Source organism: Paenibacillus sp. M-152, assembly GCF_003856555.1.
Taxonomy (GTDB): Bacteria; Bacillota; Bacilli; order Paenibacillales; family Paenibacillaceae; genus Paenibacillus; species Paenibacillus polymyxa_C.
The window spans coordinates 1,996,960-2,458,332 of the sequence record NZ_CP034141.1; the positions used below are offsets into that span (position 1 = coordinate 1,996,960).

429 protein-coding genes, 1 tRNA gene, 1 other RNA gene, 7 pseudogenes and 2 other annotated features (2 of these 440 cut by a window edge) are annotated in these 461,373 nt (G+C 45.5%); of the genes and pseudogenes, 356 read left to right on the top strand and 82 right to left on the bottom strand.

Annotated features, from left to right (window positions below):
• From pepF to EGM68_RS09125, 3 genes are all read right to left on the bottom strand, one after another.
• Positions 1-1,258: the 5' portion of an oligoendopeptidase F gene (gene pepF, locus EGM68_RS09115; RefSeq protein WP_013370480.1), read on the bottom strand. Its footprint begins 539 nt before the window's first position; 1,258 of the gene's 1,797 nt are visible here — the first part of the coding sequence; the start codon lies at positions 1,256-1,258; its stop codon lies off the left edge, out of view.
• A gap of 199 nt (positions 1,259-1,457) precedes the next feature.
• On the bottom strand, positions 1,458-1,646 hold the full coding sequence (locus EGM68_RS09120; RefSeq protein WP_013370481.1) for a hypothetical protein: 189 nt from the start codon (positions 1,644-1,646) through the stop codon (positions 1,458-1,460).
• 7 nt (positions 1,647-1,653) lie between these two features.
• Positions 1,654-1,887: a hypothetical protein gene (locus tag EGM68_RS09125; RefSeq protein ID WP_014599632.1), complete on the bottom strand. Its 234-nt coding sequence runs from the start codon at positions 1,885-1,887 to the stop codon at positions 1,654-1,656.
• A gap of 173 nt (positions 1,888-2,060) precedes the next feature.
• Here EGM68_RS09125 and EGM68_RS09130 point away from each other — a divergent pair, with 173 nt between their 5' ends.
• The 5 genes from EGM68_RS09130 (at position 2,061) to EGM68_RS09150 (ending at position 6,522) form a co-directional block, all read left to right on the top strand.
• Positions 2,061-2,258 (top strand): cold shock domain-containing protein, encoded by a 198-nt coding sequence (locus tag EGM68_RS09130; RefSeq protein ID WP_013370483.1) that lies wholly within the window; start codon positions 2,061-2,063, stop codon positions 2,256-2,258.
• Positions 2,259-2,467: 209 nt separating this feature from the next.
• Positions 2,468-3,883 carry an MATE family efflux transporter gene (locus EGM68_RS09135; RefSeq protein ID WP_129549050.1) on the top strand — a complete coding sequence of 472 codons (1,416 nt, stop codon included), beginning with the start codon at positions 2,468-2,470 and terminating at the stop codon, positions 3,881-3,883.
• A gap of 237 nt (positions 3,884-4,120) precedes the next feature.
• A complete protein-coding gene (locus EGM68_RS09140; RefSeq protein ID WP_014599633.1) occupies positions 4,121-5,200 on the top strand; it encodes a tetraprenyl-beta-curcumene synthase family protein in 1,080 nt (359 codons plus the stop codon).
• Between the two features lie 23 nt (positions 5,201-5,223).
• On the top strand, positions 5,224-6,195 hold the full coding sequence (gene pfkA, locus EGM68_RS09145; RefSeq protein WP_013370486.1) for a 6-phosphofructokinase: 972 nt from the start codon (positions 5,224-5,226) through the stop codon (positions 6,193-6,195).
• A 117-nt stretch (positions 6,196-6,312) separates the two neighbouring features.
• Positions 6,313-6,522, top strand: coding sequence for a DUF3906 family protein (locus EGM68_RS09150; RefSeq protein ID WP_013370487.1), 210 nt, complete (start codon positions 6,313-6,315; stop codon positions 6,520-6,522).
• On the opposite strand, the gene EGM68_RS09155 is transcribed toward EGM68_RS09150, so the two are convergent.
• The 4 genes from EGM68_RS09155 to EGM68_RS09170 form a co-directional block, all read right to left on the bottom strand.
• Positions 6,519-7,889 carry an MATE family efflux transporter gene (locus tag EGM68_RS09155; protein WP_129549051.1) on the bottom strand — a complete coding sequence of 457 codons (1,371 nt, stop codon included), beginning with the start codon at positions 7,887-7,889 and terminating at the stop codon, positions 6,519-6,521. The genes EGM68_RS09150 and EGM68_RS09155 overlap by 4 nt on opposite strands.
• 191 nt (positions 7,890-8,080) lie before the next feature.
• Entirely contained in the window at positions 8,081-9,259 is a 1,179-nt protein-coding gene (locus EGM68_RS09160; protein WP_058829399.1) for a putative glycoside hydrolase, read from the bottom strand.
• Positions 9,260-9,477: 218 nt separating this feature from the next.
• A complete protein-coding gene (locus EGM68_RS09165; protein WP_014599634.1) occupies positions 9,478-9,666 on the bottom strand; it encodes a hypothetical protein in 189 nt (62 codons plus the stop codon).
• Between the two features lie 172 nt (positions 9,667-9,838).
• The gene (locus tag EGM68_RS09170; RefSeq protein WP_013370491.1) at positions 9,839-10,660 is read right to left on the bottom strand and encodes a YitT family protein; all 822 of its coding nucleotides are present in this window, start codon (positions 10,658-10,660) and stop codon (positions 9,839-9,841) included.
• 326 nt (positions 10,661-10,986) lie between these two features.
• Here EGM68_RS09170 and cshA point away from each other — a divergent pair, with 326 nt between their 5' ends.
• From cshA to EGM68_RS09190, 4 genes are all read left to right on the top strand, one after another.
• Positions 10,987-12,564, top strand: coding sequence for a degradosome RNA helicase CshA (gene cshA, locus EGM68_RS09175; protein WP_013370492.1), 1,578 nt, complete (start codon positions 10,987-10,989; stop codon positions 12,562-12,564).
• A gap of 217 nt (positions 12,565-12,781) precedes the next feature.
• Positions 12,782-13,543 (top strand): YesL family protein, encoded by a 762-nt coding sequence (locus EGM68_RS09180; protein WP_013370493.1) that lies wholly within the window; start codon positions 12,782-12,784, stop codon positions 13,541-13,543.
• Positions 13,544-13,601: 58 nt separating this feature from the next.
• Positions 13,602-13,796: non-coding RNA, 6S RNA (gene ssrS / locus EGM68_RS09185), on the top strand.
• A gap of 216 nt (positions 13,797-14,012) precedes the next feature.
• The gene (locus tag EGM68_RS09190) at positions 14,013-14,405 is read left to right on the top strand and encodes a DUF1499 domain-containing protein (RefSeq protein WP_025676970.1); all 393 of its coding nucleotides are present in this window, start codon (positions 14,013-14,015) and stop codon (positions 14,403-14,405) included.
• Between the two features lie 90 nt (positions 14,406-14,495).
• Here EGM68_RS09190 and tpx read toward each other — a convergent pair whose 3' ends face one another.
• Positions 14,496-15,014 (bottom strand): thiol peroxidase, encoded by a 519-nt coding sequence (gene tpx, locus EGM68_RS09195; RefSeq protein WP_013370495.1) that lies wholly within the window; start codon positions 15,012-15,014, stop codon positions 14,496-14,498.
• A 121-nt stretch (positions 15,015-15,135) separates the two neighbouring features.
• Here tpx and EGM68_RS09200 point away from each other — a divergent pair, with 121 nt between their 5' ends.
• Complete coding sequence (locus EGM68_RS09200) at positions 15,136-15,759, top strand: rhomboid family intramembrane serine protease (protein WP_013370496.1); 624 nt, start codon at positions 15,136-15,138, stop codon at positions 15,757-15,759.
• A 98-nt stretch (positions 15,760-15,857) separates the two neighbouring features.
• A complete protein-coding gene (gltC, locus tag EGM68_RS09205) occupies positions 15,858-16,787 on the top strand; it encodes a glutamate biosynthesis transcriptional regulator GltC (RefSeq protein WP_043886096.1) in 930 nt (309 codons plus the stop codon).
• Between the two features lie 96 nt (positions 16,788-16,883).
• Here gltC and EGM68_RS09210 read toward each other — a convergent pair whose 3' ends face one another.
• Positions 16,884-17,555, bottom strand: a complete 672-nt coding sequence (locus EGM68_RS09210; protein WP_058829401.1) for a zinc metallopeptidase — start codon at positions 17,553-17,555, stop codon at positions 16,884-16,886.
• 42 nt (positions 17,556-17,597) lie between these two features.
• The gene (locus EGM68_RS09215) at positions 17,598-18,029 is read right to left on the bottom strand and encodes a MerR family transcriptional regulator (RefSeq protein WP_043886097.1); all 432 of its coding nucleotides are present in this window, start codon (positions 18,027-18,029) and stop codon (positions 17,598-17,600) included.
• A gap of 292 nt (positions 18,030-18,321) precedes the next feature.
• Between EGM68_RS09215 and EGM68_RS09225 the strand changes: the two genes are divergently transcribed.
• The 4 genes from EGM68_RS09225 to EGM68_RS09240 all read left to right on the top strand — a co-directional run bounded on the left by EGM68_RS09225 (position 18,322) and on the right by EGM68_RS09240 (position 22,393).
• A complete protein-coding gene (locus tag EGM68_RS09225) occupies positions 18,322-19,725 on the top strand; it encodes an ammonium transporter (protein ID WP_129549052.1) in 1,404 nt (467 codons plus the stop codon).
• Between the two features lie 48 nt (positions 19,726-19,773).
• Complete coding sequence (locus EGM68_RS09230; protein WP_129549053.1) at positions 19,774-20,856, top strand: DUF294 nucleotidyltransferase-like domain-containing protein; 1,083 nt, start codon at positions 19,774-19,776, stop codon at positions 20,854-20,856.
• Positions 20,853-21,590: an exonuclease domain-containing protein gene (locus EGM68_RS09235; protein WP_019686911.1), complete on the top strand. Its 738-nt coding sequence runs from the start codon at positions 20,853-20,855 to the stop codon at positions 21,588-21,590. Before EGM68_RS09230 ends, EGM68_RS09235 begins: the two co-directional genes overlap by 4 nt.
• 173 nt (positions 21,591-21,763) lie before the next feature.
• Positions 21,764-22,393: a TlpA family protein disulfide reductase gene (locus EGM68_RS09240; protein WP_129549054.1), complete on the top strand. Its 630-nt coding sequence runs from the start codon at positions 21,764-21,766 to the stop codon at positions 22,391-22,393.
• Positions 22,394-22,449: 56 nt separating this feature from the next.
• On the opposite strand, the gene cimA is transcribed toward EGM68_RS09240, so the two are convergent.
• The gene (gene cimA, locus EGM68_RS09245) at positions 22,450-24,066 is read right to left on the bottom strand and encodes a citramalate synthase (protein WP_129549055.1); all 1,617 of its coding nucleotides are present in this window, start codon (positions 24,064-24,066) and stop codon (positions 22,450-22,452) included.
• A 293-nt stretch (positions 24,067-24,359) separates the two neighbouring features.
• On the opposite strand from cimA, the gene EGM68_RS09250 reads away from it, so the two are divergent.
• From EGM68_RS09250 to EGM68_RS09260, 3 genes are all read left to right on the top strand, one after another.
• Positions 24,360-25,640, top strand: a complete 1,281-nt coding sequence (locus tag EGM68_RS09250; protein WP_019686913.1) for a DNA polymerase IV — start codon at positions 24,360-24,362, stop codon at positions 25,638-25,640.
• A 161-nt stretch (positions 25,641-25,801) separates the two neighbouring features.
• Positions 25,802-26,044, top strand: a complete 243-nt coding sequence (locus tag EGM68_RS09255; RefSeq protein WP_013309730.1) for a ferredoxin — start codon at positions 25,802-25,804, stop codon at positions 26,042-26,044.
• Between the two features lie 161 nt (positions 26,045-26,205).
• Positions 26,206-27,636, top strand: coding sequence for a L,D-transpeptidase (locus EGM68_RS09260; protein WP_129549056.1), 1,431 nt, complete (start codon positions 26,206-26,208; stop codon positions 27,634-27,636).
• A 27-nt stretch (positions 27,637-27,663) separates the two neighbouring features.
• On the opposite strand, the gene EGM68_RS25675 is transcribed toward EGM68_RS09260, so the two are convergent.
• Entirely contained in the window at positions 27,664-27,810 is a 147-nt protein-coding gene (locus tag EGM68_RS25675) for a hypothetical protein (protein WP_013370508.1), read from the bottom strand.
• A gap of 218 nt (positions 27,811-28,028) precedes the next feature.
• On the opposite strand from EGM68_RS25675, the gene EGM68_RS09265 reads away from it, so the two are divergent.
• Genes EGM68_RS09265 through EGM68_RS09275 form a run of 3 tightly spaced genes read left to right on the top strand, consistent with a single transcriptional unit; the run spans position 28,029 to position 30,541 of the window.
• Positions 28,029-29,123 carry a quinone-dependent dihydroorotate dehydrogenase gene (locus tag EGM68_RS09265; protein WP_129549057.1) on the top strand — a complete coding sequence of 365 codons (1,095 nt, stop codon included), beginning with the start codon at positions 28,029-28,031 and terminating at the stop codon, positions 29,121-29,123.
• A gap of 34 nt (positions 29,124-29,157) precedes the next feature.
• The gene (gene yjbM, locus EGM68_RS09270) at positions 29,158-29,970 is read left to right on the top strand and encodes a GTP diphosphokinase (RefSeq protein ID WP_013370510.1); all 813 of its coding nucleotides are present in this window, start codon (positions 29,158-29,160) and stop codon (positions 29,968-29,970) included.
• A 1-nt stretch (position 29,971) separates the two neighbouring features.
• Positions 29,972-30,541, top strand: a complete 570-nt coding sequence (locus EGM68_RS09275) for a DUF309 domain-containing protein (protein ID WP_013370511.1) — start codon at positions 29,972-29,974, stop codon at positions 30,539-30,541.
• 85 nt (positions 30,542-30,626) lie between these two features.
• Here the strand turns inward: EGM68_RS09275 and EGM68_RS09280 are convergent, their stop codons facing one another.
• Positions 30,627-31,154, bottom strand: a complete 528-nt coding sequence (locus EGM68_RS09280) for a thioredoxin family protein (protein WP_013370512.1) — start codon at positions 31,152-31,154, stop codon at positions 30,627-30,629.
• Between the two features lie 163 nt (positions 31,155-31,317).
• Here EGM68_RS09280 and EGM68_RS09285 point away from each other — a divergent pair, with 163 nt between their 5' ends.
• Both EGM68_RS09285 and EGM68_RS09290 read left to right on the top strand, forming a co-directional pair.
• Positions 31,318-32,985 carry an RsmB/NOP family class I SAM-dependent RNA methyltransferase gene (locus EGM68_RS09285; protein ID WP_129549058.1) on the top strand — a complete coding sequence of 556 codons (1,668 nt, stop codon included), beginning with the start codon at positions 31,318-31,320 and terminating at the stop codon, positions 32,983-32,985.
• Positions 32,982-33,764 (top strand): pseudouridine synthase, encoded by a 783-nt coding sequence (locus tag EGM68_RS09290; protein WP_025676949.1) that lies wholly within the window; start codon positions 32,982-32,984, stop codon positions 33,762-33,764. Before EGM68_RS09285 ends, EGM68_RS09290 begins: the two co-directional genes overlap by 4 nt.
• A 124-nt stretch (positions 33,765-33,888) precedes the next feature.
• Here EGM68_RS09290 and EGM68_RS09295 read toward each other — a convergent pair whose 3' ends face one another.
• The gene (locus tag EGM68_RS09295; protein ID WP_025676948.1) at positions 33,889-35,070 is read right to left on the bottom strand and encodes a GGDEF domain-containing protein; all 1,182 of its coding nucleotides are present in this window, start codon (positions 35,068-35,070) and stop codon (positions 33,889-33,891) included.
• Between the two features lie 205 nt (positions 35,071-35,275).
• On the opposite strand from EGM68_RS09295, the gene EGM68_RS09300 reads away from it, so the two are divergent.
• Positions 35,276-36,400: a glycosyltransferase family 4 protein gene (locus EGM68_RS09300; RefSeq protein ID WP_013370516.1), complete on the top strand. Its 1,125-nt coding sequence runs from the start codon at positions 35,276-35,278 to the stop codon at positions 36,398-36,400.
• Here the strand turns inward: EGM68_RS09300 and EGM68_RS09305 are convergent.
• Positions 36,397-37,503 carry a YkvI family membrane protein gene (locus EGM68_RS09305; protein WP_013370517.1) on the bottom strand — a complete coding sequence of 369 codons (1,107 nt, stop codon included), beginning with the start codon at positions 37,501-37,503 and terminating at the stop codon, positions 36,397-36,399. The genes EGM68_RS09300 and EGM68_RS09305 overlap by 4 nt on opposite strands.
• Before the next feature lie 141 nt (positions 37,504-37,644).
• Between EGM68_RS09305 and EGM68_RS09310 the strand changes: the two genes are divergently transcribed.
• The 5 genes from EGM68_RS09310 to EGM68_RS09330 all read left to right on the top strand — a co-directional run bounded on the left by EGM68_RS09310 (position 37,645) and on the right by EGM68_RS09330 (position 40,162).
• On the top strand, positions 37,645-38,250 hold the full coding sequence (locus EGM68_RS09310; RefSeq protein ID WP_013370518.1) for a DedA family protein: 606 nt from the start codon (positions 37,645-37,647) through the stop codon (positions 38,248-38,250).
• A gap of 85 nt (positions 38,251-38,335) precedes the next feature.
• On the top strand, positions 38,336-38,908 hold the full coding sequence (locus EGM68_RS09315) for a xanthine phosphoribosyltransferase (protein ID WP_040101648.1): 573 nt from the start codon (positions 38,336-38,338) through the stop codon (positions 38,906-38,908).
• 101 nt (positions 38,909-39,009) lie between these two features.
• Entirely contained in the window at positions 39,010-39,354 is a 345-nt protein-coding gene (locus EGM68_RS09320; RefSeq protein ID WP_013370520.1) for a hypothetical protein, read from the top strand.
• 140 nt (positions 39,355-39,494) lie between these two features.
• A complete protein-coding gene (locus EGM68_RS09325; protein ID WP_014599639.1) occupies positions 39,495-39,716 on the top strand; it encodes a hypothetical protein in 222 nt (73 codons plus the stop codon).
• Positions 39,717-39,832: 116 nt separating this feature from the next.
• Positions 39,833-40,162 (top strand): carboxymuconolactone decarboxylase family protein, encoded by a 330-nt coding sequence (locus EGM68_RS09330; RefSeq protein WP_013370522.1) that lies wholly within the window; start codon positions 39,833-39,835, stop codon positions 40,160-40,162.
• Between the two features lie 141 nt (positions 40,163-40,303).
• Here the strand turns inward: EGM68_RS09330 and EGM68_RS09335 are convergent, their stop codons facing one another.
• Entirely contained in the window at positions 40,304-40,840 is a 537-nt protein-coding gene (locus EGM68_RS09335; RefSeq protein WP_040101647.1) for a YhjD family protein, read from the bottom strand.
• A 223-nt stretch (positions 40,841-41,063) separates the two neighbouring features.
• Between EGM68_RS09335 and EGM68_RS09340 the strand changes: the two genes are divergently transcribed.
• From EGM68_RS09340 to EGM68_RS09350, 3 genes are all read left to right on the top strand, one after another.
• A tRNA-Leu gene (locus EGM68_RS09340) sits at positions 41,064-41,148 on the top strand.
• A gap of 213 nt (positions 41,149-41,361) precedes the next feature.
• Positions 41,362-41,874, top strand: a complete 513-nt coding sequence (gene msrA, locus EGM68_RS09345) for a peptide-methionine (S)-S-oxide reductase MsrA (protein WP_129549059.1) — start codon at positions 41,362-41,364, stop codon at positions 41,872-41,874.
• Between the two features lie 128 nt (positions 41,875-42,002).
• Positions 42,003-42,938, top strand: coding sequence for a divergent polysaccharide deacetylase family protein (locus EGM68_RS09350; protein ID WP_129549060.1), 936 nt, complete (start codon positions 42,003-42,005; stop codon positions 42,936-42,938).
• Here EGM68_RS09350 and EGM68_RS09355 read toward each other — a convergent pair.
• Positions 42,913-43,668, bottom strand: coding sequence for an N-acetylmuramoyl-L-alanine amidase (locus EGM68_RS09355; RefSeq protein ID WP_058829412.1), 756 nt, complete (start codon positions 43,666-43,668; stop codon positions 42,913-42,915). The genes EGM68_RS09350 and EGM68_RS09355 overlap by 26 nt on opposite strands.
• A gap of 286 nt (positions 43,669-43,954) precedes the next feature.
• On the opposite strand from EGM68_RS09355, the gene EGM68_RS09360 reads away from it, so the two are divergent.
• The gene (locus EGM68_RS09360; protein ID WP_040101644.1) at positions 43,955-44,146 is read left to right on the top strand and encodes a YqzE family protein; all 192 of its coding nucleotides are present in this window, start codon (positions 43,955-43,957) and stop codon (positions 44,144-44,146) included.
• A 104-nt stretch (positions 44,147-44,250) separates the two neighbouring features.
• On the opposite strand, the gene EGM68_RS09365 is transcribed toward EGM68_RS09360, so the two are convergent.
• From EGM68_RS09365 to EGM68_RS09380, 4 genes are all read right to left on the bottom strand, one after another.
• Positions 44,251-45,312, bottom strand: coding sequence for a hypothetical protein (locus EGM68_RS09365; protein WP_129549061.1), 1,062 nt, complete (start codon positions 45,310-45,312; stop codon positions 44,251-44,253).
• A 258-nt stretch (positions 45,313-45,570) separates the two neighbouring features.
• The gene (locus EGM68_RS09370; RefSeq protein ID WP_025676928.1) at positions 45,571-46,521 is read right to left on the bottom strand and encodes a YqhG family protein; all 951 of its coding nucleotides are present in this window, start codon (positions 46,519-46,521) and stop codon (positions 45,571-45,573) included.
• A 2-nt stretch (positions 46,522-46,523) separates the two neighbouring features.
• Positions 46,524-48,413 (bottom strand): DEAD/DEAH box helicase, encoded by a 1,890-nt coding sequence (locus tag EGM68_RS09375; RefSeq protein ID WP_129549062.1) that lies wholly within the window; start codon positions 48,411-48,413, stop codon positions 46,524-46,526.
• Between the two features lie 135 nt (positions 48,414-48,548).
• Positions 48,549-49,388 carry a helix-turn-helix transcriptional regulator gene (locus EGM68_RS09380; protein WP_129549063.1) on the bottom strand — a complete coding sequence of 280 codons (840 nt, stop codon included), beginning with the start codon at positions 49,386-49,388 and terminating at the stop codon, positions 48,549-48,551.
• Positions 49,389-49,551: 163 nt separating this feature from the next.
• Between EGM68_RS09380 and fabF (EGM68_RS09385) the strand changes: the two genes are divergently transcribed.
• The 4 genes from fabF (EGM68_RS09385) to EGM68_RS09400 all read left to right on the top strand — a co-directional run bounded on the left by fabF (EGM68_RS09385) (position 49,552) and on the right by EGM68_RS09400 (position 53,256).
• Complete coding sequence (gene fabF, locus EGM68_RS09385; RefSeq protein ID WP_025676922.1) at positions 49,552-50,790, top strand: beta-ketoacyl-ACP synthase II; 1,239 nt, start codon at positions 49,552-49,554, stop codon at positions 50,788-50,790.
• 137 nt (positions 50,791-50,927) lie between these two features.
• The gene (locus tag EGM68_RS09390) at positions 50,928-51,434 is read left to right on the top strand and encodes a GNAT family N-acetyltransferase (RefSeq protein ID WP_013370535.1); all 507 of its coding nucleotides are present in this window, start codon (positions 50,928-50,930) and stop codon (positions 51,432-51,434) included.
• A 20-nt stretch (positions 51,435-51,454) separates the two neighbouring features.
• Positions 51,455-52,399, top strand: a complete 945-nt coding sequence (locus tag EGM68_RS09395; protein ID WP_025676920.1) for a helix-turn-helix transcriptional regulator — start codon at positions 51,455-51,457, stop codon at positions 52,397-52,399.
• Positions 52,400-52,515: 116 nt separating this feature from the next.
• Positions 52,516-53,256, top strand: a complete 741-nt coding sequence (locus EGM68_RS09400; protein WP_064963167.1) for a zinc ribbon domain-containing protein — start codon at positions 52,516-52,518, stop codon at positions 53,254-53,256.
• Positions 53,257-53,343: 87 nt separating this feature from the next.
• On the opposite strand, the gene EGM68_RS09405 is transcribed toward EGM68_RS09400, so the two are convergent.
• Complete coding sequence (locus EGM68_RS09405; RefSeq protein WP_058711310.1) at positions 53,344-54,579, bottom strand: MFS transporter; 1,236 nt, start codon at positions 54,577-54,579, stop codon at positions 53,344-53,346.
• 195 nt (positions 54,580-54,774) lie between these two features.
• Between EGM68_RS09405 and EGM68_RS09410 the strand changes: the two genes are divergently transcribed.
• From EGM68_RS09410 to EGM68_RS09425, 4 genes are all read left to right on the top strand, one after another.
• Positions 54,775-55,362, top strand: coding sequence for a TetR/AcrR family transcriptional regulator (locus EGM68_RS09410; RefSeq protein WP_129549064.1), 588 nt, complete (start codon positions 54,775-54,777; stop codon positions 55,360-55,362).
• Positions 55,363-55,384: 22 nt separating this feature from the next.
• Positions 55,385-55,777 carry a hypothetical protein gene (locus tag EGM68_RS09415; RefSeq protein WP_064963165.1) on the top strand — a complete coding sequence of 131 codons (393 nt, stop codon included), beginning with the start codon at positions 55,385-55,387 and terminating at the stop codon, positions 55,775-55,777.
• Positions 55,778-55,809: 32 nt separating this feature from the next.
• A complete protein-coding gene (locus tag EGM68_RS09420) occupies positions 55,810-56,361 on the top strand; it encodes an O-acetyl-ADP-ribose deacetylase (RefSeq protein ID WP_129549065.1) in 552 nt (183 codons plus the stop codon).
• A gap of 132 nt (positions 56,362-56,493) precedes the next feature.
• Positions 56,494-56,919 carry an NUDIX hydrolase gene (locus EGM68_RS09425; RefSeq protein WP_240664144.1) on the top strand — a complete coding sequence of 142 codons (426 nt, stop codon included), beginning with the start codon at positions 56,494-56,496 and terminating at the stop codon, positions 56,917-56,919.
• A 46-nt stretch (positions 56,920-56,965) separates the two neighbouring features.
• Here EGM68_RS09425 and EGM68_RS09430 read toward each other — a convergent pair whose 3' ends face one another.
• The gene (locus EGM68_RS09430; protein ID WP_013370543.1) at positions 56,966-58,150 is read right to left on the bottom strand and encodes an aminotransferase class I/II-fold pyridoxal phosphate-dependent enzyme; all 1,185 of its coding nucleotides are present in this window, start codon (positions 58,148-58,150) and stop codon (positions 56,966-56,968) included.
• 42 nt (positions 58,151-58,192) lie between these two features.
• Positions 58,193-58,430: a binding site (T-box leader), on the bottom strand.
• Positions 58,431-58,619: 189 nt separating this feature from the next.
• On the opposite strand from EGM68_RS09430, the gene EGM68_RS09435 reads away from it, so the two are divergent.
• Together EGM68_RS09435 and EGM68_RS09440 are read left to right on the top strand one after the other, a co-directional pair.
• Positions 58,620-59,228, top strand: a complete 609-nt coding sequence (locus tag EGM68_RS09435; protein WP_129549066.1) for a DUF1349 domain-containing protein — start codon at positions 58,620-58,622, stop codon at positions 59,226-59,228.
• 88 nt (positions 59,229-59,316) lie between these two features.
• Positions 59,317-60,018 carry a DUF1361 domain-containing protein gene (locus EGM68_RS09440; RefSeq protein ID WP_129549067.1) on the top strand — a complete coding sequence of 234 codons (702 nt, stop codon included), beginning with the start codon at positions 59,317-59,319 and terminating at the stop codon, positions 60,016-60,018.
• A gap of 61 nt (positions 60,019-60,079) precedes the next feature.
• Here the strand turns inward: EGM68_RS09440 and EGM68_RS09445 are convergent, their stop codons facing one another.
• Positions 60,080-61,009 (bottom strand): ArsR/SmtB family transcription factor, encoded by a 930-nt coding sequence (locus EGM68_RS09445; RefSeq protein ID WP_013370546.1) that lies wholly within the window; start codon positions 61,007-61,009, stop codon positions 60,080-60,082.
• 510 nt (positions 61,010-61,519) lie between these two features.
• Here EGM68_RS09445 and EGM68_RS09450 point away from each other — a divergent pair.
• From EGM68_RS09450 to EGM68_RS09500, 11 genes are all read left to right on the top strand, one after another.
• Positions 61,520-62,863, top strand: coding sequence for an ABC transporter substrate-binding protein (locus EGM68_RS09450; RefSeq protein WP_013370547.1), 1,344 nt, complete (start codon positions 61,520-61,522; stop codon positions 62,861-62,863).
• Positions 62,864-62,956: 93 nt separating this feature from the next.
• Positions 62,957-63,847, top strand: a complete 891-nt coding sequence (locus EGM68_RS09455) for a carbohydrate ABC transporter permease (protein WP_013370548.1) — start codon at positions 62,957-62,959, stop codon at positions 63,845-63,847.
• 27 nt (positions 63,848-63,874) lie between these two features.
• The gene (locus EGM68_RS09460) at positions 63,875-64,717 is read left to right on the top strand and encodes a carbohydrate ABC transporter permease (protein ID WP_013370549.1); all 843 of its coding nucleotides are present in this window, start codon (positions 63,875-63,877) and stop codon (positions 64,715-64,717) included.
• A gap of 86 nt (positions 64,718-64,803) precedes the next feature.
• On the top strand, positions 64,804-66,189 hold the full coding sequence (locus tag EGM68_RS09465; protein ID WP_129549068.1) for an arabinan endo-1,5-alpha-L-arabinosidase: 1,386 nt from the start codon (positions 64,804-64,806) through the stop codon (positions 66,187-66,189).
• Between the two features lie 40 nt (positions 66,190-66,229).
• Positions 66,230-67,201, top strand: coding sequence for a glycoside hydrolase family 43 protein (locus tag EGM68_RS09470; protein WP_013370551.1), 972 nt, complete (start codon positions 66,230-66,232; stop codon positions 67,199-67,201).
• Between the two features lie 344 nt (positions 67,202-67,545).
• Entirely contained in the window at positions 67,546-69,654 is a 2,109-nt protein-coding gene (locus EGM68_RS09475; RefSeq protein WP_025676900.1) for a class I SAM-dependent methyltransferase, read from the top strand.
• Positions 69,655-69,741: 87 nt separating this feature from the next.
• A complete protein-coding gene (locus EGM68_RS09480) occupies positions 69,742-70,281 on the top strand; it encodes a GrpB family protein (protein ID WP_129549069.1) in 540 nt (179 codons plus the stop codon).
• A gap of 22 nt (positions 70,282-70,303) precedes the next feature.
• Positions 70,304-70,957 (top strand): hypothetical protein, encoded by a 654-nt coding sequence (locus tag EGM68_RS09485; protein ID WP_014599644.1) that lies wholly within the window; start codon positions 70,304-70,306, stop codon positions 70,955-70,957.
• Positions 70,958-71,049: 92 nt separating this feature from the next.
• Positions 71,050-71,475, top strand: coding sequence for a VOC family protein (locus EGM68_RS09490; protein WP_013370555.1), 426 nt, complete (start codon positions 71,050-71,052; stop codon positions 71,473-71,475).
• Between the two features lie 227 nt (positions 71,476-71,702).
• Positions 71,703-72,176, top strand: a complete 474-nt coding sequence (locus EGM68_RS09495; RefSeq protein ID WP_040101624.1) for a MarR family transcriptional regulator — start codon at positions 71,703-71,705, stop codon at positions 72,174-72,176.
• A 145-nt stretch (positions 72,177-72,321) separates the two neighbouring features.
• Positions 72,322-73,557: an MFS transporter gene (locus tag EGM68_RS09500; protein ID WP_129549070.1), complete on the top strand. Its 1,236-nt coding sequence runs from the start codon at positions 72,322-72,324 to the stop codon at positions 73,555-73,557.
• Between the two features lie 175 nt (positions 73,558-73,732).
• On the opposite strand, the gene nrdF is transcribed toward EGM68_RS09500, so the two are convergent.
• The 3 genes from nrdF to nrdI all read right to left on the bottom strand — a co-directional run bounded on the left by nrdF (position 73,733) and on the right by nrdI (position 77,347).
• Positions 73,733-74,698, bottom strand: a complete 966-nt coding sequence (gene nrdF / locus EGM68_RS09505) for a class 1b ribonucleoside-diphosphate reductase subunit beta (protein WP_013370558.1) — start codon at positions 74,696-74,698, stop codon at positions 73,733-73,735.
• Between the two features lie 218 nt (positions 74,699-74,916).
• A complete protein-coding gene (nrdE, locus tag EGM68_RS09510; protein WP_013370559.1) occupies positions 74,917-77,001 on the bottom strand; it encodes a class 1b ribonucleoside-diphosphate reductase subunit alpha in 2,085 nt (694 codons plus the stop codon).
• Complete coding sequence (nrdI, locus tag EGM68_RS09515) at positions 76,988-77,347, bottom strand: class Ib ribonucleoside-diphosphate reductase assembly flavoprotein NrdI (RefSeq protein ID WP_013370560.1); 360 nt, start codon at positions 77,345-77,347, stop codon at positions 76,988-76,990. The genes nrdE and nrdI overlap by 14 nt, the downstream gene beginning before the upstream one ends.
• A 408-nt stretch (positions 77,348-77,755) precedes the next feature.
• On the opposite strand from nrdI, the gene EGM68_RS09520 reads away from it, so the two are divergent.
• From EGM68_RS09520 to EGM68_RS26045, 4 genes and pseudogenes are all read left to right on the top strand, one after another.
• Positions 77,756-78,121, top strand: coding sequence for a DUF2500 domain-containing protein (locus EGM68_RS09520; RefSeq protein ID WP_013370561.1), 366 nt, complete (start codon positions 77,756-77,758; stop codon positions 78,119-78,121).
• 59 nt (positions 78,122-78,180) lie between these two features.
• Positions 78,181-78,741 (top strand): GNAT family N-acetyltransferase, encoded by a 561-nt coding sequence (locus EGM68_RS09525; protein ID WP_040101622.1) that lies wholly within the window; start codon positions 78,181-78,183, stop codon positions 78,739-78,741.
• 50 nt (positions 78,742-78,791) lie between these two features.
• Positions 78,792-79,346, top strand: a pseudogene (locus EGM68_RS26040) (MFS transporter); the annotation flags it as partial.
• A gap of 23 nt (positions 79,347-79,369) precedes the next feature.
• A complete protein-coding gene (locus EGM68_RS26045) occupies positions 79,370-79,966 on the top strand; it encodes an MFS transporter (protein ID WP_240664145.1) in 597 nt (198 codons plus the stop codon).
• Positions 79,967-80,029: 63 nt separating this feature from the next.
• Here EGM68_RS26045 and EGM68_RS09535 read toward each other — a convergent pair whose 3' ends face one another.
• Positions 80,030-81,721, bottom strand: a complete 1,692-nt coding sequence (locus EGM68_RS09535; protein WP_129549071.1) for an ABC transporter substrate-binding protein — start codon at positions 81,719-81,721, stop codon at positions 80,030-80,032.
• A 279-nt stretch (positions 81,722-82,000) separates the two neighbouring features.
• On the opposite strand from EGM68_RS09535, the gene EGM68_RS09540 reads away from it, so the two are divergent.
• The 5 genes from EGM68_RS09540 to EGM68_RS09560 all read left to right on the top strand — a co-directional run bounded on the left by EGM68_RS09540 (position 82,001) and on the right by EGM68_RS09560 (position 87,917).
• Entirely contained in the window at positions 82,001-83,068 is a 1,068-nt protein-coding gene (locus EGM68_RS09540; RefSeq protein WP_129549072.1) for a LacI family DNA-binding transcriptional regulator, read from the top strand.
• A gap of 207 nt (positions 83,069-83,275) precedes the next feature.
• On the top strand, positions 83,276-85,828 hold the full coding sequence (locus tag EGM68_RS09545; RefSeq protein WP_129549073.1) for a beta-mannosidase: 2,553 nt from the start codon (positions 83,276-83,278) through the stop codon (positions 85,826-85,828).
• A gap of 416 nt (positions 85,829-86,244) precedes the next feature.
• The gene (locus EGM68_RS09550) at positions 86,245-86,985 is read left to right on the top strand and encodes a DUF1361 domain-containing protein (protein ID WP_040101618.1); all 741 of its coding nucleotides are present in this window, start codon (positions 86,245-86,247) and stop codon (positions 86,983-86,985) included.
• A gap of 69 nt (positions 86,986-87,054) precedes the next feature.
• Entirely contained in the window at positions 87,055-87,258 is a 204-nt protein-coding gene (locus tag EGM68_RS09555; RefSeq protein ID WP_013370570.1) for a YwbE family protein, read from the top strand.
• 26 nt (positions 87,259-87,284) lie between these two features.
• Positions 87,285-87,917 (top strand): DUF2238 domain-containing protein, encoded by a 633-nt coding sequence (locus EGM68_RS09560; protein ID WP_129549074.1) that lies wholly within the window; start codon positions 87,285-87,287, stop codon positions 87,915-87,917.
• Positions 87,918-87,950: 33 nt separating this feature from the next.
• Here the strand turns inward: EGM68_RS09560 and EGM68_RS09565 are convergent, their stop codons facing one another.
• Positions 87,951-89,120 (bottom strand): glycosyltransferase family 4 protein, encoded by a 1,170-nt coding sequence (locus tag EGM68_RS09565; protein WP_129549075.1) that lies wholly within the window; start codon positions 89,118-89,120, stop codon positions 87,951-87,953.
• 355 nt (positions 89,121-89,475) lie between these two features.
• Between EGM68_RS09565 and EGM68_RS09570 the strand changes: the two genes are divergently transcribed.
• The 6 genes from EGM68_RS09570 (at position 89,476) to EGM68_RS09595 (ending at position 97,595) form a co-directional block, all read left to right on the top strand.
• Positions 89,476-90,507, top strand: coding sequence for an FUSC family protein (locus EGM68_RS09570; RefSeq protein ID WP_014599646.1), 1,032 nt, complete (start codon positions 89,476-89,478; stop codon positions 90,505-90,507).
• A gap of 141 nt (positions 90,508-90,648) precedes the next feature.
• A protein-coding gene (locus EGM68_RS09575; protein ID WP_090735917.1) for an IS3 family transposase occupies positions 90,649-91,793 on the top strand; the annotation gives its coding sequence in 2 pieces (ribosomal slippage) (positions 90,649-90,922 and positions 90,922-91,793; 1,146 coding nt in all).
• A 366-nt stretch (positions 91,794-92,159) separates the two neighbouring features.
• On the top strand, positions 92,160-94,520 hold the full coding sequence (gene helD / locus EGM68_RS09580; protein WP_228392896.1) for an RNA polymerase recycling motor HelD: 2,361 nt from the start codon (positions 92,160-92,162) through the stop codon (positions 94,518-94,520).
• A gap of 104 nt (positions 94,521-94,624) precedes the next feature.
• A complete protein-coding gene (locus EGM68_RS09585) occupies positions 94,625-96,466 on the top strand; it encodes an adenine deaminase (protein ID WP_129549076.1) in 1,842 nt (613 codons plus the stop codon).
• 123 nt (positions 96,467-96,589) lie between these two features.
• A complete protein-coding gene (locus EGM68_RS09590; protein WP_129549077.1) occupies positions 96,590-97,171 on the top strand; it encodes a Crp/Fnr family transcriptional regulator in 582 nt (193 codons plus the stop codon).
• Positions 97,172-97,253: 82 nt separating this feature from the next.
• Positions 97,254-97,595: a darcynin family protein gene (locus EGM68_RS09595; protein ID WP_013370578.1), complete on the top strand. Its 342-nt coding sequence runs from the start codon at positions 97,254-97,256 to the stop codon at positions 97,593-97,595.
• 136 nt (positions 97,596-97,731) lie between these two features.
• Here EGM68_RS09595 and EGM68_RS09600 read toward each other — a convergent pair whose 3' ends face one another.
• Complete coding sequence (locus tag EGM68_RS09600; protein WP_025677956.1) at positions 97,732-98,580, bottom strand: copper amine oxidase N-terminal domain-containing protein; 849 nt, start codon at positions 98,578-98,580, stop codon at positions 97,732-97,734.
• A 243-nt stretch (positions 98,581-98,823) separates the two neighbouring features.
• On the opposite strand from EGM68_RS09600, the gene EGM68_RS09605 reads away from it, so the two are divergent.
• Together EGM68_RS09605 and EGM68_RS09610 are read left to right on the top strand one after the other, a co-directional pair.
• The gene (locus EGM68_RS09605; protein WP_013370580.1) at positions 98,824-100,101 is read left to right on the top strand and encodes an ABC transporter substrate-binding protein; all 1,278 of its coding nucleotides are present in this window, start codon (positions 98,824-98,826) and stop codon (positions 100,099-100,101) included.
• Positions 100,102-100,131: 30 nt separating this feature from the next.
• The gene (locus EGM68_RS09610) at positions 100,132-101,835 is read left to right on the top strand and encodes a methyl-accepting chemotaxis protein (RefSeq protein WP_129549078.1); all 1,704 of its coding nucleotides are present in this window, start codon (positions 100,132-100,134) and stop codon (positions 101,833-101,835) included.
• A gap of 91 nt (positions 101,836-101,926) precedes the next feature.
• On the opposite strand, the gene EGM68_RS09615 is transcribed toward EGM68_RS09610, so the two are convergent.
• Entirely contained in the window at positions 101,927-103,201 is a 1,275-nt protein-coding gene (locus tag EGM68_RS09615) for an oligosaccharide MFS transporter (protein WP_129549079.1), read from the bottom strand.
• A 555-nt stretch (positions 103,202-103,756) separates the two neighbouring features.
• Here EGM68_RS09615 and brnQ point away from each other — a divergent pair.
• Positions 103,757-105,112, top strand: coding sequence for a branched-chain amino acid transport system II carrier protein (brnQ, locus tag EGM68_RS09620; protein WP_025677948.1), 1,356 nt, complete (start codon positions 103,757-103,759; stop codon positions 105,110-105,112).
• A 125-nt stretch (positions 105,113-105,237) separates the two neighbouring features.
• Here brnQ and EGM68_RS09625 read toward each other — a convergent pair whose 3' ends face one another.
• Complete coding sequence (locus EGM68_RS09625; protein WP_129549080.1) at positions 105,238-106,158, bottom strand: AraC family transcriptional regulator; 921 nt, start codon at positions 106,156-106,158, stop codon at positions 105,238-105,240.
• 181 nt (positions 106,159-106,339) lie between these two features.
• Between EGM68_RS09625 and yicI the strand changes: the two genes are divergently transcribed.
• Positions 106,340-108,664 (top strand): alpha-xylosidase, encoded by a 2,325-nt coding sequence (gene yicI, locus EGM68_RS09630; protein WP_129549081.1) that lies wholly within the window; start codon positions 106,340-106,342, stop codon positions 108,662-108,664.
• Between the two features lie 144 nt (positions 108,665-108,808).
• Here yicI and EGM68_RS09635 read toward each other — a convergent pair whose 3' ends face one another.
• Positions 108,809-109,762, bottom strand: a complete 954-nt coding sequence (locus tag EGM68_RS09635) for a serine hydrolase domain-containing protein (protein ID WP_129549082.1) — start codon at positions 109,760-109,762, stop codon at positions 108,809-108,811.
• Positions 109,763-110,038: 276 nt separating this feature from the next.
• Between EGM68_RS09635 and EGM68_RS09640 the strand changes: the two genes are divergently transcribed.
• Together EGM68_RS09640 and EGM68_RS09645 are read left to right on the top strand one after the other, a co-directional pair.
• A complete protein-coding gene (locus EGM68_RS09640) occupies positions 110,039-111,757 on the top strand; it encodes a methyl-accepting chemotaxis protein (RefSeq protein WP_129549083.1) in 1,719 nt (572 codons plus the stop codon).
• 92 nt (positions 111,758-111,849) lie between these two features.
• Positions 111,850-113,166, top strand: coding sequence for an MFS transporter (locus tag EGM68_RS09645; protein ID WP_058829444.1), 1,317 nt, complete (start codon positions 111,850-111,852; stop codon positions 113,164-113,166).
• A gap of 105 nt (positions 113,167-113,271) precedes the next feature.
• Here the strand turns inward: EGM68_RS09645 and EGM68_RS09650 are convergent, their stop codons facing one another.
• The 3 genes from EGM68_RS09650 to fsa form a co-directional block, all read right to left on the bottom strand.
• Positions 113,272-114,471: an MFS transporter gene (locus EGM68_RS09650; RefSeq protein ID WP_129549084.1), complete on the bottom strand. Its 1,200-nt coding sequence runs from the start codon at positions 114,469-114,471 to the stop codon at positions 113,272-113,274.
• A gap of 1 nt (position 114,472) precedes the next feature.
• On the bottom strand, positions 114,473-114,928 hold the full coding sequence (locus EGM68_RS09655) for a MarR family winged helix-turn-helix transcriptional regulator (RefSeq protein ID WP_013370591.1): 456 nt from the start codon (positions 114,926-114,928) through the stop codon (positions 114,473-114,475).
• A 165-nt stretch (positions 114,929-115,093) separates the two neighbouring features.
• Positions 115,094-115,741, bottom strand: coding sequence for a fructose-6-phosphate aldolase (gene fsa / locus EGM68_RS09660; RefSeq protein ID WP_129549085.1), 648 nt, complete (start codon positions 115,739-115,741; stop codon positions 115,094-115,096).
• 218 nt (positions 115,742-115,959) lie between these two features.
• Here fsa and EGM68_RS09665 point away from each other — a divergent pair, with 218 nt between their 5' ends.
• Both EGM68_RS09665 and EGM68_RS09670 read left to right on the top strand, forming a co-directional pair.
• Entirely contained in the window at positions 115,960-116,637 is a 678-nt protein-coding gene (locus tag EGM68_RS09665) for a CBS domain-containing protein (RefSeq protein ID WP_240664146.1), read from the top strand.
• Between the two features lie 22 nt (positions 116,638-116,659).
• Positions 116,660-117,280, top strand: coding sequence for a TraX family protein (locus tag EGM68_RS09670; protein ID WP_129549087.1), 621 nt, complete (start codon positions 116,660-116,662; stop codon positions 117,278-117,280).
• 88 nt (positions 117,281-117,368) lie between these two features.
• On the opposite strand, the gene EGM68_RS09675 is transcribed toward EGM68_RS09670, so the two are convergent.
• The 3 genes from EGM68_RS09675 to EGM68_RS09685 form a co-directional block, all read right to left on the bottom strand.
• A complete protein-coding gene (locus EGM68_RS09675) occupies positions 117,369-118,367 on the bottom strand; it encodes a polysaccharide deacetylase family protein (protein ID WP_090735597.1) in 999 nt (332 codons plus the stop codon).
• Positions 118,368-118,485: 118 nt separating this feature from the next.
• A complete protein-coding gene (locus EGM68_RS09680) occupies positions 118,486-122,181 on the bottom strand; it encodes a non-ribosomal peptide synthetase family protein (RefSeq protein ID WP_129549088.1) in 3,696 nt (1,231 codons plus the stop codon).
• 144 nt (positions 122,182-122,325) lie between these two features.
• Positions 122,326-124,095 carry a methyl-accepting chemotaxis protein gene (locus EGM68_RS09685; protein ID WP_013370597.1) on the bottom strand — a complete coding sequence of 590 codons (1,770 nt, stop codon included), beginning with the start codon at positions 124,093-124,095 and terminating at the stop codon, positions 122,326-122,328.
• Positions 124,096-124,562: 467 nt separating this feature from the next.
• Between EGM68_RS09685 and EGM68_RS09690 the strand changes: the two genes are divergently transcribed.
• From EGM68_RS09690 to EGM68_RS09735, 10 genes are all read left to right on the top strand, one after another.
• Positions 124,563-125,033 carry a GNAT family N-acetyltransferase gene (locus EGM68_RS09690; RefSeq protein WP_129549089.1) on the top strand — a complete coding sequence of 157 codons (471 nt, stop codon included), beginning with the start codon at positions 124,563-124,565 and terminating at the stop codon, positions 125,031-125,033.
• Positions 125,034-125,093: 60 nt separating this feature from the next.
• Positions 125,094-125,762 (top strand): ribose-5-phosphate isomerase RpiA, encoded by a 669-nt coding sequence (rpiA, locus tag EGM68_RS09695; protein WP_013370599.1) that lies wholly within the window; start codon positions 125,094-125,096, stop codon positions 125,760-125,762.
• Positions 125,762-126,211 carry a VanZ family protein gene (locus tag EGM68_RS09700; protein ID WP_043885922.1) on the top strand — a complete coding sequence of 150 codons (450 nt, stop codon included), beginning with the start codon at positions 125,762-125,764 and terminating at the stop codon, positions 126,209-126,211. Before rpiA ends, EGM68_RS09700 begins: the two co-directional genes overlap by 1 nt.
• 199 nt (positions 126,212-126,410) lie before the next feature.
• Entirely contained in the window at positions 126,411-126,872 is a 462-nt protein-coding gene (locus EGM68_RS09705; RefSeq protein ID WP_013309820.1) for a MarR family winged helix-turn-helix transcriptional regulator, read from the top strand.
• Between the two features lie 183 nt (positions 126,873-127,055).
• The gene (locus tag EGM68_RS09710; RefSeq protein WP_129549090.1) at positions 127,056-128,120 is read left to right on the top strand and encodes a cobalamin B12-binding domain-containing protein; all 1,065 of its coding nucleotides are present in this window, start codon (positions 127,056-127,058) and stop codon (positions 128,118-128,120) included.
• Between the two features lie 49 nt (positions 128,121-128,169).
• On the top strand, positions 128,170-129,903 hold the full coding sequence (locus EGM68_RS09715; protein WP_129549091.1) for an ATP-binding protein: 1,734 nt from the start codon (positions 128,170-128,172) through the stop codon (positions 129,901-129,903).
• Between the two features lie 34 nt (positions 129,904-129,937).
• Entirely contained in the window at positions 129,938-131,191 is a 1,254-nt protein-coding gene (locus EGM68_RS09720) for an MDR family MFS transporter (RefSeq protein WP_025677927.1), read from the top strand.
• A gap of 21 nt (positions 131,192-131,212) precedes the next feature.
• Positions 131,213-131,767 (top strand): nucleotidyltransferase family protein, encoded by a 555-nt coding sequence (locus tag EGM68_RS09725; protein WP_129549092.1) that lies wholly within the window; start codon positions 131,213-131,215, stop codon positions 131,765-131,767.
• A gap of 41 nt (positions 131,768-131,808) precedes the next feature.
• Positions 131,809-132,231, top strand: a complete 423-nt coding sequence (locus tag EGM68_RS09730) for a GNAT family N-acetyltransferase (protein WP_013370606.1) — start codon at positions 131,809-131,811, stop codon at positions 132,229-132,231.
• 68 nt (positions 132,232-132,299) lie between these two features.
• Positions 132,300-132,938 carry an SGNH/GDSL hydrolase family protein gene (locus EGM68_RS09735; protein ID WP_058829455.1) on the top strand — a complete coding sequence of 213 codons (639 nt, stop codon included), beginning with the start codon at positions 132,300-132,302 and terminating at the stop codon, positions 132,936-132,938.
• Positions 132,939-133,044: 106 nt separating this feature from the next.
• On the opposite strand, the gene EGM68_RS09740 is transcribed toward EGM68_RS09735, so the two are convergent.
• The 4 genes and pseudogenes from EGM68_RS09740 to EGM68_RS09755 form a co-directional block, all read right to left on the bottom strand.
• Complete coding sequence (locus tag EGM68_RS09740; protein WP_129549093.1) at positions 133,045-133,722, bottom strand: tetratricopeptide repeat protein; 678 nt, start codon at positions 133,720-133,722, stop codon at positions 133,045-133,047.
• 173 nt (positions 133,723-133,895) lie between these two features.
• Positions 133,896-134,087: pseudogene (locus EGM68_RS26050) on the bottom strand (iron chaperone); the annotation flags it as partial.
• A gap of 8 nt (positions 134,088-134,095) precedes the next feature.
• Positions 134,096-134,626, bottom strand: coding sequence for a GNAT family N-acetyltransferase (locus EGM68_RS09750; protein WP_040101596.1), 531 nt, complete (start codon positions 134,624-134,626; stop codon positions 134,096-134,098).
• Between the two features lie 267 nt (positions 134,627-134,893).
• Positions 134,894-135,922: a stalk domain-containing protein gene (locus EGM68_RS09755; protein ID WP_129550315.1), complete on the bottom strand. Its 1,029-nt coding sequence runs from the start codon at positions 135,920-135,922 to the stop codon at positions 134,894-134,896.
• A gap of 256 nt (positions 135,923-136,178) precedes the next feature.
• Between EGM68_RS09755 and EGM68_RS09760 the strand changes: the two genes are divergently transcribed.
• Complete coding sequence (locus tag EGM68_RS09760; RefSeq protein ID WP_040101594.1) at positions 136,179-137,330, top strand: iron-containing alcohol dehydrogenase; 1,152 nt, start codon at positions 136,179-136,181, stop codon at positions 137,328-137,330.
• Between the two features lie 136 nt (positions 137,331-137,466).
• Here EGM68_RS09760 and EGM68_RS09765 read toward each other — a convergent pair whose 3' ends face one another.
• Positions 137,467-137,760 (bottom strand): MazG-like family protein, encoded by a 294-nt coding sequence (locus EGM68_RS09765; protein ID WP_040101593.1) that lies wholly within the window; start codon positions 137,758-137,760, stop codon positions 137,467-137,469.
• A gap of 138 nt (positions 137,761-137,898) precedes the next feature.
• On the opposite strand from EGM68_RS09765, the gene EGM68_RS09770 reads away from it, so the two are divergent.
• Both EGM68_RS09770 and EGM68_RS09775 read left to right on the top strand, forming a co-directional pair.
• Positions 137,899-138,321 (top strand): MarR family winged helix-turn-helix transcriptional regulator, encoded by a 423-nt coding sequence (locus EGM68_RS09770; RefSeq protein ID WP_014599652.1) that lies wholly within the window; start codon positions 137,899-137,901, stop codon positions 138,319-138,321.
• Between the two features lie 74 nt (positions 138,322-138,395).
• A complete protein-coding gene (locus tag EGM68_RS09775) occupies positions 138,396-138,977 on the top strand; it encodes an NAD(P)H-dependent oxidoreductase (protein WP_013370615.1) in 582 nt (193 codons plus the stop codon).
• Between the two features lie 88 nt (positions 138,978-139,065).
• Here the strand turns inward: EGM68_RS09775 and EGM68_RS09780 are convergent, their stop codons facing one another.
• Entirely contained in the window at positions 139,066-139,587 is a 522-nt protein-coding gene (locus EGM68_RS09780) for a hypothetical protein (protein WP_040101592.1), read from the bottom strand.
• A 431-nt stretch (positions 139,588-140,018) separates the two neighbouring features.
• Between EGM68_RS09780 and EGM68_RS09785 the strand changes: the two genes are divergently transcribed.
• Positions 140,019-140,849 (top strand): DegV family protein, encoded by an 831-nt coding sequence (locus EGM68_RS09785; RefSeq protein ID WP_013370617.1) that lies wholly within the window; start codon positions 140,019-140,021, stop codon positions 140,847-140,849.
• A gap of 74 nt (positions 140,850-140,923) precedes the next feature.
• Here EGM68_RS09785 and EGM68_RS09790 read toward each other — a convergent pair whose 3' ends face one another.
• From EGM68_RS09790 to EGM68_RS09800, 3 genes are all read right to left on the bottom strand, one after another.
• Complete coding sequence (locus EGM68_RS09790; RefSeq protein WP_025679500.1) at positions 140,924-141,550, bottom strand: BclA C-terminal domain-containing protein; 627 nt, start codon at positions 141,548-141,550, stop codon at positions 140,924-140,926.
• 210 nt (positions 141,551-141,760) lie between these two features.
• Entirely contained in the window at positions 141,761-142,987 is a 1,227-nt protein-coding gene (locus EGM68_RS09795) for an MFS transporter (protein WP_040101591.1), read from the bottom strand.
• A gap of 68 nt (positions 142,988-143,055) precedes the next feature.
• Positions 143,056-145,083, bottom strand: coding sequence for a beta-galactosidase (locus EGM68_RS09800; RefSeq protein WP_040101590.1), 2,028 nt, complete (start codon positions 145,081-145,083; stop codon positions 143,056-143,058).
• Positions 145,084-145,220: 137 nt separating this feature from the next.
• Between EGM68_RS09800 and EGM68_RS09805 the strand changes: the two genes are divergently transcribed.
• The 8 genes from EGM68_RS09805 (at position 145,221) to coaD (ending at position 152,256) form a co-directional block, all read left to right on the top strand.
• On the top strand, positions 145,221-146,057 hold the full coding sequence (locus EGM68_RS09805) for an AraC family transcriptional regulator (protein ID WP_019686969.1): 837 nt from the start codon (positions 145,221-145,223) through the stop codon (positions 146,055-146,057).
• Positions 146,058-146,250: 193 nt separating this feature from the next.
• Positions 146,251-148,068 carry an APC family permease gene (locus EGM68_RS09810; protein WP_013370622.1) on the top strand — a complete coding sequence of 606 codons (1,818 nt, stop codon included), beginning with the start codon at positions 146,251-146,253 and terminating at the stop codon, positions 148,066-148,068.
• A gap of 159 nt (positions 148,069-148,227) precedes the next feature.
• Entirely contained in the window at positions 148,228-149,346 is a 1,119-nt protein-coding gene (locus tag EGM68_RS09815; protein ID WP_129549094.1) for an acyltransferase family protein, read from the top strand.
• Between the two features lie 170 nt (positions 149,347-149,516).
• Positions 149,517-150,149 carry a hypothetical protein gene (locus EGM68_RS09820; protein ID WP_040101588.1) on the top strand — a complete coding sequence of 211 codons (633 nt, stop codon included), beginning with the start codon at positions 149,517-149,519 and terminating at the stop codon, positions 150,147-150,149.
• Positions 150,142-150,657 carry an accessory gene regulator ArgB-like protein gene (locus tag EGM68_RS09825; protein WP_040101587.1) on the top strand — a complete coding sequence of 172 codons (516 nt, stop codon included), beginning with the start codon at positions 150,142-150,144 and terminating at the stop codon, positions 150,655-150,657. The genes EGM68_RS09820 and EGM68_RS09825 overlap by 8 nt, the downstream gene beginning before the upstream one ends.
• A gap of 5 nt (positions 150,658-150,662) precedes the next feature.
• Positions 150,663-150,785 (top strand): cyclic lactone autoinducer peptide, encoded by a 123-nt coding sequence (locus EGM68_RS09830; protein ID WP_013370626.1) that lies wholly within the window; start codon positions 150,663-150,665, stop codon positions 150,783-150,785.
• Positions 150,786-151,100: 315 nt separating this feature from the next.
• Entirely contained in the window at positions 151,101-151,742 is a 642-nt protein-coding gene (rsmD, locus tag EGM68_RS09840) for a 16S rRNA (guanine(966)-N(2))-methyltransferase RsmD (RefSeq protein WP_025679487.1), read from the top strand.
• Positions 151,735-152,256: a pantetheine-phosphate adenylyltransferase gene (coaD, locus tag EGM68_RS09845; RefSeq protein WP_013370628.1), complete on the top strand. Its 522-nt coding sequence runs from the start codon at positions 151,735-151,737 to the stop codon at positions 152,254-152,256. Before rsmD ends, coaD begins: the two co-directional genes overlap by 8 nt.
• Here coaD and EGM68_RS09850 read toward each other — a convergent pair.
• Positions 152,219-153,502, bottom strand: coding sequence for a nucleoside recognition protein (locus EGM68_RS09850; RefSeq protein ID WP_129549096.1), 1,284 nt, complete (start codon positions 153,500-153,502; stop codon positions 152,219-152,221). The two genes, coaD and EGM68_RS09850, sit on opposite strands and share 38 nt — an antisense overlap.
• 197 nt (positions 153,503-153,699) lie before the next feature.
• Here EGM68_RS09850 and EGM68_RS09855 point away from each other — a divergent pair, with 197 nt between their 5' ends.
• Positions 153,700-154,731: a SepM family pheromone-processing serine protease gene (locus EGM68_RS09855; protein WP_040101586.1), complete on the top strand. Its 1,032-nt coding sequence runs from the start codon at positions 153,700-153,702 to the stop codon at positions 154,729-154,731.
• On the opposite strand, the gene EGM68_RS09860 is transcribed toward EGM68_RS09855, so the two are convergent.
• Positions 154,721-155,956 carry a nucleotidyltransferase gene (locus tag EGM68_RS09860; RefSeq protein WP_129549097.1) on the bottom strand — a complete coding sequence of 412 codons (1,236 nt, stop codon included), beginning with the start codon at positions 155,954-155,956 and terminating at the stop codon, positions 154,721-154,723. The genes EGM68_RS09855 and EGM68_RS09860 overlap by 11 nt on opposite strands.
• 349 nt (positions 155,957-156,305) lie before the next feature.
• Between EGM68_RS09860 and EGM68_RS09865 the strand changes: the two genes are divergently transcribed.
• The 30 genes and pseudogenes from EGM68_RS09865 to EGM68_RS10015 all read left to right on the top strand — a co-directional run bounded on the left by EGM68_RS09865 (position 156,306) and on the right by EGM68_RS10015 (position 184,332).
• Entirely contained in the window at positions 156,306-156,827 is a 522-nt protein-coding gene (locus EGM68_RS09865) for a YceD family protein (RefSeq protein WP_013370633.1), read from the top strand.
• A 190-nt stretch (positions 156,828-157,017) separates the two neighbouring features.
• Positions 157,018-157,191, top strand: a complete 174-nt coding sequence (gene rpmF, locus EGM68_RS09870) for a 50S ribosomal protein L32 (RefSeq protein ID WP_013370634.1) — start codon at positions 157,018-157,020, stop codon at positions 157,189-157,191.
• Positions 157,192-157,467: 276 nt separating this feature from the next.
• Entirely contained in the window at positions 157,468-158,064 is a 597-nt protein-coding gene (gene fapR, locus EGM68_RS09875; protein ID WP_014599659.1) for a transcription factor FapR, read from the top strand.
• Positions 158,048-159,040 carry a phosphate acyltransferase PlsX gene (gene plsX, locus EGM68_RS09880; RefSeq protein WP_025676841.1) on the top strand — a complete coding sequence of 331 codons (993 nt, stop codon included), beginning with the start codon at positions 158,048-158,050 and terminating at the stop codon, positions 159,038-159,040. Before fapR ends, plsX begins: the two co-directional genes overlap by 17 nt.
• A gap of 8 nt (positions 159,041-159,048) precedes the next feature.
• Positions 159,049-160,038 carry a beta-ketoacyl-ACP synthase III gene (locus EGM68_RS09885; RefSeq protein ID WP_013370638.1) on the top strand — a complete coding sequence of 330 codons (990 nt, stop codon included), beginning with the start codon at positions 159,049-159,051 and terminating at the stop codon, positions 160,036-160,038.
• Between the two features lie 80 nt (positions 160,039-160,118).
• Positions 160,119-161,060, top strand: coding sequence for an ACP S-malonyltransferase (fabD, locus tag EGM68_RS09890; RefSeq protein WP_025676844.1), 942 nt, complete (start codon positions 160,119-160,121; stop codon positions 161,058-161,060).
• Positions 161,061-161,111: 51 nt separating this feature from the next.
• Positions 161,112-161,861: a 3-oxoacyl-[acyl-carrier-protein] reductase gene (fabG, locus tag EGM68_RS09895; RefSeq protein WP_013370640.1), complete on the top strand. Its 750-nt coding sequence runs from the start codon at positions 161,112-161,114 to the stop codon at positions 161,859-161,861.
• Between the two features lie 109 nt (positions 161,862-161,970).
• Positions 161,971-162,204, top strand: coding sequence for an acyl carrier protein (locus EGM68_RS09900; protein ID WP_007429985.1), 234 nt, complete (start codon positions 161,971-161,973; stop codon positions 162,202-162,204).
• 228 nt (positions 162,205-162,432) lie between these two features.
• Positions 162,433-163,671, top strand: a complete 1,239-nt coding sequence (fabF, locus tag EGM68_RS09905) for a beta-ketoacyl-ACP synthase II (protein WP_013370641.1) — start codon at positions 162,433-162,435, stop codon at positions 163,669-163,671.
• Between the two features lie 12 nt (positions 163,672-163,683).
• Complete coding sequence (gene rnc, locus EGM68_RS09910) at positions 163,684-164,382, top strand: ribonuclease III (protein ID WP_013309856.1); 699 nt, start codon at positions 163,684-163,686, stop codon at positions 164,380-164,382.
• A gap of 255 nt (positions 164,383-164,637) precedes the next feature.
• A complete protein-coding gene (gene smc / locus EGM68_RS09915) occupies positions 164,638-168,207 on the top strand; it encodes a chromosome segregation protein SMC (protein WP_129549098.1) in 3,570 nt (1,189 codons plus the stop codon).
• A 38-nt stretch (positions 168,208-168,245) separates the two neighbouring features.
• Complete coding sequence (gene ftsY, locus EGM68_RS09920; protein WP_013370643.1) at positions 168,246-169,253, top strand: signal recognition particle-docking protein FtsY; 1,008 nt, start codon at positions 168,246-168,248, stop codon at positions 169,251-169,253.
• Between the two features lie 153 nt (positions 169,254-169,406).
• Complete coding sequence (gene trhA / locus EGM68_RS09925) at positions 169,407-170,057, top strand: PAQR family membrane homeostasis protein TrhA (RefSeq protein ID WP_016819276.1); 651 nt, start codon at positions 169,407-169,409, stop codon at positions 170,055-170,057.
• Positions 170,058-170,223: 166 nt separating this feature from the next.
• Positions 170,224-170,592: a YlxM family DNA-binding protein gene (ylxM, locus tag EGM68_RS09930; RefSeq protein ID WP_013370645.1), complete on the top strand. Its 369-nt coding sequence runs from the start codon at positions 170,224-170,226 to the stop codon at positions 170,590-170,592.
• A gap of 51 nt (positions 170,593-170,643) precedes the next feature.
• On the top strand, positions 170,644-172,020 hold the full coding sequence (gene ffh / locus EGM68_RS09935) for a signal recognition particle protein (protein ID WP_025676852.1): 1,377 nt from the start codon (positions 170,644-170,646) through the stop codon (positions 172,018-172,020).
• 69 nt (positions 172,021-172,089) lie between these two features.
• The gene (rpsP, locus tag EGM68_RS09940; RefSeq protein WP_013370647.1) at positions 172,090-172,362 is read left to right on the top strand and encodes a 30S ribosomal protein S16; all 273 of its coding nucleotides are present in this window, start codon (positions 172,090-172,092) and stop codon (positions 172,360-172,362) included.
• A 23-nt stretch (positions 172,363-172,385) separates the two neighbouring features.
• Complete coding sequence (locus tag EGM68_RS09945; protein ID WP_013370648.1) at positions 172,386-172,616, top strand: KH domain-containing protein; 231 nt, start codon at positions 172,386-172,388, stop codon at positions 172,614-172,616.
• A gap of 97 nt (positions 172,617-172,713) precedes the next feature.
• Complete coding sequence (gene rimM, locus EGM68_RS09950) at positions 172,714-173,229, top strand: ribosome maturation factor RimM (RefSeq protein WP_013370649.1); 516 nt, start codon at positions 172,714-172,716, stop codon at positions 173,227-173,229.
• The gene (gene trmD, locus EGM68_RS09955; RefSeq protein WP_013370650.1) at positions 173,229-174,047 is read left to right on the top strand and encodes a tRNA (guanosine(37)-N1)-methyltransferase TrmD; all 819 of its coding nucleotides are present in this window, start codon (positions 173,229-173,231) and stop codon (positions 174,045-174,047) included. Before rimM ends, trmD begins: the two co-directional genes overlap by 1 nt.
• Positions 174,048-174,271: 224 nt before the next feature.
• Positions 174,272-174,616 (top strand): 50S ribosomal protein L19, encoded by a 345-nt coding sequence (gene rplS / locus EGM68_RS09960; RefSeq protein ID WP_007429998.1) that lies wholly within the window; start codon positions 174,272-174,274, stop codon positions 174,614-174,616.
• A 101-nt stretch (positions 174,617-174,717) separates the two neighbouring features.
• Positions 174,718-175,344 carry a signal peptidase I gene (lepB, locus tag EGM68_RS09965; protein WP_025676859.1) on the top strand — a complete coding sequence of 209 codons (627 nt, stop codon included), beginning with the start codon at positions 174,718-174,720 and terminating at the stop codon, positions 175,342-175,344.
• Positions 175,345-175,431: 87 nt separating this feature from the next.
• Positions 175,432-176,292: a ribosome biogenesis GTPase YlqF gene (gene ylqF / locus EGM68_RS09970; RefSeq protein ID WP_014599660.1), complete on the top strand. Its 861-nt coding sequence runs from the start codon at positions 175,432-175,434 to the stop codon at positions 176,290-176,292.
• Positions 176,293-176,460: 168 nt separating this feature from the next.
• Positions 176,461-177,147: a ribonuclease HII gene (locus tag EGM68_RS09975; RefSeq protein WP_025676862.1), complete on the top strand. Its 687-nt coding sequence runs from the start codon at positions 176,461-176,463 to the stop codon at positions 177,145-177,147.
• 91 nt (positions 177,148-177,238) lie between these two features.
• Positions 177,239-179,365 (top strand): prolipoprotein diacylglyceryl transferase, encoded by a 2,127-nt coding sequence (locus EGM68_RS09980; RefSeq protein ID WP_129549099.1) that lies wholly within the window; start codon positions 177,239-177,241, stop codon positions 179,363-179,365.
• Positions 179,362-179,661 (top strand): EscU/YscU/HrcU family type III secretion system export apparatus switch protein, encoded by a 300-nt coding sequence (locus tag EGM68_RS09985; RefSeq protein WP_013370655.1) that lies wholly within the window; start codon positions 179,362-179,364, stop codon positions 179,659-179,661. The genes EGM68_RS09980 and EGM68_RS09985 overlap by 4 nt, the downstream gene beginning before the upstream one ends.
• Positions 179,661-180,044 (top strand): YraN family protein, encoded by a 384-nt coding sequence (locus EGM68_RS09990; protein WP_013370656.1) that lies wholly within the window; start codon positions 179,661-179,663, stop codon positions 180,042-180,044. The genes EGM68_RS09985 and EGM68_RS09990 overlap by 1 nt, the downstream gene beginning before the upstream one ends.
• Before the next feature lie 155 nt (positions 180,045-180,199).
• A complete protein-coding gene (locus EGM68_RS09995; RefSeq protein WP_040101582.1) occupies positions 180,200-180,751 on the top strand; it encodes a nitroreductase family protein in 552 nt (183 codons plus the stop codon).
• 211 nt (positions 180,752-180,962) lie between these two features.
• Positions 180,963-181,173 (top strand): annotated as a pseudogene (locus tag EGM68_RS26520) (ATP-binding protein); the annotation flags it as partial.
• A 1,142-nt stretch (positions 181,174-182,315) separates the two neighbouring features.
• Positions 182,316-182,491, top strand: a pseudogene (locus EGM68_RS10010) (EscU/YscU/HrcU family type III secretion system export apparatus switch protein); the annotation flags it as partial.
• 221 nt (positions 182,492-182,712) lie between these two features.
• Positions 182,713-184,332, top strand: a complete 1,620-nt coding sequence (locus EGM68_RS10015; RefSeq protein ID WP_129549100.1) for a YifB family Mg chelatase-like AAA ATPase — start codon at positions 182,713-182,715, stop codon at positions 184,330-184,332.
• Positions 184,333-184,610: 278 nt separating this feature from the next.
• Here EGM68_RS10015 and EGM68_RS10020 read toward each other — a convergent pair whose 3' ends face one another.
• Complete coding sequence (locus tag EGM68_RS10020; protein ID WP_013370662.1) at positions 184,611-185,039, bottom strand: organic hydroperoxide resistance protein; 429 nt, start codon at positions 185,037-185,039, stop codon at positions 184,611-184,613.
• Between the two features lie 147 nt (positions 185,040-185,186).
• Between EGM68_RS10020 and EGM68_RS10025 the strand changes: the two genes are divergently transcribed.
• The 105 genes from EGM68_RS10025 to EGM68_RS10540 all read left to right on the top strand — a co-directional run bounded on the left by EGM68_RS10025 (position 185,187) and on the right by EGM68_RS10540 (position 292,355).
• Positions 185,187-185,657: a MarR family winged helix-turn-helix transcriptional regulator gene (locus tag EGM68_RS10025; protein WP_058829476.1), complete on the top strand. Its 471-nt coding sequence runs from the start codon at positions 185,187-185,189 to the stop codon at positions 185,655-185,657.
• Positions 185,658-185,996: 339 nt separating this feature from the next.
• Entirely contained in the window at positions 185,997-187,157 is a 1,161-nt protein-coding gene (gene sucC, locus EGM68_RS10030; RefSeq protein ID WP_016820942.1) for an ADP-forming succinate--CoA ligase subunit beta, read from the top strand.
• A 49-nt stretch (positions 187,158-187,206) separates the two neighbouring features.
• Complete coding sequence (gene sucD / locus EGM68_RS10035; RefSeq protein ID WP_013370665.1) at positions 187,207-188,136, top strand: succinate--CoA ligase subunit alpha; 930 nt, start codon at positions 187,207-187,209, stop codon at positions 188,134-188,136.
• A gap of 229 nt (positions 188,137-188,365) precedes the next feature.
• Positions 188,366-189,484, top strand: coding sequence for a DNA-processing protein DprA (dprA, locus tag EGM68_RS10040; protein WP_043885927.1), 1,119 nt, complete (start codon positions 188,366-188,368; stop codon positions 189,482-189,484).
• A 215-nt stretch (positions 189,485-189,699) separates the two neighbouring features.
• Positions 189,700-191,802, top strand: a complete 2,103-nt coding sequence (gene topA, locus EGM68_RS10045; RefSeq protein ID WP_013370667.1) for a type I DNA topoisomerase — start codon at positions 189,700-189,702, stop codon at positions 191,800-191,802.
• 27 nt (positions 191,803-191,829) lie between these two features.
• On the top strand, positions 191,830-193,170 hold the full coding sequence (gene trmFO / locus EGM68_RS10050; protein ID WP_013370668.1) for an FADH(2)-oxidizing methylenetetrahydrofolate--tRNA-(uracil(54)-C(5))-methyltransferase TrmFO: 1,341 nt from the start codon (positions 191,830-191,832) through the stop codon (positions 193,168-193,170).
• Between the two features lie 26 nt (positions 193,171-193,196).
• On the top strand, positions 193,197-193,739 hold the full coding sequence (gene hslV / locus EGM68_RS10055; protein ID WP_013370669.1) for an ATP-dependent protease subunit HslV: 543 nt from the start codon (positions 193,197-193,199) through the stop codon (positions 193,737-193,739).
• A 36-nt stretch (positions 193,740-193,775) separates the two neighbouring features.
• A complete protein-coding gene (gene hslU, locus EGM68_RS10060) occupies positions 193,776-195,176 on the top strand; it encodes an ATP-dependent protease ATPase subunit HslU (protein ID WP_013370670.1) in 1,401 nt (466 codons plus the stop codon).
• A 407-nt stretch (positions 195,177-195,583) separates the two neighbouring features.
• A complete protein-coding gene (gene flgB, locus EGM68_RS10065; RefSeq protein ID WP_019686986.1) occupies positions 195,584-195,991 on the top strand; it encodes a flagellar basal body rod protein FlgB in 408 nt (135 codons plus the stop codon).
• Positions 195,992-195,997: 6 nt separating this feature from the next.
• Positions 195,998-196,450: a flagellar basal body rod protein FlgC gene (gene flgC, locus EGM68_RS10070; RefSeq protein ID WP_013370672.1), complete on the top strand. Its 453-nt coding sequence runs from the start codon at positions 195,998-196,000 to the stop codon at positions 196,448-196,450.
• A 39-nt stretch (positions 196,451-196,489) separates the two neighbouring features.
• Positions 196,490-196,804 (top strand): flagellar hook-basal body complex protein FliE, encoded by a 315-nt coding sequence (gene fliE, locus EGM68_RS10075; protein WP_007430020.1) that lies wholly within the window; start codon positions 196,490-196,492, stop codon positions 196,802-196,804.
• A gap of 37 nt (positions 196,805-196,841) precedes the next feature.
• Positions 196,842-198,425: a flagellar basal-body MS-ring/collar protein FliF gene (gene fliF, locus EGM68_RS10080; RefSeq protein WP_013370673.1), complete on the top strand. Its 1,584-nt coding sequence runs from the start codon at positions 196,842-196,844 to the stop codon at positions 198,423-198,425.
• An 11-nt stretch (positions 198,426-198,436) separates the two neighbouring features.
• On the top strand, positions 198,437-199,453 hold the full coding sequence (gene fliG, locus EGM68_RS10085; RefSeq protein ID WP_013370674.1) for a flagellar motor switch protein FliG: 1,017 nt from the start codon (positions 198,437-198,439) through the stop codon (positions 199,451-199,453).
• A complete protein-coding gene (locus tag EGM68_RS10090) occupies positions 199,446-200,282 on the top strand; it encodes a FliH/SctL family protein (RefSeq protein WP_025677618.1) in 837 nt (278 codons plus the stop codon). Before fliG ends, EGM68_RS10090 begins: the two co-directional genes overlap by 8 nt.
• A complete protein-coding gene (gene fliI / locus EGM68_RS10095) occupies positions 200,269-201,588 on the top strand; it encodes a flagellar protein export ATPase FliI (RefSeq protein WP_016820950.1) in 1,320 nt (439 codons plus the stop codon). The genes EGM68_RS10090 and fliI overlap by 14 nt, the downstream gene beginning before the upstream one ends.
• A gap of 10 nt (positions 201,589-201,598) precedes the next feature.
• Positions 201,599-202,042 carry a flagellar export protein FliJ gene (gene fliJ, locus EGM68_RS10100; protein ID WP_013370677.1) on the top strand — a complete coding sequence of 148 codons (444 nt, stop codon included), beginning with the start codon at positions 201,599-201,601 and terminating at the stop codon, positions 202,040-202,042.
• A 47-nt stretch (positions 202,043-202,089) separates the two neighbouring features.
• The gene (locus tag EGM68_RS10105; protein ID WP_025677622.1) at positions 202,090-203,091 is read left to right on the top strand and encodes a magnesium transporter MgtE N-terminal domain-containing protein; all 1,002 of its coding nucleotides are present in this window, start codon (positions 202,090-202,092) and stop codon (positions 203,089-203,091) included.
• A 27-nt stretch (positions 203,092-203,118) separates the two neighbouring features.
• On the top strand, positions 203,119-204,570 hold the full coding sequence (locus EGM68_RS10110; RefSeq protein WP_025677624.1) for a flagellar hook-length control protein FliK: 1,452 nt from the start codon (positions 203,119-203,121) through the stop codon (positions 204,568-204,570).
• A gap of 19 nt (positions 204,571-204,589) precedes the next feature.
• Positions 204,590-205,123 carry a flagellar hook capping FlgD N-terminal domain-containing protein gene (locus tag EGM68_RS10115; protein WP_025677626.1) on the top strand — a complete coding sequence of 178 codons (534 nt, stop codon included), beginning with the start codon at positions 204,590-204,592 and terminating at the stop codon, positions 205,121-205,123.
• Positions 205,120-205,500, top strand: coding sequence for a TIGR02530 family flagellar biosynthesis protein (locus EGM68_RS10120; protein ID WP_025677627.1), 381 nt, complete (start codon positions 205,120-205,122; stop codon positions 205,498-205,500). Before EGM68_RS10115 ends, EGM68_RS10120 begins: the two co-directional genes overlap by 4 nt.
• Positions 205,501-205,603: 103 nt before the next feature.
• On the top strand, positions 205,604-206,413 hold the full coding sequence (flgG, locus tag EGM68_RS10125; protein ID WP_129549101.1) for a flagellar basal body rod protein FlgG: 810 nt from the start codon (positions 205,604-205,606) through the stop codon (positions 206,411-206,413).
• Positions 206,414-206,473: 60 nt separating this feature from the next.
• Positions 206,474-206,698 carry a flagellar FlbD family protein gene (locus EGM68_RS10130; RefSeq protein ID WP_013309896.1) on the top strand — a complete coding sequence of 75 codons (225 nt, stop codon included), beginning with the start codon at positions 206,474-206,476 and terminating at the stop codon, positions 206,696-206,698.
• Positions 206,695-207,168, top strand: a complete 474-nt coding sequence (locus EGM68_RS10135) for a flagellar basal body-associated FliL family protein (protein ID WP_013370684.1) — start codon at positions 206,695-206,697, stop codon at positions 207,166-207,168. Before EGM68_RS10130 ends, EGM68_RS10135 begins: the two co-directional genes overlap by 4 nt.
• A gap of 43 nt (positions 207,169-207,211) precedes the next feature.
• On the top strand, positions 207,212-208,210 hold the full coding sequence (gene fliM / locus EGM68_RS10140; protein WP_013370685.1) for a flagellar motor switch protein FliM: 999 nt from the start codon (positions 207,212-207,214) through the stop codon (positions 208,208-208,210).
• Positions 208,200-209,513, top strand: coding sequence for a flagellar motor switch phosphatase FliY (gene fliY / locus EGM68_RS10145; protein ID WP_129549102.1), 1,314 nt, complete (start codon positions 208,200-208,202; stop codon positions 209,511-209,513). The genes fliM and fliY overlap by 11 nt, the downstream gene beginning before the upstream one ends.
• A 29-nt stretch (positions 209,514-209,542) precedes the next feature.
• Entirely contained in the window at positions 209,543-209,908 is a 366-nt protein-coding gene (locus EGM68_RS10150; RefSeq protein ID WP_013370687.1) for a response regulator, read from the top strand.
• A gap of 12 nt (positions 209,909-209,920) precedes the next feature.
• Complete coding sequence (locus tag EGM68_RS10155; protein ID WP_013370688.1) at positions 209,921-210,457, top strand: flagellar biosynthetic protein FliO; 537 nt, start codon at positions 209,921-209,923, stop codon at positions 210,455-210,457.
• Positions 210,454-211,209 carry a flagellar type III secretion system pore protein FliP gene (fliP, locus tag EGM68_RS10160; RefSeq protein ID WP_013309901.1) on the top strand — a complete coding sequence of 252 codons (756 nt, stop codon included), beginning with the start codon at positions 210,454-210,456 and terminating at the stop codon, positions 211,207-211,209. The genes EGM68_RS10155 and fliP overlap by 4 nt, the downstream gene beginning before the upstream one ends.
• Positions 211,210-211,246: 37 nt before the next feature.
• Positions 211,247-211,516, top strand: coding sequence for a flagellar biosynthesis protein FliQ (gene fliQ / locus EGM68_RS10165; RefSeq protein ID WP_007430038.1), 270 nt, complete (start codon positions 211,247-211,249; stop codon positions 211,514-211,516).
• Between the two features lie 10 nt (positions 211,517-211,526).
• Positions 211,527-212,312 (top strand): flagellar biosynthetic protein FliR, encoded by a 786-nt coding sequence (gene fliR / locus EGM68_RS10170; RefSeq protein WP_014599665.1) that lies wholly within the window; start codon positions 211,527-211,529, stop codon positions 212,310-212,312.
• The gene (gene flhB, locus EGM68_RS10175) at positions 212,312-213,424 is read left to right on the top strand and encodes a flagellar biosynthesis protein FlhB (protein ID WP_129549103.1); all 1,113 of its coding nucleotides are present in this window, start codon (positions 212,312-212,314) and stop codon (positions 213,422-213,424) included. Before fliR ends, flhB begins: the two co-directional genes overlap by 1 nt.
• A 23-nt stretch (positions 213,425-213,447) precedes the next feature.
• Positions 213,448-215,481, top strand: coding sequence for a flagellar biosynthesis protein FlhA (gene flhA / locus EGM68_RS10180; RefSeq protein WP_040101567.1), 2,034 nt, complete (start codon positions 213,448-213,450; stop codon positions 215,479-215,481).
• Positions 215,478-216,923 (top strand): flagellar biosynthesis GTPase FlhF, encoded by a 1,446-nt coding sequence (gene flhF, locus EGM68_RS10185; RefSeq protein WP_129549104.1) that lies wholly within the window; start codon positions 215,478-215,480, stop codon positions 216,921-216,923. Before flhA ends, flhF begins: the two co-directional genes overlap by 4 nt.
• Positions 216,920-217,807 (top strand): MinD/ParA family protein, encoded by an 888-nt coding sequence (locus EGM68_RS10190; protein WP_129549105.1) that lies wholly within the window; start codon positions 216,920-216,922, stop codon positions 217,805-217,807. Before flhF ends, EGM68_RS10190 begins: the two co-directional genes overlap by 4 nt.
• Before the next feature lie 31 nt (positions 217,808-217,838).
• A complete protein-coding gene (locus EGM68_RS10195; protein ID WP_129549106.1) occupies positions 217,839-219,383 on the top strand; it encodes a chemotaxis protein CheB in 1,545 nt (514 codons plus the stop codon).
• Between the two features lie 33 nt (positions 219,384-219,416).
• Positions 219,417-221,513, top strand: coding sequence for a chemotaxis protein CheA (locus EGM68_RS10200; protein WP_040101563.1), 2,097 nt, complete (start codon positions 219,417-219,419; stop codon positions 221,511-221,513).
• A 62-nt stretch (positions 221,514-221,575) separates the two neighbouring features.
• On the top strand, positions 221,576-222,037 hold the full coding sequence (locus EGM68_RS10205; protein WP_013370696.1) for a chemotaxis protein CheW: 462 nt from the start codon (positions 221,576-221,578) through the stop codon (positions 222,035-222,037).
• Positions 222,038-222,040: 3 nt separating this feature from the next.
• The gene (locus EGM68_RS10210) at positions 222,041-222,667 is read left to right on the top strand and encodes a chemotaxis protein CheC (RefSeq protein WP_129549107.1); all 627 of its coding nucleotides are present in this window, start codon (positions 222,041-222,043) and stop codon (positions 222,665-222,667) included.
• Positions 222,660-223,157, top strand: a complete 498-nt coding sequence (locus EGM68_RS10215; protein ID WP_013370698.1) for a chemotaxis protein CheD — start codon at positions 222,660-222,662, stop codon at positions 223,155-223,157. Before EGM68_RS10210 ends, EGM68_RS10215 begins: the two co-directional genes overlap by 8 nt.
• 2 nt (positions 223,158-223,159) lie before the next feature.
• Positions 223,160-223,573 (top strand): hypothetical protein, encoded by a 414-nt coding sequence (locus EGM68_RS10220; RefSeq protein WP_058710528.1) that lies wholly within the window; start codon positions 223,160-223,162, stop codon positions 223,571-223,573.
• Positions 223,574-223,587: 14 nt separating this feature from the next.
• Positions 223,588-224,376, top strand: coding sequence for a FliA/WhiG family RNA polymerase sigma factor (locus EGM68_RS10225; protein WP_025677638.1), 789 nt, complete (start codon positions 223,588-223,590; stop codon positions 224,374-224,376).
• A 44-nt stretch (positions 224,377-224,420) separates the two neighbouring features.
• Positions 224,421-225,830, top strand: a complete 1,410-nt coding sequence (locus tag EGM68_RS10230) for a flagellar assembly protein A (protein WP_129549108.1) — start codon at positions 224,421-224,423, stop codon at positions 225,828-225,830.
• Between the two features lie 81 nt (positions 225,831-225,911).
• Complete coding sequence (locus tag EGM68_RS10235) at positions 225,912-226,232, top strand: hypothetical protein (RefSeq protein ID WP_058710527.1); 321 nt, start codon at positions 225,912-225,914, stop codon at positions 226,230-226,232.
• A gap of 41 nt (positions 226,233-226,273) precedes the next feature.
• Complete coding sequence (locus tag EGM68_RS10240) at positions 226,274-226,798, top strand: DUF6115 domain-containing protein (protein WP_064963102.1); 525 nt, start codon at positions 226,274-226,276, stop codon at positions 226,796-226,798.
• On the top strand, positions 226,795-227,442 hold the full coding sequence (locus EGM68_RS10245; RefSeq protein WP_129549109.1) for an endolytic transglycosylase MltG: 648 nt from the start codon (positions 226,795-226,797) through the stop codon (positions 227,440-227,442). The genes EGM68_RS10240 and EGM68_RS10245 overlap by 4 nt, the downstream gene beginning before the upstream one ends.
• A 325-nt stretch (positions 227,443-227,767) precedes the next feature.
• On the top strand, positions 227,768-228,202 hold the full coding sequence (locus tag EGM68_RS10250) for a hypothetical protein (RefSeq protein WP_129549110.1): 435 nt from the start codon (positions 227,768-227,770) through the stop codon (positions 228,200-228,202).
• Between the two features lie 25 nt (positions 228,203-228,227).
• Positions 228,228-228,548 carry a hypothetical protein gene (locus EGM68_RS10255; protein WP_240664149.1) on the top strand — a complete coding sequence of 107 codons (321 nt, stop codon included), beginning with the start codon at positions 228,228-228,230 and terminating at the stop codon, positions 228,546-228,548.
• A gap of 475 nt (positions 228,549-229,023) precedes the next feature.
• On the top strand, positions 229,024-229,722 hold the full coding sequence (gene rpsB, locus EGM68_RS10260) for a 30S ribosomal protein S2 (protein WP_013309916.1): 699 nt from the start codon (positions 229,024-229,026) through the stop codon (positions 229,720-229,722).
• 132 nt (positions 229,723-229,854) lie between these two features.
• Positions 229,855-230,505 (top strand): translation elongation factor Ts, encoded by a 651-nt coding sequence (gene tsf / locus EGM68_RS10265; protein WP_013370709.1) that lies wholly within the window; start codon positions 229,855-229,857, stop codon positions 230,503-230,505.
• Positions 230,506-230,625: 120 nt separating this feature from the next.
• Complete coding sequence (pyrH, locus tag EGM68_RS10270) at positions 230,626-231,354, top strand: UMP kinase (protein ID WP_013370710.1); 729 nt, start codon at positions 230,626-230,628, stop codon at positions 231,352-231,354.
• Positions 231,354-231,908, top strand: a complete 555-nt coding sequence (gene frr / locus EGM68_RS10275; RefSeq protein WP_013370711.1) for a ribosome recycling factor — start codon at positions 231,354-231,356, stop codon at positions 231,906-231,908. Before pyrH ends, frr begins: the two co-directional genes overlap by 1 nt.
• An 85-nt stretch (positions 231,909-231,993) precedes the next feature.
• Complete coding sequence (locus EGM68_RS10280) at positions 231,994-232,761, top strand: undecaprenyl pyrophosphate synthase (protein ID WP_013370712.1); 768 nt, start codon at positions 231,994-231,996, stop codon at positions 232,759-232,761.
• A gap of 17 nt (positions 232,762-232,778) precedes the next feature.
• A complete protein-coding gene (locus EGM68_RS10285) occupies positions 232,779-233,570 on the top strand; it encodes a phosphatidate cytidylyltransferase (protein WP_013370713.1) in 792 nt (263 codons plus the stop codon).
• 145 nt (positions 233,571-233,715) lie between these two features.
• Positions 233,716-234,855 carry a 1-deoxy-D-xylulose-5-phosphate reductoisomerase gene (locus tag EGM68_RS10290; RefSeq protein WP_129549111.1) on the top strand — a complete coding sequence of 380 codons (1,140 nt, stop codon included), beginning with the start codon at positions 233,716-233,718 and terminating at the stop codon, positions 234,853-234,855.
• Positions 234,856-234,962: 107 nt separating this feature from the next.
• The gene (gene rseP / locus EGM68_RS10295) at positions 234,963-236,234 is read left to right on the top strand and encodes an RIP metalloprotease RseP (RefSeq protein ID WP_129550316.1); all 1,272 of its coding nucleotides are present in this window, start codon (positions 234,963-234,965) and stop codon (positions 236,232-236,234) included.
• A gap of 50 nt (positions 236,235-236,284) precedes the next feature.
• The gene (gene proS, locus EGM68_RS10300; RefSeq protein WP_013370716.1) at positions 236,285-237,733 is read left to right on the top strand and encodes a proline--tRNA ligase; all 1,449 of its coding nucleotides are present in this window, start codon (positions 236,285-236,287) and stop codon (positions 237,731-237,733) included.
• 199 nt (positions 237,734-237,932) lie between these two features.
• Positions 237,933-242,249 (top strand): PolC-type DNA polymerase III, encoded by a 4,317-nt coding sequence (locus tag EGM68_RS10305; RefSeq protein WP_013370717.1) that lies wholly within the window; start codon positions 237,933-237,935, stop codon positions 242,247-242,249.
• A gap of 315 nt (positions 242,250-242,564) precedes the next feature.
• Positions 242,565-243,026: a ribosome maturation factor RimP gene (gene rimP, locus EGM68_RS10310; RefSeq protein WP_013370719.1), complete on the top strand. Its 462-nt coding sequence runs from the start codon at positions 242,565-242,567 to the stop codon at positions 243,024-243,026.
• 101 nt (positions 243,027-243,127) lie between these two features.
• Positions 243,128-244,225 (top strand): transcription termination factor NusA, encoded by a 1,098-nt coding sequence (gene nusA, locus EGM68_RS10315; protein WP_013370720.1) that lies wholly within the window; start codon positions 243,128-243,130, stop codon positions 244,223-244,225.
• Between the two features lie 23 nt (positions 244,226-244,248).
• Positions 244,249-244,557 carry an RNase P modulator RnpM gene (gene rnpM, locus EGM68_RS10320; protein ID WP_007430067.1) on the top strand — a complete coding sequence of 103 codons (309 nt, stop codon included), beginning with the start codon at positions 244,249-244,251 and terminating at the stop codon, positions 244,555-244,557.
• Complete coding sequence (locus EGM68_RS10325) at positions 244,550-244,873, top strand: L7Ae/L30e/S12e/Gadd45 family ribosomal protein (RefSeq protein WP_007430068.1); 324 nt, start codon at positions 244,550-244,552, stop codon at positions 244,871-244,873. The genes rnpM and EGM68_RS10325 overlap by 8 nt, the downstream gene beginning before the upstream one ends.
• Positions 244,866-247,391, top strand: a complete 2,526-nt coding sequence (infB, locus tag EGM68_RS10330; protein WP_129549112.1) for a translation initiation factor IF-2 — start codon at positions 244,866-244,868, stop codon at positions 247,389-247,391. Before EGM68_RS10325 ends, infB begins: the two co-directional genes overlap by 8 nt.
• 20 nt (positions 247,392-247,411) lie before the next feature.
• On the top strand, positions 247,412-247,762 hold the full coding sequence (rbfA, locus tag EGM68_RS10335) for a 30S ribosome-binding factor RbfA (protein ID WP_013370723.1): 351 nt from the start codon (positions 247,412-247,414) through the stop codon (positions 247,760-247,762).
• A gap of 50 nt (positions 247,763-247,812) precedes the next feature.
• The gene (locus EGM68_RS10340) at positions 247,813-248,790 is read left to right on the top strand and encodes a DHH family phosphoesterase (RefSeq protein WP_058829489.1); all 978 of its coding nucleotides are present in this window, start codon (positions 247,813-247,815) and stop codon (positions 248,788-248,790) included.
• A complete protein-coding gene (truB, locus tag EGM68_RS10345; protein ID WP_025679737.1) occupies positions 248,787-249,725 on the top strand; it encodes a tRNA pseudouridine(55) synthase TruB in 939 nt (312 codons plus the stop codon). The genes EGM68_RS10340 and truB overlap by 4 nt, the downstream gene beginning before the upstream one ends.
• Before the next feature lie 168 nt (positions 249,726-249,893).
• The gene (locus EGM68_RS10350) at positions 249,894-250,832 is read left to right on the top strand and encodes a bifunctional riboflavin kinase/FAD synthetase (RefSeq protein ID WP_025679739.1); all 939 of its coding nucleotides are present in this window, start codon (positions 249,894-249,896) and stop codon (positions 250,830-250,832) included.
• A gap of 132 nt (positions 250,833-250,964) precedes the next feature.
• On the top strand, positions 250,965-251,234 hold the full coding sequence (rpsO, locus tag EGM68_RS10355; RefSeq protein ID WP_007430074.1) for a 30S ribosomal protein S15: 270 nt from the start codon (positions 250,965-250,967) through the stop codon (positions 251,232-251,234).
• A 214-nt stretch (positions 251,235-251,448) separates the two neighbouring features.
• Entirely contained in the window at positions 251,449-253,551 is a 2,103-nt protein-coding gene (pnp, locus tag EGM68_RS10360) for a polyribonucleotide nucleotidyltransferase (protein WP_016820985.1), read from the top strand.
• Between the two features lie 217 nt (positions 253,552-253,768).
• A complete protein-coding gene (locus EGM68_RS10365; protein WP_025679743.1) occupies positions 253,769-254,776 on the top strand; it encodes a polysaccharide deacetylase family protein in 1,008 nt (335 codons plus the stop codon).
• A 66-nt stretch (positions 254,777-254,842) separates the two neighbouring features.
• Positions 254,843-256,102 (top strand): M16 family metallopeptidase, encoded by a 1,260-nt coding sequence (locus tag EGM68_RS10370; protein ID WP_013370730.1) that lies wholly within the window; start codon positions 254,843-254,845, stop codon positions 256,100-256,102.
• Positions 256,086-256,532, top strand: a complete 447-nt coding sequence (gene dut / locus EGM68_RS10375; protein ID WP_129549113.1) for a dUTP diphosphatase — start codon at positions 256,086-256,088, stop codon at positions 256,530-256,532. Before EGM68_RS10370 ends, dut begins: the two co-directional genes overlap by 17 nt.
• 189 nt (positions 256,533-256,721) lie before the next feature.
• Positions 256,722-257,621: a dipicolinate synthase subunit DpsA gene (gene dpsA, locus EGM68_RS10380; RefSeq protein ID WP_129549114.1), complete on the top strand. Its 900-nt coding sequence runs from the start codon at positions 256,722-256,724 to the stop codon at positions 257,619-257,621.
• Positions 257,618-258,211, top strand: a complete 594-nt coding sequence (locus tag EGM68_RS10385; RefSeq protein ID WP_025679750.1) for a dipicolinate synthase subunit B — start codon at positions 257,618-257,620, stop codon at positions 258,209-258,211. Before dpsA ends, EGM68_RS10385 begins: the two co-directional genes overlap by 4 nt.
• A 134-nt stretch (positions 258,212-258,345) precedes the next feature.
• Positions 258,346-259,383, top strand: coding sequence for an aspartate-semialdehyde dehydrogenase (locus EGM68_RS10390; protein ID WP_040101549.1), 1,038 nt, complete (start codon positions 258,346-258,348; stop codon positions 259,381-259,383).
• A 35-nt stretch (positions 259,384-259,418) separates the two neighbouring features.
• Positions 259,419-260,636: an aspartate kinase gene (gene dapG, locus EGM68_RS10395; protein WP_013370735.1), complete on the top strand. Its 1,218-nt coding sequence runs from the start codon at positions 259,419-259,421 to the stop codon at positions 260,634-260,636.
• Between the two features lie 41 nt (positions 260,637-260,677).
• Positions 260,678-261,559 (top strand): 4-hydroxy-tetrahydrodipicolinate synthase, encoded by an 882-nt coding sequence (gene dapA / locus EGM68_RS10400; RefSeq protein ID WP_013370736.1) that lies wholly within the window; start codon positions 260,678-260,680, stop codon positions 261,557-261,559.
• A gap of 347 nt (positions 261,560-261,906) precedes the next feature.
• The gene (locus tag EGM68_RS10405) at positions 261,907-263,586 is read left to right on the top strand and encodes a ribonuclease J (RefSeq protein WP_013370737.1); all 1,680 of its coding nucleotides are present in this window, start codon (positions 261,907-261,909) and stop codon (positions 263,584-263,586) included.
• A 229-nt stretch (positions 263,587-263,815) separates the two neighbouring features.
• The gene (locus tag EGM68_RS10410) at positions 263,816-264,652 is read left to right on the top strand and encodes a ClpP family protease (RefSeq protein WP_129549115.1); all 837 of its coding nucleotides are present in this window, start codon (positions 263,816-263,818) and stop codon (positions 264,650-264,652) included.
• Positions 264,649-264,861 (top strand): YlzJ-like family protein, encoded by a 213-nt coding sequence (locus EGM68_RS10415; protein ID WP_013370739.1) that lies wholly within the window; start codon positions 264,649-264,651, stop codon positions 264,859-264,861. The genes EGM68_RS10410 and EGM68_RS10415 overlap by 4 nt, the downstream gene beginning before the upstream one ends.
• 103 nt (positions 264,862-264,964) lie before the next feature.
• Complete coding sequence (locus EGM68_RS10420) at positions 264,965-267,643, top strand: FtsK/SpoIIIE family DNA translocase (protein ID WP_129549116.1); 2,679 nt, start codon at positions 264,965-264,967, stop codon at positions 267,641-267,643.
• Between the two features lie 224 nt (positions 267,644-267,867).
• Complete coding sequence (gene sleB / locus EGM68_RS10425; RefSeq protein WP_040101546.1) at positions 267,868-268,719, top strand: spore cortex-lytic enzyme; 852 nt, start codon at positions 267,868-267,870, stop codon at positions 268,717-268,719.
• Between the two features lie 160 nt (positions 268,720-268,879).
• Complete coding sequence (gene yfmF, locus EGM68_RS10430; RefSeq protein ID WP_058710516.1) at positions 268,880-270,160, top strand: EF-P 5-aminopentanol modification-associated protein YfmF; 1,281 nt, start codon at positions 268,880-268,882, stop codon at positions 270,158-270,160.
• Positions 270,161-270,162: 2 nt separating this feature from the next.
• Positions 270,163-271,443, top strand: a complete 1,281-nt coding sequence (gene yfmH, locus EGM68_RS10435; protein WP_129549117.1) for an EF-P 5-aminopentanol modification-associated protein YfmH — start codon at positions 270,163-270,165, stop codon at positions 271,441-271,443.
• Between the two features lie 20 nt (positions 271,444-271,463).
• A complete protein-coding gene (gene ymfI / locus EGM68_RS10440; RefSeq protein ID WP_013370744.1) occupies positions 271,464-272,231 on the top strand; it encodes an elongation factor P 5-aminopentanone reductase in 768 nt (255 codons plus the stop codon).
• Between the two features lie 102 nt (positions 272,232-272,333).
• A complete protein-coding gene (locus EGM68_RS10445) occupies positions 272,334-272,588 on the top strand; it encodes a DUF3243 domain-containing protein (RefSeq protein ID WP_013370745.1) in 255 nt (84 codons plus the stop codon).
• A gap of 228 nt (positions 272,589-272,816) precedes the next feature.
• Entirely contained in the window at positions 272,817-273,590 is a 774-nt protein-coding gene (locus EGM68_RS10450) for a DUF3388 domain-containing protein (RefSeq protein ID WP_013370747.1), read from the top strand.
• A gap of 30 nt (positions 273,591-273,620) precedes the next feature.
• On the top strand, positions 273,621-274,715 hold the full coding sequence (locus EGM68_RS10455) for a helix-turn-helix domain-containing protein (protein ID WP_129549118.1): 1,095 nt from the start codon (positions 273,621-273,623) through the stop codon (positions 274,713-274,715).
• Positions 274,716-274,799: 84 nt separating this feature from the next.
• Entirely contained in the window at positions 274,800-274,964 is a 165-nt protein-coding gene (locus tag EGM68_RS25680; protein WP_013370749.1) for a hypothetical protein, read from the top strand.
• Between the two features lie 145 nt (positions 274,965-275,109).
• On the top strand, positions 275,110-275,601 hold the full coding sequence (locus EGM68_RS10460; RefSeq protein ID WP_013370750.1) for a YajQ family cyclic di-GMP-binding protein: 492 nt from the start codon (positions 275,110-275,112) through the stop codon (positions 275,599-275,601).
• A gap of 208 nt (positions 275,602-275,809) precedes the next feature.
• Positions 275,810-276,397, top strand: coding sequence for a CDP-diacylglycerol--glycerol-3-phosphate 3-phosphatidyltransferase (gene pgsA / locus EGM68_RS10465; protein ID WP_090735454.1), 588 nt, complete (start codon positions 275,810-275,812; stop codon positions 276,395-276,397).
• Positions 276,398-276,492: 95 nt separating this feature from the next.
• Complete coding sequence (locus EGM68_RS10470; protein WP_025679772.1) at positions 276,493-277,761, top strand: competence/damage-inducible protein A; 1,269 nt, start codon at positions 276,493-276,495, stop codon at positions 277,759-277,761.
• A 227-nt stretch (positions 277,762-277,988) separates the two neighbouring features.
• Positions 277,989-279,050, top strand: coding sequence for a recombinase RecA (gene recA / locus EGM68_RS10475; RefSeq protein WP_025679773.1), 1,062 nt, complete (start codon positions 277,989-277,991; stop codon positions 279,048-279,050).
• Positions 279,051-279,261: 211 nt separating this feature from the next.
• The gene (locus tag EGM68_RS10480; protein ID WP_058829500.1) at positions 279,262-280,011 is read left to right on the top strand and encodes a regulatory protein RecX; all 750 of its coding nucleotides are present in this window, start codon (positions 279,262-279,264) and stop codon (positions 280,009-280,011) included.
• A gap of 361 nt (positions 280,012-280,372) precedes the next feature.
• Complete coding sequence (gene rny / locus EGM68_RS10485; RefSeq protein WP_013309958.1) at positions 280,373-281,917, top strand: ribonuclease Y; 1,545 nt, start codon at positions 280,373-280,375, stop codon at positions 281,915-281,917.
• 76 nt (positions 281,918-281,993) lie between these two features.
• On the top strand, positions 281,994-282,788 hold the full coding sequence (locus tag EGM68_RS10490) for a TIGR00282 family metallophosphoesterase (protein WP_058710511.1): 795 nt from the start codon (positions 281,994-281,996) through the stop codon (positions 282,786-282,788).
• 129 nt (positions 282,789-282,917) lie between these two features.
• Positions 282,918-283,178, top strand: a complete 261-nt coding sequence (locus tag EGM68_RS10495; protein ID WP_007430104.1) for a stage V sporulation protein S — start codon at positions 282,918-282,920, stop codon at positions 283,176-283,178.
• 117 nt (positions 283,179-283,295) lie between these two features.
• Positions 283,296-284,363, top strand: coding sequence for a dipeptidase (locus tag EGM68_RS10500; RefSeq protein ID WP_129549119.1), 1,068 nt, complete (start codon positions 283,296-283,298; stop codon positions 284,361-284,363).
• Between the two features lie 188 nt (positions 284,364-284,551).
• Positions 284,552-285,637 (top strand): low temperature requirement protein A, encoded by a 1,086-nt coding sequence (locus EGM68_RS10505; RefSeq protein ID WP_129549120.1) that lies wholly within the window; start codon positions 284,552-284,554, stop codon positions 285,635-285,637.
• A 144-nt stretch (positions 285,638-285,781) separates the two neighbouring features.
• Positions 285,782-286,354, top strand: a complete 573-nt coding sequence (pduL, locus tag EGM68_RS10510) for a phosphate propanoyltransferase (protein ID WP_016821010.1) — start codon at positions 285,782-285,784, stop codon at positions 286,352-286,354.
• Between the two features lie 296 nt (positions 286,355-286,650).
• Positions 286,651-288,204 carry a tRNA (N6-isopentenyl adenosine(37)-C2)-methylthiotransferase MiaB gene (gene miaB, locus EGM68_RS10515; RefSeq protein WP_025679783.1) on the top strand — a complete coding sequence of 518 codons (1,554 nt, stop codon included), beginning with the start codon at positions 286,651-286,653 and terminating at the stop codon, positions 288,202-288,204.
• Positions 288,205-288,287: 83 nt separating this feature from the next.
• Positions 288,288-288,740 carry a YlbF/YmcA family competence regulator gene (locus EGM68_RS10520; RefSeq protein WP_129549121.1) on the top strand — a complete coding sequence of 151 codons (453 nt, stop codon included), beginning with the start codon at positions 288,288-288,290 and terminating at the stop codon, positions 288,738-288,740.
• A 139-nt stretch (positions 288,741-288,879) separates the two neighbouring features.
• Complete coding sequence (locus EGM68_RS10525; protein WP_129550317.1) at positions 288,880-289,284, top strand: PaaI family thioesterase; 405 nt, start codon at positions 288,880-288,882, stop codon at positions 289,282-289,284.
• 65 nt (positions 289,285-289,349) lie between these two features.
• Positions 289,350-290,138, top strand: a complete 789-nt coding sequence (locus EGM68_RS10530; RefSeq protein WP_013370763.1) for an NUDIX domain-containing protein — start codon at positions 289,350-289,352, stop codon at positions 290,136-290,138.
• A gap of 67 nt (positions 290,139-290,205) precedes the next feature.
• The gene (locus EGM68_RS10535) at positions 290,206-290,772 is read left to right on the top strand and encodes a cysteine hydrolase family protein (RefSeq protein WP_025679786.1); all 567 of its coding nucleotides are present in this window, start codon (positions 290,206-290,208) and stop codon (positions 290,770-290,772) included.
• Positions 290,773-290,891: 119 nt separating this feature from the next.
• Positions 290,892-292,355, top strand: a complete 1,464-nt coding sequence (locus EGM68_RS10540) for a nicotinate phosphoribosyltransferase (protein WP_025679787.1) — start codon at positions 290,892-290,894, stop codon at positions 292,353-292,355.
• 64 nt (positions 292,356-292,419) lie between these two features.
• Here the strand turns inward: EGM68_RS10540 and EGM68_RS10545 are convergent, their stop codons facing one another.
• The gene (locus EGM68_RS10545; RefSeq protein WP_129549122.1) at positions 292,420-292,935 is read right to left on the bottom strand and encodes a MogA/MoaB family molybdenum cofactor biosynthesis protein; all 516 of its coding nucleotides are present in this window, start codon (positions 292,933-292,935) and stop codon (positions 292,420-292,422) included.
• A 263-nt stretch (positions 292,936-293,198) separates the two neighbouring features.
• Between EGM68_RS10545 and EGM68_RS10550 the strand changes: the two genes are divergently transcribed.
• The 3 genes from EGM68_RS10550 (at position 293,199) to EGM68_RS10560 (ending at position 296,896) form a co-directional block, all read left to right on the top strand.
• Positions 293,199-293,528 carry a four-helix bundle copper-binding protein gene (locus EGM68_RS10550; RefSeq protein ID WP_016821017.1) on the top strand — a complete coding sequence of 110 codons (330 nt, stop codon included), beginning with the start codon at positions 293,199-293,201 and terminating at the stop codon, positions 293,526-293,528.
• A 77-nt stretch (positions 293,529-293,605) separates the two neighbouring features.
• Positions 293,606-293,865: a binding site (T-box leader), on the top strand.
• Between the two features lie 60 nt (positions 293,866-293,925).
• Positions 293,926-295,650 (top strand): arginine--tRNA ligase, encoded by a 1,725-nt coding sequence (gene argS / locus EGM68_RS10555; RefSeq protein WP_129549123.1) that lies wholly within the window; start codon positions 293,926-293,928, stop codon positions 295,648-295,650.
• Between the two features lie 277 nt (positions 295,651-295,927).
• Positions 295,928-296,896 (top strand): S-layer homology domain-containing protein, encoded by a 969-nt coding sequence (locus EGM68_RS10560; protein WP_129549124.1) that lies wholly within the window; start codon positions 295,928-295,930, stop codon positions 296,894-296,896.
• A gap of 116 nt (positions 296,897-297,012) precedes the next feature.
• Here the strand turns inward: EGM68_RS10560 and EGM68_RS10565 are convergent, their stop codons facing one another.
• Positions 297,013-299,103, bottom strand: coding sequence for an ABC transporter ATP-binding protein (locus EGM68_RS10565; protein ID WP_129549125.1), 2,091 nt, complete (start codon positions 299,101-299,103; stop codon positions 297,013-297,015).
• The gene (locus EGM68_RS10570; protein WP_129549126.1) at positions 299,103-300,860 is read right to left on the bottom strand and encodes an ABC transporter ATP-binding protein; all 1,758 of its coding nucleotides are present in this window, start codon (positions 300,858-300,860) and stop codon (positions 299,103-299,105) included. The genes EGM68_RS10565 and EGM68_RS10570 overlap by 1 nt, the downstream gene beginning before the upstream one ends.
• A 585-nt stretch (positions 300,861-301,445) precedes the next feature.
• On the opposite strand from EGM68_RS10570, the gene EGM68_RS10575 reads away from it, so the two are divergent.
• A complete protein-coding gene (locus EGM68_RS10575) occupies positions 301,446-301,748 on the top strand; it encodes a HesB/YadR/YfhF family protein (protein WP_016821022.1) in 303 nt (100 codons plus the stop codon).
• Between the two features lie 132 nt (positions 301,749-301,880).
• On the opposite strand, the gene EGM68_RS10580 is transcribed toward EGM68_RS10575, so the two are convergent.
• From EGM68_RS10580 to EGM68_RS10590, 3 genes are all read right to left on the bottom strand, one after another.
• Positions 301,881-302,393 carry a hypothetical protein gene (locus EGM68_RS10580; protein ID WP_013370774.1) on the bottom strand — a complete coding sequence of 171 codons (513 nt, stop codon included), beginning with the start codon at positions 302,391-302,393 and terminating at the stop codon, positions 301,881-301,883.
• 139 nt (positions 302,394-302,532) lie between these two features.
• Positions 302,533-302,976 (bottom strand): DUF441 domain-containing protein, encoded by a 444-nt coding sequence (locus EGM68_RS10585; RefSeq protein WP_013370775.1) that lies wholly within the window; start codon positions 302,974-302,976, stop codon positions 302,533-302,535.
• Positions 302,977-302,998: 22 nt separating this feature from the next.
• Positions 302,999-303,970: a YpdA family putative bacillithiol disulfide reductase gene (locus tag EGM68_RS10590; RefSeq protein WP_129549127.1), complete on the bottom strand. Its 972-nt coding sequence runs from the start codon at positions 303,968-303,970 to the stop codon at positions 302,999-303,001.
• Between the two features lie 261 nt (positions 303,971-304,231).
• On the opposite strand from EGM68_RS10590, the gene EGM68_RS10595 reads away from it, so the two are divergent.
• The 3 genes from EGM68_RS10595 to EGM68_RS10605 all read left to right on the top strand — a co-directional run bounded on the left by EGM68_RS10595 (position 304,232) and on the right by EGM68_RS10605 (position 306,824).
• A complete protein-coding gene (locus EGM68_RS10595; RefSeq protein ID WP_013370777.1) occupies positions 304,232-304,828 on the top strand; it encodes a DUF2087 domain-containing protein in 597 nt (198 codons plus the stop codon).
• 477 nt (positions 304,829-305,305) lie between these two features.
• Positions 305,306-306,403 carry a ribosome small subunit-dependent GTPase A gene (gene rsgA / locus EGM68_RS10600; protein ID WP_025679799.1) on the top strand — a complete coding sequence of 366 codons (1,098 nt, stop codon included), beginning with the start codon at positions 305,306-305,308 and terminating at the stop codon, positions 306,401-306,403.
• 82 nt (positions 306,404-306,485) lie between these two features.
• Positions 306,486-306,824 carry a L,D-transpeptidase gene (locus tag EGM68_RS10605; protein WP_013370779.1) on the top strand — a complete coding sequence of 113 codons (339 nt, stop codon included), beginning with the start codon at positions 306,486-306,488 and terminating at the stop codon, positions 306,822-306,824.
• A 35-nt stretch (positions 306,825-306,859) separates the two neighbouring features.
• Here the strand turns inward: EGM68_RS10605 and EGM68_RS10610 are convergent, their stop codons facing one another.
• Complete coding sequence (locus EGM68_RS10610; protein ID WP_240664150.1) at positions 306,860-307,879, bottom strand: flagellar motor protein MotB; 1,020 nt, start codon at positions 307,877-307,879, stop codon at positions 306,860-306,862.
• Between the two features lie 215 nt (positions 307,880-308,094).
• Here EGM68_RS10610 and EGM68_RS25685 point away from each other — a divergent pair, with 215 nt between their 5' ends.
• On the top strand, positions 308,095-308,244 hold the full coding sequence (locus tag EGM68_RS25685; protein ID WP_023988262.1) for a hypothetical protein: 150 nt from the start codon (positions 308,095-308,097) through the stop codon (positions 308,242-308,244).
• A gap of 127 nt (positions 308,245-308,371) precedes the next feature.
• On the opposite strand, the gene EGM68_RS10615 is transcribed toward EGM68_RS25685, so the two are convergent.
• Positions 308,372-308,611, bottom strand: coding sequence for a hypothetical protein (locus EGM68_RS10615; RefSeq protein ID WP_013370782.1), 240 nt, complete (start codon positions 308,609-308,611; stop codon positions 308,372-308,374).
• A gap of 390 nt (positions 308,612-309,001) precedes the next feature.
• Between EGM68_RS10615 and EGM68_RS10620 the strand changes: the two genes are divergently transcribed.
• The 9 genes from EGM68_RS10620 to EGM68_RS10660 all read left to right on the top strand — a co-directional run bounded on the left by EGM68_RS10620 (position 309,002) and on the right by EGM68_RS10660 (position 320,328).
• The gene (locus EGM68_RS10620; protein ID WP_013370783.1) at positions 309,002-309,322 is read left to right on the top strand and encodes a hypothetical protein; all 321 of its coding nucleotides are present in this window, start codon (positions 309,002-309,004) and stop codon (positions 309,320-309,322) included.
• A 67-nt stretch (positions 309,323-309,389) separates the two neighbouring features.
• A complete protein-coding gene (essC, locus tag EGM68_RS10625; RefSeq protein ID WP_129549128.1) occupies positions 309,390-313,385 on the top strand; it encodes a type VII secretion protein EssC in 3,996 nt (1,331 codons plus the stop codon).
• A 16-nt stretch (positions 313,386-313,401) separates the two neighbouring features.
• Positions 313,402-314,244, top strand: coding sequence for a hypothetical protein (locus EGM68_RS10630; RefSeq protein ID WP_013370785.1), 843 nt, complete (start codon positions 313,402-313,404; stop codon positions 314,242-314,244).
• Positions 314,245-314,249: 5 nt separating this feature from the next.
• Entirely contained in the window at positions 314,250-314,786 is a 537-nt protein-coding gene (locus tag EGM68_RS10635; protein WP_013370786.1) for a WXG100 family type VII secretion target, read from the top strand.
• A 258-nt stretch (positions 314,787-315,044) separates the two neighbouring features.
• Positions 315,045-315,320: a WXG100 family type VII secretion target gene (locus EGM68_RS10640; RefSeq protein ID WP_007430133.1), complete on the top strand. Its 276-nt coding sequence runs from the start codon at positions 315,045-315,047 to the stop codon at positions 315,318-315,320.
• A 202-nt stretch (positions 315,321-315,522) separates the two neighbouring features.
• Entirely contained in the window at positions 315,523-317,565 is a 2,043-nt protein-coding gene (locus tag EGM68_RS10645) for a serine/threonine-protein kinase (RefSeq protein WP_013370787.1), read from the top strand.
• Between the two features lie 84 nt (positions 317,566-317,649).
• A complete protein-coding gene (locus tag EGM68_RS10650) occupies positions 317,650-318,402 on the top strand; it encodes a vWA domain-containing protein (protein ID WP_013370788.1) in 753 nt (250 codons plus the stop codon).
• Between the two features lie 12 nt (positions 318,403-318,414).
• Positions 318,415-319,251, top strand: coding sequence for a hypothetical protein (locus tag EGM68_RS10655; RefSeq protein ID WP_013370789.1), 837 nt, complete (start codon positions 318,415-318,417; stop codon positions 319,249-319,251).
• Between the two features lie 267 nt (positions 319,252-319,518).
• Complete coding sequence (locus EGM68_RS10660) at positions 319,519-320,328, top strand: SDR family oxidoreductase (protein ID WP_013370790.1); 810 nt, start codon at positions 319,519-319,521, stop codon at positions 320,326-320,328.
• A 447-nt stretch (positions 320,329-320,775) separates the two neighbouring features.
• Here the strand turns inward: EGM68_RS10660 and EGM68_RS10665 are convergent, their stop codons facing one another.
• Positions 320,776-321,996 (bottom strand): peptidase M56, encoded by a 1,221-nt coding sequence (locus tag EGM68_RS10665; protein WP_129549129.1) that lies wholly within the window; start codon positions 321,994-321,996, stop codon positions 320,776-320,778.
• A 188-nt stretch (positions 321,997-322,184) separates the two neighbouring features.
• Here EGM68_RS10665 and EGM68_RS10670 point away from each other — a divergent pair, with 188 nt between their 5' ends.
• From EGM68_RS10670 to EGM68_RS10680, 3 genes are all read left to right on the top strand, one after another.
• Entirely contained in the window at positions 322,185-322,913 is a 729-nt protein-coding gene (locus tag EGM68_RS10670) for a TolB-like translocation protein (protein ID WP_240664151.1), read from the top strand.
• A gap of 141 nt (positions 322,914-323,054) precedes the next feature.
• The gene (locus tag EGM68_RS25690; protein WP_165264001.1) at positions 323,055-323,495 is read left to right on the top strand and encodes a hypothetical protein; all 441 of its coding nucleotides are present in this window, start codon (positions 323,055-323,057) and stop codon (positions 323,493-323,495) included.
• 105 nt (positions 323,496-323,600) lie between these two features.
• Positions 323,601-323,999 carry a hypothetical protein gene (locus EGM68_RS10680; protein WP_019687035.1) on the top strand — a complete coding sequence of 133 codons (399 nt, stop codon included), beginning with the start codon at positions 323,601-323,603 and terminating at the stop codon, positions 323,997-323,999.
• 219 nt (positions 324,000-324,218) lie between these two features.
• Here EGM68_RS10680 and EGM68_RS10685 read toward each other — a convergent pair.
• Positions 324,219-325,563 (bottom strand): annotated as a pseudogene (locus EGM68_RS10685) (IS3 family transposase).
• Between the two features lie 139 nt (positions 325,564-325,702).
• On the bottom strand, positions 325,703-326,137 hold the full coding sequence (locus EGM68_RS10690; RefSeq protein WP_019687037.1) for a hypothetical protein: 435 nt from the start codon (positions 326,135-326,137) through the stop codon (positions 325,703-325,705).
• Positions 326,138-326,767: 630 nt separating this feature from the next.
• Here EGM68_RS10690 and EGM68_RS10695 point away from each other — a divergent pair.
• From EGM68_RS10695 to EGM68_RS10715, 5 genes and pseudogenes are all read left to right on the top strand, one after another.
• Positions 326,768-327,368: pseudogene (locus EGM68_RS10695) on the top strand (recombinase family protein).
• Between the two features lie 490 nt (positions 327,369-327,858).
• Positions 327,859-328,143, top strand: coding sequence for a hypothetical protein (locus EGM68_RS10700; RefSeq protein ID WP_102997923.1), 285 nt, complete (start codon positions 327,859-327,861; stop codon positions 328,141-328,143).
• 399 nt (positions 328,144-328,542) lie between these two features.
• Positions 328,543-328,710 carry an aspartyl-phosphate phosphatase Spo0E family protein gene (locus EGM68_RS10705; RefSeq protein ID WP_019687040.1) on the top strand — a complete coding sequence of 56 codons (168 nt, stop codon included), beginning with the start codon at positions 328,543-328,545 and terminating at the stop codon, positions 328,708-328,710.
• 100 nt (positions 328,711-328,810) lie between these two features.
• The gene (locus EGM68_RS10710; protein ID WP_113050541.1) at positions 328,811-329,005 is read left to right on the top strand and encodes an XRE family transcriptional regulator; all 195 of its coding nucleotides are present in this window, start codon (positions 328,811-328,813) and stop codon (positions 329,003-329,005) included.
• Between the two features lie 114 nt (positions 329,006-329,119).
• Entirely contained in the window at positions 329,120-329,494 is a 375-nt protein-coding gene (locus tag EGM68_RS10715; RefSeq protein WP_025364688.1) for a DnaJ family domain-containing protein, read from the top strand.
• Positions 329,495-329,558: 64 nt separating this feature from the next.
• On the opposite strand, the gene EGM68_RS10720 is transcribed toward EGM68_RS10715, so the two are convergent.
• Entirely contained in the window at positions 329,559-330,416 is an 858-nt protein-coding gene (locus EGM68_RS10720) for a glutamate--tRNA ligase family protein (RefSeq protein ID WP_129549131.1), read from the bottom strand.
• Between the two features lie 319 nt (positions 330,417-330,735).
• Between EGM68_RS10720 and hrpB the strand changes: the two genes are divergently transcribed.
• The 5 genes from hrpB to EGM68_RS10745 all read left to right on the top strand — a co-directional run bounded on the left by hrpB (position 330,736) and on the right by EGM68_RS10745 (position 337,086).
• Positions 330,736-333,264, top strand: a complete 2,529-nt coding sequence (hrpB, locus tag EGM68_RS10725; RefSeq protein WP_129549132.1) for an ATP-dependent helicase HrpB — start codon at positions 330,736-330,738, stop codon at positions 333,262-333,264.
• Between the two features lie 119 nt (positions 333,265-333,383).
• On the top strand, positions 333,384-333,968 hold the full coding sequence (locus EGM68_RS10730; RefSeq protein ID WP_013370825.1) for a general stress protein: 585 nt from the start codon (positions 333,384-333,386) through the stop codon (positions 333,966-333,968).
• Positions 333,969-334,208: 240 nt separating this feature from the next.
• The gene (locus EGM68_RS10735; protein ID WP_025679007.1) at positions 334,209-335,381 is read left to right on the top strand and encodes an acyltransferase; all 1,173 of its coding nucleotides are present in this window, start codon (positions 334,209-334,211) and stop codon (positions 335,379-335,381) included.
• 318 nt (positions 335,382-335,699) lie between these two features.
• Positions 335,700-336,062 carry a replication termination protein gene (locus EGM68_RS10740; RefSeq protein WP_013370828.1) on the top strand — a complete coding sequence of 121 codons (363 nt, stop codon included), beginning with the start codon at positions 335,700-335,702 and terminating at the stop codon, positions 336,060-336,062.
• A gap of 19 nt (positions 336,063-336,081) precedes the next feature.
• Complete coding sequence (locus EGM68_RS10745; protein WP_013370829.1) at positions 336,082-337,086, top strand: Gfo/Idh/MocA family protein; 1,005 nt, start codon at positions 336,082-336,084, stop codon at positions 337,084-337,086.
• Between the two features lie 114 nt (positions 337,087-337,200).
• Here the strand turns inward: EGM68_RS10745 and EGM68_RS10750 are convergent, their stop codons facing one another.
• Positions 337,201-337,770 carry a TraR/DksA C4-type zinc finger protein gene (locus tag EGM68_RS10750; RefSeq protein WP_064963293.1) on the bottom strand — a complete coding sequence of 190 codons (570 nt, stop codon included), beginning with the start codon at positions 337,768-337,770 and terminating at the stop codon, positions 337,201-337,203.
• Between the two features lie 143 nt (positions 337,771-337,913).
• Here EGM68_RS10750 and EGM68_RS10755 point away from each other — a divergent pair, with 143 nt between their 5' ends.
• The 7 genes from EGM68_RS10755 to EGM68_RS10785 all read left to right on the top strand — a co-directional run bounded on the left by EGM68_RS10755 (position 337,914) and on the right by EGM68_RS10785 (position 341,992).
• The gene (locus tag EGM68_RS10755; RefSeq protein ID WP_013370831.1) at positions 337,914-338,291 is read left to right on the top strand and encodes a DivIVA domain-containing protein; all 378 of its coding nucleotides are present in this window, start codon (positions 337,914-337,916) and stop codon (positions 338,289-338,291) included.
• Positions 338,292-338,388: 97 nt separating this feature from the next.
• Positions 338,389-338,823 carry an Rrf2 family transcriptional regulator gene (locus EGM68_RS10760; RefSeq protein WP_013370832.1) on the top strand — a complete coding sequence of 145 codons (435 nt, stop codon included), beginning with the start codon at positions 338,389-338,391 and terminating at the stop codon, positions 338,821-338,823.
• Between the two features lie 25 nt (positions 338,824-338,848).
• Entirely contained in the window at positions 338,849-339,349 is a 501-nt protein-coding gene (locus EGM68_RS10765; RefSeq protein WP_013370833.1) for a metallophosphoesterase family protein, read from the top strand.
• A 36-nt stretch (positions 339,350-339,385) separates the two neighbouring features.
• Entirely contained in the window at positions 339,386-339,712 is a 327-nt protein-coding gene (locus tag EGM68_RS10770) for a (2Fe-2S) ferredoxin domain-containing protein (RefSeq protein WP_040101520.1), read from the top strand.
• A 128-nt stretch (positions 339,713-339,840) separates the two neighbouring features.
• Positions 339,841-340,119: a hypothetical protein gene (locus EGM68_RS10775; protein ID WP_013370835.1), complete on the top strand. Its 279-nt coding sequence runs from the start codon at positions 339,841-339,843 to the stop codon at positions 340,117-340,119.
• A gap of 106 nt (positions 340,120-340,225) precedes the next feature.
• Positions 340,226-340,828, top strand: coding sequence for a nitroreductase family protein (locus EGM68_RS10780; protein ID WP_040101518.1), 603 nt, complete (start codon positions 340,226-340,228; stop codon positions 340,826-340,828).
• 240 nt (positions 340,829-341,068) lie between these two features.
• Entirely contained in the window at positions 341,069-341,992 is a 924-nt protein-coding gene (locus tag EGM68_RS10785) for an NAD(P)/FAD-dependent oxidoreductase (protein WP_129549133.1), read from the top strand.
• 10 nt (positions 341,993-342,002) lie between these two features.
• Here the strand turns inward: EGM68_RS10785 and EGM68_RS10790 are convergent, their stop codons facing one another.
• Entirely contained in the window at positions 342,003-342,332 is a 330-nt protein-coding gene (locus tag EGM68_RS10790; protein ID WP_058829536.1) for a hypothetical protein, read from the bottom strand.
• A 144-nt stretch (positions 342,333-342,476) separates the two neighbouring features.
• Positions 342,477-342,797, bottom strand: a complete 321-nt coding sequence (locus tag EGM68_RS10795) for a winged helix-turn-helix transcriptional regulator (RefSeq protein ID WP_014599691.1) — start codon at positions 342,795-342,797, stop codon at positions 342,477-342,479.
• 291 nt (positions 342,798-343,088) lie between these two features.
• Between EGM68_RS10795 and zwf the strand changes: the two genes are divergently transcribed.
• The 8 genes from zwf (at position 343,089) to EGM68_RS10830 (ending at position 351,158) form a co-directional block, all read left to right on the top strand.
• Positions 343,089-344,591 (top strand): glucose-6-phosphate dehydrogenase, encoded by a 1,503-nt coding sequence (gene zwf, locus EGM68_RS10800; RefSeq protein ID WP_129549134.1) that lies wholly within the window; start codon positions 343,089-343,091, stop codon positions 344,589-344,591.
• A 57-nt stretch (positions 344,592-344,648) separates the two neighbouring features.
• A complete protein-coding gene (gene gnd / locus EGM68_RS10805; protein ID WP_013370842.1) occupies positions 344,649-345,542 on the top strand; it encodes a phosphogluconate dehydrogenase (NAD(+)-dependent, decarboxylating) in 894 nt (297 codons plus the stop codon).
• Positions 345,543-345,701: 159 nt separating this feature from the next.
• Positions 345,702-346,376, top strand: a complete 675-nt coding sequence (locus tag EGM68_RS10810; protein WP_129549135.1) for an SOS response-associated peptidase — start codon at positions 345,702-345,704, stop codon at positions 346,374-346,376.
• 379 nt (positions 346,377-346,755) lie between these two features.
• Positions 346,756-347,964, top strand: coding sequence for an MFS transporter (locus EGM68_RS10815; protein ID WP_040101514.1), 1,209 nt, complete (start codon positions 346,756-346,758; stop codon positions 347,962-347,964).
• A 55-nt stretch (positions 347,965-348,019) separates the two neighbouring features.
• Positions 348,020-348,466 (top strand): OsmC family protein, encoded by a 447-nt coding sequence (locus EGM68_RS10820; RefSeq protein ID WP_058710487.1) that lies wholly within the window; start codon positions 348,020-348,022, stop codon positions 348,464-348,466.
• A 68-nt stretch (positions 348,467-348,534) separates the two neighbouring features.
• Positions 348,535-349,620: a lactonase family protein gene (locus tag EGM68_RS10825; RefSeq protein ID WP_058829541.1), complete on the top strand. Its 1,086-nt coding sequence runs from the start codon at positions 348,535-348,537 to the stop codon at positions 349,618-349,620.
• A 699-nt stretch (positions 349,621-350,319) separates the two neighbouring features.
• The gene (locus tag EGM68_RS25695) at positions 350,320-350,475 is read left to right on the top strand and encodes a hypothetical protein (RefSeq protein WP_165264003.1); all 156 of its coding nucleotides are present in this window, start codon (positions 350,320-350,322) and stop codon (positions 350,473-350,475) included.
• A gap of 173 nt (positions 350,476-350,648) precedes the next feature.
• A complete protein-coding gene (locus EGM68_RS10830) occupies positions 350,649-351,158 on the top strand; it encodes a hypothetical protein (RefSeq protein ID WP_090735370.1) in 510 nt (169 codons plus the stop codon).
• A 137-nt stretch (positions 351,159-351,295) separates the two neighbouring features.
• Here EGM68_RS10830 and EGM68_RS10835 read toward each other — a convergent pair whose 3' ends face one another.
• A complete protein-coding gene (locus EGM68_RS10835) occupies positions 351,296-351,922 on the bottom strand; it encodes an FMN-dependent NADH-azoreductase (protein ID WP_016821060.1) in 627 nt (208 codons plus the stop codon).
• Positions 351,923-352,162: 240 nt separating this feature from the next.
• Between EGM68_RS10835 and murI the strand changes: the two genes are divergently transcribed.
• The 6 genes from murI to EGM68_RS10865 all read left to right on the top strand — a co-directional run bounded on the left by murI (position 352,163) and on the right by EGM68_RS10865 (position 357,656).
• On the top strand, positions 352,163-353,017 hold the full coding sequence (gene murI, locus EGM68_RS10840; RefSeq protein WP_013370853.1) for a glutamate racemase: 855 nt from the start codon (positions 352,163-352,165) through the stop codon (positions 353,015-353,017).
• A 91-nt stretch (positions 353,018-353,108) separates the two neighbouring features.
• Positions 353,109-353,960, top strand: coding sequence for an aminoglycoside phosphotransferase family protein (locus tag EGM68_RS10845; protein ID WP_129549136.1), 852 nt, complete (start codon positions 353,109-353,111; stop codon positions 353,958-353,960).
• Positions 353,961-353,974: 14 nt separating this feature from the next.
• On the top strand, positions 353,975-354,397 hold the full coding sequence (fosB, locus tag EGM68_RS10850; RefSeq protein ID WP_129549137.1) for a metallothiol transferase FosB: 423 nt from the start codon (positions 353,975-353,977) through the stop codon (positions 354,395-354,397).
• A 67-nt stretch (positions 354,398-354,464) separates the two neighbouring features.
• A complete protein-coding gene (locus EGM68_RS10855) occupies positions 354,465-355,859 on the top strand; it encodes an MATE family efflux transporter (RefSeq protein ID WP_013370856.1) in 1,395 nt (464 codons plus the stop codon).
• A gap of 194 nt (positions 355,860-356,053) precedes the next feature.
• Positions 356,054-357,034 carry a S8 family peptidase gene (locus EGM68_RS10860; protein ID WP_129549138.1) on the top strand — a complete coding sequence of 327 codons (981 nt, stop codon included), beginning with the start codon at positions 356,054-356,056 and terminating at the stop codon, positions 357,032-357,034.
• A 136-nt stretch (positions 357,035-357,170) separates the two neighbouring features.
• A complete protein-coding gene (locus tag EGM68_RS10865) occupies positions 357,171-357,656 on the top strand; it encodes a tetratricopeptide repeat protein (RefSeq protein WP_129549139.1) in 486 nt (161 codons plus the stop codon).
• A 153-nt stretch (positions 357,657-357,809) separates the two neighbouring features.
• Here EGM68_RS10865 and budA read toward each other — a convergent pair whose 3' ends face one another.
• Positions 357,810-358,556, bottom strand: coding sequence for an acetolactate decarboxylase (gene budA / locus EGM68_RS10870; RefSeq protein ID WP_013370859.1), 747 nt, complete (start codon positions 358,554-358,556; stop codon positions 357,810-357,812).
• 163 nt (positions 358,557-358,719) lie between these two features.
• Positions 358,720-360,423, bottom strand: coding sequence for an acetolactate synthase AlsS (alsS, locus tag EGM68_RS10875; RefSeq protein WP_172800005.1), 1,704 nt, complete (start codon positions 360,421-360,423; stop codon positions 358,720-358,722).
• Positions 360,424-360,942: 519 nt separating this feature from the next.
• Here alsS and uxaC point away from each other — a divergent pair.
• The 4 genes from uxaC (at position 360,943) to EGM68_RS10895 (ending at position 366,293) form a co-directional block, all read left to right on the top strand.
• The gene (gene uxaC, locus EGM68_RS10880) at positions 360,943-362,367 is read left to right on the top strand and encodes a glucuronate isomerase (protein ID WP_129549140.1); all 1,425 of its coding nucleotides are present in this window, start codon (positions 360,943-360,945) and stop codon (positions 362,365-362,367) included.
• A 151-nt stretch (positions 362,368-362,518) separates the two neighbouring features.
• Positions 362,519-363,919: a glycoside-pentoside-hexuronide (GPH):cation symporter gene (locus EGM68_RS10885; protein WP_013370862.1), complete on the top strand. Its 1,401-nt coding sequence runs from the start codon at positions 362,519-362,521 to the stop codon at positions 363,917-363,919.
• A gap of 87 nt (positions 363,920-364,006) precedes the next feature.
• Complete coding sequence (locus EGM68_RS10890; RefSeq protein WP_025679019.1) at positions 364,007-365,011, top strand: LacI family DNA-binding transcriptional regulator; 1,005 nt, start codon at positions 364,007-364,009, stop codon at positions 365,009-365,011.
• Between the two features lie 137 nt (positions 365,012-365,148).
• Positions 365,149-366,293, top strand: a protein-coding gene (locus EGM68_RS10895; RefSeq protein WP_090735917.1) for an IS3 family transposase whose coding sequence is annotated in 2 segments (ribosomal slippage) — positions 365,149-365,422 and positions 365,422-366,293 — 1,146 coding nt in all. Because the reading frame shifts where the segments join, the coding sequence is not laid out codon by codon here.
• Between the two features lie 95 nt (positions 366,294-366,388).
• Here the strand turns inward: EGM68_RS10895 and poxB are convergent.
• On the bottom strand, positions 366,389-368,113 hold the full coding sequence (poxB, locus tag EGM68_RS10900) for a ubiquinone-dependent pyruvate dehydrogenase (RefSeq protein ID WP_129549141.1): 1,725 nt from the start codon (positions 368,111-368,113) through the stop codon (positions 366,389-366,391).
• Positions 368,114-368,427: 314 nt separating this feature from the next.
• On the opposite strand from poxB, the gene EGM68_RS10905 reads away from it, so the two are divergent.
• The 4 genes from EGM68_RS10905 (at position 368,428) to EGM68_RS10920 (ending at position 373,043) form a co-directional block, all read left to right on the top strand.
• Positions 368,428-369,921 (top strand): tagaturonate reductase, encoded by a 1,494-nt coding sequence (locus EGM68_RS10905; RefSeq protein ID WP_129549142.1) that lies wholly within the window; start codon positions 368,428-368,430, stop codon positions 369,919-369,921.
• Between the two features lie 17 nt (positions 369,922-369,938).
• Positions 369,939-371,438 carry a UxaA family hydrolase gene (locus EGM68_RS10910; protein ID WP_064963274.1) on the top strand — a complete coding sequence of 500 codons (1,500 nt, stop codon included), beginning with the start codon at positions 369,939-369,941 and terminating at the stop codon, positions 371,436-371,438.
• Between the two features lie 123 nt (positions 371,439-371,561).
• Complete coding sequence (locus EGM68_RS10915; protein ID WP_129549143.1) at positions 371,562-372,008, top strand: GNAT family N-acetyltransferase; 447 nt, start codon at positions 371,562-371,564, stop codon at positions 372,006-372,008.
• A gap of 177 nt (positions 372,009-372,185) precedes the next feature.
• Complete coding sequence (locus tag EGM68_RS10920; protein WP_129549144.1) at positions 372,186-373,043, top strand: DNA-binding protein; 858 nt, start codon at positions 372,186-372,188, stop codon at positions 373,041-373,043.
• A 167-nt stretch (positions 373,044-373,210) separates the two neighbouring features.
• Here the strand turns inward: EGM68_RS10920 and EGM68_RS10925 are convergent, their stop codons facing one another.
• Positions 373,211-374,101 carry a hypothetical protein gene (locus EGM68_RS10925; protein ID WP_129549145.1) on the bottom strand — a complete coding sequence of 297 codons (891 nt, stop codon included), beginning with the start codon at positions 374,099-374,101 and terminating at the stop codon, positions 373,211-373,213.
• A 254-nt stretch (positions 374,102-374,355) separates the two neighbouring features.
• Here EGM68_RS10925 and EGM68_RS10930 point away from each other — a divergent pair, with 254 nt between their 5' ends.
• From EGM68_RS10930 to EGM68_RS10955, 6 genes are all read left to right on the top strand, one after another.
• Positions 374,356-375,354 (top strand): ABC transporter permease, encoded by a 999-nt coding sequence (locus tag EGM68_RS10930; RefSeq protein WP_129549146.1) that lies wholly within the window; start codon positions 374,356-374,358, stop codon positions 375,352-375,354.
• A gap of 14 nt (positions 375,355-375,368) precedes the next feature.
• The gene (locus tag EGM68_RS10935) at positions 375,369-376,256 is read left to right on the top strand and encodes a carbohydrate ABC transporter permease (RefSeq protein ID WP_013370871.1); all 888 of its coding nucleotides are present in this window, start codon (positions 375,369-375,371) and stop codon (positions 376,254-376,256) included.
• A 26-nt stretch (positions 376,257-376,282) separates the two neighbouring features.
• Positions 376,283-377,929: a type 2 periplasmic-binding domain-containing protein gene (locus EGM68_RS10940; RefSeq protein WP_049825505.1), complete on the top strand. Its 1,647-nt coding sequence runs from the start codon at positions 376,283-376,285 to the stop codon at positions 377,927-377,929.
• A gap of 44 nt (positions 377,930-377,973) precedes the next feature.
• A complete protein-coding gene (locus tag EGM68_RS10945; RefSeq protein WP_129549147.1) occupies positions 377,974-379,935 on the top strand; it encodes a sensor histidine kinase in 1,962 nt (653 codons plus the stop codon).
• Positions 379,907-380,707 carry a response regulator transcription factor gene (locus EGM68_RS10950; protein WP_129549148.1) on the top strand — a complete coding sequence of 267 codons (801 nt, stop codon included), beginning with the start codon at positions 379,907-379,909 and terminating at the stop codon, positions 380,705-380,707. Before EGM68_RS10945 ends, EGM68_RS10950 begins: the two co-directional genes overlap by 29 nt.
• A gap of 130 nt (positions 380,708-380,837) precedes the next feature.
• Complete coding sequence (locus EGM68_RS10955; RefSeq protein WP_129549149.1) at positions 380,838-381,650, top strand: DUF3891 family protein; 813 nt, start codon at positions 380,838-380,840, stop codon at positions 381,648-381,650.
• Between the two features lie 129 nt (positions 381,651-381,779).
• Here EGM68_RS10955 and EGM68_RS25700 read toward each other — a convergent pair whose 3' ends face one another.
• The gene (locus EGM68_RS25700; protein ID WP_013370876.1) at positions 381,780-381,917 is read right to left on the bottom strand and encodes a hypothetical protein; all 138 of its coding nucleotides are present in this window, start codon (positions 381,915-381,917) and stop codon (positions 381,780-381,782) included.
• 255 nt (positions 381,918-382,172) lie between these two features.
• On the opposite strand from EGM68_RS25700, the gene EGM68_RS10960 reads away from it, so the two are divergent.
• The 6 genes from EGM68_RS10960 (at position 382,173) to EGM68_RS10985 (ending at position 391,692) form a co-directional block, all read left to right on the top strand.
• Positions 382,173-383,318 carry a glucose-1-phosphate adenylyltransferase gene (locus tag EGM68_RS10960; protein WP_025679046.1) on the top strand — a complete coding sequence of 382 codons (1,146 nt, stop codon included), beginning with the start codon at positions 382,173-382,175 and terminating at the stop codon, positions 383,316-383,318.
• A gap of 23 nt (positions 383,319-383,341) precedes the next feature.
• Positions 383,342-384,445: a glucose-1-phosphate adenylyltransferase subunit GlgD gene (gene glgD / locus EGM68_RS10965; RefSeq protein WP_129549150.1), complete on the top strand. Its 1,104-nt coding sequence runs from the start codon at positions 383,342-383,344 to the stop codon at positions 384,443-384,445.
• Between the two features lie 46 nt (positions 384,446-384,491).
• A complete protein-coding gene (locus EGM68_RS10970; RefSeq protein WP_129549151.1) occupies positions 384,492-386,945 on the top strand; it encodes a glycogen/starch/alpha-glucan phosphorylase in 2,454 nt (817 codons plus the stop codon).
• A gap of 133 nt (positions 386,946-387,078) precedes the next feature.
• Positions 387,079-387,687 (top strand): DUF2062 domain-containing protein, encoded by a 609-nt coding sequence (locus tag EGM68_RS10975; RefSeq protein WP_013370880.1) that lies wholly within the window; start codon positions 387,079-387,081, stop codon positions 387,685-387,687.
• Positions 387,688-387,841: 154 nt separating this feature from the next.
• Positions 387,842-388,858 carry a hypothetical protein gene (locus EGM68_RS10980; RefSeq protein ID WP_025679052.1) on the top strand — a complete coding sequence of 339 codons (1,017 nt, stop codon included), beginning with the start codon at positions 387,842-387,844 and terminating at the stop codon, positions 388,856-388,858.
• Between the two features lie 158 nt (positions 388,859-389,016).
• Positions 389,017-391,692: a YhgE/Pip domain-containing protein gene (locus EGM68_RS10985; protein WP_129549152.1), complete on the top strand. Its 2,676-nt coding sequence runs from the start codon at positions 389,017-389,019 to the stop codon at positions 391,690-391,692.
• A gap of 58 nt (positions 391,693-391,750) precedes the next feature.
• On the opposite strand, the gene EGM68_RS25705 is transcribed toward EGM68_RS10985, so the two are convergent.
• Positions 391,751-391,894, bottom strand: coding sequence for a hypothetical protein (locus EGM68_RS25705; protein ID WP_165264005.1), 144 nt, complete (start codon positions 391,892-391,894; stop codon positions 391,751-391,753).
• Positions 391,895-392,028: 134 nt separating this feature from the next.
• Between EGM68_RS25705 and EGM68_RS10995 the strand changes: the two genes are divergently transcribed.
• Positions 392,029-393,003, top strand: coding sequence for an aldo/keto reductase (locus EGM68_RS10995; RefSeq protein ID WP_016821099.1), 975 nt, complete (start codon positions 392,029-392,031; stop codon positions 393,001-393,003).
• A 77-nt stretch (positions 393,004-393,080) separates the two neighbouring features.
• Here the strand turns inward: EGM68_RS10995 and EGM68_RS11000 are convergent, their stop codons facing one another.
• Positions 393,081-394,001: a DMT family transporter gene (locus EGM68_RS11000; RefSeq protein ID WP_346427887.1), complete on the bottom strand. Its 921-nt coding sequence runs from the start codon at positions 393,999-394,001 to the stop codon at positions 393,081-393,083.
• Positions 394,002-394,098: 97 nt separating this feature from the next.
• On the opposite strand from EGM68_RS11000, the gene EGM68_RS11005 reads away from it, so the two are divergent.
• The gene (locus EGM68_RS11005) at positions 394,099-395,295 is read left to right on the top strand and encodes a GTP-binding protein (protein ID WP_129549154.1); all 1,197 of its coding nucleotides are present in this window, start codon (positions 394,099-394,101) and stop codon (positions 395,293-395,295) included.
• Here the strand turns inward: EGM68_RS11005 and EGM68_RS11010 are convergent.
• Positions 395,292-396,158: a LysR family transcriptional regulator gene (locus tag EGM68_RS11010; RefSeq protein WP_025679058.1), complete on the bottom strand. Its 867-nt coding sequence runs from the start codon at positions 396,156-396,158 to the stop codon at positions 395,292-395,294. The genes EGM68_RS11005 and EGM68_RS11010 overlap by 4 nt on opposite strands.
• A gap of 131 nt (positions 396,159-396,289) precedes the next feature.
• Here EGM68_RS11010 and EGM68_RS11015 point away from each other — a divergent pair, with 131 nt between their 5' ends.
• The 6 genes from EGM68_RS11015 to EGM68_RS11040 all read left to right on the top strand — a co-directional run bounded on the left by EGM68_RS11015 (position 396,290) and on the right by EGM68_RS11040 (position 401,506).
• Entirely contained in the window at positions 396,290-396,619 is a 330-nt protein-coding gene (locus tag EGM68_RS11015) for an antibiotic biosynthesis monooxygenase family protein (RefSeq protein ID WP_013370888.1), read from the top strand.
• Positions 396,620-396,698: 79 nt separating this feature from the next.
• A complete protein-coding gene (locus tag EGM68_RS11020; RefSeq protein ID WP_025679061.1) occupies positions 396,699-397,718 on the top strand; it encodes a daunorubicin resistance protein DrrA family ABC transporter ATP-binding protein in 1,020 nt (339 codons plus the stop codon).
• Positions 397,715-398,530 carry an ABC transporter permease gene (locus EGM68_RS11025; RefSeq protein ID WP_025679063.1) on the top strand — a complete coding sequence of 272 codons (816 nt, stop codon included), beginning with the start codon at positions 397,715-397,717 and terminating at the stop codon, positions 398,528-398,530. Before EGM68_RS11020 ends, EGM68_RS11025 begins: the two co-directional genes overlap by 4 nt.
• Positions 398,531-398,595: 65 nt before the next feature.
• On the top strand, positions 398,596-399,270 hold the full coding sequence (locus EGM68_RS11030) for a response regulator transcription factor (protein WP_058829568.1): 675 nt from the start codon (positions 398,596-398,598) through the stop codon (positions 399,268-399,270).
• On the top strand, positions 399,267-400,391 hold the full coding sequence (locus tag EGM68_RS11035) for a sensor histidine kinase (protein ID WP_025679067.1): 1,125 nt from the start codon (positions 399,267-399,269) through the stop codon (positions 400,389-400,391). The genes EGM68_RS11030 and EGM68_RS11035 overlap by 4 nt, the downstream gene beginning before the upstream one ends.
• A 542-nt stretch (positions 400,392-400,933) precedes the next feature.
• Positions 400,934-401,506 carry a DinB family protein gene (locus EGM68_RS11040; protein WP_102163803.1) on the top strand — a complete coding sequence of 191 codons (573 nt, stop codon included), beginning with the start codon at positions 400,934-400,936 and terminating at the stop codon, positions 401,504-401,506.
• Between the two features lie 278 nt (positions 401,507-401,784).
• Here EGM68_RS11040 and EGM68_RS11045 read toward each other — a convergent pair whose 3' ends face one another.
• On the bottom strand, positions 401,785-402,654 hold the full coding sequence (locus tag EGM68_RS11045) for a DUF421 domain-containing protein (RefSeq protein ID WP_025679071.1): 870 nt from the start codon (positions 402,652-402,654) through the stop codon (positions 401,785-401,787).
• Between the two features lie 272 nt (positions 402,655-402,926).
• Between EGM68_RS11045 and EGM68_RS11050 the strand changes: the two genes are divergently transcribed.
• The 11 genes from EGM68_RS11050 (at position 402,927) to EGM68_RS11100 (ending at position 412,808) form a co-directional block, all read left to right on the top strand.
• A complete protein-coding gene (locus EGM68_RS11050) occupies positions 402,927-403,196 on the top strand; it encodes a glutaredoxin family protein (protein WP_013370895.1) in 270 nt (89 codons plus the stop codon).
• Positions 403,197-403,225: 29 nt separating this feature from the next.
• Positions 403,226-404,566, top strand: coding sequence for an LLM class flavin-dependent oxidoreductase (locus EGM68_RS11055; protein WP_025679075.1), 1,341 nt, complete (start codon positions 403,226-403,228; stop codon positions 404,564-404,566).
• Between the two features lie 17 nt (positions 404,567-404,583).
• Positions 404,584-405,114 carry an NADPH-dependent FMN reductase gene (gene ssuE, locus EGM68_RS11060; RefSeq protein ID WP_129549155.1) on the top strand — a complete coding sequence of 177 codons (531 nt, stop codon included), beginning with the start codon at positions 404,584-404,586 and terminating at the stop codon, positions 405,112-405,114.
• A 107-nt stretch (positions 405,115-405,221) separates the two neighbouring features.
• Positions 405,222-406,112 carry a LysR family transcriptional regulator gene (locus EGM68_RS11065; RefSeq protein WP_129549156.1) on the top strand — a complete coding sequence of 297 codons (891 nt, stop codon included), beginning with the start codon at positions 405,222-405,224 and terminating at the stop codon, positions 406,110-406,112.
• 160 nt (positions 406,113-406,272) lie between these two features.
• The gene (locus tag EGM68_RS11070) at positions 406,273-407,124 is read left to right on the top strand and encodes a transporter substrate-binding domain-containing protein (protein WP_040101477.1); all 852 of its coding nucleotides are present in this window, start codon (positions 406,273-406,275) and stop codon (positions 407,122-407,124) included.
• Between the two features lie 76 nt (positions 407,125-407,200).
• Positions 407,201-407,980: an amino acid ABC transporter permease gene (locus tag EGM68_RS11075; RefSeq protein WP_019687081.1), complete on the top strand. Its 780-nt coding sequence runs from the start codon at positions 407,201-407,203 to the stop codon at positions 407,978-407,980.
• Positions 407,977-408,687, top strand: coding sequence for an amino acid ABC transporter permease (locus EGM68_RS11080; RefSeq protein ID WP_013370901.1), 711 nt, complete (start codon positions 407,977-407,979; stop codon positions 408,685-408,687). Before EGM68_RS11075 ends, EGM68_RS11080 begins: the two co-directional genes overlap by 4 nt.
• Positions 408,684-409,436, top strand: coding sequence for an amino acid ABC transporter ATP-binding protein (locus tag EGM68_RS11085; RefSeq protein WP_025679088.1), 753 nt, complete (start codon positions 408,684-408,686; stop codon positions 409,434-409,436). Before EGM68_RS11080 ends, EGM68_RS11085 begins: the two co-directional genes overlap by 4 nt.
• 15 nt (positions 409,437-409,451) lie before the next feature.
• Complete coding sequence (locus tag EGM68_RS11090) at positions 409,452-410,468, top strand: LLM class flavin-dependent oxidoreductase (RefSeq protein WP_129549157.1); 1,017 nt, start codon at positions 409,452-409,454, stop codon at positions 410,466-410,468.
• 56 nt (positions 410,469-410,524) lie between these two features.
• Positions 410,525-411,682 (top strand): amidohydrolase, encoded by a 1,158-nt coding sequence (locus EGM68_RS11095; RefSeq protein WP_129549158.1) that lies wholly within the window; start codon positions 410,525-410,527, stop codon positions 411,680-411,682.
• 190 nt (positions 411,683-411,872) lie between these two features.
• Positions 411,873-412,808, top strand: a complete 936-nt coding sequence (locus EGM68_RS11100) for a dockerin (protein WP_129549159.1) — start codon at positions 411,873-411,875, stop codon at positions 412,806-412,808.
• Between the two features lie 104 nt (positions 412,809-412,912).
• Here the strand turns inward: EGM68_RS11100 and EGM68_RS11105 are convergent.
• The 3 genes and pseudogenes from EGM68_RS11105 to EGM68_RS11115 all read right to left on the bottom strand — a co-directional run bounded on the left by EGM68_RS11105 (position 412,913) and on the right by EGM68_RS11115 (position 415,811).
• Positions 412,913-414,246, bottom strand: a pseudogene (locus EGM68_RS11105) (ISL3 family transposase).
• 19 nt (positions 414,247-414,265) lie between these two features.
• Positions 414,266-415,447, bottom strand: coding sequence for an MFS transporter (locus tag EGM68_RS11110; protein WP_129549160.1), 1,182 nt, complete (start codon positions 415,445-415,447; stop codon positions 414,266-414,268).
• Positions 415,448-415,520: 73 nt separating this feature from the next.
• The gene (locus EGM68_RS11115) at positions 415,521-415,811 is read right to left on the bottom strand and encodes an ArsR/SmtB family transcription factor (RefSeq protein ID WP_058710457.1); all 291 of its coding nucleotides are present in this window, start codon (positions 415,809-415,811) and stop codon (positions 415,521-415,523) included.
• A gap of 280 nt (positions 415,812-416,091) precedes the next feature.
• On the opposite strand from EGM68_RS11115, the gene EGM68_RS11120 reads away from it, so the two are divergent.
• The 15 genes from EGM68_RS11120 (at position 416,092) to EGM68_RS11190 (ending at position 434,102) form a co-directional block, all read left to right on the top strand.
• The gene (locus tag EGM68_RS11120) at positions 416,092-417,027 is read left to right on the top strand and encodes an ArsR family transcriptional regulator (protein WP_129549161.1); all 936 of its coding nucleotides are present in this window, start codon (positions 416,092-416,094) and stop codon (positions 417,025-417,027) included.
• 127 nt (positions 417,028-417,154) lie between these two features.
• Complete coding sequence (locus EGM68_RS11125; RefSeq protein ID WP_058829580.1) at positions 417,155-418,069, top strand: class I SAM-dependent methyltransferase; 915 nt, start codon at positions 417,155-417,157, stop codon at positions 418,067-418,069.
• A 221-nt stretch (positions 418,070-418,290) separates the two neighbouring features.
• A complete protein-coding gene (locus EGM68_RS11130) occupies positions 418,291-420,015 on the top strand; it encodes an ABC transporter substrate-binding protein (RefSeq protein ID WP_129549162.1) in 1,725 nt (574 codons plus the stop codon).
• Between the two features lie 107 nt (positions 420,016-420,122).
• On the top strand, positions 420,123-421,076 hold the full coding sequence (locus EGM68_RS11135; RefSeq protein WP_058829582.1) for an ABC transporter permease: 954 nt from the start codon (positions 420,123-420,125) through the stop codon (positions 421,074-421,076).
• A gap of 15 nt (positions 421,077-421,091) precedes the next feature.
• Positions 421,092-422,018 (top strand): oligopeptide ABC transporter permease, encoded by a 927-nt coding sequence (opp4C, locus tag EGM68_RS11140; protein ID WP_017428379.1) that lies wholly within the window; start codon positions 421,092-421,094, stop codon positions 422,016-422,018.
• 13 nt (positions 422,019-422,031) lie between these two features.
• Positions 422,032-423,015 (top strand): ABC transporter ATP-binding protein, encoded by a 984-nt coding sequence (locus EGM68_RS11145; protein WP_129549163.1) that lies wholly within the window; start codon positions 422,032-422,034, stop codon positions 423,013-423,015.
• Positions 423,008-423,976, top strand: a complete 969-nt coding sequence (locus tag EGM68_RS11150; RefSeq protein ID WP_129549164.1) for an ABC transporter ATP-binding protein — start codon at positions 423,008-423,010, stop codon at positions 423,974-423,976. Before EGM68_RS11145 ends, EGM68_RS11150 begins: the two co-directional genes overlap by 8 nt.
• 282 nt (positions 423,977-424,258) lie before the next feature.
• Positions 424,259-425,251 (top strand): cation diffusion facilitator family transporter, encoded by a 993-nt coding sequence (locus EGM68_RS11155; RefSeq protein WP_129549165.1) that lies wholly within the window; start codon positions 424,259-424,261, stop codon positions 425,249-425,251.
• Positions 425,252-425,455: 204 nt separating this feature from the next.
• A complete protein-coding gene (locus tag EGM68_RS11160) occupies positions 425,456-427,372 on the top strand; it encodes a heparinase II/III domain-containing protein (protein WP_129549166.1) in 1,917 nt (638 codons plus the stop codon).
• Positions 427,373-427,388: 16 nt separating this feature from the next.
• On the top strand, positions 427,389-429,299 hold the full coding sequence (locus EGM68_RS11165; protein ID WP_129549167.1) for a glycosyl hydrolase: 1,911 nt from the start codon (positions 427,389-427,391) through the stop codon (positions 429,297-429,299).
• A gap of 56 nt (positions 429,300-429,355) precedes the next feature.
• A complete protein-coding gene (locus EGM68_RS11170; protein WP_129549168.1) occupies positions 429,356-430,528 on the top strand; it encodes a glycoside hydrolase family 88 protein in 1,173 nt (390 codons plus the stop codon).
• Between the two features lie 358 nt (positions 430,529-430,886).
• The gene (locus tag EGM68_RS11175; RefSeq protein ID WP_129549169.1) at positions 430,887-431,405 is read left to right on the top strand and encodes an RDD family protein; all 519 of its coding nucleotides are present in this window, start codon (positions 430,887-430,889) and stop codon (positions 431,403-431,405) included.
• Positions 431,406-431,514: 109 nt separating this feature from the next.
• Positions 431,515-431,655 (top strand): hypothetical protein, encoded by a 141-nt coding sequence (locus EGM68_RS11180; RefSeq protein ID WP_225683754.1) that lies wholly within the window; start codon positions 431,515-431,517, stop codon positions 431,653-431,655.
• Between the two features lie 186 nt (positions 431,656-431,841).
• A complete protein-coding gene (locus tag EGM68_RS11185; protein WP_090735256.1) occupies positions 431,842-433,809 on the top strand; it encodes an ATP-dependent DNA helicase in 1,968 nt (655 codons plus the stop codon).
• A complete protein-coding gene (locus EGM68_RS11190; protein ID WP_090735253.1) occupies positions 433,803-434,102 on the top strand; it encodes a DUF6509 family protein in 300 nt (99 codons plus the stop codon). The genes EGM68_RS11185 and EGM68_RS11190 overlap by 7 nt, the downstream gene beginning before the upstream one ends.
• A gap of 118 nt (positions 434,103-434,220) precedes the next feature.
• Here the strand turns inward: EGM68_RS11190 and EGM68_RS11195 are convergent, their stop codons facing one another.
• On the bottom strand, positions 434,221-434,583 hold the full coding sequence (locus tag EGM68_RS11195) for a hypothetical protein (protein WP_129549170.1): 363 nt from the start codon (positions 434,581-434,583) through the stop codon (positions 434,221-434,223).
• 252 nt (positions 434,584-434,835) lie between these two features.
• On the opposite strand from EGM68_RS11195, the gene EGM68_RS11200 reads away from it, so the two are divergent.
• The 3 genes from EGM68_RS11200 (at position 434,836) to EGM68_RS11210 (ending at position 439,842) form a co-directional block, all read left to right on the top strand.
• On the top strand, positions 434,836-435,759 hold the full coding sequence (locus EGM68_RS11200; RefSeq protein WP_013370925.1) for a PLP-dependent cysteine synthase family protein: 924 nt from the start codon (positions 434,836-434,838) through the stop codon (positions 435,757-435,759).
• A 1-nt stretch (position 435,760) separates the two neighbouring features.
• Positions 435,761-436,891 (top strand): bifunctional cystathionine gamma-lyase/homocysteine desulfhydrase, encoded by a 1,131-nt coding sequence (locus tag EGM68_RS11205; RefSeq protein WP_064963243.1) that lies wholly within the window; start codon positions 435,761-435,763, stop codon positions 436,889-436,891.
• 194 nt (positions 436,892-437,085) lie between these two features.
• Positions 437,086-439,842 carry a PHB depolymerase family esterase gene (locus tag EGM68_RS11210; protein WP_129549171.1) on the top strand — a complete coding sequence of 919 codons (2,757 nt, stop codon included), beginning with the start codon at positions 437,086-437,088 and terminating at the stop codon, positions 439,840-439,842.
• Between the two features lie 138 nt (positions 439,843-439,980).
• Here the strand turns inward: EGM68_RS11210 and EGM68_RS11215 are convergent, their stop codons facing one another.
• On the bottom strand, positions 439,981-440,898 hold the full coding sequence (locus EGM68_RS11215; RefSeq protein WP_064963241.1) for a hypothetical protein: 918 nt from the start codon (positions 440,896-440,898) through the stop codon (positions 439,981-439,983).
• Entirely contained in the window at positions 440,891-441,043 is a 153-nt protein-coding gene (locus EGM68_RS25710) for a hypothetical protein (protein ID WP_165079916.1), read from the bottom strand. The genes EGM68_RS11215 and EGM68_RS25710 overlap by 8 nt, the downstream gene beginning before the upstream one ends.
• A 300-nt stretch (positions 441,044-441,343) precedes the next feature.
• Here EGM68_RS25710 and EGM68_RS11220 point away from each other — a divergent pair, with 300 nt between their 5' ends.
• The 13 genes from EGM68_RS11220 to EGM68_RS11285 all read left to right on the top strand — a co-directional run.
• Positions 441,344-443,146, top strand: coding sequence for a vWA domain-containing protein (locus tag EGM68_RS11220; RefSeq protein WP_025679132.1), 1,803 nt, complete (start codon positions 441,344-441,346; stop codon positions 443,144-443,146).
• Between the two features lie 24 nt (positions 443,147-443,170).
• Positions 443,171-446,560, top strand: a complete 3,390-nt coding sequence (locus EGM68_RS11225) for a tubulin-like doman-containing protein (protein WP_129549172.1) — start codon at positions 443,171-443,173, stop codon at positions 446,558-446,560.
• 3 nt (positions 446,561-446,563) lie between these two features.
• Positions 446,564-448,930, top strand: coding sequence for a transcription initiation factor TFIID (locus EGM68_RS11230; protein ID WP_129549173.1), 2,367 nt, complete (start codon positions 446,564-446,566; stop codon positions 448,928-448,930).
• A 45-nt stretch (positions 448,931-448,975) separates the two neighbouring features.
• A complete protein-coding gene (locus tag EGM68_RS11235) occupies positions 448,976-450,265 on the top strand; it encodes a vWA domain-containing protein (protein ID WP_129549174.1) in 1,290 nt (429 codons plus the stop codon).
• A gap of 18 nt (positions 450,266-450,283) precedes the next feature.
• Positions 450,284-450,925, top strand: a complete 642-nt coding sequence (locus EGM68_RS11240; RefSeq protein ID WP_129549175.1) for a beta-mannanase — start codon at positions 450,284-450,286, stop codon at positions 450,923-450,925.
• A gap of 16 nt (positions 450,926-450,941) precedes the next feature.
• A complete protein-coding gene (locus EGM68_RS11245) occupies positions 450,942-452,207 on the top strand; it encodes a TRAFAC clade GTPase domain-containing protein (protein ID WP_129549176.1) in 1,266 nt (421 codons plus the stop codon).
• Entirely contained in the window at positions 452,204-455,233 is a 3,030-nt protein-coding gene (locus EGM68_RS11250; protein ID WP_129549177.1) for a GAP1-N2 domain-containing protein, read from the top strand. The genes EGM68_RS11245 and EGM68_RS11250 overlap by 4 nt, the downstream gene beginning before the upstream one ends.
• Before the next feature lie 210 nt (positions 455,234-455,443).
• The gene (locus tag EGM68_RS11255) at positions 455,444-455,911 is read left to right on the top strand and encodes a MarR family winged helix-turn-helix transcriptional regulator (RefSeq protein ID WP_013370938.1); all 468 of its coding nucleotides are present in this window, start codon (positions 455,444-455,446) and stop codon (positions 455,909-455,911) included.
• A gap of 91 nt (positions 455,912-456,002) precedes the next feature.
• A complete protein-coding gene (locus EGM68_RS11260; RefSeq protein ID WP_013370939.1) occupies positions 456,003-457,379 on the top strand; it encodes an MFS transporter in 1,377 nt (458 codons plus the stop codon).
• A gap of 85 nt (positions 457,380-457,464) precedes the next feature.
• On the top strand, positions 457,465-458,034 hold the full coding sequence (locus EGM68_RS11265) for a hypothetical protein (protein ID WP_129549178.1): 570 nt from the start codon (positions 457,465-457,467) through the stop codon (positions 458,032-458,034).
• A gap of 69 nt (positions 458,035-458,103) precedes the next feature.
• Positions 458,104-458,253 (top strand): 50S ribosomal protein L33, encoded by a 150-nt coding sequence (gene rpmG / locus EGM68_RS11270; protein WP_013370941.1) that lies wholly within the window; start codon positions 458,104-458,106, stop codon positions 458,251-458,253.
• A 509-nt stretch (positions 458,254-458,762) separates the two neighbouring features.
• Positions 458,763-459,008 (top strand): type B 50S ribosomal protein L31, encoded by a 246-nt coding sequence (locus tag EGM68_RS11280; RefSeq protein ID WP_013310118.1) that lies wholly within the window; start codon positions 458,763-458,765, stop codon positions 459,006-459,008.
• A gap of 609 nt (positions 459,009-459,617) precedes the next feature.
• Positions 459,618-461,373, top strand: the 5' portion of a protein-coding gene (locus EGM68_RS11285) for an Ig-like domain-containing protein (protein ID WP_129549179.1). The gene runs 1,715 nt beyond the window's last position; 1,756 of the gene's 3,471 nt are visible here — the first part of the coding sequence; it begins with the start codon at positions 459,618-459,620; the stop codon falls past the right edge of the window.

Consider the following 461,373-nt stretch of genomic DNA (forward strand, 5'->3'; position numbering starts at 1 on the left):
TAGTGGAAGCCACTTCAGCCAGGAAAATAGTATATTGTGCATCCCGGTACTTCAATGCGTTGTCTGAATAGTACGAATGCAGCGCATGCCCCATTTCATGTGCAAGCGTGAACATGCTGTTCAGGTTATCTTTATGGTTCAGAAGCACATAAGGGTGGGTGCCATAAGCTCCCCAGCTATAGGCGCCTGTACGTTTATTTTCATTTTCATATACATCAATCCAGCGCTCATCATAGCCTTTTTGCAATGAAGCCAGATAGTCCTCGCCCAGAGGCTTAAGGCCTTCTTTGGTTTGCTTTTTGGCGTCCTCATACGTAATATCCATCTTATATTCGTCCACAAGCGGAGCAAATAAATCATACATATGTAGCTCATCCACACCTAGCAGCTTTTTACGCAGCTTGATATAACGGTGAAGCAGGGGCAAGCTTTCATGAATCGTATCAATAAGATTCGTATACACTTCCTTCGGAATATTGTCGCCGTATAGTGACATTTCCAGTACGGAAGGGTATTTGCGAACACGAGAATAAAAAATATTTTTGTTCACATTGGCACTCAATGTAGAAGCAATCGTATTTTTATTTTTCGCATATGTGTCATATACCGCTTTAAAAGCACGTTCACGTACTTCCCGGTGTGGACTTTCGAGAAATTGAATGTAGCTGCCATGAGTCAGCTCGACCTCTTTGCCATGCTCATCCTTGATTTTCGGAAACTTCAGATCCGCGTTATTGAGCATCCCAAAAATCGTTTGCGGGGCTTGAGCCAGATTGCCAACCTGAGCGAGCAGCGCTTCTTCTGTTTTGCCCAAAACATGTGCTTTTTCCCGCTTCATTTCTTGAAGTGTGAACTTATAATCCGAAAGCTTCGGATCTTCAATGAAGGCATCAAGCTGAGAATCTGGCAGCGCCAAAATTTCAGGTGTGACGAATGATAGGGACTCGCTGACTTCAACGCCTAGCTTTTTAGCTTTTTGCGAAAGACCTTGATATGTAGGTTCAGCCGTATCTTCATCATGATGAAGATGGGCATACACATATACACGCTCAGTTTTGAGCGACAGCTCATCTTCGAGTTTGAAGCAGTTGCCAATCGCTTCGGCTGAGTTGAGCTTGCCTTGAAATTGAGCAGCCTTTTTGGCCAATTGTTTGACTTCTTCGTATTCTTGATCCCATGCCTTGCGGTTGGGGAACAGGTCTTCCAGTTTCCATGTATTTTCCACTGGCGCATCAGCGCGTTTTACAATTTCACTCATGGAGAGCCTCCTCTGATCGAACGTAATGTGGGATAGGGCTGCGGCGGTAAGGGGCGGATGCCAAAACGAGGAAACCGCCACACTTACTGTAAGCAGCAGGGCAAGAGGTTTTACAGGATGCATGTAACGGCATATCCTCCTTATACCATGGCTTGTTATACCATAGTATGACCTTTTGCCCCTGAAAGTATAATTTTCCTTACTGTGGGTTGGAACCTATATTTAATAAGCTGTATACAATAAGATAAAAGGCAAGGCAAATCATGATTACGGCAGTGAGGGCCATCCACTTTTTGAGAGGAGCCGGTATCGTTTCACGCTTCATGATCAGCACTCCGCCCAGCGTGAAGGCCAGAATAATGAAGATGAGATAACTGTTGGACACCATGAATAGGCTACACCTGTTTGAAAGCGTTCATGATCCGCTGCCACTCTTCCTCATTATCTTGAAAGGATTGCTTGGGAAAACGATTTTCAGCCCAATGCATAAGCGCAGGACGGCTCAAAAACGTGTGGGCTTCCTCGCCCCAATCATCAGATATTTCCCGCAAAACGATGTAACGGCCCTGCACCTCGACAGTCATCATATTCCACTTGTCTTTTTTGTATATTTCGTGTTTTTTCATCATATGCATGTCTCCGATTTTATAGATGTTTTGGTTCATGATACCGCAGTTTCCGCCGCAAAAGCAAATCATTCCAGACCGTAAAACCCGGAAAAACACCAATTGCAATGTGAAAAAGCATGAAGTATAATATGGATATTCGCCATAGATGGCGGTATTTTTAGGAGGTTGTTCACTTGAAAGGTACAGTTAAATGGTTTAACGCAGAAAAAGGTTATGGCTTCATTCAAGTTGAGGGTGGCGAGGATGTATTTGTACACTTCTCCGCAATCCAAGGCGACGGTTTTAAAACTTTGGAAGAAGGTCAAGAGGTTGAATTCGAAATTACTGAAGGCAACCGTGGACCACAAGCAGCTAACGTAATCAAACTGTAAGTGTAACTGAATTGTAAGAAATGTTCCGTTTTTACGGATGTCTTATATATTACGGTTAAACGATGAATTGAGAGCGCAGTTCCTTACATTTAAGGAGCTGCGCTTTTTTGCGTAAAAACGTTTGTGAAATGAGAAGATTGAGCTCGAATAGGGTATTATACGTAATAAAACTAAATATGAGTTATTGTAAGTTGAAAGGAGTTGAGAAAATGAGTGCAGCAGAGGCTAATCGTAATCCTTCCCTGATTGAAGGCCCCATTGCCAAAACACTGTTTATGTTCTCTTTGCCGATGCTGTTCGGAAATATTCTGCAATCCTTGAATGGAACGATTAATTCAATCTGGGTTGGAAAGTTTCTGGGAGAAGCTGCGTTGACTGCCGCTTCGAACGGAAATATTATAATGTTCTTTCTGATCAGCTCGATTTTTGGGGTCACTATGGCGGCCACTATTCTGATCGGACAAAATATCGGAGCGGGTGACATAGCGGAAACGAAGCGTGTAGTAGGTACAAGCGCTGTCTTTTTCCTGGTGCTCGCTTTTGCTATAGGTATTATTGGTTTTTTGGGCTCACCTTGGATTCTTCATGTGCTCAATACGCCTGCCGAATCAGTCGATATGGCGATCACTTATACACGCATTATTTTCGCGGGTATGCCCTTTTTGTACGGCTATAACTACATCATGACCGTAATGAGAGGGGCTGGAGATTCCAAAACACCATTTTATTTTCTGCTCGTTTCCGTCGTACTGGATGTATTACTTAACCCACTACTCATATTTGGATGGGGACCGATTCCTGCTATGGGCATCGGAGGCTCTGCCGCAGCTACCCTGATTGCTCAAGGGATCAGCTTTGTGTTGATTCTCATTTACCTATATCGTGTAAAATATTTTCTGCGCATTACATCTTCAGAGCTTCACTTACTTCGATTTGATTGGAAGATTATTTGGACTCTTATTCGTAAGGGAGTTCCGATGGGACTACAAATGATTGCTGTCTCTACCAGTGCGATTGCTTTAATGAATCTGATCAACGGTTACGGGACAGTCGCAGCGGCAGCCTATACAGCAGCTAACAATTTGTCCAGCTATGTGCAGATGCCGGCCATGGCATTAGGTGCAGCTGTATCTTCCTTCGCCGCTCAAAATATCGGAGCCGGACGCTGGGATCGAGTACGCAGGACAACCTGGATTGGGATTGTATATAATTTTGTATTGACTGGTGGGGCTGTGGTACTCATTTACGTGTTTAACCGTCAAGCCTTGCTGATGTTTCTCCCTTCTACGGGAGGGGCATTGGAACTGGGTATGCAGATTAATCTGATCACGTTGTGGTCTTTTGTTATATTCGGTATAACCAATGTCATTACAGGCGTTGTTCGATCTACAGGCTCTGTAATGGTACCGCTTTTAATTACCATTATTTCATTATGGGGCATTCGTATACCTTTGGCCTATGCATTTGTCGATAAGTATGGTCTAAATGCTGTATGGTGGAGCTTTCCTGTTGGTTTTACGATCTCCGCCGTTGCAGTTATTTTCTACTACCTTTTCGGGAAATGGAAGCAGGCTAGCATGAGAGAGGGCAACCAAGGCGTGAAGTTGGCAGAGGACAAGGGCTAGGTAGGACATTTCTACTATTTGCGATTAAAGTCTTATAAGGGTGAATCTTGTTAAACTCCTATTTTTGATTGATTCAGTAGCACAGGTACAAAGCGTTTTTGTGAGAAGAACTCATTTTTCTTGAAAATGAAAGAAAAAAGTGAGGTTGTTCATTTGTGCTAAAAGGTCGATCATATTATAATGAATATGGTTTGGATAGGTATAATTACGTAGACAACAATGTGGAGGCACCGTCATTTGAGTTATGTTGAGCAAGGACGTTATCAAGTACCGAGAGGCCCCATAGGTCTAATGAGCCGAATGTACAAGCACATTCTCCCTGAAACGAAACAAGAATTGAGTAACTGGAAGAGCAAGGCCGAACAGATTCCGGACCCTGAGCTGAGAAGCCAGGCGCTTGCGAGCATAGCAGAGAAGACGTTTCACTGCGTGGGGGGAGCGGTTTATGCTGCAGCCAATATGTCTGACCGGCAGACGCTAATTCCGTTGATTGTGGCGTACCAGACGATTAGCGATTATCTGGACAACCTGTGTGATCGCAGTACGTCGATGGACCCGGATGATTTTAGGTTGCTGCATCAGTCTATGCTGGATGCGGTTAATCCGGCGGCTAGGCCAGTGAATTATTATGAGTTGCGTCGTGAGCAGGAGGATGGCGGTTATTTGACCGGGCTGGTGACAACCTGTCAGTCTTGTGTAAGCAGGCTTCCGGGCTATGAGGCGGCAATGCCTTACGTTCAGGATTTGGCGCGATTATACACGGATTTGCAAGTATACAAGCATATTAAACCCGAGCTGCGGGAACAAGCGCTTTTGGACTGGTGGTCGATTCATAAGGACCGTACACCCGAGCTGCGCTGGAACGAGTTTGCTGCGGCTACTGGCTCAACCCTGGGGGTCTTTATGCTGTTTCTTGCTGCCAGCGACCGGCATCTCACAGATGCGGGGGCTGCCTCAATACATGCATCGTATTTTCCACATGTGTGCAGTCTTCATATTTTGCTGGATTATCTAATCGATCAAGACGAAGACCGGAAGGGCGGAGATCTTAACTTTTGCAATTATTATGAAGATGCCGACATGATGCTGGACCGGATCGCCTACGTTGTGAATCGGGCGCGGGCTGATATTGCAGATGTCCCTGCCAGCTCCTTTCACCGGATGATTATCGAGGGATTGCTGGCTTTATATTTATCCGACCCTAAAGTTAGTGAGCAGCAGGATGTTCGCGCTGTTTCGAGACGTTTAATGAAAAATAGTCCGCTCATGCGTTTGTTTTTCTTATTAAACAGTCGATGGATAAGAAGGCTTATATGATTATTTTGAGGAGGTCATAAATCATGACAGCAGTTAAGAAAATTGCAGTATTAACAAGTGGTGGAGATTCACAAGGGATGAACGCGGCAGTTCGCGCCGTTGTGCGTAGCGGATTGTATTTCGGACTCGAAGTATTCGGGATCCAACGCGGATATCAAGGTCTTTTGAACGACGATATTTTTCCAATGGACCTGAGAAGCGTCGGAGATATTATCCAACGTGGGGGTACTGTACTTCAATCTGCAAGATGCCTGGAATTTACGACTGAAGAAGGCCAGAAACGTGGCGCTGAAATTTTGCGTAATCGTGGAATTGACGGCGTAGTCGTAATTGGTGGCGACGGTTCTTACCAAGGAGCTAACAAGCTGACCAAGCAAGGCATTAAAACCATGTGTCTTCCAGGAACGATTGACAATGATATTTCCTTCACAGACTACACTATTGGTTTTGATACGGCGGTTAGTATTGTAGTGGACGCAATCAACAAGCTGCGTGATACGATGTCTTCCCATGAACGTTCTTCCATTGTGGAAGTTATGGGACGTCATTGTGGCGATATTGCTCTCCATGCAGGTCTGGCTTCCGGTGCAGAAACGATCTTGGTACCTGAGGTGGAATTTGATCTGAATGAAGTATCCGATCGGATGAAACAAAACTTCAAACATGGCAAACGCCACAGTATCATTATCGTTGCTGAGGGTGTAGGCAAAGGCGAAACAGTAGCAAAAGTAATCCAAGAAAATTGTCCGGATTATGAGCCTCGTGTTACAGTGCTTGGACACATTCAACGTGGAGGTACACCAACTGCGTTTGACCGTAACCTCGCAAGCCGTTTGGGGGACTTTGCTGTTCGTCAATTGATTGAGGGTGTATCTGACAAAGCTTGCGGTACGATCGACGGTAAGCTGGTAGCTACAGATATTGACAAGGTTGTAAATACCAAAAAAGATTTCAACATGGAGCTTTATGAGTTGGCTCTGCGTTTGTCCCAATAATAAGAACCTTTACGCTTAGTAGATCGGTTCTGATATGGGGAAAAATTAAAATTATGCGGATGACCTGAGTCATCCGCTATTTTTTTAGCATTGAATAGGGCCAGGAGGTAATCATGCATGTATTTATTCAAAATGGAAGTGGACAGCTCGGAAGGAGCTCTGACCGTCATTCTTGCTGCTGAGAATGAAGAACAGGCATTTGAGGAAATTGATCAACATGTGGAGAGGCACTTTTTATATCCCCCCGAGCTAAAGGAAGTGGCTATCGTAGAGAAAAAACGAATAACTGCTGGTACAGCATATGTCATCGAGACACGCAAAGACTAATTAGTCTCTGCGTGTTGTTTTTGTTGTGCAAAACGATGCTGCACTCTTACCAAACGCCAGAGAAGTAAAATAGCACCTACGGCCAGGCCTGTTATCAAGCCAATCCAATAGCCGTAAGGCCCCCATGTGGTCCAGCGTGCGAGTATATACCCTACAGGAAGCCCAATAACCCAATAGGACAGGAAGGTGAGTAAAAACGCCGGATTGACATCTTTATACCCACGTAGTGCACCTTGTGTTGGTGTAGCGACAGCATCAGAGATCTGAAAGAAAATCGCATAGATTAAAAAATGCTGGGCTAATTGAATGACCTGCAGGTCGGTAGAGTAAAGCCGAGCGACCTGTTCACCCCAGATGAGCAGTACAATAGCTGTAATCAATGATAGACCTACTGCGCTGCTAATGCCCATTACACTATAAGTTTTGGCATCTCGTGGACGGGCAGCTCCTGTTTCATAGCCGACCAGAATCGTAAGTGCCATGCAAATACTGAGTGGAATCATATACAGCGTAGATGCAAAGTTCATGGCAGCCTGATGAGCTGCTATGGTAGCCGTGTTATAGCTGCTCATGAAGAGCGTGACAGCTGAAAAGACGGCAGTCTCAAAAAATATAGCAAATCCAATAGGTACCCCGATCTTGATAAGCTCTTTCAGAGCACTAGCCGCAATCCCGTATATTTTGCTAAAGATTCGGTATTCGGCAAATATTTTTCCCCGATGAGCAGTAATACCAGCGACCAGCATAATAATCCAGTAGGTAGTAGCTGTTGCTACCCCGGAGCCTACACCCCCCAAACGTGGAAAACCCCAGTTACCATAAATAAGTAGATAGTTCAATAAAACATTGATGGGCAATGACATGAGTGTGATTAACATCGTAAAACGGGTTTGTCCCAATGCATCCATAAAGCTGCGAAGCACGGTATAGGCAAATAGAGGAACAACACCGAAGGCCATCGCACAAAGGTAGTACAGAGCCACATTATGAACTCTCAATTCCAGATTCATACTGTTTAATATAGACTTTACCAAAATGATCCCGGCTATCAAGACGACGATGGATAGGGCGAGAGATAGCCAAAGAGCCTGAATGACATAGTAGGAGACCTTATCTTTACGCTGTGCTCCTAGCAATTGCGATACAATAGGGGTAATAGCCATAAGTATCCCATTAAGGCCTGTTTGTACAGGAACCCACAGGCTTACTCCGATAGCTACTCCAGCCAGATCAGCAGGGGAAAAGTGCCCCGACATATTAGTATCAAAAAAAGTCATGGCAGATAGTGCAAGCTGGGTAATCAGAATAGGAAGCAAAATGTAAAAAAGCTGCTTCCATTTCTGACCCATTGTTAGAGTCAATTGCATTTTTGTTTTCCTCATTTACTTGGGTTTATTATTTGTATATATCATAACATGTAAATTTTATTGTAAGGGATACTACAACAATTGAACAGCAATAAAAAAGACTGCATCCGTTCGTCAAACAACGGGGCAGTCTTCGATATATTTGATATAAGTTCTAAAATTCTTATACAAAAAGAAGTCCAGAGAAATAATTATTTATAAGTTACTCCGCTTGTATAACGGTTAGTGGCATTCCAGAGTAAATATTCGTCCACCTTCATGTCCTTAAGCGCGCGAATTTGGTCCTCGACTTGTGTTTTCCCATATTTGGCATAATGTCCGCTTCCTAACCAACTTGCGGTAAAATCCTGAATCCAAGGGCGAATAATTGGCTTTAGCTTGCCTGTAGGATTGAGTTTTTTGTGTGTATCGGCCATGGAGCCTTTGATCGTTTGGTAGGGGTTTTTATCGGGGTCCTTTACACCGAACCAGCCTGTTGTGTAGTGACTTGGATAAACCATCGGTGAAATGACATCCACATTTTCAGAGATTTTAGTGAAATCCTGTCCGATTCCCTCGGCAGCAGGAACGGATGCGGCATATCCGAAAATATCTACCGATACCCTCACACCTAGTGGAGCAAGTTCTTTGCGGGCATATTGTACGAATTCAGCGACCGTATCCGAGCGGGATTGGTCTGATTTGGTATATTTCAGTTTGTCTGCTCTTTTTTCAAAGCCCTCAGGGAAACGTACATAGTCAAATTGGATTTCCTTAAAACCGAGTTTTGCTGCTTCCTTGGCAATGGCGATATTATAATCCCATACTTCTTTATTATAGGGATTGACGAACCCATCTCCCTTGCCGTTTTTCCAAACAGAGCCGTCAGCATTGCGGAAGGACATCTCAGGATTTTTGTTGGCCAGTACCGTATCTTTAAATACAACAATACGAGCAATCGGATAAACATTATGTTTTTTCAAACGGTCCATCAAGCCGAAAATATCCTTAATGAATTTTTGTGGCTTGCCCAATTTCAGAAGCTCGGGGTTGGTCGTTGGATACGTGATGTAACCTGCATCGTCCTTAATATCGATAACCATGGAATTGAGCTCTGTCTTGTCCAGCAATTCGAGTAGCTGGGTCATACGTGAACCGCCTGCGCTATAGGCTGTGACATAGATGCCTTTAATCGCTGGCGTGGTCGGCTGTGGGTCAATTTTAACCGGCGGATTGGAGGCATCTACCTTTAAATTACTGTGTTGTGCCTGGATCATGGCGCTGCTGATTGTCGTTGCCACCGTATCTTTTACATTTGGAGCGTTGGCTGACGAGTCCCCATTTCCGCCTATTCCCATTGCGAATAGCATAATTGCCCAAATCATATTCATTTCCTAACTCTCTCCCTTATGTATGGCGCTTACCTGATTATACGTAAAGTTATGGATAGAAAAAACAACACGCTTGTAACCAATACTGGCATCATCAGGCATAGTCTTACATGATTAACCTAACTATCGCTCGATGAATCCGTAAATAGGCATAAATAATGCCGCTCTCTTCACGGTTGTGGATACAACCGGAAGAAGCGGCATTTGGCAAAAAAGATTTATTGAAGATAGTTATTGTCTTGGTGCTCACAAATACTGTACTGAATAATTTCAAGCGCATCCGTTGGCTTGAGTATGGACAACCCGTCTCGAAGCACAATCATCGAGTTTAGCTCATTCTTTTTGAGAGAAGGGAGCATTTCCGGGTACCATCTTAAGACAATGTCGGACAGTTTTACCGTTTCCATTTCCACAAAAATCACCCTTTCCTGCTCGGAATCATTCCAAAAGAATCATTCAATACGATTCGGAAAAGCAAAGTGCCTGTGAAATAGCAGGTAAAGCTGGTCTTTATATACTATGGGAACAGCGCACATATAGTGTACCACAAAAGCTTCATTTTGACACTTGGGTTTGTGCTTATCTTCGGCGAAATGAACCCATTACTCCAACCGTTTCCACAATATTGACAAAAGCAGAAGGGTCTACTTCCTTAATGATACGTTTTAATTCAACAAGCTCGTAGCGTGTCGTAACAGTCATCAGCATGTCCTTTTCAGTATGTGAAAATGCACCTTCAATTTTTATTTTGCTGACACCTCGTGGCGTTGTTAACATTCGGCTGAGTAGCTTGTCAGTGTGCTCTGTAATGATGTAAACGGTGATCTTCGTATGACTTACATAGATTTGATCCAACACTTTACCAGTCACAAAAATGGATAACATGGAAGCGAGTGCAATATTCCAGTCATCGTTCAAATATCCTGCTGCGAGAATGACTAGTCCATTCATGCCCACAAGTACAGTTCCGACGGGGAAGTCCCGATAAGTGGTAACGATAGAACCGATAATGTCAAAACCGCCTGTAGACCCTCCTACCCGAAAAGAAATTCCCGCTCCAATGCCTACCATGACCCCTCCAAAGACAGAGGCCAGCAGGGGATCAGACACAACAGAATGTACAGGTACCCAAGCCAAAATCCACGTGGTAACGATAACCGACAGAATGCTCAGACTAATAAAACGTTTGCCTAAAATAAACCAGCCTGCAATAAGCATCGGGATATTGATGATAAAATACATGGTGCTGATATCGAATTTTGTGAAATAGCCAATTAGCATGGAAAGTCCGGCTACTCCCCCGCTCAGCAAGTGATGTGGGACGAGAAACAGATTAAAACCGCATGCTATGGCAGCGGCTCCAAGAATAACAGTTAAGCAGTTTAACACTTTTTTTAACAACTTTTTTTCACCTCATTTTAATTATACAGAAAGCAACTTACTGGTATTCATGAATTGTTCTGTGCTATAATGCGATGTGGATATTCTTGAGTAGGGACCTATGTCCAGAGAAACACTTAAAATTTAAACTGTTTTAAAAAGGGTAAATTCGTTTAAGATGTATCGGATAGGGTTCCCCGAATTCATTACAAAAAGATGCAGTTATAGAGTTAAATAAACTATCACTGTATTGGGGAAAACTTATACAATAATATCGCTACTTAAGAATACAGACAACATTGTGGATTGTCCACCACATCCACCATTATGAAGGAGTTTGAATAAATTTGACGACATTTGCAGAATTTGATCTTGAACCGAAGGTAATTCAGGCGATTACGGAGCTGGGGTTCGAAGAAGCAACACCTATTCAATCCAAATCCATCCCGATTGCATTGCAAGGGAAAGACATGATTGGTCAAGCCCAAACAGGTACTGGTAAAACTGCTGCGTTTGGTATTCCGATGATCAATAAAATTTCTAAAAACGATGAAAAAATCAGAGCCCTGATTATGGCTCCAACACGTGAGCTTGCTATTCAAGTGGCTGAAGAAATCGAAAAACTCTCCCGCTTTAAAGGTCTTCGCACTTTGCCGATCTATGGTGGACAAGATATCGTACGCCAGATTCGCGCTTTGAAAAAGAAACCTCAAATTATTATTGGTACACCAGGACGTTTGCTCGATCACATTAATCGTAAAACCATTAAGCTAGAAGACGTAAACACCGTTGTTTTGGATGAAGCAGATGAAATGCTGGATATGGGCTTCATGGAAGATATTCAGTCCATTCTGAAGCAGGTTCCGGACGAGCGTCAAACGATGCTGTTCTCGGCTACAATGCCTCCTAACATTAAAAGATTGGCTGAGCAATTCCTTAAAGATCCTGAGCATGTATCCGTTATTCCTAAACAAGTTAGCGCTCCGCTGATTGATCAGGCCTATATTGAAGTTCCTGAGCGTCAAAAATTCGAAGCATTAAGCCGTTTGATCGATATGGAATCCCCAGAACTTGCTATCGTATTCGGTCGCACTAAGCGCCGGGTAGACGAGCTGGCTGAAGCTCTGCAAAAACGTGGTTATTCCGCAGATGGTTTGCATGGTGACTTGTCTCAAAATCAGCGTGATGCTGTTATGCGTAAATTCCGTGACGGAAGTATTGACGTGCTCGTAGCGACTGACGTTGCTGCCCGTGGTTTGGACGTTTCCGGCGTAACTCACGTTGTGAACTTTGACCTCCCGCAAGATCCGGAGAGCTATGTTCACCGTATCGGACGTACTGGACGTGCAGGTAAAGAAGGGGAAGCTTGGTCATTCGTAACGCCTCGTGAAATTGACCATTTGCACTTCATTGAACGTGTAACTCGTCACCGCATTCCACGTAAGCCTCTTCCAACGTTGGCAGAAGCTCTGGAAGGCAAACAACGTATCATCGCAGAACGTCTTCTAGAAGTTGTAGAAAAAGGCGAGCTGAACGAGTACAAAGGTTTGGCTATTCAAATGCTGGAGCAATATGACTCTGTTCAACTCCTCTCCGCAGCTCTGAAGCTGATGACTGGTGAGAAGAGAGAGGCATCTATTGAGTTGACTCCAGAAGATCCGATCCGTGCAAAACGTCGTAAACCTGACGTGCGTTCTGGCGGACGCAAGCCTTCCAACTATAGTGGACGCAGCAACGGTGGGTATAATTCCAACCGTGGCGGTAGCGGCAGTAAAGGTGGCTACGGTGGTTACAACCGTGGCAAAGAAGGCGGTGGCTACAACCGTGATTCCGGAAGCCGCTATAGTGGAGATCGCAAACCACGCCCGAGCAGCAATGGCGAAACTCGCCGTCCTGCAAGACGTGAAGATTCCTCTTCTGAATAATAAGAAATAAATGAATAAAAAGTCGAAGCTAATGTTAGCTTCGGCTTTTTTTGATCAGTATGTATGAAATTTATGGGATCAGCTTTAATGGACCACGTATGGATTTCACTGGCGCTTTTGGGCTGAAATACGGTATGATATAGTCAAGAGCCGGAATTAACAGGCATAGCAACATAAGTCTTGGAACTGCCAAGGCTTGCGGAGGGAGAGACTAACATTGGAATTTAAAGGAGCTATGGGGGGGATTTACCGCCTAACCGAGTGGATTACCCGGCTGGCGGCTAGCAATTTGTTGTGGGTGTTATGTTCATCGCCTTTTGTATTCTGCCTCATACTGAAATTACTTGTTATGAATCAGAATCTGGCGAATGAATCGTTACAAATGAACTGGGCGATGGCGATTTTGGCACCGCTTACTTTATTTCCAGCAACATCGGCTTTGTTCGCAGTGGTTCGCAAATGGGTGATGGGCGATACCGATACAGGCGTGTTTCGTACCTTCTTTAAAGGATATAAAGAGAACTATAAGCAGAGTCTGATTGGGGGTATCTTTTACACGCTATTGTTTGTCGTTATGTATGTGGATTACACTGTATATATGACACAGCTCAGCAACTTGCAAATCGTGGGCGTCATCATGCTGATCCTCATTATTATTTTGCTTGTGTCTATGTTTAACTTCTTTTCGATGGTAGTTCACTATCATATGTCTACCGGACAAATTATTAAGAATGCAGTTTTATTGACGCTGATTCGACCATTCCGTGTATTTTCCACCATGCTCGGCAGCGCCGTTGTTATATACATTGGAGTTAAATATCCCGTGCTTTTCTTATTTTTCATCGGCAGTGTAGTTGCCTGGTTCGCTTTTTTTAATTTTTACGGAACCTTCCTCAAAATGCAGGATCAAATGGAGAAGATGAAACAGAAAGACGAGGAAAAGGCAAGCATGGAAGACAAAAAAAGTGATAACCTCTAAAAATAAAACATATTTTTCCTAGCATTTACTTTCTGAGTGAGAAGCGCTATAATAAGGTCACATCCTGCGATGCACGTTACGGTCATTTGTTGTTTTGAACCAATGACAATGTCTAGGGAGATCTATACGAATGAATAGCTGAAAAGCCCTGTCAATTGCTGACAAGGGGACTTCAAAAATTTATTCTGCGGTCACCCACCTGCTAAAGCAGGTTCAGAAGACGCTATGGTCGGACGGCATCGGCGGGTACTCCATAATGTAATGAACACACTCTGGTACTGCTTATGCAGAAACAGGGTGTTTTTTGTATGCAACAATGTTAAACTAAGACATGAGGTACTAAGGTCGCATACCAAAGGCATGATCGGACTCATTTTCGGTTGTTTATCGTATTTTATAAAGCGCTTGCAGCAGAGGAAGCCGATGTGTCGTATGATTAGGTAGCGATTATCGTGAAGGAGGAAATGTCTTGTCGTTGAAGAGGACTCTGGTAGGGATTGTGCGCAGCCAAGAAGGTACAAGCGACCGGGTCAAGGACCCCCAAATGAAGACACGCTATTATAACTTATCGAGAGACAAGGCTTGGGAAGAAGTATCATCTATCATGAAAAAGATTCCTGGCTACAAGGTACTCCATGAGGTAGCATCCGTAGGTGAGATTACGTTGGAGAAGCGAACGGCGTTCGGCAGAACCGTCGACATTACCGTTTCAATTTTATCTGTCTCGCCAGTTCGAAGTGCGGTGGATATTTATTCTGCTTCACGCGGATCGTTAGGGGACTTGGGTGCGAATTACCGCATTATTTTGCAACTGTTCGCTATGATCGACAAGAAGCTGTCCGCTTATAAGGTCGTACAGTAATAGCAGGTTGGGAGTAGTGATGTGGTAGACAAACATCAAAAAAGCGAGGAAGGCCATCCTTCACTCGCTTTTTTAATATTCGATCTTGATTTAGACGAGTTTTTTTACGGCTGCGATCGCCTGGTCATAGTCAGGATGCTCGGCCATCTCGCTCAAGTATTCTACGTAAGCGATTTTGTCATTTTGATCAATGACAAAAATAGCTCTATGATCCAAATGGAATTCCTTAATGAATACACCATAAGCTTCACCAAAGGAATGATCCTTATAGTCAGACAGTGTCAATACGCGATCGATACCAGCCGCACCGCACCAACGAGCTTGGGCGAAAGGCAGATCCACGCTAACCGTCAGGACCACAACTTGGTCCCCCAAGGAATCTGCTTCCTGGTTGAAACGTCGAGTCTGTGCGTCACACACGCCTGTATCTAGAGAAGGGACAACGCTAATCAGTTTGACTTTACCTGCAAAGTCTTGAAGCGTAGCTGCTTCCAATAAGTCTTTCTGTAATTTGAAATCAGGCGCCTGATCTCCAATTTTCAGTTCAGGACCTATGAGAGTCAAAGGATTGCCTTTAAAAGTAGCAACTCCTGTACGTTCTTGTGCCATATGTAATAGCCTCCTTTGGTTTTTGGCATTGGTTATCGTTGCCGAAATCTATTATAATCTTTTATAAAAGACATTGTCCAATTTGAATAAGGTGGAGACACCCCATGAAGGAAGGATTGCCTTGATTTTTTTACGTTATGAGAACTGGAAAAGTTATTTGCGGTTTTACCCGGTAACCTGTCTGATTTTGCTTATCAATATTGTGATGTTTATTGTACTGACCGTGCAAGGTGGATCAGAAAATAGTTTGACGCTGATCCGGTATGGGGCTTTGATTAATGAGGCGCCATTCACTGACCAGCTGTGGCGGTATGTGTCAGCTATGTTTTTACATGCAGGGTTTGATCATCTTCTGTTTAATTCCTTTGCAATACTTGTATTCGCTCCTCCGCTGGAGCGTTTGCTCGGGTCCTTACGATATGTGTTGTTGTATCTGGTCACGGGTGTTGTAGGGAACATACTGTCTATTGCGCATTACAACATGGTGGCAGAAACGACAGTCTCTGTAGGAGCCTCAGGAGCGATTTATGGCATCTATGGGGCGTTTCTGTACGTTGCCTTGTTCCAACGTTCCTTGATGGATGATGCTTCGCGCAAAACGCTGTACACGCTGCTTGGGTTTGGTATTCTGTTTTCTTTTGCGGTTGCGAACATTAACTGGACCGCTCACTTTGGGGGCTTGCTCAGTGGGTTCTTCATGTATGGATTATTGATTAGATTGACTGGTCAACGCAAACGTCACTAAAGACAGCTTTATCGTAAGTTATCTGGGTAAGAAAGAGGATGATGTTCGATGAACATCTTCTTTCGTATGTTGAAAAACAGATTGGAGCGAATATCGGAGTGGAATTACGACAGTTGCAATACTTCATGAAAGTAGCGCAAAAAGAACATGTCACTCAGGCAGCTGAGGAGTTGCATGTGGCGCAATCTGCGGTAAGTCGGCAAATTCATCAGCTTGAAGAGGAGCTGGGAGTTAATCTTTTTATGCAAAAGGGTCGCAATCTGCAACTTACGCCAGTGGGACAGCTATTTTGCAAACGGGTGGAAACGATCATAAAAGATCTGGAGCGGGCTGTTTTGGAAGTGCATGAGTTTTTGGACCCTGAGGGGGGCGAAATCCGTATCGGTTTTCCGCACAGTTTGGGGATTCATCTTATTCCTACAGTGGTGGCTGAATTCCGTAAGCGGTATCCCAATGTTAAATTTAGATTTAAACAAGGAATGTACCCGAGTTTAATTCGTGATGTGTTAGCGGGTGAGGTGGATTTGGCCTTTGTATCTCCTTTTCCAGATCGACATGATCATGTCGAGGGGGACGTGGTGTTAACTGAGGAGTTATTTGCGGTTCTCCCACCTAATCATCCTTTGGCTTCAGCTGAACACATCACATTGAGCCAGCTTAAAGGTGAAAAATTCATCTTGTTCAGGGATGGATATTCGTTACGTCCGATTGTCTGGCAGGCCTGCCTGGAGGCTGGATTTACGCCGGATATTGCTTTTGAAGGCGAAGAGACAGATACGATTCGCGGTTTAGTAGCTGCTGGTATGGGGGTTAGTCTTCTGCCTGAAATGGCGCTGTTTCAGACTAACCCGCTTCAACCTGCAAGGGTGTCGATTGTTGATCCAGAGGTGACGCGAACAATTGGCTTGATTCATCGTAGAGATGACAAACTTCCTTTAGTTGCTAAATCGTTCCGAACTTTTTTATTGCAATATTTTGGTCTTCATGGTAATGCTGCTACTTCGAACAAAACGGCAAAAGCAGATTGAGACAATTAAGTATAGTGTATTGGTTTAAGATCAAGAAAAAAGGTTGTTCCTCCACCAATGACGGTAGAGGAACAACCTTTTTTGCAATACAAGTGATTAATCCCGGCTATTAAAGATGCCAATTAGGCGGATCAGTTCCAGCAAGGAAACGAGAGCTGCGGCCACATAAGTCAATGCAGCAGCATTCAAAACTTTAGCTACACCACGTTCTTCATCACTACGGATAAATCCTTCAGAAACCATAATTTCCCGGGCGCGATTAGAAGCATTAAACTCAACTGGCAATGTGATTAATTGAAAAGCAACAGTAGCCGAGAAGAAGATAATACCCAAACCGATCAGGTTCGTAAAGCTAAATAAGAAACCAGCAATCAGCAGAAACGGTGCAATCCCGGAAGCAAAGTTTACGATTGGAAAGATCCGGTGGCGAAGTGTCAGCATAGGATAATGCTCTTTATGTTGGATGGCATGACCGACTTCATGGCAAGCCACAGCAACCGCAGAAATGGATTTTTCATAATAAACAGGCTCGGACAAGCGCACCACTCGTTGTATCGGATCATAATGGTCAGATAGCGCGCCGGGTACTGGCTCAATAGGTACATCATGCAAGCCATTACGATCCAGCATGTGCCGAGCTGCATCGTAACCAGTCAGTCCATTTTCATTTGGGACATCAGACCATTTGTTAAACGTACCTTTTACACGGAATTGCGCCCATAAGGATAATCCGAACGCAAGAATAATCAATATATACATACCCATCATAAAGCAACCCTCCATTATTGTTCATACTACTAGCCTGGGTATCTACATCATAGAACTATGCTCCAACAAATACTTCAAAGCCTCAATACAAGCAGCGCTTTGTGGCAACAGACCAGTAAGCAGCTTGCGAGCTTGGACGGGCTTGAGCTGTCCGAGAAGAGGCTGTAGTTCATTGACTTCACGTTCTAGACGCTGCATGTGCATTTCTAGACTCGTTAGTTTGTCAGTGACGTGTTCTTCTCCTGCAACCGAGTTCCATTTAATCAGAGTCTGTCTGATTTCCTCAAGGCTATACTTCTCTTGTTTCATTTGGTTAATACGTTCAAGCCTGTTTAACGTTTCACCATTATAAAGGCGATAATTTTTCAATGATCGTTCTTCAGGTGTGATCAAACCGAGTTTAGTGTAATAATCAATCGTTCGTTCGCTGACACCAGCCGCTTTGGCTAGCTCGCCAATTCGATATAGCTTCATATCCCCATCTGTCTTCACCTCGCGCTCTTCGTTCAACCTTCAATATTAGCATTTTAAACCGAGTGTTTATAAAGGATATTTTACATGATCCTCAACCATACAGTCAAACGTTATGCTTTTGTCGGGCTCAAACAAGCTACCTTTATGGTTAGTAAATGTGACATGTCAGGTTTGTAAGCTCATTTTTTTAACATTATAAAAAAAATCTTGTCAACTTTCATGTATTCTGATTATAATGACAATAAGAATTTCACGAAATGTAAAGAAACTTAACATTCGAGGAGTGGTCTTCATGAGAAAAAAGTGGTTAGTTGTATTATTGGCCATGCTGACGGTTCTAGCTTTTCCGGTAGGTGCGTTCGCTGCTGACGGGCCGACAAATATTCAACTTCAAGCTGGGCTAAACACGGCATTTACGTTCTTGGCATTTATACTTGTATTTTTCATGCAAGCGGGATTTGCATTGCTAGAGGCAGGCTCGACACGAATGAAGAACGCGGGTCATGTCGCTGGTAAAACGATTCTCACGACGGGTATTGCGGCTTTGTCCTTCTGGGCCCTCGGATTTGGATTCGGTTTTGGCAATGACGGCGGTAACGGATTTATGGGACTGACGGGTTTCTTCATGAGTGGGACAGATGCTGCTGCATCGTTTGATACTCTTTCAGGTTTGGATGTTCCGATTACGATTATGTTTTTGTTTCACTTTGCTTTTGCTGCGGTTTCGCTTTCGATCGCATGCGGAGGGATGGCAGAGCGTGCAAAATTAAGTGTATACATTATTTTCGGTATTTTGTTCTCCATCGTGATCTATCCAGTTGTAGCTCACTGGGTATGGGGCGGCGGCTGGCTTGGCAAGTTGGGAATGCAAGATTACGCTGGTTCAACAGTGGTCCATCTGACAGGTGCTACGGCGGCACTCGTCGCTACGCTGCTGCTCAAACCGCGTCTGGGCAAGTTTAATAAAGATGGCAAGCCGAACATTATCCCTGGTCATAATCAGGTGTACTCTATCCTGGGTGTTATTATTCTCTGGTTTGGCTGGTTTGGATTTAACCCAGGTAGTGCTGTTTCTGCTATGAATGACGGATTCTTTGGATATGTAGCCCTGACTACAAATATTGCTGCTGCGGCAGGCGGAGTTTTCGCTTTGCTCGTATCTTGGATGGTATACGGAAAAGCAGATATTCCTGCTATGCTAAACGGTGTGCTGGCAGCCTTGGTTGCCATTACGGGTTCTTGTGCCTTTGTAGCACCTTGGGCGGCATTGGTTATTGGCGCAGTCGCAGGGATCGTCACTTTCTTCACAGCGCAATGGTTTGAGCGTGCGAGAGTAGATGACCCGGTATATGCTTTCTCCGTACATGGTGTTGCGGGGATGTGGGGCGCGGTATCCACAGGGTTTTTCGCTACTCCTGAGCTTGCAAAAATAACAGGTGTAGGTCAAGCGGGTCTGTTCTATGGTGGTGGTTTTACACAATTAGGAGTACAGCTGCTTGGACTGATTGGTACTTTGGCATTCGTATTCGTCATTTCCTTCATTATTCTGGGTGCGATGAAAGCAATTATGGGTATTCGCGTTACGGAAGAGGAAGAAACGATGGGACTCGATATCAGTGAACACGGTACGTACGGCTATCCAGAGCAAATGAAGTTAGTTACCGAAGCTGAAAAGCGTTCTGGAATTGTCAGCTAATATGTAAAATATAAAGAGCCAGTATGGATGAGCGGAGGAGATGGAAGTATGGAACTGCAAAATATGGCCCCTTGGGTGAGTTCCGCCGAAGCGATTGATCATGCAGACACACCTGAGTCTTTAAGGCAGGCCAGGGTCGATTCCCAGAAATGGCTGCTGGCTTCTCAAGCCTCCGCTCCGTTATCAGACTGGTTACGAACGGCGAATGAAATGCATGACCGCATCGCGGCCAGAGCTGTGCAAATGTGCGAAAAAGGGATGGTTGAGGATGGCTTTGGCCCTCCTCCCGTCCCTTACGCATTTATAGCCTTCGGTAGCATGGGGCGCTCGGAATCGACGCTATGGAGTGACCAGGATAACGGTATGATTATCAGTGACCTTGTGTCTGCTGATAAAGAATTGTATTTTAGCGAGTTTGGTCGCAGAGTCTCTGCGATGCTAGAGCATTTGGGATATCCCAAATGCGAGGGGAAAGTGATGTGCTCGGAGCTATTGTGGCGCCATACATTGACTGGATGGCAAGAACAGCTATCAAAATGGTCGGAAGATTTTGCCTGGGAGCCGATTCGATATCTCATTATCTCGTCTGACATGAGACATATCGCAGGCGACGAGCAATTGTCTGTGGAATGGAAGCAAAGCTTTTATAAGTTGTTCCGTAAACAACCCGACCTACCTTCAGCGGTACTTAGGAACACGGTAAGGCATAAAGCGACACTTAATATTTTAGGTCAGATCGTTACCGAGCGGTTCGGTGAGCATGCAGGCGATTTTGATGTGAAATACGGGTTATACATTCCGTTGGTGAACGCCGTCCGTTTTTTGGCATTGCAACATGGTGTAGAGGAAACTTCCACCCTGAAAAGACTCAGGCGTCTCGCATCACTTGAAGCGGCACCGTTGCCTTTACTCGATGCTTGCGAGCGAGCCTTTCGGATCGCACTTCAGCTTCGAATGGCTACTCCAGCGAGGGAGAAGGACGGGTTGCTGATCAGTAATGGCTATCTGGCTGTCAAGCCGTTGAAGCAAGGTAAAGGCTGGCATGAGCTGCGCGAGGCTCTTTCAACAGTACGACGGCTGCATCGTGCGTTGCAAAGGCAGCTGCGATTTATGGAAGGGAGAAGGTCATGAAAGAACCAGCGCAGGGAGGTGGCTTCTGGAGTGCCCTCCGCAGAGGAGGAGTGCCGTCGGCAATCGCATCTGTAATGGGGGCTCCTACGGCTCAGCAGATGGCGTTTATTCGGTCCTTAACGCGGGAACAACGGCGTTCTGAAGTATTGCGTACCCCACTGGAGCGTTTGGAGACGGTAGTTTTTGATCTGGAGACAACGGGATTTTCGGCACAGCATGGAGATGAGATTTTATCGTTCGGAGCGATTCGAGTAGTCGGGGATGTGATTATGGAAAAAGAGCAGTTTTATACGCTTGTCAATCCGCGGACCGAGATTCCTGAACAGATTACTCGGCTAACTGGGATTACCCGGGAAATGACGGATGGAGCTCCGCCGCTTATGAATGGACTGCATGACTTTATGTCCTTTGTAGGTGGGCGGGTGCTTGTAGCGCATGCTAGCGCTCATGATAAGGCCTTTTTAAATGCTGCGTTATGGAAAACATCTAAAGTTCAGTTAACTCACCGTGTACTAGACACAATGATGCTCGCCAAATGGCTGGAGCCACAGCAACACCAAACCTATAGTTTGGATGAATTGCTGGCCTATCAATCCATTCCGATTGAAGGGCGGCATCATGCGTTAGAGGATGCGAAGATGACGGCTAAGCTTTGGGTGGCGTATGTTCAGGAAATGCTGAAGCGTAATGTAACCAATTTGGCAGATGTCTACGCGCATTTGAGTCATGCCTGATTCAGTACAAGGTATAGTATCTGACACCACATTATAACGGCAAGTTCGCGATTTTCGTGGGTTTGCTGTTTTTTTTGTGTCCTGTTCAGATTTAGAAGGTTAGAGGTGGGAATCGTATGGGCATCCTATGGGGAGGATGAAGGTCATTTAGATGAAAGACAGGTGATAAGACTGTGAAAAGATTTCTTTTCATTAGAGCGATAATTGTGCTGGTTATGGTTGGGGCTACATGGGGGATTATTGCAAACACAGTCTATTCAGCAAGCCTGCCTGTGGAAAATGCAACACTGGAAGAAAAATATAAAGGTGAGAAAGAGCTTGATGTTGAGAAGAATGTAGGGACTGAATCAGTTGCAGCAGAGGTAATAAAAAGAATCAAACCTGGGCAACAGCTTCCTTCTATGATTTTAAAGGGGTTAAACGGCAAGTCCTACGATGTAGGGGCTCCGCGGAATAAAGCGATGATCATTAGTTTTTGGGCTTCATGGTGCGATCCGTGCCGATTAGAAGCCCCCATGCTGAATGAATTGTATAGTAAATACAAACATGATGTAGATGTGTATGGCATCAATGTAACTCGCTATGACCGGTTGGAGGATGTGCAGAAGTTTTCCCGTTCTTTGAACCTCAAATTCCCCATATTACTGGATGAACAAGGAGCATTTTTTGAACAATTTGGAGGAGTGGCTTTTCCAACTCATGTAACGATTGACCATCATGGACGGGTGCGAGAAATCATAATCGGCATGCTCAGTGAACGGGAATTGGAGGGTAAAATAGAAGCTCTTCAAAAAATAAAGTGACTTTGGGGGCCAAGTAGACCGCCAAAGCCACCTTATTAGCTCATGCTTGTACTTGATTAGTGGTTAACTAATCCGTGATGAGTAAGCTCTGTTTGTTCATTTTTTGGAGTTGGCGCTTCCAGCAATGCGTAACGGAAGCTGTCCAAGAGAGCTTCCCAGCTAGCTTCAATAACATTTTCGGATACGCCTACGTTACTCCAGACGTCCTCGTAGTTTTTGGACTCAATGAGCACGCGTACCTTGGCGGCAGTGGCGTCTTTTTCGTCGAGCACACGCACCTTGTAGTCAGCCAAATGCATGTCTCGCAAGGCTGGGAAATACTGAGAAAGAGCCTTGCGGAGAGCATTATCAAGCGCGTTCACAGGACCATTTCCTTCAGCTGCGGTATAGACACTTGTCCCTGCAACATTCAGCTTTAAGAATGCCTCGGAGACGACCGATCGCCCCGCTGTTTTTTCCACCAGCACCTTAAAGGACTCAAATGAGAACATTTCCTTCACTTCACCGCCGGCTTCACGAATAAGCAATTCCAGCGAAGCATCCGCACCTTCAAACTGATATCCCTGATGCTCAAGTTCCTTGATACGACTAATGACGCCACGTGCCTCATCACTGGACGGATCAAGGGTGATGCCCAGTTCTAGCGCCTTGGACACAACGTTGCTTTGTCCGGCCAGTTCGGAGACCAAGACTCGCTGCTTGTTCCCCACAAGTTCAGGAGCGATGTGCTCATATGTTCGTGAGTCGCGCAGAATAGCTGACACATGAATACCTCCTTTATGGGCAAAAGCAGCATTGCCAACATAAGGCTGGTTGACAGGCAGATTGACGTTGGCGACTTCACTCACAAAGCGAGCTGTATTGTGGAGTTGTTTTAGCTTCTCGGGATCTAGACAGTCGTAGCCCAGCTTAAGCTGCAAGTTCGGAATGACGGAGCATAGGTTGGCATTACCGCACCGTTCACCATAGCCGTTGATGGTACCTTGGACCTGTCTTGCGCCTGCTTGAATTGCACTGAGTGAGTTGGCTACTGCCAATTCGCAATCATTGTGTGTATGAATGCCCAACTGTGACTTCGTTAGCTGGCTTTGCAGTGTAGTGACAATTTCATGTATTTCATGCGGTAGGGTACCCCCGTTGGTATCACACATCACGAGCCAATCCGCGCCTGCTTCCTCAGCTTTTTTCATAACGGCGAGTGCATACTCGGGGTTGTTTTTATATCCGTCAAAAAAATGCTCGGCATCAAAAATAACTTCCATGCCCCCTTGCTTTAAAAAGGCGATGGAGTCGTAAATCATAGACAGATTTTCCTCCAGTGTTGTCTGTAAAGCAGTGTGTACATGAAAATCCCATGATTTACCGACCAGAGTAGCGGCCTGAGCGCCGGATTCCAGAATCCGTTGCAGATTGACATCCTGCGCTGCGATGCTATCTTTGCGACGCGTGCTGCCGAAGGCGACAATCTTTGCCTGAAGGCCTAGTTCTTGTACCCGTTTGAAAAATTCGATATCCTTGCTGTTGCTCCCGGGAATCCCGCCTTCAATATAGTGAACACCGAGATCATCGAGTTTTTTGGCGATTTTCAATTTGTCATCAGCAGACAAGCTAATTCCTTCTCCTTGAGTGCCATCTCGCAGCGTTGTGTCAAAGATAGAAATAGCGGTGGACATGAGGGACTCCTCCTTCGCGGATTGCTCAGATTGGTAATGCTCTGCTTTTTTAAGCACATTAATTTAGTTGTTTAACGCTTAAAAACAGGAAAGCGTTAGTTTGTCGTGTTCGTATGATAGTCGATTATAACAACTAATGACTTCAAATGTAATATATAATTATCATTTTTGAGCGCAAAACCTATATTTTTTATGTAAAATAGAAATAGTATGCAAGGGTGATTTAAGTATAAAATCAAAGGACATATTCTTGATCTAACGAATGAATTCATAGTTAAAAAGAAGGGTTGAGCATGAAAGATGTCAGTGCTTATTATCCGGTTGGTGGACGAGTTATTCTGCATGTGGATATGAACGCATTTTATTGTTCCGTTCATGCAGCGGAGGAGCCGGAAAAATATAAAGGATTGCCTACCGCAGTGGCAGGCAGCAGTGAGCTGCGCAAAGGTGTAATTGTAACTTGCTCTTATGAAGCACGACGATTGGGTATTTCAACAGGGATGGTTGTTCAGCAGGCTCGACGAATTTGTCCGCAGCTCATCGTAATACAGCCTGATTTTCATTTATACCGTCGTTATTCCAAAGCATTTATGAGTATTGCTTACTCGTATACGCCTATGCTGGAAGCAACTTCAATTGATGAGTGTTATCTAGATATTTCCGGTTCCAAGCAGTTTGGAACACCTTTGGATATTGCCGAGGAGATTCAGCGTAGAGTAGAAGAAGAGCTAGGCTTGCCTTGCTCAATTGGGGTAGCACCCAACAAACTGCTAGCCAAAATGGCCTCTGATCTGAAAAAGCCACGCGGGATATCTGTTCTACGTTTGCGTGATGTACCCAACATTTTGTGGAACCTTCCATGTGGGCAATTGTTTGGTGTGGGCCGCAAAACAGCAGATAAGCTTCTACAAATGAACATTCGCACCATTGGTCAACTGGCTAAGGCAGATGAACACATGCTGGTTAGCATATTTGGGGTAACTGGTTCTTGGTTAAAATTGGCGGCAAACGGAATTAACCATTCTCAAGTCAGCACTGAACGGGAGCCGAACAAATCCATCGGTCACACAACCACTCTGCCTATGGATGTAGTAAAGTTGGAAGAAGCCCAAAGAGTACTGCTTAACATTAGTGATCAGGTAGCTCGGCGGCTTCGACGACAAGGGATGCTGGCAGGAGGTATCCAACTGACGATTCGGACCCCGGATATGAAGACCTTTACGCGTTCTCAAGTCAGGAGTACGCCTACGGAAAGTGCAGAAGACATATATAAGGAAGCTTGTGCATTGTATCGTCGCCATTGGGGAGAGGATAAGCCAGTGCGTTTGTTGGGGATTACGCTGCAACAGCTCATTCCAAAGGAGGAAGCGGCAGTTCAATTAGATCTATTTGAATACCAAGACCAGCCTAAAAAAGAAAGTTTACTGAAAACGATGGATGCGCTGCGCGATAAGTTTGGTGAAAATGCAATTTTGACTGCGGGGATGCTGGGAGATGATCCTTCAGTACTTCTTCGTAATTCCAAGCTGCGCGGAACTTCGCTGCAAAAAGACAATCTACCTACTCCAGAGTGAACTTAGGGGAGAATGATGGTCAGTATCAGTAACACACGTTATAAGCGTTTTTTGCATGAAGGATAAAGGAAAATAATTTGTAATAATTTTGGGTTTGTATTAATATGTGAATAGAATGCAAAAGCTGGTTTGTTCGATTGTATAGGAGGAAGAGAAAAGTTATGGCTAAATACACTTGGGTAGAAAAAGATACATGCATTGCTTGCGGAGCCTGCGGCGCTACAGCACCAGACATCTACGATTATGATGATGAAGGTTTGGCTGAAGTGATCTTTGAAGGGGATGCAAACCAAGGCATCAAGGCGATCTCAGAAGACCTGTTTGATGATATGCAGGATGCTTGTGACGGTTGCCCTACAGATTCCATCAAAGTTGCAGACGAACCGTTCAATAAAGAAGGTTAAGTGTAAGTTTTTTGGACAGGCATAGCACCGACAGTACCCTTCACCGTATAACGGTGAAAGCATGCTGACGGTGCTGTTTTTTTTATGTGCTGTCCATCAGGCCCATTGTGACCGATATACATAATAGTAAGCATGCAAGATTACACGATCAGGAGGATCCGATGGACCATTCGCCTCATCTTAAATCGTATGTCAAAAAGCACCCTGATAATAAAATGGCCTGGTATTTACTCGGTAAGGAGTATGAAAGCAACGGTCAGGAAGGCAAAGCAAATTATTGCTTCAATCGTGCAGGAGAAGTGTTCGAAGCCTTTGAGCATAAACAGATTCCGGCAGACGTATGGATGGAATATCAGGATAAACTGGTTCAGATGTCCAAGGAGAAGGAGCGGAGAACCGCTCGAACACGTCATCTTTTAACTGCCTTAATGGTACTTCTGCTCATCTGGGTCCCCTCAGCCAATTCACCGAGCACTCCACTTGAGAACGCATCCGTTCCATCCGGAACTGAGCATGCAGCGATTGATCATGTCGAAGTTGCGAAAGTGGCTAATGCAGATCCAAAGAAGAGGGCACAAAACGGTGAGCCTCATGCTGGTGGTGTGTTTACAGCTCAAGCCAGGCAAGGAAGTGGGGCTGGAACAGCGCTTACGGATATGTTGGCAAAGACGAGTCAAATGCCGTCCAAGACCACAGTGCTGGGCATGGAGCAGAGTGGGGCGTGGCTGATCTGGAGAGAAGGTATGAAGCCGTTACTTAGTGTACAGAACAAGGGAAACGGCGGATTAGCTATTCAGTCTTACGACGCCGCTGCATGTGCTTGCAAGCCGTCGGACAGTGAGAAACTCCGCATAACAGGTCTAAAATGGGCTGCCGGACAGGAAGAGCTGGCTGTGCTGAATAGCGCCATGCGCGCTTATCGTTCGCAGCATCAACGTCTTCCCCAGAGTCTTGAGGAACTGACCCGAGATTTTCCCAATAACACAATGTACGGTACGACTGACGGGATGAAGAAGGCTTTTACACCTATCCGTAATTTACTTGCTTCTCCAGCACAGGGAACAGGGAAGGCAGGAGATCAGAACGCTGACTCAGCGGCTGAAAGCAGTCTACTGCTGGCATCTTCATTGCACGGACGGCCTTTTCTGGAGCAACCGCTACGAATTGTGGTAGACAAATCCAAACACAGGCTAGCATTGGTGAGCGGCAATATACTTATTCGCAATTATCCCATCGGTTTGGGCGGAGAAAGAACACCGGAAGGGAAATTTGTGATTACCGATAAAGTCGTAAATCCGAACGGCAAATCCAACGGTGAGTTTGGCAGTCGTGGTATGCAACTGTCTGCAACAAATTATGCTATCCATGGTACGAACGAGCCCGAAAGTATCGGCAAAAATGAGTCGCTGGGTTGTGTCCGCATGGGGAAGGAAGACGTGGAGGAATTGTTTGCACTCGTACCTTCAGGTACGGAGGTGGTTATTGGTAACGGGGGACTGCCTGATCAAGTGCTTGTACCTAGTTCCCGATTTACGAGTGAGCCGCAGCACGACCAGACAAATCCCCACAAAACCTATCACTGGCTAAATTAACATTTTGATGCCACTGCTACTTGTTGTTTAACGAGTTCCTGCTTGTGCTAAAACAATGACCAGAACAATCACAATGATGAGTAGAACAAAGCTGACGGCGGTCCAAACAATCGCTTTCTTGTTCACCTCATCCTTTTTCTTTTGCAGACTGGGCGGTTTGCGCTTGGTCTTCATATCAGCAATCCCTCTTTTCTTGCGGGCTAAGATCCTGTCTTACTATGTCCATTGTAAATGGTTTGATTATACATTTTCAATGACATCTCCATGACAACTGAATTGTTCTGATATTGGACCTCGCAAATTACTTTCTTTTTGGTATGGAAAAAGCTAAACTATTTTGTAGAGATGTTTTTTTAGGATTGTGCAAGGGCATAGAACGGAGTGGATGAATCGTGTTGTATCGAAGGATTGCGAAACCTGTTTTTTTCAAAATGAGTCCAGAGAGGGCCCATCATGTAGTCATTGACGGCTTAAAGCATGCGGGCTCACTTCCCGGTGGAGCAGCGACGTTGCGAGGGATGTATGGAGTCAAGGAAACGGAAGATCTTGCCGTTGATCTGTTTGGTATTCATTTTCCCAACCCGATTGGACTGGCTGCGGGACTGGATAAAAATGCTGAAGCGGTTGTCGGTTTTTCTTCCATCGGTTTTGGTTTTATGGAAGTAGGCACGGTGACACCTGTCGGACAGCCCGGCAATGATCAGCCCCGGTTGTTTCGACTGCCTCCCGATGAGGCATTAGTCAATCGGATGGGCTTTAACAATCTGGGTGCTGAGAGCATGGCCCAGCGTTTGGCTACCCTTAAACATCGACCTGTGCCGATTGCTGTTAATATCGGTAAAAATAAAGTAACGCCAAATGAGGATGCCCATAAGGACTATGAGAAATGTATTTCCGCACTGTATCCGTATGCGGACTTCTTTGTAGTAAACATTAGTTCGCCCAATACCCCGGATTTACGAAAACTCCAGCATGGCAGTGAACTGAAGTCGTTACTGGAAGCGGTTCGGGCAGAGATGGGAGTTCAGGCGACAAAGTATGGTAAAGCCAAGTCTGTACTGGTCAAAATTGCACCGGATGTATCGGACGAGGAATTGGAATATATGACGGATGCGATTGCGGCCAGCGGAGTGGATGGCATTATTGCGACGAACACGACGATATCCAGGACGGGTCTGACGCATCGAAATGCAAGTGAAACCGGAGGATTGAGTGGTAAGCCGCTACATGACCGTTCCACAGAGGTCATTGGACGGGTATACCGCCAGACGGAAGGGAAGCTGCCTATTATTGGATCAGGCGGTATTTTTACCAGTCGTGATGCCTATGACAAAATTAAAGCAGGCGCTAGCCTGATTGAAATTTATACAGCATTGATTTACGAAGGGCCGGAAGTAAACCGGGCTATACATGCCGGTCTGCGTGAGCTGCTTCGAAAGGACGGCTTTAGACATATTACTGAGGCTGTTGGTGCAGCTCATAGATAAAAAAGTGTTGTCGGAAGAGACAGGAGGTACGGGGATGGACGGAAGAGACTGGGGAACATTTTTGCTGCCATACGATCAGGCGGTGGAGGAACTTAAGGTCAAGTTCAAAACAATGCGTGCGGAGCTGAAAAAGCGCGAGGAATACGCTCCTATCGAATTCGTAACTGGACGGGTTAAAAAAATATCCAGCATCCTCGATAAGGCGAAGAGATTGCAGGTTTCACCTGATCAGCTGGAGACGGGGATCGAGGATATTGCCGGCATTCGCATCATGTGTCAATTCGTAGAGGATATTCGGCGGGTAGCCGAATATATTCGAAGACGTAAGGATTTGACGGTATTGTATGAAAAGGACTATATCACCAATTATAAAGATAGCGGCTATCGCAGCTTTCATATGATTGTGGAGTACCCGGTTCAGACAGCAGTGGGGTTGAAAATTGTGCTGGCCGAAATTCAAATCCGTACGTTGGCTATGAATTTTTGGGCAACCATAGAGCATTCTCTTAGCTATAAGTATCGTGAGAGCTTGCCAGATGATATGCGGGCCCGGTTGAAAAAGGCGGCTGAGGCAGCCTTTGTGTTGGATAATGAAATGTCTTCCATCCGTCTTGAAATATTAGAAGCGCAGAAGAAGTTTGAGGATGAAGCCAATATCGTATCCAAAGTCCTAACAGGCATGCACCGTCTTTATTTCTACCATAAAATTAGTGAAACGATTGAGGCGCAGCGCAGATTTAATGAACTGTGGGAGCGGCACGACATGGAAGGAATCAAGCAGTTGCATGATGAGGTCAAGGAGATGCTGGAAGCTTCAACTAAGGAAGAAGACAGGGATGAGTTTTAAAATGGTGAACCCTTCCTATGAACCGTTGTACGTAACTTATTTGGTATACTTCAATCGGGATCGGGATTACTTTGAATGTCATGAGGTACTGGAAGAGCTGTGGCTTAAGCTGGACCGAGACCCTGTATATAAAGGTTTACTGCAAATTGCTGTAGGACTGTATCATTTTCGCAATGGTAACTATCGTGGTGGATACATGATGCTGGACAGTGCGGTACATAGGCTGGAGCATGCTGCTTCGCACGCGCTGGGCATTAATATGGCGAAGCTGGTAGATGAGGCGCGCGCTTGCGCTCGGCAGCTTGCTGAAGCTGTTATGGAAGGTTCGGAAGAGCTTCAACGTCAACCGCCGGTTTATCGGGATTTGACGATTGAAATTGTCGAGCCCGGACTGCGTCAGGCCGTGGAGAAGGCATCATCGTCCGTTCCAGTCAATATCCCTCAGCAGAGAGGTCCTCGGCGTGGGGAAAAGCATGAGCAGCGTCAGCAGGCGCTGGAAGCTTCGATTAGGCGAAGACAGGCCGCTGGGAGCTTACGCTCAGCTACAGTGGAAACGAAGGATGCGCCTTGATGTTGTAGCGCATAATAAACGAGCAGCCCGATCCGTTTTATAGGGATCGGGCTGCTTTATCATTGTCAGGTGTGAGGACATTTGTCTAAGAGGTTACGTTCTTTTTATATTTCTCAAAGAAGGCTTTGAAATCGTCGAGTGTGTATCCGTTGTCTGAAGGACTTTCCTTCAATCCACCTACCATACGTTCCTTTTCCACGCCTTTTTCGTAATAAACAAGCGTAGGTGTATACTCAATCTTGTACTTGTCCCAGCCAGCCTCATACTCACGCAGGTTAAATTCGTGCATCGTAATGTTCTCCTGCTTGCTCAAAGGCATGAGCTTAGGAGTGGTGGCACGGCAGTGAACACAGTCAGACGCGAAATGATAGACGAAAAAGCTTTCCTTTTTGTCAATTTTACTTTGTAGATCTTCTGGCTTAATAATTTGCTGATAGTTCGGATCGTTTAGCAGTTCCTGGGTAGTAGGACTTAACGAGGCTGTGGAAACGCCGTACAGCTTGTTTTTAGTGCCTGAGTTTAAAGCGAGCAGCACTCCAAGCAAAATGATAAGCACAACAAAAAAGCCAATGACAGGTATAAGCTTTTTTTTGTTGGATTTTTGTGCGTTCAATGGAATCTCTCCTATCAAAATCTAAAATATGTAACTATGAACCTCATTATTATACAACATTACAGCTTGTAGTGAAAGTTTGTAAATCACACAGATATTGCCGGCTAACAGGTTGATTATGGTACAATAAAATTTATTTTAACAGGACAGGATGATTACGATTATGGGTGTACAGCTCCCCACAGCATTTGTAAAGCGCATGGAGCAACTGCTCGGCGATGAATTTGAGGCTTTTATGGCTGCCTATGACCACACGCCCCATGCGGGGATTCGTGTCAACACATTAAAAATTCCAGTAGAGGACTTTAAGGAACGTCCTCCGTTCGAACTGCGGCCGATTCCGTGGTGCGCCACAGGTTTTTACATTCCGCACGGTACTAAGCCTGGACTTCACCCCTACTATCATGCTGGGTTGTACTATGTTCAGGAACCGAGTGCCATGTCTCCAGTTGAACTGCTCAATGTAGCTCAGGGGGAAGCTGTTTTGGACTTGTGCGCTGCACCGGGAGGGAAATCAACCCAAATCGCAGCCAAACTGCAAGGAAGCGGCATACTGGTGACCAATGATATTAGCGCCGATCGAACCAAGGCGTTGGCTAAAAATGTGGAATTGTACGGTGTGCGCAATGCCGTGGTATTGAATGAGAGCCCTGATCGTATCGCAGATGCTTTTCCTCATTTTTTTAACAAGATTTTAATTGACGCACCTTGTTCGGGAGAAGGCATGTTCCGTAAGGATGAGGATATGGCCAAACAATGGGAGACACACTCGGTGGAAAAATGTGTGGTCATGCAACGGGACATTTTGCGTGTAGCGGCCTCAATGCTGAGCGATGGGGGAAGAATTGTCTATTCGACCTGCACCTTTGCCCCGGAGGAGAATGAAGGAATGATTGCGGAATTTCTGGATGCTCATCCCGATTTTAACGTAGTCCCTGTTCCTTCGGAAGCAGGCTTTGCACCAGGCCACCCGGAATGGATGAACGAAGAGATTGCATCGGCACATCCCGAACTGCGGGGTACAGCACGCCTCTGGCCGCATCTTGTAGAGGGGGAGGGCCATTTTATCGCTGTATTGCAGCATCAGGGTGGTGCTCGTGTGGCCTCGACAGCAGATCACACTGTATCGGGGGATATGGTTCCGTTTTCGAACAAGAATGACAGAGTATTAAACATAGAAGCAGCATATCCGCAGAAGAAGCAACATTTGCCCGTCAAGGAAGCGCTACTCCCAAGTGGCCAAGGAAGGCGCACGACTGATGAGCCTAAACGAACCGGAAAAGGAATGGGCGGAAAGTTAGCCAAAGGAAAGAACACGCGCGGCTTTGATGGCAGCAAGTCACGTATGGGCAAAGAAAATGTGAAATCTGCCGCACGCTCCCTGCATGATGTGCTGGAGTCCTATCACCAATTTGTTCAGGAGCAGCTGGAGGTTTCATTTGCAGGCTACACGGTGGTCTACGGAGATCGCATTTATCAGTCGCCGTTGGCATCACATCGTTTGGACGGCCTTAAGGTGGTACGTCCGGGCTGGTTTATGGGAACCGATAAGAATGGTCGTTTTGTACCTTCACATCCGCTGGCGGTGGCTTTACGCCCTTCTGAGGCGGTTAGGAGCATCAACCTCTCCAGCTCGGATGCTGAAGCCATCCGGTATTTAAAAGGTGAAACCTTGTCCATCCCTGTTGAGAGAATAGAGCTTCGAAATGAAGTCCAACCCAAAGGCTTTACTCTCGTGTGTATTGATGGTTATTCGGCCGGGTGGGGCAAATGGCAGGACGGCATGCTTAAAAATGAATATCCTACAGGCTGGAGGTGGACATCGGTATGAGTGGAAAAGGAAGACAAACTCAGCGTTTGGACAAAATTTTAACCCATATGGGATATGGTTCCCGTAGTGATATCAAGAGACAGGTAAAGCAAGGTATGATCACGGTAAACGGACGGACCATCAAAGATAGCGGCTTACAGGTTCATCCATACCAAGACCAAATTGAAGTGAACGGAGAACTGGTTGTATTTCGGGAGTTTATTTACATCATGCTGCACAAGCCTCCAGGTGTCATATCCGCAACCGAAGATACGAGGGAACGGACGGTGCTGGATTTGCTGAGTGCGGAGGAACGACATTTTGAGCCTTTTCCAGTAGGGAGGCTAGATAAAGATACAGAAGGCTTATTGCTGTTGACTAACGACGGCAAGCTGGCGCACGAACTACTGTCTCCACGGCGTCATGTCCCCAAAACGTATGAAGCTACGGTGTCGGGGCATGTAACGGAGGAGGATATTCTTCAATTTACAGCAGGAGTGGAACTGGACGATGGGTATGTCACCCTACCCGCGCAGTTGACGATTCTTCGGCATGAACAGCCGCATCAGGCAGATGGAGAAGTCACTTCCTATATTTCGCTCGTAATCCATGAGGGTAAGTTTCACCAAGTGAAGCGCATGTTCGAGGCGGTTGGTAAAAAGGTGACCTACTTGAAAAGAACAGCCATGGGGCCATTGAAGCTGGATGATCAGCTTCCACTGGGCAGCTATCGAGAGCTGACTAGCGAAGAACTGGCCTCGATCGGCCGTGATATAGCATCCGCAACTTCAGAAGTTTAATGAAGAGATTAAATACAAATGACGCACAGGCTCGTATGAGATTCCTGTGCGTCATTTTATGATATAGACAACCAGACGGAGCAGTATTCATAGGCAGTCTTTGATAACGAATCGAATTTGCGAATTATTGTGCGCGTGCTGCCCGACTTTGCTTCACTTCCGCTGCCTTATAAGCTGTAACCTTGTTTTTGCCTGTCGTTTTGGATATGTACATGGCTTGATCGGCCTGTTTGACGAGTTCATCCGGGTTTATTTCCTTCTTTGCTGTACTGTGTCCGACACTGATAGTGACGATGCTTTCCTCAGCGACACGTTCGCGGATTCGTTCTGCGACCTGCGCCACCTTGGCCCGCCGATCCACAACCATTGCGACCAGTTCCTCGCCACCGTATCGTCCGGTCAGCCCGATTTCATCCAGTTCCTCCTCCATAATTTGTGCGACCTGCTTGAGAACCTCATCCGCACGAGCATGGCCTTGCGTATCATTCAGCTTTTTGAAATTGTCAATATCGCAAAAAATGACCGATACGCGGATTCCCTGGTTCATATATCTCCGTAATCTTCCCGAAAAATATTTACGGTTATACAGCCCTGTGAGGCCATCGGTGATGGAAGAACGATAAATCCTTTGGAGTAGCTCCACAATCCGTTCAAACAGAATGATGAATAACGTAGTGTAGTACAACAATGGTAAAAATGACATCCACAGGACTGTGCTTGACCCGTTTGCTTCTTCAGGGATGTCATTTTGCAGCCAGAGAAAACCAAGCCAGAGCGAATAAGTGAATAAGCCTGCTATAAATTTCTTTGGCTGTCCGATCCGTGGGGTGATGAACAGAAGGCTTAATATAAGCACCAACACTCGATAAAACAGAGTGAATCCAACCAATTTCACTGAGCTGATCCAAGTGGGCAACAAACCTAAAGTCCAAGCCATTACCGGCAGCGTTAATAACGCAGCCAGCAACAGCAAGGCCCATTTTTCCACACGCTTTAGTTTTCGGTACAGCTGAAATACAGCGGCATTGATGAGCAAGAAGGCAAACGCCTCCAGCGCATTTTTCCACACGATTCCCTGCAGTTGCATTTGGCCGCCGCCTGCCGAATAGAGATTCATCGCTTCATATGTCATAATAAAAATAGCGGCAACCGAAAAAAGGATATAGGCTTTTTTTCGTTGTCTGCTATATATGATCACGCACATTAGCGCCATCATGAGTATAATATACAAACCGCAGGCTGCACTTATAGCCCCGGCCAGAGATGGGGAGCCCAAGGTTCCCAATAAGGACAACAACGTCAACATCACCGACTCCATTTGTTAAATTAATCTATCTATTGAACGGACGATATCGTTCCGATACAATAGACAGGATTTATTGCAGTTAAAATGTTATAATTTTCTTTTGTGCCTAACATTTATTCTCAATATATCATCTTTCAGAAAATCCGGAAACCTATACATATATCCTGTGTTCCGGGCAGTTTAATGCTTGAAAGGGGAAGCACTCATGAAATTGCTACAGGCTCTCTTTTTCCCACCCGAGCAACCGGGAGGCGTTTCATCCATGATTCCATATTTGCAAGAGCGATTTACGTCCCCCCGTTGGGAAATGGAGCTATTTTCAATCCCTAAACGGATTCGTAACAAGGGTAGGGACGAAGTAATCTTTGATACCTTCGACTGGACGAGATATGAGCAATATCCAATCGTTCAAAAATATATTCAGACGTACCGTGATTATTTGTGGTGGACTCGGCTTCGTATTCAGAAGCCCTTTGACCTTATTCATGCTCATCATCCGATTGCCGGGCTCGCTATGAAAAACGTATTTCCAGATATCCCGCTCGTACAGACGATTCACTCTTCCTATGAGAAGGAGTTAATTCTAAACGGGAAAATAGAGGAGAACGGGCCTGAACACCAATTCTTAGTGTCACTTTACCGAGAAATGGAGCATAAGGCGGATCGCCTGATAGCAGTATCGCAATCTTTTCAGCATTACTTAACACCTTATGTACAGCATCCGCAAGATGTTGTGGTTATTCCAAATGGATATGATGAGAAACGATTTAAGCCCATTCCTCACGAAAATGAAGTGACACAGCTCATAACCGTTTGCCGACTTGTTCCCGCCAAAGGGCTTGATATTCTATTACAGGCTTGCGCTGAGCTGAAAAAAAGAAATCAGGAATTTGTACTCCATATCATTGGAGATGGTCCGATTCGACCTGAGCTGGAAGAGATGGCGCGACAGCTGGATATATACCATGAGACGATTTTTTATGGATATACTCTTCATCCTGAAGAGTTTATGCCTTTCTTTGATGTATTCGTATTGCCTTCGCGGGCGGAGGCCTTTGGCTCCGTATTTGCAGAAGCGGCGTTGAGCTGTCTGGCATTGGTAGGTACAGAAGTAGGGGGAATACCGGAGCAGATTGAGGATGGGGTAAATGGTCTGCTCGTGCCACCCGATAATCCGAAGGCACTGGCAGACGCATTAGAAAAGGTCATCGCTGACCCTGCCTATCGTTATGAACTGGCTAGATCTGCCTGCGACAAGGCTAAATCAAGCTATTCTTTAAGTCGTGCTGTTAACGAGCTGAAGAAAATGTATTTGAAATTTCCACACTAACCATGACGGGTATCACCTGGTTTGGAATCAGAATGCCGAAAGCTGGAACGAGGACGTGAGGAGCGGAAAGGTCTTCCGCGTCCTGCTAAGATCAGTTTACTAACCCACATTAGACTGAGCATACCGAAAATAGGATAAAGAACAGATAACAGTGAGCTGAAGCCGAACTGACTGATTAAAAAACAGGTGAGCATAATGAATAATGTAATGAGCTTGGGCGAAATTTGGACATGCTGACGAATTTGTAGACTGACTCCATAAATGTCGGCTACAAAGGTACTGAAGATCTCCATGAAAATGAGTAGAATGTATATGATTTCAACAAGGGCGCCTAGACGGTAAGCGATGCTTCCCATAGGGATTTCAAATTGCTGAATGCCTGGCATTTGCGCTGACATGACAAAATGTGCAGCCATCAGCATAAAGCCAACACCAATTCCGCCCAATACACCGCCCCAGCGGATGGTTTTGCGGGAGAAAGTTTGACTGCCTAGAGGGACAAGCACGGCCTGAGCCATAGCCAGATTGAAGGACGTGTACAGGAGTGGAGAGATCCATGTTCGTAGCGCACTGTGGTCTGTTGTATTCGTGATAAAGCTTTGTGGATTGGGCATGGAAAGGGTGCTGTGAACGAGCAAAAGAGATATGGTGATCATCAGCGGGACAACAATGGTGTTCATATGCAAAATCGCTTTAATACCTTTATTCAGCAGCAAGTAAGTTCCGATTAATGTAATGAGCAGTCCTGTTTGGTAGTGTAGGTGAAGGTGCTCCACAAAAACAGAGCCAGCTCCTGCGAGCATAACGCTGTTCACGCCAATCAGCACAATAAGTGTGAATATGCTGATCCATTTTCCGGCATTGGCACCAAAAAGGTGCTTGTTCAGATCCTCGTAGGAGCGGGCTGAAATATCATGAGCAATCAGCATCATTTTCGTACCCAACCATACAAATACAAGTGTGGACAGCATAATGGTGATTGTAGCCCAACGTCCATATTGCGTAAAAAATTGTAATATTTCTTGTCCGGTAGCGAACCCGGCACCGACGATTGTACCAATGTATGTAAAAGCAATCTGAAAAACATGAATATTACGTTTCATTCCCAGTCCCCCCTTGCTTGCTTGAATAACGCTACAGCGAGCATATAATACAAACTATGTTCAACTGAAATGGGACATGACTGGATGAGACTGAAAATAATTATACTGAATTTAATGAATAGCTTGACGGGAGCGTAATTTATGGGTCAAATCCTTGCATGGATACTGGAATACGGATATTTGGCGATGTTCGGCTTGCTTGCCCTTGGAGTAGCTGGTATGCCGATACCCGACGAAGTGCTAATGATCGCCTTTGGCGGGCTCGTGTCTCAAGGACACTACAACTTTATTGCCGCGCTGGCAGTCACATTTTTCGGTAGTATGACAGGCATGATGCTTAGCTACACATTGGGTCGCCTGCTGGGCAAGCCACTATTGCACCGATACGGTAAATGGGTGAGGCTTACGCCCTCCAGGATTGCCTCTTCCGAAAATTGGTTCGGGCGCTATGGTACCTGGGGAATTTTGTTCGGGTATTTTGTCCCCGGCTTGAGACACGTATCATCCTATCTGGCAGGCACAACCCGTCTAGGTGTTTTTCGCTATATCGGCTATGCATCGGCAGGAGCTTTGCTGTGGTGCGGTACATTTTTGGGGATCGGACATGCGGTGGGCATGCACTGGGAACAGGTGGCTAAGCTGATGGAGAAGGTGACGCACCAGGTAGGTTTGATCGTTATTCTTTTAATCGTTTTGGGAGGAATCATCGCATGGTTCTGGAACAAACGTAAAAAAAATATCACATGAACGCATGGAAAGCAGGCTATAGCTTGAAAGCGGCGGGTGAAGTATGGTACTTTTACCGCATAGGAATGCCGTGGGAGGTCATGGAATGGAAGTATTAAAGAAACGAATTTTAAATGAAGGCGTGATTGCGTCAGATCAGGTGCTAAAGCTGGATGGATTGCTTAATCATCAGGTTGATCCAGAGCTGACAATGGAAATGGGACGAGAGTTCGCAGCCCGTTTTCGGGAAGACAAAATCACCAGAGTAGTGACCGTGGAATCCTCAGGCATTGCCATCGGGTTTGCGACAGCGTTGGAGTTGGGTGTACCGTTGGTATTTGCTCGTCGTAAAAAGACTTTATTAGCTGATCCGGATGCGCTGTGTGAGCGTGTACCTTCGTTTACAAAAGGTATTGTCACAGATATTATGCTGTCTCGTCAATTTATTCATGAGCATGATCGTGTGTTGTTCATTGATGATATTATCGCTAATGGCGATGCGGCTCGAGGCATGGTTAAAATTATTCAACGCTCTGGAGCGGAGTTGATTGGATTCGGAGTTGCGGTTGAAAAAATGTTTCAGGCTGGAGCGAGAACCATCCGTGAGCAGGGCATCCGTGTAGAATCATTGGTTAAAATTTCGTCGTTGGCTGACGGTAAGATAGAGTTTGCTGAATAGTAACAATTCGAAACTCCGGATCCTTATTTCTAATAATAACCTTTGCATGAGCATCAATTTCGCTTATAATATATATAAGGTTTGGGAGAGGAGGCAGCAACATGGGGAATGAACAATTGACCGAACAGTTTTTTCTGGAAAAACTGGCAGCGGCTAAAGTGCATTTTGAACGCGCCTTGGATTGTAAGCATACGGAATTCGACGATTTGTATCCCTATATGATTGAACATCCTCAGTTTTTTTGGTATAAACGCTATGTGGCCTGGTCTGAATTGTTGACATTGGTTAACCTATGCGAAGAATTGTCTTTCTCTTGGAAAGAAGAATTTACTGCTCACCAAGTGGAGTATGTAGAACAGCGAGTGTTGTCTGCACAAGTGCTGGACTTCTGGTACGAGAAGAACGATACAAAAGAACATGATCACAGTGTAAATCAGTCGGGATAATTTGTTGCTCTGTTGGCAATCCATATAAGTAGTAAGCGGAAGAGACCTAAATGATTCGTTTAGGTCTCTTTTTAAACTTTTTTCATGTATATAAAATTATGGCCGTTGTGTTGAAAAAAATGGACAAGGAGGGGACATGGATGATAATGGACGAAGAATTGGATGCTTATCGACTTTCTGGTGAAAAGGTACGCGTCGTACGCGATGGATTGGAGTCCAACGATGTGGTTGGCATTGTACTGGCATGGGATGATGAACAGGTGCTTATTCGCCGCCAGAATCGACGTGTGGTCAAGTTGGATCGCAGCTATACATACCAGCCGTTCAGCGAGCCGCGTCACAATCCGATAGAACTGGATTAAGAAACGAGTTCTAATGGGGATTGGATAAAAAAACTGGGTGCTTCATTAGGCATACAGAAACTCTAAACCGGACACAGTAATGAAGCAAAACTCAACAGAGAGGGCGTGCTGTGTTAATGACGGTTATGGACGAAAAAGTACATGCATACAAGGATCAAATCAGCCATTTGGAAGATAAGTTGCCCGAGGTAGTTCATGCCTATCATCGCTTTACCGGAGAATGCTTTCAAGCCGGCAGTTTAGATGAAAAAACCAAGCAACTGATTGCGCTAGGAATTGGCTTATTTGCCAACAATGAGGTGTGCACGTTTTATCATGTGAATGAGGCGCGTTCCAAAGGAGCCAGTGATCAGGAGATTATGGAAGCCGTTGCTGTAGCTGCTGCAGTTGGTGGAGGACATGCTCTAAGTCAAGGGGTTACACGTGTACAGAAGGCGCTACATTAAAACGAATCATCCATACAGATAACTCATACTCGAAATAGGGGAAATAGATTGATCTGAACAAATGATAGTGATGTTTATGGAAAGAAGCTTCCGAGCACAGTTAGTGCCTGCGGAAGCTTCTTTTTGCATGTAGTGCGGGGATTATGCTCTTTTGCTTGCAGCAAAAGCAGCAGGGCGAGGGGATTTATGCTTATAGGCAGAAGAGGATGCAATCCAACTTCGCCCAACAACGCGTAGGGGTTTGGGGGTTGAATTATTGGGTAATTCGGGGCGATATTTCTCTGGTAAAGGTAGAGACGCCGTATGAGGCATAGAGGTAGGGAGCCCCAAATAAGCTCGCATTCGTTCATACATTTCTTTGCGGAATGCGGACATAGGCATACTGAACTGCTCTTTAACGCCTTTATATATATAGGTGGCGTGAACGCCGGAGTGGTTTTGTTGTATGTCTAGAACACGAACGTGATACTTCTTAAATTCATGTTTAATTTCAGATAGCAGGATTCCGGTACGATCTATTCCTGCGTTAACCATTTCAACATAAAGATCAGGGGTTTTCAGAACGCCGCTTTCTTCAAGAATTAGGCTGTCACGCTCAAATACTTTTTGAATAAAGGTAAGGAGCAGATAACTTTTCACAAGAGAGCATGAATGCTGAGTAGTATCTGAAGAGATCATTACCATTCACCGCCTTAGGGAAATGTGATGATAATTCATAGTCATGGAAGTAAAGGAACTTTTGTTCCTAAGAACTTATGTTCTTATATTATCGTATTATTCCTTTTTTATCAAGAAGAAATAAAGAAAAACAAAAGATTTGACAACTTTATTTGAGCATGGTATGATCTATCTTGTCGCTAAGAAAGATTGATTCTTTCGAGATAGACGATCAAATATATATGCGGTCGTGGCGGAATTGGCAGACGCGCACGGTTCAGGTCCGTGTGGGCTAACCCCCCGTGGAGGTTCGAGTCCTCTCGACCGCATCCATTTAGAAAAGGTTTATAGAATTGCTCTTGTAGCAATTTTATAAACCTTTTCTTATGTTTCGGAATTATTGCAGACTTCCAGCAATGATTCCAATACGAGGGCTTGAACTTTATTCAAGTTCATAAGCAATTCTTTTATAAGTTTAATTTTTAAGATATGATAGAAGATAACGCATTTGTTGATGAAGCTAATGAAAGGTTGGATGAAAGATGGAGAAAGCAACTTTTGCAGGCGGATGCTTCTGGTGTATGGTGACTCCGTTCGAGGAGCAGCCGGGCATTCATAGTATTGTCTCAGGCTATACTGGAGGGACGATTTCCGATCCGACCTACGAACAGGTTAAAACAGGAACAACCGGGCACTATGAGGTGGTGCAGATTACGTTTGATCCTGAGCTGTTTCCTTATGAAAAGCTACTTGAATTGTATTGGCCGCAAACAGATCCTACCGACGGAGAAGGTCAGTTTCAGGACCGAGGCACACAATATAAGCCTGCAATTTTTTATCATACGAAGCAGCAACGAGAGCTTGCACAACAATCCAAGGAACAGTTGGTACAAAGCGGACGCTTTGATAAGCCAATTGTAACGGAGATTCTTCCGGCTGCAATTTTTTATCCGGCAGAGGATTATCATCAGGATTATCACAAGAAGAATGTGAAGCATTATAAGGAAGATCGAGCCCAATCCGGTCGTGATGAATTTATCGATAAAAACTGGTAAGCAGCTTTAATATACGTTATTACGCGCACATCAAGGCAGATCAGAGATTATATCTCAGATCTGCCTTATACATATTTAAACGGTTTTACTCACACAATGAAGGGACAGAGAAGGAGGCTGACCCGCAAATGAGTACACGACGGAAGCTGCACATGAGAAATATAATAAAAAAAGCTTTAAAGGCATCACGCAACCGGAAGAATTCGTCTTATGCGCTTGTACACCATGCAAGATCTAGAATGCAAATCATCGTAGTGCTTTGTATTTCAGTCTGTATGTTATTTATGGTCTGTAAAACTGCTGTTGCCGAAGCAATAGACCAACAGAACCAGCAGCAAAAGAGGGTTGCTGTCATTATTGATGATCTAGGAAACAATATGAAAGGTACCAAGGAAATTTTAAATTTACCTGTCAAAATCACCGTTGCTGTAATGCCCTTCCTTCCAACAACCAAACAGGACGCTATGGAAGCGCATAAGCGTGGTCATGATGTTATCGTCCATCTTCCAATGGAGCCCAAGCAGGGCAAGCCTGAATGGCTTGGACCTGGAGCAATCAAGGGTAATATGACGGATGAAGAAGTACGCGCCAAGGTGACCGCAGCTATCAAGGATGTTCCTTATGCCATAGGAATGAACAACCATATGGGCTCCAAGGTTACCTCAGACAAGCGCATTATGTCCATCGTTCTGGATGTTTGTAAGGAACATGGACTATTTTTTGTTGATAGCCGAACTAATTATTGGTCAGTGGTGCCTGAACTTGCCGCTAAAAAGGGAATGCCACCGGTGCGAAATGATGTTTTTTTGGATGATGTTCATACACTCGCTCATGTGAATCGGCAACTTAGCAAAGTGGTTGAATGGTTGGCAGAGCACAACACCTGTGTAACGATTGGACATGTTGGCGTGTCCGGCATGTATACCTCCTCAGGGCTTCATTCATCGGTTCCTAAATTAAAGGAACATGCTCAGTTTGTAGGCATTAGCGATCTAGTGCGTGATGTATGGGGGTGGACAGGAGATCCAGCCACGAATACTACCACGCCGTCAGATGGGCAATAATGCCTTCGGCAATAGCTTCAGCAATCCTTTTTTGGCCGCGATCCCCAGAAAGTAGGGCTCTGTCCTGCTCGTTGCTGATAAACCCCGTTTCGACTATTACAGCGGGATGTTGAATTTTATTCAGAAGATAAAAGGGTTTTCCGTACATGGTTTGTCTATTCATGCAAAATAAGCGGTTTAATGAATGCTGGATCTGCTCAGCTAACATATAGCTGCTGCCTTCATCTTGATACAGTACAATGGGTCCACGTTTTTCGGCACGTTTGGCCCAATTGACATGCAGGCTTACAACCACAGCAGTGGGCAGTTGTTCTGTCAAGCTTTTACGTTGGGCGAGGTCTTTAAGATGCCGGGATTTGGACTGCAACCAACGGTTATCATCACTCAGTGCGTAGTCCTTGTCCCTATTCAAGACAGCAGGGTAACTCTGGGAACGTAAGATCAAGTACAGTTTTTGAGCAATGGCGAGATTGATATCTTTTTCCAGAAGTCCTTTGTGACTTGTTCCACCATCCACACCGCCATGACCTACATCAATCAGGACCACGGGCTTGGCAAAAGCGTGATAGGAGCGGTTAAACGAGGTTTCTGTATGCTTGTTTGTGTCGGTGCTTTTCTCGCCAGGCTGAGTAGTTGCATAAGCAAATGGGGCAAATACAGCGCTACAAAGGATGCAAAAATTTAACCCCAGCCCGATCAGCCATATCTTGTTTAACTTTTTATTCAACACGTTCTATTCCTCCAATGGACGAATTGATTGTTTACTGGAAACTATGCATAACAGACATCAAACCTAAAGCAGCGTAGCTGCCTTCAAATATAACAATAAACCTTGGGGGAACTGTTATATTGAAGATAGTATGTTCCATTTAAGGGAACCCATGCATAGTTATTCCGCAGGGATTAGAGTAGCTGGAAACTGTGCAAGCTAGTGGTATCTGAACCTAACGTGTGATTTGATATTTCCAAGGCACGGTGATTGGAAATGATAGGTCAGATGAAGGAGGTCATGGAGGATGGCGAAGAGTGACGAACTGGTGACGTATATTACGCAGCGGATTGTGCGTTATATGGAAACGCCACGTGAGGTTCGACGTAGCCAAAAACAAGCCAAGGAGCCATGGGTGAGCAAATGGTTTGGCATGTTGCCTCTCGCTCTGAAAATGTGGATAAAATCCACACGCAGAGGGCGAAAAGAGCAACGTTAAACACGCCAAAGAGACCACAAGAGGCATGGGGTATGCCATTTGAGGTCTCTTTTTATGTTGTTATAGGGGATAATTTCGAATGATTTTAGTTGTTCCTGAAATTACTAGGATTCCAAACGGTAAAATTGACCATGAGGCAACAGCTGTTTTAGTGGCACAAATCGGGAAAGTCCATCGTGGTAGGTTAATGCATATAAAATGGGTTCGGATGGATGATCTGGAGATATCCAAGCTTGAAACCCGTTAATGGATAAAGGTCCCCCAAAGGCAAAATTGATATTTGTGGCAGAAAAAATCATACGTGGTGAATTACTTAGCGCGTCCATAAATTGGCCTGTGTCATGAATGGAAAGTTTTTGCTTAGCTTGAAGCCAACCCAGATCATCATAGGGATTGAAAGGATCGGACGAGACAGTAACTGCCTGTGCCTGCGTTTTCAAAAAGGGTGTAGGTGAAGAAATCGCGTTGTTCTGAAGCTTATGTTTCCAACTCCCATCTGCTACTTCTACAGGTAGCGGATCGCCAGTAACAGCATCAATACATATTTGGCTACCCGTAGAGGAACGCACCAGCCAATAGGCTAAAAGTGGTTCCTCATACATAGGTGTAATTTGCAGCTTGTCGATAGAAGAAAATTCGGTTTCTGTGAGCGACTTGAGGGATTGGCGAAGTATATCCATACTATATGGTCCGCCTGGACCATTCCCGTATTCATTGAGTTGATAAGCGCCGTCTGGGTCAGATCCGATAATCAGGTAGCCAATGTATTCTCCTGCATGGTTCACTTGAACAAGCCAGCTATGGGTTCCAGGTCCAAGCGGATGGTAGCTGAGCTCGGCGTCTTTCCACGAAGCAAAAGGGGGCTGCGACGATAGGGATTGTACGGTGTCGGCTGCTGTCCGTTTCACGTCCTCAGGCACCCCTTGTTGCTGAGCAGGAAGCTTTGATGAAACGTCACCCGGGGAGGCAGAAGGAGTAGCAGGACTCATGGATTCCATTGGAGGAACCCACGAGCTTTCGTTGTAGTTGGGTGCTGAGCTTAAATTGCTTTCTTGAACGGCTGAGGGAGCCGCATGAATGGAAGCGAACGGACAGACTGCGGACAGGCCGATCAGTACAGCTGCGATCATACCTACGCTATAATGCCCGGAATGATTTTTCTTCAATGGAATCCACCTTTCTGTCGGATGACTTGCCGACGGAGGCATTCTTTTTTAACTAGCATACAGCCTGTCCGATGAAAAGACTGCTGCACCCTGTCGGCGCAAATGTCGTATCCAGGTTCGCTTTTTGCTGTCGATACATAGGAGACAGGTTAGACTACGCTTGTGTTTGCAGCAGCAGAAACTGATGTAGGCTGAAGCAAGATGTTACAACTTGACGACATGTCTGCAACCAACCTGCGAAGGAGCGTGAGATATCAGTTACCGCAGATGAAATATGCCGCAGTTAATGGCGGATACGAGTACCTTTGGCTCATATTGCCATACCATTTCTTTACGACGGGCTTGATGCTGCTCTAATACGGATTCTTTTTTATCCTCTTCCTCTTTCTGTTCCTTGATTAGGTCATCGTAGTAGTGGTCTATGACCTCTAGTTCCTCGCGTAATCGTTCCTTCGCCTGCTCAGCCCAATCATAATCTTGCTGTCGGAGCTGTTCGGTGAGATAGTTTTCAAGCGAGGTGGAAGCCTCAGGGACAGATAGCAGTGCTGGCTGTACATGCATATTGCCTGCCAGTAGTGGGCTGAGCTGCCGAGTTTCGAGCATAGCGCCAAAATTGGTTACAATAGTGCCGCTTTTGAGTGAAATCCCTAGCCACTGAAGTTCCTCACGCTTCAGATCGCAGGCAAACTCAATCTTGTAGCAGACGCTGAGCCAAGCTTCATAGACTACAGGAGAACGGGCAGACAATTGACGGGCATCAGGCTGCTCGAACAAATAAACATATTTTCCTCCATCCCGAGCGGCTTCAAAAATTTGATGCAGCCGACGGCTTCCGTATCGAAGCTCCTCCTGCATAATGCGACCAGGCCCTAATTGCGGTAACGTCGGTACATGACCGAAGTAACGCCCCATGACCTGATCTTGTGCTGCGTTGCCAGCTACAGGAGCTGGTGGCGTCTGATCCGCTAAACGTTCCTGTTCTGTCCGATAGGCTTCCCCATCAAAGATGAATGTGAAGGACATCGTCTGCGCTGGAACGCCAGTACGCTCTACGTATCCCCAATAGTAGGGACGATTTGTCAAGGCTTTATCTGCCTCTGGAGAAAGCTTGACAGTTACATGGTGGGGAGACCTCTCAATGATGCTGCACCCGGTAGCTTCCAGATAGGTGTGGACAAAACGCTGGACTTGCTGTGCATTCATAGTCAAGGCTAGCGACCTCCTTTCACACGGCGACTTTTGGTTGGAGAAGCTGCATCACCTGCTAAGCCTAACAAATCCTCGGTGACACTTGAGCTTACTCCTGTTAGCCGTCCCTTAGGCTGCTTTGTTCCAGTTGACTTATCGGTTGCTACATTTGGAGTGACTGACGGGTCTGTGCGGATTTGTTCTATTTCTTGTTTGATGGAATCCAGCGAGTGGCCTAACTTTTGCATTTTTCTGCGAATTTCATCATCACTGCTGGACTCAAGCATGATTTTATATAAACTTTTTTCAATGGATTCTTTTTTCTCAAACTTTTCTAGAATAACATCCAATCCGCCGATGACCATTTCAAACATATTAATCTTTTCATGCAGCAGGTGCAGGATATGCTCCTCAATCGTTCCGGTAGTGGACAGGTTGAAGATATTCACATCATGCTTCTGTCCAAGTCGATGCACCCGTCCAATCCGCTGTTCCACGCGCATGGGGTTCCACGGTAAATCGAAGTTAATCATGTGGTGACAAAATTGCAGGTTAATACCTTCACCACCTGCTTCAGTGGCAATCATAACCTGAATGCGACCACGGAACAGATCCATCATCCAATCCTTGCGGCCTCGGTTCATACCCCCTCGGTAAGGAACAGCAGACAGTCCGCGATCACGGAAATAGTTTAGCAAATACTCCTGTGTGGCCCGATATTCTGTAAAAATAATCACTTTTTCGTTCATCTTCCGGATAAGCTCAAGCGCTTTTTCAGCTTTGGAATTGGCCTTGATCGCTTTAATGTGTGCGACCAAGTCCCAGACACGATCACGTAGAGGAGAGTCTGGAGCCATCTTTTTGGACAAATTGACCAGCGTGACGAACACAGCGTCCCGGCTACTGCACACTTCCCGTTGAAGGGTAACGAGAGACAGCATGCTGCTTAAATTTCCGCCATTCGCTTGATATTGCTCTTTGACAAAAGAGGTCACCCCATCGTACAGCGCTTGCTCTTCTGGCGAGAGCTCCAAGTGAATGTTGGAAACATTTCGTTTAGTGAATTGAACTGGCCCTTCTCCACGACGATTGCGGATCATGACTTTAGACAGCTCATCCTTGAGCTGATCTTCATTTTTGGGCAGACGTTTATCTACAACAAAGTTTGCTGAAAAATCGCCTTGTCTTCCTAATTGACCGGGCTTGAGTAACGTGATCAGATTAAACAGCTCAGATAGATCGTTCTGTACAGGTGTAGCTGTCAGGAGCAAACAATATTTTTTACGCAACTTCATAATGAACTGGTAGTTGGATGTTTTTTTATTCTTCAGCTTATGAGCCTCGTCAATAATGAGCAGGTCATAATCGGTATCTAGCAGGATGTTACTATGTGGCTCTCTTTTGGCCGTATCCATAGAGGCTACGACGACCTCGGAAGACCAAGAATACGCTTTTTTCTGGGCGACTGCGGGAATGCCGAATTTGCTATTCAGCTCACGCACCCATTGCAGGACCAAAGAAGCGGGTACAAGAATAAGCACTTTGGAAGCCAACCCGCGAACCAGATATTCCTTAAGGATCATTCCAGCTTCAATTGTTTTGCCAAGGCCGACTTCATCGGCAAGAATGGCACGTCCAGACATCTCAAACAGTACCTTCCGAGCGGTATCGAGTTGATGGGGCAGAGGAGTGAGGTCTTGCAAATGCTGAAGACATTGAAGCTCATCAAAGCTCGGCACCAGCTTGGCCTTTTCCGCCTCGATGGCCAGCTGATACAGATCCCAATCTCCCCAGGGGCCTCCCTTGTGCAGGCGTTGGTCCAGCTCGTCCTGCCAGCTGCGGTCAAATTGTACCGGAACAGGCAATGGTGCTTGGTTTTGTGTGTGCTGGGAACTTGTCGGTTTGGCTTTCATGATGATTCCCTCCCTCCTGGTAGTAGCACAGTTGAAGCTATCGGCTCTGTCACATATATGGCATCTATTTTGCACAGATCGTAGATGTAGTATGGACGGAAAAAGATATCTTCATAACAGGAGGGATGAAATCCTTTAGTTGCCTTCCATTAACTTTTGGAGTTTACTTTCCGTAGAAGTTTGCCCATTAGGGGTGTAAATGCTGCAACGGAGATCGACACTGCCTTGTACCTGAAGGGAAGTCAGGTCAAATAACATTTTGCCAGCCTTGGCATGACGAAATTCAATGAGCACTTCGGGAGCGGAGCTTACCTCACTCTGATTCCAAAGCTCGTTAAACTCTGGGTAGGCCTCGCTCATATTTTGTATAAATTGAGCATACCAGGGGTCTGTCACGTATTGCCCGTAATAAGCGCGGAATATAGCAAGAAACCCCTTTACAAAGTGCTCCCAATTCACGGCCAGACTTTTAAACTCCTTTTTGGTAAATAGCAGTTCGATCATATTGCGTTGCTCATGTGGTAGCTCGGCAAAATCCATAAAAACATGAGCAGCAGCTTCGTTCCAGCCGACAATATGGCAGCGCCGATCTGAAATAATAGCAGGACAGTAGTGCAACTCTTGTACGATCTTTTGCAGAGATGGAGATATGATCGCCTGCTCTGCAGAAGCAGGAAGGTTATGAGACCCGGCTTCCAGCGCTAAATCGTACAAATATTTACGCTCATCCGTGTTCAACTGCAGGGCAGCGGCAATAGCATCCAACACGGAGGCGGATACTTTAATATCCCGACCCTGCTCCAGCCAGGTATACCAGGTTGTACTGACACCTGCTAGCTGAGCGACTTCTTCTCTACGTAAACCTGGTGTTCTGCGACGTGACCCTGGGGGAAGACCAACCATATGCGGGTGTAGGCGGGCCCTTTTTGTTTTCAGAAAAACAGATAGTGCTTCCAGACGTGCTTCCGTTTTCATAGGTATTTTCTCTCCATTCAATGAGTGTATCTGAAGTAATTAAATCAGGCGCTTACTATAGTAGTGTTCATTATACCAGGATAAACAAACACTTGTAATAGGATAAGACGGGGGTAAAATGAGGATTATAAGTAAGCCATCGAGCAGGAGGAATGAATAGCTTATGCAAAGAGTAGTGATAACAGGTATGGGTGTCGTTTCGCCATTGGGTAATGAAGTAGACACGCTATGGAACAATTTGCTGGAGGGCCATTCAGGTATACGTAAAATTAATTCATTTGATGTGTCCGATTTAAAAGCACAAATTGCTGGACTGGTACAGGATTTTGATGCAGAAAAACAGTGGGGGCGTAAGGATGCCAGACGAATGGATCGATTTACTCAGTTTGCATTATATGCGGCAGAGCAAGCGCTCAAGGATTCTGGCCTGGAACTAGATCGCACTGATCTGGAGCGTGTAGGTGTATATGTGGGATCAGGAGTTGGCGGTTTGGATACGTTGGTAGACAATGTGGACGTGCTGCTACATCGTGGTCCGGGCAGAGTTAGCCCGACGCTGGTACCTATGATGATCTCGAATATGGCTGCTGCCCAAATTAGTATCGCGTTTGGAGCAATGGGTCCTACGCTTTCACCTGTAACGGCTTGTTCAATTGGGAACACTGCAATTGGAGAGGCATTTCGAACCATTCGTACAGGAGATGCGGATGTCATTTTTGCCGGTGGAGCTGAAGCGGCGGTGTCTCGATTGGCTTTGGCAAGTTTCGCTAATGCAACTGCCTTGTCGACACGTAACGAGGAGCCTTCCACAGCAAGTCGGCCGTTTGACAAGAATCGGGACGGTTTTGTCATGAGCGAAGGAGCAGGCATCTTGGTGCTGGAGTCGCTGGAGCACGCTACCCGGCGTGGTGCAGAAATCTATGGTGAGGTCATCGGTTATGGAGCGAGTTCGGATGCCTATCATATGGTTGCACCGCATCCTGAAGGAACCGGAGCTTATCTAGCAATGAAAGCGGCCCTTCATTCGGCTCGAATCTCCCCTGAAGAAGTGGACGTGATCAGTGCTCACGCAACGAGTACGGCTGTAGGGGATATCGCTGAAACCTTGGCGATTCACAAGCTGTTTGGTGACTATGCCTATCAGATTCCGGTAACCGCGAATAAGTCCATGCTAGGTCATATGCTAGGAGCCGCAGGCGGTGTCGAAGCGATTGCGCTTGTTCAAAGCCTTCGAGAAGGTATCATTCCGCCAACGATGCATCTGGATAATCCAGACCCTGTTTGTGATCTGGATTATGTGCCTCACGAAGCGCGCAAGGCTTCGCTAGATATTGGGTTATCTAATTCTTTCGGCTTCGGTGGTCATAATGCGGTCATTGTGCTGAAACGCTATGAGTCATAATATGTAATGAGTATTGAAGCCTCAGATGCTATATCCGGCTGGATCTAGCATCTGAGGCTATTTTAATTTAGGCATCTAGATTTAATTTAAATAATAGATAGAGTAAGATGGAGGAAAACATTTGGAGGGATGAAGCCATGATTATCATCAGGAACATAGAGCCAGCAGACGCTGAAGCGTATTGGAATTTAAGACTGGAAGCCCTAAAAATGAATCCCGAAGCTTTTGGAACCTCTTATGAGGAAGCTGTACAAGTTTCGTTATTTGATATAGTGAAGCAAATACAAAATAAGAGAGATCATTACATACTTGGTGCATTTACAAAGGATCATCAGCTGGCTGGCATGACCGGGTTTAGAAGAGAACACAAAATTAAGACACGACATAAAGGAACGATTTGGGGAGTGTATGTACCACCGATTTACCGAGGCCAGGGGATCGCTAAGAAACTTTTATTGGAAGTTATCAGTCGAGGTAGAAAAGTGGAAGGATTAAAACAAATCAATTTGAGTGTGGTGGCTGCCAATCAAGCAGCTGTTGAGCTTTATAGAAAATTGGGATTCAAAACTTATGGTATTGAAAAGAACGCTTTGGAATATCACGGTCAGGGATATGATGAGGAACTCCTGGCTTATTTTTATTAAGGGTGAAAGGTTTTGAAAAAATGAAAATCGATCGATTGCTTTCTATCGTCATTTTGCTGCTGAAAAGAAATAGAATACAAGCAAAGGAACTCGCTGATTTGTATGAGGTTTCAATTCGGACGATTTATAGAGATATTGAAGCGATTAGTCTGGCTGGTATCCCAGTAGTAACTTTTCAGGGAGCAGGTGGGGGGATTGGGCTGATGGAAGGATATCGTCTGGATCGCAGTATGCTGACGGATCATGATATCAAGGACATTGTGATGGGCCTACAGAGTTTGTCCTCGTCGTTGGGCGGTCCCAACGTATCCCGGTTACTTCATAAATTTGAAAGCATTATACCAGAGTCTGAAAAAGAGCAATTTAGTGTCCGTACCACACAGTTTATCGTCGATCATTCGGGATGGGGAAATCAGTCTGTCCAGGAAGCTAAATTAATAAAGGTAAAAGAGGCAATGAGTCAAGCGCGTACGGTTGCTTTTATCTATCGAAATGCGGAAGGAACCCGAACGAAGCGGAATGTGGAACCACATACGCTTGTGCTGAAAGGGCAACAATGGTTTGTGTATGCGTATTGTCCTGACAGGGGGCAGTTTCGGTTGTTCAAGCTTTCTCGTATGAGTGAGCCTGTAGTTACAGAGACGGCTTTCACCCGCAGGGATCTTTCTGATGAAGTGCTGCCGTGGAATGAGGGACGGATGACGGCATCCAGGGATGTACAACCGTTTACGCTACAATTTAACCGCAACTCAAGACATCTGGGGGAGGACTGGTTTGGTGTGGAAGCATTGAACGAGCAGGAGGAAGGAATTTACACAGTTTCGGTCCCGTTTCCCGAGGATGCGTGGGTGTACGGGTTCATTTTAAGCCTCGGGCCGGATGTGGTTGTCAAAGAACCGGCTCATTTGCGAGACAAGATTCATAAGATGGCGTTGCGTATTGCGTCTAATTATGAAGAAGGCTAGGAATTATAGAGTAAATCTTAGATTAAAGTAAAACGAACCTGACCCATAGTTGTCAGGTTTGTTTCGTTATACTGGTGGCATACCAGATATGAGTTAGCGAAAGGGGATTTACGAGAATGGATAAAGCTTGTCAAAGTTGCGGGATGCCGCTGGAGAATGAGGATCAATATGGAACGGATGCACAACATCATAAAACAGATGAGTATTGCAAGTATTGTTACAAGGAAGGTGCATTTGTACAGCCTGACTTGACGATGGAGGGAATGATCCAGCAGTGTGTGCCGATCCTGGTAGAAGAGGGTATGCAGGCAGAAGAAGCGACTTCGATGCTGCGTAATTACCTACCGCATTTGAAGAGGTGGCGGTCTTTAGAGAATACAGAGCTTCCATTTGATGGACCCATTCGGGAGGAGTACCGAGGTGAAATCCATTTAATTGGTCTAAAAGCACGCACAAACAATCAGAAGGAACAAACACCTCACGGGATCATTCCAGGCATGTGGGAGCGTTTTGTAGGTGAGAATGTGGCAGGTCGGATCAGGGGTCATGAAGGACTTGCTTCCATCTATGGTTGCTATACTGACTATGAAAATGGAGCTCTGGGCGAGTATACATTTTTTATTGGAAAGGAAGCGGCTGAGGACTTCCAAACTCCTGACGAGCTTGAAGAACTTGTAATTCCGGCTGCACGCTATGCTATTTTTCAGGCAACCCATGAACCTTCTTCTGTCTTCCGTGTATGGCAGACAATTTGGGCATGGGCTGCCACGGGACAAGGGGAGCGGACCTACACAGGTGATTTTGAAGTGTATGGCAATCCAGATGAACCCGTTTTGATTTATATTGCAATTAAGTGATGATCTACAGTGATAGAAGAGAACCGCCCTAGGCCGTTATTGAGGCCCAGGCGGTTTTTCGTTGATCCAAACCATATGGGTTTACCATCAAGTTGAACGTCGAGTCACCGCCCAAAAAATGAGAGCTAGAGCACTGACACCAGCCCCCAATAGACAAACTCCATTCCACCCAGCATAGGTATACATGTGAGTGGAGGTAATGGCTCCAGTGGCGCTACCGATGGAATAAAATATCATGTAGCCTGCGGTAAGTCGGCTCCGTGCTTCAGGGCGAACGTTAAAAATCAAGCTCTGGTTTGTGACATGTACAGCCTGTACGGCCAAGTCCAAAAGAATGACACCAAGAGTTAAAGCGAATAGAGAATGCTCGGTGTAGCCTATAGGTAGCCAGGACAGCAGCAATACAACTAGTGCGATACCTGTCGTTCGTTGTCCCAAGCCTTGATCGGCAAGCCGCCCTGCTTGTGCTGCTGCTAGTGCTCCGGCGACTCCAGCCAAGCCGAAGGCCCCAATTGCAGTGTGTGAAAGAGAAAATGGGGGGGCACTGAGAGGTAATACAAGCGAAGTCCACAGTATGCTGAACGCTGTGAAAATGAGCAGCGCAAGGACAGCACGAATACGCAGAATTCGTTCTTGGACGAACAGTGTGATAACCGAGCGAAGTAGCTGCGCATAGGAAAGTGTGGCGCTTGTGGGTTCGTTCTTTGGGAGCACTCGCAATAGAGCCACAGCCATAAACAGCGTAAGTACAGCAGAAATAAGGTAAACTGAACGCCAGCCTGCCAGATCAGTTAATACACCAGCAACGGTTCGTGCGAGTAAAATGCCGATAACGACTCCGCTGGTTACCAGCCCTACGACCTGCCCGCGTTCAGTCGGATTAGCCAAGGTCGAGGCGAATGCCACGAGTGTTTGAGTCACGACAGCCAGCAGTCCAACCATTGCCATTCCCATAAGCAGTATTGTACGGGTAGGGGCAAAGCTAACCAGGATTAATGCCAGCACAGATAGCAGCATTTGTCCTGTAATCAATCGCCGTCTGTTCAAGAGATCGCCAAGCGGGACGAGCAGCAGCAGTCCTAACGCATAACAAATTTGCGTGACGGTAATAACGATACCGACTGATGAGTGTGTAATGCCAAACTCGTGTGCCAGCGCATCCAGTAATGGCTGTGCATAGTAAATGTTAGCGACAGCCAGCCCGCAGGCTATAGCAAACAAAAGTGCCACAGACCGGGACAGGACCGGAACGGGGGCTATTTCGGCAGTGTTTGCTATCGTTTGATGGGAGAGGGGGAGAGCGTTTTCTTCTGACGTCTTCATTTTCACATACCACGTCGCTTTCTGTGATTTACATACTGATCAGTATAATATACCGATTGGTATGTAATGATTTTAGGTCAATGTAACTCTCATCCATAAGATTTGTCAAGAGTTTAACCCGTATATATTTGACAGCCGCTTCTGGAAATCATACAATCTTAATATACTGAACGATACGAAAATAAGGGGATAAGTATGGTTCGACCACGAGAATTTGATGAAGATCAAGCGTTGGATGCAGCGATGCAAGTTTTTTGGGAAAAGGGTTTCGAGGCCACGTCTTTAAGCGATTTAACCTCGCGTATGGGAATACAACGCCCCAGCATATATGCTGCCTATGGGGATAAAAAGCAATTGTTCGAAGCTGCGCTACGTAAATATACGCAATCTCATGCAGCTTGTGTAAGGGCTAAACTGCAAAATAGTTCATCTGTAAAAGAAGCATTTTACAATTTTTTTGGAGGAGTGGTGGCAGAAGAGTACGAGGAGGGGTCCAATAAGGGATGCTTTTGCATCAATACAATGGTAGAACTAGCCCCTCATGATGAGAGGTTTGAAATTTTAACCAGAGAACATCAGATGTATCTCTCTGCTGTCTTTCAGGAGACCCTCGAACGTGGTATTCAATCTGGGGAGCTTGAGGTGACTATAGATGAACGAGCTTTGGCACACACGTTGGTCTCTTTGTTAATCGGGATAACCGTGATGATGAAGTCACGCCCAGAGCGTTCTTTTGTGGATCATGCGGTTGCGACCGCACTTATGTTGCTGGATGGAAAATAACTTAGGACTGGAGAACACCTGGATGCCACACATAAAAGCTATTCAAACGCCGCTTGGCGAATTGCATGGGCGGGATGCGGTCTATTTGGATCAGGTTCATATGAATTATGCGAAGAAAGAGCTGGTTTTGAAGGGAGAGATTAATGGGGGGTTGGCGTCAGAAGCAGTAGACGATTTTGTACCCTATGAGCTTATATTTACAGGAGTCTACTACTTTAATATGATTGAACTGGATGTGGCTTTAGACATGCCTGAGCAGAAGTATACGCAAGGTAGTAGTTTTGATGAGCTTACAGATACGCCATTATTAGCTACAATAGCTAGTGCACGGGGGAAAAATCTAAAACACTTTCTGTTGAAAACCTATGACGATATTTTAGAAATCGCTTGTAGAGACTATAAGATGACTATATAACAAAGCTGGTTTTTAGAAGAGAAGGAGGATCAATGGATACCCAAATTGAACGATTTAACGTGATCATACGTGTGGTGCAAGGGGATATTACCCGTTGTAAGGCGGATATTATTGTCAACGCTGCAAATACAAGCTTGCTGGGTGGCGGTGGTGTAGATGGTGCAATTCATAGAGCTGGCGGTCCGGCTATATTGGAAGATTGTGCCCGAATCAGAAACAAGCAAGGGGGATGTCCGGTAGGAGGCGCAGTTTATACGACGGCTGGCAAGCTGGAAGCCCAATATGTTGTTCATACTGTCGGCCCTGTGTGGAATGGTGGAGACCATCAGGAAGAAGAGTTATTGGCGACATGCTACCGTCATACACTGCAATTAGCTTTAGAATTGAATGCACGCAGCATTGCTTTTCCCAATATCAGCACAGGCATCTACCGATTCCCGAAAGAAAAGGCGGCCGAGATTGCTATACAGGAAGTGACACGTTTTGTACAGGAACATGTTGGGTTGAATGAGATTATTTTTGTTTGTTTTGATGCGGAAAATGCTCAGTTATATAGCCGTAAGCTACAGTCACCTATAGGTTAAATTTTTAGTATACATACTTAAGCTCCTCATTTAACTTAATCCAACGAATGAATTGATGTAAGAATGCTCAACTGGAGGTGTGTTATGCTGGTTAAGCTGATAAATAAGATTCCGCGGGATTAGCTTGTATTCATGTATAAGCATACGCCGTTCACTCGATTGAAAAATGCATTGGTGTACCGGGCACAACATAAATTTTTAATTGCTGTGCTGGGCATTTTCACGAACGATGCCGGGGAAGTGCTGCTATTAAAGCACGTATACCGGAAGCAACCGTGGGGAATTCCCGGCGGCTGGATGGAGCTAGAGCAGCCGGAAACCGCTTTACGGCGCGAAGTCCGGGAAGAAACTGGGCTGGAGGTAGAGATCACCTCATTGGCGCAAGCCCAGTTTGGCCAGTTGCCGAACCGCGTGGATCTTATTTTTACAGGCCGGGTTATCCCGGGTACCTTTCGACCAAGCGCTGAAATCTCCGACATTTGTTACTGCCGCGTAGGGGAATGGCCGGAAGGCTTGCCACCACACCAGAAAAAGCTTATTCAGAAGCTGCTGAAGTAAATGTTCACCTCATGCTCATGTTCAGTTCATGCGATGGAAAATCGGTTTACAGGCGTTTCAGGAATACGCTGATGCGTTCCAGAGCCGTTTCCAGCTGTTCACGTGATGACGCATACGAGCAGCGGATAAAACCTTCGCCGCCTGGGCCGAATGCGGAACCCGGGACCGTTATAACTCCTTGTTCTTCCAACAGTCGTTTGGCAAACTGTTCTGAGCTTAACCCTGTGTGCATAATGGAGGGAAAAGCATAGAAGGCACCATTTGGTTCATGACATGGAAGCCCTGTCTGACAGAGGGCAGCAACGAACCATTTTCTACGTTGATTGTAGGACTCCATCATACGATCTTTTTCCTCCAGCCCGTTGCGCAGGGATTCAATAGCGGCAATTTGCCCGATAATAGGCGCGCACATGGCTGTATATTGATGGATTTTCAGCATGGCTGAAATCAACTCTTTCGGACCGCATACATAGCCGACCCTCCAGCCTGTCATGGCAAATGCTTTGGAAAAGCCGCTGATGAGCAGGGTGCGTTCTTTCATTCCTGGCAGAGAAGCGAAACTTACATGCTGCTGTCCATAGGTCAATTCAGCATAAATTTCGTCCGATATGACGATCAGATTATGCTCCTCAACCAGACGGGCAATGGGTAGCCAATCCTCATAGGTCATCACCCCGCCAGTCGGGTTGTTCGGATAACAGAGAATAAGCACTTTGGATCGTGGAGTCAGCTTGGATTTGAGCGCCTCAGCTGTCAGCTTAAACTGCTGGTCAGCAGACGTTTCAACCGTTACGGTATGTCCTCCGTTCAAAAACGTAATAGGCGAATACGAAATATAACAGGGAGCTGGTATGAGTATTTCATCGTGTGTTGTGATGAGGGCGCGTAGCGCCAAATCCAATGCTTCACTACTGCCAACAGTGACCATGATTTCATCTGCCGGGTTATAGGATGTGCTGAAGCTGCTCTCCAGATATCCGGCAATTTCCTCACGAAGCTCAGGGAGACCTGCATTGGGTGTGTATGAGGTTTTACCATTTTCCAGTGCTGTGATACAGGCCTTTCTCACATGTTGAGGAGTTACAAAATCCGGTTCACCAACACCAAGCGATACGATATCTTTTCTGCCTGCACTATATTCAAAAAACCGACGGATACCTGAAGGCGGCATTTCCCGTACAGCCGGAGTCAAAAAATCAGTTATAGATACTGCTGTCGATACATTTGTCATGTTGATTCCTCCTTATTGAAAAACAAAAAAACCCGCCCCTGTAAAAGGGACGAGTTTATACCCGTGTTACCACCCTAGTTTCATTCCATAGGAAATGACACTCTGTTCACGTATCCATCAATACGTGTTCCGGTTAACGCTGGAAAGGCGGCAGAGCTTACTCAGGTTCAGCCCGCTTCTCAGAGATGGCGTTCAGCTACCCTCGGAATGTTGGCTTTCACCTGCCCCAACTCTCTGCAAATCCGCTGTATAGCTTACTCGTTCTCGTCATTGAAATTTGTTGCCGTATCAATTTAGGTGTAATTATAAGCACAACATTTCAGAATGGCAAGTCTTTTTTTATAAATTGTAAAGACAGGGGCATCATCATTGACGACTGGAAGATAACGTATATAGTGGTATCAAGGGGAACTGTACCCCAAAATTCACTGTGTTAAGACTATATTGGCTAGAGAGGGATGGTATCCATATGAATGTATTTGAAGGCTTTAACGACAAGGTTTTGCCTCAAGGATGGGGCTGGATCAACGAACCGACTGTATGGAGCTTCAATGAATTCAAGGCTTTACAAGTATCTGCACCTTCACAGGCAGATTTTTTTAGAGATCCGTCCGGCGCCGTTATCAAATCGTCCGCTCCTTTTTTGCATACCACCCTTCAAGGAGATTTTACAATATGGACGAGGGTTCGTGTCGATATGAAGCAGCCCTATGACTCAGGATGCTTGATGGTGGTGGCTGATGATACTCATTGGGCTAAAGTGTGCTTTGAATACTTTGAGAATACCCCCTCGATCCTAAGTGTGGTTACACGGGATACATCCGATGATTGTATATCGGGGGCGATGGATGCTTCTAATCCGTATTTGCGAGTAACACGAGCTGGAAATTGCTTTGCCTTTCATTATTCATCGGATGGTCAGCATTGGAAACTGGCCAGATATTTTGGGATGAATGTTCCCAGCCAGCTAAAAGTTGGGGTTGTTGCACAATCTCCAGTAGGGGAGGGGTGTAATGTTACCTTTGACGCTTTGACAATAACAAACCATGTGTTCGAGGATATACGAAACGTGGAATAAATAAAAGCCCTCTCTATATATGAAAGCGCTATATGAAAAAGTTAAAAAGACGTAAATACGCGTTTTTAGGCAGGAGGTAGATGGAAGTTTGCTGTTAAGAAGGAAGGGTTACAAGCTGCCCGGTTTGTTGGGGGTGATGCTTGTAGCTACATTGGGCTGTTTCGGACTCATTATGTATTTACAGTCCACAAGCGAGACGAGGATATATCAATTTCTGTACTGGGACATATTCCTGGCCTGGGTTCCGGTGTTTATTTCATTGTTAATGGTGGCTTTATCCAAATTACGATATGCAAAAGTGAGAAATATTCTTTTATTTTTCGCCGCATGGGTATGGTTGTTCTTTCTGCCGAATGCTCTTTATCTAGTGACCGAGTTACTACATGCATTCCGTTTTTACGATGTGAACCCTGGTACGCGTTTTTGGTTGAATACTCAATTTTGGCTAATCTTATTTACGTCCTTTTCAGCCGCTGGAATTGGTCTTTTTCTTACATCTCTTTGTGTATTGATGATCCACCGTATGTTGAGGAAGATTTGTTCAGGGTGGCTCGCATGGGTTGTAGTCTTTGTGATGTTGTGGTTGGCCAGCATAGGTGTATATATAGGCAGATTTGCACGCTGGAATAGTTGGGATGTGTTGCTGCAACCGCTGGTGCTTTTTGCGGATCTTTGGAGCTGGGCAGTAAATGCAGGGGAGAAGCTTCATTTACTGTCTTTTAGCTGGCTGGTGTTTGGGATGGCGCTCATCTTTTATCTATTTATCTATATCTCTTTACGTGAGGATTAGGATTGAGGCCGAGGACCTGTATTCAATGAATACAGACTTCGGCCTTTTTATCTGTGACGAGTTAGGAGTTGGAGTTATCTTCTTCGTGTACATCATAAAGCACGCGCACAAGCAAATCTTGGCTGAAATTTCCGAATCTTTTACCAAAAATAGTGAGCCCTCCTTTGTTTTGCGATTGATCGGATACGGATAAACGCAGTGTAATATCGCTTTTGTAATCAAGTCCGATATCGTCTATTGTGACTTCTGATATACGACACCCGTCAATGAAGCTTCCATGTTGATTGATGCGAATTAACTTCAGCATGCCGTACTGATTCAAGTGTGGAGGCCACCAATCGGGATTGAGGACCCCCGGAACAGCTCCAAAATCGCCTGGGCTCGTCCAGTGACCGATGGCAATACCATTTACATGAAAACAAATATCAGACGGATAGTCCTCACAATAACACGGTGCTTCTGACCCCAGCTCTGCGGAAAATTGAATTTCGGTAAAGGATTGATTCGCTTTCAAGTAGTTAGGAATGCGGTATTCCAGAAAGCCTTCTGCCATCCAGATCATTTCAGAGTCCAGTCGCGCGGGATCTGCAAAATAGCGTGGGTCATCAAAATCGCCGATAATGCTGTCTTTGGTCACTAATCCACAAGTAGGAACTGCCTGGTAGTTACTATAATGACCGATGCGAATTTCTACCTCATACACATTTTTTTGTTCTCTGCTGCGCAGATCTACCATTAGCTTTTCCTTATTTAAATAACACATTTTTCGGGTCCCGTGTTTACCGCTTACGGTATTGATTTCCACAAGTCCGCATTCTTCCAGTTTGCGAATATGCATCGTAATGGTGCCGTTACTTAAATTCAGCTTGCTCGCAATATCATTCATACTTTGTCCTTGAACAGCAAGTAATTCAAGAATTTGAATGCGGATTTCCGAGCCCAATGCTTTGAAAATATCTAACCCTGACATTAAATCCTTAATATAAATCATAGCTATAGCCCATCCTTATCTATAAAAAGTGTGATGTAAGCGCTTATATTTTTACTTTGATTTATGTTAAAATAAAATCATAAAGAAGTAAACTGCTTTTCTGTAAATTTTTTTTACTAAAAGAAGAAGAGAGGAAATCGTGTTCTAAAATAAAGCGTTTTTTATAAAAAAGATCGTATTTGAGTTTTTTTAATTAGATTTTATTAATAAAATTACTTAAATACGATTTAATTTCACTTTTTAAGTTACTCTAATCTATGTTTTATAATTATTTAAAAAGATTGAAAAATGCATTGACGAACCGTAGAATGGCGTGCTATATTTTATTTGTAAACGAATTCATTATTGATAAAGGTAAATGTTAATTATACGGTACATGAGAGGGATGATAATCACAGCGGCAATCAACAACGGGTTGTGTACCGCACAGTTAAAGATTAGGCCGAGTGGTATGAAGTTAATTTAACACTTAATGTATGCGGTTTCATTTTAATTTTAGGAGGGGTCGCGTTGACAAAGAAAAAAGGTTTTGCGCTAACAATGGTTGTTCTGTTGTTAATGGTTGCTGCACTGGCGGGCTGTAGTGGAGGAAGTTCCAGTAGCGATGGAAGCAAGGAATTGACTTTCATGTTCCGTGGAGGAACGGATGAGCAGAAGGCTTATAAGGATGTTATCAAAAAATTTGAAGAAGAACATCCTGGTGTGAAGGTTAAAATGGTTGTGACGGCAGCAGATCAATATGCTACAAAGCTTAGAGCTGCAATTACAGGTAATAATCTTCCAGATATCTTTTATTTTGCCCCTGGGGATTTGAAAGCTTATGTTAACAGTGGGGTGTTGAAGGATCTGACACCTTATATTGATAAGAGCAAGGATATAAATCTGGATAACATCTGGAAATACGGTGTAGATTTGTATCGCTATGACGGTAAAATGGCCGGTCAGGGAAATATTTACGGTATGCCGAAGGACTTGGGTCCATTCGCTTTGGGTTATAACAAAACCATGTTTGAAAAAGCAGGTGTTCCATTGCCTGACAAAGACAAACCATATACATGGGATGAGTTCATTAAGGTTAACCAAGAGCTGACCAAAGATACCAACGGTGACGGCAAGCCAGATCAATACGGAACAGGCTTTAACGTTCAGTGGGCATTGCAAGCTTTTGTATGGAGTAATGGTGCTGATTGGCTGGATGAGAGCAAAACCAAAGTAACAATTGATGATCCGAAATTTGCGGAAGCGCTTCAGTTCTTTGCTGATATGCAAAACAAATATAAAATTACACCTGGTATTGAACAATCACAAACATTGGACACATATCAACGCTGGATGAAGGGCGAAATGGCTTTCTTCCCAGTAGGTCCTTGGGATATGAGTACATTTGAAAAACTGCCATTCGAATATGATTTGTTGCCTTTCCCAACTGGATCGACTGGCAAACCGGCAACATGGATTGGTTCTCTGGGTATCGGTGTTTCCTCTAAAACAAAATACCCGGATGAAGCTGTAGAACTGGTTAACTATCTGACTACTTCCAAAGAAGGTATGAAGCAGCTCGTAGATGCCAAGGTACAAATTCCGAACCTGCTGGATATGGCTGATGAATGGGCCAAAGACACAAAAACAAAGCCTAACAACAAACAGGAATTTATTGATATCGTAAATGACTATGGACGCTCATTACCAGGTAACTATACGTATAACGCAGAATGGTACGATATTTTCTTCACAGATATTCAACCTGTGCTGGATGGCAAAATTACGGCAGCAGATTATGTGAAACAAGAACAACCGAAGATGCAGAAACTGCTGGATAAAGCGGTGGAGCAAGAGAAAAAATCACAGAAATAATGCGCAAATAGAGGAAAAAAGGATGATGTTAGTGGCTGAATATCATGCTGCTAACATCATCTTCATTCCAAATCAGAAACAGAGGTGAGCCCTGTGATAACCAAATCTAATCTCTACCGCAAAGAGAAGATATATGGATACTTATTTATTCTTCCGCCTATTCTCGGTCTGCTAATCTTTACGTTGTTCCCGTTTGTCTATTCGTTATACGGCTCTTTTACAGACTGGGACGGATTAGGACAAATGAACTTTATTGGGTTCGACAATTTTAAGGATTTATTTAGCGATGAACTCTTTTACAAATCGATGTACAATACTCTTTTCTTAATGTTGGGTATTCCAATCGGTCTTGTACTAGCTTTACTGCTGGCACTGGGGTTGAATCGCAAGATTCCAGGTACGACGACATTTCGTGTGATTTATTATATTCCGGTCATTTCTTCGTTGGCTGCTGTTTCTATTATGTGGAACTGGGCTTACAACGGAGATTATGGTTTGGTGAACCAATTCCTTGAACTGTTCGGTATTAAAGGACCTAACTGGCTGATGGATAAGGATACAGTCAAACCGGCCTTGATTCTCATGACTGTATGGAAAGGTCTCGGATATACAATGTTGCTGTATCTGGCTGCACTGCAAAGTGTATCTCGCTCTTATTATGAAGCAGCAGAGCTGGACGGAGCTAGCGGATTCCAAATGTTCCGCAATATTACATGGCCAATGGTGAAACCAGTAACCTTCTTCCTGGTCGTTACCAACATTATTGGTGGTTCGCAAATCTTTACTGAAATGAACATTATGACACCTACAGGGGGTCCGGAATATTCATCCGCCTCAATTGTCTTCTATATTTGGGATAAGGCATTTAAAAACCTGCAAATGGGATATGCCTCCGCGATGGCTATGATTCTCGGCATCTTCATTTTTATCGTAACTTTGATTCAATTTAAAATGAATGAAAAATCATCCTTTGATGGGGATTGATTTTCGCGGAAAGGAGTGAGGCTGATTATGTCCCATAGTCAAAAAACGAAAGTTACCAATATCATTATCTTTATTGTACTGGCGATTGGAGCGATTGCAATGATCGCGCCGTTGCTTTGGATGTTGTCCACTTCGGTAAAAGAAAAGCAGGATGTCTTTGCACTTCCACCAGTATGGATACCAGAGGTATTTCAGTTCGGTAAGTACAAGGAAATTTGGGAAGCAGGTCCTCTGTTAAGCGGGATCAAGAACAGCGTGATTGTGGCTGTAAGTGTCACGGTTGTGGGTACCTTCACATCTAGTGTGGCCGCTTTTGCATTCGCAAAGCTGAGATTCCCTCATAAAAATAAACTGTTTTTGGCACTCATCGCATCCATGATGATTCCTTACCCAACAGTTATGATTCCACAGTTTATGATGTTCTCCAAACTTGGCTGGATAGATACGCTGTTGCCTCTGATCGTTCCCGGCTTGTTCGGTAATGTAGTTATGATCTTTTTTCTGCGGCAGTATTTGCTCAGTGTACCAGATGCTATTATCGAAGCTGCTAAAATTGACGGAAGCTCTTATTTCCGACTTTATTCGTCGATTACGTTCCCACTCATTAAGCCGGCAGTTGCTGCACAGCTGATCTTATGGTTTATGGGGATTTGGAACGATTACTTGGCACCGATTATTTACTTGAACTCACCAGAAACGCAGACATTGCAGCTGGTTATCGCGAATTTTAATGCGACTTACGCCATTCAGACAGACTATCCGCTTATTATGGCAGCTTCCATTATAGCCTTGTTACCTGTGTTGATTATATTCCTAATCTTCCAGAAACAAATTATTGAGTCGGTTGCCATTTCAGGTGTCAAGGGTTAATTGACACTCGCACTTGGACGATTTGGATGAATGATGGAACGCAGTCACCATATGTATTGAGCAAAGGAAGGAGGAGAATAACAGTTATGGTTATGCTGCTAATGCTGGGCCTATCCGGCTGTGGGGATAACACTCCGGACCCTGTATATCCGCAGGCTCCGCCTCCTGATCACTTGTATGATCAAAGCACGATAGACGATGAACAGCGCTGGACTATTAACAATGCTCATGACCCAGCAATTATCAAAACAGATCAGGGATATTATGTCTATTCGACGGATGTAAAGACAGGTGGAGAACTGAGGCCGGGTGTCATGGTGCGCAAATCGACCGACCTGATTCACTGGAACTGGGTTCAATATGCTTTACCCGGCATTCCAAAGGAAGCGGGGGTATGGTCATCAGCAACGAATCTGTGGGCCCCGGACGTCATAAAGATGGGCGATACCTATCGAATGTATTATTCTGCCTCTACATTTGGCAGCACACGATCAGCCATTGGGTTACAGACATCCCATTCCCCAGAAGGTCCTTGGAAGGATGAGGGACTGGTTGTTAAAACGGATGAGCATGACAAGCTGAATGCAATTGATGCTAATCCGGTATTGGATGCTGATGGAAATCCATGGATGGTGTACGGATCTTTTTTCGGCGGGATTTATATTACACCGCTTGATCCGCAGACTGGAAAGCTCAAAGAATCTGGTTATGGTAAAAATATCGCTGCCAGAGATCGGGCAACCGAGGACGGGGCTGTGGAAGGTCCGTACATTGTGTACAATCCTGTGTTCCGTAAATACTACTTGTTCGTCTCGTATGATTCTTTGTTCGAGGACTACAATGTTCGCGTAGCCCGCTCGGATTCCATCACAGGCCCGTACGTAGATATGAATGGACATGATATGGCAGATACCAGTTATTTGCCTCAATATGAGATTGGGACCAAGGTACTGGGCGGTTATCGTTTCAGTGAAGGAGAAGGCTGGGTTGCGCCAGGTCATAATTCCGTGCTGAAGGACGGAGACGATTACTATATTGTTCATCATGCGCGGGGAGAAACGGATAAGAGCTGGCCTTACTTGCATGTGCGTAAAATATTGTGGACGGCTGATGGCTGGCCTGTCGTATCGCCGGAGCGGTATGCGGGCGAAAAGGAGCAGGATATACCCAAAAGATTATTATCCGGCAACTGGGAGCGCATCGTGATCAGGCAAGAAGTAGACGGTCAGGTGGAAGCTGAACCGCTTCGTCTGGAAGATGGAGGGCGGGCAACCAGTGGTTCTCTGGAAGGTCACTGGAGTTTTGATGGCAGACGTACTCTAACAATGAATTGGAGCAATGCGTCCGAAGGGTCAAAGGAGGAAGTGCTATTGCTTCCTTCATGGGACTGGGAGCTTGGTCGCCATACTCTAATTTTTACGGGTATGAATGAAAAAGGAATTTCCATCTGGGGAAAACGTATCAGCGATTAATCCTATGAACTACATATTACACATAGAGGAGAGAAAAACCATGAATCAAACTGTATCCTTTAATAATCCGGTCATTGAGCAACGTGCAGACCCTTGGATTTACAAGCATAGTGATGGGTACTATTATTTTACCGGATCTGTGCCAGAGTATGACCGCATTGAGGTTCGGCGGGCACGTACTATTCAAGGCTTGAATACAGCAGAGCCAGTGGCAGTGTGGCATAAATATGAAACAGGTCCGTTAAGCGCGAACATTTGGGCACCGGAAATTCATTATATTAACGACAAATGGTACATTTATTTTGCAGCAGCTCGTACCACAGAAACGAAGGAAGGTCTGTTCGACCATCGGATGTTCGTGCTGGAAAATGATTCAGCTAATCCTCTGGAAGGCGAATGGGTGGAAAAGGGACAGATCAAAACTCGCTGGGAGACGTTTGCTCTCGATGCGACAACCTTCCAGCACAATGGCGTTCTATATTATGTATGGGCTCAGAAAGACCCGGACATCGTAGGCAACTCCAATCTGTATATTTCAGAAATGAGCAATCCGTGGACGCTGCGCGGTGAGCAGGTTATGATCTCTACACCAGAATATGACTGGGAAGTCATCGGTTTTAAGGTGAATGAAGGTGCAGCGGTTCTGAAACGGAACGGCCGAATTTTTATCAGCTATTCAGCTAGTGCTACGGACCACAATTATTGCATGGGCCTGCTAACGGCAGACGAGAATGCAAACTTACTTGACCCGAAATCGTGGGCAAAGTCTCCTGCGCCGGTATTCTGCACGAATGAGGAGACAGGTCAATTCGGACCTGGTCACAACAGTTTTACTGTTGCTGAGGATGGTAGTGACGTTATCGTATATCACGCCCGCAATTACAAGGAAATTACAGGTGACCCGCTGTATGATCCGAATCGTCATACACGTGTTCAGCCGTTGAACTGGAATGAGGATGGAACACCTAATTTTGGTATTCCAGTGCCAGATGGCGTTTCCGTTAATAACTAAGCAGAATATATGCTAGACGATTGACGTGTCACACAGCGACGCTATAACTTTATAAAACATCGCAGGAAAATGATTTTGCTGCGTCTAACAATAGCAATGAGATATCTTCGGCCTTAGGCTGGAAGGTATCTTTTTGCTTTTGGGAGGGAGAGACGTCTCGGAAACTATGGGAACTTTAAATCAGGTTATGTGAAGCCTAGAACATGTCAAGCGATTAATTGATACAAATGTTTAATATTTTCCACGAGATGGAAGCTACAAATGTATGGTAAAGTGTAGGGTATACAAGATATTTTCCAAAGTCTCCTGTGCATACCGAATCCGAATCACACGAGGTGAGAAAAATGTTACAATCGTTAAAAGCCATTGCTAATTACAGGAAAGAAAGTGATCTGGCCTGGGATACACCGACTTGGCTAAAGCTGCTTGTTTCGGCTGAGGAGCGTATTGTAAATTTGGAGCGCATTCGATCCATAGGTGAGTTAAAGGATGCCAATCCTGTGCTGGACTACGTGGAGCGCACGTTGCTTATTTTGGACGGACTTCCATTGTCATTCTGGGTTAAAGAGCTACTAGAGGATGTATTGGTATGGTCTGAGACAGCCAAAGGAGGCACAGTCCGCGAACGGCTACGCTGGCAGCATGAGGGCATTAATTTATTTGTACATAATATTGGCTCCTCCCAACTGTATGTCAGACAGGCTCAAGCAGAGTCCCCTGCCTACCCGCGCAACAGCATGACCCGAATTTTGATTGAGACGCATGGATTGATCGGACAGTATATACGGGGAGAAATACCCTTTGCAGAAAATCGACTGCTGCTCGAAATCACTCGTAAGGGCTGGCTGAGCTCGGAGGAATTGGAGCTTGTATTACGAGCACTAAACGAATGCATTATCGCCGGTGTAGATCCTGCATTATGGGAACAAGTACGCGGTGAAGTGGAGCAGCTAATCGGCTGGATTGCCTGGGATAACGCACCTGTAGTCTGGAGTGTAAAGGAGCGACTGGAGAGATTGCGGTCGGTTTCGATTCATGAAGGTGAGCCGTTTGAGCAGGCTTACGCCGAGCTGGAGCGGGAGCTGAATGTAGAGAAGGCGCTGGCTCCGCTGGAGAATCGTACACTTTGGTATGTAGAATCAGCTTTGCAGGATTTTTCACTTCAAGAACTGGTTAAGGTATTTTTACTCACGTTGAGGGATGGCACAGGGCAGGAACAGCCTGCAACGGTACGGCATATCAGTTTTGAATCACTTATGAATACGATGTATTATGACTATCGTGGTGTTAAGAAAATTAACGTATACAAAAAACGAATGATAGAAAAATATTTAAGCGCACTGTCTTGGCAGGATATCACAAAAGGAAAACGGAAGCATAATCCTCATTTGAGTGTAATCGTGGAGCATAAGGAGGAGCTGCCAAGTACCGTGTTTTTTAATTTTGTATTTTCATCAGCTGCTGAAAAATTGATCGACTTTTGTATTGAGGCAGAAAAGACGCCTCTGTATGACAAAGCAGTCCTGCTGCTGTTTGATCTGTTCGGATTACGGCGTGATGCTTATGATCGCTTTCACAATGAGGAGACGTACCTTACAGATATGAACCAGACCGCAGATTTCAAAAGGGTCATTCTGGATTACGTGACTGGAACCCGTATACTGGATATCGGACCCGGCGGGGGCGTACTGCTGGACCTGATCGAGCAGGAAAGACCGGACTCGAAGCCGTTGGGTCTTGATATTTCTGTGAATGTGATTGAGGCTCTTAAACGTAAAAAGCAATTGGAGCACCGTCGTTGGGATGTCATCAAAGGTGATGCGCTTCGACTGGAAGAATTTGTGGAAACGGAGAGCATGGACACGGTTATTTTCTCTTCGATTCTTCACGAGCTGTATTCCTACATCGAACGAGATGGAAAAAGGTTCAACTCACAAACAGTGGAAGCTGCTTTGCAAAGCGCTTATCGTGTACTTGCACCCGGCGGACGCATTATCATTCGTGACGGTATTATGACCGAACCAGTAGAGCAGCGCAGACGTATTCGATTTTTGGAGCCGGACGGAATGGAATGGCTGATGCGGTATGCGCAGGATTTTGCGGGTCGCCCCATTGAAATAGAGCGTATAGGTGAGCATGAGGCTGTTTTGCCGGTAAATGATGCAATGGAATTTCTATATACCTATACATGGGGAGCGGAAGCCTATGTGCATGAAGTGCAGGAGCAGTTTGGTTATTTTACTCCGTCACAGTATGAAGAATGTATTCGTAACACACTTGGTTCACAAGCGATTATCCGGGTGAGTCGCCACTATTTGCAGGAGGGTTATGCCGAAGCGCTGTCCAGTCGTGTTGAGTTCATGGATGAGCAGGGACAGCCGGTTCCTTTGCCAGACAGTACCTGTCTGATCGTGATTGAGAAGCCAAATCCTAGGGATGAAGCAACTGAATGATTTTTAATTTGAACAAGAGAATGCCTTCTGAGGTGTGCCAAACGCACTGGGAAGGCATTTTTTTGAAAAACGAATGGAGGTGCGTTCATGTCCAAGCAGGTAGTGATATCCGAATATAATCCGCAGTGGGTAGCAGAGTATAAACGAGAACGAGCAAAAATGATAGAGGCCCTCGGAGACGTATGTGTCGGCGTAGAGCATATTGGCAGTACATCCGTTCCTGGTCTGGGAGCCAAGGCTATTATCGACATTATGGTTGGAGTAGAAGATTTGGCGATTATTCAATCCGAACAGCGAGAGCGTTTACTAGGTATTGAATATGAATATGTACATAAGCCTGATTTTCCAGAGCGAGCTTTCTTTCGCCGTGGAGAATGGGGAGCTGGGACCCATCATTTGCATATTTACAAGTATAAAGGAGAACATTGGGAAAACCATTTATTGTTCAGAGATTACTTGAAAGCGCATCCTGAGAGCCTGCGAGGGTATGAGACTTTAAAAAAAGATTTGGCGCATCAATTCAAACATGACCGCGCAGCGTATACCGAAGCTAAGGGACCTTTCATTCGGCAGATCGTTGAGCAAGCGAAGCTTGAAAGACAAAAGCAGAGACAAATGGAATTTTAGTACGCATGAACAAGGTGGAGGTATGATGAAAAATATGATGCTTGATGCACAGGTAACGCCGAATGGTTTAAAAGAGAGAATGATGCTGCTATCAGCGCTGGATATTATATTGTCTTCAGAAGATTGGTTACGCACGTATCGTATGCAGTCTGAATGGTCTGGTGATGTGTGCCTGGGTGAGGTGAACAATGGCGCTGGAGATACGATTCATATGCTATGGACACGTGGAGGTGTGTTGTTGAAGGGTTTTGACCACGAATCCCCTGTAAGTCCTCATGCAAGAGACGAATATGAGGTCTGGCCGGGCATGTACGACGGTGTGCCTGATGATATGATGGAGCTTTTGGAAGATGAAGCGCTAGAGAAAGAGGACGTTACCTTTTGTATGTGGAGGGAAGCGGGAGATAAGGAGTGGCGTATGGGCAACGCGAACTTTCCTGAGGGATATGACGATGGCTCATCCTTTTTGCTGGGGAAAATTATAGTTACACCGGAGGAATATCAGGATTGGGCTGAGAGTTACTATGAGCTGCCGATTTCTCTAGGGGTGGTAAGCCAGATTTTCAACGGCGTTCCGATCACTGCCCAGATGATCTCTGCGCTTCATCCACAGCGTAACGTTACGGAAGTGGTAAAGGAGCTAAAACAGCTTGGCATTCAGGTGCATGAAAGCTAAGAATGCAGATTTGTTTTTCTTGACAAGTTTTGTATATAATACAGGAGAAATGGCTGGGTTAATCACCTCGAATTAAAGGAGCTGTGTTGAAGATGTCCAAACGTTTGATTCCTTACATCACGCTGGATGGAAATGCACGAGAAGCAATCGAATTTTATGAAGAGGCATTGGATGCCCAACTGCTTTTTATTCAAACCTTTGGGGAAATGCCGGAAAATCCCGATTTTCCCATTCCCGCAGAGGTCAAGGAACGTGTGGGACATGCTACCCTTAAAGTAGGTGAGACAGAGCTCATGTTTTCTGATACCTTTCCCGGCTCACCGTTTAGCAGCGGGAATCAAGTGAGTATCTGTATTACAACCGATAGTGTGGAGCAAGCTAAAAAAATGTTTGATGCTTTACAGCAAGGAGGACAGGTGGGAATGCCTTTGCAGGAAACCCATTTTAGTCCAGCTTATGGGAATGTAACAGACAAGTTTGGTGTCACCTTTCAAATGTTCACAGAAGCTCGATCGTAGTAAATAGAAAACGGCCCGATCCGCTACTATAGCGATCTGGCCGTTTTTTTGCGTGCATGTCCTTCGTCTGAAAAATAAATATACATACATAAAGGTATGGGGAGTGTTTGGATCTCTTTTTTTATGTATCGCTCAATTCCTAAAATAATCATTTTGTTATTGTTGAAATGGAAATAAAAATATATTATATTAAATTGTTAATGCACCAACGGGTGGGGGGATAGTCCATGAACAAAGAAGAACAGGTCATAATGGGTTTCAGGGACTTGTATAACAAGATGGTTTGGCTTAATAAGGATAAGATGGAGGACAGTCTTAAGGGTCATAAGCCTTCTGAAGTACATTGCATGGAATACATTGAAAAAAATGTACATTCTAACGTGACAACACTTGCAGAGTCCCTTTATATGACTAGCGGTGCCATAAGTAAAATAACTAAAAAGCTCATAAAAAAAGGCCTTATCGAAAGCTACCAGAAGCCGGATAACAAAAAAGAAATCTATTTTAGGCTTACTGAGCAAGGGAAAGTAATCTATAAAATCCATGAGGAACTGCACAAAGAGTTTCAAGAGCGGGATAAAGCCGTATTTGAGCAGGTAACTGATGAGCAATTTGACAGTATGCTTAGCTTCATAGATAAGTATAGCAGGCATTTGGATGCAGAAATAAAGAAAAAGGGTAACGATATTAAGTCGAAATAAAATTTGAATAATGAAAATCAAACCATAGGCAGCCGGGCTCTATTGAGAACGGACTGCTTTTTTTTATTTCCTGGGAAGGAAAAGTATGATACGATAATTTTGTTTCCTGGGAAGAAAAATCGCGACTTTTGAGGGGAGAATTGGAGTGTTCAAATTTAGATCACATAATGAACAGACCACAGAACAAACCGTAGATAAACACGCTTTAATATTCGGCCTTATCTCTGTGTTTCTTTGCGGAATAGGCTTCAGTATCATAACACCTGTCGTCCCATTCTTAGTGCAGCCTTATACAAGCAGTCCAGAAGAACAAGCCATAGTTGTTACGCTACTGACCTCTGTTTATGCATTTTGCGTGTTTTTTGCGGCTCCCGTACTTGGAGCTTTGAGCGACAAATATGGTCGTCGTCCATTGCTCTTAATATGCCTTTTGGGTTCCGTAATCGGGTACTTAGTTTTTGGTATAGGAGGAGCTGTATGGGTACTATTTGCTGGACGCATCATGGAAGGTATAACAGGTGGGAGCATAAGCACGATCTTCGCATATTTTGCAGACATTATTCCTCCAGAACAGAGAACTAAATACTTTGGATGGGTGAGTGCGGTTGTAGGTGTCGGCACGGTCATTGGCCCAACCCTAGGAGGATTACTTGCCAAGTTTGGTTATTCTGTACCCATGTATTTTGGAGCAATAATCACTTTATTGAATGTTGTTTATGGATTCTTTATTATGCCGGAGAGCCTTGACAAGAAACATAGACTGAAAGAGATCACCTTTGTAAAACTGAATCCATATACACAGCTTGCAAACGTACTTTCCATGAAAAACTTGAAAAGGCTACTTGTCTCAGCATTCTTACTCTGGATACCCAACGGATCTTTACAGGCAGTTTTTTCACAATTTACAATGGATACCTTCGGTTGGAAGCCTGCATTAATCGGACTTATGTTTTCGATTATGGGATTCCAAGATATCATTTCACAAGGTTTCATCATGCCAAAGCTCTTGATAAAACTTAGTGATAAACAGATAGCAATTCTGGGAATGGTCTCGGAGATTATAGGCTATGGTCTTATTGCGCTATCTGCTTTGTTCTCATTCTATCCACTTATTATCGCTGGAATGTTTATATTTGGTTTTGGCGATTCGATCTTTGGACCTTCATTTAATGGGATGCTCTCCAAGTCTGTCAATTCTAGTGAACAAGGAAGGATTCAAGGAGGTAGTCAATCTATTCAGGCTTTAGCAAGAATGATTGGACCTATCATTGGAGGTCCAATCTATGTATCATTTGGTCATGCCGCACCCGCTTTTATGGGTATGATTCTTATAGCGGTGGCCATACCAGTTTTATATAAGAGAACGCATGCGAATATGTAAACTACCGCTCGAAGCTTTCCGTAACCACCTGCATAGCAGGTAGTTTTAAGAAAATAATAGGGTTTCAGAACTTAGGAATAAGTTCTGAAACCCTATTTGTTTACAGTCTGAGCCATCCGCATGTGGATGGCTCTTTATAGTATCGCCTTGCTAAATTCATTTTACGTATGTGTACTTATACGCCAAAGTTAAAATCATCATCTGTTAGCGGCTCTACATTCATCGCCCGCACATAGCCGTTTCCTTTTTTAGAAAAGAAATCATGCTGCTTGGTGTGGGTGCTGATGCCGTTGAATACAATGGGATTGACTTCTTCTTCTTCAAAAAGTGGATCAAAGCCCAGGTTCATCATGGCCTTGTTGGCGTTGTAGCGCAAGAAGACTTTAACATCGTCTACAAGTCCAATAGGGGCATAAATTTGCTCGGTATACTGTTCTTCGTTATTGTGCAAGTAGCGCAGCAAGCCTACCAGCGTCTGGTAGAGATCGCGTTGTTCTTCCTCGTCCAGTTCCGCATAAATCTCCTGTGCCAGTACACCTACGTAGACACCGTGTATACTTTCGTCCCGCAGGATCAGATCGATAATTTCCCCGCTGCATGTCAGCTTGCCCTGACCCGCCAGATAGAGAGGATAGAAGAAGCCGCTATAAAACAAATAGCTTTCTAACAGCACCGATGCAGCCATCGCGAGATACAGGTCTTTCGGTGTATGAATGTTCATATAATACTGACGAATGGTTTCTGCTTTCGTTTGGAGATGCGGATTTTCTTCCACCCAGCGGAATACACCGTCAATTTCTTCCGTGGAAGCCAGGGTTGTAAAGATGCTACTGTACGACTTGGCATGAATTTGCTCCATCATCGCCATAAAGCTTAATACCGCTTTGCGTTGCAGTCCGTCCACATGCTCCATAATTTGCGGCATACCCACGCCGCCTTGAATGGTGTCCAGCAGGGTCAAGCCGCCCAGCACCTTCATGTAGGCTTCTTTTTCGATATCACTAAGGGTTACCCAGGACATTTTATCGTCAGACAGAGGAATTTCATCATCCGTCCAAAATTGCATAATGTTCTGGTTCCAGAACATCAATGTGAAATCATCGTCCGAGCGGTTCCAGTTTACAGCTTGTATACCTGTCATTGTTAGCATTCTCCCTTCAGCTTGCGAGATTCCCTGGAAACACACATTGAGAGGTTACCGGAGAGTCATCGTATGCTTGACATACGGAAGCTGTATCCGCGAGGGCCTTGTTCAATCCTGTAAAGGTCTGAACCACGCGCTGGATACAGCTTCTAATGCCAAGCATTCATATCTATTCAAAATCTCATTTTATTCTATAGCTTGTTACCATGTATGCATTAGATGGAGCAAGTGAGGCACTCTTCCACAGACAGTTTTTTGGTACGTGTGTAGTATAACGATTTAAGTCCTTTATGTGCGGCGTACAGATAGCAACGTGCTAACTGACGCGTAGTCACGTCACTGTTCACATGAAGCACAGTCGAAATTCCTTGGTCCACGTGAGGCTGGATTTCAGCAATCAGATCAAGCACTTTGAATTGATCCATTTGATAAGCGGATTTGTAAAAGAATACATTATCCTTTTGCAAATACGGCATTGGATAGTAAGTTGTTGAATTCGCATAGGTACGAGTTTCAATCTGTTCGACAATCGGCATAACGCTGGACGTTGCATTTTGAATATACGAAATGCTGGCAGTGGGAGCAATCGCCATACGGTAGGCGTGATACAGACCGTTCTTCATGACGTCTGCTTTAAGTGTGTCCCAGTCTGCTTGAGTCGGAATATAAATATCCTTGAACAGTTCTTGCACACGTGCCGTTGTCGGACGATAATCTGTGTTCAGATATCGGTCAAAATATACACCTGTCGCATAATCCGATTCCTCAAATCCATAGAAGCTTTGTCCGGCTGCTTTTGCGATTTCCATACTCTTTTCGATGGAATGATAGTTCATCGTCATAAAGAAGGTACGGACAAAATCCTTCGCTTCATTGCTTTCATATGCAATCTTGTTCTTGGCAAGGTAGCCGTGCAGATTCATGACACCCAGACCAACGGAATGCATTTCACGGTTCGCTTTCGCGACACCTGGTGCATTAGCTACTTGGGTCATATCGCTGACCGAGGTAAGAGCAATCATACCCTCATGAACGGACTCGCGGATTTTGCCGTGCTCCATCACATTTACAATGTTCAGGGAAGCCAGGTTACAGCTTACATCCCGGCGAATAATATCCTGTTGTCCATAATCGGCAATCTCAGAAGTTTCCTGTAGCTGGAAGATTTCCGTGCACAGGTTTGACATTTTGATTTGGCCCACGTTTTTAAGAGCATGCGCCTGATTTGCGTTACTCTTATTCATAATATATGGATAGCCAGACTCCAACTGAATCATGGCAATTTTCGTCAGCATATCACGTGCGCTCATTGCTATTTTTTTCTTCACTCGATCGTCAGCGAGCAGTGTATCGTACATTTCATCCAGATCCATGTCGTCCAAATGCGTTCCATAAGCCTTGAACACACTATAAGGTGCAAACACATGCAGCGGTTCATTATCTTGAGCCAGCTTGTAAAAGCGGTTGGGCACCAGCAATCCGATCGAAAGTGTCTTAAGGCGTACTCTTTCATCGGCATTAATTTTTTTACTATCCAGGAACTCCAGCACGTCCCATCCGAATATGTTGTAATAGGCAGCGCCAGAGCCTTTACGTTGACCCATTTGATCCGCGTAGGAGAAACCATCTTCCATCAGCTTCAGCACAGGCATAATGCCTTTTGCTGCGCCTTCTACACCTTTAATCGCCTCACCGCGTGACCGCAGCTTCGACAGGTTAACCGCCACACCGCCGCCAATTTTGGACAATTGCATGCAAGTGTTCAGTACATAGTTGATTGAGTTCAAAGAGTCGTCCATTTCGAGCAGGAAACAGGACACCAATTCCCCACGACGGCTTTTGCCAGCGTTCAGGAAAGTTGGTGTAGCTGGCTGGAGACGTTGCTCCATCATCGAGCGGGACAACAGGCGGGCCGTATCGGCGTTGCCGCGTCCCAAATGCAGGGCGACAGCAGCCACCCGGTCAGGGTAGTGTTCCAGGTAGACTTTACGGTCATTACTCTTCATTGCATAATCGGTATAAAACTTGGATGCTGCCATATAGGAAGGGAATTTAAAATTATAGCTATGAGTGATATGGAAAATATCATTAATTTCATCAGCCGTGTAGCTGTTATAGAAATTTTCGTAATAATCATTCTCAATCATATACAGCACTTGAGCAGCTGTGTCAGCAAACTTCAAACTCCGTTCTTGAACTTCCTTCATAAATTCTGCTACAGCCTCTTGGTCCTTTTCCAATTGGAAAAAGCCGTCTGTATCGCGTTTCATCAACATGTTGTTCAATTCAATATGCCGCAACTCGGCTCACCTCCTGTTTAAAACGCTCTACATCTCCGAACGTTCCAGATAATTCAAATTTGCTAATCACGGGGACATTATAATGGTCGGCAATCAAATCCGCACTTTTGGCAAATTTATCACCCCAGTTACGGTTGCCGCTTGCAGCTACACCAACAAGGTTTTGTGCATTTTTTTTCAAAAATGAAGATACCCTCTCAGGTATCTGTCCAAACCCGGTTGTATATGTAATGAGTACGTAAGGTTCTTCTATAGTCATTTGTTCCTCAATCTGAACAGCCGGAAGCTTGAGCTTGTTTATAAATCTTTTTACATTGCCGGTCTTGGAATCATAAGCAATCAGCATGGTGTGCAACCTCCTTAACAATTAACGAAAAAAAGAAAACGGCATTGCCAAGAGACCCATTATAGCTGTAATCCCTTGCTGGCTGCGCCATTTAAGATTTTTGACTCTATATTTACATGTATTTTCATACCTTTATCTTCAAGATATCGGGCATAAATACGTTTTTTACACTATATTTAGAGTACATTCTCTATTTTATATCTATATATAGTTTTGTCAATCGGTCTAGAGAGGCTCAGAGGACCTAGATCCGGTGTAAGTCCAAGCAGGGTGCGGAAAAGAGCGAAAGAACTTTTTTTTCGTAAGTATGTTAAAAAAGTATTGGAGTTTTTGAGGCTGGAGATGTACGATTTGTCAATGGGCAATAGAATGTAAAATTTACATTTTACTGTAGAAAGGATGAAGTGGATGGAAAGTGGTTTTTTTATGGAATTTCAATCGTTTAATATGATCTTTTTTATCGTGTTTGGACTTATTGCTATTGTAATTATTACGGGGATTGTGAAAACAATCGGAGCGGGTCTTTCCAATCAAGCAGCCGAACAGGTTCAACGTTCATGCAAGGTTGTGGATAAGCGAACTAGAGTGCGTGGGGGATCGGGTGATTTTTCAGCTTCGACCGATTACTATATCACCTTTGAGTTTGAAGGAGGTGAACGTAAGGAGCTGAAGGTAAAGGGTTCGGATTTTGGAATGATTGTAATCGGGGATCGCGGGGAGGTTCATTATAAAGGTACACGTTTTCTGGAGTTTGTGAGATTAATGGGAGCGTAAAGGGATGGCGAGGTGTTAGAGTATTACCAGAACAAATACATATAGGGAGGAAGCTGACGATGCCACATATCATTGGAGCACGAATTGTTTTAAGAGAGTACCGTCAGGAGGATATACCTGATATCCGAAGATGGGTCAATGACCCGGAAATCACACATGGTTTAAGCGACGTATTTATCTATCCGCATTCACTGGCTAATAGTGAATCGTTTGTACAGATGATGATTGACGGCAACTCTGAGATCAAGGGCTTTATCATTGCTCATAAAGACACATTGGACTATATTGGACAACTCGATTTATTCAAAATTAACTGGGTGAATCGGCACGCCACCCTTGGGATTGTGATCGGGCGTGACGGTGACCTGGGTAAGGGATATGGGCGGGAAGCAATCCGGTTGATACAAAAATTTGCGTTTCATTCGCTGAACCTGCATCGGCTGGAACTGGAGGTGTATGCGTTCAATGAACGTGCATATCGTTGCTATCTGGCATGTGGCTTCAAGGAGGAAGGGCGGCTACGGGAAAAGCTTTTCAGGGAAGGACAGTACTATGACATTATTCAGATGGGAATGTTGCGAAGTGAGTATGAGGCTGTAGAGAAAACGAAGGAATCCTGAAAGTGAGGCCACATAAGCTATTTTACTCCGTCAGCTTTCTGCAATTTTAAATGAGTGAAATCACGGGAACTACGCTTATTCTATTTCTATTAGCTAAAGGACTTTCTCTGCAAAGTGCGAATTTCTTGCTGGTTGTATTCTTTGTAAGTATTTTTCCGTTTGAAATACCAACAGGAGCTATTGCAGACAAATATGGAAGAAAGATTTCTATTGTTATGGGGGTCTGTTGTTTTCTAGTCTACAGTGTGTTGTTCGTTTGGGCAGATCACATGTGGCTGCTTGTGTTCGCACAAGTCTTTGGGGGTCTGGCAATATGCTTGCAATCAGGCTCGTTGGAATCCTGGGCTGTGGAAAACAGTGATAAGCCGATGGAAGTTCTTTTTACAACATCTAATAGTATACAGTATATTTCGGGATTTATTTGCGGTCTGTTGGGGGCCTTTCTCGCAACTTTTAACTATTCACTTCCCTGGGTGGCCAGCATTGTATCTATTATCCTGTGTATTTTTCTATGCTGCTTTTATATGGGTGAGAAGAATATTCCCCATCGAAAAACATCAACTACTCACATTAAAACGATTATCGGGGAAAGTGTCTGTATCGGTTTGAAAATAAGTCGATCTGGATTGTGTTTATCATTGGTTTATTTATCAGCTTTTCGAATTCGGCGGGGAATACCTTTCAACAGCCACGTCTGGTCGGTCTTTCTGAACAAGGGATTTGGATTATGGGGTTTATTAAGGCAGGCTATTCACTATGTATGACTTTGGGAAGCTATCTGGTTCGAAAGCTAGGCGCACGTTATAGTGATGTACATATACTCATGTATGCTTGCGGGATGATTGGGATATGGCTCATTTTAGCGGGTGCTTTCAACACGTTTTATCCTGTACTGCTTACCTTTTTTATCTATGAAATTGGGCGAGGGATGTACCCGGTTGCCAAACAAATTTTTCTGAACAAAAGAATCTCCAATGAGTATCGTTCAACACTGCTATCTCTGGATTCAGCCATTTCCCAACTAGGCATGTGTATAGGTTTAATCGTGACAGGCATCGTAAGCCGTAATTTTACCAATCTTGCTTCGGATCAAACACCTATTCAGATATCTTGGATGCTGTGTGGCGGGATTGCATTGATCCCAATCTTTTTGTTGCTTTATGTCCATCGGGGATCAAGGAAAAATAGTTCTTGGAAAGAAAAAGCAACAAAGCAGAATGTTTAATGCAAACAGGGCTAAACAGGTTCTGGCTGTCAGCCCCTATGCACCTTCATGAGTAATCAGACTCTATTTCTCCCCGTACCATAACTTCAGACGATTCTGGATCAGGCCAGTGTAGATTTCTTCAGCCTTTGGTACACCCGCCTGATCCAGCTCTTGGAGCATGCGGTCATACACAGCATCGAATTGATCTGGCTTGGCGAGTACGGCCTCAGGAATCCGTTTGCGTACAATGTCCTGCGACTTCTGATAAATAACATTGTAATTTGTATTGGTCGGAACAGGCATGTTGTAGGCAGCACCCCACTCTTTTACCGGAAAATCCTTCTCGTTCGGGAATAGGTCTTTCCATGTCCGGGCTTTATATGCCTGAAGGGATTCTTTTTCTGCTTGGCTATAATTTTCGGTAATCATCTCCGGATAATTGGTTGTGTAATAGTTGCCAGTAGGGTCCTTAACGCTATCGCCGTAATGAGGTCCCCATATCCAATACAAACCGATACCTGACTCTCTGCTAAAAGAAGCATTATCTTTGTTTTTGCGTTCTTGCACAGCTGCAGGAATGACTCGTTTGCCATTCTCTACATTGTAATGCTGGCCTTCAATTCCCCAATTACGCAAAATTTGTCCTTCGTCGGAGGCCAGGAAGTCCAGAAACTTGATCGCTCGCACCGGGTTTTTGCATGAAGTTGTGATGCCGATCCCGGACGCAGTATCAAAACCAATGGGCTGAAGGGAATGATCTTCGTATTGCTCATTTAAAGTGACTGGAAAGTGGGAGTAGGTGTATTCATCCTTACCTGCTGCCTTGAGCGCATTTTCGGCATCTTGGTAGTTCCATTCCTGATCAATCAGTCCAATGACACGACCTGCGGCGATTTTGGATTTGTACTGATCGCTTTTTTGTACAAAAGTATCCTTATCCAACAGACCTTCATTGTACATATGGTTTAACCAGCGGAAATACTCTCGCTCTTCTGGGCGTTTGTAGTGAAGAGTGGCTTTGTGTGTTTTAGGATCAATATAATATTCGCCATCGTCTGGTCCACCTGTAGCCGTAACTGCCGGGTTTGTCACAGTAATCTGCATTTTCCAGTCCTCGGCATCGAGCGATAAGGGAATGGTAGGCTGGCCATTAGTAGTAGGGTATTTGGCGACATAATCTTTAAGTGCTTTTTCAAAATCTTGAACGGTGCGAATTTTGGGGTATCCGAGCTTCTTAAGGGCCTGATGCTGGATTTCGAAGCCTGCTTGTGCATCAAACGCGATGTGATCTACGCCCAAATTGGTTGGGATGGTGTAAATGGCGGGATCTTCACTACTATATTTAATACGGTTAAAATAATCTCCATACACTTTCTTAATGTTAGGACCGTATTTATCAATCAGGTCGGTTAAGTCAATGAGTGCTCCGGCATCGACCAGCTTTCCAATGTCTCCTTTGGGGTACACGAGATCAGGGTACTCTCCGCTAGCAGCCATTAAAGCAAACTTTTCCTCGCCTCGACCGTTGACAGCATGTTCGGCATTGAGTGTAACACCCGTTTTCTTGGTTATTTCCTGCCCGACAGCGTCCTTCATGTTGTTCCAGTTGGAGCTTGAGTCACCGCCAAAGAACGTAAATGTAATGGGACTGGTGTCATCGGGGTCTTCCTTTTCTGCCGTACCGCCTTTGCCATTCGCGCAGCCCGTTGTAACAAGCAGCAGCAAAGCCAGGAGCAGGATAGAGCATTGTTGTACCGACCTGTTCGTGAACATCTGCAAATCCCCCTTAATAAGTATGATTTACACAATGTAAGTGCTTTCAATAGTAAATTGTAGGAAATAAAGAACCTTACGTCAAGTTATTTATGTTTATTTGTTATGTGTTTTGTTTTTTATTAAGCAAACATATTTAAATGAAAGGTGTGGATTTGTGCAAATACATCGTTTGATGATCTAAAACAAAGTATGCTACGATGGTACCAGTTTATAGGCATACCTGTATATTTAGAAGACTAAGGTAGAAAAAGATTTCGAATAGGGTTGGGTGAGGAGATGCGTGGAAAAGTAACATTACAGGAAATTGCGGATGCGGCGGGCGTTTCAAAGTTTGCTGTTTCGCGTGCACTGTCAGGCAAACCCGGTGTAAGTGAAGAGACAAGGGCGCTGCTGGTTAAGCTTGCTGCCCAGATGGGCTATTTTCGCAGTCATCCCAAAATGACTGGGGTAGAGCCTCGGGACACAGATGCCAGAGAATGGTCGGGTACGGTGCTGGTGTTATTTCCGAATATTCGACACCAGAATCGGGAGTCCAAGTACTGGGGACCTGTATTTGAAGGGATTTCCGAGCGTCTGAACCGCAGGGGATTGGATATGATCACGCTAACGGAGCCTTCAACTGACGATATGTTTTCTTTACTGAACCCAGAGGCTATTAAAGGGATTATCACTGTAGGAACGATTTCAACTACGTTATTACTGAACATTTATCGAATGGGTATTCCGGTTGTCATGGTGGATCATTGGGACTCTGCATTTTTAAGTGATGCGGTGTTCACGGATAATCGCACATGCATGAATGAATTAATGAAGGATTTGCTGTGCAGGGGCTATGCCCACTTTCAGTTTGTGGGTCATATTGACGACGCTCACAGTTTCTATGAACGTTGGGAAGCTTTTCGGTCTGCACTGGAAATGAGCGGAGTAGAATTACGGCAGAACAAAGCCCTTATTTATGGGGGAGCGCAGGCGCTTGCTGAGGAAATGGACAAGTTGTCCGAGAATGAGCTACCAGAGGTTTTTGTTTGTGCTAATGACGTGACTGCTTCGCAAGTCGTGGAAGTATTGAAAGAAAAGGGGATTGACGTTCCGAGGCGGTGCGGGGTAACCGGGTTTGACGATACGAATGATCAAATGCCGATTTATGCCACGGTGAGAGTGGATAAGGAACTGTTGGGGATGCGGGCGGTAGACCAATTATTATGGCGCATCATGAACCCAAACTCGCCTGTGGAAAAAAAGTTGCTACACGCTGATCTACTCGTACGGGAAGTTCACGCGCCACGGATCAGGCAGGAAAATGATGATCGTGATCGTCCCTTTAGCACAATCAAATATAGTTGATGTCCGGATATGTGGGATGAATTTGATCCACAGTGAAGCCGAGGGAAGTCGCTTTTAGCCTGTTTAGGGGTAGAGGGCGACTTTTATTTTGTGTTTTACCGATTGTTCAAAAAAACAATTGACTGATTTGTTAGCTTAATGTTATTTTTGTTATGTTAATGAGTGATCCAGATGTTCCCAATCATCCTTATAGGGAGGCTTGCGACGATGATTAATGTGATAGGGTTGGATGGCTGGAGGTTTAGGGAAGCACATAGTGATGAGTGGCTCAGTGCGAAAGTACCGGGTTGTGTGCATACCGATCTTTTGCGACATGGCAAAATTCCTGATCCTTTTATCGGTATGAACGAGATGGAGGTACAGTGGATTGATAAGCAGGATTGGATATATGAAGCCTATTTTGAGATAGATGCAAATCAGCTTCAATGTCAATTTGTAGAGCTGGTGTTGGAAGGTCTGGACACCTACGCAGATGTAAGAGTGAATGGTCAAACTGTCTTATCGGCCAATAATATGTTTCGGGTATGGAGACAGGATGTGAAGGCATTTGTTCAGCAAGGGAAAAATCGGCTTGAAATCCATTTTCGCTCTCCGATTGCGGAAGATGTGCCTAAGCTGGAAAGGTTGGGCTATGGACTCCCCGCACCGAATGATCAGTCCGAGATAGGTGGCTTGTCCGATAAAAAAGTAAGCGTTTTCGCTCGTAAGGCTCCCTATCACTATGGTTGGGATTGGGGACCGAGGCTGGTGACGAGCGGTATCTGGAGAGAGGTCCGGATTGAAGCTTGGTCTGGTTTGGTCGTAAGAGACTTGTTTATTCGACACGACAAAGTGAGTACCGAGAGGGCTGAACTCACGGCAATGGTAGAGATTGAAAGTGCAGCTGAGATTAGAGATGCCGAGTTGTGTATTTCTGCTGATGGCAGGGTGTGGTCCAAGCCGGTTCGTCTTCTGAAAGGAAAGCAAACAGTAGAGCTGGAGCTGGATATGAAGGAGCCGAAGCTGTGGTGGTGTCGTGGGCTGGGAGAGCCGCATCAGTATACGTTTGTAGCCGAATTGAAGAAGCAGGCACAGGAAGCAGTAATTGCGGAAAAATCAGTGAAAACGGGACTACGATCGATTCGTCTAATACGTGAGCGGGATACGGCAGGGGAGAGCTTCTATTTTGAGCTGAATGGAATCCCCGTATTCGCAAAGGGAGCGAACCATATTCCGAATGACAGCTTTGCTGCCGAAGTTACGTTGGAACGATACCGGCATGAAATTGCCAGTGCGGCCGCCTCACATATGAATATGTTGCGGGTGTGGGGTGGCGGTATTTATGAAGAAGACGTATTTTATGACCTTTGTGATGAATACGGCTTGCTCGTGTGGCAAGATTTTATGTTCGCATGCAGCATGTATCCGGGGGATCAGGCTTTTTTGGACAATGTAGCGCAGGAAGCCGAAGATAACATCAAGCGTTTGCGCCATCATCCTTGCATTGCGTTATGGTGCGGCAATAATGAGATTGATTCTGCATGGGCGCATTACGAAGAAAATGCAGGCTGGGGCTGGAAAAAGGCCTACACGCCTGAGCAACGGGAACGCCTATGGGAAGATTATGAAACGCTTTTCCACCGGATTTTACCGGAGGCGGTAAATGCCTGGACTCCGCAGACGGCATATTGGCCCTCCTCACCGCTAATTGATCTGACCGGAGATCGAAACCAGCATGCTCATCCGTCCTCCACAGCGGGAGACATCCATTATTGGGGAGTATGGCATGCGTCTGAGCCGTTTGAAAATTATCACGTACATGTGGGCCGTTTTATGAGTGAGTATGGTTTTCAGTCCTTTCCTGAATACAAGTCTGTTCGCGCTTATGCGGAAGAGAAGGATTTGGAACTGGAATCTGAGGTGATGCTGGCACATCAGAAGAACGGCTCGGGCAATCGCCTGATTCAAGAATACATGGGACGGTACATGCGGCAACCCAAGGATTTTCCATGTTTTCTGCTCATGAGCCAGGTTTTACAGGCAGAGGCGATGAAAATGGCCATTGAGGCCCATCGTCGTCACAAGCCTTATTGCATGGGGACATTATACTGGCAGATGAATGACTGCTGGCCCGTTGCTTCCTGGTCAAGTATGGACTATTTTGGTCGTTGGAAGGCGCTTCAATATACGGCTAAACGCAGCCTTGCCGATGTGCTGTTGAGTGCAGTAGATACGGAACAGGGGAGTAAAGAGCTGCATCTGGTTAACGATACGCTAGAGCCGATAGCGGGTACGCTGCGGCTGACACTTTTGCATATCCGTGGCAGTCAGGCTATTCGTGAAGAGAACATTAAGGTAGAACAGCAAGCAGGCGGCGCAGGGATCGTACATATACTGCCTACTGACAAATGGCTGAATGGCCTGGATCGTACGGAGCATATGCTGGTCGCACGTCTGATACAAAACGGTGAGCAGGTGGCCGCCAGCGAAATTTATTTTGCAGGCACGAAAGAGATGGATTTACCGCAGGCGAAAATTGAAGTGACGGAGATACCGGGAAGTGGAGGCAGTGGGTTCACGCTTTGTTCGGATGTGCTTGCCAGACATGTGTGGCTGACCGCAGAGCAGGAGGGGATTTTCAGTGACAACCATCTGGATCTGGCTCCCGGAGTTCCTAAAACCGTGGAATTTCTGGCCTTGCGTAACGGTGCCTCCGCATTTGAGGTAGCAGTGCCAGGTGCATTGACGGTGCAATCATTGGTCAATTGGATACAAGGTTAGAGGACAGTTAAAGCTCATCCGCCTTGAAGTAGATGATGGACAATGAAGTTCCTCTTCATCCGGCCGGCTGAGAGCATGTAGAGAAATCCGTGAGTAGGGTTTGAGCAGGGGGAGCTGAATTACAGCATTACCCGGGAAATGCTGCCTAAGATTGAGCCTATTGGAGGGCTCCTTTTGATCAGAAGATCCGCATTCGTATATCGCTTTACCTGTGAAATGAAGTCTGAAATACAGTAAGCATCTGTCTCCCAGGGACATGAGGTCAACCCCGGGAGAATAGATGCTTTTTTATCTTCATTTTATGCAGAGTGGAGCGCTTCCATTGAGCTTGAAGCCATTGTGGTGTACACTGTCCAGAATAGGTGTAAATTGGAACGTCAAGAAGGATGGACGGTTACAAGGAGGGAAAGAAACATATGTATGACCGTTTAAGATCGTTAAATTATCCAGTTAAACTTTATATTTTTATTGCACTGGCCTTATGCTCCGTAATTAGTACATTGTGGATCATTAACGTGCGACTGCCCTCAGGGGGCCGCCCTTATCTTTTTATTTGGTGGAATATGATGCTAGCCTGGATTCCTATGCTGTTGACGCTTTTGCTAGATGTCATTCATTGCTCGTGGAGAAGGGGAATAAGGACATTTTTGCTCTGGGTCATAGGGGCTGGATGGCTTTTCTTTTATCCCAATACGCCTTATTTGATCACAGATTTGCTGCATGTATTTGCCAGGTATCCATTTCTCGGGGAGCAGCGTTTTTGGGGCAATCCGTACTTTTGGAATCATGCATTAGGGATGCTGCTGGTAGCTGTGCTTGGTCTCACCATGGGGGTTGTATCACTTGAATCTGTACGACAGTTGGTGCAACGTGCACGGGGCGGGCTTGTCAGCTGGTTGTTTATGCTGGCGGTACTCCTGCTAAGTAGCCTAGGTATTTATATTGGCCGTTTCTTTCGAGGAAACACATGGGATATTGTGTCTGCACCGTCCCAGTTGTACACACAAGTATCCTCCATATGGGCGGATTCCTTGCAACGCACTCATTTTGTGGAGTTTAGCGGGATGGTCTTCGTTATTTTGCTCGTTAGCTATATATCCACGATGTGTGTGGTCTGGATGGGGAACAGCCGCCGAGACGACCGATATTACTGGTGATTACGATGGGGCTGAGTAGTTGAATATCATCATAAGATAAAATGTAAAAGCAAAGGAGGAATAGCTACAATGAACGGACAGAATCGATCTGATATCCGCGCTGGTCTTCAGGTGGATATTGTGCTTAAAAAGGATCAGCCTACGGGTAAACTGACGCGAGGAACGGTGAAGGATATATTGACCAATTCCCCACGTCATCCGCATGGAATCAAAGTGCGTTTGGTAGACGGACAGGTTGGACGTGTCAAACATATTGTAATGAATGAAGGATAGAGCTTTGGGCTTAGGAGGAATAATGTATGAATCAGGTAACGGCATGGTCTAAAAATGATCGTTATCCGCTTATTTTACTTGTACTGCTGGTGCTTGCTCTCATTTGGTCCTTGGTTCGTCCGGCGGATTATTTTACATGGGTACTGGAAGTTCTCCCAGCTGTTTTAGGAGCTATACTGCTGGCGGCTCTTTACCGTCGATTTCGGTTTACCAATCTGGTATACACCCTAATCTGGGTACATGCATTGATCCTGATTGTCGGGGGGCACTATACCTATGCCGAAATGCCTCTGTTCAACTGGATTCGGGATACGTTTGGGCTGGAGCGCAATTATTATGATCGACTTGGGCATTTTGCGCAAGGTTTTGTGCCTGCACTCATTGTCAGGGAAGTGCTGCTGCGTAAGACGGCTTTGGGAAGCGGGAGCTGGCTCACTTTTCTAACGGTTAGTGTGTGTCTTGCGATCAGTGCTGTGTACGAACTGATTGAGTTTGCCGTAGCCAAGGCAACCGGTACGGCGGCAGAAGCCTTTTTGGGGACACAGGGAGATGTATGGGATACTCAATGGGATATGCTCCTTGCGTTCATCGGTGCCCTGACAGCGGTGATTTTGTTAAGCGGGGTACATAACAAGCTGCTCAAACAGCTAAAGGTATAGCAGGGTTTCTTGAAAGTCCGATGTTTTTGAAGGCTATATTCGCGTCACAGGGCGGCTGTCGAGATGCAGGGTCGCTGCATCCATGTAGCTGTCCAGCAGCCGCTCAAAAATACGGTCCCACGTCTGCTCCAGACTGTATGCTCTACCGGTTCTGGACAAAAAGTCTCGAAGTGGGACATCCTCGTACAACAGGTGTACAGCTTTGGCAAAGGCAGCGGCATCTCCAGCTGGACACAGTAACCCCGTTTTCCTATGGATTACATTATCTTTGACCCCGCCTTCATTGGCGCCGATCACGGGTGTGCCGGAGGCCATAGCTTCCAAAACGACGTTACCGAAGGTTTCCGTAGTGGAGGGAAAGAGGAATACATCGGCTGCAGCGTACAGTTCAGCTAATTCCGGTCCTTTTACAAAACCAAGCCAGTGAACTGCGTGCTCTGGCATTCCGATATCTGCTGCAGTTTTGAACTTAAACAATGGGCCATCTCCTGCAATGACCAGCACTGAGGCTGCGCGGACGTCGTCGGGTAACTGGAGATAGGAATCCAGTAACGTGTCTATCCCCTTTTCCGGTGCTAGTCTGCCCACATACAAAATCACAAATGCGTCTACACGAACGCCCCATTTTTCCCATATCGCTTCGCGATTCACTGTGGGCTGGAAGCGGTCAGTATCAATTCCTCTACCCCAGATTTCGAGCTGTCCCATTCCTTTATTGCGTAACAATTCCATGGTTGACCGAGAGGGGACATATACCCTTTCACAATGTCTGTGAAACCAGAGCATGTATTTCCATAACGCAGGTTCAAGCCAGCGAAGCTTGTAATATTCGAGGTATTTATCAAAGTGGGTGTGATAGGAGGCGACAAGTGGAATATGGTGTTTGGCAGCGTAGCTTGTTCCATACAGGCCAAGGTTAAACGGAGTAGCGACATGAATTAGATGCGGGGAAAAGGCTGACAGGCGCTCGTTGATTTGTTTGGCGTTAGGGATCGCTAGTCTACATTCCCGGTACAATAAAAAGGGAATACTTCGAAAACGCTCCACGCCCGGCCCCGAGGACAGATGATGGTCTGCCTCCGGTGCGAAGACAAGAGTAGATACCCCGTGTGTCTCCAAATAGCCAATCCATCGTTCCAGTGTCAGAGCAGCGCCATTGACATCAGGCGTATACGTGTCTGTAAATAATGCGACTCGAAGCATGCCTTCATTCCTCCTCCGCCATTCTCATTTATCCTATGACGTTCCAGGGGAGTCCGCTTGGAGGCTCCGGCTTTTATTGTGTCATGATTTTGTTTACGGGCTTGCCGGGTTTTGTAAAAGTTGCCCTGCGGACGGGTGCTCTTCTCAGATTTTACTAATCCATGGCACGATGAGATCCTTCTGCGATGTTGATGCAGATAGGGAAATTCTGTTGATATGTATCCTAGCAGGAACTATACATTTCATAAATATTCCTGATCTCCAATGGTTTTGGATAATAATAAAACATGGACTTTGTCTTGAAATTTCATTATAGTAATTCGGTATGAATAAATTTGAAGGGTAAGCAGGAGGGATGGCTTTGGCTTTTGGAGCACGGGTGTTAAAAACGGGAATCGCAGTGACGCTCGCCCTTTTTCTGAGCACGCTTTTGAACACCCATTCGCCTGTGGGGGCAGCGATAGCCGCTATTTTTGCCATGCAACCGTCGATATATAGGTCGTGGCGTTATTTTCTGGATCAACTCCAAACAAGCACATTAGGTGCAGTCATGGCGTTGCTGGGCGGAATGGTATTTTCGAATGAGCCGATTGCGGTCGGACTGGTATGTGTATTGGTACTTATGATATGTCTGAAAATAAACATGGCTGATACGGTTGGATTGACACTTGTGACCGTTGTTTCTGTCATGGAAGCTTCAGGGGACTGGAAATTTGCAGTAACCCGCTTTGCGCTGACTCTGATCGGGATTGTGTCTGCTTTTGTCATCAACATTACTGTTTTTCCTCCCAAACCGAAAAGGCAGTTTATCAATCAGATTCAAAATGTATTTAATAGCATGTCCTTGCTGCTGCGAACCGCCATTTCCGATGAGATTAAGGAGTCTGTCTTTAGAGAGGAAAAGGGAAATTTGCAGGGAGCTATTAAATCACTCTCGGACAAATATCATTTGTTCGAAGAGGAGCAGAAAAAGCTCAAGCGCACCAAGTTTAGTCAGACCAGACAAATGGTCGTATACAAACAAATGCTCGAAAGTTTGCACAAAGGATACGAGGTCTTGGATGCGGTGGAAAGGCACTACTTTCAGTCTTTACGTCCAAAGGGAACAGATGCATTTTTTGACGATCATCTGGAGCGGCTGATTCGTTTCCACGAGCACGCTCTGCTGAAATTCGAAAATAAACTGAAACCAAATGAGGATGAAAGTGAATTGTTTCAGCAGGCCAACGGCGATTTTATGAAGCATGCCATTACACGTTTTGACCATTGTGAGGAGGGAATGCTGCGGCTTTCCATCGTAGCTGCGACGATGTACGACTATGGTCATCAGCTGGAGCGATTAAGCAGACTGGCCGATCATATTCATCCTGTGGAAGAGAGTCGATAGGCAATTTCGAAAAAAAAGAAAAGGCGACCGCATTCATCAATCAGATGGGACTGACCCCTTAACGTGAGACAAATCAAAACACCTTCAAGAGAATGCAACCATGTCGTAAGATATGGAGACAACCTTGGAGGTGTTTTTTCGTTGGCAACAAGAGTCAGTTATCCATTAGAAGTTAAAATGAAGGCGATTGAAATGAGAATTGCTGGTATACCGGTCAAAGAAATCATGGAGCAATTAAACATACGAAACAAGACACAAGTGGAAACTTGGATGAGATGGTACCGTAATGGCGAGCAGAACCGTTTAGAGCAGCCTGTAGGTAAACAATACAGCTACGGTAAAGGGCCCGAATACACTTCGGAATTAGAGAAGGTCCAGGCTGAGAACAGGTTTTTGAGACAACAACTAGAGTTGCTAAAAAAGTACAGCGTACTGGAGAGGAGGTATCGTCAAAGATCGTAATGGAGTGGATAGAGTCGATCCGAGGGGAAGTGAGTGTGAAGCAAGCTTGTGCATGGATAGGAATCCCTCGCGCCACGTACTATCGCTGGAAGGCGGAGTATGCGAGCAAACTTGAGGATCACTTGGTAGAGAAAATCCGCGAACTCTGTATCCAGCATAAATATCGTTATGGATACCGGAAAATCACCGCCTTGCTTCGGAGGGAGTATATGGTAAACCACAAACGCGTGCAACGGATTATGCAGCGTGAAGGGCTGCAATGTCGTGTCAAAGCGAAGAAACGGAAACCTACTGGGCAACCCATTCATATCGCGGAGCATCTGCTAAAGCGACAGTTTGAAGCAGATACGCCTATGCAAAAACTTGTAACGGACATTACGTATTTGCCATTTGGAGGAAGAATGTTGTATCTGTCGAGTATTTTAGACTTGTTTAACGGAGAGATTGTGGCATACAGTATAGCTGACAAGCAGGATACCGCATTTGTGCTCGATACCCTTCGTCAGTTGCCATCTCTACCAGGTGCAATACTTCATAGCGATCAAGGCAGCGTCTACACATCCTTGGCCTACCAGGAAGCTGTAAAAGGAAAAGGCATTACCATGAGCATGTCCCGTAAGGGAACGCCTGCTGATAATGCCCCCATCGAATCGTTTCATTCCACACTAAAGTCTGAAACGTTCTACCTCGAAGGTTTAACCTGTACGACGACGGCAATCGTCGAGCAGACCGTTCGAGAGTACATCCTTTACTATAACTCAATTCGCATTCAAACAAAACTAAACAACCAGTCGCCGGTTCATTTCCGACAACTGGCTGCTTAAACTTGGAAGGTGTTTTGATCCCTGTCTCACAAACGGGGGTCAGTCCCGATGGACGGTCGCTTTTTTATGTAATGAATTCAAGGATGTAGGAACAGGCTAATGGAAGATTGCCAGAAAATACAAAAAAAAGCCCACTGGTTGCGAACAGGGACTGAACTTGCTACAATAGAGGATGCTATGTTTTACATCGTAAAACCGTATTGCATAAGTTGTTAACACACTTCTTGTTACATTATAGCATGCTTCAAAGGAATAGTCAATTTTCCCGGATCAGGGGGATGCGATGAGTATGCCCGGGTCCATAATAGAGCATAGTTTGTACGCAAGGGAGCCCTGCGCGGAGCAGGAGGAAACGGAACAGGAGCGATGTCAGTGACTACTGAGCAGCAATGGAATGAGGAACAACGAAGAGTAGAAGATGTGACCGCAGTCATTAGCGGACGTATTCGGAAGCTGGAGACAGAGGTTGGTTCTGTGCGCGGCGATGTCGTCGATATGCGTAAAGACTTCTGGGATGAGGTAACGATCAATTTCAGTGAGGCGGATGATGTGGGTGAGACGTCCACCAGTTTGCGTCAGCAGTCTGAGATTTTGTCTGAGCGGGAACGAAGACACAAGCATTCCACTGAGGCGCTAGGTCGTTTGAAAAAGTTGCTGGACTCACCCTATTTTGCACGCATTGATTTTGCTGAGGAAGGGCAGACTGCGGAGCGTATTTATCTGGGCATTGCCTCCCTGCTGGATAATCAGGATGAGGAATTTCTGATCTACGACTGGCGTGCGCCTATTTCGAATCTTTATTACGATAACATGCCAGGTCCCGCTTCTTATAAGACCCCAGCAGGAGAGATGGAAGGAGAACTGACGCTCAAACGCCAATTCTCAATCCGTGACGGACAGATTCGCTTTATGTTCGATACAGGAGTGACCATTGGAGACGAACTCCTTCAAGCCGTATTAAGCCGGAGCTCGGATGCTCAAATGAAAAGTATTGTCGCAACCATTCAAAAGGAGCAGAATCGCATCATCCGTGATGACCGAAGCCGTATGCTTATTGTTCAGGGAGCGGCAGGAAGCGGCAAAACCTCTGCTGCGCTTCAGAGAGTAGCGTATTTGCTGTATAAGTATCGGGATCGCTTGCGAGCGGATCAGGTCGTGTTATTTTCGCCAAACCCCATGTTTAACAGTTATGTTTCGACGGTATTGCCTGAATTGGGTGAGGAAAATATGCTTCAGGCCACGTTTCAGGAATATTTGGAACGGCGTTTGGGCCGGGAGTTTCAGTTAGAAGATCCTTTTGAGCAGCTGGAATATGTGCTATCAGCGTCGTCACAGCCTGGGTATGAAGCTAGGATGGAAGGTATCCGTTTTAAGTCATCCAAGACGTTCTTACATGTGATTACAGGCTACAAGGCGCATCTGGAACAGGAGGGAATGCGTTTTAAACCTGTTCGTTTTCAGGGACGTGAGGTGATTTCAGTAGAGCAAATGGCAAGCAAGTTTTATGAATTCGACTCGGCTGTGCGGCTGGCGAACCGATTGGAACTGTTGCGCGATTGGATGCTCAAAGAGCTGGCCCGCTTTGGTAAGGAAGAATGCTCCGCTCCTTGGGTGGACCAGCAGATGGATCTGATGGAGCCGGAGGATTATCAGCGTGCATATAACCGCATGCGCCGTAAATCCAAGAATAAAGGCGATACCTTCGACGACTTTACACGTGAAAGAGAAATATTGGCACGTATGGTGGTCAGTGACCGCTTAAAGCCCTTGCGCAAGTGGATTAAGGCACTTCGCTTCGTGGATACAACCCGTCTATACAGCGAGTTGTTTATGAACGAGACGTTATTAAGTCAACTGTCGAATCATGCAGAGCTACCCGTCAACTGGAGTGAAATTAGTCGGCAAACTCTGAAACGAATTCAGGCTGGAGAATTAGCGTATGAGGATGTGACGCCCTTTTTATATTTGCGTGAGCTGATGCTGGGCTTCCGTTCCAATAGTAACATCCGTCATGTGTTTATTGATGAGGCACAGGACTATTCACCATTCCAGCTGGCTTTCTTTAAACGATTATTTCCGCAGGCTAAAATGACGGCACTCGGCGATTTTAATCAGGCCATCTATGCCCATGCTTCGGTGCTTCAGGATGCAGAACCATTGTATGACCTGTATGGAGCAGACCAGACCGAGATGATTTCCCTGACACGCAGCTATCGCTCAACACAGGAGATTGTAGAGTTTACCCGGGGGATGGTAGCAGGGGGAGAGCATATTGTTCCGTTTAACCGTAAGGGTGAGAAGCCTCTGGTAACCGAGGTGAACTCGCGTGAAAAGCTTCACCAACTGATTGCTGGGAATGTTACAAAATTGCTGGCAGAGGGTTATGAATCCATCGCGGTGATCTGTAAAAATGCTGATGAAAGCGCGGCAGCCTACGAAGCACTGGAAGGACAACTGCCAGTAAAGCCAAAATTAATTAAGAAAACAACCCCTGCTTTTGAAAAGGGGATTCATATCATTCCGGCCTACCTGGCGAAAGGCGTGGAGTTTGATGCGGTCCTCATTTATGACGGATCAGTCCAAGAATACCAGCGTGAGAGTGAGCGTAAATTGTTCTACACGGCCTGTACGCGAGCGATGCATTTGCTGCATATATATAGCATAGGGGAGATTACGCCATTCGTGAGTTCGCAGGAATCGGAGACGTATATCCGTAAAGTGGAATAAAGTGACCATGTTCTTTAGGGGCGGCTGGCATTGTTGAGCGTATTCCAGTAACATAAGCAAATAAGCCAAACAGGTAAGAAGCATAAACGGAGGTTACAAACGTAATGGACATGAAGAGAGTATTTCAACGCCCGCCGCTGGCGGACTGTGTACCCGAGTTGATAGCTACAGCTAGAGGGGAGCGCAAGGCATCGCTGGTGATCCGCGGAGGTACGCTGGTCAATGTGGTATCGGGCGAATTGTTACCGGGCATGTCTATTGCTGTGCAAGGTTCTCGTATCGCATATGTCGGTAGAGACGTTAGCCATACGATTGGAGAAGACACCGTAATCATTGAAGCGGAAGGCCGCTATATGGCACCGGGTTTGCTGGACGGACATTGTCATATCGAAAGCACACAGCTCACCGTAACTGAGTTTGCGAAGGCAGTACTGCCGCTGGGCGTGACGGGCGGTTTTTTTGACCCACATGAAATTTCCAATGTGCTGGGTCTAAAAGGGCTTCGTCTGATGCTGGACGAAGCACGCACGACACCGCTGGCTGCTTACATGCAGGTAGCTTCGTGCGTGCCTTCCACAGGCCCAGAGCTGGAAACGACAGGTGCCTCTTTCGGTCCGGCGGAAGTCGCAGAGGCTCTAAGCTGGGGCCCGGATATGATCGGGCTGGGCGAAGTTATGAATTTCCCTGGCGTCGTCTATGGCGACGACGTGATGATCGGGGAAATTCAGGCCACGCTGCGCGCCGGCAAAGTGGCGGATGGCCATTTTACATGGGCCTCCGATGATTGGCGGCTGCCGGTCTATGCAGCCGCAGGAATTACGGGCGATCACGAATGTGCCACGCCCGAGGATGTAGCCGAGCGTATTCGGCTCGGCATGTATGCCAAGATGCGGCAAGGCTCCGCATGGCATGATGTGGCCGAGACGATCCGTGCCAGCACGGAAATGGGTCTCGACACGCGCCGTATGATGCTGGTGACGGATGATCGCAGCGCAGAATCCTTGCTCCATGAAGGGCAGATGGATTTCGTTGTCCGTCATGCCATTGCGCAGGGCGTTAAGCCAGTGACTGCCTTTCAAATGGCAACGCTGAATACGGCAGAGCGCTTCGGCGTGGCACGGGACATTGGCTCGATCATTCCCGGTGCGATTGCCGATATTATCTTGCTTGATGGCCGATTGGCCGAAGTGAATGTGACGGCTACCATTGCAGCGGGTCAACTGGTGGCCGAGTACGGTCAAATGGTCGCCGACTGGGAGGGCTTCGTTTATCCTGCGGAAGTAATGGACACGGTCCATTTGGGTCGAGAGCTGAGTGCCGCAGATTTCCGTATTGCGGCTCCAGTGCAGGAAGGGAATGTATCTGTACGGGTAATTCGTGTCACGGAAAATCATGTAGATACGAAGGAAGTGCGGATGACCGTTCCGGTGCGTGATGGTGAAGTTGCATCAGATCCTGCACAAGACTTGTGCAAAATCGCCGTTTTCGAGCGGCATCATGCCAGTGGCAGCCACGCGGTAGCACTTGTGACAGGCGTCGGCTTCACCGAGCCAGCCGCAATTGCCATGACCGTCGCGCATGATAGCCACAACCTGCTCGTCATCGGCAATGATGACGAGCTCATGACCCAGGCGGCGAAGCAGGCCGTTGCCCTGCGTGGCGGCGTGGTGGTCGTATCCGCCTCGGGTGAGACGCGCTTCCCGCTTCCGATCGCCGGGCTGATGTCCCCAGCTCCGTTTGCTGAGGTAGCTGCGCAGTCCGAAAGCATCAGCCAGGCACTTCAGCAATCCGGCTGCATGTTGAACAACGCGCTAATGACACTGTCGCTGCTCGCACTGGTCGTAATCCCTGAAATCCGCCTGTCGGACCAGGGACTTGTCGTGATCGGAGCCGACGGTATACGCAAGGTGTCTCTTTTCGTGGAAAAGGATGCTACGGAAGCCTGATAGAATACATCACTGGGGTTGTCCTGCAGGTCTACCCAGACCTGTGGGATAGCCCCTGTTTTCTTATATAGTCCTAAAGGTATCTTTGATTCCTTAATCAACGTTTTGTGGGGTGGTGAGGAGATGCAATTATATTATCGTTCATTAGAACAAATGGCTCATCAAGCCTCAATTATAGATCAGGATTGGAACAGGTTTGTAGAGCAAACCCGTGTGAGGCATGTTCAGCAAGGGACATATCTTATTGAAACAGGGGAACCTGTGAAACATGCTTATTTTTGTTCGGAGGGATTATTCCGTTTGTTTTATACTTTGGCAGATGGCAGAGAGTATAATGTTGGTTTTTCACCAGAAGATGATTATGTAACCTCTTATGGCGCTATGGTTCAAGGTAAACCATCCACTTTTACGATTGAGGCCATGGAAGATTCGGTTGTTATTGAAATTCCATATTACGTATTAAAGGAGCTTATGGATACAAGCCATATGTGGGAAAGATTCGTGCGTAAAAGCGTAGAAAGACTGTACATTCGCAAAGAGGAACGGGAACGCGAATTGTTATATCTTTCTGCTAGGGAACGTTATGATGCCTTTCTTCTCAAGTATCCCGGGTTAGACAAACGAGTTGCACAATACCATATAGCTTCGTACATAGGTGTATCCCCCGTCTCACTTAGTCGTTTGCTGCGCAGCAAGCCGCATTAACCTATGTTAATGCGGCTTGGCAGACAAGCAGCGTACAATAACGATAAATCCATTCAAGCTTCACTAAAAAGGAGATAGGCATATGCGTTATATGATGATTGTATTATTGGAATTCTACCCTTCTTGGTTGGCTCTTCCTCGGGAAGAACGCCGCAAACATGCGGGGGCCTTGCAGGCTCGTATTCAGAAGTACAGCGAACATGTTCAGGTTCGTTTTTTCGATGCAGAAGCACTGCCCGGAAAGGACTATACGGATTTCGTTGTATGCGAAACAGAGGATATGAAGCAATATCACTATATGTGGGAAGAAATTCGTGATTCGGAGCCGTATACCAAAGGATATATGAAGATTAAAGATGTAGTAATGGGGATGGAAAATGCATTTCAGTCCTATGAGTCCGAAATGCTACAGATGGACAAATAACTCCCCGTACTCCTTTACTATGTAAAAGTAGGAGTTGAGCTTGTACAGGTTTTAAACAAGGCGAGTTCCCATGCTGTTTTATTCAGCTGGGAATTCGCCTTTTATCTAATAGAGACGATAATAAGATAAAATCGTATTATGCAACTGTATTACTTATAACCGTCATAAAACCATTATTTGTAGCATTATTAATTAACTGATTAATAGATTTTGCTGCGCTATCGCTAAACAAGTACCACTCATCTTTGGATACGTCATGAATCAAAAATTTGGGATACCCGATTAAAACTTCGGATGGAAAGGACTGGATTAAAGAATACACATCAAAACGAGCTAAGCTTTTCCCTTTTTGGTCTAAAAAATCGTATTGTGCATTTTTATAATAAGACCCAGGTGTGTCAATAGTGAGTCTCCAAGAATAGTTTTCAGGTGCTTCGACTTTTTCGCCTTTGTTTTTTGCAAAAATATTATAAATGGCTTTGTTATATGCATTGCCATGAATTTGCTGAACTACGCCGCCCATAATCATATGGTATTCCTGTTGAAGTGCCTTTACTTGTACACCGTCTATGAGCAATGGTTCAATATTAATAGTCACTGCAAAGTTGCTGTAATTGACATTACAGCCAAATGTCTCTGCAATAAAACGAAGTGGAACATATATGTTGTTATTTTTCAAGTATGGTTTTACATCAAGCTGTATCTTTTGACCGTTTTTCTCCGCTGTGCTTTTGTTTACTGCTAATTTTACTTTCATATCGCTTTTAGCGAGAATAACCTCGGAATCGGACCATTCGACGTTAGCCCCCAAACTTTCGCTAATAACACGTAGAGGCACCATTGTACGTTTGTTCTTCATTTGTGGCTTTGCATCGGTTGCTATAGCCACACCGTCAATTTTGATTTGATTTTGTGCTGCATAAGCAGTGGACGATGAAATACATAAAAAGATAGCAAGAAAAGCGCCAAAGAATGCCTTGTTCATAAAAGATTGCTCCTTTTTTTGATTAATTTGTTGCACAGTAACTTTCCCCCATATTAAGACGCGACTGGATAAAAATTTGTTGCGTTTTCCTGTTCATCAACTTGACGTAACAACCAGTTTGTACTATTCAACTGAATTCCGATATTTACCACCCAAAAAATTCTAATCTTCCTGGGGAATTATGTCGATAACATTGAATATTGTTCATAAAATTTACAAAGTAAATCCTTAGGGGGAAAGTTAATGAGAAAACAGCTAAAAGTTGCGATTTCTCTAGCATGTTTAATGATGTTTATAGGTTGTTCAGCATCACCAGTATCACAGCAGACGACCAAGATTACATTTTTGAATTCTAAATCTGAAATAAAAACCCAATTAGAAGAAGTCGCAAAACAATACAATCAAGAGCACCCTGAAGTATCTTTAGAAATTATAACCGCTCCAGAGGGAACGTCTGCATATCAAAAGCTGATGTCGATGTACGGCTCAGGAAGCCCAGCAACGATGTCGATGCTTGACCCGGGTGACACGCAGACATTCCTGGATAAAGCCGTTGACTTAAGTAAAGAGAAGTGGGTAGCCGATACGATAGAAAATGGACTTGATGCAGTTAAGAAAAACGATGCTGTGCTGGGATTCCCATTTGCAGTGGAAGGCTACGGATTAATCTATAACAAAAAAGTATTGGACAAGGCAACAGGGGGTCCTTTTGATCCTTCTTCGGTCAACAGTAGAAGCAGCCTGAATTCATTAATGGCTAAAATTCAGAAGTCGGGAGTAGCACCAGTCATGCTTTCACCAATGGACTGGTCTCTTGGCTCTCATCTTCTGGCTCTGGCTTATTCTGTTCAACCTGGAGGTTTTCCAGAGTTTGTTAAAGGTATGCAGAACAACTCCATCGATATGTCCCAAAACAATGTAATGTCTGGATGGGTACAAACTTTAGATCTGCTCAAGGATAACAACATCAATAAACACGCGCCTTTGGACAGTACGTATGAGGATGGATCCAAAGCTTTGGGAGAGGGCAAGGTAGGGCTTTGGTTTATGGGCAACTGGGCTTGGAATGGAATAAAGAGCAATGATACGGCAAATGAGGAATACGGGTTCTTGCCTCTTCCGCTAAACGATAATACAGATGATCCCAACAATTCAAAGATCACAGTTGGTGTGACAAAGTATGTATTCATTGACTCCACAGCTACTACGCCACAGCAGCAAGAGGAAGCAAAGAAATTTTTAAACTGGCTGGTATACGAAAAGTCGGGACAGGAACTTTTGGTTAACAAGGCTAATGTTATACCAGCCTTTAAGAATATTGACTTAGTGCCTTCCGATCCCTTGAGTAAATCGATCAAGTCATATATGTCGAACGGAAAGACGCTGCCGTTTATGGCAACCCTTCCACCTGATCATGGGGCCATCACAGGAGCATCTATCCAAAGCTATATCAGTGGAAAGATAGATAAGGCTGAGCTCTTACGCCAAATACGCATATACTGGAAAGCTCAGCAGGGATGATACGAGACCAGTCACGGGAGGAAGATAAGGGTGTTTAAATTAACATTAAAGAAAAAAATAATTAGTGCAGCGCTCATACTGGTAATCGTACTGTCCCTTTCAAGTGTTATAGGCGTCATTAAGATGTCGGAAATGGGGGAGGCTTCTGATAAGGTAAATAACAGGTCGTTACCTGCGGTTATTCTTCTTCAAGGTATGGATAAGCAGATTACAGAAATCGATAGACTCACCGTTCGAATGATACTCGAAGAGGATGCAGCTGCTCGCAGCACTTATCAAGAAGAACTAGCCAAAGCTACAGATTCAATGGATAAGAGTGTAAATAAATATCAAAGTTTGGCCTCTACGGCAGAGGAAAAAGAACTGTTCACCAACTTTTATGGTCAGTGGGCAATGTATCTTCGCCATCTAAAGGTGGTTTCTGCGGCCATGGAAGAAAACGACAAAGTGATGGCCTACATGATCATTCATGGAAATTCTTCTATTTATAAGGCAGCATTAGACGATGTAAATAAACTGAAGCTGCTTAATGAGCAGTATGCCACTGAGGCAGCTAATCAATCGAGTCAATCTTACCATTCAGGTAGACTTTTGATGATTTCTTTGACTATCATATGTACGATCCTTGGAATTATCGGTTCTTTTTTATTGGCTCAATCGTTCACTAAGCCCATATTAAAAATAGCAGAACAGATAAAGCTGGTAACGAGAGGGGACCTGCAAGTGGAACCCCTTAGGGTCCGATCCAAAGATGAGGTCGGGGAGCTGGCATCCGATTTTAATGAAATGTGCGATTCGCTACGTAACCTTTTAAAGGAAGTTGTGGATAATTCCTTACTGGTTGCCTCTACGGCTGAACAGCTAACGGCCAGTGCAGAACAGACAAGCATTGCTACCGAGCAGATAGCTATAAGTGCCACTCAGGTTGCGGAGGGTTCTCAGACACAGCTTGCAGATATAGCTGAAACGCTGAATTACACGGTAGGCGTTTCTAAAAGTGTAGAGAGCATAACCAATCGCTTTGTGAATGTGGCGAACCTCACAACCCAAGCACAAGAAAAAGCAAACAACGGGAAAACCCAAATGTCTTCCACTGTCTCTCAAATAAGAGATGTGCATACCAAGGTAACTCAATCCGCTGAAGTGGTAAATATTCTAGGCGAAAAATCTGCGGAGATTAGACAGATCACAGCTATGATCAGTGATATATCTGCTCGCACCAACTTGCTTTCACTCAATGCGAGTATAGAAGCTGCAAGAGCGGGAGAGCAGGGAAAAGGATTTGCGGTTGTCGCTTATGAAGTACGTAATTTGTCGGCACAAGCAAGTGAAGCAACGGGCAAGATTTCCTCTCTGGTCAACGAAATCGCATTAAGAACAGACGAAGTTGTGATTTCGATGAATGAAGGTGTTCAATCTCTAAATGAAGGTATGATGCTTGTCGAAGGTGTCGGTAACGTCTTTTCTGAAATTGTCGGTGCCGTGGAAGAGGTGAGCGGTGAGGTAGACACGGCGGCTGTAGAAGCAAGATCCGTAAATGAAGGAACCATTTCTATGGTGGAATCTATGAAGAAAATTGCCGAAATCTCCGAACGTGCAGCCGACTCTACTCAAACAGTCGCAAGCGTAGTCGAGGAAACTACTGCTTCCATGGAGGAAGTGTCCGCAGGTGCTAACATGCTTGCCAAGCGGGCGGAAGAGATGAATCAAACGGTGTCTGTATTCAAAATTTAAAGCAAGTTAGCGGTAGTCTTGGACGAGAAAAACAAGTCCTAGACTACCGCTGTTGTATTCAACTCTTGTGTCGGAATTAATTTACATATAATTACGAATGAACTGCTTCAGCTTGTTTAGCAGCTTTTTTCAGATTCTGTTTGCGGCGTTCCTCTAGATATCGTTCTCCATTTTTCTTGTCAGCTGTTAGCGTAAAGCAGGAAATGATGGTGAACAGACCTGCAATGGAACCCAAAATAACATAAGTAATTGGGAAATTCAGAACTTCATACATATGTCCGACAATAGGTGAGAAAACAGATACCACCAGGGAGCCCATAAACAGATACAGTAGGTACATGGTGGACGATAAGCGCTGGTCAAAGTTGACGGTAATGTACTTGAAGATGGCTACCAGAATCAGCGGTTTTTCCAGGGAGTGAATCATCTTCATCGCAGCCACCCATATAGAACCGAATGGCAGCGAAGAACCGATAATACGCAACGACATGATCGTTCCGGCAATAATCAATGCCCATTTGGCAGTCGTTTTGTTCACAAACCATGGGGTAACAAACAGGAACACAAATTCTAGGAATACCTGCACAGCACTTAAATCGCCAAGGAATTGATTTCCTTCTGCTTTGGAACTGAACTGAGATACGAAATAGGTGGCAAATTGCTGGTCATATACCTCATAAATTTGGGTCACGCCAACCATGAATAGCATGAGAAACCAGAACTTTGTGGTGCGTACGAGATGCAGTACGTCAATGAGCTTCAACGATTCAGTTTTCTGCTGCTCCTGTCCAGAAATTTCGACTTTGGTCAGGAAGATGCAGATCATGGCAACAACGGCAGATACGGAGGCAATCCAGAAGGTCAGATTTACATTGATGTTGATGACCCGCCCCGCAACAAAAGTAGCGGCCGCCCACCCGAGTGAGCCCCACATACGAACTCGTCCGTATTCAAAGCCGTATTTGCGCGATACTTTGTCCATATAGGAATCGACGACACCGTTACCTGCATTAAACACCAAACCGATAAATAGTGCACCGACAATGGCACCAATGACGAACTGCGTTTGAAGCAATGGACCGTATACATAGATAAAAAAGGGCCCGACGAGCAAAAGGATCGTAAAGAGTATGTACAGCAGATGTTTTCTCAAGCCCAGCTTGTCGGATAAGTACCCAAACAGGGGTTGCATGATCAAGGCGACGATAGAGTTCGCCGCGTATAAAAATCCTGTGTAGGTTTCTGAAATCCCCAGGCTTTGTCCCAGCCAAATGACAAAAAAAGACATGGCGGCAGACCATGTAAACAGATAAGCGAAGTTAAAAACGCTCAAAGACCAATAGTTGCGTTTTGCCAAATTCCTCATGTTTAAGCACCCCTTCAAATTGTAGCCGCTCAATGTGTTGACAACGTCATTAAGCATTGTCTGTACTATTAATTGTAAGGATGATTCAATTGAATCCATAGGGCATTTTCCCAAGATTTCCTGTGCTTATTGCAATCAATTCTAGATGGGTTATACAGAGCTTTTATTATCTTGTAAGAATTAAGTCCTACGTGTAAAATTGTTCATAGTTCATTGGGCTCATTTAGTAGGAGGAGAAACTGGCAAGAAGCAGAATTTTTCTAAGGTCTGGCTGACATGGTCATACTGATAGCATAATAAATTGCTAGAGCAAGGGGATGAAGTGGTTCTTTCGCAAGTACAAAGTTACTTGAAACCGTGAACGTATATAGAGTATTGTGTAATGATGAGTTATCGAAACTCACATCTTGGATAATGTTCTTACACCGATCGGGAAGGGTTAGCGGATGGCTATCCCTACTTGGTGCTGCTATGCCCTATTCACAAGTACTATACAAAATAAAAAGAAAATGAATGATAACAAATTGTTGTGATTTCATGGTTGGAGGATTTATTATGTCAAAAAGTGTTTCTTCGTCCTTTATTATTATTATAGGATCGATGCTATTTGCCTTATTTTTTGGTGCAGGGAATCTAATCTTCCCACCTATGCTTGGTCAAATGGCTGGAGAGAATGTATGGATAGCCAATGCGGGTTTCTTGGTTACCGGAGTTGGTTTACCGTTACTAGCCATCACTGCCTTTGTTTTTTCAGGCAAAAGCAATTTACAAACTTTAGCGAGTCGGGTACATCCTGTATTCGGGATTGTCTTTACAACGATCCTTTATCTAGCCATTGGCCCTTTATATGCAATTCCAAGAACCGGTAGTGTGTCGTTTGAAATTGGAGTAAAACCTTTTTTTTCAAACCATACAGATCATCCTGTCGCACTTTTTGTATTTACAATTCTTTTTTTTGGAGTTGCATGCTTGTTATCACTTAACCCTACAAAAATTATTGATGTGATCGGAAAGTTTTTAACCCCCATTAAATTGACATTCATTGGAATCCTGGTGGTTGTAGCTCTTATTCACCCCATAGGAGCCTTCCAAGCACCTGCTGAAGGCTATACTTCGCACGTCTTTTTCAAAGGTTTTCAAGAAGGTTATTTAACATTGGATGCTCTTGTAGCCTTTATTTTTGGAATTATCATTGTGAATGCAATTAAGGAAAGAGGAGTTACTGCCAAAAAAGAGCTGATGATTATTTGTGCCAAATCGATAACCATTGCGGTTGTCCTCTTAGCATTTATCTATACGTCTCTTGCCTACATGGGAGCTTCTAGCGTTGAAAAACTGGGTGTTTTAGAAAATGGTGCTGAGGTGTTAGCCAAGGTTTCATCCTATTATTTTGGATCTTACGGCTCCATTTTATTAGGCTTAATGATTACAGTAGCGTGTTTAACGACAAGCGTAGGGCTTATTACGTCCTGTTCTTCCTTTTTTCATACATTGTTTCCGAAAGTTTCTTATAAAAGAATTGCTCTCATGTTATCCATATTTAGTACCATTGTAGCCAATATAGGTTTAACACAGCTCATTAAGGTTTCAACGCCAGTGTTAATTGCAATATATCCTATTGCGATTTCTCTAATATTTTTAACATTTTTACATTCCGTGTTTAAAGGAAAATCAGAAGTATATCAAGGCAGTTTAATATTAACCTTCATTGTTAGTCTATTTGACGGCTTGAATGCTGCTGGAATAAAAATTAAAGTAATTAATGATTTTTTCACTCAAATTCTTCCGTTATATGATGTAGGATTAGGCTGGTTAATTCCCTCTGTTTTAGGAGGAGTAGGAGGTTATATATTCTACTATATTAAACGAAGAAAAATTGTCCTTATACTTATGAAGCCAAAAAATAAATGATTTGCTTATTCGGTGAATTGGACATGTATAACAAAAAAGAAAGAACGAACGGAGAACTGGATCTTCCGCTCGTTCTTTCTTTTTTGTAACTTTACTGGCTGCGATTCAAATCAAAATCATGCTTTTCAGTCTGTTATAGCAGGGACAGCAAGCGCCTGATCTGCTTCGTGCTGCTTGCGGTATAGCGAAGGAGTCAGGCCGTTCCATTTTTTAAAGGTTGCAATAAAATAGCTTAGATTTTCAAATCCCACATCCAGCGCAATATCAACTACTTTGCGGTCACTTTGCTCTAGCAACCTGCAAGCCTTTTGAATCCGCTGATAGTTGATATATTCAACCGGACTTTTCTGCACCATCTGCTTGAAGAAACGACAGAAATGTCCCTCGCTCATCCCAACCTCATCTGAGATCTCTCGCAAACGAATGGGCTCATGCGCATGACTGTTGATGTACGCCAGTGCTTTTTTGATCCGTTCGATCTTGTTGCGTTGACTCGCCATAACCACGTCTTCTCCGTTAGCCGGAGTCATATGCGGGAACAGGCAGGCGATTATGCTATAGAGCTGCGCTTTGGTCGCCAGTTCACGGGCAGGCGCATTCTGTTCATGGCTGGTGATAATACGTTTCAACGCGGTCAATAGCTCCTGCTCCCAAGACTGCACACCGCGAATGTGAGGGGGAGGGACGAGCTTTTTATGGATAAACGGTTCAATAAACTGGGTCTGAACTGTATCTTGCGTGCGGCTGTGCAGCATGTCCGGGTGAAACACCACCGCAGAAAATACACAGCGAGGACTTTTTTGTAAATAACCGGCGTGAAGCTCGCCACTGTTTACAAAAAGGGCTTCACCTTCGCTAACCTCCGTATAGATCATATCCGTCTGAAATACAGCGCTCCCCTGTTCTACTACGATAAACTCCATTTCCTCATGCCAATGGGACTCCAATATACGATTTCCGTTCAATTGCTCTACGCTCGGATATACGCTGACTGGATGCATGGGATTGCCGTGAATACGATTTTCTCGTAACATTTCCCTTTGCATTTCACTGATTCCTTTCGGCACACTGATTTATATAGAAAATATCAAAATATTGATACTAAACGTCAAAATAGAAGAAGTAAACCCTTACATAAATCAATATTATTATAGTAAGGATTTCGAAAAAATCCAATAAGCGATTTGGGATCAAGGAATATAAAAGTTGAGACGGAGGAAGAGACAGATGAAATTTACTGATGGCTATTGGTTGGTTCGCAAGGGCTATGAAATACAAAATCCTGCTGACATCCGTGATATCGTGACGGACGATGCTTCCATGACGGTATATGCAGCAACCCACCGAATCGAGCACAAAGGGGATACGCTGAACGGAGCGTTACTGAAAGCGACCTACAGCTCTCCCATGCCGAATGTTATTCGGGTGCGTCTGAACCACCATAAGGGACGGGTGCATCATGGACCAGATTTTGAAATTCACACCTTGCCGACAGAGGTGGCTATTACGGTGGGTGAGGATGTAGCGGTGCTGAAAAGCGGCGATCTGAGTGTGCGAGTCGGTCGTGGAAAGAGCTGGGACGTAGGCTTTTATGTCAAGGATCGTAAAGTCACAGGCAGTGGGCATCGGGGACCAGGCTATATTACGGACCCACAGGGTCAGCCTTTTTTCCGGGAGCAGCTGGAGCTGGGCATGGGAGAGTACGTATACGGTCTTGGAGAGCGTTTCACTCCGTTTGTGAAAAATGGTCAGGTCGTTGATATTTGGAATGAAGATGGCGGGACCAGCAGTGAACAGGCGTACAAAAACATTCCATTTTATTTATCCAATAAAGGGTACGGTGTCTTCGTCAATCATCCGGAAAAGGTATCCTATGAGATTGCATCGGAAAATGTTTCGAAGGTACAGTTTAGCGTTTCTGGCGAATCGTTAGAGTATTTTATTATTGGTGGAGCTAATCCTAAGGAGGTACTGGACAATTATACCAAGCTGACAGGCAAGCCTGCATTGCCGCCGGCCTGGACCTTTGGTTTGTGGCTGACCACTTCGTTCACGACTGATTATGATGAAGCGACAGTAAACCATTTTGTGGACGGGATGGCTGAACGGGATCTGCCACTCTCGGTATTCCATTTTGACTGCTTCTGGATGAAGGAATACCAATGGTGCGATTTCCAGTGGGATCAAGATATGTTTCCAGATCCGGAAGGCATGCTGCAGAGATTGAAAGCTAAAGGTCTCAAAATTTGCGCATGGATCAATCCGTATATTGCAGAAAAGTCCATATTGTTTGATGAAGGCATGGAGAATGGCTACTTGGTTAAAACAGCCGATGGCAGTGTGTGGCAGTGGGACATGTGGCAGGCGGGAATGGGGCTGGTTGACTTCACGAATCCGGCTGCAGTTGCCTGGTATCAGGATAAGCTGAAGGTGCTGATCGATCAAGGCGTGGATTGCTTCAAAACCGACTTTGGTGAGCGTATTCCAACAGATGTAGTTTATTTTGATGGCTCTGATCCAATGAAAATGCATAATTACTATACGCATTTGTACAACAAAGCTGTGTTTGATGTGCTGGAGGAAAAGCTGGGCAAAAATGAAGCCGCATTATTTGCACGTTCTGCCACAGCCGGGGGACAACAGTTCCCAGTTCACTGGGGCGGAGACTGCTCGTCCACGTATGAGTCGATGGCAGAATCCTTGCGGGGCGGATTATCGCTTGGCTTGAGTGGTTTTGGCTTTTGGAGCCATGATATTAGCGGCTTTGAACTAACGGCTGCGCCGGACTTGTACAAACGGTGGGTACAGTTTGGACTGTTATCCTCCCATAGCCGTCTACACGGAAATGTGTCATACCGTGTTCCTTGGCTGTTTGACGAAGAGTCAGTCGACGTAGTGCGCAGCTTTACTAAACTCAAATGCTCGCTGATGCCACACCTGTATGCAGCTGCTGTGGAATCCTCGGTGAAGGGACTGCCGATGATGCGGGCTATGGTATTAGAATACCCGCAGGACCCTACCTGTGCCACGCTGGATCTACAATACATGCTGGGGGATTCCATTTTGGTAGCTCCGATCTTTAATAAAGAAGGCAATGTACAGTATTATGTACCAGAGGGTCAATGGACGAATTTGCTAACGAATGAAATCGTATCTGGCGGTCGTTGGGTCAACGAGCATCATGATTTTACAACCTTGCCTGTGCTCGTGAAGCCAAACACATTGCTGGCTATCGGTCATGAGGATCGTCGTCCGGATTATGATTATGCAGATCAAGTAGCGCTTCATTTGTTTGAACTAGGTGAGGGGCAACAGACCCGCACGGTCATTGTGAATACATCAGGTGAAGAAGAGCTAACGGTTACTGCCAGCCGCAAGGATTCTGTCATTACGGTGAAGGCCGAAGGTGCCGTTAAACCGTGGTCGTTAGTACTGCGCGGTATCCATGAGGCTGTTCAAGTGAAGGAAGGCACTAGTCTGGCAGGAGAACAGGGGTTAATCGTTACACCAGCCTCCAGCGGACAGCAAGAGCTCACTATTCACTTGGCCTAGGTTAGGAGTTCATCCGTGGATGGATAGATTATATTGTAGCGATTATATTGCAAAAAAAAGGGCTTGCCTGATACAAACAGGCGAGCCCTTTTTGATGTGGCATCCGATAAAGAATATCTTCAACTTTAGCATTGATATCATACCCTATACATTTTGCTGAAGTAGTAGTGGTACAAGGTACTGCCGGAAAATATCCACAGGAGTCTGTTTCTTTTTAAATTTATCAGCCGTGAGGACAACTACCAAGTCATAAGAGGGGACCACAATAATGTATTGCCCACCAAAGCCGAGTGCGTAAAAAAAGTCTGTTTCCGTTCCTGTCTCTCTCTCATCTGAAAAGGAAGAAGCCCACCAGTGACAGCCGTAATATGCTTTTTGTGGTTTGGAGGCTGGAAGAAATGGACGGATCGAATATCGGACGGTCTCTGTCTGGATGATCTGCCGTCCTTCCCAGCTTCCTTCGTTCAGATAAAGTCGCCCGAATTTGAGCATATCCAGCGGTCTGAGATGCAGCCCAAAGCCCCCGGTGTGAGTGCCTTGCGGATCGGTTTCCCACTGATAGTTATCGATACCAAGTGGCTGGAATAATTGCTCCTCGGCAAATTCAGCAACGGCTTGTCCAGAGGCAGAACGCAGCAAGGTGGCCAAAAGTTGAGAACAGCCAGAGCTGTACTCCATTCGCGTACCTGGTATATCCGATAATGGCTGTGAAAGCACAAATTGCACCCAATCGGACGTTTTGCTCATGGTAGGAAAAGAATTTTGTCCCCCAAATTCCGTCCAGTTAAAGCCAGCAGACATCGTCAGCAGGTGTTCAATCGTAATATCACGCTTTCGAGGGTCACTGTCTTTGGCTAACTGGGGGAAAAATTCGAGGATCGGTGTCTCTGGTTTGGGTACCAGTCGTTGATCCATAGCAATACTAACTAATGCAGAAATCACACTTTTGGTACAGGAATTTATTTTATAGAGTTCGTTGGCGAATTGAGGCTCACGGTAGTAATCCATGATCGTATGTCCCTGTTGCTCAATAAGACAGCTACGGGTTTCCAACTCGTTAAGCACGTGAATAAGTGGTTTGAGCTCCAGACTTTTCATGCAGATCCTCCTTGAGGCTTATAGCATACCATTACATAGTATATCATTTTTAATCATCCGAATCCGACAAGTATAAACGAATAATGGTTCTTATCTTTTTCCCTAATTTGAATTTTTTTGTTTTTTGATATTAATAAATATATATATGTTCACTAAAAAGACACAAATATATTTGAAAATCTATACACTTTTTCGGTTTCATTTAAAAAAACAGATCAATAAAACGATATATAGTAAGTTGAACATTTTATTTTGAAACAACTGGGGGACCAATTCATGAACTTAACAATTAAGACCAAAATGATTCTCAGCGCGATACTGATCCCAAGTGTGATTGCTGCCATGCTGCTGACCAATTACATTTTAAGTGTACATAGTGAGAATGAGTACAAAGATATTATGAACCGTGAAGAGGCGATTGCGTATAACTCCAAGTCTCTGCAATTTTTGTTAAACGGGATATCCAATGATGAGCGGGCATATTTGTTGACTCGTGACGAACAGTATGGGAACGAGATCGGAAACAAGCAAAGTGAAGTTGCAAAGTTGTTACAGGAGACAGAAGCTCTGCTCAATACAGGCAATGAGGATACAAAGAAGAAGATGACTGATCTCAAAACAGGGATTAATACCTATATGAATCAAGTTCATAGTCTACTGAATACAGCGGGGTATAAGAGTACAAGAGATGATGCCTTCCCTCCATTTTCTGAATTGCTCGATGATTTTGAAAACGAACGGGTTTTGCGCAAGCAACTTGATACCAAGGTGGTAGCATTTGTCAAAGCGCAGGAAGATATGGTAACGGTGAAAATACAGCAGGCGCATCAAACGATGACGAATACAACCTTAATTACGAGCATTGTAGGGCTTTTGGTTATTATTTACAGTATTGCTCAATCTATCGTTTTGATTCGTTCTATTCGTCCATTACACCATATGAATGAGCAGCTGTTGCAAATGTCTCAAGGTGGAGGAGATTTGCGAAGTAGACTGGATATTACGTCCAAAGACGAAATCGGTATGATTGCGAGCTCCTACAACAAGCTTATTGAAGGGTTCCGCAATATCATTGTGGATGCTCAGGATACGGCTCGTACATTAACCGTAACCGCAGAGCGTGTTAACGTCAGTACTGAGGAAATGAATCAGGCCAATCGTCATACCTCCGGTGTAATGGAAGAGCTTGCGACGGGTATGGAGCATCAGGTCGATGATATTACACAAACTACAGATACCATAAAAGAGCTTGCCAACGAGCTGGAACGGATTGCTGCCACAAGCGAGCAGGTATATGAATTGTCTGATACAGCTGCTAAAGATGCAGAAGCAGGGGAACAATCGATTGGTCAGGCTATGCGTCAGATGGAGAAGGTAAGCGAAAGTGTAGACAGCTCTGCACGTGCTGTACGTTCACTTAGTGAACAAGCGGAGCAGATTGGCATGATTGGATCTGTTATTACCGGATTTGCTAAACAGACTGGAATGCTGGCGCTTAATGCGTCCATTGAAGCGGCAAGAGCGGGAGAACAGGGTAAAGGATTTGCTGTTGTGGCCTCTGAGGTAAGAAGATTGTCCGAGCAGGTATCGGTTTCAGCAGCAGAAATCACACAGTTTGTGCAAAATATTCAGGAGCATGTTGGGCATGTCGCTTCAACGATGCAGTCTGGAACAGTTGAAGTGCAATCTGGCGTAAAGGTCATGCAATCCGCTGAAACTGCATTTCGTCAGATTGGAAGTTCCATTCAACAAGTCAGCGAGCAGATTCACAGTGTAAACCGGTCTGTAGAACAAATGTCCGGTGGATCTGAGCGAATGGTGAAGGCCGCGGAACGCATCCGTGAAGTAGCGGAGCAGACGGCAGGAGGAACCCAAAGCGTCAGTGCGGCGGCTGAAGAGCAACTGGCTTCCATGGAGGAAATTGCATCGTCCATTCATACTGTGGCGGATATGTCGCAATTGCTAAACGCAAGGGTCGGTGGTTTTAAAGTATAGCCGTATAAATTCCCACCAATGTAAACACAATAACATCTGTTGAACGAATCTGGACAGCTGTGTGTTATTACTTTTGCAAAGGTGGTAACGGGATGCAACAAAATAAAGGGAATCTGGTTGCATTAGGTTCCATCCCGCTGATGATGACGCTGGGTAATTCCATGCTGATTCCGGTTTTACCGGAAATCGGACGTAAGCTACATGTAAGCTCCTTTCGGATTAGCATGTTGATTACAGTGTATGCGGTGGTGGCCATTTTACTGATACCGATTGCGGGCTATCTATCCGACCGATTTGGCCGTAAAGCAGTGATTGTTCCCTGTTTGATTCTGACTGTGATCGGAGGGGGAATTTCTGCGGTGGGAGCTTGGTTGCTTCATGACCTGGCAGCATACTGGACCATTATTGCAGGTCGACTACTTCAGGGCGCAGGAGCGGCAGGTGCTTTTCCTATAGTTATTCCGCTTGTAGGCGATCTGTACGAGAACGAGGATGAAGCCAGCAAGAACCTGGGGGTAGTCGAGACCTACAACACATTCGGTAAAGTATTAAGTCCGATTCTCGGTGCTGCGTTGGGCGCTGTGCTATGGTTTTTGCCATTGGCAGTGATTCCGGGTCTCTGTCTGATTTCGCTTATTTTGGTCATTTGGCTGATCCATGTGCCCAAGCGTAAAAATCAACCGATTATGTTTCGAGAATTTGTGGGGAATGTGAAGCAGGTGCTTGCCGAAAAGGGACGCTGGCTCTACGCTATATTTGCTATGGGCGGTATTTGCATGTTTGTCATTTTTGGCGTCTTGTTCTACTTATCCGACATACTGGAAAGTCGCTACAACCTCCATGGCGTCTGGAAGGGCTTTGTGCTGGCTATCCCGCTTATTTCCCTCTGTCTGTGCTCTTATTTAGGTGGCAAAGTTATTGGCAAGCACAAAAAACGTATGAAATGGATCGGTTTTGGAGGTTTGGCCATATTGACGATTAGCTTTGCCATTCTCGGATTTTTTCAACATATTTATGCGGTGATTGGCCTGTTTACGCTAGGGGGCGGCGGTATTGGGCTCGCACTCCCTTGTTTGGATGCACTGATTACCAAGGGAATTGAAAAAGAGGAGCGCGGAACCATTACTTCCTTGTACAGCAGCATGCGCTTTGTCGGAGTATCTTTAGGTCCTCCGGTTGTATCTTTGCTGATAGGCCGCAGTGGACATGGTCTGCTTTTTGGCGTCATGGCCGCAGTGGGGGGAATTGCGGCTCTGCTGATGCTATTTGCGGTCAAGCCAGAACAGGATGAACCAGCAGGGGACAAATCCAGTGATCGCAGCAATAAGAGTGAGGGAATGACATACATTTCTCGAGAAAAGCCTCTTTCTTCTAAGCTTAGACACAAAACTCCTGCGAAATATAAATAAATTGCAAAATGAAAAAGCACCCGTTTTCCATGAAATAAAGCTATGGTAACGGGTGCTTTTTCTGCTTGAGCAAGTATAGATGGATATTCATTTTAAAGAATAGTCTTATCCCTCCAGAGGGACATTTGTTTTAGGCTTGCGGCTTGCGATGATCTGAATGACATAAATCAGCAAGAACAACACAACAAACAGCGACGAAAGACGATACATCCATGCATAATCACTGGCTTTGGCGATAACGCCAAGTATAAGCGCTCCGGCTGCGACCCCGAAATCGAGGGAATTGAGAAACATACCGTTTGCCATGCCTCTCTGTTTAGGTGACACAACCTGAATCATCCAGGTTTGCAACGTTGGCTGCATAACACCAAACCCGATACCGTAGCAAAGAGCAGACAGATACATAAAGGCGTCACTGTGTGCGTAGGAAAGCAGGATCAGACCGCCAATGAGAAACAGGGAACCGGGGATGAGCAGTGCCTTTGCCCCTTTTTTATCATATATACGACCCGAGAAGGGGCGTACGATCAGTATAGATACCGCATTAAACAGGAAAAAGTAAGCCGGGTGCGCAAGATTAGCTTCATCTCCATAAAGCGCCATAAAACCGAGCAACCCGCCATATGTGATAGACATCAACATGTTCAACAAGGCAGGGATCCACAATTTACGGTTAAATGCTGGTTTGCGCCCTTCTTCCAAAGGAACCATAGGTGGTTCGACGTGCCCCTTAGGCAGTGTGCGAATGAGCCAGTAAGCTAGAGGGAAAATGACAACAATGACAGCGGATGTCGAATAGGCAAGCAGGTTAAAACTGCCGTATTGCAGCATCGAAATACCGATAGTTGGCCCAATAGACATCGCTAAACTTGTGGACAGACTAAAAAATCCCATTCCTTCACCAAGACGTTTGGGAGGGATGACGTCAGTGACCATTGTTGGAAAGGCAGTGCTGCTCATACCAAAGCCAATCCCAAACAGCATACGCATGAGTAGGAGCACCGCAATTGTCGGTGAAACACTATATCCCAGCGTTCCTGCTAATGCAAACAGCAGTCCAACGAAGATCAGGGCGCTGCGATGTCCTTTTTCCAGCATACGGGCAGAAAAAAGTCTTGCGACAATTGCACTTAATGCGAACAAAGTCGTAACAAGACTGACCTGCACGGAGGTAGCATGGAATGCATTTTTCACATAGGAAGGAATGGAAGATACAATCATCTGTAGTTCCAGAAACAAAAATAAATTGGAAACCGTAAGAACGATAAATTCCTTGGTCCAAAGAGGTTGCTTGCCTTGTTGCATATTAATCGTTCTCTCCTTGTTTTTCTGATTCAGTCATGTTGGTATGAATTTGTAAAAGAATGTGGCGGAATTGCTTTAGATCGGCAGAGGAAATTCCTTTTACAAAATCGTGGTTGGCATCCCGTTCGACGGGGAGGGTCTCCTCCACAAGCTGTCGACCAGCTTCAGTCAAATGAAGCAAATAGGCCCGGCGGTCCTGCGGGCTATTCACACGTCGTACCCAGCCCTTCTTGTCCAACAAATCAATAATACGGGTCGTAGTGGGCTGATCCTTTACGGCCTTAGCTGCAATTTCTTTCTGATTTAAACCCTCGGCTTGATAGATTTGGTATAGAACCGACCATTGCTCTGGGGAAATATCATAAGGTTTAAGACGATGCAAGAGCTGTTGACTCATTTTGCGATGAGTAATCCCAAGCAACATCCCAATAGAACAATCGGGAGGCAAATTGTTCATAGGGCACTCCTTTCTATTTTTCCGTACAGGGATACTTTGAAATTAATTAGTTGTTATAACAATTATATGGACAACAAGTTGTTTTGTCAAAAGAAGTGCAAAAAACAGCCCGTAAAAACGGGCTGTTGGGGTATTAGTACAATATAGTTTGCCATGACTGGCGAATTAAGCTTTAGGTACAGTTTCCCAATCCTTAAGGAAGCGTTCGATACCGCTGTCTGTCAGCGGATGTTTCCACAGGGAAGGAAGCAAGGAACCTGGAATGGTGGCGATATGTGCACCAGACAGAGCAGCATCTTCTACATGCTTAATGTTACGGATGGAAGCAGCGATGATTTCCGATTTCAGACCATGAATGTCCAAAATTTGTCTCAGATCGCGGATCACCTTCATACCGTCAACAGCGATATCATCCAGACGTCCTACGAACGGGCTGATAAAAGTAGCGCCAGCTTTGGCTGCCATCAAACCTTGAGCTGCGGAGAAAATCAGTGTTACATTCGTTTTGATTCCGTTCTTGGTCAGCTCGTTACAAGCGTACAAACCGTCCTCAGTCATAGGAAGCTTGATCACCACGTTAGGTGCCCATTTTGCGATGTCATAAGCTTCTGTAAGCATATCCTCAGCCTTGAGGCCGATTACTTCAGCACTTACGGGACCTTCAACGATACTGCAAATCTCCTGAATGACTTCCTTGAACACTCGACCTTCCTTAGCGATCAGGGAAGGGTTGGTTGTTACACCATCAACCAGACCCAAACGTTCAATACGTTTGATTTCTTCAATGTTACCAGTATCCAAGAAAAATTTCATTTGATTTTCCTCCTCAGGTTTATATAGTACATAATACATATCATATGGTGTACATTATGTTCATTTAAATGTAGCATATTGCACACGTTAAACTTATAATTAGTATGTATTACATCTTTAATTGTGACACATTTTAAATTTGAAAACAAGCGGTCTATGATTAAAATTTGATGAATTGTTGAAACATCCTGAAATTTACTGATCTGTGCTCATTTATAATGTATACTACCCCATTCCATAAGGAGGTAATCATTATTCAACTGTCAGAAAGACAGCGGGAAATTGTAGATATTGTCCAGCGTCTGGCGCCTGTTACAGGGGATAAAATCGCTGAAGAGCTGGGACTATCGCGGCCGACTTTGCGTTCTGACCTTGCTTTGCTCGTTATGCTCGGGCTAGTAGATGCCAAACCAAAGGTGGGCTACTTGCCAGGGCGTTATCCAAAATATGATAGCCATATCGGCAGTATGCTCAAAAAGATGACTGTGGCAGATATACTAAGTGATCCGATTTTGATATCAGGTGATGCTACCGCCTATGATGCGGTATTGATGCTGTTTCAGCAAAATACAGGCACGCTGATGGTCACAGGGGAGGAGCAGGAGCTCATTGGTATTGTTACCCGCAAAGATTTACTGAAGGTCATGCTGGGACATACTGATCTTCACACTGTTCCGGTGACCATGGCTATGACTCGCCGGGCCCAAATGACGACGCTTGCTCCAGGAGATTCTTTATTGGAAGCAATATCGAGATTGATTCGGCATCAGATTAATTGTCTTCCTGTTTTGGACGAGCCATGTACCTCCTCGGCTCCAATTCAGGGGTTGGTAGGGCGGGTTACGAAAACGGATATTATGAACGCCATTCTGAATTTGACGGAAGAAAAGACGTAAAACATGAATAAGGGGGCCTTATATGTACTGGTTGGCCATGCTGACGATGCTGATTGACCATGTCGGACTTGTGTTTTTTCCGACAGATCCGGCTTGGAGAATTGGCGGCAGGCTTGCTTTTCCAATCTATGCGTACGCCCTCTATATGGGCTATACCCGTACTCGAAATATGCGGAGCTACATGCTTCGCCTGCTCGGGCTGGCCCTAATCTCCCAGGTGCCCTATATGCTGGCATTTGATGTGCATAGACTCAATGTGATCTGGACGCTGCTGGCGTCGTTGCTCGCGCTGTCTGCTGCATCTCGCATGAAGCATTGGGTGGCTGTAACGGGTCTGTACGTCCTCACAGCGCTATTTATGGAGCTCAGCCAGATGGATTACGGAGCTTATGGTCTGCTGCTTGTTCTCATTTATCGATACACCCGTTCATATATGATGATTGCTGCCCATTTTGTTTTGAATGTTGTGTATGATATGGTACACCATGCGAATATTCAGCACTTTAGTCTGCTGTCCAGCATTCTGATTGTATGTTTTGCCACTGAGGAGAGCGGATTTTATCGTCGGGTACCGCGTTGGTTGTGGCGCAGCTTTTATCCGGCACATCTAGCTGTGATTGCGCTAATTCGCATCTGGCCCTAAACTCGAAATCATACAACAAAAGAACCTTTACAATCCTGACATAAAATGATTGTAAAGGTTCTTTTTATTCTTAAATAAACTATGGTGTTCAGGATGCCTCATTCGGACCTTGGGCAAAAGGAAGTGGGCGAAGGGGAGCCCCTTCTTTCATATATTGTACCAATACTTCGGGAATATTGTGTATTCCACCTGCATTGACGCGATAGCCATTCGTTTGTCCTGGCGAGTTAATTCCTCGTTTCACCGTGAACGTAACGTCAATTCCCAAGGAGCGGCAAATTTCCAATGTCTCCTTGGTATACCCACCATAAGGGAAGGCCAGTACATTCTGATCATTGTGTAGATGTTTGAACAGCTTCTTATCAGCCATGTCCAAATCGGTATAAACCCGCTGTTTGAACTCCTCCTCGGTTTCCATTCGCCCCAGCTTTTTCGAATACACCGGACCCATCAGAAGCGGTTTTTGTTTGGTGCGCGTGGTGTTGGAGTATCCGTACGAATGCTCGTCATTGGTATGACTGTAAAAATCAATGCCCTCTGCATGCATCTGATGAATTTGATCCCATGTCAGCTTAGGTATACCAATATGTTTAGGATTGCTGATTGTGGATGTAATGAGAAAATTGGTAGCCGGAACATGATACTTCTTCAACACGGGAAAAGTGTCCGTATAAAAGGATTCATATCCGTCGTCAAATGTCATAAGGACCGCATTATCGGGAACTTTGCCTTTATGTAAAATAAAATCTGTATACTCTTTCATGGTGATCCAATGAAAGCCATTTGCTTTCATTTCGTCCAACTGTTTCGTTAAATTACTAAGCTTGAGAGCACCGGGATCAGGTGGAGTCTTGGTCACTTCATGATACATCAGGACAATGACTTTGTTTTGGTAATATACCCTATCTGGTGTAGGCGTCAGTGAAAATAAATGGCGTACCAGTCGATCTGCATTAGCAGTGCGTGTACGATGAGTTCCTTTGACTACAGGCGTGTGATAAATGCTACGTGCTTCATACACCAAAATCCCTAGAATAGCTACCAAGCTTATGATTAGCAATGTTCTTTTTAAAAAAGTGTGTTTCATTGAATGACATCCCCCGCATGCAAAAAATTCTGAAAGTATAGAGGTTTATACTAAATATGAAACTAGCAAAATCTAGTCTATCATACCGAAAACACGCGGGGGAAATATCACAACTTTGTTACCTCTGTGTTGCTTGTGCAGATACCGAAGATGAGGCCGGGAAGTAACCGATCTCGACAGCATGCTCGATCATATTGCGAATAAACTCCAGGTCGGTTACCGGACACTGAACGCCAGCTTGTTCCAGCAGAGCTGTGGTTACAGAGCAGCCGTAACGGTAGGCCGAATCCTTGGCGCCATCACCTTCGAGTTGTCCCATAGCAAGGTGAAGTGCATCTTCCTGAATGCCAGAAGACGGATTCAGCAGCCAAGCGCTGTAATCGTCAAAAGGCAGGGTTTCTACTGCGTAACCGAGCTGGTTTACCATAGCGATCAGTTCATCATATGGCAGTGGGTTCGGATTACAGATGTGGAAAATGCGGTTCGCACTTTTTTGCTTGACGGACAGTTCTACAATAGCACGGCTGGCGTAATCAATCGGTGTAAAGTCTGTTTGCCAATCGGCTTGTGGAGCTTTGCCCAGCAGCAGCATCGCTTTCATCATACGATAATAAGCATTGCTGTCGATATTACGCTGGAAGCGTCCGTTGGCCGAATGGGCGGTCAAATTACCGGCACGGTAGATCGAGACAGGCGTACCTGCTTGAGCTGCTTGGAATAATAGCTTCTCTGCCGCAAGTTTACTGTTCGTGTACAGGTTGTCCACGTGCAGTTCATCTGGGAAGGCAGAGAGTTCTAATGTTGATTCCCATTTTCCTTCGTTTGCAAGATCCTCTGGTATTCCCATAGTGGAAACGTGATGGAAGGAGACTCCTGGTTTAGCTTGAGCGATTTTTAGCAGTTCCAATGTTCCGGTCACATTCGTGCGATCGAAGGTTGCCGAATCACCAAAATGGCGAACGTCAGCGGCGCTGTGAATGATACCGTCGATGTGGTGCTCTAGCATATGGCGGTCGACAGAAGAGAGACCAAGATCAGCTTGCTCTAGATCCCCATAGACAGCCTTCACCCGTCCTTCCATCAAGCTGGAGATATCTTGACCAAAATATCCTGTCAATACGGATTGAATACGCTCAAAGCCAGATGGACCGTCCTGAGAAGGGCGTACCATTGCGTATACTTTGGCTTCTGTCCGGTGGAGCAGGTCATACAGAATGTGTGAACCCAGATATCCCGTGGCTCCGGTCAACAAAATCACGCGCAAGTCGCGGATTTCAGCTAAATCTGAAGTGCCAGGCAACTCAATAGGATGTTCATTCAAATCTGTTTTTTCCTGAGAAATCGCGAGTGACTTGCGCTGAGGCGCTTGTTCTGTACCTAATTGCTCTACATATTCAGCAAGCTCACGAACAGTTTTGTAGCGGAAGAAGTCTCCAATACGCAGCGCGCCATAACGCGGCTTCAGAATAGCCAGCACATGAATGACACGAAGCGAATCGCCTCCGATCAGGAAGAAATCGTCGGTCGCGCCAATGTTATTTTTACCAAGCACTTGTGTCCAAGCTTCGGCAATCAGTGTTTCAGTTCCTTCGCGGAGAGGTTCCCCGCTGGACGTAACATCAGACACTTCAGGAAGTGGCCGCAGGGCCAACTTTTTACGATCGATCTTGCCAGTTGGTGAAATAGGCATGGCTTCCAGATGAACAACATGGGTCGGTACAAAATAGGAAGGCAGCTTGCCTCCAATATAAGACTGAATAACGTCCTGTGGAATGGTCTGTCCGTCCGAAGTGGTGAAATAGCCAACTAACATATTCTGATCTGTGTGATCCTTGACGGCAACAACAGCTACGTCCTGAACACCTGGATGTTTGGAGAAATGGTCTTCAATTTCTCCTATTTCAATCCGGTTCCCCCGAATTTTGAGCTGCGAATCCTTCCGGCTTACGTATTCAATCGTACCGTCTGGCAGTAGCTTGGCGATATCCCCCGAACGGTACATTTTCTCACCCGGGACAAATGGATTGTCCACGAACGATTGGGCTGTACGCTCCGGCTGGTGGAGATAGCCATGGGCCAACGCAGGCGTAGCAATACATACTTCGCCCGGAATATTGACAGGGCAGAGCTTGTTATCGTCGTTAACGATGTACACTTTGTAATTGTAAATCGGCTTGCCGATCGGGATATTAACGACATGCTCAGGTACGGCACCACGGACTCGATGGGTCGTCGTCGCTACGGTACATTCGGTAGGTCCGTATACGTTTACGATGTCGGTATCTGTACCGAATTTGCTTTGGAAGGCCCGAACTTGTGAGCCATACAGCGCTTCGCCTGCTACAGTAACAATTCGAACATTTGCGAGTTTACGATAACCTTCGTCTGACAGGTACGTAGATAGCTGATTAAAAAATACGGTTGGCAAAATAGTAATAATCGTTGTGCCCGTACGTTCGATGGCTTCAGCGAATTCTTCAACAGATACGCGCTCTTCGGAAGACAGCAAGTACAATTTTGCACCGTAAAACAAGGCCCCAATCGTATCCCACACAGAAGCATCGAAGCTATAGGTGGCGAATTGGGTCAATACATCCTGAGGCGTAATGTCACAATCGCGTTGTACGACAGCTCCCAGGTTAACGACACCGCGGTGAGCGATCAGGGCACCTTTTGGTTTGCCTGTAGAACCGGAGGTATAGATGACATAAGCTAGATCATCTGGACTTACATCAACGTTTGGATTGCTGGCTGCATAACCTGCCAGTGGTCCGTCAATAGCTAATATTTCTTTTACGGTTTCAATTGACCCGCATAGTTCAGCCGCTTGTTGGGTGAGTGCGGAAGTTGTTAAAACAAATGGAGAACGCGTGTCCTCGACAATGTAGCTACTCCGGTCAGCGGGGTGAGCGGGATCAACAGGAACGTAGACCCCTCCGGCTTTCAGTATGCCGAGCAGGGAAATAACGGTCTCCAAGCTTCGTTCCATGAAGATGGTCACGAATTCACCTTTGGTGAGACCTTTGGATAACAAAACACGTGCAACTTGGTTAGCACGCTCGTTCAATTCACGGTACGTATACTCACCAGTATGGGAAGCAATAGCTGGACGATCAGGGTATTGGGAAGCCGCTTCTTCAAACATTCCGTGAATCGTCTGATGCTCAGGATATTTTACGACTGTATTATTTAAAGCTTCGTGAGCAGCTCGATCTGCGTCCGATAATATGTCAATGGAATTCACAAGTGCATGGCTGTTGTTGAGTGCACCACGCAGAAGGGTTACAAAGTATTCAGCGTAGCGGACCACCGTTGTTTCCAGCAAGAGTGATTGATCATATCGAATCTGTATTTGATAAGTGCCATTGCTCTCACTGACAGCCCAGTCCATAATACGGGATTCTACACCGCTGTCTGTAGGTAGTGTTGTTGAAAATGAAGTATCGGCTTGCGGTTCTGCCAGGAATGCATGAGGCTCACGGAGCATCTCCTGAAATAAGCTTGCCAGTTCATGAAAAGTCGTTTCCTTTTCAACTGTCAACGATGCTGTAAGCAGACCGGATTGAGGCATAAAAGTAGAGAAAGAAACTTCTTCCTCTGCGGATAGACGATATAACCATGCAGTATACGCTGATAAGAGCACCGCCTGTTTGTCTTCCGCAACTTTTTGTTGATTCAGTTGGTCCGAGATGGATGTTCCTAACTCTACTTGATAAGTAGAGGATGTATACTTGCGCTGTATACGTGCAAAATCCAAGGGAACTAGGAATGGGGATGGAGCTGTCTGTGTGCTGTTTTGTAGTAATGAAGCCATTACGCTAACCTCCTGAATGTTTGGTGTTTCAATATAAGTTGTAAATTTAGTAAATGCCTCCGATCCCTTCAAATGGATGAACAGGAGGGAGGCATTACCGAACGACTTACTTATGAAATATACATTGAAATCGATAAATGGATATTATGATTTGGTACGGTTTGTGTCTGCAATTTTGAAATAAGATGTAATTTCTTGAAGCTCTTCAGACATGGAAGTCAGCTTATGGGATGACTCGATGATAGAATCCAAAGAAGCTTTTTGTTCCTCTACCGTTTGCATAATGTGAACACTGTTATTGGCTGTTTTGGTTACGGTGGAGGAAAGATCGTCTGCTGTCGCGGTCATTTCCTGTGTCCCCGCAGATATTTGCTCCGTAGCACTGGATACTTCTTGGATTTGCCATGCTAGATTTTTAGTTGCTTGAAGAATATCATTGAACAATTCGCCTGCTTGTCCAGCCACGACAATACCGTTTTGAACTTCAACGTTCCCTTGCTCCATCGAATTCACAGCTTGTCCGATTTCACTTTGAATTTCTTCAATCAAAGAAGTAATTTGTTTAGTTGCCTCCGCAGATTGTTCTGCCAGCTTGCGTACTTCATTGGCCACAACGGCAAAGCCTTTACCTTCTTCACCGACACGCGCAGCTTCTATAGAAGCGTTCAGGGCGAGCAGGTTCGTTTGGCTAGAAATACCTGAAATGGTGCTAATGATATTGCCAATTTCCTGTGAACGGCTGTCCAGCAACTTGATGATACGGGAAGTATTCGTTACTGAATCGGTAATCAAATGCATTTGGGATGATACCTTATCTACAATCTCGTTACCTTCATTGGAACGCTTCTCTACTGAATTGGCTTCTTCGGCCACATTGGAAGAACTGGTAGCAATATTTTGGATAACTGATGCCATTTCAGCCATAGCTCGTGCACTATCGCCTGTCGCTTTTTCCTGTGAACGGATATTATCCGTAATTTCATTGATATTTTGGTTGATGATGTTGGAATTGATTCCGTTTTGCTCGCAGATTGCGAGTAATTCTTTCGCAGATTCATTGACTTCATCAGTAGTCTGCTTCACTTTGGTCATTATGCTGTTAATATGGCTTACCATATCGTTAAAGTTCTGATTCACGAGTCCCAAATCATCCTGGCCAGTATGAATTTGAACATCCAGGTTTCCTCTGCTTACTTCACTGATACCGTACATCAGTTGCTTAATCGGAGACAGTGTGCGTTTTACTACCCAATATTGAAGCGCCAGGCAGATCAGTAGGAATATCACCAAAATGGTAGCGCCGCTAATGAGCAGCTTAGTCAATCCAGCCGGTACAGCCCCAGCATCAGCATCGACCGCAAAATAAGCAAAGATTTTGCCACTAGGATCTTTAATCGGCGTCATCAAAGTCGTCCAAGTACCAAAAGAGTCATCGTAGAAACTGGTGAATGTAGGTTTGCCGGAGTCCAGCATGCTAGTTACCCCTACAGCCACGACATTGGGTTGCTCGTACATAGCGCCGACACCCATCTTATCTTTTTCAAATGATTCTCTCAGATCTGTTGGCATTGCGACAATGGAGGTCTGATTCCCATTTTCCAGCTCTGTTCCGAAAATATAGGCGTGAGAGATATTCGGGTTCGTGGCCATGATGTTATCTAGATAGGTACGGAGTTTGGTTTGAATGGGTCCATCATAATTTTTTTCTTGAACCGCTTGGGATACTTCATCGGAATTAATGCCCTGCGCCCACTTCAATGTGATTTTTTCCACTTGCCCATGCAATTGGTCAATCAAAATCGTACGTTGGATCAAATAGCTAGACACAATAAGCACTAGCCCGATCAATACGATATTGAAGAAGGATAATAATAAGTTTTTGGTGAAGAATGATAAGCTACTCCACTTTTTCAAAATGTTCCACTCCCTGGTAGTATTTTTGTATATGGTGTTGAACCGCTTATCGAATGAGATAATCAAGTCCCCCTTACAAACACAATAAATAGAGATAATTGACCCTTGATTTTTTAATAATAGGTCTTAAGTCTTTTTCGGACAAGTAAGATATCCCTATATATATGTCGTACGAAAAGCTCTTGAAATGAATACCTAACACAATAAAAAATTAATTTTTAATAGGTAAACGTTGTGTGTATTTCAGTATTTTCCAATTTATACTCACGCTTGAAATTCAAGTTCATTTCAGTCCATAAGCAACTATTCAACAGAAACCATCATACTTTATAATAGAGTCAAATGCACTTATCAATTTGGGACATTTTTCATATTTGAAGCCGCAAATGCTTGATTTATCGCGGTTTACGTGAATTGTTTGCGAAATGAGTCCATGTATCTATGCAAAGAGAAGAGGGAAGAGAAGAGTGTCCAAGCTTACGATTTTAAAGGTTGAGAGCAATCACGCGGATCTGCATCATTTGATTCATAGGCTGGATGAAGACTTACTGGAAAGGTATCCTGCTGATCAAATTTACTTGGTCGATTTTTCCAATCCAAAAGTTAAAAGTATGTTTTTCGCTGTTGTGTATGTGGATGAAAAACCGGTTGCTTGCGGAGGGCTTAGGCCTATAGATGCGGAAGAGATGGAACTTAAGAGATTTTATGTCGATTCCTCTTATCGCAGACAAGGAATTGCGGTCAGCCTATTATCTTTTCTGGAAGAGGAAGCCAGAAAGCGGGGAGTTGTAAGGATTAAACTAGAGACCGGAGCGGCTCAACCTGAGGCAATTGCCTTCTATACCAAGCAAGGGTACGAACCTATTGAACGATTTGGGGAGTATGAATACGATGAAAATAGTCTTTGTTATGGTAAAAAGCTGTCTCTGTCTTTATAAAGCGTTCTCATATAAAATAGATGTTGATCAACACTAGCCTATATAGCGGGAGAGATGATAATGAATTTGAAGCAAAAAGCGGCCGAAAAAGCAGTTGAGGCGATACAGGATGGCATGAAAGTAGGACTTGGTACAGGCTCGACAGCCTATTGGGCTATTCAAAAAATCGGAGAGCGTGTGGCACAAGGTTTACATATACAGGCTGTAGCTACATCCCAAGCCTCGGAGGATCAGGCTAGGGGGCTGGGTATTCCCATCATTCCGTTTGATCAAATTGGAAGGCTTGACGTTACCATTGATGGTGCAGATGAGGTGAATGAGCAACTGGTATTGGTGAAAGGTGGAGGCGGTGCTCTGCTGAGAGAGAAAATTGTGGAAAGCAATAGCGACCGATTAATCATAATTGTGGATGAGTCCAAGGATGTGAAGGTACTGGGCGCATTCCCTTTGCCGGTCGAGGTGGTACCTTTTGCCAGTGAATGGACGTTGGAGGCTCTGCGGCAGACGGGTTGTAAAGCGGAATGGCGTATGAAAGACGGCGAGCGCTTCCTTACGGATAACGGTAATTATATTGCCGATTGTCGCTATGGTACGATCGAGAACCCGCAGGAGCTGGAAATTCGCTTGAATCAAATTCCGGGTGTAGTCGATAATGGACTGTTCATTAACATGGCGGACCAAGTCATTATCGCACGAGCTAATGGACAAATTGACGTACGGAATAAATAATGTCTGGTAACCGTCTGTTTTATAATGTGGCATTCGTGTTATTGATATTATATACAGGGCTTCTATTATATTGGATGTTTCTCGGTTTTGGTCGTACTTTACGGCCAGGACCTCCGTATTCATATAATATGGTTCCATTGGATACGATCGGGCGATACTGGCGGGCAATGTATTCGTCCCCTTTTCGGGTATGGGGTGTTAATTTGCTTGGGAATATTGGTGTGTTCATTCCCTTCGGTGTTCTTTTGCCGATCATTTGGGTGTCTATGCGCAAGGTAGGCAGGCTGCTGTTAGTGGTGGTGGCCGCATTGGTCATTCTCGAAGTAAACCAAATGCTGCTGGGCGCAGGTACGATGGATGTGGATGACATCATACTGAATGTGCTGGGAGTATTATGCGGACGTGTTGCCTATGTATTTTTACGTAAGAAATTAAGAACTGAATCATAATCGCCCTGCTCTCGATATCAGTGTTTAATGACTGGTCGAGGGCAGGCTTTTTTTACATAATGAACGGCAATTTTCGCATAATAGATGGTAATTCCTACAATAACAGAGCGTAAGAGCAGGAAGGGAAGCGCTTAAACTTGACAAAAGTACGCAATTAAGATATCTTTGAATAAAGATATGAGTAACGGAGGCTGTTAATATGTCTGTAAAACCAGATGATCAGGACTTAGCGCTTAATTTGTTCGTTGTTCTGGCACGTGCCTATAATTCGGTCACATCTCGCACGAATCGGGACATTCATAGTCATGGATTAAATACAACTGAATTTGGTGTGCTTGACCTGCTGTATTATCGCGGACCGCAGCCTTTGCAGAAAATTGGAGAAAAGGTACTGATCTCCAGTGGGAATATTACGTATGTGGTGGATAAACTTCAGAAAAAAAACCTGCTTACTCGCCGTGCGTCACAAGATGATCGGCGTGTAATTTATGCAGAATTGACTGACGATGGACGTCATTTTTTTGAGCAAATATTTCCACAGCATCATCGTGTTATTATGGAGACTGTGGATGGCTTATCCGTGGAAGAGAAGGAGCAGGCTATTCATCTGCTAAAAAAGCTTGGACTAACAGCTGAGGGACAGAAGAGTAACGGATCATAAGTGTTGCATATTCTGGTTAATTCAGCTTTGAGATAAAATACCGACTTTTCGGTATTTTATTTTTTTGTCTAATTTTGGAGCAGTAGGTACGCAAATCAGGTATAATTGTCTAATAGTCTCGATCTGAGGTCATCCCTAGAACCTGTTTCATATACAAATACCTTGTCGGGGAAGGAGCTGTACATGAGTATACAGCAATATACCGCAGGTGAGTCGCTATTAATGCAAGCAGGAGGCTTGGCTGAACTAGTTACCCATAAACAATACGAATTACAGCCAGATCTTTTGGAGCGCTTTGGGGACAACGGTAAAATAAAGACAAAACAGGACTCCATATATAGTTTGAATTATTTAGCTGAAAGTGTAATTGTGAACAGTCCTATTTTATTTACGTATTATGTTTCCTGGTTAAAGAGACTTCTAGAAGGTTTCGGCATAACCCAAGAAGATTTGATCATCAATTTTCAATTAATTCGGGAGACGTTGGTAGAGCACTTTCATCACACGGATAAAACGACGGTGCTGATGCATCTGGAATTGGGGATACAGCAAATTGGGAAGAAGGAGGAGTACGCCTCTTTTATTACAGATGATAATCCCTATGCTGCAGATGTGGCTCAATATTTGGAATATTTACTTTTAGGTAATCGCAGACAGGCTTTGGATTGGATCGTTCATTTGCTTGATGAAGGTACGTCTATTCAACATACTTATAAATATATTTTTCAAATTTCGCAATATGAAATAGGTCGTCTGTGGCATGAAGGCAAAATCACGGTTGGCCAAGAACATTTTTGTACTGCTGCGACTCAGTTTATTATTTCCAGCCTGTATCCCAGATGGATAGGTACTGGAAATAAGGGACGCAACCTTGTAGCAGCATGCGTAGGCAGCGAGCAGCATGAAATAGGTCTGCGTATGCTGGCTGATATATTCGAAATGGATGGTTGGGATACGTACTATTTAGGTGCTAATGTACCTGATCGGAGCCTGCTTCAGGCCATTGTGAGTTACAACGCAGATGTGGTAGCTATCTCAGCTACCATGGCTTACCATGTCCATCTGGTGAAAAAGTTGATTACTGTTATCCGTCAAAATACAACTACCAGGCATGTGAAAATTATGGTCGGTGGCTTGCCCTTTAATCTTGATTCACACTTATGGCAGGAAGTTGGGGCGGATGGATATGCACCAGGTGCGGAGGAAGCGCTGGAGGTAGCAGAGGGCATACTTTCGCTCAAGAGATAATGTTAGTGTTGGCAACCCGTAAGTCATTTTGTAAAGGGGGCCTTTTAATATGAAGGAACCGACAGCAGAAATGGCTGTCCTGCGGAGAACGGTCGAACAATTAACGGATGAGGTTCTGAAAAGCAAAGCTGAGGAAGAAAAGCTGCTGAATGAATTTTCAGCAATGAACAACGAGCTGGTCAATCTGCAACGTCAGCTTGCCAAAAGCAATGCGGAATTAAAGCGGACAAAGGAAGAAGCGATACGGGCTAATGACCTGAAGAGCACTTTTCTCGCCGTGGTTAGTCATGAATTTAGAACGCCAATGAACGGAATTCTGGGGATGATCGAAATGTTAGCTTCATCCAAACTGTCTCCAGATCAGCGGCAGGCCATCGGTGTGATACGTGAGTCGGCCTCTCTGCTGCTAAACATGATTAATAATTTGCTCGATATATCCAAAGTAGAAGCAGGACAGATGGAATTGGAGATCGGAAATGTCAGAGTTCAAGCGATTATGAGCCATGTTGCCCAGTTGTTGGAGCCGCAAATTTATCAGATGGGCAATCAGTTGAGTATAGAGACTGATCCTGGCGTGGCAGAGCATCTCGAAGGAGATTCGGCAAGGATCATGCAGATCTTGCTTAATCTGTTGAACAATGCGAATAAATTTACAAGTGAAGGGAACCTTGTTGTTCGGACAAAATTGGTTGAGGAAACAAAAGATTCCCAACGTGTTCGTTTTGAAGTACAGGATTCGGGCATCGGGATTTCACCGGAGGATCAGGACAAGCTGTTTCAGCCTTATGTGCAAGCTGGTGAGGGCGGCGCCTCTCAATATGGAGGAACGGGACTGGGACTGTGGATATGCAGCTCGTTTGTGAAACTTATGCAGGGAGAGATTGGGGTCGTCAGCGAAGAAGGCCAAGGCTCCACGTTTTGGTTTGAAATTCCCTTCAGGAAGGCATCAGGACAGGCAGATAAAATAGAGAAACATGAAAATGGTGAATTGACGGCACGTAGCGAATTGCTTCGTGAGCATAGTCTTTCTCAAGCTATTTTGGTGGCTGAGGATAATCGGGTGAATCGTCAAGTGGTGCAATTACAGCTTAACCACCTGGGATTCCAGCATATTGACTTTGCCGAGGATGGGAAAGCCGCAGTAAGAGCGGCCTCCGAACGATCCTACGCCTGCATTCTAATGGATCACCATATGCCTCTGCTAAATGGTCACGATGCGACGAAAGCGATCCGCCAGTGGGAAGTAGAAAACCAACAGCCGCCCGTAACGATCATTTCTTTGACCGGAAATGTGTCCGAGGAAGACCAGGCTCGTGGGCGGGAGGTTGGAGTGAACGATTACTTGACGAAACCGGTGACGATTGAAAATCTCTCAGAAAAGCTCGTCAAATGGCTACCCGTTCCGGAATCCGAGCCTATTTTGGATGAGGATGTTATTCGGGAAATTATGTTGCTGGATGAGGATGGTAGCACGGGATTACTCGAGTCATTGGTTGAAATGTATACTAGTGATACACCTGCCAAAATCAACAAGTTAAAAGAATTGGTTGCTGCGGGCGAAGCCACAAAAGTAGTAGAGGCTGCTCATGAGTTGAAATCAGGCAGCGTGAGTCTAGGGGTCGGGCGTTTGTCCAAGTTGCTGTCTGATATTGAACAGCTTGCACGGGAGAACCGACTTGAGAATACGCAAGTGAAGTTGTCTGCGCTCCAGTCTGTCTATCAGGCAACGTGCTTAGAGCTGGAACGTTATATTCACCAGTCTAGACTGATTCCCCCTTGTTAGACTTGTACCTAGAAGGAGGACCTAAGATATATATATGAAAGAACAGCTGCGTTCCATTCACCCGCTGGCCTGGACAATTATAGCGGGTACGATTTTTGGTCGGATGGCGACCTCTATGAGCATCCCATTTTTGTCTATTTATCTGACCACCCGTCTGGGGGTCTCCCCCTTTCATACGGGGGTGATCGTATCGGTCAGCTCGCTGGTCGGCATTTTTGCCAGCTTTTACGGTGGATATATTTCAGATCGGATCGGACGGCGTAAGGTGATGCTGGTATCCATCGCGAGTTGGGCGCTTGTATTCGTCGCTTTTGCGTTGGCAGAAGCGGCTTGGGCTTTTTTTGTCATTAATGCTCTGAACGGACTATGCAGATCCTTGTTCGAGCCAACTTCGCGGGCGCTATTATCAGATGTAACCCCCAAGGAGAAAAGATTGCTCGTCTATAACATGAGATATGCGGCGATTAATGTTGGTGTGGTGGCAGGACCGCTGCTTGGTTTGATGTTGGGATCGGCATCTACAGGTACGCCGTTTATGGTAGCCGCTGGTGTGTATGCTCTGTACGGGGTGCTGCTGTTGATCCAATTTACTCGGTATGCAGCAGATCTGCATGTAGGCACAACCGCAGGCGAGGCTCCGCTGCGGATGGGTGAGGCGTTCCGAACAGCCAGCAGAGATCCCGTATTTATGCCGATTTTGTTGGGAACCGTATTCTGCGTAATGGGCTATGCTCATTCCAATTCGACAATGCCTCAATTTTTATCGTTGTCCTTCGAGGAAGGTACCCGGTGGTTTACATACATGCTAACGGTCAACGCGGTTTGCGTATTGGCTTTTCAGTATCCACTGGTACGACTGGCAAGCCGCTTTTCTCCAGTGAATTCCTTAATAGCAGGGAATATATGTATTGCAGTCAGCTTGCTGCTGTGCGGTATGCTAAACTCAGGCTGGATGTTTATACTGGATATGGTGTTGTTTACAGTAGGCGAAGTATTATTGTTCACGATGCTGGACGTACTGATTGATCAAATTGCTGATGTCCAATATAAAGGGACCTACTTCGGTACGATCGGCTTTAATAATTTGGGTAGTGTACTGGCTCCTTTATTTGGTGGCTGGTTGCTGGATATCTATGGTCAAACAGCACCGCTTGCCGTGTTTGTTCCGGTTGCACTGTCGGTTGTGATCGGTATTCCGTTCCTGCTGGTAGCACGCCGCCGTTTGGCGCAGCGTACAGCCCGGTTCGCGGCTCAAGGTGGGGAGTCTGTGCAGCAACTATCATCATAAAAAAAGGGAGCTGAGTACAGGATGAAGTCGGAAGAAGATGTGCTACGAATTATACAATATATGAATGATCCACAGGTCTTGGAAGACTTGCGTTATGTGCGAGAGCTGAAGCTTCCGCAAGGCTGTATAGCCGCGGGCTATGTACGAAACCGGGTTTGGGACAAGCTTCATGGCTATACAACGGCTACACCTCTAAACGATATCGATGTTATTTATTTTGACCCTAAAAATACGCTAGAGGAACGAGATGAGTTTCTGGAGCAGTCCTTGAATCGTAAACAGGCAGGACGCAACTGGTCTGTCAAAAATCAAGCTCGGATGCATATTCGCAACGGGGAGGCTCCGTATTCCTCGATAGAGGATGCGATGAGCCGCTGGCCAGAGACGGCAACAGCTGTAGCCATTCGATTGAATGCCAAGGATCAAATGGAGGTTATTTGTCCGTATGGGTTGGAAGATCTGCTGGATATGCGGGTACGCCAAAGCCCCCTGTTCCGTCACACTACGGCTTTTCGTCAGCGTGTATTTGAAAAACAGTGGCTAGATAATTGGCCGTTGCTTATTGTGGAAAACTAAAGTATAACCTCATTTCAGATTATAAGGAGAGACGACTAACGATGTTTAAAAATATAAAACCAGATTCAGATCGTGAGGAGGTGCTGGAGCTCCTTACCTACGCTGTGCTTGATCATCCTGAACGCGGAGAGGCGGCTTTGCGTGCTTATCAAGCCTCGGATGAATGGAAGTTGTTCGGTGTGGAAGATGAAGGACTTATTGTAGGTGTTGTCGGTTTTGAGGAGCGGGAGGATGGAACGATCGTGCTCCATCATCTGGCTGTATTACCTGAAAATCGTCATAGAGGCTACGGCAGAGGGATGTTGCTTACGCTTATTAAGGAGCGTAGCCCGAAGCGACTTACGGTGGACACAGATGCGGAGGGGGCAGATTTCTTCCGCAACGTGGGTTTTGCCGTATATGGATCGGAGGATTTGCCAGATGGTGGGCAATTCCATTGTATATATGAAATAGACGAAGAATAAGCGAATCTCCGTGTCCCACTTCCTTTTTTCTACATAATATATGTTATGTCGGAGGGAGGTGGGTTTCATTGGCGTATCACTACACAGCGATTGGAGATTCTTTAACGACAGGTGCAGGGACGTTGCTGAGTGGCGGCTTTGTACCTGTCTATCGGCGAATGGCGGAAAGACATCTCCGTATGCCAGTCAGTTACGAGAATCTGGGAATCAACGGATTGACATCGCAGGAGCTGCTGTCCATGGTCCGCAACAATCCGCTTTTTCGGTCGGCAATCAGCCGGGCTGAACTCATAACGGTGACGATCGGCGGGAATGATCTGCGTCCATATATCAGTACACTTGCTGGAAGCCCAGGCGCGTCGGGTTCTTCCATTCCGCAAGCGCTGAATCATACCAAAGAATATGTACGCCAAATTGTACATGCCCTGTATCAAATAAAGTCCGGTCAGCGTGAGCCATTTATCATCCGAATGGTGGGGTTATATAATCCTTTTCCAGGAGTAAGGGAGGCGGGAGTATATGTGCGCCAATACAACTCGTTTCTCTATACATTGGGCGGGCCGAATTATCGGGTAGCGAACATTTATCCCATATTCGAAGGCAATGAACGGGCACTGCTTTCGCTGGACCGGATACATCCGAACAGCCGTGGTTATCGCGTGATTGCGGAAGAGCTGAATCGGCTTGGTTATGCGCCGTTACGATGACCGTGAGAGGATGCTTTGGATCGGAAAAAGTATAATAAAGAAAGAGGTTCATCATGGCAGATTAACTGTTCATCTTGAACCTCTTTTTTGCGTTTCAGCGTGTGATTTAGCTGATTATTTTACGGAATAGACTGCGTGCAGCCCACTTGCGCTCACTTCGTTTGCGGTATTTGGGCAGAGAACGATAGACAGCAATAGACTGGTTAAATGCAGTGATGGCTTCATCCTTGCGTCCCAGCATACGGTACATCAGGCCTGTCAGATAATAGCCCTCGCTGGAAGAAGACTGAATCTCCTGAAAATGCTGTAGATAGTGTAGTGACTTATTTACGTCCCGTTCCTTGAAAGCTGCGGCTAAATGCAAATAGGGTTCACCGTATTGCACCCGTGGGTTAATGTCCAGTGCCTTGAGTAAATGCTGTTCTCCATCCTCCAGGTGGGTTGTGTGTACCTCAGCCGTACCCCGCGCGTTCCAATAATCTGCTGAATCTTCATATCGGGATTGAATTTCCAATAGTAGCTCCAAACCCTGCGAGTATTTCTTGCTTTCGATCCAAATCCGTGCCAAATCAAACTTGGCAGCCACATCGTTGGTGTTTAACACAATCTGTTGACGCAATCGTGCTGCATTGCGTCTTCTTTTCCACGGTTTGCTGATGCTGGGCAATACACCGACAAAGCTGCGATCCAATATATAGATCACAATTAGGAGTACGAGCATTGCCAAAAACGGATTACCGAGCAAACTCCATAGTAGAGAGAAAATCAAAAATTTTCCAATCATTCTGCTCCAATCCTCCTGTATATGTAGCTATCCATACTTTCCACATTATAGCATAGGTCACTTTAAGGGGCATTAGCATGATGAGATTTCGAAGGATAATAGCTTTCTATGTTGGTGGGGGACTTGTACGTGCTTTTGATATTCGATGGGGAAAAAGAGGAGCATGAGAAGTTTCAGCATTCCCGCCAAAAGGTTGAACAGTCGGCCTTATCCAAAATATTAAACTCGATTATTTTCTCAAGTAATGAGAAATCAACTGGACTATCCCACTGGATACGTACCAACTGCTTGGTGTGATTATAGCCAGCCTGCACAATTAACTCAGAAAAATGATTAATCCCTGCCTTTTCAGGGGCAACGGCTAAAATAAAAATTATGTCCTGTTATATTCCTCAGCAAGAATAGAGTACAAATATGAATTATGAAACTCGCCTTTGTAGTACCAATGTTCTCGCATTATACCTTCACGTTGCATTCCGATCTGTTGCATAACTTTCTCAGAAGCTTTATTTTCTAGACGACATGTTGCATAAATACGATGGACATCAAGTGTGCTAAATCCAAATCCTAACAGGGCTCGTGCCGCTTCTGTTGCATAACCCTTACCTTGATAATCTGGGTTTAAAATATAACCCATTTCTGCATTAGTATCTTTGACATGAATACCAACACCGCCGATCAGAATTCCAGTGTCTTTAAGACATACGGCTAGTTCGTAGTCTTGTCGTGGCTTTTCCAGCTGTGAGACTAGAACTTGTTCTATATACGCCTTTGTATCTTCTTCTGTATTGGGTCCCCATGCTGTGTGCCTAGTAACTTGAGGCAATGACGTGTAGGTATGTATACTTCCCCAATCGGATCTGCAAATATCACGAATGATGAGCCGATCTGTCTCAAATTGCATAACGATTCCTCCTGTCTATAATTAGCGTACATATTCGTGTTTTCTGAAAAATCTATTAAACCTATTTAAGCAGATCTGATGGGAAAGATTCAAGATTTTGAAAGAAAACGTTAAAGAAGAGTATCGAATTACGTGTTGAACAATGGGAACGAATGAATCCTTTTGCCGCCTGAACGCAAACCGCAAGGGAGGCGTCCGGCAAAAGGCAATCAGAAGATAATGAATGTGGTAATGGAGCAGCCTACGGTTATGGGGTATCTGCTTGTCCTAAAACACCCTGCGAGCTGTTACGAAACGTTTCTTCCATTTACCGTCAAACGTGTCAAAATGAACGCCGCGTTCTTTGGAGAAAGTATGCAGCAATTTGTTGTTCCCTGCATAGATCGCCACATGGCCGATCTCCAGCCCCCGCGCACTGAAGAACAGCAGGTCACCTTTGCGCAGCTCGTTCAGCCCGATCTCTTGGCCTTCTTTGGCCTGATCGTAAGAGACACGGGGGAGGTCGACAGAGAGCGTATGCCGGAACACTTCCCCGACAAAAGAGGAACAATCAAAGGTCGATGTCTGTCCGGTTGCAGCGCCGAATTCATAAGGGGTGCCAAGGTATTTTTGCCCGTAGGCGATCAGTTCATCTCCCTGCCGTTCTGCTAGGGAAGTGCTGGTATAGTCACTGTATTTTGGTTTTGCCGATATGTACCCGGTCAGGTTGTTTTTAGTGCGTACTTCCAGCCAGAGGGCATTGACCTCGCGGATGACATGAACCTTTTCACCGGTTGGAATAAGCCGCAGGGAAGGGGAAGTTTCTGATGAATCCGGTTTGCTACGCAGGTTGACTCCAGAAAGAACCGTTGTGAAAAAATCATCAGTGGAGGCAATCCGAATCGTACGGGTTAGGCCGTCCCACTTCACTGTGCTCCCAAGTGCTTCACTCACAAAACGCAGTGGAATCATTGTGTTGCCCTCAACAATCTGTCCGGGAACGTTCAGGGATAGCGTTTTACCGTTGAGGGTGGAGGTGACTTCTCCAATGCGATAGGTCAGCGTCGTGTCGTTTTTGGTTGCTGTTACGGTTTTGCTGGATCCGTTCCAGGAAAGCACAGCTCCTTGCGCTTCAAACAACTGCCGCATGGGAACGAGCGTTGTCCCGTCTAGCAGTAGCGGTTGAGCAGTAAGCTCAAGCGGGCGGTCATCCACATAAACGGTTGTTACTGGAGTTAGCGGTGCCGGCTTGGCGTAAGATGGGGTTGCTTGAAGCAGTGGTACTGCCAGCAGAGCCAGCCATACTTTCTTTCTTATTCATTGTCATGCTGTCATCACCTCGTTGTTAATGTGTTCCTCTAAGTTGTACGATACTGCCTCCGATTAGTTGTGTACCAATTAATGGACTGATTCAAAAAACAAAACAAACAAAAATAAAACAAATAAATATCTGTGTTTTTATATTGACATCAAAATCAAATAAAGATAGAATTGAAATTGTGAAATGTTTCACTTTAGAGTAGTTCTGTATTTAGCGAGGGATCAAAAGTGAATCCTTGGGAGGCAGATTTTTATGAGCGCACATGTATTTTTTGTACCATCTATCAATCTGATGGGAAAAGGCTGTTTGCATGAAGTTGGACCCTATATAAAAGAACTACATTTACACAAAGCACTGGTCGTGACGGATAAGTTTCTGATGAAGAGTGGAATTGCCGGCAAGGTCACATCCTTGCTGGATGATATAGGCTTGGACTATGCGGTATATGATGAGGTCAAGCCCAACCCGACCTGTAAAAATGTACATGATGGTGTCCAATTTCTACAAGAAAACGGCTGTGACTTCTTAATTTCCATTGGCGGAGGATCCCCACAGGATACGGCCAAGGGAATCGGCATTATTGCTACCAACGGGGGACATATAACTGAGTATGAGGGCGTTCATCAATCCAAGCATAAATCGCTGCCAATTGTCGCTATTAATACAACGGCAGGAACATCCGCAGAAATTACAATCAATTATGTCATTACGGACGAAGAGCGCAAAGTCAAAATGGTTATGGTTGACAAGAATAGCGTAGCTACGATTTCAGTCAACGATCCTGAACTGATGGTAGACAAACCCGCCGCATTAACGGCAGCTACCGGACTAGATGCTTTGACCCATGCCATTGAAGCTTTGGTTACTCCGGGTTCCTACCCTGTTACAAATGCGACTGCGTTGGCAGCAGTAGAACTTATTTTTAACAATTTGGCCCGCACGGTGAGCGACGGTCATGATATAGAAGCACGTGAACAAATGGTTTTCGCTATTTTCTTGGGAGGACTTGCATTTAATAATGCCGGATTGGGTTATGTCCATGCTATGGCTCATCAGCTAGGCGGGGTATACGATTTGCCTCATGGGGTTTGCAATGCCATGCTGCTGCCGATTGTGGAGGAGGAGAATGCCAAGCATGTACCAGAGAAGTTTCGTGCCATTGCTAAGGTCATCGGTTATGAAGATAAGGGGAAAACGGATAAAGAATGCGCAGACTATGTAATTCAAAGAATCAAGGACCTGTCGAAGGAAGTAGGGATTCCTGCCAAACTTTCTGAACTAGGTGTAAACGAGGTGGATTTAGATTTGCTTGCCGAAAACTCCATGAAGGATGCTTGCGCTCCGGGCAATCCGTTCATACCTAGCAAAGAACAAGTTATCGAAATGTTTAAGAAAATTCTATAAATAATACTGTTATTATTTTTTGCTATTTTTGTTATATACTTTGAGGGCTGTCCCAGGAACTGATCAAGAATACCGGGAACGGCCCTTCTAAAGACAACCCTATAGAACGTAGCGCGGTTAATGGTGGCCTTTTGGCCTAAGTCATTACAGATTCCCATTTGTCCACTTTTTTACTTAAGAACTCCTGAAGCTCCCCCTCGTTGTTGCTTAGCTTATAAAATAAAGAAAGAGCGACAAGAATCACGTCTGCACATTCCTCTTTGACATCGGAAATATTCAATTGCTTATATTCGCTACCGTTTGCATTCATATAAGACAACATGGCTTGAGAAGTTTCTCCTACTTCTTCGGATAATTTTAGAACCATCTGCTCTAATGTTTTCTTTTCTTGGGTGCTCAGATATTGGATTTTCTTTAAAAGCTGCTCCATTTAACAACCTCCTAACTATTTTTTAAAATCTTATTATAACAGACTTAGATCTAGTTCTTTGAAGCATTTCATACGTTAAAATTAGATCAGACTGACTAAGTACTTGATATATATAGATGTCTATGTAATAATACTTGTATGTTAAAAAATAATGCAGCTGCACTTGTAGGAACCATTAGGGACTCGATCAATAAATTAATTGTATCTGAGCTCGAATCCTATGGAGTTGAAGGAATCGTACCTACCCATGGTGGAATACTGATGTTCCTGTATCAAACGGATGGACTTTCGATTAAGGAATTGACGCAAAAAATTGCTCGTCAACAGCCCACAGTCACTGTTTTAATCGACAAGCTAGTAAAATTGGGGTATGTGGAAAGGAAAAAAGAAAGGGAGGATAGCCGAGTTACTCTGATCTATCTTACCGAAAAGGGGAAAGAGTTGGAGCCTATATTTGAGGCGATCTCTAATAAATTAAAAGAAACTATTTATGGTGGTCTCAAAGACGAGGAAAAAAAACAACTGGAATATCTGTTGGAGCATATAAAAAACAGGTTTTAAAATTTTTTTTGAGTAAATGTATAGATATCTATACAAATGCCAAAATAACAATAAAATATCTGGAGGTCATGAAAATGAAACATCTTATCATCTATGCTCACTCTAACGCTGAAAGCTTTAACCACGCGATACTGGAAACGGTTGTAACGACCTTGAAGGAAAAAGGTGACGAAGTCGTTGTACGCGATCTGTACGCTCTTGATTTTCAACCGGTATTAAAACCTGAGGATACGGCTGCGATGAGAGCTGGACAAACGCCGGCTGATATCAAAGTAGAGCAGGAATATATCTCGCAGTCTGATACGATTACGTTTATTTCACCCATTTGGTGGACAGGTCTTCCTGCGATCCTGAAAGGTTATGTTGATCGTGTATTTGCCTACGGCTTTGCATATACGGCTGGTGCAGAAGGGATTAATAAGTTGCTTACAGGTAAAAAAGGGTTTATCGTGAATACACATGGTACGCCCAACGCGATCTACGATGAAATTGGTATGACCGCAGGATTGAAGCTCACATCAGATACGGGTATTTTTGATTTTGTTGGAATTGAATCAGTCGGTCACTTGCTGCTTGGTAGTATCGGCTACCTTGATGAAGATGGTTACAAAGGATTGTTGAAACAAGTACAAGACACGGTTAAAACGGTGCTGTAAAGTTAGTTCATATTCGTTCAGAAGCGTAGGACATTCTTTAAACGATAAGGTCAACCAGCAATTACGGGTTGGCCTTTTCTTACAAATGCTAATACTTTTCCAATATAGTCCAGACAACGATCTGATCCTGCTTGTTATTATGGGGATATACAAAACTAGCCTTCGTACGATTTATTTTGTCATAATATACTATGGCGTTTAGGCTTTGGGCAGAGTCGTAGCTTTGATCCACGAAATGGTTGCCTAATTTATTTTTCACATCCTCAAGTTTCTGAAGTTTGTGGCCACTGATGCTGGAAAATTCGCTCTCGGACAAGGTTTGCAGTTTCATAATCTCTCCACTAGAACTATAGACAATCAAGAAATTTTCAAAATACCTGTGATCGGCATCTTTTGTGTGTTTATCGTTAAAATCGGGGTTCTTTTTATAAGCAGTCAAATCAATCTCCGCAATATTCTTGCTTAGTGGAATATTGTTTATTGACAATTCCGATAGATCCGTTGATTTTACCGACATCTCCGTCCTTAGATTTTTTGTGAAATATGCCATTAAAGCGATCAGGATAACAATACATATAATGAAGCTTTTTTTGGGGATTAGCTTAAGCATAGTTTGAAGACTCCTTCACTATCACAGAGATTAGCATGGTTTATTTTATCGCAAATACTGGAATATACTATTTATTGTAACGAGTCAATGAATGAGATTAAAGAATTTTTTGTTCTCGGCCTGAGAGATGTCTATAGGTGAAGGGGGAAGGATAATAATTCACAAATATTTCATTGTTATTATTGTTGGCAATTCTTTATAGTACATAGTATCCATATTTAGTTTAACGTCGAGATAATGGAATTAATTTCCCCTTACTCCGAGATCATCTGCATGTATCCAGAACAAGAATTACGGCAGCGCTTACGGTAATAAGGAAAAAGGCGATGTGGCAATAGAAATAGAAATGCCTGATGTGGTTAATTGAGCTTTCTTTGAATATGATGAATGCGGATTCTAATGAAAAATAACATAATGTGAGGGTGTACTGGGTGAGATATAAAATCATAGCAGATAGTTGCTGCGACTTAACGACAGAGCTTAAAGAAAAGATGCAAGTAACTACGATTCCATTAAACATGACATTGGGTGAAAAATGCTTCATAGATGATGATACATTGGACTTGCCTCAGTTTATGGAAGAAATGAAAGCCTGTACAACCAAGATTGGTTCCGCTTCACCGTCACCTATGCTATATAAGGAAGCCTTTCAAGGCGCGCATACTTCTTTTGCCATTACATTATCCAGCAACCTGTCCAGCTCGTATTCCAGTGCATTGGTCGCAAAGGATATGGCGGAAGAAGAAGGGGCAGATGTTCATGTATTCGATTCGAAAAGCGCATCGGCTGGACAACTCTTGTTAGCTCTAAAATTACGCAAGCTGATTGACGAAGGATATCATAAAAGCGAGATTATCTCTTCTTTGGAGAGCTTTATCAGCAAAATGAAAACCTATTTTGTGTTAGAGAATTTGGATAATTTGGTCAAGAACGGACGAATGAATAAAATTACTGGAAAGATACTTTCATTCTTGCATATCAGGCCTATTTTAGGTTCAGACGGTGACGGAAACATCGCATTATTTACTCAAGCCCGTGGTCAGAATCAAATCATTGAAAAGTTGGCAGATACCATTGAAAAAAGTGGTCGGAGTACCGAAGGAGAAAGCATCGTTATTACTCATTGCAATAATCCCGGACTGGCACAAAAGTTAATGAATACCTTGAAGAACCGCTATCAATTTAAAGATATTCATATTGTGCCCACCAGGGGAATTAGTTCAATGTATGCCAATGACAAAGGGATCATTATCGCCTTTTAAAAAGTATTCAGGGTTTATCCTCGTGCGATGGATAAACCCTTTTTAGTATATTGGGGCTTTGCATGAGTCTAAGCCTATCCCAATTTTCTAATGAGGACAGAGGCATTTACGCTGGCTTGAGTTCCTCCGGCCTGTGTTTGCAGGGTAACAGCAGCAGTAGAGCTATGGTTACGCAGAGTAAGGACATCACCGCATGCCAAAGCAAGGATGGCTTGCCCGGTGTTCTGCTGTGTCCCGGCTCCTGAGCCGTACACGGTTCCCTCAGCCAGTACTCCATTAATAAAGATGGCGAATTGGTTAGGTTCTATACCCGACACCGAAAAGTGGACTTCATACTTCCCTGCATCGGCTACAGCAATTTGTGTAGTCCCTGGAAGGTGAGCAATCCCAGGTGTAAGTATGCCGTTCGTATCGAAAATGACCTCCCCTTCAATCGAAACGAGTTGGGGCCTCACATTATAAATGTAACCGAACTGCGCTAAATCACCTGTGGTTCTGGAATCCCCCTCAGCATCATGATTAATATTCACATGTACAACTTGCTTTTTGACAATGATGTCTTTACCAAACGATTTCCGTTTTGAGCGGCCTCTTTTTTTGGGGGGCATTTCCTCAAACTTTTTTTCTAGCTTATCAAACCAGGCACGGACAAAAACGTCTTTTTTACGGCCTTTTTTTCGGTTCAATTCAGGACGACCCAATACAAACACCTCCATATGGTTTGTTGTATAGTACTCCATTCATCTAGAGGAGGCATGGATATCTGTCCTGTGTTTCATAGGAAACAATCTATTTTGACTAAAAACAGGCTTCTGTACAAGGTACATTCGTCTAGTATGTAAAAAGCACCTCCAAATGTACCCTTGGTTGTCATCTAAGGATACACTTGGGGTGCCAGTAGTAGGTTAATATCATGATGAAGCGGTTTGAAGCCGCTTTTTGCGTACATATAAGGCGTACAGGATACCGCCAAGCAGGCACAGGGTACAAGCAAATCCCGCTAGTAACCAAGCTGAAGCAACTGCTCCTCCACGATCCATACTGTTTCCAAGCCATAAGGGCAGCAGAGCCCCTCCGACTCCGCCTGCACCGATAAGCAGGCTCGTGGTCGATTCTTCTGTACCTGGCATCATTTTGCTGGCAAAAACAAGAGCGATGGAAAAGATGCCGGACATGCCGAGTCCCAGCAGTACGATAAGGACAAAGGCACCAGCAGTGCCTTGGATCAACGGGAACACACACAGCAGCAGGGTCGCTGCCAGTGAGCTCAGAGCGACAAAGACACCGTAGCCGTATCGATCGGCAATGTAGCCTGTAAATAACCGTCCGAAGGCCATTGCCAACCAAAAGCAGGTGACACTGAGTGCTGCTTCGGCTTGTGTGAGACCGAGTCGCTCGATAAACATGGAGGGCAGGAAATTGGCCAGACTCATCTCAGTTCCTACGTAGATAAAGAAAAAAACGATAAATAATGCAAGTAGCTTCCAATTGCCTATAGGGCTGCTAATAGAAGCCTTTACGGTAGGTGACTCCAGTGAATTAGTGGAACGCTTATGGTAGTCACCTCGGTGTTCCTGTTCGTCCAATAGAGCGTCCAGTGTGCCGAAGGACCCACGCAGCCAAGCTATAGTGGCTACGGCTGCAAACAAGGAGATGATGGGAAATGCCAGTCGCCACCAACCTAGAGCAATGAATTGGCTAGCGATAGCGGGCATAGCCAAGGCGCCGATCCCGAAAAAGATTTCCAGACGGCTCATAGCTGCGCCCGTTCCTTGAGTAATACCTCCAATAACAATAGTACCTATAAGTGCTTCTACCATTCCAAAGCCAAATCCGGCTACTGCCCCGAGGGCATATAGCCAGCCCCAGGGCGGCAGAAGTGAATACAGCACTTCAGCCGCACACAGCAGGAGTAGAGCAAATACCAGACTTCGGCGTTTGCCGAACGTCCGGGCAAGCCACGGTGACAGTAGGACTCCAGCCAGAAAGCCGGAAAATTGAGCGAAAATCAGGCTTCCGCCATCCGTATAGGTTCTACCGTAATGCTCTAGCAACACGGGCAGTAGGGAGCCTACAACCACATGTGCTAGACCAATTAAAAAATAAGACAAGCTGCCGATCCATAGTAGTCGTTTCATGATTAACTCCTTTGGTACTAAATTACCTTTATGCAGTAAAGTGAGTGGTATAAGTCAGATTGAATTGATTAGGATAGCTCCAGCACTTGAAAGCCATAGCCTTCAATAGAAATATCTCCCTCCAGGAATTTTCCGCTGATCAGCTCTTTTCCTTTTTGGTCATCCAGATGATATTGCTGTGTCTGGGCATTATGGTTGAGAACAAATAGATACGACTTTCCATCTTTGGACCGCATAGTGGCTTCTATGCCCGCAGGAGCACGCAGCAGGGATGAAATCCCTTTTTGCTCACAAATGTAGCCCAGCAGACCATCAAGGAAAGGTTCCTCAGGGTCAGTAGCGACATACCACGCTTCACCTTGACCAAAGCGATTGCGTGTCAGTACTGGCATGCCCTGATAGAAATCATCGCCGTATTCCGCCAGCACCTCGGCTCCTTCGCTATGCAGCAAGTCGCAGAGCAACCCACATTTATATTCACCTTCTAATACGCCCACTTTTTCTTTCAATATAATGCGGTTGTGTGATTCAGGCAGAAGCGCATCAATTTCCTCCACCCAGATCCCGAGTAAATTACGCAGTTTACCAGGATATCCTCCGGTTGTGACCAGATCGTTTTCATTTACAATGCCACTGAAAAAGGTCGTTAAGAAGGTGCCGCCACGCTCTGTGAATTGTTCCAGTTTCTCAGCAGTACCCGGCTTGACCATGTAGAGTACAGGCGCGATAATGAGATCATATTTTTGGAAATCTGTATCCACAGAAATCAGGTCTACCTGTACGTTACGCCGGAAGAGGGTAGCATAATACTTATGCACCTGATCCAAGTATTTCAAGGCGACAGAAGGGCCGCTTGACTTTTCCAAAGCCCACCAATTGTCCCAATCAAACAAAATAGCTACTTTGGCATGAACAGTCGCGTCAAGCAGCGTGTTGCCTAAAGCGCCGAGCTCATTGCCAAGCTGTGCCACCTCGCGAAATACACGTGTGTTCTCATGCCCGGCATGCTCAATTACGGCCCCGTGGAATTTCTCGCAAGCACCGATCGAGCGGCGAAGCTGGAAAAACATGACCGTATCCGCGCCATGTGCTACAGCCTGATAACTCCATAAACGCATAACGCCAGGCCGTTTAAGTGAATTATACGCCTGCCAATTCTGTTGGCTCGGTGTTTGCTCCATCAGCATAAAGGGCTGCCCATCCTTCAAGCCGCGCATCAGGTCATGCGCCATCGCCGTATAGCTTATCGGGGTATTAGCCCCGGGATAGCTGTCCCAAGATACTATATCCATGTGCTTAGCCCACTTAAAATAATCCAGTTGCTTAAAAAAGCCCATCAGATTGGTTGTTACCACGGCATCGGGAATATGTTTTTTAATCGCGTTATATTCCAGCAGGTAGCAATCCAGCATACTGTCTGAATTGAAGCGCGCATAATCAAGGGATATGCCCTGAAATGTGGAGTGATTTTCTCCCCAATGCTCACTCAGATTATTTGGAGGTACAATTTCATCCCAATCATAGAAGGTGTGACCCCAGAAGGAAGTATTCCACACCCGGTTTAGCTCTTCTAGTGATTCGTATTTTTGTTTGAGCCATACCCGGAACGCTGCGGCACAATTGTCACAATAGCAATCCCCGCCATACTCATTGGATACGTGCCACACGAGGATTGCGGGATGGTCTTTGTATCGCTCTGCAAGTCGGTCAGCCATCTGCTCTGCGTATTTTCGATAGGTTGGACTGTTCGGACAAGAATTATGTCGTCCTCCGAATTTTCGCTTACGCCCGTCAGCATCGACCCGAAGAATGTCGGGATAACGGGTAGCCATCCAAGCAGGATGCGCTGCCGTACTAGTAGCTAGACAAACGAAGATATCGCTTTCATAAAGATTATCAATCAACTGATCCAGCCACTCAAAATGATATGTGATTTCGTCAGACTGAATTTTAGCCCATGAGAAAACGTTGAGTGTGGCGATATCAATTCCTGCCTGTCTGAACATCCGTAAATCCTCCTGATGCGTGGCCTCATCCCATTGCTCAGGATTGTAATCCCCACCGTAAAATACTTTAGGAAGTTTGCTGCTTATCATGCCAATCACCTCTGTATATAAGAATAATCCTATCTTATAATACAAATAAATGCTTTTAAATATAATAAAATGAACATGTATATAACAATATGGATCTACATGAGAAATAGATACCGCATACGCCGGAGGTGCTTATTATGATTTTGACTCCCCATCATTTGCGATTTTTCCTGACTACTCGTGAGCACTCTTTACCCCTTTTTATTGAAAGTATCGGATTTAATAGCAGACAGGAGGATGTTTCCCGTCCAGAGGGCTATCCTTGCTTTCACTGGATTCAGACGGTGTCAGGTGAGGGGATGTTTACATATAAAGGTGGAACCTTCCGTTTGGGTGAGCAGTCCGGGGTTCTGCTACTGCCTGGTGAAGCCCATGCATACAGACGGGCGACCAAGGTATGGCGAACGTTATACATCACATTTGACGGACCCATCGCCGCGGCTGTATTGACTGCACTCGGATTGAAGCATACGCGAGGGTACCATTGGGACCCGGATAGCGAGCTGCACAGCTTTGGGGAAAACATGCTACACTCCATGGTTAGTGAACGTGATTTGTCTGGATTAGATGCTTCGGCCAATATGTACCGTTTTCTGACTCTGCTGCGTAAACATGGACAACATAGCTCAATGCCTTCGCTATCTCATAATGTGGAACGTTTAACCCCTGTATTGACCTTTATGGAGCAAAATTATGCCAGCCCAGATGTGGGTTTAAGGGATATGGCCGTTATGATGAATGTCAGCGCTCGTCATTTAAATACATTGTTTAAGCAAGCGTTCGGTGTGACTTCGTATGCTTATCTGATTGTAATTCGGTTGCGGAAGGCTAAGGAAATGATGACAGAGTATCCGCAATTAACGGTAAAGGAGATTTCGGAGCGTGTAGGCTTCCGGGATGTCAGTCATTTTGTGGCAACTTTCCGCCGGGCGGAAGGAATTACGCCGGAAAGGTTCAAAATACTGTATACATAAGGGTATTTTATCGAAATACTCTTTCTTACTCGGGAATGCTCTTTTTAGGGAGCATTCCTTATTGTTTTTTTCTGGATGAGGGAGTATAAAATAATAGTTCATTTGTTTCATCAATCTGATGTGCAGGTGACATAATAAATATCCGATTCATATTTCTTTTGCAAAACCCTCATCCAAAGAAGGAGTCAACGAAATGCTAAGTAAAGTCAAAAGGTTATTAATCGGTCGTCCGCGAAAATCGACGGCCCTTGAAGATGAGAAACTGAATAAGCTCAAGGCACTGGCCATTCTGTCCTCAGATGCATTGTCCTCTGTAGCTTACGGAACGGAGCAGATTCTGCTGGTTTTAATTACAGCGGGCTTTGCTGCCCTATGGTATTCTATCCCTATATCCATTGCGGTATTGGGTTTGCTTATCATTCTGATCCTATCGTATAGACAGACCATTTTTTCCTATCCTGGTGGTGGGGGAGCCTACATTGTTGCACAGGACAATTTAGGAAAGAGTCCGAGTCTGATTGCAGGCGGCTCTCTGCTGGTCGATTATATTCTAACGGTAGCTGTTAGCTCATCGGCAGGTACAGATGCCATTACATCGGCGTTCCCATCGTTACATGATCATCGAATCGCAATTGCTTTAGTGATGATTATCTTTTTGACTATTATGAACTTGCGCGGGGTGACGGAATCTGCCTCGGTGCTGGCTATACCGATTTACTTATTTGTTGTTGCCATTTTTGTTCTGATTATTAGTGGTATCATTCACTATCTGGCAGGAGGAGCCCATGCGGCGGCGCCGCAATTTGGAGCTACGGTATCTAACGTCAGTCTGTTTCTCTTACTAAAAGCATTTAGCTCGGGCTGTTCGGCGCTAACCGGTGTAGAAGCTGTCTCAAATGCCATTCCGAACTTCCGCAAGCCTGCTGCCAAAAATGCGGCAACTACATTGATGATGATGGGCTTGATTCTCGGCTGTATGTTTATCGGAATTAGTTTGCTGGCTTATTGGTACGGTGTTCGTCCTAATCCGCAAGAAACAGTGATTTCGCAAATTGCTAATGCTACTTTTGGGCGCGGTGTGATGTATTACATCATTCAAGGCGTGACGGCACTTATCTTGTTTTTGGCGGCCAACACAGCTTATTCAGCTTTTCCGTTGCTCGCTTTTATGCTCGCGAAAGACAAATACATGCCGCATATGTTCATGGTTCGTGGAGATCGACTCGGCTATTCTAACGGCATCCTGTTTCTGAGTATCTTCTCGGCATTGCTGGTCATCGTTTTTGGTGGCAACACAGAAAACCTCATCCCGCTTTATGCCGTAGGGGTATTTATTCCGTTTACCCTGTCACAGCTTGGTATGATGATTCGGTGGATTCGGCTCAAACCAGCTGGCTGGGTCGTCAAATTGGCTATTAATACGGTCGGGATGCTAACCACGCTGTCAATTACGCTTATCTTTATCTTTACTAAGTTTAGCCAGGTATGGGTAGTCTTTATCTTCCTGCCTTTGGTATTATATTTCTTTATGAAGATTAATAAGCATTACAAAAATACGGCTGAACAGCTGCGCATTGATATCACAAAGGACAAACCTATGGTCAAAGGCAACACGATTATTATTCCGGTGGCAGGCATTACACGAGTCGTCATGAATACCATCAGCTATGCCAAAACTCTGTCGGACAATGTGGTTGCCGTATATGTAGGTGTGGACGATGAAGCGATTCAAAAAATGGAACAGAAGTGGGAAGAGTGGGATGTAGGTATACGTTTAGTAGTGCTGAGATCCCGTTATCGCAGTATCATTAATCCGCTCCGCAAGTTCATTGATACAGTAGAGTGGAAAAAAGCAGACGAGGATCATATTACAGTTCTCATTCCACAATTTATCACTAAACACTGGTGGGAAAATATACTGCATAATCAGACCAGTTTGCTGATGAGAGCCTATTTGATTAACTACAAAGATGTCATCGTAACGACCGTACCTTTTCATTTAAACAAATAGGGAACAGCTGATTATAGCATGATAAAATCAACACTTTTTGACCGCATCTTGGTGCGTCAGAGGGTGTTTTTTTACATAATGGGGATATTTACTTGGGTGATACATTTTGTGTATTATAGATACAAAATGTATCATTTGAATTTGTTATGGAGGGATACGATGCCCGAAGACAAGGGGAAGATGGAACAAGATAAGTTGCAATTTGTAGATACGCTAAGGGCGCTGGCGATTATGGGAGTGTTACTTGTGCATGTCAGTCAGCATGTGGACGGATTAAACGGTTGGTTGCAAAAAGGCTTGAGCATAGGAGCCAAAGGAGTCGCTTTATTTTATATGGCCAGCGCTTTTACGCTGTTTTTATCCCTGAGCAGGCGTTCGAGTGACAAGAGAGAAGGAATGGCGGCCTACCTGTTGCGTCGTTTTTTTCGGATTGCACCCTTGTATTACGTGATGCTAGGAATCTATTTAGCTGTGAATGGGACGGGTCCACGATTTTGGCTTGGGGATCAGGAGGGGGTTACTGCCACTAATATTGCAGCCCATGTTCTGTTTTTGAACGGTCTCAATCCGTATTGGATCAACAGCATTATCGGTGTGGAATGGTCCATTGCGGTGGAATGCATGTTTTATCTGTTTATCCCTCTCTTATTTAAGTTGACTCGATCGGTTCGCCATGCGACTTGGTTTATCATGATGGTGCTTGTGGCAAGCTTTGGGCTAAATACGGTGTTTGCTCAATATCCACTAATTAGTGATCACTCTTTATGGGGGCACTATTTGTATTTATGGTTTCCGAATCAGTTGCCTGTCTTTGGACTGGGTATATTGTTGTTTTTCATTTGGAAAGACGAGCGTCATTGGAAAAGTGTAGACGCGCTCAGTGGCGGCTTGCTGCTTGGTACTGTGCTGTTTGCGTTTTTTGGAGGTATGGCGGATTATCTCTTAGGTGTCGGGTTGCTGCTGGGAGCGTATGCTTTGTATCATTGGCAGCCGATGTGGCTGCTTAATCAGGTGTGGTCATGGATCGGCCGCCTCAGCTATAGCATGTATTTGACGCATATGCTGGTCCTGGGGCTAATCATACAGATTAAATTACCGTTTGCTCCTTTGGTCAGCCTCACACTTATGTTCATCATGACGTTGCTATGCACCGCTGGACTTTCCTGGTTTACCTACATATGGATAGAACAGCCCGGCATCCGATTGGGGAAAAAGCTTATATCACGTATAAAATCTGTACGCAAGCAGGAAGATTCGGTCAAAGAAAGTGTTGCCTAGTTGCAACTTGAAGCAGCATCAGATAACATTTGGTTGAAGTGCTTGAATAAATCTACGAAATTATTGAAAAGACCCCTTGAAAAGTAGCTCCCAGCCCTTTATATTCGATGTACATCCAAGTTTTTGAATACACCGATGAGGTTTGTTGGAATTGTAAAGGAGATGCACGTATGCTTTTGGAGCCACTCGGCTTTTTATTTTTCTCTACACTGGAAGGAGTAGCTGTTTTTGCGCTGATTTTAAGTATCTTTAAGGTTAGAATGACTCCCTATCTATGGCATGCTATTTTTGTAAACCTGATTATGAACCTGCAAAGTTATTTGCTCCGAGAGGAATTTTCACTTTCATATTTGGTACCTGTCATTAATATGCTGCTTTTTATTTTTTTACTTGCTACGGTGGTGAAGATCCCGATTGTTTGGTCAGGTATTATGACAGTTACCGGTTATTTTGCATATGCCGTTATTCAATCGGTACTCCTGAAGGCTATGTTCGGTAACCTGCCGATTTCTGAGCTGCAGAACGGGTCCTTGAAGGGCTATCTGTTACAAGTGGTTAGCGCAGCAACAGGACTACTTATTTCATTTATATTGTATCGAAAAGAGATCGGCTTTTCCCCAAATTTCAAAAAGCTTAAGTTCAAAGAGGAATATGGCATTGTTATTACCTTGATAATTCTGTCTCTCATTTCAACCTCTATTGTGCTTTACTATAGCGAAGTATGGTTGAGTATGATATTTTTTGCACTGGTATCGGGATTTTTTATCTACTACGCAGTCGGAAAGGAATACCGAGATGATTGAAACGATGGCCTTCAAACTTGCTAACCAGATTAAACGTATTGTGCCTGATCATCCGGCCTCCGTCCCAGTGCTTAAATACGCACTCGCTCTCATTCTGAATGCGTCTATGATCATCTTGTTGACACTATTCGCCTCATTCTTCACGGGGCGGATGGTAGAAGCTGCAACGATTCTCGTTGCTTTTGCTTTGCTGCGCCAAGTATCTGGTGGTATTCACTTGAAAACGGGTATGGCATGTGTGTTGGTGACCTCTGTAGCTTTTACATACATATCTTGCATTTCCTTAAATAATGGGTTGACAAACCTGTTTAACGGAATCGCGCTCATTCTTGTTTTATGCTTTGCCCCGTCCAGAATTGAAAAGCAGTCGCGCATTCCAGTCCGGTTTTATCCCCTCTTGCGATTGTTATCCTCCTTGCTTGTATGTACAAATTTTGTTATTGGTTCTTCTGTAGTGGCTGTTGCTTTTTTGCTTCAAAGCCTAACATTGATTCGGGGAAGGAGGTGAGTGGAATGATGAAAAAAGTAGTATACGGGTTAGCCACATCGTTGTCTATGTTTGCGACATTTGCTGTATCGGTGGCAAGTTATGTGTATGTTTATCAAGGGGATACACCCGAAGAACTGCTGAAATAAGCAAAATGCAGATTAGAAAAAATAATACATAAAGCTGCTTTAAAGCAGCTTCTTTTTATGTAAAAAAACAGGCGCTCTACGAAAGAGCGCCCGAATGGGAGAGGAGAAACCGGACGAAGAGCTTATGGGGAAACGTAAGTCTTCTCCGCGGTTGTCTACGACATTGGTTGAATGCCGATATCCTAAGGATGCCCAGGAGATGGTTTTTTATACCTGCTTCATCACTAAGTTTTTCAAACGGCAGTGCATGTGGTACGATAACGTCATAATCTTTATATGGTTATGAACACATATAGAAAATAGGTGAGTTTCAGCGTGAGAGTGGTATCGGGTAGTGCCAAAGGAAGGCCGTTAAAGGCAGTTCCCGGCACCGGGACGCGACCGACCACGGATAAGGTCAAGGAAGCGCTATTTAGCATGATAGGTCCTTATTTTGATGGAGGAGTCGCGCTTGATTTGTTTGCTGGCAGTGGCGGCCTGGGGATAGAGGCGCTTAGTCGGGGAATGGACAAGGCAGTTTTTATTGATATGGAATCCAAAAGCATTGATGTCATTAAAGAAAATTTGCGAAAAACTGGATTGGAAGGAAAGGCAGAAGTGTTCCGCAATGATGCCGGACGAGCGCTCAAGGCGCTGGCAAAACGTGGAGCTCTTTTTGATGCTGTTTTTCTGGACCCGCCTTATCGTCTCAAGCACGGGGATGAATTGATGAGCCGCATGGCAGAGTTGGACTTGCTTCGTTCAGGTGCAATCATCGTACTGGAGTATGAATCGGGACATGAGTATCCGATAAGTTTCGGACCGTTTGAACAGGTTAGAAAAGCGGTCTATGGTGAAACGGCGTTATCCATTTATCACTTTGCAGATGATGCTTTGTCAGACGCCGAAGAACATACAGAAGCCGAAGGGGGCAAATTCGGCATCACCGAATCAGACGGGGAGGACCATCATGATTGAGCACAAACCACGTGTTGCCGTATATCCGGGAACCTTTGATCCCGTGACGATGGGGCATCAGGATATTATTCAAAGAGCGGCCCGACAGTTTGATTTACTGATTGTCGCGGTTCTTAACAATATTAGTAAAAATCCGCTGTTTTCACTTGAGGAGCGAATGGAGCTGCTGCGGACGGTAACTCGCGATATTCCGAACGTTGAAGTGGACAGCTTTCGTGATTTGACAGCTAATTATGTACGTCAAAAAGGGGCTCAGGTTATTGTCAGAGGAATCCGGTCAGTGACCGATTTTGAATATGAGCTGCAATTGGCCTCTACAAATCATAAGCTGAACCCGGATGCGGAAACGATCTTTATGATGACCAATCCGGCTTATTCATATCTGAGTTCCAGTATGGTGAAGGAAATTGCACATTTTGATGGCAAGGTCGTAGATCTGGTGTCACCAGAGGTGGAAGACGCACTGCGTGCAAAGGTTAGCGCGAATCGCGGTGGCTCCACCATGAAGTCATAAAGGAAACGGCGAGCAGAGCAAGTATAATCGTACTTAGAAGTACGACGGACAGTACGGTCAGTTGCCAGGGGTACATGGATGTTCCTTCTATTTGTGTTAATAAACTGCTGGCTCCGACCATGACAGATTGTACACCAGAGTCATTTACACTTTCCGAAAAAGAAGATACAGAACTGCGACTGATGTAAGCAGGAATTGTATTACTGACAATGTGGCTAAGCGGAGTCCATGCCGCCAAGGTCAGTCCAAAAGCAATGATCCCATGGAGCACTCGTGATAAGGTGAAGGTGATGCCCTTGTCGGAAGGTCTGGTGACGGCGGTAATTTGAAGCCAGCCGCACAAGCCGCCCCAGCCTAACACAGCGCTGATCAGCGCTGCTTGTGTACGGAGATCGTTGGGCAGACGGCTGATTTCATAGGAACCCAGATGGATTTCCATCCAGGCAGGCCACACCATAGAAAGCGTCACTTGACCTGAGTATAGGGTTAGCAGCCGAATCAGTACGGAAAAGAAAATAATGAATCCACCTGTCACCATCAGCGTCTGTACAGCATGGGATACGGTTTCGCCTAACAGTTTTCCAAAACTGCGACCGTCCCGTTCTTTGGCAGAGCGGGTAGCTTCCCATGCGGATCGGATCAGAGAGGTGGTAGTGCGGGAAACAGAAGCGCGCCGGATGGCAGCTGGCGTTTCCCGTTTTTTCGATTTTCTGGACGATTCAGGTAATCTGGCTGTGATCCAGCCTGCCAGCAGCCCAGAAATCCAGTGAACGGCAAGTAACAGCCCGCCTACAGCAGCATTGTGCAGCAGTCCTGTGCCAATGACGAGCAGGATCGTAATCGGATTGCAGAAATGAGCGATAGCGGTCAGACGTCGAAGCTGAAGCGGGGTCATATCCTCCTGCTGTGCCCATTGGCGTACCGCTTCCGCAGCAGCCGGGAATCCCGCAGTTAGGCCGAGGGCCAACACCCAGCCGCTTCGTCCCGGCAGTCGAAACCAAAATCGCATGAACGGCTCCAGCAGAACACCTAGACCATGTACCAGACCAAAGGCGATGAGCATTTCAGATAGCATCAAAAAGGGCAGCATGGCCGGGAAAATAATGCTCCACCATAACTTAAGCCCCTGGGTAGAGGCTTGAAATACTTCTTCTGGTGAGGCGACAATAGCCACTACAAGCAAAATGGCTCCGAGGCCAAGCAGCAAGGTTGTCCAATAAGGAGCAGGGCGGGCTTCCTTTTGCATCAAAGAGTTCACCTCTCATAAATATACTAAGGAGAGTCGGATGCTGTCTCCAGCGTTTATTCACGTTCATTGTCTGGGTAGAGGTTGCTCGTACACGTTGTCGTAAACAATGTATGCTTTTTTGGAAGGCTTGAGAACAGGTGGTGCAAAGGCACTTGGGTAAGATAGGAGAAGTTAGGCTGCAAGGGGGAGAAGCAATGATGCAAATTAACCGGAAAAGAGCCTTTTTTACAACCGGTTATGTCTTAATACTGGCTGCAATGGTCTATGTGCTGGTTTATATGCCAACCCCTTATCTGATCTATGGACCAGGTGGGGCAAACGAGATCAAGCCGATGGTTAAAGTACAGGAAGGGGATAGCAGCGAACGGGGGAGTTTTATGATGACGACGGTATCGGCGAGATATGCCAATGTCATCATGCTAGCTATGTCCAAGCTGGACAGCAACTCGGAGATTCAGCGCAAAGAGGATCGTCTGCATGGCAGAAGTGAAGATGAATATGCAGCAGAGCAGGTATGGTATATGGGGGATTCCCAATCTTCCGCGATGGAGGCTGCCTATACCCGTGCTCATGTTCCCTATCGCATTGTGCCGGATTATGTGTATGTATTTAAGGTTCCGGGACCAAACAGCGTGTTTGAGCCCGGAGATGAAATATTAGAGTTGAACGGTACGAGGGTAACTGATAATCATTCCATTCGGAAGGCCTTGGAGGATGAGAAACCGGGGACGTTGGCTAAAGTGAAGCTAAAGCGCGATGGAAAGTTGCTGGCAGTGCAAGCTCCATTAACAACCATCACGGACAGTGAGACGGGAAAAGAACGTTCCGGGTTTGGTGTCAGTATTGCCACGGTACAGAAGGTAGAGCCGAAGGATGGACGTAAAACGATTCATTTTACATCCACGGATGTCGGTGGTCCTTCAGCAGGTTTGATGTTTACTATGGAAATCTATAACCAGCTGACACCAGGTGACTTAAGTAAGGGATATCGTGTAGCCGGTACGGGTACTATTGATAAGGACGGTCAGGTTGGAGCGATTGGTGGTGCCAAGTATAAAATTGTCGCTGCTGACCGTCAGGGCGCGGAATTGTTTTTCGTCCCGGCGGATAATTATAAAGAGGCTAAAGCCAAAGCAGAGCAAATCGGAACCCAGATGAAGCTTGTCCCGGTTCGCAAGCTTGGCGATGCGCTGAATTATATGGAAAAGCTGCCTATTAAACCATAACGGGGGGCCGCAAGTAATCAGCATACATGTGACGGATGGCGGGACGCGGCATCCCGGCTGCATGTATGGCGGCGGCGGCAGTATCCCAGTCCAGATGGGCATGTGACCCGGCAGACGGCTTGACCCATACTGGCAGGGCGGCTGTGTCTTTCATTTGCGCCAGCAGCTTGCGTCCAGCCCTGTTAAAGCCGAGCACGCGGATATAGCCGGGACCTTTCGCCAGCTCAGCGGGAGTCATATCGGCTTTGGCATGATTCAGCAAAATATGTGTACACATTCGCTGAAGCTTCGTACGAGTATAGCGTTTTGTCTTGACAGCGGCAAACAGAGCCTCCACAGAGGGCTGGGGCAGCGTGTACAGCGATTGCTGCAGACGGTGCTCCAGTCCTTCGGTGACCTCGTGCAGCTCCGCCAGCTGCTGCGGGCTCCGCGTGATCAGGGCGTTCAGCAGTGGCTGGCAGAACGCTTCCCAATGCAGCGGCGCGCGTTCTTCTTGCCACTCGCGCTGTAAAATCTCCAGGGTCGCCGCAGGTACGTACGGCGATGCGGCCTCCGGCCCGCCGTCCAGCAATAGACGGCGGATGGCCGTGGCGCTGGCGATGACTCCGTCCGCAGGAGCCACGGCTTCGTGGTAGCCCGATCCCGTGCGGGCTACCGTGAAGGGCTTGATCGTGCTGCCCAGTCGTTCCAGCGCAATCAAGTAATGCAGCCCCAGCGTATTGTTGGGCTGCTGCATAAGAGCGGCGAGCGCAGCGCCGTCCGCTCCTTCGGCCGCCAGCGCGGCTGCGGCTCCCGCGTAGGCGGCGGGATAGCTCGCGCCCTTGCTCAGGCGCTGGGCGATGCCGGCCTTGAGTTCGGCCGGCTCTGCCGCCAGCACACGGGCCAGCGTGTGCAGCGGGGCGATGTTTCCGCTCTCGCTGCCGAAGCAGAGCGCGTCGACGATGCCCGTCGCGCACAGCAAGGTCACCGCGCCGCGGGCAAACCATTCTGCGGGCTGGACAGCATAGGCTACAGGCAGCTCCAGAACCAGGTCTACGCCCATGGCGAGTGCCATTTCGGTGCGCGACCATTTGTCTGTAATCGCGGGTTCGCCTCGTTGAAGGAAGGGACCACTCATCACAGCCACCGTGCGCTGTGCACCAGTGATACGAAGAGACTCCTTCCAGTGATGGACATGTCCGTTATGCAGGGGATTATACTCTACAATGATACCGAGTGTTTTCAAAACTGTATGTCGGCTCCTTTCTTTAGTAGCTTATTTGATAACTATTTTGAGTGGTTTACTACCAGCGAATGCATGTTTTCAGGGCAGCTATCTGGTATTTCATCATGCACTTCAACAAGACCATTGAGACCTAGAGCAAAAAGCTTTATACTCGCATTATTGTACACGAAGAGTGGCGGGGCTACGAATACTCACAGGTACATGATGAATACAACACATTTTTGCATCCGCATAGATCTTACCGAACCATTGGAAAACCAATGGATTTGTAAGTGGTGTAAAGTGAAAGGTGTTGACAAACGACTCGATCAGTCGTTATAATAATTTTTGTTTGTTTGGAGTGATAGTGATGCAACTATTTTTTCGCAAAGTAGCAACAAGTGACGGTCCCTTTCCTATCCGTGAATCTCTTAATGTGAGTGAATTGGTGGATGATCGTGCTGATGTTACAGCCGTTTCCCCGCTGGAGACCGACTTGGTCGCCGTTAGTCTGGGCCAAGGCTCGATGAGTGTGGAAGGCAAGTTGACCGCAGGTCTGGACATGCTTTGCTCACGCTGTTTGAGCCCGATGCACGAGGATTTGAAAATTGAATTCCGTGAACGGTTTAAGCAAACCTCATCTTCAAGTGTTGAAGAGGAGGATGAAGATGGCGATTTTATCGCAGTGACGGAGGATTCCTTCGACATTGCACCGTATTGTGAAGAACTGTTTGTACTGCATGTGCCGTTTGCGCCTGTATGCAGTGAGGATTGTCAGGGCATCGCGCCAGCGGCCGGACAAGACTGGAGCCTTGGCTCCGATGACAGTAACGATGGTGATACGGAAAAGATTGATCCGCGTCTGGCAGGGCTTAAGGATTTTTTTAAATGAGAATTGAGTTCAATTCTGAAAAAAATCATCATCCGCTTGTGCCGGGAAGTTATTGAACCGATACGTGGATGTTGCATGCTTGATTCACCGGCTGTAAGATCATTGTCTTCTGGCATTTTCTTTCGGTCTTGAATGAGATAAGAAGTCATACCCGTTATGCGGGGTTGATCTGTTTAAGGAGGTGGGAATAATGGCAGTACCTCAACGGAGAACATCCAAAACTCGTCGCGACAAACGTCGTACTCACTTTAAACTGGAAGTACCAGGTATGGTGAAATGCTCCGAATGTGGCGAATTGAAACTTGCTCACCATGTGTGCAAAGTTTGCGGAACGTACAAAGCTAGAGAGATCATCTCTCAATAATGTCCGATAAGCGGATTCTTTGGAATATTCGCAGAGAAAGTAGCGCTTCACTACAGTGAGGCGCTACTTTTTTTATCAGCATGCTTTCTTTTTGCGTCAGCATGCTATATACTGTTTTAGTACCAGGTTCTAAGAAAGAAGGGCCTAAGAGGTTCCTTTATACATACAAGAAGACAAACCGGCTTGAAGTTTAGCCGTTAGAACGTAAAGTAACCTGAACTGTCGGCTGAACGGCAGTTTACTGTAGGGAAAGGAGGCGTCACTGATATCGAACGTTTGCCGAAGAGACAGAGACAGCAACGGCTGACTCAATTAATTGATGATAATCCGTTCGTGACGGATCAGGAATTGACAAGACAGCTGAAGGTAAGCATTCAGACCATTCGGCTGGACCGGATGGAACTGGGGATTCCGGAATTGCGGGAGCGGTTAAAGCTGATGGCTGAGCGCTCCTACGATCAGGTTCGTTCCTTGCCTTTACATGAAGTAATTGGGGACATCGTTGATCTCCAGTTGGATCGAAGTGGTATTTCGATTTTTGAAATTAAAGAGGAACATACTTTTTCACGCACAGGCATTGCACGAGGACATTATGTGTTTGCGCAGGCCAATTCATTGGCCGTTGCCGTAATTAACGATGAGATAGCATTGACCGCTTCAGCGGATATTCGCTTTGTTCGTCCGGTTCATTTGGGTGAAAAATGTATTGCCAAGGCATATGTACGCTCAAATCCAGAACAAAAAGGAAAGGCCAAAGTGGAAGTGTTTGCCTACGTAGGAGAAGAAATGGTGTTCCAAGGCAACTTTGTCATTTATCGCTCCACGGAGGAAGAGTATAGCGAAGGAGGAAGTCAGCATGCGGATCGCCATTGATGCCATGGGGGGAGATAATGCTCCTGAGGCGACAGTAGAGGGCGCGTTATCTGCGGCGGCGGAATGGAAGGATACAGACATTACGCTGGTTGGTGACCGGGAACGGATTGAATCGGTTTTGAACGGCAGGGCGCTGCCGACGAACCTCACCATTCGCCATGCGTCCGAAACGATAGATGCGCAGGACGAGCCTGTAAAGGCAGTGCGGCGTAAAAAGGATGCCTCAATGGTCGTAGCGGGTCGAATGGTTAGAGAAGGTGAAGCGGATGCCATGATATCCGCAGGTAATACAGGCGCTCTGATGACTACAGGATTGCTAGTGGTTGGAAGAATGGAGGGCATTGAACGTCCGGCTCTCGCGCCGATGATACCAACGATTGATGATCAAGGTATACTGGCGCTGGACTTGGGGGCCAATATGGATGCCAAGCCTGAACATCTTGCCCAGTATGCACTGATGGGGAGCTTGTACCGTCAGAAGGTTCACGGATTGGCTTCTCCAAGAGTGGGTCTGCTGAATGTTGGGACTGAAGCAGGAAAAGGCAACGAACTGACAAAGTTGGCATTTCCACTTATTGAGCAGTTACCTGTCAATTTTGTGGGGAATGTTGAATCCCGAGATGTGTTAACTGGAAATTGTGATGTATTGGTGTGTGACGGATTCGCCGGAAACATTATGCTAAAATCGCTAGAGGGAACAGCTGGAGCGATATTTTCTCTCCTTAAAGAGCAGTTCACCAAATCCTTAAAGACCAAGCTTGCAGCGGCCTTGATTATGCCTGAGCTTCGGGGTCTGAAGGGGAAACTGGATTATAAAGAGCACGGCGGGGCTCCTTTGTTGGGGTTGAGCGGACTCGTCTTAAAAAGTCACGGTTCGTCTGATGGCATTGCCGTCAAAAATGCGGTAAGGCAGGCTCGTACGGCCTTGCAAAACCGGTTGGTGGAAAGTATATCCAAGGAAATCAGCAGGAAGTGAGTGACGATATGAATAAATTACGGCCGGTTGGTGTTATCGGAACAGGGAAATACGTACCTGAGAAAATTCTGACCAATAAAGATTTGGAAGAAATCGTTGAAACAAGTGATGAGTGGATTGTTAGCCGTACAGGGATTCAGGAGCGCCATATTGCTGCTCCAGAGCAGGCTACATCTGATTTGGCTTATGAAGCAGCAGTTAAGGCGTTGGAGTCTGCGGGTATGACGGCACAAGATCTGGACCTGATTATAGTAGCTACGGTTACACCAGATATGGCGTTTCCGTCAACTGCTTGCATTCTTCAGGACAAGTTGGGGGCCAAAGGCGCAGCGGCTTTCGATTTGTCTGCTGCATGCTCGGGTTTTGTGTACGGGCTGGCTACGGCAACGAGTTTCATTAAGACAGGTATTTATAACAATGCGTTAATTATTGGTGCAGACTGCCTTTCCCGGATTACAGATTATACTGACCGCAACACCTGCGTTCTTTTCGGAGATGGAGCAGGAGCTGTAGTGATTGGTGAAGTACCTGAAGGTAGAGGATTCCAATCCTTTGATCTGGGGGCTGAAGGCGCTGGAGGCACCTTGCTCAAGTTGGAAGCTGGGGGCTCACGTTTGCCTGCGAGTGCGGATACACTGGAAAATAAACAGCACTATATTTACATGAACGGACGCGAAGTGTTCAAGTTCGCGGTTCGCGTTATGGGAACAGCAACGGTTGATGTGTTGGAAAAAGCTGGAATGTCCAAAGACGACATCGATCTGTTCGTTCCGCATCAAGCCAATATCCGAATCATCCAATCCGCAATGCAACGTTTGGATTTACCAGAGGAAAAGGTAGTTATTAATGTTAATAAATATGCGAATACATCCGCAGCATCTATTCCTCTCGCTCTTGTGGAAGCAGCTGAGGAAGGCCGCATGAAGGAAGGCGACCGTATACTAATGGTGGGCTTTGGCGGCGGTTTGACCTGGGGTGCGTCGGTTCTTATCTGGTAATTAAGTGGCAGTTTTGATATAATATTGAATTTGTCTGGTGTTTTACAGAAGAAGCATTGATACAGAGAGGTGCATGCACGATGGGCAAAACGGCATTTATATTTCCCGGTCAGGGTTCACAAGCTGTAGGTATGGCTAAAGATGCTTATGAAGCAGTTCCAGCTGCAACAGAAGTATTCCGTAAAGCGGACGAACGTTTGGGTTTCGCGCTAAGCACACTGATATTTGAAGGGCCTGACACAGCCTTGAAGCAAACATCCAATACGCAGCCTGCACTGTTAACGGCGAGCATTGCGTTGTATGAAGCGTTCAAGGAAAAGGGCATCCGCCCTGATTATGTGGCTGGGCACAGTCTAGGAGAATACAGTGCGCTAGTGGCTTCCGGTGTTCTCACATTTGAGGATGCAGTTGAGACTGTTCGTGCACGTGGTCAGTTTATGGAGCAGGCCATTCCTGATGGACAAGGCGGGATGGCTGCTGTGCTGGGAGCTGATCGTGAAGCATTGGCAGCATTGTGCCGTGATATTACGGAGTCTGGCCAACTGGTTGAATTGGCCAACATCAACTGTCCCGGACAGATTGTTGTATCCGGTACAAAGGCGGGCGTAGCTGCCGTCGCTGAACGTGTGAAGGAAGCAGGCGGTAAGCGTGCTATTACTTTGGAGGTCAGCGGACCTTTTCATTCGTCATTGATGAAGGAAGCGGCGGACAAGCTCTCCGGTAAATTGGAGACTGTGAAATTTGCTGAAGCTCAGATTCCGGTTGTGACCAATGTGACAGCAAAACCTGTACGTGAGGGAAGTGAAATTCGCCAACTGTTGGTGGAACAGGTCTATTCTCCGGTACTATGGGAAGACAGCGTAGCATGGTTACTGGAACAAGGTGTGGACACCTTTGTTGAGTTTGGACCGGGAAGTGTTTTGACCGGACTGGTTAAAAAGATTGACAAAACGGTTAAGCTGTATAACATGAGTAGCCTGGAGTCGTTTGCTTCTATAACAGAAGCCCTGGAAGCCCGCTAAAAGTATTAATGATTGCCTTTACGGGTTAAATACTTGCAAGGGAGGACTATGATGTCTAAGCCATTGAGTGGAAAAACAGCGCTGGTTACGGGAGCGTCGCGCGGAATTGGCCGTAGTATCGCACTGGCGCTGGCTGAAGCAGGGGCTAATGTCGCAGTAAATTATGCTGGTAGCGAAGCGGCTGCGACTGAGGTAGCAGAGCTGATTCGTGCCAAAGGTGTAGAAGCTATTACAGTTCAGGCTAATGTGGGACGTGCTGAAGAAGCTGATCAGTTGATCAAGGATGTAATTGGCGCTTGGGGCAAGATTGATATCCTGGTGAATAATGCTGGCATAACAAGAGATAATTTAATCATGCGGATGAAAGAAGAGGAATTCGATCAGGTGATCGAAACGAATCTTAAGGGTGTGTTTAATTGTCTCAAGGCGGCCACACGCCCAATGATGAAGCAGCGTTCTGGACGAATTATCAATATCTCTTCCGTTGTTGGTGTACTTGGTAACGCAGGACAAGCCAACTATGTCGCTGCTAAAGCGGGAGTGATTGGTCTTACTAAATCCTCTGCTAGAGAGCTTGCCTCAAGAGGAATTACAGTGAACTGTGTGGCTCCTGGATTCATTGATACTGAAATGACACAGGTGCTGGCTGATGATTTGCGTGACAATATGCTTAGCGGTATTCCGCTGGCCCGTCTTGGACGGCCTGAGGAAATTGCAGATGTGGTGCTATTCTTGGCCTCGGATGCTTCCTCATATATGACGGGCCAGACTTTGCATGTGGATGGCGGCATGTATATGTAGTTCTTGTTGCCAATCCGCATGCCCCGATGGAGAGTAGTTAATGAAAACTCTCTTCTATGGCATTTTAATTGTAATTTTCGTATAATACCATAAGGAGGAGGTGAGCCGGATGTCCGATGTATTGGAGCGCGTAAAACGCATTGTCGTTGACCGTTTGGGAGCCGACGAAGCCGAAGTTACACTTGAAGCATCTTTTAAAGATGATTTAGGCGCTGATTCTCTCGATGTAGTTGAATTGGTTATGGAATTGGAAGATGAGTTTGATATGGAAATCTCTGATGAAGATGCAGAGAAAATTACAACTGTAGGTGAAGTTGTGAAGTACATACAATCTCATACCTAATTCATGTCATCAAAAGTCCCGTTCTGTTACAGGCGGGACTTTCTCCTAATTATACAGATTGAACTAAAGACGGAATTGTCGCGTGTTTTTGACTTCATCTCAGCTTCACTTCGTCAAGGGCTGAGTATAATGCGGCATTACTAACTTTAGTTGATTCTATATTATTTTTGTACACAAGCGTGTGCGAACTAAAAATACAATTTGCAGTAGACATAGAGGTGATTATCTTTGAAACAACGTGTTGTCATAACAGGAATGGGTGTAATCACTTCGCTGGGACAGGATTTGAACACACTATGGGATAATCTGATGGCTGGAAAATCTGGTATCAGTAAAATCGAAGCTTTTGATACAAGTGAATACACTACGAAAATAGCCGCTTCCATTAAAGATTTTAATCCAGAGGATTATATCGATCGTAAGGATGCGCGTAAAATGGACCGCTTTGTGCAGTTCGCGGTTGCTGCTAGTAAATTGGCGCTTGAGGACAGCAAACTCGTAATCGGAGAGAATGTGGATGCTGAGCGTGTTGGTGTATCTGTTGGTTCTGGTATTGGCGGATTGGGCACTTGGGAAGATCAGCATAATGCACTGATCGAAAAGGGACCTAAACGCGTAAGCCCTTTCTTCATTCCGATGATGATTGCTAATATGGGTTCCGGCCAAGTTTCGATCTCACTCGGTGCTAAGGGTCCCAATACATCGCCAGTTACGGCTTGTGCCACAGGTAGTCATGCTATCGGTGATTCCTTCCGCATGATTCAGCGCGGTGACGCTGACGCTATGATTTGCGGCGGTGCCGAAGCAACGATTCGTCCGATTGGTATTGCTGGATTTTGCTCCATGCGAGCGATGTCCACACGTAACGATGAGCCGGAAAAGGCAAGTCGTCCATTTGATACCGAACGGGACGGATTTGTTATGGGCGAAGGCTCTGGTGTACTGATTCTGGAATCGTTGGATCATGCTTTGAAGCGTGGTGCACATATTTACGGCGAAGTGATTGGCTATGGTCTTTCAGGCGATGCCCATCATATGACGGAGCCTGATCCAGAGGGAGCAGCACGCTGCATTAGAATGGCGATCCGTGATGCTGGATTGAATCCTGAAGATATCGATTATATCAATGCACATGGTACATCTACGCCGGTTGGTGACAAATCGGAGACGGAAGCAGTTAAGAAAACGCTTGGAGAGCATGCCTATAAGGTAGCGATCAGTTCAACCAAGTCGATGACAGGGCATCTTCTGGGTGCAGCGGGAGGCGTTGAAGCCGTAATTTGTGGTCTTGCGCTCCAACATCAGACAATTCCGCCAACAATTAATTTGGATAATCAAGACCCGGCTTGTGATCTTGATTATGTACCTAATAAGCCGAGAAAAGCGGAACTGAATGTGGTTATGTCCAATTCCTTTGGTTTTGGCGGTCACAATGCTACGGTTATTCTAAAAAAATATGAAGCGTAAGGGGTCAGTTCGTTGAGTGGAGACTTGAAGCAATTACAGCAGAAACTTCATATTCAATTCAACAATCGGCAGCTTCTGAAGCAGGCTTTTACGCACGCTTCCTACGTAAACGAACATCGGTTCAGTCAGCATGCAGATAATGAGCGTCTGGAATTTCTGGGTGACGCTGTTCTGGAACTGACGGTGTCTGAGCAATTGTACAATCAGTACCCTAACCGGCCCGAAGGCGAACTAACCAAGTTGCGTGCAGCTATTGTCTGTGAGCCTTCTTTGGTGAAGTTTGCTGTCGGGCTTGAGTTTGGGCAGTATGTATTGCTTGGAAAAGGTGAAGAGCTGACAGGCGGACGTACTCGTCCTGCTCTGTTGGCTGATGTGTTCGAGGCGTTCGTAGGCGCGCTTTATTTGGATCAGGGTCTGGAAGCCGTCCGGTCGTTTCTAGAACGTTATATTTTTCCTCAAATTGTATTAAACGGTAAGCTTCAGATGAGTGATTTCAAAACAGAGCTTCAGGAACTGACGCAGCATCATAACATGGGGATGCTTGAATACAAGATTGTCGAGGAACGCGGACCTGCCCATGAACGCGAGTTTGTAGCCGAGGTATATATGGACAGCGAACGGCTGGGGGCAGGTACAGGACGCTCCAAAAAGGAAGCTGAGCAGCAAGCGGCGGCAGTTGCTTTAAACCGTTTGAAGCTGGCGGAATCGTAATCGGTACCTGAGCGGCCCGAACGGGTGACGCAAGCAGAGGACACAAAGTAAGAGCAAAGGGCAGTCCGCGGGGAGTCCCGGCCCATAATGGCGAATGGACTGCGTTTTGCTCTTTTTTCGTGGCTTTACTGCTGTAAAGTGAACGTCGATACTGTGCTTTTTTCAAATTAGTCTTATGCTACAATAAGGATAATTCAATCAATCAGGTCAATGAAGTTGTACAAGCATATTTGAATGTTAGAGGTGAGATTGAGCATGTTTTTAAAGCGCATTGAGCTGGCGGGCTTCAAATCGTTTGCAGATAAAACGGAAATGGAATTTGTCCGCGGCATTACGGCAGTCGTCGGACCCAATGGGAGTGGAAAAAGTAATATTTCCGACGGAATTCGTTGGGTGTTGGGCGAACAGAGTGCCAAATCACTGCGTGGCGGCAAGATGGAGGACATTATTTTTGCAGGTAGTGATGCTCGTAAGGCTGTTAATTACGGTGAAGTATCACTTACGCTAGATAATGAAGATCAGGCATTGCCTCTGGATTTTGGTGAAGTGACGGTAACGCGACGTGTGCATCGGAGTGGGGATAGTGAATATTTCATTAATCGTCAATCATGCAGACTTCGGGATATTACTGAGCTGTTTATGGATACAGGGATTGGTAAAGAAGCTTATTCGATTATTGGGCAAGGACGTATTGAAGAAATTTTGAGTACCCGATCTGAGGATCGACGGGGTATTTTTGAGGAAGCCTCGGGTATCGTAAAATATAAATCACGTAAAAAAGATGCAGTTCGCAAGCTGGATGAAACAGAGCAAAATTTGCTGCGTATTCACGATTTGGTCAGTGAACTAGAGGATCAGATTGGACCTCTTAAGGAGCAGTCTGAAAAGGCGATTTATTTTAAAGAGCTGCGCAGTGAATTAAAATCAAAAGAAATTTCGATGTACGTCCATCAAATTGAACAAATTCATACTTCATGGAGCGATGCGACTTCCAAACTAGCTTTGTTGCAGCAAGAGCAGCTTCAGTTGTCTACAGTAGTGTCCCGCCATGATGCGATGCTGGAAAACGATCGTAATGAATTACGGCAGCTGGAAGAGCAAGTAGAACGTCTGCAAAAGGATCTGCTGCAATACAGTGAAGCTACGGAAAAAAGTGAAGGATACGGTGAATTGCTCAAAGAGCGCACACGCAATTTGGAGGCCAATCGGGAACAATTGATCTTATCCCTCAGCACAAGTGAATCACGGCATTCCGAACGCAAAAGCGAACTGGATCAGCTGAACGAAAAGCTGTCAGCGCTGAATGTAGAGCTGGACGAGTTGCGTGCGCGTCTGTCTGATGAAGAGGCCAAACTGATTGGCGTCACAGGTGGAATCAGCCAGGAGCAGGAAGAAAGCCTAAAGGGTGGTCTGCTGGAGCTGATGAATCAGATGGCGCAGGCGCGTAACGAAATTCGTTATACCGACCAACAGAAGGAAGCGTTGGAACGCCGAGTGAATCGCGTCAGTGATGAATCCGGCAAATGGGAAGCCCAAAAAGTCGAACTTGAACAGCGCAAAAAAGGGTTGGAAGCGACGATTCAGAAGCTGGGACAGGAAATTAGCAGTTTGCGCAGTGGCTATATTCAGGGAAGTGAACAGTACCAGGCCCTGCAAAAACTACTGGAAGAAAACCAGGGCACGGTTCGTAAATGGGAACAAAAACGTGAGGCTCAAATTTCACGGCGAGATACGATGAAAGAAATGCAGGATGACTTTGACGGCTTCATGCTCGGAGTTAAAGAGGTGTTAAAGGCTTCACGCAAAGGAACTTTGCACGGTGTGCATGGAGCAGTAGCGGAGCTGATTCGGGTACCTGAGCATTTAGAGCAGGCGATGGAAACCGCTTTGGGCGCTTCAGTTCAGCATATTGTGATGGAAAATGAATCGGTATCCAGACAGGCGATCAGTTTTCTAAAGCAACGTCAATTGGGCAGAGCGACATTCTTGCCTATGGACGTTATCCGCCCGCGTCAGATTGGTGCTGGAGAACGTCAAATTGTGGAAAGCGCAGAAGGCTTTGTCGGGATCGGTGCAGATCTTGTTCAGTACGATGATCGATATGCCGGAATCGTAGGCAGTCTCTTGGGGAATGTGGTCATTGCCCGTACGCTGGAAGATGCCAATCGTATTGCGGCCCGTTGTCAATATAGATATCGTGTTGTCACGCTGGAAGGCGATGTTGTCAATGCAGGTGGTTCCATGACTGGGGGGAGCCAGTTCAAGAAAAATGCTAATCTGCTGGGCCGTAAACGTCAGCTGGATCAGTTGGATCAAGACATTCTAGACACGGAACAGCAAATTGCCAGGTTGCGCCAGAGTGCAATAGATACCAAACGACAGTTGGAGGAGACACAGACCCGTCTGGATGAATTGCGCCAGGGCGGCGATGTGAAGCGGACCGAAGAGCAGCAGATGGCAATGGAGCTCAAACAACTTGAGCATGAACTTCGTCATGTTCTGGAGCAGGTAGCTGCGTCTGGCCAGGAGAAAAAAGGCTTTGACCAGGAAATCAAGGAGTTGGAAGCTTCCCGTGCAGAAGCACTGGTAAAGTTGGCTGCGCTGGAGGAAGAAGAGAAGAAAACGCATCAAGCCATTCACGCTGCCGAATTTGCGCGTAAAGCGAATGAATCAGCCAAAGAGCAGTTGCAAGGAGAGCTCACCAATCTCAAGGTAAGAGAAGGCAAGCTGGACCAAGAGCGCTTTTCATTGGAAGAGCAGATTCGCAGACTGCGTGGGGATTATGATACCCTTGGTAAGGATTCAAGACAAAACAAGACCTTGCTTGCTTCCATCGAAGCGGATTTGCTTACCAATGAGCAGGAGACCGTGAAACAAATTGAGAATCTCAATCAATACCGTTTGAAAAAGGAAGAAGCTGCAGAGCAATTGGAATTCAAACGGGCTGCACGCAGCAGCTTGTCCAAAAAACTGGAAGCTGCTGAGAATGACACAAAAGAACAGCGAATTCAGCTTAAGTCGGTGGAGGAACTGCTTCGCCAAACAGAAATTGGAGTAAACCGACTTGATGTGGAACTGGAAAATGTTTTGAAAAAATTAAGTGATGATTATGAACTCAGCTATGAGCTGGCCAAGCAGCGTTACCCTATACCGGAAGATATTGAAGGTACGCAGAGTGAGGTGGAAAGGCTCAAACGCGGGATATCTGCGCTGGGTGAGGTCAATCTGGGTGCTATTGAGGAATACCAGCGTGTACATGAGCGCTATACGTTTCTTGATGAGCAAAAGTCTGATTTGGTAGAGGCCAAGACAACGCTCTATCAGGTTATTCGTGAAATGGATGATGAAATGTCCAAGCGCTTCAAGACCACGTTCGATGCGATTCGTCGCGAATTTGGAACGGTTTTCTCCAAGCTGTTCGGAGGCGGACGTGCAGACCTTGTGTTGCTTGATCCGGAACGTTTGCTGGAGACGGGCATTGACATTGTAGCTCAGCCTCCAGGCAAAAAACTTCAAAACTTACAGTTGTTGTCAGGCGGTGAACGGGCTCTAACAGCAATGGCTTTATTATTTGCCATTTTACACGTTAAACCTGTTCCATTCTGTGTACTCGATGAAGTAGAGGCAGCATTAGACGAAGCAAATGTGGTGCGTTTTGCTCAGTATTTACGGGAATTCTCAGAGCAGACACAGTTTATCGTAGTTACACACCGTAAAGGCACCATGGAAGAATCCGATGTGCTGTACGGGGTTACGATGGAAGAAGGCGGGGTTTCTAAACTCGTATCTGTCAAGCTGGACAACGATGAAGCTGAGATTGCCTGACATCAAATAACATACTTTCAGATCAACGGAGGGAATCCATGAGTTTCTTTAGAAAATTGAAGGAAAGCATCGCAAGCAAAACGGAATCGGTCACAAAGCAGTTCAAAGACGGTTTAGAAAAAACACGTAAAGGTTTCGTTGAAAAAGTAACGGACCTGATGATTCGCCGTAAAAAAATTGATGAGGAATTTTACGAGGAACTGGAAGAAATTCTGATCGGAGCGGACGTAGGCGTCAATACGGTTATGAACCTCATTGAAGACTTGCGGGGAGAAGTGAAAAAACGCAAAATCGAGGATGCGTCCGAGTTACAGCCTGTACTGTCGGAAAAGCTGTCTGAGTTGCTGCGGGGGAATGACAATAGTCAGCTCAAAATGAATCCAGACGGGATTACGGTTATTCTATTCGTAGGCGTCAATGGAGTCGGAAAAACAACGACCATTGGCAAGTTGGCTCACCGTTTTAAACAAGAGGGCAAAAAAGTATTGTTGGCTGCTGGAGATACGTTCCGGGCGGGCGCGATTGAACAGTTGGAGGTTTGGGGCCAACGGGCAGGTGTAGAGGTCATTAAACAGCAATCTGGTTCAGATCCAGCTGCGGTTATGTTTGATGCCGTACAGGCTGCCAAGCAGCGTCAAGTAGATGTTTTGTTATGCGATACAGCAGGACGTCTTCAGAATAAAAGCAATCTAATGGAAGAATTGAACAAGATTTTCCGCGTTATCCAACGTGAAATTCCAGACGCTCCTCATGAAGTGTTGTTGGTACTTGATGCGACGACTGGACAAAATGCACTTAACCAAGCCAAGCTGTTTGGTGAGAAGAGCGGCGTAACCGGTCTGGTACTGACAAAATTGGATGGTACAGCAAAGGGCGGGATTGTTGTTGCTATCCGTCAGGAATTGAATTTGCCTGTTAAGCTGGTGGGCTTAGGTGAAAAAGTGAATGATCTTCAACCGTTTGATTCAGAACAATTTGTTCATGCATTGTTCGCCGGTTTGATCCAAGAAGAGGCTGTCGAAGCTGGCGAGGAAGAGCAGAACTAATCCGTTTGATTAGACTTGCTTATAAGTCTGGGACTAAGCAGTGCTCCTGTTGCTGCTTAAGCCCGCCCAACTGTATAATGAAAGCAAAAGGTTTGACGATGCCGGATAAATTCTTGTAAAAAAATATTACTCAGGAAGCCGGGTGAAAAAACGATGGCAAACACCTATACTTATTCCCGACGGGAAGAAGTAGCTAACGCGATTACACATGGTATTGGAGCCGTTTTAAGTGTGGCGGCGCTTGTGCTGCTCATTGTTTTTGCTAGCATGAAAGGAACTGCTTGGCATGTCGTAAGCTTTACAATTTACGGAATTACAATGCTGTTGCTGTATACCAATTCCACGTTGCTTCATAGCCTGCGTGAAGGAAAATTGAAGGATTTGTTCGAAATATTCGATCATTCTTGTATTTACCTGTTCATTGCAGGTAGCTACACCCCTTTTATGCTCGTTGCATTGCGAGGTACTCTGGGATGGACGCTGTTTGGAGTGATTTGGGGGATCGCTTTGTTTGGTGTACTGTTCAAGGCGTTCTTCACCAAACGCTTCCTGTTTATGTCTACTGTGTTTTACATTATAATGGGCTGGCTTATTACCATTGCCTGGAATCCCCTGATGGCCATTGTTCCCGCCGGAGGGATGACGCTATTGTTCGTAGGTGGTCTTATGTATACGCTGGGCACGATTTTTTATGTGTGGCGAGCATTTCCATATCACCATGCGATCTGGCATCTGTTTGTTTTAGCAGGCAGCATACTTCATTTTCTGGCTATTCTGCTGTATCTTACTCCGGTAAGAGTGTGAGTGAGAGGGACAAAAAAGTCGATCTGTTTTCCCGTTTAAGGGTAGCGGATCGGCTTTTTTTTATATGACAAGGGATAACGCTTGACATCTTCTTTTCTTTTATGTATGATAAGGAACGTTGAAAAGAACTGTAAAGTGTTTTTCCTTGACGATGGAGGTATACACGATGAGTCAGGAGAATCGGCTGGAAAAGACAAACCGGATTAACCGACTGTTTGACTTCTATGAACCTCTACTTACAGAGAAGCAACAGATGTTTTTAAAATATTACTTCCATGATGATTTTTCTTTAGGGGAAATTGCATCGGAATTTCAAATTAGCCGTCAGGCAGTCTATGAACATATTAAACGTGCTGAACAGGTATTAGAAATGTATGAGGAAAAGCTTGGATTGCTAAGTAAGCATGAACGTAGAATCCAAGATTTAGAGGAACTGAATGCGACATTATATGATGCATTCGGAAAAGTTGGTAAGCCCGATAAGGATACATTGCAACATGTCCAACAAATTGTAAATCGCCTGCAGGAATTGTAGGATATATAAATGAAGAACTAACAACCCTGGTAGACAAGGAGGTGCGAAAGTATGGCATTTGAAGGATTATCGACTCGCTTGCAAAATGTATTCAGTAAATTGCGCGGCAAAGGAAAAGTGTCTGAGGATGATGTAGCTCAGGCGATGCGTGAAGTGCGATTGGCTTTGCTTGAAGCGGACGTTAACTTCAAGGTTGTAAAGGACTTTATTGCCAAGGTAAAGGAGAAATCCGTTGGTAAGGAAGTGATGGACAGCTTTACGCCAGGCATGGTCATCATCGACATTGTAAACAAGGAATTGACCGAGTTGATGGGTGGCAGTCAGGCCAAGCTTGCCAAAGCAAACAAACCGCCTACAGTCATTATGATGGTGGGTCTCCAGGGCGCAGGTAAGACGACGACGTCAGGTAAACTAGCGAAGTTGTTGCAAAAGCAAAACCATCGTCCATTGCTTGTAGCTGGTGATATTTACAGACCTGCCGCGATCAAGCAGCTTCAGATTCTCGGTGAGCAGATTAACGCACCTGTATTTACATTGGGAGATCAGACAAGCCCGGTGGAAATCGCAAAACAGGGTTTGCAGCATGCTAAGGATAATGGTAATGACTACGTTATTATAGATACTGCCGGTCGTCTTCATGTTGATGAAGAACTGATGGAAGAGTTGCGCCAGATTCATACTAATGTCAAGCCGGATGAAGTTCTGCTGGTTGTAGATAGCATGACAGGACAGGATGCAGTTAACGTTGCGGAGCACTTTAACAATAGCCTTGAGTTAACGGGAGTTGTACTGACAAAGCTGGACGGCGACACTCGTGGGGGCGCGGCCTTGTCGGTTAAAGCTGTGACAGGATGCCCGATCAAATTTGCTACATTGGGTGAGAAGCTGGATGCAATGGAGCCATTTCACCCTGAGCGGATGGCTTCACGGATTTTAGGCATGGGTGACATGCTGTCCCTGATTGAAAAAGCGCAGTCCAATATCGACGCCGATAAGGCGAAGGAAATGGAACGGAAAATGCGCAATGCCGAGTTTACTTTCGAGGATTTTCTGGAGCAAATGGATCAGGTTAAGAAGCTTGGCCCAATTGACCAGATTCTCGATATGATTCCTGGTATGGGCAACATGAAGCAAATGAAAGACATCAAAGTGGATGACAAACAGATGGGCCGGATTGAAGCTATCGTTCATTCGATGACTACACAGGAAAAGCAAAACCCAGACATGATTAATCATAGTCGTCGCAAGCGGATTGCTGTAGGCAGTGGAACATCGCTGGCTGAGGTAAATCGTCTCATTAAGCAATTTGACGAAATGCGCCGTATGATGAAGCAGTTCTCAGATATGATGGGTCCTAAGGGTGGCAAAAACAAGGCTCTGAAACAGCTGAAGAGTATGGGCAAAGGTATGAAGTTTCCTTTCCGCTAAAAGGTCGATAGGCCTTTGGAGTTATAGGATAGCAATATACAGTCTACTTTTTGAAGGAGGTGAATTTTCGTGGCAGTTCGTATTCGTCTGAAACGTATGGGTGCACATAAAGCTCCTTTCTATCGCGTCGTGGTATCTGATTCCCGTTCCCCGCGTGACGGTCGTTTTATCGAAGAAATCGGTTACTACAACCCTATTACAGTACCAGCGGTTGTAAAAATTGATGAAGATAAAGCGCTGAAATGGTTGCAAGATGGTGCACAAGCATCCGACACTGTTCGCAACTTGCTTAGCAAAGCGGGCGTGTTGAAAAAGTTTCATGAGCTTAAAACACAGAAATAAGGTGCTGATACGGAGGGTCAACCATGGAAGAATTAGTGATAATCATTGCTAAGGCTTTAGTCGATCATCCGGATGATGTGACCGTGAAGACCTTGGAGAAGGATCGACTTGTAGTGTATGAACTTAGTGTACATCCTGAGGATGTGGGTAAGATCATTGGCAAGCAGGGACGTATCGCCAAGGCGCTTCGCACTGTGGTTGCATCAGCAGCCGTTAAGATGGATAAACGGGTTACCGTAGACATCATATCTTAAAGATATACGAAAGTGGGTTAGGATGTATGTCCTAACCCTTTTTCGTACATGATGAAGATGATATGGAGCGGAGCCGATTATATGCAGGAGGAACACGATGCAGCAAATGTTTAATGTCGGGAAAATTGTGAATACACATGGAATTCGCGGTGAGCTAAAAATATTAACGACAACTGATTTTCTTGAGGATCGTTTTGCCAAAGGCAGCGAGCTATTGATTGTTCCAGCAGATGGCAAAGCACCGATTCCCGTAACTGTAGAAACAGCTCGTTTTCAAAAAAATATGGTTGTCGTAAAATTTAAGGAATATCACAACATCAATGATGTTGAGAAATATAAAGGTACTTTGTTAAAGGTCTCTGCTGAACGGTTAGGAGAATTGGAAGAAAACGAGTTTTACTTTCATGAAGTAGTCGGTATGGAAGTAGTAACGGAAGACGGAACTAAGCTCGGTGAGGTAAAAGAAATTTTGACACCGGGAGCGAATGATGTATGGGTAGTCCAAATGCCTAAAGGTAAGGAACTGCTATTGCCGTATATAGAGGATGTTATTTTGGATGTAAACGTGCGCGAAAAACGGGTTACAGTACGATTAATGGAAGGTCTGCTGTAATGCGGGTGGATGTACTGACCCTGTTTCCAGAGATGTTTGATGGCGTTTTTAATGCAAGCATTCTGGGAAAAGCAAGGGATAAGGGGATTGTATCACTGCAAGCGGTTAATTTTCGCCAGTATGCCGGGAACAAGCATGGGCAAGTGGATGATACGCCCTATGGTGGTGGAGGCGGCATGGTTTTGAAGCCAGACCCTATTTTTGCTGCCGTGGAAGCGCTGTTGGATAAATCAGAGCAATCAACATTTGAAGCTGCCGTTGAAGGTATTGGAGATGAAGATGCCGAACATAACGCAGACATAAAAACTCCGCGTATTATTTTGATGTGTCCACAAGGAGAGACTTTTACGCAAAAAAAAGCGGAAGAGCTTGCCAAAGAGGACCATCTTATTTTTATATGTGGACATTATGAGGGTTATGATGAGCGTATTCGAGAGCATCTGGTGACGGATGAGCTTTCGATCGGAGATTATGTATTGACTGGTGGCGAGCTACCAGCCATGGTCGTCATTGATAGTGTGACACGGTTGTTACCAGGAGTGTTGGGTAATGAAACGAGTGCGGTAACAGATTCGTTTAGTACAGGACTGTTGGAATACCCACATTATACTCGGCCTGCTGAGTTTCGGGGCTGGAAAGTGCCGGATGTACTCTTATCAGGGCATCATGTCAATATTGACTCTTGGAGACGACAAGAGGCGTTACGTCGTACGATGGAACGTCGACCGGACTTGCTGGAACAGGCTGAACTGACAAGCAGGGAGCGCGCGTGGATTGAGGAGCAGCACCAATTGGACAGTTCGAGGGACAAGCGATAAAGCACTATTAACATGAGTGGATTTGAAAGCAGGCAGGGACCTGTTTTATAATGAAGTCAATTAAATAATGTTTGGTCAAATCCCTTTTTGTTGTTGCAATGCGGTAACCTCCATGATACAATACATCTGTTGTGTGTAATACGGTGGTCCTCTGTGGATGATGAAGGAAACGGAAGAGTTTCCAGAAGAAACATGAACACCTGTACGGAAGGAGGGAGTCATAGATGAATATCGTCCAAGCGATTACTGAAGAACAACTGCGTAAAGATCTGCCTAACTTTCGTCCTGGTGACACTTTGAAAGTGCACGTGAAGGTTATCGAGGGAACTCGTGAGCGTATCCAGTTGTTTGAAGGTGTAGTAATTAAACGCCGTGGTGGTGGAATCAGTGAGACTTTTACAGTTCGTAAAATTTCTTACGGTGTAGGTGTGGAAAGAACTTTCCCGCTTCATTCCCCAAAAATCGATAAAATCGAAGTGGCTCGCCGTGGTAAAGTGCGTCGTGCGAAGCTTTATTATCTTCGTGAACTGCGCGGTAAAGCAGCGAGAATTAAAGAAATTCGTCGTTAATACAACGAATAACGAAAGGGGCTTGGTTACAAGCTCCTTTCGTTTTTTCTACGTACATAGGGAACTGTGGATTATTGACCGTAAAGAGAGGACAGTGAGCTATGGAGCAAGAAGTAGGACAAGGAGCTGTGCAGCAGCCAACTGATCAGGATGGTACGCCCAAGCGTAAACCAAAAAATGAGATTTTTGAGTGGCTCAAGGCCATCATTATTGCGTTAGTGCTTGTCTTTTTAATCCGCTGGCTTCTCTTTAAGCCTTTTATTGTGGATGGTCCGTCAATGCAGCCTAACTTTCATACCGGAGAACGCGTCATTGTAAATGAGATTTTGTATGATTTTCGTGCTCCTAAACCGGGTGAAGTGATCGTGTTCCATGTCCCGGAAGAAAAAAGAGACTTCATCAAGCGCGTCATTGCCGTTGCGGGTGATACGGTCAAGGTAGAAGGTGACACGATTACAGTAAATGGTAAGCCGATCCAAGAACCTTATCTCAAGGCTCCTTTGGAAGAAGCACATCAAAATGGCGAACTTTACAACAAGTTTACCAATTTTCCAAATGAAAAGTTTAAGAATGGAAAAGTGCCAGAAGGGCATATTTTTGTTATGGGCGATAACCGTTCCAATAGTACAGACAGTCGGATGATTGGATATATTGATTTGAAGGAAGTCGTGGGCCGGGCTGATGTCATTTTTTGGCCTGTGAAGGATATGCAGTGGATTAACCACTAGAAATAACTAATAAGCAGCATAGCTGCCGTAATCCTAACTATGACCCTAAGGGTGAAAGTAGGAGTTACGCTCAATGGGGTGATGACGGTGACGATTCAATGGTTTCCTGGTCACATGACCAGAGCGCGCCGCCAAATTGAAGCAAAATTAAAGCTGATTGATTTGGTTATTGAGCTGATTGATGCTCGGTTGCCGCTTTCCAGCCGAAATCCAATGATTGATGATATTTTGCAAGGCAAGCCGCGAATGATTATTTTGAACAAGGCAGATTTGGCGGACCCTGTAGTATCACAGCAATGGATTGCCTACTTTAAGGAACAGGGGCATGTAGCCTTTCCAGTAGATGCCACGACAGGGACGGGGCTCAAAGAAATTCCGGTTCAGGCCAAGCTGTTGCTTAAGGAAAAAATAGACCGGCAGATTTCGAAGGGAATGAATCCGCGTCCTATACGTGCTTTGATTGTCGGTATTCCGAATGTCGGCAAATCGACATTGATCAACCGAATGGCAGGACGTAATATTGCAGCTACGGGTGATCGCCCCGGAGTAACGAAGGCACAACAGTGGATCAAGACCGGAGAAATTGAATTGCTGGATACACCAGGTATTTTGTGGCCTAAATTTGAGGATCAGAACGTGGGCTATCGTCTAGCAGTTACAGGCGCGATTAAGGAAGAAATTTTAAATGTAGAGGACATTGCCTTTTTCGCGACAAAATATCTTGTTCAATATTATTGGGATGCCATGGCAGAACGTTTTGAGCTTACCGAACGCCCTGAGGATACAGAAAATCCAGATGATGTTGTGAACGTTATGGAGGCTATCGGACGTAAGCGTGGCTGTATTGTTAGTGGTGGACGTGTAGATCTCGAAAAGGCGTCAAAAATTATTTTGCGTGAGCTACGTGCAGGGAAGCTGGGACGATTCAGTTTAGAAGCACCATATTGATAGAGCTGGTACATCTGATACAGAACATTGCATTTTGTGGCAAGGAAGAACCTTCCCCATCTCTCCGGAGAGGAGGAAGGTTTTTTGGTATGTAAAGGTAGATAGAAAAGGGTTTTGAACAGTAGAGGTCTGTGGTAAGCTGAATTCAATTGTTAGAGCTACGGCATGATGAAGCTTAAACTACGTAAAGATGGGCAGGTATTGAATATGGAAGCTAAAGAGAACGCAGTAAAGGACATGCTGCACTATGAAAAAAAATGCTGGGAACAATCTTGTGAGCGGATTGCAGGTATTGACGAGGTAGGGCGTGGATGTCTGTTTGGAGATGTTGTGGCGGCAGCAGTCATTTTACCAGTTGGTGAGTTATTGGAGGGGGTAGACGATTCCAAAAAATTGACGGACAAGAAAAGAGAAGCCTACTACGAACTGATTATGGAGAAGGCGATTGCTGTAGGAGTTGGTCATGTAGACGCGCGGATGATTGATGAAATCAATATTAAACAAGCGGCTCGTTTAGCTATGAAAAAGGCTGTTGAGGCTTTACATGTGTCTCCTGATTATTTACTTGTGGATGCAGAAAAGGTAGATGTACCTATTCCTCAGCTATCCATCATTAAGGGAGATGCGAACAGTCAGTCTATTGCGGCAGCTTCTATCATTGCCAAGGTGACTCGTGATCGGCTATGCAAAGGTGAATGGGATGCGAAATATCCGGAATATGGGATTGGTATACATAAAGGTTATGCTACCAAGTTGCATAGAGAACAAATTTTGGCGCTAGGGCCTACAGAAATGCATAGACGCAGCTTTTTAGGCAATTTGTTGACCGAGCAACCAACGTTGTTTGATCTGTAGATACTTATTATGAATCAGGACAATACCGATATAAAGTATATCTAATATTACAGACCCTTTTGAGTAGGGGGAGAGTGAGAGGAGGGGCGATATGAACATCGGATCTGTATTCCGGGGATTACTTGGAGATGTGAAGGCGGGAGAGGCGAAAAAACTTGATATGCAGCCAGGCCAGGTCGTAAGAGGAGTCGTATTAAAGGTGTCTGAGGACGGCGACGAGGCTGTATTGCAAATACAGGGTTCTCAAGTCAGGGCAAAGCTGGAGACCCCTCTTCAACCTGGACAGACTGCAACGTTTCAGGTACAACCGGCTTCTTCCAGCGGAATGACTGTGCTTAAGCCTCTGAATGATGCTGCCAATATGCCACAGCAAACCGTAGCGCTGACAGACGTATTGGAATCGGTGGGACTGCCGGATACAGCTCAAAACAGGGAGCTTATACAGGCAATGCAAAAGAATGGTGTGCCGTTGACATCGGAAAATGCGGCTTCTTTGCAAGAAGCCTTGTCGAAGCAAAGCGGCAATGTACAATTGGGAACGTTTGTGCAGGCAGCGGCAGTTGCCTTTCAGCGGGGACTTCCATTAACGGCCGAAAGCATAAATGGATTGCGTCAAACAATGTTTGGGCCTCCTTTAAATGATTTGTTGTCATCGTTGGAGCAAGAACTTGAAGCGGTGTTAAAGCAGCAAGGACAGGGAACGCCTACTGACCGTTCAGTAGGGGAAGCAACCACAATAAAAAGCACTGACCGAACGTCAGTTAGTCCAACAGGCACTTCTTCTGTGGTGATTGCAGAGGGACAGGAAGGCCAAGCTTTAACATTGTCCAAGGATGCTTCTGCCTCTGCTGCTACAAAACAGGCAGAAACAGGACAACAAGTCACAGGCGGCAAGGAATTGTTAAAAGGGACTCAGGCAGCCAATCTCGCTGCTACAGTAAGCGAAGCGAGTGTTTTGGCTACAGATTCGGATACTTCGGCGGGATCTACTGCATTTGCATCCAACGGGACTGCTTCAGAAAAACCGCAAGCAGTTAGCGGGCGAGGAGCGACAGTGGTATTGGATGCTGGTGCCAATGCGCCTGAATCGGGCGCTGCTGATGCATTAAACGGCTCCCGCGTCAAAGCGGAGCAACAACAGCAAGCCACTGCGGCAGGTACGCAGCTTAAGGATGCCGATGGTGCTCCAACTCCGGCCACGGCAGAGTCTACGGGGACGAAGTCTGCCTTAAACGCAGTCACGGCAGACCGTCCTTCCGCACAGCAAGCCGCTGGCTCTACGCTACCATCCGCGACGAACAACGCTACTGTGCCAGAGGCGCCGCTCCAGCGGCTGCGCCTCCTGCTGCAAGAGCTACGTGCAGCAGTGCCACCCGAACTGAGCACGGCTGCGCCAGATCAGTCCTCAGCAGAGGTAGCGCAGCCAGCGGCTGGCGCTTCGCGGACTGCGGATGCCGCTGCTTCACAGTCTGCGGCGCCCAGCATGCAGCTCAGCCCCACGGAGGATCCGTGGGTAGGCCGTGTGCTGAAGCTGCTCGGTGCAGAGCACGAGCAGCAGGTACACCGCTCGACTGCGCAGCTCGCGCAAGGGGCAGCGGCACGTACGGAGCCGCCTGAGGGAGTGTTGCAGACGCTGCCGGGTTTAGCGACTACGACAGACAACTCCGTGACAGCGGCCGCAGACACCGTTAAAGGGGCGCTACTACAGCTAATGAGCAGCGACGACCTGCCGCCCGCTTTGAAAGAGGCGGCTCAGCAGGTTGTACAGCACCTGACAGGCCAGCAGCTGCTGCTAAATACAGACCGAACGGCGCCTTTTGCACAAGTGCACATGTTTATACCGTTTATTGGACCGGACGGTCGCGAAACAGCTACAATCCAGATTCAGTCCCGCCGTGGCAAGCGCGGAGAGCTGGATGCCTCCAACTGTCGACTTTGGTTTGATTTGGACATGAAGGGACTTGGTCCGACGCTGGTGGATGTGCAGGTTGTAGATCGGATTGTAAGTCTCAAGCTTCATAATGATCAGGAATGGGCGGCTTCGCTATTAACGAGTGGGCGTGAGTCCATTCGTACCGCGCTGGAGTCGCTAGGCTACCAACTTCTAACACTGCGTACCGAGCCTATGCCCACAAGGGCTGAACAGAGCAGCCCCGCCTCTTCAGAGGTACAAAGCTATGTGCCTCAGCCGTACAAAGGAGTCGATCTTAAAATATGAAAGAGCCCTTGGAATCTCCTTCTCCTTCCATGAAGAAGGCGGTCGCCCTTAAATATACACCTGGTGAGAGCGAAGCGCCGATCGTCGTTGCCAAGGGGAGCGGCCGCATTGCGGATAGCATTTTGGAAAAAGCCAAAGAACATGGTGTTCCTGTTCAGGAGGATGCTGCGCTGGTTGAAGTGCTGTCCAAACTTGATTTGGACGAGCAAATCCCTGCTGAACTCTATCAGTTGGTAGCAGAGGTGCTAACATATATATATCAAATGGATCGGCTTGCTCCAAGGGATGACTGGTGATGGGAAATGAAATGAAGACTAGAGGCAAGGACCAGCGGAAAGCCAAAGGAGCGATGGGCGAAGAAGCCGCGGCTTTGTTTTTAGAAAACTTGGGTTATCGTATCTTGGAGCGCAATTGGCGATGCCGTAGTGGAGAAATAGATCTGATTGCCAAGCAGGAGCACATACTCGTATTTATTGAAGTACGTAGCCGAAGCAGCTCTAAATATGGAACACCAGCCGAATCAGTTACTGCACGTAAAATAACCCAGGTTCGCCAAACAGCCGCAGTATACTTGCATATGAACGGAATGGGAGAATCTCCAATCCGTTTTGATATGATTTCTGTACGATTATCTGCTGAAACGGCTGTTGTTACGGACCATTTTATAGATGCCTTTTAAAAAAGTAAGAACTTCTTTGGATGTTGGAACACAGGACTGAATTCATATGTACAGGTTGACAGAAAGGAAAGCTGCAGGTATATTTTATTGAGAATAGTTATCATTTTCATTCTATAATGAATATCTAGTCGTTGTACCTGTGAAGGAGGATTTACGTGACAAAGCATACCTTTAGTGAACATGTCATAGATGTAATTCAGGAACGCCGGACGATTAAACGATTTAAACCTGACTCTATCCCGGTAGATACGATTAAAGAACTACTGAACGTCGCTGTATGGGCTCCTAATCATAAAATGCGTGAGCCGTGGCGTTTTCTGTTGTTTGCTGGTGAGGGACGGAAAAAGCTTGCAAAAGCCATTGCAGCCGATATTGGTAAAGACAACAAGTTTGAGAGTGGAATTCTGCACAACCCGATTCAGCTTTTAGTGGTGATGGAAGAAGATCCGCGTCAAGCGGTTTGGGATGAGGATTTTGCAGCAGTCAGTGCGCTTGTTCAAAACTTTATGCTTGCTGCATGGAGCAAAGGGATCGGAACGTTTTGGGTGACAAAACCATTTCTGTATTCGCCTAAATTCCGTGATTGCTTGGGAATTCAACCAGGTGAGAAGGTAATTGGAATGATATATGCAGGCTATCCTGAAGTTATCCCGGAATCAAGACCACGTACTCCAGTAGCCGATAAGCTAACCTTAATTGACAAATAATCTGTCGGCAGATAAGCTTAGTTGAGGATTTGAAATTAGGGTTGAGAGCTAATTTAGAACATTATATTTGCAATAAATGAAGATTTGGAAGCACCTTTTTTCATATAGGCAATGATTCCCGAGAGGGACATTTCAATATGAGGAGAGGTGCTTTTTTGATATGTATGGAAAATTACATGAAGCTTGTCTATATGGATAGATGGCGTTCTGACCGGACGGCCAAGCGACCAATCAAAATTGTACTGCCAATGAACAAGTCATAATCCATTCCTATGACCATTACCCCAAGCAGAGCATATACCGTTGTGTGAGCAAGAAGCATTGATCAGTAATGTGGAGGATTACAGCGATGTATTGGTCAGCTGCACGCCAAACGTGTGTTAGTTATCGCTGCAGCAGGAATGCATAATATTCTGCTGATCCATAAAAGCGTCAAATTTACGGTCAGCAGATCTTCTCCAATCGTGCAGCTCTCGGTAATTCTATTCGTTCTCACGGAGTTCCTTGATCTTCATTTGTAGCGTGGCAATCCGCTTGAGCAGCTCTCCGTCGTTTTTCGTTCGCTCACTTCAATCAAGTTTTAGACCATAGCCCTGACATCGCGGGGCTTTTTTTATTGCCTAGTGATAAAGATAGTCACTTTTTCCAATCCGTTTGTCTGTTTCGATTCTATAAAAACTAGCATATTTTATATTATCAAAAAAGAAGGGAAGTTGATTCGAATGGGAAAAGTAAATTCTTCTAGAAAAATTCTGAAACCTACGCGTCGCCTAAGAACTAAAGCAGGTACCGCGTTCATTTTTAGTCTCAACAATGTAGGTCCGAATTTGTTCCAAAGTCGCTTGAACCTGGCTGGGTTTGTTAATTCCTCAAGTAGGGTACTTGTCTCGATCACGGAAATTGGTATTTTTGGCGGTCAAGTTAAGCCGTTTCAAGGAGCTGCTACCATGACGATCCATAACGTCGTTCCGCATGACGACGGTATAGTAATTGTGCGTGGAAATACTGGCTGGGGTAGTCCCCTCAATATACGACTTTCAGTCGTGGTTTTCTAATCGTTCAGACCTGCTGAACGCACTTCTCACGGGTGAAAACTGAAAACTCCCGCCACTACGCGGAAATAAAATGTCGAATTCGGGCAGCGTATAGAACAAAAAAAGTCCTGACATCTCAGGATTTTTTTTGTTCCTTCAATTTCTCATCAGACTTACCTAGCCTTCGGCTTCTTCTCTTCGCGCCGACCCAAAGGGAGACGGCTTACTTGTTTTCTTTTTAGAGTTACATCATCGTGGAAAGTAAACTCGACAATACATCGTTCCTGATAAATTTTAAATTGATAGTATTTATGAAATTATAAGAAAATCACAAATGTGTTTAATAGAGCCTACAAGAAAAAAAGCGATCTCCCGCCGAAAGGAAAACTGCTTAGTATCGCCAAATCCTTGATATTACTTAGTTTTTCAATGCGTGACAATGTATCATGATATCCTTCTTATGAGACCGCCGGGTGTTGGAAAAACGATGCTCATCCGCAGGAGAGCCCTTGGAACCTTCTTCTCCTTCCATGAAGAAGGCGGTCGCCCTTAAATATACGCCTGATGAGAGCGAAGCGTCGATCGTCGTTGCCAAGGGGAGCGGCCCATTGCGGATAGCATTTTAGAAAAAGCCAAAGAACATGGTGTTCCTGTTCAGGAGGATGCTGCGCTAGTTGAAGTGCTGTCCAAACTTGATTTGGGCGAGCCCAGGAATCAAGACCACGTACTCCAGCAGTCGATAAGCTAACCTTAATTGACAAATAATCTGTCGTCAGATAAGCTTAGTTGAGGATTTGAAATTAGGGTTGAGAGCTAAATTTAGAACATTATATTTGCAATAAAATGAAAATTTGGAAGCACCTTTTTTCATATAGGCAATGATTCCCGAGAGGGACATTTCAATATGAGGAGAGGTGCTTTTTTGATATGTATGGAAAATTACATGGAGCTTGTCTATATGGGATAGATGGCGTTCTGATCGAAGTTGAGACTGATTTGTCCAATGGCTTGCCTCAGACCGCGATTATCGGATTGCCGGATTCAGCGATTCGAGAGGCAGTAGAGCGTGTGAGAGCAGCAATCAAAAACTGCGGTTTCAAATATCCGTCCCAGCGTGTCACGATTAACTTAGCTCCTGCAGATTTGCGTAAGGAAGGCTCATCTTTCGATCTTGCTATCGCTTTAGGCTTGCTGACAACCAGTGGACAGGTTGTCTTACCAGTAGGGGAACGAACGCTGTTTATTGGCGAGCTGGCACTGGATGGCAGCATTCGTCCTGTAAATGGGGTGTTGTCTATGGTTGATCTGGCCAAGCGAGAAGGATTCGATTCCGTGCTGCTTCCTCAAGAAAACGCAAGCGAGGCTCGTCTAATTGCGGATATACGTATTTACGCTATACGCCATCTGGTGGATCTTATCCCGGTTAATGATCATGCACAAGCCACCCCGGACGGCCAAGTGACCAATCAAAATTGTACTGCCAGTGAACAAGTCATAATCCATTCCTATGACCATTTACCCCGAGCAGAGCATATACCGTTGTGTGAGCAAGAAGCGCTAATCAGTAATATGGAAGATTACAGCGATGTATTGGGTCAGCTACACGCCAAACGTGCGTTAGTTATCGCTGCAGCAGGAATGCATAATATTCTTCTTATGGGACCGCCGGGTGCTGGAAAAACGATGCTCATCCGCAGGTTGCCCTCGATCCTGCCGCCTTTGACTGAAAAGGAGTCGCTAGAAGTGACCAAGGTATACAGCGCAGCAGGAAAATGGAAGGATTCATCGCCCCATCTCATGCATGTTCGTCCCTTCCGTGCGCCTCATCATACGATCTCTGCTGCTGGATTGGTGGGCGGAGGAGGCATACCCAAACCAGGAGAAATCAGTCTTGCACACCGAGGGATTTTATTTCTCGATGAGCTGCCTGAGTTTAGCCGTCATGTACTAGAAGTGCTGCGGCAGCCTCTGGAAGACCACCATGTTACAATCAGTCGTTCACGTGCAGTGTTTAAGTATCCGGCGCATTTTTTACTTGCAGCTTCTTTGAATCCGTGTCACTGTGGCTTTTTCGGTAATAACACGGAACATCAGCGCTGTACCTGTTCACCTGCAGCAGTAGCTCGATACCGCTCACGTATTTCCGGTCCATTGCTGGATCGAATTGATCTTCAGCTTGAGGTATCACAACCGAAGGATTGGCGGGAGGAAAAAGGATCACTGTCGTCTGCTGATATGAGAAAGCAGGTGTTGGCTGCTCGAGCAATACAAATCCGCAGATACAGCAAGCTTCCTTTTTCATGGAATAGTGAGCTGTCCGGTCAGATGCTGCGTAAATATGCGGTTTTAGAACAAAATGCAGCGGAGTTGCTTGACCAGACGATGGATGCACTTGGTTTAAGCATGCGTGCGTATGATCGAATTCTCAAGCTGTCCCGCACCATTGCAGACTTACAGGAGTCAGAGAAAATTACGACTTCACATGTGGCTGAAGCTATTCAATACCGCCAGATGGATAGAGCAAATTCCAAATTTCCCGAAATGTAAAAAGGCAATAAAATAGCAGATACAGTACATCATTTTTATGAAAAAGTTTTTCCAAAGGGTATGTATACGAGAGAAAACGGAAATAAGGACAAAAAAAAGCTCCAGGCAAAAAGACCTGGAGAAGCAAAAAAGATTATGACAATAGTGATTATACTATGAGTATATCAATTTCGTATATACGATTATGCATCATCTCCCATGTTACTTGATGGAAAAACAACAAGCCCCTCGACCAATATGGTTGAGGGGCTTGTTGTGAAATTCATTCTAACTCTATGTTACAAAACGTTCAGCTTCACTTCAATATTACCGCGGGTAGCGCGGGAGTATGGACATTGTTCATGTGCGCCTTCCACCAGTTTTACCGCAGTTTCATGATCAACGCCTTTGACCAGAACGTCGAGGTTTACTCCGATTCCGAAGCCGCCGTCTTCGACTTTGCCAAAATGGACCGTAGCTGTGACTTCGGTACCTTCATGTTTAACACGTTGCATGCGAGCGACCATATTTAAAGCACTGTCAAAGCAAGCAGAATAGCCTGCTGCGAATAGCTGCTCTGGATTCGTACCTGTACCGCCGGCGCCACCCATCTCTTTTGGAGTATCAATATCTAAACGAAGTTCAGGGGAAGAAGACTCGATATAACCGTTACGTCCACCAACTGCTTTTACTGTTGTTTCATACATTTTTTGTTGAATGGTCATCATAATCCAATCACTGCCTCTCGCTCAATTTGTATTTTACACAATTTAATTTATCAAAATAATTATTTTTTGTAAAGTATTTTATGCAATTAGAATGTACTTTGCTATATAATGTGCTAAAATAATGACGAAAGTAGGTGACTAGACAGCATGGAAAACAATTCCAATGAACACGCGGCTTTGAAACTTGATAATCAGTTATGCTTTGCCATATATGCATGCTCCAGAGAGATTACAAAGCTGTACCAGCCTTATCTGGAAAAGATTGGTGTAACGTACTCGCAATATTTGGTGCTCATCGTGCTTTGGGAGCGTGAAGAGTGTACAGTGAAGGAATTGGGTGAGGCGTTATATTTGGATTCTGGCACACTAACTCCACTATTAAAGAGGTTACAGAATGCCGGGTTGATCGATCGAAAGCGTTCCACTCAAGATGAGCGTAAGGTGCTGATTTCTTTGACGACAGAGGGAAGAGCGTTGCGGGATAAAGCCCTGTCTGTACCAGGATGTATACAGGAAAAAACAAGTATGACTCATGATCAATTTGGGTCGCTTCTGCTTCAGTTTAATGATCTGCTTGATCGTGTTCATCAAGCGAATGTACAAATTGAAAAATCATAACAGGTACTTTCAGTTGCTCTTGCGAATTCTTACGACATGAGTTGTTCTAAACTGAAAGAAAATGCCCTTAAATTCTAATGAAATAAAGTACCTCTCATTGCGGATTAGGTAATCCCATTTTGCGGAGGTGCTTTTTTTGTGTGAATTTGTATTAAAAAATAAAATCCAATAATATCCAAACATTCGATTTTGGGAATGATAATGATATCAAAATACTGTAATTCATGAGGTTAAATTATAAGGAAAGCGTTTTAAAAACATGTTACAATGATGTAGGTTTAGTATAGATTTCCTTGTGAACCGCCCTTGTTGCAGTCATGTTGATAGGAGGATTCCAGAATGAATATCCATGAATATCAGGGTAAAGAAGTATTAAAGCAGTACGGAGTGGCTGTACCGAACGGCAAGGTTGCCTACACGGTGGAAGAAGCCGTTGCTGCGGCAGAAACGCTTGGAAGCGCTGTTACGGTCGTAAAAGCACAAATTCATGCTGGTGGACGCGGTAAAGCGGGTGGCGTAAAGGTTGCCAAAGGCTTGGATGAGGTGCGTACTTTTGCTTCTGAAATTTTGGGTAAGGTGCTTGTGACACATCAGACCGGACCTGAAGGTAAAGAGGTCAAACGCCTTTTGATTGAGGAAGGCTGTGATATTCGCAAAGAATATTACGTAGGCGTTGTCGTGGATCGCGCGACTGGACGCATCGTATTGATGGCCTCCGAAGAAGGCGGTACGGAAATCGAAGAGGTGGCTGCGGCTACTCCGGAGAAGATTTTTAAAGCAGTTGTTGATCCAGCAATTGGGCTTCAGGTGTATCAAGCTCGTAAACTGGCGTATGAGATTAATATTCCCAATGAGCTGGTAAATAAAGCGGTTAAGTTTATGCTGGCGCTTTACGAAGCATTTGTGGACAAGGACTGTTCGATTGCAGAAATTAATCCCCTAGTCGTTACGGGTGATGGGAATGTAATGGCGCTGGATGCCAAATTGAATTTTGATTCCAATGCGTTGTTCCGTCATAAGGATATTCTGGAATTGCGTGATTTGGATGAAGAGGACGAGAAGGAAATTGAGGCATCTAAATATGATCTAAGCTATATCGCTCTGGACGGCAATATTGGCTGTATGGTCAATGGTGCAGGTTTGGCGATGGCCACGATGGATATTATCAAATATTACGGTGGCGATCCGGCCAATTTCCTGGACGTTGGAGGCGGTGCAACAACGGAAAAGGTAACCGAAGCGTTCAAAATCATTTTGTCCGATCCGAAGGTAGAAGGTATTTTCGTCAACATTTTCGGCGGGATTATGCAGTGTGACATCATTGCGAATGGCGTCGTGGAGGCTGCCAAGCAGTTGGGGCTGACTCGACCGCTTGTTGTCCGTCTTGAAGGAACGAATGTTGAGCTCGGCAAACAGATTTTAGCGGAATCCGGTTTGAATATTGTGGCAGCCGATTCCATGGCGGATGGTGCCCAAAAAATCGTTGAACTTGTTCAATAGCCTGTTTGCATTCCGATATGCCGAATAAACGATAGGGGATGTGAAGATCGTGAGTATTTTGGTCGATAAGCATACAAAGGTGATTACACAGGGGATTACGGGAAAAACGGCGTTGTTCCATGCCAAAGGTGCACTTGATTACGGTACACAGATGGTAGGTGGCACCTCTCCAGGTAAGGGAGGCACCGAGGTAGAAATTACACTGGAAAACGGACAACAGGTCAAACTGCCAGTGTTTAACACAGTAAGCGAAGCCAAGGAAGCTACGGGGGCAACTGCTAGCGTCATTTACGTGCCGCCGGCTTTCGCAGCGGATTCCATTTTGGAGGCTGTGGATGCGGAACTGGACCTCGTGATTTGTATCACAGAGGGGATTCCGGTACTTGATATGATCAAGGTCAAACGTTTTATGGAAGGTAAAAAGACCGTTCTGATTGGCCCTAACTGTCCGGGCGTTATTACGCCAGGAGAGTGTAAGATTGGTATCATGCCAGGTTACATTCATCTGCCTGGTCATGTAGGCGTTGTGTCACGTAGTGGTACTTTGACCTATGAGGCAGTGCATCAGTTAACCACTCGAGGTATAGGTCAATCTTCAGCGGTTGGTATTGGCGGTGACCCAGTTAAAGGTTCGGAATTCATCGATATTTTACATCGCTTCAATGAGGACCCCAACACTCACGCTGTCATTATGATCGGAGAAATCGGTGGTACAGCTGAGGAAGAGGCTGCCGAGTGGATCAGGGATAATATGACGAAGCCAGTCGTTGGTTTTATCGGTGGTGTGACTGCGCCTCCAGGCAAACGGATGGGGCATGCAGGCGCCATTATTTCTGGCGGAAAAGGAACGGCAAAAGAGAAGATTGCAACGCTTGAAGCCTGCGGGATCAAGGTGGCACCGACTCCTTCCGAAATGGGCTCGACACTGGTAAGTGTGTTGGAAGCACGTGGTATTTTGAACTTGTGTACAACACATTAAATCGTGTTTCTTCATTAATATACAGGCTGTAAATCAACATCGAAATTTGCTGCTGGCTAGTGTATAATGAAAGAAAGGTAAGCAACCTTTTTATCTTCTGAAACAGGGGATGAAAAGGTTGCTTTTTTTTTGCGTTGATACAGGCTTATCAGGGAAACGCTTGCAAAATGATCCGTTGTGCCACAAAATAAGGAAGGGTTCACTCTTCCATGAATGGGGGAACCACAGTTTGGAAGAAAGATGGCTTTTATTAGGTCTACATGAGTTAGAGGGAATCGGAAGAAGAACTATTCAGCGTATTTGGTCGAGTGATTATCGATTGCATGAGCTACTGCATTTTAGCGAACAAAAGTGGATTGAGATAGGCTTAAGTCCCACACAGGCACGCATTGCGGCACAGTGTTACGATGAAGAATGGGTGCATGAACGATATCAGCGAATTCAATCCAGTGATATTGGTACGGTAACTTATGTGGACAAAGATTACCCCTTATTAATGAAGGAAACAGTTGACCCTCCTTGGGTGATGTATACAAAAGGGGATAAATCACTTTTGCACACATGTTCTGTAGCCATGGTAGGAACTCGCGTTCCTACTGCGTATGGTCGTAGAGCAGCGGAGATACTAACAGAGGAATTATGTAATGCAGGGATTACAGTGGTTAGTGGATTGGCGAGAGGGATTGACAGTATTTGTCACGAAACAGCCCTGCGCCAGGGAGGCAACACGATTGGTGTACTTGGAACAGCAATTGACCAAATTTATCCTCCCCAAAATGCCTCTTTGTTTGCAGAGATGGCTAGTAAAGGTCTAATCGTATCGGAGTATCCTCCAGGTACGAGGTCTCATCCGGGGATGTTTCCACAACGTAATCGCATTATTGCCGGTTTAACGAAGGGGACGCTCGTTGTAGAAGCAGACGCTAGAAGCGGTTCCTTGATTACAGCGGATGCTGCGCTGGAGGCAAATCGAGATGTGTTTGCTGTTCCTGGACCCATTACGTCACCGAAGAGTAAAGGCACGCTGAACTTGATTAAGCAAGGAGCCAAAACGGTCACTGAAGCTTCGGATATTATTGAGGAGTATGAAGCAGATTTGCGTACAAGGCAGGTTTCTTCATACAATAGAGAACAGAGTCTTAATCTTAAGAAAGTCTCCAAAGCATCAGAAAGTGAGACTTCTGAGGAAAAGCGCGTAGTGCTGCTGCTGGAACAAGGAACCATGACACTGGATGAACTGCTTGATGCTACGGCATGGGATTTTGGACTTTTACACGCAGTTCTGTTATCGTTAATCATAAAAAAAAGGATCGCTCAGCTAGCGGGCACAAAATACAAGCTTATTTAGTCATTGTTTTTGTCAAATCCTTAGTTAGTAAATGCGTAAAATTCAATTTTAAACATAGGTGGAGGGAAATTAGCGTTTATTCGCATCGCGGATTCCTACTCCTTCCCCACTTCCTGAAATGTGTTGAATTTATAGCTCGTATTAACGAACTATAGCTCACCACATTTCAGGAAGTTTATCATATTCATGTGTGTAATTGAGAGGAGGAAGAGCCTATGGCGGATTCACTCGTCATCGTGGAATCGCCTTCCAAGGCGAAGACGATCGGCAAATACTTAGGCAGCAAATATATCGTCAAGGCTTCCATGGGTCATATCAGGGATTTACCTAAGAGCCAGATCGGTGTAGAGGTTGAAAATGATTTTAATCCCAAATATATTACCATTCGAGGTAAAGGCTCAATACTAAAAGAGTTAAAGGATGCCCGAAAAAAAGTAAAAAAAGTATATCTGGCGGCTGACCCGGATCGCGAAGGCGAGGCTATTGCTTGGCATCTGGCGCATGCGCTGGAACTGGACGATACGGCGGATTGTCGTGTGGTGTTTAATGAAATAACGAAGCAGGCTGTCAAAGATGCTTTTAAAACCCCCCGCAAGATCAACATGGATTTGGTCAATGCGCAGCAGGCACGACGGATATTGGATCGGCTTGTCGGTTATAAAATAAGTCCATTGCTCTGGAAAAAGGTAAAGAAGGGTCTGTCTGCTGGGCGTGTACAGTCGGTTGCAGTGAAAATTATTCTGGACCGGGAAAACGAGATCAATGAGTTTGTACCGGAAGAATACTGGACGATCACAGCTAAATTAGCTATTAAAGACAGCACTTTTGAAGCGAAATTCCATAAGCTACACGGCGAAAAGAAAGAGCTCTCTAGCGAAGCGGATGTACAAGAAGTGTTAGAAGCTATCGGAAAATCGTCTTACAAGGTGCGCGATGTGAAAGAGAAGGAGCGTTTACGCAATCCGTCTCCTCCATTCACAACAAGTTCCTTGCAGCAAGAGGCGGCTCGAAAGCTCAACTTCCGGGCATCTAAAACGATGTCTGTAGCGCAGCAGCTGTATGAGGGTGTGGATTTAGGAAAAGAAGGGACTGTGGGTCTGATTACGTATATGCGTACGGATTCCACACGGATCGCCACTTCGGCTCAAGAGGAAGCGAAAGAGGTCATCGTTCAAAAATATGGCGAAGATTTTGTGCCTGAAAGTCCTCGTCAGTATTCAAAAAAGTCGGCTAATGCTCAGGATGCGCATGAAGCGATTCGTCCAACCTCCGCCTTGCGTGATCCGGAAACTGTTAAGCCTTTTATGAGTAGAGATCAGTTCCGATTGTACAAACTGATATGGGAACGTTTTATGGCGAGTCAGATGGCTTCCGCTATTATGGATACTTTGTCCGTTGATATTGAAGCAGGCGAGGCGATATTCCGAGCAGCCGGTTCAAAGGTTCGCTTTCCAGGCTTCATGAAAGTGTATGTGGAGGGGAATGACGACGGTAAAACCGAAGAAGATAAGCTGTTGCCGCCACTCCAACCCGGCGATAAGCTGAAAAAGGAATCGGTTGAACCAAAGCAGCATTTTACACAACCGCCTCCTCGCTATACGGAAGCACGACTGGTGAAGACGCTGGAGGAATTGGGTATAGGACGCCCGAGTACGTATGCACCGACGCTGGAAACCATTCAGAAGCGCGGTTACGTCGCTATTGAGGAGAAGAAATTCTTCCCTACCGAGCTGGGAGAGTTGGTCATCGAGCAGATGGAAGAATTTTTTCCAGAGATTCTGAATGTAGAATTTACAGCCAATATGGAAGGTGATCTTGACCACGTCGAAGAAGGCGAAGGTGATTGGGTCAAGGTGTTGAGTGACTTTTACGAGTCATTCGAGAAGCGTCTCGAAGTGGCTGAAGAAGAAATGAAAGAAATTGAAATTAAGGATGAAGTATCCGACGTCATCTGTGACAAGTGTGGCAGCCCCATGGTGTATAAGCTGGGCCGCTTTGGTAAATTTCTGGCCTGCTCTGCTTTCCCGGATTGCCGTAACACCAAGCCAATTGTCAAGGATATCGGGATGAATTGTCCTACATGCGGTGAGGGACATGTCGTCGAACGACGAAGTAAAAAAGGACGTGTCTTTTACGGATGTGACCGTTACCCAGAATGTGATTTTGTATCCTGGGATAAACCGTCCATTAAGCCTTGTCCAAGTTGCAGTGGCCTAATGGTCGAAAAACGTACTAAACAGGGAACGAAGCTCAACTGTACCGTCTGCGATCACAGCGAAATGCTGGAGGAGAGCGATGAGAGTGTAGAGACTTCTTAAGAACAAAGATAGCAGGGGGATTTAAAAGTGAGTGAACTACAAAAGGTAACGGTCATCGGAGCAGGTTTGGCGGGCAGCGAAGCTGCCTGGCAAATTGCAAGCCGTGGAGTGCCAGTTAAGTTATATGAAATGAGACCGGTTGTAAAAACACCCGCGCATCATACGGATAAATTTGCCGAATTAGTATGTAGTAATTCCTTGCGCGCGAACGGTCTGACGAATGCAGTAGGCGTACTGAAGGAAGAGATGAGAATACTAAACTCTTTGGTTCTGAGTGCGGCAGATCGCCATGCTGTTCCGGCTGGTGGGGCATTGGCAGTGGATCGTGATGGATTTTCCGGTCATATTACAGATACGCTTCATCAACATCCTTTGATCGAGGTCGTTAATGAAGAACTCCAGGAACTCCCGCAGGACGGTATCGTGGTCGTTGCAACGGGACCATTAACTTCTCCAGCTTTGTCAGAACAGATCAAAACACTGATGGGAGAGGAGTATTTTTATTTCTACGATGCGGCAGCTCCGATTGTAGAGAAGGACTCCATCGATATGAGCAAGGTCTATCTGGCTTCCCGTTATGATAAAGGAGAAGCAGCTTACTTAAATTGTCCGATGAACGAAGCGGAATTTGATGCTTTCTATGAGGCTTTGATTACTGCTGAGGTGGCACAAGTCAAGGAGTTCGAAAAAGAAATCTACTTCGAAGGATGTATGCCTATCGAAGTAATGATGCAACGTGGGAAACAAACGGCATTGTTTGGACCGATGAAACCTGTAGGCCTCGTAAATCCACATACAGGAGAACTACCCTATGCAGTTGTTCAGCTTCGACAAGACAACGCTGCAGGTACGCTATATAATCTGGTTGGTTTCCAGACTCACCTCAAATGGGGGGAGCAAAAGCGTGTATTTTCAATGATTCCGGGACTTGAAGAGGCAGAGTTTGTACGTTATGGCGTGATGCATCGCAATACCTTCATTAATTCTCCACAGCAGCTTCACCCAACTTATCAGTTCAAGGGAAGAAGTAATCTGTTCTTTGCCGGACAAATGACTGGTGTAGAGGGTTATGTAGAGTCGGCGGCCTCAGGTCTGCTGGCTGGTATAAATGCGGCACGAGCAGCACGTGGGCAGGAAATGTTCGTATTTCCTGCGGAAACGACACTAGGCAGCATGGCACGATATATTACAACTGCTGATTTCAAACATTTCCAACCGATGAATGCAAACTTTGGTTTGCTTCCAAAGCTGGAGACACGCATTCGTAACAAAAAGGAAAAAAATGAAGCTCTCGCTAATCGCGCGTTGGAAAGTTTGCGCGGTTATATCAACCAAACGGGAGTTATGTCAACAGAAGTACAGGCATAAGGATGAAGGAAAAGGAGGAGCGCGTTATGGATATGTCCTTTCATGCTACCACCATCTGTGCTGTACGCCATAATGGCAAAGGAGCTATTGCGGGTGATGGGCAGGTAACGTTCGGCAACAGTGTTGTGATGAAGCAAACGGCTAAAAAAGTGCGCAGATTGTATCGTGGGCAGGTCGTTGCGGGATTTGCGGGTTCGGTGGCCGATGCTATCACATTGTTTGAAAAGTTTGAAAATAAGCTGGAGGAACATCACGGCAATCTTCAAAGGGCTGCTGTAGAACTGGCCAAAGACTGGCGGCAGGATCGTGTACTACGCAAGCTGGAAGCGCTGATGATTGTGATGGACTCATCCGGGATGCTGCTCATTTCTGGAGGCGGAGAAATTATTGAACCTGACGATGATGTGTTGGCCATTGGCTCAGGTGGTAATTTTGCATTGGCAGCTGCCCGTGCTTTCAAACGTCATGGCTCTGGTATGGAAGCAAAGGACATGGCAAGGGAAGCGTTAGAGGTTGCTTCGGAAATATGTGTGTATACGAACAGTCAGATTATCGTGGAAGAATTGTAAGTCGGCTCTGAGTATTCAAGGGTGGAGGAGTGCAAAATGAATAATCAATCGTTGACGCCCAGACAAGTGGTATCCGAGCTGGATAAGTATATTGTCGGACAAAAGGAAGCTAAAAAATCAGTTGCTGTTGCCTTGCGTAATCGTTATCGGCGTAGTAAACTGCCGGATGATATTCGGGATGAAATTGTGCCTAAAAATATTTTGATGATCGGACCGACAGGTGTGGGTAAAACTGAAATTGCACGTAGACTTGCACGGCTCGTGGGAGCTCCTTTTGTCAAGGTAGAGGCCACCAAATTTACAGAAGTGGGTTACGTCGGTCGTGATGTAGAATCCATGGTGCGGGATCTAATGGAAACCTCTATCCGTATCGTCAAGTCGGAACGAACAGAGAATGTGAAAGACAAAGCGGAGGACATGGCAAATGAACGGATTGTCAATATCCTTGTACCTGCAGAAAAGTCAAATAAATCGCAACGTAATCCTTTTGAAATGCTTTTTGGCAATAACACAGGGACTTCGGTAGAAGAAGAACCACCACAACAGGACGGAACCTTAGCAGAGAAGCGACGCAAGGCTAAATTTGATCTGTTGTCCGGTAAACTTGAGGATGATGTCATAGAGATTGATGTGGAGGATACCGCACCCAATATGCTCGATATGTTTGCTGGGCAAGGGAATGAACAAATGGGTATGAATATGCAGGAGATGTTCGGAAGTTTCCTTCCTAAGCGGACGAAGAAGCGCAAGCTACCAATCAAGGAAGCCCGCAAGGTACTGATTCAAGATGAAGCAGCCAAGTTGATCGATATGGATGATGTGATTCAGGAGTCTGTGAAGCGTGCTGAGCAATCCGGTATTATTTTTATTGATGAAATAGATAAGATTGCCAGCCAAGGCAAGGGAAGTGGCCCTGATGTGTCGAGAGAAGGAGTCCAGCGCGATATTTTACCTATTGTCGAGGGCTCTACCATTATGACCAAATACGGCCCGGTAAGAACAGACTACATTCTGTTTATTGCTGCGGGGGCTTTTCATGTGGCTAAACCATCAGACCTGATCCCAGAGCTTCAAGGTCGTTTTCCAATCCGTGTGGAGCTAAGTAGTCTGACCTTGGATGAGTTTGTGTCGATATTGACGGAGCCTAAAAATGCGCTGACCAAGCAATACACCGAGTTGCTCCGCACCGAGGAAATAGAAGTCGAATTTTCTGCGGAAGCGATTCGTGAGATCGCTAGTATTGCCGAGTCCGTTAATCGCAACACCGAAAATATCGGCGCACGGCGTTTGCATACCATCTTAGAGAAGCTACTGGAGGATCTGTCATTTGAAGCCCCGGAGCTTACATTGGATCGTATGATCATTACCCCGGAATATGTGCGTGAGAAGCTGGGAGATATTGCCCAAAACAGGGACCTTAGTCAGTATATTTTATGAACAGGGTGTCTAAAAATAGGGTGTGTGGTCCAGAATAACACTATCTTGCACCGTCGTTTAGTCCTAGACACAGGTTAAGTTGATGATTTTTCTGTCTATTCCAAAAGTAGGACGTATAATCTTTTACAGGTGTAAAGTGCTAAGAAAACATTCATTTTCTTGAAAAAAACCTGAAAAATTTAACATTTTATGCATCTAAAGCCCTCTTTTTTAAAAAAGATAGGGCTTTTTTCTTATTGTAATTAGGTCCCAACTCTACGAAACTTAGAATATATGACAGAAAGTTAAGATTTTCTACTTAAGACCTAAAAGAAATGTATAATTATGAAATTTTATTGTCGAAAAAAAGTGAAAAATCTTGTTTTATTGAATCTTACTTTGGAGTAGACGCTGGAGGGAGGAGCTAAATGAATCTGCTGGGTGATGTAAGCTTTCAAAAGCTTCAGGCAGGTGTACAGGCGGCCAATACGAGACAACGTGTGATGGCCGATAATATTTCCAATGCGGATACCCCGTATTTCAAGCGTTCGGAGGTTTCATTTGAAGAACTGCTTCAGCAGCAAATGGACGGTGATGTCACGCCACTGCGTGGAAAAGTAACCAATTCAAGACATTTTCAAATAGGACCTGTGAACTCCATTCCTGATGCCACGGTCACCAAAGATGGGTACTCAGTCATGAATAACAACATGAACAACGTAGATATAGACAGAGAAATGAGTCTTATGGCTGAAAATCAACTAAGATATAATACCTACATCCAAGAAATTAATGAGCGCATCAAAATGATGAGAACAGCGGTAGAAGGGAGATAGGACGAGGTGAAGATTAACAACGGCTTTGATATTAGTGCATCTGCTCTTACGGCCCAACGGTTGCGGATGGACGTTATATCGAGCAACATTGCCAACGCAGAGACAACTCGGGCGAAGGTAGAGAATGGACAAGCAATTCCATATCGAAGAAAAACGGTTGTTTTGGAGCCGAACCAATCTGGCTTTGCCGATGTTTTGAAGGCTCAAATGGAAGGAAGTAGTACAAGCGCCGCTGGCGTTAAAGTTTCGCAAATTCAGGAAGATCAGTCACCTTTGAAGCCAGTGTACAATCCGGGTCATCCGGACGCTGATAAAGATGGCTATGTATATATGCCTAATGTAGACATAATGAAAGAAATGGTCGACATGATTTCCGCAACACGCTCATACGAAGCCAATGTAACAGCTCTGAATGCTTCAAAGGCGATGGTTTCCAAAGCGCTTGAAATCGGTCGCTAAGTTCCAGGACTACTAACTACTTAATAGGGAGAGTAAAACATGATTCAGAACGCCATGTTTAACGTACAGACACCGGTAATACAGCAAATTCAATCGCCTAACAATGAGTTGACGAAAGCGACTCCTTCCGAATCCTTGAAGGATTTTGGCTCCTTCCTAAAGGATGCTCTTAATGAAGTAGGGCAGCAGGAAGCCGCTACACACCAGATGTCCGACCAATTCATGGCAGGCAAAGTTGATGTAGATCAGGTCATGATCACTTCACAACAAGCGCTGCTTTCCCTGCAGCTTACTACACAGGTCCGAAACAAAGCGATCGAAGCCTATCAGGAGATCATGCGTACACAGATGTAAAGTGAGGGTTTAGCAAAGTTTCGGATGGGGTGACGGAGTGAACGAGAGAATCGCCCAATACCGGGATAAGATTTCCGGGTATTGGAATAATTTCAGCAAAAAACAGAAGATATTACTTGTTTCGACATTAGCATTCATCATTATCGCCATTGTAGTGCTAACGATGCAGTTTACCAAAACTGAGTATGAAGTGGCCTTCCAGGATCTAAATGCAAATGATGCCGCAGGGGTCATTAAATATCTCGATTCTGCGGGTATACCGTATCAGCTTAATGCTGGTGGGACACAAATTTCAGTCCCAACCGCAAATGCAGATAAGGCGAAGGTAGATGTTGGGTCTCAAGGCCTGATACAGAAAGGGTCAATCGGCATGAGCGCCTTTGACCAGTCCTCCTCGGCCATAGGTATGACGGAGAACGAGTTCAATGTGAAGTACAATAACGCATTGAACGGCGAAGTACAGCAACTGTTGGAACGGATGGATGGTGTCCAAAGCTCCAAAGCCGTCATTAATATGCCAAAGGAAAATATCTTTGCCGGACTTGAAGAAAAGGACAAAGCATCTGCTTCGGTTCAAATGGAATTTGAACCTGGCTTTACTCCCAATCAACAAGCGATCGACGGATATTTTAACCTGGTAAAAACGGCTGTACCGAATTTGCCAGTAGAAAATATTACGATCACGAATAAGGAATATGAGTTGATTCCAACGGCCAAGGGCGGCCAAGGTGGACTCACAAGTGGTGTTCAGGAAAACATGGCTCTACAGAAGAAGTTTGAGAGCGATGTAAGGAATAATGTTCAACAATTTTTGTCGAAAATTGTTGGAGACGACAAGGTAAACGTGCTGGTTATGTCCCAGCTAAATTTCGACAAAGTAACATCAAAGGAACAAATGGTCACACCTGTTGACCAAACGAAAATGAAGGGTATTGAAATTAGTGCCCAACAAATCCAGGAAAGTTATACGGGCAGTAGTGGACAAACCGGAGGAGTTGCAGGGACAGGAACGCAGGATGTCCCGGGTTACCCTGGAGGAGCCAATTCCGGCAATACCAGCTCGGATAAGAGCTCAAGTACGATTAACTACGAAGTTAACCGAATTGCAAGGGATATTATCCAAAGTCCATACACTGTAAAAGATTTAACCATTAATGTAGCAGTTGAACCACCAACAGGTCAGCAAACGTTGGATACTGCAACTCAGACAGCAATTCAAAATATCTTGGTTAATATTGTAAGAGCATCGCTGGCGAATTCCGGTACTACTTTTACAGACGCTGATTTGGCTAAAAAGGTTTCAGTGTTCTCGCAAGCTGCTCCGGCGCCTACGAGTACCAATACATTCTTCTCAGCTTCCAACCCGTGGATGTGGGGCATCGGAGCTGCAGTTCTGGCACTGTTGGCGGGTGTAATCTTCTTCATCGTACGCAGTCGTCGTAATCAGGAAGAAGAGTTGGATGAAGAATTGCAACTTATGCCAACGCCGACGGAATTCCCGTCCATTACCATGGAAAGTGTGACAAATGAAAGTCAAGTGCGTAAACAGCTTGAAAGTCTGGCGAAAAAGAAACCCGACGAATTCGTCAATCTGCTTCGTACATGGCTGGCTGACGAATAGAGGTGAGTTCATTGGCAAAGGCAAGCAGTCAAGGTTTAACGGGAAGACAGAAAGCAGCTATTCTTTTGATCACAATGGGGCCAGAAGTATCTGCTCAAATATTCAAGCATTTGCGTGATGAAGAGATCGAGCAACTTACATTGGAAATTGCCAATGTACGGAAGGTCGATGCCATTGAAAAGGACTCCATTATGGCCGAGTTTCATCAAATTTGTCTGGCTCAGGAGTACATTTCCCAAGGCGGTATTAATTACGCTAAAGAAATATTGGAAAAAGCGCTTGGATCGCAAAAAGCAGTTGAGGTCATTAACCGTTTGACAGCGACATTACAGGTGAGACCTTTCGATTTTGCTCGTAAGGCTGATCCGAACCAAATATTGAATTTTATACAAAATGAGAATCCGCAAACCATTGCTCTCGTGCTTTCATACTTGCAGTTTGAGCAAGCGGCGGCAATTCTATCGTCCTTACCACAGGAAAAGCAGGCAGATGTGGCCCGGCGTGTTGCTGTCATGGACAGTACATCTCCGGAGGTCATCTCTCAAGTGGAGAGAGTATTGGAGCAAAAGCTCTCGGCAACTGCAACGCAGGATTACACGAATGCAGGTGGTATCGAGTCTATCGTTCAGATTTTGAATGGCGTAGACCGCGGAACCGAGCGTACAATTCTCGACTCGCTTGAAATTCAAGACCCTGAACTGGCTGAGGAAATCAAGAAAAGAATGTTCGTATTCGAGGATATTGTCAATGTGGACAACCGGTCCATTCAACGCATTATCCGCGATATCGACAATGCAGACTTGCAATTGGCACTTAAAGTGTCCAGTGAAGAAGTACGCGATGTGATTTTCCGAAATATGTCGAAACGTATGGCAGAAACCTTCAAAGAGGAAATGGAGTACATGGGACCGGTGCGGCTGCGTGATGTGGAAGAAGCACAAACACGTATCGTTTCAACGATCCGCAGATTGGAAGAGGCCGGTGAGATTATAATCGCACGCGGCGGAGGAGATGACATCATTGTCTAACTTGATTAAATCTTTCCAATATGTGCCTGTAGAGGCTTTGAAAACGATTGATGTGGCACATACGTACGTGCCAGAAACGACGGATGAAGAAATCACAACTGAATATGCGGAGCCAGAGCCTCAGCGAGATTATGAGGCAGAACGGCTCCGAGATGAAATGTTGAATGATGCTAAGGACTTTGCCGAACGTCAGGTACGCGAGGCGGCTGAAGAAGCGGAACGAATGCTTCAGGAAGCACAGCAGCAGATTGAAGATTGGTGGCAGGAACGACGCGAGCATGACGATCAGTTGATTCAGTCGACAAAAGCAGATGGATTTCAACAAGGATATGAAGAAGGCCAGAAGCTGGCTGAGGCTGAGCTTCAGACGAAATCGGAGCAGATGATGGAAGAAGCACAAGATATTCTGCGTCAGGCCTATGAGATTAAGGAACAACTGATTCAGGAAGCAGAGCCTTTTCTGGTTGAACTGAGTAGTGCGATTGCCGAGAAGGTCATTGAAAAACAGCTTAGTCTTGAACCGGAATATACAATTGAGTTAATTCGCAAAAATTTGGCTCGTAAGCGAGAAAAAGGAATCATTACATTGTGTGTGTCGCCTCAGCATTTCGCATTTGTGCAAGGTGCGCGGGAAGAATTGTCATTAACTGTCGATTCGCAGGCAGAACTGCAAATTATTCCTGATGGTACCGTAAAGGATCGCGGTTGCGTCATCCGTTCTTCCTTTGGAAGCGTGGACGCCCGGATCGATACGCAATTAGCTGAGATTAAAAAGGAACTACTGCGTCTGGCACATGAAAATGAGGAGCGAAGACATGAAGGGGCTTAATGCGCAGCGCTACATGGATCATTTGCGACAGCTGGACCCCGTTCGGGTGAATGGCAAGGTTACACAGGTTATCGGCTTGATGGTTGAATCGGAAGGTCCGGACGCGAGTATCGGGGATGTTTGTTATATTTATCCAGGCAAAGCGGCAAAGCCATTGCAGGCAGAGGTTGTTGGCTTCAGAGACAATAAAGTGCTTCTGATGCCACTTGGAGAACTACAATCCATTGGTCCTGGTTGTGATGTCGTAGGAACAGGGAAGCCACTGAATGTGCAGGTTGGTTCGGAGCTGTTAGGCAAAGTGCTGGATGGTTTGGGTCAGCCTTTGGACGGATCACTGATTCCCTCGCGAATGGCGAGATATTCAACCTTCAATATACCGTCCAATCCGCTGAATCGTCCGCGTGTGCAGGAACCCATAAGTATCGGAGTACGTGCAATTGACGGGTTGCTTACGATTGGCAAAGGACAACGGGTTGGTATTTTTGCGGGTTCGGGTGTAGGTAAGAGTACTTTGATGGGTATGATTGCCCGTAATACGGAAGCAGATGTGAACGTAATTGCCTTGATCGGAGAACGTGGACGCGAGGTGCTGGACTTTATTGAACGGGATTTGGGTCCTGAGGGACTAGAACGCTCTGTAGTCATTGTGGCAACTTCCGACCAACCTGCGTTGATCCGCATTAAGGGTGCACTTATTGCAACGACGATAGCGGAATATTTTCGGGATCGCGGGTTGAATGTCATGTTAATGATGGATTCAGTTACCCGATATGCGATGGCCCAGCGTGAAGTCGGTCTAGCGGTGGGTGAGCCACCAGCAATGAGAGGGTACACTCCATCTGTGTTTGCTAGTCTGCCTAAGCTTCTGGAACGCGCAGGGACAGGTCCTACTGGCTCCATAACTGCTTTTTATACAGTGCTGGTTGATGGTGACGACATGAACGAGCCCATCGCGGATGCGGTGCGCGGGATATTGGATGGACACATTGTCTTGAACCGTGGGATTGCGAACAAAGGACATTTTCCCGCAATTGATGTGTTAGCAAGTATTAGCCGGGTCATGAAGGACATTGCACCACGAGATCAGATAGACGCTGCCGAAAACATTAAGCGCTTGATGGCCATTTACAAAGATTCAGAAGACCTGATTAACATTGGGGCTTATCAACAGGGTTCGAATGCAGAAATTGACGAATCTATGGAGCGCATACGGGATATATGGGATTTTACAAGACAAAGAACCGATGAAAAGGCTGAGCTGGACGAAGTACGAGAACGTTTGATTTCTGAATTTACGAGGAGATGAAGGTTGAACGATGAGATTTCAGTATTCCTTTCAAAAAGTTGTAGACTTGAAAACGAACGAAAAGTCACAGGCCGAATGGCTGCTTTCCAGTGCTGTTGGACAATTGCAGGTTGAGGAGCAGACATTAACACAGCTTATAGGCGAAAGGAATCGGGTCATATCAGCCATTCAAAAGGCTGCCGAAGATTGCGCGCCACTCTCTAGCATTCAGGAATTACAAGCTTATGTCAATCATCTGGACCAATGTATTACACGCAAGCATAGGGATGTTCAATATGCGCAGCAAAATGTGCAAAGCAAACAAACCGTTTTGACCGATAAAATGCTGGATGAACAAGTTTGGCTGAAAGCAAGAGAGAAGGCCAACGTGAAATTCCAACAGGAAATGCTCCTGCGCGAGCAGAATGAGCTGGATGAAATGGCTTCCGTGCGATTTGCCATGAAAGCCCGGTAAGCGGAACGTCATAGGATACGCATATCAGCTGCCTGAGGAGGAAGACGATGGCACAGAAGTTAGCAGAAAATGAACTGGATATGGATTTAGGAAAAGAATCAGGCGGGGGATTTGAGCGGTTTATGTTTTTCCTGATTCCGATTGTTTTCACAATCGTTCTGGTCGGGGTCTTGCTTACACTGTTCAATATGGACTTCAGAAGCGAAATGATCTCATTAGGGAACAAAATACCAATTGTTAAAAATTGGATTCCCGAACCGAAGGATAAGGCAACCCAGACAAAAGAGGCAGATCAGAAGGCACAGTCTGAAAGTTCTGAAGCAACCATTCAACAGTTAAAAGCGGATTTAGCTAAGCAGACGGAAGAACTTAAAAAGGCTACCGCTGCTAAGACGACACAAGATAAAAAGGTTACTGAACTTCAAAATCAGGTCAATACACTGCAAACGCAACAGGAACAACAGTCGCAGACGGGTCAACAGGGACAGGTCGGGCAGCAGGGACAAGCAGGTACGCAAACTACAGACGGAACAACAAATGAAGATCCTTATGTAAAACAGACCAGAGAACTTGCCAGCATGTATGAAGGAATGACGGCAAGTAAAGCTGCACCGATCATGGAGAATCTGACCACGGAAGAGACCGTACAGCTCTTAAGCTACATGGACCCTGCCAACAGTGCGAAGATTTTGCAAAAGATGGACGCTAAAAAAGCAGCAGATATTACGATGGCTCTGAAAAACGTAACGCCATCTACGGATTTATCGGTAGTTGCGTTGCAGTCTCGTCTGAAAAAGGATCAAGGTACTACCGCCGGAACGACGAGTAAAAGTCTGCAAAGCACTCAAATCAGTAGCACATTTGCTTCCATGGACAAGAAAAGCGGTGCCGAACTTATTTTACAAACTTACAAAATCAGTCCGGATAAGGCATTAAACATATTAAATACAGTAGATGATTCGACACGTGCTTCTTTACTGCAATATATGTCTGCCAAGGATGCAGGTCAGACCGCGAAAATTTTGAATAAATTGATGGGGAGTAAGTAATTTGAATTGAAGGGAGGTGAAAAATATATGACCCTTATTTCTCAAAGTGTATCTCTTAGCTCTAGTCAAACAGCTAGCAGTGCGACAGCATCAACAACAAGTACAGCCACGGCTGCTGGAGCAACCACGGGTGCCTTTAATCAAACACTGACGCAAATGATGACAGGCGGGCAAACGGGCTCAGCAGGAACAGATGCAAATGGTTCTCCATTAGTTATGGTACTACCACTTATTGCAAGCGGAGAATCCACGGAAACTCCAACCGAGCCGCTGGTTGAAACATTAGCTCCTTTGCTGCAAAATCTCGAGAAATTGGATGATCAGGTAGTTGCCGATCCTGCGCTGCTTGCAACTCTGCAATCGTGGATTCAGCAAGTACAACAGTTTTTGCAAGGCAATGGAACAAATCAACAGGCAGATGGTGGGGAAACGGCAGAGGCTACAGGCTTGACAGCTTTGGCAGCTAATCCGGCAACTCTTCGGTTTGCATTGCAGGACGCTTTGTCACAACTTGCCAATGTAGCAGAACAGGCTTCGGGAGACCAAAAGACTAAGGTGACACAGTTACTACAATCGCTGCAAAGCGCAACGGCTGGGACGGGAGCTATTTCCGATGAGCAGTGGCATGGAGTATTGAAAGCTGTGGAACTTGCTGATAGTGGAGATTCACAAGCGGCCCAGCCTTCTGCACAACGAGCAAATGGTGCTCAGACGTTAACTGCAGCAACTACAAACAAACAGGTTACTCCTCAGCAGCAAGCAAGTCAGGGTGAAACTAGCCAGCAAGGCTCAGAAGGACAGCGTTCATCAACGAATCTTCTCGTTCAGTCCGCAGTTAAACCTACTGTAACGGATGAAGCAGGTACATTCGTAGATGCAGCTGAGCAAGCGGATCCGGCATCAACTGATAATCAGACTCCAGTGATCACGACTGCGGGGCAGCTTTCAGTACAAGCGCAGGGAACAACACCTTCGGCTCCAGCTCAACCCGTCGTACATGTACGGCAATTTGCCAAGGAGATGACTGAGTTTGTAGTACAGAAACTTGATATTGTAAAGCACACTGGTTTGACAGAAGCGACCATCATGCTTCGTCCAGATCATCTGGGCCAGCTGGAGGTTAAGCTAACGATGCAAAATGGTCATCTGGTTGCCCAGTTCATGACTGAGCATAGCGGAGCGAAGGATTTGCTGGAACAGCAAATGTCGCAGTTGCGCACGAGTCTTCAGAGCCAAGGTATTCAAGTGGATAAAGTAGAAGTTACGCACAATGAGTCGCTATCCTCCCATATGTATCAGGATGGACGTGGATCTGGGGCTAATCAGCAGCAATCCAACCAACGTTCTAAAGCTCGAGGTAGAGAAGAGAGCGAGGATGCTGTGAAGGTAGCTGAAATGACAGAAGAGCTTCGTAACTGGACAGCAGAACAACGCGCAGATGACATGAATCGGACAGGCTCCTTTACAGCACAAGCGTAATGATGGAGGTGAGAACACAATGACGACTACAGACAGCAATGTATCCACCAGTAACGTCTGGCCGAATTACAATGTGAATAATGTCAAAACAGCAAGTGCCAAGGATACTAAAACGATGGGTAAAGATCAATTTTTAAAAATCTTGATCACTCAACTACAAAATCAGGATCCAATGCAGCCTTTGGAGGATAAAGAATTTATCGCCCAAATGGCACAGTTTTCCTCGGTGGAACAACTGATGAACATTTCTACGCAGTTGAATGCATTGGGACAGTCTTTGGGTACAGCTTCTGGTTTAATAGGAAAAGAAGTCAGTTGGATTGAGCCGGGGAAAAAAGATTCCATTACAGGTGAGACAGGCGCAGGTACGGTGAAAAGTGGAATCGTAGATTCCATCGTTATTCGCGACGGTGTGCAGTATGCCAAAATGGGAGCGGCTGAGGTGGCATTAAAAGATGTAACATCAGTGAGTCAGGCTAATACAACGATTCCCGCTACAAATACATCGGATACTTCATCTTCTTCCTCTACTGGAAGCGGTGAGAACTCATGAATGACAGGATAACGGTCGGACGCCTTTTTCCTACCAACGTTCCCCCGGCAGCGATTTCTCAAAACCGATTAAATTCGGTAACAAAGGATACCAAACCATTTGGTCAGGTGTTGCAGGAACAGGTGCTCAAGCTCAGCAACCATGCCGCCAAGCGACTGGAGCAGCGAGGAATAGAGTTGAGAAGTGACCAAATGGCGAAAATTAACTCTGCTGTGGATAAGGCTGCTGCCAAAGGCGCTAAAGAATCTTTGATTTTAATGCAGGATATGGCTTTGATTGTTAGTGTGCCTAATCGAACAGTTGTTACCGCGATGGATAAGAAGTCCATGGAGGATAACGTATTTACGCAGATAGATAGTGCTGTAATTATTTCATAAAAAAATATACGAAGTGGCTGGCCCGAATAGGAAAGCCATGAAAAAGCCGCGGATCGACTGATGCGGTCAACTAAGCAAGCAATCAGAGGAGGATTTATACTCAATGTTGAGATCAATGTATTCAGGTGTATCGGGCATGAAGGGCTTTCAAACAAAGCTGGACGTTATCGGTAACAACATTGCAAACGTAAATACTACAGGCTTCAAGTCCAGCCGAGTAATGTTCAAGGATATTTTGAGCCAAACCAGCTCGGGCGCAAGTGCACCTGATGCTACGACAACTGCAGGTCAAAATGCCAAGCAGGTAGGTCTAGGGGTGTCCGTCAGCTCGATTGATACGATGCATCTCCCAGGTAGTGCAATGACTACCAATAATCCAACGGATTTGCGGATTAACGGTGACGGTTTTTTCCTGATCAAAATGAATGATGCACAGGAAGTCCCTTATCTGACTCGTGCGGGTGATTTTCACGTAGACGCAAACCGAAATCTGGTGACTTCCGATGGATTTTTTGTAGGGGATGCAGGTGGCGACCCAATCACACTTGCTGACAACGTTACATCGTTCTCCATCTCGCAGGACGGCACGATTGTACAGCAATTAGATGATGGTACAGTAGATAATGGCACGCAAATTGGTATAGCCAGAGTTACTAACCCGGAAGGTTTGGAGAAAATTGGAGGCAGCCTGTATCGTACAACGGTCAACTCCAACATTGATGCACTTGAGCCTGGAGCAGCCAACTCAGAGGGGCGTGGAGCTATCATCGCGGGTCAGCTGGAAATGTCCAACGTTGACTTGACAGGCGAATTTACCGAAATGATCGTAGCTCAGCGTGGATTCCAAGCGAACTCGCGTATCATTACGACTTCGGATGAAGTGCTTCAGGAAGTTGTAAACTTGAAACGATAATCTCATTTAAACGCGGAGGAGTAGAGGCTCCTCCGCACCTATCAGGAGGTTGGTGTTACGATGATCCCGTTAACGCGGCTGAACGGCTCGCCTATGTGGCTTAATGCGCTGCTCATTGAGACTGTGGAGGAAACACCGGATACATACGTCACTTTGGTGACGGGGAAACGGTTGATTGTATTGGAAAAAGCGGCAGATGTCGTCTCCTTGATCAAGGGTTACAGCCGTGAAATCGGCATGCATGCCGCCACGATAAAAGTGCAACAAATGGAGGAAGACGAATGAAGAAGATGCTGCCATGGCTCATTACAATTTTACTCGCGATTACTTTGATTGCAGGCGCGGCCTTTGTACTTATACCAGCGCTTAGCGGGAAGAAGTCGGAAGTCATACCGAATGCGCAAGCCGCTCAAGCAGAACAACTTCCAAGATTGTCAGCAGATGAATTGGTGGAAGTAAGCTCTGAAATTACCGGTATCAAAACAAATTTGGCAGACGCAGATTACATTGTGCAGATGAATCTTGCTTTTCAATTGAACGATGCCAAAGCCAAAGAAGCTTTTGAAAAAATCAAGGACATTAGTATTAAGCCTATCGTTATTCAATTACTTGCAGACACCAAACCTGATGAGCTCAGAACGGCTAAAGGCCGGGATCAGTTCAGTGACAAGCTGACGGATCTCATCAATAAGTCGCTCCCTGAAGGTCACCTGGGGAACGCCAAAATTACAGACTTTTTGCTGGCAGCCATTTGATTCCAGGTGATCTTGTCAGGAACACGTAAGGGGGTGAATAACATTGGTGGATGTACTGTCACAAGGGGAAATTGATGCCCTTTTAGCAGCTCTCTCGTCCGGTGAAATGGATGCGGAAGAACTCAAAAAGGAAGAAACCCAAAAGAAAGTTCGCGCTTATGATTTCAAGAGAGCGCTTAGGTTTTCCAAGGACCATATACGAAGTCTGACGCGGATACACGAGAACTTTGCACGGTATCTGACCACTTATTTTTCAGCACAGCTTCGTACTTTTGTCCAGATTAATGTCGTTCAGGTGGAGCAGCTTCCATATGATGAATTCATTCGCTCCATTCCGAAAATGACCATTCTAAACATTTTTGAAGCTGAACCACTGGAAGGCCGAATGGTGCTTGAGGTTCACCCGAACGTAGCTTATGCCATGCTGGACAGGCTTCTCGGAGGAACAGGTTCGGCACCAACCAAGGTTACCGCGTTGACCGAAATTGAGACGACGATCATGGAGCGAATTTTCAGCCGTACCTTTGATAGCCTGCAAGAGGCTTGGAAAACGGTACTCGACATTGAACCACGTCTAGAGGCTATGGAAACAAATCCGCAGTTCATGCAGATTGTTTCGCCCAATGAGACGATTGCTCTGATTTCGCTTAGCACCAAAATTGGTGATACCACAGGGATGATTAACCTCTGTATCCCGCACGTGGTATTGGAACCTATTATGGCCAGACTGTCCACGCACCAGTGGTTTACATCCGAAAAGAAATCAAGGGCGCCTGAAGAGATAGACGCCTTGAGATTACGGGTCACCAAAGCAGAGCTTCCTATTATTGCGGAGTTGGGTGAATCCCGGATAAATGTAGCTGAGTTTTTAGGCCTTTCGGTAGGGGATGTCATTTCATTGAACAAGCCAGTCAAAGAAGGACTATCCATCCGGGTAGGCGAGAAATTGAAGTTTATGGGAAGTCCCGGCATGGTAAGAGATCGTGTTGCCGTACAAATTGATGAAATTGTCAACGAAGGAGTTGAAGAAATTGACGAGTAAAGACTATTTGTCCCAGGAGGAAATTGATGCCTTGCTGAAACAGTCTGAAGCGGGGACGGATTCTACTCCCGCAGGCAAGACCGTTGACGATTTTCTGACTTCTCTGGAGCAGGATGCTCTTGGGGAAATCGGTAATATAACGTTCGGCAGCGCAGCTACGGCTCTTTCCACACTGCTCGGTCAAAAGGTGGATATTACGACACCTAAAGTTTCAATTATTACACGTTCTGAATTTGAAACTGCATTTCCAAAGCCGCACGTAGCCGTACATGTAAATTATGTCGATGGATTTGAAGGCATTAACTCGCTTGTAATTAAAAAGCGTGATGCGCAGGTTATAGCGGATTTAATGCTTGGTGGTGGAGGAAATCCGGCAGATGAAGAATTGAATGAAATTCACATCAGTGCCGTGCAGGAAGCGATGAACCAAATGATGGGATCGTCTGCGACCTCTATGTCTACCATGTTTAATCGTTTTGTTAATATCTCTCCACCAGGGATTGATATTTTGGATCCTCTGCACGGTGATGGAGTATCCAGCCTGCCAGATGAAGAGACGCTGATTACAGTATCCTTCCGGTTATTGATTGGAGATCTGATTGACTCTACACTGATGCAACTGTTACCTGTTAATTTCGCCAAAAAGATGGTGAGCATCTTAATGAATGGCGGAGAGGATGACGAGCAACCGCAAGCGTCCGCACAGCAGGCAGCTGCAACAGCTGCTCCCGAAGCGCCGACACAAGCTAGTACTCCGCAGCCACCGTCTGCACCAGCCTACCAACAGCCGCCTGCAGCCGCGCAGGCGCCGCAAGATGCAGGCTATAGGCAACAACCGCCGATGTATCCTCAAGATCCGGGATATGGGCAGCAGGGCGCTCCAGGGTATGGAACGCCGGGATATGGAATGCCAGCAGGTGTGCCGCCGCAAGTGCCTTATGGAACACCTCATCATTATGGGGCTGTACCGCCGGGACGTAATGTAAATGTGCAGCCTGTACAGTTTTCTAACTTGCAGTCCGGTGGATTTCCGCAAGTGGATGAAAACAATTTAAATTTATTGATGGACATTCCCCTTAGAGTCACCGTAGAATTAGGAAGGACCCAAAAGCAAATTAAAGATATTCTGGAGCTCTCACAAGGTTCAATTATTGAACTGGACAAGCTTGCCGGGGAGCCGGTGGACATTATGGTTAACAACAAACTGATTGCCAAGGGCGAGGTTGTCGTAATCGACGAGAACTTTGGCGTGCGTGTAACGGATATTGTAAGCCAATGGGACCGAATTCAAAAATTACAATAAAAGCATAATTTAGGGAGGATTTATTTCAGATGGCAAACCGTATTTTGATCGTGGACGATGCTGCATTTATGAGAATGATGATTCGGGACATCCTGTCCAAAAATGGATTTGAAGTAGTAGGAGAGGCCCAGGATGGATCACAGGCCATTGAAAAATTCAAGGAGCTTCGTCCTGACCTGATTACGATGGATATCACGATGCCTGAGATGGACGGCATTGCCGCTCTGAAGGAAATCAAACAAATTGACCCGAATGCAAAGGTTATCATGTGTTCCGCGATGGGTCAGCAAGCTATGGTAATTGATGCCATTCAAGCTGGCGCAAAAGATTTTATCGTTAAGCCATTCCAATCGGATCGGGTTATCGAAGCCATCAACAAGACACTGGGTGTGTAAGGCGCATCCAGTATGGATACACAACAGGGTGCCTCTGACGCTTTGAGTACATCCAGCAATATAGGAAACATTGCTTGGGTCCTTTTCGTGCTGATCTTTATCATCGTACTGATCGTGTACTTGATACGGTTTTTGAGTAAAAGAAATCAGAGCTGGTTCAGCAACCGCTCCGTTCGCATACTGGGAGGCGTGGGGCTTGGCCCCAATAAATCCCTTCAGCTTGTTGAAGTTGGTAGCAGTGTGTACCTCATTGGTGTGGGAGAAGATATCCGGCTTGTTGACAAAGTATCCGATCCTGAAGAAGTGGAGCAAATTTTGGCCGCACTGGAGCAGGAAGCTTCTCTGCAGCGCGGCCCAATTGCCCCGCTATTCGCTAAAATTGCGGATAAGCTTCGCCGGAACAACGCGGCACAGCAGCAGCAACCTGAAGAGGAAACATCTTTTCATGAGATGTTTGAATCCAAGCTTCGGCAGATGCCGAATCGCAAGGATAAACTTGAAAAGTTGCGCAATGAGGAGAATACTACAGATCGGTCGGGAGATTCATGAGAAAAAAGATTATACTAGCATGTTTGCTGCTTGTCTTGTTCAGCTTCATTTCGGTGACGGCGGCCTCTGCGGAACCGATTCCGAACATTGATATTCAAGTCGGCAATTCGGACAAAGGACAGCCCGGTGCCACCTCGCTGTCTATTATTTTACTTATTACTGTCATTAGTGTAGCGCCCGCGTTGCTTGTACTTATGACAAGTTTTACGCGTATCGTGATTGTACTTGGCTTTGTGCGAACTTCACTGGGAACTCAGCAGATGCCGCCCAATCAGGTGCTTGTTGGACTGGCCTTGTTTCTCACCTTATTTATTATGGCGCCGACCTTCTCAGCTATGAACGAAACTGCGCTTCAGCCGTATCTCAAGGGGGATATAACACAGTCTCAGGCACTAGATAAGGCATCGGTACCAATTAAGACTTTTATGTTCTCTCATACACGTGAGAAGGATCTACTGCTCTTTATGAAATACACCAAGATGGAAAAACCAAAAAACTATCAAGATATTCCACTAACGGTGATGGTTCCGGCATATGCAATCAGTGAGTTGAAAACAGCATTTCAGATGGGCTTTATGATTTTTATACCCTTTTTAGTTATAGACATTGTAGTGTCCAGTACACTCATGGCTATGGGGATGATGATGCTACCACCGGTAATGATCTCGCTTCCTTTTAAAATACTACTTTTCGTACTTGTAGATGGTTGGTATTTGGTCGTCAAATCATTACTTCTGAGTTTTAATACATGAATACTTTCTGCAAGGACAGCAATCAAGGAGGACGGCAATGACTTCGGAGTTTATTATTTCCCTGGCTGGGCAAGCGGTGTACATTGTACTCAAGGTGAGTGCTCCGATGCTGATTTTGGGGCTAGTCGTGGGTTTGATCATCAGTATTTTTCAAGCGACAACTCAAATTCAGGAGCAGACACTGGCCTTTGTTCCGAAGATTGTCGCCGTATTGCTGGCATTGCTTTTGTTCGGGCCCTGGATATTGACCACATTAGTGGACTTTACGTATAACATTCTGGACAATTTGTACAAATATATAGGTTAGGCTGAAAGTTATGAACATATTGTTGCAGAGTTTTCCTGTTTTTTTGCTGATTTTTTGTCGGATTACCTCGTTTTTTGTAGTAGCGCCTATTTTTTCAACCCGAGGGGTACCTAATATCTTTAAGGTGGGAATTTCAGGATTTCTAGCTTTGGTCGTGTATCTTACTTATGGTACGCATCAACAGGTGCCGACCGATGTAGCGTATGTGCTGTTAGTAGGGCGTGAGGTGCTGATTGGGTTGTTGCTGGGGTTTACTGCATATTTGTTCATGACAGCGATCCAAACCGCAGGTTCATTTATAGACCTACAGGTGGGGTTCGGAATGGCCAGTGTATTTGATCCCATGACAGGGGCTTCAACGCCTCTTACGGGTAATTTCAAGTTCGCCATAGCTGTATTGTTCTTTTTGAGCATAAACGGGCACCATCATCTGCTAAACGCTATTTTATACAGTTATGATTGGGTACCACTGACCAATGATTTTTTTATAAAGCTGTATGGTGGCAGTGTAACTGAATTTCTGGTGCGTTCTTTTGCGGAATCATTTATGTTGGCCTTTCAAATTGCTGCTCCCATTGTAGTAGCGACCTTTTTAACGGATGTGGGACTCGGCTTTTTAGCTAAAACAGCACCGCAATTTAACATTTTTGTCATTGGTGTGCCGCTTAAAATTATTGTGGGATTGTTCATGTTATTGCTTCTCATGCCAAGTTTTGCTTTTATATTCGAAAGATTGTTTTCTGTGATGTTCGAATCCATGCGCAACTTGTTGGATATTATGGGTAATCGTCCTTAATGTCTGGTCTGGAGGAACGTAGTTTGTCATTTAAATATGCTATGAACCTGCAGTTGTTCTCAGGGGAAAAAACGGAAAAAGCTACACCCAAGAAGAAACAGGATGCAAGACAAAAAGGGCAGGTTGCCAAGAGCATGGAGTTGCCCGCTGCTGGTGTCTTGCTGGTTACGTTTTTTTGCCTCATGATTTTCGGCGGGTATTTTAAGGATCATGCGGTCCGCTTGTTTCGGGATATTTTTGTGAATCGGCTGTCTATGGAAGTAACACCGAATACAACGCTGCTGATGATGGGTGAGTATGGTGTGCAAATCTTGATTATGCTGGCTCCTATTTTTGTTGGTGCCATTGTCATCGGGATAGCAGCGAATTACATGCAGATCGGTTTTTTATTAACCGGAGAGGGCATTACACCCAAGTTTAGCAAGATTGATCCGATTAAAGGCTTTAAAAATATTTTTTCCATGAGGTCATTGATTGAATTCCTGAAATCTGTTTTAAAAATGACTGTAATTGGTTATCTGGTGTACAGCGTACTTTGGAAAACAAAGGCTGACCTACCCAAACTAGCTGAGATGTCCGGCGACCAGATGTTGAGTTTTACGGCTTCATTAACAATGGAACTGGGACTCAAAATTGGTGTGGTGCTGTTCATTTTAGCGATATTGGATTATATGTATCAACGTTATGAGCATGAGAAAAATCTGAAAATGTCCAAACAGGACATCAAGGATGAGTACAAGAAAATGGAGGGTGACCCGCTGATCAAAGGGAAAATTCGCGAGCGACAGCGCCGTATGGCTATGCAGCGCATGATGCAGGAGGTTCCTAATGCAGATGTTATCATCACCAACCCTACGCACTTTGCTGTGGCTTTGAAATATGACGGTTCGGAGATGGAAGCGCCGCAGATTATTGCGAAAGGACAAGATTATGTCGCGCTCCGGATTAAGGAAATTGCCAAGCAAAACGGCGTTATAACGATGGAAAACAAGCCGCTGGCGCGGGCGCTGTTTCAAAGAGCCGAAATCGGGGATGCGATACCAGCTGATCTTTTTCAGGCCGTTGCCGAAGTGCTGGCGTATGTATATAAATTAAAAGGTAAAGTGAAATAAAGGGATCGGAGGCCAAGAGACCCGTGAAAATAAAAGATATAACCGTCCTTGCAGGCGTCATCGGTATCGTTCTTATGATGATTCTCCCGATCCCTTCATGGCTGCTGGATGTCCTACTCGTCATTAATATTTCTATTGCTTTAATGATTTTGCTCGTATCAATGAACACGAAGGAAGCTTTACAATTTTCTATCTTTCCTTCATTGCTGCTCATTACAACGTTGTTTCGTTTGGCACTCAACATTTCTACGACCAAACTTATTTTAGGTGAGGGTCATGCCGGCGAAGTAGTTGCTACGTTCGGTAGCTGGATTGCAGGCGGCCAAATTGCCGTCGGCTTTGTTGTCTTCCTCATTCTTGTGGTCGTACAGTTCATTGTTATCACCAAAGGATCGGAGCGGGTAGCAGAAGTGGGCGCCCGGTTTACATTGGATGCGATGCCAGGTAAACAAATGAGTATTGATGCTGATTTGAATGCAGGTCTGATTAATGAGCAACAAGCCCGTGAACGACGTAGTAAAATCGAACGGGAAGCGGATTTTTACGGAGCTATGGATGGTGCGAGTAAATTCGTTAAAGGCGATGCGATCGCCAGTATTATCATTTTGATCATTAACCTGGTGGGCGGCTTTATTATCGGTATGGCCGTTCAGGGAAAAGGATTTCAAGAAGCGCTGTCAACGTATTCTGTTCTCACGATCGGTGATGGATTGGTCAGCCAGATTCCCGCGCTGCTCATATCCACCGCATCAGGCTTGATTGTTACGCGGGCTACGTCGGATGGCAACTTGGCAGAAGATTTAACTGGACAGCTCTTTTCATATCCAAAATTGATCTACATAGTGGCTGCCACCATTGCATTATTGGGCCTTTTCACGCCTATTCATATCATTACAACTCTTCCACTTGCGATTCTATTGTTTTTTGCAGCGCGAAGAATGCAGGGCAATATGGAACGCAAGCAAATTGCTGATGAACAGCTGGAGGAGGAGCAACAAATCGAAGAGGTGCGTAGTCCGGAAAGTGTCATTAACTTGCTTCAAGTAGATCCGATTGAATTTGAATTTGGGTACGGGTTGATTCCGTTGGCGGATACACAGCAAGGCGGTGATTTACTGGATCGGATTATTATGATTCGCCGTCAATGCGCCTTGGAGCTGGGGTTGGTTGTGCCGGTCATTCGTATTCGGGACAACATTCAGCTCAAGCCTAACGAATATGTAATTAAAATTAAAGGCAATACGGTAGGCGGCGGAGAACTGTTGTTGAATCATTATCTGGCTATGAGTCCGGGATACGACGACGACTCTATTACAGGGATTGAAACGACAGAACCGGCTTTCGGATTGCCTGCACTCTGGATTGACGAGAACACCAAGGATGTTGCTGAGCTGTCAGGTTATACGGTAGTTGATCCACCTTCAGTTGTAGCTACTCATCTAACAGAGACGATCAAGAAACATGCCCATGAGTTGCTTGGCAGACAGGAAACACGTTCGCTGGTTGACAATCTCAAGGAGAATTACCCAGTGCTGGTGGACGACCTTATTCCTTCTGTGCTTGCGATTGGGGACGTACAAAAAGTGTTGGCCAAGCTGTTGAAAGAAAAAATCTCTATACGCGATATGGTGACTATATTCGAGACACTGGCTGACTACGGTACTTATACAAAAGATCCAGACGTGCTGACTGAATATGTTCGCCAAGCGTTATCACGTCAGATTACGCAGCAATTTGCACAGCAGGGAGAAACGTTGCGCGTTATTACCGTGGGACCAGGATTGGAGAAGAAAATTGCTGAGAGTGTGCAGCAGTCGGAGCAAGGTAGCTATTTGGCTCTTGATCCGGTGTCAACGCAAACGGTGTATCAAAGGATGATGGAGCAAATCAATCGTCTCATTCAATCTGGACAGCAGCCTATTGTGTTAACGTCACCGACAATACGTATGTATTTGCGGCAAGTTATGGAGCGGACGATGCAGGATGTCCCGGTGCTGTCGTACAGTGAGCTGGAGCCGAACGTTGAAATTCAAAGTGTCGGGGTGGTGAACTTATGAGAGTGAAACGATATGTAGTGGATACCATGCCAGAAGCCATGCTGCAAATCAGGGGCGACTTAGGAACAGATGCCGTCATTTTAAGTACAAAAGAAGTGAAGGTCGGCGGTTTTATGGGGATGTTCAGTAAAAAGAAGATTGAAGTGGTTGCTGCAGTTGAGGAGCAGCAACCTCCAAAGCCTCGGCGAGCTGAACGCTCGTCACACCAGCTTGCCCAGGCTTCTTCGCCTCTAATGAACACCCCTGAGAAGCCGGAAAAACCATCAGCCCCTGTGGTCCCCAGACAAGCAGCTCCAGAAGCTTATCGACGGGTTACACAACAGATAGCCGGTAGTTCCAAAGAAGGACAAGCTGAATTAACGGTTAATACAGAACAAGCTGCATCAGCAACTGAGCATTTGTCGCCTAGGTCTGCTAATAACCTGGAGACTATATCTCAGGCATTTGATCAAGAAGTATTGCTTTCGAACCTGAAATCATCCAGTGAGCTGCATAAACGGCCAATCGAAGAAAGTGTTCCAGACAAGAGTGGAGCTGAGGAAAATCAGGCTTTGCTTAATGAATTACGGGAAATGAAAGCGATGATGACTCGGTTTTCCAGAAACTCTTCGATGGAAAGTACTTGGCCGGAGGCGCTGCAAGAGATTTGTGAGCATGTGTTGGAACAGGAAGTGGAACGTGATTTACTGGAATATTGGATCGAACAGGTATATGTCCGTCGAAGTGAGCACCCTTTTGCACCTGAAACTTTTGATTGGGAACAAGCCTTTCGTGAGGAAGTGACCAGTTTTATACAGACAAGACTGGATAAAGGAATTTCCCAAGATACCAAAATTGTGTATGTTGCAGGCCCTACCGGAGTAGGAAAAACGACAACCATTGCGAAGTTGGCTGCGGAACAGTTGTTCAAGCATCATCGCAAAGTTGGATTTATTACTTCTGACACGTACCGAATTTCAGCCGTCGAGCAACTGCGTACATATGCAACGATTTTAAATGTACCGCTTGAAGTTGTGCAATCTCCCGGTGACGTCCAAAGAGCTATTCAACGTCTGGAGCATTGTGACTTGATCCTCATGGATACTGCAGGGCGAAATTATCGTAATGAACTGCTTGTATCAGAACTGCAAAGTCTGCTTTCACCTATTAATGAAAGTGAGACGTATCTGGTACTCAGCCTGACATCCAAAAGCAGGGATATGCTCAATATAACTGGACATTTCAGTAAGTTTGGTCTTGGTAAGGTTGTATTTACCAAGATGGATGAGACAGGCAGTTGTGGCGGAATGTTTAATCTTTTGCACCAGTTTCCGATGCAGTTGGCCTATATTACTAATGGACAAAATGTTCCTGACGACCTGCTTCATCCCGATGCAGAAATGGTGACAAATATGCTGCTTGGAGCCAAAGGATCATCAGGAGTTAACGGAGATTCCATATGAGTGATCAAGCCCAATCACTTAGACAAATGGCTTCATCCTTGGATAAGTATCGATTACCCCCACGTAATCGTCACGCAAAAATTATAACGATTACCAGTGGTAAAGGCGGGGTGGGCAAATCCAATTTTACGCTGAACTTTGCTTTGGCCCTACAATCTCTTGGTCGAAAGGTACTTGTGTTTGATGCTGACATCGGTATGGCTAATATTGATGTGTTGATGGGGGCCCACTCACAATACAATCTTCTTCATCTGTTAAAACGTGAAAAATCAATTGATGAAATTATTCAAACGGGTATCGGTGGTTTGCCTTATATCGCCGGAGGCTCAGGCTTAAGCGAACTGTTTGCATTATCAGATGAGAATCTGAATTATTTTGCTGAAGAAGTAGAAAAAATGGCAGCTGACATGGATTATATTCTTTTTGATACAGGTGCAGGTTTATCCAAAGAAAATCTTAAATTCATCACTTCAGCTGACGAATGTATGGTAGTAACCACCCCAGAACCGACGTCCTTAACAGATGCGTATGCATTAATTAAAGTCGTCAACGGGTTGCAGAAAGATACGGTATTCAAAATTATAGTCAATCGTGCCGATAACGATAATGAGGCCCGTCAAGTTGCTGATAAGATCGCACTTGTTGCGAAACGCTTTTTGGAGATCGAAATCCCGCTGCTTGGACATATCAGTGATGATACTTATGTCATGCAGGCAGTCAAAAGACAAGTACCTTTTATGGTTGCTTTTCCGGGATGTACGGCTTCAAGAGATGTACTGAATCTGGCACACCGTTTTGCAGCAATGCCACAGGTTCCACAATCAGGTGCATTGAGTGGAATTAAAGGATTTATGCAAAAATGGTTGCGACGTTCTATGCATTGATTTTTGATGAGAGGAAACAGGGGTGTTTAACATGTGTGCTTACCGGGTGCTGGTTGTAGATGATTCGGCCTTTATGCGCAAAATTATTACAGATCTAATTGTAAGGGATGAGTCGTTCAACATCGTAGGTACAGCCGCCAATGGCAAAGAGGCTGTAGAGAAAGTGAAAGAATTGCAGCCTGATTTGGTCACCATGGATGTCGAAATGCCTGAAATGAATGGTCTTGAAGCGTTGCCACTGATTATGGCAGCCCATCCGCTACCTGTCATTATGCTGTCAGGCATCAATGAACAAGGCATGAAGGAGACCATCATGGCTTTGGAGGCAGGGGCTTTTGATTTTATAAGAAAGCCTTCCATTGCTCATGCGCAAGATATTGAACAGGTGAGCAAGGCATTGCTCGAACAGATGCATACTGCTATGCAAGCAGTACGCAGCCGCTTGGAGCGCAAGGAAGCTAATGAACGCAAAGCTGCATTGGAACAAGCGAAAAAAACGCCAATGGAAAAGCCACCTGGACAGGCTGTGACTGAGAAACGAGCTGGAAGTCAAGCTTCGGCAGACAAGCCTCCTGTTGTTCCGCTTGCTTCTCCACCTGCTGCATCGGCTCAGCCAAAGAAAGATGCTGGGAAGTCCGTCCCAACAGCTGCCAAGCAGGAAACTAAAAAACAGCTGTCTGGAACAGCTGCTACAGCTGATCGCATAGACAAGCCAGCTGTTCAGCCAAGGAAACCAGTGCAAGCACCTCATGTGCAGAAGAAAGAAGACTTGTCCATGGGTACGGGAATAACGTCGGGACAACTGAAGAGCTCTGATCCGACTGCTGGAAAATCGATGCAGGGTAAGGATAAAGCAGGGTTGGTCAAGCCGGAATCACGGAAGACGGTAACTTCATCAGCTTCTTCCACTCCTGCGGCTACAACGCCTCCAGTAACAGCACCTACAGTTCCAGCCGCACCAAAGGGATTGTCACTTAAAAAAGGTGTACACACGTCCAGCTTTCGAAAACTGGTGGCGGTCGGATGTTCTACGGGCGGACCACGGGCGCTGAAGACACTGTTGGAGCGCATTCCTGGGGATTTTCCAGCTCCAATCGTTATCGTTCAGCATATGCCGCCAAACTTCACTCGTTCGCTAGCCCAACGTTTGAATACGTTGAGCCCACTACGAGTGGTGGAGGCTGAGCAAGGGATGACGCTGGAGACGGGAACAGCCTACATCGCTCCAGGGGGATATCAGCTAAGAATTGTGCCTGGAGCCGGTGGTAAATACACTGTGTCACTGAAGATGGAGGAGGCTCGCAATGGTCACCGTCCTTCCGTAGATACGATGTTCGAATCACTGCTCTCGTTAACCTCGCTGGAAAGACATCTAGTATTGCTTACTGGAATGGGGAGCGACGGGGCTAAAATGATGAAAAAGCTTTATGACGCTGGGGTTCAATCCACATTTGCTGAAAATGAGGAGACTTGTGTAGTGTACGGAATGCCCCGCTCAGCAGTTGAATTAAAATGTGTGCGCCACCTTCTGCCAATGCAGGAGATCGCCCCCAAGCTTGTACAAGTTGTGAAATAATCGGAGTGTAACTCATGGAGGAGGTGTCTCACAATGGACATGAACCAATATTTAAACATGTTTATTGATGAGTCGAATGATCATCTACAATCTCTTAACGAAAATATGCTTCAACTGGAAAGCAACCCAACCGATCTAGGCATCGTTCAGGTGATTTTCCGTTCTGCCCATACCCTCAAAGGAATGGCTGCTACGATGGGGTTTGAAGACCTGGCATCGCTCACTCACCAAATGGAAAACGTTCTTGATCTGGTACGTAACAACAAGCTGGCGATGCATGAATTTATATTCGATACCTTATTTAAAGGTTTGGATGCCCTGGAATCCATGGTGCAGCACATTACAGAGGGAGGCGATGGAAAAGCGGATGTCTCCTCTATTGTATCTTCATTACAATCCATCGTGAGCGGGGATTTCCTAAAGTCCGGCTCAAATGCCGCCACTGAGGAGTCTCCTTCTACAAAAGCGGGCACTAACGATAGTGCTGGATTGGTTTTGGATCAATTCCAGTATTCTGTACTGGAGCAATCGATTTCAGAAGGGCATCGTGTTCACTATATACAGGTAACAATCAGTTCAGAGAGCCAGCTGAAGGCAGCACGTGCCTTTATGGTATTTAACACATTGGAAAACTCTGGTGAAATTGTCAAGGCCTATCCATCCGTACAGGATATCGAGCAGGAAAAATTCGAACAAAGCTTCTCGTTATATTACATAACGCAGAAAGAAGTTGGGGAGCTGGAAAAGGAAATCGCGGGTATCTCTGAAATTGACACTGTCTCAGTGGTACAACTGGATCAGGAATCCCTTAAACAAATGAGCGAAGTTACTGCTGGACTCGCTGAGACAGCGGCGGTACAGGAAGCACCAGTTGCCGTGCAGCCAACCGCTCCATCCCAGCCGCAGTCTTCAGCTGCGGCCTCTGTCGCCAAGCCAGCTGCAGGTAAAGCGCCAGCAGCCAAGGCGGCTGCTCCTACGCACAACCGTACGATTCGCGTAGATATTGAACGTCTGGATGTACTTATGAATTTATTCAGCGAGTTGCTCATTGACCGTGTGCGTTTAGAACAGTTAGCCAGTGAGGCTTCCAATCCAGCACTGACAGAAACGGTTGAGCATATGAGTCGTGTGAGCAGTGATTTGCAAAATGTTGTTCTTAAATTGCGGATGGTACCTGTAGATACTGTTTTCAACCGTTTCCCGCGTATGGTTCGCGATCTGGCCAAGTCGCTGGATAAAAAACTGGAATTGGTTATTACTGGAGCAGAGACTGAAATGGATCGGACTGTTATCGACGAAATTGGCGATCCTCTGGTGCATTTGCTTCGTAACTCCGTGGATCATGGCATCGAGTCAGTGGCCGACCGGATTGCAGCTGGCAAACCAGAAACTGGAACGGTTCAACTGCGTGCTTTTCATAGCGGTAATAACGTATTTATCGAGATTGAGGATGATGGGAACGGGATTAACCGTGAAAAGGTACTAAACAGTGCTATTTCCAAAGGGATTTTGACAGCAGAACAAGCAGCTTCAATGACCGACGAGGAAGCTTATCAAGTATTGTTTGCTCCAGGCTTTAGTACAGCTGCAGTCATTTCAGACGTATCAGGACGCGGTGTCGGTCTGGATGTTGTTAAATCCAAAATCACTGCTTTGGGTGGTAATGTTACGGTTCACTCCACATTGGGCCAGGGCACTAATTTCTCTGTACAATTGCCGCTGACTCTATCCATTATTGCAGCCATGATGATACAGATCGGTTCAGAAAAATATGCGATTCCTTTATCTTCCATTGTGGAAACTGCGATCGTCAAACGTAAGCAAATCCGTTCTGTGCATGGCAATAAGATGATTGCTTTCCGCGATTCTCATATCCCGCTTATCTCCTTGAGTCAGCTGTTTGAGGTACCGGACTTCAACGAAGATGAAGAAGAAGAGACAGAGGTCGTGGTCATCCGTAAGGGAGACCGTCTGGCAGCTCTTTCCGTACAGGACTTTTTGGGACAAAGTGAAATCGTCCTTAAAAATCTGGGCAAGTATCTTCCAAACATCCAAGGAATTTCAGGTGCTACGATTCTGGGTGACGGTCAGGTTGCTTTGATCATTGACCCGAATGTTTTCATTAAATAATGTCTTCATTAAAAATGAAAGAAATGTGAGATTGCTGACATCAATAAGGAGGGTTTTTAGACATGGGAGAAGAAATTAAAGTTATCGTATTTAAGCTTGGTGAAGAAGAATACGGTGTTGAAGTAGAAAAAGTCCAATCTATTGAACGCATGGTGCCGATTACACGCGTTCCGAGAACTTACGATTTTGTTAAAGGCGTATTCAACATGAGAGGCGTGGTTATTCCGGTTATTGATCTTCGTGGCCGTTTTGGATTACCTGAAGCTGAATATACCGATCAAACCCGTATTATTATCGTTGCTGTGGGCGAAATGCAAGTCGGCTTTATCGTGGATTCAGCGAATGATGTAATTGACCTGAATACTGACAACATTGAGACACCACCGGAAGTGGTTGGCGGAGTTAAGGCGAAATACCTTCGCGGAGTTGCTAAAATTGGTGAAGAACGTCTGCTGATCATGCTGAACTTGTCCGAAGTTTTGAACCGTAGCGAAATGAACCAACTGGAAGGTCTAGAGGATTAATATATGGAAAATCTAAGAAATCTTGAAGACTTCAAGTTGGATGTATTGAAAGAAGTCGGCAACATTGGCTCGGGGAACGCTGCTACAGCGCTCTCCCGGCTTCTCAATAAACCAGTCGATATGGGTGTACCCAAAGTGCAAATGCTGCCCTTTGAGGAAATTGCGGACAAAGTCGGCGGAAATGAACAACTTGTTGTTGCAATATTTTTTAGGGTCGAAGGGGAAGCCCCTGGTAATCTATTCTTCATATTGCAACCTCAGGCGGCGAAAAGCTTACTTTCCCGTTTGGCGAATATTCCTTCGGATGACGAGGATAGCTTTAACGAAATGGAGCATTCAGCTCTGTCGGAGATCGGTAATATTTTAGCAGGCTCCTACCTTTCTTCGTTGGCGGATTTCACACGTTTATCCATGTATCCAACAGTCCCTGCGCTGGCACTGGATATGGCAGGAGCCATTCTCAGCTACGGACTGCTGCAGTTTGGGCAGATGGGGGATGCTGCTTTATTGATTGACACATCGTTTCTGGAAGGGCAGAATCAGATTGAGGGTCAATTTTTCCTGATTCCTGATCCAGAATCGTTCGGGAAAATCTTTAGGTCGTTAGGAGTCCCGATGAACGATGATTGAGGATAAAAGCATCATTAAAGTCGGCATGGCAGATTTAAATGTTACCAGCAACCCGAACTCGATTCGCACGACAGGACTTGGCTCCTGCGTCGGATTGACCCTCTATGATCCTCATTTGAAACTGGCAGGCATGGCACATGTGATGTTACCGTCCTCGGATATTGCCCGTGAAGGGCAGTTAAATATTGCCAAATATGCAGATACAGCACTGCCAGAGTTGTTGGAGCGAATGTTGAAACTGGGTGCTGAACGGCGCAGACTGATTGCCAAAATGGCAGGAGGAGCGCAAATGTTTGCCTTTGCGGGTAGCGGAGACACCATGCGGATTGGCCCGCGCAATGTAGAATCGTGCAAGGAAATGCTTGTAGATCTGGGCATTCCTTTAATTGCGGAAGATACGGGTGGCAATTATGGACGAACGATTGAGTTAAACTCTGAAACTGGCGTTTTGAATATTCGAAGCGTACAAAAAGGTGTAAAGGAATTATAAACATGTTATTTGGTAGCTTACGCATTAATCTTTGGTCTGGAGTAGTCGGATTTATTCTGACTTTTGTGTTGTCCGTTGGCAGCAATCTGCTGACCACGAGCTTAATTCGTGGCTTAATCGCCTTCGTTTTTTGGTTCCTACTTGCATTTGTGCTGCGCTGGACACTGGGTGTGGTAGCGCGGCCAGATCTGGGTAATGCCCAAGACCGGGCAAGCTCTCAGGTAGATGGCGTAGGGGGAAATCTGGACCTGACGACACCAGACGAAAATGAAAACCTGAATGAATTGCTGAAACCGAAACCAGAGCAGACGGGCGAGGGGAATAATGGTTTTGCACCTTTAAACCCACCCAAGCTGGTTTCCAACAAGGACCCTGAAGAATTGGCCAAGGCCGTTCGTCACCTGACAGACAAATAAGGAGGGTGAAGCCGATGAACGAGCGAAAAGCCGCTCATTTGAACCATTCCGACCTGTGGGAGCAATGGAAAGAACACGGTGACAAGGAAGCGAAGAAACAGTTAATTGAAAAGTATCTTCATATTGTGGAGTATGTGTCGGGCCGTCTTGCAGTAGGCTTACCTAAAAATGTATCCAAGGATGATCTGGCGAGCAACGGTGTTATGGGTTTGATTGATGCTTTAGAGAAATTTGATTATGAGCGTGGTTTGCAGTTTGAGACTTATGCTTCTTGGCGTGTTCGTGGAGCAATTTTGGATGGCCTTCGTCAAGGAGATTGGGTTCCTCGTTCAGTTAGGGAAAAAGCGAAAAAAATCGAAGACGCCTACCAACATCTAGAACAAAGATATTTACGCACAGTAAGCGACGAAGAGATGAGTCATTATTTGGACGTCTCCGAGAAAGAGTTTCAAAGTATGATCCAGGAGGTCGCCGTGATGTCGATTGTTTCACTGGAGGACCCGATCCGCGAAGAAGAGTCGGAAACACGGCTTTCCCTGTTGGTGGACGAAAAGGCGAAAAATCCGGACCATAAGGTCAATGAATTCACACTTCGTGATGCCTTGGCACAAGGCATTGATAAATTAACTGAAAAAGAGCGTATCGTTGTTTCTTTATTGTATTACGAGGATCTGTCACTCAGCGAAATTGCTGAGGTCATGTCACTTTCTCCTTCGCGAATTTCTCAGTTGCATTCCAAAGCAATATTACGTCTGAGAGCGACACTGGACAAACAACGGGATTTGCTAATGCGTAAAGATTAACGTACGGGAGGTTACAGTAACAGTTAGACGGAAGGAGCACCCATGTGGAGAAGCAGTATGCTTTGGATCAGTTTTTAAAAGTGGTTGTCTCACCTGACAAACAATCCGCCTACTTGGAGTTTGCCAAACGTGAAGAAGGCTTTGCCTGTTCTGTGCAAGAATTAGAACGTTTTCTAAGCAACCAAAAAATATCCTACGGTGTAATTACCGATGCAATTCGCACATTTGCGGCAAATCCGGAAGATCATTTCTTCGGGAAATTACTGATTGCTCAGGGGAAGCAGCCGATTCATGGTACAGATGGGAAAATAAATCTGGCCGATATTGTGACCGGTGAAGATGCACATAAGCCACTTGAAACTGTGGATGGACGGGTGGATTATAAAGAATTAACTCGTTTAAGAAATGTAAAACGTGGACAACTGATTGCCGAACGGGTGGATCCTCTGCCAGGTGTACCAGGGATTGCTGTAACCGGAGAGGAAATTCCTTTTCTTCCAGGTAAAGAGGCGCGTTTTAAAGTTGGCAAAAATGTAGTGATCCATCCGGAAGGCGTTGCGATGTATGCGGCTATTGATGGTTTAGTGACTACAACTGAAAAGGGCAAGCTTAATGTCTTCCCTGTGTATGAAGTGAATGGGGATGTCGATTATAGCGTCGGTAACATTGATTTTGTTGGAACCGTCGTCATTCGCGGGAATGTCTTGACAGGTTTTCGCGTTCGGGCGGCTGGTGACATTCGTGTCATTGGCGGTGTGGAAGGCGCTGAAATTGAGGCGGATGGTTCAGTGGAAATCAGCGGCGGTATTATCGGATACCATAAAGGATTCGTGAAAGCCGCACAAAATGTGAAATGCTCGTTTATACAAGATGGTAACGTGATCGCGGGAGCCGATGTACTTGTATCACAGAGCATCATGCATTCACAGATCAAAGCGAGTAATAATGTAATCTGCGAAGGGACAAAAGGGCTTATCGTAGGTGGCAGTGTACAAGCTGGTAAAAAGGTAGTGGCTCGTACCGTCGGTAATACGATGTCCACAGCTACCAATATTGAAGTGGGTGTGCTTCCCGAACTGCGTGATGAACTGACAGAACTCCGTGCACGGTTGAAGCAACAGACAGACAGCCAGGATAAAACGAACAAGGCTCTCACGATATTGGATCAGCTAGCGGCTGCCGGACAGCTTGCACCTGACAGAATGGCTATGCGAATCAAGCTGACATCTACTAAAAAATCTAATGAACAGGAACTTTTGGAAACCAAGTCCAGAATGCTTGAAATAGAACGAACTTTAGAAGATACGAGCCGCGCCCGGGTAGAAGTGAAAAATGTGATTTATGGTGGCTCTAAGATAGTTATCGGCAGATATACAAAATTTATTAAAGATTCTTTGGAAAGAATGGCGTTTTATTACCATGAGGGAGATATCCGCATGTCCTCCTACATGTAATTCATTACACTGATAATAATTCAATTTATTATATTTCTCGGTAGTCTGATACGGATGCCCAATCGGAAAGGGTGTGGTCCAATGAGCTTGAAGGCTGTTGAATTGCAAATTGCTGTACCTCGCACTAGTGAAGCAGGGAAATACCATAGTGAGTTTCAGCAGCGACCGATGAATGACCAGGCATTACTTGGACAAAAGACTGCGCTGGAGACGGAGAACATGCGTCAGCGAAGCGGTGCCATAGACCAGTCTGCAGAAACATTCGTCGGTGAGAGGCAAACAGGTGAGCAGAGTAGAGATTCTTCCCAGCAGAGTCGCTCCCGCTCAGATGAGACTGAGCTGCCTAAGGAGCATCCGGCAGAGCATCCGTATAAGGGACATCATATTGATTTTTCGCTCTGATCCGATGGGTGGAGAAGCGTTATAAAAGGAGACGATGGGCAGTGGATCAACCATGGATTTATATTGTTCTGCTGGGAGCCGCAGCTGTTGTCTACGCCTGGCTTATGCCAAAGCGCCAGCCAAGCCGGGGAACAGAAGAGGCCGTCGTTCAAAAGGTTGAGGCTACATTGGAGCAATATATGGCCGATATTGAAAACGACAATGACGAGTTGATTGAACTCGTATCTGGTATGAAGCAGGAGCACGCGGTTAAGCAGGCAGCATTACAGGAGCAAGTAGCTGAGCTTCGGAATCGTATTGTGGAGCTTGAGCGTCAGGCAATGCTTGCGACCATCTCTATGCCAAACTCAGATTCAGAAGCTTCTATCGTAACTTTGGAGGAGCAAACGGCATTGCAAGAGCCTCAAACTGAGCAGGAACAAGAGTCCATCCGAGATCGTTATCAAGAGTTGTTCGCGATGCATGAGCAAGGCAAGTCGGTGGATTATATAGCCAAGCAATCAGGCATCCAGCGGGGCGAAGTACAGCTCATATTACAACTCGCGGAACGGGAGGATGTGACATGATCAAAAACCGCTCATTTATGTTAGGCATGGGTACGGGGCTTATAATGGGGGCATTGTTGTTGCAACTGGCAATAATTGGTCAGGGGCAGTCACAGCAATCTTCGACAGACCCGAAAAACATGACGCGAGAACAACTAGAGAAGGCAGCAGCCGAGTTAAATCTTCAGATCAGTGACAGTTCTGATCCGAAAATGACAGAAGAGGAATGGCGTAATAATCTGATCAAGGAAGGCAACAAGACTCCCGTTGCACCTCAAAAGGCTAAACCAGCTCAAACGCCTTCAACACCAAAGGTACCTGCAAACAGCACATCCTCGGCTGCTTCTAAGCCTTCGACTAGCACGTCGGTACCACAAAGTCCGAACAAGCCACAAACTCAAAGAGCTGGCACTACAACCACTCCCGATATTCCCAAGCAGCCTGCCACCCCACAAGTGCAATATAGCATTGCATCGGGGAGTAATTTAAGAAGTGTGGCATCTGGATTGGAACGGGCTGGAGTCGTATCGGATGCTAGTGCATTTGAGGCAGCAGCTAAGGCTAAAAAAATCAATACCAAAATTCGTACAGGCACCTATCAGTTTGCTAAAGGTGAGGATTTCAGTTCTATTATTACTAAAATAACGAAGAAGCCGTCCAACTGACCTAATCGGGAAGAGGACGGCTTTTTATTTTTTTCGATGCGAATAAAGAATTTTCTTAGTGTTTAGTTCAAAAGCGGGAATGCCCCCCATAATGGCTCACAACATAGTCTATTGCAATTCAGAGCTAGTGGACATAAAAAAAGACCCCTGAAGAATTCAAAGTTCATCTCATGGCGGCTTGCACCACGATGTATTGTTAAAACTGCCCCCAATCCGGATCAATGTAGCTCTACCGAGAAGGGGGCATTATCGCCTTAATTCTCGGGTATAAATATTTGCCGAAATCCGGCCGTCATGAGGCGCCGAATCTGGACGTCATCGGCATGTGCCCGCGCCAATCGCCTTCTCCATGCTGGCGTATGGTGTAAGCGAAGTCGGCACCAGCTGGTCCAAGGCTTCGACGATCACGGGCTTGACCATCGGCGGCATTGCGCTCATCCTTTTCATCTTCGTGGAACTGGCACAGAAGCAGCCGCTGCTGGAGCTGAAGGCGTTCAAATCGTCTGATTTTACACGCAGCATCATCTTGACGTGGATCGTACAGCTCGCGTTGTTCGGCGCAATGCTGATCGTACCGCTGTACCTGCAAGGCGTCATGCACTACACCGTCCTTGAAACCGGCTGGATCCTGATGCCTTATGCGTTATGCGCAACCCGATCAGCGGCCGGCTGTTCGACAAAATCGGCGCGCGTCCGCTCGCCTTCGCCGGTCTTGCCGTCCTATCCATTTCTCTATTCATCTTGTCCAATATATCTGTAGATCCTTCGCTCTGAGTTATTATCTTATGCATCTGCACCATGGGTCTCGGAATGGGCTTCTCCATGATGCCGCTCAACACGCATGTTCTGAACTCTGCACCTCACCGCCTGGTGAGCCGAGTCACACCATTGACAACAGCAGCTCAGCAAGTTGTTCTCTCGTTGCGGTCGTGGGTCTGACGGGTTATCTGCCGTCGCAAATCACTTCCCACACCGCAAATGCGGGAGCGGACGCGAATCCGCTGAATGCTGTCGTTACGGGTTATGGCGATACGTTTTTCCTATCCGCGTGCCTTACGGCTGCGGCTGTAGCACTGTCGCTCCTTTTGCGTAAACCGCAGCAGTAGGAAGAAGGTACCGCCGACGGGGACAACCCGGACCCGGCGATGATGGGTCACTAATCGCGAATCGGTACGATTTTATTCGTGTGCAAAAAGCCTTGGCCGTTAGTCGGTCAAGGCTTTTTGCTGGTACGCCCAGCATGGCGTCGTCTATATATAAAAGACTAGCACAGATGCGGCTAATAGGGCACATATTGGAACTATCCTGCCCGTTCAATGCAGTGCGAGAGTCTAACACTTTATTTTCACAAACATTTTGCTAAGAAGCCAGGCAGATGGAAGTGTACGGACGTTTTTCACACGGTTTCGACTATTGTCGAAAAGCTGGTTGCAACGCTGCAAGTGTTATGGTATATTAATTGACGGTGTTAAAAACGCACGTCGGTTAATTTTATAGAGGGTGCTTCCAATAGGAAGTCTTTATAAAAAATGATGTCGGCGGAGGACACACAAAAAAACCAAACTTAGGAGGTGCGTGAAGATGGCAGTAATCTCCATGAAACAGCTTTTGGAAGCTGGGGTTCACTTTGGTCACCAAACACGTCGCTGGAACCCGAAAATGGATCGTTATATCTTCACTGAAAGAAACGGTATTTACATCATTGACTTGCAAAAGACAGTGAAAAAGGTTGAGGAAGCTTACAACTTCGTAAAAAGCATTGCAGCTGAGAATGGTACAATCCTGTTCGTAGGCACGAAGAAACAAGCACAAGATTCCGTTAAAGAAGAAGCAGCTCGCGCTGGTCAATTCTACATCAACCAACGCTGGTTGGGTGGTACACTGACTAACTTCCAAACCATTCAAAAACGTATTGATCGTTTGAAACAATTGGAAGCTTGGGAAGAAGATGGTACATTTGCTGTTCTTCCTAAAAAAGAAGTTATCATTCTTCGCAAAGAAAAAGATCGTCTTGAAAAATTCTTGGGTGGTATCAAAAACATGAAGGGCCTTCCAAGTGCTCTGTTCATCATTGATCCGCGCAAAGAACGTATCGCGGTTGCTGAAGCTCGCAAATTGGGTATCCCAATCGTAGGTATCGTTGATACAAACTGCGATCCAGACGAAATCGACTATGTTATCCCAGGTAATGACGACGCGATCCGCGCTGTTAAATTGCTGACAGGTAAAATGGCTGATGCAGTTATGGAAGCTAACCAAGGCGAAGAAACTACAGCATAATATTTCCGATCGGAAATACCTATACGAATTAAATGAAAAGGGTGGTTGGTAGGTGGAAAACCTCTCACTACCCTTTTTTTAAGGAATAAAGCTCGTATATACAACTGAAAATTAAATTTGGAGGGAAATAATATGGCAGTTAATGCTAGCGCAGTAAAAGAGCTTCGTGAAAAAACAGGCGCAGGAATGCTGGATTGTAAAAAAGCGCTTGAAGAAGCAAATGGTGATTTGACAAAAGCGGTTGAAGTTCTGCGTGAAAAAGGACTTGCAGCTGCAGCCAACAAAGCAGGCCGTATTGCTACTGAAGGCGTTGTTGAATCCTACATCCATGCTGGCGGCCGTATCGGCGTGCTGGTAGAAGTAAACTGCGAAACAGACTTCGTAGCGAAAACTGACCAGTTCAAAGATTTTGTTCGTGACATTGCAATGCATATCGCTGCATCGAACCCTCGTTATGTTCGTCGCGAAGAAGTGCCACAGGAAGAGATTGAAAAAGAAAAAGAAATCCTGAAAGCACAAGCTTTGAACGAAGGTAAACCAGAAAAAATCGTTGAAAAAATGGTTGAAGGCCGCATCGGTAAATTCTACGAAGAATTCTGCTTGCTGGAGCAATCTTTCATTAAAGATCCAGACAAAACAATCTCCACACTGATCAACGAGAAAATCAGTACGATTGGTGAAAACATCTCCGTACGCCGCTTTGTTCGTTTCGAATTGGGTGAAGGTCTGGAGAAAAAAGAAGACAACTTCTACGAAGAAGTTATGTCTCAAGTGAAACAATAATTACCAACGATCGGTAAATGCATATGAATAAACAGAAATGGAACACATCAGTGTTCCATTTCTTGCAACAGGACACCTATCCTGTTACATAAATAATATATGAAATTGGAGGGTGATCATTTGGAAAAACCTGTATTTAAACGTGTTGTTCTGAAAGTTAGTGGGGAGTCGCTGTCAGGTCCTAACGGTTACGGTATTGATGCGGATACAATTGCGTCGATTGCTGAACAAGTTAAGGACGTGGTGGAACTAGGAGTAGAAGTTGCTATTGTGTGCGGAGGCGGTAATATCTGGCGTGGTATTGCTGGAAGTGCCAAAGGGATTGACCGGGCAACGGCAGATTACATGGGTATGCTTGCAACCGTGATGAACTCATTGGCTCTACAGGATGCTTTGGAACAGATTGAAGTGCCTACGCGTGTACAAACGTCCATCGCAATGCAACAGATTGCAGAACCTTACATTCGCCGTAGAGCTATTCGTCATCTGGAAAAAGGTCGGGTCGTAATTTTTGCTGCAGGTACGGGTAATCCGTTCTTCTCGACTGATACTACAGCTGCTTTGCGTGCCGCTGAGATCGAAGCAGAAGTAATTCTGATGGCTAAAAATAAAGTAGATGGTGTGTACTCCGCCGATCCGTTTAAAGATAGCACAGCTGAAAAATATGAGCAGCTCACGTATTTGGATGTGCTTAACAAAAATCTTGGTGTCATGGATTCTACAGCTTCCTCGCTGTGCATGGACAACAATATTCCGTTGATTGTCTTTGCTATTACAGAGCAAGGGAACATTAAACGTGTCGTACTGGGTGAAAAAATTGGTACGATCGTCAAAGGGAGTGTAAATTAATGCCACAATCTGTGAAAAAGAGCGCTGAAGAGCGCATGCAAAAAGCAATCCAGGCATTGCAACGTGATCTTTCATCTTTGCGTGCAGGACGGGCAACACCAGCATTACTGGACCGTGTGCAGGTTGAATATTACGGCGCAATGACTCCAGTCAATCAGCTGGCGAATATCAATACACCTGACAGTCGGACCTTGATGATTCAGCCTTGGGACAAATCTTCTTTGGCTGATATCGAACGCGCTATCCAAAAATCCGATTTAGGTTTGACACCTTCGAATGATGGTAACACCATTCGTCTGAGTATTCCTGCTTTAACGGAGGAGCGTAGAACTGATTTGGTGAAGCTGACGAAAAAGAGCGGTGAAGAAGCGAAAATCGCTATTCGTAACATTCGTCGTGATGCAAACGATGATATTAAAAAAATGGAGAAAAGTGATATTTCCGAGGACGAATCTCGTAAGCATCAGGAAGATATCCAGAAGACGACTGATAAGTTTATCGCTGAAGTGGATAAAGTTTTAGCTGCAAAAGAAAAAGAAATTATGGAAGTTTAAAAAGATTGGCAGCCCCTCCCTTACGGTGGGGTTTGTCTCTTTTCAAGCCTGAGGCACATTTTCAGAGAATGCTGGAGGAACTGGAATGATCAAACGGGTTCGGTCTTGGTGGAACGGGGAACAAAAACAGCAAACACCGGCCATTTCAAAAGACAATATTCCGCAGCATGTTGCTGTCATCATGGATGGGAACGGCAGATGGGCCAAACGGATTGGAATGCCGCGGATTGTAGGGCATCAAAATGGAATGAAGGCAGTGAAACGCACAGCAATTGCAGCGGATGAACTGGGTATTAAGTATTTAACTTTATTTGCTTTTTCAACTGAGAATTGGACGCGTCCAAAGGACGAAGTTGATTTTCTAATGAAATTGCCTCAAGAATTTTTGGCAATTGAGCTGGATGAGCTGATTGAAAAAAATGTGCAAGTGCGTATGATGGGGAACAAGGAACATTTACCTTCCCATACCGTTGAAGCGCTGACTGAAGCGACTCGACGTACTGAAAATAATACCGGACTTGTACTTAATTTTGCATTAAATTATGGCAGTCGGTTGGAAATCACAGAGTGCATGCAAGCATTGGGCCGACAAATTGAGGATGGAAAGCTGAAGCCGGAAGATATAACATCTGAGCTAATTGGCAACACGTTGCTTTCTACTGGTATGCCAGATCCTGATTTATTGATTCGAACAAGCGGGGAACTTAGACTCAGTAATTTTATGCTTTGGCAGCTTGCATATAGTGAGTTGTGGTTTACTGATATTTATTGGCCCGAGTTTAAAAAAGAGCATTTATACGAAGCAGTGATCGAATATCAGAAAAGATCACGACGGTATGGCGGACTGAAGTAAATGGAGGATGAAAGCCGTTGAGACAGAGATTAATTACCGGTATTCTGGCAGGCATATTCTTTTTGGCAATGGTCCTGTGGGGCGGCTTGGCCTACCATTTGCTTATATTGGTGATGGCCCTAATCGGATTTTATGAGTTCGCGCGAATGACGCAGGTATCTCCTTTTGGAGGTACGGCACTGCTTGGCTACGTAAGCATATTAGCATTTGTATTCCCATATCAACCTCTGGGTTTACACACACCGCTATCCTTTGCCAGTTTGCTTTGGTTGGTAATGATAGCGTTTATGATGATCACGGTAGGAACGAAAAATAAAATCCCAATTCAAACGGTAGCTATACTATTTCTTGGTACTGTATATATAGGATTTGGATTTTCGTATATTGCAGAATCACGTCATATGGAACATGGACTGTTATGGACTTTTTTGTTGTTGTCTTGTATTTGGGCAAGTGATGCAGGGGCATATTTTGTAGGCAAAATGGTAGGAAAGACGAAGCTATGGCCTGCGATTAGTCCAAACAAAACGGTCGAAGGGTCCATTGGCGGAGTTGTTTTAGCTTTGGTTATAGCTCTGGTATTCGCTGGATTATCAGGTGGACTGCTGCCCTGGGGTAAAGCCTTCGGCATCGGTTTGTCATGTGCTGTTGTGGGACAACTGGGCGATTTGGTACAATCTGCATACAAACGAGTGTACGGCATTAAAGATTCTGGTAATCTGCTGCCAGGACACGGTGGTATACTAGACCGCTGCGACAGCTGGATTGTCGTTTTTCCATTTGTACATATGCTGATGCTGCTTCCATGAGTCTGGTAATTACAACTTATGCTCAGGATCAACCTTTATGTTGTTCCTCCTGCGCTATTAGAAGGATGGTAGCAGCTGTATAGTTGCCTGGGTAACAAACAATGAGCTCCTGATAAAAGTGATTTTCAGGATAGGAAGGTGCATCATGAAAAGAATTACGGTACTTGGTTCAACCGGCTCTATTGGAACTCAAACACTGGATGTGGTGTCCATGCACCCAGATCAGTTCACTGTTGAGGCTTTAGCAGGCGGCTCCAATGTAAAGTTACTTGCTGAGCAAGCACATCTCTATCATCCTAAAAAAGTGTCTGTCGGTACTCAGCAGTTAGCGGATGAAATTCGTCCTTTACTGCCTTCTGGAATCGAACTACACTGGGGAAATGAAGGACTTGTTGAGCTGGCCGCGAATACAGAGGCGGATATGGTTGTGACGGCTGTAATGGGCAGTGTCGGATTGCACTCCACGCTGGCCGCGATTGAGGCTGGAAAACAGATCGGTTTGGCTAACAAGGAAACACTGGTTACTGCTGGTCATCTGGTCACTGCGCGAGCTCGGGCGAAAGGAGTGCCGTTGCTGCCGATTGACAGTGAGCATTCAGCTATTTTCCAATGTCTGAATGGTGAGCGTATGAAAGATGTGGCACATATTACCCTCACAGCATCAGGCGGTTCTTTTCGAGATTTGACAAGGGAACAGCTGCGTGAAGTTACTGTGGAAGATGCACTTAAGCATCCTAATTGGTCAATGGGGGCCAAAATTACAATTGATTCAGCAACGATGGTAAACAAAGGGCTGGAAGTCATTGAGGCACATTGGCTGTTCGGACTTACCTATGAGCAGATCCATGTGTTGCTTCATCCGGAAAGCATTATTCACTCCTACGTCGAGTTTCAGGATACAAGCATTGTTGCTCAACTTGGGAACCCGGACATGAGAGTACCCATTCAATATGCATTGACTTACCCTGAGCGAATGAAGTCTCCGGCAAAGCCTTTGTCACTGGCTGAAGTGGGAAAACTCCACTTTAAGGAAATGGATTTTAATCGTTTTCCTTGTTTAAGGCTTGCCTTCGAATGTGGTAAAATGGGTGGTACAGCACCGACCGCATTTAATGCTGCTAATGAGATTGCTGTTGCCCGTTTCTTGCGTGGAGAAATTTCTTTTCTGCATATTGAAGCTATTATTGAACAGGTGCTCGAACAGCATGTCAATATGGCTGATCCTGATTTGTCTGCGATTGAAACCTGTGACCGCGAAACTCGTAGTATAGCTGCGAAGTTGTAGGCTAATGTTGGGGTCAAGAACGAATTGTGATTCTCTTGTGCGGGTTCAGAGAATAATGATAATCTAGGAAGACAAACTTGATCTCATTGAAAGGGGAACGGAAACGATTGGAAACGATTCAAATAGTGTTGATGACGGTGCTCATGTTTTTCGTCATAGTGACGGTGCATGAATGGGGGCATTATTATTTTGCCAAACGCGCCGGGATTCTGGTACGGGAGTTTGCGATCGGTTTCGGTCCGAAACTGTTCTCTTATAAAAGAAACGAGACACGATTTACACTACGGTTGCTGCCGTTCGGTGGTTTTGCCCGCATGGCGGGAGAGGATCCGGAGGTCAATGAAATTGAAACCGGACAAACGATTGCTGTACGCGTAACAGATGGCGTCGTTAAGACCATCTATTTGGACCAACTGGATAACCGCAAGAATGTTGTGCGCGGTGAAGTGTTGGATATTGATCTGGAACAAGCGCTAACTGTAAAATTAGATGTGGATGGCGAAGATCAGCAATATACTGTGCACCCACAAGCGATGATGGTAACCAAAGGACAATCCATTCAAATTGCACCGAAGGATCGACAGTATGGGAGTAAAACAGTGGGACAGCGTGCGATGGCTATATTTGCTGGACCACTGATGAATTTTATTCTTGCCTTTATTCTGTTTGGTCTGCATATCCAGATGGTCGGCATACAAGTGGACAACCCAACTTATGTTCAAATTAGTGAAATTACAGCGGGTATGCCTGCTGCTGAAGCTGATTTGCATAAGGGAGATATCATTGAATCGGTGAACGGAGTTGTAATTGGTGCGAATGTTGAAAACATGATCAAGCTGATTGCAGATTCTCAAGACAAGCCGATGAAGTGGACAGTTCGCCGTGATGATAAAACCTTTGATCTTACCATTACACCTCGTGCAATGGAAGGACAAAAGGGTGGCAAGGTGGGCATTGTGCCTGAACTTCCAAAACGCCAAGCAGGTGTTGGGGAAACATTCAAATTTGCCGGACAATCCATGGTCAGAACGACAGATATTATTTTTCAAGGATTTAGCCAGCTTATCCAACGTTTTTCTATCAATGACCTGGGAGGCCCCGTACGTACTTTTGAAGTGACGGGACAAATTGCTAAGCAAGGCATTGAGCAGTTGACATATTGGACTGCGATCATGAGTCTTTATCTGGGGATATTCAATCTATTGCCTATTCCGGCTTTGGATGGAAGTAGACTTGTTTTCCTTGGGGTTGAGGCGGTAAGAGGACGTCCTGTTGATCCGAGCAGGGAAGGAATGGTCCATTTCGTTGGTTTTGCTATGCTATTCCTACTTATGATTGCGGTCACGTATAACGATATTTTACGCTTAATTAATGGTTAATTAGAGACGGACATTATAAAAATGGTCTGTATGGGAGGACATGCATTTCTATGTCGAACGATAAACAGTTTGTCGAGGAAATCACGCCGCAGAGCGAAGATTTTTCCCGATGGTATATTGATGTTATTAAAAAAGCAGAACTGATGGATTACTCGCCGGTTCGCGGGTGTATTGTATTCCGTCCCGATGGTTTTGAGATTTGGGAGCACATTAAGGAAGCTATGGACGTACGTTTCAGAGAAACGGGACATCGCAATGCTTATTTTCCAATGTTTATCCCAGAAAGCTTTTTCCAAAAAGAAAAAGAGCATGTTGAGGGATTTAATCCTGAACTGCCATGGGTGACTGAGGCTGGTGGGGAAAAGCTGGAAGAGCGTCTCGCAATCCGTCCAACTTCGGAAACCATGATCGGTCATATGTACTCCAAATGGATTCAATCCTATCGTGATCTGCCTGTGCTCATTAACCAATGGGCTAATGTGGTGCGTTGGGAAAAACGTACGCTGCCTTTCTTGCGAACAAGTGAATTTTTGTGGCAAGAAGGTCACACAGCTCATGAAACAGAAGAAGAAGCACGTGAAGAAACGATGAAAATGCTGGAAGTTTATCGTGAGGTCATCGAGGAAGTTCTAGCTATTCCGGTTATAACTGGACAGAAAACACCTTCTGAAAAGTTCGCAGGTGCGAAGGATACATTTTCACTGGAAGCGATGATGAGAGATGGACGTGCGGTACAAGCTGGAACATCCCACTATATGGGAACTAACTTTGCCGTAGCATTTGACATTAAATATTTGAGCCGTGAAAACAACCTGGAATTCGCGCATACGACATCTTGGGGAACAAGTACACGTTTGATCGGTGCATTGATTATGGTCCATGGAGATGACCGTGGTCTCGCACTGCCTCCTAAAGTGGCACCTACGCAGGTTATTATGGTTCCTATTGGACCACCTAAGAAACGTGATGCAGTTATCGCTCGTGCAGATGAATTGTTTGCTGAGTTGAAACAAGCGGGTGTCCGTGTTAAAATGGACGACCGCAGTGATGTAAGTCCAGGCTGGAAATTTAATGAATATGAAATGCGCGGTGTACCGGTTCGTCTGGAGATCGGCCCTCGTGATATGGAAAACGGTGTCTGTGTTCTCGTATCCCGTATCAGCGGTGAGAAAAAAATTGTACAACAGGACAATCTGCTTGAAGAAGTACACGCGATGCTCGCACAGGTACAACAAGAGATGTTTGACCGTGCGAAGAACTTCATGGAAGAAAACTTCTATTCCGTCGATACGTTGGATGAAATGAAGACTCTCATGGAAGAAAAACGTGGCTTTACTTTGGCTGGTTGGTGCGGATCTGAAGAATGTGAAGACAAAGTTAAAGAAGTGACAGGCGCTACAAGCCGTAACATACCGTTTAAAACAACTGAGCAAAAGACCACATGTTTGTGCTGTGGCAAACCAGCCAAGCATACAGTAGTGTTCGCACGGGCGTACTAATAAAGAAGAGCAATACCCTATACTTACTTCATTCTCTTCGCCAACAGGAATAGCTGTTACGGGATAATATTCCGGACTATCTATATCGTTGTGATGAGGGTTGAAGAAGGCTACGAAAAGCTTTTGCGGTCGGAGATGTTTTAGACGCAGAAGCTTTTCATGTTTTCAGAATGGTAGATTGGAAATTGGGGGGAGAGCCATGGGCGGAGCTGAAGAAAAGAGAAAGCGGCTGGAGCTGCTGATGAAGCAGGTTGTAATGCCGGCGGGAGTGGTTGATCCTTATTTTTTGGACGGTTGGATTGATCAGGTTGAGATTAGCCGTACCAACAAGGATTGGAATATCACTATTGCCAAAGAGACACTGGTCCCCGCTCAGGTGTATCGTACGTTCTGTATTCAAGTACAGGAAAAAATGAGCCATATCGCTAAAATCACATTCCGCTTTCAGTACAGTGAGCAGGTTCAACCTGGTGATATTATCGGTGAATACTGGAAGCTTTTTTTAGAGTGGGTGCACCGTGAAATTCCATCTGTTAACGGTTGGATGAACCGGGCTGTGCATGAGTGGGAAGACGGTCTATTATTACTAACAATGAGCGATAGTATGTCATTGGAACTGGCGCGCAAAAAGCAGATAGATCAAGCTATTATTAAGTTTTACGATAAATATTTTGGGATCTCTATGCGCATTAAAGTCCAGGTGGGTGAAAGTAACCAGGAGGCATTACAGGAATTCCAGGAAAAGAAGATGCAAGAAGAACGCGAAGTTATTCAGCAGATGATGGAAAGTATGGAATCCGAGATGCCGCCTTTGGAAGAAGAAGAAGGAGACGTACGGCTTCAATTTGGTTATGACATCAAAGAACCGGCTATTCCGATGCAAGAGATTCAGGACGAAGAAAAGAAAGTCACCCTACAAGGAACAATCTTCGGTTTGGACAGTAAAGAATTGCGCAATGGCAGTACATTGTTTACGTATTATTTGACCGACTTTAGTGATTCCCTGCAAATGAAAATGTTTGCTAAAACTAAAGAAGATCTAAAAATTCTCAGTCTGTTGGCTAATGGTAAATGGGTCAAAGTGCGGGGAAGAGTTGAATATGACCGTTTTATGCAAATTCCCGAGCTGGTTATGATTCCTTCCGATCTAGTTGAAGTACAGGCTCCACCCGGACGTAAGGATAATGCAGCGGAAAAACGGGTTGAGTTTCATCTGCACACAAAGATGAGTGCAATGGATGCTGTCGCCTCGATTGATCAATATGTCAAAACAGCCGCCAAATGGGGGCACAAGGCGATTGCGGTCACCGATCATGGCGGTGTGCAATGCTACCCTGATGCCGCTAAGGCTGCAAAGAAAAATGGCATTAAGATGATCTACGGTGTTGAGGCCAATGTGGTTAATGATGCTGTTGAGGTTGTAATGCAGGCACAGCCATTAAATTTGAAAACAGCGACTTATGTCGTTTTTGATATTGAAACCACCGGTCTATCAGTTACACAAAATAAAATCATAGAGATTGCTGCTGTTAAAATGCATGAGGGCAAGGAAATTGATCGTTATGCAACCTTTGTCAATCCGCATGAACGTATACCATACAACATTCAGCAACTGACCAACATTAACGATGAAATGGTCAAGGATGCGCCGGATGTGGAACCTGTTATGAAGGAGTTCGTAGCTTTTGCTGGCGATGCTGTATTGGTTGCCCATAATGCGCGGTTTGATATCGGCTTTATCCAGGCCACCCTTCGAAAGATGGGTTTGCCCGAAATGACCAATCCGGTACTGGATACGCTCGAACTGGCTCGTTTACTGTTTCCAACAATGAAAAACCATCGTCTGAATACGTTGACGAGCAAATATAAAGTGGCACTAGAAAGTCATCACCGTGCTATTGACGATACAGTCGCACTGACTGAAGTGCTGAATGGCTTGCTGAATGATGCGGAACAAATTAAGGGATTAAAAATGCTCGATCGTCTGAATGATTATGTAGGTAAGGATCTATCGACTGTTCGTCCTTTCCACTGCTGCATTTATGCTCTCAATCCGGTTGGTAAAAAAAATCTGTACAAGCTGGTTTCCATGTCTCATACCGAATATTTCAAGCGTGTGCCTTGTATTCCTAAATCGAAATTGTCTGAGATGAGAGACGGATTGCTTATTATTTCTGGCTGTGAAAAAGGAGAATTCTTCGAGGCTGTGTTGAACAAGTCCGAGGAAGAAGCCGAGGAGATTGCACAGTTTTATGATGTGCTGGAGATTCAACCTTTGACGATGTATATGCATCTGGTGGAAAAGCAGCTTGTAAGCGGGCCTGATGCACTAAAAACGGCCATTCGCAAAGTATGCGACATAGGAAAACGCCTTGATAAGCCCGTAATTGCTACAGGCAATGTTCACTATTTGGAAACTCGCGATAAGCTGTACCGTGATATTACTATTCATGGCATTACCGGTTTTAGCCCGCTAAAGGACATCCGAAAGCCAGATGCTCATTTGCGGACAACGGATGAAATGCTGGCAGAGTTCGAGTTTTTGGGTGAGGAAAAAGCGTATGAAGTCGTTGTGAAAAACACTAGTGAGCTGGCAGAGCGTTTTGAAGAACTGGAACTGTTCCCCGACAAGCTTTTTACGCCATTGCTGGACGGAGCAGACGAGGAAATTCGTAATACATGCTATGAGACGGCTCGATCCATTTATGGTGAATCCTTACCTGAGGTTGTTGTAGCTCGCCTTGAAAAAGAATTGGAACCTATTATTAAATATGGTTTCTCCGCTAACTATCTCATTTCTGAACGTCTGGTTAAAAAGTCTAATCAGGATGGATACTTGGTAGGTTCACGGGGTTCTGTTGGTTCTTCTGTAGTTGCTACTTTTCTCGGTATTTCTGAGGTAAATCCACTGCCCGCCCATTATATTTGCGGTAATTCTGAATGTAGACACAGCGAATGGTTTTTGGATGGAAGTGTGCCGAGCGGTTTTGACTTGCCAGATAAAAACTGTCCGAATTGCGGTGGCAAGCTCAAGGGTGAGGGACAGGATATACCTTTTGAAACGTTCCTCGGTTTTAAAGGAGATAAAGTTCCCGATATTGACTTGAACTTCTCTGGTGAATATCAACCTGTTGCCCATAACTATACAAAAGTACTGTTTGGTGAAAAAAGTGTTTTCCGTGCAGGGACCATTGGTACAGTTGCTGAGAAAACGGCGTTTGGCTTTGCCAAAAAATATGAAGAGGCACATCATAAAAAATGGCGTGGAGCCGAGCTGAACAGGTTGGCTTCTGGTTGTACGGGTGTAAAACGTAGTACCGGACAGCATCCGGGCGGGATCGTTGTTGTTCCCGATTATATTGAGGTCGAGGACATTACACCGGTGCAGTATCCGGCTGATGATACGAGCTCGGAATGGAAAACGACGCATTTTGATTATCACGCTTTTGATGCGAACTTACTCAAGCTCGATATTCTGGGCCATGATGATCCGACCATGATGAGAATGCTTCAGGATTTGACCGGGGTTGACCCTACGACCATTCCAATGAATGATCCCAAGGTGATGAGCATGTTCAATTCCACGGAGGCACTCGGTGTAACACCGCAGCAGATTCGCACGCCTGTCGCCACCTATGGTGTACCAGAGATGGGGACAAAATTTGTACGCCAGATGCTGGTAGAGTCGCAGCCGAGTTCTTTTGCCGATTTACTGCAAATATCCGGTTTGTCTCACGGGACGGGTGTATGGCTAGGGAATGCACAAGAGTTGATTAAAAATAATACATGTAACATCAAGACCGTAATTGGTTGTCGGGATGATATCATGCTGTTTTTGATTTACAAGGCGGGGATGGATGCAGGTCTGGCCTTTAAAATTACGGAGAGCGTACGTAAAGGTAAAGGACTTAGTGCCGAATGGATTGAAGAAATGAAAAAATGCAAGGTGCCGCAGTGGTACATTGATTCCTGTCTAAAAATCCAGTACATGTTCCCGAAGGCGCATGCTGCAGCCTATGTTATTTCAGCCGTGCGTACAGCATATTTCAAGCTGTATCATCCGATCGAGTATTATGCAACTTACTTCTCAGTACGTGCAGCCGATTTTGATATTGACCTGTGCTGTCAGGGGTATGATGCGATCGCACGGAAGATTGTCGAAATTGAGCAGCTTGGTTTTCAGGCGCCACCTAAAGAAAAAGGGATGCTTCCAATCCTGGAGATGGCTTTGGAAATGACGGCTCGCGGGTTTAGTTTTAAATCCATTGATTTGTACCGTTCCGAAGCTACTCGTTTCAAAGTGGATGGGGACTCGCTCATTCCTCCGTTCGGAGCTCTTCAGGGTATTGGAGATAATGCAGCACGTAACATCGCAGCTGCCCGTGAACAAGGTGAATTTTTGTCCGTTGAGGATTTTCAACAGAAATCGAAGGCTAGTAAAACGATTGTCGAAATGCTGTCCCAGATGGGATGCTTTCGAGGTCTGCCAGAGAGTAATCAGCTGTCTCTGTTTTAATCTGAACCACAGTAGTCAAGCTCTGGCACTTGTCACATAACTACGGTTATGTTATAATTTTTTTGGTAATCATGGAGATAAAACCGTTGCTAAAAGAGTGGGGAAACCCACTCTTTACTGTTTGATATACAGGTACAACGTGAAAAAAAGGTTATTTTTGGGCAGGCAACCGGTACGCCGGTTTATTTGCAGTGAGCCCAAAATGAACATTACATCAAATGAAAATGAAAATGCCGGTGATGGAGAAGCATTGCCCACGGCAAGAGGGTATCTCTTTTTCACCACAGGAAAGTTCACTTTTGGAGGTTATAATCTTTGAGCACACCAAAGATCAAATCAGTAGTAGAAGAAATGGCCCAACCTTACCTCGATGAGCATGGTTTTGAACTGGTCGATGTCGAGTATGTCAAAGAGGGTAGCAATTGGTTTCTTCGTGTTTTTGTAGATAAAGACGGAGGAATTGATCTGGACGACTGTAGTATGATCAGTGAATATTTGGGTCAAAAGCTGGATGAAAATGACCCTGTTTCTACAGCATATTTTCTGGAGGTGTCTTCACCAGGCGCCGAGAGACCGCTGAAAAAAGCGGAGGATGTCACTAAAGCGGTAGGCAAAAACGTATTCGTTACTACATACGAGCCGATTAACGGTCTGAAGGAATTCGAAGGCCGTTTGCTTTCTTTTGAAGATGGGGAACTCACCGTCCAAAGTGGACAAAAGAAGCATACCATACCTTATGACAAGGTAGCCGGTGCAAGGCTCGCGATCATATTTTAATTCAGATTTGATTGTTGCTGTTTGACATGTACTACATGTTTTTTGCCTCGTGTGCCGACCAGTACGCAGGTGCCATCATTTGAAAGGGGGAGCAGTAATCCATGAGTATGGATTTTATTGAAGCAATGAACGAGTTGGAAAGAGAAAAGGGGATCAGTAAGGACGTGCTGTTTGAGGCCATTGAAGCAGCCCTGATCTCCAGTTACAAACGGAATTTCAATACCGCACAAAACGTGCGTGTTGATATGAACCGCAACTCGGGAGTCATTAAGGTATATGCCCGTAAGCTGATTGTTGAGGAGGTATTGGATCCTCGCACCGAGATTTCGTTGCCGGCAGCCCGTGAGATTAACCCACATTTTCAGTTGGAGGATGTTGCTGAAATTGAAGTCACACCACGTGATTTTGGACGGATTGCTGCACAAACAGCGAAGCAAGTCGTGACCCAGCGCATTCGCGAAGCGGAACGGGGACTGATCTACAACAAGTTTGTGGACAAGGAAGAGGATATTGTAACAGGAACTGTACAGCGCCAAGATCCACGCAATATTTATATTGATCTTGGCAAGGTGGAAGCAGTTCTTCCGTTGAGTGAGCTAATGCCTAATGAGAAATTCAACCATTTGGATCGGATTAAGGCTTATATTACCAAGGTGGAGAACACAACCAAAGGACCGCAAATTATGCTGTCCCGATCACATCCGGGTCTGCTTAAGCGTTTGTTCGAACTCGAAGTGCCTGAAATTTTTGACGGTGTTGTAGAGATTCGTTCCGTAGCGCGTGAAGCAGGCTTCCGTTCTAAAATCGCTGTTCATTCTCGTAACGCCGAGGTTGATCCGGTAGGTTCTTGTGTGGGACCAAGAGGAACGCGGGTGCAGACCATTGTAAACGAGCTGCGTGGCGAAAAAATCGACATTGTACGCTATTCTGATAATGTTGATGAATACGTGGCTAATGCTTTGAGTCCGTCCAAGGTGCTTGAAGTACAGGTGTTTGAAGAAGAGAAAATGGCTCGCGTTATAGTACCTGATTATCAGCTTTCTCTAGCTATTGGTATCAAAGGGCAAAATGCTCGCCTTGCTGCTAAGCTTACTGGCTGGAAAATTGATATTAAGAGTGAAACACAGGCGGAGGAAGAACTCGGCAGACCGAGAACATCCACCGATGAAATGCATCAGGATTCCGTTTCTGTAGATTAAGCGGAGTGTAGGGGGGTTAATGCATGAAACAGAGAAAGATACCTTTGCGCAAATGTGTCGCCTGTCATGAAATGATGCCAAAGAAGCAGTTAATCCGTGTCGTCAAAACCCCTGAAGACGAAGTGTTGATTGACTTGACTGGCAAAAAGTCGGGACGCGGCGCTTACTTGTGCGGCAAAGCCGCCTGCTTCAAGTTGGCTCAAAAGAGCAAGGCACTGGATCGAGCATTGAAGCACTCGGTCCATCCTGATATTTATGAGCAGCTAAGTCGTGATTTTGCTGCCGTCGAGGAAGAATTCCTGGCGGCACAAGGCAGCGTGCAGGATGAATAAGGCGCTGTCTGGATTGGGGCTTGCCATGAGAGCTGGCAAGTTGCTAACAGGTGATGAGATCGTTTATAAAGCGATCAGGTCTTCAGAAGCCAAGCTGGTCATTCTTGCGAAAGATGCTTCAATGAATACTCAAAAGAAATTCCGCGACAAATGCGGGACGTACAAAATCCCCTTATTGATAGGATTTGACCGGGAAAGCTTGGGAAGCAGCATCGGCAAACCTGAACGGGTCGTGCTGGCTGTGACGGATCAAGGATTCGCGAAATTGATCATGAAACATGCGGGGATAATGTCGGAGGTGGAGTATATTGAGTAAACAAGAAAGCAAAGACAAAGTGCGGGTATACGAATACGCCAAATCGTTGAACATGAGCAGCAAAGAAATTATCACCATTCTTAAACGGCTGGATATTCCCGTGAACAACCATATGAGCGTCATGGAACATGATGCCGTAGGTAAAGTGGAAAATTTTTTTAAGAATATTAAATCCAATGCTGCGGTCAAGCAAGGCGAAGCAGGTACGGCGCAAGTAAGCTCGAATCAGACCGGTTCAAGCCAGAATAGTAATCATTCAACGGAGCAAACCAAAAATCAACAGGAAAAGCAGGTAAGTATGAATAGGACAAACAACAACCAAAACAGTAATCGAAGCAGCGCTCCAAAAGCGCAAAGCAGTCAGCAGGGCGGTCAAAACCGCAGTCAACAAGGTTCTAGTAGACCAGTCGGCCAGCAAGGCACTCAGAACCGTAGTAATGGTCAACAGCAGGGAGGACAACAGCGTACCGGTAGCAATAACACAGGTTCACGTCCTCAGGGAAGCAGCCAGGGTGGTGCAGTAAGAACTTCTTCTTCGGCAGGAAGCAATAATTCCAACCGCAGTGGTGGCAGCCGTACAGGTGGCAACTCCAACAACAGCGGTAACCGTTCCGGTCAAGGACGTTTTGACGATAACCGTCAAGGCGGAGGACGCGGTGGTAACGGTGGTCGTGGAGGCAACAACCGTGGTGGAAACAATCGTGGTGGTAAATTCAACAACCGTGGTAAAGGTCAACAACTGGAGCGTCGCGAGAAAATCGACAACACGCCTAAGAAAATTATTGTGCGTGGTGAGATGACTGTAGGCGAAACAGCCAAGCTTCTTCACAAGGATGCTTCAGAAGTCATCAAAAAATTGATCATGCTCGGAACAATGGCGACCATCAACCAAGAACTGGATATGGATACCATTCTCTTGCTTGCTGGTGACTTTGGCGTCGAGGTAGAAGTGAAAATCCCAGTGGAAGAAGATCGTTTTGAAACTGTGGAAGAAAATGATGATCCAGCGGATTTGAGAACACGTCCACCGGTTGTAACAATTATGGGTCACGTCGATCATGGTAAAACAACTTTGCTGGATGCCATTCGCTCCACGAATGTAACAGGTGGTGAAGCTGGCGGTATTACACAGCACATTGGTGCATACCAAGTTGAAATTAACAGCAAAAAAATCACTTTCTTGGATACACCAGGTCACGAAGCCTTTACCGCTATGCGTGCACGTGGTGCTCAAGTAACAGATATGACGATTATTGTGGTTGCAGCTGATGACGGTGTTATGCCACAAACGGTTGAAGCCATTAGCCATGCAAAAGCAGCAGGTCTACCAATAATCGTAGCTGTAAACAAAATCGACAAACCGGATGCCAACCCGGACAAAGTAAAGCAAGAACTTACAGAATATGAATTGGTGCCCGAAGAGTGGGGCGGCGATACAATTTTTGTCAATGTTTCCGCTAAACAAAGAATGGGCCTGGAAGATTTGCTCGAAATGATTCTGCTCGTAGCTGAAGTGAATGAGTACAAAGCGAACCCAGATAAACGGGCACGTGGTACTATTATTGAGGCTGAGCTGGATAAAGGTCGCGGTTCTGTAGCCCGTATTCTCGTTCAAAACGGGACACTGAAAGTCGGCGATGCATTCGTAGCAGGTAACTGCTTCGGACGTGTACGTGCCATGGTTAACGATAAAGGTCGTCGTCTTAAGGAAGCAGGTCCTTCCACTCCAGTTGAAATTACTGGTCTGACAGAAGTTCCACTTGCAGGCGATCCGTTCATGGTGTTCGAGGATGAGCGTAAAGCTCGTGCTATCGCTGATAAACGTGCGATTACGCAACGTCAATCTGATCTGGGCAGTAATACCCGCGTAACGCTGGATGACCTGTTCCAACACATCAAGGATGGCGAGATGAAGGATCTGAACGTCATTATTAAAGGTGACGTACAAGGTTCTGTCGAAGCGCTGAAAGGCTCCTTGAACAAGATTGAAGTTGAAGGTGTACGCGTCAAAATTCTTCACAGTGGTGCAGGTGCAATCACCGAATCCGATATTATTTTGGCTGCGGCATCCAATGCTATTGTTATTGGATTTAACGTTCGTCCTGATAATCAGGCGAAATCTACAGCGGAAGCTGAAAAAGTGGACATTCGTCTGCATCGCGTTATTTACAATGTTATTGAAGAAATCGAGCAGGCTATGAAAGGCATGCTGGACCCTGAATATAAAGAAAATGTGATCGGTCACGCTGAAGTTCGTAACGTGTTTAAAGTTACTAAAGTCGGTACGATTGCTGGTTGTATGGTGACGTCCGGCAAAATTACTCGTTCAGCAGAAGCACGTCTGATTCGTGATGGTATCGTTATTTTTGAAGGTAAAATCGACTCACTGAAACGCTTTAAGGACGACGCAAAAGAAGTTGCCCAAGGTTACGAATGTGGTATCACCCTTGATGGTTATAATGATGTTAAGGAATCCGACATTATTGAAGCGTTCGTCATGGAAACAGTGGAGCGCTAACGGCAGAGAGGTGAGCACCCATGGCTAAAATACGTACAGGTCGAGTTGGCGAGCAGATTAAGAAGGAACTAAGCCTACTCATACAGACCGAATTAAAAGACCCACGTATCGGTTTTATTACGGTGACTGGTGTCGATGTCACAAACGATTTGTCCCAAGCGAAAGTATACTTGAGCGTACTTGGAGATGAAGAACAAAAAACTTCTTCTCTGAAGGCGCTGGACAAAGCGAACGGTTATCTCCGTTCTGAACTTGGCAAACGGATACGGCTTCGCCATATTCCTGAGCTGATTTTCAAAATTGACGAATCTATTGCTTATGGCAGCCGAATTGAAAAGCTGTTGAGTGATATCGACAAGGATGAGAAATAGGAATTTTTGTTAGTCTGAAGAACCATGAACTGAATGTAAAGGAGACGGCAATGCATACCTATGAACAGGCGCTTCAACAAGCGAAGGAATTTATTCTGGAGCATGATGATTACCTGATCGTATCGCATGTACAGCCGGACGGAGACGCAGTCAGCTCCACCGTAACGGTGGGCTGGCTTCTCTCATGTCTGGGGAAGAAATTTACCATGCTGAATGAGGGACCTATTCCTAAACGCATGGATTTTTTATGGCATGCCGATGAGATTATGGATATGAGTCAACAACCGCCAGAACGGAAATACAACCGGATCATTTGTGTAGATTGTGCGGATTACCGTCGTGTTGGTTTGACAGAGCAGTTTTTTACGGAAGATGCCATTATTCTGAATATCGATCATCATCCAACGAACGATGCTTATGGTACGGTTAATGTGATTAAGTCAGATGCTGCGGCAACAGCGGAAATCCTTTTTGATTTATTGGAAAAGTTTGCAGTAACTTGGGATGTCGAAGTAGCAACAGCTGTATATACAGGGTTGTTAACAGATACGGGAGGCTTCCGCTACTCCAATACTTCACCGAAAGTGATGTCTACGGTATCACAGCTACTTGCTTATGGTGTAGATGGCCCATTTTTGTCCGAGAAATTGCTCGAGGAAATGACATTTCCCCAAATGAAAGTACTAACCAAAGCATTGCAAACGCTCACGATGTCGGAGGACGGTAAAGTTGCTTGGGTCGTTGTAACACCTGATGATATGACGGAATGTGGTGCTGTAAATGAGGACTTGGAAGGCATCGTGAATTATCCAAGAAATATTCGTGGGGTTGAAGTCGGCATTTTCTTTAAAGTTATTAATGATCAAGCGACCAAGGCTAGTTTGAGATCGGCAGGGAATGTTGATGTAGCTGCGCTGGCTCAATCATTTGGGGGCGGCGGACATGTACGTGCGGCTGGCTGTCGACTAGAGGGTAAGCTGGGAGATATCATTGAGACAGTTGTAGGGCGGGTGAAGTCAGAGCTATGAACCCAATAAAGAAGGAACAGGCAACTTGGGAAGGTGTTCTACCTGTTTATAAACCTGCTGGATTTACCTCTCATGATGTGGTGGCCAAGGCTCGCCGTTTATTGGGGATGAAGCGAATAGGACATACTGGGACACTAGATCCGCAGGTAACCGGTGTTCTGCCCTTGTGTCTGGGACGCGCCACCCGAGTGGTGGAGTACATGCAAGAGCGACCCAAGGAATACCGGGCTACACTGCGCTTAGGCATTGCCACTGATACCGAAGACCTGACTGGGACAATAACAGAAGAGAGCGAACGTCCGGTTGAGGTGACCGAAATGGAAGCCAAAGTGGTTTTGGAGCGTTTCGTTGGTACGATCTCCCAAGTCCCACCCATGTACTCTGCCCTCAAAGTAGATGGAAAACGTCTATACGAGCTGGCTCGAGAGGGCAAAACCGTGGAGCGTAAAAGTCGTGAAGTGAGCATTTACGAGCTGGAAATGACGGGATTTGCGAAGATGGGGGCGCATGTGGATATTTCTTTTCGTGCTTTATGCTCCAAAGGTACTTACATCCGTACACTATGTGTTGATATTGGCCGTGAATTGGGATATCCTTCAACAATGGTTAAGCTGGAGCGAACCATGTCTGCGGGAATTTCTGCAGAACATTGTTTAACATTTGAAGAAATTGAGCGCTATGTAGCCGATGGTAGCCTAGGTGAGCGGCTTATCGCCACCGATAAAGCAATTGACTATATGCCTGAGCATACAGTGGCTGAATCCAAGGCAGCTGCGGCTCTGCAAGGCCAACGCCTGTCGCTGAGTATGATTTCACCACCAGTGACAGACAACCAGCCTTTCCGATTATATAAAGAGGATAAAACGTTTTTAGGCATATATGGACGGGATGAATCAGGTGCGATCGCTCCAATTAAAGTTTTTTTAAGTTTGTAGAATTTATAAATTTTCAGCGGAGCTGAATCATTCTATAATCGCCAGAGATTTTCTCCTAGACTGCGGCCTGGCTTCTGTGAAATTATGCTGATAGACGTTTTTCACCTTGAATTGTGCTATAATTTTTGACGAAGTTAGTCAAATGATGTGAAATGCAGGTGAATGAATATGATTACCGTATCGTTATCTTATCCTTTGAGTGATGAGCTATTGCAGCAATGGGGACGTCCACAAGTCACGGCGATCGGCCAGTTCGACGGCCTTCATCTGGGACATGCAAGCGTGATACGCAAGGCCGTCGCGCTCGCTCGCGAACAGAAAGTGCCAGTATCTGTCATGACATTTCACCCTCATCCGAAGGAAGTCATGAAAAAAGGCGATTATGAAGGTTATTTAACACCGCTTGCGGATAAGCAGACTATTCTGTCCGATATGGGTGTGGATGTACTTTATATTTTAAGTTTTAACGAAGAATTTTCCAAGGTTAGCCCGGAGGCTTTTATAACAGACGTGTTACTTCCATTACAAATTCTAACGGCGGTAGTAGGTTTTGATTTTAGGTTTGGCCACCGGGGAGCCGGGCATGAGGATACGCTTCGGAAGCTGGGAGGAGAGCTGATGTCTGTCTACACTGTACCACCGTTCGAACTGGATGGGGATAAGGTAAGCAGCTCAGGCATTCGCCGTGCTTTACAGACGGGGGATTTAGCACATGCCTCGCGCTGGTTGGGACGCCCTTATCGTATCCAGGGTACTGTGATGGATGGTGAGAAGCGCGGACGCACAATCGGTTTTCCGACAGCTAATCTCAAGCTGGATGATTCTTATGTCATTCCGGTTAAGGGTGTATATGCTGTACGAGCGCTCATAGGTGATCATTGGATAAATGGTGTAATGAATGTAGGGGTTAAGCCTACTTTTCATGAAGGTGTGCTGAATCCGTCGTTTGAGGTACATCTTTTTGATTTTAATCAACAAATTTATGGGGAGTCTGTGCTCGTTGAGCTTCACCATTACATCCGCCCTGAACGCAAATTCTCTTCGGTGGATGAACTGATCAGCCAAATTGGCAATGACGCACAAACGGCTAAAAAGCTGTTGGGCTAATTTATTTACATAAGACAGGCGCTGTGTTATACTGACTTATGTTGTGTAAACAACGATGAACCTTAGCTTGGTTGTCCGCTTTCACCGGCGGTTACGAGGCTAATGGCGATTATAATGAAGGAGGTGAACAGGATGGCATTGACTCAAGAGCGTAAACAGCAATTGATCGAGGAGTACAAAACTCATGAATCCGATACAGGATCACCTGAGGTACAAATCGCTATCCTTACTGAAAACATCGTCAACTTGCAAAGTCACTTTCGTTCGCACAAGAAAGACCATCACTCCCGCCGCGGGTTGTTGAAAATGGTCGGTCAGCGTCGTAAACTTTTGGCTTACCTGAAGAAGACTGATGTTAAACGTTACAGTGCGTTGATCGAGCGTCTCGGACTGCGTCGTTAATTTTCAGACATGTAATGAGAAAAGAAGCCTGGTTGTTCACCGCTTGTCCCTGCTAAGGCGACGGCGGACAGCAGCCGGGTTCTTTTTTGAAATGAGGAATCTTTTTTTGAATTACATATCCTATTTTGTCTGTGAATTTCTTATGAATAAGACCTGCGCAGGAAATACTGGATGTGTATAGAACTTTTACAATGAAATGAAATGGAGGGATACCATGGAGCAACGCGTAGAAATGCAACTCGGCGGAAGAAAGCTGGTGCTTGAAACAGGACGTCTTGCAAAACAAGCCAATGCGGCAGTTAAGGTGAGTTACGGAGAAACAGTTGTGCTGTGTACTGTGACCGCTTCCCGTGAACCGAAAGATTTGGACTTTTTTCCGCTGACCGTGAACTATGAGGAAAGATTGTATGCTGTGGGGAAAATTCCTGGCGGATTTATTAAGCGTGAAGGACGCCCGAGTCAAAAGGCAATCTTATCCAGTCGTTTGACAGACCGTCCAATTCGACCATTGTTCCCTGAAGGTTTCCGCAATGATGTGCAGGTGTTAAACCTAGTCATGAGTGTTGATCAGGATTGCGAACCAGAAATTGCAGCCATGATTGGAACTTCAGCAGCACTCAGTATTTCGGATGTTCCTTTTAACGGTCCAATTGGGGGAGTTGCTGTAGGTCGTGTAAACGGACAATTTGTGATTAATCCAGATATTGCACAGCAGAACGCAAGCGATCTGTATCTCGTTGTAGCTGGAACAAAAGATGCCATTATGATGGTAGAAGCAGAAGGCGATGAGATTCCAGAGGAAGTTATGCTCGAAGCTATTATGTTCGGACATGATGAGATTAAGAACATTGTGGCAGTTATTGAACAATTGGTGCAAGTAGCAGGTAAAGAAAAAATGCAGGTTAAGCTGCATGCTGTTGATGAAAAAGTGAACAGTGAAGTACGTGCTTATGCAGCTGATCGTTTGGTGGAAGCTGTTAAAATTGCAGAAAAACATGCCCGCCAAGAGGCGATTGATGCAGTTAATGAAGAGACCGTTGCCCATTTTGAAGCACAATACATAGAGACACCTGAGCTTTTGAGTGATGTGAGCGAAGTTCTCTATGATATCGTTAAGGAAGAAGTCCGTCGTCTGATTACGCATGATAAAGTGCGCCCTGATGGTCGTAAACTTGACGAAATTCGTCCGATCGAAAGCGACACTAGCATTTTGCCGCGTACGCACGGTTCAGGCTTGTTTACACGTGGGCAAACGCAGGCGCTTAGCGTTTGTACTCTTGGTGCACTAGGGGATGTACAAATTCTGGACGGTATTGATCTGGAAGAAACCAAACGCTTCATGCATCATTACAATTTCCCTCCATTCAGCGTAGGTGAGGCTCGTCCATTGCGCGCGCCGGGTCGTCGTGAAATCGGACATGGTGCTCTTGGTGAGCGTGCGCTTTCCAAAGTAATTCCTTCCGAAACTGAATTTCCGTACACGATCCGTCTGGTTTCCGAAGTGCTGGAATCGAATGGATCGACCTCACAAGCTAGTATTTGTGCAAGCACACTGGCGATGATGGATGCAGGTGTACCGATTAAAGCTCCAGTTGCAGGCGTAGCTATGGGATTGATCAAGGATGGAGATCATGTTTCCGTACTGACGGATATTCAGGGTATGGAAGATCATCTGGGCGATATGGACTTTAAAGTTGCTGGTACTGCGGAAGGCGTAACTGCCATTCAAATGGATATTAAAATTGACGGTATTGACCGCAATATTTTACAGGATGCGCTCAAGCAAGCCAGAGAAGGACGTTTGTTCATTCTTGGAAAAATGATGGAAGCGATCCAGAAACCACGTGAGCAATTGTCTCCGTATGCTCCAAAAATTATGACAATGCACATTAACCCGGACAAAATCCGTGATGTTATTGGAGCTGGTGGTAAAATCATCAACAAGATCATCGAAGAAACCGGCGTGAAAATTGATATTGAACAAGATGGTCGTGTGTTCATCGCTTCTACAAATCAAGAGATGAATGAGAAGGCGCGTTCCATTATTGAAGGTATCGTAAAAGAAGTCGTGGTCGGCGAGATTTACATCGGTACAGTCAAACGAATTGAAAAATTCGGCGCATTTGTTGAAATTTTACCGGGTAAAGATGGTCTGGTTCATATTTCTCAACTGTCTACTGAGCGTGTAGCCAAAGTTGAAGATGTCATTGCTATTGGTGATACGATTACAGTGAAAGTAACTGAAATCGATCAGCAAGGTCGTGTCAATTTGTCCCGTAAGGCAGTACTGACGGCTGAAGCTCCTGCTAAGTCCTAGGTTGTGGTTCGCATACCACAGGGAGTCTATACGTTTGTACAAAATAAGGGGTTTGAATAGCATTAATTAAGCTTTTGGAAAGAGGCAGAGCTACGTTTCTGGCTCTTTTTTCATACATATGCACAAGCTGCACCCAAGTGGGCTTCTATAGCTTACTACGTCATAGATCTTGTCCTTCTCGCATACAATGTGGACAAACGAGCGGGAGGATGAAGGAATGATGAGTAGGGTGAAACGAGCAGTGTGGGTGGTAGCCACTTTAGCCATCACACTGGTAATTGGGCAGTTTAGCGGGGTTCGTGACTACGCTAGTCAATTACGCAATGGAGACGCTACAGGAGCCGAAGAGCTTGAAGCTACACCCACGATGGCGGTAGTAGCTTTGCCTGATAATGCGCTTATGCAGCGACTAAAGACAGAAGCAACGCGTCAGCGAAGAGAACCAGTTGATGCTAAGATAGACAGGGTGTGGAAGGCTATTCCAGGTTATAACGGACTGGAGGTCGATCTGGATGCTACCTATCGCAAAGCCATTGCAGCTCCAGATCGGCCTATTCAATATGTATATCGCCAATTGGCACCCAAAATACATTTAAATCAACTGGGTAATGTCCCAATTTACAGGGGCAATCCCGAAAAACCAATGGTTTCCTTCATGATCAACGTAGCATGGGGGAATGAGTTTATCGTGCCTATATTGGATACATTGGATCAGGAGAAGGTTAAGGCTACATTTTTTCTTGATGGAAGTTGGCTGAAGAAAAATCCTGAACTCGCCAAGGAAATTCAAAGAAGAGGGCATGAGCTTTCGAATCATGCTTACTCTCATCCTAATATGAGTCGTTTGAGCCGAGCTAGAGCCGTACAAGAAATCGAAAAGACGGAAGAGCTTCTTCAACAAACTTTAGGTGTCAAAAATAATTGGTTTGCCCCTCCATCGGGTGACTTTAATCAACAAACAGTGGATATAGCAGCAGAACATGGGCTCAAAACAGTGTTGTGGACATTGGACACCGTAGATTGGAAACATCCGTCACCGCAATCGGTGGTTCATAAAATTAACAGCAATGTTGAGTCAGGCTCCCTGATATTGATGCACCCAACAGATTCGTCTGCTGCTGCTCTCAAAGGCATGATTCATGCCATCCGTAGTAAAGGACTTGTACTTGGAACTGTTAGTCAGACGCTTTCTCCTGATCGGCAGCTACCAGCTCCGGTTGAGTGAATGTCTTTTTTCTGTTAGGATTGAACATTATGGCTAAGTATGCAATTCAGTTTAGGAGGGCCAAGCGTGGAAAGAATTCAACTTAAAAACGGCCTAAGAGTGGTCATCGAAAAAATTCCAACCGTGCGTTCTGTTTCTTTCGGCATCTGGGTTAAAACCGGTTCCCGGAACGAAACATCGGACAATAGCGGTATTTCTCATTTTATTGAACACATGCTTTTCAAAGGAACAGAGCGTTTTAGTGCTAAGGAAATCGCTGAGCAATTTGACGCCATCGGAGGAAATGTTAATGCTTTCACTTCGAAGGAATATACGTGCTATTATGCAAAAGTGCTAGATGAGCATCTACCGATCGCAGTCGATGTACTGTCTGATATGTTCTTTAATTCCAAATTGGATCAGGAAGAGCTAGCAAGAGAGAAAAATGTGATTTTGGAGGAAATCTCCATGTACGAGGACACACCTGATGATATGGTGCACGATCTTGTTTCTCGCGCGGCCTATGGTGAGCACCCACTGGCTTATCCGATTCTCGGAACCGAAGATCACCTGCTAGCTATGGATAGCTCACATCTCAGCCATTATATGAAGGAGCACTATACAATTGATAATACAGTTATCAGTGTGGCTGGTAATGTTGACGATCGTCTTTTAGAATTGCTGGAGCAACATTTTGGGCATTTCGATAATCATGGAACCGTTTCGCCACTGACAGTACCTGCGTTTAACGGTCAGCTGTTGTACCATGAGAAAGCAACGGAGCAGAATCACATTTGTCTATCCCTGCCTGGATTTGCAATAGGCGACGATCTCCAGTATGCTATGGTTTTGCTGAATAACGCGATCGGCGGGGGTATGAGCTCACGTTTATTTCAAGAAATTCGTGAAAAACGCGGACTGGCTTATTCGGTCTATTCCTATCATAGCTCCCATGCAGATAGTGGAATGTTCACGATCTACGCAGGCACCGCTCCTAAGCAAACAAAGGATGTGCTCGATTTGACACTGGAGTTGTTGCGAGATGTAGCTGTCAACGGTTTGGACGCTAATGAGCTTCGCAAAGGCAAGGAGCAGCTAAAAGGAAGTCTGATTTTAAGCCTTGAGAGCACTGGTAGCCGGATGAACCGTCTTGGAAAGAATGAGTTAATGTTGGGTCAGCATTATACGCTGGATCAAATGATTGAACACATCGAGCAAGTAACGGCTGATGATGTGAACAAAGTGCTGGATCGGATGTTTTCGGAGCCGTTTGCTCTGTCAATGGTCGGAGCGAGTGATTCAGCGGTTAAGGATATGAGGAGGGACTATTTTGTTAACTTACGTTGAAATTAACAGACTCGGGGGCAATGAAGATATTGAGCTACCCCGCAAAATGTCAAAGCTTGCATCTGGGTTTGACTTGTATGCAGCAGTGCAGGAGGATTTGGTTCTGGAACCTGGCAAACGATGCCTCGTTCCAACTGGATTTGCAATAGCTATGCCAGCAGGATTAGAGGCACAAATCCGTCCGCGTAGTGGACTGGCTCTCAAGCATGGTATTACTTGTCTTAACACACCTGGGACGATTGATGCAGATTATCGTGGGGAGATTAAGGTGCTCCTTATCAATTTAGGCGAGGAACCGTTCACCATTACGCGCAATGAGCGAATTGCACAAATGGTATTTCAGGTTGTGCCTGAGGTCGAGCTGAAACAAGTAGACCATTTGTCTGAAACAGTGCGGGGTGCTGGTGGGTTTGGTCATACAGGACGCTGAGTCTACGATTTACTTGCAAAACCTGTAATCCAATTGATTTTGCAAAAACTTCAATATTACTCGTTTAAGAGTAAAGCATATACATAAAAGTCGTCCCGTAGAGGGGCGGCTTTTTTTGTGTTTTTTCACCCCTCTCCGGGCATCTGCATAGACTAAAAGCATATCGTGTCTCGGAAAGGAGTGATCCGGATGCTAACAGGAATGCGCATCGTTGTTTTGGGTGGAGATGCGAGGCAGCTTGAGGTAATCCGCAAATGTGTGGACATGGATGCTACCGTCACCGTGGTCGGCTTTGACATGCTTGAAGTACCACTCAAAGGAGTCACACTAGAACCCATGTCTGTCAAGCTGCTGGAATCGTCAGACGCACTGATTCTACCGGTGGTGGGATGCGATGAGGAAGGCAACGTAAATGCACTTTTCGGAGCACAGAAGCTCCAGTTTCTGAATGAGCATGCTGCTGCTCTTCCACCGCATTGCATTGTATATACAGGGATGGCGCGAGCGTACTTAAAAGAAATATGTACCAGACATGAATTGAAGCTGGTTGAGCTGCTGGAAAGAGATGATGTGGCCATATACAATTCTATACCTACGGCTGAAGGCGCACTGATGATGGCAATTCAGCATACTGATTTTACGATTCATGGTGCAGATTGTATGGTTCTAGGCATGGGACGGACTGGATTTACCATGGCAAGGGCACTACAGGGATTGGGAGCCAAAGTGAAGGTTGGAGTACGGCGGGCAGAGGATGCAGCGAGAGCTGTAGAAATGGGTTGGAAGCCTTTTATGACGAGGGATTTAGCGAATGAGACAAAGGGAGTTGACTTGATTTTTAATACGATACCCTCTATGATTATCACAGCGCAAATCCTGTCTAAATTGCCACTGAGTACCGTGATTATAGATCTTGCTTCTGCCCCGGGCGGTTGTGATTTCCGGTATGCGGAAAAACGTGGAATTACGGCTATGCTTGCCCCCGGTCTTCCTGGTATAGTTGCTCCCAAAACTGCAGGTGCCATTATAGCGAATACGCTGGTGCAGTTGTTAATGGAAGATAATCCTGATCGGGGGGATGCGCAATGAGTTGGCAAGGGAAAACAGTAGGTTATGCCATTACAGGCTCACATTGCACGTTTGAAGAGGTAATGCCTGTTATACAGCGCTTCGTAGATGAGGGTGCGAAGGTCGTTCCGATTATATCCAATACCGTACTAACAACGGATACTCGTTTCGGTACTTCGCAAAGTTGGCAAAAACAGTTGAAAGATATAACAGGGAATGATATCATTTCTACAATTGTGGAGGCTGAGCCACTGGGACCCTCCCAAATGCTCGATGTGCTGGTGATTGCACCGTTGACGGGGAATTCGATGAGTAAGTTAGCGAATGCGATGACAGACAGTCCGGTTTTAATGGCTGCCAAGGCGCAATTACGCAATGGTCGTCCACTTCTTTTAGCCATTTCTACTAATGATGGACTTGGTCTAAATGCTGCTAATATCGCCAAGTTACTAGTAGCCAAAAACATCTTTTTTGTGCCGTTCGGACAGGATAATCCAGTTAAAAAGCCGAACTCGCTTGTAGCCAATATGGAGTTGATTCCAGAGGCTGCCTATGAAGCATTGCAGGGCAAACAGATTCAGCCGATGATTGTGGAACGCAAGACCCTATGAAGTACTATAGTTAACTGCTGAGCATCCCTCGCCTAGAAGATGATTCGATAATGCATCGAGTCTAATTTCTTGTTGGCGGTGGATGCTTTCAGAATAAAAAATGGTTTTTTAGTCGAGAAGGGGAGATACACCAGATGAGCAATAGAAAGTTTAATGTAGCTGTCGTTGGAGCGACAGGCGCTGTAGGCGAACAGATCGTAAATCTGCTGGAAAAACGAGATTTTCCTGTGGACAAAATCAAATTTCTTTCTTCGCCTCGTTCTGCCGGCACGTTAATTAGCTTTAAAGGTCAGCAGATTCCAGTAGAGATTGCTACCCCCGACAGCTTTGAAGGAATCGACATTGCTTTGTTTAGTGCAGGCGGAGACGTGAGTAAGGAACTGGCGCCGCATGCTGTTCGTCATGGGGCAGTTTGCATTGACAACACCAACGCATTCCGAATGGAACCGACAGCTCCTCTTGTAGTACCTGAGGTGAACAGCGATAAAATTGCCGAGCATCAGGGAATTATCGCCAACCCGAACTGCTCCACCATTCAGATGGTAGCTGCTTTGAAACCATTATATGATCAATATGGCATTTCTCGTATCATAGTATCCACATACCAGGCCGTATCGGGCGCTGGAAGCCGTGCTATTGATGAATTGAATCGTCAAAGCGCAGCCATTCTTAACGGTGATGAGGTTCAGCCAGATCTGCTGCCGGTAGGTTCGTTGCCAGTAAAACATCAGATTGCTTTCAATGCTATTCCGCAAATCGATAAGTTTCAGGATAATGGCTATACACTGGAAGAAATGAAAATGGTACGCGAAACGAAAAAAATACTGGGTGACGATTCTGTAGACGTAACAGCAACGTGTGTGCGTATTCCTGTTGTATACGGTCACTCGGAATCCGTCTATGTAGAGCTTAAAAAAGATTATGATCTAGAAGAAGTTCGTAATCTGTTGGCTTCCGCACCTGGAGTAACGCTGGTAGACGATCCTGCTGCCCAGCTTTATCCGCTCGCATCCGAAGCGGCAGGAAAACCTGACGTATTCGTAGGGCGTGTACGTCGTGATTTGGGCAATAGCCGTGGTTTGAACTTGTGGGTCGTATCCGACAATCTGCTCAAGGGAGCGGCATGGAACGCGGTGCAAATCGCGGAAATTATTGCTGCAAAAGCGGAGTAACGTTCCTAAAGCCGGGAGTATATGGGGGAAGAATAATGGGTATTTTGGTGCAAAAATTTGGGGGAACCTCGCTATCCACACCTGAAGCGCGTCAACTTGTGCTGGCACATGTGAAGCGGGAACTGAAGCAAAATTTTCAATTAGTTGTTGTTGTGTCGGCCATGGGGAGGAAAGGAGAGCCTTATGCCACGGACACGTTGCTGGATTGGGCGGCATCTAACGGCGACAGTCTTCCGAAGCGCGAACGGGATTTACTGCTGTGCTGTGGTGAAATCATTTCTGCTGCTACATTGTGCAGCCTGATGGAGAAGGAAGGTATCCCTGCTACAGTGCTGACTGGAGCACAGGCAGGCTTTATTACGGATGATCAATACGGCAATGCTCGGATTTTGGATATCAAGCCAGACCGTATTGTGGAAGAACTGAACCAAGGCAGAGTGGTCATTGTGACTGGTTTTCAGGGACAAACAGCTGATGGTGATATGACTACCCTTGGTCGGGGAGGCAGCGATACGTCAGCTACTGCACTAGGTGCTGCTCTACATGCGGATATGGTTGATATTTATACAGATGTGAATGGTATTTTGACCGCTGATCCGCGTATTGTGGAAAATGCGAAGCCGCTTGCACATGTTAGCTATACGGAAATTTGTAATATGGCTCATCAGGGAGCAAAGGTGATCCATCCTCGTGCTGTTGAAATAGCCATGCAGGCTAATATTCCGGTACGGGTTCGCTCTACCTTCTCCGAGGGAGAGGGGACGTTGGTTACCCATCCGGAAGGCTTTAAAGATGTGCAGGCAGATATCGTAGACCGCTTCGTGACCGGTATTGCGTATGTCGGAAATGTTACTCAAATTACTGTTGAATTAAAGTCGGGTTTGGAGCACTTGCAATTACAAGTATTCAAATCTATGGCTGAACACGGAATCAGCGTCGATTTCATTAATGTAACTCCATCAGGAGCGGTTTATACCGTATTTGATAATGATGGAAGCAAAGCGGTTGAAGTACTTAACGGTTTGGGTCTAGAGCCTAAAATACTGGCCGGGTGTGCTAAAGTTTCGGTCATAGGCGGTGGTATCAACGGGGTACCAGGTATTATGGCGACAATTGTGGAGGCATTGACAGAATCAGACGTACAGATCCTTCAATCGGCAGATTCCAACACCACGATCTGGGTACTTGTTAAAAAGGAAGATATGGTGCAGGCTGTACGCGCATTGCATAATAAATTTGAACTCCATCAATAGGCGCATTGTCCGTGCTCGGACTTGCAAAAAAAGGAGGCAGCATGGTGAACTTCGGCAGATTGATTACCGCAATGGTGACACCTTTTGATCAGCAAGGAGAGATTGACTGGACTGCATTGTCCTCGTTGATTGATTATTTAATAGAAGAACAGCATTCAGAGTCACTTGTTGTATCTGGAACAACAGGGGAGTCTCCTACCCTGAGTGATGATGAAAAAATTAAGCTGTTTGCATTTGTTGTAGAAAAAGCAGCTGGGCGATGTAAAATTATTGCAGGGACAGGAAGCAATAACACACGTCATTCCATCCACCTCACCCGTGCTGCGGAGCAGGCGGGAGCAGACGGTGTGCTGCTGGTAGTGCCATATTATAATAAACCGAATCAGGAAGGGATGTATCAGCACTTCAAAAGTATTGCAAACTCCACATCCCTTCCAGCGATACTGTATAATGTTCCAAGCCGTACCGGTGCCAGCCTGACAGCTGAAACGACACTGCGGCTTGCACAAATTCCGAACATTGTAGGAACCAAAGAATGTGCATCACTTGCACAAGTTACACAGATTGCAGCGGCAGCACCAGAAGGTTTTCTGGTTTATTCCGGGGATGATGCATCTGGATTGCCTGCCATGGCTGTAGGTGCTTATGGCATTATCAGCGTAGCAAGTCACGTGGTAGGTGCAGAAATGAAGCGAATGCTGGATTCCTTTGTAGGAGGACACGCTCAAGAGGCAGCAAAACTGCATCAACAGTTGTTCCCGATTTTTAAGGGCATGTTCGGCTGTCCTCATCCTTTGCCTAATCCGGTAGCTGTAAAGTATGCATTGGAGTTACGGGGGATTAAGGTAGGTTCAGTTCGGTTGCCACTTATCCCGCCTACCGAGGATGAAGCAGAGTTTATTAAGAATTTATTTACCCGCTAAAAAGAAATAGACGAAAGATGTTGATGAATACAAGGAGTATCCTTGTTAAGGGCAGTCGGTAGGTATAATATCGACTGGGTTATTGCCCTGACAAGGTCTTCCGAATATGAAGGGCGTTCTTATAGAACGTCCTTTTTGCTATGCTATTAACCAGGCATGTAGATAAAATGGCACATACTTATGGTTTGAGAAGGCAATGGGAAACCTAGCGTAACGAACAGGATGACTTGTTTTTTCGTATTTTAATCATGTATAATGGGGTCAAGTGACTGGGTGCGGTATTTTTTTGAAAATTAAATAACAAATCAAGGTACGACGTCCAACTACCATAGGAGGTTTAGATTCATTTGTCTAAAAAAACAAACAACGATAAATTGATGATTTTCGCTTTGGGCGGCGTCGGTGAAATCGGGAAAAATATGTATGTCGTTCAATACGGCAACGACATTGTCGTGGTGGATTCCGGTCTGAAATTTCCGGAAGAGGACATGCTTGGCATCGATATCGTTATTCCTGATATTTCCTACCTTACAGAGAACCGCGACAAAGTAAGAGGCATTGTGTTGACTCATGGTCACGAGGACCATATCGGCGGTTTGCCTTACGTGCTGAAACATTTGAATGTACCTGTATATGGTACCAAGTTGACGCTGGGACTGGTGGAAAACAAGCTGAAGGAAGCGAATCTGCTTGGTGAAACCAAACGCATTTTGATCAATGCTGATTCCGAAATCAAGCTGGGCTCCACATTGAAAGTAACATTCTTCAAAACCAACCATAGTATTCCTGATTCTGTAGGTGTTTGCATTGATACTCCTGAAGGCGCTGTTGTTCATACAGGAGACTTCAAATTTGATCATACTCCGGTGAACGGACAATATGCAGATTTGCAGCGTATGGCTGAGATTGGCACACGTGGCGTACTGGCTCTATTGTCAGACAGTACTAATGCCGAAAAACCGGGCTTTACACCTTCGGAAAAGAGCGTTGGCATTGTGCTGGAAGATATTTTCCGCAAGTCGAGACAGCGTGTGGTCGTAGCCACTTTTGCTTCGAACGTACATCGCATTCAGCAGGTCATTAATGCTGCTGAGGCAACTGGACGTAAAGTAACGGTTATTGGTCGCAGCATGGTTAATGTCGTAGGTATTGCTTCTGATTTGGGCTACTTGGAAATCCCAGATGGAATGCTGATTGAGCCTGAAGAAGTTGGCAAAATGTCAGCGGATCGCGTAGTTATTCTCTGCACAGGTAGTCAGGGTGAACCAATGTCTGCTTTGACAAGAATGGCTCGTTCTACGCATCGTAAGGTAGATATCCTTCCAGGGGACTCAGTGATCATCGCAGCTACTCCGGTACCAGGTAATGAAAAATATGTTGGACGCACTATTGATGAGCTGTTCCGTCTGGGTGCCAATGTATACTACAGTGCAGCTAATCCTGGTATCCACGTTTCTGGACACGGCAGCCAGGAAGAACTCAAGCTGATGCTGAATCTGATGAAACCAAAATTCTTCTTGCCAATTCACGGTGAGTTCAGAATGCAGCGTCGTCACGCTCTGCTTGCTGAAGGAGTAGGTATCGAGCCTGAAAATATCTTTATCACGGATATCGGTGAAGTCATTGAAATTCAGAATGGTGGAGCACGTAGAGCTGGTAAAGTTACAGCAGGTAACGTACTGATTGATGGACTAGGCGTAGGAGATGTAGGAAATATCGTGTTGCGCGACCGCAAATTATTGTCACAGGACGGTATTTTGGTAGTGGTTGTCACACTGAGCAAGCAAGATGGCACGATTAAGTCGGGCCCGGATATCATTTCCCGTGGTTTCGTGTATGTTCGTGAATCAGAAGGTTTGCTGGATGAAGCAAATCGTATTGTTTCAAGTACACTGCACAAGCTCATGAGTGAAAATGTAAATGAATGGGCTTCCCTCAAGACAAATGTCAAGGATGCACTGGGTCGCTTCTTGTATGAGCAAACTCGTCGCAGACCGATGATTCTGCCAATTATAATGGAAGTGTGATTCAATTGAAATATGTTCAAAAACTTGAATTAAAAACTTAAGTCACAGGCACACAGTCGCCTCTCTTCCCGCAGGAAATATTGGACGGTTTCCGCGGGGAGAGAGGCTTTTTTTGATTTTGGAGTTGAGGAAAGGCATGGAGGTGGGTATAAAATATTCCATTTCTATCCCATACTATAGGGTGAATACGGGGCACATAGATACGTAAAGCGAAAGGAAGATCACCCATATGGAACATTACAGCAATTTATCTTCTGGCAACGAGGAAACGGAAACGCCAGAACAACCAGAAGTTGGACAAAGACCCGTTTTACCTGCTATGGAGGCTTTACAGCAGCTGGGTCAAACCTCCATGCCCGGAAGCGAGTCCAATATTTTTTGTATGACGATTATCGGTCAGATTGAAGGACATCTCATCTTACCGCCTCAAAACAAAACAACAAAATATGAGCATATTATTCCGCAGTTGGTAGCGGCAGAGCAAAACCCACGTATCGAAGGATTAATGATTTTGCTAAATACAGTTGGCGGAGATGTAGAGGCAGGACTGGCTATTGCAGAGATGATCGCATCCATGAGTAAACCAACAGTGACCATTGTCATAGGTGGAGGGCATAGTATCGGTGTGCCGATTGCCGTATCTTCTACTTATTCTTACATTGCCGAGAGTGCGACGATGACCATTCATCCTATTCGTATGAGCGGCCTGGTCATTGGAGTCCCACAGACTTTTGAATATATGGAAAAAATGCAGGAGCGTGTCGTCCGCTTCGTCGTTTCTCATTCCCGCATCACAGAAGATCGGTTCAAGGAACTGATGTTCAAAACTGGAGAATTAAACCGTGACATTGGTACAGCGGTTGGAGGAATCGATGCAGTAAAATACGGTTTGATGGATGCGGTTGGTGGGATAGGAGAGGCGCTAAAACAGTTGAATACTATCATTGAGGCGCGCCGTCAGCAAAACGGGATGACAGGGACTCCACAGCAGACTCCATATGCCCCTTTTTCACCCAATGCTACAGGAGCCCCTTCAAGTGAGCACAGCAAGGAGCTACCCCAATGACATTATATACTGTAATGCCAATGGAATTGGTGTGGGAAGGGATGTGGAAGGAAGGTGAGGAGCTTGTAGAGGTCCGGGTAGACGGTCTGCTTATGCAGGTACAGCCGCTTGAAAGTCGTCGGGGGATCATAGTAAGGCTGTTGGACTGCCCATTGGAAGCCTACCTCAATCCTCGTTATGGACCAGGTCAGGTCATCGAGTGGTCATAGAAGCTGTCGAATAGTACAGAAATAGGTCATTTGCTGCTGAAAAAGAACATATGTGCGGATAGCGAGTGACGTGGTATAATATTCTTCTGGGGGGTGACCTTGTATGTCCAGAAGAAGAAAAAGAAAAAAGAAAGCCATATTTGGCGGAGTTTTAAAATATGAAATTTACGGCATTGTGCTGATTACATTGGCGGTCATTGCGTTGTCGGGTGAAGCGGCAGTTGGTCGGTCGCTATCCAAGATGTTTGGGCTTGTACTGGGGAAATTCTATTTTGTGATCCCCCTGATTGGCATTTATTATGGTCTGATGGTGATGATTCACCGCAAGTGGCCGAACCAGTGGAACTCACGGAAGACGGGTTTGCTGTTGTTGGTATTTGCCTTTACACTTATGAGTTCTATTTCATCTATGGAGCAGCGTTTGGGACCGATCAACGCGCTTCAGCCAGGCGGAGTGATGACCCAGATACATATAGATATGCGTGAGCAGTTGCTGTCGCCTGACCAGCAAGGCCATACCTCCATGCTGAATAAGGATATTAGCGGGGGCTACGTTGGCGCATTACAGCTTACCGTTCTGTTGTGGCTGTTTGGTCTCACAGGAGCTAAGCTGATCATGATTGTCATGTTCGTCATTTGTTTTATGCTGATGACTCAACTGTCTTATGTGGATTTAGTGCGGATTGTAAAGACCAAACTGCTGACAGCCGGGGGAAGCGTGCGGAAAAAATGGACTGGAAAAGCCACTCCGCTTTCTGCATCAAGCAAGGGCAGCGGAAATAGAAAACCCAAATCTGAGCCTATTCCTGCCTATGAGGAGGATATGGATGATGACTTTGATGAAATGCAGCCTCCAGCACGCAAGCAGCCCATTTTCTTTCAGTTGTTTGGCCTTAAAAATACAGATAAGGCGGACAAGGAAGAGCAACCTGCCCATGCGGATGAAGATGAACATGATCTTCTATATGAGGCTGGTGACGTGCAGCCTCAGTGGAGAAATGGCAATCAGGGAGAAGAACTGTCTGACGTGATCGAACACGCTGAACAGGAAGCCTCAATTCCGGTGAAAAGATCGCCAATCATTAGGGACTTCTTCGAACAAGTGAAAAATGAGGAAAAAAGATCAGAGGCTGAACTTGAAGACTCCCTGACAAGTGGAGTGCGGAACGATTCCATTATTGATGAACACCTGGATAGTAATTTTATGGATGCTGATGCGGATATGAATAGAAATGATTCGGCAACGATCCATGGGACATCAGAAGAAGCTCAGGAACTGGCTCAGACGATTGCTAACGGGGTGACAGGCGAAGAAGCTGAAGGGACCAATGTAGCTATTCCAGCTCCACCACCGCCTAAGCCGTACAAGCTCCCATCGTTTCGTTTGCTTGCCAAACCGCAAAATGCAGGCAAAGGCATGGGACAAAAGGATTACATGCAAACAGCACGCAAGCTGGAGGCCACGCTGGAGAGCTTCGGTGTTCGGGCGAAAGTGCTGGAGGTTGTACGTGGTCCAGCCGTCACACGCTATGAAATCCAGCCAGACATTGGCGTGAAGGTTAGCCGGATTGTGAGTCTGACGGATGACATTGCACTTGCGCTTGCTGCAAAGGATATCCGTATGGAGGCACCTATTCCCGGCAAGTCCGCCATAGGGATAGAAGTTCCGAATAATGAAGTTTCTATCGTAACCATGCGTGAGGTAATGGAGACGACAGTTTTCCAGGAATCAGTTTCCAATTTGTCGATTGCATTTGGACGTGATATTGCAGGACAAACGATTGTCGGTAATTTAGCCAAGATGCCCCATCTGCTTGTAGCTGGAGCTACGGGTTCGGGTAAATCGGTGTGTATCAATGGGATCATCACGAGTATTTTGTACAAAGCGAAGCCGGATGAAGTGAAATTTCTGATGGTCGATCCCAAGATGGTAGAGTTGAACGTGTATAACGGAATTCCCCATTTATTGGCTCCGGTCGTGACTGATCCAAAGCGTGCCTCACTGGCATTGAAGAAAATTGTAGTTGAAATGGAAAAAAGGTATGAGCTGTTTTCCAAATCAGGCACCCGTAATATTGAGGGTTACAACAATTTGATGAAGGATAACCCGGATGCATTTCTGCCTTACATTGTCGTTATTGTGGACGAGCTGGCAGATTTGATGATGGTTGCTGCAGGAGATGTGGAGGATGCGATTGCGCGACTTGCCCAAATGGCGCGTGCAGCAGGCATCCATCTGATTATTGCAACACAAAGACCTTCAGTTGACGTAATTACAGGGGTTATTAAAGCCAATATTCCTTCACGTATTGCCTTCGGCGTTTCTTCGCAGGTGGATTCCCGCACCATACTGGATATGGGTGGTGCTGAGAAACTGCTCGGACGTGGTGACATGCTGTTCATGCCGATGGGTGCTTCCAAACCAGTCCGTGTTCAGGGAGCATTTATGAGTGATCAGGAAGTGGAAAACATTGTTAACTATGTACGTGAACAGGGTGAAGCGCAGTATGATGAAACGCTTGTGCCGGAGGTGGAAGAGGTATCCACTGATGCGGATGAAATGCTGGATGAGCTGTATGATCAAGCTGTCAACATCATTTTAGAGGCTAAACAAGCTTCCGTTTCGCTCCTTCAGCGCCGTATGCGGATCGGTTATACGCGTGCTGCCCGACTGATTGACTCCATGGAAGCTCGCGGTGTCATCGGTCCTTACGAGGGAAGTAAGCCCCGTGAGGTACTTATATCAATGGAACAATATCAGCAAAATAAAGTTAGCTCCTGAGCATTATCTTTTACAGCATTTCATTAAAACGCTGTTTGTACGCATGATGAGTTGTTAAGTATGACAACTCCATGCACGCAAATAGCGTTTTTTTGTGATGTTTTTTTGAGGTTTGGAACTGCCTGCTAAAAGAAGATTAAAAGGGTGAATAGCTTCTAGCGGAGCTTGTCATAATAAACGTAGCCATCCTGTTAATCCCACAAAAGAAAGGTAGAGCGCAGCATATGAAAAAGACAATGGTCTGGATTTGCACGGGTATTCTCGCAGCCTCGGCTATTACGTACACAGGACTTTTTAAAAACGACTCTGCACAGGAGCGAGCAGAGTCGCTGAGCACGCAGCAGAAAGTAACAGCAGCGCAGCCTGTTCAGCCGACATTCAGTTCAGAAGCGGTTGATTTTGGTTCTTATGGCCAGGATGTTTATGAGCTGCAATCACGATTGAAGTTGCTGGGTTTTTTTGGTGGGAAAGTGGACAGCCATTTTGGCAGTAGTACACTAAAGGCTGTCAAGGGTTTTCAAAAGGAGTTTGGTATCAGACCCGATGGAGTAGTTGGTGCGAAAACCAAATTAAAACTGGTGAATGCTACTCCACACTGGAAGCCAACGGAAACGCCAATGCATCGTAACAATCAAGGATCCGATCAGGGACAGGCAGCGAACAATAACAATAAATCAGATCAAAATGAAGAAACGATGGGATCGGCCAACACCATGGGGCTTTCTGAAAACGATCTTAAGATCATGGCCAATGCGGTCTACGGTGAATCCCGCGGCGAGCCGTTTGAAGGACAAGTTGCCGTGGCGGCTGTCATTTTGAACAGGGTCAAGTCGCCCAGTTTTCCAAACACACCGTCTGGGGTAATCTTTCAGCCGGGGGCTTTCACTGCTGTAGCAGACGGCCAAATCTGGCTCACGCCGAATGAGACTGCACAAAAGGCGGTACGTCAAGCCCTGAATGGCTGGGACCCAAGCGGAGGATGTCTCTATTATTTTAACCCTAGAACAGCCACCTCCAAATGGATTTGGTCCCGTCCGCAGGTGAAAACCATCGGGGAACATATTTTCTGCATGTAAAACGCCGAAGCAGCCGGGAGCTTGTCTCCGGTTGCTTCTTGGCTTTTGCATAGTTAGAATAAAGATTGGTACACTTTACCTCTTTATAGGAAAGAGATGTACAACAGCTAATGCTAATCAAAGGCTAGACGCAAATTGACGTCACAAAGGAGTTTTGGACTTGAACAAAACAGGTTTCGAGCGTGGTACACGCAGACAACTGAGGATTCATGTACTGCCGACCAAGCGCTTTAAGACGTTTGCCATATCACTGTATGTAGGTACTCCGCTACGTGAGGAAACCGTAACTCGTGTGGGACTGGTACCTTTCGTTCTGCGACGGGGTACAGAATCATATCCGCAGACTACACAATTTAGAGAGCAGTTAGAGCAATTGTATGGTGCGGGTTTTGGATTCGATGTATACAAACGTGGAGATTATCAGATCGTTCAATTTCGTATGGATACGATTAATGACAGTTTTGTAAGCAGTCCAGATAGTTTACTGGATCGTTCGTTTGCTTTCCTAGGAGAGGTTCTGACGAAGCCTGCATTGGAAAACGGTGCATTTCAAACAGGATATGTACAGCAGGAACGAGAAAATGTTCGTAAGAAGCTGGAATCTATAGTTAACGATAAAATACGTTATGCTGGGGAGCGCTGTATGGAGGAGATGTGCAAGGATGAGCCTTATCGTCTGCATCCTCTTGGTCAGCGATCTGATCTGGACAGCATAAGTGCACAAAGTTTATACGAGGCTTATGGAGAATGGCTGAATAATGCCAGCATGGATTTATATGTTGTGGGTGATACCACGCTGGAAGAAGTTGAAAAGTTTGTTGATCGCTATTTTCAATTAAATCGCTCGACGGAAACGGAATATGTACTCGAACAGCCCAAATCGGTAGAACGTGATGTGCAAACTATAGTAGAGCGTCTCGATGTGAACCAAGGCAAGCTCAACATGGGACTGCGCACCCCTATTACGTATGGCGATGAACGTTACGCTTCCGCTCTGATGTACAATGGCATTCTGGGCGGGTATCCGCATTCAAAGCTGTTTGTCAATGTGAGGGAGAAGGAGAGTTTGGCGTATTACGCTTCGTCACGGTATGACGGGCATAAAGGCATTGGCACAATACAATCCGGTATCGAAATTCCTAATTATGAGAAGGCGGTTACTATTATCCGCAAGCAACTGGAAGATACGCAAAATGGAGCGATTACCGAGCTAGAAATGACCCAGACGCAGGCGATGATACGCAACTTGCTAAAGGAAATGCAGGACTCCGCTTTTGAAATGATTGCCTATGATTTTAACAGACAGCTTTCCGGCAAAGAGCGGACGGTAGAGGAACTGCTAAGCCAGGTGGAGGCAGTCAAGGTGCAGGATGTTCAGGATGCCGCCCGGACGTTCCGACTGGACACTATTTATTTCTTGAGAGACCAGAAGGGGGAATAGCGTTGGAGCATATATCGTATGAGCATTTGCAGGAAACGCTGTACTATGAAGTAATGGATAATGGCTTGCACGTTTATGTGTTGCCCAAACCGGGCTTTCAGAAGACGTATGCCACATTTGCGACTAAATACGGCTCAGTTGATAATCATTTCCGGGTAGAAGGTCAGCAGCCCGTCAAAGTGCCAGATGGCATAGCCCATTTTTTGGAGCATAAAATGTTTGAAGAGCCTGAAGGCGATATTTTTGCTATCTTTTCCTCTAATGGAGCATCGGCGAACGCATTTACGAGCTTTGATCAAACAGTATATCTGTTTTCGGCAACCGAACGCATTCAAGAAAATTTGACCACGTTAGTCAATTTTGTTCAGCATCCTTACTTTACAGATGAAAATGTGGAGAAGGAAAAAGGCATTATCGGTCAGGAAATCAATATGTATGAAGATAACCCCGACTGGCGGAGTTACTTTGGTTTGATTGAGGCATTGTACAAGGTCCATCCGGTGCATATTGATATAGCAGGTACTATTCAATCCATCAGTACAATTACAAAGGAAACATTGTACAGTTGCTATGAAGCTTTTTACCATCCAAGTAATATGATTCTTTTTGTAGTAGGTGGAGTGGACCCAGCCGAAGTAATTGAATTGGTACGTAATAATCAGGCGAAAAAGGACTATAAGCCGCAGGGAGAGATCGAGCGGATTTTCGATGATGAACCCACTACAGTTGCAGAACCACGGCGTGAAGTAAAGCTGGCCGTTTCTTTGCCAAAGCTGCTTTTGGGATTCAAGGAGACCGAAGTAGGTCTAACGGGGGAAGCATTGCTTCGTCATGATCTCGAAACTAAGCTGATGCTTGATCTCTTGTTTGGTTCCAGTACACAGCTATATCAGAAGCTCTACGATGAGGATCTGATTTCGGACAGTTTTGGCCATGAGTACAATAGTACGCAACAGTATGCATTTTCTGCGATCGGTGGAGATACGAAAGACCCTGATCGGCTGTTGGCTAGGATACGAGAAGAGGTAGAGTCTATTCAGAAGAAGGGATTTGCAGCAGAACATTTTGAACGAGCGCGCAAAAAGAAGATCGGCGGTTATCTACGCACACTCAATTCTCCTGAAAATATTGCACATGAGTTTACAAGACATCGCTTCCGCGGCAGTGATTTTTTTCAATTGCTTCCGGTTTATGAAAGTATCACGCTTGAGGATGTAAACCGACGTCTGAAAGATCATATACAGTGGGATCAAATGGCAATATCGCTGGTGGTGAGTCCGTAATGTCTAGGGAGAGGGAACCGATGACCACCGAGGGCGGAGAATTAAAGGCTATTGGTGATACGACTGTGCTGATTACAGGAGCAAGTGGTGGAATTGGTGCGGCTATTGCCGAGCGTTTTGCAGCAGTAGGGATGAATGTGGTCATTCACTACATGAAGTCCCATGAAAAAGCAAATGAAGTTGCCCGTCGTTGCATGACTTATTCAGGCAAGGTAATGACTGTGTCAGCCGATCTGCGGAGTAAGGAGCAGATTGAACGCATGCGGGAAAAGCTGGATAATCACGGAATGAAGCCAGATATTCTAGTGAATAATGCTGGAATATCTCATTATGGGCTACTTTCAGATGTTTCAGAAGAGGAATGGGACGAAGTGATGGCCGTGAATGTTAAGGGAACTTTTTTATGTACGCAGGTTTTTATGCCGCATATGATTTCCCAACGCTATGGCCGTATTGTGAATGTTTCGTCTGTGTGGGGCATATGTGGAGCTTCGTGCGAGGTATTGTACTCCACTACCAAGGGAGGCATTAACGCTTTCACTAAAGCGCTGGCTCAAGAGGTTGCGCCTTCTGGCGTAACAGTGAATGCTGTGGCTCCAGGGGCAGTAGACACGTCGATGTTGGATCATTTGGATGCAGGCGAAATTAACAGTTTGGAGGAAGATATCCCTGCCGGACGATTGGCGCGGCCTGATGAAATATCGTCCTTGGTTTATTTTCTTGCGCTTCCTGAGTCAGGTTATATTAATGGCCAGGTCATAAGTCCTAACGGAGGATGGGTGACTTAAGGAATACAGCGCATGGAGGAATTCACCAGTATAGTAAGCGTCTGTGAAGAGCATATTACAACTGTTGATTTTAAATCTGAATCATCTAAGGAGGATTTAAGTATGTCAACAGTTGTTCAGAATTTTGATGTTTGGAAAAAGTTCCTTGGTCAGCGTGTAGAGCAAGCGGAGAAGCTGGGAATCAGTCAAGATACCATTGCAGAGCTTGCTTACGAAATCGGTGATTTTCTGGATGAGAAGGTCGATCCAGCCAACCACTCCAACCGCGCACTGAAAGAACTGTGGGGAGTTGCCGATGAGAACGAGCGTCATACCATCGCCCGGCTAATGGTTAAATTAGCCAAGAGCAACGCATAAGCAGGAACCAACATGAAAAGCTCCCTTTTGGGGGGCTTTTCTGTAATGGTTACAGAGCTGTTCTTGTAATTCCATTGTAATTTATATATCATAAACGTGATTGAGGCTTACAACACAATATAGCCTATTAAATTTCAATAATTGGTTTTGTCGAATGATGCTATCTTATGATACAATTATGCTTTGATTTGGCATTGTTGACGGTTTGAATGTAAATGAGGTGCTAACGTGACGGAAGAGACGAAACAGTGGTACATGGAATACAAGATACATAAAAATCGACCCGGACTGCTGGGGGACATTGCTTCCATGCTTGGTATTCTGGGGGTTAATATACTGACGATTAACGGTGTTGAAGGCGAAAGACGGGGGATGCTTCTCGAAACAGACGATGACGAGAAAATACGCATTCTCGGAGATACGTTAAAAAAAGCCAGCAACATTACAGTCACGGCCTTACGTGCTCCGAGACTGGTCGATATATTGGCAGTTAGACATGGCCGTTACATTGATCGGGATTCAGATGATCGTAAAACTTTCCGCTTTACACGCGATGAGCTTGGGTTGCTGGTCGATTTTTTGGGTGAAGTATTAAAGAGGGATGGCAATCAGGTAATTGGTCTTCGCGGGATGCCGCGTGTGGGTAAAACGGAGTCCATTATTGCCAGTAGCGTATGTGCAATGAAGCGATGGACTTTTGTGTCGTCGACGTTATTACGACAGACGGTACGCAGTCAGCTTTCTGAGGAAGAAATGAATCCCAACAATGTGTTTATTATTGACGGCATTGTGAGTACAATTCGATCAAATGAAAGACATTATCACCTGCTTCAGGAAATTATGAGCATGCCAAGTACCAAAGTTATTGAGCATCCTGATGTATTTGTGCGTGAATCGGGATACAGCTTTGACGATTTCAATATCATTATTGAACTTCGCAATAATCCGGCTGAGGAAATTATTTATGATACCTTTACAGCCAGTTATACAGAAGATCTTTAAATAAGTGTAATTACACAAGGAGATGATGACATGTCAGAACTGGGTCAGCAATTAAAGGAGGCCCGGCTGCAAAAAGGATTGAGCCTTGACGATGTTCAGGAAATGACGAAGATACGCAAACGTTATCTGGAAGCCATTGAGACGGGCGATTACAAAGTGCTGCCGGGAAGCTTTTATGTCAGAGCTTTTATTAAAACATACGCCGAAACGGTCGGGTTGAATCCCGATGAGCTTCTGGAAGGGCACCAAAGCAATGTGCCTGAACCTGAACCGGAAGCAGTCATGGAGCCTGTTACACAGAAACGCTCCAGTCGTCCCGCGACGATTGGCAATCTTAAATGGTTGCCTACAGCGTTAATGTGGCTTTTTCTAGTTCTCATTGTTGGGGTTATTTATGCTTATTGGGTGAGTAACAACCATTCCACTCCAAAAACAGCAGAAAACACAACGCCGATTACAACGCCAAGTACACCAAGTACAACACCTAACACAACGTCAAGTACGACACCAAACACGTCTACTCCAAATACAACTACGACACCGAATAATGGTCAGATAACGGCACCAAATGGTGCTGGCGGGCAGACCCCTGATACGGGAAAAACCGGGGAAACCCAGCCAGGTGGTACGGGAACTACAGATGCGACGACTCCAAATACTGGTCAGCAGCCGGATACGACTACGCCAGCGCAGGGAGTAACGGTGGCTCAGGATGGTAAGCAAGGCAAGACGACGATCTTCAAAGTCTCCAGTGCAACGGGGGCCACGGTCAAGGTTGATATTAAGGCAACGGGTGAAAGCTGGCTTGAGGTGTACAAGGGACAAAATTCCCGTGGAGAAAAGCTGAGCTATGGTATGACTAAAAGTGGAGATGCCATGTCTTTTGATATCGGTCCAGAAGGCTTATATATCAAATCAGGACGGTCTTCTGCCACGGATATTTCCGTCGCCGGCCAACAGATAACCGATAATAAATCGACGACTCGCGTGTTGATACAGCAAGGGGAAGCTTCTTCCACTGGAGCGAGTACTGGGGTGACGGGTTCAACGGATACGACGACAAATGGTAGTACGGATACTACACAAAGTGGGACAGATTCTAGTACAACTACTGATGGTGAATAAACGCCTTGTTGCGGTGAAATACTAATGACTGTAATTCTTGGAAAGTCAGTCAGTTCATTTTCCGCAAAGTGAGGTGTATACGTTATGACCGTCAGCTGGATTGTGACTGGGCTCGGGATTATTGTCAGTTTACTGGGCTATTATCTAACACCGAATGCATGGGGCTATGGCATATTAGGCTTTGGTCTTGCTCACATTGTGCTTGGAATTTTGGATATGTTTAGAAATCCAACACGAAGTCACTATTAGAAATGTTAAACTGCAATTGTAAATAAAGGCGTTTTTGTCGGGGAACTGGCAAGAACGCCTTTTTAGTGAACGGATTATTGGATTTTTGTAAATGACTAGCCTATAATTAGATATTGAACTTTGTTGTGGAAAGGAAAGTGAAACGATGGCTTCAGAAAATTCATTTGATATCGTCTCCAAAATGGATATGCAGGAGTTAACAAATGCGGTTCATCAGACGGAGCGTGAAATTGAAACGAGATTTGATTTCAAGGGGAGCAAAAGTAGCCTCAAGCTTGAGAAAGATGCCCTTACGATTGCATCGGAAGATGAATACAAGCTGAATGCGGTGATTGATATTTTGCAATCTAAAATGGTCAAACGAGGTCTATCCCTTAAAAACGTGGAATTTGGAAAATTGGAACCAGCTTCTTTAGGTTCAGTGCGTCAGCGTCTTTCTCTTAAGCAGGGAATTGATCAGGATAACGCCAAAAAAATTAATATCCTTATTCGGGATTCCAAGCTTAAAGTGAAAAGTCAGATTCAAGGTGATCAAATTCGAGTAACTGGAAAAAATAGGGATGATTTACAAGCCATTATTCAATTGCTGCGGAAAGCCGATCTGCCGTTGGAGCTTCAATTTACAAACATGAAATAAGCCGTTTTCTCTCATAGATTTTGTAGGACTAAACGTTGCTTGATGTGCAGCAGGTTATTTTGACATGCGTTTTGCGCCATATTATACTTGTAACGAAAATGCAGACATTGAGGTGTATAACGCTCGTCGAAAGCGATTTACATAGGATTGAATTCAATCCGAAAGCTGCCATTTGTAATCAAGTACGATAATCAGGGGAGAGTGTGTTGTGAATTTACCCAACAGAATTACAATAACGCGGATTTGCCTTATCCCGGTGATGATGCTGGCTTTGCTGGTGGATTTTGATTTTTATCCGCCACCGATTGAGATCGGTGCATTCACGCTGCCGTATAATCAGCTGATTGCGGCTATCATTTTCCTTGTAGCAGCCAGCACAGATGGCCTTGACGGATATTTGGCTCGTAAAAATAATATGGTCACCAATTTGGGCAAGCTGTTGGACCCCCTTGCTGATAAGCTGTTGGTAACTGCTATATTGGTTTCTTTGGTGGAAATGGGAAAAATTGATTCATGGGTTGTCGTTGTGATTGTCAGTCGTGAGTTTGCGGTTACGGGTCTGAGACAGATCGCCTTATTGGATGGCTCTGTGGTTGCTGCAAGCAATTGGGGGAAATTAAAGACGATCATCCAGATCGTTGCTATTGTAGCACTGCTCATAAATAATTTCCCGTTTGTTTTTCTGGGTATTCCGTTTGATTTAATAGCGATATGGGCAGCTGTGTTAATCACCATTTATTCGGGTATTGATTACTTTGTAAAGAATATCCATTTGCTGAGCTCCTCTAAAGTTTAACAGGATAAATCTTATGGAAACAGCAATAGGGACTTAACTTATTGCTGTTTCTTTACATAATTCCCACATTATACGCATCATAGGAGGACGAATTGATGAAAGCTGAAATCATTGCAGTAGGAACAGAGTTATTACTTGGACAAATAGTAAATACAAATGCCCAATATTTGTCACAAGAGCTAGCTACTATCGGAATTGATGTATATTTTCAGACTGTAGTTGGCGATAACATGGATCGCCTTCAGGAAGCGGTACGTCTTGCTCAGAAGCGTGCGGATATTATTTTGTTTTCTGGTGGGCTGGGGCCAACTCAGGACGATTTGACAAAAGATGCGATAGCGGCTGTACTGGGGCGAAAATTGCAGATAGATCGTCTTGCCATGGACAAGCTGGATCAGTTTTTCCGTAACCGCGGGCTAGAAATGACCGAGAATAACCGCCGCCAGGCGCTTTCTATTGAAGGAGCCACTCCGCTTGAAAATGAGACGGGTTTAGCTATAGGGGATGCCATTGCACAGGACGGTAAATTTTATGTGGTTTTGCCCGGACCACCTAAGGAACTTAAACCTATGTTTGCAAATCATGCTAAACCATGGTTGCTTCAGCAGGCATTAAGCGGTGAGGAGATGCCGATTTATTCGAAAATGCTAAAATTCGCAGGGATCGGTGAGTCAGCTCTTGAAACGCGCTTGTTAGATCTGATCGAATCCCAGACGGACCCCACGATTGCTCCTTATGCCAAGGAAGGGGAAGTCACGATCCGTATATCCACCAAGGCGGCCAGTGAGAGTGAAGCTTTAATTAAGCTGACGGCTACGGAAGTACAAATTCAGCAGCGTCTTTCCGAATATATGTATGCAAGTGAGGATGTTACGCTGGAGAAGGTGATTGTAGATTTAATGGCCAAGCGCGGACTCACTGTGAGCGCAGCGGAAAGCTGTACAGGCGGTATGCTGATGGAACACATCACTTCTATACCTGGCAGTGCTGTTATGTTTCAAGGTGGCATCGTGTGTTATTCCAATGAAATGAAGATGAAATTGCTCAATGTGCCTTATGATTATTTGGAAGGGGATCATGCGCCAGGCGCAGTGAGTAAGGAAGTAGCCCTTGTGCTTGCAGAGCAGGCAAGAATGATTATGGACAGCGATTTCGGACTTTCTGTTACTGGTGTAGCTGGGCCCGGATATTCCGAGCGGAAGCCAGTCGGCCTGGTGTATATTGGTATTGCTGAGCGCGACAAGGAAACGGAAGTATATGAGCTGAATTTAAGCGGTAACCGTGAGACCATCCGTTTGCGATCCGTCAAAGCTATCTTGTACAGATTGTGGCGCCGATTGGTAGAGAACGAGAAACTCTCTTAAATTATCGATGAGTTGTTTTAGATAGATATTCATGATATAATATTCTTATTCGGAAGAACCGTTGCAAAGCTTTTTGCCAGCGGTTCTTTTTTCGTTTTAAGAGAAAGGTATAATTATAGAAGAGAGCTGCGGGAAATAAAAAAACGAATGTATGTTCGAAAAAATGCTTGGCAAGCGTGTCAAAACAAGGTATTATTAAAGTACAAACAATGAAGGATGTGAGTTTATTGTCAGATCGTCGTGCTGCGCTGGATATGGCGCTCCGTCAAATAGAAAAGCAATTTGGTAAAGGTTCCATCATGAAGTTGGGTGAGTCTACCCACATGCAAGTGGAAACAATCCCCAGTGGTTCGATTGCTTTGGATATTGCGTTAGGAACGGGCGGCTTTCCAAGAGGCCGGATTATTGAAGTATATGGACCGGAATCATCCGGTAAAACGACAGTAGCTCTTCATGCTATCGCAGAGGTGCAAAAAACAGGCGGACAAGCCGCCTTTATCGATGCCGAGCATGCACTTGATCCGTCGTATGCGAGCAAGCTGGGTGTCAATATTGATGAGTTGTTACTATCGCAACCAGATACAGGTGAGCAGGCATTGGAGATTGCCGAAGCTCTTGTGCGTAGTGGGGCAGTGGACATTATCGTCGTTGACTCTGTAGCGGCACTTGTACCGAAGGCAGAGATTGAAGGCGAAATGGGAGATTCCCATGTCGGTCTTCAAGCGCGCTTGATGTCACAGGCATTGCGTAAGCTGTCTGGAGCCATTAATAAATCGAAAACCATTGCTATCTTTATCAACCAGCTCCGTGAAAAAGTAGGTGTTATGTTCGGTAACCCTGAAACTACACCGGGTGGACGTGCCTTGAAGTTTTACTCTACGGTACGTTTGGATGTTCGTCGTATCGAAAGCTTGAAAATGGGTAACGACATCGTGGGTAACCGTACACGTATTAAAGTCGTGAAGAATAAAGTCGCACCTCCTTTCCGTCAGGCTGAAGTGGATATTATGTACGGTGAGGGCATTTCCAAAGAAGGAAGCTTGATCGATATCGGTACGGAGCACGACATTGTCGACAAGAGCGGAGCATGGTATTCCTACGAAGGCGAGCGCCTTGGTCAGGGACGTGAGAATGCAAAGCAATTTTTGAAGGAAAATCCGAACATTGCTAGTACGATCGAGCAAAAAATCCGGGTGGCCAGTAATTTGATTACAACAATTGCTCCACCGACAGAAGAAGAGTTGGCGCAGGAGGCCAAGGAAGAACAGGAATTGCTGGAGCTTGAATAAAGCTTGCCCGAAACTTCGCTTCTGATCTGTCATGTGAACTGTAGCCTAGGGATTATGGTACAGTCCGTTTAAATAGCATGATTCTGATGCCCTGCACAGTTGTGCAGGGTATTTTTGCATCAAATAAAGTCTGCTTTGTCAGCAGAATCTAACTTTTACGTAGCAGGTGATCGTAGGCTGCTTTCGTGAATTTCAAAGTGAGGGAAACATATTGCAGTTGGACGATAAAGATGAATACACTTCGGAAGAAAATAAACAGCAAGGGATTTCTCTTTTTCCAGATCATGAGGAATTGATGATTACTAGAGTGGAGCAGGGACAGGGACGCAAGCGTGGAAGATACATCATTCATTTTGGTCCATACTCACTGTCTGTATTGGAAGATGTAATGATCAAGTACAACATGTTCAAAGGAACGTCATTCGTCAAAAAAGAACTAGAAGATATCGTTCTGGCAGATGAAAAACAACAGGCTTATGTACATGCGCTGCGCTATTTGGGGCAAAAGCCTCGTACACGTCAGGAAATTGCCCAGCGTTTAGCGCAAAAGGAAGTGGATCAGGCTGTTATTGATGAGATACTGGTACGATTGCAAAGGGAGAAGCTTGTAGATGATGATTTATACGCGCGTCAGTGGGCAAGACAGCGTATAACAAGCCAACGTAAGGGTAAGATGTGGATCAGGCAAGAACTTCGTCAGAAGGGCATCTCTAAAGCTTCTATCGGGGAAGCATTAGGTGAGATCACCGACAATGAGGAGTGGGAGAGTGCATTGTCGGTTGGACGTAAGAAATGGAATCAGGTACGTGGTGATATAATGGATAAAAAAAGGAAAACATTCCCGTTTCTTATGAGACGCGGCTATTCAGGGGATATGACACGCCGCGTGGTCAATCATCTCAGTGCGGCCGAGCAAGACGGAGCATTCGAAGACGAAGAATTACTGCATTGGGAGGAATAAGTTGCAAAACGGTAGCTGAACCTTTGGCTAGATAAGCCGGTTATTATATGGACAGCTGCACGGTAGTCTACTAATGTTTGCATTCCCTTGACAATGCCATTTGTCAAATAATAAAATATATATGAAACGATATTTGTGGAGTGCCCTTTTTCCTTCCAAAAAAGCGGAACCCACGGTAAAGTTCTCATCGCCAAATAACAAGTGATGCCGCTATGCCAGGCGGAATTGTACGTGTGAAAGCATGTGCATATGAAATGAAGCGACCTTGTGTCGTTATCTTAGTTTGACGATCAAAGTAAATGTGACAATTTCAAAAAGTCCCAAGGAATGCCTTGGAGGAACCAACGGGGAGGTGAACAGTATGATGACTGCGATCTGGTTCGTTCTCGTTGCTGTAGCCGCGTTATTCTTTGGGTTCGGGATTGGTTATTTTATTCGCAAATCTATTGCAGAAGCTAAGATCTCCAGTGCGGAAGAGGCTGCCGCGCAAATCGTGGAGAACGCGAAAAAAGAGGCAGAAGCGCTGAAGAAGGAAACGGTATTGGAAGCGAAAGATGAAATTCACCGCATCCGTGCCGAAGCTGAAAAAGAAACTCGTGAACGTCGTAATGAAATTCAACGACAGGAACGAAGATTGCTGCAAAAAGAAGAATCGCTGGATAAAAAATTGGAATCGCTGGAACGCAAAGAAGAGCAAGTGGCCAACAAAGAGAAACGAATCGATGAAACCCAGCAGCAAATTGATTTGATTTACAAGAGCCAGGTAACTGAGTTGGAGCGTATTTCTAATCTTACGATGGAGGATGCAAGAAGTATTATTCTGACCAACGTAGAGCAGGAAGTTCGTCATGAAACAGCTCAGATGATTAAGGAAATTGAACAGCAGGCCAAAGAAGAAGCGGATAAAAAGTCTCGTGAAATCATCACACTGGCCATCCAACGCTGTGCGGCAGATCATGTAGCAGAAACGACGGTTTCTGTTGTGACATTGCCGAATGAAGAAATGAAAGGCCGGATTATCGGACGCGAAGGCCGTAATATCCGTGCACTTGAAACCCTTACAGGAATCGACCTCATTATTGATGATACGCCGGAAGCTGTTATATTGTCCGGATTTGATCCGATTCGTAGAGAGATTGCGCGTACTGCACTCGAGAAGCTCGTAGCGGACGGACGGATACATCCGGCTCGTATTGAAGAGATGGTGGAAAAATCCCGTAAAGAGGTGGACGAACGAATCCGTGAGTATGGTGAACAGGCCACCTTTGAAGTGGGTGTGCATAGCTTGCATCCGGATTTGATCAAGATCTTGGGACGTCTCAAGTTCCGTACGAGTTATGGACAGAACGTATTGAAGCACTCGATGGAAGTTGCATACTTGACAGGTCTGATGGCCGGGGAACTGGGCGAGGACGTTGTACTGGCAAGACGAGCAGGCTTGCTGCATGACATCGGGAAGGCGCTGGATCACGAAGTGGAAGGATCACACGTTGAAATTGGCGTGGAGCTGGCGAAGAAGTACAAGGAACACCCGGTCGTTATCAACAGCATTGCTTCACATCATGGCGACTGCGAAGCGACTTCAGTGATCGCCATGCTGGTTGGAGCGGCAGATGCCCTATCAGCAGCAAGACCAGGAGCACGGCGTGAAACGCTAGAGACGTACATCCGTCGTCTTGAGAAGCTCGAACGCATCTCCGAATCTTTTGAAGGCGTTGAAAAATCATACGCAATTCAAGCTGGACGCGAGGTTCGTGTCATGGTACAGCCAGAGAAAATTGATGATGCGGAAGCATTCCGACTGGCTCGCGATATTACGAAAACGATTGAGAATGAACTGGATTATCCAGGACATATTAAGGTTACCGTTATTCGCGAGACCCGTGCGGTAGAATACGCAAAATAAAAGCATTTCAATGAAAAGTGGCCGCTGCTTGTAGGGCCACTTTTCATTATGTAAGGCAGACTAGGGAGGGTTTTCTATCAACGTATTATTTATTGGAGACATCGTCGGCAGTGTAGGCAGAAAGGCACTGAGGGAGAATCTCCCTTCGCTAAAATCAAAATACAACCCGCATGTTATTATCGTGAACGGAGAAAATGCAGCTTCGGGAAGAGGAATTACTCAAGCCATCGCCAGAGAATTTTTTGATTGGGGCGTTCATGGGATTACGATGGGGAATCATACATGGGACAATAAGGAAATATTTGATTTTATAGATGATGAACCGCGGATCATCCGTCCGGCTAACTTTCCACCAGGTACACCAGGCCGGGGTTATACTGTGGTAAAAGGTGGGGGTAAGGAGCTAGCCATTGTTAACCTGCAAGGTAGAACCTTTTTACCAGCTATTGACTGTCCATTTCGTGCAGCGGATGACATTGTAGACGAGCTGCGCAAAAAACATAAACATATTCTAGTAGATTTTCACGCTGAAGCCACCTCCGAAAAAATTGCTATGGGCTGGCATCTGGATGGACGTGCATCAATTGTGGTTGGGACACATACACACGTACAAAGTAATGACGATACGATTTTGCCACAAGGAACTGCGTATCAGACAGATGCGGGAATGGTAGGTCCTTATGAGGGCGTGCTTGGTATGCAGAAAGAGGCTGTATTACAGAAATTTCAGACCCAGCTTCCGGTACGCTTTCAAGTGGACATGGGCAAATGGCACTTTCATGCCATCAGCGTAGAGCTCAATGATCACGATGGAAAAGCCCGCAAAATTGAGAAAATTAGGCTTAAAGAAGACGAATGGCGGATGGATTAACTTTGTTGTGAGCTGCTTAAGGAAAGAATAAGGAAAACTGTCACCAAAAAGCAGGAATTTTTTGCTGACCCTCGAATAACATCTAATAGTGGAATCAAACCATCATCATTCCCAGGGGAGGTACTTACTATGGATGTATTAAAAGTATCAGCAAAATCCAATCCCAATTCAGTTGCAGGCGCACTCGCAGGAGTACTGCGTGAACGCGGAAATGCAGAATTACAGGCGATTGGAGCGGGTGCACTAAACCAAGCCATTAAAGCGGTAGCCATTGCCCGGGGATTTGTCGCACCAAGCGGAGTGGATTTGATTTGTATTCCTGCTTTTACAGACATTGTTATTGACGGAGAAGATCGGACTGCAATCAAATTGATTGTAGAACCAAGATAATAAATGGAAGTTGCCTGAGCCTGTTTACGTTTTGTAAACGGGCTTTTTTGCTTTGTGGTTTAGTTATTATGTTTTCAAAATAAATTTGTGAGCTTTAATCCAATGGAGGTATGGTGCATGAATGATAAGTTTGAAGCGAATTGGCCAGTTGTTGACCTGCACTGTGATGTGTTATGTAAAATGCAGCTCGATTCGCAGGTGGATTTCAGTCATTCATCGCTTGATGTCACAAAAGAGCGTTTGCTAGAAGGCAACGTAAGATTGCAAACGTTCGCTATTTATATATCACAGGTATTGGGCACGCCAAGATTTGAGCATGTGGTTCGTCAAATTGAACTGTTCAGGCAGCATGTTACCTCTAGCTCAGGCGGGTTAAAACCTCTACTGTGGAGAGAGGACTTGGCAGCACTCAAAAATACGTCCGCTGTACGTCAAGTGGAGCAAGTACAGCATACAGGCGTAGAGAAGCAAGCAGGGAAGATGACGAATGGGTATGAGAGTGGGACGAATCGTACAGAGCCAGCTTGGGCGTTACTCTCACTCGAAGGGGTAGATGCGCTGGAAGGAAATCCGTTTTATGCGGATGTATGCTATGCCATGGGAATACGATTAATCGGTCTGACATGGAATTATGCAAATTGGGCTGCTGACGGTATTATGGAGCTTAGAGAAGGCGGCTTGACCCGCAAGGGACGTGATTTGGTTCATCGCTGTAATAGTATGGGACTGCTGCTAGATGTATCACACTTGTCCGTACAAGGCTTTTGGGAAGTGATGGAGGAGGCGGCCTTACCGCCCATCGCCTCGCATTCGAACGCCTTTGCGAAATGTGCTCACCCCCGTAACTTGCGAGATGAGCAGATTCGGGCACTGATCGCCCGTAACGGACGAATTGGATTGACCTTTGTCACGATGTTTCTGAAAGAGCAGGGTACAGTGCACGCTGAGGACCTGCTACCGCACATTGATCACATTTGTTCATTAGGTGGCGAAAGACATTTGATGTTTGGCTCTGATTTTGATGGTATCGAGGCCCATGTGCGAGGACTGGAGCACGCGGGGAAATATCCGGCTTTTGCAGAACTACTGCTGAAGCATTACTCTGAGGAGCTGGTCAAGGGATGGCTGGGAGAACATGCACTGGACTATTTGCGAACGAATCTACCATCTAAAATGTCTTCTTAAAATAGCTTAATATAGCAGTTGCTTTCGGCTGAGCATTTTCTTGACAAAGCGAGAACGATTACGAAATAATTGGAGCATCCGAGGATTGCATGGGGCTAAAATAACGCTTTCCGAAATTGGAGATACGTAGGAGCGAGCCTGACAGCACCATGCTATACCGCCATACTAGAGGGGAGCTCCGTTACATCATGTTGATAAAAAAGGTTACCTGGCTTGAACTCTTTTATGATTTATTGTTTGTAGCAGCTGTGTCCAAGGCGACTCATGTTTTACTACATGTTGAGCATGGCAGTGTTGGTTGGCATAATTTAGAGAAGTTTATTTTGATTTTTATTCCGATCTGGTGGGCATGGGTGGGGCAAACTGTCTATAACAATCGTTTTGGTCAAGACAGTATAACGCATCGAATTTTTATGATTTTGCAATTATTTTTTGTATTAATCATGACTGCCAGCTTGAATGTAGATTTTGATGCGTACTATGCATCTTTTTTTGTTGGCTATATTGGTTTAAGAGGCTTGACTGTCGTTCAATATCTACTTACGGCCCCCAAAGAAACAGCTCATAAACAGGAAACAGCTCGTTTTTTTGGAACCTATCTTTGGGTTGGGATAGTCATCTCTAGCTGCTCCCTTTTCTTCGACTCGTGGGTTCAATATTTGATTTTATATACTGGCATTGCGGTGGATATCCTCGTTCCTTTGATCGGTCGTAAAAAGCTGGTGATCACACCTATCCATACAGAGCATCTTTTGGAGCGATTTGCACAGTTTACTTTAATCCTGCTTGGAGAATCAGTGATAAGTATACTTTCTGTTTTACAATCCGATCATTTCACAGTCTCCTCCATTGTATTTGCTGCTTTGACATTTGTGCTAGTCATTGCAATCTGGTGGCAATATTTTGAGAATATAGAGAAGCGCGTAGACAAATCAAAACAAACAGCAGGACAGACTATTATTTATGGCCATTTGTTTATTTATCTTTCTCTTAGCATGCTTGCGGCTTCCATACAGCTCTTATTTTTGGGGCAAGCAGCCTATACTTTTGTACTTTGCTTTACTTTTGCTTCTGTTTTTATTTATTTTTTGTCAGTTTTGCTGGTATTCCATCAGTACAGATTAAGTCACCTTAAACCTCGTCTCAGAGTCATTCTTTTCTTAACTGGAATTCTCTGTGTCCTGTTTATTCTGAATATATTTATTGTAGTTCCTCATCTCATCGTAGCTGCGATCATGCTTTTCTTTCTTCTGTTTGCTAAAATGACGGTTTGATCCAAGTTTTATAGGGACGATATGTATGGCTGGTTAGGGCGAAAAAGGGAACTTTATGTGCTATCCTTTTCTTTCTTGTCGAAATAGGAGTATAATAGCATAGATGTGTAAAGTATTGTATAGAGAAAAAGGAGTGACCACACGATGACTAAAATCGTACCTGTCGGCGTTTCCGCCCGTCATATTCACCTGACTCAAGAGCATATTGAAATTTTGTTCGGAGCAGGCTATCAATTGACTGAATTTAAACCTTTGTCCCAACCAGGACAATTTGCTGCAAATGAAACGGTAGCTGTAATTGGTCCTAAGGGCCAATTTGATAAGGTTCGCATTTTGGGACCTGCTCGTCCCGCTTCTCAACTGGAAATCTCTCGCACAGATTCCTTTGCTATTGGTGTAAAGGCACCTGTACGCGAATCCGGTAGCATTGATGGTACACCAGGAATTACAGTAAAAGGACCAGCTGGTGAAGTGGAACTGCAAGAGGGCGTTATTGTAGCAGCCCGCCATATTCATTTCCATACATCTGATGCAGCTAAGTGGGACATTAAAGACAAGCAGTTGCTGAAAGTACGTGTAGGCGGCGAACGTGGCCTTGTATTTGAAAATGTTCTTGCACGTGTGTCCGATTCTTTTGCTTTGGATATGCATATTGACACGGATGAAGCGAACGGAGCCGGTGTGAAAAACGGTGACACTGCTGAAATCGTAGACTAATACACGTATTTGATACACAAGTTGTAAAAGTCCGATTCTTGCAAAAGAGTCGGACTTTTTTTATATGCTATACATACACAAATCCTTACCTATAAACATAAAAACTTTAGCATCACACTGCATCTGAATCGTATCCGGGGATGATCTATGGCTATGGTCTATAAATCATGCTATAATTTAGTGTAATGCCTTTTTCAAAGGTTTTTTTGGAGCTAAAATAAAATAACCAATGCCTAAAGATACAGTAAAATCACAAATGAGCTCGTGAAATAGATGGTGTAAGGAGTGACCAGGGAATGGCTAAGGAAACAAAAGATTACTCCAAATATTTTGATTTCTCGGATGCGAAGATTATTTCTGAAGATGAGCATAGCAAAAAGATTCGTATTCGTGGACGTGAAATCAACATTATGGCGGAGCCGAACCATAGGAAAGAAAAGCAGCGTGGTAAAGAGGACGTACAGGTATTGTATGATAACGCAGTCCCGGACGAGCTAAAACATATCGGTGAGGGCAAGCATTATATCGTATATACATTCGGTTGCCAGATGAATGAGCATGATTCTGAAACCATCAAAGGCTTGCTGGAGCAAATGGGCTACCAGGCAACCGAGGATCGGAAGGAAGCAGATATCATTTTACTGAACACTTGCGCTATCCGTGAAAATGCAGAAGATAAAGTGTTTGGTGAGCTGGGTCACCTCAAGCATCTCAAAACAGAAAAGCCGGGACTGCTGCTCGGTGTGTGTGGCTGCATGTCGCAGGAAGAGAATGTTGTGAACCGGATTATGCAAAAACACGGTTTTGTTGATATGATCTTTGGTACCCATAATATTCATCGTTTGCCTCAGCTTGTCAAGGAAGCCCTCTTTAGCAAAGAAATGGTGGTTGAAGTGTGGTCCAAGGAGGGCGACATTATCGAAAACCTGCCGAAGAAGCGTGAGGGTATGCGGGCTTGGGTAAACATCATGTATGGCTGTGATAAGTTTTGCACTTATTGCATCGTTCCTTTCACACGTGGTAAGGAAAGAAGTCGTCGGCCAGAGGATGTTATTGCTGAGGTACGGGATTTGGCCCGTCAAGGATTTAAAGAGATTACCCTGCTGGGTCAGAATGTCAATGCCTATGGCAAGGATTTAAAAGATATGAATTACAGATTCGGGGATCTGATGGATGATATGCGCAAAATCAATATTCCGCGTGTACGTTTTACGACCTCACATCCGCGTGATTTTGACGACCATTTGGTTGAAGTGCTTGGTAAGGGCGGCAATCTGGTGGAGCATATTCATCTGCCTGTACAATCCGGTAATACGGATATATTGAAAAAAATGAACCGAAAATATACTCGTGAGCGTGTTTTGGAGCTGGCAGCGAAGATAAAAGCGGCTGTTCCGCATGTTTCTCTAACAACAGATATTATCGTAGGTTTCCCGGGTGAAACAGACGAACAGTTCGAAGATACACTATCTCTGGTGCGTGAAGTGGGCTATGACTTTGCCTACACATTTATTTATTCACCACGTGAAGGCACGCCAGCGGCTTCGATGGAAGATAATGTGCCTATGTCGGTCAAAAAAGAGCGTCTCCGTCGTCTGAACATTGCTGTGAATCAAAACAGCCTACGCTTTAATAGTCGATTGCGTGGCGAGGTGGTTGAAGTGCTGGTGGAAGGCGAGAGTAAAAATGACAGTAAAGTGCTTGCTGGTCGGACTCGTTCCAATAAGCTGGTTCATTTTGAAGGTTCTAAGGACCTGATTGGTTCCTTTGTCCAAGTAAAAATTACAGAGCCTATGACCTTCTACATTAAAGGTGACTTGGTTCAAACGCCAGTAGCGGTTAACGGATAAAAAGAATAGTCTAGCGGCCTGCATGCGATCTGATTAAAGGGCTGCATGCAAGACCATCTAAGTGAAAAAAGGAGCGATGGACAATGACAGAGGAGCGGTTGCAACAAACAGAACTTCAATCGGCGGCGCGCCAGCATGATCATTTGGTCAATCGCGATATGATATTGGCAAAGGCCAAAGAGTTGGCGGGTATTCTGGGCAGCAGTGAGGAAGTACAGGTGTTTCGGAAAGCAGAAGAAAAGATTCAGGATCATGAGCGCATCCAGCAACTGATTGCAACGATGAAGAAGAAGCAAAAGGAAATCGTAGCATTTGAATCTTTAAAGAATCAAAAGATGATTGCCAAAATAGAGGCTGAACTTCAAGAGCTACAGGAGGAGCTTGACGGTATTCCAATTGTAACGGAGTTTCAGCAGAGTCAGGTAGAAATTAATGAGCTGCTGCAGATGGTGATCACGGCCATCCGTGATACGGTTGCTGAAAAGGTGAACGTAGAAGAGGGAAAGACTACTTTCTCCTCGAATTGCAGTGACTAGAATAAGATTTATGGTGTGGAGGCTTAGCTTCCACGCCTTTTTTTCGAAAGCAATTAGTCATCGTATATGTTCATGAGATACTAAAAGAATTGCGACATCATAGATGGGATGAAAGCGAGGGAATGGTAAGTTGCGTAAGATGCTAGAGGGTGAAGAAAATACTTTTTGGGAGTACTTAGGATGTGAGCTGATTACAGCTGATGCTAACGAGGCACATATCGCTTTGGAGGCCAAACAACACCATACCAATGTGATGGGGATTGTACATGGGGGGGTGCTCACAACATTGATGGATCAGGCGATGGGGATGGTCAGTATGGCTTCACGAAATATGGATTCATGTGTAACAACGAATCTGAATGTTCATTTCTTGTCAGCCATGAGACAAGGACGTCTGGAGGTTAAGGCACGGATTCTTCATCAGGGAGGCCGCACCATAACCACTCAGGCAGAAGTGAGGGATAGTGAAGGTACGCTCGGTTGTACAGCTACAGCAACCTTCCGAGTATTGCGTCAACAAGCAAGTGATTCAGGCAAGGCCTGACGCTTGACAAAAATTTTTATTATGTCATAATGAATTTATCAAAACGATATAATATGGTGATGCCAATGGATAGCAATCGTATAAACGAAGAGGCGCAGAAGGCGTCTTATAACATTAAGAAATACCGTACCCCGGATGGTGCTCCGGCGGATATCGTAATGTTTACTTTAACGAAGCGTGAGCGCAAGACGGTAACAAAAACATTGCCGATTCGTGAGCTGAAAGTAATGCTCATCAAGCGCCGTAGTTGGCCGTTTGCGGGACGCTGGGCGTTGCCTGGAGGGTTTTGTCAAGAAGATGAATCCATATATGGAGCGGCCAAGCGGGAACTGTTAGAGGAAACGGGTGTAGATGGCGGGCATCTGGAGTATTTGGGCGTATATAGTGGACCAGGTCGTGATCCGCGTGGGTGGATTATATCGCATGCGTTTTTTGCACTGGTAGAGGAATGGATGCTAGAGCAGCGTCAGGCGGCTGATGATGCTTCTGAGGTTGGGTTATTTACGATCAGAGAAGCGTTGGAGGAATTGGAGCTGGCGTTCGATCACCGGGATATCATAGTTGATGCTTATCGCAAAATTCAGTTACAGATGCTTCAGACAACGATAGCCAAGCAGTTTTTACCGCCACATTTTACACTGGGTGAATTGTATCAGGTGATTCAGAGCGTCGTACCGGATTTCGAAGAGCCGAATTTTATTCGCAAAATAACATCGACTCGTAGCAGACAGGGAATACTGGAAGAGGTGCGGGATGAGAATGGCAAACCGCTCAGTTCCAATCAGTATTCACAAAGACCGGCCCAGTTGTATCGCTTTAGTGATAGAGTACCGCGTTTATCTATCTATACGTAACTTTTATTGGAATAGGTCACGCATAGAGCGTACAACCTCACTTTGATGATAAGGAGCTGACTGTACGATGAAGGCACTGATTGTTATTGATTACACGAAAGATTTTGTGGACGGTAGTCTGCCTGTGGGGCAACCTGCAATTGAGCTAGATGAACGGATCACAGCTATTACGCAGGCCTACGTAGATCAAGGGGACTTTGTTGTCATGGCTGTGGATTTACATGAGGAGAACGACCTCTATCACCCGGAGAGTAAGCTGTTTCCTCCACATAATATACGTGGAACCAACGGACGACAATTGTATGGTAAACTCCATAGCCTTTATAAGCAACAAAGTGATCGTATCTATTGGTTGGATAAAACACGGTACAGTGCTTTTGCTGGTACGGATCTGGAACTCAGGTTGCGCGAACGCGGGATTCTGGAAGTTCATTTGATTGGTGTGTGTACAGATATATGTGTGCTGCATACAGCTGTAGATGCTTACAACAAAGGTTTTGCTATTACCGTATACAAGGACGCTGTGGCGAGCTTTAATCAGGCGGGACATGATTGGGCTTTGGGCCATTTTGAGGGAAGTCTTGGAGCCACGGTGCGGTCGGCTGAAGATACGCTTTTGCTCCAGAAGAAGTAAAATAACTGAACGATTGTGCACCAATGTCCGATAACAAATTAGAGCCGGATATTGCTGAATCTGGGCAGATAAGACGGTATGCCGTCACCAATCCAGGGACAGTCAGAGAGGATGATACGATGAAGTCAACGAGCCTCGCATTACATACAGATAAATATCAGATTAATATGATGTACGCCCATTGGGTGAACGGAAGTCACCAACGTAAAGCTGTGTTCGAGGCGTATTTTCGTAAGCTTCCTTTTGGCAATGGATATGCCGTGTTTGCTGGTCTGGAACGCATTGTGAATTACATTTCAAACTTGCGGTTTACAGAAGAGGACATTCGCTATCTGTCAGAGCAGGAGGAAAAGTACGATCCCATGTTCATGGAGGCATTGCGCCAGTTTAAGTTTGGCGGAACGGTCCACTCGATGAAGGAAGGAGCGCTTGTTTTTCCGAATGAGCCTCTGGTACGTGTTGAAGGAACCATTATGGAAACGCAGCTTGTCGAGACGGCATTGTTGAATTTTATGAATTACCAGACACTCATTGCGACAAAAGCATCGCGTATCAAGCAAGTGGCAAGTGACGATACACTGCTCGAATTTGGCACACGACGTGCGCAGGAGGCAGATGCAGCCATTTGGGGAGCGCGTGCTGCTTATGTTGCAGGTTTCGATGCGACTTCTAACATGCTGGCAGGCGAACACTTTGGGATTCCGACAAAAGGGACACATGCCCATTCATGGGTACAAACCTTTATGACGGAGCAAGAGGCGTTCGACGTGTATGCGAAGGTTTTGCCAGATCAGGTTACGCTACTGGTAGATACCTTTGACACGCTGGAGAGCGGTGTTCCCCATGCGATTAGGACAGCAAAGATGCTGGAGAGTCAAGGCAAGCGTATGAATGCCATCCGTTTGGATAGCGGTGATTTGGCTTATCTATCTATTCAGGCACGGGAAATGCTGGATGCTGAAGGTTTGGATTACGTACAAATTGTAGCTTCCAACGATTTGGATGAAAATACGATTTTCAATCTAAAAGCCCAAGGTGCACGTATTGATGTGTGGGGTGTAGGAACACAGCTGATTACAGCTTCAGATCAACCTTCACTGGGCGGAGTGTACAAGCTGGTTGAGCGGGAAGTGGACGGTGAAATGTTGCCGACGATTAAGATCTCGGGTAACCCGGAAAAAGTATCTACACCAGGTAAAAAGGATGTATACCGCATTGTGGATAAGAAGAAAGGGAGAGCTGTAGCTGATTACATTTCTTTCCCGGATGAAGAACGTCCGCGTAATGGTAAGCGCCTGAAGCTGTTTAACCCTTTGCATCCATATATGAAGAAGTATGTAGAAAATTACGAAGCTGTACCGATGCTTGAACCTATTTTTGTAAATGGGCAGAAGGTATACGAGCTTCCTGAACTGGATGAAATTCGTGCCTATCATGCATCACAGTTGAAACTGTTTTGGCCAGAATATTTGCGGAAGCTGAACCCTGAAATTTATCGCGTAAATCTTAGTGAGAAGGTATGGGAGCTGAAGCAAAAGCTGATTGACAGCTACATGCAGCCCGAAGTTGAAGAAAAGGAATAATGTGAAGAGGCACCTCATCTATGTATGGGTGCCTTTTTTGTATCTGCAATGTGTAAATAGGAGCTTATTTATAAATTTCTCTCATTACATGACGCAGCTCAGGGACAATAATGCGTTCCATTGCCAAACGAACGGCTCCGCGGGAACCAGGCATAGAAAACACAGCTGTCTGGCCCACAGCGCCCGCTACAGCCCGGCTTAATATAGCTGCTGATCCAATGTCCTCAGCAAAGCTTAAGTAACGGAAGATTTCTCCAAACCCAGGTAGTTCCTTATCCAGTAGAGAGGAGACGGCTTCATATGTAGTATCACGCGGAGAGATGCCAGTACCACCTGTTAAAAGTACAGCCTCGATGTCCTCATGTGCCGCAGCTTCGGCTACCAACTGCCGGATTCCTTCATAGTCGTCCTTGACGATAACATATCGAACAACCTTGTACCCATTCGTTTCTAGTAGTTCCTTGAGCAGTCGTCCCCCAGTATCGGTTTCCATGGTACGTGTATCCGAGACGGTCACGACCATGCAGTTAACCTGCTGCGGAGATTCCTGTCGGTGCTCCTCTACAGATGTTATATTCATTACAATGTTCACTCCTTGATCAGTGGTTAAGCATACTCTTTTTTTACAATAGAGGAATGACAGACTAGATGCAAGTCAGAAACGAAGGCTAAAAAGTTATGTGATTAATATCCTTGCGCTTACACCTTGGAATATAGTACACTTCCTTACATAAGTCGGGATTTTCTGGGTTTATTTTGTTGAAAGCGCGAACATCAAATGATTAATTTCAAGGTTCAGCGGGTAATAGTACAGCAGGATCAACAACTGGGAGGTAATGTATTATGAATCATTCATACCAAAAATGCGTAGATGCTTGCCTGGAATGTATGAACGCTTGCAATGTATGCTATGTAGCAAGTTTGAAGGAATATGATTTAGCTATGCTGCGTGAATGTATTCGAGTGAGCAGGGAATGCGCAGAGATATGTGGGTTTGCTGCTCAAATGTTGCAGCGCGGAACGGATTTTGCCGAGGAAATCTGTGAGCTATGTGCCAAAGCCTGTGAGGTATGTGCTGCTGAATGCAGCAAGCATTCCCATAATCATTGCAAACATTGTGCAGAAGCCTGCCGTCATTGTGTTGAAGCCTGTCGCCAATTGGTGGCAGTGTAATTACATATACAGAACTAGTCCCTAAAGAGGGAATAAAAGGTTGCTTTCTACTAAATAGGTTTGTATAATGGTGGGAATTAACGTCAAGGAACGGGAGAGTAGCAACGGAACCGTATCATTACAGCGAGCCGGAAGAGGTGGAAGCCGGTATGAAATCCGATGTGAAGCGCACCCGGGAGACGGTTGATCCAACGATAAGAGCTTCTAGTAGATCAGCCCGGCAGACACCGTTATTTGTCAATGGAGTGAAATCGCGATTTTGTGTAAGCTAGCTTTAGCTATACAACCGATTTACGAAGAGTGGTACCGCGGGGATATCGAAGTTCTCGTCTCTTGAATTATATCAAGAGGCGAGGGCTTTTTTTGTTAGATCCTATAAAAAGAAGGAGAGAGGAACATGTTGTTGATGATTGCTACCCAAGCTATTGTAGCTCATACGGACTTGGAGGAGAAAGAAGTTTTATCTTTATTCGAGGTGCCTCCGCAGCCTGAATGGGGAGATGTGGCGTTTCCCTGTTTTGTGCTGGCTAAAAAATTTCGAAAGTCTCCACAGCATATTGCAATGGAATTGGCAGAGCTAGTAAGCCGTGAAGCGGGTCTAATTGCTTCAGCATCGGGTGCCTATGTAAATATTACATTGGATCGATCTGTTCATATTCCATCGATGCTTGCTGAATTGAGCAAGGATGAGTTTCTCAAGCCCAATATCGGATATGGACAGCGAGTAGTGATTGATATGTCCTCGCCTAATATTGCCAAACCATTTGGTATCGGTCATCTTCGCTCTACTGTTATTGGTGCCGCCTTGTATCGCATACTTGGTGAAACCGGATATGTGCCGATTAGTGTGAATCATCTAGGGGATTGGGGAACACAATTTGGCAAGCAAATTGCGGCCTATAAAAGATGGGGCAATGAGGAGCAGCTACAACATGATCCGATCGGGGAATCGTTGAAGCTATATGTCCGTTTTCATCAGGAGGCCGAGCATGAGCCGTCTTTGGAGGATGAAGGCCGCGAGTGGTTCCGACGTTTGGAGCAGGGGGATACTGAGGCTCAACAACTGTGGGAGTTTTTTGTTGAAGTCAGTCTGGGTGAATTTGACCGTATGTACCAACGTCTTAACATTTCGTTTGACCATGTGTTGGGGGAAAGTTTTTACAATGATAAGATGCAGGCAGTTGTTGCCCAATTAAGAGCAAAAGGACTGCTGGAAGAAAGCGATGGAGCACTTGTGGTTCGTCTGGAAGACGAGCAACTGCCGCCGTGCCTTATTTTGAAAAAAGATGGTACTACCATTTATCCCACCCGTGATCTGGCAACAGCGATTTATCGTCATGAAGTGATGAAGGCTGATCGCCTGCTGTACGTCGTTGGCGGGGAACAGAAGTTACATTTCCAACAGGTATTTGCGGTGCTGAAGCATGCAGGGGAGACATGGGCAGAGCAATGTGAGCATGTACCGTTTGGTTTAATGCGGTTTGCGGGCAAAAAAATGTCCACAAGACGCGGCAAGGTTGTGAAACTGGAGGAAGTGCTGGATGAAGCTGTAGCGCGTGCTCAAGCCATCATTACGGAGAAAAATCCCAATTTGCTGGAGCAACAGGCAATAGCTGAAGACGTTGGCATCGGAGCGATTATTTTTGGCGATTTAAAAAATAACCGTCTGAATGAAGTGGATTTTTCGTTAGAGGAGGCACTGACCTTTGAAGGTGAGACTGGCCCTTATGTGCAGTATACTCATGCGCGCATACGCAGTCTTTTGGAGAAAGCTCGCGCCCGCTCTGATGTTGATTCTAATTCCAGTGACAACGTCCTTGCCCAAGACGGGCATTCTCCTGATTTGAATATCGTTTCGGATGAAATGCTGGGTGACGCAGGCTGGGCGCTGCTTAAGCAGTTGGATCGCTATCACGGGCAGCTAATACGTGCTGCTAGGCAACTGGAACCTTCGGTTATTGCGAGATTTGCATTAGATACAGCACAAGCGTTCAACCGTTTTTATGCTAAGGAAAGGATTGTCGATGGTGGACAATGGCGCATTCAGTTGGCGGAACAGACTGCGGATATGCTGGCAAGTACACTGCGACTTCTTGGACTGAAAGCTTCTAATCGGATGTAAGCTACCACAAGTGGGTATTTTTGTTAGGTACACTGCTGCTTTTGCTAGCTAAATTACTGCGAGTCAGCTCTTTTTCTCTAAAAGGTGCTGCAAAAGGAAAACTGTCATAGACACTTTTGGGTTTGCATGGATATGGTGAGCGGAAAAGAGCAAGACGGGTTACACTAATAGCTAAGGTATTCCATTGTTTTGCAACCAATTTGTGCATATTTGAAACATTTGATGGTTTTATTGCGTCCGTAAGTATAGAAGCAAAGTAAACATGGAGGTGTATCTCATGATTAAACATAAAAGCGTGGCAGCTGCGCTGCTTGTCGTCTGTTCATTGGCTGTGGCTACGTCGGCTTCTGCTTTTAGAGATATAAAGGGAGCTGAGCAGGAGAAGATCGTAAGTTCACTTCAGAACAAAGGAATTATTCAAGGGATAACCAAGGATAAGTTTGCACCAGATCAAACACTCACGTATGCACAAGGAGTACACTTGGTTGTTCGTGCGATGGATCTTCAGGTTATGCCTGATTTCACCACGGGCTCCTTTGCAAACATTCCGGCTTCCGCATGGTATGCCGATTCCTATCGGATTGCAGTCCAGCACCAAATCCCTCTGTCACCGGATATTGATCCGAGCACCCGTATGACAAGGGAACAATTCGCGAATATTCTGTACAAAGCCGTGAGTGCAACAGGTGAATATCCTACGGTCCGTATGTTCATTAATGTAGCAGATGGCAAAAAATTAGACCAAGAGTCGAACGAAGCAGTGCAATTTCTCCTGTTGACCAAAATTGCAAAATTGGACAAAGAAAGCAACTTTAACCCGGATCGTAAAGTAACACGGATGGAGGCAGCAGAAATGGTCTACCATGCATCCGAGTTTGTAAAAAGTCATAAACCGGTGCAAGCCACTCCGGAAAATCCAGCTGAGCCTGTAGATCCGGTTCAACAAACTAATATTAGTATGAGCATAGAGAAGGCGAATGACCAACAGAACAAAGTGACCATCACCCGTCTGCAGGCACCTAATCCAGGTTACGGCATTGAAGTGGATCACATCGACTACGTAGATGATACGAATGCAGTCATTTACTACAAGCTGACTAGTCCAAAACCGGGGGAAATGAATATTCAAGTCATTACGGATACCCACACCAGTACATTGGTAGACAGTAAGTATAAGGTTACGCTCAAAGCAGTCGATGGAACCGTGCTTCCGCCCACAGGAACAGGCACGTCTGTAGCTAAATAAAACTTTAAGCCATATGTCAATATATAAAATAAAGCCAGCGAGTTCCCCCCATAAGAATGGAGACCGCTGGCTTTTTCTTGCTAAATGTTAATTGTAAGCCCAAGCTCTAGTATTATTTAAGCTTTAAATGCGACTTTGCCTGTAAGCAAGTCATTTTGCACAGGATGTGTAGCTGAGGAAGACGCAGATTCTGCTGCAACCGTTCCTGACTGGAGTTGATACATTTGGAAGTAACGTCCGCCTTGGGCCATAAGCTCGTCATGGCTACCCCGTTCAACAATTTCACCCCGATGCAGCACCAAAATTTGGTCTGCACTACGAATGGTGGACAAACGGTGGGCAATGATAAAGGTCGTACGTCCCTTTTTGAGCACCTCAAGAGCAGATTGGATGAGTGCTTCCGTTTCGGTATCAATGTTGGCGGTAGCTTCATCCAGAATTAAAATGGCAGGATCAAAGGCTAACGCGCGAGCAAACGAAATAAGCTGGCGTTGCCCGGCGGATAAGGTACTGCCTTTTTCAATAACAGGCTCATCAAATCCTTGGGGCAAATGGGCTAACAGTTTGTCGGCTCCAACGTCATGCAGCGCTTTATTCACCTGTTCTCTCGTAATTCTGCTGTCGCCGAGACTGACATTAGAGGCTACCGTACCTGTGAACAAATATGGATCTTGAAGAACAATACCCATATGATGGCGAAGCCATTGCTTAGGAATATTTTTGACAGGCGTTCCGTCAATGGTGATCGTCCCTTTTTGCGGATCATAGAACCGGAATAGCAGGTTGATAATCGAACTCTTACCTGATCCGGTATGCCCGACAAGGGCAACCGTTTGACCAGGCTGTGCTGTAAAGGAAATATGCTTAAGCACATCATCCTTTTTGTAGGCAAAGGAAACGTCGTTAAATTCTACCTGGCCTTTGTAACGCGGCATAGTACCGTCTGTCACCGGCTCTCCAGTTTCGTCCATTAATTCAAATACGCGTCCTGAGGATACGATGGAAGTATCCAGTACGGCGAGCTGGTTGACCATACCTGTAATAGGTTGGAACAATCGACCCAACACATCGACGAAGGCATACAATACCCCTAATGATATCGCACTACCTGTAGTGCCAAGTGCCGCAGATCCAAAATACCACAACACGACAGCGAAGGCGAGGTTTCTCAATACGTTGACCAAATTATGCGAAGTAAAAGCGTTCAAATTCAGCATTTTATTCTGATGCTTCATATAGTCATCATTCAACTCTTCAAACTCTTGCTGTGTTTGTTTCTGATGCCGGAATACGCGAATAATGGACATCCCCTGAATGGATTCATTGATAATCGCATTAATCTCACTGAGTCTGGACCGAATGATCGTGTTATAGCGGGTTGCAACCTTGCGGTACAATATGATCCATAAGATCAGTAACGGTACAATAAATAGAGAGATCAGACCCAGTCTGAAGTCCAGTAAAAAGAGTGCAACATATACCCCTGTCATCGTTACAATCCCTGAAGTGAAGTTGGAGAGTACAGCCACAAACAAATCTTTGACTGCCTCCGTGTCATTCGTAACACGGGATACGACCTTGCCTGCGGGTAAGTTATCAAAAAAGTAAACTGGCAAGCGCTGAATGTGTGCGTAGAGATCAAGTCGAAGCTTCTGAATGACCTTGTTCGCCGAGGATTGCAGCCAGTATGTTTTGCCGAACTCGGCAAAAATCGAAACGACCAAAAAGAAGCAATACCACCCAATCAGCTGAAAGATGCCGGGCATTTCTGGTTTGTAAAAGCTATACAGCTCATCAGCGGTTAAAGCCTTGGCTTTGTAATGAAAGGTGTCGGAGCCGCGTGTCACGGTCAACGTACCGTTCGTAAAGGATCGGTTACCATCCGCTACTTGGACAGAGCCATCGACAAATACAAAAGATTTGCCAACTTGTAAAATCCTCGCTTCGCGTCCTTTGGCCTCCCCGGCTTCAAAGCGATCTTCACGTTTAAAATGGGTTCCAGCATAACTTACAGCGCCGTCCACACTAGTCGTCTCATAAAATGGTTTTTCAATAGCGAGCATATGGTCGTCAATCATCGTTTTGGCGATGAAGGGACCGGCCAGCTCGGCGGCTACTCCAATAGCCAAGGCGATAAGAGCGGCAATAAAACCCGCTTTGCTCGTCAGTGCATACTGGAACAGTCTTTTGCCGATATTGGGTTTCATTAGGATACCTCCCCTGAGGTCAGATCAGATTCCACTTGTTGCCGTTCATATTGTTGTCGGTACCATCCGTCAGCCCGAAGCAGCTCGTTGTGGGTTCCTTCCTCAATAATGCGTCCTTGCTCCAGCACGACGACCCGGTCTGCATGCTCTACAGCCGATAGACGGTGAGTGGAGATCAAGGTTGTTTTACCCGAGCGTTTATGCCGGATATTGTCAATAATACGTGCTTCCGTGCGGGCATCTACTGCTGACAGTGCATCGTCGAGCACTAGAATATCTGGATCACCGATAAAGGCGCGCGCAAGCGAAACACGCTGCTTCTGACCGCCGGACAGGGCGATGCCTTTTTCTCCGACCAGTGTATCCAGCCCATCGGACAGGGTACCCAAATCTTGGTCAAAGGCAGCCGTACGGATCGCTTCCATGATGTCGCCATCATCTGCCCCGGGCTTCCCGAACTGAATGTTCTCGCGCACCGATTTGGAGAACAAGATTTGTTCTTGCGGCACGTAGCCAATCCAGCTGTGTAATTGTTCTACTGCAATGTCCTCCAGCCGGGTGCCGGAAATTAAAATATCACCACTGCCAGTCGGATATTCATGCAATAGCTGTTTGAGCAAAGTGGATTTCCCGCTGCCTGTTCGACCAACGACACCTAGTGTTTCTCCGCGTTTGAGCTCCAGGTTCACATGTGACAGATTGTCAACCGTGGAGGTAGGATAACGGAAAGTCACGTCTTTCATGGTGATGGATTCGGGACGATCCACTGGAACAGGTTGCGCTACATTCTGAACGTCTGGCTGGACGTCGAGAGTTTCATTGACCCGGTCCAGAGAAGCGCTACCGCGCTGCATAATGTTAATCAGCTCGCCAATAGCAAACATCGGCCAGATCATCATTCCTAGATACATGTTAAAAGATACTAGTTCGCCTAGCGTGATATCGTTATGAAATACCAGATAAATACCATACCCGAGACCGATAACGTAGCTAAGTCCTACACATAAACGGATCGTTGGTTCAAAGAGAGCATCCATCCGCGCAACTGCCAAGTTTTTACGAAACACATCCTCAGTAATATCGGCAAAACGTTTTTCGTCCATTCGTTCTTGCACATAAGCTCGAATGACACGGATACCTGCCACCGACTCCAGCACCTGGTCGTTCATATCGCCAAATGCATCCTGTGCCAGTGTGTAACGCTCATGTACGGCTTTACCGTAAATACTCATGGCCAGCGCAATAAAAGGAAGGGGCAGAATGGCCGCCAGTGTTAGCTTCCAGCTAATCAGGGTGCCCATGGCAACCAATACAACGGTAAGGTAGACAGTGGAGTCTGTTAATGTCAACATACCGAAGCCTGCTGTACTTGCTACAGAGCGAAGATCGTTCGTGGCACGAGCCATCAGATCACCTGTACGATTGCGTTCAAAAAATGGAGGGGTCATCCGCAGCAAATGATTCATAAAACGTGTGCGCAATAGGCGCTCCACCAGATTAGCACCACCAAACAGCTTGTGCATCCATATGTACGTAATGTAGTAGATGATGGCAAGAATCCCTATGATGTACAAAATATAACGCCAAAGCGAAGACCAGGAAATCGATCCACGTACAATCTCATCAATGGCGCTGCCTAGCAGCCGAGGTGGAGCGAGCTCCAAAACGCCAACCGCAATCAGCAAAAACAATCCAATGGAGTATCGGCTTCGTTCTCTTTTAAAAAACCAGCCTAAATTTTTGAGTACTGAAAACAAGAGGAATCCCATCCTTTCATGTCAAGTTCATTCGAGAGTTGTGTACCATTTTGAAGAAACAACAGCGGCTTGCTGCCACAAGTATAATTCGGCAACAGGCGCAAAAAAGGCATACCGTCCGCAGACGATATGCCTTAAATCTCAATATCATATGGCGCGCAGGTATTCTCAGCATACTCGCCACTGAAAAACTGCTTAAACGCAGGCAGCCACTCGTATTAAACCATACAACAGGAATGGCTCAATTCTGAAGGATGCGATAGGGGAGATGCTCCGGTATGAAGTTGTTGTGTTTGTAGATGTGGGTGAAATACAATCATAAATTTTAGCACCGGGAACACTCCTTTCTTCCTCAAAATGGGTTCATTCTTACATGAGTTATCGTTCAAATTGGTAATAAATTTCAAAATGGATCTCGTATGGTTGAATCTTAACACCCTCTTTTGCGAATTGTCAAACCTTTTTCAAAAAAATGTATATGACTTGTCCAAGAAGCCGCATGGGGAGAGACGGTTGGTGGCTATTCCAAAAGATGCTATGATATAGTTGACAGGACGTCATTGTACAAGGAGATGAGCATAACGCATGAGCATACAGGTAACTGAACCTGCGGCACAGTGGTACATTAAGGAGCTTGGTTTGAATCGTGGAGATTCCATCCGTTTTTTTGTTCGCTATAGTTCCGGCGGTGGGTTGCATCCAGGCTTTTCTCTGGGAATTGCCGTAGAGCCTCCGCAGCACCCCGCATTACAGCATGAAGCGGCTGGCATTACGTTTTATATGGAGGATCAGGATTACTGGTATCTGAAAGGCCATCATCTGGAAGTGAAGTATTTGGAGGAACATGACGACATTATTTACACCTATGAAAAGGATGAACAAGCTTAATGCCTCCACGTTAAAAATAGCGTGCCAGTAATGGTTTTTGGACATGAAAAGCGGCAGAGTATCGTATGGCAGGAGATGAACCTGCACATGATACTCCGCCGCTTTATTGTGGTTAGGGCAGGATGTCGTATGTTAAGGGTTGTTAAACATCGGACCATCGACTGCAAAATCAAAATCATCAATATCGTACACATGTACAGGTACGGAAGCTTCGATAATGCGGTGGATCCAGTCTAATTGATCAGTCAGGATGGGTAATGCTTCACGCTGAGCTGTCAACACCAGTTCGGTTTCAATCGGATCAAAATATTCTCCGTAATGCGCCGTATCAACTGCATTAATGACAATGAGTGATGTATTGGCATCGAATAGGATAGGCAAGCTTTTCGCCCAAGGCATCTGAAGGGCACGCCGAATTTTTTTCTGATTCAACGGTTCTTCAAAATAACTGATTAGCTCACTTACCTTTCGCTTCACATGTTGATCGTCCATAGGGTTATCCATGAGAGGCTCTGTGCTGTCCTGGAATTCGTACAGCTCTAGCAGTGATGTGTAGGGCACTATATATTCCACAGGGGCGGGAGATGTAAGCAACTGGCCGTATATAGCCACCATTACAGCTTCCGTTACAAATTGTCGAGACATCGGTCAAGCCTCCTGCATTTACCAAATTATGCGATATGAGTATAACACAAAGCGGGACTGAATTCAGCCAGATATGCAGATTGCTATCATTCATTTGTATATTTGTTGAACGGCTCTTTTCAATCCTGTGTCTAGAAATTTAGGAGCGACCGATTAATAAGGAGAGCAGCCCGGCAGCAATCAGAGGTCCAACCGGAACCCCTTTAAAGAAGGCAACGCCAATGACGGTCCCAATCAGTAGACCTGTCACAATAATAGGCTGTCCGGACATCAGAGTTACTCCGCGGCCGCCTAGGTAGGCTACCAGAATTCCGATACCAATCGCGAGCAGGGACTTCCAGTGCAGGAAGGACTCTGTCACCTGATTGATGCTGATTTTACCGCTGGCTAGAGGGGTCATGACCCCTATCGTCAAAATAATTATTCCGATCGTTAGGCCATACTTTTCAAGCCAGGGGAAAGCAGTATGAAAGCTGGTTACCCGCAGCAGTAGTAGTACAACCATAGCAATCGTCACGGTTGAGTTGCCACTGATAATTCCAAGGCCGGCTAGTACCAGTAAGATAAGTGAGCTGTAATCCATTCAGTTGTTCTCCTTCGATCGTTTAACTTTGGATATGTTCGGCGATTTGACGCCCGTGCCAGCGCCCTGTTTCAATAAACACTTCATTGGCATTGCTGCCTGAAGCGATAACTCCGGCGACATATATACCTGGGATGTTAGTTTCCATCGTGGTTGGATTAAATTCAGGTTTGTCCAGGTCCTCAGCCATGTGGACGCCGACAGACTCCAGTAGTTTTCGTTCTGGGTGAAATCCTGTTAGTGCCAGTACAAAATCGTTTTCGAGCTGGAACGCTTCTGCGTTCATCGGAGTGACGATGACATGGTCTGGATGAATTTCGGTAATGCGTGCGCCTAAGTGCAGCGTGATCTTTCCTTTTTGTACCATACTGTCGAACAATGGACGAACCCAAGGTTTGATATATGGGGACAACTCGTTGCGACGATAAACCATATCAATCGTAGCCCCGACCCGCACCAATTCCATTGCTGCATCTACTGCAGAGTTGCTGCCGCCGATGACTGCGACTCGGGTTCCTGTATAGGGATGAGCTTCGCTGAAATAGTGAGTGACTTTATCCAATTGTTCCCCAGGAATGCCTAAATAGTTCGGATGATCAAAATATCCCGTAGCCACTACGACATAGCGTGTCGAATAGCTCTTGGATATTTCCCGTTTGCTTAGGGTATGTACGGTAAATGTACCGTCTTCCTGCCGCTGAATGGATTGAGCCTCCTCATAATGCTGAATGTCCAGGTTATAATGTGAGGCTACTTTGCGATAGTACGCTAGTGCTTCATGACGAAAAGGCTTGTCATTGGGAGTGCTGAACGGAACATCACCGATTTCCAATAGTTCGGCGGTGCTAAAAAACTGCATATTTGTCGGATACAGAAAAATGGAGTGAACGATGTTGCTTTTTTCAATAATGATCGTTCGCAAACCTCTGCGGCTGCATTCGATTGCAGCGGATAGTCCGCAAGGTCCGCCACCGATAATGATTACGTCGTGCATTTGGATGAACCTCCAGTTATATTGGTTTATTTCGTCAAACGGATCTCAGAATTGATGCAAATAGCACAGTATGTGAGAAGTTTTCAAATAATAATCCTACCGTAATGTGTGCATAATATCCAGCCGTTTTCAGAAAGAGATAATGTGAGGGAAGAATTGACAGACACTTTTAACATACATATAATTAGATGAACATCTATTTAGATTAAGCGAATTCGCTTGCTTAGCAAACCTGTAGTAGTGAAAAGAGGTGCAGTTACAGTGCAACTAGATAAAATGGTCAATTATCATAAAGCACTTGCGGACCCGACACGTATGCGAATATTACTCCTTTTATCCCGTGGGGAGATGCATGGCCAAGCTTTGGCGAAAAAGCTGAATCTATCACAGCCTACAGTTACGCATCATGCTTCCAAACTCCGTGAGGTTGGGTTAATTAAGGAACGACGTGATAAAAACACGGTGTATTTTACACTGAATCCAGAGCTGATTCGGCAGCATGCCGAGGCGACTGTGCGTTTTATCTTTGAAAAAGGAGAGGAAGAGGAAGATATGTCCGAACTGAATGAAACGTTGGAAGCAACGGTTTTACGCAATTTTTTTGCCAAGGACGGCAAGTTGCGTCAAATTCCTGCCCAGTATAAGAAAAAATTGATCGTACTTCAGATGCTCGCCGAAAAGCTGGAGCCAGGCCGCATCTATCCTGAACGTGAACTAAACGAATGGATCAAGCAATACCATGAGGATTTTGCAACGATTCGGCGTGAACTGATCATGCATCAGTTTATGTACAGAGAGCGGGAAATGTACGAATTGAATCCGCGTGAAATGTGGACACGATGGGATCAAGTACGTTAAACGAAACTTGAAATAGTTTAAAATGTTTGAAATCAGCCTTGACAGACAATTGATGGACTTGTATGATAAAGGAAATTTTAGGAGGAGGCGATGTTATATGCGTACGAACATGAGTGGATGGGTTCAGCAGCAGAATGACTTGTCTCCCGCACGGACGATGCACGGCTAAAGACTGTATAGATCTATAGTCTTAGCTCAGCAGTTGGTTGGACAGTAGAACCAACGAAATCCGCAGGGAGTGATTCCCTGCGGATTTTTTTATGGTCAAGTGTTTTGTTATCCGTTTGTTGGTTTTGGGAGTGGTCTATGTAAGACTGCTTGCATATGTGAACGAACGGATCACATCGCCTGAACTGTATACCCTCCGCAGGGGTTTCCCTGCGGATTTTTTGCGTTGTTTGCTTGCGGAGAGAAAATGTACACCTATCGAGTAACGTTACATCCAGAAAAATTAAACATAATTTCAGGAGGAAAATAATGAGTATACACGATTACGGTTGGTCTGATTACTGGAACGGTTTTTGGGACCAATGGAAGCAAAGCTATGAGGAAAGAGCAGGAAACACGCAGATACGTCCTGCCCGCTTGATTGCCGATTATGGGCAAAAGGTGAAGCTTATTACGATGGATGGGGAACGCTGGGGAGCTGCTTCAGGTAAGCTAAGGCATGCTATGGTTGATCCAGCGGAAATGCCAGCTGTAGGGGATTGGGTGGCCATCACCACGTCGGACGAAGTATCGGATGCAGTAATCCATGCTGTCTTGCCACGCAAAAGCCAAATATCTAGACAGGCCGCGGGCTTTGAGACGAAAGAGCAACTCATCGCAACCAATGTAGATACGCTTTTTCTTGTTAATGCGTTGAATCATGATTTTAATATGCGCAGATTAGAACGGTATTTAATAATGGCCTGGAATAGCGGCGTAAACCCGGTTGTCGTGTTGAGTAAGAGTGACCTTTGTGACGATGTCGAACAGCGGGTTGCAGAAGCGGAGGGAGTTGCTCCTGGAGTACCTGTTATCGTTATTTCTGCTTTGCAGAACGAAGGCAGAGAGCAGCTGGAAGCGTTTCTTCAACCTGGCTGTACGGTTGCTTTGACTGGCTCTTCTGGTAGTGGCAAATCCACAATAGTGAACTGGCTTTCCGAAGCAGAAGTTCAACTGACACAGGATGTGAGGGAGGAAGACAGCCGAGGCAGGCATACAACCACACACCGACAGCTTTTTCCCATTGCAAAGCAAGCTGTTTTGCTGGATACACCCGGGATGCGCGAGCTTAATCTGTGGGATGATTCCAAGGGTGTAGCTCATACCTTTGCCGATATTATGGAAACCGCGCAGCAATGTCGTTTTGCCGATTGTAAGCATAAGGGAGAAGCTGGCTGTGCGGTGGAGGAAGCTATCCAAAAAGGGGAATTATCAGAATCTAGAGTGAACAATTATCGCAAGATGCAGAGGGAACTAGAGTATCAGGCACGCAAGGAAGCAGACCGACGTAGAAAGGATAGCCGTTCAAGTACAACTCCGGGCCGTAAGGATCAGCGAAGCGGTTGGCGACGTGATGTGGAGTGGTAAGCCGAGCTGTTTTGTAACATCATTTGTAGAAAAATAAGAAAATCTATGTGGTAGTCGGCATATGGTGTAAAGGGGTGAACATATGCCGAACTACAGCATTGTGGTGGATTTATCGGATCGTCGTCTATATTTAAAAGATGGAAGTCAGATCGTTCTTAGTTATCCAGTCGGTATTGGGAAGGTGGCTACACAGACACCGCATGGGCAGTTTACGATTATTAACAAACAGCCCAATCCGGGCGGTCCTTTCGGAGCGTTCTGGATGGGGCTGTCCAAGCCGCATTATGGCATTCACGGCACCAATGAGCCATCGTCCATTGGCCAGATGGTGTCACATGGCTGTATTCGAATGCAGAATAAGGATGTGCTGGAGCTTCAGGAGAAGGTAAGTATAGGAACGCCGGTCACGATACAGCCATAACGTCTAGACGATATAGGATTCCTTTGGCTGCCTAGTTACGATTTGGGTTGAATTTGGACACGGGCTTCAATCCGATTGGAGCCCTCTTTGTCGTCTGCGGATTTAACTAAAGATCCCGCAAGACGTTCTCCATTTGTACCGTAAGCCTGTTTGGCGTTGGTCCACATATCTTCGTTCGGTTCGAAACTTATGACCAGGGTGTAGCGGTTGGCAAGGCTCGGCTTTTTGACCCTCATGCTGAAGGAACCATCAGGCATGACCTTGGTTTGATCATCGTAGCCAAACTGCCATCGTCCCGGAAAATCAATTGTGAGCTTGACGTCCGAACCCTCGAGCAAATTGCTGCGTGCATATACATGATAATAATTTCCTTTCTGCTTCACATCAGGCTTAATCCACACTTGAGGGCTACCGTAGTCCTTTGGTTTGTTCCAGACAGGCTTGATTAGAGGGACATGTCGATCTTGTTCAGGATCAAACTCAGCACCTATCCGAATTTCTTGCAAAAGTTGTTCGTTTTCTTCGTATTGATATACATAAGGGCCTTCTAATTTGTTGCCACCACTACCATACAAATTTCGTATTTCTTTGTCTTGGTCATCCGGGCGAAATAGAACAGTCAGATCCATACTACCCTGTATACCAGGTCGGTGCACTTGGAGTACAAAACTTCCGTCCTTTTGAATAGTTGCCTCGTCCGTGTATCCGGTTAACAGAGAGTTTTTGACTGCAAGATTCCCTTTGATCCGTGCTCCAGAAGGCAGGTTAGAATGTCCTGTAACCTTCACTGTATTTTTATCAATACTTATGTCACCTGATATTTCGACATAGCTACTGCCTTGCTGATGGACAGGTGCATCGTTGGCAGCTCGTTCATCAAGGGATGATGCAGCTTGGTTCGGATTACCTGTCACGGTATAGGCACGTGCTTCAGCTTCGTGTTGGGCCATACTTCGAGTTGAGGCTTTCTCCCTGCTGCATGCAGCCAGCATAATTAGGATGAAGAACATACATAAAAGGTTCCAACTTATTTTGGTCATCATGTGCTTACTCATGGTTTTTGCTCGCTCCTTGTCCGTAGCTTCCAGGCTATACTGATAAAACTTTCGAAACTTTATGTATTTACCCTATTTAAAGGGTATGTAATCCTGCCTGCTTTATCCTAGTCAGAGCGTGCGTGTTTAAACAACAGGCGGAATGGTTAAAAATGGATAGCCTGACCATCCCCTTGAAAAGCAGGGGCAGCTTGCAGTAAAGGAGCCTGAGTCATATGTCCATTGACCGTTTTATCTTAAAAAAGCTGGACAACTGCCGGGAAGAGCATACACGCGCTAATTTACTAGAACTGTTTAGAATACGAATTGAGAAGGCGCAGAATAAGGAACGAGGCGGTAAAAAAGGTTATCGCAGAATACTATAAATAGAGTCTGATCAAATGCATAGGCTGCGGTAAGTCACATGTAGCATGTTTCAAAACCGCTGATATGGAGAGGGTGCCGAAATGCCCCTCTCTTTTTTGTGTCTAATGCAAACAAAAAAAGTCCCTCTTAATAGAGGGACAATGCCAATGAATCATTTTCACTAACGCTATGCAGGATGGCTTCACAACCGACAATCTCTATACTGATCAAAGAGTTAAGACATTTTTGAAGGGCACGCTTGCCGCTGGAGATTTTGTTCTCCAAAGTATTACTTAGAAGTTTTAAGGTTTTTTGTACCGGTTGCTTATTTTCTTGATTGAAGTATACGGGAATACGTTTGTTTTGAAATGTAATTAATGTTCTCACAAAAATCACCTCACCTGAGTTATTTCATGGCTTTATTGTAGTGCCCGTTTCTTAAAATTACCTTAAAAACACCTTATAAAAACATAAAGGTCTGAAAAATTTACAAAGTGTTCACAACAATTTGGGTAACAATCGAATTTAGTTCTAACTAATCGACAAAATAACGTAAGCACGCAAATTAAATTTTGTAAATACCTATTTTTGATTCATATGACTCTACCATTAATTTTAAGCATGCCTAAAGTCATTGTTTTATTTTGAGCGTGGGTATTTTGTAACAAATTGACAGTCTAATAGACGGATGCTACAGTTACGATAGCCATATTTCCGTAGAAATAGGCTTTTTGCGTGAGTATTGCTGTATAAATTAAGGATCGGGAGGGATGACAGATGATCCTGACCGTGCTTTCAGGACGACAGGAAACAGAGTGGTTTGATATTGAGGTGGCTGATGAATACTCGGTGGAACATTTAAAATTGATGCTGGGTGTGCGTATTTTTGGTGAGCCTCCGGCTGAAGGCATGCAATATATTATGGAAGCAAAATTCCCAGAAGGGCTTTGGTTCAGAGTGGAGGATAACCAGCTACTCACAGGAGCAGGTTTGCGGGAAGGCTGTACTGTGCGCATTCAGCGAGCTTTTTCGACAACTCAGGACGAGGCGCCTGTATATGGAAGGCGTTCTTTGTTTCAAACTGAAAAAAATGGGTAAATACACACATGAAATAATATGAAACCTTGGTAAAATGAAATAGTAAGCGAAAAGGGGGACTTTTGTCTTGAATGTATTATACCAGCGATCCCCGAGATTAAGACCGGCCCTCCGAGAGGAGAAGCTGGAGATTTTGCGGCCTCCGGCTGAGCCGAGCAAGCCGTCTTTTTCTATTATATCTATACTTATTCCGTTAATGATGACGTTGGTGACTGTAGGCTTTTACGTATATATGAGCAGAACAGGCAAGATGGGCAACAGTAACTATTTGATGTTCCAAATGGTTACTGTGGTCATGATGCTTACATCTTATACGATTCCTTTTTTCGTCTATTTAAATAATAAGAAGGAATATAAGCGCAAGTTGGAGGAACGGGACCGAATGTATCGGGAACAGCTCCAAAAGCATCGTGAAGAACTCGAAATGAAACGCGAAGAGCAAATTCGCACACTATATGAAATTCACGGTGATCCGCAAATATGCACTCAAATCGTAAAAAACCGCAACAGTTCTCTTTGGGAACGATCACCAGAGGATGAAGATTTTTTACAGGTACGTATCGGGACTGGACAAGTTCCCTTTCATATTAAACTGCAAATTCCACGACCTGACGGTTATGACCGTGATCCCTTGTTGGGGGCTGCAGATGAACTGGAGGAAGAATTTCGTTTGGTGGACGCTGCTTCCATCACTTTACCGCTGTTTCAATCCAAAGTGGTTGGATTGGTCGGCGAGCGGGAGCATACCCTGGCTGCGTTAAGAGTGATCTTGGCACAAGTGACGGTTCGTCATTCGCCGGATGAAGTGAAAATTGCCTCCTTCTATGATGAGCGAGAGGAAAGTGAATGGACTTGGATGCGCTGGCTCCCGCATGTGTGGGACGATGACCGAATCCAGAGAATGATGTCAGACCGCAGTAGTAGCGCCCATCAATTAGCTGACTTTCTGTTTGCCAGATTGAACCGCCGAAAAAATAATCGCAATGAACGTCAGGGCAAAGGTATGGAAGCGCCGTGTTATGTCATTGTTTTATCTGATACCCAACTGATTGAGGAAGAACCTTTGCTGCCGTTGTTGCTAGAGGACGGCCGAGCCATAGATGCGTGTACGATTGTGCTGGCTTCTCGTAAAGAAGCTTTGCCAATGCAGTGTCAGCTGATTGTGGAGGCTTCCAAGGAACAGGGTGTATATGCCCTTAAATCAGAATCAGCGGAGGTTGAACAGCAAAGTTTTAAACCGGATCGTTTGTCCAAAGAGGAAGCCGATGCATTGGCGCGGTACATGGCGCCTATTCGTTTGAAGCGTTCTTCGGCTTCTGATATTCCCGCTGTTCTGCCTCTTTTTGATATGATGAGTGTAGCAAGTGTGGAAGAACTGGATGTGGCAGACCGGTGGCGACGTAACCGCCATCCTGATACATTACCCGTCCCGATGGGCGTGCGGGCAGGCGGCAAAAAGATTATGATTAACCTGCATGATAAAATAGAGCGTCAAGGTCATGGTCCCCATGGCTTGATCGCCGGTACGACAGGTTCAGGGAAGAGTGAGGTTATTCAGTCTATCGTAGCCTCGCTCGCTGCTGAGTTTCACCCGCATGATCTTGCTTTTATGCTGATCGATTACAAGGGTGGTGGCATGTCCAACACGTTCGTTAACTTGCCGCATGTTGTGGGCACGATCACGAACCTGGACAATAATTTGATTGAGCGTGCTAAAATATCTCTTAAAGCAGAACTAGTTCGTCGACAGAAGATATTGAACGATGCGGGCAATTTACAACATATTGATGAATATTACAGACTACTCCGGCAGCGGCAGGAACAACCGCTGCCTCATCTGGTTATTATTATTGATGAATTTGCACAGTTAAAGCGGGATCAGCCAGAATTTATGGACGAGCTAATCAGTATTGCCGCGATTGGGCGGACATTGGGTGTCCATCTGATTTTGGCGACTCAAAAGCCTGCTGGTGTTGTAGATGATAAGATTTGGAGTAACTCCAGGTTCCGGATCTGCTTGCGGGTGCAAAGTGAAGGTGATAGCCGTGATATGTTGAAAATACCGAATGCCGCGTGGATAACGAAGCCGGGACGAGGATATTTTCAAGTGGGTAGCGACGAAGTGTTTGAAGAAATGCAATTTGCTTGGAGCGGTGCGCCGTATATAGGCAACAGAGACATTTCTTCTGCCTTACCTGTTCATGAAGTGAGACTGAACGGGAAACGTGAAGCGCTATTGACGGGTGGCGAACGGGCAAGCTCAGGCTTAAAAGGAGAAGAAGCTCCCAAACAGCTTCAGGTATTTATTGATTATATTGCAAAAGAAGCAGCTAAGGCAGGAATCGAACGTCTTCAGGGACCGTGGCTTCCGCCGCTGCCAGAAATGTTGGATTTAACTAATCTACCGCAATGTACCGAAATAGATAGTACATCATCATCCTTGGAGCTCAAGTCTCTTATTGGGCTGGTCGATGATTTGCCGAATCAACGGCAGGAGCCGATGTATGCGTCGCTGGATCATGGTCATTGGGCTGTGTATGGCATGCCGGGCATGGGGAAAACGACCTTTTTGCATACGTTGCTGATGTCCACGGCTCTGCATTACGCTGCGAATCATTGGAACGGTTATATCATTGACATGGGTCGAACCATGCGCGACTTTGGAGAACTTCCGCAAATCGGTGCTGTTATGATGGCCGAGGAGGATGACCGGATTAAACGGTTGTTCCGCTATCTGTTCAAGATGGTGGCCCTACGCAAGGAAATGCTTTCTGAGGCTGGCGTCAAAACAATAAGTTCTTTTCGACGTTCTGCTGTCGAGGATGTTCCGCAAATTGTCGTAGTTATTGATGGATACCTTAATTTTCGAAATGCCTATCCGGATGAAAATGAACTGCTGGAATCTCTTTTGCGTGAAGGTGGCAGTCTAGGTATCACGTTTATCATTACAGCGAACCGGATTACCGATGTGTTTGAGAAGTTCCGCAGTAACATACCTAATGCTGTTTCTTTCGAATTGGCTGATCCTAGTGACTACTATTATGCGGTAGGACGACCAGCCAAAACACCAGGACCGTTAATTCCGGGTCGGGCTCTGGTTAAAGGGCATGTTCCTCCGCTGGAGTTCCAGACGGCACTCCCTTCACCAGGAGAAGATGAGGCGGAACGATCAGCACAACTGCGTCGCAATATCGCTGGCATTGTGCAGGGATGGAAGGGCAAGCACGCACCCGCCATTCTCCCATTGCCTGAGCGGGTTCCACTGTTGGAATTACTTCAGCAGTGGGATCGGACGAGTGGACCATCAGGTGCGCTTCCTTATGAAGTACCTGTAGGCCTACAGAGTGACGATCTTGAGCCTTTTCTCCTGAATTTGAAAGAAGGGCCTAATTTTATCGTAGGTAGTCCAATGGAGGGTGGAAAAACCTCCTTCCTGATGAGTTGGATTATTTCGCTCGCTTATTACACGTCACCGGATCAAATGCAAGTCTATACGATCGATACACGCTATGGAGGCGGGGGACTATCCCGATTACGACATCTTCCTCATGTCAAGGCTGCTGCCGAAAGCGAGGAGGAAATGGGACCTCTGGTACAACAGGTGCATGATATCATTCAACAACGGAGCAAGGATGGGAATGATCCCGAACTGCTCCTGGTCATTGATGATGCGGATATGTTAAGCAAGCAACTGAACGATTTTATGATAAAGGATCAGCTTTCCGCCATTGTACGGTTGGGACGTGATCGCAATGTGCATGTCGTGCTATCGGGTGTGCCATCTGATTTCCCTACCTTTGGTGTGGACTGGTTTAATGATGTCAAGGCAAGCCAAAGCGGTATGCTTTTTGGAACACTGGATTCGAATGATTTATCGTTCTTTCGTATCCCTTATTCGGAAGCAAATGCTGCTGCTGGTGGCCTAAAAGTCCTGCCTCCTGGGCAGGGATACTACGTACGACGCAAATTTACCAGGATAAAAGCGGCGATTCCCTTCTCAGAGCAAATGAGCTGTGAGGATTGGATAACGAAAATTCGTGACCGATGGCATGTTGTAGTTTGAAGGGAGGTGGCTCATAATGTTAACGTTTCAAGCTTCCAAGCAGAAGTTAATAACCCTCAAGGCAAAGGAACTGTTTTTTCTGGCAGGCGTATTGGGTTCTGACAGACTGCTTGGGGTGGAAGATCCGTTTAAGGGCTATCTAGCAGAGGAGTTGGCGGAAGAGTGGGAGCAGGTTAAAGCTGCTCTTCTGGAAAAGGGTTATCTGAAGCAGGCCGATAAGGGCAAAGAGCTGGCTATGCCTCCTACCGTTTTTTCAAGAGTTGCTATCGCGGGATTATCCAACAGGGCTTGCCGTATACGCTATGTAAGGGGAGGTAAGCAGTTTGAAGGCTATCTTCATTGCACGAATGAGCGTGTGGTGGAGCTTGTGAAATCTGTTGACGAACCCGATGAATATCGTCTGTACGATCTGGGTAATGTGGAAAAGGCTTGCGAAACATTGATTGATAAAATGGGCTGGGTTGATCGGCTTGTACCTGAATCTCCCGCGCTTATGTTTTCCAAGCAGGCTTTTAATAAAATTTACGAGCAATCTGCTGGAGAAAGTTTGTCTCAAATCAGCAGTAAGCTAACCGAAGCTAGCGGAGATGAAGAGGGGGCGATGAGACTGGCTCAGTCTTTGAGTTCCCGTGTAGCCGAGGGAGAATTGCAATTGCTGGTCTGGAACGGCAGAGAGTGGGAGTCACAACGGGCAGCTTTTGTCCTGTGTCCTGCAATGAACTGGATATTTCGGATGAGCTCTGCGGGTAACGGAGACTGGTTGATTGCAGCTATGGCTTCAAGAGAACAGTTTGTGGATTTATTATTGAATTGGTTGAAACAGTCGGCAGTGACTGAAGAAGTGACAGAAGAAGGGTGATGGATATGCGCATTCGAGTTGAACCGGATGTGCTTCGGGGGCTTAGCGGGCAGCTACAGCATGCGGCGGAGCAAATTCAACAGTTAACAGCAGGTTTGGAGCAGGCGTTACAATCGCTGGATTGGGATGTATCTGCACGTGAGGCGATCTTGAATCAGTGGATGCAAGCCAAGCGGATGTCAGAACAGATTCATGCTTATCTCCATACATCAGGTACACAACTGAACCGAAAGGCAGAGCAGTTTCAGTCTGTTGACCACAACTATCAAACGATTCTGCCATTTGCCAGCCAACCATTGGGACGACCCGTCACGATGCTCGATTGGTCGAATCAACAATCACCGTCTATTCTGCCTGGGCAAGCTTCGGAAGGAAGCAGTCTAATTTCCAACCCGCAGTCTGTCGTACATGCTATTGCAGGTGTACAGCCTTCGGATGTAGGCACCCTGCATCAGGATATTCTGAAGCAGGCGTCTTCTAGCAGTCCGCAGGATTGGTATTTTACTGACCCGTCTATAGCAAGAGATCAGCCTGTCGCTTAGTTCGGATCGTTCCGAGATGATCTGGATCGACTTGTAAATCCATATGAATTTGTTATACCATTCCCGGTTTTATGGGACTAATATGGGACTTATTAGGTGGTTGTTTTATTAAGATTGTACTGTTAGATGCTGCTTTCTAGTTAAAAAGTGGGATTATTGCAATTAGGTCCTTTGCCTTTTGTAGGGAATTAAATAGCCATAGTACAATTTGAACCAGCTAAACAAAAACATTTTTTATCATCAAGGAGGACGCAAAAAATGGCAGGACGCATTTTAATTACCCCAGAACAGGTTGATCAGGTAGCTAACCAATTTAAACAAAGTGGTGAGCAAAGCCAGCAGATCGTTTCCAGCTTGACTCAATCCATCTCCGGTATGGAAGGTCAATGGGAAGGTATGACTAAACAACGCTTTTTCCAAGAGTTCCAAGAAGCTAGCAAACAAATGCAAGCTTTCGTAACGACTTTGAATAGCATTAGCCAAGAATTGACAGCTATCGCTAACAAATTCCGTACGGTTGACCAAGCAAAATAAGTTGTCATGCCTGATCGGCATTAACTTATCATATATCACTCTATAAAGAAGCAATATGTGAACCCATTCCTCACGGTTTGGCACAGATTGTACAGGAAAAACCGGGCGATCTTCGGATACCCGGTTTTCTTGCCATCCATAGACGTATATAATAAGGTGAGGAAAACTAGCATACTGAACGATATAAGGAGAGGGATGTTTCATGTCTTTTCAACCGAATCCGGGAGACGAATTGATCATAAACGGCACAGCTTATGTGGTTGGACGACATCCCGCTGCACCCGGTTTAGCCTATGCACAAGCAGGGAGGCAGGGAATTGTATACCAGCTGATTGCCAAAAACGGAGCACCGCATGAGGCGAAAGCCCTTAAAGTGTTTTTTCCGAAGTTCCGCATCCCGGCTATGGTTTATCAATCTGAGCATATGGAAACATACGGGGATATTCCCGGTTTGCAGGTATGCAAGCGTGATGTGCTCACTCCAGAAAGAAACGGAAGTCTGATCGCTGAGCAGCCTGATTTGCTGTACGCGGTGCTGATGCCATGGGTTCATGGTATGACATGGTTCGATTGTCTCACAGATCAGCGTCAGCTTGAGGCTTCCGATAGTCTGGCTTTAGCCAGAGCACTGGCAGGGATCGGTTCAGCGATGGAGCAAAAAGGATTGGCTCACTGTGATTTATCGGCGCCTAATGTTATGCTTCCGTTTTTTTCTGAAGTGGAACTGCCTGAAGGCACGTCAGCTGTCGAATTGGTAGACGTGGAGCAAATGTATAGCACCAAAATGGATCGTCCAGATGCACTATTAGCAGGATCGCCAGGGTATGCTGCACATCGTACCGTTCACAGCGGGTTATGGAGTGCATATGCAGACCGTTTTGCAGGGGCTATCATTATTGGGGAGATGCTAGGCTGGTCTGACCGTGTGGTGGTCGATAAAGCGTGGGGCGAAAGTTATTTTGATCAGCATGAAATGCAGACGCCTTGCGAACGTTATTTTATTTTACGGAAATCGCTTGAATCCCGTTGGGGCAGCAAGGTGGTAGAACTATTTAGTCGTGCCTGGGATAGTCAGGATTTAAGTAGTTGTCCTACCTTTGGCGAATGGTTGGTTGTACTTAATGCGGTTACTGAACAGGAAATTCCTGTTGAGACTATAGAAACTGAGCCAGCTGTGACAGAAACAATAGAATCGGCGGCGGCGGGGTCCTCAAGTGAAACGGTATCCTCTTTGGCAACCCCTGCACCGCTCAAAGCTGAACAGGCTGCATTGCTAAATCAGGATGTCCTAGAGCAGGGAGAGCGTGGAGTAACGGACAAGCTGTTTCGACAGGCGCGTGAACTGGAGCAGCAGAACAAACCTGCTGCAGCGTTGGAAGTCTATCGTTCGTTGTATCACTTTGTAGAAGACGGCAGTCCTTTGCATGTGGAGGTGTCGGCTGCGATTACAGGACTGGAGGAGCAGCTGAATCCCAAGATGCCAGAGCAACCTGAAAAATCGAAAGCCTGGTATCGCTCCAAAATGTTTATCGTTACAGCTTCGGCCGCAGTTGTTCTTTTGGCAGCTGGAATCCCAACTGTGAGTATTCTTGCAGATCAGTCTAATCAGCGACAAATCGAGGCTACAAAGCAAGAAGAGGCATTGAAGGCTGCAAAAGCGGCCGAGGAAAAGTTGGCAGCTGAGCAGGAGGCCGCTCAAAAATCGCTAACGGAGAAACAACGGCAGGAAGCTGAACAGCAGGCCAAACAACAGGCTCTTGCTGCTCAAAAGCAACAGGAAGAGCAAAAGAAACAACAAGCTCTGATCGCTCAACAGGTTAAATATGAAGCTTATCTCGCCCAAAAGGAACAAAACAAGCAGGCTGCTGCCAAGTTGGCGAAGCAAAAAGCATATGATCAACAGGCAAAGTATGAAAAATACCTGGCCTTGAAAAAGGAGCAGGAAGCTCGTGCCGCCAAGGAAGAAGCAGCTCGTAAAGCAGCAGCTGAGGCGGAACAAAAGCGAAAAGACGCTATACAGTCACGTAACAAGGAGAATGTTCTCCAGCTTATTTCCTTGTACAACAAGGCGTATGCTTCTCAGGAAGGTGGAAGCACGACGAAGGCAAAGAGCTTTGCCAAACGTTTTAGAGCATTATATGACAGTAATCCTTCTTATTATCGTTCAGTAGGTGAAGTGGGCTATCGGGCTTCCTCTATTTATAACTTTTTAGGAGATACGAATTTTAGACTGCCTAAAATTTGATGTTTCATATGTTTATATATGGAAGAATGATAGATTAGGAAACAGAGGCAGATCGAAGGTAACTGAGGGGAGCATGTACAAACCATGAACTATACAATACAGGCTTCACAACGTACTCCCGCCCTGATCATTTACCTGATTGACATCAGCGCGTCGATGAACATGCTGATGGAAGGGCGGCGGCGTATTGACGTTGTATATGAAGCTATATCGCTGGCGATCCGACAGATGGTTTTCCGATCGACCAAGGGAAATCGGTTGACTGCGCGCTATCGGATTGCAATTTTGGCTTATAGTGACGACGTGTATGACCTGCTGAATGGTGTCAAGGGAATTGATGAAATTGCGGCCATTGGTTCGTTGCCTGATTTGACACCCAAACGATTCTCAGATTCAGCAAAAGCCTTCTTGCAAGCTGAACGTATTTTGCAGGCGGAATTACCAGGGATGCAGGATTGTCCTGCACCTTTGGTCTGCCATATGACAGATGGTGTTTCCACAGGCGATGATCCGGAACCGATTGCGAAGCGCATTATGAACATGAGTGTACCAGACGGCAATGTACTGGTGGAAAATATATTTTTATCCGACAGGTTGCTGGAAACGCCTATTCAGGACCCACGTCGCTGGAAAGGGCTGACGCATAATACGCCGTTGCAGGATGAACATGCTGTGAAATTACGTAATATGTCTTCTGTACTTCCTGAAAGCTATCGGGAAATGCTGTTTGAGGCAGATTATCAGTTAGGTGAAGGAGCCATTATGATGCTACCTGGAACCTGTGCGGAACTGGTGTCCATTGGTTTTCAAATGTCAGCGGCAACGCCTGTACGGTAAGGAGGTAAAAGCATGAATCCACTGCTGTCCCTGCTCCCCACGAGCAAAAAAAAAGGATTGAATGCAAGGCTGACTCAGCAATTTGCTTACATAAGCTCTCAGACAGGCGATCAGCCTTTATCATCTCATCACAGTCGCTTTATGTGTCGTTATGGCTATGGAAGGTCTGCCGAATCTGCCAGCATGGGGGAAAGCGGACAGGATTTTGCCGCAGTACGTATTCATAAATCTGTCTGTTGTTTTGTCTTGTGTGATGGTGTCGGGCTCAGTTACCGAGGAGATTTTGCAGCCCGCTATCTAGGGTCTTCTTTACTGGATTGGATGGAACAGAGGCAGGATCTGTCTGCTAATCAATTGAAGGAGTATCTTGAGCGTCTGGCAGGTACAGCTACTGAGGAACTGGATCGGCAGCCTCTGGATCACGAATCAGGCTTAATGCGTTCAGTACTGGAAGATAAACGTCGTCAGGGAAGCCAGTCCATGTATATTTGCGGTAAAATCGAACTGCCGAAACGAGGTACCCGTGGTCGTCTCCGACTTGCCTGGCAAGGAGATTCACGTTTGCGATTGTGGAACGGTGCGGAAGAAATCAGCGAACTGTTTGATCATACCTTCTCTACTGCGGAGCGCTGGTCTACAAGCCGTGGGCCGATTGGAGGGAAGCCGCATTGGTACGAAAGAAGCATACCCGCAGATATGCCAATGAGATTACAAGTATATACGGACGGTTTGTCCGATTTAGATCCTATTCGCGAGCCTGTCCCTGATGAGCAGATACAGGTATTGCTGGATGCGTCTCATACCGGGGGACTTGATGATGATGCTGCATTTATTGAGCTGCAGTGGTAAATGAATAAGCCAAAGGACGTATACATCCATTATTTATGGTTGTAGAACGTCCTTTTTTTGATCAATCCATAGAAAACTACGAATAGGCAAGATATTGACGGAATGTAGCGAGAGAGAAGAAGAAAAGAAGTACTAATGCACGAAATATTCGATCTTTTCCTGAATATCGCAACGGAACAGCAAAAAATGCGCAAAAATGGTGATTATAAAGTATACCCTTTTGGGTAATCTTGTGATTATACAGATTATTAAAAGGGAGCGATACATATGAGCTACACATATGCAGGAGGCGCACGGTTTGAAGGTAAAACTGCTCTAATTACGGGGGCTGGCTCTGGCATTGGTAAGGCAACGGCCATTCAAATGGCTAGAGAAGGAGCAAATGTCGCTCTTTTTGACGTAAGTAATGATCGTATTTTGGAGACGGAAAGAGAAATTAATGCCATACGTGAAGGGGCAGCCCGGGCTTTTGACGTGGACATTGCCGATCCGGTGCGTGTGGAAAAAGCAGTTCTGGAAGCGGTTGAATTGTTTGGCGGACTGCATATCATTTTTGCCAATGCGGGGATTAACGGGGTCGTCGGACCGATCGAGGAGCTTAGCATTGAGGATTGGCGGCAAACATTGTCAACGAATCTGGATGGAACCTTCCTGACGGTGAAGTACACAATACCACATTTGAAAAAGAACGGTGGCGGCAGCATTATCATTACCAGCTCGATTAATGGAAATCAGCGTTTTACCAGCTTTGGGATGTCAGCCTACAGCACATCAAAGGCAGGTCAAACCGGTTTTGCTAAAATGGCAGCCCTAGAGCTGGCCAAGTTCCGTATTCGTGTCAATGTCATTTATCCAGGGGCCATTTCGACGAATATTGATGAAACCACGGAGAAATCAGAAGGGTTAAAGCAGATTACCATCCCTGTGCAATTTCCTGAAGGAGATCAGCCGTTGGCAGATGGACCGGGGCAACCCGAGCAAGTTGCTGATTTGGTGACATTCTTGGCATCTGATCATTCACGTCACATCACTGGCGCACAAATTGTGATTGACGGGGCAGAGTCGTTATTGTTTTAGAACAAAACCTTATAGTGTTTTTTTATATTGCAGCCTATTGATATTTTTTTGATCAATGGGCTATATTTACACAGTTGCCTTATATATATACTGGATAAATCTCTGGAATGGATTTACTTTATTTTATTTGATAGAAAAATAAGGATTAGTAGAATAAACATATACAATGAACAGTGGATTTTTTTGAATACGACTTAAGTGCATGAGCACTAAATAGTTAGATTGCTCAGCATCTAAATTCCTGATTTTTTACAGATAAAGCAAATAGCACAACCGAAGAAAATGAATCCTTGCTTTACGTAAGAAAAAGCTAGTTTGTAGTCGCGTCATCAGACGATGGTAGTTTTTCACCTAATTAAAGCAACACTCGACCCAATAAAGCTCTTTATAGAGCTCTAGAGTCCAAAATCATAACTGGGGAGGATAACGTATTATGCAACTTCAATCCTATTGAAGAGGAGTGAGAACTAAAGTCCTCAAACTATCTTCCTGGTTTTTATCCAGACCTAGGAAGGCCGTAGCATAATAAACATTATTTTGCTTCCAAAAGTAGTAGGTTTGACTTTTGAGCTTTGATTTGTCGTTGCTGGAATAGAGGGGTCCAAAGTAGACGTGGTTGTTGTCGGCGTAAGCCGATATTTCAACCCCACTAATCTCCAGCTTACGAATGAACGAGAGCTTAGTCGTTTCAAAAAGCGGCACTTTACTTTGATAGAACAAAAGTTCGTCATTCGGGCCATCATAAATTGTGGAATTGTACGGTGCACGATAGGTGTTCCACAGAGCATCTGCAGTTTGTCTAAACGAGTAACTAGTATTCTGATCCTCCGCCCTCAACAAGATCGAGTCATTCAGCGTAAGGTGAGTGTTCAGCAAGCTGCCCGGAAATTTCACTTTAAAGCCTAGAATATTCTTCGCTGCAAGTAAATCCGTCTCATCGTACAGAGGAAATGAATTCCCTTCTCCGTCGTAACGAACACGTTGGACTTGCTGTGGGAAAGTGAAGGATTGTACAACCTTTTCAATTTCTTTTTGCGTGAGCTTCTCCCAATTGATTACATACGATACACCGTTATCCTGCCAGACAAAGCTGTTGGCTGCTTTTCGATTATGCTGAGAGCCTAGCTTTTTCGTGAATAACACGCCTTTTACATTTCCCAGTGTAACCTCACTTTGTTGGAAAAACTGAGTTTGTGCTAACTTTTGTGAGTTTGGGGCACCCCACAGTAAATTATGTTCCAACATATTTCCTTTCCCTTTGGAAGCCAGCATCTCTATAAATTGCTCATTTTTGCTGCCAAATTTCGATACGAACATTATGGATACGACATTAAGAAGATCAGCTTGGTTGGCATCAGAAAAGAGCGTACTCAAATCTACAATTTCAAGCTGATAACCCTCGGGCAGATGATCAGGAACTTTAAAATCAAATTTTTTAAATTGGATTGCCCGATCCAGACTATGAAACCATTGAAACGAGCTGTTCAGCCTGTCAATTTTGAACGAGGAAGTGTCTCCTGCTTTAAGGACTGTGCGAGCATTCATATCAGGATCGGCGATCTCTTCTGTATGCGTCAAATTGGTGAGCAGGATAGCACTCAAGAAGAGCAACAAGAGAAATACCACGGCAAATAGCTTGTACAAGCGTCTTTTGTTTTTGAAGATCAATGTAAGTCTCCTTTTCATTTTTGTTACCATAGAAAAATTTGATAGGATCCCCGGTAGGAAGTAGTATCTCAATTGCCAGTAAGGAATTAGCTCTGTGCTTTATAGTATGATTATAGAAAAGTATACCATATAAAGGTTATTTATGGTAAACTAGATTAGCTTCTTTGAGGGATGAAGGAAATTTGGATGTGAAGAAAGGGGAATCTAGCCACGATAGTCATTCAGCGTTAAAAATAAGGAATCAGTCTATAACAAAATTTAAAAAGAACAAGAGCCAAGGCCAAGTGATTTGGAAAGAAAAGAATATTACGTTAACAGCGAAAAAAACGGAATTGAAAAATGCACCAAGCACTGAAAAAAATCTTATTACATCAATAACGATCAAAAAAGGAGAAAAGATTTACACAATTCATACAGATAAATTTGACGATAAGCTGCGTGATATATCGAGTGTTTCAATATGCCCTTCAAGTAATTGGCTAGCTATACAAACACGACGTAGCGCAGGGGAGACGGTGTTGCTTGTCGATATGAAAAATGGAAAACATCAAGTATTAAATGACCAGTTAAGCGCTGCTGGCAAGAAAAATATTGAAACGATAAATTCCTATAATTGGTCACCAAAAGCAGACCAAATTGCTTTCTCATATGGGGATACTTCCACAAGCTCCATAGCTATATATAATCCCCAAAAAGGTGAGTTTACTTTTTTACCTAGAGAAACGGATTACATTAGTACAGGTCTGATTTTATGGCATAAAAATGGAAAATCATTAGACTATATAAGTGAGTATCCATCTGACCAAAAAAAACTATATAGATACTCTTTGGAAAGCAAGAAAGTAAAAACCATTAAAAAAATTAGTCAAAGTGAATTTCAAAAATGGTTCAAACTTGATAAATACAAAACAAATTAATGCAAAAAAGGGCGGAGGTAAATTCCGCCCTTTAAATTTTTAGTTTTCGCTTATTGTGATTTTACCGGAGCTTCCGTTTGCCTCAAGCACTTTAATTAACTCTCTTTGGTCACTGTTAGTAAGTCTGATGCAACCGCAGGGATGAGTTTTCGGATTCCTGATGCATTTTCTTCTCGCCGGGTATGCGCCGGCCTTTTTCGCTTGCTTCATGCCATCCCCCACGAGGACGACCCGGTCACCCGCCATCATGAGCTGAGCCATCTTCCGGATGATTTGAAGCCAGGTCAGCCGCAACGATTCCAACGACCACGCCGAGGATCGAAAGAAGTGGATCAGGGTTTCATAGTAGAGCGGATGTATTGCCAGATCACGAACAATGGAAGTCACGCCCAGCGTGTCGGAGCGCAGCATAAGGCCGGTGACCACAATAACAAAGTGGCTTGTCGGGAGAAACAGGAGCGAAATTCCGATAAAAGGGTATTCATATATGGGAGCATAGGTCTGGGCGAGCGCTTTGAAATCGGGTATACTGGTTCTTGTAACCCTTTCAGCGATGCTATCCTTTCTAGAGTGGAATCTTAAGGAGACCATAAAATCGCTAGAGTGGGTTATTTTTTCGATAGGAACTTTTCACTGTCGAGTAAAGGCGGAATAGTTACAAAAAAATTTAATAAGGAGTGCTTGATCATGAATCTTAAGTCCGTATTCAAAGGAGTAGTATCATCTGCTCTGGTAGTTTGTCTAATTGCTGGAGTTGGTACTTTACCGACTTTTGCGCAGTCGACTGAAAGTTCGTCGAAAGATTATGCAGTTAAAAGTGGCAGTTATTCAGGAACTGAATTTCAGGCTGCATACCCATTAAAAAAGAGTAATGGGGTAAAAGTGAATTTCTGGATTAAAAATACTGGGAATGTAAGCGTAATGATCAAAATTAATGGAGATCAGAAAAGAACTCTCGCACCAGGTAAGAGTGGCCATATTAGTGCTCCAGTTGGTTCCTTAAGTAGCGAATATAAATTTAAAGCAGTACCAACGCCTAATGGTGGTGATATTAGTATAGACTATGGTATTGCTCAAAGAGATTAAATTTGATGCTTAAGATATTTTTAGTATTTTATAAGGCTCCTGAATCCGAGATGGTAATTTGGTAATTCAGTGCAGACACAGAGTAAAAAAGACCCGTACTAGACTTGAGGACCTTATGCAAAATGGATGAAAGCTGGGAAAATAAATACCTATAATAAAAGCCGATTTCCCTTAACCTGAACTGTGACCCCAATTGAGGACACTTTGAATAAAGCCCGCTTAAGCAGCCAATAGATGGCTTCTGAATTCGTCAGGAGTCATCTTTTTTAACGCCCATTGGTAGCGGCCTGAGTTGTAGTAAGCAATGTAGTTATCGATGCATGCCCGTAATTCTTGAATGGTAGCGCACGATTTGTATTCCAGATCATCCTTCATATGACCGAAGAATGTTTCCATAGAGGCATTGTCCCAACAATTTCCCTTCCGAGACATAGACTGCCTGAAGCCTGCTTTACGGACCAGAAGGCGAATTTTGGGGTGGGTATAGTGCATGCCTTGGTCAGAGTGCAAGATGGCCTCAGGATGAACATTGCCATCGAACCGTTCAATTAACAACTGCAGCGTCCGCTCCACCAAGACGAGCTCCAGAGAAGATGACAGATAGTGAGCAAGTATCTGCTTGGTTGCCCCATCCTTCACACAAGACAAGTAGGCACACTGCCCGTGACCATAGTGCAAATAGGTGATATCTGTGAGCAATACTTTTTCTGGTTCCCCTTGGTCAAGCTGACGTTTTAGCAGGTTGGGGCATGTCTGGTGTTCCTGAGTCGCCTTGGCCATTTTACGGTATGGATTAGCTTGCCGAATCGTGGCGACAAGTTTGTACGTTCGCATGATCCGTCGGATCTTTTTGTGGTTCATAGTAACACCATTTTCCCGTTCAAGCCTCATTTTAATCACCAATGCTCCTGCTTTGCCATGTAGGGCATCAAAATGCATCTTGATGAGCGCTAAGTCATGTTCATCTGCGCGAGCTTGCAACTGGCGTCTCTCCTCGGCATGAAGCCAGCGGTAATAGCCGCTTGCACTGATGTGAGACAGTTCGCACAGGTAGCGTGTCATGCGCTTTAGGCTATGTTGTCGGATCGTGAGGTTGATTATCTGATAGCGCTCGGAGGGTGTCAACGTTTCCTCTGCATCTTCTGCTTTTCGAGCGCTTTGAGCTTTTTTAGGAAGTCATTCTCCGCTTCAAGCAACTTGATGCGCGCTTCGGCACGCTTCAGTTTTTCTTCTGTGGACAAGTTGTTTGTTTGCGGTCTGCCCACACTTCCTTTCCCTCGTTGCTCCTCTAAAAGAGAGGCCTCTCCATGGGCAGCATAGATATTTCGCCAACATATAAGCTTTTCTTTGGCTTTTCGTGTCCAATGGTGTCGATGTCAAAACCCGCCCTAAGAAAAATATCCATCGGCGTCTGTCCGGCTTCATAAGCTTTTACCGCTTCCACCTTAAACTCTGGGGCGTAAGTGATGGTTTTGTCCGTCACTTTTTGCACATTTGGATTAGCCTCGAGCTGTTTAATCTCTTGTTCGCTAAAGATTTTGGAAGCACCTCTCTTATTGCTCATGAATCTTACCTCACAATCCTCTTTATGGTTTGATTAAAACACAAATGACCCGTAAGTGGGTCACTTTTTTCAAAGTGTCCATCTTACGGGTCACAGTTCAACCTTACAGGAAATCGGCTCTTCTATTTAAGGGATTTCCTCAGTCTCTTTGAGCAATCTTATAGTCTATACTAATATCACCACCATTAGGCGTTGCTACTGCTTTAAATTTATATTCGCTAGCGAAGTAACCAACTGAAGCACTAATGTGGCCACTCTCACCTTTCTTGAGAGTTTTTTCATGATCTCCATTAATTGTAATTTTAACGCTTACTTTTCCAGTATTTTGAACCCAAAAATTTACGTTTTTCCCATTAGAACTTGTTAATTTGTATGAAGTCGAAAATCCTGTTCCTGAATAAGAGCCATCTGAAACATTCATGTCAAAAGGTGTAATTACTCTACTTCCATTTACATAATTTTCCGGCGAACTTTCAGTCGACTGCGCAAAAGTCGGTAAAGTACCAACTCCAGTAATTAGACCAACTGCAAGAGTAGATGACACTACTCCTTTGAAAACGGACTTAAGATTCATGATATATCATCCTCCAATAATATGATTAACATCCAAACTTTAGATGTATGATTAATAGGATACCATAGAATAATATTCCTGTAAACGATTTATATACTATATTATTGACTTTTTTGTTAATAGAGAGGAAAGATGGAGTTGTATTACAATTTCTGAGATAAAGGGGCATAAAAAATTGAAAAATTGTTTTATGCCCACCTTTCTATAAGGATAATACAATAACTAAATTCGTACTGGCCGCTGCTCTGACTGATCCTGCAGGTCCTCTGATCACTTCAGCAAGTGCCATAGACAGTAACACAACGGTTAGAATTCCTTTAGTCGGATGTGATACAGAAATATTGGAGTTTTTCACAGAAGCAGAAGCTCATGAAAAAGCTGTAGAATTGACTAAACAAGGCAAAACTACGAAGGTCGGTTTTCCCTGTCCAGAATGCTATGAGAATTACATAAACGGTTGAATCTGAGCTGGACAAGACGTAAAAAGGGCTATAACCGCTCGCAATGGTTATAGCCCCTAAATCAAAACCCTAAAAAGTTTCAACCTCTACTGAAGGTTGGGTAGGAGGGATGCTTTCTCGACTCTTACGGAAATAATTTTTATGCAACTTAAAATTCCAGGTGGGACATTTGAAGCTGGCATATGGCCGAGTTTCTGCAAAAGATCAAAATCCAGAACGGCAACTCGTAAAGTTTCGAGAGCTGGGCGTTGATGAACGGTATATATTTGTCGATAAGATGAGTGGCAAGGATTTTGAGCGTCCTAAGTATCAGGCTATTAGATTGCTGATTCGTGAAGGCGACCTTGTTTATATGGATGCGTTGGATCGGCTTGGCCGGGATTATCGCGGAGTGGAAATATATCACCCGTGAAATAAACGCAGACATTGTATGTCTTGACAACGAAGCTTTGTTTGATTCAAGGAAGTTTAAAATGATGGGTGACTTAGGGAAACTACTTGAAGACCAATTTTTGAGTATGCTGGCTTACGTGGCTGAGCAGGAGCGGAAAAAGAACATGCAGCGGCAGGCGGAAGGGATTGAAGTTGCACGAACAGCTGGAGTGACATTCGGCAGGCCCAAGAAAAAAATTGATGAAACGTTTATTCAAGCTTATAAGGAATGGAAGGCTGGCCAGATAACGGCAACGGCGGCTATCCAGCAATCCGGATTAACAAAACCCACCTTTTATCGCCGTGTAAAGGAATACGAAGCAACTGAATACATGTAAATGAATGTTACAGAGCGATAAAAATCGCTCTTTTTTACGTGTTTATGTATTTTACTATGTTGCTGATTGATTATCTTCTTTTGAAAAATCTTTCGTATATCACTAAAGCGACGACTATAGTAAACACCTGGATTAAGAACTGTGGTACCAAGATTAAAAAATCCATATAATTTCCCCCTTATTAAGATTTATTCTTAGCAATGCTGGACATAAACTACGATCCTAAACGATGTATAACAGTTTTCCTGAATTTCAAACTTAACAAAAATAGTATTATATGATCACTTAATAGTTATTTACTATAAAATGATTGAAAGTGCTAGAATATATTTGTACGGGGCCATTTTCTTGTTGTTAGGGATTTTGCTTATTTTGTCTCCTTTACTATTTAAAAAGTCCCTTATAGCCAAGAAGAGCGTCTAACTGCAAGGATATCTGAAGCTTTGTTCTTCAGGACTTCTTGCTACTTTGTTTTCTATGGAGGTTACAAATGGTTTTGCTAAAAGATAGTTCTACTAAAGAAGCAATTCGTGTGCAATATGAACAAATTTGGAGTGAACTTTTAAATAAAGATGAGGAAAAAGCAGAACATGTTTTAATGAAATTGGAATATGAGTTATTGCCTACTCGTCAGAAAATCCAAAGACGATGGGGAAAAATCCTATCTCCATTAAAAAAACGTTTTATCTGGATTATCCTTCTTAGTGTGATTGGGTTCTTCCTTTTAGCTTACGTATTATTTATATACGTATCGTTGTGGGTTGAAGATTATTAAAGACGTTTCTGGGAAACCGGAAGCGTCTTTTTTTATGAGCTTGAAATCCTAAAGGCTGGTTTTAACCAGCCGGGGTATCGGTAGCAAATAGGCTCGCTGATCGGCAAGTAAGGGAGCGAGCAGGTCAAGAGCAGAGGAAGCAGGCTCATGCTTACTGGCTCTAAGGAGGGAAGAACGCCCAACTAAGAGCCAGTACGCACCGCTGGGCGCTACTCACGCCGATAACAAGAGCGTCTACGCCGGCAAGAGCACCCCGGACAAGGCGCTCTACGTTCCTGTCGTTCGTTTTACGCTGCCCACGGAGCGTAAGAGCTGACGGTCAAAATAAAGATGGCAGCGTATTTTTAAAAAATCCAATAATTTACGTTTTGCATTAGAATATGACACAGAGGGGGAATCATGCTGATGAATCCAGGTGTGACTTTACTTCGTGTCGAACGGGCCAGAAAAAGACTGTACCAAGTGCAGAAAAAGTACGGCTTTTTAACGCATCCTAAAGTAATTGAACAATCCATGAAACTGGATGAACTATTGAATCAATACCAAACCTGCAAAATGAAATCTTAGCTAATGTGTGTGCATGATGCACTTTAAAGGAAGACGAACTCCAATCTCCAAACTCCAATAAAAATCCCAAACCCTATACTATGAAGAGGTGGTAACGCTGTTGAATAAACGAAATCCTGTAACCCCTTTCGGCTGGAAAATCAAACAAAAGCTAGTTGAAATTCAAATGGATCAGAGAACTTTTTGTGACACCTATCATATTCCTGCTAGCCGCTTGTCCAATCTCATTCACGGAACACGCAAGGCCAAAAAATATAGAGAACAAGTATGTAAATTGCTTGGGATCGAAGAATAACCATCTTACTCCTACAGGAATACAGGACAACCTCATTATATGTAAGCAACAGTGGCAAAGGACTCCCGGTTTATTTAATATAGATTGTACATAGGACACTTATTACAAGGAGTGATGAGAATGTTCTCTAGAATGGCAGAGCAGAAGATTGCCGAGGCGATGGCCAAAGGTGAGTTTGATCATTTGCCGGGAGAGGGCAAGCCACTGGTGATTGAGGATTTGTCACATGTTCCAGAAGAGCTGCGGATGTCGTACAAGCTGTTGAAAAATGCAGGTATTTTACCGGAAGAGCTACAGCTGCAAAAGGAATGTGTCCAGTTACGTGATTTGCTTCACGCTTGCCATGAGGCAGGAGAGCAACAGCGGATCAGTCGCAGGCTGACTGAGAAATCACTTCGTCTTCGTATGCTGCTGGAGGAAAGAGGGCTGAATATGTCGTCTGTATTTTATGAATATGAGTCTGCTGTGCGTCAGCGACTGGAGGAATAACAGCGAGAGGAGCAAAGGGCAGAATGCCCTTGTCCATACACTTTGCTTTCTGTGTTTAATCTCATTACCGTTGCAGTGCAGATAATTTCATGAGACATTGTTTAGTTAGGATGACTGGCTCCCGAGGGAGCTTGTCCAGATGAAAGCTATCGATTAAATCCACAGCCTTCACAGGCTCGGGAGAATCCAGCAGCCCGGAAAAGTAGGCGAGCCAGCCAATGACGGCTTCCGGTGTAATTCCTTGCCGACGCATGGCTCGGAGTGCTACGCCACCATGTCGTTTGGCCAGTCTACGTCCATCCGGACCCAGGACAAGGGGGACGTGTGCGAAACGTGGCGGCACTAAGCCCAGTGCTTGGTATAACAATAGCTGACGGGGAGTCGAATCGAGAAGATCATATCCGCGCAGCACATCGGTCATATGCATGTCCGCATCATCGATGACGACGGCAAGCTGATAGGAAAACATGCCGTCTGCCCGTTTGATGATAAAATCGCCCCCCTCCGACGCACGGAAGGATACATGACCAGCTACCTGATCATGAAAAGAAATAACAGTATCTGAATGCTGCGGTACTTTAAAACGAAGTGAAGGGAGTTTATGCTGTGCTTTAGCTAGAGCTTCTGAAGAGCTAAGGTTACGACATGCCCCTGAATATGCAGGTCCTTCACCCGACAGTCCGTGCGGAGCATGGGCGGCAGCCATAATGTCTGCCCGACTGCAAAAACAAGGATACAGTAAATCTTGCCCCTGGAGTTTCTCCAATGCAGATTGGAAGCGTTCCAGTCGCTGGCTCTGACTGTAAGGACCATAGGGACCGCCAATGTCGGGTCCTTCGTCCCAATCCAGCCCGATCCATCGCAAATCCTCCTCTAATGGGTTGGGTTTGTAATTCCATACGAAGTTACCTCGATTCTGTATTCCGTGTTTCTACAATCCGTCCTTTAGCAATCCATATCAACTATATTATAAAACGATCTTGCCGCGAGTGCATCCCGACAAGTATAGGAACTGGCACGGGAAAGTGTGCATACCTGCGAGGACCAGACGGCAAATTTAAATATCTGTATAATAGATTTAGAAGAATCATGCACGACAGATGAGATGAAATCCCTTTGCTGTGGACCAGTTTAACATTTTTTATTCGCTTTTCAATAATTACAGGTAGTGAAAAATTCACAATAGCAAAAGAATTCAAACTTAGATTCTACGCCTCAAGCGTATCATTGGAGAGATTTCATTGACAGATAAACAATTGCCTATTACGCAAGTCATCCCCGAGCTTAAGCATGCCTTGCTATCCCATTCAGCGGCGGTCCTGATTGCACAGCCGGGAGCGGGGAAAACAACAGTAACACCATTAGAACTGCTGCATGAGCCGTGGCTGGCGGAGCAAAAGATAATTATGCTGGAGCCGCGACGCTTGGCAGCACGTGCGGCAGCAGCGCAAATGGCAAGGGCGCTAGGCGAGTCAACTGGGAAGACCGTAGGTTACCGCGTTCGTATGGATACAAAGGTAGGACCAAGCACGCGGATTGAAGTGGTTACGGAGGGCGTACTGACCCGGATGTTGCAACATGATCAGGCTTTGGAGGGAGTCGGGCTGATTATTTTTGATGAGTTTCACGAACGCAGCTTGCATGCAGACTTGGGCTTGGCACTTGCCCTGCAAAGCCAGGCGCTGCTGCGACCGGATCTGAAAATATTAATCATGTCTGCCACCCTAGAGGCAGAGCCTGTATGCAGACTGCTAGGGGATGCACCCTTACTGGAGTGCCCAGGCACCGTATTTCCGGTAGAAACCTTGCATATGTCCAAGCCTTCGTCAACCTCATTAGAGTCTTTTACGGCTGAGACGGTAGAAAAGGCGCTTTATGCCCATGAAGGCGATTTACTGGTGTTTTTACCAGGGGCTAGAGAAATTCATAGAACAGAACGAGAACTGATGTCCAGAAATTTACCGGCCTCCGTCAAAATCATTCCGCTGTACGGCAGCATGAAGCTGGAGCAGCAAGATGAGGCACTACGCCCGTCGGCTCCGGACAGCCGTAAAGTGGTATTAGCCACCTCAATTGCCGAATCCAGCTTGACCATCGCCGGGATCACGGTGGTAATTGATAGCGGACTGTCACGGGAATCGGTATTTTCCGCGCGAACTGGCATGAGCCGTTTGACCACCGTCAAGGTGTCCAAGGCCTCCGCCGACCAGCGGCGCGGGCGTGCTGGCCGTCTCCAGCCGGGCGTGTGCTATCGGCTGTGGAGCGCGCAGGAGCATGCCGCGCTCCCAGATGCCAGCCGTCCGGAAATCGCGGCGGCCGATCTGGCCTCACTCGCACTGGAGCTGGCGACCTGGGGCGTGCGCGAACCCGCCGAGCTGGCCTGGCTGGATGCCCCGCCTGAGGCGGCATACCGTCAGGCCACAGGTCTGCTGCGTCAGCTTGGCTGCCTGGAGGCTGCGGCCGATGGTACAGCAGGCGGCATTACCGCGCATGGGCGCGAAGTATCCGCCTTGGGCACGCACCCGCGCCTGGGGCACATGCTGCTGCGCGCAGCGGCCCTTGGCTTGGCTCCGACTGCCAGCCGTCTGGCGGCGCTGCTGCAAGAGCGGGACCCGTTCCGTGCTCATCGCGGAACGGATTTGCTCCCGCGGCTGGATGCTCTGCGCGAGGCGGCTCACGCCCGCAGTACGCACAGCTTGCTGGGGGCGGCAGACGATACGGTGATTCGACGTATCGTGCAGGAGAGTCGGCAGCTGCTAGCCACGCTGCCGGACGCAGCCGCAACGCAGGACGAGCCCGACGGCTCCGCGGCCTGCGGGCTGCTGCTGGCCTTCGCGTATCCGGATCGGATCGCGCAGGGCAGAGGGGATGGCCGCTTTTTACTCAGCGGCGGCCGGGGGGCGCGACTCCGACAAGTGGAGTGGATGTCGCGTTCGCCCTATCTCGTCGCCGCCGAAGTAGACGACGAGGGAGCAGATGGTGCCATTCAGTTGGCGGCACCGATTGAACTGCAAGAGCTGATCCAGCATTGCAGCGATTTACTGCTGGAACAAGCCAATGTATATTGGGATAGCTCCGCTTCAGCCGTGAGAGCCCGCAAGGTAATTCGGCTGGGCTCGCTCATCTTAAAGGAGACGTCTTACGAGCGACCTCCGGCAGAGGAAATCGCGGCTGCCTTAATGCAGGGTGTCCGGGAACGTGGTCTCAAACTGCTGACCTGGAGTCGGCCAACTCTTCAGTTGCAGGCACGTTTGATTTTTATGCATTTCTCAGCACCTGAGGAATGGCCAGACAGCTCAGAATCTGCGCTACTGGATTCACTGGAATCGTGGCTGTTGCCTTTTGCACTTGGAGCAAAAAATTTAGCTGATTTGCAACGACTGGACAGTAGCGAATTGCTGCTTGGCAGGTTGAATTGGGAACAGCGGCAGCAGCTTGAACAGGAAGCACCGACGCATATACGTGTACCCAGTGGTTCTCGTATTCCTGTCGATTATTCGCAACCTGAGGCACCATCGCTGGCAGTGAGACTACAAGAACTGTTCGGCATGAAGGATACGCCCCGTATTGGACGTGGACGTGTGCCGATTGTGCTGCACCTTCTGTCACCAGCCCAGCGACCTGTGCAAGTGACATCTGACCTGTCCAGCTTCTGGAGCGAGACTTATTTTGAAGTTAAAAAGGACCTAAAAGGCAGATATCCCAAGCATTATTGGCCGGATGATCCACTAGAAGCTGTGGCGACTAACAGAGCAAAACCTAAGCGATGATCGGAAGCCGAACTTGAAGTAGACATCATTGCGAATTTTGTAAAATCGTTTAAACGTCAGGATAGTGGGGTAATAAAAAAACGAACCACTCAACAACAACATATTGGGAGGTAACTATCATGGCTAATAACTTAAACGATTATAATGAAAAGAAAATTGTTGGTGTTTTTGATACCGAGCAAGAAGCATCTCGTGCGATTGGACAATTGCAGAGCAAAGGAATCCCAAGCAGTGAAATTTCTGTGATTACACGTGACCGTGACGACCTCAGGACGATTAGTGAGGAGACAGGCACCAAAGCACCAGAGGGCGTGGCTACAGGAGCGGCTACCGGCGGTGTTGTAGGCGGCGTCGCTGGCTTGCTGGCAGGCATCGGTGCCTTGGCGATTCCGGGTATTGGACCTATTCTTGCTGCTGGACCTATCGCGGCTACCCTTACGGGAGCAGCTGTCGGAGCGGGAGCAGGTGGCTTGGTCGGTGGACTGGTTGGACTGGGCATTCCAGAAGATGATGCTCGTCAATACGAGACATACGTCGATCAGGGCAAGATTTTGGTTCTGGTAGATTCCGCTGATCACCACCGGGATGTATATGATATTTTCCGCACCAACCGTTCTCTGAATGCGGATCGTTACAGAACATATGATGATACGGTGGCGGATACGCGGACAGATGCGTACACAGATACTAGAAGGAACCTGTAACCATCACATGGCTGGTGGAAACGTAATTTACAATAATTTGGCTCCGTCCTCTTTTATAGGTTTTCTAAAGCAGCAGTCTCCCCGTGAGGAGACTGCTGCTTTTATGTGCTAGCTACTGATTGAATATACCTAAGATAGATGATGCTTTGCTTGGCATTGGCACCATTATCCCTCTATATATTTTTACAGGATTGTCGTTATAATAGATTTATAAATTGCTAGATGTAACAGGAGAGTGACATGAGTCAAAAAGAGAGAATTTCCGAAGTCGCTTTGCTGAGAGGGTTGGCTTTTGCAGCCGTTGTTCTTCAGCATTCCGTCGCACACTATGCGGTTGCGCCGGGGGCGCGCATCCAGGACGGAGTTGTAATGACCCTATTACTGCTGTGTTCCAAATTTGCGGTACCTGTGTTTGTGTTCATTACTGGAATGGTGCTATTTTACAATTATGATGGGGCCTTAAAATATGGAACGTTTTTACGTAAACGATTCATGGACATCATCGTTCCTTATATCATATGGTCTCTTTTATACGAGTTGGGGAATCAGCTTGCCCAAGGTGGAGGATTTATTCACCCGTTAGATTTTTTCCAGAAGCTGTTGAACGGGAAAAGCAGCTATCATCTGTGGTACATCATTATGATTATCCAATGTTATGTGTTATTTCCCGTGTTTCGTTATGCTGTACGTCGTTTGTCTGCGCTACTGCCGTCAACATGGCGACCCGCTGCATTGGCTGGATTCGGCGTCCTCTATATTTTGCTTATGTTGGCGGTGGGACCCGTATATCAAGCGATGGATCAGCTCCAGCTTCCCGTCATTTCTTCTTGGTTTACCATATACGCTGACCGGAATGTGATCTATTTTTTCTTTTATTTTATATTAGGAGCGGCAGCTGGGGTGAATGTCAAGCGTTGGAATGCTTGGGTTATCAAGGCGCAGTTGATATACTGGCCGCTCTTTATCGTGATCACAGGATACTTGCTGTATGAGATGATCGGTCAGTTCCAGACGCCGCGAGGTACGATCCTTTCTTTTAACTATTTGTCTCTGCTGCGTCCGGTTATGGCTGTATATTGCATCACGTCTATTTTTGTAGCTTATCGGGTAGCAACGTGGATTGCTCACAAGGGAGGACGTGCGGCGCGGATGCTGACCGTCATGGGAACGTTGTCCTATGGAGCATATCTGATGCACGCCTTTATGCTGCGCGTAACCTACTATTTTGATGGAACGTTGTTTACAGATTGGAGTCACGTTCTTCGTACACTGGCTTCATTCGTTCTCTGTATAATCTTTTCTCTTGTTGGAACATGGTTGCTGGCACATTTGCCTTTGGGCAAATGGATCGTGGGGCTTCGAATTCGTCCCCGCCCGGCTGGAAGTCCGCCAGCCTTCCAAAAGCAAGCTTGATTCAGCGATAAAGTTACATTATTTCACAAAAAGTATCCCGAAGCTTTCAGAAGAAGGCCGAGGGATACTTTTTTTTGTATTATTATGTTGTTTCAACATATGAAAAATTCACAATAGAAAACCATAAAATCACTCCTCAGCACTATGCACACTACTCTATAATGCTTCATTCCATAGCTCTCGTCACCTTCAAGCAGGTCTCAAGGGACGGAGAGTTCTCGTAAACTCTCATATTTATGAAAGGAAATAGTCTATGGACGCAGAGTGGTTTATAATGGAAGATAAGAGACTTGAATAAGATGTAGAGGAGGTTGTGAAATGGCGTTTATGATATCCCAGCGGGCTTTTATCAAAATTTATCTGATCACAATGGTAGAGAGGCATCGCGGATATGGATATCAGATGCTCGAATCGATGAAAGATGAGTTTAGTAGTTTCGGATATGTTCCGCCTCAAAGCGAGGTGTACCGGGCACTGCATGAACTGGTTCAGGAAGGTGTTTTTTATCGTACCAAACGATTAAAAGGAACAGACCCGCGTGTAGATTTTCAGGAGATTGTGCTTTATCATTTTACAGACGATGGGGAGGAGAAAGCCCGATTGTACAAAAAGCAGGTCAAAGCTGATCTGGATCGTTGCTTAGGTATGCTGCATAAAGCGGAACAAGACAACTATTCCTAACTACGAAAGGATGAGAATGATGGGTAGAAAGCTGAAATGGGGAATTTTAGGCACGGCGGAGATCGCCAAAATCGCTGTAATTCCGGCGATTCAGCAATCCGAACGCGGAGAAGTACTTGGAATTGCTAGTCGTAATGCGGATAAAGCCGCTGAGGCCGCCCGGGAGTTCGATATTCCGAGAAGTTATGGAAGCTATGAAGAGCTGTTGGCTGATCCCGAAATCGGAGCGGTGTATATACCATTGCCAAACCATCTGCATGAAGAGTGGACCATTAAGGCAGCGGAGGCCGGGAAGCATGTTTTGTGTGAAAAACCATCTTCGCTTAGCTCGGCCGGGACAAGCCGCATGATTGAAGCATGTCGCCGTGCCGGAGTGACATTTGCGGAAGCTTTTATGTATCGCTATCATCCCAAACATCGAAGAATTAAGGAAATCATCAATAGTGGGGAAATTGGTGACATTCGCGGTATTCATTGTACTTTTACATTTAACAATACTGATCAGGCAGATAATGTACGCTTTAATAAAAGCATGGGCGGCGGCTCGTTATATGATGTGGGCGTGTATCCGATCTCAGCCGCTCGTATGTATTTGGATCGAGAGCCGGAGGCAGTGACGGTACATGCTTTATTTTCCCCTGAGCATGATAACGTTGATATGATGGCCTCCGGTCTGCTGGAATTTCCGGGTGGAGTCAACCTTACTTTCGATTGTGGCATGTGGGCAGCCAATCGTTCCAATATGGAAATTCTCGGTAGCAAGGGTACGATTGCAATGCCTAAGATGTTTGGTTGGGAAAGAACGTCTGTTGTACCGCAAATTTTCGTTCACGTTGGTTCGGTTACGCGTGAGGAACGTTTGAAAGGTTTTAATTCCTTTGAACTGCAAGCAGATGCTTTTGCCGAAGCGGTGCTTGACGGTATTCCGTTGCCATATGAGCCAGAAGATGCGGTAAGCAATATGAAAGTAATCGACGCTTGTATTGAGTCAGCTCGCAGTCGAAAGCGGATAGAAATTGGGTAAGCGTGATCATCGTATTTCCGGAAGACATAGAAAAGCAGCCTGTCTATGGACAAGCTGCTTTTCTAGATGAACAAATACATAGATATTTTTAATGAGTTTTTGTACATTCGAGCATCACATATTTTCATCATAATCTGTGACATCACGCTTGGCGGCTGTCGCAGGCGAGTTTGATGTGCCGTATTTTTCCACTGCGTCCCATGCGCCCGCATCGTCAAATCGTCCTGCATTCCGTTGGCGAACCTCACCTGCACCTTTGGGCGGCGGAGTCATAACCTGTTCCTCGATTGGACGATCATTCGATAATTCTCGTGTTGGAGTGTGCTCAACTGTATAGGCTGTATATGGAATGGCTTGTAACCGTTCAAAAGGAATTTCTTCCCCGCTCTCCACACATATTCCATACGTCCCATCCTTCATCCGTTTCAGGGCCGCATTAACCTGCTCCAGCTCGTTTTCCAGTGACTCATTAATCGCCAGATCACGAGAACGTTCAAAGGTTTCCGTCCCTATATCGGCGGGATGGTTATCATAGGACGAGAGCTCACCTGTAGAATCTGTCAGTGTTTCTCCCAATTGTGTGTTTTCCTGACCGTTTTGTTTAAAATGTTTTTCTAAATCATTTTTCTGCTCCAGTAACATATGTTTCAGCTCTGCAAGCTGTGAATCGTTCAAATGGTTCATGATCATCTCTCCCCTTCATGGTCTGTATGAGTGGTGTGTATGCTCTTTTATACCCGTTCATAGACCTGAGCAATCAGCAGAGACTTTTATTCCCAGCCTAGAATGTGATATAAAAAGAATAGTGTGTTAAGGAGGGAAAACCGATGGATGAACATATGAAGCGTCGTCTGGATAAGCAAAAGCAGTTGTTTAAACAACTGGGCATTCAGCTGGACGCGCTCTCCATTCATGAGAAACAGTTTAAAAATAAAATGCGCGGCTATGATCCGGATGAGGTGGATGCCTTTCTGGATGAAGTGATCAAGGATTATGAACGCTTTTATGCCAATATAGCCGACCTGATGGACAAGTGGCAGGAGCAGCAGGCAACCATACGTGATTTGAAAAATGCACCCAAGCCTGCAGCCGACTTTAATGCACTTGACCGTCGTCAACTGGAGGATATCATTAAGCAGTTGGAATATAGTGTGCGCCAATTAAAAGTGCGAGTACGCCCAGAAAATGACTATTTTCCAGAGTAAGGAGTAGTAAGCACTGTGTCGCTGCCTCTAATGTGGTATGATGGAAACATGCATTTTATCAAACATTTAATGAGGCACACATATAAAGGTGGTTAACATGAGTACCCATTTTTCCGTTAGTATCCATTGTCTGCTTCTTCTGGCTGAAGGGGCACCTGAGCGAATGACTTCGTCACTTATTGCTTCCAGCATTAATACAAATCCGGTAGTTGTGAGAAGAATTATGAGCCGACTCAAGCAAGCTGGTCTGGTGGATTCGTCACCGGGAGCGCGCGGCTTTCGTCTAAGCATGTCGAGTTCAAACATCAATCTGAAAATGATCTATGAAGCGACCAAGGATGAAGGCCCGCTGTTCGCCATCCATACCGACAGCAATCATAATTGCGAGGTTGGCAGGAACATAGACGCTTTATTGGATGGTTTATATACGGTGGCAGAGCAGAAAATCCAGGCGTTTTTCGAGACCGTTACGTTGCGAGATCTGGAGCAGGCTCTCAAACAGCGGGTTGGACAACAAAGTTCATCCGTGTAAAAGACGCCAGTAAGGAGAATTTGATATGAAAATCATCGTACTTTCAGACACCCATATGCCACATAGAAGCAAAACGCTGCCTAGTCGGCTTGTACAGGAGCTAAAAGACAGTGACCTCATTCTCCATGCTGGAGACTGGACGGATTGGTTCGTATATGAACGTCTAGCTGAATTTGCGCCTGTACAAGGCATTGCCGGAAACAATGATGGAACCGACATCGTGGAGCGTCTAGGCTATCAACGTATTGTTGAAGCCCAAGGCAAGCGGATTGGTATGGTTCATGGTCACGGCTGGCGCGGCTCGACAGAAAATATAGCACTGAATACGTTTAAGGGAGAAACGCTGGATTGCCTGATTTTTGGACATTCTCATATTCCTGTGGTCAAAAAGATAGATAATCTGCTTGTCCTTAATCCGGGGTCTCCGACGGACAAACGCGGTGAAGACGAATATTCATTTATCGTGCTGACGATTGAAGACGGGCAGATGGAGGCACAGCTTGTTCTTTATCCAGATAAACATTGATTCAAAAACCAACAACTGTTGATTAAAGGGGAAGCTATGGCTATTTTTGATTTAGAACCGATGAAGCATCATGTGTTGATCTGCAATGGAGGCACATGTATGCGACATGAGGGTGAAGAAGTTACCCAAGCAATTCGGGATGAAATTCGTAAACAACATGCAGAAGCATATATTCACACAACCAGAACTCGTTGTAATGGGCGCTGTCATGATGCGGCGGTTGTAATCGTATATCCGCAAGGGGATTGGTATGGTCAAATGACTCCGGCCTCAGGTACAGAGCTGGTGCAGAAGCTCGTAGCGGGAGAGAAGCTGGAGCCTCATCTTTTTCATGAGTGTACACGTAAATCCAGCTCGCAATAATCCAGTCAACTATTAATAAGAACATGAGTAGAGAAAATCTTTCGGAGATTTTCTCTTTTTTGCGTTTAATCCCCAACCTGAAAGGTAAAAGTATACTGTGGACACAATCCGATAGGGAGGGAAGAAAGATGACCCCATTTGAAGATAATTTGCACGGTGAGAATGAGCAAAAAAGCCAGACGGGGAAAGGAACAACAGAGTCTAAACATCAGGAACAGCCGATTAATCGTGATCATGCAGAGCAGTATCCGACAGAGCAGGAAAGCTTGTTTGACCGTTTTGAAATTGAACAGACGGTAGATGCCATTCCCGTAGAGGATTTAAAGATGGAAAGACAGGAGGAGAGAGACAAGGATGCAACCAAGCACACCTCTTCCAGTGAGAAAAAATATAAGGACGGCGTATAATTTTCAACCAACTGGTAATATTTAAAAAGAAATCTCTTGACTTTAAGATATGTAGGATGTATATTAAGTTACGAAAAGTAATTAATTTTTCTCAGGAGGTAACAAAATGACTAAAGACTTCTTCACAGCGCTGAAAGACAGACGCTCCTATTATGGCATTAGCAAAGAACAAGTAATTTCTGACCAACGGATTCAAGAGATCGTAGAGGAAGCTGTGAAGTATACACCTACCTCTTTCAACTCCCAAACTTCACGGGCTGTAGTGTTGCTCGGAGAGCATCATGACAAACTGTGGAATATTACAGAAGATATTTTGCGGGAAGTGGTAGGCAATGAAGAACAATTCAAATCTACTGCTGAGAAAATGAACGGTTTCCGCAGCGGTTATGGAACAGTGTTGTTCTTTGAAGACAACAACGTGATAGCTGGTCTGCAACAACAATTTGAAGCGTATGCGGACAATTTCCCAATCTGGGCCAATCAATCTAACGGTATGCTGCAACTGGTTGTATGGACGGCTCTGGAGCAAGAAGGACTGGGTGCATCCCTTCAGCACTATAATCCTTTGATCGACGAAAAAGTGAAAAACGAATGGAACATTCCTGAGCATTGGAAACTGATTGCTGAAATGCCATTTGGTAAACCGACATTCCAACCAGGTGACAAGGAATTCCAACCTATTGAAGAACGCGTAAAAACATTTAAATAATGATCATAATAGTATGATTTTTCAGGTTTAACCTGAATACAGCGCTACGGATTATCCGTAGTGCTGTTTGTCGTTTCATTTTTTGGTTATGTAACCTTTTGGATATATGAAGAAGAGAGGTTAATTCATCCGTATGTAGGTGATATTATGTTTGAAATTGGATGAGAAGTTTACATAAGTGTGATTGCTTTTTTTGGCAGATGTTTAGCATTTGCGCGTATTTGAAGGAGGAATTAGGACATGAAATACGATTGCATTATTGTCGGTGGGGGAATCGCCGGATTGCAAGCAGCAATTCAATTGGGCAGATACAGCAGTCATCGGGTGCTGGTGATAGATTCGGGCTATGGTCGATCTACGCTGTGTCATCAGTATCATAACATTTTGGGTTTTCCTGATGGGATTTCTGGTGAAGAGCTGCGAGGGCTTGGACGTAGTGAAGCCATGAAGCTTGGCACTGAATTTGTTGATGGCAAGGCGGTAAAAGCGACCAAGAGAGATGAGCTTTTTGACATTGAAGTGGAGGAAGGGGCAGTATATACGTCAAAAACGCTGCTATTGGCCACAGGGCTGACGGATCGCTTTCCAAAGCTGGAAGGGCTACAAGCCTGCCTGGGCAACAGTGTGTATGTGTGCCCCGACTGTGACGGGTATGAGGTTCAGGATCGCAGTACAGTCGTCATGGGGGCGGGCAAAGCGGGAGCTTCCATGGCCTTGATTTTATCAGCACGTACCGATCACCTTGTCTATGTCAATCATGAGCGTTCAGAAGTACCAAACGAGCTGATCGTGAAGCTGCGGGAAAAAGGGATTGAATATAAGGAAGCAGCCATTTCTGAGATTATCACGGGACAACCGGGCTGTTTTGAAGGAGTACGGCTGGCTGACGGACAAGTGATTGGAGCAGAGCGGGGGTTCTTAGCCTTTGGAAGCAACCATGTTCATTCAGAGCTGGCGGAGCAACTGGGCGTACATCTGCTGCACAACAAGCATATTGAGACGCATCCCCGCAGCAAAATGACAAACGTGGAAAATGTATGGGTGGCCGGAGACTTAGGGGCTCATGCCGAGCAAGCGACGGTTGCGATGGGAGAAGGAGCTATGTCAGCGATCTGGATACACAAGGTATTATCTGGTATGAAAACAAAAATACCGCAACTCTGAAAGCTGCGGTTTAGAACGATGGGCGTGTACTAGGTTGAAGATGAGGCTCGAAGCGTCTTAATTGATCGTTCATGCCATACTTGCTTAAAATTTCCATCTGTTTGTTACCGATGAGATCAAAATGAGGATAGGGCTGACGCTGATGTATATATTGGGGGTCCAATCCGTTATGCTTGCACCATAAGCGCAGCTTATCCAAGTCAGAGCACCCCACCTTGGTGACAGTTGTAATGCCTGGAAAGCGGTCATCCAGCCAGTAATGCGTTAGAAAAGCAATCTGGCCACGACTGACCTCTCTTTTCCAGCTCATCAGTTCCTGCCGGGTAATGCCAAATGCCATCGGTCTCATCCTTTCCTGGCTCATATCTGAAAACATGAGCTATTGCGCGGTTGTCCCATTATTTTCATCCTATTGCTTGTATTATGATCCACATGGAGTAACACAATAACAGGAGAGCGTAATGGGCGATCTCCTGTTAGCCGTTTAGAGCCATCTTTCGGCCCAGCTCTCCACACCATTCAATGCATCACCTAGCTCTTTACCCTTACGTGTCAGCGAATATTCGGTCCGCACAGGCCGCTCTGTGATGACATTGCGAAGGATTAGGCCGGAAAGCTCTAGTTCCTTGATGCGCTCGTTCAGCATGCGTTTGCTAAGATCAGGTATGGAAACTTGAATTTCACTAAATCGTTTGGGATGTTCCATCAAAGTATGAATGATGAGAGCGGTCCATTTTTTGCTGATGATCTGAAAGGACTGTTCCACCTTACCGCACAAAAGCTTAGGCTGCCTGTCGTCGCTCATCTGAATCCCCTCAATTTCATTGTTGTTTTAAACAGTATACTAAAAGTAACTCTGTATACCAATAGTAACTATAATGCATTGTATCAACTGTGACAATTTTAACAGTTTTTTCTCTTTCCTATCGTCAATCATACCACAGAAAACGTTATCATTAAAGGATATATCGAATGTTCACGATTTCGCTAAAATTTGATTGACTTGCCCCTTATTTTGGGTGTATTATGGGTTACGTTAATTCCTCAGGTAACTTTTAATAACCTCATCTTTTATAATGGGAAGAAGGAATATTTCATGGATTCAATGACATTTGTCTTATTTGGAGCGACAGGGGATTTGGCTAAACGCAAAATCTACCCGGCCTTGTATAATTTGTTTGTAGAAGGTAAAATTCCGGCTTCCTTTTCTGTAATTGGGATGGGGCGTCGTGAAGTGGCGGACGAACAATTTCAAAGTAATGTAGAGCAATCTATTAAGGATTTTTCCAGACATGTGAATGATGACCGTGCACAGATGGATCAGTTCTTAAGTGCTTTCCGTTACTGTGCATTGAACGTTAACCACCCGGAAGATTATAAAAAGCTGCTACAGCTTGCTGAGCAACGTGAAAATGACTTGGGAATTCCGGGGAACCGCATGTTTTACTTATCGGTGGCACCGGAATTTTTTGATGTGATTGCCCACAATATTCGGGAAAGTGGTTTGGCTGAAACAAAGGGTTGGAAACGACTTATTATCGAAAAACCATTTGGGCATGATTTGGAATCGGCACGCGAGCTGAATGATCGCCTGAGCAGAACCTTTGCTGAGGATGAGATTTATCGTATTGACCATTACTTAGGTAAGCCCATGGTTCAAAACCTGGAAGCTTTAAAATTTGCTAATCCATTGCTTCAAGGGGTTTGGAACAATCAGTACATTGCCAATGTGCAAATTACCGCTTCTGAGACTGTAGGCGTAGAGGAGCGAGCAGGATACTACGATCACTCCGGTGCTATTCGTGATATGGTGCAAAATCACATGCTGCAGGTGTTGATGATGACGGCTATGAACAAGCCGGGACATATTACGGCTGATCAGGTGCGGGATGAAAAAAGTAAGGTGATGGACGCGCTTCGTGCCCTTGATCCTTCTGATATTGCTTCCAACGTGGTTAGAGGACAATATACCGCAGGTGAGATCAACGGAAAAGCAGTTCCTTCCTATAAAGAGGAGCCGGACATTGGACCTGATTCGCAAAATGATACGTTCATTTCAGCTCGCCTTTGGATTGACAATGAACAATGGTCGGGTGTGCCGTTCTATATTCGTACCGGTAAACGCATGAAAGAAAAATCCACTCGCATCGTTGTGGAATTCAAAAAGGACAATACAGATCCTTATGCTGCTCAAGGGCAGCCGACCGATCCGAACTTGCTGATCATTCATGTTAACCCGGATGAAAAGGTAACGCTCCGTCTGAACAGTAGAGATCCGCTGAACAATGGCCAGTTGGAGACGGTTCTGATGAATTATCATTCCGAGGCCAAGGATGTTCCAGAAGCCTATGAACGCCTCATCTTTGATGCGCTGCGCGGCGATTCGACCTTTTTTGCTCATTGGAATGAAGTGGAGCTTTCATGGGTGTGGGTTCAACCCGTACTCGAAGCTTTTACCCGTGGCGAAGTCCCGCTTCACACATATGCGGCAGGCTCTTACGGTCCAGAAGCTTCAGATCAATTGTTGGAAGAACAAGGCTTTACATGGTGGTTGGACGAAAAGTCCGAAAGCTCTAAAAAAGCAGTCGTTCGTGCTTAGTCCAACAAAAAAAGTTTGTACAGAAATATATTTTTGCTACGGCAGGAGGCCTTTATAATGCAAGTAGGATTAATTGGTTTGGGAAAAATGGGTTTGAATCTTGGTAAAAACTTGATCGATCATAAGCATGAAGTTGTGGCTTACGACGTCAATGCAGCCGCAATTCAAGAAATGAAGGAGTATGGAGCTGCAGGTGCTTCTACTTTGGAAGAGCTTGTACAAGCAACTCAATCCCCTAGAGTGCTGTGGATTATGGTTCCTCACCAAATTGTTGATTCTGTGCTGGATCAGCTTCAACCAATGTTGTCCAAAGGGGACATCATTATTGAAGGCGGTAATTCTCATTACAAAGAGTCCATTGCTCGCCATGCTCGTCTGAAAGAATACGGTATCAGCTTTATGGATGCAGGAACTTCCGGCGGGATGGAAGGTGCACGCAATGGCGCTTGTTACATGATCGGTGGCGATCCAGAAGCTTGGGCGGTTGTTGAGCCGATTTTCCGCGATACAGCGGTGGAAAATGGGTATTTGTATGCTGGTAAATCCGGTAGCGGACATTTCCTGAAAATGGTTCATAACGGTGTGGAATACGGTATGATGGCTTCCATCGGTGAAGGTTTTGAAGTGCTGGAGAAAAGCAACTTTGACTTTGATTATGAACAAGTAGCGCGTGTGTGGAACAACGGTTCCGTTATCCGCTCTTGGCTGATGGGCTTGACTGAACGCGCATTTTCCAAAGATGCGAACCTGGACGAAATCCGTGGGGTGATGCACTCTTCCGGTGAAGGTAAATGGACTGTTGAGGAAGCGTTGGATCTTCAGGCAGCAACTCCGGTTATTGCCTTGTCGTTGCTGATGCGCTACCGTTCGCTGGATGCTGATACATTCAACGGCAAAGTAGTTGCTGCGCTGCGTAATGAATTTGGCGGCCACGCTGTAGAGAAGAAGTAATAACGATATAAGTTAGTATCTATCCCCGTAGCTTCATGACTGCGGGGATATTGCTATATATTTTTTTGCTCATCAGGTTTTTGTAAAATCCTCGCTTATGCATATTTTTCCTTGTATATCCGCACAATAGGTAAAAAAAGGCGGAAGGATGAATTGCATATGTGCAAAAGATTTTCGTTATCGGCTGATTTGGATGACGTAAGGGATCATTTTGGTATACAGCGTGTGATGTATTATTATAAAACACGTTATAACATGAGTCCCACCCAGCATGTTCCAATTGTGCTGCATCAGGATGGAGAACGGGTGCTTGATGAATTTCGCTGGGGTTTTATTCCTTATTGGGGTAAGGATTGTGTTAATGCAGACCTGAATACTGTTCGGGTAAATCCTAGTTATCGGAAGATGGCGGAAACCCGCCGCTGTATTATTCCTTGTAATGGTTTTTATTATTGGCGAAAATTAGGCAAACGCATGTGTGCTGTCCGAGTGGTATTGCCGGAACAGAAAATGTTTGCGGTCGCGGGGCTCTATGAAATATGGCAGGATAGCCGAAAGGAGCCGTTACGCACCTGTACGATGATGACAGTTCAGGCCAATACGGATATACGTGAATTTGACAGCCGGATGCCCGCTATTTTGGAAGCAGACCAAATAGATTCATGGCTAGATCCGTCGATCCAGAACATTGATGAGCTGCTGCCCTTATTACGCACGTATGAGCAAGGTGGTATGAGCATCTATCCGGTGACCCCGCTGGTGGCCAATGATGAACATGATAGCCGTGAATGCATTCAGGAAATGGATTTACAGTGGTCCTGGATTAAACCTTAAATGTATGAAGATTTGTATCCATTATTGATCATAAGCTTCCCGCCACCTGCATAGGTATGTATTGGGGAACAAGCGTCATAATCCGGGGAGAGGGGAAACGGCCGAAGGAGTATCTCATATGGGATGGAGGCGATTGGAATGAGTAACGATACACTCATCCAGCTGCTGGTGCTCATGGTGACGATCATCGGTCTGGTCCAAAACCGGTAACTGACAGGTTCCAGAAGGCGGGGGAATTGCCGTAGGCAATCTTCCGTTTTTTTTGCATTAAAAAGCTCGCAGATTCAGGAAGCTTGCGGTACAATAGATGCTGGGCTACAGGTGACAAGACACCTGAATATACGTCTACATACGATGCATTTTTAAGGGAGAGCGAATCATGAGTGAATTAACTTCATTACCCCCAGCTAAAAAAAGAAAATTGCTATTTAGCGCAGGCCTTAGCTGGCTGTTTGATGCTATGGATGTGGGACTGCTTTCATTTATAGTGGCAGCTTTGGCTAAGGAGTGGCATCTCGGATCAGAGCAGATTGGTCTGCTGACTGCGATGAATTCAATAGGAATGGTGTTTGGAGCCGCCTTGGCAGGGATTTTGGCAGATCGTTACGGTAGACGCGCTATTTTAGTGTGGACCCTGCTGATTTTTTCCGTAGCCAGTGGCTTGTCAGCTTTGGCGACAGGTCTCGGAATGCTGCTGGTGCTGCGTTTTATTGCTGGTGCAGGCTTGGGCGGGGAATTGCCTGTTGCTTCGACGCTGGTGTCAGAATCAGTGCCTGTAAAAGAACGAGGAAGAGCAGTTGTGCTGCTGGAAAGCTTTTGGGCGGCAGGCTGGATTCTTTCGGCTCTTATTGCTTATTTTGTTATTCCGAAATACGGTTGGCAAATGGCATTTATTCTCGGCGCAGTACCTGCGCTGTACGCTCTTTATCTGCGCAGAGCTATTGATGATTCACCGCGTTATAAGCAGCAAAGCGTCAAACTTCCGCTGCGTGCACGATTGGCTTCGATTTGGTCGGGACCCCATCGCAAGTCTACGCTAATGCTGTGGATTTTATGGTTTACAGTTGTATTTTCATATTATGGCATGTTCCTGTGGCTGCCAAGCATGATGTTTATGAAGGGATTTGAGCTGGTTAAAAGCTTTGAGTATGTCCTAATCATGACACTTGCACAATTACCAGGTTATTTTACCGCTGCCTATTTGATTGAAAAGCTGGGTCGCAAATTTGTACTGATCATCTACTTGTTGCTCACGGCAGTGTCCGCTATTTGGTTTGGAACATCGGAAACGGCAGGGATGTTGTTGGCTGCTGGTATCTGCCTGTCTTTCTTTAATCTCGGTGCATGGGGAGCCATGTATGCTTATACCCCGGAGCTGTACCCAACGTCTGCTCGTTCTACCGGTGTGGGTATGGCAGCTGCATTTGGCCGTATTGGCGGCGTGATCGGGCCTTTTGTGGTAGGTATACTCGTAGGACAAGGCATAGCGTTACCATCTATCTTTGCGATTTTTTTCGTAGCGATCCTGATCGGAGCAGTTGCTGTATGGTTGCTGGGTACCGAAACTAAAAATCAGGAGATTGACTAACCTTTACATTCACCTGTGTAAACATTCATAATACAAGAGAGAGGAGTGACCTGAAATGGAGCATACCTTTCTGCTCAAGGCAGACTGGAACGGGGGACGCAACAGCGATGGGCGTATTGAGGCCGGACAGTTGCGGACAGCGATTTCGATTCCGGCTGAGATGGGAGGCCCTGGTGTGGGCACCAATCCGGATGAAATGCTGCTCGGTGCAGCTGCTACCTGCTATCTGATTACTTTGGCGGCGATGATGGAGCGTGCCAGTCTCCCGGTGGCATCACTGGCACTGGAATCCGAAGGGATTGTCGAAGTAACGAACAACATTTTTACATATCGCCGAATCGTGCATCGTCCACGAGTTCTATTGTCCGTCGATGCAACAGAATCGCAAGTCGAACAAGCATTGCGCCTTGCAGAGCAGGCTGAAACCTCATGCATGATCTCGCGTGCTGTAGCAGGCAATGTAGCATTGTCTACAGAACCTGTGGTGGAGCGCGACTCTTAAAACAGTATCTGTAATAGGAGCAATCATTCCAATTGCCCATCATTTTTTAATCCAAGGAGGACACAACCATGACAGCACAACAAAAATTGCTCGTATTCGCAGGCTCTTACGCCGAATTGGAAGGTAACGGAGTTTATTCGTATACTTTTAATGAACAGACAGGAGCCCTGACACTACAGGATGAGTTCTCCGGCTTGAAAAATCCTACATTTCTAAATGTAGACGTTAAAAATCGGAAGCTGTATTCCATTGGCGAGACGACTTCCGCTGCAGGAGCGAAGGTAGGCGAAGCCTCTGCTTTTGAAATTGACCCGGTTAAAGGCACATTTACTTTGCTGAATCGTGCGGAAAACGTAGGCTCCACAACATGCCACATTCAACGTGATCCATCCGATCGTTACCTGATTGTAGTCAGCTACCACGGAGGTATGGTAGGACTGATATCTCTGACTGAGGACGGGCGTATCGGTGAATTGCTGGATGTAAAACAGCACGAGGGCAAAGGAGCGCATCCTGAGCGTCAGGATCGTCCACATCCACATTCCAGTTTCTTTAGCCCGGACGGCCGCTTCCTGTTCGTACAAGATCTTGGACTGGATCTGATCCGTATTTATACCATTGATGACAGCAAAGGGCAACTGGTGCTGCACGGTGAAACGAAAACCCATGCAGGTGCAGGCCCACGTCACTTGACGTTCCACCCGAACGGTAAATTTGCTTTTGTTATTAACGAAGTGGATTCTTCCATTACTTCTTTCGCATATGATGCAGAAGCTGGCAAGCTTACTGAGCTTGAGAGCGTACCGACATTGCCGTCTGACTTTACTGGCGAAAACACAACTGCAGAAATTGCGATTTCACAGGATGGCGCTTATCTGTACGGTTCCAACCGTGGACATGATAGCATCGTGGTGTACGCTGTAGATGGAGCCACTGGCAAGTTGAGCTTGGTTGAGCATGTATCTGCCGAAGGCGAGCATCCGCGTCATTTTGCTTTGACACCTAATGGTGACTATATGCTCGTGGCTAACCGCGACACCAACAATATTGTTACCTTCAAAGTGGACAAAGCAAGCGGTCGCTTGACCTACACTGGACAACAAGTAACCGTGTCCAAACCAGTATGCGTGCAGCCTTTTTACTTTTCCGTGTAAAAATAGGGCAACATCAGAATTAATTAAGTAACGGTATGCGGCTTGTGTTCGCTACGAGAACGGATTATTCTTCCGATCGCTGTTGCCCCCGGATTTCTTGGTTGTATGTTCAAGGGGAGAAATCCGGGGACAAAGGCGAATACTCCGCTTCTTCATAACAATTCCGTCCTCTCCGCTGCTTTATTTCTTTTGGCAACCATTTGTTTATACAGAAAAAATGAATATGCATATGTTGATGGTTTCGGTGAATTAACCAGGCATAAAAATTTATTAGTAGAAACGGCTCGTAGGATAACCTGCAGCCGTTTTTATTTTAGCGCTTAGTCACATCTAAGAAAGGTCATTGCCTACAAAATTATTCTTAAGTTTTAAGATCACAAATAAGATACGAATAATTTCGGTAAGAAAAGGGTACATATGTTATAAGCAGAACAGTTATCCCATTTGTAAATTTAGGACAGGCACTGTGACTCCATATAGAAGTTGGGTATTTTTATAAAAATTTACATTTTAGCTGAGCATCGGTACTAGTTTGCTAGATGGTTGTTGTTTTGAGACAAACTTATGAAAAATGAGGATGACAAGGATAAGCTGAGTACGAAGCGGACAGATGGGTTTGGAGCAGCGATCGGAGAAACCATCTATTTGCGCAGTGGGCTACACACATTGCACGTATTCTAATAAGAGAGAGGGATTCAAATGAAAATAATCATTACACAAAAGGAAGCCGCCGACAAAGGAATCTGGAAAGAGATTATGGGGATGTTTGCTGTAACCAAAGAGGACGAGGTATGGCAAAATGAAGAGTTTATTCTCACCGAGGAACAGGCACGTCAGGTGGGATTACTAAAATAACAAAGGTAAATAGGACATGTCATCAAGTTTTAAGACCAAGTCTTAAAAAATCGTAACTTATTTTTTATGTATCTGATACACTTTTTAACCGTTCAAAGTTTATGATAGGTACACAAGGGTAATGAAGCTTACAGACACCGTGTACATACCCAAACGGCAAGGAGAGATCAGACATGATGAAATTAGCTTCGAAATGGACCGTATTGACTTTGATGATGATGCTGATTACGACGGCAGGGGCAACAGCACAAGGCTACACACCTGTAGCAGCTGCTGAAAATCAGGAGACCGTATATATAAACCAAATGGACATTCGCGATGGACAAATTTATTTGTCAGCAGATCCGATTGAATGGTACGAAGGCGCAGCAGCAGACAAAGCATTTGTGGAGCATGAAGGAAATACAGGATTGGACGGAGCGCCGGATGGCTACTACATCGTAAACAATTCCGTGCAAAATGACGTGTATCAGGTTGCACCAGATGCTTCGGTAGAGGTGCAGATTTATGATCACACAGGGAATATAGAAGATACAGACGTGCAATGGAACGAATCCATTCCTTTGGCACAATTTGAGAAGGATTTTGCCAAAAAGGATGTTCTGGACCTCAGCCAATTTCCATACCATGTTACGCTTCGTGACGGTAAGGTTGTAAAAATCGTGCAGCAGTTCATTCCTTAAACAATAAGCTTATACAGACACGTACTTCTTACTTGATCACAGATCAGGGAAGTACGTGTTTTTTATATTTTGTAACAAAAAAAGAGGATATCCATCCCATAAAGGGTGCGGATATCCTCTTCTCATCATATATATAATTAGAACGATTTTGCTGCGTCTACTGCACGTTGTACGGCAGAAGCAACGATCTCTTGTGCTTGGTCAGGAGCTTGGTTATGTCCTTCCAGTACAACCTTCACGATGTCTTTTACGCCGAAGAAGGTTAAGATGTTACTCATGAAGTTCAAAGACATTTCAGCAGCAGCAGCAGGCCCTTCGGAATAAACGCCGCCTCTTGCATTCAACAGGGCTACTTTAGTGTCAGTTACAAGACCTACAGGACCTTCAGCAGTGTATTTGAATGTTTTACCAGCTTGGTTCAGGTAGTCAATGTATGTGTGCAGTACAGCTGGAATAGTCATATTCCAGAGTGGGAAAGCAAATACGACTTTGTCTGCTGCCAAGAATTGATCCAGGTAACCATTAGCGATGTTTGCCAGGCGAGCTTCTTCTGCATTCAGCTCCATGCCTCTTGCGGATTTGAACGTACCGTTGATCATGTTAGCGTTCAGATAAGGAAGTTCGACGGAGAACAGGTCCAGCTCAGTGATTTCATCAGATGGGTGAGAAGACTTGTAGCTTTCCACGAATGCGTTATACAATTTAACTGTTGCGGATTCTTCAGCTGTACGATCATTAGCTTTGACAAATAATACTTTAGACATGATTTTATTTCCCCCTAAGTAAGTTGAATAAGTAAGTTTAGTTAGTAAGTTACCACGTAATATTACAATATAAAGATAATATCTGTCAACACTTCTATATTAAATTTACTTTGGACAGCTACTTTATTTTTTACACTGTAAAATTTGCGTGTTTCTTTTGCAAAATATCATTTTTGCGGTAAAATTTAAATGTAAAGTCTAATGAAGAGAATGCTTGGATAGGCGAAGAAGGAAATGAACATGGTGCCAGCAAGATATAACACCATAGTTGAACGAAAAAAGGTGAGTAGCTTGAAGATAGGTTTTTTTGATTCGGGATTGGGTGGAATTACAGTATTGTCTGAGGCGCTAAGACGTTTGCCAAACGAAAATTTTGTTTACATGGCGGATACGCTTCATGTTCCTTACGGAACGAAAACACCCCAAGAGGTGCTTGGTTATGTCAAGGCTTCGGTACAAACGATTCTAAAAGAGGATATTAAGGCATTGGTGATTGCCTGCAATACGGCTACAAGTATCGCGGTGGCAGAGCTAAGGAAGGAATATAAATTTCCGATTATCGGAATGGAACCAGCAGTGAAACCAGCGGTCGAGATGAACCGTGCCAATGGTAAAAGAGTTCTGGTGCTGGCGACACCGTTGACTTTAAAACAATCTGGTTATGCAGCACTGGTATCCAGAGTTGACGATCATGGAAGTGTGGACTCACTGCCTTTGCCGGAGCTAGTACAATATTGCGAACAGTTGAATTTTGACCGAACAGAATTGTTCAATTATTTTAACCATAAGCTGTCTTCGTTTAACCTAGATATTTATGGTACGGTCGTATTGGGATGTACACATTATCCATTCTATAAGGAAATTTTGAGAGAACTGCTGCCTTCTCATATTCAGCTCATTGATGGGAGCCACGGAACGGTCAAACGCTTGAAACAGGTGCTGTCCGAGCGTAATTTGCTGGCATCACCGGTAAAAGTGGGTCAACCGCAGGAGGGACACGTCACTTTTCTATGCACCAGTCAGGATGAGACCTATGTCCATAAGATGGAGCGGGCGCTTGAAATCTATGCGGAGCATGAAAAAATCTATTTTTAGGGAAAGAACGGCTGGCGAACAGGTGGGCTAGATCAGCAATCCGAAGCGCCAGCCGCATTATTTATGGATCAGATGCATAGGGAGGTTTTACATGGACATTCAACTCATCCTGAATGAGCTTTATGAAGCAGGCGTGCTTGAAAGCCGTATGCAAAATCTCAAACCGCTGACTGGCGGAACTTCGAGTGAAGTGGTTGTTGTTATGGACGGTACCAGACCACGATATGTAATTAAACAAAATGATCCCGCGATTGTAAAAGCCGAGGCAGAATTTTTACTTACCTATGCACAGATTGAGAAGCTATCTCGAGTGATTTATGTAGATTCCCTACATCGTTATTTGGTATATGCGTTCAAGCCAGGATTCACTAGGCAATATAGTGAAGGAAATAAGGGTGATTTGCTGCTCAGTCTGGCGACAGAAGTCATTGCACACTACAAATCCCTTGGAGAAGAACGCGAGTATGGTTATTCGGATCATCCGTTTGTGGAATGGAGAGATTTTCTGCTTCACAGAACAAAAGAATCCGAAAAGATTATACAAGACGTTTTACCCCCAGAGAATCATCGGTTCGTCCATACTCTTGTGGCCGGATCGCCGCAACGGAATCTTAAATATTTGCTTCATGGCGATTTCGGAGTACATAATTTTGTGTTTACCGAAAATGGTACATTGACAGGTATTATTGATCCTGATCCAGTAGTGGGAGAGCCTCTGTATGATTTGATATACGCCTTTTGTTCTTCACCGGATAGGCTGACCGTCGATACCATTTTGCCAGCGGTAGAGATGCTTAGGCCAGAGATGACAGGGGAATATGAGCTGAACAGGGAAGTGCTACAGGGATTATACTTTCGGATAGCTACCTGCATTCGCCATCATCCGGGAGATTTAGGCCAATATACAGAAGCGTGGAACTACTGGCTGAACAGGGTTCGCTGAAAGGAATAGAAAGCATGAATATACAAGGATGGAATCACATTTGCTTTTCAGTGTCTAATTTGGAGAAGTCTATACAATTCTATCAGAATGTACTGGATGGAAAACTACTCGTTAAAGGACGTAAGCTGGCTTATCTGGATTGTCTAGGAATGTGGTTGGCTCTCAATCTGGAAGAGGATATTCCGAGAAATGAAATTCATCATTCCTACACGCATATTGCATTTTCGGTAGCGGAAGCGGATTTTGAAAGTATGCTTAACAAGCTGAGAACACTTAATGTCACCATTTTGCCTGGACGGGAGCGGAATGAACAGGATAAAAGATCAGTCTATTTTACAGATCCAGATGGACATAAGTTCGAATTCCACACAGGACAATTGCAGGATCGATTGGAATATTATAAAAATGCTAAAAAACATATGACTTTTTATGAATGAGTAAGCGTTATCAAAAAATGATGAGCAAATTTTGATTTTACATACGGGAGTGGAGGAATACAGAAGTATGTCATTGTCGCAGGAAAGTGGCTCCAAGCAAGCGCAGGCCGTCAAAACGATGACGGTTTTCGCAATTACTTGGCCGATCTTCATAGAAATGCTGTTTCATATTTTGATGGGTAGCGTGGATACATTCATGCTGAGCCATGTTTCAGATGAGGTTGTATCGGCTGTCGGTGTATCCAGACAGTTGATTGAATTTACGATTATACTCTTCAATCTGCTTGGTCTTGGAGTAGGCGTGATCATTGCTCAGTTATTGGGTGCGCAAAAGCATGTGGACGCAAGCCGTGTTACCGCATCGGCACTAACCTTTAATCTGGTATTTGGCCTGGCGCTAAGTTTGATGTTTATCGTAAGCCGGGATTTTTTATTATCCTTCTACCATATTACTCCGACAATCAAGGAAAATGCAGAAATCTATATGATGCTGGCAGGGGGTTCGCTGTTTCTGGAAGCCCTTATGCTAACCGCAGGACCGGTCATTCGCTCGCATGGTTTTACCAAAGATACGATGATCGTAGGCATCGGCATGAATATATTGCATGTTGTGGGGAATGCATTGCTCATATACGGCTGGTTTGGTCTGCCGCAAATGGGAGTGGCGGGAGCAGCGATTTCAACGGTTATTAGCCGCGTCGTAGCATGTGTGTGGATTTTTATCCTGCTGTACAAACGTGTAAGTGCGCCCATTCGTATCCAATATTATGTACAGCTTCAATGGAGCAAGCTGGTGGCGATCCTCAAAATTGGTATTCCTGCCGGGCTGGAATGGCTTTCTTATCAGCTTAGTCAAATGATGGTGACCCGATTTGTCAGCTTTATGGGTACAACAGCGATTGCAACTCACTTCTATACGAATACGATTGTGTATTTTTTTATGGTATTTGGAATGGCCGTCGGCGAGGGAACCGAAATTATTGTGGCTCGCCTGATTGGAGCTGGAGACAAGGAAAAAGCATATCATCAACTTTTACGTAGCCTGAAATGGTCACTAGTCATTACGATTGCTGTGATCGTGGCTGTATCCTTTTTCCGATATGAAGTGATGGCAATCTTTACGGATGAGCCAGCGATCATTCAATTAGGGGCAGCGATTTTGTTGTTCTGTATATTGCTAGAGCCGGGCCGTGTGTTTAACCACGTGGTCATTAACTCCTTGCGAGCAGCAGGAGATGTTCAGTTCCCGTTAATGATGGCCATCATTTCAATGTGGGGGATTAAAATTCCGTTAGCATATGTGCTAGGCATTCATATGGGATATGGTGTACTGGGTGTGTGGATTGCACATGCATGCGATGAATGGGTACGAGGTATTTTTCACTATTTACGCTGGAAAGGCCGGAAATGGCAACACAAATCGCTGTTATCAAAGGCTGAGTTACAAGCGGAATCAGCATAAAGCTCATAGAGATACTAGAGCAGACATTTTCCAATTGAATTGGTTGATGTCTGTATTTTTTTGCAAAAATAAGAAAATTGGGATGTTCAAACTTTTCAAAAATTGCTAGAATATAGTAACATCGAACACAGTAGAGGTTTTCAAAGTTTCAAAGACGGATGGTTTCCGATTGAATCCATGAAGGAGGGAATAAGATGGAACGTAAAGTGCATATCATTCCTTACCAAGTGATCAAGCAGGAGCAACAAGTGAATGAAATACCGCGAGGGGTGGAGCTGATCCAGGCTCCTGCGGTATGGAACCAGACTCGAGGCCGAGGAGTAAAGGTAGCGGTGCTGGACACGGGCTGTGATTCGGACCATCTGGATCTGAAGGCGCGCATTATTGGTGGCCGCAATTTCACGGATGATGATGAAGGTGATCCGGAAATTTTCAAGGATTACAACGGTCACGGTACACATGTGGCAGGAACCATTGCGGCAGCGGAAAATGAGGATGGTGTCGTAGGTGTCGCCCCGGAGGCGGATTTGCTCATCATCAAAGTGCTAAACAAGCAGGGTTCCGGTCAATATGACTGGATTATCCAAGGTATCTATTATGCGATTGAGCAAAAGGCAGACATCATCTCGATGTCGCTTGGCGGCCCTGAGGATGTGCCTGAACTTCATGAAGCAGTAAAAAAGGCTGTAGCCAGCCAAATCCTGGTCATCTGTGCAGCTGGAAATGAAGGAGACGGTGACGATAGAACGGACGAGCTCGGCTACCCCGGCTGCTACAATGAAGTAATCAGCGTAGGTGCTATCAACTTTGACAGACATGCCTCAGAATTCAGTAATTCTAATAATGAGGTGGATTTGGTTGCACCAGGAGAAGATATTTTGTCCACCGTTCCGGGCGGAAAATATGCGACCTTTAGCGGAACTTCGATGGCTACTCCGCACGTAGCAGGTGCATTGGCGTTGATTAAGCAGCTGGCAAATGCAAGCTTTGAGCGTGAACTCACCGAACCGGAATTATACGCCCAACTCATCAAACGCACGATTCCACTCGGCAATTCTCCTAAGCTTGAGGGCAACGGACTGCTGTACTTGACAGCAGTGGAGGAGCTTTCCCGTATTTTCGACACGCAACGCGTAGCGGGAATATTGAGTACAGAATCATTGAAGGTTAAATAAGTCGTAACAACGGATTATAGCGACTCTCCTAAGCGGAGAGTCTTTTTGTGCGGCACACCTCCATTTACATCGCATTCATATGTCGGGTAACATGTATTTTAAGGAAATAGTATAGAATAAAAAGTGGGGAATTAGCATGGATCATATGATTGAAAAAGCCAGCCAGCTAAGACATACAGGACAGGCCAAGGAAGCGCGTAAGCTTCTATTAGAGGCGCTGGAGCAGGAGCCTAAAGATGCGGAGCTATGGTATCAGACAGCCTGGACGCATGACTCATTGGGCTTAGAGAGGGAGGCGGTTCCCTTTTATGAAAAAAGTCTAGGTATGGCACTATCCGCAGAATCCAGGAGAGGAGCCATCCTGGGATTAAGCAGTACATATCGTGTACTGGGAGAATACCACAAAGCCAAAGCGTGGCTGGAAACCGGGATAAACGAATTTTCGGACTACAGACCGTTTCGGGTATTTTACGCTATGGTGTTATATAATCTGGGAGAATACGGGAAGGCCATGGAGGGGCTGCTCATGGAGTTAGCTGAAACGACTGCTGACATATCCATGCAGGAGTACTCCCGTGCAATTCAATATTATGCTGATAAGTTGGACCAGATCGAGGAATAAGTAGGCCGGAGCGAGGGCATAAGTGCATTGTGTATATGCGTTTCCTACATAAAAAGATCACAGTCAGAGAGCATGAAGCCTCTTTATCTGACTGTGATCGTTTGCTATTTATTGTCTAGCTATAGGACCGTTTCTGGATGAGCTATGCTGCAATTATTGCGCACCCTCAGTAACAGCGATTTCTTTCTCCAGGTTTTCTCTGGACAGGTTGGCGGTCAAGTAATCCGGTGTATCGGGTAGCACAAGATGTAGATTGGATTTTTGGCAAATGCGAATTGTGCACTTGTCGACAACAAAATCAAAAACATGCCCGCCTCCAGTGCGTTCATCATTGATAAAATGGAGATGAAATCCGGCTACTCCAATCCCTTGGGCATAAGCAGGTGTCCAAAAGCCTGTGATCACGCCAGAAGCGTCATTAAAAGTAAAGGTAGGCTGTGACTTGGTTGCTTCGATAAAAGGTTTGTAAGGCTTCACTTGATGAGGCACGGTACGTGTCTTTACTTCACGAAAAGTGCCATCCATACGGAATGCATAGAACAGATTCCGGCTTGGAAACAGCTTTAGCAGCAGAGCTTCCAGCTCTTCACGGTGCATGGGATGATCAACAGTATATGTGAAATCTTCGCGGAAAAAGGTGACGGTGGAAAACGGAGTGGTTTCTTCCGGTTTTACGCGATGGGCCGTACCGTCTGGAAGCAAGTGATAAAATTCACCATCGAACGCGATCATCTCGCCATTCAGTTGATCAAAGGTACCGAGTCCAAAATCCCCGTGCTTTTGCAGCTCCTCAAAGGCAACAACTCCGTCATAAAGACCATCTAATAAAGCAAGCATGGTGGACGTTTGGTAAATATCATGATCAGTTTCTTGCTTGGTTTCCAGTTCTGCAACGGTCATGGCAATACACTTCCTTATTATAATTGTATGCATTTATTTTTGTTCTTTTTCAATAATAAACGTAAAATTTCAGTAAATAACATAAATAACTCAAAAAAATCATTAAAAAAACCTCAAACTTCCTAATTGTCATAAAGCCGCCACGAGTGATCCGTAGTCAAGACTAGTTTAATTGGTTTGGCAGCAGCTTGCGTCCCAATTGGACATTATCCTGATAGTCAATCGGGATATCAACGACCACAGGACCATCCGTAAGAAGTGCCTGCTGCAATACGCTTTCCAGTTCTTCAGGAGAGTGCACGCGTAATCCGGTAGCCCCAAAACTTTCTGCATATTTGACAACATCGACATCTCCAAATTTTACGCCAGACGTTCTGCCGTATTTAATCTGCTGTTGAAAGGCAACCATGTCATAGGTACCATCTCTCCATACAATATGCACAAGCGGAGAGTTAAGGCGTACAGCGGTTTCCAGCTCCATGGATGAAAAAAGGAAACCTCCGTCTCCAGAAATAGAAACGACTTTTTGACCAGGATTGACGAGTGTAGCAGCAATCCCCCAAGGCAGTGCTACGCCCAATGTCTGCATTCCGTTGCTGAACAGCAGGCGCCGCGGTTCATACGAACGGAAATAACGTGCCATCCAAATGTAGTGTGAACCGACATCACAGGTGACTGTGACGTTATCATCAATCAGGCTGCGAAGTGTGCGAATAAATTGCAATGGATGAATCAGAAAATCATGCTTGTGGGCTGGAACAGCAGCTTGCTCGTTCAGATCATGGCGTAGACGATTCAATTGGTCGCAGGAGGATTTAGGTAGCTTTAAGGTAGGTAACTCTTCTGCGAGGCCACTCACAATCAGGCCTATGTTCCCGATTAATTCGTAGTCTGGTTGATAATCATGATCAATATCGGCTTGATGGTCATCCAGATGAATGAGTGTTCGGTTTGCCGGAATGTTCCAGTTTTTTGGGTCGTATTCGATAGGATCATAGCCAATCGTCAGTACCAAATCTGCGGCTCCAAGAAGCATATCACCCGGTTGATTTTGGAACAGCCCCACTCTTCCAAAATAGTGGTCTTCCAGTTCACGGGAGATGGCTCCAGCGGCCTGGAAGGTTTCGACAACAGGCAGATCTGTATCTCGAATAAGAGCACGGATAGCTGCGGTGGCTTCAGGCGTGCTGGCTTTCATACCGAGAAGAAGTACGGGCAGCTTAGCTTTTCTGATTTGGTCTGCGACTTGTTTGATGAGCGCGGCAGGGGCGGTTCCAAGTTGGGGAAGGGAAACCTTCTCAATGGCTGTTACTTCGGATGACGAAGTCAACACGTCCTGCGGCAGGCTGACAAATGTGGCTCCAGGCTGGGCTGAGGTCGCAATCCGAAATGCATTAGCAATTGCTTCGGGTACATTATCGGGGTGTTCTACTTCAACACTGTATTTGGTGATGGGTTCGAATAGTCCGGCATTATCCATAGATTGATGTGTGCGTTTCAAGCGTTCGGATCTTGGGACTGCACCCGCAATGGCGACGACAGGATCACTTTCTGCATTCGCGGTGACAAGTCCTGTCGCCAAGTTAGACGCGCCTGGACCTGAGGTAACAATGCATACGCCTGGTTTACCGGTTAATCGACCGACCGCCGCTGCCATAAAGGCGGCATTTTGTTCATGACGACATACAATCAATTCGGGCCCCCGATCTTGAAGAACATCAAAAACAGAATCGATTTTGGCACCTGGAATGCCAAAAATATGGGTAACCCCTTGCTTGATCAAGCAATCGACAACAAGGTCGGCTCCTTTTGTATCGGATATAGTTTTAGTTTCAACAGCTTGCACTTTTGTACTCAATGCTACCACCTCTTCTTCTTCGTCTGTGAAATAAATTAATGAAATACTTTCAATGTAAATCAATGGATGTATATTGCAATTATAATACAATAACTGGTATTTTCAAGAAAGAAATTTTCAGAAAAAAGAAGAAAATCATATAAAACGTTTTCAAAGTTTGATTTATCGCGGAAATTAAAATTTGTGGAATTTTTTTGTGGTTTCGGTTATCGAGAAGGGTTAAGAACAGATCTCCCCAAAGGGGGGAGATCATTTTTATCCGCTCACATGATAAAAATCACTTTCCTCTACAAAGGATAGCGGTTACAATGTAATTGTTGTTAACGTAAACATTAAATTTAAGGTGAAGTAAACCAGTATGACATGATGTACAGGTATCATTTTATAGCTGTATTGCCCTGTACAAATCATATGGATTTCTTACTGCTATGGACAATGTAATTGTTAAAAGGAAAGTAGTGTCTCGGGCATTTTTGTTAACGTTAACAAATAGCTAAGAAACATGATTATAGAAGGGATGAGAAAGTAATGACCAAAACGTTTTTAGACGAAAACTTTTTGTTGAGCAATCCAACGGCTGAAACCTTGTATCATCAGTATGCCAAGGATATGCCGATTATTGACTATCATTGTCATTTAAGTCCACAAGAAATTTATGAAAATAAAAAATTCAAGAATATTACGGAAGCTTGGTTGTACGGTGATCATTACAAGTGGAGACTTATGCGGGCCAATGGGGTCGAGGAGCGATTGATCACGGGTGATGGTGAAGATTATGACAAGTTTCTGGCTTGGGCCAAAACTGTTCCTACATTGATCGGTAACCCGCTGTACCATTGGACGCATTTGGAGCTTCAACGCTTTTTTGGTGTCTATGAGTTGCTGAATGAACAGAACGCACCTGTGATCTGGGAAAAGGTAAACCAAAAGCTGCAAGGACCGGGCTATGGGGCACGTGATTTGATTGTGAACTCAAAGGTAACTGTGGTGTGCACCACGGATGATCCGACCGACCATCTCGAATACCACAAACAAATTAGCAAGCTGACCGATTTCCCAGTAGCTGTGTTGCCAAGTTTCCGCCCCGACAAAGCTTTGGAAATTAATCGTGAAACCTTCCAGCCATGGGTGGCTCGATTGTGTGAAGTCAGCGGATTGGATGTTTCCGGGTTTGAAGGATTTTTGAATGCGCTGGCAAGCCGGGTGCGCCATTTTCATGCTGCCGGAGGTCGGGTATCTGATCATGCGCTGGATACTGTAGTTTTTGAAGAAACAACACCGGAGGAAGCAGCAGCCATATTTAGCAAGGCGCTGGAGGAAGGCCATGTGACTCCTTTGGAAGAGGCGAAATATAAGTCGTACGTTCTGGTCTTCCTTGGCAAACAGTATGCAGAACACGGCTGGGCGATGCAGTACCATATTCATGCGCTGCGTAACAACAACACTGCGATGTTCCGTCGATTGGGACCGGATACAGGCTATGATGCTGTAAATGATGGCTCCCTCGCTCGTCCACTGGCAGCATTGCTGGACGCACAGGAACTGGCAGGAGGATTGCCGAGAACCATTTTGTATTCGCTTAATTCGGTTGACTATCCAGTATTGGCAAGTCTCGCAGGCAGTTTCCAATCCGGCGGTACAGTAGGGAAAATCCAGTTTGGTACCGCATGGTGGTTTAACGACCATATCGAAGGCATGCAGGAGCAGATGAAGCTGCTGGCTAATTACGGAGTGCTGTCCCGCTTTATTGGCATGCTGACGGATTCCCGCAGCTTTCTATCCTACACACGTCATGAATATTTCCGCCGTATCCTTTGCGATTTAATCGGAACGTGGGTTCAGGAAGGCAAGGCCCCTGAGGATCTGGAACTGCTCGGAGCCATGGTACAAAATATTTGTTACAATAACGCCGAGCAATATTTTAACTTCCCAACGGTTGTTCATAGTAAGTGATGCTACTCTCTAAAGTGAGAACTCACTAACTTCAGAGAAAAGGAGCTCTTGCTAGGAGCTTGTACCAAACTCCCGGCAAGAGCCATTGAAAAACAAAGTAGATATCAATGAATATGTGAAAATAATTACAAGTATAGAGGAGTGTGTAGGTATGGGAGTGCCTATCGTGCAGGAGAGCGTCCAAACTGACAACAAGACAGGTGAGCATATTAGCCTGAAAGAAAAGATTTCGTATGGTATGGGTGACTTTGGAAACGGATTCATGTTTGATTTGGGGCAGCTGTATTTGCTGAAATTTTTTACGGATGTAGCAGGGGTCTCTGCTGGAGCCGCCGCAGGCATTTTCTTGGTCAGCAAGCTGTTTGCCGCCGTCTGTGATCCTATTGTCGGGTCCTTTGTTGATTATCGCAAACATATCGGTACACGTGGAAAATTTAGACCTTTTCTTATCGTTGGAAGCGTTATCCTTGCAATTCTTACGATTCTTACCTTTATTTCGCCGAATATTTCACCCACAGGCAAACTCATTTACGCCTACGCGTCCTATATGATCTGGGGGATCGGCTACTCTATTGTTAATATTCCATACGGCTCGCTGGGTGCTGCCATTACGCAGGATACTCAGCAACGTGCTTCGTTGTCATCTTTCCGTCAGGCGGGATCACTAGGCGCATTGTTCGTAACCAGTGTCGTGGTCATGCCGCTAATTTTATTGTTTCCTAACCATCATGTCGGCTATCCGGTGGTCATGGGGATTATGTCATTCATTGGTGTGATCGCTTTCATCATATGTTACCGTGGAACGAAAGAACGTATCATTAGCCAGTCCGGGCCAAAAGAGAAGCTATCTTTAGGCGTAATTGTGCATACCTTTACGAATAATAAACCCTTGTTGGTACTCGTTTTAATGACGATTTTCACCATTTCCGCTTACAATATCAAGTCCGCACTGTTGATCTATTTTGCCGAATATAATTTGGGGCATGTAGAATTAATGGCGTATATGAATTTTATTATTATCGGTTCGTCACTGCTGGGTGTATTGTTCCTGCCCAAACTGGTGCGGCGCTTTGGTAAACGAAAAACAGCCATCTTGGGAATGCTGGTAAGCGTCATAGCCGATTCCATTAACTTTTTGATGCCTTCCAACGTATATATTTTCACAATTCTGGCGAGTATTTCGTTCATTGGTATTAGTATTCCCAACGGGGTTACCTGGGCATTTGTGTCCGATATTATTGATTACGGCGAATGGTCATCCGGGGAGCGCAAGGAAGGGATTACCTACTCCTTATTTAACTTTTCACGTAAATTGGCTCAATCCTTGTCTGGCTTTCTATCGGGTATTGGACTGGCGCTTGTCGGGTATGTACCGAATGTGGTTCAATCCTCTGGAACGCTGCTTGGAATCAAAGCCTTGCTTTGTCTTTATCCGGCTGTTGCCTTGGCTTTGGCCATGCTGGTAATCGGTAAAATGTACAAGCTGACGGACAGCAGACATGCAGAAATGGTTCAAGAATTACAGCGTCGACATGCGGACAACCGCGTATAATTTGTGAAAGTCTTCTTTTCCGGGCGGCTCCTGTGGTATGGTGGGTATATAATTTTTTTAGAGCCTCACTAAGGAAAGGATACGTATATGGCAGCTACTATTAAAGACATTGCCAAACTGGCTAATGTTTCCCATACAACCGTCTCCCGGGCGCTCAATAACAGCCCGCTGATTAAAGAAGATACGAAACGCAAAATTATGGAGTTGGCAGAGCAACTCAATTACATTCCAAATTACAATGCTAAAAGCCTGGTTCTCCAGCGCTCGCATACGATCGGCCTGTTTTTCACCAGTATTTCTGAAGGCACCAGCTCCAGCTTTTTTGCGGATACCATCCGTGGAGTTAATAACGTCATCGGGGTGGATTACAATCTGTTTGTGCGAGGAATTGACGATTACGCTGATTTTTCTGCTATTCATCGCAAGCGTTTTGATGGCATCATTCTGATGAGCCAAAGCGAAGCGGACAACCCTTTTATTTATCATGTACTAGGTCAAGGCATCCCGCTAGTTGTACTGAACCGGCAGGTGTCCGGGGCCGGGATTGTAAATGTGATTTCTAATGATAAGGAAGGCTCCTATGAAGCTGTTTCCTTTCTCATTGAAAGCGGGCATGAACGCATTGCGATCATCGAGGGGGTAGAAGGCTTCAAATCGACCCAGCAACGCCGCGAGGGTTTCATGAATGCATTAATTGATCGTGGTAAGCCAATCCGACACGAATATATCGTGCAGGGTCACTATGATACTGAAAGCGGAAGTCTGGCAATGAAGCAGCTGCTTGCCTTGAAAGAACCACCGACAGCGGTGTTTTGCTCTAACGATGATATGGCTATTGGTGCGATGAATGCGGTATTTGAAAACGGCTTGAAAGTACCAGAGGATATCTCTGTCATTGGTTTTGACGATATTGGTTTCTCGATGTATACGACTCCACCATTAACGACGGTCAAAAGACCGATTGAGCAGATTAGCGAGCGCGGAGCCGCTTGCATTCTGGAACGAATTCAGTCACCGTCCAATGAGGGCGAGCTTATATTTATGGAAACCGCGCTCATGAAGCGGAAATCGACGGCAGACAGACCACGCTGAGTTTTATTATGTAAAAGAGGCAGGAACAATGCTCAAGCACTGGGGACTGACCCCTTAACGTGAGACAAATCAAAACACCTTCAAGAGAATGCAACCATGTCGTAAGATATGGAGACAACCTTGGAGGTGTTTTTTCGTTGGCAACAAGAGTCAGTTATCCATTAGAAGTTAAAATGAAGGCGATTGAAATGAGAATTGCTGGTATACCGGTCAAAGAAATCATGGAGCAATTAAACATACGAAACAAGACACAAGTGGAAACTTGGATGAGATGGTACCGTAATGGCGAGCAGAACCGTTTAGAGCAGCCTGTAGGTAAACAATACAGCTACGGTAAAGGGCCCGAATACACTTCGGAATTAGAGAAGGTCCAGGCTGAGAACAGGTTTTTGAGACAACAACTAGAGTTGCTAAAAAAGTACAGCGTACTGGAGAGGAGGTATCGTCAAAGATCGTAATGGAGTGGATAGAGTCGATCCGAGGGGAAGTGAGTGTGAAGCAAGCTTGTGCATGGATAGGAATCCCTCGCGCCACGTACTATCGCTGGAAGGCGGAGTATGCGAGCAAACTTGAGGATCACTTGGTAGAGAAAATCCGCGAACTCTGTATCCAGCATAAATATCGTTATGGATACCGGAAAATCACCGCCTTGCTTCGGAGGGAGTATATGGTAAACCACAAACGCGTGCAACGGATTATGCAGCGTGAAGGGCTGCAATGTCGTGTCAAAGCGAAGAAACGGAAACCTACTGGGCAACCCATTCATATCGCGGAGCATCTGCTAAAGCGACAGTTTGAAGCAGATACGCCTATGCAAAAACTTGTAACGGACATTACGTATTTGCCATTTGGAGGAAGAATGTTGTATCTGTCGAGTATTTTAGACTTGTTTAACGGAGAGATTGTGGCATACAGTATAGCTGACAAGCAGGATACCGCATTTGTGCTCGATACCCTTCGTCAGTTGCCATCTCTACCAGGTGCAATACTTCATAGCGATCAAGGCAGCGTCTACACATCCTTGGCCTACCAGGAAGCTGTAAAAGGAAAAGGCATTACCATGAGCATGTCCCGTAAGGGAACGCCTGCTGATAATGCCCCCATCGAATCGTTTCATTCCACACTAAAGTCTGAAACGTTCTACCTCGAAGGTTTAACCTGTACGACGACGGCAATCGTCGAGCAGACCGTTCGAGAGTACATCCTTTACTATAACTCAATTCGCATTCAAACAAAACTAAACAACCAGTCGCCGGTTCATTTCCGACAACTGGCTGCTTAAACTTGGAAGGTGTTTTGATCCCTGTCTCACAAACGGGGGTCAGTCCCCTGTTCCTGCCTCTTTTTTGTTAAAATGAGCACTGCTTCGTCATGTATTTAACGAAAGAGATTGGTTTTAGCCAGTTCAACAATCTCGTCTCCGCGTCCGTTCAGCACGGCTTTCATCATCCACAGTGTAAAGCCCTCTGCTTGCTTAAGATTAATTTTAGGTGGCATGGACAGCTCCTGACGGTTCACCACCACATCTACCACAACAGGGCCGTCATGAGCCAATGCTTGCTGAATGGCATCCTCCAGCATCGTAGGATCTTCAACCCGAATGCCCTTGAGTCCCATGGCTTGCGCTACAGCACCAAAATCAGGGTTAACCAGTTCAGTCCCGTTTTCCAGAAATCCGGCTGCTTTCATTTCCAACTCGACAAAGCCAAGAGCGCCATTGTTGAAAACAATAACTTTTACAGGCAATTGATGCTGTTTTAGGGTGAGCAGGTCGCCCATCAGCATCGTAAGTCCTCCATCGCCTGAGAGGGCAATCACCTGTCGGTCAGGCTCAGTGGCCTGCGCACCGATTGCCTGCGGCAGTGCATTTGCCATCGTACCATGATTGAAGGAACCGAGAAGTCTGCGCTGACCGTTCATTTGTAAATAACGCGCTGCCCATACTGTGGGAGTACCGACATCACAAGTGAAAATAACATTTTCCTCGGCGGTATCACTGATAACTTTGGCGAGATATTGCGGATGGATCGGCATATGACCTGGCTTACCAACCGCCAGATCGTCCAGCTCCTGGCGTACCTTGGCATAATGAGAGACGGTTTTTTCCAAATGCCTGGAATCATGCTCTGACGTTAAATGAGGAAGCAGCATTTCCAACGTTGCTTTTACATCTCCGCATAAACCATACGTCAACGGAGTGCGTCTGCCGAGATGGGACGGCTCTATTTCTACCTGTAGGACAATCGCATCTTCAGGATAAAATTGTCTATAAGGAAAGTCTGTTCCAAGCATGAGCAGAACGTCACAATCCATCAAGGCATGGTACCCGGAAGAATACCCGATCAGTCCCGTCAATCCAGCATAATAAGGGTTGTCATATTCCAGATATTCCTTGCCTCGCAGAGCGGATACCATGGGAGATTTTAGCTTGTCACACAGCTGCATAAGCAAGTCGTGAGATTGAGCACATCCAGCGCCACATAGCAGCGTAATTCGTTTACCGTTATTCAAATATTCGGCCAGCCGGGAAATTTCAGAAGCGGACGGATGGACGACAGGTGCTGTGGGGTGATAGACATGTTCAGGGGTGGGCACCTTTTCCGCTTCCAAAGCTGCTACATCACCGGGAAGAACAATGACGGAAACACCTGAACGTGAAACTGCCTCCTGAATAGCCATGGTCACTGTTCTTGGAATTTGACGCGGTGTCGTAATTACCTCACAAAAGTGACTGCATTCTCCAAAAAGATGCTCGGGGTGCGTAGCCTGAAAATATTCACTTCCGATTTCATCACTTGGAATATGAGCCGCAATAGCGAGTACAGGCACCCGATTACGGTGGCAATCATATAAACCGTTAATCAGATGCAGATTTCCGGGGCCGCTACTACCGGCACATACGGCAATACTGCCACTAAGATTAGCATCTGCTCCGGCTGCAAAGGCAGCCACTTCTTCGTGCCTTACATGAATCCATTCAATTTGACCATTGCTGCGAATGGAATCAACCATATTATTTAATGAATCTCCAACGATGCCATAGATCCGCTTGACCCCTGCATTGACCAAAACTTGTACAATAGTATCTGCGATTGTCTTCATAGATGCTCCTCCTGCCTAGTAAGTAGTGTTATCCTACCCGTGCTTTCTTGCGTCTATTCTGCTGAAATGTATATATGAACAAGGTCTCGGGAGAGGGTAATAGTTAGCCTTAACCGCCTTGGAACAGGTGCGAAACAACACATGAAGGACAATATACTTGCAGATTTTTATATAAACGTGTATGTTAACGTGTTCATACTATTGTCATTATTATTTTTTAAAACTAAAAATATTGATAAAACTATTTTGTTAACGTGTGCATTATGATAAAATAACGATGAAATCATTATGGTACTAGTGGGAGGCTACTCCGGATGAAACAAGTAGATGAATTAGACCAATTAAACAGAAAAAGCTTTATCGTTACAGAACCGCATCCCGAGAGGGTACTACAATTCGGGGAAGGGAACTTCCTGCGTGCTTTTGTAGACTGGCAATTTGACAAAATGAATAAGCTGGCAGAATGGAATACAGGGGTTGTGATTGTACAACCGCAGCCAGGAGGTCTTGTGGAGAAACTTAACGTGCAGGATGGTCTTTATACGGTTATCCTTGAAGGAATTAAGGATGGGCAGGCCATGAAGGAGCATACCGTTGTGGAGTGTGTCACCCGTGGAATTAATCCTTACGGTCCCGAATTTTTGGAGTATGAAGCGTTATCCCAAAAGCCAGAACTGCGCTTTATTGTTTCGAACACGACGGAAGCAGGAATCGCTTATGCACCTGAGGATCAATTGGAAGATCGCCCGCAAAAAAGCTTTCCAGGCAAGCTGACCGCCTTTCTGTACAAGCGCTTTCATTTTTTTGAGGGCGATCAAAGCAAGGGACTGGTCATTATTCCGTGCGAACTCATCGACCGTAATGGAGACGCTCTCAAGGAAATCGTGCTGAAATATGCGAACCAATGGGAGCTTGGGGCTGAGTTTATTGCATGGATAGAGGAAGCAAATACGTTCTGCAACAGTTTGGTGGATCGGATTGTACCTGGTTATCCCAAAGACCGGATTCATGAAATCCAAGCGGAATTGGGTTACAAGGACGATTTGGTTGTTGTGGGCGAACAGTATCATTTATGGGTTATTGAAGGGCCACAGTGGCTTAAAGAAGAATTACCTGCTTATTTGGCCGGATTGAATGTACTGATTGTCGATGATATGGCACCATATCGTACACGAAAGGTGCGCATTTTGAATGGGGCACATACGGCGCTTACACCTGTAGCCTATTTATATGGCCTGGATACGGTAGGGCAAGCGGTCGAGCATGATGTTATGGGCGAATATATCCAGTCGTTGATTCGAGAGGAAATTATTCCGACACTGGACTCGCCAGCAGCGGAATTGAATGTATATGCCGACGATGTGATTGAACGGTTCCGTAATCCCTATGTAAGTCATTATGTCATGAGCATCGCATTGAATTCGGTGTCCAAGTTCAAGACACGGAACTTGCCATCCTTGCTCCAGTATGTGGCACAGCACAAGGCGTTGCCTGCCAAAATCGTATTTTCGCTGGCGTCCTTACTCGTATTCTACCGGGGAGACAGAAATGGCGAGTCGATTGCATTGGCAGACGAAGCGGAAGTATTGAGCACATTTGGCGAACTGTGGAGTACGTATGACGGAACTCTCGCCGGAGCGAAGCAATTGACTGAGCAGGTACTCAGCAAACAGACATGGTGGGGGCAAGATCTGAATCAGGTCGAAGGGCTGGCTGAACAAACAGCGCAGCACGTGTATGAAATTACAAGCAGAGGAATGAAGGAGACGCTCGATTCTCTAACCGGGAACAGCGTACCCGGAGCATAAGCAAGGAGGAGACTGGAATGCTGGAATTCATTCAAATTCATAATCAAGATAACGTGGCTGTCGCTTTGCGTGATTACAAGCAGGGAGAAACGCTGGCATGGGGAGCACAAAAAGAACAATGCGTGGAGCTGGCCGAGGATGTAGCGCGTGGGCACAAAATTGCGCTACAGGACATACCTGAAGGTGGGCATGTCCTGAAATACGGATATCCCATCGGTCATGCCATTCAGCCCATTCAGGCAGGTCAGCATGTGCATACGCATAATACGAAAACGAATCTGACAGGTGTGGAGGAATATACTTATAAGCCTAAGCCAGCTCCTCATATATATGAACAGGAGAGTCGGACGTTCCAAGGATTTCGGCGAAAGGACGGTCGTGTAGGGATTCGCAATGAGTTGTGGATTGTGCCGACGGTCGGCTGTGTGAATGGAATTGCCGAACTCATTTTAAATCGTTTTAAGCAGGAAGTGGGAGATATCTCACCTTTTGAAAATGCACTTGTGCTCAAGCATAACTATGGATGCTCTCAATTGGGCGACGACCATGCACATACGCGCACGATTTTGATTGATGCCGTGAAACACGCAAACGCGGGTGGCGTTCTGGTACTTGGTTTGGGCTGTGAGAACAATGAAATGAAAGAATTCAAAGAAGCCATCGGTGAATACGACTCGGAGCGGGTGAAGTTTTTGCTTTCCCAGGAGGTGTCGGATGAAGTGGAGGAAGGGGTAAAGCTGCTCCATGAAATATTTGCGGCCGTGCAAGAAGATCGACGGGAGCCTGTACCTTTGTCTGAGCTGAACATCGGCTTGAAATGCGGTGGATCTGACGGCCTGTCGGGTATTACTGCCAATCCACTGCTTGGGCGTCTGTCGGATTATATGGCAGCACAGGGTGGAACGACCGTACTGACGGAGGTGCCCGAAATGTTCGGCGCGGAGACGATTTTAATGGAACGCGCTGCCGATGAGCAAGTATTTGATAAGATCGTACATTTGATTAACGATTTTAAACAATATTTTCTGGATTATAAGCAGCCAGTATACGAAAATCCGTCACCAGGCAATAAAGCAGGGGGCATCACGACACTGGAGGATAAATCACTGGGCTGTACGCAAAAATCCGGGTCTTCCACGGTCACCGATGTCATTCAGTACGGGGAGCGTCTCAAGACCAAGGGACTTAATCTGCTCAGTGCGCCGGGGAATGATCTGGTTGCTTCTTCAGCTCTTGCTGCAGCGGGCTGTCAGCTCGTCATATTCACAACCGGGCGTGGCACGCCTTTTGGCTCCTTCGTTCCGACGATGAAGGTGTCGACCAACTCGCCGTTATATAAGGCTAAACCTCACTGGATTGACTATAACGCTGGTTCACTGGTGGAGGATGTCAGTATGGAAGAGGCGCTACGCAACTTTGTCGATTACATTATCGATGTAGCCAGCGGAACCTGGGTGAATAATGAGAAAAACAATTTCAGGGAGCTTGCTATTTTCAAAAATGGCGTTACGTTGTAAAGGGGTTGTAACCTAAAGGAGGCGGATGGATCCGCTTCCTTTTTTGTGTTTGAATACTTCTAAATACGCTGTTAAACTTACTGCAAATATGCTATATGGATATTCGCATAAGGGGGAAATACAGTGCAACATAAAATTATTGCTTATCAGGAAGAAAATCATGATCAACTCGTAGATATTTGGCATCGGGCAGTACGCCAAACGCACACATTTTTGTCTGAAGAAGACATTCAATTTTACCATCACATCATAAGTAACGGCGCTTTAAGAGAACTTGAAGTTTGGATGGAGTGTACGGTACTTCAGGAGCCGATAGGGTTTATCGGGCTGGACAGGCAGAAAATAGAAATGCTATTTGTCGACCCTGAATGGCACGGACAGGGCACAGGCAGCCGACTCATCCAGCATGCTGAAAAAATAAAAGGGACGCACCTCAAAGTGGATGTGAATGAGCAAAACAAGAAGGCGCATGCTTTCTACAGACATTACGGCTTTGTACCAACAGGACGATCTGCGCTGGATGGATCAGGCCGGGCATTCCCTTTGCTTCATATGGAACTGAACAAATGAATGCTTTATAGGCATCCACATTTTGAAAATTGGAATATATTATAATTTCCTTGCCACATGTCTGATTTTATGATATAACTTAATTACGTAATAAATACGTAATTAAGTTATTTTTAGTTGGAATATAGATCATGTTTTGTTTGATGAGTACAAAAGTCGGACAAGGAGGTGGGGAGGGTGGATGATCTTGTTCACTCCGACATCACAGATCTAGACACACTTGTTAACATGATTAAGCTGTCCTTTTCATTTATGGATGGTACCAATATGATCGCTTTATGCGATCAGCTGTATTCCCATGTCAACCAGAAGTATCAGGAGTTGCAGCTCTACAAAGCGTGCAAGAAACCTATACAACCCATACATACCAAACGGCCGTTAGTCTACTACTACGGCTACAGTCATCTTATGAAAGGCACGGCCTTCCAAAAACAAGGCAAGTATGAGGCCGCTCGAGATTGCATTGAAAAATATGCAGAGTTGGGCTGGTTTAATGGTCTCGATCCGTATGGAGAAGCAGAAGTGGAATATTATCGCCATGCTGCAAGAGCCAATTTATATGCTCTTGATATTTTATCGGGTCGTTCCGAGGTATTGCAGGAATACGTTCAATTTCTTCGTGACAATCCAGAAGAACTGTTACCGGGGCTTCTTTCCATTGTTGAGGGAGCAGCCAGACACGACTATCCTTTGGAGCGTGTGCTTGAATCATTTGCCGAACAAATTGAAGATTTCAAATATTTTGAAGAGCCTGTGAATGTATCCTATTATTTTCGCTTCTGCTATCAGCTGGCTCTTTATTATATAAAGCTGCGACAGTTTACGGTTGCGTTGGGCTATATTCTGCAATCTCTCAAGCTGTCCGATACCCTAGGTATGGAACATGAGCATGAGTTTAGAAAATGTACTGCTATATTTGAGATTTTCAGATCCCAAGCTACAGCAACACAGCAAGACCAATATATAACGATTCTAAAAGGAGTGTTAAAGGATGAAAAAATTGATTTCACGGCCGCTATCGCTCAGTCTGTTTAGTTTGCTGGTGTTTGTTACTAGTCATGATCTCATCACTGTGTTTTATCATGGAGCCAATCATTAATAAGGGAAAATGGTAGAAAATTAGTTGTTTTAATTAACCCAATAGCAAGTAAGCTCATTAAGATCAGGGCTTGCTTGCTATTGGTTTTTTTTGCGAGGAATATTTAGGCAGTGGTAGGCTTGTGCAACAAACTTTGTTCTAATGGATGCAATGAAATCCTTGTCTGTTGGTAAACGGGGAATGTTTCTTCCGTACTGTATGATCCAATCTTTAACGCTGCGTCCAGTGCCCGTAGCAAGGAGCCCACGAATTGCTCTGGCGAAAAGTAAATACTTTTCCCGACCATATGAATGTGAAGCTCGTTATGGTCACGGTTGCTTACAGACAGCAATAAACCTTGACCCTGAAAACCCGTACCGATTGCACGTATTTTGTTTATACTCGATAGCAGCATTTCCGTTTTCAGCGCACGTCCTTGTTCCTCTACAAACACAGATATCAGCCGTTTGTCTGTAACGATAACAATTTGGTTGCCCTGAAACGTATGGCTAAGGTGCAGGAAATCTTTATACACTCCAATAGTCTGTTCATGCGGAGAAACAATCCCCATTCGTACAAACTCATCCAACTCTGTGACGTTAGGCTCCTGATGATTTTTAATTCGTTTTTTGATACTGAACTGAATGGTCAAGATCCCCAAGATAGCTATAAGAAAAGCACTAGGACGGACGTGATATACAAAGAACATCAGGACGATAAAGGCGCCGAGTATCCATTGTCCCCAAGTCAAATAACGCAGCTTTTGCTGTGCAGTACGGCGATAATAACCGTATCCCTTTCCCGGTTGATATTCTTTATTAAACTTCGTCATACCACGCATCATGGTTAATCCATAGATTGATAAGACTGTCATTGCGAGTCCCAGGAGCGCCATAAACCATTCCTCAGCTGCAATGCCAACTAAAGTACACAGGCCAAACATGATGAGTCCTGCCCAGCAGGCAAACCTTTTTATCCGAACCTGTTTCTGAATCGAACGAACCAATTCTTCCATTCTTAGTCCTCCTGATCTAGGTCATAGGTAATGATTGGAATTCCATATAGTCTTATCGTACCATCTGATAGTCTTTTTTGTAAATTAATAGATATAGAAAATCCAAAGTCTGGAAGGAACTTTTTACGTATTGTCCTATCTCCACCTGAACTTTAGACACCAAAATCAAAAAATCAAGTACTACTCATTAGAAGCAAAAGCCCCTAAAATAATAAATGTAAGTGCTTACATTATAGAGAAGGGAGGTCTTCTGTATGAGTACAGGATGGAAAAATCCACAACCACAACCACAACCACAACCACAACCACAACCACAACCACAGCCATCGGTTCGATCGGGGAGATGGACGTCACTAGCCCGCAGATGGGGGGGGCAAAAACATTTGCAGACCATGGCACTACTTGGAGTGGTATGGATGATTATTTTCCATTACATTCCGATGTACGGCATTTTGATTGCTTTCAAACATTTTGACATTATTGGTACTATATCAAGCGCACCATGGGCGGGGTTAGAGCATTTTCGTGCCTTCTTGGAGGATGATAACTTCTGGTATATTGTCAAAAATACACTGGGCATTAGCCTGCTTAAGCTGGCGATCGGGTTCCCGTTACCTATTGTATTTGCTCTGTTTCTGAATGAAATCCGGTCTACGCGGTTCAAAAAATCCATTCAGACCATTTCGTATCTTCCTCACTTTCTATCATGGGTCATTCTTGGCGGGATTTTAACCACGTGGCTGGCAGATACCGGATTGATCAATCAACTGTTACTAGCTTGGGGCTGGATCGACCAGCCGATTAGTTATTTAGCGGAGCCGGGCTATTTTTGGACTATCGTCGTCAGCTCGGATATTTGGAAGGAGCTTGGATGGTCAGCCATTATTTATTTGGCAGCAATGGCGGGCGTATCTACGGACATGTACGAAGCGGCCACCATTGATGGAGCAGGACGGTTTCAGAAAATGTGGTATGTCACACTTCCTGCGATCAAGGGCACAATATCCATTTTGTTTATTCTAGCGGTCAGCGGCATATTGAACTCTAACTTTGATCAAATTCTTGTCCTGCGTAACTCGCTGAATGAAAGTGCAAGTAATGTAGTTGATATTTATGTATATCAAGTGGGCATTCAGCAGGGACGTTTTTCGTATTCTACTGCGGTAGGATTGCTGAAATCGGTTCTTGCTCTCATTTTGCTGCTGATAGCCAATTCTGTAACCAAACGGATGAATAATACCTCTCTATTTTGAAGGAGGACGGATGTATGCAGCTATTGCGACGCAGAACAGCAGGCGAAGCGATATTCGATTTATTTAACAACGTTTTTATGCTGGTCATTTGTTTTGTAACGTTATATCCCGTGTGGTATGTGCTGGTGAACTCCTTTAACGAAGGGGCAGACGCAATGCGAGGCGGCATTTACTGGTGGCCGAGACTCTTTAGTCTCAGCAGCTATCAGGCTGTATTTGCCAACAGCGGCATTATGACTGCGATGGGAGTAACGGTCGCCAAGACGCTAATCGGCACGATTGTGCATGTGTTTTTTACCGCCATGATTGCATATGCATATTCCCGTAGAGAGCTGATCGGGCGCAAGCTGTATATGCTGATCGGCACCATTACCCTGTTTTTTGGTGGGGGCTTGATTCCAACGTATTTGCTGATTCGTGATCTCGGGCTACTGGACAGCTTTTGGGTGTACATTATTCCTGCGATGTTCAGCTTTTTCGACCTTATTATTTTTATGGCTTTTTTTCGGGAACTGCCGGATGCACTGGAGGAAGCGGCGAAAATAGACGGAGCCAACGATTTCGGCATCTTTTGCCGGATTGTGCTTCCTGTATCCATGCCAGTAGTAGCGACAATTGCCTTGTTTCATGGGGTGTACCAGTGGAACGATTATTTTACAGGAATGATCTATATCAATAATACGGATCTTCAGCCGATTCAGACGTATTTGTACCGGGTTGTTGCCCAATCCAGCTCTAATCAAATGATGTCTGCCGCACCCGGGATTGTCGCCCAGTCCGTTACTTCACAATCGATCAAGCTGGCGACGATGGTCATAACGACTTTGCCGATTGTGCTGGTATACCCATTCCTGCAAAAATATTTTGTCAAAGGGCTAATGATTGGCTCGGTTAAGGGCTAGCACATCATCTAAGGGGGAGATTTATGATGAACATTCGTAAATGGCAAAAGGGGCTGTTGGCTGTTGTTCTGCTGGTAGGACCGCTCGTGGGATGTACGTCCGGTGGCAATGGCGCTGCCACGGAATTGAAAGATGAGAAGACAAAGGCTACGGCAGATGCGCCGGGCTGGAAGGCGGATACAGAGCCGATAACGTTTGACTGGTATTTGAATTTTTCCTGGTTCCCGAACAAGTGGGGGACGGATATGACTTCGAAGTATGTGACGCAAAAGACTGGAGTCAGTGTTAATTTTATCGTACCCGCAGGAAATGAAAATGAAAAACTGAATACCATGCTCGCCTCGGGCAAACTGCCTGATTTTGTCACGCTCAGTTGGGGAGAAGATGCAATCAAAAAAATGATCGAGGGCAAGATGGTGCTCCCACTTAACAAGTTGGCCGAGAAATATGATCCATATCTGATTAAAGTGGCAGACCCAGCTAAAATGTCATGGTATCGTCAAACAGACGGAAATGTATATGGGTATCCTAACGCGTCCTCTTCACCGCAGGATTACCAAAAATACGGCCAAAATTTTGTCTCCAATCAAACGTTTATGGTTCGTAAGGATATGTACGAGGCGATTGGCAAGCCGGATATGAGAACACCGGAAGGATTTTTGAAAGCGCTTCAAAAGGCGAAAGAGAAATTTCCGGAGGTGAACGGTCAGCCGCTGATCCCGATAGGGTTCCACGAATTTACGGATAACGGAAATTATTCTTTTGAAGACTATTTACTTAACTTTCTTGCCATTCCTCACGAGAAGGGCGGAAAACTGTATGACCGTCGTTCGGACGAAGAGTACATTCGCTGGCTCAAAACATTCCGCCAAGCCAATGAGCAGGGCCTGATCGCCAAGGACGTATTTATCGACAAACGTCCGCAAATGGAAGAAAAGGTGGCACAGGGACGGTATTTTGCCATGCTATATCAGCGGTCTGATTTTGCTACACAACAGGTGACATTGCATGCGAAAGATCCCAACTCCGTCTACATTGCAGTGGATGGACCTTCCAACAGTAAGCTGGACCCGCCGACGCTGGCCGGGCCAGGCATTTCCGGATGGACAGTGACACTTATTTCGAAGGATGTGAAAGACAAGGAGCGGGCTATTGAATTTCTGACTTATCTGATTAGTGAGGAAGGGAACCGTGATCTGTATCTGGGGGAGCAGGGAAAGTTGTGGGACACAGTTAACGGTAAGCCAGCCTTCAAGCCAGAGGTACTGGAGCTGCTGAACAAGGATCGCTCTGCTTTTGACAAAAAGTATGGCGCCTCCTCCACCTTCTGGATGCTGATGGATACAAATATGAGTTTGCAGTGGGCGCCGCCCAGCGTCGAGCCGTATAAGCAGCCGGAAGATTGGACGAAAGGCAAGACCCACAGCTTCTCCCAATATGAAAATATCAAACCGACCGGAACCTCGGCAGAAGGCATTGCGTCAGGCCAGATAGACAAAATTTGGGGCAAGGCATTACCGAAGCTGTTGCTGGCTTCCTCGGATGAGGAGTTCGATCAGCTGTTTGCCCGCTTTTTGGAAGACCGCAAAAAAGCAGGCTATGACAAGGTATTGGCTTATCAGCAAAAAGCCTATGAGGAAAACATCAAAAAAATGGAACAGTTCACGAAATGATCTCGTTCAATACTTTATTTATTGAATGCTAAGGATGTGATTTCATGTCAGGCCGTGTACGTTCACAGATGAAGAGCCTGCTGCGCCGTCACATATGGCAGTGGCTGACGGATACGGCCGATCAGCTAGGCGGTTGCTCTCTTCAAGTCAAGCTCATTGTCGCTTATATCGGAGTCATTTTAATCCCGGTTGTAGTGTTCTCACTTTATACCTTTCATCAATTGTACGAGAACACCATGCACGACATTACCGTACAAAATCAGTATGTACTCGATACAGAACTGGCCCAAATTCACAGTAATATGGAAATTATGGAGCGGACCGCACAGCTTGCGATTTCAGATCGCAACGTACTTCATTATCTAACCGAGGAACGTGAAATAAGCAGCGATGAGCTGGTTCAATTTAACTTAAATGTGTTTCCCAATTTACAGCACTTGCTCTACAGCAATCCCAACATTGAGAATATCCGGCTGTATACAAATAATCCCCAGGCCCATGAAATATGGCCCATGATTTTCAATGAATCACGCCTGCCTAAAACTTCCTGGCTGACAACAGCTCAACATCAGCAAGGAAGAATATGGTGGGATATATACAAGGGACCTAAGAGCTTATTGCAGGGGCAAGCAGGGCAGGAAAATGAAGCGGTACAGTATATGGCATTGCTGCGTGAAATTCAGGCAAGCGGAGGAAGACACGCAGGTTTGGTGGAAACCAATATGAGGCTAGAGCTCTTTTCGCCTAGAGTATTTGGTACCCCACCACGTGATTATGCATGGCAAATGTTCATTCTAAACGCCGAGGATTCCATTCCAAACGGTGGAAAATTAGTGTCTTCTGCCGATATAGCTACAGCTTCCATTCAACCTGATCCCATTCCGATCCCTCTGTCCCATGTGCACCATCTGTTACAGTCCCGCGTTCAGGGACAGGGTGGTGCTTTTGACTTTACCTATGGGAATAAGCCTTATCTTGGTTTGTACCGTTATATAGAAGGGCTGGATGCCTATCTGCTAAATATAGTGGCGCTGGATGGTCCGCTGAGTGACCTCCGTCACAAACGCAATGCCATGCTACTCATTATTTGTATATTGATATTGTTAATGTCCGTCATTTCTTATACTTTGCACGCTCTTATTCTCAAGCAGCTGCATACACTGCGTGAATCTATGAAAAGAGTACAGCAGGAGGGCGACTTTCAGCTTACAATCCCGGTATATGGGCGGGGAGAAGTCGCGGAGCTGGCTCTATATTTTCGCAGTTTGCTAAGTCGGATTAACGTGCTCATTGCTGAGGCTGTACAGAAGCAGGCCGCTGCTCAGGAGGCAGAATTGCAAGGACTCAAGCATCAGATTGATTCCCATTTTCTATATAATACATTGGAAAATTTAAAAATGATGGCGGAGATGGAACGACAATATCCGCTGTCAGATGCTCTCACTTCCCTGGGTTCGATGATGCGCTATAATCTTCAATGGTCCCGGCCGTGTGTTGCGTTGCGCGATGAAATTCGTCATATTCAGCATTATGTGGCCATTATGAACATTCGCCATGACAACCAAATTGGGCTGGACATCCGCCTGTCGTCAATGTTTATGGAACTGGAAATGCTGAAAATGTCGCTGCAGCCTATAGTCGAAAATGCAATAAAGCACGGTTGGAGTACATTGCGAAGACCATTCCTCATCACCATTGAAGCCTACTCCAAGCAGGATATCGTTGAATTGCGTATACAGGATAACGGAGTGGGGATATCTGAAGAAAGAAAGAATGCCATTATGGCTGGTCTGATGCATTCGGATATGGATTCCTACGAGCCCGGAATGCATGGAGGGATCGGCTTGTATAATGTGCATCGCCGTTTGAGTATGCAGTATGGCGTAGGTTATGGCATTAAACTGGACAGCATTCCCGGCCAATCGACGACAATAACCCTGATTTTGCCTAGACGTCATATCACGAGGGGGGAGGACCATGACGACCAAGCTGTTGATTGCGGATGACGAAAAGAACATTCGAATGGGGCTTCAAGCCATGATCGAACGGGAATATTCCGGTCTCTATGAATGCGTGCTGGTTAAGGACGGAAAGGAAGCCTGGCAGCATGTAATGGAGTTTTCACCCGAGTTGGTGATAACGGATATCCGTATGCCGGTTATGGATGGAATTATGCTGATGCAGCATATTCGCAAGCTAAAGCCAAGAGACAGACCTTTGGTGATCATTCTCAGTGGATATGACGAGTTCCAATATGCGCGCGAAGCGATTCGCTGCGGAGCACGGGAGTATTTGCTGAAGCCGATCGTGAGGGAGGAGCTGTTTGGTGCGCTAGCAGTTTTGAATGAAGAATTGCAGCAACGGAACTCTTTATTAAATGATCGTGATGATAGCGGGGAGATAGATAGACAGCCTGGCAGAACGGACGTTGCTAGTGCGATTGCTGATAGAAGCGGCAGCATGACGCGAGCAATCCAGTACATCCATGCTCATTTCAGCGAGGATTTGAACATGGCGGTAGTATCCAATTCAGTATCCTTGAATTATACGTATTTTAGTCAGGCATTCAAAGCCTATACAGGTCTTAGCTTTGTTCAATATTTAAAAAGGCTGCGCATTGCAGAAGCCAAAAAGCTGCTGGGGCGTCAAGAGGGCAAGATTTATGAAATTGCGGCTACTGTGGGCTTTGACAATGCCAAGCATTTTAACAAGGTGTTCCGTGAACTGGAAGGGATGTCTCCGCAGCAGTTTCGATTGAAGAATCTAGGGGGGAATTGAAAGTGAGGATGGAGAAAACTTCACTGCCTTTTTACCCTTATCCTGATATAATGAATGAAGGTAAACATAACCATGGCCTTCGATAGTTTGTACACATATCAGATAGACGCCTAACGGAAGGGGATAGCATATGGTTATTTATGAAACGGATCAAGCTTATATCATGACGACGCAACATGACCATGCCCGTATTTCAGGTGAGTTGGCTTCACAGTGGGAAGACAGTGCCTTTAAGAATAGACGCCATAAACAGGATTTTATATATGCAGCGAGGGAGCATGACCGGGGATGGATTAGGCTGGACGCTGCTCCTTTCTGGAATGATTATGTGTCAGCACCTTATACGTTTATCGATTTTCCGCTTAGTCCGCGTTTTGTTTTTTATCGTCTTGGGATTGATGAAGTCGAGCAAGAGAATGCGTATGCGGCGTTGCTGTGCAGCTTGATGTACAAGGAGCTCGTCGGACGGACCGAGCATGAAAAAGCTCAGGACAAGCAGATTACGCATGCTTATCAAGAGGCAGAGGAACAGCGTCGCCAGAGGCTCAGACAGGAGCTGACATGCGGCGTAACCTTCGAACATCAAGTGCGGACGGATGTACGGAGAATGTTGTTCTGCGACGAATTAAGTCTGTTTTTATGCAGCCGAGAGCCGGGTACCCCTACAGCAGATTATGAATGGTTTGCTGAAGGGTTGAGCTTCCCGGCTGTTCGTCATGAAAGCGAACGGGTTCGGGCTGAGTGGTTATCGGATCAGACGGTAGGTTTGTCCTTTTTTCCTTTCAAGGGCAATGTAGAGATTACTCATACCTTCAAGAAGGTGAGTAAAGAGAACATTCGTACCTCGGGTCTTCTAGAAGCGTACTGTTCCTCCGAATGCACGCATCGAACCTTTACCATTGAACATATCATGGAAGTAGAAGAACAGAAGGAGAATGCTTGACCGTCTAATCATTCAGCCTCGAACCGATGTGTTGTGCGTTGTTCGTGGTTGCAGAGCAGCGTCAAAGCAGAGCCTCCCTGAACAATTATTCAGAGAGGCTCGCGTGTTTCTTGCTTTAAAATTTAACGATTACGATTTTGCAGATGTTTTTGCACGGTTGACCATCGTCTGTACCTTATTCAATACCTTATCGCGTGCTCCTTTATTTTTCATCAGATACGTTACACCCATTCCCAATGCTGCTACTACCCATTTTTTATTCTTCATCAATAACGCCTCCTTATGATCATGTTGTCATACGCTAATGCCTAAAAAGCATCCAAAATGTGAAATGATGAGCGGGATTTTACGATTTAGTGATTCCTTGCACTTGTTCCGCATAACTATGATTTACCCTTTCCATCACATCTTACCCGTTCCCTTGGTAATGAAACGATTACGACTGTCTTTTCACGTTTAATGGATATTATCAAATATCCTGCCACAATTGCTTCAGACGCACATGACAGGGAGGTCTTTGTTATGAGAAAGAAGGAAGTGGTTGCCATGCTGCTCGCCGGCGGACAAGGCAAAAGACTCAAAGGACTGACCCGCACACTGGCCAAACCGGCAGTATTTTTTGGAGGAACTTATCGTATTATTGATTTCCCTCTCAGCAATTGCTCTCATTCGGGAATAGACACCGTGGGCGTATTGACCCAATATGAGCCGTTGGTGCTTCATTCCTATATCGGCGTAGGCAGCGACTGGGATTTGGATCGCCTGGATGGAGGAGTTTTCGTTTTACCACCACACGAGAAAGAAAATGGAAACAACTGGTACCGAGGTACGGCGGATGCGATTTATCGGAACCTGCATTTCTTGGACCAGTATGACCCGGAGCATGTGCTCATTTTGTCAGGGGATCACATTTATAAAATGGACTATAGTCGAATGCTCGACTACCACAAGGAAAAGGGAGCTGATTGCACCATTTCGGTCATCAATGTCCCCATTCAAGAGGCCCAACGGTTTGGGATACTGAACGCCGATGAGGACCTGAGAATATACGACTTTGAGGAAAAGCCTGAACAGCCGAAAAGCACATTGGCCTCTATGGGTATTTATTTATTCAAATGGGATGTGTTGCGTCACTACTTACTGGAAAGCGCAAGTGATTCTGAATCTTCACACGATTTTGGTAAAGACATCATTCCGCTATTGCTTCAGCATGGCCGGTCGCTGTATGCGTACCCGTTTGCTGGGTATTGGAAGGATGTAGGCACAATTCAGAGCTTGTGGGAATCTAATATGGATCTTCTGGTTCAGGACCCGCCGCTAGATCTGAATGACCCGTTCTGGCGCATCTATACCCGCAGCCCCAATCAGCCTGCCCAGTATATAACCCAACGGGCGATCCTGAAAAACAGCATCGTAAATGAAGGCTGCATGGTGGATGGAGAAGTAAGGCACTCCGTACTGTTTTATGGGGTTGAAGTCGGTGAAGGGAGCGTTATTACCGATTCTGTCATCATGCCGAATGTAAAAATCGGACGCAATGTACGTATTCACCGGGCTATTGTGAATGAGAACATGGTTATTGAAGACAACGCAGTCATTGGACCTGAAGATAGTCTGGATGAGATTATTTTGTTCGATCAGGAAAGCCAGCTTCATGCACGAATATAACTCGGATAAGGACGGTGTCCGCTATGAGCCGACTCATTGGAGTGATCAACCTGGATCACGAATTGGATCAATTGAAGGAGTTGACTTATTTTCGGTGCGGGGCCGCAGTACCCTTTGCTAGTCGATATAGGCTCATTGATTTCACCTTATCCAATATGATGCATGCAGGGGTGCATGATATTGCACTGTTTATCCGCCGCAAATACCGTTCGCTGCTGGATCATTTGGGTGAAGGTCGGCCATGGGATTTAGACCGCAGAAGAGGCGGGTTGTTTATTTTGCCACCGGACTGGAACGATCCGACGGACACATCACGTGGTGACTTGCAGCATGTGCACAACAATCTGGACTTTTTCCATCGCTCATTGGGGCAAACCATTGTTCATGCAGGAACTCAGCATATCAACAAGGTTGATATAGAGGATGTATACCGATATCATCTGGAGAAGAACGCGGATGTCACCCTCGTATACAAACCCATACACCAGCTCGAAACGGAGCATACACCGTGTGTACGGCTGGAGATTGATGAGAGCGGACGAGTGACCGGTATTCATCAGGAGCAGGATCATCATAATATTTATCTAGAAATGTTTGTGATGGACAAAAGCTTGTATCTGGATCAGGTAAAGCATTGCATTGCTCATCAGGATAGTCATTTCTTTCGCGATGCGATTCAGAAAAATCCAAGTGGCCTGCGCATCTACGCGTATTGCTATGATGGTTATCATGCAGTTATTAATTCCATTGAAAGCTACTATAAAAATAGCATGAAACTGCTGGATCAGGAGCAATATCAAGCTCTGTTCCAGAATCAGCCGGTGCATACCAAAATCAAGTATGAAGCCCCGACTCGTTATACGTACAGCGCCGAGGTGGATCATTCCCTTGTTGCCAATGGCTGCACCATTGGGGGAAAGGTCGAGAACAGCATTCTTTTTCGTGGCGTGCGGGTAGAGGAGGGCGCGCGGGTAAGCAACTCGATTATTATGCAAAAATGCGTCATCCGTAAAGGGGCAGTTGTGCAGAATGTGGTTTTGGATAAGGACGTGCAGCTTTCACCGGATCGAACTCTGATTGGCGACATTAGAGTTCCCTATGTGATTGCCAAGAATAGCGTGATTTAATAGATCATACTTAGCCATAAAAACGGAATTAACAGGAGGTACAACTTTGTTCAGCAATAAAGAAGCATTTAAGCAGGCTTTTCGAGAGCAACTGGTCGGAAGGCTGGGTAAATCGATGCAGGAGGCTCAGTCGGAAGACGTATATAAGGTTTTGGGTGGCATGATTCGTGAACAAGTCGGCAAGAATTGGGCCGAAACAAACCAAGCCTACAAAGAAGGACAAGAGAAGCAGGTTTATTATTTTTCACTGGAATTTTTAATAGGTCGTCTATTGGGCAATAATCTGCTGAATTTGGGCGTATTGGATATGGTTCGACAGGCATTAGGGGAATTGGGCTGGGATCTGGAGGAAATTGAAGCACAGGAAGCGGATGCTGGGCTAGGCAATGGTGGTCTTGGCCGTCTGGCGGCTTGTTTCATGGACTCATTAGCATCCCTTGGCTATGCAGGACATGGCTGCGGAATTCGATATAAATATGGTCTGTTTGAGCAGCGTATTGTGGACGGAAATCAGGTCGAACTACCGGATTACTGGCTACAGAAAGGGAATGTATGGGAGGAACGCCGTCCTGACAAAAAGGTCGAGGTTCATTTTTGGGGACGCGTGGAAACCCGTGAACAAGATGGACGTCTTGTGTTCGAGACACGGGATGCCGAAACAGTCTGGGCTGTCCCTTACGATATTCCGCTGGTCGGCTATGGTCATGCGCAGGTAAACACGCTGCGGATTTGGAGTGCGGAATCCGCGCTTGATCCCGTTCGAGGACCAATTCGAGGAGAGGGCGGTTATTACCGCTTTCTCGACTACAATCGATCAGTAGAATCCATCTCGGCCTTTCTCTATCCGGATGATTCCAATTATGAGGGCAAGCTGCTTCGCTTGAAGCAGCAGTATTTCCTCTGCTCGGCTGGATTACAGAGTATTTTGCGTACGTTTGAGAAGCTTCGTTTACCTTACAGCCAGTTGCCCGATAAAATAGCACTGCACATTAACGATACCCATCCGACGCTGGTTATACCGGAACTGATGCGTATTTTGATGGATGTGAAAGGCTTGGGGTGGGATGAAGCGTGGGATATTACGACACGGACCGTTTCATATACGAATCATACGATATTAAGTGAGGCGCTGGAACAATGGCCTGTCAACATGGTGAGGGAACTGCTGCCTCGAATTTACTTGATCATTGAAGAAATGAACAAACGTTATTGCGCTATGCTATTAGAGCGTTATCCGGGTCAGGATATCAAAATTGGTGAAATGGCGATTATTCATAATGAACAAATTCGCATGGCTCATTTGGCTATCGTCGGCAGTTATAGCGTTAACGGAGTGGCTGCATTGCATACGAAAATTTTGAAGGAACGAGAGATGAAATCATTTCATGAACTGTATCCTGACCGGTTTAATAATAAAACAAATGGGATTGCCCATCGCCGTTGGCTGATGCACGCCAACCCGGAGCTGGCAAGCTTGTATGATGAGACGCTCGGTGTACGCTGGAGAACCCATCCACGTGAGCTCATCGACCTGCTTCGTTACAGTGAGGATGAGGCGTTCCAAAAACGAATTCAGGCGATTAAGCAAAATAATAAGATCAGGCTTGCTGAGCATGTGTTTGCAAAACAGGGTGTACGACTGGATACATCCTCCATTTTTGATGTGCAGGTCAAACGGTTGCACGGATATAAGCGACAACTGCTCAATATTTTGCATGTGATGCATCTATACAACCAGCTCAAAACTAATCCTGCACTGGATGCGACGCCACGCACATTCATTTTTGGTGCGAAAGCAGCCCCCGGTTATTTTCTCGCCAAACAGACGATTAAGCTCATTAACAATGTGGCGGACACCATCAACCGGGATGTAGATGTCAAGGACAAGCTGAAAGTCGTTTTCCTTGAAAATTATTCGGTCTCGTTGGCGGAGCTGATTATTCCTGCGGCGGATGTCAGTGAACAGATTTCTACAGCAGGCAAGGAAGCATCTGGTACAGGCAACATGAAATTTATGATGAACGGCGCACTGACTCTGGGCACATTGGACGGTGCTAATGTTGAAATGCACGAAATGGTAGGCGATGCCAACATGTTCATTTTTGGATTGAAGGTAGATCAGATTGAGGACTATTATCAGAATGGACAGTATTCAGCACGCAAAACAGCCAACAGTGATGAAAGATTGCGTGAAGTGCTGGATCAACTGGTGAACGATGCTCCTTTTACGCGGCATGAACGGGAATTTGAGGCCATTTATCAATCCCTGATTGATCATAATGATGAATACTTTGTGCTTAAAGACTTTGCAGCTTATGTAGATGCGCAGGCTCATATTGAGCAGGTGTACCGCAATCCCTCGGAGTGGACACGACGTGCTATTGTAAATATCGCTCATTCCGGAAAATTCTCCAGTGATTGTACAATCCAGCAATACGCAACTGAGATTTGGGACCTTGTACCTTTATCCAGCGATGTCAATAAGCGAATTGTGTTCTAAAATAGCGAAACAGGCGGAATAGCATTGCTTTTCGAACGCTGAGGGTTATAATGACAGTATAGACTAAGTAAGGATGGGAGTTCTTTAACCTCATTCCTGAACTTGAATACGTACTGTTGAAGGAGTCCTCCTATTGATAAAGTTCAATCCGAAAAGGCTCAAACCTCATAAATCAAAGAAGAAATACAACGTGTTTCAAAATATATGGCGGGCAATTCGTCTGAATTTTATCAAGCTGTTGCGCGCCCCTGGAGGAGTTAAAAAGATCTCTTTGGGCTTCGCCATTGGCTTTGGTCTGGAAATGATCGTGATTTCCACGGCCTCTCTGGTATACCTCGTGTTTTATCCGATTGTTCGGTTGTCTGGTGGTTCGCTGCCTGCGGCCATTGTGGGAAACGTTGTAGGCAAGCTGACCTTTTTGCCGATTGTACTGATGCCATTCGCCAAGCAACTGGGAGCTTGGATTTATCCATCACATTATCCGGTGCATGTCAGGGGCGGTCGACTTCACGAGCATTCTTTTATGGAGCTTTTTCACGGCAACTGGTCTGTATTCAGAGACCTACTGCACGGAGGTCTCCACATCCTGATCGGCATGTCCATTTTCGGTATCGTGCTGGGTATAATCTCGTATTTTGTCATTCAGGTTTTGTATAACCGTTCGCTGCACAAACGGTTGGAAAAACGGAAGCTGCGTCATGGCGCAGGATTTTCGCCTACCCGATTGCTGAAGAATGGATAATTTAATGCAAAAGAAGAAGCTCCTTAAGCCTATCTTGTAGGCCTAAGGGGCTTCTTCTTTTGGATTTATGCAACTTTTTACTTTTGTGGCACGTCTAAGGATTATGTGTACTTGTATCCTATGAGTATTTATAGACACAGGAGGAATCGACGAAATGAACAAATGGAATTCTATCACAGCTACAGTCGCAGCACTCTCAATCCTGTTGGGAACGGCTCCAGTTGTAATGGCACAGCAACCCGCTGCTGTCACAACCACAGCTTCAAATGCACAAACTTCTGTTAACCTGGACCCGACCGCCACTAAGCGTCTGACGGATGTCCTAAACACATTAGCAGGGAAACAAACGATAGAGTTTACAAGTGCGGACACTGACGCATGGACGGTTTACGGTACCTTGAAAGGGACAGCAAATGCAGATTTCATCCAAAATTATGATTCCAAGAAAGGAATCGTGCAGTCCACCAGCATCATTTATAAGGCCGCTGATATGGATAAGGTGATGCCCCCTAATTTGCGCAGTAAAGTTGCGTCATTCCTGAAAACATTCGATACCGATAAAGTTTTCAAAATAGAGGCCATCTGGCGTGTATATTCCCCGATTGACGAAGGAGGATTCAAAAATTACTGGGTGCTATGGGGGAAAAACCAAAGCATTTATATTCACCTTGATCAAGGAAATAAAATAACGGCCAGCTTTTTGTACCCACTCAAAGACGTTAAAGCTGCCCTGATCAACAAAGCGAACCGTTCGCTAAAAACACTGGGCATTCCTACAATGAAACCGTTTGAATATACGCTTCGTCAGCGAGAGGACAACGATACCATCTGGCACTTTAGGGATGAGAGCGACACAAACAGCGTACAGATCGGCGTGAAAACCGGTAAAGTATGGGCTGTAAAAAATGAGCATGGCATGGACTGGGATGGAGATAAGGATTTTGCCAAAGCATTTGCCAAGCCCAAGCTCAGTAAAAATCAGGCCCTTTCAGCTGCCAAGTCGAAAGTACAATCCCTTTTTGGAATTAATTTGAAGGGATATACCGTGCAAATAAAGAAAAACGAATATACATTCTTGAAAAAAGGTGCAGCTACCGTTGTGGGGAAAATCAATAAAAAGAACGTATTCTACTCACTGGAAGCTATACCTGCAAATGGAATTAGAAATTAAGTAAAAGGGATTTCATAAAAAGCGTATGATCTGTAAAAGAGTCGTACGCTTTTTAGCAATCATTTTTATAATATTCGCTTCTGCCGCTCAAATCGTTTACAATACGTGTGCATACAACACTGGACGAAAGGTTAATGTACATATGAGGAGTGGTGAAGTTGCGGAAGATATGGCAAATCTACTTAACAGACTGGAGAAATGTTTTCAAAGTATCGACCGGGACTTTATTAGTCATTGGCATCATTCTTTTGCCTTCCGTCTATGCATGGGTGAATTTGAAAGCAATGTGGGACCCATATGCGAATACATCTGGTATTAAAATTGCAGTAACCAGCCAAGATCAGGGGGCTGAGGTGAATGGTAAAAAGATTAATATCGGTGACGAGGTTATACATAACCTTCATAATAACAAGAAGCTGGGTTGGACTTTTGTCAATGAAGCAGAAGCACGAAAAGGGGTGCTGAACGGTGATTATTATGCCAGTCTGCTGATCCCAAAGGATTTTTCAGAGAAAATTACGAGTGTGCTTACAGAAAATCCGCAAAAGCCGGAGATTGATTATGCTGTGAATGAAAAAATCAATGCAGTAGCTCCGAAAATTACATCCTCAGGGGCAACCTCTCTGACAAACCAAATTAGTCAAAACTTTATTGAAACGGCCAGCCAGGCGGTTTTGACGAAATTGAAGGAAGCCGGAGTAAAGCTGGAAGAGGAGCTTCCGACAATTCGCAACATTGAAAATCGGGTACTGGAGCTAAATAATCGATTGCCTGATATCGATCGGTTGGGTAAGCAGGCATTAGAGCTGGAGCAGAATTTACCGAAAATTAAGGCTCAGGGCCAAAAGATCATTGCATTGAAGGGAAAAATTCCTGAAATCAACCGCGCTGGAGATCTGGTGCTCAAAATTGACAAAAACCTGCCTGAGCTGGACAAGGTGGGTGCAGTCATTTTGGATATCCAAAAAAGACTGCCCGATATTCAAAAAGCTGGTGATCGAATTGTTGAACTGGATCAGAACTTCAGTAAGGTAGAAAGTGCACTGGCTACCGCCTTGGAGGACACGCAAACGGCCCTTAAGGTCATTAATGCTGCCCGGACAGCACTGCCGGAAGTACAAAAAATAGCCGATACAGGCAAGGATTTTACAACTGGTATACTCGACTTTCTGGATAAAAACGAGGGTGCGCTTGATTCGATCGGAACCGTAGTAAAAGAAGATTTACAGCTGGTGCAACAAATTGCGAATGAAGTTTCACAGATTACAGGTATCATTCGTGGTGTGGATTTTGATCCCAAAGCAGCACAAGCTGCAGCGAATCGGATTAGCGGCAGGCTCACGACTGCTGTAGGTGTATTGGATCATATTTCTCAATTGCTGAACCGTGTGAATGGGTATTTGCCTAGCCAGCCACTGGATTCACTTATTTCTCGGGTAAGCGGGGTAGAGGATCGCTTTCGCCGATTGAATAGCACGGTTACTAGCATCGGGGATGCTATTCAGCGCGGTGAGAAACCAGCCCAAAATCTGCTGGATGATGCTGACCGTCTTGCAGGAGAAATCAGTAGCGGAATTGACAGCATTTTGGACAATTATGATACGGAATATGCACCTGCCATTCAAAGGGCGCTGGATCAAATCAAATCCGTTGCCCGCAATTCTGCCAATGTGTTGACCACTGCTCAAGAGCAGCTCCCGAATATTGAAAAGCTACTAAATGACGCACAGGCCGCTGCCGAATTCGGGCAGCAAGAGCTAACACGTCTCCAGCAGGACTTGCCACAATATCGTCAAAAACTGCATGAAGCCGCTACGACGATTCAGGGACGCATGGGCGAGTTTACGAATGCTGTGAACAAAGCGGCAGACTTCGTGAAGCACGATTTGCCAACGGTTAAAAGTAAAATTCATCAGGCGGCAAACTTTGTACGTAATGATTTGCCGAAGGCGGAACAACAGTTTATTAAGATGGCGGACTTGATTGAAAACAAATTTCCTGAGGCTGAAAAAGCGGTACATCAGGTAGCCAATTTTGTCAGAACCGATCTTCCTGCTGCCGAGGATTCCATACGTCAGGCAGCAGACACGATCCGCAGGCTTAAGGGTGAAAATGCACTCGGAAGAGCGATTGCGTTGCTTAAGGGAGATGTGAAAAAGGAAAGTGATTTCCTCGGTAGCCCGGTATCGCTGAAGCAGGAGCGGATATACCCGATTCCTAACTACGGCTCTGCGATGTCACCTTTTTATACTACATTATCGATTTGGGTAGGTGCGATGCTGCTGGTCTCCATGTTCAGGGTAGATGTGGATGACCCGGAAGGTCAATATAAAAGCTACCAGGTGTATTTCGGACGGCTAATGACCTTCTCCACAATTGGTATTTTTCAGGCGCTAAGTGTATCTCTCGGTGATTTGTTTCTGCTGGGAACATATGTGGATGCCAAAGTAGCATTTGTACTGTCCTCTATGCTGATCAGTCTGGTGTTTACGGCCATGACCTATACCTTGGTTTCAGTGTTCGGCAATATCGGCAAGGGTCTCGCAGTCATCCTGCTGGTGCTCCAATTCTCCAGTTCAGGGGGGACATTTCCCATTGCGACGAGTACAGCTTTCTTTCAGACCCTGAATCCGTTCGTACCGTTCACCTATGCGGTTAGTCTGTTGCGGGAAACGGTAGGAGGGATGTTGCCTTCAACGGTAACACGAGATGTAGTGATGCTGTTTGTGTTTATCGGAATTTGCTTCTTGTTTGGATTGGTGCTTAAGAAGCCGCTCAGCAAACATACGAAGAAAATGGCTGAACGAGCGAAAGAAACGAAATTAATTCCTTGATTGTTGAAAAAAGAGTGAGTTGGTGGTTGAGATGAGCGGCTCCGCGAAGGATTTGATCTTACGATCGCTGACGCTTCTCCAGATTCAAATCCTCCGCTCCGCTGGTAACCACCGTAAAGTCACTTCTTTTAACATTCGGTGGGTAGTATGAGGAGGGCCTCCGCAAGTAATGCTTCGGCATGGTGCGGAGGCTTTTTTGCATGCGCTATCCACCTTTTAAAATGCATTTTGGGGTGTTTCAAAGGGGGGTTATTCTGGTGAATGAAGTAGGTATGGCCTTTTTTTATGCAATTTTTCGGAATTTAAAAAAATCCTTAAGCAAAGGCGGGAGACAGTATGGAGTATTCATACTTAGGAAAGTCAGGCTTGAAGGTTAGTCGGTTATGTCTGGGCACAATGAATTTCGGACCGGAAACTGAAGAAAAGGATGCTTTTAAGATTATGGATGCCGCGCTGGATGCGGGCATTAACTTCTTTGATACGGCTAATGTATATGGCCATGACCGTAAAGGCTGGACGGAAGAAATTATCGGACGATGGTTCCAGCAGGGCGGCGGAAGACGCGAGAAGGTCGTATTGGCAACCAAGGTATACGGGGACATGAAAAATGAAAATGATGGGCCCAATGCAGGATCAGGCTTGTCTGCCTACAAAATTCGCCGTCATTTGGATGCGTCGCTGAAACGTCTGCAAACCGATCATATAGAGCTATATCAAATGCATCACATTGACCGCAATGTGTCATGGGATGAATTGTGGGGTGTATTCGAGTCCGTGGTGGATCGTGGACAAGTTGGTTATATCGGTTCCAGTAATTTTGCAGGCTGGCATATTGCGGTGGCTCAGGCCGAAGCGAAGGCACGTCGTTTTCTGGGTCTGGTATCGGAACAGCATTTGTACAACCTGAACGAACGTTCGGCTGAGCTTGAAGTATTACCGGCAGCTCAAGAGCTGGGTCTGGGTGTAATTCCATGGAGCCCGTTGGCGGGCGGACTGCTGGGACGCAATGCGTTAGCAGGTACAGGTTCCCGCAGCGCACGTGCCAAGGAAAAGGTAGAGCAGAATCGTGCGAAGCTGGAGCAATTTGCGGCGTTATCTCGCGAGCTGGGTGAAAAGGAAGACGTGATTGCCCTGGCTTGGGTGCTATCTCATCCGGCCGTGACGGCTCCAATTATCGGACCACGGACATTAGAACAGTTAGAGGATGCTCTGCGGGTACCTGAGGTTAAATTAAGTGAAGATGTGCTTGCCAAGCTGGATGAGATTTTCCCGGGTCCGGGAAAACCTGCGCCAGAAGCCTACGCTTGGTAATATTGATTGACAGTAAATCGGCAAAAAGCAGCAGATCAGAAGCATCTTCTTTTCTATGATCTGCTGCCCAATATGCACTAAACGGGATCTGCCTTTTTAGTTAGTATTTGTTGAACACTCGTCTTTTGATGTGATACATAGCTATGCAGACTCATGCCAAGGATGACGATGAACATACCCATCCATGACCAAGCAGAAGGGAGGGGGATAGACAAAAAGATTAATTCCCCCATTAGTGCAAAAAGCACTTCCAGCGATTGTGTTGCTTCTACTGTGGCCAGCTTTTGCATATTTCTATGTACCTGATCTGTAGCCTTAAAAAATATAACCGTAGCAATTACCCCTGAGAACACGGCCACCAAAGCAGACTGTATGGTCTGATCCTTGCTTGGCATCCCTGCGCTGAAAACTCCATATAATGAAAGCAATAACCAAAAAGGCAGGCTGGCTATAGTCATTCCGAGCACACGTTGATAGGCATCTAACCGCCCTGCACAGACTTCCATCATTTTGCGATTACCTAAAGGATAGGCGAAAGAAGCCAGTATGACAGGCAATATACCGAATAAAAAATCTTGAGTAGAAATAGATTGCGACTGTTCGACCTGCATCACAATAATTCCGATTAAAATAATCAGAGATATCAACAATCCTTGGATGGGGATTTTTCCTCGTACTTTGACAGGGCCGTTCTCCGTTTGGACAACCTCAGCAAATAAAGGAACAAGCAAAGAACCGGAAATAATGGTTATTTGCCAAGTCCCTGCAATCAACCACCCCGGTGAATATGCGGATGCGAAGCATAACGGAGCATAAAATAAACCAAATCCAATGAAGCTCCACCACAGCCACATTCCCGGTTGTTCCTTCATGACTTTCCAAAGAGGCTTGAGCTTATGTTGGGCCATTACAATGACGAACAGCATAGGAACCATAAACAGATAGCGTAATGAAGCACTCCAGATCCAGCTCCCCCCAGACAGCTCCACAGTTGACAAAGCAAAAGGAATACTGTATATTTCTGAATGCTGATTTAATAGTAATAATTACGATTAAATATATTGATAAACCAATATTAAAGGGAGTGCACCAGCAATGAATAAGAAACCAATCCCGGTAACCGTGTTGAGCGGGTATTTGGGTGCAGGAAAAACGACGATTTTGAATAATGTTTTAAACAATCGAGACGGAATGAAAGTAGCAGTCATTGTCAATGACATGAGTGAAGTAAATATAGATGCCGAGCTGGTTAAAAAAGAGGGCGGCTTGTCCAGAACAGAAGAAAAACTGGTCGAGTTGTCTAATGGTTGTATTTGCTGTACATTACGTGAAGATTTATTGCTTGAGGTCAAGAAGCTAGCGGAACAAGGCGAGTTTGATTATATATTAATTGAATCTACGGGCATCAGTGAACCCGTCCCCATCGCTCAAACCTTTACCTACGCCGATGAAGGAACGGGCATTAATTTAGCTTCGCTGGCAAAACTGGATTGTATGGTGACTGTAGTGGATGCGAACCGTTTCTGGCATGACTTTGAATCAGGAGAAACGCTGCTGGATCGTAAGCAGGCTACTGGAGAAGATGACACACGTGATATCTCGGACTTGCTAATTGACCAGATTGAAACTTGTGACGTATTGATTCTGAATAAGTGCGATCTGGTTCAGCCCGCAGAGCTGGACAAGCTGGAGGGTGTGCTGCAGAGATTGCAACCTGAAGCCCGAATCATTCGCACTTCCAAGGGAAAGGTCGCGCCTTCGGACATTTTAAATACCGGGCTGTTCAACTTTGACAAAGCTAGTCAATCCGCTGGCTGGATTCGCGAGCTGGAGCTGGAAAGCCACACACCGGAGACGGACGAATATGGAATCAACTCTTTTGTTTATCGGCGTAGAAGACCGTTTCATCCTGCAAGATTGGCAGAATTTATGAGCTACTGGCCGGAGGAAATCGTTCGCGCCAAAGGCTTGGTCTGGATTGCAGCCCCTCAGGATTGGGCGGCGAGCATCAGCCAGGCAGGGCCATCTATTCAATTTGGTCCAGCGGGAAGTTGGCTTGCGGCGTTACCAGAAGAAGAACGGCAGGAAATCATCGCGGGCAACCCTGAGGCTCTGGACCATTGGGATGAGCAGTGGGGCGACCGCATGAACGAAATCGTTATGATCGGTATCGGAATGAATCGGCTGAACTTGGAAGAAGAGCTAGATGAATGTCTGCTGAACGATAGCGAAATGGATATGGACTGGTCCAGCTTTGAGAATCCGTTGCCTTGGCCAACAGGAAGAAGCTAGTTGATCCATTCAGTAATAAAGTCCATACACTTTTTGGCGGCTGGAGCCATGTTCTTTAAGGAGACAGTAGCGATACCAACGGAACGGGAATATCGTCCATCCAAGGGCCGAATACAAATGTCATAAGGGTTTTGGACTAAAATCATTTCGGGAAGGATACTTACGCCCAGGCCATTTTGCACCATAGCCATAATGGCATGATCATCTTCTAATTCATATTTGATTTTCGGAACAAGCTTATGCTGGGAAAAAATTCTCTGTACATCTGTATCACAGCCTGAAGCCGGCATAATGAAGGGTTCATTGAGAAGCTGATCCACACGTATGCTTGTCTGCTCCCGAAGCACATGATTAGACGGAAGTACGCACAGCATTCTTTCTTTTTTTAACGGTAATACTTCCAGTCCATCGAGTGTAGGCAGATTAACGAAGCCAAAATCAGCTTCTCCGCTGGCTATCCAATGCTCTATGTCATGGTAGTTCCCGTCGAGCAATTTTAGTTCAATAAGTGGGAACTGCTCGTTAAACTTTTGGATGATCCCAGGCAACCAATGGATGGATACACTTGAGAATGTACCTATCTTTACAGTTCCGGTCTCCAGTCCTTTGATGAGGGCGACCTCTTGATACAGCTTTTCATTCATTTGGATGATTTCTCTGAAATGCTTCATCAGACGTTCTCCGTTGCTGGTCAATTGGATGCCTGAACGTCCTCTAATTAAAAGAGTTAGGCCCAATTCATACTCCAAAGCAGAAACGGCATGGCTAATAGCGGATTGTGTAAGATTGAGAAGTGCTCCTGCTTTGGTAAAGCTTCCTGCTTCTATTACGCTAAGAAAGACCTTATATTTAAACAAATTCATGTGTCCTCCAACATAGAATGAAATATATTCATACATAGTATCATATATATTCATTTTTTTTATCTCAGCTTTGTAGTTATAATCGAACTTGAGAAAAATGCCGATTAACCATTCATTTCTGGGAGGTACCTATGAGTTCAATTGCAAAAACACCACAGCCCCCTTATTATGCAGCTATTTTTACTTCTGAGCGTACGGAAGGGGATGGCGGATACGGAAAGATGGGGGACAAAATGGTGGAACTGGCTGCCAAGCAGCCTGGATTTCTAGGTGTGGAAAGTGTTCGTGACCAAAACGGAGTGGGCATCACCGTGTCCTATTGGGAGTCCTTGGACGCTATAAAACATTGGAAGGATAACGAGCTACACAAGCTAGCACAGGAGAAAGGGAAGTCTGATTGGTATAAAGCATTCGGTTTAAGAGTGAGCAAGGTAGAACGAGATTATTTTTTTACAGTGTAAATAATTAAGTAAAAGGTCTGTTCATATTCAGTTCATAAAAGTGGATTATTCTCTCTATAGAAATCGTTGTAGGGAGGAAATGAAAGTGGATTATACAGACAAAAAAGAAACCCTGGCCATTGAAGCAAGAGGACTAGTTAAAACTTTTGGTGATAAGTATGCGGTACATGGTGTCGATCTAAATGTGCGTGCCGGCACGATCTACGGAGTGCTTGGTCCCAATGGGGCAGGTAAGACGACGACCATCCGAATGCTGTCAACGTTATTGCGACCTGATGGGGGATCGGCGCTTATTTTTGGACACGATGCAGTAAAGGAACCGCAGGTTGTTCGTCAATTAATTGGCGTAACGGGTCAGTACGCATCGGTCGATGAGTCGCTTAGTGCTACCGAGAATCTGATTATTTTCTCCAGGCTGCTCGGACTGGAACGTGCTGAGGCACGTCATAAGGCAGCGGAGCTGCTAGAGGAATTTGGATTGTCTGAAGCAGCCAAGCGACCGTTAAAGCATTTCTCCGGAGGCATGCGCCGCCGACTGGATTTGGCCGCAAGTCTTATTGCCAAGCCGCCACTAATCTTTCTGGATGAGCCGACTACCGGACTGGACCCGCGCACGCGTGTTCAGATGTGGGACACGATCCGGCGTCTGGTGAAGACGGGTTCCACCGTATTGCTCACGACCCAGTATCTCGATGAGGCGGATCAGCTTGCTGATCGAATTGCGGTGATCGATCATGGTCGGGTAGTCGCCGAGGGGACGGTAGATGAACTGAAAGCGGCAGTGGGGTCGTCAACTCTGCAACTCAGAGTGCAAAATCAACAGGATATCGGAAGGGCTGCTCGAATCGTTGAACAAGTGCTTTCAGTCAAGTCCAGCGTGTCGGTGGAGGCTGGAAAAATTATTTCTCCGATGGCTAATGCCGATCGGGTGACGGACCTGCTGATTGCTCTCCGTGCCGGAGAAATTCACCTGGCAGAGATGAGTGTGCAAAAGCCAACGCTTGACCAGGTGTTTCTGTCCATCACTGGCCAAGGCGTACAAGTAAATGAGCAGCAGACGGCCCATGAAGCACATGCCGTAGAGGGGGTGAGAGCATGAAAAACGCTACTGCTATGACAGATTCTCATCGCACCTTGAAAAAGTCTGTGAGTTTCAAACAGGCGTTCGCCAACTCCATGACGATGGCCTACCGGGGCATTCTGAAGATCAGGCATACTCCTGAGCAGTTGTTTGATGTCACGCTCCAGCCGATTATTTTTACTCTTATGTTTACCTATATCTTTGGCGGGGCTATCTCAGGAGACGTGCAGCATTATCTACCGGTCATCATTCCAGGCATCCTCGTCCAAACAGTCATCTCGACCTCCGTCGTTACCGGTGTGCAACTGCGGGAGGATATGGACAAGGGAGTGTTCGACAGGTTCAAGTCACTTCCGATCGCACGTATTGCCCCTTTGGCTGGAGCTCTGCTGGCCGACAGTCTTCGTTATACTATTGCGACTGTACTTACCTTTGCCATGGGGTATATTTTGGGGTATCAACCAGAGGGAGGACTGCTGAGTGTTGCGATCGCTGCACTTCTGGTCATCGTGTGTTCCTGGGCGGTCAGCTGGATATTCGCCTTCTTTGGCGTGATTGCCCGCACGGCCTCAAGTGTACAGGGTATCTCCATGATTGTTCTGTTTCCACTTACCTTTATTTCCAACGCATTTGTGCCTGTAGATACTATGCCTGGCTGGCTACAGTGGTTTGTGAACGTCAACCCGATTTCACATCTTGTGAACGCGGTTAGAGAGCTTGCGAATACGGGGATGATTGGCGGAGAACTGGCGATCTCTTTGCTTGGGGCGGCAGTTATTGTGGCGATCTTTGCCCCGCTTACAGTTCGTGCTTATATGCGTAAAGCATAGGAAGGGGAACTCTTGACGAGGATGAGAGATTCAAGGCAGAGTTAGTCTGTAGTTAGGGGGTTAAAATGACACGTGTATTAGTGGTTGATGATGACCCGCATATTCGTGAACTCGTCGGACACTTTCTGAGACTGGAAGGTCTGGAAGTCGTCGAGGCGGTGGATGGTTTGGACGCTATGCGCTTGTTTGATGAAACTAAGGTCGATTTGCTTGTCCTCGATATCATGATGCCAGGGATGGATGGCTGGGAGCTGTGCCGTAAGCTGCGCGAGCAGACCGACCTGCCGCTGCTGATGCTTACTGCCAAAGGCGAGACGTCACAGATTGTAAAAGGCTTCGCGCTTGGAACGGACGATTATCTTGTTAAGCCCTTCGATCCTATGGTGCTTGTTGCACGCGTAAAGGCTTTACTAAAACGCTATCGGATCATGGCTTCAAAATCGGTGACTGTCGGAGATCTTGTCCTGCGCAGCGATACATTTGAGTGTCAGGCTGGAGAGCAGGAAATTACCCTGCCACGCAAGGAATTTGAACTGCTCTTCAAGCTGGCCAGCTATCCTGGCAAAACCTTTACACGCGACCATTTGATCGAACAGATCTGGGGTTATGATTACGAGGGAGACGAAAGAACGGTTGATGTGCATATCAAGCGCCTTCGGGAACGATTTCCGGAGGCAACCCAATCCTTTGCGATCCGTACGATCCGGGGATTGGGGTATCGGCTGGAGATAAGGCAATGAAGCGGGAACCGGGGTTCCTTCGTATCCTTGCAAGATTCATGCTCGTGTTATTGGTGCTGTATCTTAGCTGGACTGCTGCGTATTTTATTACGGCGGTGATCTATTCACGCTTGTCATGGACTCCGCATGAATTGTTCGTCTATCTTATTAATGCGACACTTGGCTTTTTCTTTTTCGGTATAATTAGTATGACTGTGAGGCGCTTTATCCAGCCTAGAGAACAGCATTTTTTTACCGAAATGATCGATGCTTTAAAGCGAATTTCAGAAGGGGATTTTCACATAAATCTGGGATGGAACTTTGGCACGAGAAACGGAAACCATGATAGGACACATCCTTATGTACAGCTGGTGGACAGCATTAATGATATGGCGGCAAATCTGAAGGTCATGGAAGAACTGCGGGAGGCGTTTATTTCAAATGTATCCCATGAAATTGGCTCGCCCCTGACCTCAATCATTGGTTTTGCTAAGGCGCTCAAGGACGATAATCTGGATCGGGAGCAGCGAGACCGATATTTGACGATTATTGAGACAGAGTGTATTCGTCTATCCAAGCTAAGCGATAATCTGATGAAGCTGGCGGTGCTGGATTCGGAGCGGCATCCGTTTCATCCGTCCTCTTATCGGCTGAACAAGCAACTGATCTCGCTTATCCTCGCCTGCGAACCGCAATGGGAGGCTAAACAAATTGACATGATTGTGGACACCCATAACGTTGAGGTCAACGCGGACGAGGCTCTAATGTGCCAGGTGTGGGTGAATCTCCTTCACAATGCTATTAAATTCACCCCACAGGGTGGAAGCATATCTGTTTCTCTTTCAAGTAATGGTAATCAGGCAGTTGTCTGCATTACTGATACAGGACCGGGTATCAATGAACAGGATCAACAGCGCATTTTCGAACGATTTTATAAAGCAGACAAGTCACGAACCCGAACCGCAGGAGGTAGCGGCTTGGGACTTTCCATCGCCCATAAAATAACGGAGATGCATAGCGGCTCTATTTCTGTGTCCAGCAAGGTGGGGGAAGGAACGGCGTTTACAGTATTGCTGCCTCTGCAAGAGGAAACAGTAAAGGGGAACAGCAACCATGAAATGAGCGGAAATAGTGGTGATTAACCGGGCTATTGCTGACACTGGTTATGCAAGCGTTGATATAGGTTCGACACAGGCGAAAGAAGTTCATCATGATTTATACAATGGTGGGTTTAGACTACAAGCGCTCGGTACAATTACCTACAGCATGGCTGGTACTACTAAACAACAGCTTACGAGTTCATTTGGGAGAATGATTTAAGAAGAAATATGGGACTCCTTACCTTGTTGGGTCATATTAATCTGTAAAAAAATCAAGAAGACGTTTCTGGTACATCTGGAAACGTCTTCTTGATTTTTCATTTTCCAAATCCATTGGCTAAGTGTATGACGTTTAGGAAAGAGTCAGATGTTAGCGAATAATAATGTTTTAGACTAAACAATAAAGAACAAGACTGAGATCAATAAAGTTATAGACTGGCGCACTGGCGACGGCGGCCGGTGCAATTAGAAAATATAGTTTTAGACTGGAAAATAAAGTATAAAAGATATAAGCTACAAATATGCTTTATTCTTGAGCCCTCTCATATGATGAGAGTAATTCAGTATTCGAGGAGATGATCTTGATGAACAAGAACATAGGGATTAAGGATATTTTGGTAAGGTTCGACGAGATTTCGAAGCATTATGTTCGGGAGCTGGACAAGTATAGTCTGGCGGAACTGTGTCGCAAGCCAAGCGAGAACGAATGGTCGCTTGGGCAAATGTACCTGCATCTGCCCCATTCCACGCTGAACTTGCAGCTCCGTCTTGCGGAGCAGTGCATGGCGCTCGGTGGCGGCAGCGAGGAGGGCGGCGGGAAGACGGAGGCCGGTCATGCCGTGTTTGAGCAAGGGAGCTTCCCACCGATTCGCATTCAGGTACCTGCCGACTTGCAACATACGCCTCCTCAGCCAGAGAGCAAGGAGCAGCTTGTCGCCAAGCTGGAGGAAGCAAGGCGCCGCATGCATGAGATTGGGGCGTCGCTACAGAACATAGACCCAGAGCGGCTGCAGCGAAAGGCGACTCATCCGGCCGTAGCCTTCGGCGCGTTAAACGCGGTCGAATGGTTCACGATGGTGGAGATGCATTACCGTCATCATCTTCTTCAAAAGGAGCGGCTGGACGCTTTCTTACAAACTGCAGAGTTATTAGACTAACGGGACACGAAAGTTGAATGTTGACCACAACAGCGGCCAGTCTAGGATTTTATTTTCGCGTCCTTATCTGCCGCTGTTGCATTTGTCGGTCAGTCTAAAACATATTTCTCAAAAGATGACGACCTTTGAAGTGGACAATCGCGTAAAATCAGCAACTCCAGTCTACAACTTTATTTTCTTCGAACATCAGAGCCTTTACGTCGCTATGTTTGTTTCAGCAAATTTGATAGAAAGCAGGGGTGTTTCTGGAGTTTATTCTTACGGGCCATTCGTATGTGTCAGGAATTAGATGTATTTATCGGTTTCATCTCTTGAATAGCTTCTTTCAAACTTTGTGAGCATTGCTCGTATAGCTGTTTTCTTTGCTGCTCACTGGAACCAGATGCTAGCTTTTGCAGTTCTGTAGTGCATTGTTCCAAAAGAGTCAGTACAGCTTGATTAGAGTCTTGTACCTTGGACTGTTGTACATTATCACTATATTGGTCAATATATAGTTCTCCTTGCGTGTCCACCTGGGCAAAAAACACATCTTTGACCGTCAAACTCTTTTCCTTTAGCTTGGCATCCAGCCATTGCTGAGTAATCCCCATATATGCCATTTGTTGTTCCATGAGTTGTCCGTCCATAATGACAGCTGTGGGTTCCTTCTCCGGTAATTGCAGCATATTCAGATCCTTAAGCGTCACAGGCTGCTTGTCTTTGGTTAACAGCACATTGACTTCGCCACTAGTTTCCATAAGAGCAAATTCTACATCAGCTACTTTGAACACATTCTTACTTCGTAGCTGCTCCATCAATTCATCTAGGGTAAGTCGTTCCTTTCTCAGATTATCCTCTAAAATTTTGCCGTCTTTGATTAGAACTGTCGTCTTTCCATCTGATAAATCCCTGACTTTCTTGCTTTTAATTTGCAAAAATTCAATGCAAAGTGTTGTCAGTACCCATACGGCTAACGATACGGTACCCAAGTACCAGGAGGATTCGCGTTCCAAAGGTATAGAAGCAGCCAAGTTACCGATGGTGATTCCGGTTATATATTCGAACAAGGAAAGCTGTGATACCTGACGTTTTCCGAGAATCTTGGTAATCACAAAAAGAATAACGATGGCTAATAACGTACGTAAAGCTACAATGGTCCATTCCTGCATTTGTTCAACCTCATTTCATTTCGCCACAAGGGCGCTACTATTCCAAGGATGTCCGCGCCAAGTCCCATTTAAACTCCAATTTATCTAAATTTAAATATACAGGCTGTCACCAAACCGATTAAATACAATATAAAATTAAAATTTTCTATCGTTCAATTACCATTGTCTATTACACAAGCGATTGACGGAAAAGAGGGAGCAGGATACATTATAGATATAATTCTTATTTAATTCATCGGGATTATAAACATTAAACTCACGGAGGTATGTATATGTCGTCCAAACCTAAAGTTGTAGTGTGGAGCAAAACCGGCTGTCATTTTTGTGGAGAGATCAAATCGTACCTGGAATCCCAAAATCAGCCGTATGAAAATATCCAGGTGGACGGAAATGATGCACTGCGTGATGTGTTGGAGACCAAATATGGTATTCGTTATGTTCCTGTCGTAGAGATAGGTGGAGATAACAAATATGAAGCACTTCTTAACCCGGATCTGGAAGAGCTGGGTAAAGTGCTGGAAAGTTATAATCAAGCGGTATAACAATTATATTCAAGAGAGGTGGAAGCGTCATGGCTAAGAATAGACAAATTAAATTGGGTGCGATTATTCACGGTGTTGGGGGAAGCATGACGACTTGGCGTCACCCTGATGTACCTGCGGATGCAAGTGTTAATTTTGATTTTTATAAAACGCAGGCACAAAAGGCAGAGGAAGGGAAGTTTGATCTCGTATTTATCGCAGACGGTCTGTTTATTAACGAAAAATCCATTCCTCACTTTCTGAACCGTTTTGAGCCAATTACGATTTTGTCTGCTTTGGCTGGGGTGACGAAGCATATCGGATTAGTTGGCACATTGTCGACTTCCTATAGCGAACCGTTCACGGTAGCACGCCAGTTTTCTTCCATTGATCATATTAGCGGAGGTCGTGCAGGCTGGAATGTGGTGACTTCCCCGCTGGAAGGTTCTGCTCTTAACTTTAACAAAGGTGAGCATCCATCGCATCCACAGCGCTATAAAATTGCCGATGAATATTTACAGGTTACTAAAGGACTGTGGGACTCGTGGGAAGAGGATGCGTTCGTTCGTGATAAGGAAGCCGGCGTATTCTTTGATCCCGACAAGCTGCATACACTGAACCACAAAGGTGAGTTTTTCTCTGTGCAGGGTCCGCTAAACATTGGACGATCCAAGCAGGGACAGCCGGTTATTTTCCAGGCAGGTTCCTCAGAAGATGGCAAAAACCTGGCTGCCAAGGAAGCGGATGCCGTATTTACAGGACATGAAACATTGGAGGAAGCACAGCAGTTTTACCGTGATGTGAAGGAACGTGCAGTACGCTATGGCAGAGCGGAAGAGGATATTGTCATTTTGCCGGGCATTTCGCCGATTATTGGCAGCACGCCAGAGGAAGCGGAACGTAAGTATGAGGAGATTACCAATTTAGTAACAATTGAGGCTGCGTTAAAATATTTGGGGCGTTTCTTCGATCATCATGATTTCTCACAATATCCGCCGGATGAGCCATTCCCTGAGCTTGATGGTATTGGCAGTAATTCATTTCGCAGCGGTACAGATAAAATCAAACGAACAGCCAAGGAACAGAATTTGACGCTGCGTGAGGTTGCGTTACGTGCAGCTACGCCGAGAACCTCTTTTATCGGAACTGCTGAGCAGGTGGCAGATCGAGTGCAAGAGTGGTTTGAAAGGAAAGGGGCAGACGGATTCATTATCGGTTCCGATGTGCCAACGGGCCTGCATGATTTCGTAAATCTAGTTGTGCCTATTTTGCAGGAGCGTGGCATTTATCGTCAGGATTATGAATTTAACACACTGCGTGAAAACCTGGGCGTGCCTATTCCTGAGAATCGTTATACAGCAGCCAGATCCAAAGTGAAAGTTGACGCATAACAGAAGGAGGGAATGAGATGTCCAAGGTTGTCATCCTATCGGGCAGTCCGTCTACACATTCCCGTTTATATGGTTTGATTCACTATACAACTGAGCAGTTACGAGAGGCTGGAGCGGAGGTTACATTACTGAATGTGGTCGACCTGCCAGCTGAGGATTTGATCAAAGCTAACTTTAATAGTCCCGACGTCATAGCAGCGCTTGCGTTGATTGCAGCAGCGGATGCCGTCATTGTGGCTTCGCCAGTATATAAAGCGGCCTATTCAGGGCTATTGAAAATATTTCTGGATCTGGTTCCGCAGGAGGCGCTGAGAGGGAAACCTGTCTTGCCTTTATTTATCGGCGGTACACTGGCCCATCTGCTGGTCATTGACTATGCCCTGAAGCCGGTTCTAAGCGCACTGGGGGGAAGACATATTCTTGGTGGGGTGTATGCAGTGGATCAGTGGGTCGAGCGTCTGCCAGGTGGAGCATATGGATTGTCCGAAGAGTTGATTGTACGATTGGAACGTTCTGTTAAAGAACTCAATGAGCTATTGAAGTTATAGATATTTTCAATATTTCCATTGACAGGTCGTTCAGTGAGTTTTATGATACAAAAAACCAAGTTAACTCATTGGATAAATGTATATAAAACTTACTGGGGGACTTGCGTATGAATATCGAGAATATTGAAGCCTTTGTATACGTGAATCATTATGGAAGCTTTAACAAGGCGGCAGAAGCGTTGTTCTTATCACAGCCCTCTGTCACAGCCCGGATTCAGACGCTGGAACGCGAGCTTGAGTGTAAGTTATTCGACCGCCAAAGCAAACAAACGATTCTGACGGAGGATGGACGAAAGTTCCTTCCTTATGCGGAGCAGATGCTGCAAGTGCTGCAAAAAGGGAAGCAAAAGCTTCAACAGCGCAAGAAAGCCCCTCAGCAAATTCGAATTGGCTGCACGATATCGGTGTCGAACTATATCATTCCTGAAATACTAAAGCAGCTTCGTGCTCGCTATCCGGAGGTTAACTACAAAATTGTGACCGCTACGACGGATCAACTGCTACATAAGCTGTTGAACCGTGAGGTAGACATTAGTTTTGTCCGTAAAGTGATGCATCCGGCTATTCGTACGCTTGCCTTTTATGAAGATCCGATTTCCCTGTATGTATATGAAGGCCACCCGTTTACGAAGACAGGAAAGGCCAGCATACAGGATATCCAGCGTGAAACCCTGGTATTTTTTGAATGCGGCTCATTAGATTGGATGAGGATTCATCGATCTTTTGAATCACTGGAGCAGCCACCGGATATTGCTTTTCAGGTAGACAATGTGGTCACGGCCAAAAAGCTGGTATTGCAAGAAGCGGGCATTGCCTTTTTGCCGGATGTCTGTGTGAACCGTGAAGTGAAGGATCAGAAGCTGTTCCGTGTTCATGTTCCGGAGGTGGCTGGGGTATCTATGCAGATTAGCATAATCGCAACCAAAGAAGACTGCGCAGTGTCCTTCGATTTTGCAGATGCACTGACAGAAGGCTTCAGAGAGGCTGTTTTGTTATAGAAAAGTCCTATAGGTTGGTGGATTGACGTATTGGATTACAGGTGTTAAATTAATCACATCCTAAAACCAATTAAATTTATAGGAATTGTTAATTATTAAATGTTATAGCTACCATGTATGTCGCAAACTGCTGATATGCAAAGAGATGAGGGGGATTCATATGAAAAAGTGGTTTGCAATATTGTCTGTTATGGCAATCATTCTGGTGTTGGCAGGCTGCGGTTCCTCAGATGACACGTCTAGTGCGTCAGGTTCAAGCGGAGACGTGAAGAAAATTATTGTAGGCACAGGCACTCAATTTAAAAATGTATGCTTTATTGACGAAAACGGAAATTTAACAGGCTTTGATGTGGAGCTGATTAAGGAGCTGGACAAGCGCCTACCTCAATACGAGTTTGAATTCAAAACGATGGATTTTGGAAATTTGCTGCTCAGTCTCGATGCCGGCAAGATTGATCTGGTATCGCATCAAATGGAAAAAAACCCGGAACGCGAAGCCAAGTATCTGTTCAACAAAAATCCGTATAGCATTTTTCTAAACAGAGTAGCCGTAGCGAAGGATAATAATAGCATTCATTCCATTGATGATTTGAAAGGGAAAAAGGTACTTACCAGTCCAACCAGTAATGCGGCGTATGTGCTGAAAGAATATAACAAAACCCACGGAGATGCTCTGAATATCGTGTATACGAGTGGTGCAGCCAATGATACGGTGCAACAAATTACGAGCGGCCGTATAGATGCTACCGTTACGACAGACTTTGCGAACCGTTTTAACACCGATGAAAAAGGAGAAGTAGCTCTGAAAACCGTTGGTGATCCTTTGACTCAATCAGATGTACTGTATGTACTGAACAAAAATGAGCAAGGATTGGCGGATGACCTGGACAAAGCCATTCAGGAAGTGAAGGACGACGGTACGCTGTCGAAGCTGAGCATTAAATGGCTTGGAGAGGACTTCACGAAGTCCCTGGAGGATGTGAAAAAAGAGAGTACCAGCAGTAAAAAGTAAGGATAGACTTGTACAGTTCAGCGGTCAGGGTACTTTATGTATTCTGACCGCTGATGTATAGAAAGGAGGCAGGCATATGAGCAGAGAGTTCAATATTGATTATGTTTTTAGCTTTATCCCGAAAATGCTGTCCTATTTGCACATCACCTTGTTTATTGTGGCAAGCTCGCTTGTGTTGGGACTGATCATTGGTCTGTTGGTTGCGCTGCCTCGCATGTATAACATTCCATTTCTCAAACGTGTTTCTCAGGTGTATGTTTCCTTTTTCCGTGGGACCCCGATTCTAATTCAATTGTTTCTGGTGTATTACGGCCTGCCAGAGCTACTAAAGCTGGTGGATATCAATTCCTCCAGATGGGATGTGTTGTGGTTTGCCGTAGCGACCTACGCGCTCAATAGTGGAGCCTTTATTTCCGAAATTATCAGGTCTGGCGTAGGTGCTGTAGATCGGGGACAAATCGAGGCTGCACAGTCAGTCGGCATGTCAGGCTATCAAACTTTTACACGTATCATCTTGCCGCAAGCGTTGGCTGTAGTGGTTCCGGTATTTTCCAATCTGGTCATTGGCAATCTGAAGGATACTTCGCTGGCGTTTACGATCGGTGCGATGGAGATGACAGGAAAATCGCAAACATTGGGTTCGGCTACCCAGCATTTTGTGGAAACGTATATCGCGTTGTCCCTTATCTATCTAGTGATCAGTCTAATTGTACAAAAATTATTCAAGGTGCTGGAAAATACACTTCTCCGGCATGAGCATAGAGATTCAGTACAGAAAGAGCCCGCCAAACGAAAAGGTTTTGTGGTGCGATACCTGAGAAGTCCTCGTCTGAGTAAAGGAGGTAAAGGCATATGAGTCTGGACTTTGGATTTGTATACACCGCCTTTTTAGGATTGTTCTCCGCGTTGCCCAACACTTTAATCATTACAGTGGTTTCCGTGCTGGCAGGGTTGGTCATCGGGATTATAACGGCATTGGCACGAATTTATAACGTTCCTGTGCTGTCCCAGATCTCTCACGGTTACGTTACTTTTATCCGAGGTACACCGATGCTGATGCATCTGCTGCTTATTTATTTCAGTTTGCCTTTGTTGATTGATGCAGGAGCGAAGCATTTCGGATGGTCACTGCAATCCAAAGATGTTCCTTATATGGTATTTGCACTCATTTCGTTCTCCATTACCAGTGGTGCCTATATGTCTGAGGTCGTCCGTTCTGGAATCCAGTCGGTCAACAAGGGGCAGATTGAGGCGGCTTATGCGGTTGGTATGACGACATGGCAAGTATTGAGACGCATTGTATTTCCGCAGGCATTCGTGGTGAGTTTGCCGAACCTGACGAATTCTGTTATTGGGATGCTGCATGGTTCTACCTTGGCCTTCACCGTTTCGGTCACAGAAATACAAGCTCAGGCTGAAATTCTGGCATCCACAAACTGGAAATATTTAGAGGTGTATATTGCGGCAGCCCTGCTATTTTGGGGATTGACGGTATTGATTGAGCGAATATCCGGCTTGGTGGAGAAAAAAATCAATGTATTTAATGGAGGTCGAGCATCATGATCCGTCTGCAAAATATTACAAAGTCGTTCGGCAAACATGAAGTGCTCAAAGGCATTGATTTGACCGTGAACAAAGGCGAGGTCGTCGTTATTTTAGGACCAAGCGGTTCAGGAAAAACAACCTTGCTACGCTGCATTAATTATCTGGAAAAGCCGAATGACGGAGAAGTCAGCATTGGAGATTTTACCGTGAATTGCAAGCGACCTGCGAAGAAGGATGTTGTGGCCTTGCGTAAAAAGACAGCTATGGTCTTCCAGCAATATAATTTGTTCAAGCATAAAACCGCGCTGGAAAATGTCATGGAGGGACTTGTTGTTGTCCGCAAGGTTAAGCAGGAGGAAGCGAAAAAAATCAGTATTGAAGTGCTGGAAAAGGTTGGCCTTGGCGAAAAACTGAATCATTATCCAAGCCAGCTATCCGGTGGGCAGCAGCAGCGTGTCGGCATAGCGCGTGCTTTGGCGCTGAACCCGGAGGTGATTTTATTCGACGAGCCGACTTCGGCGCTGGACCCTGAGCTGGTGGGTGAGGTGCTGTCGGTGATCCGTAAGATTGCGAAGGAAGGTATAACCATGATTGTCGTGACACATGAAATGGGCTTTGCGCGCGATGTTTCAAACCATGTGGTATTTATGGACGGCGGTCATATTATCGAGGAGGGCACACCAGACGCCATTTTTAACCACCCCAAAGAGGAGCGTACCCAACAATTCCTGAAACGAATTACACCAGAATATAACTATTCAATTTAGACGGGAGAGGGAGACATGAGCATTAAAATCGGAGTATTGGATCAAAGCCCTATACACGAGGGTGAAACGGCGGCACAGGCCCTTCGTAACACGATTAAGCTGGCGCAGCGTGTAGAAGAATTGGGATTCACGCGCTTTTGGGTATCAGAGCATCATGATTCCGAGCAGGTTGCAGGCTCATCGCCAGAAGTACTCATTTCCCATCTGTTGGCACGCACCGAGCGTATTACAATCGGGTCTGGTGGGGTGATGCTTCAGCATTACAGCCCATATAAAGTGGCTGAAAACTTTAATGTGCTAGCCTCTCTTGCACCGGGTCGTGTAGATTTGGGCATCGGACGTGCGCCAGGCGGGTTGCCGAAATCCACACAGGCGTTACAACGCAACGTGCATGATGCACCTTCTCTCGAAGAGAAAATTGATGAAGTAAGTCGCTACATTCATAATGTCTCGCCTGAAGAAGGACCGCTGGCCGGATTACAGGCAAATCCGATTCCGGAAATACCAGCAGAGATTTATGTTTTGGGTACAAGTACAGACAGTGCTGGAATTGCTGCGCGTTTGGGGTTACCCTATGTTTTTTCGCAATTTATTAATAGTAGTGAGCAGGTTGCACTGGATTCATTCCGTACGTATCGGGAGTCTTTCGATTACAGTTATGGACGTGAGCCGAAGGCACTTTTTGCGCTATCGGTTATTGTGGCAGACACTTCCGAAGAAGCAGCGGAGTTGGCAGGTGAGCAGAAGCTGTACAAGATTCACCTGGCCAGTGGCAAAACGGCTACGGTGGGTGCGCTGGAAAGTGCAGAGGAATTCGGTAAGCAATCGGGTGAAGAATATACAATTGAAGTTACACAAGCACAAATTAACAAAGGAAATAAAGATGAAATCTTTACTGTGTTGACGGAAATTCAAGCGAAGTATCAAGCAGATGAGCTGATTGTAACGACAGGCATACGGGATATCGACAAGCGTGTGCGCTCATTCGAGTTGTTGCATGAAGCTTTTGCCGGGTTGCCTGTGCAGTCCTAGATACTATTGACATAAGAAAGTTGTAACCAATATGGATTCACCAAGGAGGAGTAGGGATGAGTGGATCAACCGGGACGAAGGAGCAGGTTTTGGAGCAGAAGTTGGTAGAAATTCGCCGTCATCTGCACCGTTATCCCGAGCTGTCTAACGAGGAGGTTGAAACTACCGCCTATATTCGCCGCCTGCTCGAAGAACAGAATATAACTATTCTGGATGTGCCGCTGCGTACCGGATTGGTAGCGGAAATCGGCGGACAGCAGGACGGTCCAACTGTCGCGCTTCGTGCAGACATTGATGCACTGCCCATCCAGGAGGAGACGGGATTGCCTTATGCTTCGATATATCCTGGCAAGATGCATGCCTGCGGGCATGATTTTCATACGGCATCCCTGTTAGGTGCAGCCGTATTGCTGAAGCAGCGGGAGCGGAAGCTGAAGGGGACGGTTCGACTGGTGTTCCAGCCAGCCGAAGAGAAAGCCAAAGGCGCTGCCCAAGTGGTGGAAAGCGGTGCGCTGACAGGGGTACAGGCCATTTTCGGCCTGCATAACAAGCCAGATTTGCCCGTAGGCACGGTCGGCATCAAAGAAGGTCCGCTAATGGCAGCGGCAGACGGATTTTACATCGAGGTGGAGGGCCTGAGCACACATGCGGCAGTGCCGCATGCAGGAATTGACCCCATTGTGGTATCGTCACATATCATCACGGCGCTGCAATCCATTGTGAGTCGGAGCGTTAATCCGCTCGATAGCGCGGTCATCAGTGTCACGAAGCTGCACAGCGGCAGTGCCTGGAACATCATTCCAGACTGCGCTCATTTGGATGGAACAATTCGCACATTTGATGAGAATGTTCGAGCTCAGGTGGCTAAACGCTTCGAGCAGGTCGTCAAGGGCGTAGCTGATGCTTTTGGTACGAAAGCGAACATCCGCTGGATTGAGGGTCCGCCACCTGTGCTGAACGACAGAAAGTTGGCTGTGATCGCGGAGCAGGCGGCCGAAGCAGTCGGTCTGGAGGTCGTTCGCCCCATACCTTCCTCGGCAAGCGAGGACTTTGGGCTTTATCAGAAGAACATCCCTGGTGTGTTTGTCTTTGTCGGCACTGCGGGAAGCCAGGAATGGCATCATCCTTCCTTTGATTTGGACGAACACGCACTGCCGGGAACAGCGAAGCTGCTGGCTTCACTGGCTGAATTGGCATTGAAATCCATAGAGTAGGAACTCGATCCTACTCTATGGAGCTGAGCCCCTCTCTATTAAGAGGGGCTCTTTTTGTTTGACGGTATATTATTCCAATGATAATATAAAATTGTTATTTAATTCAAAATTTAGAGTGGGTGTAGGTGAGAGAACAAACGTTGTCATTTTAAATGTGCTCGTAAAAATAACAGGTACGGAGGTTGAAAAAATGCCGAAGAAAAAAGGAATGATCAGGGCTTCTTTTTCATTGGTAATGGCTGCTTCTTTACTGGTTGGCGGGGCTAATGTCGGTTTAGCAGCCTCAGATTTGGAAAGCACTTCGAATACAGAAACAATGAGTAATAGCTTGGCTGCCGCTGAACTACCTGCTAAATTTAAGCCTTCGGTAGAATGGGTTTGGAAGAATAGGATGGTCAAAGAAGGCTCAACCAACCGTAAAAACTTGATTTTTGATCAAATTTATGCAGGCAAAGGAACACTCAATTATGTAGTTCGCTGGCAATCCTCTAAAAATATCACTCTTCAGCAGCGTAAAGATATGGCTTCCATGCTAAGTCGCCAAATAAATAACTGGAATAAGCAGTTAAAAGGATATGATGGCTGGCCGTATGATCATATTACTGTAAAAATAGTTGGCTGGGCCGTTGCAAATCCGTCGCAGATTCTTAATAAACAATCTAATGAAATCGTTTACACAGATACGATTACCGATGACTTAAGTAAAACAGACCCCGATATTCCTGCTAAACTTCCGGTTGCTCCTAATGCACTATCGAGATTTGAACATTTTATGGACCCTAACTATACTTATCCGGGTGGACTGGACAAGCGGTTTGATATGTACTTATGGGGAACGTCTAATTTTCAGGGTGGAGCCGGCGGTGACTGGGGACAACGTATGCATGATGATTATATCCTGAACACCTTGAATTCGGATGAAGTACAGATTACAGAGCATGAGATGGGGCATGGATTTGGCTTGCCTGATTTCTACGAAGAGCACGAGCGTCCACCTGGTGGGTTCCCTATGCCTACGATTATGTGGGCTGGAAATTCTCCTAAAATAACAGAGTGGGATACCTGGATGTTGCGTTATACCTGGAGCCAGGTCAAGAAGGACACCTCTCGTTTTCCTACCCGATAAAAGATACGTAGAATAGAAATATAGGTATTCAAAGGTTGTTTCCTGCGATTCTTGGTGGGAGATAACCTTTTTTAGGATATTCGGATTTTATGGTGGAGAAGGGCTTATAGCTGATCCTTCTCCAATTTCTCGATCAAGGTGGAAAAATCGATTCCCAGCAAGATTATTTCTTCTGGCTCACGAACAACTCCAACAGGTGGCATATTAAGCATCGGGAAGTTTTCCTCCTGTAGATCGTAGCTATCAAACCGCCTCTGGTACTTAGGCTTACGTTGCTTTTTAAGTCCCTCTGTAAAGAGATCTTGGCTCGTAGGGCTTCAAAAGAGTATCCCCTGCCTAAACGATTAATGACTCGAACAAGGCTGTTTAGAGATTCCGTATAAGCGTTTGTAATGCGATGGTCGAAGTAGGCGAATATTTCCTGTTCCCAGTTCTTCATAGCCTTTGTAAGTGGTTCAAAAGCGGATTGCAGTTCAGTTGGTATTTTAACTTTCCATTCGTTGTATTTAAGGAATGCCGTCTGTCTGCTACTACATTCCCAAATATCGAAATATGATTCCTTTAAGTCATAAGCAGTGCCGAGAGAAGGATGATTTTTTGTCCAAAGGTCAAGCGTAATCTTATCCATCTCTGTAAGCTCTATACGACGTTTTAGGAGGATAAAACGGTCGTGCATCAGCCCGCGGCGCTCTTTTGGCGATAATCCTTCTCGGAGCTGCTTACGAATGGTTTCTAACGCTTGGTTTGCCATACGGACAACGTGAAACTTATCGACGATGATAAGAGCTTTTGGCAATATAGCCCTCACGGCGTCCTTATATGGCTGCCACATATCCATTGTGACGTATCGTATTTGTCCTCGATTTGGAAGGCGTGAGAGGTAGCCTACAACGGTTTCCTTGTTACGATTGGGCAAAACGTCTAACAAAGTATGTTCCTCAATGTTGGTTAAAACGCATCTTGGCTTAATAATGTGTATTTCGTCAATCCCAAGCCAATTAGGAGTTTCAAATCGAAGCGTTTCTTTAAGACGATTGATGTAATCACGAAAGATGTTACGTATCGTTTTTTCATGCAATCCAACATCCTCGGATATGCTGACAAATGTGCGTTTAAGGCTTTGCTTCTCTATATAAGACAATAATCGTTTGGTGCAGTTTCGCTTTTCGTCTATGGTGTGGTTTAAGTGTTCCCAAAAGGTTCGATTGCAGTCTCTACAGCGATACCTCTGACGCTTTATAAGAAGGCCTACACGCTTGCCGTGAATAGGCAAGTCCATGCAGATCTGTTCCCTGCTATCGTGTTTGTAGAGGTTGGCTATGCATCCACAATGAGGGCAAGCCAAAGGTGGAGAGTTCGTCACCACTTGTATTAGAAAATCAAATTCATTCTCACTGATACTTAGGATGTTGAATTTTAAAAGATTTAGAATATCCATATGAATTTCTTCTATGCATTTATGATGCAAGTTCCTTTTTTGTTTTTGCGTGACTGGTCAAAATACCGCTGAATATAAAAGATAACAACGAACCGGCAAAGCATATAGCCGCAAACGTGCCTACGGCGGAAAAACCGTTAAAAGTCGCGTAAATCAGGCCTGCGATCCAAGAACCGAGCGTTGTCGCAGCGTACATGATTGAATTGGCCAAGCTGGAGATCGTGCCGCGGATGGTCGGATTTAATGAATTCAGCATTCCCAATATTAGGGGAAAAGCGATCCCCATGTTAACGAATATGAAAAAGTAAACACTTTCGAAAGCCGCAACCGACGGCAAGAGAGGCAAAACAATAAAACATATGATAGAGACAAGAAAGCCTACAACCAGCGTATTGAAACGGTTTAACGTTTTGATCACATAGGCACCGCCGAAGCTCCCGACTATATTCCCAAGACCAAGAAAAAACATTACGTATCCCGCTTGATCAATTGAAAGGTGAAAGCGATCCGTCACCCATTTTCCAATGAAAGAAAAGGCAGCAAAGAATCCACATTGAAATAAGAAATGAGCGAGGAAAGCCTTTCTCGCCATTCGGCTATTCAATAGTGGGATGTATCTACTGAAAACCGGAGTCTTGGTTTTTTGGCCTTGATTTGGTTTCATTTCGGGCAAAGCATAGAAGATGAATACTGCTACCAATAATGCACATGCACCGATTGTAAAAAAAGGATAATACCAATGGGTTGAGGCAAGCAGACTTCCAATAGGGATGCCGAACGCTTGGGAAGCAGCCAAGCCTGCCATGACGATTCCTGATACTTTGGCGATTTTTGACGTTGGAAACAGAGCAGGGATTGAGGCCCAGACTTGAGGCGCCGTAAATGCTGCGCTGACTCCGGCTAAAAAACGGAAGAAGAACATTGACCAAAAACCTGTGGCAAAGCCGCATAACATGGTTGAAACCGAGAAGCATACCATGCCGGCAAGCATTACTTTTTTGCGGTCCCATCCATCGGAAAGCGGTCCAGCAATCAGTGCAAAAATGGCATAACCTAAAGCATAAGACCCCACCATCCAACCGGAATATTCAGTCGGGATATGAAACAAGCTCTGAAGAGTGGGGATGAGCGGAGAAATCAAAAACGTATCCGTACCGATAACAAACATGATGAGGAAAAATAAAGCAGTTAATTTGATCATTCTAATCACCCTTTTTAGTTAGTTCTATAGTTCAAAGATTATTGAACTAATGAATAAAAAAAAGAATTTCTTTCTACAACGTATCCAGAAATCCAGGTAAGTAAGTTTGAAATGTCTCCAAATCGATGCTCATATACTTCGTTTGAGCTTCTTTTCGTACCTTGATCAATTTCGCCTCCTTTAAAGCACGCAAGTGATACGAAGTATTCGATTTCGTAGTATCGCGAATATGTCCTACTTCTCCACAATTCATTTCCTTCTTGCTGGCGTATAGAGCTCGTATGATGTCCAATCTTGTTTCATCGGCTAACGCCTTAAATATTTTGACTCTGAGCTCGTCATTTATTATTTTTTGAGTAGTCATAAAACCATTGTACTAAGATATCGCTACAAATCAAGTCTTTAGAAAAATACCACCATATTCTCCGATTTTTAAGGCAAATGTTTTGATTTTGTCTCCACCATAAAATCCGAATACCCTTTTTTTGTTTTATAGATAAACAGTTTGACTCTAACGGATCTGGCTTTGGCTTTGCATCAGTATTGTGCCTTCATTTTCGCATGAATGAATCACTAAGAATGAACGGATGTACGATAGTATGTATAATTGACATCAGATATGAAAGAAAAGAGGACAGAAAGCGATGAGTCACGACGTGAACGCTCCTTATGATGTACATGTAGCATACGGACCGGTGTTTGAACTGCTCAGCAGCTTACACACTTTTATTTGCCGCAAGGCTTACAAAAAAACTGATTTATCATCCGGGTGGGCGGAACAAGTGCGTGGAACGCTGTCTCCAAGTCTGTCCGCGTTACTGGAGTCCATGGAAATCAATACAGATTGGAAGGTTATTTATGGATTTGTCTGTATGCTTTCTGATCAGGGGGGCATTGAAGAGGTCGTAGACCGCTTGGAAAGCCAGACTTTACCGGAATTAAAACAACAGGTATCAGCCTATGGGATTCCGCTGTCTGACGACATGGAGAACCTCCGTAAACTTGCTTTACAACTGCTATCCGGCTGGAACGAGGAGTATTTTCGTCACATGGATACAAGGATTCTCAGCGACCTGAAACTGGAAGCTGAACGCAGAAAGCGGGAGAAGAACGTATATGACTCTATGGAGTGGGTGGATCGTATAACTAATGGATTCCGATTCGAGCCTTCCGCAGGACTAACGCAGGTGTTGCTGGTACCGCAATATCATTTTCAGCCGATGAATATTATTTATCAATTTGGCTCACTTCTGTTATGTCATTATTCCGCAGGTGTATACGTTCAGGAGGACGACTTTTTATCACCACAAGAATACCGAATGATTCGTTGTTTAGGAGAGAAGAGCAGGCTCAAGATATTAAAATATTTGTACCAAAGCCAGTCTCCGCGAACCTTTATTGAGATTGTCCGACATCTCAAGCTATCTAAGGGAATCACGCATGATCATATATTTAAGCTCCGTGCCGCTGGCTTCATTCATGCACATTTTGATGGCGAAACATTGCTCGGCTACAGTGCACGGCTTGCGGCTGTGGATGAGATGCATGGGAGTATCCTTGGCTATATGGAGCGAAGGTAAGTCATAAGATTGGACCTTGACAAAATTATTTGTTTATGCTATAATTTACATTTATTTGAGTTGATATTATAATAAGATTCTCCTGGCCAGGGGAATCTTATTTTTGTTTTTATAGGAGGATAAATGTATGAAGCCAAATGAGTCCAGTTTAACTTCCTTAGTAGCAGCTTTTGGCCGAGCATATCATAGTCAACATGACACACCCAAAATTTTTGATGATTTTATGGTTAAAGAGTTAATTTCCCAAAAAGAATTTTCAGATATTAGAAAGAATATGATTGAAGGGATAACGTTTTTCAATGACGATATTGCGCAAAGGTTCAGAGATGATCCAGATGAAATTTTAAAATGGATTACGCAAGTTCAACTTTCTCCAACACCCTTAGCACGTGCCGCGTATTGTGAAAAAGTATTACTTAATGAACTTAGGTTAGGATTACAGCAGTATGTCATACTTGGAGCCGGGTTAGATACTTTTTGTTTTCGACATCCAGAATTGAAAAACAGCTTAGAAATATTTGAAATAGATCATCCAGCAACACAGGAATCTAAGAAGAAAAGGTTAGCTCATGCAAATTTAAAAATACCAAGTAATCTTCATCTGGTTTCTATGGACTTTGCCCATCCGTTTTCGTATTCTAATCTATTGGATGAAGGGTTTGTTAACAAAAAAACATTCTTTAGCCTTCTGGGTGTTTCTTATTATTTAACTAAAGAGGAAATTTCAACATTAATGAATCATTTGTTTACCAAGGTTCCATCAGGGAGTTCGATCGTTTTTGATTATGCAGATGAAAACCTTTTTAAAGAGAAAGGCGTGTTTAATAGAGTTGAAAATATGGTGAAAATGGCTTCAGTAAGTGGAGAACCCATGAAATCATGCTTTGCTTATGATGAAATCGAGGAAATGTTAGAAGCTTCAGATTTACTAATTTATGAACATCTATCCCCGGATACAATAAATAGTCTTTTCTTTGATGAGAGGACAGATTATTTGTCTGCGTTCGAAACGATTCATTATATCCATGCTGTAAAAAAATAGTATAGCAAATGAGTAAGAGACAGCCACTTAATCTACTACTAGGGATTAAGTGGCTTTATTTATATTTGTACAAAAATTCGAATAGTTGTTGATAAGCAGAGCTTTTACATAAAAAAACGCAGTTCTCCCTTTACAGAACCCTAATAAATTCCTATAATGAGGACTATCTTCTTAATCACAACTTGTTCTATCGGAATTTAATTATTTAATTTGGGGGGATTATGTTGAAAAAGAGTATTATTTTACTTAGCAGCCTACTTCTGGCGAGTTCTACCTTGCTGGCGGCTTGCTCCAATGGGGGATCGGATAGCGCCAACAATTCTGCTGCTCAAAACAATGGAGACACACAGACAGTAGCTACAGCGCAGCCATTAACAAGTCTGGTAAAGGCTTCTGATATGTCCAAATTGCCGGAAGTATCCAAAAAAAGAAACGACACCATTATTGTCGGTCTAACTGACCCGGCCGGGGTATTCACCCCGTATTTTAACCAAAGCGGCTATGACGGCAACGTCATTTCGCAGTTATGGACTCCGCTGGTGACCGTAGACGAAAAAGGGCTTCCACTGCCCAATCTAGCGAAGAGTTGGGATATTTCCAAGGATAATCTGACGTATACGTTTCACTTGGTTCCCGGTACCCAATTTAGCGATGGCTCGCCTTTGACAGCAGAGGATGTCGCTTTTACCTGGACGTTGATCTATGACAAAGCTTATCCTGGCGACAGCCAAATTCGGAAGCTGAACATTAAAGGCGGTAGAGCCTACACGGAAGGCAAGGCAAAGCAAATTGATGGAATTAAGGTAATCGATCCACAGACTATTTCAGTAACATTGGAAAAGCCGAACGCGCTGGCTCTAACCATTCTCGGTGAATATGTGCTGTCCAAAGCTTACTACGGTAAGGATTATAAGTTCGGACAGCTGGATTATTTTAAAAATCTGCATGGTAGCCCATTGGGGAATGGGGCATATAAGCTTGAAAAATTCATTCCGGGGCAAGAAGTTCGTCTGGAGGCGAATGATCACTTTTTTAAAGGCAAGCCGAAAACGAAACACTTCATTTATAAGACAGCGGAAGGTGATGCATGGCAATTCATCGAAACAGGTGATACCGATTTTGCATCCTTCACTGCAACGCAGGAAAATATCGACAAGCTGAAAGGGCTTGGCTTTTTGAATATTCTTCCATATACCCCGAGCACCTACGGATATTTGCAAGTCAATCTGGAAAATGAAAAGCTGAAGGATAAAAAGGTTCGTCAAGCATTGACCTATGGATTGGATCGCAAAAGCATTTATGTTGATGCAGCACAGGGAGCAGGGGCGGTCGCCAACATTCCGGCTTCTCCTATATTCTGGTCATACACGACCGATGGGATCAATCCATACAACTACGACCCGGAGCAAGCAAAAAAGCTGCTAGATGAAGCAGGCTGGGTAGAAGGCAGTGACGGCATACGTGAGAAAAACGGTCAAAAGCTGACCATTCACTTGCTGACCTCCAAACGTCCGGAAACAGATACCTTTATTGCGCTTGCGGCTGAGAACTATAAAGCGATTGGCGTTGACCTGCAACCGGAAATCTTTGCAGACTTTAATGCAATGGTCGCTAAAGTAGAAGGTAAAGATTATGATCTTGCCGCCTTCTCGACCGCCATGCTGACAGACCCATCGGATGGAATTGAGCCATTCGTCAATGGTGAAATCAAGGGATATAACAATCCGAAGCTCAAAGAGCTCTATGAAAAAGGTTTGGCTACGACGAATATGGAAGAACGCAAGAAAATATATAAGGAATTATATGTGCTGCTAAATGATGAACTACCCGTTATTTTCACCAACTACAAGAAGACTGTATATGCTTACAATGGTCGAATGGAACATGTAAAGGTCAGTCCATTCATTGGCTTGTCTGGTAATCTGTTCGAATGGTCCCTTAAATAAGCCATCTTTGCGGGCCCCTTGTGAAGAACGCCAGGTTCGGATCAAGGGGTCTGCCAAATGGAGGACGCGTAATGAGTAGCCCGACCATGAATTGAAAGGAGTCTGTCATGAGCTCGTTTTTAACGAAAAGACTGACGTATATGATTATTATCTTGTTGGCCGCTTCGATGATGATTTTTTTCCTGTATGCCATGACACCGGGAGACTTCATTAGCGGTAATCTGAAGCTGTCGCCGGAGAGAAAGGCGGAGCTGAGGGAAATTTACGGGTTGAATAAGCCTATTCTTGAGCGCTACGGAAACTGGCTAGGCAATGCGCTGCATGGTAATTTCGGCTATTCGCTCGCTCAACAGAAACCGGTGCTGACCTTATTTAATGAATATATCTGGAACTCGTTTTTGTTGGCCATTGTATCCACCTTCCTGACCTGGCTGATTGCAGTCATTATTGGTGTGGTTGCTGCTTACAAGCAGTATTCATGGTTCGATACGTTGGTTATGGTGTTAATTTTTGCCGCGATGTCTGTTCCATCTTTTTTTATCGGGCTGTATCTGATCAAAATTGCGGCGGTCGATCTGAAGTGGCTGCCACCGGGCGGGATGCTCAATACGGGCAGTAACGCTACAGGCATGGAGTATGTGAAGGAGGTTCTCCAGCATATGACCTTGCCGGTGATCGTGATGACACTACTGGGATTGGGGTCGCTGACCCGCTACTTCCGCAGCAATATGATCGACGTGATCCAGCAAGATTATATCCGTACAGCTCGTGCAAAGGGTCTAAAGGAAAGAAAGGTGCTTTTTACACACGCATTGAGAAATGCATTATTGCCTGCCATTACGCTCGTTGGCTTTGAATTGCCTGCGTTGTTTGGCGGATCTCTGATTATCGAAAAGATTTTTAACTGGCCCGGGATCGGTCAGCTGTATATGCTATCCTTTTCGCTTCGGGATTATCCGCTGCTTATGGGCTTCACGATGCTGATTGCCATATTGAGCGTGATCGGGACGCTGTTGTCCGATATTTTGTATCGCATCGCGGACCCGCGTGTGAAAGTGTAAGAAGGGGGCTAAGGAATGTCATCCGTGAGCAGTAATTTGAGCAAGAGCAACGGCAGACTGCGAATAAATGTCAAATCTTCAATGTGGCAGCAAGCGCTCCGGCAGTTGTTCAGAAACAAGCTTGCTATGGCTGGACTGCTCGTCGTGGTATTTATGTTTTTGCTCTGTTTTATCGGTCCGTTATTTTCTCCTTATTCCGATAACAAAACGAACATATTAATAATGAACAAGGCGCCGAATATCCATCACTGGCTAGGAACAGACAAGCTGGGACGGGATGTGCTGACACGTGTGATGCAGGCAGGTCAAATTTCTCTTACTGTGGGTTTGGCTTCTATGGTGTTGTCTGTTTTTTTAGGAGCAACGCTAGGGGTTATATCCGCCTATTTTCGCGGAATTGCGGATCAAATCATTATGCGCATTGCCGATTTGCTGCTGACTATACCCAGTTTACCATTGCTATTTATTATGGGGGCGCTGTTATCTGACTGGAAGGTTCCGCCTGATCAACGGATGTATATCGTCATGTTGATGCTGAGTCTAGTCAACTGGCCGGGGATTGCACGGATGGTGAGAGGTCAGATGCTTAGTTTACGAGAACGTGAATTTATGCAAGCCGCGACGGTGCTAGGACTATCGAATCGCCGAAAGCTCTTTAAGCATCTGCTGCCGAATATTTTGCCATTGCTGATCGTTATCGCTACATTGAACATTGGCGGAGCCATCCTGAGTGAATCTGTACTCAGCTTCTTTGGTCTTGGCGTGCTGCCCACGACACCAACTTGGGGCAATATGATTGATGCTGCCAACAATGTATTGGATTTTCAGCAACGACCTTGGTTGTGGATACCGCCAGGCCTGTCTATTTTTGCTACAGTCATCGCTATTAATATTTTTGGTGACGGGCTGCGGGATGTACTCGACCCGAAACATAAGAGGTAGGTGATCATGCACCATGGACAATTTACTTTCTATTGAACATTTAAGCACTCATTTTTATACAGAAGAAGGAACGGTCAAAGCGGTGGATGATATCAGCTTTCGCGTGAAGCCGGGGGAGACGGTATGCATTGTGGGTGAATCGGGCTGCGGCAAAAGTATTACCGCCATGTCGATCATGGGCCTGATTCAGAGTCCCGGTGGTAAAGTGGCAGGTGGAAGTATCCGTTTTGAGGAAACCGATCTGCTAGAGCTTAGTAGAAATGAGATGCGCACGATTCGCGGACATGAAATCTCCATGATTTTTCAGGAGCCGATGTCTTCATTAAATCCGGTTATGACCATTGGTGAACAACTGTCGGAGCCACTGATTGAGCACTTAAAGATGGGCCGAAAGCAAGCTCGCAAGCGGGCACTGGAGTTGGTTGAACAGGTCGGTATATCCCGACCGGAGCAGATATTAAAAAGCTATCCTCATGAACTGAGCGGAGGGATGCTGCAGCGCATTATGATTGCCATTGCTGTTTCTTGCGGTCCCAAGCTGCTTATTGCGGATGAGCCGACCACGGCACTGGATGTAACAATTCAGGCACAGATTCTCGACATGCTGCGTGAATTTAAAGCCCAGTCCAATATGTCGCTCATGCTGATCACCCATGATTTGGGTGTTGTTGCGGAGATGGCAGATTATGTAATTGTGATGTATGCGGGCAAGATCGTCGAGGAAGGCGAAGTGGTGCAGCTATTCAATCACCCCAAGCATCCCTATACGCAGGGTTTACTCAAGTCCAAACCAGTGCTTAATCAGCGTCAAAAGGAGCTGTATTCCATCCCCGGGCAGGTACCTAATCCACTGGAGCTGACGACGTCCTGTTATTTTCATGACCGCTGCGGGCATTGCATGGACATTTGTCGTGTAAAGGAGCCTACATTAAAAGAAGTTTCAGCTCAGCAGAAAGCATCCTGCTGGTTGTATGAGGAGGCGGTTGTTCATGGCTGAGCCGTTGTTGGAAATAGACCGTTTAAAAACGTACTTCCCGGTGAAGTCGGGGTTTATGAACCGTACTTCAGGACATGTGCGGGCAGTAGACGATATAAGCTTTACGATCCGTCAGGGTGAAACCTTTGGCCTGGTGGGGGAATCGGGGAGCGGTAAAAGCACGGTGGGCCGCACGATTGTTAGATTGACAGATAAAACAGATGGTACCGTAAAATACAAAGGGGTGGATCTCCACAGCTTGTCGGCCAAAGGGATGCAGGAATTTCGTCCCAAAATTCAGCTGATCTTTCAAGACCCGTACAGCTCGCTGAATCCGCGTGTACGAATCGGAGATGCCATTGGTGAGGCGCTGCTCGATCACGGTATAGCTACCAAAGAAGAGGTCCGGCAGATCGTGCTGGACGTGCTCAAGCTGTGCGGATTGTCGGAATATCATATCGACCGTTTCCCACATGAATTTTCAGGAGGTCAACGTCAGCGGATCGGCATTGCCCGCGCGTTGGCGCTTCAACCGGATCTGATCATCGCCGATGAGCCGGTGTCAGCGCTGGATGTGTCCATCCAGGCACAGATTATTAACCTCTTTGCCAAATTGCAGGCCGAGCGGGGGCTGACATATTTGTTCATCTCTCACGATTTAAGTGTAGTTGAACATTTATGTTCCCGTATTGGCGTGATGTACCTAGGCTCTATGGTCGAAACAGCTTCGCGTGACGAGCTATTCGGCAATCCGCTGCATCCGTATACGAAGGCGTTGCTGTCGGCTGTGCCTATTCCGGTGCCGAAGCTGAAAAGAGAACGTATTTTGCTAAAGGGGGATATTCCAAGTCCGGTGAATCCGCCTTCGGGCTGCAAGTTTCATACTCGCTGCCCCTTTGCAATCGACCGTTGCTCTCAAGAGATTCCACTCTATCGTGAAGCTCGTCCAGATCACTGGGTGGCTTGCCATTTGGCTGAATGAACGAAGTTAAGTCAGCAAGTTTTGCAGCCGTTGACACAGCAGAACGTTCACCGCAATAAAAAGGTTCTGCTAGATCAACGGCTTTTTGCTTTGAGGAATCCGTAGCTATGATCTTCCGTTTCGTGAGAGTCATGGGGAATCTTTACGATGGAATATATTATCATAAGTATTGATTCTCCTCAGTTGGTTAGGTAGAATATGGACGGGTTAAAAATAATACATAACAAGCGATTACATAATGTCGATATGTCAGATTATGTATACCTCAGGAGGAGCTACAAGATGGAAGTGAAACAGAGAGAGGACTCCTTTTGGAGTATGGTCAAAAAAGGAAATAAATCTTCAGGCTCGGCGGCATTGGGTAATACTGGCATTGCCCTGATTAAGGGGATTGCTTTTGCCTTGACAGGCAGCGGCTCTATGTTTGCTACGATGATGCATTCCATTGCGGATGCGGTGAACCAAATGTTTGTATTTGCGGGCAGTGTATTGGCAGAGAAAAAACCTACGAAACGTTTTCCTACCGGCTTCGGACGGGTAATTAATCTTTTTTGTATGGTTGCCGTTATTGTCGTAACGATTATGGCCTACGAAACTGTATTGGAAGGAATTCATTTGCTGCAGCATCCGGCCGAATCCGCACAAGGATTTTGGATTAATGTAGTGGTGCTGGTTTTGTCATTGGTGGTTGACGGATTTGTATGGAGCAAAGCGATGAAAGAAGTGCTGCATGAATCCAGAGTGGAAGCGAAGGGGCTAAGTATTTTTACCTCTGCCTTTCGTCATGTGGGACGTGCTGCGCCACCAACCCGCTTGGTGTTCTATGAGGATTTGGTAGCAACGACAGGCGGGGTACTTGCCCTGCTTGCTGTAGTTGTCACATCGCTGACAGATTTTAAGCTGCTGGACGGGATTTCGAGTATTCTCATCGGCTGTCTGATGGTCGGTGTAGCTTTCCGGGTCGGTTATGACAACATGGTGGGCTTGATTGGTGTATCTGCACCTCCTGATATCGAAGAACGTGTGGCTTCCATTATTTTGGCAGATACACATGTGACCGATATTTCTCAAATGCGTATTTTGCAGGAGGGACGTTACTATCACGTCGAAGGGGTGATCGAGCTTACTTCGGGCATGACGCTGGCAGATGCTGATGATATTAAATTTAGAGTCGAGGACGCTCTGCTGCGTGATCCTAATATTTCAGATGCCGCATTGGGGATTCTAGAGGATGACGGGATTAGAAACTGGAAACAAGAGAAGCCTAAAGCGTAGAAAAATGGAACAAAGCGAATCTGGACGGAACTCAAGAACGTAAATAAGAACCTTCATGACCACGACAACGTGGCGTGGAGGTTCTTTTATATTTTTCCAATTATATTTTTACCCCCCTTTGAATTTAGGCAGATTGTTAGATACAATGAAAGCGTTAACAAAAAAGAAGGTGAAACGAATGCTTCTCATGGGGAGGAAATGCGAATGAGTCTTCTGAAGGAGGCTTGGCCTGCTTCGCGGCTCGTCAACGCGCTGGCTGGCGGAGTGCAGAATTCGGCAAGACAACGGTTAAGGAGCAATTGGACCCAAAGGTTGCGGGCAACTGTCGATGAACCGGCATACGCCGAGCTGTGGAAGGACATTGAACGTATCTGTAATGATGTTCGGGAAGTGCCTTGGTCTGAACTACCATTGTCTCTGTTCCGGCAATTTGCTAATACAGGGGAGCGCAAGCCGTATGAGGATGTATACTTTGAACGGCGCGGACGACTGGTTGCTATCGTGTTGGCAGCAGTTGCCGATCCGGAGCATCAGAAGATGAAAGAGGTGGAAAGCGGACTGCTGGACATATGCACCGAGTACACTTGGGCGCTTCCTGCACATGTCAACGAAGAGGACACTGTAACACCGCCTTGGCAGCAGGTGGATTTATTCGCGTCCGAAACAGCGCAAATGCTGGTTGAAATTGTATTGCTGCTCGGAGAACGACTGGCTGGTCACGTAGTCGTTCAGGTGCACAAAGAGGTCGAGCGTCGTGTACTGGAACCTGTTTTTTGGCAGCCTCGTCATTTTGATTGGGAAACGGCAGAGCATAACTGGTCGGCAGTATGCGCTTCCGGTTGCGGAATTGCTGCATTGCTGCTGGCAAAAGACGACCTTTCCAGAGCGGTAGCCATCGAGCGTATGCTGGGTGCACTGGATTGTTTTTTGGCAGGCTACAGAGAGGACGGGGGATGTCCCGAAGGCGTAGGTTACTGGGTGTATGGCTTTGGGTATTTTATATATTTTGCCGATATGCTGCGTGAGTTTACCGAGGGAGCTGTGGATATTTTGAACTCAGAAAAGGTAAGACAAATCGCAGCATTTGCAGAACGAGTCCATCTGTCAGACGGTATTTTCGCTAATTATTCAGATAGTAGTGAAACTGAACGGTTGCCTTCTGGACTCATCTCTCATGTGAATTTTTTGCAAGGACGCCCATCTACACTCCCCTTTCGCGTACCTGGTTTGTTGGAAGATCCGTGTCGCCGCTGGGCTCATGTATTGCGTAACCTAGTCTGGACCAACCCCTTGGTATATGGATGCAGTGAAGCCGTAATCGATTATTTGCCGCAACTCGGCTGGTTGATGTGCCGCAGCCTCTGCTCTAGTCCTCATGGATCCGGGGGACAGCAGGATAACCCAGGTGCCACACTTGCATTTTCAGCCAAGGCTGGGCATAACAATGAGCCGCACAATCATAATGATCTTGGACACTTCATCCTTCATGGCGGTGGCGAAAATCTACTCTGTGATCTAGGAGCAGGCTTGTACACGAAGGCCTATTTTTCACCAGGACGGGAGTCGATTATCAACATTTCCTCCAGCGGTCATTCCGTGCCTATCATTAATGGGATCACGCAGCAATCCGGAGCAAAGGCAAGGGCGGTTGTGCTGGATATTGCTATGGATGAGCAGGAGGGAGCACAGACAGTTACAACCTTTAAGCTCGATTTGACATCTGCTTATGCTGTAGATGAATTGGTTGTTTTCACTCGCTCCTTTGCCTGGAGTGTGCCGGAGGGTAACGAGGGAGCAAGGCTTACTGTCACAGATCATTTTGAGTTTGAGACGTCTGGTATGAACGTGAAGCCGTGGGATGTGGAGGAACTTTTGATCAGCCGTATTCAGCCTCATACAGGAGTAGGCTTCGTGGAATGGAAGGGAACGAACGCAGTGGTTAGGCTAGATTATGATGCTGGCGTGCTGAGACAGCGGCTGGAGGCTGTGAAGCATATAGATCATGACGGAGTGGCTTTTGTGTTTTATAAGACATCACTGCAACTAGACTCTAATCGCTGGAACGGTTCAGCAAGCATCGATTGCAATCTGTTTTTTACCATACATCAATCTTCATGTTGAATGGGAGGCATACAGAATGAATAAGCTTCAAACAGGCAGCGTGTACCCTTGGCAGACGGAACTGGAGAGATTTATAGAACAGGTGGAAAGCGCACCAAATCGAGAAAATGATGGATGGACTCACGAACGTAAGCTGGCTGTGCTGGAAAAGCTAGTTCGTGCATATGCCTTGTACCAAGATGAAAACGGAGCTATCATTGACCCTCATTCTGAAAGTGAACGGTATTACTCCACTCCATCCTATGCGTTGGCTGCGGCTGTGCTGGTCAAAGAAGGCCGGCATGATTTACTTGAGTCTGCTGCTGCGGCCTTGACGCATAGCATAGCCTGTGTAGTCGAGGAAAAAGCGCCAGATCATCACCCGGACTTTTTTCCAATTATGATGATGGGGGCGTATCGTATCCTTAAAAATCTGCTGCCAGAGCAGGCCACGGCTTGGAAACAGCAATTGAGCAGGATTCAGCCTGAGCAGACCTACATTTTTACGATGAGCAAAATGAAAAATCCAAACCGGATGATCAACTGGAATGCGATCATGATTTCCGGCGAGTTTTTGCGTGCCACTGAAGGGATTGCAGCCGATTCTGAGTGGATGGAGATGTATATCCGCAACTACCACTTACCTCGCTTTACCAGTTTGGGGCTGTACCAAGATGGTCCGCTGGATCGGCCCAATAGCCCATTCGCCTACGATATTGTCACACGGTTTCATCTGGGCGTGATGCTGGAGAACGGATATAATGGCGGCTGTGCTCTCGAAGTGCGTGACTACCTTCGCAGGGGAGCGCTCAGCTCATTGCTGACTTTATCCCCGCATGGGGAAATTCCTCCGCGTGGAAGAAGCGCGCAACACCAATGGAACGAAGCGGCTGCGGCCTTTGTTTTTACAACACATGCGCAGCAGGCGTATACAGCAGGCGAGCATGGGCTTGCAGGTGCATTTCGGCGGGCAGCAGATCTATGCTGGCAATCGATTGGCCGTTGGCAGACCGATGATGGCAAACTGCATATCGTCCGCAACCATTATTCATCTGAGGCACGCCATGGCTTTGAGGTGTACTCGAATCATACCTGCTACAGTCTATGGACGGCAGCTGTGCTGGCCCATACGCTCCTACATGGGAAGGAGATTGATCGTATTCCTCCAACCTCTATCCCGGCGGAGATCGGCAGTCGGGTATTGGCAACGGATGGCTGGTTTCAGACCGTCATTGCAGCTGTAGACGGGCAGCAAATGCTTGTGCAAACCTCAATCAACGATCCGTACAATATTCCGGGTATCGTACGTATTCAACGTTCTGCGTTGCCATCTCTGATCGGCCCATCCTCAGCAGGACACGCAGATCGCGGCTTTACGGGTTTCGCGGAGGGAGATATTTTCCCGCTGAGCTATACACCGGCCTGGCAAACCGAAGACGGAAAGTGGCACAGCTTGTCAGAAGGAATCCCTGGCACATTGGAGTTCGACCGTGATGGAGGGATTGATCCGCAGGATGGCGGAGGAAACGTACAGATGGAGCGCAGTTCAGCATCTGATGGAGAGACAGACTTTACTCTGCTGTGGGAAGGTCCATTCCCGGGAGTGAGGGAAATCCGAACGCATTATCGTCAGGTGCTTGGCAAAATTGAAGTGTCGTATGAGCTTCAAGGCAATATTCAGAATGTAGGGGCACTTATTCCATTGATGGCGTATGACGGTCGGGAACGAAGTGTGATTCATCATGTGATGACAGCCGGGAAAGAAACAGAAAGCATTCGAGTCGAATACGCAGGCGCAAGCCTTGAAGTCATCCCCATGACGGAAGGAACAAACGTGGTATGGCCGGAAGAATTGACTGCCGTAGCCTGCCGAAATGGTTTACTTAAGGGAGCGCGTCTGGAGTGTGGAGGCAGCCGCATTTCCTTTATCATTCGGTTACCTGAATAGATTAGGTCAGGAGCCATAGTTATCTTCAATCCTGTGGAAAGGGAGAGGAAAAAGAAATGACAAAATCAGAAGCATGGCTGGAACAATCGTGGGAGCTGGCATTGAATAAAACGCTTGCCTTGGCGGCAAGACTGGGGGACGCCTTTCCACATGTTGCAGAGGGTGGACGTTATAATAATTGTGAGGAAGCGTGGTGGACAGCAGGCTTTTATCCGGGGCTGCTATGGCTGGCCCATCGGGCACGTCCTGACAGTGAGACCGCTAAAATTGCACAACGCTGCGAGGCTCGATTGGAAAAAATACTTTATAATAGCGAAGCTGTAGACCATGATCTCGGCTTTATTTGGCTGCTCAGCGGTGTGGCCGCCCATCGGTTGACTGGTGATGCAGAGTCCAGAAGACGGGGGCTATTGGCTGCTAATTTGCTGGCTGCTCGTTTTAACGTGAATGGCCGCTTTATTCGCGCGTGGAACTTCCACTCGAAGGATATGGATACACGGGGTGTTGCGATCATAGACAGTATGATGAATTTACCCTTGCTCTATTGGGCCTCGGAGGAAAGTGGAGATCCACGCTTTGCTGCTCTCGCTGTTCAGCATGCAGATACCGTGGCACGTGAGTTCGTTCGTTCGGACGGCTCCATCGCGCATGTAATTGAGTTCGATCCAGAGATTGGAAAAAAGGTCGCCGAGCATGGCGGACAGGGATTTGCTCCCGGTTCCGCCTGGGCACGCGGCACGTCTTGGGCGCTGTACGGTTTTACGCTTTCGTACGGGTACATGCGCGATCTGCGTTATTTAAAGGTGGCCGAGAACACGGCTGACTTTTTCCTATCCCAGCTGGGCGATGCTTGCCTGCCTGTGTGGGACTTTAGAGCAGAAGAAGGGCACCGCGAAGCATGGGATTCGTCAGCTGCGGCCATTGCAGCTAGCGGTTTGCTGGAACTAGCAAAATATTCGGCACGTGCAGAGCAATTTACCAAAGCTGCAGAATCTATCCTCAAGGGCTTGCATCACACATGTACGGCACGGGGCGAAGAACATGAGGGATTGCTGATGAACGGAACCGTACATTATCCTGAGCAAAGACACATCAATGTGCCCATTATCTACGGCGATTACTTCTTTGTCGAAGCATTGGCAAAGCTGCGTGGTGAGGAAGGTTTGTTTAGTGTGGAGGGCAAAAAACATAGTGCGTTAGATGGTCGGGAACAAGCTCATTCGAGTTGAGCTGTTGCTTGTCAAATCCACAGAATAAATAGTGTGGCGGCGTATGTGTAATCTCATTTACACATACGTTGTTTTTTTATCCGTGAAAAAGGCTGATTCTAATTCGATGCCAAAGTACTACGTATAGGTAGATAAGAGACTGTGGCGCGCTTATTTCGTGCCCACTCAGAGTAAAATTACGGTGTATAAGCGCTTAAATCCTAAAAGAATGTTCATTTTAATGCATGGAAATAGGTCTTTTCACTTGTTTATGAGTTTTTATTCGTAAATTGACAATTTAGGGAGGTGACCGTATGATATCTTCTTGGATAAAGGAATAAAATGGATTTTAACGAATGAAAAGGAGTTATACATCATTATGATAGTAGTAAGTGATAGTGTAAGAAAGATTTACGGAGGATTTTGGGTAAGAACGGCAGCGTTTATGATTGATCTGATCATTCTCTTTGCCATAGTCCTTTTAGTTGGGGGGACATTTTCCATAATTCCAGTTCTTCTGGATATAGAGGAGACGGGTTTCATACTAGAATTTTTTATATGGATGCCGCTGATTCTTTGGCTTGTGCTACCATGGCTATATTGTGGTTTTTTGGAATCATCGAAAGTACAGGCTACACCGGGGAAGCTTGTGTTTTCTCTAGTTGTAGTTAACAGCAAAGGAAACCGTCTAGGATTCTTACACGCATCCGGACGGTACTGGATTAAAGTCATTTCTTTTATGCTTGTTCATATTATTTACATTGTGGTTGCTTTCACTGCGAAAAAACAGGGAGTCCACGATCTATGTGCCAGCACCTTGGTTGTAAATAAAAAAGAGTTGCAGCGACATGAGCAGCAATCATCCTTGCCTCCAGCAGCTTCTAACATCATAAATTAAGGAAATTAACGTTGCGGAAGATGGAAGGGTACTTCCTTCATTTATCGGGGATGAACTTTTTATTCTATCGGATCAGAGTCAAGAAACAATTGCAACAACCAGAAACCTGATGAATAGTGAAGTGTGGAAAACGATTCCAGCCGTTCAGAATAAACGAGTATATACGCTCGACAGCTCGTGGAATTTTGATGATGCCATTACGAGAGAGCGATTGCTGGAACAAATTCCAGATTTGATGAAGCAAAAGTAAACAAGGAACCAGCCAGTGCCTGAAAGCATTCGCTGGTTTCTTTGTTTTCTCATTATGTCATGAAAAAATTCCATTGTGACAAAATAAAAAATGTAAGTTATTCTTACAGTTTACATGTTCTTTTTAGCTTGTTTTGCGTTATAATGAAAGGATGCACATTATGAACGAATTGGAGGCACAGCCCGATTGACTACTTACCCTTTTGCCTTTGATCCGTCCAAGCCGTTTATTGAGCAGGCAAGTGACTGGATTGCAGATGTATTTTATGAAGTTTTGCCTGAAGTCGGCTTTGAGGTTCGGGATGAACAAATTTATATGGCATTCCAGCTAGAACGTGCCTATAAGGAAAAAAAGACCATTTTTGCAGAAGCAGGTGTAGGCACTGGTAAAACGCTGGTATACCTGCTGTACGCTATTGCATATGCCCGATACATGAGAAAACCGGCGATTATTGCCTGTGCGGATGAATCATTGATTGAACAACTGGTGAAGCCAGAAGGAGATATAGCCAAGCTGGCGCGGCATCTAAGCTTGACAATTGATGCCCGATTAGGGAAATCGCCAGATCAATATATTTGCTTGAACAAGCTGGATGAGGTGAGAAGCGGACTGGATGAGGACGCGGATGTTTTTCGCGATATTTATCAGGGTCTGCCTGATTTTGTCCATTTTCCAGATACGTTACAGTCCTTTACTCCATACGGGAACCGGAAAGAGTATCCTGAGCTAACAGATGGACAGTGGAGCAGACTTGGATGGGATGTATTTCAAGACTGTCTCGTCTGTCATCAGCGTCATCGTTGCGGACAGACGTTGTCTCGTGATCATTACCGCAAAGCGGCAGATCTGGTCATCTGCTCTCACGACTTTTACATGGAGCATGTATGGACCTATGAAGCGCGAAAGCGCGAGGGTCAGCTGCCATTGCTGCCGGAGCACAGTTCTGTTGTTTTTGATGAAGGACATTTGCTGGAGACAGCGGCACAAAATGCGCTTACTTACAAGCTTAAGCACACTCAATTTGAGTCTATTATTACCCGACTGCTAGAGGGAGAAGTGCGGGAATCTCTGGCCATGACGATCGAAGATGCAATCTCCCAAAGCGAGGTTTTGTTTGCTGCGCTCAATAAGAGCAGTCAGCCAGTACAAGGGTCTAACCGCAAGGAATTTATCCTGAATGAATCGTTGATTCGGGAGGTGACCCGTTTTGGTGAACTGATCGGTACGATCGAGGAAGAGCTTGTGTTTGAAAGCGGGTTATTCTCTTTGGATGAGTATCAAGTTAAAATTGTAGAAGAACATTTGGAAATGATTCAAACTGCTTTGGCTTTGTTTAAGCGTCCTGAACTTCTCATTTCGTGGGTGACAGAGGATCAGGATGGATTAACGCTTGTGGTTATGCCGAAGATGGTAAAAGAGATTCTCAAAGAACGAGTATTTGCGCAGCATATTCCAATCGTATTCTCTTCGGCTACACTTTCCGTGGAGGGTTCATTTGACTATATGGCGCAGAGCCTCGGTATTGAAAACCCACTAACGTTTTCCGTCGCTTCACCTTATGACTACAGCGATCAGATGCAAGCCGCACTGTACCCGCTACAAGCGGGACATAACCCAATCCAGAGAGCGCTGACGCTGCTGGAGAAATCGCAGGGAAGAGCGCTTATTCTGTTTCCTTCTCAGGAGGAACTGACTGCCTTCCAAAGGGGTCTCGCTGTTTACCCAGAGGCATCTGCCTATCGTTTTCTGTATGAAGGCTCGGCTGAAATTAGCCATCTGATCTCCGCTTTTCAGAATGATGAGGAAAGTGTGTTGTGCGCTGTTACATTATGGGAAGGATTGGACATCCCTGGACCATCCCTGTCACATGTCATCATCTGGTCGCTGCCATTTCCTCCGAATGATCCGGTTTTTACGGCTCTGCGCAAGGATGCAGCAGATCCGTTTACTGAGATAGATATGCCTCACATGGCACTTAGACTCAGACAGGGCATAGGGCGTCTAATCCGCTCGCGTAATGATCAGGGCTGGATCTCGATCATGGGTCAGGATTTGAATCGTCCAGAAGTACGCACACAAGTTGAACAACTACTGCCTGCCGGCGTAGAATGCACCATAATTGAAGGAAATCCGGAGGGAATAAAAACATGTTGAATTTTACAGCATATACAGTAGATCAAATTAAAGATGCTTTTGGTATTTTGAGTGGACAGCGTTATGAATTTATCATTGAGATAGAAGTAGAGGAAGACGACGAGCTATACACTGAAAACGGAATATATATCCGTGCTCTTTATTTAGTAGACGAAGAAAAGACAAGACTGCTGAAGTATGAATTGTTTGAAAAAGCAACGGATCGTTACATTGAGCTTGAACTTGAAGAGGATGAGCTGCAAGCAGTTGAAAACTTCTGTAAAGAACATGTACAGGATGGAGCAGTAAATTAACAGTAAGGACTTTGCTAGCACAGCTAGCTATATATTGCAATCTATAATGAGGATATCAAGGAGCCTTGGCAATGACCAGGCTCCTTTTTCCTATGACCAGTGAAGAAACTTATGTGATCTAACGCAGTCTGTCCCACACATTCACCATAAACAGCATAATACCCGCCGCGAGTAACACCCACCCTATGACGACCCACACTCTAGCCTCTGCAATCGCGTAATTTTTACCTATAATCCCCAATATCAACACTGGCAGACTGATGTTATGTATCCAAAAGTGGATACGTGCCAGAATCGTAACTGAAAGTGCAGGAAAGGTCACGTAGATTAGACCTATGATCCCAAGAGTCGTCCAACCCAGCAAATGGACATGAGACTGAATAGGGGACAGGCTATAATCACCCGACACGCCAATGATTAGACTGAACAGCACACCGAGGGCAAAATATACAGCAGCTATCTTTAAACATTGCTTACCCATAGATGACATCCTCCTATGTTAGACGTGGGTATTTTGAGAGATATTTACCATCATATCGAGGTAGAATATCAAGGGTGTGGGTGTTGTGACTGGTCCATTTGACAAAAGCTTCAAATACACATAAAATCTTATTGCATCAATACTTACCGCATTACTATGTTTTTGGAGAAGACAGCGAATTTCTCCGACAATGGGCGCTAATTTTTGACCATTGGTTTATTTTGGATTCGCCATTAAAAGGAGCTTGAAATTATGAATGTATATCGCAATACCCTTGAACTCATCGGGCGCACGCCATTAGTGGAGCTGAACAGCTATTCTCTACCCAGAGGAATTCGCCTGTTCGCCAAGCTGGAGTTTATGAACCCCGGCGGCAGCGTAAAAGACCGGGTGGGAAAGGCTCTAATTGAAAAAGCGTTAAAGACAGGCCAGTTGAAGCCGGGCGGGACTTTAATAGAAGCAACAGCAGGCAATGCAGGTATTGGTCTTGCGATGGCCGCGCTTCATTATGATATCTCGGTTATTTTTGCTGTGCCTGAGAAGTTCAGCCAAGAGAAGCAGGACTTGATGAAAGCATTGGGAGCACGTATCGTTCATACCCCGACAAGTGAGGGAATGAAGGGAGCCATTGAAAAAACAAAGCAATTGGCTGCTGAAATCAAAGATGCATACTTGCCGCAGCAATTTAGCAATCCTGATAATCCAGAGGCTTATTATACGACAATGGGACCTGAAATTTGGAACGATCTGGACGGTAAAGTCGACGTATTCGTGGCAGGAGCAGGCTCAGGGGGCACATTTATGGGAACCTCGCGTTATCTTAAGGAGCAAAATGCAGCCATTAAAACTGTCATTGTGGAGCCTGAAGGGTCCATTTTGAATGGAGGCGAGTCAGGCCCTCATAAAACAGAAGGAATCGGCATGGAATTGATCCCTGAGTTTGTGGACAAAGGCTATTTTAATGCCATTCATACCATTAGCGATGTGGACGCATTCAACCGCGTCAAGGAATTGGCCGAACGTGAAGGGATTCTCGTGGGCAGTTCCTCCGGTTCTGCCCTCCATGCTGCTTTACTGGAAGCAGAGAGCGCACCGGATGGTGCACATATTGTCACCATTTTCCCAGATAGCAGTGAACGTTATTTGAGCAAAAAAATATATGAAGGCGGGATATAAAATGAAACGCAAAACAAAACTGATTCACGGTGGACTCCCTACCGATCCTCATACTGGCGCAGTTAACGTTCCTATTTATCAGGTAAGCACTTATGAGCAAGAGGAAATCGGCGTTCATAAGGGATACGAGTATTCACGTACAGGCAATCCGACCCGGTTTGCACTGGAAGAGCTGATCAAGGAACTGGAGGAAGGCAAACGTGGTTTTGCTTTCGGTTCCGGTATGGCAGCGATCCATGCAGTGTTTTCCTTGTTTAAAGCAGGGGATCATATTTTGCTGACCGATGATGTATACGGGGGCACTTATCGTATTGTAAGCAAAGTGCTTAGTCGGATCGGGATTGAGTCCACATTTGTGGATACAACTGATCTGGAGGCTATTTCTAAAGCAATCCGTCCGAATACGAAGGCATTGTATGTCGAAACACCAACAAATCCGCTGTTGAAAGTTACTGATATCCGCGCAGTTTCAGAACTGGTGAAAAAGCATGAGCTTTTGTTGATTGTGGACAATACATTTGCTACCCCTTACTGGCAGACGCCAATTACACTCGGGGCTGATATCGTCGTACACTCCGCAACCAAATATTTGGGTGGACACAGCGATGTTGTAGCCGGTCTGGCTGTAGTCAACAGTGAAGAGCTGGGCGAGCAGCTTCATTTTCTGCAAAACGCCATTGGCGGTATTCTCGGTCCGCAGGATTCATGGTTATTGATTCGTGGTATCAAAACCTTGGGTCTGCGTATGGAAGCAATTGAGAAAAATGCAAAGGAAATTGCAGCCTTTTTGGAAAAGCATCCGAAGGTTAGTAAGGTGTACTACCCTGGGCTGGAAAGCCATGCACAGCACGAGCTGTCCAAAACTCAAGCTGAAGGCTTTGGCGGCATCATTTCCTTTGATGTAGGTAGCGATGCTAACGCGGTTGCCCTCCTGAAAAAAGTAAAGTATTTTACATTGGCTGAGAGCTTGGGAGCGGTTGAAAGTCTGATTAGCGTTCCAGCACGTATGACGCACGCCTCCATTCCGGCAGAACGCCGTGCAGAGCTAGGTATTACAGAAGGCTTGGTACGGATTTCGGTTGGGATCGAAGATCTGGAGGATTTGATCGAAGACTTGCAGTCAGCATTGTAAGAAAATAAACACAATGATCAAGAGAGGTGGCAGAAGCTGCCTCTTTTTTTGTTGTGAGAATAGCTTCTTTTTTGAAAAGCACGGAGGAGTACGCAGAGGTGGTAACGAATAGTTTTATATAGTTCAATTGAATGTTAAACGGAATATAACGCGGCTACGTCTCTGAGGAAACAAAAACCTGGAGGGGGAATGTTATGAGGTTCACACATCTGGAAAAAGCAACTACTGTGCTGTCGGATCATCCGGTACGTCTGGCGTCTGCTTATGCAGTCGGCCCAGTCGAGCTTCCGGAAAATTGTGGTGTGGGCAGGGAATGGTCGAGTCATTTTACGCAAGAGGAATGGAATTTGGAAAAGGCTTGTGGTGAAGATGGAATCGAGCTTTCAGCAGGAGGAAAGGCAGTGTGCCGATTACTGACCGAGCTTGACCCTCGGACCTCTGAACTGAATCTAGGTGTTTTTCCGCCTTTGGCTGAACACGAAAGACTTTTGCTGGTTTCAAATCTACGTTGTATGACTGCACAGGAAGTGATTTTTAGACCGTTTGAAGGAACCGGACAAATTTGGATAGATGGCACATTGGTATATGCCGAATCCGGTCCCTTTCGCTTGTATTTGGAGGAAGGTGATCACACGGTCGTTATCATTGCTGCATTTATTCCTGATGAGGCCCGCTCTATTCGTATCAGTGGAAATCAGGTATGCGATGAACCAGATGTGATAGAACTGCATCGTGAATTCGTAGAGCGTAATATACGTAATCATATGGCATGGTTAGAGGTTGAGCAAAGTGCTGGCAGGGAAGGAGAAGACAGCCCGATTTTATTTTATTTGCTGCGTAAGGATCGGATACTTCTTCCCTCAGATCAAACGTTATGGGTCGAGGTAACGAATGATGAGGGCATGAAGCTGGATCAGTTTCCAGCCCATTGGGAGCAGGAGCAAAGCTACGCCTGGGATGAGGAGAAGATCGGGAATACGGGAATGCTGCACTTCACCGTTACCTATCGGGATTATGAGGCTGTAGAACATCATTTTGTGTATTCGGTACTTGTGCGGCCTTTGTCAGTCGTCGTGGAGGGCTTGCAGGAAGAGTATGACCAGTACATGCAAGCCAACGCTAAAGATGTTCTTCATTCTGCGCAGAAAATACAAATAAAGGGCCTGCTTGAGGAATTAAACAGGTTAACGGATTCGCCGGAAGATCCTTTTGAAATCTGGGATTCCCAGGTGGTGCGTGAATATATTAAGCTATTAAAACAAATTTTTATATCTGGACATACCGAACAGTCACAGCACCCATCGTTACTTCAGAAAGAACATATTTTTTTGACGGCCGACGGCATTGGTGAAAGTTTTTTTGTCTCCCGTTTGGACAATAGTTTGCAACGGTATACCATCCAGCTTCCCAGCAACTACACGGCTGAGCGACGGTATCCACTGATCGTTCTAATGCCTGGCAAGCGATATGAGCTGGGACTGCCGGATTTTCAGAATAGAGGTTTTGGGCGGGGTTGGGAAGACGAGGCTATATTTGTTACTTTTTCGTGTCGTGGCGTTACGCTGGGCAGTTATATTGGAGAAGCCGCTTTTTTGGAGGGGCTAGATGTCATACTGCAAGCGTACCGAGTGGACGAAGAACGTATCTATCTGACGGGTTACTCAAATGGTGCATATGCTGCATGGGCGATGGCACAGGCTTATCCTTCTCGGTTTGCAGCTATTGCGGTAATCTCAGGGACGCCACACCCCAAGCATCTGAAAAATTTGATCAATATTCCAATATTGGATGTGTGTGGTGACCAGGATTATTTATTTGCCCAAGCATACACAGCTCCTGTAACAGAGCTTTCATCGAACCATTTTAAAGGTGTGATAGAGCGGCAGTCTAATCATTGGGATACGCATGAGTTAAGACTTTTGGACGGCATACTGGGTTGGCTTATGCAATGGAAAAGAGATGTTGTGCCTCAGCGTATTGCCTATCGGACGGAACGGGGCAGACATAATCGGGCTTACTGGCTGGAACTGACGCGCATGGATGAAAACGAGGAATATGCGGAGTTGTATGGCGAAATGAGCTCCACTGGTGAATTGGATATTGAGGCTGTTCACGCAGAAGAATTTGTGATTCATCTCTCGCAGGAGGACATGTCCTTGGAACTCGCTCAGGTTCGTATTGGAGCCCGCATTTTCATGTTGGATTTACGAGAATACAGCCGCTTTCGCTTTGTTAAAACACACTCGCACAAACGCCCCTCACCCGAATACCGTTTGATTGCTGAACGGGAGGGAGAGAGCAGTGAAGACTCCACCAAAAATGCGGATGCAGCTAAGAGTATTGCGGGTTTGCAAAGCGTGGGAAGAAATGGTGCTAGTCACGGTATGGGTGTACTTGACGTTTATATGGATCGACTTCACATCGTTCTTCCATCTAGCTATACTACATCAGAGGAAGAGCAGGCAGTGAAACGAACGGCGAACGCCTTGGCTAGCCCGCGGACAGCGACTTGGAATCCGTACATTGGTGTTCATTATCCTGTGGTCTCTTCTAAAGATATTTCAGAGAAAGAGCTGGCTGATAGCAACGTGATTTGTATCACTTCAGGCTTGTCCAGACATGAGCTGCTTCAGAAGTATCAAGCTCATCTTCAAATTGCATGTACCGAGGACGGGTATACATGGGGTGACGATTTTACGACAGGCGAGTACTGTTTGTCATATATTCAGCCTAGCCCATGGTCAGCAACCCAGCAGATGCTTGTTGTAGCGACCAATTCACCCCGTCTGCTGGGTAAAAACCTTTTTATGCGCAGACTGATTATGCCCGGATATTTTAATGGTCTACACCCGTATTTGAATAAAGAGATTATTGTGTATGATAGCAAGGGAGTACGAGCATTTAACTTTACTTCCATTAAGCATGCGCAGCATAAACTGCAAGGTCAATAAAGATGCATGAGCGTCATTATAATCCATATTTAAAAAACCGTCTGGAGGCACATTGGCGATCCTGACGGTTTTTTTGCTGATCCATTGCAGTGATTCCTTGACTGGGATACGTCATATATAAAAGGGCATTATGGCAACTCAGCTTTTATACTGCTCCATCAGGTACATGATCTTCACTTCATCGGCCAAATCTCCAAAGGGTTCTAACGGATTCTCCTGAATGATATGATATAAACGTTGGATTCGTTCCTTTGGCAGCTTCCGAACATATCTGGAAATGAAAGCGGCATGGGTGACTATGTAGCGTTTTTTACGGACAGCGGCACTAGCTACGCGAACGAGAATATCTTCGCCTCCTGCCATCTCTAAAATACGGCGCTCATAAAAAGCCACATACCGGAATGTCCGATCCTTAATCAGCTCACGATTGAGTCTGGCAACCTCTCCAATGTATCTGACCATAAGGGGTTCAAAGCTTTTGATCAGGAGAGGATCGAGCGTTAATTCCATATCTTTGCGAAGAACAAATGATTGCAGCAGAGCGACCTGCTGGAGCCTTATCCGATCATTGTGAATGAGTACGGCAATCTCGCGTAACATTTCATAACAGACACGCTCACTGAGCTGTCGCAGGGCAACTGCATTTTTGTGATTCACGTTCAATCCTTCCTGGATCTGTCCTATACGGCCTCTGAAAAGGCGTATAAGCTGCCTACGCTGTTCATAAGGAACAATGCGCTGCTGTAGAAGGATCAAGGGCAACAGGAGAAACGCACCGACGATACCACACAGTAGCATTTGCTGTGACGAGTGACCGAAAAAGATAGAAGCAGCCAGTAGCGCGATGCCGACGGCAAGGTCTTTATGAAAATAACGTTTGGCTCTGAGTTGGGCATATTGCTCTACAGGGACCAGCGTATCCCGACCACACGATGTACATTTCTCTTCCCAAAGGGCGGTGAATTGTCCGCAGCGCTTGCAGACTCTCAGCTTTTGGAAGGCACGCTCTGTGCGGGTAAAGGGGCGAAATTGCACAGCCTGTTTGGAGCTATTCATTGCGCTCACTTCTCCGGTTCAGCAGTGCGAGAAGCTCGGTGTCGATTTGTGTAATCGACGGGGCGCGTCTTTTATGTATATAGTAGATTAGTGATTTAATGGCGACAAAAAGAAACATAATCGCCAGACATCCGTATGAGATCATAGTGTACTTCCTCTTTCTGCTTAGATTTTTATTTTACTGTTTTACATGAACGGGTTTCGCTAGGGTTATTTTTGTCGTATAAAGGAGAAGGCTGGTGCCCGATTGCCCTTGTTGGGGTATAATTATATCATTACTGCAGGATATTGGTAAAATATCGCGGTATAATAGGCTTTTTGGTCGTATTCAGGCCGCTCGGACAGGATTTTCAGCTGGCGCTCATGTAAAACTCATTATAATTTAATAGTAGTGGAGTACAACTGTAATTTAGAATGAGAATTAATCGGCAAAGGGGTACAAGCGATGTTTAGTAGAGACAGAAAATGGTTTTTGGTCATCGGAATCATATGTACAATGATCATGACCTCGATTTCGGCCTGGCAGCCACAGACGGCGAATGCCGCTTCACCCTCAGCTTCTAAAGTGGATGCGGTGCTGGTAGTCGATGTAAGTAATTCAATGAACACCAGTGATCCTGGGAAAATTGGCAATGAAGCCATGAAAATGTTTATTGATATGTTGTCAACACAAAATGACAAGGTTGGGATTGTAGCCTATACGGATGTCGTACAGCGCGAGAAAGCCTTGCTTAATATTTCATCCGAAGCAGATAAGCAGGAACTGAAGACGTTTATTGACGGGCTGAACCGGGGAGCGTATACTGACACCTCCGTAGGTGTCAAGGAAGCGATCCGTATTTTGCAGGATGGAAAAACAGCCGGGCATGCGCCTATGATCGTTATGTTAGCTGATGGTAACAACGATTTTAATAAGACGACAGGCCGAACTGAAAGCCAATCCGCTCAGGATATGGCACAGGCTGTAGCCGAGGCTAAAAAAAGCGGTGTGCCGATCTATACCATCGGTTTGAATGCAGATGGAAAGCTGAATAAAAATAAACTCGCCGACATCGCGCAGCAAACGGGTGGCAAGTCCTTTATTACAAGCTCGGCAGACGATCTGCCGAACATTTTGAGTGAAATTTTCGCCAGCAATTTGAAATTGAAAGTGGTGCCCTTGCAGTCCATTACGGCAAACGGCGACTATCAGGACGTTACAGTAACCGTACCAAACGATAGCGTGCTGGAAGCCAACATTTCGATCATGTCCTCGAAACCGGTGGACGCGAGATTAATAGACCCATCGGGCAACACGAAGTCGATTCCTTCGAGCGATGTACTGCTGTCCAAGTCCAAAAGCTACTCGCTGATTAAATTGCTCAAGCCTGTGGCTGGCGACTGGAAGCTTCAAGTCAAGGGAGTGCAGCAGGATAAGATTGATATTAATCTGGTATTTAACTATGATTTGGAATTGAAGCTCGACGCACCGCCTGCCAAATCATACAAAAAAGGTGACTCGGTTCAAATTCGTTCCTATCTGACGAGCAATAACCAGCCGTATCAGGATCAGGAATTGTATGCGAATATGAATGCTGTCCTGAAGGTCAAGGACCTTGATACCGGCGCAACGAATGAAGTGCCCCTAACAAACGCAGGCGATGCTTTTACCGGCTCATATACGATTCCGGATGAGCATGACTATGAGCTAACCGTCAGAGCAGAGGAGAAGAGCTTTTACCGTGAAACGCAGCCTGTAACCATCAGTGCCAAAGCTGGGGCAGCGAGCGGTACGAATACTGGCACAACTCAGCCTACGGCACCTGCTGAAAAGTCTAAGCTATTGCCACTCATTCTTTTAGGGGTGGGACTGCTCGTTCTGCTAGTGGCGGCATATTTCATCTGGAAGGCTGTCAAAAAAGCCAATCGTGGCTTTGTCGGTCAGATCGTACTGGAAATCCGGGACGAAAATACCGGCGAAAAGACATACCCGCAGTATAAGAAGCTGAACACCTTCCGGGGCAAATTCAATTTACACCAGTTGCTGCAACTGGCGCCAGAATTTGCTGGAACCGATAAGGTCGTGTTCACGCCAGCGAACCAGGATCGCATTGTGGTGCGTAGTACCCCAGAGATTACGATTGAAAAATCCGGGCGTGCTGTAGACGCAGGCAATGGTCTTGAACTGAAAAACGGTGATCGTCTGACGATTCCGCTGGCTAGTGTGGACAAAACCATTTTACTGGAGTTTATTTCAGTAAACAGCTAAACGAACCCTTAGGAGGTCATATCTATGAAACCAGTAGTTAGAGAGCATATCCAACAATTAGACGTATCACTCGGCGGAGGGATCGTAAGCGATAAGATCAGAGTAGATACCATCGATAATCCTATTTTAATTATCGGACTTGGGGGAACGGGGATTGACGCCCTTCTCCGCTTGAAATATCAAATCAACCGTAGATTCAAGCTGCCTGCGGACCCGATTTCTAAGAAAAAGAGCGAGAAACCGGATAACGTAGAATTTCTCGCTTTTGAAACGAATGAACAAGACCGCAACAAAAAATACAAAGGGATTGGTTTGGACCCCATCAATGAGTTTGTACTGCTGTCCAATGCGGAAATCGGCGGGTTGCTGCAAAACCGCAGTATTTTGGAGCCGTACATCACTGACTGGCTGTCTCCCGAGCTGAGCATTACCGATGGTATGAACGGGGCGGCAGGGGTACGTCAGGCTGGACGATTACTATTGTTCACCAAAATCAATCAGGTCGTACAAAGTATTGACAAAAAAATCAAAACCCTGTCTGAAGGTACTAACAAGAAGCTTATGGTGTTTTTGCTATCCGGTTTGTCCGGCGGTACAGGAAGCGGTACTTTCCTCGATATCTCATATATCGTTCGAGGCATTATTGAGCGGGACTATGGCTCCGCAGGTGTAGACCGTGTAAACACGCTGGGTTATCTGTTCACGCCGGATATTAATCTGGCGAACAAAAGCCTGAGCGAGCATACGCGTGAATATATTAAAAAGAATGGCTATGCTGCACTGAAAGAGCTGGACTACTGGATGAATGTGGACAGTCGTGGTGAACGCTTTAAGCAACAGTACGGCAACATTTTGACCGTAAACTCGCCGTTGCCGCCGTTCAATCTGTGTCACCTTATTTCGGCTACGAATACGGAAGGCAAACTACTGGAAAATGCTTATGATTACTGCATGAATGTCACCGCTGAGAACATCACCAACTTTATGGCGAGTGAGGAAAAACAGTCGGGTGAAGAGTTCGCCATTCATGACTACATCAGCAACATTCGTACCAACATCGCGCAAATGAATAAGGCGTATCCAGCAAACTACGATTACAATATTATCGGAGCTTCCTCGGCAGTGCTACCTATGGAGGAAATGACGACATATCTGGCTTACCGAATGTTTGGTAAAATGTCCAAAATGTTTGAGCAAGCGCCAAATCAGGAGGATGTAGAGAAGTTTGCCCGCAAGCTGGGCGTGGATCTGGATAGCATGATCAAAAACTTTGAGTCCCGTGTACCTGAGCCGCTTCCGGGCTTTGAAAACAGTGAACGGTTAAGTTATAACAATGTTGTTAAGATGCAAGTAGTTAATATGGACACTGAGCTGGAGCAAACGTTCCTGACGCGTGCTCGCGAAGAATATATCAAAGCGAAGAAACAGCTTCCTGGCGAAATTGTAGGACAGTTTACGGACCAAATCCGCCGGATGTTCCTACATCCCGAGCAAGGGCCGTTTTATGTATCCCGCATGATATATACTGAAAAAGGGTTTAGCTTGCTGAAAATGCTGCTTTCCTATGTTGAAACGTTGCGTGAATCACTGCACCGTATTCCTACGGACATTGAATGGGCGCGAGAGCAGGCGAACGAGAAGCTGGGCGATGCTAAGAGTGCGTTTGTATCCAAGGATAAGAAGAAAAATGCATATATTGAAGCAAAAATCAACGAATATTGGCTGCGGGCTGATGTGGAACGTACAGAGCAGCTCATTGAATTCTATGAAGACCTGTATGACCTGCTAAATAAAGAAAATAACCGCATTTATAATGTATTTACTGAAATTTTGAACGCACTGAGTGCCATTTTCGAAAAGAATGGTGATCTGCTGATTAATGGCGAGGAACAATCCGATCACAAAGGTAACAAGACGTATTATTGGAATCTGGTAAGTGTACCGGATATTTCAGAAGTTGTGACCAAGTTGCTGGATAACCGCAATGGTGACGATTTGATTCGTGATTTTGCCCAAGAATTGCTGGGAAATTCAGATCAATGGGTGAAAGATCAGGATATGGACATCATCAGCTCGATCTCCAATTTCTTGACTGACAAATTCGGTGATCTCATTACCCGTTCCATGGAGGATTTCCTGGTCATGAAGTACGGGCAGGATGAAGCAATTGAAAAATTTGTGGAGCGTTACATTGCAAGCAAGCTGGATGAGGAGGCTGTACCTGTCTTCCATTTGAGCAACAGTTCTGGCAATTTGTATTTCCCATCCTGGGGATTCGTTTCGGTACCTGTACAGTCGCCTAATATCCTGAAAGGCGTTCGCAATTATCAAAATAATGCAATTGGCAAATCGCACTTCACTATTAAAGAAAGTGAAGTCCGTAACCGGATTTTCTGGCTCAATACGCGTAATGGTGTTCCTCTGTTTGTATATACGCCGCTCAAAGTGTATGAAGAGAGCTATGAGAAAACCATTCTTGACCGTGAAGGTATTGGCCGACATCTGGTGCAGACAGGTCAGAACAACTGGACGAATCTGCCGTCGCCGATTCCTGAAAAATCATGGGGAGAAACTTACATCAATTCGCGTGTGCAAGCTCACAATGCCCGCATTCGTAATGATTTCGACCGGGCCAAGGCACTCGGAGTGATTCGTGAGAAAGATGTCGATCAAAATACAAGCAGCCGTTTTACTGTAATTCGCTCACAAGCGCTAGATATGAATGCGCTACTGGCAGGCTACGATATGCGCTTACAGGAATCCAAGCCGAATTTGGGCGAGGTGAAAAGAGCATGGTCTGAGCTGAAGCGTCTACTGGCTGAAGGGCTGGAGCAGACCGGAAGCAAGGACATCTTTGGCAGTATCAATGAAGAGATGGCCAAGGAAAACCTGATCCGTTCACCGGAGTTAACACAGGTGGTTCGTGATGAGCTGGCGAAATATATTCAAATCGAAGCAAAAGCCGCTGAATTGGAAGCTTTACTGGGCAAATATCAGGATGAAGAAAAATGGTTGGATCAGTTCATTCAGGCCCTCTATACAGACACAATTACGAAAAAAGGCGCTTTGTACGTCTATGATCGTGATGAAGAGGAAGAGGCGTGGGAGCCGTTTGCCAACGTCATGAAGAGCCGCAATTATGTGGAGTTTGAAGTGTTTACAAACTTCCGTGGATTGGATGAAAAGAAATTTGCAGCACTAATGCGTAAGGCGGATCGCCGTGATGCTGTATTGACTTCATCTGAGGATATTACACCACTGCTGGCGAAGTTGGATGAGCTGGCTGCCACTTACACAGAGGCACGCAATCAATTGGAATATGAAAAGGTAGAGCTGGCTAATGGAGCGGAACTTTATGCATTTTATGCTCAAATGGCCGGAAAATTAAACGACATCCGCAGAAAGTTGAAGTAAAGTATGAGAGAGCAGCTGTTACGTTATGCGGCTGACTATGCAGCCGCAGAGGACCAATTAATCGGAAGCGGGGATGGACGCAGCAGCATCCATTTCCCGTCCGTGTTTCTTTTTATCGGCGATCACATGAGCCCGGTGATGAACACAATTGCAGATATCAACCGGACCAAGTGGGATAACAGCACAGGAGTAACCTATATTCAGATTTGCTCGCAGGAAGAGCACGCGGCTGCAGACCGTTCGGTAGAGGCCATCGTTCATACGGTAGCTGTACCGGAAGAAAGTAGTCACCAAACGTTACGCCGTGACTTGCACCAGGCTTTTTATACACATGAATCAAAGCTAATTGAACTTAACACCGCGTTACGCCGGGCTAGTGGACATCTGGCTGATTATGGTCGGTTGTATTCCTCGTTTGAGCGTGTACATTTGTCGATCCTGACAACAGCGGATGATCCCATGAACGTATTAATTCCTGAAATTACGCTGTTGGCAGAGTATATTTTTGCCCAATCTTTTAAATCGGTACAAATGGATCTGTATGTGTTGATGAGCGAAAGCGACCAGGCTGCCCAATTTGGCTACAGAAGTGCAACATCCGTTGCTTTTATGCGGGAGTTGGATTACATCCAGAGCCCAGCATATACGTTTACAGCACCGCTTCATATGACCGAGGACAAATTGACCATCCCGGTATCTCATGCTCCATCTCCGTTGTTCGATCTTGTCTATGTGCTGTCCGACAAGAATGAGCGCGGCGTAACGGTGCCGAATAGCCTGCGCGAGAGCTGTGATATTATTTGTCACATTCAACTTCTTAAAAACCGTTATCAGGCAGGGGATTCCTATCGGTCACAGGATGGAGGCTACAATAATACATCGTTTAAGAATAACATCATGACGGAATCCGGGCGGCAGGGTTATGTGTCGGCTGGATTTTCCCGGGTTAACCGCCCTAATCAGTCGATTGCGCTTACGGTGTTGTATCACTTTTATGTGAAGCTGCTAGAGCGTATGAGAACAGAGCAGGATTGGGACATACGCGATAAGCTAAATTATTTTGGCTTAGATGCTGCTGAGCGCGGCCGTACACGAAATGATCTAGTACCTGGAAATGAAGCGATCATGGACATGAGCGCACTAATGACGAGCGGAGCCAGCTACGGCTCGCTGAAACGAATGTCATTACGTGAGGCAGAGGAAACCTTGTTTGGTCAGGGGTGCGAAGCCTTTTTCCGCGATAACTGTGAACGGATCGTACAGAAGCGCTTGGGAGATTTTCAGGCGGATATGCGTTTGCAGATGGCTGTGAATGCAGCTGCTAAGGAACATCCTCATATCGGCTTTTTCGAGCTGACAGATTGGACGGATGAAAATCAAACAGGGAATGTGCTTACGGCTGTTCGGGGAATGATTCGTGATACGTCCAATGATTTGCAGATCAGTGCGGCCGAACTGGATGCGCTGTATAGCGGACGAGTGGAAGATCAGCCTTTTCAGCGACTGCCGCTTATGGATAAACATAATGTGCGTAGCTTGATCCGTTACCTCACTGAAACAGTCTACGGGCATAAAATGCACATGTTGCGGATTCAAGTGGATTTGGAGCTACTTCGCCGCTATGAAATGGCACTGGAAAAATGGCATGCACAGGCGAAGCATATTACAGTACAGCTAGCCAACCTGGAGCGTGAATTGCATCAAGCTGCAACGGATAGTATTCGGCAGGCTGACAGTTACACAGGTCAAAACCTGTTCGAGTATTACGAGCGTGTGACGGAGGATGTCATGCATGAGTTGGAAAGCAAGCGGGGGAAATCTGTATTTTTTGACGCCCGGCATATGGGACCTGTATCTGGGTTTCTGGATGAAGGTCTGTCTGCACTGGTGGATAGACTTACGCAGACCTGCCGTACCTTGATTCTCAGCTCACAGCCATTTAATCAGACATTCGAAGAAGAATTATTACGACGTGCCAATGTAGCTGCTGCATATGAAAATCGGCTGGTCGTTCCGAAGGATGAGCTGTTTAAAAAACTGTATCAAACGTTAGAACAGCACGGCGGAATCAATGTACGTTTGCTCGACTATACCCATGAGCATCGGTATGAAGAAAAGTATTTTTTTGGTGACTACGAAGGCGAATTTCTTCCTTATGCGATGGACGTCGACATTACTTCGCGAATTTACAAGCTGGGTTTTGTTCATGAGCGTCGCAGTAGCGGGGTGGAAAAACTGCATTTGATGGGCGGCTTCCATCTGGAGGATCTGATGGTTTACCGCAACGGCAAAACGTATTATGAGACATATACTGCGAATGGTTTCGTGTTTCATGGAATCGACGTGGACCGGTTGCCGGAATTGCGGTAGCCATATATTATCCTACTTTAATGATGGAAGGAAGCAACGAATCTTATGAAGCAACGTAAATTTAACGTTCTCCTATTGGTGTTTGGCTTGCTGGGCGCTGTAGTAGGCTTCATCTTAGGAGAGCTTATTCTTCACAAATTAATAGGCCATTGGCCGCATATCATCGTGGTCGGGCTGTATTTTGGCATCATGGCGCTGTGCATTGGTCTAGGTTGCCTTATCGGCGAACTGATTTCGCCACAGTTGAATGGACATTCATGGCGACAACGATACTCAGGATTGTCCTGGAAATTACTGGTACCCGCTACACTGGTCATGTTGTTCGTGGCAGGTCTACTATTGGAACTGGGGTATCAGATTAACCCTGAAGGGCGCAAGAGTGTACAGGACCTCGTGCTTGTGATTGATAATTCCGGGAGTATGCAGCAAACAGATCCCGATAATGAACGCCTAACAGCTGCCAAGAGTCTAATTGGACAAATGGATGGGGACAAGCGCGTAGCCATTGTTTCTTTTGAATCCACCGCGCAGTTGGTACAGCCGTTTACTCCCATTGGCACAGATGCAGAGAAGCAAGCGGTTTATTCGAAAATCGATAGTATGCAGGCGTTATTGTCAGGCGGTACAGACATTGGGCTTGCTTTGGACGAGACGATCAAGGAGATTGAAACCCAAGGCAGTGCGGAAAAAGGTTCTCTCGTTATTATGCTTTCTGACGGTTTTAGCGATCTGGATACGCAGACTGCATTGGCGCCTTACATTGCCCGCCAGATTCCGATTAATACGATCGGACTAAAACTGGCAGAATCGGATGGTATAGCTTTATTGCAAAATATTGCTAGCTTAACGGGCGGAACTTATTCTAATGTAGCCAATGCCCAAGGACTTACGCAGGCGTTTGGTAAAATATATAACAAAATTGGTGATCGCACGCTGGTAACGGAGCGGACAGGTGAGTATGCCGACAGTCTGTATTTTGCTATTTATCGCGTAACGGCTCTGGTTATCATCGGAGTTCTATTAGGGTTGGCTCTTGGATTGATGTTTGATAACCGTTTTCTCGCGCGGAATTTTGCAATTGGTGGAGTTCCAGCCGGCTTGCTCGCTGGCTTGATTTTGGAAAGAGGGTTATCTGGCTCGCCTATAGGTGACTTGATGATTCGTTTGCTAGCAGCGCTCGTACTGGCGGCCCTTATTGCTGTCTTTTCACTTGTTCTGCCGATTGCGGAAAATACTCGCCGATCTTCTGGTGGTGGGAGCCAAGGTGGGCCATCAGGCCAACGGAGAGGGGCACCGGAAGGCCCGACGCGCAATCGACGCAGCAGTGGATTTTAGAACGGGAGGCTGGAACTTATGCAGTATAGGGATGCACAGCCCGGTGATCCTGTGATTTCGGAGCTGAGCCACAAAATTGACGACAACCGGGTAGTGTTACGCTGGCAGTGGCCTGAAGGTGTAGCCGTAGTCTATATTGCCAAACAATCAGCCGATGCAGGTGCGAACGGGCAGAATGAAACGCCGACTTCTGACCTGAAGCTTTTTACACGCGAGGAATATAAGGCCGCTGGCAGCTATCGTGACCGGATTGAAGGCATTGGACGTGTGCGGTATACCGTGTATCCGGCTGTTCGGGAGGAGGGTGACACCTTTGTAATCCGTCAGCCAGACGGAACCAACCAACTGGAGTTGAGCACGGGTAGAGCCAAAATTAAATATGCGGTTCACCATAAAAAAAGCTGGTTTCGCAGCCGCAAAACAGTCCAGATTCAGGTGACAGCCGAAGTTCCTGTTCCGCAGGAGGTGCTTTGCTACGTAAAGAAGCGTGGCGGCTATCCGGTTGACCGGGACGATGGCACCTTGTATCCGTTCACGGCACCCTTTGCTGCAGGACGGAATGTTTTACCCGCTATTGAAGTGGGGGGAGATGAGTATGTGCGGCTGTTTTTTACGGACGGTCAGAAGTATGGCACGATATATGAATTAGTTCCTGAATGAAAGGAGGCCACAACCGATGAGTTTTCTTAGCAATTTATTCAGAAGAAAGCCACAGGCCGAACCGCGGCCGTTATTCTATGATATTGTGTGCCCTTATTGCTTTAGTAAATTTTCCCCAGAGGAAGTGGTATTCCGTGCTTCCCATCACCGTGAAGATGATGAGGATTACGCTTTGGGTGAAGATGAACTGTTGAACAAATATCGGGAGCGTTTTGGCTTGGATAGTGTACATGATATGGAGGCAATTCTTCATCCCTATGATGTACCTGAGGAACATCGCTTGTATTCAGATCATGTGTTGACAGGTCTGACGGACCGTTACGGTGAGCTGACACGTCGCCGACTGTGCCCACACTGCCATAACGAGCTACCTGTGACCGCAGGCAAGGTGCCGAGTAATATCATTTCAATTATTGGAGCTTCGCAGGCGGGAAAATCTGTATTTATGACCTCTCTGATTCACACGCTGCAGCATGTGACCGCCGATCATTTTGACGCAGCTTGCATGCCGCTTAATGCAGAGATCAGCCGCAAGTTCCGCACGATGTATGAGGAACCACTGTTTGAACGAGGCGATCTGCTTACATCGACACAAAAAGAAAAGATGCAGGAGCCTTTTATTTTCCAGTTTGTATTTAAGGATGAGGAAAAGCCACCACTGACATTGGTATTTTTTGATGTAGCCGGTGAGGGGATGGTCGATCAGGACTATCTGGGACTTCATGGACAGCATATTAAAAATTCTGCGGGAATTCTTTTTATGGTCGATCCACTGCAAATCCGTTCTATCCGGGAACGTATTAAGATTAATCTTGGCGATAAGCCTGGTGAATGGGTCTCGCAATATGATGAACCGCGTGATGTCGTACTTACGATGTTCGGTGACTTTATCGCATACCAGGAAAAAGGCAAGACGGACATTCCGACCGCTGTGGTCCTGACCAAAAGCGACATGCTTACTGCGCTGGCAGATGAAGAAGGCACGTATATCAAGACAAACAGCAATATTTTTAACCCAATGGAACATCGCAAATACATGGATTTGGATGAGTTCGCGAACATTGATGGCGAAGTTCGGCGCTTTATCGAGAAGGTGGATAAGCCGTTCAAGGGCACAATGGATGTATATTTTACAGATACAGCCTATTTCGCAGTTTCTGCTCTAGGTAGCAATCCAGTGGACCAAAAGCTGCAAGGGTTGGTTAGTCCGATCCGTGTAGATGAGCCATTCATCTGGCTGCTCTATAAGTTGAAGTACATTGAGGGGAGAGAATCACAGTGAGTTTATCTACCTCTCATATGATACAGCAGCAAATGTATACACGGGAACGGCGCGGTATTTTCCGTTCTACGGAAGGCTTCGATACAGTAGCTAATTCCAAAGGGTTGGATGCTTCATTTATTAAAAAGGTGTTGCATCCTTTATGTGTGTATGATGCGCCTGCGGCTTTGACAGCGCGTGGCGAGAAGCAGGAGAGTGTCTATCCCGAAGCTTTACATCTGGTACGGACAGAGTCCGGGGATGTAGTGCTCGGACGCAGTATTTATAAAGCAGCGGATTTCACTGGGCTTCGGAGCGCCTTTTTTACGCATAACTATGTGATTCCGGCTGGACATGGTGAATCTCCGTCTGATTATAAGCAGTGGCTGAACACTTCGTTTGTCGATACCTATGATATTGAGCAGGGAACGGAATTACCGGAATTAGAGCGTCTACCAGGTGGTAGTGTATTTCCCGCTATTGACCCGTCTGCAGTACTGGCTCAATTGCAGCTGAGCGAAGAAGTGTTCAAGCAGCTTTTATACGCGGTCATGATGTCAGCTGCGGGTCGCAAGAAGGTATATGTAGCGCTGAATGTTCCAGCAGAAGCGGTTGCATCTTCAGCCAAACAGCTACTGGGTGTGTTGTATGCGGCACTGCCTTATGCATTTCGCAACAGACTCGGATTTCTTACATATGCGCAGGAACCGAACAGCAGAAAAGGCATTCACTTAATGTTTGTTGAGCCTTTCAGCTTGCGTCCCGGTGATCGGAATGTAGAAAAGGACTTTGTATTTGACCTCTCTAACAATAGTCGAATACTGAATGTGGATGCAGAGCAGGCGAAACAGCCGTATTTTGACTGGATTGTCCGTACGCTACTGAATGGCGAGGCTCCTGACGATTTTCTCAAATTTGCCGAGCAAATGCTGACAGGCATGGAGGCAGGGCGTGAACTAACGCCTTCCAGCTATCATGAGCTCATTACGCTGTACAGAATTGAGCAGGGCGAGCGGTCATTATACAACGAGCAGCGAATCACTGTGTTACGAAGCTTGACTGATTATTTATCGCCATCCGATGCGCTGCCACGTAAAATGCGGCTGAATGATCTGTTTCTGTCCTTTTTTGATCACGAGTTTGATCGGGTGAAGGATGGACACATTCCAGATGTAGGGCTGGTTGATTGCTTCAAGGACTATTATAAAGTTCATGCACGCAGTAGCGAAAATCGGCTGGTGGAGTATTTAATCCGTTCGCTAAACAACGCTTATACTGCCAGAAATACGGAAGCGGTCACGTATATTTATCATACGATTGAAGAGAATCCGTCATTAGGCAAGGTCTATTTTACGAAAGTACTGGGTAATCCGGCACTCACGAAAATGCTGTTCATTCCCTACATGGACAGTCAGATGAAAAGAACGCCTGATGTAAAGGGTCTATTGGCCGTGGTGCATGAATGGGGCAGTCGGTATATCGAAGTGTCAGCGAATGCCGATTTTCAGCTGTTGGCTGAATCTGCATTAATGGGCAAGCTGCGTGCCGAGAGAAAGCCGGTAGAGGCTGTGGCTGCCATTCACCAGCGCTTGCGTCAATGGGACAGTAGTTCTGCCGTGGGCACACTGTCCCCGCTGGAGCAATCCGGATTAACAGAGCGCTTACGGGAAGCATCGGATCGATATTTACTCACTGAAGTAGAGCTAAAAGAAATATCACCTGATCAGGTCGTACAGATTCCGTTTTTCACACGGCCCGATTTGGTGCAGTGGGTTGGAAAGTTGCCTGCTCCTCTCAAGGGACAAGCAGTGCGATTGATTGCGGCTTATGATTGGTTTAACACGGAGGACCCGGAACCATCGGTGCTAGACGGTCTGGAGCCAAGCGAAGTAGAAAAGGTGCAGGATTGGGCTTACGGTTGGCTGCCCCAGCAGCTTGCAGAAGGCAATTTTGCCCGTCTGTTGCCAGCTTTCTATCGTTCTGATGGTACTGGCGAAGGAATACTGGATTTTGCCCGCCTGGTCAGTTCGATCCGCAAATGGGCAAAGGATAACGATACGATGTACCGCTTTATCCGCTGGTCGGAGGAACACGCTGAGTTTGCTACTCCACGTGGTGGTTTTGAACCAGCCTACCGGCGTGCGTTGCTTTTATTCTTCCAAAAAGAAGGACGAGAGGGCCTGCATAAAAAGACGCTATGGCGTCAATATTTTGAACCAGCTAAGCCTGTTTTTAAAAATTTCTATCAGGCAGCAAAGCGTGAGACAGACACGCCTTTGGTCAAAACGCTTCGTCGTTTCCGTAAAGGCGGGGTGATTTCCGGGATCGTATTAATCGTTATTGCAGGAACATTAGGCGGTCTGAAAGCAACCGGGATCATTGGATCTGTTGACACACCAACGCCTGCCGCTGCTCCAAAGCCTGTACAACAGCCAGTAGAGCCTACAGTGCCGGTAAAAGAGGAGCCTGCTGCAATAGTGACACATGTACCTAACACCAAGTCCACTACGAAAATGGTCAAGCTGTTGTTTGCGTTTCAAACATCGGCAGAGCAGGCAGAATTTAAGCCTAAAAAACTCGTCATTGTCGGTGCGGATCAACAGGAGCACTCATACGAAAATTTTACGCTTACTGAACAGAACGATAAGAGGGCAGCCAGTAAAGCTAACAATGGTTCGTCCGGTGACGTTAACACTGAGGGCGCTACCACCAAAAGCAAGACAGGTGCCGGAGAATCCACAGGAAGTGGTTCTACAGATCTGAGCGGTACATCCAGCGGAAAAAGCGCTGATCAGACTGGAGCAGTGACAGACAACACAGCCGGAGGCGCGACTTCAAAGATATCAACTGAGGGTAGCGGTATAGCAACCGATCAAACCATCACCAGCACGTCCGATGATGGTACAGGGACAACGGAATATGATCTCGACAAGTATCCTTATCGTACGCTGTTGACTATTTGGCAACGGCTAGAGCTAAATGATGCTAGCACGGTTACTGTGGATGGAAAAGATTATCCGCTGGTTCAAGTGAAAGCTGCGAACTAAGCAACTATAGACAGTAAAAAGACGGGTTCTTTTTGGAACCTGTCTTTTTTTATGTATAAATTTATACATAAAATGTATTCGTGATTCTGAAACTGACTGTATTTAGTAGACGATCATTTTACGAAGGTATTGACACCAAATAGGCAGCTGATTAAAATTAGTTGGAATTCAAACTATTAAAATTCGATGGATAAGGAGGTTAGCGGTGAAATGGGAAGTGAGGTGTATCCCGTTTGTCTTCCTTGGGAAGAAGAGAGCACGATGTACTTAATTAAATGGATTTTCACCACCGTCCGGCGTGAGATTGAAACAGCACTGCGCCCTTTGGGGCTTACCTCCCCACAATCGCAGACGCTCTATATACTGGCGATGTCGCCTGGAGTCACCAATACGGAGTTGGAAAAGCTATTGCTTATTGATAAATCAAGTGTTACCAGCCTGGTAAACGGGATCGTTAAGAAAAACTGGGCAGTACGCCAAAGTCATCCGGAAGATGCACGAATGAAGCAAATCTATTTGACCGAGGAAGGCTTGGAGATTCACAAGGTAGCCGAACGTACCATTGAGCAAATTAAAAGCTCCGTAGGCAAAACGTTATCTGTCGGAGAGTCGGAGGCGCTGCGTGGTTTGCTCAAAAAAATTCTTCACGATTACCGTCCTGCGAATGCCTGCGTTTGAGCGGATAATTAGAAAAGTTTGCCCGGCTGAGGAAACTATGAGCTATAAAATGTCACCTAGATAAGATGTTTACAGGAGAGGGAGAAACCAAATGATAAAAGAACAAACTTATCCCAATGCGGATAAGCTTATGCGTGTTTTGGCCTTCACACTTGTTTTTTCAGTGATGAACGCTTTTATGTTTAATGTTGTTATGCCTGTGATTCGGGAGGAATTTCATATTAGTGCCTCCGATGTAAGCTGGCTACTGACGGGTTATATGATCGTGTATGCAGTTGGCTCGGTGACCTACGGCAAGCTTGCAGACAAGTATCGTCTCAAAGATTTGCTGACATTCGGGATTATATTTTTTGCACTAGGTTCGCTTATTGGACTGTTGGCCAATCAATTTTGGATGTTAATTGTAGCCCGTTTGCTTCAGGCCACGGGGGCTGCTGTTATTCCGGCAACCGCTATGATTGTTCCCGTTCGCTATTTCTCAGCTGAAAAAAGAGGGCGAGCTTTAGGCGTCACAGCAATCGGCTTAGCATTAGGTACTGCGCTGGCTCCCATTATTTCCGGTTTGATTACAGGCTTTGCGAGCTGGCGTTTTTTGTTCGTCATTTCCATGCTGCCACTGATCGCTTTGCCGTTCTTTCGCAAATACCTGGACGATCAGCGAGGAAAGGATCAGAAGTTCGATTTTCTTGGCGGATTATTGCTGGGTGGAACAGTGGCCTGCTTGTTGCTTTCCATTTCACAAGCCAATATGATGTTTTTTCTGATCGGTGTGGTTTTATTTGGACTGTTTATATGGCGCATTCATACTGCCCACGATCCGTTCATCCAGCCGAAGCTGTTCCGTAACAAGCAATATTCATATGGGCTTCTTATTGCTTTTTTAGGGACGGGGATTAGCTTTGGATTGCCGTACTTGGCACCACAGTTTTTGAATAGTCTCAACCAGCTTACACCAGCTACGATTGGACTGATTATGTTTCCCGCTGCTATTGCGTCAGCTCTTTTAGGAAAAAAAGGGGGGCGTTTGGCCGATAGCAAAGGAAATTCAGTTCTGGTGTATACAGCCGTATCGCTATTGTTTATCTGCTTTATCAGCTTGTCTACATTTGTAGGTGCATCCCCGTATCTGATTTTGTTTTTGCTTATTTTCGGGAATGTAGGTCAGACCTTTATGCAGATTGCCATGTCCAACACGATTTCTCGTACTTTGTCGAAAGATCAGATTGGTGTTGGAATGGGGCTGTTATCTTTGTTGAATTTCATTGCCGGAGCGATGACAACAAGTATTTTGGGTAAAACGTTAGATAGTTCGTCGTCCTTTCATTTGAATCCGGTTGTATCTAATGTCCAAGTGTTCAATTTCAGCAATATATTTACGGTGCTTGCGCTGATTGCGCTTGTGACGATGGGGCTTTACGCATTGCAGTTCCGGCGGGGTCCGCGCGGTAATACACCTGCTGTCGAATAAGGATAAACATTTTATGTAAGCTCATGCCATAACAAGGGTATAATATAGAAGGAGAAATTTTCTATGGAAGGACGGAGTGCCCAGCATGACAAGAAACCTTCAATATGTACCCTATGGTTATGAACCGCCAATCGAAACGCACAAAGGGACTATGGTCTACTATGATACGTTTGAGCAGACTACAGCTAGTGAGCTGGAGCTTTTTGCCGAAACGGGGGCTGCACTGTCTTTTACAAAGCTGGTGCTGTATCCGCTACATGAAGAAACGGTCAGAAGAATGTGGAAGCAGCCAGTATGCTCGTATTATAAGCGGGTCGACGAGCTGGGAGAGTGGCAGCGAGAGCAGGCTTTGAGTGCTGTTGTGATTGAGAACTGGGAAGGTAAGCGAAAAAAGTATACGCCAATTGAAGCAGCCATTCGTTTTTTGACGGAAAAGTATGCAACTCCGCTTTTTTTGTATATGAGTCCTGAAACTGCTAATTTGTGCGCTTCCTATGCATCCTTTGGAGAATGGATTAGAAACGTCAGGTTGCTGCTTTCGAGTGAGCCATTGGAACTTCATCCCAAGCTAGTACAGTACCGTAATCGCTGGAACACAGTAAAAGAAGCAACAAACCGCGACTCTAAGGTTGACAAAGAGGAGCATGAATTATAGAATAGAACTAATCGTAAAAATTACTATTGTAATTGTATACCATGTATTCCAATTGAGGAGGAAGAATAAATGCGCGTTATTGTTACCTTGGCATGCACCGAATCCGGTGATCGCAACTATACAACAACCAAGAACAAAAGAAATCATCCGGAGCGTATTGAAATGAGAAAATACTCTCCGCGTTTGAAAAAGTACACGATTCATCGTGAAACTAGATAATTTGTGGTTTGCTGCATAGCAACCTGAATGATCTCTTCCTGAGCGAAGCCTGTAAGTTTGCAAAAAGCCTGCGTTATGGAACCGGCGAAAACTTGAATTAGTCCAGTGGACAGAGCGTCCAAAGTTAAAGCTAGCACCTAAGAGAACGGCTTCTTTTCATGGTTGTATGATGGATGCTGAGCTACAGTGGCACGCTTTGCCTTTTGAATCGAAAGCACGTGGTCACCGAGTTTTCCTATGCTGATGTCAGCATACGGGACGAGCCGGAGGACCATTCACAATATGCTTATATAACGATGAAGGCTGACGAAAGATACGGAGCGTTCGTGTAATGGGCGATGCAATATATAGGGCATCGTTTGCTTGTCGTTTACGACCTTGAGCACAACCGTTATGATCTGTCGTCTTTTTTTCTGAGACATAACCGTTCCTTTTGCCAACTGATGGAGCATTGCGTCAGTACGTTTGAAGATTGAAACTAAAACTACATGAAAGATTAGGTGAAACAAATGAAAAAAGATATTCATCCAACATTGAACAAAGTTATCTTTTTGGACCCTAGCTGTGGATTCACTTTCCTGAGTGCTTCTACTAAATATTCGCAAGAAACGATGGAATGGGAAGATGGCAACACTTACCCAGTTATCCGTGTAGATACTAGCTCCGCTTCACATCCGTTCTTCACTGGTAAACAAAGAAACGTGGATATTGGTGGACGTGTGGATCGCTTTAACAAAAAATACAACCTTAAGTAAGACTCGTGGAGAGCTATGTTTACGGATTATACCAATAATTCGTAAGCATAGCTTTTTTATTATCTACGATTACTTGATACAGCCAAAGCCCAATAAGAACACGAAAGCAGCAGCTTCTCCGGAACGATCCGTGAAGTTGCTGCTTTTTTATGCTTAATGAAGCTGTACAATAGTCGACAATGCTAATCTTGGCAAACTGATCATTTTAAAACGTAACTCCATACTTCGCATGAGGCTGTCTTAACTTAAAAATAATCGCAGGTTTCTAGCCTGCGATTATTTTTTTATAGAACAAGTATTATGGTTAAGGGAAGATCTGGATAAATCACTCGCGGAAATGAGTTATTTGAAGAATATAGTTGGGGACTTAGTGCAACCAGCATCAATTATATAAGATTTTGTTCAGAATTGGTTCAGAGCTTTCGTATATATTAATCGAAACGACATAAATCACTTATTTTCGACAAATATATGAATAAAAAAATAATATAAACGCATTATTTATCGATAAATTCAGTGAATAGGCTTTATTAACTTTGAATTAGGTAGAAACATTTCGAAGATTGAATAGGGTCGTTTTACTTAAAAGTAAATTAGGAGGTACAACCATTGAAGGTTTATTCACTTAAGTGGGCAGCCGCTCTTGTTGCTCTTCAGGCGACGTTTGGTACTTCTGCTCACGCTGCAACGCCTGCCAATAATTCGTTTTCAGATATATCCTATGTGACGAATGATAAAATGGTGGCCATCCAAGAAGCTGTACGTCAGGGGCTTTTATCGGGAGATCCTCAAGGAACTTTTCGCCCTGCAGCAACATTAACTCGCCAGGAGCTCGCAGTATTATTGGTCAGAGCTTTAAAATTGGACCCTATTTCAAGTTCTTCTACTTTTAAAGATGTGCAAAGCAAACAATTTGCTGCGCCATATATAGAAGCCGCACAAAAAGCCGGGCTTCTATCGGGGGATGGATTAGGAAACTTCCGTCCGAACGATTCTGTTACGCGTGAAGAGCTGGCAGCTGTGTTTGTTCGTGCAGTCGGAGGGGTTAATGCAGAGGGCGGATCAAGCATTTTGCCTAAAGATCAGTCCTCGGTAAGCCAATGGGCGGCTGGAGCGGTAGATAAGGCACTTCGTTTGGGTTTAATTGACATTCATGACAGCAAGCTCAATCCCACAGGTGAAGTAAAAAGGGAGGATATTGCTCCTTTCCTGCTGGATATTTTCAAAACTCAAGAGCAAACGGCTACGATCAATAGCGTTGATGGAGATATTGTAACAATTGATAATGTTCCCTATTTAATAGAAGGAAAGTTGAAAGAGTTGATCGGAAACTCCAATAAAGATGCGTTAAAGGGAGCTATATTAAAGTTTAATTCGCGCAATCGTAATGTGGACGGGCTACAACAATTGGAGATCGTGCAAAAAGATGTTGTGTTAAACACCAATGGTCTACCGGAAAGCAGCCTGCTTCGAATTTCGGGTGATGGTGTTCAGATTAAAGGGGATACCAAAGGAATAATTGAGCTTAAAAACGGTGTCTCTAATATCCAGCTGAATGGCAACGTAAACCATCTTACTGTGAATTCCGGCAGTGATGTTTCTATTAAAGGAACAGGGACAATTGGGGAGCTAAAAGTTGCCAACGCAAACGCTAAAGTGACATTGAACCCGAATTTTAAAGTTGAAACGATTAAGCTCCCTAAAGATATTTCTGTTTCACAAGTTATCCAAAATTACAACGAAGTACAAAAGCAGATTGGACAAATTCAGTCCGCTGACGGGACGGTTCAAAAAACGACTACAGTTACATCGAGTAGCGTGACATTTTCATCTGGAGGTGGAACTTCAACAAATTCAGTGACTAACCATGCGCCAGGCGTTACTACCGGGTTTACAGATATTACGTTAAGTACAGCAGATGAGCCTAAAAAGATTAATCTGGAAAATAGCTTTACCGATGTTGACGGAGACACTCTGACTTACACAGCGGAATCTTCGGTCACGAACGTAGCGACGGTATCGGTGAATGGAAGTCAGCTGACTCTCACACCAGTGAGCGCAGGAACAACCAAGATCACGGTTACGGCGAACGACGGCAAGGGCGGGACCATAAATAGCCAGTTCAACGTGACGATCACGCCGGTGATCTCGGAAGCTGTGAACCATGCACCGACGGTGGAAACGTCGATCAGCAATGCAACGGCAGGAGTTGCAGACGGCATCAAGACGGTGAGTCTTGCAGGTGTGTTTGCAGATGAAGACAGCGATGTGCTGACATGCACGGCAACCTCGACGAATGCAGGCGTGGCGACAGTAGTGGTAAACGGAAGCGACTTGAAAATTACGCCAGTGAACGCGGGTGCGG

What these genes read in the sequence shown, in the direction of transcription:
- EGM68_RS09120 (WP_013370481.1), bottom strand. Translation starts at nt 1,646, where the DNA reads ATGGTGTCCAACAGTTATCTCATCTTCATTATTCTGGCCTTCACGCTG.
- EGM68_RS09125 (WP_014599632.1), bottom strand. Translation starts at nt 1,887, where the DNA reads ATGATGAAAAAACACGAAATATACAAAAAAGACAAGTGGAATATGATG.
- EGM68_RS09135 (WP_129549050.1), top strand. Translation starts at nt 2,468, where the DNA reads ATGAGTGCAGCAGAGGCTAATCGTAATCCTTCCCTGATTGAAGGCCCC.
- pfkA (WP_013370486.1), top strand. Translation starts at nt 5,224, where the DNA reads ATGACAGCAGTTAAGAAAATTGCAGTATTAACAAGTGGTGGAGATTCA.
- EGM68_RS09150 (WP_013370487.1), top strand. Translation starts at nt 6,313, where the DNA reads ATGTATTTATTCAAAATGGAAGTGGACAGCTCGGAAGGAGCTCTGACC.
- EGM68_RS09155 (WP_129549051.1), bottom strand. Translation starts at nt 7,889, where the DNA reads ATGCAATTGACTCTAACAATGGGTCAGAAATGGAAGCAGCTTTTTTAC.
- EGM68_RS09160 (WP_058829399.1), bottom strand. Translation starts at nt 9,259, where the DNA reads ATGAATATGATTTGGGCAATTATGCTATTCGCAATGGGAATAGGCGGA.
- EGM68_RS09165 (WP_014599634.1), bottom strand. Translation starts at nt 9,666, where the DNA reads ATGGAAACGGTAAAACTGTCCGACATTGTCTTAAGATGGTACCCGGAA.
- tpx (WP_013370495.1), bottom strand. Translation starts at nt 15,014, where the DNA reads ATGGCACAAGAACGTACAGGAGTTGCTACTTTTAAAGGCAATCCTTTG.
- EGM68_RS09210 (WP_058829401.1), bottom strand. Translation starts at nt 17,555, where the DNA reads ATGATGGGTATGTATATATTGATTATTCTTGCGTTCGGATTATCCTTA.
- EGM68_RS09215 (WP_043886097.1), bottom strand. Translation starts at nt 18,029, where the DNA reads ATGAAGCTATATCGAATTGGCGAGCTAGCCAAAGCGGCTGGTGTCAGC.
- EGM68_RS09225 (WP_129549052.1), top strand. Translation starts at nt 18,322, where the DNA reads ATGAGAAAAAAGTGGTTAGTTGTATTATTGGCCATGCTGACGGTTCTA.
- EGM68_RS09230 (WP_129549053.1), top strand. Translation starts at nt 19,774, where the DNA reads ATGGAACTGCAAAATATGGCCCCTTGGGTGAGTTCCGCCGAAGCGATT.
- EGM68_RS09235 (WP_019686911.1), top strand. Translation starts at nt 20,853, where the DNA reads ATGAAAGAACCAGCGCAGGGAGGTGGCTTCTGGAGTGCCCTCCGCAGA.
- cimA (WP_129549055.1), bottom strand. Translation starts at nt 24,066, where the DNA reads ATGTCCACCGCTATTTCTATCTTTGACACAACGCTGCGAGATGGCACT.
- EGM68_RS09250 (WP_019686913.1), top strand. Translation starts at nt 24,360, where the DNA reads ATGAAAGATGTCAGTGCTTATTATCCGGTTGGTGGACGAGTTATTCTG.
- EGM68_RS09255 (WP_013309730.1), top strand. Translation starts at nt 25,802, where the DNA reads ATGGCTAAATACACTTGGGTAGAAAAAGATACATGCATTGCTTGCGGA.
- EGM68_RS09260 (WP_129549056.1), top strand. Translation starts at nt 26,206, where the DNA reads ATGGACCATTCGCCTCATCTTAAATCGTATGTCAAAAAGCACCCTGAT.
- EGM68_RS25675 (WP_013370508.1), bottom strand. Translation starts at nt 27,810, where the DNA reads ATGAAGACCAAGCGCAAACCGCCCAGTCTGCAAAAGAAAAAGGATGAG.
- yjbM (WP_013370510.1), top strand. Translation starts at nt 29,158, where the DNA reads ATGGACGGAAGAGACTGGGGAACATTTTTGCTGCCATACGATCAGGCG.
- EGM68_RS09275 (WP_013370511.1), top strand. Translation starts at nt 29,972, where the DNA reads ATGGTGAACCCTTCCTATGAACCGTTGTACGTAACTTATTTGGTATAC.
- EGM68_RS09285 (WP_129549058.1), top strand. Translation starts at nt 31,318, where the DNA reads ATGGGTGTACAGCTCCCCACAGCATTTGTAAAGCGCATGGAGCAACTG.
- EGM68_RS09290 (WP_025676949.1), top strand. Translation starts at nt 32,982, where the DNA reads ATGAGTGGAAAAGGAAGACAAACTCAGCGTTTGGACAAAATTTTAACC.
- EGM68_RS09295 (WP_025676948.1), bottom strand. Translation starts at nt 35,070, where the DNA reads ATGTTGACGTTGTTGTCCTTATTGGGAACCTTGGGCTCCCCATCTCTG.
- EGM68_RS09300 (WP_013370516.1), top strand. Translation starts at nt 35,276, where the DNA reads ATGAAATTGCTACAGGCTCTCTTTTTCCCACCCGAGCAACCGGGAGGC.
- EGM68_RS09305 (WP_013370517.1), bottom strand. Translation starts at nt 37,503, where the DNA reads ATGAAACGTAATATTCATGTTTTTCAGATTGCTTTTACATACATTGGT.
- EGM68_RS09310 (WP_013370518.1), top strand. Translation starts at nt 37,645, where the DNA reads ATGGGTCAAATCCTTGCATGGATACTGGAATACGGATATTTGGCGATG.
- EGM68_RS09315 (WP_040101648.1), top strand. Translation starts at nt 38,336, where the DNA reads ATGGAAGTATTAAAGAAACGAATTTTAAATGAAGGCGTGATTGCGTCA.
- EGM68_RS09320 (WP_013370520.1), top strand. Translation starts at nt 39,010, where the DNA reads ATGGGGAATGAACAATTGACCGAACAGTTTTTTCTGGAAAAACTGGCA.
- EGM68_RS09325 (WP_014599639.1), top strand. Translation starts at nt 39,495, where the DNA reads ATGATAATGGACGAAGAATTGGATGCTTATCGACTTTCTGGTGAAAAG.
- EGM68_RS09330 (WP_013370522.1), top strand. Translation starts at nt 39,833, where the DNA reads ATGACGGTTATGGACGAAAAAGTACATGCATACAAGGATCAAATCAGC.
- EGM68_RS09335 (WP_040101647.1), bottom strand. Translation starts at nt 40,840, where the DNA reads ATGATCTCTTCAGATACTACTCAGCATTCATGCTCTCTTGTGAAAAGT.
- msrA (WP_129549059.1), top strand. Translation starts at nt 41,362, where the DNA reads ATGGAGAAAGCAACTTTTGCAGGCGGATGCTTCTGGTGTATGGTGACT.
- EGM68_RS09350 (WP_129549060.1), top strand. Translation starts at nt 42,003, where the DNA reads ATGAGTACACGACGGAAGCTGCACATGAGAAATATAATAAAAAAAGCT.
- EGM68_RS09360 (WP_040101644.1), top strand. Translation starts at nt 43,955, where the DNA reads ATGGCGAAGAGTGACGAACTGGTGACGTATATTACGCAGCGGATTGTG.
- EGM68_RS09375 (WP_129549062.1), bottom strand. Translation starts at nt 48,413, where the DNA reads ATGAAAGCCAAACCGACAAGTTCCCAGCACACACAAAACCAAGCACCA.
- EGM68_RS09380 (WP_129549063.1), bottom strand. Translation starts at nt 49,388, where the DNA reads ATGAAAACGGAAGCACGTCTGGAAGCACTATCTGTTTTTCTGAAAACA.
- fabF (WP_025676922.1), top strand. Translation starts at nt 49,552, where the DNA reads ATGCAAAGAGTAGTGATAACAGGTATGGGTGTCGTTTCGCCATTGGGT.
- EGM68_RS09390 (WP_013370535.1), top strand. Translation starts at nt 50,928, where the DNA reads ATGATTATCATCAGGAACATAGAGCCAGCAGACGCTGAAGCGTATTGG.
- EGM68_RS09395 (WP_025676920.1), top strand. Translation starts at nt 51,455, where the DNA reads ATGAAAATCGATCGATTGCTTTCTATCGTCATTTTGCTGCTGAAAAGA.
- EGM68_RS09400 (WP_064963167.1), top strand. Translation starts at nt 52,516, where the DNA reads ATGGATAAAGCTTGTCAAAGTTGCGGGATGCCGCTGGAGAATGAGGAT.
- EGM68_RS09405 (WP_058711310.1), bottom strand. Translation starts at nt 54,579, where the DNA reads ATGAAGACGTCAGAAGAAAACGCTCTCCCCCTCTCCCATCAAACGATA.
- EGM68_RS09410 (WP_129549064.1), top strand. Translation starts at nt 54,775, where the DNA reads ATGGTTCGACCACGAGAATTTGATGAAGATCAAGCGTTGGATGCAGCG.
- EGM68_RS09415 (WP_064963165.1), top strand. Translation starts at nt 55,385, where the DNA reads ATGCCACACATAAAAGCTATTCAAACGCCGCTTGGCGAATTGCATGGG.
- EGM68_RS09420 (WP_129549065.1), top strand. Translation starts at nt 55,810, where the DNA reads ATGGATACCCAAATTGAACGATTTAACGTGATCATACGTGTGGTGCAA.
- EGM68_RS09425 (WP_240664144.1), top strand. Translation starts at nt 56,494, where the DNA reads ATGTATAAGCATACGCCGTTCACTCGATTGAAAAATGCATTGGTGTAC.
- EGM68_RS09430 (WP_013370543.1), bottom strand. Translation starts at nt 58,150, where the DNA reads ATGACAAATGTATCGACAGCAGTATCTATAACTGATTTTTTGACTCCG.
- EGM68_RS09435 (WP_129549066.1), top strand. Translation starts at nt 58,620, where the DNA reads ATGAATGTATTTGAAGGCTTTAACGACAAGGTTTTGCCTCAAGGATGG.
- EGM68_RS09445 (WP_013370546.1), bottom strand. Translation starts at nt 61,009, where the DNA reads ATGATTTATATTAAGGATTTAATGTCAGGGTTAGATATTTTCAAAGCA.
- EGM68_RS09460 (WP_013370549.1), top strand. Translation starts at nt 63,875, where the DNA reads ATGTCCCATAGTCAAAAAACGAAAGTTACCAATATCATTATCTTTATT.
- EGM68_RS09465 (WP_129549068.1), top strand. Translation starts at nt 64,804, where the DNA reads ATGGTTATGCTGCTAATGCTGGGCCTATCCGGCTGTGGGGATAACACT.
- EGM68_RS09470 (WP_013370551.1), top strand. Translation starts at nt 66,230, where the DNA reads ATGAATCAAACTGTATCCTTTAATAATCCGGTCATTGAGCAACGTGCA.
- EGM68_RS09475 (WP_025676900.1), top strand. Translation starts at nt 67,546, where the DNA reads ATGTTACAATCGTTAAAAGCCATTGCTAATTACAGGAAAGAAAGTGAT.
- EGM68_RS09480 (WP_129549069.1), top strand. Translation starts at nt 69,742, where the DNA reads ATGTCCAAGCAGGTAGTGATATCCGAATATAATCCGCAGTGGGTAGCA.
- EGM68_RS09485 (WP_014599644.1), top strand. Translation starts at nt 70,304, where the DNA reads ATGATGAAAAATATGATGCTTGATGCACAGGTAACGCCGAATGGTTTA.
- EGM68_RS09490 (WP_013370555.1), top strand. Translation starts at nt 71,050, where the DNA reads ATGTCCAAACGTTTGATTCCTTACATCACGCTGGATGGAAATGCACGA.
- EGM68_RS09495 (WP_040101624.1), top strand. Translation starts at nt 71,703, where the DNA reads ATGAACAAAGAAGAACAGGTCATAATGGGTTTCAGGGACTTGTATAAC.
- nrdF (WP_013370558.1), bottom strand. Translation starts at nt 74,698, where the DNA reads ATGACAGGTATACAAGCTGTAAACTGGAACCGCTCGGACGATGATTTC.
- nrdI (WP_013370560.1), bottom strand. Translation starts at nt 77,347, where the DNA reads ATGCTGATTGCTTATGATTCCAAGACCGGCAATGTAAAAAGATTTATA.
- EGM68_RS09520 (WP_013370561.1), top strand. Translation starts at nt 77,756, where the DNA reads ATGGAAAGTGGTTTTTTTATGGAATTTCAATCGTTTAATATGATCTTT.
- EGM68_RS09525 (WP_040101622.1), top strand. Translation starts at nt 78,181, where the DNA reads ATGCCACATATCATTGGAGCACGAATTGTTTTAAGAGAGTACCGTCAG.
- EGM68_RS09535 (WP_129549071.1), bottom strand. Translation starts at nt 81,721, where the DNA reads ATGTTCACGAACAGGTCGGTACAACAATGCTCTATCCTGCTCCTGGCT.
- EGM68_RS09540 (WP_129549072.1), top strand. Translation starts at nt 82,001, where the DNA reads ATGCGTGGAAAAGTAACATTACAGGAAATTGCGGATGCGGCGGGCGTT.
- EGM68_RS09545 (WP_129549073.1), top strand. Translation starts at nt 83,276, where the DNA reads ATGATTAATGTGATAGGGTTGGATGGCTGGAGGTTTAGGGAAGCACAT.
- EGM68_RS09550 (WP_040101618.1), top strand. Translation starts at nt 86,245, where the DNA reads ATGTATGACCGTTTAAGATCGTTAAATTATCCAGTTAAACTTTATATT.
- EGM68_RS09555 (WP_013370570.1), top strand. Translation starts at nt 87,055, where the DNA reads ATGAACGGACAGAATCGATCTGATATCCGCGCTGGTCTTCAGGTGGAT.
- EGM68_RS09560 (WP_129549074.1), top strand. Translation starts at nt 87,285, where the DNA reads ATGAATCAGGTAACGGCATGGTCTAAAAATGATCGTTATCCGCTTATT.
- EGM68_RS09565 (WP_129549075.1), bottom strand. Translation starts at nt 89,120, where the DNA reads ATGCTTCGAGTCGCATTATTTACAGACACGTATACGCCTGATGTCAAT.
- EGM68_RS09570 (WP_014599646.1), top strand. Translation starts at nt 89,476, where the DNA reads ATGGCTTTGGCTTTTGGAGCACGGGTGTTAAAAACGGGAATCGCAGTG.
- helD (WP_228392896.1), top strand. Translation starts at nt 92,160, where the DNA reads ATGTCAGTGACTACTGAGCAGCAATGGAATGAGGAACAACGAAGAGTA.
- EGM68_RS09585 (WP_129549076.1), top strand. Translation starts at nt 94,625, where the DNA reads ATGGACATGAAGAGAGTATTTCAACGCCCGCCGCTGGCGGACTGTGTA.
- EGM68_RS09590 (WP_129549077.1), top strand. Translation starts at nt 96,590, where the DNA reads ATGCAATTATATTATCGTTCATTAGAACAAATGGCTCATCAAGCCTCA.
- EGM68_RS09595 (WP_013370578.1), top strand. Translation starts at nt 97,254, where the DNA reads ATGCGTTATATGATGATTGTATTATTGGAATTCTACCCTTCTTGGTTG.
- EGM68_RS09600 (WP_025677956.1), bottom strand. Translation starts at nt 98,580, where the DNA reads ATGAACAAGGCATTCTTTGGCGCTTTTCTTGCTATCTTTTTATGTATT.
- EGM68_RS09605 (WP_013370580.1), top strand. Translation starts at nt 98,824, where the DNA reads ATGAGAAAACAGCTAAAAGTTGCGATTTCTCTAGCATGTTTAATGATG.
- EGM68_RS09615 (WP_129549079.1), bottom strand. Translation starts at nt 103,201, where the DNA reads ATGAGGAATTTGGCAAAACGCAACTATTGGTCTTTGAGCGTTTTTAAC.
- brnQ (WP_025677948.1), top strand. Translation starts at nt 103,757, where the DNA reads ATGTCAAAAAGTGTTTCTTCGTCCTTTATTATTATTATAGGATCGATG.
- EGM68_RS09625 (WP_129549080.1), bottom strand. Translation starts at nt 106,158, where the DNA reads ATGCAAAGGGAAATGTTACGAGAAAATCGTATTCACGGCAATCCCATG.
- yicI (WP_129549081.1), top strand. Translation starts at nt 106,340, where the DNA reads ATGAAATTTACTGATGGCTATTGGTTGGTTCGCAAGGGCTATGAAATA.
- EGM68_RS09635 (WP_129549082.1), bottom strand. Translation starts at nt 109,762, where the DNA reads ATGAAAAGTCTGGAGCTCAAACCACTTATTCACGTGCTTAACGAGTTG.
- EGM68_RS09640 (WP_129549083.1), top strand. Translation starts at nt 110,039, where the DNA reads ATGAACTTAACAATTAAGACCAAAATGATTCTCAGCGCGATACTGATC.
- EGM68_RS09645 (WP_058829444.1), top strand. Translation starts at nt 111,850, where the DNA reads ATGCAACAAAATAAAGGGAATCTGGTTGCATTAGGTTCCATCCCGCTG.
- EGM68_RS09650 (WP_129549084.1), bottom strand. Translation starts at nt 114,471, where the DNA reads ATGCAACAAGGCAAGCAACCTCTTTGGACCAAGGAATTTATCGTTCTT.
- EGM68_RS09655 (WP_013370591.1), bottom strand. Translation starts at nt 114,928, where the DNA reads ATGAACAATTTGCCTCCCGATTGTTCTATTGGGATGTTGCTTGGGATT.
- fsa (WP_129549085.1), bottom strand. Translation starts at nt 115,741, where the DNA reads ATGAAATTTTTCTTGGATACTGGTAACATTGAAGAAATCAAACGTATT.
- EGM68_RS09665 (WP_240664146.1), top strand. Translation starts at nt 115,960, where the DNA reads ATGTATACTACCCCATTCCATAAGGAGGTAATCATTATTCAACTGTCA.
- EGM68_RS09670 (WP_129549087.1), top strand. Translation starts at nt 116,660, where the DNA reads ATGTACTGGTTGGCCATGCTGACGATGCTGATTGACCATGTCGGACTT.
- EGM68_RS09675 (WP_090735597.1), bottom strand. Translation starts at nt 118,367, where the DNA reads ATGAAACACACTTTTTTAAAAAGAACATTGCTAATCATAAGCTTGGTA.
- EGM68_RS09680 (WP_129549088.1), bottom strand. Translation starts at nt 122,181, where the DNA reads ATGGCTTCATTACTACAAAACAGCACACAGACAGCTCCATCCCCATTC.
- rpiA (WP_013370599.1), top strand. Translation starts at nt 125,094, where the DNA reads ATGAATTTGAAGCAAAAAGCGGCCGAAAAAGCAGTTGAGGCGATACAG.
- EGM68_RS09700 (WP_043885922.1), top strand. Translation starts at nt 125,762, where the DNA reads ATGTCTGGTAACCGTCTGTTTTATAATGTGGCATTCGTGTTATTGATA.
- EGM68_RS09705 (WP_013309820.1), top strand. Translation starts at nt 126,411, where the DNA reads ATGTCTGTAAAACCAGATGATCAGGACTTAGCGCTTAATTTGTTCGTT.
- EGM68_RS09710 (WP_129549090.1), top strand. Translation starts at nt 127,056, where the DNA reads ATGAGTATACAGCAATATACCGCAGGTGAGTCGCTATTAATGCAAGCA.
- EGM68_RS09715 (WP_129549091.1), top strand. Translation starts at nt 128,170, where the DNA reads ATGAAGGAACCGACAGCAGAAATGGCTGTCCTGCGGAGAACGGTCGAA.
- EGM68_RS09720 (WP_025677927.1), top strand. Translation starts at nt 129,938, where the DNA reads ATGAAAGAACAGCTGCGTTCCATTCACCCGCTGGCCTGGACAATTATA.
- EGM68_RS09725 (WP_129549092.1), top strand. Translation starts at nt 131,213, where the DNA reads ATGAAGTCGGAAGAAGATGTGCTACGAATTATACAATATATGAATGAT.
- EGM68_RS09730 (WP_013370606.1), top strand. Translation starts at nt 131,809, where the DNA reads ATGTTTAAAAATATAAAACCAGATTCAGATCGTGAGGAGGTGCTGGAG.
- EGM68_RS09740 (WP_129549093.1), bottom strand. Translation starts at nt 133,722, where the DNA reads ATGATTGGAAAATTTTTGATTTTCTCTCTACTATGGAGTTTGCTCGGT.
- EGM68_RS09750 (WP_040101596.1), bottom strand. Translation starts at nt 134,626, where the DNA reads ATGCAATTTGAGACAGATCGGCTCATCATTCGTGATATTTGCAGATCC.
- EGM68_RS09760 (WP_040101594.1), top strand. Translation starts at nt 136,179, where the DNA reads ATGAGCGCACATGTATTTTTTGTACCATCTATCAATCTGATGGGAAAA.
- EGM68_RS09765 (WP_040101593.1), bottom strand. Translation starts at nt 137,760, where the DNA reads ATGGAGCAGCTTTTAAAGAAAATCCAATATCTGAGCACCCAAGAAAAG.
- EGM68_RS09770 (WP_014599652.1), top strand. Translation starts at nt 137,899, where the DNA reads ATGTTAAAAAATAATGCAGCTGCACTTGTAGGAACCATTAGGGACTCG.
- EGM68_RS09775 (WP_013370615.1), top strand. Translation starts at nt 138,396, where the DNA reads ATGAAACATCTTATCATCTATGCTCACTCTAACGCTGAAAGCTTTAAC.
- EGM68_RS09780 (WP_040101592.1), bottom strand. Translation starts at nt 139,587, where the DNA reads ATGCTTAAGCTAATCCCCAAAAAAAGCTTCATTATATGTATTGTTATC.
- EGM68_RS09795 (WP_040101591.1), bottom strand. Translation starts at nt 142,987, where the DNA reads ATGAAACGACTACTATGGATCGGCAGCTTGTCTTATTTTTTAATTGGT.
- EGM68_RS09800 (WP_040101590.1), bottom strand. Translation starts at nt 145,083, where the DNA reads ATGATAAGCAGCAAACTTCCTAAAGTATTTTACGGTGGGGATTACAAT.
- EGM68_RS09805 (WP_019686969.1), top strand. Translation starts at nt 145,221, where the DNA reads ATGATTTTGACTCCCCATCATTTGCGATTTTTCCTGACTACTCGTGAG.
- EGM68_RS09810 (WP_013370622.1), top strand. Translation starts at nt 146,251, where the DNA reads ATGCTAAGTAAAGTCAAAAGGTTATTAATCGGTCGTCCGCGAAAATCG.
- EGM68_RS09815 (WP_129549094.1), top strand. Translation starts at nt 148,228, where the DNA reads ATGCCCGAAGACAAGGGGAAGATGGAACAAGATAAGTTGCAATTTGTA.
- EGM68_RS09820 (WP_040101588.1), top strand. Translation starts at nt 149,517, where the DNA reads ATGCTTTTGGAGCCACTCGGCTTTTTATTTTTCTCTACACTGGAAGGA.
- EGM68_RS09825 (WP_040101587.1), top strand. Translation starts at nt 150,142, where the DNA reads ATGATTGAAACGATGGCCTTCAAACTTGCTAACCAGATTAAACGTATT.
- EGM68_RS09830 (WP_013370626.1), top strand. Translation starts at nt 150,663, where the DNA reads ATGATGAAAAAAGTAGTATACGGGTTAGCCACATCGTTGTCTATGTTT.
- coaD (WP_013370628.1), top strand. Translation starts at nt 151,735, where the DNA reads ATGATTGAGCACAAACCACGTGTTGCCGTATATCCGGGAACCTTTGAT.
- EGM68_RS09850 (WP_129549096.1), bottom strand. Translation starts at nt 153,502, where the DNA reads ATGCAAAAGGAAGCCCGCCCTGCTCCTTATTGGACAACCTTGCTGCTT.
- EGM68_RS09855 (WP_040101586.1), top strand. Translation starts at nt 153,700, where the DNA reads ATGATGCAAATTAACCGGAAAAGAGCCTTTTTTACAACCGGTTATGTC.
- EGM68_RS09865 (WP_013370633.1), top strand. Translation starts at nt 156,306, where the DNA reads ATGCAACTATTTTTTCGCAAAGTAGCAACAAGTGACGGTCCCTTTCCT.
- rpmF (WP_013370634.1), top strand. Translation starts at nt 157,018, where the DNA reads ATGGCAGTACCTCAACGGAGAACATCCAAAACTCGTCGCGACAAACGT.
- plsX (WP_025676841.1), top strand. Translation starts at nt 158,048, where the DNA reads ATGCGGATCGCCATTGATGCCATGGGGGGAGATAATGCTCCTGAGGCG.
- EGM68_RS09885 (WP_013370638.1), top strand. Translation starts at nt 159,049, where the DNA reads ATGAATAAATTACGGCCGGTTGGTGTTATCGGAACAGGGAAATACGTA.
- fabD (WP_025676844.1), top strand. Translation starts at nt 160,119, where the DNA reads ATGGGCAAAACGGCATTTATATTTCCCGGTCAGGGTTCACAAGCTGTA.
- fabG (WP_013370640.1), top strand. Translation starts at nt 161,112, where the DNA reads ATGTCTAAGCCATTGAGTGGAAAAACAGCGCTGGTTACGGGAGCGTCG.
- EGM68_RS09900 (WP_007429985.1), top strand. Translation starts at nt 161,971, where the DNA reads ATGTCCGATGTATTGGAGCGCGTAAAACGCATTGTCGTTGACCGTTTG.
- smc (WP_129549098.1), top strand. Translation starts at nt 164,638, where the DNA reads ATGTTTTTAAAGCGCATTGAGCTGGCGGGCTTCAAATCGTTTGCAGAT.
- ftsY (WP_013370643.1), top strand. Translation starts at nt 168,246, where the DNA reads ATGAGTTTCTTTAGAAAATTGAAGGAAAGCATCGCAAGCAAAACGGAA.
- trhA (WP_016819276.1), top strand. Translation starts at nt 169,407, where the DNA reads ATGGCAAACACCTATACTTATTCCCGACGGGAAGAAGTAGCTAACGCG.
- ylxM (WP_013370645.1), top strand. Translation starts at nt 170,224, where the DNA reads ATGAGTCAGGAGAATCGGCTGGAAAAGACAAACCGGATTAACCGACTG.
- ffh (WP_025676852.1), top strand. Translation starts at nt 170,644, where the DNA reads ATGGCATTTGAAGGATTATCGACTCGCTTGCAAAATGTATTCAGTAAA.
- EGM68_RS09945 (WP_013370648.1), top strand. Translation starts at nt 172,386, where the DNA reads ATGGAAGAATTAGTGATAATCATTGCTAAGGCTTTAGTCGATCATCCG.
- rimM (WP_013370649.1), top strand. Translation starts at nt 172,714, where the DNA reads ATGCAGCAAATGTTTAATGTCGGGAAAATTGTGAATACACATGGAATT.
- trmD (WP_013370650.1), top strand. Translation starts at nt 173,229, where the DNA reads ATGCGGGTGGATGTACTGACCCTGTTTCCAGAGATGTTTGATGGCGTT.
- rplS (WP_007429998.1), top strand. Translation starts at nt 174,272, where the DNA reads ATGAATATCGTCCAAGCGATTACTGAAGAACAACTGCGTAAAGATCTG.
- lepB (WP_025676859.1), top strand. Translation starts at nt 174,718, where the DNA reads ATGGAGCAAGAAGTAGGACAAGGAGCTGTGCAGCAGCCAACTGATCAG.
- EGM68_RS09975 (WP_025676862.1), top strand. Translation starts at nt 176,461, where the DNA reads ATGAAGCTTAAACTACGTAAAGATGGGCAGGTATTGAATATGGAAGCT.
- EGM68_RS09980 (WP_129549099.1), top strand. Translation starts at nt 177,239, where the DNA reads ATGAACATCGGATCTGTATTCCGGGGATTACTTGGAGATGTGAAGGCG.
- EGM68_RS09985 (WP_013370655.1), top strand. Translation starts at nt 179,362, where the DNA reads ATGAAAGAGCCCTTGGAATCTCCTTCTCCTTCCATGAAGAAGGCGGTC.
- EGM68_RS09990 (WP_013370656.1), top strand. Translation starts at nt 179,661, where the DNA reads ATGGGAAATGAAATGAAGACTAGAGGCAAGGACCAGCGGAAAGCCAAA.
- EGM68_RS10015 (WP_129549100.1), top strand. Translation starts at nt 182,713, where the DNA reads ATGTATGGAAAATTACATGGAGCTTGTCTATATGGGATAGATGGCGTT.
- EGM68_RS10020 (WP_013370662.1), bottom strand. Translation starts at nt 185,039, where the DNA reads ATGATGACCATTCAACAAAAAATGTATGAAACAACAGTAAAAGCAGTT.
- EGM68_RS10025 (WP_058829476.1), top strand. Translation starts at nt 185,187, where the DNA reads ATGGAAAACAATTCCAATGAACACGCGGCTTTGAAACTTGATAATCAG.
- sucC (WP_016820942.1), top strand. Translation starts at nt 185,997, where the DNA reads ATGAATATCCATGAATATCAGGGTAAAGAAGTATTAAAGCAGTACGGA.
- topA (WP_013370667.1), top strand. Translation starts at nt 189,700, where the DNA reads ATGGCGGATTCACTCGTCATCGTGGAATCGCCTTCCAAGGCGAAGACG.
- hslV (WP_013370669.1), top strand. Translation starts at nt 193,197, where the DNA reads ATGGATATGTCCTTTCATGCTACCACCATCTGTGCTGTACGCCATAAT.
- hslU (WP_013370670.1), top strand. Translation starts at nt 193,776, where the DNA reads ATGAATAATCAATCGTTGACGCCCAGACAAGTGGTATCCGAGCTGGAT.
- flgB (WP_019686986.1), top strand. Translation starts at nt 195,584, where the DNA reads ATGAATCTGCTGGGTGATGTAAGCTTTCAAAAGCTTCAGGCAGGTGTA.
- fliE (WP_007430020.1), top strand. Translation starts at nt 196,490, where the DNA reads ATGATTCAGAACGCCATGTTTAACGTACAGACACCGGTAATACAGCAA.
- fliI (WP_016820950.1), top strand. Translation starts at nt 200,269, where the DNA reads ATGAAGGGGCTTAATGCGCAGCGCTACATGGATCATTTGCGACAGCTG.
- fliJ (WP_013370677.1), top strand. Translation starts at nt 201,599, where the DNA reads ATGAGATTTCAGTATTCCTTTCAAAAAGTTGTAGACTTGAAAACGAAC.
- EGM68_RS10105 (WP_025677622.1), top strand. Translation starts at nt 202,090, where the DNA reads ATGGCACAGAAGTTAGCAGAAAATGAACTGGATATGGATTTAGGAAAA.
- EGM68_RS10110 (WP_025677624.1), top strand. Translation starts at nt 203,119, where the DNA reads ATGACCCTTATTTCTCAAAGTGTATCTCTTAGCTCTAGTCAAACAGCT.
- EGM68_RS10115 (WP_025677626.1), top strand. Translation starts at nt 204,590, where the DNA reads ATGACGACTACAGACAGCAATGTATCCACCAGTAACGTCTGGCCGAAT.
- EGM68_RS10120 (WP_025677627.1), top strand. Translation starts at nt 205,120, where the DNA reads ATGAATGACAGGATAACGGTCGGACGCCTTTTTCCTACCAACGTTCCC.
- flgG (WP_129549101.1), top strand. Translation starts at nt 205,604, where the DNA reads ATGTTGAGATCAATGTATTCAGGTGTATCGGGCATGAAGGGCTTTCAA.
- EGM68_RS10130 (WP_013309896.1), top strand. Translation starts at nt 206,474, where the DNA reads ATGATCCCGTTAACGCGGCTGAACGGCTCGCCTATGTGGCTTAATGCG.
- EGM68_RS10135 (WP_013370684.1), top strand. Translation starts at nt 206,695, where the DNA reads ATGAAGAAGATGCTGCCATGGCTCATTACAATTTTACTCGCGATTACT.
- EGM68_RS10150 (WP_013370687.1), top strand. Translation starts at nt 209,543, where the DNA reads ATGGCAAACCGTATTTTGATCGTGGACGATGCTGCATTTATGAGAATG.
- EGM68_RS10155 (WP_013370688.1), top strand. Translation starts at nt 209,921, where the DNA reads ATGGATACACAACAGGGTGCCTCTGACGCTTTGAGTACATCCAGCAAT.
- fliP (WP_013309901.1), top strand. Translation starts at nt 210,454, where the DNA reads ATGAGAAAAAAGATTATACTAGCATGTTTGCTGCTTGTCTTGTTCAGC.
- fliQ (WP_007430038.1), top strand. Translation starts at nt 211,247, where the DNA reads ATGACTTCGGAGTTTATTATTTCCCTGGCTGGGCAAGCGGTGTACATT.
- fliR (WP_014599665.1), top strand. Translation starts at nt 211,527, where the DNA reads ATGAACATATTGTTGCAGAGTTTTCCTGTTTTTTTGCTGATTTTTTGT.
- flhB (WP_129549103.1), top strand. Translation starts at nt 212,312, where the DNA reads ATGTCTGGTCTGGAGGAACGTAGTTTGTCATTTAAATATGCTATGAAC.
- flhF (WP_129549104.1), top strand. Translation starts at nt 215,478, where the DNA reads ATGAGAGTGAAACGATATGTAGTGGATACCATGCCAGAAGCCATGCTG.
- EGM68_RS10190 (WP_129549105.1), top strand. Translation starts at nt 216,920, where the DNA reads ATGAGTGATCAAGCCCAATCACTTAGACAAATGGCTTCATCCTTGGAT.
- EGM68_RS10195 (WP_129549106.1), top strand. Translation starts at nt 217,839, where the DNA reads ATGTGTGCTTACCGGGTGCTGGTTGTAGATGATTCGGCCTTTATGCGC.
- EGM68_RS10200 (WP_040101563.1), top strand. Translation starts at nt 219,417, where the DNA reads ATGGACATGAACCAATATTTAAACATGTTTATTGATGAGTCGAATGAT.
- EGM68_RS10205 (WP_013370696.1), top strand. Translation starts at nt 221,576, where the DNA reads ATGGGAGAAGAAATTAAAGTTATCGTATTTAAGCTTGGTGAAGAAGAA.
- EGM68_RS10210 (WP_129549107.1), top strand. Translation starts at nt 222,041, where the DNA reads ATGGAAAATCTAAGAAATCTTGAAGACTTCAAGTTGGATGTATTGAAA.
- EGM68_RS10215 (WP_013370698.1), top strand. Translation starts at nt 222,660, where the DNA reads ATGATTGAGGATAAAAGCATCATTAAAGTCGGCATGGCAGATTTAAAT.
- EGM68_RS10220 (WP_058710528.1), top strand. Translation starts at nt 223,160, where the DNA reads ATGTTATTTGGTAGCTTACGCATTAATCTTTGGTCTGGAGTAGTCGGA.
- EGM68_RS10225 (WP_025677638.1), top strand. Translation starts at nt 223,588, where the DNA reads ATGAACGAGCGAAAAGCCGCTCATTTGAACCATTCCGACCTGTGGGAG.
- EGM68_RS10235 (WP_058710527.1), top strand. Translation starts at nt 225,912, where the DNA reads ATGAGCTTGAAGGCTGTTGAATTGCAAATTGCTGTACCTCGCACTAGT.
- EGM68_RS10245 (WP_129549109.1), top strand. Translation starts at nt 226,795, where the DNA reads ATGATCAAAAACCGCTCATTTATGTTAGGCATGGGTACGGGGCTTATA.
- EGM68_RS10255 (WP_240664149.1), top strand. Translation starts at nt 228,228, where the DNA reads ATGCATCTGCACCATGGGTCTCGGAATGGGCTTCTCCATGATGCCGCT.
- rpsB (WP_013309916.1), top strand. Translation starts at nt 229,024, where the DNA reads ATGGCAGTAATCTCCATGAAACAGCTTTTGGAAGCTGGGGTTCACTTT.
- tsf (WP_013370709.1), top strand. Translation starts at nt 229,855, where the DNA reads ATGGCAGTTAATGCTAGCGCAGTAAAAGAGCTTCGTGAAAAAACAGGC.
- frr (WP_013370711.1), top strand. Translation starts at nt 231,354, where the DNA reads ATGCCACAATCTGTGAAAAAGAGCGCTGAAGAGCGCATGCAAAAAGCA.
- EGM68_RS10280 (WP_013370712.1), top strand. Translation starts at nt 231,994, where the DNA reads ATGATCAAACGGGTTCGGTCTTGGTGGAACGGGGAACAAAAACAGCAA.
- EGM68_RS10290 (WP_129549111.1), top strand. Translation starts at nt 233,716, where the DNA reads ATGAAAAGAATTACGGTACTTGGTTCAACCGGCTCTATTGGAACTCAA.
- proS (WP_013370716.1), top strand. Translation starts at nt 236,285, where the DNA reads ATGTCGAACGATAAACAGTTTGTCGAGGAAATCACGCCGCAGAGCGAA.
- EGM68_RS10305 (WP_013370717.1), top strand. Translation starts at nt 237,933, where the DNA reads ATGGGCGGAGCTGAAGAAAAGAGAAAGCGGCTGGAGCTGCTGATGAAG.
- nusA (WP_013370720.1), top strand. Translation starts at nt 243,128, where the DNA reads ATGAGTATGGATTTTATTGAAGCAATGAACGAGTTGGAAAGAGAAAAG.
- rnpM (WP_007430067.1), top strand. Translation starts at nt 244,249, where the DNA reads ATGAAACAGAGAAAGATACCTTTGCGCAAATGTGTCGCCTGTCATGAA.
- EGM68_RS10325 (WP_007430068.1), top strand. Translation starts at nt 244,550, where the DNA reads ATGAATAAGGCGCTGTCTGGATTGGGGCTTGCCATGAGAGCTGGCAAG.
- rbfA (WP_013370723.1), top strand. Translation starts at nt 247,412, where the DNA reads ATGGCTAAAATACGTACAGGTCGAGTTGGCGAGCAGATTAAGAAGGAA.
- EGM68_RS10340 (WP_058829489.1), top strand. Translation starts at nt 247,813, where the DNA reads ATGCATACCTATGAACAGGCGCTTCAACAAGCGAAGGAATTTATTCTG.
- truB (WP_025679737.1), top strand. Translation starts at nt 248,787, where the DNA reads ATGAACCCAATAAAGAAGGAACAGGCAACTTGGGAAGGTGTTCTACCT.
- EGM68_RS10350 (WP_025679739.1), top strand. Translation starts at nt 249,894, where the DNA reads ATGATTACCGTATCGTTATCTTATCCTTTGAGTGATGAGCTATTGCAG.
- rpsO (WP_007430074.1), top strand. Translation starts at nt 250,965, where the DNA reads ATGGCATTGACTCAAGAGCGTAAACAGCAATTGATCGAGGAGTACAAA.
- pnp (WP_016820985.1), top strand. Translation starts at nt 251,449, where the DNA reads ATGGAGCAACGCGTAGAAATGCAACTCGGCGGAAGAAAGCTGGTGCTT.
- EGM68_RS10365 (WP_025679743.1), top strand. Translation starts at nt 253,769, where the DNA reads ATGATGAGTAGGGTGAAACGAGCAGTGTGGGTGGTAGCCACTTTAGCC.
- dpsA (WP_129549114.1), top strand. Translation starts at nt 256,722, where the DNA reads ATGCTAACAGGAATGCGCATCGTTGTTTTGGGTGGAGATGCGAGGCAG.
- EGM68_RS10385 (WP_025679750.1), top strand. Translation starts at nt 257,618, where the DNA reads ATGAGTTGGCAAGGGAAAACAGTAGGTTATGCCATTACAGGCTCACAT.
- EGM68_RS10390 (WP_040101549.1), top strand. Translation starts at nt 258,346, where the DNA reads ATGAGCAATAGAAAGTTTAATGTAGCTGTCGTTGGAGCGACAGGCGCT.
- dapG (WP_013370735.1), top strand. Translation starts at nt 259,419, where the DNA reads ATGGGTATTTTGGTGCAAAAATTTGGGGGAACCTCGCTATCCACACCT.
- dapA (WP_013370736.1), top strand. Translation starts at nt 260,678, where the DNA reads ATGGTGAACTTCGGCAGATTGATTACCGCAATGGTGACACCTTTTGAT.
- EGM68_RS10410 (WP_129549115.1), top strand. Translation starts at nt 263,816, where the DNA reads ATGGAACATTACAGCAATTTATCTTCTGGCAACGAGGAAACGGAAACG.
- EGM68_RS10415 (WP_013370739.1), top strand. Translation starts at nt 264,649, where the DNA reads ATGACATTATATACTGTAATGCCAATGGAATTGGTGTGGGAAGGGATG.
- EGM68_RS10420 (WP_129549116.1), top strand. Translation starts at nt 264,965, where the DNA reads ATGTCCAGAAGAAGAAAAAGAAAAAAGAAAGCCATATTTGGCGGAGTT.
- sleB (WP_040101546.1), top strand. Translation starts at nt 267,868, where the DNA reads ATGAAAAAGACAATGGTCTGGATTTGCACGGGTATTCTCGCAGCCTCG.
- ymfI (WP_013370744.1), top strand. Translation starts at nt 271,464, where the DNA reads ATGACCACCGAGGGCGGAGAATTAAAGGCTATTGGTGATACGACTGTG.
- EGM68_RS10445 (WP_013370745.1), top strand. Translation starts at nt 272,334, where the DNA reads ATGTCAACAGTTGTTCAGAATTTTGATGTTTGGAAAAAGTTCCTTGGT.
- EGM68_RS10455 (WP_129549118.1), top strand. Translation starts at nt 273,621, where the DNA reads ATGTCAGAACTGGGTCAGCAATTAAAGGAGGCCCGGCTGCAAAAAGGA.
- EGM68_RS25680 (WP_013370749.1), top strand. Translation starts at nt 274,800, where the DNA reads ATGACCGTCAGCTGGATTGTGACTGGGCTCGGGATTATTGTCAGTTTA.
- EGM68_RS10460 (WP_013370750.1), top strand. Translation starts at nt 275,110, where the DNA reads ATGGCTTCAGAAAATTCATTTGATATCGTCTCCAAAATGGATATGCAG.
- EGM68_RS10470 (WP_025679772.1), top strand. Translation starts at nt 276,493, where the DNA reads ATGAAAGCTGAAATCATTGCAGTAGGAACAGAGTTATTACTTGGACAA.
- rny (WP_013309958.1), top strand. Translation starts at nt 280,373, where the DNA reads ATGATGACTGCGATCTGGTTCGTTCTCGTTGCTGTAGCCGCGTTATTC.
- EGM68_RS10495 (WP_007430104.1), top strand. Translation starts at nt 282,918, where the DNA reads ATGGATGTATTAAAAGTATCAGCAAAATCCAATCCCAATTCAGTTGCA.
- EGM68_RS10500 (WP_129549119.1), top strand. Translation starts at nt 283,296, where the DNA reads ATGAATGATAAGTTTGAAGCGAATTGGCCAGTTGTTGACCTGCACTGT.
- EGM68_RS10505 (WP_129549120.1), top strand. Translation starts at nt 284,552, where the DNA reads ATGTTGATAAAAAAGGTTACCTGGCTTGAACTCTTTTATGATTTATTG.
- pduL (WP_016821010.1), top strand. Translation starts at nt 285,782, where the DNA reads ATGACTAAAATCGTACCTGTCGGCGTTTCCGCCCGTCATATTCACCTG.
- miaB (WP_025679783.1), top strand. Translation starts at nt 286,651, where the DNA reads ATGGCTAAGGAAACAAAAGATTACTCCAAATATTTTGATTTCTCGGAT.
- EGM68_RS10520 (WP_129549121.1), top strand. Translation starts at nt 288,288, where the DNA reads ATGACAGAGGAGCGGTTGCAACAAACAGAACTTCAATCGGCGGCGCGC.
- EGM68_RS10525 (WP_129550317.1), top strand. Translation starts at nt 288,880, where the DNA reads ATGCTAGAGGGTGAAGAAAATACTTTTTGGGAGTACTTAGGATGTGAG.
- EGM68_RS10530 (WP_013370763.1), top strand. Translation starts at nt 289,350, where the DNA reads ATGGATAGCAATCGTATAAACGAAGAGGCGCAGAAGGCGTCTTATAAC.
- EGM68_RS10535 (WP_025679786.1), top strand. Translation starts at nt 290,206, where the DNA reads ATGAAGGCACTGATTGTTATTGATTACACGAAAGATTTTGTGGACGGT.
- EGM68_RS10540 (WP_025679787.1), top strand. Translation starts at nt 290,892, where the DNA reads ATGAAGTCAACGAGCCTCGCATTACATACAGATAAATATCAGATTAAT.
- EGM68_RS10545 (WP_129549122.1), bottom strand. Translation starts at nt 292,935, where the DNA reads ATGAATATAACATCTGTAGAGGAGCACCGACAGGAATCTCCGCAGCAG.
- EGM68_RS10550 (WP_016821017.1), top strand. Translation starts at nt 293,199, where the DNA reads ATGAATCATTCATACCAAAAATGCGTAGATGCTTGCCTGGAATGTATG.
- argS (WP_129549123.1), top strand. Translation starts at nt 293,926, where the DNA reads ATGTTGTTGATGATTGCTACCCAAGCTATTGTAGCTCATACGGACTTG.
- EGM68_RS10560 (WP_129549124.1), top strand. Translation starts at nt 295,928, where the DNA reads ATGATTAAACATAAAAGCGTGGCAGCTGCGCTGCTTGTCGTCTGTTCA.
- EGM68_RS10565 (WP_129549125.1), bottom strand. Translation starts at nt 299,103, where the DNA reads ATGAAACCCAATATCGGCAAAAGACTGTTCCAGTATGCACTGACGAGC.
- EGM68_RS10575 (WP_016821022.1), top strand. Translation starts at nt 301,446, where the DNA reads ATGAGCATACAGGTAACTGAACCTGCGGCACAGTGGTACATTAAGGAG.
- EGM68_RS10580 (WP_013370774.1), bottom strand. Translation starts at nt 302,393, where the DNA reads ATGTCTCGACAATTTGTAACGGAAGCTGTAATGGTGGCTATATACGGC.
- EGM68_RS10585 (WP_013370775.1), bottom strand. Translation starts at nt 302,976, where the DNA reads ATGGATTACAGCTCACTTATCTTACTGGTACTAGCCGGCCTTGGAATT.
- EGM68_RS10590 (WP_129549127.1), bottom strand. Translation starts at nt 303,970, where the DNA reads ATGCACGACGTAATCATTATCGGTGGCGGACCTTGCGGACTATCCGCT.
- rsgA (WP_025679799.1), top strand. Translation starts at nt 305,306, where the DNA reads ATGAGTATACACGATTACGGTTGGTCTGATTACTGGAACGGTTTTTGG.
- EGM68_RS10605 (WP_013370779.1), top strand. Translation starts at nt 306,486, where the DNA reads ATGCCGAACTACAGCATTGTGGTGGATTTATCGGATCGTCGTCTATAT.
- EGM68_RS10610 (WP_240664150.1), bottom strand. Translation starts at nt 307,879, where the DNA reads ATGAGTAAGCACATGATGACCAAAATAAGTTGGAACCTTTTATGTATG.
- EGM68_RS25685 (WP_023988262.1), top strand. Translation starts at nt 308,095, where the DNA reads ATGTCCATTGACCGTTTTATCTTAAAAAAGCTGGACAACTGCCGGGAA.
- EGM68_RS10620 (WP_013370783.1), top strand. Translation starts at nt 309,002, where the DNA reads ATGATCCTGACCGTGCTTTCAGGACGACAGGAAACAGAGTGGTTTGAT.
- EGM68_RS10630 (WP_013370785.1), top strand. Translation starts at nt 313,402, where the DNA reads ATGTTAACGTTTCAAGCTTCCAAGCAGAAGTTAATAACCCTCAAGGCA.
- EGM68_RS10635 (WP_013370786.1), top strand. Translation starts at nt 314,250, where the DNA reads ATGCGCATTCGAGTTGAACCGGATGTGCTTCGGGGGCTTAGCGGGCAG.
- EGM68_RS10640 (WP_007430133.1), top strand. Translation starts at nt 315,045, where the DNA reads ATGGCAGGACGCATTTTAATTACCCCAGAACAGGTTGATCAGGTAGCT.
- EGM68_RS10645 (WP_013370787.1), top strand. Translation starts at nt 315,523, where the DNA reads ATGTCTTTTCAACCGAATCCGGGAGACGAATTGATCATAAACGGCACA.
- EGM68_RS10650 (WP_013370788.1), top strand. Translation starts at nt 317,650, where the DNA reads ATGAACTATACAATACAGGCTTCACAACGTACTCCCGCCCTGATCATT.
- EGM68_RS10655 (WP_013370789.1), top strand. Translation starts at nt 318,415, where the DNA reads ATGAATCCACTGCTGTCCCTGCTCCCCACGAGCAAAAAAAAAGGATTG.
- EGM68_RS10660 (WP_013370790.1), top strand. Translation starts at nt 319,519, where the DNA reads ATGAGCTACACATATGCAGGAGGCGCACGGTTTGAAGGTAAAACTGCT.
- EGM68_RS25690 (WP_165264001.1), top strand. Translation starts at nt 323,055, where the DNA reads ATGAGTTTTCGGATTCCTGATGCATTTTCTTCTCGCCGGGTATGCGCC.
- EGM68_RS10680 (WP_019687035.1), top strand. Translation starts at nt 323,601, where the DNA reads ATGAATCTTAAGTCCGTATTCAAAGGAGTAGTATCATCTGCTCTGGTA.
- EGM68_RS10690 (WP_019687037.1), bottom strand. Translation starts at nt 326,137, where the DNA reads ATGAATCTTAAGTCCGTTTTCAAAGGAGTAGTGTCATCTACTCTTGCA.
- EGM68_RS10700 (WP_102997923.1), top strand. Translation starts at nt 327,859, where the DNA reads ATGGTTTTGCTAAAAGATAGTTCTACTAAAGAAGCAATTCGTGTGCAA.
- EGM68_RS10705 (WP_019687040.1), top strand. Translation starts at nt 328,543, where the DNA reads ATGCTGATGAATCCAGGTGTGACTTTACTTCGTGTCGAACGGGCCAGA.
- EGM68_RS10715 (WP_025364688.1), top strand. Translation starts at nt 329,120, where the DNA reads ATGAGAATGTTCTCTAGAATGGCAGAGCAGAAGATTGCCGAGGCGATG.
- EGM68_RS10730 (WP_013370825.1), top strand. Translation starts at nt 333,384, where the DNA reads ATGGCTAATAACTTAAACGATTATAATGAAAAGAAAATTGTTGGTGTT.
- EGM68_RS10735 (WP_025679007.1), top strand. Translation starts at nt 334,209, where the DNA reads ATGAGTCAAAAAGAGAGAATTTCCGAAGTCGCTTTGCTGAGAGGGTTG.
- EGM68_RS10740 (WP_013370828.1), top strand. Translation starts at nt 335,700, where the DNA reads ATGGCGTTTATGATATCCCAGCGGGCTTTTATCAAAATTTATCTGATC.
- EGM68_RS10745 (WP_013370829.1), top strand. Translation starts at nt 336,082, where the DNA reads ATGGGTAGAAAGCTGAAATGGGGAATTTTAGGCACGGCGGAGATCGCC.
- EGM68_RS10750 (WP_064963293.1), bottom strand. Translation starts at nt 337,770, where the DNA reads ATGAACCATTTGAACGATTCACAGCTTGCAGAGCTGAAACATATGTTA.
- EGM68_RS10755 (WP_013370831.1), top strand. Translation starts at nt 337,914, where the DNA reads ATGGATGAACATATGAAGCGTCGTCTGGATAAGCAAAAGCAGTTGTTT.
- EGM68_RS10760 (WP_013370832.1), top strand. Translation starts at nt 338,389, where the DNA reads ATGAGTACCCATTTTTCCGTTAGTATCCATTGTCTGCTTCTTCTGGCT.
- EGM68_RS10765 (WP_013370833.1), top strand. Translation starts at nt 338,849, where the DNA reads ATGAAAATCATCGTACTTTCAGACACCCATATGCCACATAGAAGCAAA.
- EGM68_RS10770 (WP_040101520.1), top strand. Translation starts at nt 339,386, where the DNA reads ATGGCTATTTTTGATTTAGAACCGATGAAGCATCATGTGTTGATCTGC.
- EGM68_RS10775 (WP_013370835.1), top strand. Translation starts at nt 339,841, where the DNA reads ATGACCCCATTTGAAGATAATTTGCACGGTGAGAATGAGCAAAAAAGC.
- EGM68_RS10780 (WP_040101518.1), top strand. Translation starts at nt 340,226, where the DNA reads ATGACTAAAGACTTCTTCACAGCGCTGAAAGACAGACGCTCCTATTAT.
- EGM68_RS10785 (WP_129549133.1), top strand. Translation starts at nt 341,069, where the DNA reads ATGAAATACGATTGCATTATTGTCGGTGGGGGAATCGCCGGATTGCAA.
- EGM68_RS10790 (WP_058829536.1), bottom strand. Translation starts at nt 342,332, where the DNA reads ATGGCATTTGGCATTACCCGGCAGGAACTGATGAGCTGGAAAAGAGAG.
- EGM68_RS10795 (WP_014599691.1), bottom strand. Translation starts at nt 342,797, where the DNA reads ATGAGCGACGACAGGCAGCCTAAGCTTTTGTGCGGTAAGGTGGAACAG.
- zwf (WP_129549134.1), top strand. Translation starts at nt 343,089, where the DNA reads ATGGATTCAATGACATTTGTCTTATTTGGAGCGACAGGGGATTTGGCT.
- gnd (WP_013370842.1), top strand. Translation starts at nt 344,649, where the DNA reads ATGCAAGTAGGATTAATTGGTTTGGGAAAAATGGGTTTGAATCTTGGT.
- EGM68_RS10810 (WP_129549135.1), top strand. Translation starts at nt 345,702, where the DNA reads ATGTGCAAAAGATTTTCGTTATCGGCTGATTTGGATGACGTAAGGGAT.
- EGM68_RS10815 (WP_040101514.1), top strand. Translation starts at nt 346,756, where the DNA reads ATGAGTGAATTAACTTCATTACCCCCAGCTAAAAAAAGAAAATTGCTA.
- EGM68_RS10820 (WP_058710487.1), top strand. Translation starts at nt 348,020, where the DNA reads ATGGAGCATACCTTTCTGCTCAAGGCAGACTGGAACGGGGGACGCAAC.
- EGM68_RS10825 (WP_058829541.1), top strand. Translation starts at nt 348,535, where the DNA reads ATGACAGCACAACAAAAATTGCTCGTATTCGCAGGCTCTTACGCCGAA.
- EGM68_RS25695 (WP_165264003.1), top strand. Translation starts at nt 350,320, where the DNA reads ATGAAAATAATCATTACACAAAAGGAAGCCGCCGACAAAGGAATCTGG.
- EGM68_RS10830 (WP_090735370.1), top strand. Translation starts at nt 350,649, where the DNA reads ATGATGAAATTAGCTTCGAAATGGACCGTATTGACTTTGATGATGATG.
- EGM68_RS10835 (WP_016821060.1), bottom strand. Translation starts at nt 351,922, where the DNA reads ATGTCTAAAGTATTATTTGTCAAAGCTAATGATCGTACAGCTGAAGAA.
- murI (WP_013370853.1), top strand. Translation starts at nt 352,163, where the DNA reads ATGGTGCCAGCAAGATATAACACCATAGTTGAACGAAAAAAGGTGAGT.
- EGM68_RS10845 (WP_129549136.1), top strand. Translation starts at nt 353,109, where the DNA reads ATGGACATTCAACTCATCCTGAATGAGCTTTATGAAGCAGGCGTGCTT.
- fosB (WP_129549137.1), top strand. Translation starts at nt 353,975, where the DNA reads ATGAATATACAAGGATGGAATCACATTTGCTTTTCAGTGTCTAATTTG.
- EGM68_RS10855 (WP_013370856.1), top strand. Translation starts at nt 354,465, where the DNA reads ATGTCATTGTCGCAGGAAAGTGGCTCCAAGCAAGCGCAGGCCGTCAAA.
- EGM68_RS10860 (WP_129549138.1), top strand. Translation starts at nt 356,054, where the DNA reads ATGGAACGTAAAGTGCATATCATTCCTTACCAAGTGATCAAGCAGGAG.
- EGM68_RS10865 (WP_129549139.1), top strand. Translation starts at nt 357,171, where the DNA reads ATGGATCATATGATTGAAAAAGCCAGCCAGCTAAGACATACAGGACAG.
- budA (WP_013370859.1), bottom strand. Translation starts at nt 358,556, where the DNA reads ATGACCGTTGCAGAACTGGAAACCAAGCAAGAAACTGATCATGATATT.
- uxaC (WP_129549140.1), top strand. Translation starts at nt 360,943, where the DNA reads ATGACCAAAACGTTTTTAGACGAAAACTTTTTGTTGAGCAATCCAACG.
- EGM68_RS10885 (WP_013370862.1), top strand. Translation starts at nt 362,519, where the DNA reads ATGGGAGTGCCTATCGTGCAGGAGAGCGTCCAAACTGACAACAAGACA.
- EGM68_RS10890 (WP_025679019.1), top strand. Translation starts at nt 364,007, where the DNA reads ATGGCAGCTACTATTAAAGACATTGCCAAACTGGCTAATGTTTCCCAT.
- poxB (WP_129549141.1), bottom strand. Translation starts at nt 368,113, where the DNA reads ATGAAGACAATCGCAGATACTATTGTACAAGTTTTGGTCAATGCAGGG.
- EGM68_RS10905 (WP_129549142.1), top strand. Translation starts at nt 368,428, where the DNA reads ATGAAACAAGTAGATGAATTAGACCAATTAAACAGAAAAAGCTTTATC.
- EGM68_RS10910 (WP_064963274.1), top strand. Translation starts at nt 369,939, where the DNA reads ATGCTGGAATTCATTCAAATTCATAATCAAGATAACGTGGCTGTCGCT.
- EGM68_RS10925 (WP_129549145.1), bottom strand. Translation starts at nt 374,101, where the DNA reads ATGGAAGAATTGGTTCGTTCGATTCAGAAACAGGTTCGGATAAAAAGG.
- EGM68_RS10930 (WP_129549146.1), top strand. Translation starts at nt 374,356, where the DNA reads ATGAGTACAGGATGGAAAAATCCACAACCACAACCACAACCACAACCA.
- EGM68_RS10935 (WP_013370871.1), top strand. Translation starts at nt 375,369, where the DNA reads ATGCAGCTATTGCGACGCAGAACAGCAGGCGAAGCGATATTCGATTTA.
- EGM68_RS10940 (WP_049825505.1), top strand. Translation starts at nt 376,283, where the DNA reads ATGAACATTCGTAAATGGCAAAAGGGGCTGTTGGCTGTTGTTCTGCTG.
- EGM68_RS10945 (WP_129549147.1), top strand. Translation starts at nt 377,974, where the DNA reads ATGTCAGGCCGTGTACGTTCACAGATGAAGAGCCTGCTGCGCCGTCAC.
- EGM68_RS10950 (WP_129549148.1), top strand. Translation starts at nt 379,907, where the DNA reads ATGACGACCAAGCTGTTGATTGCGGATGACGAAAAGAACATTCGAATG.
- EGM68_RS10955 (WP_129549149.1), top strand. Translation starts at nt 380,838, where the DNA reads ATGGTTATTTATGAAACGGATCAAGCTTATATCATGACGACGCAACAT.
- EGM68_RS25700 (WP_013370876.1), bottom strand. Translation starts at nt 381,917, where the DNA reads ATGAAGAATAAAAAATGGGTAGTAGCAGCATTGGGAATGGGTGTAACG.
- EGM68_RS10960 (WP_025679046.1), top strand. Translation starts at nt 382,173, where the DNA reads ATGAGAAAGAAGGAAGTGGTTGCCATGCTGCTCGCCGGCGGACAAGGC.
- glgD (WP_129549150.1), top strand. Translation starts at nt 383,342, where the DNA reads ATGAGCCGACTCATTGGAGTGATCAACCTGGATCACGAATTGGATCAA.
- EGM68_RS10980 (WP_025679052.1), top strand. Translation starts at nt 387,842, where the DNA reads ATGAACAAATGGAATTCTATCACAGCTACAGTCGCAGCACTCTCAATC.
- EGM68_RS25705 (WP_165264005.1), bottom strand. Translation starts at nt 391,894, where the DNA reads ATGCAAAAAAGCCTCCGCACCATGCCGAAGCATTACTTGCGGAGGCCC.
- EGM68_RS10995 (WP_016821099.1), top strand. Translation starts at nt 392,029, where the DNA reads ATGGAGTATTCATACTTAGGAAAGTCAGGCTTGAAGGTTAGTCGGTTA.
- EGM68_RS11005 (WP_129549154.1), top strand. Translation starts at nt 394,099, where the DNA reads ATGAATAAGAAACCAATCCCGGTAACCGTGTTGAGCGGGTATTTGGGT.
- EGM68_RS11010 (WP_025679058.1), bottom strand. Translation starts at nt 396,158, where the DNA reads ATGAATTTGTTTAAATATAAGGTCTTTCTTAGCGTAATAGAAGCAGGA.
- EGM68_RS11015 (WP_013370888.1), top strand. Translation starts at nt 396,290, where the DNA reads ATGAGTTCAATTGCAAAAACACCACAGCCCCCTTATTATGCAGCTATT.
- EGM68_RS11020 (WP_025679061.1), top strand. Translation starts at nt 396,699, where the DNA reads ATGAAAGTGGATTATACAGACAAAAAAGAAACCCTGGCCATTGAAGCA.
- EGM68_RS11025 (WP_025679063.1), top strand. Translation starts at nt 397,715, where the DNA reads ATGAAAAACGCTACTGCTATGACAGATTCTCATCGCACCTTGAAAAAG.
- EGM68_RS11030 (WP_058829568.1), top strand. Translation starts at nt 398,596, where the DNA reads ATGACACGTGTATTAGTGGTTGATGATGACCCGCATATTCGTGAACTC.
- EGM68_RS11035 (WP_025679067.1), top strand. Translation starts at nt 399,267, where the DNA reads ATGAAGCGGGAACCGGGGTTCCTTCGTATCCTTGCAAGATTCATGCTC.
- EGM68_RS11040 (WP_102163803.1), top strand. Translation starts at nt 400,934, where the DNA reads ATGAACAAGAACATAGGGATTAAGGATATTTTGGTAAGGTTCGACGAG.
- EGM68_RS11045 (WP_025679071.1), bottom strand. Translation starts at nt 402,654, where the DNA reads ATGCAGGAATGGACCATTGTAGCTTTACGTACGTTATTAGCCATCGTT.
- EGM68_RS11050 (WP_013370895.1), top strand. Translation starts at nt 402,927, where the DNA reads ATGTCGTCCAAACCTAAAGTTGTAGTGTGGAGCAAAACCGGCTGTCAT.
- EGM68_RS11055 (WP_025679075.1), top strand. Translation starts at nt 403,226, where the DNA reads ATGGCTAAGAATAGACAAATTAAATTGGGTGCGATTATTCACGGTGTT.
- ssuE (WP_129549155.1), top strand. Translation starts at nt 404,584, where the DNA reads ATGTCCAAGGTTGTCATCCTATCGGGCAGTCCGTCTACACATTCCCGT.
- EGM68_RS11065 (WP_129549156.1), top strand. Translation starts at nt 405,222, where the DNA reads ATGAATATCGAGAATATTGAAGCCTTTGTATACGTGAATCATTATGGA.
- EGM68_RS11070 (WP_040101477.1), top strand. Translation starts at nt 406,273, where the DNA reads ATGAAAAAGTGGTTTGCAATATTGTCTGTTATGGCAATCATTCTGGTG.
- EGM68_RS11075 (WP_019687081.1), top strand. Translation starts at nt 407,201, where the DNA reads ATGAGCAGAGAGTTCAATATTGATTATGTTTTTAGCTTTATCCCGAAA.
- EGM68_RS11080 (WP_013370901.1), top strand. Translation starts at nt 407,977, where the DNA reads ATGAGTCTGGACTTTGGATTTGTATACACCGCCTTTTTAGGATTGTTC.
- EGM68_RS11085 (WP_025679088.1), top strand. Translation starts at nt 408,684, where the DNA reads ATGATCCGTCTGCAAAATATTACAAAGTCGTTCGGCAAACATGAAGTG.
- EGM68_RS11090 (WP_129549157.1), top strand. Translation starts at nt 409,452, where the DNA reads ATGAGCATTAAAATCGGAGTATTGGATCAAAGCCCTATACACGAGGGT.
- EGM68_RS11095 (WP_129549158.1), top strand. Translation starts at nt 410,525, where the DNA reads ATGAGTGGATCAACCGGGACGAAGGAGCAGGTTTTGGAGCAGAAGTTG.
- EGM68_RS11100 (WP_129549159.1), top strand. Translation starts at nt 411,873, where the DNA reads ATGCCGAAGAAAAAAGGAATGATCAGGGCTTCTTTTTCATTGGTAATG.
- EGM68_RS11110 (WP_129549160.1), bottom strand. Translation starts at nt 415,447, where the DNA reads ATGATCAAATTAACTGCTTTATTTTTCCTCATCATGTTTGTTATCGGT.
- EGM68_RS11115 (WP_058710457.1), bottom strand. Translation starts at nt 415,811, where the DNA reads ATGACTACTCAAAAAATAATAAATGACGAGCTCAGAGTCAAAATATTT.
- EGM68_RS11120 (WP_129549161.1), top strand. Translation starts at nt 416,092, where the DNA reads ATGAGTCACGACGTGAACGCTCCTTATGATGTACATGTAGCATACGGA.
- EGM68_RS11125 (WP_058829580.1), top strand. Translation starts at nt 417,155, where the DNA reads ATGAAGCCAAATGAGTCCAGTTTAACTTCCTTAGTAGCAGCTTTTGGC.
- EGM68_RS11130 (WP_129549162.1), top strand. Translation starts at nt 418,291, where the DNA reads ATGTTGAAAAAGAGTATTATTTTACTTAGCAGCCTACTTCTGGCGAGT.
- EGM68_RS11135 (WP_058829582.1), top strand. Translation starts at nt 420,123, where the DNA reads ATGAGCTCGTTTTTAACGAAAAGACTGACGTATATGATTATTATCTTG.
- opp4C (WP_017428379.1), top strand. Translation starts at nt 421,092, where the DNA reads ATGTCATCCGTGAGCAGTAATTTGAGCAAGAGCAACGGCAGACTGCGA.
- EGM68_RS11145 (WP_129549163.1), top strand. Translation starts at nt 422,032, where the DNA reads ATGGACAATTTACTTTCTATTGAACATTTAAGCACTCATTTTTATACA.
- EGM68_RS11150 (WP_129549164.1), top strand. Translation starts at nt 423,008, where the DNA reads ATGGCTGAGCCGTTGTTGGAAATAGACCGTTTAAAAACGTACTTCCCG.
- EGM68_RS11155 (WP_129549165.1), top strand. Translation starts at nt 424,259, where the DNA reads ATGGAAGTGAAACAGAGAGAGGACTCCTTTTGGAGTATGGTCAAAAAA.
- EGM68_RS11160 (WP_129549166.1), top strand. Translation starts at nt 425,456, where the DNA reads ATGAGTCTTCTGAAGGAGGCTTGGCCTGCTTCGCGGCTCGTCAACGCG.
- EGM68_RS11165 (WP_129549167.1), top strand. Translation starts at nt 427,389, where the DNA reads ATGAATAAGCTTCAAACAGGCAGCGTGTACCCTTGGCAGACGGAACTG.
- EGM68_RS11170 (WP_129549168.1), top strand. Translation starts at nt 429,356, where the DNA reads ATGACAAAATCAGAAGCATGGCTGGAACAATCGTGGGAGCTGGCATTG.
- EGM68_RS11175 (WP_129549169.1), top strand. Translation starts at nt 430,887, where the DNA reads ATGATAGTAGTAAGTGATAGTGTAAGAAAGATTTACGGAGGATTTTGG.
- EGM68_RS11180 (WP_225683754.1), top strand. Translation starts at nt 431,515, where the DNA reads ATGAATAGTGAAGTGTGGAAAACGATTCCAGCCGTTCAGAATAAACGA.
- EGM68_RS11190 (WP_090735253.1), top strand. Translation starts at nt 433,803, where the DNA reads ATGTTGAATTTTACAGCATATACAGTAGATCAAATTAAAGATGCTTTT.
- EGM68_RS11195 (WP_129549170.1), bottom strand. Translation starts at nt 434,583, where the DNA reads ATGGGTAAGCAATGTTTAAAGATAGCTGCTGTATATTTTGCCCTCGGT.
- EGM68_RS11200 (WP_013370925.1), top strand. Translation starts at nt 434,836, where the DNA reads ATGAATGTATATCGCAATACCCTTGAACTCATCGGGCGCACGCCATTA.
- EGM68_RS11205 (WP_064963243.1), top strand. Translation starts at nt 435,761, where the DNA reads ATGAAACGCAAAACAAAACTGATTCACGGTGGACTCCCTACCGATCCT.
- EGM68_RS11210 (WP_129549171.1), top strand. Translation starts at nt 437,086, where the DNA reads ATGAGGTTCACACATCTGGAAAAAGCAACTACTGTGCTGTCGGATCAT.
- EGM68_RS11215 (WP_064963241.1), bottom strand. Translation starts at nt 440,898, where the DNA reads ATGAATAGCTCCAAACAGGCTGTGCAATTTCGCCCCTTTACCCGCACA.
- EGM68_RS25710 (WP_165079916.1), bottom strand. Translation starts at nt 441,043, where the DNA reads ATGATCTCATACGGATGTCTGGCGATTATGTTTCTTTTTGTCGCCATT.
- EGM68_RS11220 (WP_025679132.1), top strand. Translation starts at nt 441,344, where the DNA reads ATGTTTAGTAGAGACAGAAAATGGTTTTTGGTCATCGGAATCATATGT.
- EGM68_RS11225 (WP_129549172.1), top strand. Translation starts at nt 443,171, where the DNA reads ATGAAACCAGTAGTTAGAGAGCATATCCAACAATTAGACGTATCACTC.
- EGM68_RS11230 (WP_129549173.1), top strand. Translation starts at nt 446,564, where the DNA reads ATGAGAGAGCAGCTGTTACGTTATGCGGCTGACTATGCAGCCGCAGAG.
- EGM68_RS11235 (WP_129549174.1), top strand. Translation starts at nt 448,976, where the DNA reads ATGAAGCAACGTAAATTTAACGTTCTCCTATTGGTGTTTGGCTTGCTG.
- EGM68_RS11240 (WP_129549175.1), top strand. Translation starts at nt 450,284, where the DNA reads ATGCAGTATAGGGATGCACAGCCCGGTGATCCTGTGATTTCGGAGCTG.
- EGM68_RS11245 (WP_129549176.1), top strand. Translation starts at nt 450,942, where the DNA reads ATGAGTTTTCTTAGCAATTTATTCAGAAGAAAGCCACAGGCCGAACCG.
- EGM68_RS11255 (WP_013370938.1), top strand. Translation starts at nt 455,444, where the DNA reads ATGGGAAGTGAGGTGTATCCCGTTTGTCTTCCTTGGGAAGAAGAGAGC.
- EGM68_RS11260 (WP_013370939.1), top strand. Translation starts at nt 456,003, where the DNA reads ATGATAAAAGAACAAACTTATCCCAATGCGGATAAGCTTATGCGTGTT.
- EGM68_RS11265 (WP_129549178.1), top strand. Translation starts at nt 457,465, where the DNA reads ATGACAAGAAACCTTCAATATGTACCCTATGGTTATGAACCGCCAATC.
- rpmG (WP_013370941.1), top strand. Translation starts at nt 458,104, where the DNA reads ATGCGCGTTATTGTTACCTTGGCATGCACCGAATCCGGTGATCGCAAC.
- EGM68_RS11280 (WP_013310118.1), top strand. Translation starts at nt 458,763, where the DNA reads ATGAAAAAAGATATTCATCCAACATTGAACAAAGTTATCTTTTTGGAC.